Here is a 461,373-nt window from a genome sequence, read left to right as displayed (position 1 = left end):
CTGGCAAAAAAACGTAAGAAATCCCCTTCATCCAAAAGCATTTCATCTTTATACCATTTGAGCGCTTTATCACTTATGCTGATGTTCACAATGTCTCCTCCTAATGAGTTGATAGTTTCATTATTAATGAATTATAAATGATAAGAAGCGAGGGAGCGAACAAAGAGATTCATCATAGATTATTCATGATGCTTATTTTCTGTGGTGAAATACTCATCAATTGCTCTAATCCAGTTTGTTCTTGCTACACGAGAACAGGTTTCTTTATCTTTTTCTTCGAGCGCTTTTATGATCACGTTATGCTCATCGATAGAAGATTCTGTTAAAATGATTGCTTTGTAAAAATAGAGTCTAAGTACATGTGGTTGAAGCGATGAAACCGTTTGTGTAATATATGGATTGTCTGCCTTCTCGACAATCAGGTCATGAAATTGCACATCGAGTTTTAAGGCGGCAAAAGAATTCCCCGTTTTAATTGCATGAGAAAATTGTTCATTGATTTCTTTTAGTTGGTTAATGGATTGTTGGTCAATAATTTCAGCAGCAATTTCTGTTGCGAGTGCCTGCAGTACGCTAAGAGGAGGCAATATTTTCATAATATCATCATGATTAACAGTAGTTACCTGTGTTCCTACTCCTGGAAACATTTCAACAAATCCTTGTGCACCAAGCAATTGTAAAGCTTCTCTAATAGGTGTGCGACTCACTCCTAGGGCTTCAGCAAGGTCGGCATCATTCAGTTTCTCTTTTGGCTTTAAAGTACCATCGATAATCCATTCTTGAATTTGCAAGAATGCACGCTTTTTTGCAGATAAACGTTGTGGTGTAGAAAAATCTGTCGGAATAGGCATGTATGAACCACCTTTACTTGTCTTTTACTTTGTTGTTTCCTTGAGGTTTAAACTAGCAATTTATAGGAAAATTATATAATAGTCATGGACCAAATGCAATATATTACATATGACTATTTATTTTTTTAAAATAATTTATTGCGAAAATTTGAATGATATGATATCGTTTGTTATGCAATATATTACATGAATTAGTAACAAAGGAGAGTTGCTTGGTAATTATTTTAAAATTGTAATTATCAGAAGATTTCAACTTGCGAGATTGCTGACAATCAATCATTTGAAACCTATTAGTACAAAAGATAAATTTACCAGGAGGGAATAGGTTTGGATAATAAAATATCAAACTCATACATTATTGCTGTCGGTTTTATGCTTTTTGCTTTGTTTTTCGGAGCAGGCAACCTTATTTTTCCAGCGATGTTAGGACAAACGGCAGGCTCGAATATTTGGGAAGCAAATGCAGGCTTTATTGCTACAGGTGTTGGCTTGCCGTTATTAGGAGTGATTGCGTTAGGGATATCAGGGAAGAGTGATCTGCAATCACTTGCTAGTCGCGTTTCACCTAGCTTTGGTGTTATTTTTACAGTTGTTCTATATCTATCTATCGGACCTTTATTCGCAATACCTAGAACTGGTACGGTTTCATACGAAATCGGAATTAGACCGTTTCTTCCAGAAAGCATGGGTACGATTGGGCTAATTATTTTCACCATACTTTTCTTCGGTATCACTGCTTATTTCTCTTTAAAATCTTCAAAGATTGTTGACATTGTAGGTAAATACTTAACACCATTATTACTTATTTTCATTATGATTTTAATTGGTGCAGCTTTTATTAATCCAATTGGCGAAATTCAAGCTCCGACTGAAAAATATATAACGGATGCTTTCTTTAAAGGATTCCAAGAAGGTTATCTTACAATGGATGCACTTGCAGCGTTCGTATTTGGTATTATCGTGATCGATGCCGTCAGGGCAAAAGGTGCTAAAACGAAGAAAGCAATCATGATTGCAGTTACAAAAGCTGGACTTATTGCAGCTGCGTTACTTGCTATCATTTATACATCCCTTTCTTTTATTGGCGCATCAAGTGTACAGGGATTAGGATTATTAGATAATGGCGGTTCAGTTTTATCAGGCGCTTCTAATCATTATTTTGGTTCATTTGGAGGCATATTATTAAGCTTAATCGTTCTTGCAGCTTGTTTAACAACTAGTATTGGACTGATCACATCATGTGCAGCTTATTTTACAAAATTGATGCCAAATGTATCTTATAACAAGTTCGTACTAATTTTCTCAGTATTTAGTGCTGGTATTGCAAACTTTGGATTAAGTCAGTTAATTTCGATTTCGGTTCCTGTATTAACGGCTATTTATCCATTAGCAATCGTATTGATGTTCTTAACCTTTCTTCACCCATTCTTTAAAGGAAGAAAAGAAGTTTATCAATTTAGTATGTTATTAACGTTTATCGTAGGCTTCTTTGATGGGTTAAATGCAGCAGGGGTGAAAATTGAAGCAGTGAATTCATTCTTCTCTAGTGTATTACCATTGCATTCAGTAGGGCTTGGCTGGATTTTCCCAGCAATTATTGGAGCTATCTTAGGTATTATCATAGCACTCTTTAAAAGAGGGACACCTGAAGAAAACAGTCAGGAAAAACAAATTGTATAAGCACATAAAAAAGTCGTCCGAATGAGGATGACTTTTTTTGTGTGAAAATACTAATCTAAACTTTTCATCATATGCTTCATTATTTCTTCATATTGAATGTGGGCATTATTAAGACCATAGATCCCAGCCTCTTGTAAAGGCACCAGCTTATAATTTTTTTCATTCTTGCTAGCCATATAGGTAGGGTGGAAGTTTGGTGCGCTCAGCTTAATAGAAGTCTCGTTAGCATCGAAGGTTTTAGTGGCTTCAATGGTAGCGAGTCCGCCTATATCTCTATAATTGCCTGCTTGCCCAGATAAAAAATTTCCTAATGAATAAACAACAAACGTTTGGCTACCATCTTTAGATTCAAGCCAATCCATAGATTGCAAAACATGTGGATGATGTCCGAATATAATATCTACTCCTTCATCAGCAAGGAATTGTGCAAGTGCGACTTGGCTGTCAGCAGGATACCGTTCGTACTCGTTTCCCCAATGGATCGACATGACAATGAGGTCAGCATTCTTTTTTGCTATATTAATTTCTTTCCTAATTGCTTCTTTATTAATGATATTAACTAGATAATCCTTGCCGTCTGGAATCGAGATACCATTTGTTCCATATGTATAGGCTAAAAAAGCCATGTTGATTCCATTCACTTTCATCATTCGCAATTTATCTTGGTCCTCTTTACTCTTATATGTCCCTACAGAAGGCAGACCTACCGATTCTAGAAAATCAAGCGAACGCTGTAACCCATCTTCATTTCTATCTAGTGAATGGTTATTTGCGGTTGAAACGATATCTATCCCAGCGTCCATTAATGCAATAGCTACTTCCTGAGGACTATTGAAATTCGGATAACCTGAAAGCCCAATATCCGTACCAGCTAATATTGTTTCTTGATTCGCAAGTGTAATATCCGGCTCTTGAAGCAGAGGCTTAACCGCTTCTAACATCGGGGAAAAGTTATAACCCTGTTCTGTTTTGGCGTCATTATAGACTCTATCATGGATTAAGATATCACCAACTGCTCCAATTGTAGCTTTCATTGTTAATTGTTTATTCTCAGGGTGATTTAGTTTATATGAATGTTGTTGAACGAAAGAAGACCGGACGATTAACCTATCTCCTAATAATAAAAATGCTGAGGTAATGCCTCCTAATATTAAAAGAAACAAGAACACTATAGGGATTTTTTTCATTCTTTCTCCTTTATTTCTTCATTATTTTATCTAATATAAATATAATATAACTCCAGGATTGCTGTCTTTATATTAGGATGAAAAAAGTATTTAATTTTTGATTGAAGTATACTATTAGGAGTAGGGAGGTGATCGTTTTGATCAAACTAACAGATAGGGCTGCCGCGGTTTTAAAAGAAACGATTGAACAAGATATGCAAGCAGATCCAATAGATAAGCTGTATGTTCGTTTGGCGATGGGGATTGGTTGAGGCGGTCCTAGGTTGAAGCTGTCTCTGGAAGAGCAGCCGTTAGGTGCCGATCATGTTTTTGAGGTGGAGGAAATCAGCTTTCTGATTCATGAAGAGGAAATGGTTTATTTTAATCAAACAAAGATAGATTTCGATACAGACTTACTAGGGCGAAGTAATTTTAAGCTGATCAGAGTGTGATTTAAATAGCACAAAAAGCAGGAATCTCGCTTTTTGTGCTATTCTCTATGAGGAAATTCTATTTTCATTTTTGTACCCTGACCTAAAACTGAGTCAATGTGAAGCTTGCCTTCATGGTCTTCAATAATCTGCTTGCAAATCGAAAGTCCGATACCTGTTCCGCTTTTTTTTGTTGAATAGAAAGGTTTAAATAGATTTGCGATTGTTTTCTCAGTCATGCCTAGACCAGTGTCTTCAATAATAATATAGGAATGGGTGCTGTTTTTTTCAACAGTTACGCTTATCTTGCTTTCACGATGATGCTTATTTGGCTCCATAGCTTCTATAGAATTTTTAATTAAATTTACTAAAACTTGTTTTAACTGCTTCTCATCTCCATAAAGTATCGCGTCTGATTGTGAGAGCTTTAATGTAAACGAAGTATTTTGAACAATGGCTTCACTTTCAAACAATAGTAATGTATCTCTCACAATTTTATTTAAGTAGATAACTTTTTTCTTGTGATCAGGTGGCTTTGCAGCATTTAAAAATTCATAGATAATCTCATTTGCCCGGTTGATTTCATCTAATGCAATATCAGCGTACTGTTCTTTGCCAATGTCAGCAAGATGAGGCTTTAATAATTGTAGAAATCCTTTTACTGTTGTTAATGGATTCCTGATTTCATGTGCCATAGATGCAGCAATTGTGCTTAAATTATTCGCGTATTCTGATGTGAAATTTGCTTCGTTAATTTTTAGGGCCGTTTTATTAATTAATTTCTTTTTCTCGTTTAATTCCATGCTGAATTTCAGCAATTTCCTTTCTAATTTTTCCGTATTTTTCTCGATATCATGTGTGTATTCATCAAATAGCGGATAGCAGAATAAATGTGATTGATTGTCCTCGGGTACGACATAAACTCGATAATTAAAATAGGTATCTGCTGTCATTAATTGGAGGCTTAATACTGAACGATCGCTTTTTAAAGAGCTAAAATGGCCGATGTCTTCTCGTTTGATCAGGTCAGTAAAAGGTTGTCCCACCAGAGCGGTTTGATTAGGTAGAGAGGTTGAAATAATCCGATTGAAATCATCAATAAGAAAGTAGGGAAAAGGCAAATCCTTTAATAGGTTATCAGTTAAATACATAGTTAATCCATCCTTAAATTAGATTTAATTACAACTGAAAACATATATTTCAGTTTTCAATCCAATCTATGCCATATTCAATCATAATATGTTATTAAATGTAGAAATATTAGAAATGCTTCTACATTTAATAACATATATGTAGAATACATGTTTCCTGTATCTATCATCATACCAAAGAAATCCAATCCCTTTCAATTATAGTTTTATATAAAACAAAATAAAAAACAGCAGAAATCTTCTGCTGTTAATTGTTTATATACCTAGGGTTTAAAGGTTTAGTGCTTCCGCAGCCATTGCACCTTTGGTTCATTCTTCTTAATGATCCTGGAAATGTTCGCTCTATGGCGATAAATGATGAATAATGTCATAATAGAGACGATAATAATGAGCGGAGGATCTTCTAAAATAACTGAATAAATAACTCCTGCCAGTCCAGCAATCATTGATGAGAGTGAGACATATTGAGAAATATACAAACAAATGAAGAATACAATAAGAATAATGGCGAACATTAGCGGTTCATATGCCAATACGACACCCGCTGAGGTAGCAACTGCTTTGCCGCCTTTAAAGCCGGCGAAAACTGGATACATATGTCCAATTACGGCAAAAACACCGGCAACTAGCAGATGAATATCCAATCCTAAGAATAATGGAAGCAGCGTGGCAAGCGTTCCCTTTAAAATATCAGCAAATGTGACGATAAATCCGGCTTTTTTGCCAAGTATTCTAAATGTATTAGTGGCCCCGAGATTCCCGCTTCCATGCTCTCTAATATCAATGCCATAAAATACCTTACCAACAATGAGTCCTGATGGAATGGACCCTAGTAAATAAGCTGCAATAAATATAATAATAACTTCTAGTGTCATGAAAACTCTCCTTCACACTTTATGTACAGTTCTTATATTGTACCATGTAAACTAGTGTTCGTACCATGTAAAATTACACGATTTTACATTTGAAAGAATATTGAAGGTTGAATGACCGTCTTTCATCTATTTATATTTTACCGATATTATATTATGAAACTTTTTACTATTAAATTACGTTTTCATAAAGTGAACCTTAGGTACATTTAAAAAATAAGCTCTAAGCGGAACGATGGTTTTGAGGGGGAAAACAACTTGTATACTGAAACGAATATCAAATATCCAAAACAGAAATCAAAAAAATGGATTTTTGCTGGTCTTATACTTGCCTTTTTAATTATTACCAGTGCACTCATTCTTTTGCTCAATCCTTTTGCTTCTCATGAACAGCAGCCCTATTTTTCTGGTGAAGCACCAATCATATTTAATGGTGCTCAAGTTGGGAATGCACTGAAGGATAAAGGGATTTTCTATTTGCCGGAAAGGATTTTACAAGAAAACATTGATGAAACGATTCAATATGACGAACAGACTCATTCGTTCATTATCGTACAGAAAACAAAAGTGATTCAAGTGCCTCTTGATTCGAAAGTCTATTATGGAAACGGAAAAGCCAAAGAGGAAAAAGTAGAGGTTGTAAAGGTATTTCAAAATGAAAGATATATCAATCTTGATTTCATATCTGAGATGTATGGACTTGACACCTCTATTCTGCCAGAGACAGATGCCATCTGGCTAAGAGAAAATGGCGAAGAAATAACTAAAGGAACTGTGGTTGATAAGGATATCGATGAGACGGAAGCCCGACTTCGCACCGAGCCATCCTTACTTTCTCCATATACATCAAGCATATCAAGAAATGAACCCATTTATATTGAGGACGAAAAGGATGGGTATTATTATGTGCGGAAATCCAGTGGAGAAGCAGGATATATGCAAAAACCATATGTATTGAAGGGTCAGACGAAGGTAGTAGAAATAGAGGAAAAAGAAAAAGAACCAGAGCTCCCGATGATAGATGGACCGATTCATTTAACATGGGAGGCAGTATACTCTAAGAATCCTCAGACAAAATCAATGCCTGAAATGCCTGGTGTCAATATCCTTTCACCCACTTGGTTTGAATTAAAGGATGAGCAGGGTCAAATTAAAGATCTGGGATCGGTAGAATTTGCAGAATGGGCAAAAGAAGAAGGCTACCAGCTATGGGGTCTTTTCTCAAATGCGTTTGATCCGGAATTAACGCATGCGGCCTTCCAGTCATTTGAAACCCGACAAAAGATCATTAATCAACTCATATCTTTCAGCAGAAAATATCAAATGGAAGGGATTAATATTGATATCGAAAATGTGCGGGAGGAAGACGGCCCACTTGTTACACAATTCGTTAGAGAAGCAAGCGCATATTTTCATAACGAAGGATTAATTGTATCGATGGACATTACTTTTATTTCTTCCAGTGGAAACTGGTCCGCCTTTTATGAAAGAGAGCAGCTAGCTGATATTGTTGATTACCTAATTGTGATGGCATATGATGAACATTGGGGATCGTCACCTGTAGCAGGGAGTGTCGCTTCACTGCCATGGGTTGAAAATAACCTGCAGAGACTGTTGGAAGTCGCGCCTAATGAGAAGTTGATTTTAGGTGTTCCGTTATATACTCGAATATGGGAAGAGACAGATGCTGGCGAAATTTCTTCTAAAGCTGTTTCTATGAGTAAAGTAAAGGAATGGATTGAGGAAAGAGAACTAACGCCAAAATATGATGCTTCAACTGGACAAAATTATGCAGAATACTATTCTGAGGATGAAGAGAAGCTCTACAAAGTATGGCTTGAAGACGAGATGTCTTTAAATAAGCGAGCGGAAATGGCTGCAGAATATGATCTGGCTGGAGTTGCGAGCTGGTCAAGGTATTTCGCAGATGATACAGCATGGACTGCTCTCAAACTTGATGATGATGAAGAAGGAAAACAATAATCCATTCAGTGAAAAATACATGAAACATACCGAAGTTGGCAAGGATATGATAAAATTAAGGAGCGATAAAATTAGAATATCCTGCCAATATTGAGTACAATTGAGATGAAAAGAGTAAAGGGAGGGTCTAAAATGAACATTGAAAATCCAACGCGAGCGGAGATTGGCGCTATTTTAAAAAAGGCAAAGCGAGTAGCGGTGGTTGGATTAAGTGATAATCCGGACCGCACTTCTTATATGGTTTCTCAAGCGATGCAGAAAGCTGGTTATGACATCATTCCAGTGAACCCAAATATTAGTGAAGCATTAGGAGTAAAGGCTGTTGCTTCCATGAAGGAAATTGAGGGTCATATCGATATTGTCAATATCTTTAGACGATCAGAGTTTCTTCCCGAGCTAGCTAATGAATTCACAGAAATCGATGCAGATGTTTTTTGGACTCAGCTCGATGTTATGGATGCAGAAGTCTTTCAGTTTTTAAAAGAAAAAGGGTTCACGGTCGTAATGGACCGCTGTATAAAAGTGGAACATGCAATGACAAAATAAGGTCCAATGCATGAGATCTTCTTGATCTCATGCTTTTTATTTCACTATTTTTTTGGAGTATTCCTGTGAAATGGATGAATTATTCACCTTATTTATTTGCCAAAATCGAATAAAAAGATAAAATAAAGCTTATATGCCATATGAACATATGGTAAAATGACATTATTCGAACGTTTGTTCTGTTTTATATTATTCCGATGAAATAAAGGAATTAAAATTTATGAAACGAATATCTAACCGATAAGAATAGTGTAGTATGAAGCCAGATGGACGATGTTATAATTTAAGGCATTGTAATGATTCCTAACAGCATCTATAAAAGGTTTAAGCATGAAAAGACGAGAAAACCGCTGAAGAAGTATAAAGGTCATTGCATTGTTCTGCAGAATCTTCCTTATTGAAACGATATGGTTGTTGTAAGAGATGAAAGGGGTATGTTTGTGGCAAGAAATCAGGAAGTGTTTGACTATAATGATGATGCCATACAAGTACTAGAGGGATTAGAAGCTGTAAGAAAGCGCCCCGGTATGTACATTGGAAGTACAGATGCAAGAGGATTGCATCATCTTGTATATGAAATTGTCGATAACTCTGTTGATGAAGCACTTGCAGGTTACGGTGATCAAATCATTGTCAAAATACATAAAGATAATTCAATTAGCGTCCAGGATAAAGGCAGAGGAATGCCTACAGGGATGCATAAGATGGGTAAGCCTACGCCTGAAGTAATCTTAACTGTACTTCATGCTGGAGGTAAATTTGGTCAAGGCGGTTATAAGACTAGTGGAGGCCTGCATGGCGTAGGTGCTTCTGTAGTAAATGCCCTATCTGAATGGCTCGTAGTCAAAATAAAGCGCGATGGATTTGTATATGAACAGCGTTTTGAAAACGGCGGTATACCAGTAACAACTTTAGAAAAGATCGGTAAGACGAATCAATCTGGAACTACGATTCATTTTAAGCCTGACACTTCAATTTTTTCCTCGACGGCGTATAATTACGAAACACTTTGTGAACGTCTGCGCGAGTCTGCTTTTCTCCTCAAGGGAATGAAAATTGAAATCATTGATGAACGCAATAATGAGCAAGAAACCTTCCTTTTTGAAAATGGGATTGAGGCATTTGTTGAATACTTAAACGAAGAAAAGGATGTACTCCATCAGGTTGTCAGCTTTGAAGGACAGCATAATGAGATTGAAGCGGAATTTTCGTTCCAATTTAATGATGGATATTCGGAAAATGTTCTCTCCTTTGTAAATAATGTGCGCACCAAAGATGGCGGGACCCATGAAGCTGGTGCTAAAACGGCAATGACTAGAGTCTTTAATGAATATGCCCGTAAAGTTCAGCTTATAAAGGAAAAGGACAAAAACCTCGACGGTTCAGATATTCGAGAAGGGTTTACAGCGATTATCTCGGTTCGTGTACCAGAAGACCTGCTGCAATTTGAAGGGCAGACGAAAGGGAAGCTGGGGACAAGTGAAGCCCGTTCAGCGATAGATGCAGTTGTCTCAGAACATTTATCCTATTTCCTCGAGGAAAATCCAGAGACAAGCTCTCTGCTCATTAGAAAGGCAATCAAAGCCTATCAAGCTCGTGAAGCAGCAAGAAAAGCAAGGGAAGATGCAAGAGGCGGGAAGAAGAAAAAGCGTGCAGAAGCAGTATTATCAGGTAAATTAACACCTGCACAATCGCGAAATCCAGAGCGAAATGAATTATATCTTGTGGAAGGTGACTCTGCGGGTGGTTCAGCAAAACAAGGACGCGACCGCCGCTTCCAAGCAGTCCTGCCTTTGCGTGGTAAGGTTATCAATACCGAAAAAGCAAAGCTTGCAGATATTTTTAAAAATGAAGAGATCAATACAATCATTCATGCAGTTGGAGCAGGAGTCGGTGCTGACTTCAATTTTCCAGATGTGAATTACGAGAAAGTAATCATTATGACAGATGCAGATACGGACGGAGCTCATATTCAAGTCCTGTTGCTAACGTTTTTCTATAGGTACATGAAGCCCCTGCTAGAAGGCGGGAAAGTCTTTATTGCCTTACCTCCTTTATACAAGGTTAGTAAAGGATCAGGTAAAAAAGAAATAATTGAATATGCATGGAGTGATGATGATCTTCCAGATGCCATAAAAAAGATTGGCAAAGGTTATATCATCCAGCGTTACAAAGGACTCGGTGAAATGAATGCAGACCAGCTGTGGGAAACAACAATGGATCCAGCTACGCGCACGCTTATTAGAGTGAAAATCGATGATGCCTCAAGAGCAGAACGCCGTATTACTACTTTGATGGGCGATAAGGTTGAGCCGCGAAGAAAATGGATTGAATCGAATGTTGCATTTGGTCTTGAAGAAGACGGAAGCATTCTTGAAAATGAAAATATTTCGGTAGCAGAGGAGGACGCTGAATCATGAGTTCTACAGAACAATTTCGCGACCTGCCGCTTGAGGATGTCCTCGGCGACCGATTCGGAAGATACAGTAAATATATTATTCAGGACAGGGCGCTGCCAGATGCAAGAGACGGCCTAAAGCCAGTACAAAGACGGATTTTATATGCCATGCATGTCGAGGGGAATACGCATGAAAAAGGCTTTAGGAAATCTGCTAAAACCGTAGGAAATGTCATCGGCAATTATCATCCGCATGGAGATTCATCCGTTTATGAAGCGATGGTAAGGATGAGCCAGGATTGGAAGCTCCGCAATTTGCTAATAGAAATGCATGGAAATAACGGAAGTATTGATGGTGATCCGCCAGCTGCCATGCGTTATACAGAGGCTCGATTATCTCCTATTTCATCTGAGATAATAAGGGATATTGAGAAAAGGACCGTTGACTTTATTCCTAACTTTGATGATACATCAAATGAACCCACTGTACTGCCAGCCTCCTATCCAAACCTGCTTGTGAATGGATCGACAGGTATTTCTGCTGGTTACGCGACAGAGATCCCTCCGCACCATTTAAACGAAGTAATTGATGGCGCTATTTTACGAATAGAACAGCCTAATTGTTCAGTTGACGATTTGATGGCACATATTAAAGGGCCAGAATTTCCAACTGGTGGAATTATTCAAGGGTTAGATGGCATTAAAAAAGCCTATGAAACAGGAAAAGGCAAAATCATCGTCCGTGGAAAAGCAGAATTTGAAGAAATCCGCGGCGGAAAAAAACAAATTGTCATTACTGAAATTCCATATGAGGTCAATAAAGCCAATCTCGTTAAAAAAATGGATGAGTTTCGATTTGATCGTAAAATAGAGGGTATGGCTGAAGTACGCGATGAAACAGACCGCACCGGATTAAGAATTGTGGTAGAGCTGAAGAAAGATGCAGATCCTGAAGGTGTCTTACATTATTTATATAAATATACGGACCTGCAAATTACGTATAATTTTAATATGGTTGCTATACATAATAGGCATCCGAAGCTAATGGGATTAAGAGAGCTTTTAGACGCTTATATTGCCCATAGAAAAGAAGTAGTGACAAGGCGGACACAATTTGACCTTGATAAAGCGCAAACACGTCAGCATATTGTGGAAGGCCTTATAAAAGCGCTGTCAATTTTAGACGAAGTAATCATAGCTATCCGTGCATCAAAGGATAAACGCGATGCTAAAGATAATCTGATGGCAAAATTCTCATTTACTGAACCGCAAGCTGAAGCAATTGTTTCTTTGCAGCTTTATCGCTTAACGAATACTGATATTACTGCACTGAGAGCTGAAGCAGAAGAACTTGCAAAATTGGTTGACGAATTAACAGCTATTTTAGGAAGTGAAAAAAAGCTGCAATCCGTTATTAAGAAAGAGCTGAAGGATGTAAAGAAACGGTTTGCTGATAATCGCCGTACACAAATTCAAGCTGAAATAGAAGAAATCAAAATCAATCTGGAAGTGCTGATTGCCAGTGAGGATGTCATAGTAACAGTGACGAAGGAAGGCTATGTAAAAAGAACAAGTCAGCGTTCTTTTGCCGCATCAAACGGTCAGGATTTCGGTATGAAAGAGTCTGATCGTGTAATTGCAAAGCTACCGATGAATACGACGGATGTCCTGTTAATGTTCACGAATAAGGGGAATTATTTATATTGCCCTGTACATCAATTACCGGATATTCGCTGGAAAGAGATTGGTCAGCATATAGCAAATATTATTCCAATTGATCGGGATGAAACGATCATTAAAGCAATCCCAGTGAAGGACTTTGAAAACGCAGCTCATTTCTTAATATTTATTACTAAAAATGGTATGGTGAAGAAAACTGAGCTTAAATCGTATAAAGCACAGCGCTTCTCTAAAACCCTTGTTGCTCTCAATTTAAAAGGGGACGATAAACTGATTGATGTGCACTTGTCTGATGGTAGTAAAGATTTGTTCTTAGCAACAAACCAAGGTTATGGCTTATGGTTTGAAGAACAGGAAGTCAACCTGGTTGGAGCCAGAGCTGCTGGAGTGAAGGGTATCAATCTTAAAGATGAAGATTTTGTTGTCGGTGGACAGATGATTCATCAAACAAAGGGTGAATCCATTGTCATTGCAACGCAGCGTGGTGCCATTAAGAAAATGAAACTGGATGAATTTGAAAAAACATCGAGAGCCAAACGCGGTGTTGTGATGTTAAGAGAATTAAAATCAAACCCGCACCGTGTAATCGGCATGTTTATAGCTAAGGCTCAGGATGATGTTTTCATCCGGTCGGAAAAAGGGGCAGTTGAATCTGTTTCAACTGCTTCGATCAGGTTTAATGATCGTTATTCAAACGGATCTTTTATTATTGATGAATCGGTGAGTGGCAAAGCATGTGAGTTATGGATAGTAGAACAGTCAACAGATAATGAGTAGAATAAAGCATCCCTGTAACTACAGGGATGCTTTATTTAAATTAAACTAAACTAAATGATCCCTCGTCTTACCAACTCTGCAACCGCTTGTGTCCGATTATGGACACCCAATTTTTTTATAACTGATTTTATATATTGTTTAATGGTTGCCTCGCTGATTCCCATTGCTTCAACCAATTGCTTTAAAATCTCTCCATTTGCTACCCTGCTCATTACCTCAACTTCTCGATTACTTAACTCATGTTCTTTTTTTTGTTTATGCGTTGGATTAGTAAAGCTGCTTACTAACTTGCCAAATTGAGTATACAATGAAAGCATCTCATCATTAAAAGCAACGTCATCTTCTAATTGAAAACTTATGATATAGCCAATAACGACATTGCCTGTGCAAATCGGTACGATAATGAGGGAAGTTATTGTATCATTATATGGAATATATTTACTTCCTAATTGTTTTAAATACTCTTGTTTTGGTACAAATATTGCAGATAGTTCAACAATGGCCGAATAAACCCCAGGGATGGAGCGTACATCATCACGGATTGTTTGGATATAATCTAATCCATTTGAATCAATTGAAATAATACCTTCTGCAACATGACATAAAGGTGAGTATTTAAATAAATAGGCTTTTTTTACGGGGAAAATGTCCATATATATGTAAAGTATAAGCTCCATTGGTTCTTCAGTAGAGCTGACATTAGCTAGCTTCTGGAGAGCCCTTTGCATATCAGGAGGTTCAGTTATAAATGACAAATCTTTTCAGCTCCTTAGAAATTAATATAAAGATATTAATTGGTTATAATTAAATAATTTGTCAAAAAGGTCGTTAGCAAATCTTAATTCCACTACTTTTTGTATGGTAATGAGACTGTTTTGTGTTACTAAAAGGGGGAATAGCTTTATTTTTCTATTCATATTACACTTAAAATAAACTTTATATTCAAAATATAAAGAAAATTAAACAAGGAAGTTAGGATATTAATAATCATCATCTGCTTATTTGGCCCTATAGACAAAGATGTCTCAGCAGAGTTTACAAACGATTAATTGAAAGCGGTTCCAAAATAGTTAGATTAGATGTATCTGGCAGATTGGATGACAATGGATCAAACGAACTTGGGAGGTATGAACATGTCTATTAATAATCAAGATGATTCAACGACTGAATTATATGATGCAGTGGTCATTGGAGCAGGATTTTCAGGAATGTATATGTTGCATAGCCTGCGTCAAAAGGGTTTTACCGTTCGCGTCTATGAGAAAGGTGATGGTGTTGGCGGCGCATGGTATTGGAGCCGCTATCCAGGTGCACGCTGTGATTCTGAGAGCCATACTTATTGCTACACTTTTTCTGAAGAGATTTATAAGGAATGGTCTTGGAGTTCAAGATATCCTGAACAGCCTGAAATACTTAGATATCTTAATTTTGTTGCAGATAAACTGCAGTTGCGCGAAGATATTCAATTTAATACCGAAGTTAAAAGCGCAAGTTACAAAAAGGATAAAAATAGATGGCAAATTCACTTAAATGATGAGAGAAAAGTCTCAGCAAAATATTTTATTACAGGTGTTGGCTGTCTATCAGTTAATGCTACGAATATACCTCATTTCAAAGGGTTGGATCAATTCCAGGGAGAATGGTATCACACTGGCGCATGGCCGCATACAAAGGTTGATTTTACAGGTAAACGAGTGGGTGTGATTGGTAATGGCTCAAGCGGGATACAAAGCATTCCAGTCATTGCACAAGAAGCCAAGCAGCTAATTAGTTTTCAAAGAACCCCACAGTTCGCCATTCCAGCAAAAAATCATCCATACGATGCAGACATGGTTAGGCAATATAAAGAAAAATATAGTGAAACAAGGCAGAAAATGCATCATTCCCGTGCAGGTTATCCTTGGGATAATAGTGAACGCTCAGCACTAGAGGACTCAGCAGATGAAAGAAGAAAGGTTTATGAGGAGGCATGGGAGAACGGCGGTTTCAAAATGAGTTTTACATATAATGATTTGCTGATAAACGAAACTGCAAATCAAACCATCGGGGACTTTGTACGCTCTAAAATCCGTGACAAAATACAAGATCCAACTGTGGCCAAGAAATTGATGCCCTCGTATTTTTTTGCTACGAAACGATTAGTCCTTGATACCGATTATTATGAAACATTTAATCGCGAAAATGTGACGCTAGTTGATGTAAAAGAGGCACCTATTCAGGAGATTACTGCTAATAGTGTTCGGACTGCGAATGAAGAGTATGAAGTGGATATCCTTGTTTTTGCTACAGGCTATGATGGAATGACTGGACCGTTGTTGAAGATCGATATTCAAGGAAAGGGCGGGTTAAGCCTGAAAGAAAAATGGGCAGAAGGTGCGTCTGTAAGAGCATATCTTGGAGTTGCAACCGCTGGATTTCCTAATATGTTTATGATAACTGGCCCGCAAAGTCCTTCAGTAGCAAGCAATATGCCTACAAGTATTGAACATCATGTGGAATGGATTTCTAATTGTATCGAATATCTAGACAAAAACGATGTGGAAACCATTGAAGCAAATGAGCATGCAGAAGAAGAATGGAGCAAGCATTGCAACGACTTGTTCTATCGTTCTCTCTATTCAAAGACAGAATCCTGGTATACGGGAGCAAATGTTGAAGGGAAACCTCCGGCATTCTTGATTTATTTAGGCGGAGTAGGACCATATAATAAGAAAATCACTGAAATAGCATCCAAGGATTATGAAGGCTTCACATTGAAAATGACTTCAAATCAAATCAATATATAAATACTAGGAGGTATTATGATGGATTTTATGAGTAGAGTAGCAGAAGATTTGAAGGAAATGGTAAAGATATTCCCGGCTTTTAATTTGCCTGAAGGGCTTGAAGCGGCAAGGCAAGCACCATCTGTACCAATAGAACCTTCACCCCATGTATCAACCTCAGTCCAAATGATTACAGGTGGAGACTCTCAACCTATGAAAGTGAAAATCTATGAACCAGCAGGAAGGGGCCGAATCTCACTACCTGCTTTGCTTTTTATCCATGGAGGGGGGTATGTAGTAGGAGACCCTGATGGTAATGATGGAATATGCGAGATTTTTAGTGAAGAAGCTAAATGTGTGGTTGTTTCAGTAGATTACCGTTTGGCACCCGAAAATCCCTATCCGGCTCCGTTAGAGGATTGTTATGCTGCTCTAACATGGATGGCTCAATCAGCAGATGACCTAAATATTGATGTCTCCCGGCTTGCAGTTGCTGGCCAAAGTGCAGGGGGAGGGTTAACTGCTGCCTTATCTTTGCTAGCTAGGGATCGCAGTGGCCCTGAAATCATATTTCAAATGCCGCTTTACCCGATGATAGATGACCGAAATACCACACCATCCAGCTATGAAATTACGGATGAACGTGCGATATGGAATAGAGGGAATAATTTAGCTGCATGGAGAATGTATTTAGGCGAACATGCGAATGGCGATATTTCACCATATGCCGCACCAGCCCGCGCCAAAAACTACTCAGGGCTTCCACCTACCTATACATGTGTTGGCCAGCTGGATCCTTTTCGTGATGAAACATTAGACTATGTTACCCGATTGATGCAAGCCGGGGTTCCTGTTGAATTCCATCTATATCCCGGTGCTTATCACGCCTTTGAAATTTTGAACCCAACTTCAGAGATAGGAGTGCAAGCAGTGAATGGCTACGTTCAAGCACTTGCGAAAGCTCTAAATCCACAAAATGAGAAAGTATTAAGTAAGTAAAAGGAAAGATTAACATGATAATGGTCTTAGAGCCTGATTTCTATCTATTAGAGATTAGGCCTTTTTACATTTACGAACGCTTCAATCAGAAGTGCCTATTTTTCATGGAATATCTGCATCTATTTTCCAAAAATGGACATCCTATTAGTAATAAAAGTAGGAGGGTTTCTAATGAAGAAAGAATTACTTTTTGCATTTGCTGCTTTCTTTATGATGAGTTTATCTACAATTACAGGTGTATTCGCTGGTGAAGATAGAAAAGGTGACACCATAACAATAGTAAAAGATGAAGCGGATTTATCGGGGGATGGCAAGAAGGATTCAATTAGTATTGAAGGCACCCGATACGAAGAAGATTCAGATTTCTTGAGAGAGGTATTTTTACAAATAAAAGCTTCTAATGGAGAGCGTTTTAAAGTAGAACTAGAACCAGGATATGATCCGCAACTTCAATTTATTGATGTAAACGGCGATGGTGTGAAAGAGATATATATTAGTGTAGCAACAGGAGGAAGCGGAGGATTATCCAATTTCTATTTATATACATTAAAGGACTTTAACTTAAAAGATTTAACGGTTCCAGATCCGGTAATGATGACCACACAGTTTTTAGACAACTATAAAGCATCTATATCGATCCAGGAAACAGGTGAAACCTATACCTTTGACCTTAAAAGTCGTGCGGAAGACTATGAAAAATCAGGATTATATAATCATGGTAAATTAAATGAACCTACAGAATTGATGGTTGATTCCTATTCTTCATTAAAACCGATCACCTTAAAAGATGGCTCTACTGGATTAAAAGGAATACAAAGAGTGAGCGGCTCATATCATGCTGATTCCATCGCATTTGTAGAGTCCATCTGGAAATACAACGACGGAAAATGGACGCTGGATAAAGTAAAAGTTGTAGACATAGAATCATCGAAGAAAAAAAAGAAATAGGCATTCATCACATTTTCCAGTAACGGGCATAAACTAGGCTAAGTGATATTTCACTCTTTATTTGAAGGGGATATATGCCGATGAATACATTTGATCAATCAAATCTAAAGATTAATTTTCAAGCACCTGCAACCGATTTCACACCAGTTGAACACCGTAAATATACATTAACCCAATCTGATTCCAGTAATGATATCTTTTTAACCATTGGTCATAATTATGATTATGAGGCAATTAAACCAACACAAAGAGATGAGTTACTTGCTGAATGGATTCCTCAAATGGGGCAATATGTATTACTCGGAAAAGTTCATATCAGTAATGGAGAGTTTGATGAGCATTTTGCAAAAATAAGATACATGATTTATGAACGAGAAGCGGATCTTGGTCTCACAGCCATTTTATTTGGCGATAGGGAGTTTCTAAGCAACTATCCTTGGCTGCTCAATTCACCGATCTATGTGCAATTTCATTCAAATTACCCAGAGTTCAATAAGCTGCAATATTATGGAACAGCACGTCAATTTTTGAACAAATCAATGCATTCAGCTAATCCATAAACAGCAAGAAATAGGAGGCAGGATTGACTAATGTTGATCCTGTTTTTTTTGTTATTTACATAATATTATTATGTAAACTAAAATAAAATGAGAAAGAGGACTCAATAGGTGTGTATGCAAATAGAACAAAGCAAAAGAAATGATAATGAGCGTTTCGCGATGAGATTCACCATATAAAAAATTTGAGGGAATGAAAATTAGCAATTGCAAACGTTGTAAGAAAAACTATATTTGCTAGCAAATGGGTTAAATATACATTAATAAAATATTATAACAACACTAAAAGATTTTATCCGTAATTGACATGATTTCAGGCATTATGAGTTTGCCAGAAATTAATAACTCGACAGATCTATAATAACCATTAAGATTTATTTCAACTTAAATAAACAAACAATTAAATATAAAATGGATTTTTTAATAAATAGATTTAAATTGTGATCGATAGAAAATTAATTCATTTCGTCTCACTGTTTAGAGTATACTTTGGTTATGAGACAGAATAAAACTTTATATAATCAACTTCCTATAATATATATTATGTAAACTAAGAATTTAAAACTATTTTGAACATGCTTTGTCACTAATACTTCCCTGTCCGGTACAGTCGTAGGTAACCATTCGCTTACTTCCGTATAAATTTGCCTAATCTACTCTTTTGATCGAGTTTGCATCAAAAGCAATTTAGCCTTTAAAGCAGATATACTTTACATAAATTTGAAAGCAATAGCACACCATCCTAGTATCTCTCGTTTATAAAGGTTCGGCAACAAAACATAAGAAAAAACCCTATAATCTAGGGTTTCAAGTGATACCGATTATTCAATTGTTATATCATACTTTTTCCTTTAATACCTTTTATTATATTATTTAACTCTCAGCCTATCCTTAAGCCACTTGGACAATAACTTCGAGTTTTTTGCCAGACTGATTTCGCCTTATTAGCCTTACTTAACTTAACAAATTCCCTCTCAACCACGCGCGGGGACGATAGGGACCAATCGGGATGTGAATGAGACTTGTTTTTCCGTTTGTCCTCATCTTATAGATGTCATCACAAATGTTCGCATCAAACCCAAGAAGTGGATGCCCTCCCATCCCGATGGCTGACGCTGCTAATAATAATCTTTGTACGAGTATGCCCACTTCCATTTGTTGGATGCGGTATCCCCTGATACCTAGTTCTGTTTTGAAATAATCAAGATTCCCTGCTACATGCAGGCTGAGGGGAGTTTGAAACAAATTTATATTGCCTGCTGACAGCCCGTATTGCAGCTGAGGCCGATGATCAGCGAGATTTACTTGTTGTAAAGCATGATTGGCACTCTTATACTCATAAGCACCGTCTTTAATCCCATCTACATTAGTTAAACAGCCAAATAGGGAGACACGGGCCATGTGTTTCTTATTTGCTCCATCCAAATCACTGTGATACAACAATGCTGAAGTTGCCTCTTGGAACAGAGAGGCAACTTCAAGTTGACTCACCTTCCCCATTACGAAATCCAAAGATGGTGAATATCTATTTTGGCAAACGGATGCTAAATCATAGGATAATCGCTTCGCTTGAGGAAGAGCGATAAAATCTTCATCGCACTCCTCCATACTCTCCTTCGATGAAATCTGCCTAAACGACTGTGTCGATTCCAGCATAGAGGCTTTGTTTATTTTTGTAAGCATCGGATACTCTCTTACCCTTTGTGATCGGACATAGTAATCATACTGAATGGCTGGCAATTCTCGGCACAATTCATCAGCATAGACAATCCTGTCTACTCTACTCCTATTTTTGTCCAAGTTTGCAGGTTCTACCGATAGTGGAATAACAGCATACACGCTCTCTTCCTCTTCTGATAGCCCTAGCAGATGGTTGATTGCCCGATCTAAAAATTGGAAATATACCTCTGATTCAATACCAAATCGGTTCCCTACTTCTAATAACTGACCAATAAGAACACCAGCATCTAACCCTTGTAGGCGGTAGGAGAAGTTATTATATTTAAAAAAATTTTTCCAAAACATTGTAGACACAATAACGGTCCCAAAGCAAGCTGACATTGCGCAGCGATCACCAAGAGCCTTGGTTATATAAGAATCAAAATTTCCTTCGCGCAACAAAATAAGACGGTGGTGTGCTGCATCATAATGGTACACGCCAGCAGGCAAATCCTTGATCTTCAAATATACATATAGTTCGCTTGGATATAACGCACCGCCTGACGGAACAAAACGCCTATATGACTGCATCAGCTCCACTGACTGCTTAGCAGAATCCGAAGAAAAGGCTGACTCAGAATATTGAGTAATTCCATATATATACCAAAGAAAGTGACCTATTTTCTGCAGATTAGGCTCAATTTGTTCTTCTTGCCCTTCAAGCTTAAGCGGTACTTCCAAAGTAAGCGGAGTCTCAGGTCGGCCCTGGTAGAGCTTATACTTAAGTGGTGCATCTTCCCAATCCACCTTCCAGTCCGGTGGGCTTACCTTTTCAATGTCAAAATGCAGATTATGCAGAAATGTCTCTAGACTCATTCTCATCCCTCCTTGCAAGTCACCGCTTAAGGAAACGGATGTGGGTATGAATTAAGTTGATCAATTGTTAACGGCTTTTTCAGATATCCTAGTTCCATAGGTACACGGAGCACCCTCTCTAGTCCCGTTACACGACTAAGATGATGACCAAATGTCATCGGCAGCATCCCCGGTATCAGCACTTTCACGCAATAAAGACCATTGCGTTTCGTTTCGGGTGTAGACTGATCTACCACAATCACTTCAAGCTTCAATCGACCGAACACCTGAAGAACCTCTCTCAAATCATCCGTGAGGTCCTTATGTGCAGTCTTCCATTTGAATTCCTCATCGAATGTCCTTAATGGACGATTATCATCCAGCAGAAAATGAAAGCGTTCTTCCGCTTGAGGTAAACCGTATAGCATGCCGTGATCATCCATCTGTTTCACCAGCGAAGAATCATCAAGCATTTGTTCATACTTCCGCTTGTTTTCCTCAAATTTCCCATCGAGAGTAAGCATCATTCCTGCCAATTCATGTACAGCGCTTTTCACCGCTCGTAATGGGTCCAAGTGAGCACCCGCCGCACAGATGATATTCAATCCCTTTTTCTTTCTGTTTTTCGCCATTGCCCAGACGCTTGGAATGCCGTTCTCCATCGTCGAGTTGAACAAATACAGATCATATCCAGCCACAGCTCGAATACGGTCGATCATCAAGTGTAATTCCTGGTCGTTAGCTGAGTAAGGATCTAATCGCGGTAGGGTCAATTCAGCGTACCAAGTCATCAGGAAAGAATCCCGCTCTACGACTTCCATGATACCGTGGAAAATGGCCTCTTCCAAACTGCCGCCTAATGCGCATCCGTTAGAAGTTTCATAAACAAAGCCTTGCCCGCAGCCCAAGCTGTAATAGGCAAGCAGCTCTGGAACTAAAATTGGGCGCTCTTGCAAAAATGAATAGCCCCATGCCCAATCGATGGCTTGATCAGAATCGAACTGTTTAAATGGAAAATCAGTCTTTCTATACTGTTCCTTTGCATGCACACCAACCTTCAGCGGGTTAAGAGCTTGATTTTCCAGGTTACGATAACTGTCATGAACGACTGTCCTTTTCCCACGGGGAGCTAGACCGCAATAACGCTCCAAACCTTCCAAAATGGCAGTCTGCTCACTAACAGCATATGAATGAGTCCTTCCAGCTACTCCTTCATCGCCAGAGAACAATGGTAAATTTACGCCTACATCTGCAAAAGGAGGAACAAAATCATGCAATTTCCCATTTAAAAACCCAACTCGGTGATCAAGATAATCTTTAACTAGAACATTACTCAAATCGTCCATCGAACGGCAACGATAACTGCCTGAAATCTTTGGACTTGGTTTCAATGATATTGTGGCTGCCGTCTGTGAATCATCAGGCAACTGACTGCAAACGGGACATAATGGGTCGGGCAAAAATGTATGAGATGAACTCTTTAGTGTTTTTAGATTGATTATATAAATGCGTTCCTCTGCTTCTGCCTGTGCACCTTGCAATATCCTCTCTATCTCAGCCTCGAGCAGGTAGGCTATCTGCAAGAGACCTGACCGCGATGCCCATATGTCACTTGGTGGTGTACCGTTCACAGCTATTCCCTTTTGAATTTCCCACATCTCTTTACGGTCGCGCCCTGCCATGAGCTTTCGCAAATCAGCACATTGAGAGCACCCGGGGTCATTTGGGCGAACGAGCGGTCCAATAACCCCTTCCCCAAAAGAAACGAAGCCTCGCAGCCATGGAATTTCTATTGGTCTGAGTTCTTCTTCAGCTTGTTGATGAATGGAGGGATCCCAAGTATCATGCAATACGAGAGCCAAATCAGTTGCTTCTGGTATTTCAGACTCAAAATCGGTTTGACGAATAACCTCGTATTTAGTAGTCAATTCTCCACACACACGGTCCGCTAAAAATCCTTCTCCGACAACTAATATGACTGCACTCACCGTGATTCCACCTCCCGTATCAACACACCAACTACAGCTAATTTCTCTTCCAAAAACTGTTCCTGCGCTATTTCGAACAGCAATAACTTCTTATGATTTTGTTCCAAAACCTGCATAGCAGATTGTAACGCTTCTAATTGAGTGGATTCATCATCCTGATGGATAGTAAGGCTTAGTGGCATATCCTCATTCAACAATACATTAGTAAACTCCAATCCCTGTTTTGAGGTACCATCAGCTTGGTTTTGAACATTCATAATCGCTTGCTGTAAAGCCTTCCGCAGCGCTATTGTAGTATTTAAACCTACACTTCTATACCAGCCATCATTCGTTCTAACCCATACTACAGGTAATCCAAATATTCCCTCACCTGACCCAATTATTGGCGCTCCCTGCATCGTGCTAAGTGCCTCCAAATAAAAGCGGCAGCGTTCATCTTCTACTTTGTTTAACTGAACCACAGAAACAAAATGCTTCCGATCGACCTGTTTACTTAATTCTTCCTCCAAACACCTTTGCAACCCACGAATAACACCTTCAGCAAGCGTTTCTCCAGCTCCTGCACTCATACATTCCTGTCCCTCCACCAAATAAACACTTTCTTGCAATGGCGGCAAAGTCGGAACAAGCAGATCGACAGTCCGTGACAAATACGATTCAATCCCTTGTAGACCGGCTTCTCGTCTCGCCTCCTCGTGCGTCAAACCTGTACAATCAATAATCGGCAAGAGCTCAGATGGACCTTCTGTCAATAAGTCAGTTGCCTGTACACGACATTGTGCTAAAGGAAGCTGAATTAAATCTCCTTCCTCCCAAATATGAAAAATACCTGATTCAGCGGAAGTTAGTTGGCTGAAGAATAGCAGTAATTCGTTTGCCTGATCTTTGCTCGAAGTTCGTTCTTGGAAAGGATTGAAATCATTTATCCACTTGGCTGTCATTTTTCCAGTTACCATTGGATGGGAAACGAACGAATGCCAGCTACCTTCTAAAGTTTCTAAATCTAAAAGGTAGAATTGATTTTTCTGATTTAGTTCAGTGCATCCAGTCATCTCTTTAAACAACTCAAATACAATCACATTTGCTAGCATCGCTCCCGCTGAAGCGGAGTAGTGGTGGGATTGCTGATTTAAAAATACGGATTGATGTATTCTGCGCCAAGCAGAATCCCAACATCCATCATGATCTGGCCCCACTAGAGGACCGGCCATTCCTACCTGCTTGAAATAAATAGCTGGGATCAGCAGCTTCTTCTCTTGCTTACACACATCATGAAGAGCCGCAAGCTCCTCGATATTCCCCTCTTGGGATACATACATGATCGAATCAAATGGTTTTACAATTTCCCTCCAATTATTTTCTCCTTCCTTCAGGTAGGTAATCTCCTTTATTTCAGCATCGATATTCTCTGTACTGAAATGTTCGACAATCTCCATTAACCGGCGTCGATTAGTCGGCACAGTTTCTGTGATTAGCATGTCAATCTTAGGCAATCCGGAATGAATCAGCGCTGAAACTAATGATACAAAAAAAGGTCCAGAGCCTATTGCTAACACTTTTGCCTGTCGAAATGTTTGAAAACGATAGGCACCTGAATTACCATAACTGTCCAAAAATTCAATCTGAGAAGCATATTTTTTAAGTACATGCTCCTCCAGTTGGTGCGGACGATCTTGGCTAATATCCCTGATAAATCCATTTTGATACAGGACTTCTGCAATTTCATACACCCGATTCCGATATGGACCCTGTAATCCGTCAGTTATATCGCCTAATGTATACTTACCGTTGAACATAGGCATGAGTTTTTCAATCCACATGTCAATTGAATCGCCTTCCATTAAAAATGAACTTAAATTGTTCCGAAAATAAACTCCTTTATTTGAATCAGGGAGAAAAAACGTATCTCTTTTCACTTTTAGACGCATAGAAAGGGTCAAATTGGTCATTTCGATCCTCCTTAAGCTGTTCTCGAATTATCGACAATCATTTTCACAATTATCATATGTAAAGAAATTTGTCTTTTATGTCTAAACTTAATGAAAAGGCCCCTACAAAAGTTTGAAGGGGCTTTCTCAATTGTCACAAAAAAACTAGAATTTGACACAGCCTTAGCGGAAACAACGACCGCAACGTCCACAGCCACCGCAGCGTCCACAGCCGCCGCAACGTCCACAGCCACCGCAGCCAAAACAGCCAAAGCAAACAAAGAATCCAAAACAACCACCGAATAGTCGTGACTCAGTGTTATGCTGGTTTTGATCCCAAGAAACTGCCTGGTTTGCTCGAAAATCGCCGACATTCAGCCTTTGAAGTTCATTTTGGAAATCATTCATTTTAAAACACCTCCGAATAAATTTTGCAAATTATAATAACAAGACGAAAGTATTACTAAGTTAACTAAACTTTGTCTTAGGAGTATTTGCTGGAATTGACTCCTTCTCCAACAAAATATGAGCTTTGCTTGGGTATAGTTACTGATTCAGATACCCATTTTTAATGATTCTTAGAAAATAGCTTCAAAGAAAATTAATTGATCCCTAATAAATACACGACCTTGAATGAATTTTACTTAAATAGAAAAGCCCAATTTCTCAGTATTAAAATTGAGAAATTGGGCTTTTCTGTTGCTTCTGATAAGTGGCGGATTGATGAAGATCTTAATTTTTTTGTTATCAAATCAAATTAACGAAGTTCAAACCATGTAGTCATTGTTTCTGTTGCAAATACTTGATACTGCTGTTTATGATTTTAGTGATGATCATTCTTTTATTTCAATCATTTACCTAATTCCGGAATCTACTCCGGAGAACAATAATGTCAGCATAATTTAATCATTTTGCTCAAGACATTGATAAACCGCCATCATATCTCGTTTATTTAATTCACTAATACCATTAAAAATTGGAATGTCTGCAACAGCCTCGAGATTTGAGCTTCCAGCACATCATCACTTACTTTGCTAGTTAGCCATGTATACACGCCTATGCCATCGACGATGCATGTAAATGGATTTAAGTTTAAAAACTATATTTCCTTATATCTCAATAAAATTATTTGTGCAGGAACTGATTCTTGTATTTCGTTATACCCAATACGAACTTTATCACCAGATTTATAATCAGAATGGTCAAGGTTAGATGAACTTATTTTTGCTACAAATCCGTATTGAGTTATTAATTCATTGATTGAGTAGGTGTTCAAAACTTCATTGCTTATGACTTCTGTTTTAATAAATATGGTTTTTTGTTTTCCTTTACTCAGTTTAAAAATTATTTAGTTGATTACAATGATAGGATTAATGATTCCTATTTTTTTGCTGAAGAAATAACAAAATATCCAGTACTTTTTATAGCTTATTTGTTATATTACGCTCCCTACGGGATTCCAGGATTGGGCAATGGCTATGTAGTGACAGGACAGAGGTTAAGCTTTTACTGTTAATCGGAATGATGAATAACTATACATTATTGATTTTATAACACCCGAAAATAACGGCAATAATATACAACTAATCTGATTTTTATTCATAAGTATATCAAATCACTCTTCCCTTCATCTTTTTTGCGTTGCTAGCCTGTTAGTTTCTATCATGATCGATAAGAACCTTCAACCCATTTGTATTAAACTAAATCTCTTGTCTGAGCTGTTGGCAAACCTATCCTTCAGCTTAAAAAGATTTTCACATACTAAACCTTATATCAATCTACATCTAAGTTCATACCGGGCATCAAGCATGAACTTCTTCTACCATAACCAATTTGCTATATGTAATGACACCAATATATAAATCCATTTTCTGCTAACGACCAGTCCTTCTCTGTGATTTTTATTTTGAATAGCAATAAGGTTATTGCTTTTAATCTTGTGAGAATTCCCTTACAATATAAATAATCAGATTTTTCTTTCAATAATTCATGGTTCCCTAGTAAATGAAAATCCCTTTAAACATTCAATTTTCATTTATTATTAGTTTTTATCAATTCGTAGTAAACTGAATCTCGGTCTCACACTTGATTTTGATTCACTTTCTATTTATTAATCTCCACCCGGTTCTTGTTAGATTGTTGAATAATGCTAATATCAAGAGTTTTATCAAACTCTACCAATTCACATGAAAAAAAATAAAAATTATAAATAATCACTATTAGATTTACAATTGGACTCATATTTTATTATAATCATTATATAATAATAATTATTATATGAGATTCGTTAGCGGCTCGCATCATTTTTTTCACTAATTTCCATTTAAAGGAGAATCAATATGACTAAAAACAACATTATTTCTGAAGCAAATCATCCAGAAGGCAAATGCCCATTTTCGCATGGCAGCGCAACCAGCCAAAAGTCAAGTGGTACGACCAACAAAGACTGGTGGCCGAATCAATTAAACTTAAATATTCTACATCAGCATGATAAAAAATCTAACCCGCTTGGAGAAGAATTTGATTATGCAGAGGAATTTAATAAACTTGACTACTATGCACTTAAGCAGGATCTGCATAAATTGATGACAGATAGCCAAGATTGGTGGCCCGCTGACTTTGGCCATTACGGTCCAATGTTTATCCGCATGGCTTGGCACTCCGCAGGTACATATCGTACAGGTGATGGCCGCGGAGGCGGCGGAACAGGGTCACAAAGATTTGCTCCGCTTAATAGCTGGGCTGACAACGCCAATATTGATAAAGCGCGTCGCCTGCTATGGCCAATAAAGCAAAAGTATGGTAACAAGATTTCTTGGGCAGACTTACTGCTTTTAACAGGTAATGTGGCGATTGAATCAATGGGTGGGAAAACATTTGGTTTCGGCGGAGGCCGAGCGGATGTATGGCATCCTGAGGAAGACATTTATTGGGGCAATGAAAAGGAAATGCTAGGCGATAACCGTTATTCAGGTGACCGCGACCTTGAGAATCCGCTTGCTGCTGTGCAAATGGGACTTATTTATGTAAATCCTGAAGGACCAAACGGTAAACCAGATCCAGCCGCAAGTGGTCATGATATCCGCGAAACATTTGCCCGTATGGGAATGAATGATGAAGAAACAGTCGCACTTGTCGCAGGTGGACATACCTTTGGTAAAGCACATGGTGCAGGCGATGCCGCGCAGGTTGGTCCAGAGCCGGAAGCTGCGCCTCTTGAAGCACAAGGGTTGGGCTGGTTAAGCTCGCATGGCAGCGGCAAAGGCCGCGATGCCATCACAAGCGGAATTGAAGGTGCTTGGACGGCTAACCCTACCCAGTGGGACAACGGTTTCTTTGATTTATTGTTTGGCTATGAATGGGAGCTGACAAAGAGTCCTGCTGGAGCTTATCAGTGGACTGCGATCAATCCTGATGAAATAGATCTAGCTCCAGATGCTGAGGATTCATCCATCCGTGTTAAAACAATCATGACTACAGCTGACATGGCATTGCGCGTGGATCCAGCTTACGAAAAGATATCTCGTCGATTCCATGAGCATCCTAAAGAGTTTGCCGATGCCTTCGCACGTGCATGGTTTAAATTGCTTCACCGTGACATGGGACCTAGAGACAGGTATTTGGGACCAGAGGTGCCGCAAGAAGAGCTTATCTGGCAAGACCCTGTTTCTTCTGTTGATTATGATTTAACTGATGCAGAAATTGCAGACCTTAAAGGAAGAATCTTAGATTCAGGACTTACGATTAGCGAGCTGGTAACCACTGCTTGGGCTTCAGCAAGCACGTTCCGCGGCTCGGACATGCGCGGCGGGGCAAACGGTGCTCGCATTCGTCTTGAGCCGCAAAAGAATTGGGAAGCGAACCAACCTGAGCAGCTTAAAAAAGTGCTTAATGCACTGGAAGACCTTCAAGGGCAATTAGAGAAAAAAGTGAGCTTAGCTGATTTAATCGTCCTAGGCGGCAGTGCAGCAGTTGAAAAAGCAGCTAAAAATGCTGGCGTTGATGTAGCAGTTCCTTTTGCTGCAGGTCGCGGAGATGCAACACACGAGCAAACAGATGTAGAGGGCTTTGAAGTATTGGAGCCAGTTGCTGATGGCTTCCGCAATTACCAAAAGCAGCAATATAGCGTAACCGCAGAAGAGCTTCTAGTAGACAAGGCACAATTACTAAACCTTACTGCACCTGAAATGACAGCACTCGTTGGCGGTATGCGTGTTCTTGGAACAAATCATGGCGGGACTCAACATGGCGTATTCACTGATAATATTGGCACACTTTCAACCGACTTTTTCACAAACCTGCTTGACATTGGTGTTGAGTGGAAACCATTAGATGGAAATGTATATGAAGGTCGCGATCGCAAGACGGGTGAAGTCGTACGTACTGCCACAAGGGTTGACCTTGTATTCGGCTCGAACTCAGTCCTACGTGCCATTTCAGAAGTTTATGCGCAAGAAGATAACAAGAATAAATTCGTAAACGACTTTATCGCAGCGTGGGTCAAAGTCATGAATGCCGATCGTTTTGATCTTAAGACAAAGAAAACAGTATTAGCTGGGAAGCAATAAGCAATATAAAAAAAACGCCGTCAGATGATTGACGGCGTTGTTTCATTCTTAATGAAACATAATTGTAAATTAACTCCATTAAATTAGGCGCTTTTTAATCTAATTATCTCTGATACTTTCCAATATTGTATTGGACTATCATATCAAAATTTAAATATTATCTCGGTACATCTTTGTTAATTGCCTCGCATTACCTGTAATTGAATAAATTTTTGTATGATACAAAGCATCTCCTTCGGATAACGATTTCTAACCATTGAGATGCTTTGTAATGATAATTCGTCTTTATTGAGTTACCTCTTCTCCTTGATAAATCCGATATGCTGGCACTACCGTATCCGTAACAATTTCTTTTCCTTTGTCTCGAATAAAGTCTAATTTATAGTAGGCATCAAAACGCTGACTGATTTCGGTTTTAACCAGTTCAGGCGGTGTGACGACGATGAATTGGAACTTAAGCTTTTCTGCGACTGCGAAGATCGGATCCAGAACATGTGCAGAAGCAGCTTGTCCAAATGGATTGTCGCATATTAATGGAACCCAGCTTTGGTCAGTTTCACTTTTTACGGATAATAACATCATCATCATGACCATTCGTGCAGACAGCTTTTGTCCGCCGCTCCCATCAGACTTAGTCTTGGAGCCTTGATTAATCGTCTGCCATGTAGAGTAATGCTCCTTCTTCGGTTTTCCATACATAAAGGCATTGTCCGTTCTCATATTGTATACGAGTAATTCTGGATAACGATTTCGAAGTGAAATAAAGAGTATTTGCTCATCGCTGATTAATTGTTTGATTTCTTGCTCTAGTGCCCGATTATTGTCATCAATCATGTCAAATTGTTTCGTAATTTTATCGATGGCTACAACGAAATGTTGTTTCAGAAGCGGTTCAATATCATCCGCTTTTTTCGGCAAGATGTCTACTTTTAGCTGGACAAGAGGGAAAGCACCCCGCTCATTTCTAATTTTCATTTTTGCAATCATTGAACGTATAGCCTCAGCAATGCTCATCACCTTCATGCTGGCTCTGCTGGCCCAAAAGTCCTGCGCTTTTTCAGCACGCTCTTTGTCGCGGTCCAATTGCTCTAATCCGCTCTGAGAAAAACGTTTCATGTTCTTTACGATTGTTTGAATATGCTCGTAATGGCGTGTATCCATATGATCAAGAGTGGTTAGGACTTCATTTTTAAAGCGAATTTCCCAATCTTTCCCCTCGATTGTCAGTTTCAGATTACGCAAGGTTTGTTCGACTTTGGCTTGCTTCTCTTGACCTTCATCTTGTATGGCTTGATGCTCATTGCACCAGGATAAAATACATGCTTTTCCTTGATTTTTTATTTTTTCAAGGTCCTCTTCATTAAATGGTGCCGCTGAATCTTTTAGGATGACAGATAAGGTTAACATGTCACCTTCATGACCAGTAATATTTGTTTCAGTTTCTTTTTGCTGTTTTTCGGTTCGCTTTAGTTCTTCTTTTGTTTGTTTTGTTTGATCCTTGATTTCAACTTCTTTTACTTCAAGATCCGTTTCTTCCCATGCTTCAGGTTGTTTGTCATGCTTGCTGACTTTTTTCCCGGCCTTTTCCCGCTGATCGGCGGCATGCTTTAACGAGGTTTCTGCAACCGTTACTGCGGTACCTTGCTGACGCTCCTCTTTCTCAGCAGACTTTACTTCCTTCTGCGCGGTTTGCAGCATGTTCTCCAATATACTGATTGGTTCATCCGCTTTAGGAGATTCCTTCCACTTTTCATTAAAATTAAATAGCTTTTTCTCTAATTTTCGCTGCTGCTTTTGTTCCGTATCTTTTTTAGCTTGAAGAACGAGCAACTCCTGTGCTTGCTCTTCTTTCGATTTTTGCAATTGGTTTAATTCTGCAATGCTGCCATTGATTGAATCTAATACATGTGATGATAGATTGGGAATCTCTTCTGATTGCTCCGCTTTTTCGTCAGCAGGAAACGCAGCTTCTTTTATAAAGACTGAAATCCGCTTGATCGCTTGTTCTGTTGCATGCTTCCACTCTAAATACGTTTGACTCCACTCGCTTTGCAGCACCCTGTTCTCTTCATATTCTTTTTCCATTTTTTGCTGCTGGATAAGGAGAGATTCCTTTTGCTTTTCCTGCTCTGTTTTCACTCGCGTATTCTCTTGATAAAGCCCTTTTTCCTGCTCGAATTTTTCAAGTGTGTCCGCGTCTTTCGTATTTGATTCTATCTTTTGCAGAACTTTTTCTATTCGCTCTTTTATTTCAAGCTGTATTTGTTTCTCTTTTTCCTGTTGTGTTGTGATTTGCTGTAATTCTGTTTTCTTGGACAGGATCGCAGTTTGTTGAATAGTAATTGCTTTTTCGATATCGCTGCATAGGTCGTTTGAAGATAGCCGATCTATGTCCTTTAGAATGCCTCGTAAGGAATGCTCTGTTTTCTCAACTTCAATTAATGTTTCTTTCTTTTCTTCAATTTCCTTAGCCATCTTTATTTTCCAGTTAGTAAACTGATTTTTATTTGTTAATAGATCTTGTTCTGTGCCATTGATGATGACAAAGGATGCCTCACCGGCATTTTTCATTTCTTCCCTCATGTAAATCGGTACGGGACTTTTAAACATGCGGCCAGAAAGAACTTGCTGGTTGATTTTTTGCCATTGATTTCTACTTACGACTAGTCCATAGGGCAGCAGAGGATACTGAAGAAGGTAATTGGCACATTCCTGATCACTAAGCGATTGAAGGAATTGTGTACCGTAAAAAACATCAATCCCTGTTTTTTCATCGATCCATTCCTTTAATTCTTTAACATCCTTGTTCGCAATCCAAAAATGTTCATCATTTAAGAAATGATCCAGCTGTGTTTCCCATAATTCCTTTTTAATCTCTTCACTCTGCTGGCGGTTTTGATTTAGAATTTCCTCTACATCCCTGCTGTACTTTGATAAAAGTGCATGAGTAAATGTTTCACTTAGCTCAGGCAAAAGGCCATGGAGTTTATCTGCAAGCTTCGTTTCTTTTTGCAGCTGCTTTTTATGGGCTTCTACTAACTTTTCGCAGTTGTCTTCAGCAAACTGTAGAGCTTGAACAAGGGTGCCATGAGATGTCGCAAGCTGATTTTGTTTTTCTCTTGAATCTTTTTCTTTTCCCTGCAGCTCAGTAAACTCGGTCTTTTTATCTTCAACCTGTTTACGGAAGTGCACTATAAACCCTTTTAAATCATAGGTTAGGCGGTCGCCGAATTGTTTTGTCAGTTTTGCTTCATTCTTTTCAAACGCTTGAATTTGTCTATAGAGAGATTCCAAATCTGAGCTCAGCTGCACAATCTCTTTTGTTTTTTGTTTATCACGGCTTAAAAGATCTTTCGTTTTTTTAGTTAAATACTTTTGGTAGCCCAAGTATAGCTTTACAGCTCCTTGGATGGATTGAGAAGCATCGTTCCATTGTGTCGCTGCTTCAATCTTGATTTCATCCATTCGCTGATTCACTTGCTCTAAACCGCTATTCTGTTCCAATTTCTCCACCTGTTGTGATAGGGAAAGAACGGTTTGTTCGATTTCATTCCATTCTTTAAGCAGTAAAGAAAAGGCTAACTGTTCTTTTCTTTCATTCTTTTCATTAACAAATGACTGTAAAGAAACATGTTTTTTGTTTTCCTCTTCCAATTTCAGTTCCCATTGCTTTACTTCTCGATGCGACTTAGCATATTCTAAATTATCCTTTTGAAAGCGCAGTTCCAAATGACGGGCTATTAATTTCTCATTGTCTTTTTCCAAATTGAGTAATGACTCTTTTTCTGCGGTAATCACATGTTCTAATGCGCCCAGCAGTTGTCGCCCCACCTTGGTGCTCGCACCGACAATTTCTTTATGCCGGGTCCCGATAGCCAACTGTTCTTCAAAGGGGACAATATCTTCTAAAAACTCTTTATGCGCTTGTTCTCTTTTCAGGAGTACAGGGAGATCCTTCGCAATGCTGGCCTGACTTTTAAAAATTTCGACTAGATCATTCCGCTGTTGTTCTGTTCGATGCAATACTTGGCTAACAGTAGGGATAATCCGTTTTTGAAACAGAGAATGATCGTCCTCTGCTCCTTCGAAAAACTTCCCAACCCCGCCTTCATCTTTGTTAATTTCTTTCATAATATCCCAGTCTTTACGATTAATTCCGTATGTATCTAAAATACGGTAATGCTTCTTCGTATCCCGATATACGTCATAGCCATTCCACTTGAAATAATCCTTGAGGGACTCAGTGTCAGCTACTTTACCATTTTCGTATAATGGTATATGTTCGAGTGCTACATCTTGCTTACGGTCAAATTCCCGGGTGTAAAAGGTGATATTAGGAATGATCTTTGCATCCTTTTCCAATGATTGATTCTCAGATGCTCCATCATCATTCATGGAGATGTGCTGTTCAGCTGTGAACATGCCGCCAGTAACTAAATGGCGCTTATCTGCACCGTCCAATTCCCATTCTATGAGAACGTGAAACGTGTAGGGGATAAATTGCTCTTTATTATTAAAGAAGAACTGCTGGTAATAACGGTTATTTTGCTTTCCCCATGAGGTTCCAGGCTTAAGTACTTGGAAAATGGTTTGCAGGAACACGCCTTTCCCGCCGCCATTCATCATAGCAATGAGACCATTCGTTGAGGTCTCTTCATTATGAAAATTAAACGTAGTATCTTCGTATTGCTTTTGCATACCGTCGTATTTAAGACCAACAATTCTAATGCGATGGATTTTCGGCATGTTCATCCTCCCTAGCTGTCATTAATTCTTTTAATAATTCATAACGGTCATAATCATGATACAGATATTCAATTCGCTCGAATAACTCTGTTTTTGGAATGGCTTTTGGAATATCATCTCGATCGAGAATGACGATGAGACCTTCATTTTCCAATAAACGCATGGCACTGGCAATTAAGCCAATTCTTGTTCGTTTATGCCCTTTCTTGAGACCGTAATCATCCGTATCTACCTCCATGTATTTCCACGTTGTAACAACCTCCTTCATATCAATCCGGACTTCCTCGCCAAAGGAAGGCTTTGTTTTTAATATACTTTCCCAATTGGTGATGAGGTCATTTACCTGCCGCTCTAATGAAAAATAGCTTATTCCTTCACGCATCGTCCGAATCATCGCTGCTTGATTGCGGTCAATTGTTGCAAGAAAAGCCATAATGATGAGACTAATAATATGAAATTGTTTCTTAGTCTCTATCTGTCTATGCTTTTCCTTCATATGTGTGAAATTGGTTGCAAAGACAGATCCAGTAGGCTGTACAACCAAATGGATGCGCTTTGGTGATTCAATAATATATGTACCTGATTCATCCGCTAATAATAAAACTGTTTGTCGCACTTCCGGTTCGTAATAAGTCTGAAAGTGTTCGCTATTCTCGTCGATTATTTTCTCTTTTAATAATGAAAAATAAATAGCGGAAGCTTTTTTGATGGTTTCTGCATTCATCCCTTTTCCTCCTGTACACATATTTTAAAAGGTGTAATTTTTGTGTTATACCATATAAAAGGCTCTGCTAGATGATCGAACTTTGTAAATAGCTTTGAACCTTCAAAAACTTGAAACTGCGGGTACTCATTCATTAGCTTATATAGCAGAATCTCTCTCTCATCGCTAAGCGTTTCTTCATTCCGATGCAGCACTTGGACTTTTAACGGTTTTTTATCAAACATCATCCATAAATCAAGCGTCTCTGATTCTTCAAACCATAGGTCTTGAATTTCAAGCGGCAAAGTATTAAGGTCCGTTAATGAAAACTCGCCATATGTTTGCAAGTATTGAAAAACATAGCTCCATGCCGTAATCACAGATTCCCAATTCGTCACCCGCATGGGAATTAGATTTTCTTCCGCTTCCTCTTCTAACACTGTATCAATCATTTGATTTTCCACGAGTTCCTGTTCACCCCAAATCCAATCCATCGGCAGTATGAATTCATTCTTTGGTGAGAATAAAGGGGAAAGAATACTTTCAACGTCATCAAAGCTCTGGACGCCTTCCTTCATTAACCAGTTTTCATATATATGTTCGCGGAAAGATACAAGGCTGTTTTCCCAGAATAACGATGGGTTTTCTGCTTTTAATTTCATCTCATATGAAATATTTTGGATGACAAGCTTGGCAAAGCGATCATGCAATTGCCGCGTATGGCCAATTTTTTCCTGAAGAATAAACAATTCTTGCTGAATATGATCATCTTCTTCATTCCGACGCTTTGTTTTTTCAATCATTGATGAAATCGTTCGGAAGTGGGCCTTCTCTTCATCAAACTGTCTCTCAATCTCCTCGCGGTTATCAGCCCGTTGCCGCTCTTCTTCAATCAATAATACTTTGGGATTGTTGATCATTTCCTTTTGAAAGGTGTATTCACCGGACATTAAGCGATTCACACGTGAAATAAGGTGATCGAGGTTTCTCGTAGCTTTTCGGAAATTGCCGTTTTTAATTAATTGCATACTATAAAGCTGTTCAATTGTGATGGAGAATTCCTCTGCCATTTCTCGACTCATAAAAATCATTTCTTGAGCAACGTCTGTAAGTTTATAGACGATTGTGCCACCCATCTCCAGGTTCGTGTACAGCTCATCCATTGTGACATATCTGAAGGTTTGTGTTTCCCAAGATTGTCTGATTTCATCATAATATAATGCTTCAAATGGCTTGCTGTATTCTTCTTTCCCTTGGTAAAGAAGTCCACTTGTTATTCGATCAATTTGCTTATCATCTGCCAAAAGCTTCATTTGTTTAATGGCTTCTTCTACCATATACTTGATATCTGACTTCCGCCTGTTGTCATCATCATTCAATTCACTGTAAAATATATTAAGAAGCACTTGCATGAGAATGGTTTGGATGTGTGGCTTCAAATCGCCAACCTCCATGCCCCTGCCAAGCTCAAACAGCGGATTTAATCGTTGAATCCGTCCAGCGAATCCTTCCCATGACTCATTCACATCCATCTCCTCCATGTTTCTATTGTTAATACTTCTTGAGGTATTCGCTTATTTTGCTGCCATAATTGCAGTAACTGTCCCTTTTCCTGTTCGGTAAACCATGAGAAGAATAGATCACGATGCTCGCTATTTTTAAATTGGCCCATTTTTTGATCATTGCTCTGGTCTATACATTCAAGCATTTTGCGATAGATTTTCAGAGCAGGCTGAATGCAGCAATCCGGATATTTTGCTATCAGACGAATCAAGATGCTGTATCCGACAGCATCGATATCTCCCGCATAATAAAAGAGGTAAGGCTTAGGCGGAAAGATTCGAAAGAAAAAGGAAAAACTTGTTTCGATATTGTGACCTTCACCGTAAATGATCAATTCAGGTTCATAGTCCAGTTTATTTTCTTCCAGCAGTTTAATCGCCGTATGGAAGAAAGACTTATTTTCAATAATTAATACGCGTTGGATATCTGTCAGTTCTGTACCTTGTTTAATCCAGAATACAAATGGATCTCCATATTTCACGATCTTCAAACCATCCTCTGAAATGCCTATTCTATTTAAAAACCCAATGCCTTCAGGAAAGTCCTTTGCATCTGTTAGAAATTTTTCATGGCCAAACAACTCTAGGCTTCTTTCTTCAATGGAAACAGTTTCCCGCTCCTCGTTCGTTTGAAGAAAATCATAAAGTTTCTCTATCCGCAGCCATTCATCATGAGATTGCCATTCTGGATGGCGCTCATAATATGAAAAGTCAAGCTGATCACTGCGCTTCATCATTTCAAGACGATCCCAGGTGGTCGTTTGTGTCTTTAGCGCAACCCAAAAATATAGTGGCAGTGCTGGACTTCTCCCATTTGATTGTTTGTTTTCAATTGGGAGCAGGACCCCTTCATCTTGAAGCTTTACAATCGATTGATAAAACCATGAATATCCATCCATATCAAAATAATGATCGATCAACTGCCTTAGCTGAAGTTCCAACTCATTGATATTGATTTTCTTTTTTTGTTTCGGGTGTTGAATATCCTCAATAAAACCTCTTACTCTTGTCTCGATTACTTCGATGGTGCTCACCTACTTAAATCTTCTTAGTATCATATGGATGACAGAATCAATCCACAATGAGTATCCTATCATTATAAACTATCAATAGGTCTAGCGTCATTGACGCAGCCGTTTTTAGTTTTTTGAAATTGTTTGTGTGATGCTGTAAGTGTTTGTCATTTAAGCTGCATCCTTTTTTTATTGACCTTTACTAAACTTACGATTTAAATTGCAGTAACTTTTAAACATTAGATTGCGTTTCCCAGCTTTGAACTCGTAAATTTCATACGAGTTCTGCCTTTCTTTTTTTATATCTCTAAAAAGATCCTGCTTTTTCTTTAAAGCAGGTGTATTTCACTGCCTCAACTGGTTCATTATATAATCCGGTTAAGTATGTGAAGGGATTTCCGGAAAGCTCTCATTCCCGTTTACTCGCAATCACAAGCAGAGTCTTGTGATTTTTTTATTGCTGAAAATGGGAGGATAGAAAGATGGAAACGTGAACGATTGAATTATCAAATATAGAAGTATCATATTTAGATAAGGACATATTGGACATTCTTTAAAAAGCAAACTCTGAGAATCAGCATTTTTTGTTAAATGATAATATACCATTTCAATCAAATATCCTGTATGATGGGTATGATTATACCTAGAGGAGTACACCACTTTGAAGCTCTTTAAGTTTACAATGTATCAGACTATTTTAATTAGCATGGGTATTCATAACCAATGGTTTTTTAGATCGATACTTGGGACCACCCCTTACCTATATCGATATAATAGCTGGTATTGTGTTAATATCTATCTTTATTCTGGCAGCCATCATGATGGTGAAATTGTACAAAAGTCATCATGCGATTATAATGCGGATTAAGATATTATTATCTATTGTTGCAATAATATTGGCAGTTGTTTTTATTGTGTTCATGGAAAATACTTGGTTTGAAATAACCGGAAGAATGTTATTCTAGTTAAATGTTAATGACATATTAAGTTGGAGCTAATTTCTCGTTGAATAAGCTCCTTTTTATTATCCATTTTTCAATCTCATCTTATCCCCTTCTTCTAACTCCCTCCATTGACGAAAGATGATTTCTATTAAATAACCAGTTATAATGAATGAGACATTAAGGAGATACATATATTTAGTTGTATTACTATTTCGGGGAGGAACAACATGAAAACACTGGAGATTAAACGCTTTACCGTAGGAACCGTCATTAAAAGCACTCTTTATTTATTATTCATTCCCATCATCATAATGATTATAGTAGGACTCATTACTACGATGGTCCTTATGATCGAAGACGGAGCGGTAGCCTTGATGGGGATATTTATTATGCTGCTGGCCTCTTTATTTTATGCTGGAGTATACTTAGGGATGATTGCCTTAATGACTGTGATTTATAATTGGCTTGCAGGCAAATTTGGCGGTTTGACCATCATTGTACAGGAAAAAGATGAAATCGTTGCAAAAGAACAAATATAAAAAAAGCTAATCACTACAAAGAATAACAGGGGCAATGATACCTGTTATTTTTTATGGTTTTCATTTTAAACGGTTACTTAACAATTTTTAAACTTCAGTTTAGCTTTGTGCGTTTTGAATAATCTCATACCGGAACACTATCGATTTTGGTGAATGCTCAATTTCTCCATTTCTTATAAAAAAATACGTATCCACTTAATATGCTGCTCAAACTAAACTTTAATTACTCTTTTTTTATTGAGCACTAGGTTGGAATTAGTGACCAATGATACAAAAAACTAAAACTAATTTTGTCACAGGGCGAATCTCAGACATTGCTTTTTTTGGTAGTTTTTCTTATATTAGACTCATTTTCTATGTTAAACTATAAGTAAAGATAATTACGCATTATCTTTACTATCCATAATATGATTATCGTAAACTAGATTAGGAGAATCAACAATGAATGAGATCATCCATCTGCAACAGATTACAAGTGAACAATATTTACACAAGTTGCAAACTAAATTAGAATCACAAAACTTACTTGATGAGAATCGAAATTTGTCACTTGCAGATAGTTCTGATCAGGACTTTTTAGAAATGTTTTTTATTGAAAAAATATTGACGACGAATAAAAGGCTCTCCCCTCATACATTAAAAGCTTATCGTTCAGATGCGAAAACATTGCTTATTTATTTTACAGAGCATGAACTAACCTTTCGTGACATTGGCTTCCCTGAAGTGAAAGCTTATAATCGGTACATAAGAGAGAAATATGCAGCAAAATCAGCCATAAGAAAATTAGAGTTCTTCAGACGGTTATTAGAGTTTGGTTATGAAACTCAATTTTACAAGGCTCACCTCTCTACTTGGATTTCAAAGCCATCTTCCAAAAAGGGACATTATATAATGGAAGATTCTCAAATGCGACCTCAGGTGAGAGAGTTAAATCAAAAGGATGCAGAACATTTAATTGCTTGTTTCCCGAAGATAGTAAAAGCGAATACGAATCGGGAGCAATTAGAGAAACGCAACTTATTAATCGGTTATCTTCTCTACACAACTGGATTGCGTGCAAGTGAACTATTAAGCTTAAATTGGGGAAGTTTTCGACATAATCGACAAGGTATTTTATACGCTGATGTCATTGGTAAGGGAAACAAACCTCGTTCGATTCCAATGCGTGAAGAAACAATTAAAATCCTTCTGGACTATCGTCAAAGTATTGGTGAATCAGTAGAAATCAACCCAGAAGATATAAGTCCTCTTTTCTTTGCGCTTTATAATAAAAAGGATTTTCATGCTGAGAAAAAACGTTTAACCTATGCAAGCCTCTATAAAATAGTCAAAGAAGCTGTAGGTTTGGCGGGTAAGCAAACAAAAGTTTCCCCTCATTGGTTTAGACATACTTTTGTTACGATGCTGTTGGAAAATGATGTGCCACTTGCAGTTGTGAAGGATTGGGCTGGACATGCAGATATCTCAACGACAAATGTTTATCTGGAGAGAGTAAATCAAGATCAAACCCATCTGCACCTGCAGAAGGTTAGTTTGTTTCAATAAGATTATATAAATCCGGAATCAATGAAATGCATGATATGACAGCTTCAATTTTTGGTGAAAGATAAAATTTACACATTTTGTTTCACCGATGATGGTACCTAGAGGCAAAGAAGTAACGATTTTGCATTCCCCTCATCTTTGGTGCTAAACGGATTAAGCCGTTCATCTCGTGCTAGAATAATGCAGCTCCAATCTTCAAAATGAATAGGTTATAAAATGGGCTCACACTTCAGGGGAAATTGTAGTAATCGATTTTAATGAACTTCATGTGTGTGCAGCATGCTTGCATCAAAATTTCTATTAAACCCAAAATGTTCTATTGCTTTTAAAAGGTAAACCATCTAACTGTTGACTTTCTTCCATAGGTTCAGGTTTTGCTCAGTAGCTTAAGATAAAAAAGTATCGAGGTACTATCTATTTATCTTGTTGAAATCTGAATGAATCTACCCCCAGAATATAATAATAGGTTTCAAGTTCTTCTTCAGTCATGACAGATGATTATCAGAATCATCTGTTTTACGTTTTTTGTTGGTACCACTCCCATACTACCTCTTTAGGTGAATATAAGTAATTTAATCCAACTAGTTTAAACATTCTTCGTCCACTTAACTAAGTAAAAGTTTTTTCCTTTTTCATTAAATTGAATCTAATGATTTTTCTAAGAAGTTTACTCATCACCCCCCATCTATAAAAGACGGGGATTATTTAACACTTCCTTATAGCTAAATACCTTAGAAATAACCTGGAAAAGAAAGACTTTCTAATTTTGCTTTCGCAGTTAAATCATCATTTAAAGTGGTTTCTATACATGCAACTAGTGGTAAAACGATGGTAAGGATGCCGTTTTTAAAGTCAATCTCAATACCCGAACACTCTTCACCGCATTCTACGAATGTTTCTGCTCTTTCACTATTAGTGTTAATTACAACCTTAAAACAGATATCAAAACAATTTTGAGTTGTGCAAGACATTATTTTCACTCCTTTCGCAAACATATTATGTTTTATTTTTAGAAGTAGAAACGGCATTTATCTCATTTTATTGGCCTTTTTTATCTTACGAGATATAACTTATTAAGAGAGCCTCTTCTTTAAATAGACGGGGATTATCTGATACATGTTTTTTAGATCACAACTAGAAATAACCTGAAAAAGAAAGACTGTCTAATTTCGAATCCACACTTAAATCATCATTTAAAGTGGTTTCTACACAAGCAACTAGTGGTAAAACGATAGTAATGATTCCATTTTTAAAGTCAATCTCCATGCCCGAACACTCTTCACCACAATCTACGAATGTTTCTGCTCTTTCACATTTAGTATTGATTACAACCTTAAAACAGATATCAAAACAATTTTGAGTTGAGCAAGACATTATTTCACTCCTTTCAAAAACATACTATGTCGTTTTTAAAAAGTAGAAACGGCATTTATATCATTCAATTTGCCTTTTTTATGAAATTGATTTTAAGAGAGCACTTATTAAAACAGCCTCCGATTTGCTAGATAAGATAGGGCTTCGGTATGATCTCCGACGATTAAAGACGTTGTTGGAGCCAGTTTCCCTCTTTTATTGGTAAAGTGTTTGTCAGGACGGAAGCGATTCATTTTATCAACTTCGACACGATGTACATTTTTCACAGAGTGACCATTCATTATCGTTGCTACTTGGCTTAAAACAGGTGTTGCCAGCGCTTCAAAACCAAGTTGATCAATACATTCCTTGCTGAAAGCATGTGGTACAGCCACGGTTGAGCCGACTCCAAGGTCTCTGCGGCCACATGCTAAATTGATCGCATATTTGCAAGCAGTTACAATGTGGAGCGGTGTATGACAAGTAAGATAGTGATTTAGGTCATTGAGCGCTAAATCTACACCGGATTGAACAGAATGGACAAATGGAGTTAAGTCTTCCTCGGAAATAACGAAATCTCCGTCAATGAATAGCATAATATCTCCTTCGGCAAAATACGCACCAACAGCCCGCCCTGTATCAAGGCCAAGTTTTTCATTATAAATGATCACTTTTGCTTCGCACTTTTCTGCGATCTCTGCTGTTTTATCTATTGTCCCATTCACCACGACAATGATCTCGATCGGTTCTAGTTTTCGGCATTCTTCAATAATGGATCTGATCAATTTTGCTTCATTTTGTACGGGGATAATAACAGAAAGCTGCTTTCCTTCATAAAGAGTAGATCGTTTTCCTCTACCTAGAATCACTTTTGGCATGTGTTTTGTTGTTCCGGATTTTAATTCCTTTATAATATCGAACCTTCTTCCCCCATCAGAATATCCTGCTCTTGGATCTCTCATCTCCTTGGTGCAATAGGAAATGGCGTTGAGATGATACCCCAACATTCGTTTATCAGAACCAGATTGTGCATCGCTGTTTGTTTGAACCTTTTTATTTGAATAGAGTGAAACGTCCCCTATCGGTAAATGATTAGCAATTCTAAATTGATGATCAATAATATTCAAATGAGCGAGAACCGGATTGGCAAGACATTCAGAGTGAATCGCATCCACAGCTTGTTTTGTCATAGCATAGGGAACGAAAATAATTGAATCGATTTTTAAATCGGAACGATGAAAAAAATGGTTCGTAATTTGGGGCCAAATGACAGTTGGAGGAGGCTGTTGTTTTTTATAAAAAACATAGTCCATTTTATTGATCACTACATCTGCTGTTCCATCAATCAAAGGTTGAAGAAACATTTTCATAGTGGGGGAAGTGATACCTATTTTTGAATCAACGAATAATAAAATATCCCCTTTTGCTTCTTTTGCACCAATCGCATGCCCTTTATAAGTATCAAGTAATTCAGCACAAACGAAAACTCTACAATCATATGTTCTCGCTATATCGATGCAATGCTTGCACTTTTCATCGGCAGCTACTATGATTTCATAGGGCTGTAACTGCTTATACAACTGTATAACATGTTCCAACGGCACTCCGTCATTGCACACGGAAATAATGATTGATAATGCCTTATTATGCATCCCCTATTCCCCCTTACATTCGATAAATATTCTTCGGTCTTTTTCATAACGCCTCCATTTTCTGTGAAATAAAGGACGAACAGATCATTCAATCTTTAACCTATATGTTATAATTGTTTTTTTTCAACACTCGACGTGTATCGATAATATTCGGTGCCTTGGTAATGAGTTCATAATCGATAACGGAGTGATCAGTTAGTATAAGGACAAGATCGAATTCTTTTATGTTTGTTTCTGTTAAATGAATGGAGTGGTGGATTTTATTTCCTATTTCAATAGATGGGATATATGGATCATGGTAAGTGACATCGTATTCTTCATCCAAGAGATTCTTAAATATCATTAATGCTGGAGATTCACGCACATCATTTACATCTTTTTTATAAGTGAGTCCAATGACAAGTATATTTCTTTCGTCTTTATTCATTGCTTTTTTAACTCGCTCTATCACTTTTTTTGGCATATGTTGATTAATATCGCTGGCAGCTTGAACGAGTTCGCTCATAAGCCCATGTTGCTGTAGCTTCCATTGCAAATAGAGAGGATCCACTGGTATACAATGACCGCCTATACCAGGACCAGGCCAATACGGAGTAAATCCAAATGGTTTAGTGGATGCTGCCTGTAAAGATTCATAAAAATCAATGTCCAGTTCCCTGCATAATGTATCCATTTCATTCACTAACGAAATATTGACTAGTCTCTGGGTATTCTCAAAAATTTTCCCTAACTCAGCAATTTTTGGTGAGCTGACAGGCACTAATTCGTTAAAAATCGTTCCATAAAAGGACTTGATCATTTCAAGGCATTTATCTGTCTGCCCACTAACAATTTTCGGAATCGATTTCAACGTAAAGCTTTTGTTGGCAGGATCGATTCTTTCTGGAGAATAGCAAAGAAAAAAGTCATGTCCTACTTTTAGTCCCTTTTTGGATAAAATGGGCAAGACAACTTCTTCCATTGTTCCCGGATAAGTAGAGCTCTCATAAATTAAGGTTTGTCCATTCTGGAGGTGTTGTTCAATGAAATGTGTGGCAGAATAAAGGGCTCCTAAATCAGGTTCGTCATTTTTGGTGATAGGGGTAGGAACAGTTACTATAATATATGAGGCTTGCATTAATGACTCTATCCCATTTTCGGGAAGCTTAGCTTCGAACAATCCATTCTTTAATTCAGTTACAGAAGAATCAGACACGTCTGGTATATAACTTTTTCCGTTCTGAAGTGCTTCGATTTTGCGTGGATCTTTATCGATCCCGACTACTTCATAATTTTCATTGGCGATATGAAGAGCGAGCGGAAGACCTACATATCCTAACCCGATGACAACCACTTTTTTTCGTTCAGAAACCAGGCTATTTTCTTTTTGCAGTTTTTCAAGCATCTCCCACTTTCTATTTCCTGCTGTAAAGCCGCATCTGTTATTTATGGTATTAAAAAGATGCGCCAATGCTTCCACATGGTCTCCTAGAATTCGATCTGTAGAGGCCACCCGACCTTCAATTCGGCGGTGTTCCTTGCGTATTCGGTTCGGTTTGACCACATCGACATAATGTACCGGCTTTACGTTGAAGCCTTCCATAATGGACTTTGCCTGGAATAGTGGAGGGCTCATCAAATATTCAAATCCTATCTTCTCAATTACCTCCCTGCGTATTGCGTGGGGCACTGCCGTTAAAGAGTTAATGGTTAAATCAACCCGTTTCAGCGCCATATTTAAAAAGTACTTGGCAGCGCTAACTGCATGCAGAGGATGATGTTTATCCAACAAGCATTCCAAATCATTCAACGCCACATCGACACCCGCTTCCGTCGCTTTTAAGAACGGTAGCAAATCTTCGGCTTTGACAATAAAATCACTGTCGACAAACAAGCATATTTCGCCCGTGCTGTGCATAGCCCCAATTGCACGTGGTATATTATGGCCTAATGGATCATTGAATTCGAGAATCAAGGCTCCCGCTTCTACGGCTTTTCGTTTTGTACCCTCATCCGACCCATTCAGTACGACAATGATTTCATCAACACCTGCCTTCCTGACCTCTTCAATAACACCTGTGATCGTATCGGGCTCCTTGCCAACCGGTAAAACTGCACTAAATTTCGCTTGATTTTCAGCGGGTTTTTCAGGTTTAGGATAATTATGCAGAAAGGAACGGTCCCGTTCTCCATCTGTCAGTCCCCCTCGTATTCCTCTTTCCTCAATGACATGTGAAACAGCTTGTAAATGGTCTCCTAAAATAAGGCTTGTAGTAGATGAAAAGGGGGATCCTTCCATTTTACCTTGATGACATGGACGGATTTTATTTGTGCCTATGACATCAATAGAAACCGGTGCGCATATTTTAAGTTCATTCAACACCGCTATTGTATAGGCTAGTGGAGGACAAGCAAGATTACGCCATCCGATTTTTTCGATAGCTGTTTTCTTGATCACATGCGGGATGGCAACCAATGATCCAACTGAAAAATCTCCATGTCCCAAAATATGGTTAAGATCAAACTTAGCTAAAGCAGTTGGATGGGGACGAGTTTTTCGATGCATCGTCCAACTTAAATCATTCAATGCAATATCGTACCCTTGGCCAATGCTGTCGATTAGTGGCATTAATTTTTCATGTGAAATAACAATATCCCCATCTACAAATAGTAGAATGTCGCCTCTTGCCTCCTTTGCGCCAATTGCTCTGCCGATGTCAATTCCAAGTGGGTCCTTAAAATAAACAATATGGCAGCCATACTTTTCCGCGATATTCTTGGAGCCATCTGTTGAGCCATTAACAACCACGATGATTTCAAAAGGCTTTAATTGCTGCAATTCTTCTAAAATAGGTGCTAAAGTGGCTTCTTCATTTTGAACTGGGATAATGACAGATAAGTTCATACGCTTCTCTCCTTTAATAAGTTGCAATAAGCTCCTTGTTTTATTTTGAATACTAGTTTTCGAATTGAAAAAACACTAAGTAATACTAATATATACAGCTTGAACAAGTTCGTGCTCGGACAGATATACAATCTAGTAAAAATGGTTATTTGTTAGTTATGCATTAACTCTAAGGTGGATTAATAGCGATTAAAAAGGATAAATATCCTGTAATAATAATTCATTTGTTTATGTGAAATAATGGAATGAGTGTTTTTCATTCTGCAAGAAAAAGGTCGGGATTCAATTCATAAAATTGAAAAACAAAAAATAAGCGACTTATGTTGAGGTAATAGCGGCAGCTTTTTCTAAGCGGGGGTTATTAAAATATTGTTTAATGGGTAGGGCTAGCTATAGCAGGAGTGTTAACTAAAAGTGTACGTTTAAGCGAAGTTGGTTCACCGTCCTTCATTCTGATCATTGATGGCATTATAAAAAATGAATCATTCATTATTACAATCACAAAAAAGCAAAAGTAAAACGGAAAGGATTGACCGTTGTATTTGTTTTATAAGATATTCTCTCTATTAGGGGTAGCATCATGGCTTTACCCCTGAAAATCCTTCCTATCGTTTTATATATGAGGTTTTCCTGACGATGCTCCACTGCATAGATATAAAAATTATATTAAATATACCAATCTTTAAAAATACCCAAAATGCTAAATTAGCAGCTTGGGTTCGGCTCAATATCTGCAGGATACTTTTGGAGGGCCTCTACAGGCAATTGGCATTCAATCCATCGCCTCTATATTTATCTTTTATGGCTATGGATTGGGTATATAATGAAAAAAATCTATACTCCTGGGCACACTTTTGGTTATTGTACTATTCTTTATACAGATTCTTTTAAGCCGACTATGGGTGAAGTATTTTTATTACGGTCCTATTGAATGGTGTTGGAGAAGCTTTACATACATGTAAAAGCAGAAATTAAAAAGAAATCAGGTAGGATGAATTAAGTTCCATTTATGAATTTAATAGTAGTAGCCTTAAAACACATATAAACCAAACTTGATATTAGCAATAATTAAGAAAACCGTTATTTGAAAAAGATTGAACGAAATAACGGTTTTCTATTTTATTTAATAACAAGTTCATATAATAAAGATTGATTATTCGTTATTAAATTGGGACACTTCTACTGTTCCTCTATCCCCTCAAGATTCCTTCTATCAAAGTGATCGAGCAATGCACGCACTTCATTCGTTGACTTTGTGCTCATTAATTGATTTCTCAATTCACTTGCCCCTTGAAAACCACGGACATATATCTTAAAAAAGCGAGGAAGAGGCTTGAACGGACGTGGTTCTAATTTTGAATATTTATCATGGAGATCCAGATGCAACCTTAAGAGATCAAGCAATTCTTTACTACTATGATCTTTCGGCTCCTTTTCAAAGGCAAATGGATTTTTAAAAATACCACGCCCAATCATAATCCCATCCACACCATATTGATGAGCAAGTTTCAAGCCAGTTTGACGGTCAGGGATATCCCCATTGATCGTCAAAAGAGTATCTGGAGCCACCTGGTCACGAAGTTTCTTAATTTCCGGAATTAGTTCCCAATGAGCATCTACTTTGCTCATTTCCTCTCTTGTACGCAGATGAATGGAAAGATTAGCAATATCTTGTTTCAATATGTGTCTTAGCCAGTCGTGCCATTCGTCTACATCAGAGTAACCAAGCCTTGTTTTCACACTCACGGGCAATCCTCCTGCTTTTGCTGCTTGTATTAAATCTGCTGCAACTTCGGGACGACAGATAAGGCCACTTCCCTTCCCATTCCCTGCCACATTAGGTACAGGACAGCCCATATTGATATCCACACCCCTAAATCCTTGATTCGCCATACCAATACTCATTTGTCGAAAGTTTTCAGGATTATCCCCCCATATATGGGCAACAATTGGTTGTTCATCCTCTGTAAAAGTCAAACGCCCACGCACACTGTGGTTGCCCTCTGGGTGACAATAACTCTCCGTATTTGTAAACTCTGTAAAAAACACATCAGGTCTGCCCGCTTCACTCACTACATGGCGAAAAACAACATCCGTCACATCTTCCATTGGTGCCAGTACAAAAAAAGGTCGTGGTAAATCACGCCAAAAATTATCTTTCATATTTAAATTCAAATCCTCTCATTATGGGATACCAGGCCAATCCTTTATCCCAAAATTAAAAAGCAAAAATATCCCTGCTTCTTTTACACTTATAGCATGCTTTTGTACTGTTAATCAAACTATAGTTAATTTGGAACATTTTAATCTTTACTATTAACAATAAAAAGTGTAAAGAAAACCGAGTAAAGAAAAAACTGTATAAAGCTTCTTTTATATGTTGATTAAATTCATATAAGAAGAATCGGTGCCTAATCATATAAATTGAAAAAAACTGAGGATCAAAAAATACCAATGAGAATTAAACTAAAAAATGATAGTCCATTCGGTATGGCGGGTCTATGGGAATCCTGGCATTCACCAGAGGGAAAGACCATTTACTCTTGCTCAGTAATTACTACGGAGCTTAATGAATGAATGTCTACAATACATGAGAGGATGCCAGTAATATTAAACCCTAAAGATGAAGAAAAATGGTTAGATCCTACCAATCCAAATACCGATTTATTAGATAAATTACTCGTTTCTTTTGACCATGAAAAAATGGAAGCTTTTGAAGTCTCCACAGAAATAAATTCACCTAAAAATAATTCACCACAACTAATAAAAACCATTTGTTAATAGGCTATTCACATAACAATAAAAATGAGACCCTCCATACGGTGAGTCTCTTTCTTAAAATCTAATGATTTTCAAATAGCAGCTCTTTTATTTCATATTCTAATTCCATAATACAATCTTTAATGAATGTAGCATACCTTTCATTTAGCCAATCTCTTGAAAACTCATTAGGTGAATAGAAAGTGAAAGTACCGCCAACCATCTTTAACTTCATATCGAAGCCGGGGGTAAAGAGCATGAGTTCGGCGCCCGTTACCATGATCACCTCCGCCCCCGTAACTCGGAGGCATTCGGCCCGTGCGGAACAGTCCGCAAACAAGGCAAGCAGCTCCTCTTGGTCGAGCTCGTTTGTGAACGGTGAGAACCAGACCTCGAGGCCTTCTGCTGCAGCCGCTTGTGCAGCAATCTCCAGGCGATCAGGCTCGCCGCATGTCACGCGTACAGCAGTGCAATGGAGGTCTCGACGTATAATTTCCATCTCCCTGTACACTCTCGCCGTTCGAATTTGGTGTGTGAGCTGGTTCCTTCACTTAGAAATCCCGTGTCATAGGTCACTCCACGCATACGCATAATGAGTAAACTCCTTTCGTTCTCACAATATATAGTTTGCCTAATAGTTTTGTAACCTATAAATTAGGTTACCTAAGCATATTCAAGTAAAAGTAATTATTGCTTGATACACTACCTTAAACTGCCAATTAACTAATCCCCCCTCTGAGTCTGCTTGTCATATATGGACTATACCTCAAACTGACGTCAGGTGGCCACTAGAAAAGCGTCAGAATAGGATAGTAATAAATATTAATTGACCTATTCCACAAAGGGTTATAGATTTATTCCTGACACTATTGGGATGAGGAGCTAGATACTAAAATGTTACTTTGATTTTGGGAATGAGTGTTGGTTCCGTGAATAGCCGCAAATAGATGGTTATTTGATAAGGTAATTAAGAGAACCATAAATTTGATATATTTAGTAAGATAGATATGAGATTGTGAAGAAATGTACTTAAGCTAACATGGTTAGTTAAAGCATCTTTTGACCTTCTATTAATATATTGGAACCTTTAGTCATTATGTATTTCTAATAAATTAATTAAACAGTTATACTTGGTACAAATATTCCTACTAGAAAGGATAATTTTAAAAATGGAAATTAAGAGTTTAATTAGAGTTAAGACAAGGCGGGGATTAAGAGACTGGCTTGAGGAAAATTCAAATACAGAAGGATTTTGTTGGGTAATAGTAAGTATGAATGAACAATCAGAAGTCATCCAGTATTTAGATGCAGTTGAAGAAGCATTATGTTTTGGTTGGATTGATGGGATAAAGAAGAAAATATCAGATACTGAACTAGCTCAAAGGCTTTCCCCAAGAAAGACAAAAAGTAATTGGACAGAATTAAATAAAGAAAGAGTAAGGAGATTAGATAAATTAGGTTTGATGAAAGAAGACGGACTGAGAATTCTTCCTGATATGCGACCTGAAACTTTTACTATAGATATAGATATTGAAACTCGTCTGAAAGAAGATGACCAATTATATCAGAACTTCATTAATTTTCCTGAACTATACAGGAGGATTAGAATTGATACAATACAAAGTTATAGAAATGAAACTGATATTTTTAATAAAAGGTTGGATAAGTTTATTGAAAATACAAGAAAAAATAAAATGTACGGTCAGTGGAATGACAATGGACGCTTAATCAATTATTGAGGAAAGGAAAGGAAAGGAAATGAGAATTGAAATTAGAACGTTTGTTATCAATCATATTCAAGCTCTTAAATAATGAAATTTTGTCAGCTTCTAGTTTAGCTGATGAATTTCAAGTATCATCGCGGACAATTTATAGAGACATCGAAACTATTTGTGCGGCTGGAATACCAGTCGTTTCTTACCAAGGTACTAACGGAGGTTTCGGTATAATAAATGGATACAAATTTGATAAAAGCTTAATGAGTTCTCATGACATAATGAATCTAATCACAGTATTATCTAGTTTATCGAGTATTTTTGAAGATAAGGAAGTTGAACATACTATAGATAGATTAAAACTACTGGATACAAGTGTCAACAATGAGTCTTTATTGGTTGACTTGCAAAGCCATAGAACAGAACCAAATTCATTAATGAATCTAAGAAAAGCAATACATGAAAAAAGGGTAATCCGTTTTGATTATGTAAGTTACAAAAATGAATTTACATCACGTGAATTAGAACCTATTCACCTTCATTATAAGTTCCGTAACTGGTATGTATATGGTTATTGCAGAGAACGTCAGAATGATAGAGAATTTAGAGTATCACGTATGATGAGTATAACTCTGACACAAGAAAAGTTTCTACAGAATCACGAAATTAAGGGTGATTCATCTTATTCAAACTGTAATCCAGAAGGATTTGAAGATGTAGTAATACGGGTGAATCCTGATTCATTAGTAGAAGTATTAGACCAATTCCAGAATTCTTCAAAAGTCATTAACAATGATGGAAGTATGACATTTACAATTTCTGTTTATCAACCTCTACATGCTGGATGGCTTAAATCTATTCTTTTAAGCTTTGGTAGTGGAGCTAAAATTATAAAACCTATGGGGCTGCAATCAATATTAATAGATGAGGCAAAAAATATAATTAAAGTTTATGAAGATATATGACAATCTGCTGTCATATATCTTTCTTTATAATACAAATATCAACTATTAAAGGAGTAGATGTTAAATGAACCATGCAAAAAATATGTATGAGTACCATATTTGGGCTAATAAGATGTTACTAGAAAGATTAAAAGAATTACCAAGCAATGTCCTATATGAAGAGGTTAGTAGTTCATATCCAAATATTGCTCAAACGTTTAGTCACATCTATGTGGTAGATGTTATGTGGTTACAAGTACTTAAAGGAATGGATATGCAAGAAGCATTAGAAGCTTCTATGGCTTTCTTAGAACAGACTAATTTATATTCTGTAGATGAATTTGTTAAGTCTTATGAAGAACTAGCATTACAGTATGAAGAATGGATGAATAGCCAAAAAGATTTAGAACAAAAAATTAATTTGAATAATCCTTGGTCAGGTGCGAGAGCAACATCTTACTCAGAAATTTTATTTCATGTTGCTAATCATGGTACTTATCATCGAGGTAACATAACAACTATGTTAAGACAACAAGGGTACGCTTCGACAATGAATGATCTCTCTTTATTTTGGTATCAGGGTTAGGTCAAATAGTACTTGCAAATTAATGATAACTCATATCTGAGAATGCAATAAAATAGTGATCTTATTTTTACAATAAATGTGGTTTAATTAAACGAACGAGCTATAGTTTAACAGGTCAAACACAAAAAAGTCGATTCCTTATCGTTGAACTGACATTATAAAAACTCCACCGATACAAGAATAGCATAAAAACTCATTTGCAATTTATTATTGCAAATGAGTTTTCTATCACTAGCTGACATGTAGCTTTATTTTTAAAATATCGCTTGTTTTAATCATTCTCATTTAATTATTTTGCTCAAGGCATTGATAAACCGCCATCATATCACGTTTATTTAACTCACGAATACGATTGAAAATTGGAATATCTGCAACAGCCTCGATATTTAAGCTTTCAGCAACAACATCACTTACTGTTCCAGTTAACCATGTGTTTACTTGTATGCCTTCAACAAGTTCCTTAAGGCCATCATCATTGATGCCACTTGCATAACAACTTACACATGGAATTGTTAATTTAAACACGCCATCGTGTAGATTATCTTCTGATATCGCTTTCTTTCCTTTACAGAAAGGACATGGATGGCTTTTTTTAATTTTATTTATTTGGGTAACTAATTTTTTGTAACCAAATGCTTCATAAACATATGTTAGTTTTTTGTATTTTCCATTGGTAAAATACTTATCTATGATCGTTTCTCTTGTTTCATTGATTTTAGGAAAATCACAGATGGTCACTTGATTATTGTTGCTAATGGATTCGATATTGTCTTTGATGGTATCCCAGAATGGTAAGACATTTTGTAATACCATTTCATAACCCGTAAAGCTTGCTTGTTCTAATTCAAACATCTTCAATGCGACTTGTGTTTTTCTAGGCATTAAAGAGACATCTTTTGTCAAAATCATATCGCCACCTACAATAGATTTAAGTTTGACGAGTGCAGGTAAATCACCTACTATTTTCAATACTTGGTCAATCGGCTGATTGATCATTTCACGAATATCTGTGTCTCCAAATTTTAGCGGTTTATGGTGGTTTAAAACAGTACCCTCGCAAATTGGACATGTAATCATTTCTTTAGAAGCTTTTATTTGCTCTTTAATCATTGCTTTTGAAACGAAAATATACATACCAACGATGGTATTAAAACCTACCCATGTTCTACGTGCCTTGCCTTTCTTATCATAAAATGACTTTTCGAAATACCCATACCAAAATGTATGCTTTTCTGCATCTGACATCTCATTATAGCTTTTCGTCAGGTCATGACCAAGCTCATTCTTAATTTCTTCAAATAGAAATTCTAATTTGGGGTATTGATAAAATTTTAATACTTCCATTACTTCTGGATAAAATAGACCATCCCAGAATGGAAGATTTTTATCTTGAATCGCAAGATCTTTATCAAATATTTCAATCTCAAGTCGTCCCGAGCATGATGGACAATGATTGTCCCGAGAAAAGAAATCAAAGCTTCTCGTATCTTTATTGGTAGGATGCGACGCTATAATGTGGTTAATCATCCCTCCAATTTCATAAATAAAACTATATTGACTATACAAATGTCTTTCAAGATCAATGGCAATGACAGGTGCTATTTGTTTAGAATCGTATTCACCATAAATCAAACGGGCCATTGATGATAAGCTTTTTAAAATACCGCCTTTATAGACATTTTCTGCATTTTTAAAATAGCCGATATGATTATCTTTTAAATGCGTAATGCCATTTTGTGATTTGAGTGTAGATGAAATCAGCGATGGTAGCACGATATCTTCCCTATTTTTAGTCTCAATATATTCATGATGACTAACGACATCAAGATGCGTGACAGGTTCATTCTTTCTGTTACCAAAATCAACGATAAAATCAGAACTTTCCATCATATAGGCATTGTGTTCAATCATCATAATTGAAACTGATTCATCTTCTAGAATGCCCCTGATACTATCAATGAATTGATTTAAAATATTTTGTGATAAACCTTTTGAAGGTTCGTCAAAAATGAAAAGTGTATGAGGATTTCTAGAGTTTGCAAACAGTTCCGCGACTAAATGCACACATTGAAATTCACCCGTCGATAAGTCCTTAGTTTTTCTATTTAATGTCAAATAACCAAGGCCAAGTTTGATCAATAAGCTCAAACGTTTATGTGCGATATCTTCATTTGGAAGTTCATCAATGATATCTTCAATTGAGCGATCGAAAATGTCATCAATTGCTTCACTATATTTTGTGATTTTCTTTTTAATATCAAGAAAAGTCGCAACAGTTGACCGACTCGTAATGGATTGGTTTCGATCTTGTCCAACCATAATGAGCTTATCGTTTTTGTATTGCATCTGAAAATCTTTGGCAATACATTCGTTGACAAGTGTAGATTTGCCACACCCAGACTCTCCGGTAATGGTTACAAGTCTATTTTTTGGTATTTTAAACTCAGTCATTTGAATATTACGACAATATAAATCATGAAATTGATAGTAATCTGTTGGGGCTTCCTCATTTCGTTCTATGTGAACTGGTTTTGGACGCGGTGATTCATCCACGATTTTTCCGCCATATTTACCACTCCCAGGTCCAAAGAATACACAGGTCTCTGTTGTATCGAGCACGGTGTCAGAATGGTCAATAAGCCAAATTTGATTCTTATTGCCTAATTGTTTAATTTGTTCTAAAATTTTCAGTAATGTTACATGATCAATACCGACTGATATTTCATCAATGATAATGACAGTATTTTCACTTACAGCCATGAATTCTGCAAGGTAAAGGCGAGTTAATTCTCCACCAGATAATGTACCCATAATTCTGTTTAATGTTAAGTAACCCATATTCATATTGATTATGTTTTTAAGTATATGCTGTTTTTCTTCACTAATATTTAAATCTTCTGATAGCGAAAGAATAGTTTCAATACTTAAGTTGTTCATTTCTGATATATTATGCGGTTTACCAAATAAATCGATTGTATATTGCCGTGCTTCCTCGTTATAACGCCTTCCATTACACACAGGACATTCAACATTTTTGTTAGTACCACGGCCTTTACACTTAGGACACCAGCCTAATTCATTATTAAATGAAAAGACTTCTGGAGAAAGGTTATATTTTTCAGCAAGTCTTACACGAATCTCTGTAAATACGCCAGTATGCGTGCCAATTGTTGAACGTGGATTAGAAGAAATTGATGATCTTCCAAGAAAAAGCACTAAAGGCATTTCTTCCATATTAATAGCACTGAAATTCGTTTCCATAATATCAGGAAATAAATATTGATATTCAGCCTTTGGCAATAATGAAACGAGACGTTTCTTTGACTCTTCGCCAATTGTCTGAGAAAAAGTTGTTTTACCAGATCCAGACAAACCCGCAATGCCTAACGAGTGATCAGTTGGAAGCACTGCATCTAATTTGTTAATATTGTTCGCAATTAATTGATTGATTTTCATTGTGATATCCTTTCAATTCTCTAAATTTAGTCTTTCCATATTTGCACAACTTAAAATGCATTTGTTGTATTTTTTTCGAATCGACAAACTCATACTAATTGAAATTTCTTGTTATATATTCACTTATACCGTTTTGAAGAAACAATTCCATTCGATCGAATCCAGCAATTAATGGGGGTTTTTCAAGGCACCCCCATAAAGTATATAATTAACTCTCAGCTTAGTCCTTTCTTCCATTAAGAATGACACTTTCCGTGTTCTGGAAAAGCGTCCGATTTCGGAATAGTGAATGTGTGATAGAGCTGCGAAAACATTTCAACTGTAGACAAATAATTATTCATTCAATATCCATTAGTATTCATTCTTAACTAATACCCAATAAAGGCATCCTTTTTGATATTCCGTTTTGAGATATTATTATTTTTTAAATGAGCAGAAATAGAATCTACCATTGGCTTCGGTCCTGCAATAAAGTATTTGCCATTGTTCTTATTTAAGGTGGTAAACTTATCTATTTCCTGATGTAAGTCATTCCTTGAATAAAGGTAAGTTACACTTATTGAAGGATTGCTAGCAATTCCATCAAGTTCATCTTTATATATATATGACTTTTTGCTGTCAATATAGAGTAGATTTATTTGTTTCTGGACTCCATTTCCTTCTGCCACTATTTGTTTTACTATCGACCGAAATGGTGTAATTCCAATCCCACCTGCAATCAAGAGTGAAGGACTGTTATCTTTTAGATAAAAAGAGCCTACAGGTCCACTCATACTCACTTTCATTCCCTGTTTTAATTCTAACATCGCTTTCTTAAAATCACTTGGGTCATCACTAATACCCATTGTTATTTTAACAATATTCTCTGTGGGAGAAGAGGCCACACTGAATGGCCTTATAGATTTTTTTATGGTCTTATGAGTAATACTAAACAAACCATGCTGCCCTGCTTTCCAGGTTAAATCTTTCTCTTTTTCAAATAGAAAGGTATATACATCTTCTGCTTCCTTGTAGCTTTCTAAAAAAGATAGTTCTCTCTTTTTGAATATTGGTAAGGTATCTTGAAAAAAACCCATTTCGCCATCTCCCTTTTTATCATTTGCTACCCATACTTATCTGAAACTGCTTTCATTTGCTAATACGAATTCTTTGAAAGAACGTGGTTTTCTCTCTGTTAAATCAAACAGCTGTTATGTTCGATCACAGTGACTGTATTTATAGAATATACCAGACGATTCATGATAAACGGCTCAGTCCTATACTGAGCCGTTTGCTTTTCCTAAACGTTAGGTTAATACTAAAAAAATAGGGTTCAGAGGTTTGGTCTTACATTTCCACTAATATTTTTTTAAGTTCTTCACCCATACTCGCCCAACCATATTTCGCACCATTGAACGCTTGATTTTCTTTTTCGAATCCTGTTTGTTCAAGGTGTAAGTAGGTTGTTTCATCCTCTTGCTTCAATGTCCATGTGACAGTAGTGTTTATCGGACCACCTATCCATGTGTAAGATAGCTTATAAGGCTCGTTCACTACTAATACTTCACAATCCACAATTAAATTCCACTGCTCATTTCGGAATTGACATTTATGTCCTACGATTGGTTTAAAGTCATTTTCCATTATCCATTTTGCAAGAGTATCCGAATCTGTTAATGCACTCCACACCTTATTGATTGAACTTGTAAACTGAAAATCTAATGATAAATCTGCCATCATTTATTCCTCCTCTAACAAATTTTTTAAAATCAACACTTTTTCCTTCCAAAACTTCTCGTAAAAGGTTACCCAATCCTGAATTTCCCTTAAGGGAGCCGCATTTAGTCGATACCTTGTTTCTCTACCAACCTTTCGGTCAGCAAGTAGTCCAGCTTCTTTTAGGATAGCCAAATGTTTAGAAACAGCGGTACGCCCCATTTGAAATTGAGCGGTTAATTCGTGAAGAGGTAACTCTTCTGCATCTGCCAACAAACCTAGCAATTTTCGTCTTGTTGGGTCAGCGATGGCTACATAAACATCACGCTCTTGATTTTTCTCGCTCAAAATCACCCCTCCCTTATTAATTGGACACCAATTAGTGTCTTTAGTATAGGACACTAATTGGTGTCCTGTCAATTTTATTTTTGACATCATGGTATTGTTTTATTCTGCTATCATAATAGGGGTGCGTCAAGTTAGCGTCAGGGAAGTGCGGACTTACAAAAAGCTAGTCCATCAGGTTTCTTTGCTCCTTATAAAGGAAACAAAAAAAGAAGCATGTCGCTTGCATGCTTCTTTTTCCCTCTAATAGCAGGACGTGGTCCCTCTACTAATTTGACGCATTGATTATCAGCTTCGGTTCAAAATTGACGGTTTCTCCCCCAAAAAATTCAATGATATTCGAGGTTATACCTGCAGTTGACATCGCTCTTATTCTGAATTGCGTTACACCATTTGAATTAATATTGGCTAATGCACTGGCAGGTAAAGATATATCAATATATTCTCCAGTCAGTGAGCCTGTGCTGGCAATATTTGCAGCAGTGGCTGCTGCTGAATAGTCCAGTTGTTCAATAGATGAACTACTACCGAAAAAACCTTTCTTTATATCTAATTGTAGTGATGAAATGGTTCCTTGAATATTCTTTTGGTATAAACGAATCTTAGCAGAATGGATATTGCCTGCCACACCGTTTGTATTAAAGGATAAAATCCCTCTATATGTGTCGGTATTATACATGCCTTTATCGCCAACTTTAATCGCCGCATTACTTTTGCCGTCAGCTACCAGTTGTCCGACATAGCCATCTTCATTGCCAATTGAAGTTAGTATCGTTCCATCATTAGAAGAAGGTTGGATGACATACATTTCTTGTTTTACACTTTCTCGATTTCCATTGGCATCTATACTGAAGTATTTCAATGTTGCGCTTTCTGAGACAGATATTGGATTTGAATAGACAGCAGAATTTTCATTAGGCTGGGTGCCATCTAAAGTATAATAAATGTTCGCTGGCTTATTTGCCGTAAGGGTCACTTGCACTGATGCATTATACATCCCGCCTTTTGGAGCGGCCGCTGTCACTGGAGATTCGGGAACTGGATTTTCCTCTCCCCCTTCGATAGATTGGAAGAATTCCCAAATCATTCTACTCGCATCTGGGCCTTGGGGATCTGTATAACTGCCCTGAGAGCTTCCACCAGACCATGCATGACCCATATTTTGAACAAATACTTTTTTCATCCATGTCTTATTGTCGCTTCCTTTATAACTGCTAACTGTATAGCTTTTACCTCCTGGGATTTGCAGGTTTTCTGACTGATCAGGCTGATCATCTATCCAACCAGTCTCTTCCTCCGTTTTACTTAAATTGTTTGTGACTGCCCATTGAGAGATTACTTGGTTTCCATTGACATTATTCACCGTATAGTCAGATGTGCCATGAAAGACGATAATCGGTAGGATTTTCGCTCGACTTCCCATCGCTTGATAAGCAAGCCTCCCTTGCTGAGCAGGATTTGGCCCTCCGCTGGACATTGCTGTATAAGCATTAATCATACTTGTAGCAGCTTTATATTCTAACCCCGCAGCTACAGCAACCCCTGAGAATACATCCGGATAGGTGGCTCCCATAATCACACTCATAGCTGCTCCAGCTGATAATCCACCAACGTATACTCGATCATTATTTATGGAGTAATTGCCTTTTATACTTTGAACCATGCCTGCAAGAACGCCAGGCTCTCCGCTTCCTCGAGATTGATGGCTAGGTTCAAACCAATTCCAGCATTTATTTGAATTGGCCGCAATGTTTTGTTCAGGGTAAAGAACTAAAAACCCTTTTTCCTCTGCAAGCGCATTCATTTTAGTTCCTGTCGAAAATTGATTGGCATCTTGCGTACACCCATGCAACATCACATATAAAGGATACGATTGACCGACTTGATACTGACTTGGCACATACAATGTATAGGACTTTCCTCCATAAGAACCGTTGATTACCTGCCCTGCTGCCTTCGTTGCTGAGGGAAAAGCGCTGCCAACTCCAACAATCATAAAACATAGACAAACAAGCGCAATGATTTTTGCTTTCATTCGATTTTAAGCCTCCTCTAATTGTTTGAATATGGCTATCAAAATTTTTGATGGTTACATCGCAGTTACAGAGTGACAAATATAACTGAAGATAGAAAGACGCACATTCAAATAGTCAATCACCTTTTAAGGATATTGGTCATGAAAAATTACAATCTAACCCGCTATCAGTATGGCTCCCACTGTTTTTGTTAACAGAGTGTAACCTGCTGCTTAATTAAGATTATTTTGTATCCTTTCGATTCGGTTATCTTTTCTCACTATTTGCCTGAATTACTTATGTATTTACCCCGGTATTTTACTTCATATCCAAGGCGCTTTTCTTAATAAGCATTTTTTTGTCGATTTTATTGACAAATGTCTTTGGAAGTTCGTCAATAAAATGAATTTTTTTTGGTACTTTATAATTAGCTAATTGCCTTTGACAATACGCTTTTAATTGATGTTCATCTAATTGTGGATTAATTGTAGAAACATAGGCATGGGCTGCCTCTCCCCAGATTGGATCATCGGCGCCAATTACTGCAGCCTCTTTAATATCAGCATGAGCCAGCAGTACATTTTCTATCTCAATCGGATAAACATTTTCACCGCCTGTGATAATCATATCCTTCAATCTCCCCACAATGAAAAAATAGCCATCTTCATCCCGCCGGGCAAGGTCTCCGGTTTTTAGCCACCCATCCTGTATGGCATTATGGGTTTCATGTTCATTTTCCCAATATCCGCAAAATACATGATCTCCTTTTATAAACAGCTCCCCTACCTCTTCTCCCTTGATTTCTTTGTCATTCATCATAATTTTTACGGAGTTCAATAGCATCGGTTTACCAACAGAGCCTCTTTTTATTTCAGCCATTTCAGGTGAGATATAAAAGTTATTCGGGCCTGCTTCGGATAATCCGTATCCTTCTTTAAAGGGCTGTTTTTTTTCCTTAAACTGATCATAAACAGGGTGCGGACAAGGAGCACCTCCTGAGAGAAAGCATTTCATGGACGGAAAATCCTCCGTTTTAAACTCCTCCATTTGCATGATCATTTGATACATGGTCGGTACAAATAATACGATTGTACAATGGTATTGATTGAGGTGCTGTACAGCGGATTTTGGTTCAAACTTGGCGCTGTACACTACGGTCCCGCCATTTAGCAGCACTGGCAAGGTAAGGGAATTAAGGCCCCCTGTATGAAACATCGGAAGAGCCGTATATGTTACTTCATCCCGTGTCAATCCCCAGCTAATAATGGTGTTCATTGCGTTGGCAAGAATATTTTTTTTGGTTAACACTACACCTTTTGGTCTGCCTGTCGTTCCTCCTGTATAGATTATGACTACTGGGGCCAGATCATCTTCGGATTCATTGAATGTATTCTCAGACGACATTACCATCTGTTCGTATGTAGCATCGATTATCAAGGTTTGGCCAAACTCTAAAGAGATCACTCTATCTGATTTAACACCAACTATTTTAGGTCGGCAATGGTTGATAATATATTGAAGCTCATTATCAGCCAAACGCCAGTTAAGCGGCACAAATATAGCATCCAGCTTCCAGCAAGCAAATAAAAAATCAAAGAAAGATAGATGGTTTTCTGCGCAGAGAGCGACCCTGTCTCCCTTCGAAATGCCATTTTCGCGAAAGTATTGCGCTAACCCATTTGCTCTTTTGTTCATTTCAAAAAACGTCCATGATTCTTGGTTGTCTGCATCAATCGCCGCGATAAGATTCGGTGTTAATGAAGCTCTGCCTGCTAACCAATCTGTCACATACACTATGATTCTCCTCCTTAGCGCATTCGGTCATTATCACATGATAATGCCTCCATCCACATGAATGGTCGTTCCATTCACATAACTGGCTTCATCTGAGTCCAAGAACAATAGGCATTTGCTATCTCTCTTGGCTTTCCTAGCCGCTGCAAAGGAACTTGTGATTTTATCTATTCTATCACTTGCTCTGTAACAGATTGAATCATCGTGGTTTCAATAAACCCTGAAGCGACTGCTCGGCCGTAATCCCTTTTATTCCACATTCTTTCGTACAAGTTTTCATCATGCCGATGACCCCGGCCTTAGATGCTGAATAATTGGTTTGTCCTATATTTCCATAGATGCCAGAAACAGAAGAGGTATTAATTATACCGCCTGATTGACTTTGTTCCATCAATGGAATGACTGCTAGTGTACAGTTAAATACGCCCGTTAAGTTAACACTTATGAAGCGCTCAAAATCTTCAGTTTTCATTTTTTTCAACATTGCATCCTTTGTTATGTCGGCATTATTTATTAAATTATCAATATGGCCGAAAGAATCGATTGCTTTAGACACCATCCGATTCACGCTTAATCGGTTCGCAAAATCCACCTCAATACATAAATAACGGCCGTGGTAGTCTTGAATTTGTCTTAGCATCACTTGCTGCAGATAATAATCTGAGAAGACCACTCTAACCTGTTCGCGTAAAAAAAGTTTCACTGCCTCCCAGCTCATTCCGCTGGCACCACCTGTAATAATCGCTACTTTATTTTTCAGCCTCCACCGACATGCACCTTCCCAATGAATGATTCTATTTTTTCTATCAATAATGATAAGTTATCTATTAATGGGGAATGGCCGCAATTTTCTAATGGCAAGAAAAGAGCATTGCCTCCCAAATCCTCTATTATTTCATTTGTCATTTCCTCAGTTATGACCAAGTCTCTGTCTCCTCGCAAAATAAGCACCGGAATCGAGAGATCCTTCGCTTGATTCGAGCCTTGCGCTAATCCATTAGATTCGTCTGAAATATTGAAGATATTTAAAGCATGATACACATCTGCTAAGTTTCGCTGTGTCATCATATCTTCCAGGTAAGCATCGTAACGATTAACTGATGGCTGATTTTGTGTATAAATAACCGCGTTCCAAATCCCCCTCAACAGCTCTCCTTTTTGCTCATCATAAGCTTGCTGGATTGGTATTGTTTTTAAAGCATCCTGCTGTATTTCTTCTATAGAGTGATAACGGACAACTCCATCTGATCCTTCGGCCAAGTCATGACCGAAATACGGATATCCTCTTGTTGAAGCTGAGGCAAGCAAAATCAACTTTGCACGAGTGTCAGGAAAATCTGCGCAATATTGCATAGCTACTGCTCCGCCTGTCGACCAACCGATCATTGCAAAATCTATTAATTCCATCGCATCTGTAAATTGCTTTACATCATCGGCGAAATCCTTAATCGATGTGATCCTTTTATGATAGCTGGACATGCCAAATCCTCTTAAGTCAATCGCGTATACTTTATATTTAGGATCAAGCACTTCCATCAGTACATCCCAATGTTTAGATGAAGTCATATTTCCATGTACCAGTAATAACGGAATCATTCCGCCTTCTCTTTCTCGATAGCCCATCGTTTCTCCATTGTCTATTATGATAGATTTCAATGACACTATCATTGATTCTCTCCTCCTAAGTTCCCCATTTAATCACACTCGCTCCCCATGTATAGCCAATACCGGCACTGACAAAAACAACAAGATCGCCTGATTTCACCTTTCCGCTCTCCAATGCCAATTCTAATGAAAGGATCTGATCAAACTGGCCAATATGCCCATATTCTTCGAGATAAATAGATTGTGATTCCGCAAGCCCCAGCTCAGTTAATACATATTGGTGGGCCGATCTTTTCATATGCAGGATTGCTAGATAATCTATTTCTATTTCTGAATAGCCGCTATCGTCTAGTGCTTTCCTGATGACATAAAGAAAATTCTTCATGGAAACTTCTTCAAGTCTCGCCTTCATTCCTTCTGGATCTGGAACATCAAACATATGCATGTTTTCATCAATCATTTTTTGCGATATGGGATGCTTTGTTCCCCCTCCTTTTACAATGACATCTTCAGTAAATCGTCCATCTGTTTTTAAGCTTGTGCCAAGGACTAGATTCTCCCCAAGTTCCTTTTTTAATAAGATGGCTCCTCCGCCGGCAGCAAGATTAAATAAAAAGCGCGTGCGATCATTTTTATATGATACTAGATCTCCATTACGGTATCCTCCCGCAAGAAGGATGGTGTGAATCGTTGCATCACTTTGCATCAAGCTCTTTGCGAGTTTAAGCGCCATTATTGTCGTGCCGCATCGTAAAGCCGTATCAAAAGCCCAAGCATTTATAGCACCGATTTCCTGCTGCAGCTTAATCGCTACTGTCCAGACCGGATACTCCTTATATTCTTCTCCAATATAAATCACGACATCAATTTCTGCAGGATGGATGCCTGATTTTTCAATCGCTCGTTTTGCCCCCAAGATTCCCATATAACAAGTATGATCTTCTTTACTTGGAACCGGCTTTTTCTTGATGCCCAATTTTTGTTCTACAATCAGTTTAGGAATATTCGCAGCAGCAGCAATCTCCCCAGCAGAAATGGATGTTTGTGGAATATACACACCTGTTGATAAAATGCCAACATTCACCATCATCTACACTCTTTTCTACCCAGTCATTTTATCTGACTGGTCATGTTTTTTTTCATGCCTCGCTTTTCTTTTCAGTGCTGTCAATGCTCCGACAATACCTTTTGGAAAAAACATCACGGTTAAGATATATAGAATGCCAAAGAATATGATCCATCTTTCAAAGATCCAATGGAGCTTTACCAGGCTAGTTAACCAGTAATGAGAAAACTCAATCACGCCGGAGCCAATGACCGCACCGATAATCGTACCTACTCCCCCTATAATGGTCATTAGCAGTGCATCCAGCGTAATATCAATCGAAAAGACACTTGTGTTTACAAAACGTAGAGAAATCGCATAAAGCGCCCCGGCAATACTGGCTAAAATTCCTGCAATGATGCTAGCGATAATTTTATAATAAAGAATATTGAAGCCAAGTGATTCCGTTCGCTGTTCATTTTCTTTAATTGCCACTAATACCTTCCCAAATGGCGACTGTATAAAAAGCTTTAGCGCAAAATAAACGAGCACCATAAGAACGAGGGTAATCAAGTAGAAGTTAACTCGTTCGCGCAAAAAATCAGGAATGCGAAATGTAAAGCCGTCTGCCCCTTCTGTTAATGAACGCCATTTTTCGGCGCCTACATAAAATAAATTCGCCAAGGCTAAAGTTAACATCGCATAATAATGAGTTTTTAATCGAAGTGTGAGCAGGCCAACGACATAGCTGACAATGGCGGATAAGAAAACACCGACAATCAGCGCAAGAAAAACATATAGCATCTCAGGTTCGAATCGCTTCATAAAAATGCTCATAGAATAAGCCCCAATACCGAAAAACATCGCATGTCCAAAAGAGATAATCCCTGTAAAACCAAGCAAAATATCGTAGCTCATTGCGAAGATGGCAAAGATAAAAATTTGTGTGAAGATAATTAATAAATTGCGATCTTCATATACAAGCGGGAAAACAATTAATAGGCAACTAACCATCAAGAATATGATGCTTCCCAGTTTGTTTTCATAGGATACTCGCAAAACGCTTCACCCCCTTATTGTAAATAGCCCTTTCGGACGAAAAACTAGTACAATTACCATCAATAGCATGTTCGTTGCCAGTGATAACTCAGGAACATAATAAGCCATAAACGCTCCGGAAATACCCACTAGTGCAGCAGCAAGAAGCGAGCCGGTGACGTTGCCCATTCCACCAATCACGACAACAACAAAAGCTAAAATGGCATATTCCATGCCCATATCTGCATGAATGACTCCTGCATAGGGGGCGAGAAGCATCCCGCTTAAGGCAGCCAATGCAGCTCCCGTCATGAAAACATATAGAAAAACTTTATTAATATTCACCCCTAAAGCTTGAATCATTTCTTTGTCAATGACTCCTGCTCGAACAATCAGGCCAATTTTCGTATTCTTTAAGATGTAGTTCACAATCAGGAAAATAAAAATCCCTGTAATAATAATGAATGCTCTGTACTTGATAATGAGCAGCTCGCCAATTTCTATACTCCCTCGTAATAATTCTGGAGGAGAGACAGCGATTTGATTTGGACCAAATACAACTTTAATCAATTCGCCAAGAACAAGCATATATCCAAGGGTGATTAAGATTTGCTGAACATGATCACCATATACCGGCTTAATAATCAGCTTCTCAGTAATAAATCCAAGTATCACCCCTGTAATAATTGCACCAGCGACTCCAATCATATAGCTTTCTGTTAATGAATAAATCCATACTCCCCCGTAGGCTCCCCAGGCAAACAGTCCGCCATGGGCGAAGTTTAAGACGCTCATCAATCCAAAGATTAAAGTCAATCCTACAGCAAGAAGAAAAATGAGCATTCCTGTTGCGAGTCCATTTATTAGCAGACTAAAAAAAAGCTCCATCTCTCATACACACCCTTTACGCAATTCCCAAATGTTTTTCCCGCAGCTCCTTATTCCCGATTAACTCTTGCATCTTACCGTCATAAACGGTTCTTCCCTCGTCTACGATATAAAAATAATCGCCAATCCTGCTTGCCATCATAAAATTTTGTTCTACTAGGATGATGGTTGTTTTATCCTTCATTTCTTGTATACTTTCCATCACTTTTTCAACTACAATTGGAGCAAGCCCCTTACTCGGTTCGTCAATAAGAAGCAGCTCGCAATTTTTCACATACGCTCTGGCGATTGAGAGCATCTGTTTTTGACCTCCGCTAAGCAATCCACTTTGTTTCTGCCAAAATTTCTTCAAGTCCGGGAATATTTGTAGAATCCATTCAAGTCTCTCCAATGATTGGGAATCATCCTTTTTCATAGCCACTTTAATATTCTCTTCTACCGTCAGTTCGCCAAAGATTCCTTGATCTTCTGGTACATAACCCATCCCTTTATTGGCAATTTCATAAGGCTGCAACGTTTGAATTTCTTCATTTCCGAAAAAGATTTGACCTTTAGATGCTTTATTGAGACCCATAATTGTTCTTAATGTAGTGGTTTTTCCAGCTCCATTCCTTCCCAAAAGGACGGTCACTTCTCCTTTTCTTGCTTCAAATGAAATGCCTTGCAAAATATGAAACTCCTCAATATACGTTTCAACTTGCTGAAGTTTAAGCAGTGTACTCATCATAAAGCCCCCCTAAATATGCGGATTGCACAGTTTCATTAGCGATAATTTCTTTAGGGGCCCCATCGGCTAATAGTTTACCGTTGAATAAAACCATAATCCGGTCAGACAAATTCATAATCATATCCATTTTGTGTTCAATCAGCAAAATGGTTTTGGTTTTTTCTTCTTTGATTCTTTCAATTACTTCATATATGGCGGGTACGTCTTCAACAGACATACCCGCAGTCGGTTCGTCCAGCAGCAATAATTTTGTATCCAGAGCAAGCAGCATCGCCAGCTCCAGTTTACGCTTGTCGCCATGCGAAAGGTTTTTAGCCAAAACATCGTCTTTATTAACCAATAATGTAGTCTTCAAAATAGTCTTAGCGATTTCACTATGATCTTTATACGAAAACACTGACTTTAACATTTGAAAGTAGATTTTTTTTTGTGCTTGAACAGCTAAACGCACATTTTCCAAGGTGGTTAAATTGGGAAATACGTTGGTCAATTGAAATGACCTCCCCATCCCTAGTCTTGTTCTTTCCACTGTTGAGCACTTCGTTATATTCTTGCCGCAGAAAAAGATATCTCCGTTCGTTGCCTTGAGCTGTCCGCTTAATAAATTGAATAAAGTCGTTTTCCCCGCACCGTTTGGTCCAATAATGGAAGTAAACTGATGCTCATCAATGGCAAAATTCACTTGATCAACTGCTTTGTGATTTCCAAATGAAATGCCAAGATTCTTTGTTTCAATGATACTGGTCACATTTGCACCTCATTTCAACGATCTGAAGAAGTATGAAACTCCTCTTAGACTAATGATGATTACTTATTTCTAATTGGCGGCGCTGTTTCTTCGGGAGATAATTCTCGAATCAATGTAGGCACAGGATAGTCGACTCCCTCTTTTGACTCCAGCTTAATTGCATATAAGGTTTGCAAAGCTTGATGGTCCTCTTCTCTGAATGTCATAGTTCCTTTCGGTGTTTCGAATGACATACCTTCCATTGATTCGATTAATTGTTCACTATTTGTATCCCCATCTGTCTTTTTAAGCGCTTCCACAATTGCGATTGCAGCACTCATTCCTCCAGGAGTAAATAAATCCGGCACTTCGTTATTGAAGCGTTTTTTATGCTCAGTAACGAGCCAGTCATTGACTTCATTCTTCGGCAAATCGTGGTAATAGACAGAGAATCCTTCCATGCCGACAAGCGGCTTCATTGTTTGCAATGCAGGAATATCAGGGGCACCTGTTGATATCTTTATTCCTTTTTCTTCCACCTTCATATCAGCCAGCTGATTCCACGGCGAATTGGCTCCCGCCCAAACGATAAATAAATAATCTGGCTGTTGTTCAATAATCTTTTGAATATTAGATGTGAAATCCGTACCCGCTGGGTCTGCATATTCTTCATGCAGAATATTCGCTCCCAACTTCTCTGCGGCTTCTTTAAAAGCGGAGATGCCATCTCTTCCAAAAGAATTATCCGGTGCAAATGTAGCAATTTTCACACCTTTCTTTGCGATTGCTGCTGCTCCTGCTACAGCATCTTGGGAAGAGTTCCTTGCTGTTCTGAAAATATAAGGATTATATTCAGACCCAGTAATGCTGTCTGCTACTGCCGGTTCAACAACCATAATCTTTTCATATTCTTCCGCCAAAGGGACAACAGCCAGCGTATCACCTGAGCTTGAGGAACCAACAAGGAAATCGACTTCATCATCCTCAAGCAGTTTTGTCGCTTTTTTTACAGCTACTTCCGGTTTAGTTTCTGTATCTTCGACTATGAATTCAATTTTCTTGCCTGCTACTTCATTAGAACCATCTGTTGCATAATCCAGCCCTAACTCGAATCCGTTAACCGTTTGCTTTCCATACGACTCCAGCGGTCCTGTCATAGAAGCAAGAACGCCAATCTTTATCGTTCCTTCACTACTGCCTTTTTCCCCATTACTCGTATTGGTATTGCATGCTGTTAAAAGGACAAGCATCATGATCACCAAACATGATAATACACTTATTCTCTTTTTCATCGAAAACCCTCCCCTTTTACTTTCATTCCTTCATAATTCAGCATAACGAGGAGAGTTACAGACAAGTTACAAAAAAAACATCACCCTCTTAATTAAGAGGGTGATGTTTTTTTGTAGACAATATCTATATAATGGATAAAAGAATCCTCTTCCTAGTTTTTAAAAAGCTGGTTGCATCACTGAAGAATGCCTTAAAGTAGATAAATTGCCAAAGAGAGTTATTGAACTCATGCCAAAGTTTTGGAGCAATGGATGTGGGCGTACTGTCAGAATATTCATCATTCCGGCCCAATCCATTCAATTTCAATGGGATCAACAATCATTCGATACATCTTTTCTGTTGATGGCAACGGTTCGACCGCTAGCTCTTTCTTTAGCATATCCTTACATTTATGATAGATTTTTATGCTTTGGGAGCGATTATTTGTTCTGTAAAAACAATACATTAATAAACGATAGGCTTCTTCCCAAGTCTCTTCATAATCAAGGATTCTATCGCACCAATAAATCGCTTTATTCACATCTTTTAATGCTATATAAGCTTGCGCAATTTTCTCAGCGCCTCTTAAAAACAATAATTTCAGCCTATCTCTTTTGCTATTGGACCAGTCATCCAGTTTATGATCAGCTAAAAACTCCCCTTTATATAGTAATAAAGCTCGTTCCAAGCTTTCTTTTGCACGTTCCATTTGATTCGAATCTAATCCCGATGCAATCCAATACTCAAATTCCTCATAGTCTAATACAATAGGCGCCTGTTTATTTAAACCATAATAGTTTCCAGCCCGTTTTATAAAAAAGGGTTCCGTGCGAGCTTTTCGATTAGGCTCAAGCGTGTTATTTAAGGAATTAATGACGACTTTAAAATCCCTTGAAGCAGTTGCTTCATCTATATTTGGCCAAAGCATTTGAATAATTTCTTGTTTCAAAAACATGTGTTGTGGATTTGTAATAAAAAACTCAAAAAGCTCTTTCGCCTTGGCTCTATGCCATTCTTTTATTTCCTCTTCTCCTGCAAACACCCGAAAGGAACCGAAAGTTTGCACCTTTAAAGTATAGCCTGGATGCAATTTCACATCCTTATAACCTAATTCATACAGCGCTTGTTGGACAAACCCCGTATGGATGCCGGAGTTTTGCGCCTCTAACAAAATGGGTATCATTTGTTCCATATCTTGGGGACCAAATAATGTTTTTCTAGAATAAAAAAATTGAAAGGAGGACTGCTGTACAAATTCAAGCCATTCAGAACAATACATTACAAAATCATTCTTTTCTTTTTCTTTTGACGCAATGATTGTTTTCCAGAATGTGGTAATCATTTGTCCATAATAATCTTGGCAATCTTTGCTCATTTGACAAGCACCCGCCAATAAACCCTTTGCTAGTCGATACTGCCGATGGAAAATGGCCGATTTTGCCATAGAAAGTTTGATGAGAGAGGATAACCACACATCTTGAACTTGTTCCGTTTCTGTAAGAGCCAATTGGCCATAATGCATCGATTTCTCCAACCCTTGGACTTGTGTTCCCCAATATAAACATAGCCCCATATAGGGCTCGGCTTTTCCTCTCGCAACATTCATATTTTCCATCAGCTTCAGCGCTGTATCGTAACATTCAATCACTATCTCGGATGGACCATAGCCCGCTATCTGCACAGCATGGCCAAGACGAATCCAACCGCAAGCCTCTACATAAGACGACTGAATGCTGATGCCATGCTGAATGGCTTTCTGGGCAAAGTGTTTACTTTTATCTCCATCTCCTAAAAACCCTTGTACTAATGATAGCAAAAGGCTTGATTCTCGGTGGGATAGATGATTTGGCTTATGCTTTTCATACTTAGCTTCCTGAAGCATTAATAAATCAAGCGCTTCCTGCAAGCTTCCTGTGCGTAATAGAAGTCTGGCATTCAGATTCAATTGATCCATCATAATATTCTTTTTTTGCGCTTGCTCCAGCCACTTTTTAGCTTTCAGCGGCTTTCCTATATTAATTTGGTTTTCGGCTAATAAATAATATAGCTCTATAAATTCTTGATCATTTACATTTTTTATATGCTCCCTTGTTTCGATGGCTAATTGCAGGTATCGTTCCGCTTTTGCTGGCTGAGTGGTGTCCAAATATATCATGGCCTTTCCTTCATACGATAAACTTAAAAGATTTTTTTCGTGATTGAGGCTGCTTATCTCGATTGCTTTTTCATAAGCTTCTTCCGCACGTTCGATTTCAGATCGAATTCTGAATACTTCTCCACTAAAAAACCATATCCAAGCAAATTGATTCTTTAATTCGTTTGGAATATGCGAGAGTGTTTCAGACAGCATTGTTGACTTTCCTTCCCCCAACAGCTGCAATCCGTATTTTTCCAATCTTTCAATCATTGTTTGGTAGCGCTTACTTTTGAATAAATGAAAGAACATTAAATCAACTTGCTCCTGCTTTTCATAAAAATCTGCTGCTTTCTTATGTAATTCCATGTATTTTACTGGGCTTTCCCGATTCAGTTGCTTCTCTAACAGCTCTTTAATCAGTCCATGATAGCGAAATTCATTCAATCCAATCGAAACAAGAAACAAATGGCTCTCAAATAAAGATTGTAGAATGAGTTCCGAGTCGCTTATACTCAAAATTTCATTACAAACAGCTTCTGATAACTCTGTTAAAATGCATGTTTGTTCTAAGAAAATTTGAAAAGGCTTTGGCTGCTTTGAAATGACTTCTAGGGCAATATATTGAAATAAATCATCCAAAGTTAATTGAGTTCTTTCAAAAGATCTATGAAATGAATCTTTTTTCTGAAGATCCAGCCCAATAATCCCTAAAGCCAACATCCAGCCTTCAGTCAATTGATAGATTTCATCTATTTCCGCCAAGCTTATATCTAGACCATAATAATCGGTTAAAAGAAGCTCCACTTCGTCTTTAGATAAGATTAATTCATCTTGATTAATCTCCAATAAAGAGCCCTCAACACGCAAGCGTTTCATAAAGCCCCACTTCGGTTTTATCCTTGAAGAAATGACTAAATGAAAATGATGAGGGCAATATTCCATCACTTGCTGTAGAAACTCTTGGATACTTTCAACATTCATGACATGATGAAAATCATCTATAATAAGCGTAATTACAGAAGGGATCTTTATTAAGTCGTTGACAAACAATGCTGCAATTTGACCAATATCATAGGCATTTTTATAAACACTACCGCCAGTTAGCTTAGATAAAATCATTTTGCCAAATGAAGGGTGCTCGCGTTTGATAGCATAAATTAAATAAGTAATAAACGGATTCAAATCTTGGTCCCGTGAAGAAACTGTATACCAACAAACAGAAAAGTGACTATCATTCACATAAAGCGCTAAGGAAGTACTCTTTCCATACCCAGCCCCAGCAATCACAAAGGTAAGCGGGAAATTGTTCATTTTTGATAATTTCACGTACAATTTTGACCTTCTTATGCTATCAGCTTTTATACTGGGAGGCATAATTTTGGTAACGGTTATGTGAGTCTGCTCCATTGTCATCCCTCCTGAATGGATCATTTTTATTAAATTCTAACATTTCTGAAAAATGCACGCACCTACATTTTTTTCGTAAGTAATTTATCTTTTATAGATTTCATGATACCGTAAAGGTTTTCCATGGCATATATCAAAACAGCTGCTTCTACGTGACAGTGGCCACCCCTGTGTCTCGATCATGGATTCAACAGTTCAATTTCATAGAGTCAATACATTGGAAAAATACTATTCATCGTACATTTTGTGTGAATTTTGCCATAAAAAAAGCACGCCAATTGTTAGTTGGTCTCTAACAATTGGCATGCTTTTCACCTAATAGATGAGGCATTTTGGACGATTATATTACAATATTCTGCCATGCACTTTATCATTACTAACAGAAATGGGGTTTAATTGTTATTTAGGGGTCAGTAACTTTGTCAAATAAAATTAAAGCTTACAGATTTATCGAGAGCTCATTCTATAGTAATAAGACAAGACATAAAGCCAAAGTACCGAGAGCGATTAATACTAAACCTATTATCGAGCTAATTAAGGACATGTTTTGAATATGGATTGTATCTAAAATACTTTTCTCTATATATTTAAATATACTTTCATTAGGGTTAGTGTATTTTTCTAATTCAGCATTTACCATTAGTTTCAACTCGATTTGCTGTAATTTATTCACAACGAACTTAGGCATCACCATAATCAGAAGAGCAATTATCCAAATGCCGATTGGAATCATCAACCAAATCATATTTTCACCTTGTTTCGAATAATTTCAAATGATTTTTTGCATGAAAGTCACACTGTAACCCGGAATTTTGTTTCTGTTTTGGAAATACATCTTCACAATTTTTTTAAAACCTTATCTACTGTTGCTTATTATTCGAACATTCATAACAGAATATACCTATTAATGTAAATGGAAACTATGACTAAAAACCGCAGTATGGTTCAATTCAAAACTATAGACAGAGCCCATTAAGAACTCTGGCCATCGAAAGTATGGACAACTTCAATTTTTGCAAGACCCTTTTCAATTTTGTTTTCGCACGCTGCACATATCATACCTGTTACTCGAGAGAAACTTATTATTTTCCCAATTCTTATCCCTCCTTTGTGTCTACCTTTTCCTTTTTGAAACACCCTTGTTCATATGTGTATAAGCGATTTTCTAAAAAGCTTTTTTGTTGAATGGTAGTTAATAACAATTGCTTGGCAAGTAGTTGCTGCGGTTATAAATAAAATAGCCCTATATGGGTATTAGAATAAAAAACAAATTAGCTGCATCCAAATTGTTAGTTTATTAACTAACAATTTGGATGCAGCTTGATACTTTTACTCATTACCGCAATCTTCTGCTCACTGAGAAGCAACCAAATCATGTACATTTAGATTAATTTCCCGCATCTAGATAATATTCATACTTATTAAAGTCCATTTTATGACGAATCTTTTTTTGGAAAAAATCTTTATTACTTGATGTTATCGGGAATATCCCGAGTACTGGATTGATATCTGAAAGGTGTAATATTTGCCTATATTCTTCTAATGAAATGTCATTTAAAAATTCCTCGCCTGTTACAAGGTCATCATTTATTTCAGTCCAAATAATCATTCTTATAATATTCTCTTCTTTGATATAAAATGGAGAAACCATTTCTTCAACAAATAAATTTTGTTCCTCAGCAAATTTCAATGGTTCTTCTTGATAATTATTTGTTCCAATAAACATGTAATACTCGTCTCCAAAATGCACAAAAAAATCTGTAGATATGAAATTACAATATATGAAACCTCGTAATACCATTTTAGAAATTAAACGAATATGCTCTACAGATACTTCTTGATCATTCTTTAACTGGAGATTGTCTATCTCTTTGTCATACAAGACAGGGTCCTTATCTATGTCAATATAAGTCATATTAAGAATTCTTAATGACTTAATGTTATTGACTTCTAAGAACTTCATAGTAGTATCAATATATGCAGTTTCGATCTTTACATATTCTTCCAATGAAAAGGTTTCACCATATATATTTTTCCCTATATCTGAAGGGCTTGTCCATTCCAACACTCTCGTGTAATGACCTTGATTATTTCTAAAGATGGGATTATACTTCGTTATCCTCCATTGATATTTTATATGTTTACTCACTCATATCACCTCTTATATTAAGAATAAAAAACGAAATAATAAAAAACAAGGAGGGAATACTAATAGAAAAGAGCTGAACAATACTAAGGTATGTTTTTACTCGCGCAGTAACAAAACATGGGGTAGCACGAGTAACTCAAGCTCAAGCAAACAATGTAGCAAAGTTTAATATAATAAATTACTTCACCATTTTTGTGCTATCGCTCTTTTTTCAATAACCTTCCCAAGTGATTAATTTCTTTTTGAAGGTAACTAAAAGCTTTCCTTCTTTCATTAGAAATCAAAGGGTCTTCTTGAATTTGAACTATAAATTCCCATATATCTTCAAGGTTTCTTTTTATTTCATAAAAACGTAGTGCATCATTATTAAGTGTGTGGCTTGGGTATTGCTTCGAATAAACGTTAATAAATTCTTTTTTATAAGGTTGCTTCATTATAAACATTAAATCTGCTTCTGGAGGGGCTAACTTTAGCCCCTCCCAATCAATAATCATCATTTGGTTATTTTCCCTCATTATGTTCCAGTGATGAAGATCCGTATGTACCAATGAAAAAATAAATTGTTCCTTTTTTAATTGCCTCCCTAAATTAATCAAATAGTCTATTGAGTCCATTAGTTTATCTTCATATGTTTTCAATAAATCTCCTAATTCTTGATCTTGTTTCTGTGATAGTCGTTGCTTAAGGTTCTAAAGCGAATGATATTTCAAACGTTTCCTCAACTAATCTGTGACTATTCTTTACATCTTTTATTTGATGAAGTTTGGCAATTGTCTCAGCATATTGTGCAATTTCTGATTGTCTAAGTTTTTGATTGCCAATCGTCTCACCATCTATATATTGATACAATATGTAATAAGCAGATTCGTCTTCCCATTTATAAGTGTTTTCAATGGTTAAAAGAGGTCGAGGCATTCTTTCTGCAAGCGCATCATTTCCTATAATCTCTAATAAAACTGGAACATATTTATCAATCGCATCTGTTAAATCTTTGGTGGAGGATCTCTTTTTCTCATAAACTTTAAGAAAAAAGCTACCTTTTTTAGATGTTATCTTATAAGCAAGTGCTGCCCAGCCGTCCTGTTGAGATATAATCTTATCAGGAGTCAAGTTATAGTTTAGTTGTAAAATCCTTTTGATTTTAAAGTCCATTATTTCCCACCTTTCACGATACAGTTTAATAGTAATTCACTTTATATACATGTACAACTACAACTCCGTTTTAATACAATAAAAAAGGCTGCAGCAGCAACCGATTGTTAAAGTTTAAATGGAAATTGTTCTCAAGTTTCAGTGTGGGGACATAAGGAAAATGCTGATAAATCTCTAATTGCTAATATTTTCAAAATCCAATTTTTTATTCGCTTTTGTAATAGCCCAATCGCGCCTAATGATTAAAGAATAAAATAACTGAATCCACCCATGAATCCACCCCTAAAATCAATAAGTTTTTAACCTTTAACCTTTAATCCTAACAACATTGAAAATCCAATTGCTTGTTCAGGAGACACTATAAAACCATCTAAATTTCCTAAATCCACATTGATACGGTCAAATGTACAAGTGCTAATATCTATTCCTTTAAGTGTAGTTTGAGTAAAGTCAACACCGTCAATATCGCAATGATCAAACATAACCTTGCTAAATTTACATTTATAATAGTTAGCACTTTGCAAAGATGAATGATCAAATATCACTTGTTTTAATCGAGCATCTACAAAGTCAGCCATATTTATCATACAATTTTTAAAAGAAACGTTCCCTAGAGAAGCTTCTGAAAGATTTACTCCCATTAATTTACAGTCATTAAAAGTGACTCTATGTATCATACCCCCAATAAAGCTAGTATTAGATAGATCACAGTTTTCAAAAACCACATCCGTCATATCAATCTTGCTAAAGGAAGCATTTATGAGTCTTACATTTTTAAAAGTTACTTTGGACAGGACTAATTTATCAATCTCCTCATCATAAATAGCAGTACTAGTAATAGAGCTGTTTGTTAAAAATGGCTCTTCTTCGTCATAAATGTCTTGGAAAGTTGCTTTATTTAGATCTGATGAAATTTTTGGAAGTTCAATTTTAAAGCTTTTTGTCATATTGCAAAAACACCCTTCAATAGGTTTATCGGATAATAAGTATAGAAACTCATAAGAAATGTAGCATAAAGATGATAGAAATTATAGGCTATATATTTTGAAACTATGATTTCGAACTGATTTTTTTATTTACTTTCATTCAACAAAACTTCCATTATTGTTGCACAAAAAAGACTAAATGACACCTGAAACTTTGGCTAATGCCCCTTTGGTTTAACGTCAATAGATGTTAGCTTGTTAATCTCTACCCAAACTGGCAAGTATGTGTTAGCTGAGATTGGATTATAGCCGTGGCTTGTGATTAATTTTCAACAGGGTCTATGTTCCCGCTAGTATATTAGAATTTACTAAGTTTCTTTCCATCTTTTCACGATATTCTTAAGTCAGAACCAATTCCATACCACTCCGCTTTTCTTTTACATATAGATCACTTAAATTTAGGAATATAAATTCCATTCATCCTAAGAAATTCTAAACGAAATCCAGTTGTTCAGTGATAACAACCAACAATTCAATAGTTCATCTTATGATAAAGTATCTTTTGTTTCTAGCTTTTCCTTTTTCATATTTCTCCTGTGTTTTCGAATCTTAAATAGGACATAAAAAATGGCAATTACTCCGACCACCATGAATATTTCTTGTTCGTACGCTATGATTATTTCAATATGTTCCCCAAATATGTACCCTAGCGGAAAAGCAATCGCTAACCATAGTAATGCCCCACTGTACGCAAAGAGCGCGAACGTACGATATTTAAGTTTACTAAAACCGTAAAGAAACGGAAGGAAGTTTCGGATTCCAGGAATAAAATAACTGATTGAGAGCGATAATGCATGGTACTTATCCATTAATTTCATAGAATTGTCGATAACTTTAGTAAACTTATTCCTTTTCTGAAAGTATTGGAGAAGCGGTCTGCCAATCAGTCTTCCAAGGATGTAGGAGGTAGTCATTGCTGCTAAAATACCTAAATAAACTGATATAAAAGCAATTGAGGGGTGAAGAACTTTTAAGGAGGTAGCTAGCCCAATGGTCATAACAATCACCTCATTTGGCACTGGGAATACAAATACGCCAATCCATAACCATAGGAAGAGCCCTAAATAACCGTTTGATTCAATCATATCTAATATGAATTCCAGCTCCAAATTTGCCCCTCCTCTCCATCAACCGACATGAGGTTTGAATCTTATATCAACCTTATAGGGTTATTTCTCTTATGAATTCGCAGATCACTAATAGAAATTAGCGTTCATCAATTGCTTTCGTGAATACATTGATTTTGCTAAGCGGGGATATAAATCATATGAGATATTTTATTGAATTCATTTAAGTAAATGTTAAACTTCTCAAGAATATTTTACTTCCTCATTGTGAACTTTTTATGAATTTGAGGTTACACATATGTGAGTGAATACTTGCATACATTGAGTGGTTTAGTTTATTGATAATATCACAGAAAAGGGAAAACTTGTTAGCCGCTATCACCCCCACCTTTATTAAGTGAAGAGTAAGATTTATTAAGTGTCCAGGAGCTGGATTATTTGTAGAAAGGATATCGGCAGGAAGTTAGCAGGGTTATTTCGATTGTTACTTTGCTAATATAGATGGATTTTCAATATTCTTGCCTTTGGCTTTGAGGAGAAGATTGAACTTCCTTTAGATGTAGTTAGATTGGATTGGTGACTATTAATTGGTCCACTCTCTAGAAACCGGGATTTCTTACAACGTATGAACTTAATTGGACTAATGATGTAATTACTGACGGTGCAATTGGTCTAAGATGAGGAGGATTATTTTCCGGATGAGGCATCCTCCACCATCGATATCATTTGAATGAATATATGATTCCCACCATGGGGTTCGCCTTTTTTGTAACTTTCCGTCAAACTTGAAGTTACTTATCTGTTGTTCATTCCTCAGTGGCAATATATCCAATCCTTATCGCCAATGGAGATAACACCTGTTTTACTGAATTGCCCACAAAGCAGGTTGACGTAATGACCTTCAGTTAGATAATACCGATGCGACCAACCAATAATGAAGTCAATAAGATGATAGAGTGTGTTTAATCACTAAGCGTGAAGAATTACACTTAAAATATAAAACGGCACAGAAAAAAGTTATCTATAGAAAATATATCTATAAGTAACTTTTTATACATTATCAGTGCATTATAAAATTTTGATCTTCTTAACAAAACTTGCTAAACTAACAAGCTTTGAAAACTAAATTGATAAACCAGATTATCTTATCTACTGGATTCTCCAAAAGTAATTGATCCTTTAAGTAATAATTATCAGAACGTCCCACCAGGTAAGTTCTTGACGATCGTAATACATTGCTTGTCATATTGATTTTCGCTCAACTATCTCAGGTGCAAATCGATAAGTAATAAAAGGGTTTTGAACCTTTTTATTGATTCTTTCAAGCAGGAGCTCCGCAGCCTTCAAGCCCATTTGATGAATCGGTTGGGCGATAGTTGTAATGGACGGATCGTACAGTTCAGCATAGGGAACATTATCAATTCCTATTACAGCCATATTTTCTGGGATTGATATTTCATTCTTTTTTAAAAATGTCAATATTTGAAGAAGTACTAAATCATTCCCTGCGATAATTGCAGTTGGAGGGGTGTTAAGATTAAGACATGCTTGTAATGCGTCATGGATCTGGTCTTTTGCTAAGGAAAAAATCAATTCTTCTCTTAGAGCTAATTGGCAGGCAGCCATGGCCTTCTTGTAGCCATCAATCCTTTCTATCCTTGGTGTAATCGGGAACTCAATAGGCAATGTAAAAAATGCAATATTGACATGGCCTTTATCAGCCAGACTTGAAACAGCCAAAAAGCTAGCAGCATGATTATCCAATAATACAGAATCTGTCGTGACACCGTCCACTAATCGGTCCACAAAGACAATTGGAATCGAATAGTTAATTAAATAGTTATAGACGGTATAATCATTGCCGACTGGGAAGATAATGATGCCATCCACTTGCTTTGCAATCAGCAAGTCGATGTATTCCTTCTCTTTCTCTGGATCGTCTGCCGAATTACAAACAAACGCTTTCATACCATTTTGTTGTAATCTTTCGTCTACAGTTTGAATAATCTCCGTCGAGAGTGTATGCAGGATGTTCGCAACAAGTATGCCAACCACCTTTGTTTTTTTTACTTTTAGATTCCGTGCATTGTCATTAGGACGAAAATTCAGTTCTTGTATTATCTGCTCTATGCGTTCTTTAGTTTCTGAACTCATGTATCGATAACGCTGATTAATATATTGGGAAACCGTGCTCTTAGAAACTCCCGCTTTTTCCGCTACATCTGATATGGTAACTTTCTTCTTTACGTCCATAAGCATCTCCCACTTCTATAGTCCAACCCTTCCCTATCTAGTAATAGGAAATACCGTTATATAACCATAATAACAAAATTATAAGAGAATTTCCTCATTTATAGCATTCCCCTATCTGAAGAGCTCTCAGCGACTGAGATTCGCTAAGAGCTCTTCAGATTATATACTTTTTATCTAACTAACCAGCCTCCATCAACAGCAAGAATATGTCCATTCATATAATCAGAAGCTCTGCTTGCGAGGAATACGACCGTTCCCATCACATCATCGGGTGTTCCCCACTTTCCTGCAGGAATTCTTGAAAGAATTTCGGAATTCCTTGATTCATCCGAACGGATTTGTTCGGTATTTTTCGTTTCAATGTACCCTGGAGCAATTGCATTCGTCTGGATGTTAAGTTGTGCCAATTCATTGGCGAACGCTTTCGTTAATCCCGCAACACCATGCTTGCTGGCGGTATAGGCAGGGACGAACTTACCTCCTTGGTACGTCAGCATGGATGCTATATTGATGATTTTCCCACTGCCTTGCTTCACCATCTCCTTAACAACAAGCTGGCTAAGGTAATAGACAGCATTAAGGTTGATTTCCATTACCGCATTCCAGTCTTCATCCTTATATTCAAGGAGTGGTGCCCTGCGGATGGTTCCTGCATTATTCACCAGTATATCGATACGGCCAAATGCATCCATGCATCCCTTTACAATCCCTGCAAGGCTGTCCTTATCGGTTAGCTCAGCTTGATAAAACACTGCTTTTTGGCCTGTTTCTTTGATTAAATGCTCTGTATCACTCCAATTGTCACCATGTGTTATCACAAATACGTCGGCACCCGCTTTCGCTAAGGCAACCGAATACCCTTGGCCAAGCCCGGTATTCCCTCCTGTCACGATTGCAACCTTACCTTTTAAGCTAAAAAAATCCATTGAAAAGTCTGATAAACTCATCATTCTGTCCCCTTCCTCATGCTTTAATTTGCATTTTAACCTTTTCCATATATTCTGCCGCCAATCTCGTAATCTCTTGATAATTTCCATCTCTGGCAGGCCTAATCAAATTACCGCCAACTCCCACTGCGATACTGCCGTTATCGAACCATTCATGAATATTGTCCAAGCTGACGCCTCCAGTCGGCATCAGGTTGATATCAGGAAGCGGTCCTTTAATCGCTTTTACATAATTCGGACCGTATGCACTGCCAGGAAATAATTTGATAATTTCCACACCGTGCGATATCGCCTTCACCATTTCCGTTATCGTTTCACATCCAGCCATATAAGGAATTTGATAGAGATGACATATTTTAACAATTTCCTCATCAAAGGCAGGGCTCACGATAAATTGCGCCCCGGCGAGGATAGCAATCCTTGCTGTGACCGAATCGAGCACCGTGCCAGCCCCTACTGTTAAGTGAGGATGACTCTGAGTTAATATTGTAATTGCCTCATCCGCATGCGGGACAGTGAATGTCATTTCTATATTGGAAATGCCTCCATTCATGCAGGCTTCCGAGATGCGGATGGCCTGTTCGACTGTATCGGCTCTAACAACTGCAACTATCGGTGACTTTGTTATGTTTTGCAGTACACGAAGCTTCTTCATCGTGTAACCACCTCCCTTCTTATTTCATTTCTATAATCGGGAACTTATCCATATCTTCATATGTATAATTTTCGCCGGCCATTGCCCAAATAAATGTATAACTGCTTGTTGCCGCTCCGCAGTGAATTGACCATGGGGGAGATAGGACGGCCTGCTCATTCTGCATAATTAAATGTCGTGTTTCTTGTGGTTCCCCCATCATATGAAATAAAATCTCATCCTTAGGTAAATCAAAGTACAGATAGACCTCAACACGGCGGTCGTGCACATGAGGCGGCATTGAGTTCCAGACGCTTCCTGATTCAAGCTCAGTCATGCCCATGCAAAGCTGACAGCTTTGAATTCCATTTTGATGAATCATACGCCGGATTTTTCGTTTATTAGCTTTCTCCTGTTCCCCCATCTCGTCTCCCGGAACATCCTTGAACGCAACATGCTGGATTGGATACCCTCTATGAGCAGGAGCGGAAGCAAGATAGTATTTTGCATGTTCAGTAGCTGAATTACTCGCGAAACTGATTTGCTTTGAGCCAAGTCCGATATAGAGGCAATCGCGATTGTCCATTTCATATTCATCGCCGTCAACTGTTATTTTTCCTGGACCTCCAATGTTGAACACTCCGAGCTCTCGCCTTTCCAGGAAGTAATCTGCCTTAATCACATCGCTTCCCTTTAGTTTCACTTCAGTCTCCACCGGGGTGATGCCGCCAATGATAATCCGGTCATCCAAAGAGTAACAAAGCGATACTTTATCAGGGATGAAGAGATTTTCTAACAAGAAATTCTGTCGTAATTCCTCAGTGTCGAACTGTTTCACTTGGGTCGGATGAACCGAGTAGCGTTTATCAATTTTCATAAATCATTCCTCCTGATAAAACGGTTTATCAGTATAAATAGATGATTATTGCGTTACTACACTTAAAATATATAGAATATTATAAATTTAGTCAAACTTTTTCACTAACTACAGCTTATTCAATCTAGTAATCCCCCTATATATCAAGGCTTTTTAATGCTGTTCTCTTAAAAAAAACAAATTTTCAAAAAACTCGTTGTAAAAAACCGGTTTATATGATAATCTAATTTTCAATAACATAGAAAGCGCTTTCTATGTTATTTTTTTACTAAACCAATTTACATCATTTGGAGGAATCATTTATGAACACATTGGATGTTGTAACCTTTGGAGAACCGATGGTGATGTTCTACGCGAATCACCCGGGTCCCCTTCATACCGCTACTTCTTTTTCAAGAGCCTTGGCTGGTGCCGAATCCAATGTAGCTTGTGGAATCTCACGTCTTGACTTACGAGTAGGCTACGTCACTAAATTAGGAAATGACAGTTTCGGAAAGTTCATTATCCAAGCCTTGGAGCATGAACAAGTTCATACAAAAGGCATTTCCCTGTCGGACACCCATTCAACCGGGATGCTCGTAAAGTCAAAAGTTTTAGAGGGTGACCCTGAAGTGGAATATTTCAGAAAAAATTCAGCCGCCTCCACCTTAAGTATGAACGATTTCTCTGAAACCTACTTCAGCGAAGCAAGGCACCTTCATGCGACTGGCATCCCTTCTGCCCTATCGAGAGATTGCCATCATTTCACACTTACAGCCATGAACTATATGAAAAAACTTGGTAAATCTATTTCTTTTGATCCAAATTTACGTCCAGGTTTGTGGAAAGATGAGAAAACGATGATTGATACCGTGAATCAGCTTGCTTATTTGAGTGATCTGTTCTTGCCAGGGTTATCCGAGGCGCAAACATTGACAGGTCTCTCGAACCCCCATGAAATCGCGGAATTTTATTTATCAAAGGGTATACAGACGATCGTCATTAAACTTGGCCCGGAAGGAGCATTTTATAAAACTGGTCAAGAAGAAGGCTATGTTCTAGGATTCAAACCTGATCAGGTCATTGATACGGTCGGTGCCGGAGATGGCTTTGCGGTCGGGGTTATTTCCAGCTTTCTTGAAGGAAAACCAATTGGAGAAGCAGTAACATGTGGAAATGCAATTGGGGCACTCCAAGTGATGTCACCTGGTGACATGGATGGCATGCCCAACCGTGAAAGCCTCGAGCAGTTCATGCAAATGCAGCAAAAGAAAGACAGATCTGAACTCCCAACTAGATTGTCATAAGAAATCTAAAATAATTGAGCTGAATAGGAGAGATTCATGATGCGAATCAAAGCTGGCATTGAAAAAATCCCTGGCGGTATGATGGTAGTTCCATTATTCCTTGGAGCCTTACTTAACACGCTTGCACCAGATACTGCTACATACTTTGGAGGCTTCACCGGGGCCATGCTGACAGGTACATCCGCCATTCTTGCTGTCTTTTTCTTTTGCGTCGGTGCGACAATCGACGTGAAACAATCGGGGTACATTGCTAAAAAAGGAATGACCCTTCTGGTTGGTAAAGTTGTTTTCGCCGCGCTTCTCGGTTACGGGGCAGCACTATTTCTACCCGCAGATGGAATCCAGTCTGGGCTTTTCGCAGGTTTATCTGTCTTAGTCATCATTGCTGCCTTTAATGAAACGAACGGTGGATTATATACCGCATTAATGACAAAACTTGGACGAACTGAAGATGCAGCGGCATTCCCTTTTATCAGCATCGAAAGTGGTCCGTTCTTCACAATGATCATCCTTGGTGTAGGCGGACTGGCCACATTTCCTTGGCAGACAATCGTCTCTACTCTTATTCCATTTGCGGTCGGAATGATTATTGGTAACATCGATAAGGAGATGAGATCATTCCTAGGGCAGGCTGTTCCTGTTTTGATTCCGTTCTTCGCCTTAGCTCTTGGTTTTGGGCTTGATTTTGGAATGATTGTTCGATCAGGATTTATGGGAATTTTGATGGGGGTAGCTGTCGTGTTCTTATCAGGCGGAGTGTTGTACCTAATGGACCGTTATATCACCGGATCTGATGGAGTTGCCGGTGTTGCCGCATCTTCAACAGCCGGGGCAGCAGTCGCAGTACCATTTATCATCGCTGAACTAAACCCGCAATTTGCGCCTGTTGCTGAATCAGCCACAGCTATTATCGCAACAAGTGTTTTAGTAACTGCATTATTAACACCCGTACTAACTATGTGGATTGCCAAAGTTCAAATAAAACGTGGCATCCCTCAGAGAAAAATTCAGAAAGGCTCTTCGATTAACCATTCTGACCAAGCCAAAATAACATCATAAACCATTATCAGGTATAAATAAACATTTATCACAGGAAAAGGAACTGTCCCAAGGATTCCTATAGGACCTTCCTTTTCCTATCTTACCAAAAAGTTTTCTTGTGGATTTATTATTTTAATAAAGAATCAATTCAAATATTCACTTGCTGTAGCCTTTATCAATATTATGGATGAGAACAGTTAACCCTTTTCATCACTAGAAGAATTAAAAATTTCTTCTTTCAGTTCGATTAACCGTTCTATATGTTCAGTTAAATTCTTTTCCTCTTCAATTGATAATTCAAGCTCCTCCAGGTCTTCAGTTATTTGTTTAGCTTTCTCTAATTCTCCTAAAGTGTTAAATACATCTATTTGAAGTACTCTTGCTTTATAATAAAGTTCGTTAGGTATATTTTCACTATGTTTGCCAAAAGCTGCTTCCATTAGGTTTCTAGCAGCACGAAAATCTTCTTTTGAGTAAGCAAAACGATAAGATTGTTTATATAATTTCTCAAATTTCGTTTGGAGTTTTTTTAGCATTTCCTCTTCTTCTTGCATTAATGATGTTGAATCTCCTAAGACTTCCCCTATTATAAGAGTATTTCCGCTAGGATCATTTATATTGACCCTTCGATCTTCAGCAGTACGGTTCAATCTAGAAATACTAGGCAATCCTTTTACAGGAATTTTTCCATAGTGTTTTTTTAAGTTCTTTTTTAATGTCGTAAAAACTTCCTCAATATTAGGCACGTAAATATAACATCCACCTCGACCTTCTTCAGCATGTAAGTTTTTTACTCCGTAAAAACTTAATTCTGTAAAGTTACTTTTAACAGTCGCAAAGCGATATGGACTTTTTTGATAATACACAATTTCAAATCCAAGAGCGGTATAGAACTCCAAATGCGCATCGTAATTTTCGTAACTACAGTCAAAAATAGGTACAGTTCGATTTTGATTCATTTCCTTCAATTCTTGATTATTCATATGCTTTCATCCTTTCAAATTGGATAGAAAGTAATTATAACCAACTACAAAAATCATTTCCTATTATTTTTTATGGTAAAATAATACATTAAGCAAATAAATTGTTTTCAGAAAGAATCTTTTATAATAACTGCCCCTTTAGAACTGAAAAGTGCGACCTTTCATAATGTAGGTCGCACCTGAGATTGTAATCAACATATATATCTGAATGAAACTATGAAGAATTAGTATTCTTAATTAGCACTATCACAAAGATTAACTATGGAGGTATTGCATGATAACAGTTCTATCAAGGAAAAATAGATTATTCAGCCGGACGATTTGGGCCATATAATTTTTTGTCATATGTGTAGGGCTCTTTATTCAGCTGTTCCTTTTGTGTTGATTGTTGTTCTTTTTTCTGATGCTTCATTTTACGATTTGACATATTCATTCCTCCTCGATTATTACGAATTATTTTTGCTAGAAAAAAAATAAATATACATTTCGAAAGAGAATTATGCGTATAAACAAGTTATTGTTCATTTCATCACCACTTTTACCTCTCGTTTAAAATAAGAAAAAGCAATCCTCATCTAAAAGAATTGCTCCAATCCATTTCATATATTGGTGTTTTTCACCATTATAAATCTTGTGAAAGACGTACCATATCTATGACTTGTATACCATTTTCAAAGATCTGCTCATCATAATGCCTGAGAAAGAAATCTCGATCGATTGAAGTCATTCTAAACCCGCATTTTTGATATAACGCTAATTGAATGACACCTGAATTACCTGTGCCAATTTCTATTGTTTTATAGCCTTGCTGCTTTGCCATTTCAATTGCATGTAGTACGAGCTGCTTCCCGAAACCATTTCCATGATAGTCTTCATTAACAGCAACATTGACTATTTCCACTGTTTCTGGTCGAGTAACTATAAGCACGTATGTACCTATGACAACCCCATCATTCTCCAAGATATAGCATTGACCTCTTGAGACATATTCTCTTACCAGCTTTTCCGATGGATCTGCTAACAATAATAAATCTAAGGGTAATGTTTCATTTTTATTTAATACGCGAATATTCATTTGAACACCTCTGTTTCTAAAATAGTATTATCATATATTCTATCTATTAGATTTGCAAGGAGTTCTATATATAATCAGATAATGGATATTCCCAAGAGGAAGAACGAACGTTCGTATCCTTTCGTTTCCCTGGGGACTCTCCTTCCAAACTGCCCAGAGCGGTCTATTGCTTCAACTATGTCAATAACTACTTAACAGCCTTTTTAACTTGTCAACATAGTAAATCACTTTTAGCAGAATACTAATAAAACCCTAGCATGAAAACATGCCAGAGTTCTATTGAAGTTAAAATCTATTAATCAATTACGTCAAAGGCCTTGAGAAATGTAGTCTGCAAAAGACATTCGATGAAATAAAAATGATAGTTACACAGTTTTTTGCTGTTTATTAATCGTCTAAAAACAATACTAAATCCCTAACCCTACTGAGAATAAGATAACAGCCAGAACTACTGTTATTATGGGTACGACAACTGTAACTACTCCAAAAGCAGGGTAGGCATCTTTATGTGTTTCACCTGCAATAGATCTGATCGTTGTAACAGCATATCCTCCATGTGGTAAAGAATCCAGCGTACCGGATGATAGAGATACTGTTCTGTGAAGTGCTTCTGCGTTCACGCCCATATCTAAATAATGAGGGGCGAGAATAGGTAAAGCAATTGTTTGGCCACCAGAAGAAGAGCCGGTTAGTCCTGCGATAACCATAACTGCCAGCGCACCACCGATTAATGGTGATCCAGGAATACTAGTCATAAAATCGACTGCGGTAGCAAAGGCTGGGGTAATCTTAGCCACTCCACCAAATCCAACCACTGCAGCCGTATTCCCGATGGCAATCAATGCGCCTAATGTTCCATCACTGACTGCATCCCAAAAATTTCTGAAGTATTTCCTATTTAATAGCCATGTGGCAAGAATGCCACTAATTAAAGCAAGGATTAAAGCGGATTGAGCTAGCGAGTCATGAAAAATAAATGCTACTGCAAGAACGGCCAACAAAGGAACTAAACTTAGTATTGGATTTGGTAAATTTGTCCTTACCTCAGTGTTATCTGTATCTCTTTCTACGAAATGCTCACCCTTCTTAACGGATCTGTTAATCATTTGCATAAGCAGCCAATAGCCAACAATTAACATAAAGATAGAAGTAATGATACTGACTTCCCATCCTGCATATGGGCTTGTCCCAAGAAATGGAATTGGAATCCAATTTTGTATTTCAGGTGAGCCTGCTGAGGTCATCGTAAACGTCGTAGACCCAAATGCTAAGGCAGCTGGTATAAACCTTCTAGGAAGATTTGCTTCCTTAAATAAACTGACTGCCATTGGGAAAACTGCAAAAGCTACAACGAATAAGCTAACTCCGCCATAGGTTAAAACAGCACAGGCAAGGACAATAGCAAGGACCGCATGTTTCATGCCAATTTTTGAAACAATCCAATGTGATACGCTTTCTGCTGCTCCGCTATCCTCCATTACCTTTCCAAAAATCGCTCCTGCTAAGAACATCAAATACCATGATGTAATGAAACCAGCAAAGCCATCCATATAGCCAGTAATGAAGTCCACTTCACCCTTAGCAGCAAACTGTGGGAATATAGGTACCCCGTTCAGCACCGCTACAAACAGTGCCGAAAGTGGAGCAACAATGAGCAAATTCATACCTCTCATGACAAGAACGGTCAATAATATTAAGCCACCAATTAAGCCCAACATGCTTAACATAAAAGCCACCTACTTTTATAGTTTAGAAAGGGAATCTGTTCCCCTTATGCTTTGTTGCCGTACTTACGTACACGGAGCAGCGCTTGTTCAGCGTGACCTGCAAAATTCTCTAATTGACAAAGTCTAGCTGCATATTCACCAATAAAAGCACTTTGTTCTTCAGATGTAACTTTTTGATAGGTAACAGTTTTGAGGAATTTTCCGACCCAAAGACCGCCTGTGTATCTCGCAGCCCCTTTAGTAGGCAATGTATGGTTTGTACCAATCACTTTATCTCCGTAAGCAACATTGGTTTCAGGCCCTAAGAAAAGACAGCCATAATTGGTCATGTTTTCTAAGAAAAAATCAGGATTTTTAGTTAGGATCTCAACATGCTCAAAAGCAAGTCTATCTGCTTCTTTTAAAGCCTCTTGTTCGTCCTCCACTAAAATAATTTGTCCATAGTCGTTCCATGAAACGCTAGCTACATCAGCGGTTGGTAAAACCTTTAATTGTCTTTCAATCTCTTTTACTGTTTCTTCAGCAATTACTTTAGAAGTTGTAATTAAAGCCCCAGGTGATGTTGGACCATGTTCACCCTGCCCTAACAGATCTGTTGCGATCATTTCCGGATCACTCGTTTCGTCAGCAACTACCAATGTTTCTGTAGGACCAGCGAATAAATCAATACCTACGCGACCATAAAGTTGGCGTTTCGCTTCTGCAACAAAAGCATTACCAGGTCCGACAATCATATCTACTGACTCAATCGTTTCGGTACCGATAGCCATCCCCGCCATCGCTTGGATACCGCCAAGGATATAAATCTCATCAGCTCCAGCCGTGTGCATAGCATAAACTGTTGCAGCTGGTATTTCACCATTAATAGGCGGTGTACAAGCAATAACCCTTTTAACACCAGCGACTTTAGCGGTTAAAACACTCATATGAGCGGAAGCAACCATCGGATAACGTCCACCTGGGATATAACAACCAACACTGTTCACTGGAATATTTTTATGTCCCAGTATTACACCAGGCATGGTTTCGACCTCGATATCTTTCATAGACTGTCTTTGTTCTTCAGCAAATCTTCTAATATTGTTTTGTGCGAATTCAATATCTTCAACAGTTTGTTTTGGAATGGAAGCACAGATCCTTTCGATTTGTTCTTCAGTTAACTTAAAACGATCCGGACTCCATTTATCGAATTTCTCAGATAATTCTCTGAGTGCGCTATCTCCTTCATCCTCAACTTTTTTAATAGTAGAACGAACGATTTCCGAAACTTTTGCATCGTCTTTTTGGATGTCTTCAACTACTTTACCTTGCTTTAAAAATGTTGCCATTTAATAACTCTCCTTTTTTGCATACGTATGCAAAAGTATAGAAAAAAATCCATACGTATGTAAATGATTAATAGATTAAAATACTTGTATGAAACAGTTTTGCATACGTATGCAAAACTGTTTCTGATTTAGATATTAAATGAAGCGTTTACAATTGTCAATGTAATTTTCTCACTATTCCCACTCGCTCTGATATTCGATCTTTTCAAGGCCTATTGGGCAGATGATTTTTAACCTTATTTTATTTTCCTTTTACTATGATTGCAAAAAAGGCGTATTTTCCAGTTTATACGCCTTTTCAGTTAAAATATCTCGTTCTACTTTATTTAGTTGTTTTTCTATGAATAAAATGGCCCTTTACTTTTACAGCTTTAGGCTCGTCATCATTTGAATTTAAGGTCAAGAGATTAATGGTTTCATCGACCATCTCTTCTACTGGCTGTACCCATGTAGACAGTGAATAATTTGGCCATGCTGCCATTTTTATGTTATCAAATCCTATTACAATAGTTTCATCAGGTACTGAAATTTTTCGGTCCTTTAATGCATCTAGTGCACCTAAAGCTGTAATATCATTTGCACCAAAAATAGCATCAGGCTTATACCCAGATTGTATTAAATTTTTTGTTAATTCAAAGGATTTTTCATATGTATAATCACTTTCTAAAATTGTCACAACTATTCCCTTACTGATTAAAAAGTCAACAAATCCTTTTTGCCGATCTTGGCTTGTCGACGTATTTATTTTACCAGTAATAAAAACAATCTCTTTATATCCTTTTTCAAAAACATATTTTGCAATGCTGCCAGCTGCATCAATATTGTCACAGCTAACAGAATGGCACTGGAGACTTTTATCATTTCTATTAAATAAGATTACAGGTATTCTATTATGCTTAAGCTTCGATACGATCTTTGAGGAGAGAAGTGCATCAGTTACTATGATTCCTTCTACATTATATTCTAAAAAATGATTGATTTCTTCTTGTTGAATTTCTTCATTTTCTGTATATACAAAAAGGACAGAATATCCCATTGCTTTCAATTTTTTTGTAAATATGCCCAATACTTCATGATAAAAGGGATTTTGAATATCCTTCATAGCCAGACCAACCATATTGGTTTTCTTTGTAATTAGTCCTCTAGCCAATGCATTAGGTTGATAGTTAAGTTCTTCAGCAACTTGAAGTACTTTTTTTCTTGTTTTTTCTGACACACTTGCTCCAGGTGTAAAAACCCTTGAAACCGTTGATTGTGATACATTAGCTAACTTCGCAACTTCCATTGCAGATATAATATTTTTCTCCACATTTTTACTCCTAACCCGTAACTTTCAATATACACTTTAGTTTATATTACTATACTTTTCAAGTAATGGTAAGCAACTTCCATTCCAGATGTTTTATTTTCAACAAAATAATAATGATTAGCTACAAAGTTGCTCCTAAAGCATGCCAAAAAAGCCTAATCTCCCACTTGATAAGCAGAAATTAGACTTTATTTTACATCTTAGTCACGATAACCGAGTTGTATAAGGGACAAAGCTTCAGTTGTTTGATTGGTGTAGCTCCTGGGTTTGATTCTGTTGTTTCAGACTCAAATCCATCACAAATATATAATCCTATCGCTTTAAGACTCCAGGTTTGAGTTGAAATGTACATCACATAATCCTCCTCAATCTCCACCATTCGTCTAACACCTTCAGCAATGATTGCATGCTTACTATCACGATCGTTTATATTGATATGAAAAATACTTCTAAACCATTGAAGTTTCTTTTCTAATCGCTTGTGTAAGTATATCTGGTTTTCTACCTCTCGAAGGGTTTAGCCTATTGACTGTTATTCTATACTTGAGAATTTGGCGATATCCTCTCTGTTTCCTATAATAACTAAAAAATCTCCTTTATGAATAATCTGATCTGGAGAAGGAGATATGATGATATCACCTTCTCTAACAACGGCAATGGCACTTACATTATATTTGGCACGAATGTCAAGTTCCCGTAGGTTTTTTTCAGCCATTTTTGAAGGGATCATAATCTCCTCAATATTGTATTCTTTTGAAAGCTCAATGTAGTTCAGCATATTAGGTGATAATAGCTGATTGGCAACCCGTTCGCCCATATCTCTTTCAGGATAGATAATCAAATCAGTGCCTATTTTGTCTAAAACCTGCCCATGCCGTTTGTCTAGAGCCTTAGCAATGATTTTTTTTACACCTAAGTCTTTAAGAAGCATTACGGTTAATATGCTGGCTTGCATATCATTCCCAATGGCTACAATTACACAGTCAAAATTGCGAATCCCTATGGATGAAATTGCTTTTTCTTCTGTGGTATCTGCCACCACTGCATGTGTCACATATAATTCAGCAGCTTCCACTCGTTCTTCATTCACATCAATTCCCAGAACCTCTTGCCCAGCCTCATGTAATCTTCGCGCAATACTTGTTCCAAATCTTCCTAGACCAATTACTGCATATTGTCTAATGACCATTTCTAAATCTACTCCCTGCCTATTTATTTAACCAATCATTATATTTCCTTTTGGATGATGGAAAGCTTCCTTTTTACGTCTTTTCGTAATGGCAAAGCCAATGGTTAAAGGACCTAGTCTTCCTGCAAACATTGTGAAAATAATAAGTACACGTCCAATGGGAGAGAGCTCTGGTGTTAACCCCATGGATAGACCGACAGTACCAAACGCAGAAGTTGCTTCAAAGAGATACACAATAAAGTCATGTCCCTTTTCTGTAATGCTCAGCAAAAAGGTAATGATTATAACAATTAATAACCCACTCATAACAACAGTAAGTGCTTTTAATATCGTTTCAATGGGAACTCGGCGTCTAAATAAAACAACATCTTCATTTCCTTTAAATTGGGCCCAGACGGTTGCGATTAAAACAGCGAAGGTAGTAATTTTAATTCCTCCAGCTGTTGATCCTGAACCAGCTCCGATAAACATAAGGAAAATTGTCAGGAATAAAGTTGAATGTGTTAAATCTGCAATTGGCAAAGTATTTGAACCGGCAGTTCTTGGAGTGACCCCCTGAAATAATGCTCCTAAAAATTTGCCAGTATTAGATAAAGGACCTAACGTTTGATCATTCCCATATTCAAATAGCAAGATTAAGATAGTTCCCCCTACTGTTAAAATGAGGGTTGTAATCAAAACGATTTTGGTATGCACAGATAACCGTCTTGTTTTGCGGTATTCAAAAAGCTCATTCATAACAATAAAACCTATTCCACCCAATATGATAAGAGAACAAATGGTTAAAACAACAATTGGATCTTCGACATAAGGGGTTAGACTCCTGAATTCTCCCATTAGATCAAAGCCCGCATTATTGAAGTTGGATATAGCGTGGAAAAAACCAAAATAGATGGCTTTCCCAACTGGCATATCGAACGAAAAACGAATCGCTAAAATGGTGCCGCCAAGAATCTCAATCACTGCAGTGAATATTAATATTCTTTTCACTAATTTTACAATGCCTGCAAGAGAGAAATTATTGAATGCCTCCTTTAGCAGCAGCCTTTCTTTTAATGAGATTTTTTTACCTAACAGTAAAAATAAAAAAGTCGCAAATGTCATAAATCCCAGTCCACCGATTTGAATGAGTGATATAATAACCAACTCACCAAACATGGAAAATGTGTCACCAGTATCAACAACGACAAGCCCTGTAACACATGTAGCAGATGTGGCTGTAAATAAAGCATCTAAAAACGAGAGACCATTTCCATCCTCTGTAGAAATCGGAAGAGTCAATAATAAAGCTCCTATCAGAATGACAGCAGCAAAGCCCAATACAAGAATTTTTGGAGGATCAAGATAATCTTTTGTTTTTTTATGGTTATCTCCTAATTGACTAAAGTCGATTTTTAACAAATTGAGCTAAATATTTGACCTTCAGTTTAATATTTGAAAAAAACCTTGTAACTTTAACCCGTAATGAGCTATTCTCGATCAATTAAGGATTCCAAGCGTACCTATGACAATTTACAAGTAATTTTAAAAAGTTCTCCTCGATAAACGTAGCGCCTAGCAAGCTAATACGCTCTCTTTTTTATTCTGTCTTGCAAGCAACCTTGCCGTTTAGATAAAAGAAAAAGCCCCTTATAACTGGCTGCTAATTTGTTTCATCCACAACAAAAAAGCCCCCTGAAATAAGGCGGTCTTATGACCTCCTTCGCTTTAGCCGACGAAGTTAGCTGACGGGTAGGATGGCGAAAGAGTCTTTCATCCCTTCTGCAAATGCAGAATTAACCCCAAAATAATGGGTCCTCCGTTCTCAATTACTGAGATTTGGCCGTTATTTAGTTTGTGATTTATGTAGAATATTCTACGCCTGCATTGTAATCTTTGTAAATCCCTTACAAGTAAGAAATATGTTCGAAATCAATCATATTCATACAAATTCAGCGATTTTCATTACGAAATCACTGTTATCCACAATAATACTCTGTTTTTTTAAGTAATACTTAATTTTGTAAATAAATTTTAATTTCATTGACAAGAGCTTACATAGGACATTGGAATATCTCCATACATGTCTGATACGTGATGCTTGTTAGTTCCAGCATGAGGGAGTAGCCGGTTTCAATTCTATCACTTTTTGCCTGGCTTCCCGGTATCGTGTTAATGTTGGAGTAGCCACATCTTCAATTCGAAATACAACTTCTTCCTCTTGGTGGTCGCCCGTTTCAAACCAACTAGTGTCTTAGGATTCAATCTTCGTGGGGGGTGAGAGCGTGAATGAAGTCCTGAATCGTCTGCTCGCCCTGTTTCGAAATCCTGGTAATCTCTCTCATCAGCAAAGCCTCCGAATCTTGAATTACTTTAGCGGTCATATGTGCGGGATTACGAACGGCAGTTTAGATTAGCATCCATAAGAAACAACCCAAGTTGAATTATGCTAAAATGTAGTTAATGTATAATGTAGATATCCCTCATGAACAAAGGAGAACTGAAAATGAGAAAACTCGTTCTATTTCTGCACGCATCGCTTGACGGTTTTGTAGAAGGGCCGAACGGTGAAATGGACATTGGCTGGGTTTCCTACGATGCTGATTTGGAGAAACACGCGAAAGAAATTCTGAGTACTGCCGACACTGTCATTTGGGGACGTGGGACTTATCAGATGATGCACAGTTACTGGCCATCTGTGCCTTCGAACCCATCAGCTTCGCAGCATGAACGGAATCATGCCGAGTGGATCGAAAAGACAGCCAAAATCGTTTTTTCCACGACGCTGGAGAAAGTCGAATGGAACAATTCCAGACTGGTGAAAGAAGATGTCGAGGAAGAGTTCAAGAACCTCAAACAGCAGTCAGGCAAGGATATGGTCATCCTCGGCAGTCCTAGGTTCGCACACTACCTTATGCAGCTTGATTTAATAGATGAGTATAAAATTACGGTTTCTCCCGTCCTGATCGGCAGCGGGTTGCCGTTATTCCAAGGTCTCAGGGAGAAGATCAATCTTAAACTTATCGAAAACAAGACATTTGATTCTGGAGCCATAGGCCTCGTTTACCAGACGGTTAGATGACCTTGTCTCCTAAAGTAGATTACGCTAACGGATTACGTTAGCACAATAAAAGCAGCGGCAGTCTAGGTCTTTCGAGTTCCTAGTCCGTCACTGCTTTTTTTACGAGTCAGTCTAATTCAATTTGTCGGGTGATCGTGTCGTTTGAGCTTAGAGTAAGGAGAAACGCCAAGTCGGACGCAATTCAGGGCTTTGCGTATATTTTCGTTAAAATGTTGGGCGGTACCCCATAGCCATCAAGCTAAGAAAATAAATGCCCCCAAAATGAAAATTTTAGTTATTAGCTAAACAAAGCTCAGATTTTTTCACTTTGGGGGATATAAAAATATGAACTTGATGGGCATGTGGCGGTACCCCTAATAGAAAGGGTAAATAGATTATTAAGCAAACGATGCGCAATAGTGGAATTATTGCGCCTGTTCTTTTTTGAATTGGGCTTTTGAGCAATCGAGAATAGATTATTGCTAGTCGTATCTGATAAACTTAAGAAAACATAAGATAGGAGGAGAATACATGAAAAAAGCAATAAATAATAACCAATTACCAAAAATTGTGTCTCGTGACGAATGGCTTGTGGCTCGCAAAGAACTTCTTGCCAAAGAGAAAGAAGCCACCCGTGCGCGTGACGCACTGAATGCTGAACGCCGCCGACTGCCGATGGTCGAGATTAACAAGGATTACGTTTTCGAGGGCTCGAATGGTAAGGTAAGTTTAATTGACCTGTTCGATGGTCGCCGTCAGCTTATCGTCGGCCACTTTATGTTCCATCCTAGCTGGGAACAGGGCTGCCCGAGCTGCTCGGCCGGAGCCGATGAAATTTCGAACAACCACCTCAAGAACCTGTATGCCCGTGACACATCTTTTGTCTATATTTCCCGTGCGCCGCTGCCCAAGATCGATGCATACAAAGCTCTCAAGGGCTGGAGCTTCCCCTGGTACTCCTCGTACGGCAGTGACTTCAACTACGACTTTCACGTCACGCTGGACGAATCATTCACTCCTGTCGTGTACAATTACCGTACCAAGACTGAACACGAACAGGCGGGCACGTCCGTTTACGTGAAGGGTAAGCAACCAATAGAGGGGCCCGGCCGAAGCTGCTTTCTGCGTGACGGCGATAGGGTCTTTCACACCTACTCTGTTTATGCTCGTGGACTTGAGCAGGTTGGTGGCTCGTACTACTTCCTCGATGAGACGGCACTCGGCCGGCAAGAAGATTGGGAGGAACCGAAAGGTCGTACAGGCAACCCTCGCGGTGCAGTTCCTAATTTCGAGGATTGAATCGCAATACCAGCTAATATCAGAAATGACTGTTCCGGAATCGAGGCGCAATTGTGGAATATAACTTTATTTTACCCCCATCCAAAACAGGACGGGGGTATTTGTGTTGGAAGTATTTAACTTAAACTACTAATTTTCACCTTGACATTTCCTTATTGCGGATGGTGTCAGCTACGCTGGTTCTCCCCCTAAGTAAGGAAAGGGCTTTCCCACAGAGTCTATTTAAATATATAACTACCTATAATTATTGCTATGATAATAATTAGCATTATTCCAGGACTTCCAAAAAGAGCTCTATCAAAGAGATCATTCTTGTTATCATTTTTTTTCATAATTGGAACACCCTTCCTGAAAAGTAGTAAAAAGTATTTACTTTTCCTTTATTTTCATGATAAATTAAATTATGATAATATTTTACAAAAAATTCTCACAATTGTAAAAGGTGGAAAAGGGGGATATTTTATGAAAAAGAGTTTAGTAGGACTAGTTTTATTAGTTAGTGTAATTTTATCTGGCTTTACCACAATAAAAGTTTCTGATCAGAATTCAAATACTACGAAGAAAAATCATTTGAGGAATCATATCAAGATGCAGTAAATGGAGTTTCTGATATATCTTTAGATCATATCAATGTTTCGAATGAAATGAGTGCATTCACATTAGATTCAAATGATGCTGAGGATCTAAAAATTACGGAATATACGACTGCACAAATTTTAGAAGAAAGTGATACAGAACAATTAATCGCTGTGACTGTATTTAATTATGACCTTCCCATACGTTCTTTTCAGTTACTTCAAACCACATCTCTTTTCTGGCTTGTTCTTTTATTAATACAATATTTGTTGCATTAATAGATTCTTTTTCTTCATTCATTTTGTTAGTAGGTAATCGAAGTTCTAAGAATCGCTGTAAAGCCTCTTCACTGATTTTCCATCCTTCCTTACGAGAATTAGATGCCTCCCCTTCCAAAGCTCCCTCTCGTAGCCATCTGCGCACTGATTCTATGTTAGTCGTAATTTTATTATCTTTTAAAACTGCGAAAACCTCATTGACTCCATACATTTTCATCAAATATTACTCCTTTCCAACACAACAATTGTTTTATTAAATATATATCTTATACAACATTTGTTGCATTAAAACATTAGATTAATATCAAAAGTCAATTATTAGCATTTGAAAACAAACGTATGTTCTTATATACTTTTAATAAATGAGTGGAAGGTAGGTATGAAGATCGAGGCCTTATAAAATGGCAGCCTGCATTTTTTATGACGGAACAAAAAACTATACTCAATAACTTTTACAGTGAGGATAAAAAACAAGAAAAACCTATGATTGATGAACATGCACAAGAGCAAATGGGTATACTCATAATAGATTCACTTTACTATACACTGCCGGTAATTATCACCATTTGGAGAAGTGGCCAGTTCTATAAAATTACTGGCATCGTTAATAAAGTTGACTATCTAATGAAATACATAATTTTTGAAAGCGACTCAAATAATCGCATTAATATTGATGATATAACCAATGTAGAAAGAGATTAATAACATGACCAGGATACCTGAAATTGATCGAGATATTATAGAGCAAGCAATGTATTTACCTATGGTTGTTGTCATATTAGAACGTGATAGACAAATAATCGAAAAAGCACATTTAAAATTAAACACGCCTTATCTTAATTTAATGGAAGAGACCATTAAAGCTGTAAGACATGATTTAAAGATTGTGAAAGAAAAAATGAGAAGTGGTCATATGACAGTACATGAGATAAGTAGAGACAAAGATTTCACAAATTATTTATTCATCTATAAAGGGTACGAGGAACAGCATAATTATTTTAATCCAAGAATCCGTAACAAAGTAAATGAATTGCTTGAGTATTATCTGTATAAACGATTTCTTGCTTAATAAGAGTGCAACCCAATTAGGCTGCACTCTTATTTTTCTTTTGCTTATTTAAGGTCCTAACTAGTTGGTTGAATAAGAATTTTGGTTTATGGTCTAAAGTTTAATAAGGATAAAAATTCTTCTGTATCGCTTTTGAATGTAAAGAAATGCACTTTATTTTTATCGTCAAAAACCATTAAACAAGGAGCATCTTGTTCAGGAAAAATAATTATCACTTCAACAACAAGATCATTGAGCCATTGGTTCTCTACATTAACTACGGGTTCTAGGGGAATTTTTATCATAAACCCTTTGTTTGGAATAGGTCTAAATTTTGAATTAACGCCCGTTATTCCTACAAGAAACTTTTTTACCTCTTTCTGTAAATTTATATCCGACGGTACTTTCATAATAACTTCGTTTTTTTTTATATCGTATATTTCTATATATTGATTAGTCTCGGCTGGAACAATTTTCGGGAAAAGTCCAAGGATAATAATTGCTATTAACGATTTTTTAATCACTTAACCACCTCAAATTTATTATCCCCTGAAAAACAAGTTTGTTTACCTAATAAATTAAAGATCCAACTTGGTAATTTTTTAATTAATTGAGGCTCAATTAACTAGCCAAAAGAAAGAAAAGAAAGGGTTTCTATCAAAGATTTTCGGATGAACTAGGCCAAAATCAATCCCTTACCATTAGTGGGGAACCCAAAATCCTCACAACTGGTTACAGACGCTACCCCTACGAAAAATAAGTGTCCAAAGTCGAAAATTCGGAAATATTCTTTGTATGTAAAGTTTTTCATCACCAAGCTGAATGTATGATAAGTGTAAGAATCGCACATTCAAAAGGCCGCCAATTGACGGCCTTCTTATGGCGCTAACGTATCCGTTAGTAAGCGAACTCCATATATTTTTCTTTTTCGCGTATGTTTGAATTAAAGTGTGACAATAATTGGACCATTTTTAGTAAGGATAATCGTATGTTCCAATTGAGCTACATAGCTTTTTTCTGTGGCATAGGTCAAACCGTCTTCTTTTAGGAATGCTTCTTCTTCAAAGGTTGAGATAAATGGTTCGAATGCGATAACCATCCCTTCCTTTAATATTTCATTATCCCATGGATCATAATAATTACAAATATGGTCAGGTGCTTCGTGTATTCTACGTCCAACACCATGTCCTGTAAGGTTTTTGATAACAGTGAATCCATGCTGTCTCGCTGTTTCGAATACTGCTTTTCCGATTCTACTTTTTTTGGAACCGGGTTTTGCTTTCTTAAGACCTTCTTCAAATGCCTTTTTAGTAACGTCGCATATTTTGGTTAATACTGCTTCTCCTTCGCCTACTACAAACGAGATTCCTGTATCTGCGAAATAACCGTTTTTGGAACCAGAAACATCTATATTTACTAAATCTCCTTCATGAATAACCCGAGGACCCGGAATACCATGTGCCACTTCTTCATTAACACTAATGCAAGTATAGCCAGGAAAATCATATTCACCTTTTGGGGCTGAAACTGCACCTGCTTTCTCTAAAAACTCTCCGGCTATATCGTCCAGTTCTTTGGTCGTTATGCCAGGAATTGTTCTTTGTACCAATTCATCTCTAATGGAGGCAACAATTTTGCCAATTTCCTTCAAACCATTAAAATCTTCTTCTGTTTTTGCAACCATTTTTCTTCACCTCATTTTTTTTCATAGACTCTGCAATTAATTCCTTCTATGCCATAACATCTGCCACCAGATTTTCTTAATCATAACATTCAAAAGCCTTGATTGTATCATACTTTTCCACTTGAATTTGAATGTATGATAATGTGAAGATCGAACGTTCAAAGGATTTTTAATTTAAGGATTAATTGTTCACTACATTTAAATATATTCTAAACAAAAAAGGAGGTGATTTAATCACCTCCTTCACTAAATATTACCATCTAAAAATATTATAGTTTACTTTTTATATAAGGGATGCAGCCAACATTTTGACATAAAACCCACGTTAAGACAATTTTTGGAATGAAAAAGCCGATTTCTTATAGGGGTCTCACCACATACCCATCAAGCTAAGAGAAAGAATTACCCCTAATACGTTTCGGAGATATTTCAATAGTTGGTAGTAGGCAACACAAGGACATTTAAGATTTTTTTACAAAACAAGAGTGGCAAACTGATTGCTCCAAAGGTATTAAATTGGCTGCACCTATCAACTGACAGCCAATAAGTATAGATTCGTTTAATTCCAGCTATAATGTTAAAAAAGTGAGGTTACACTATGTTCACTGCAATTATTGCAAAATTACTGCGTCTCCTCCCCAATCAAGCAAAAAAAACACCTATGATTCCCCTGCAGCAAGTAAAAATGAAAAAAATGTGGTAGTTGAGACATCTGTTCAACGTACTAATCTATCTTTATATTATCCTTTGGAAGCAAAACAAGAAAAGCTCCCTGTCTACATCAACTTCCATGGTGGAGCGTTCATAATGAATGAAAAGGAGATGGATGATCCTTATTGCCGCTTCTTGGCCAATCAGGCAGAATGTGTGGTTCTTAAATTAGAGTAGTTGCTTTTATATGGTTTATTCAGAACTCTATCCTTCTTTCTTAAAGATAATACCCATTTCCTTTAATTTAATTTGTAAAGGATTTATAATATTCCCGAAATATGAATTATCTTCTAAGGTAATAGTATTATCATCTTTAAAAGTGAATACATATTCTGATTTTTCGCCTTCCTTAGCTTTAAAATAGGTAACTGCTGAAAGTTCATCCCATGTATACTTTTTTTTCTCGGTTGAAAAGATTGGAGAATATGAAATTGAATCATTCGCGAAAATGATATAGGATTGAGAGCCAATATAAAATGGAATGATACTCAATAAAATACACAATATGCTTAAAAGAATTGATTTTTTCTTAATATCTAAGATAAAGAGAATAAACAGCGATAAAAATATTAAAAAGAATCCTACCGCATATACCACAAAATTTCCCTTCGGAACAAATACTTGCCAAACACCCGAAGTATGATGAACAATATCAGCGATTATTTGTGGTATAAATAGTAATAAAATAAGTGAAAAAATGGCAGTAGCTATACAGAGTACTAAAAAAACTTGTCTCGGCTCATAATTTTTAGTCATTTTACTCCCCCTCCAGATCTCAAATAAACTTCAATACTCTATACAGATTTACCCTTGCTTTCCACTCGTTTTAGGCCCACTATTTTCTTTTGTTTCATTAAAACGATGCTTCCAATGATCTTGAGCACGATTGTTGATACTAAAAGCGTCACACTGCCTGTTAAAAAGGTGATATCTGGATTGTTTATCAATGTAGAAATTTCCCCGTTTATGACTTTAGAAACATTTAAATAGGTAAATGGTGATAGATGTGCATGTTTAGTTAATACCTCTGAGCTTACCATGTATCCTGCGACTGCTACAATCAGTAACAAAGAAAATACACTAAATTGATTGTTGATAAATAATGAACAAAAATGGGCTAATGTAATTAGAAATATTAAGACGATGAGATATAGGACAACACATTTTATTAAATACTCCCCTAACGGAATAAAATGAAAGCCCATTCCTTGTGAAATGTGACCGGTGTAATTTTCAGTGCTGGCTAAACTTGTGCTATCATAAACCAATATTGGATACTTCCAATCTCCGAAACGATTGAAAATTGTCCCAATTAAAAGAACGATAGTGAAAATTCCAATACTGCTTATCAAGGCCACAGTTGTGGCCATAAACCATTTTCCATGAAAGAGATGCCTAATAGTTAGAGGCTCTGTTAACAAGAATCGAATGGGCGGCTTTTTTCCCTTTTCGCTTGCCACCCCTCCACCTACTAAGAAAAGGCATAGAATCATTAGAATAAAATAGAAATGGTGCTGAAAATATAGGTAAAGTACGAACATTCCGCTGCTATCTACTCTTCGATTCGCTCCCTCCCAATTTTTTTGCCCACCTTTATCCTCACTCCAATGGTGGGAGATCGTTGTCACAAATTCCCCAGTGAACACAGGTCGAACATTATGTTCCATCAGCCATTGCTTCTCTGCTATACTAGCGTCAAGGGACATTTTCCCAATACTACGGACTCTGTCATAGGTTACTATTCCAGTATCAAATTCCTGATTGTTCAATCGATTTACAAATAGCTGGTATTCATAGAATGGTAGCCAATTTTCCTTCTGATATGCTGAAAAGGCAAGTTTAGCCCTATTCACCTCTTCATCAATTAAAGTAATTGCTTTTTTTGTTTCCGTGACCTGCCAATCAATATCCATATATGGATTACTTTCTCCACTTTCTTTCATTTCTTGGTAGGAAGTAAGCTGTTCTTTTAAAATTGGTAAGAAATCATTCTTTTCTTCTAGATTCTCTAACATATGTAAATAAGCGACTTCTTTTTCCTTTGCCTCTTGATAAATCAGAAAATATCCAAATGCTAATAAGAATAAGAGCAACACACATACTTGTCCTAATAACCCTTTTCGATATATCTTCCGCCATTCAAATGTCATTAAATTCCATAAGGTGGATTTTCGTCTTTGGATGTTGCCTTGTTTAAATGGTTTCTCTACTGCTTTCCCTTGAAAAAAATTAATTTCTTTCTCAGGTAAATACACAGCAAATGTGCTCAGGAGAATACTCCAAAGGATGCTTGAAAGGAAATAAAGGAAAACACCACTTTCTGATGTGTCTATCAAAAGATCCGAAAAACGGAAAAATTGAAATGGATTAAAAATGTTTTGCCATCCGACATACACATCTGTCAACATAAACCCAAGAAAGATAGTTGTCATAACAAGTATTAAAGCACTAAATGAATTTTTCAGCCACGCGCTGTACAATAAAATTAGACTATATGCAAAGATGCTTGCACAGATAAAAAGGATGGTTCCTTTCAATAAATAACGAAAAGTTGAGATTACAGTAAAATGATCGCCTATCTCAATGATTAGTGGATAAGATAGATTAAGAGCGTAATCACCTAAAAGGAGAGGAACTATCAGCCCTATAATAGCTACTAGGAGTATGAAAACAAAGAGCATAATAATCAAGCTCATATATTTTGATCCGTATCTTTTCCATTTAGAGATAGGTTGTGTCTTCAGCGTCAACCATGTGTTCTGTTCTCGTTCTCCTGTAATCGTTGTCCCGAAGAAAAGCAATAAGATGATAACCCCCAAGACGCTAAATAACCATTCAGTTGTATGTTTTAAAACAAGTGCTGGAGATAATGGATAGCTTTCATCGTCATAAGCAAGCCCATTTGTAACCATCCATTCATTTTTCTGTATAGCTTTCTCTCTTTCATCTCCTTGCAAGGCTTTGAAATGACCTCCATTTTTCTCATATTGTTCTATATATGTCCAAAACTCCTTTTCCTTTGAAGGAATGGAAGCCCACTGTTCATTATTAATCGCTACCTTCCAAACGGCTAATGTACTGCCGATATCACTTATAGCCATTAGCTGTTCTGTCTGGCTTTCATCTAGTTGATCCTCTCTCTCAATAGCTCTCAGCTCTCCTTGAGTGTGACTTATCTCAACTATGAAAGGTGTTATTTTTTCAGTAGCCCGTTCAGCCTTCGTCTTTTGTTCAGAAGCATTTTGCCCATATATCCCTGCTGTGCACATCATTACAATGATAAAAATCCAGATTAGCTTCTTTTGTCGCCATATTTTCTTTATTTCAAACTGTAATAATTTCTTCATGCATGACCTTTCTGACCGAATATTTTTTGATAACGGTCTTCAGACCCTAACGTCTTTTTCTCAATATCTTGAATGTTGACCTCCTCCTTACTTAACAATCTAATAATTTCGCTTAAATAAGTGCTAGTATTTTGTAACAAAAGCTTTTCGCCCTCAAGCTTTACTGATATTTTTTCAGCCAATATGATTTCTTGTGCTTTAATATAGTCATCTACTGTTAACTCATAATAAACTCTTTCATTTTGTGGAATGTTTTCTTTAATGATTTTACCATCTTTTAAAAATATAATATGTCGGGTAATCAAATCAATTTCAGATAGGTTATGGGAGGATATGATAATGGCTGTGCCTTCTTGTAATAATGCTAACAGCAAATTACGCACTTTAATCGCGCTGGTCGGATCAAGGCCGTTCAAAGGTTCATCCAGTAATAATAATTTCGGCTTATTTAATATCGCCATCGTCAGGAGAAGATGCTGCTTCATGCCTAATGAGTATTTGCCTACCTTTTTATGTAAGTAGCTTGTCATGCCAATCCGCTCCACTGCTTCATAAATTTCTTCCTTGGTAATATTTTGAATATCACCAATAAACTGCAGGTGATCATAGCCGGTTAAATAATCGTATAAAACTGAATTATCCTGCATAAAAGCAATTTCTCTGAAAATGTTAGGATCTTTGTTCGATTTATTTAAAATCATTACCTCCCCTTGATCAGTAGCTACTAGATTCGTAATGATGCTGAGTAAGGTGGATTTCCCCGAACCATTTGGACCAATTAAAGCAATAATGTTAGGTTCATTGATTTCAAATGAAATGCCTGTTAATATTTTCTCTTTTCCATATGACTTATGGACTTGATTTACTGATAAAATCATGACAGCCCCTCCAATGGATGATAAATAATAATAAATATTATGTAAGGTTAAATTTTAAAGCTCTTAATTTCCATAGTATGAAATTAAGAGCTTTTAGAGCTTTTAGATTTTTTAATATTCTAATGGTTCTATAGGCGCAACAAATGGAGTTGGATATGGTAAAGGTGATCTATAAATATAACCAGAGAATGCTGCAGGTCCAGTAGCGCCAGGATGGATTTTACTAAGCCATCCCCGATATAGGTTACCATATGCTGATGCTGAATAAAAAAGAAAGTCGCTTTGGGAAATGGCTGAAGCCCTGTCTATCCAAATTTTGTCCGGAGCAGCTTGTACTACTGATGAATCTGAATTTGTAGCCGCATTAGCAGGTGTACTAACAAACAAACTTGCACTGGCTAGTACTAAGATTAACATTAAGCCTAAAATCTTTTTCATAAAAAAAACCTCCTTTTGTATTATCTTACAATTAAAATTATATAATTTTCTGAATTTTATTACAACAAAAACTCACAACAAAATTTATTATTGAACTTTCACAGTAATCGCACCGTTATATATGGAAAAAAATCAAATATTAGGGTCATATGCAAGGCAAAACAAGTTGGCCACTGCTTTATTCTTTAAAATAGGGCGTAATCCCTCTTGAATATAGGTTCTCCACTAACTTGAAAAATTCTTCTGACGATAAATCCTTTTGACGCTGGAGCCAAAGACGAAATAAAGAAAGGGAAGTTGTCAGGTAAAACTCAATTAAGTATGGCGTTAAGGAATGGTTTTGCGGAACGTTTAATTCTAATTGATCCAAAGTGATTTCTTTTTTTAAGCGTTTTAAAAAACGGGTACTTCCATAATCACCCAAAAGGGCCTTAAGAACCAGGAGATGTTCTCTTTTGTCCAGGCAATAGAGCGTATCTTGAACCGTATGCATCGATAGCTCTTTATTCGCCAATTCTTTTTTTATGTCATTCAATAAGTCATTTTCAACAGAGTCTAACAATTCGTAAATGTCAGTAAAGTATTGATAAAAGGTGCTGCGGTTATATCCTGATTTATTCGCAATTTCCTGAACCGAAATTTTCTCAATCGGCTTTTGGCTATATAACTCACAAAAAACTTCTACAAACTTTTGTCTTGTTTTCTCCGTTATTAGGGGTTGCTTTTTCATGTTTCCCTCCTACTAGCGAATAAGAATATGATCCGACAAATAATAAAAAACTGATGGTTGATCAAGGAATAATAAAGATTTATAATCACATCATACAACATGTTGTATGATAATCAAAATGAAATGTTAATAAGTAGGGGTGGTTTTAATGTCAGCAAAACAAGATAGAATTTTAATTTTTGGTGCAGGTGTCATCGGGAGCATGTACGCAATTAAGCTTATTGAAGCAGGGTTTGACGTTACCCTGTTTGCACATTCTAATAGATTTAAATCATTAAGAGAAAATGGCCTGCAATATAAAGAAAAAGGTACAGTTAGATCGATACAAGTGAATGTCATTGATACGCTTGAAAATGACGATGTATACGATTTTATTTTCGTTACCGTTCGTTATGATCGGTCCGAATCAGCGTTGTTAGCGCTAAAAGATAATCAAAGCAAAAATATAGTTACGATGACTAGTAATTCAATTGGATTTTCTTCGTGGCTGGATATCGTAGGGGATAGACTTTTGCCAGCTTTTCCCGGCTTCGGCGGACAGATTAAAGATGGAGTATTGCATGCTCGATTTCTACCAAAGATTATAGCGGCAACTGCATTTGGAGAAATTAATGGTGTAGTGACAGAACGCATAGAAAACCTCGCAAAATTATTTAAAACAGCAAAGCTTCCCTACGTTATTAAAAAGGATATGCAAGCGTATCTAATCACACATTCCGTATCAGACATTGCCATGTTGAGCGTTTTGCATTCTGAGAGTAAGATAATTGACAAAAAAACAGCCAGAACCAGAAAGTCGGCACGCAAAATAACAGTCACTTTAAAAGCGTATCTAAGGGCAATACAAAAAGCTGGCGTTTCAATTGATCCACCAATGCTTAAAATGGTGCTTAAATTTCCAAACTTATTTTTGGATCTTATCTTTATGACATGGCTACGAACTAAAATGGTTAGGGATATGATGTTGCCGGATTATGCGAATAATGCTAACAATGAGATTGTGCAGCTGAGTAATGATTTAATGAAATTTTTAAGTCAAAATGATATCAACTCGGAAATACATGTTCAGTAGTTCTTTTGTAAAATATTATGGTAATTTTTAATTTATTTTCATTAAATCCTTCAATTGGGCATTAATCTGAATATAAAAATCGAAATATATAGTTTTTTTGTAGCATCCTTGACTAAACTAACGGGAAACGATAATTGAACAGCGGCAGTCTAAGACTTTATTTATCAAGTCTTGTTCTGTCGTTGCTTTATTTATTGGACCCAGTCTAAAACTTATTTTTAAGAAGCTGATGATTTTTTAATTCAAAAACGTTGTTAACTCAAAGACTCTAGTCTAAGACTTTATTTTCACAGAACAATATTACTCTCCAAATGACTAATTATTTCAAAATAAAAACGCTCCGACACCTCAACGCTACATGGATTATTTTGAATGTCCAAATAGGATGGAATAATGTCGACCGGTTCATTTTGTCTTAAGTAAATTTCAAATTCTATACTATGACCACTTTTATATTGGTCAAACTCTACAGAAATAGCTTCATATGACTTTTTTGAAACACAATGCTTATTTTGTAGCATCTACATAACTCTCATATTGGCTTATTCCATTTAAGCACCCTTATATGTAGTATGATTTTCCAACGTAAGTAAAGATACGAAAAGTGCTAAATTTGTATCTTTGTAAAAGCATTATATATAGTAAGTAATTATAGTTTTTAACGTTAACAAACATAGGACCTAACGTGGAGAGGTGGGTATGATAGGCTTGGATGCCTGATGAAACAACGGCTTCATCCTTTCAAGACTAATCATGACCACAGAGGCTCCACGTCAAGTCCTTAAACGCTTATCTATGGTTACATGTAAACATAGATAAAGGCTGCAGCATATCAAAGTTTTGGAACGGATACTATATATAAGCGCCCGATTATTGAATAAGAAAATAGATGCTCATTTAATGGCATAGCAATAACGTTTTAAAAAGGTGTTACTTTCCCATATTATTTAACCATTTGTAGCTCTAATATAAAATTTGATAATTATTATCTGTTTTTCAACTAATACAAAAGATTATAGATTCTAAATCGAGATATCTACTTTGTTTTGAGTTTAAATACCAAGGTTACATAACCAATGATAGAAGATCCAATAAAAATAGTATAATATCCTGATAGATCAGCTACTACCCCTGAAAAAACAGACCCTATTGCTTGACCAAGTGCAAGTATTAAGAACGGTACACCTAATCCGAATGATGGATTAGTCTTAAATACTGCAATTCCCCAAACTATTAAGACCCCAGTCATGAAAATATAAGAGCTTCCAAAAAGAACTGGTGACAGGAACCATGTTACATTGTTATCTGGGTAAATTCCTAGAAGTAGGGACGAAGTTGAAAGTACTAATACAGAAATCCTGTAGGCGCTCATTAAACCAAACTTATCTATAAATGCACCAGCAGTTCCTCCTAGTAAACCTGCTAGTCCAATAATTACCCAAAACCACTCTCCTAGGTACGTAGAAACATTATCAAAATTTAACATAAAGTCTCTTGAGAATGTCCAGTAGGCAGAGCAGGATATTCCTATAAGTAAAGAGGCAATAATTAGTTGAATAGAGTGCCTCCATTCCTTTTTAGAAAATCCAAACATCACCTTCTTTTCTGAAGCCTGCTGCTTTGGAAGTATTTTAAAATTAACAATGAGCACAAAAATAGCAATGACCATAAATATCAAATACGTTTCTCTCCAACTATTAGTCATAAGGATAGCAATTGCCCCAGTAAAAGCTGTTCCAATACTTGTACCAGAATTAATCCATGAATTAGCCTGATTTTGTAATCTTTTCTCTACGTTAGTGCTAACAATATTAGCATATGGTGGGGATGATAATCCTGTACTTAGCCCTGCAAGGAATATACCTAACCCTAGCACTACCGAATTAGGAGAAATGGAGATTATACCCAAACCAATAATGGATGATAGTCCAGCTACCACAAGAATAGATTTTGGAGTGAACTTATTAGAACACGCCATTGCAAATATGATTGCTATACAATAAGCAATGTATGATAAAGACGAGATTAAGCCGCTAGTGGATTGATCCATATTCATTGTCTCATTAATATATGGAAGCATTAGACCATAACTAAACCGAGACAAACCATACGTCACGGCAATCATTGGCAAGCCCACTACTATTAATTTTTTTTCATTCATATTAGTCACTCCTTTATGTATATATAACGTTCATTATAATAATTAAATAAAAAATATAGAGAACAATGTGTTCACGACACTATTCTCTACCTATATACTATTCATTATTCGGAAACCTGAATACTTTTCGCTAAGTAAATTGCAGTATCTTTTACCTTATCTAACTCAAGTATTTGAACCATTGATGTTAATCCCTCTATTATAATAGAGACTTGTACACTAAGGGATTCGGAACCATTAAAAAGATTCAGATCATTTTCAATTTTGTTTAGAAGTCTTTTTTTATGTTCTCTACTTAGTGAAGCTATTTCTTCGTTTACACCTTCGTATTCCTGCTTTGCCCTTAAGAATAAACAACCATTGTAACCATCAGTATCTATCCAATCAAGATGTGCTTTTATTAGCGACTCCACATATTGATTAATACCATTCTCCCTGTCAATATTAGCTTCTAATAATTGAAAATAATGTTTTTCTCTTTGAATTAATATTTCTTTGATTAAATCTTCCTTCGATTTGAAATGATAGTACATGGTCATTGTTGCTACTTCTGCTTGCTCCAATATTTTCTTTACACCAATTGCATGAAAGCCATGATGATAAAATAATTTTTCAGCTGTGTTAATTATATCTTCTTTCTTCTGTGATTTTTTCATACAACAACCCCCATATAGAACGTTCATTATAAATGTTAACATGTTAATTACCTTACAGCAAGAATAAACAAAACAAGTGCTATTTGTGATAGCGACCCCTGACACAGACAAAGCTACCTTCTATATATTTACATCTAACCCTTGTTTAGTTTTCAAATAAAGTTTAATCATTTTCAGCAATCCATATTGAACTAAAATGCCCCTCTAAAACAAAGTTATTCAATAACCCATGTATTATGAATAGGAAAGTATGGGTAAAACTCCACCTCTCAAAAACGAACGTTTTTGGTAATCGCTACACAAATGGAATATTTGGATTAGGGAATTGGATAACCTTTTCTAACGTAAGCTGTATAGGGTTGCAATAAAAGCCACAGACTTACTTATACAAAATGAAGAATAATTAACCTATGTATAATAACCCGCCCTCAAAATGGCTGGTAAACTGAATAAGATCATCAGATTTAATCAGTAGTTGAAATGAAACATCCTTCATTATACTCTGCAATGTCCATACATTTTTCTATCGCAGAAAGACTACTAATTATTTTAAGGCAGGAGAGTTATGAATCGCTGAAATAAAGGTAATTATTAAATCAGCATAACTATTTTTTAGTAAGTTCATTTTAATAACTCAATAGCACACATAAAAAAAAGAAACTAGGTTTCCCTAGCCTCTCTTTATGATAAATCTATTAAACCTGCAACGACTTCGCCTGCATTTGGTACATCTGCTCATAAATCCCGCCATGAGCAAGCAATTCATCATGGGTTCCTTGTTCCTTAATAACCCCATGTTCAAGAACTAGAATACGGTCTGCACTTTTGATTGTCGACAAACGATGAGCAATAATAAAGGTTGTACGTCCTCGCTTGAGAACGTCCATAGCATTCTGAATGATTTCTTCAGTCTCTGTGTCGATATTTGATGTGGCTTCATCCAATATTAAGATCGCAGGGTCATAAGCAAGGGCGCGTGCAAATGAAATGAGCTGACGTTGACCAGATGAGAGAGTGCTTCCTTTCTCAATGACTGGTTCATCGATTCCGTTTTCAAGATGACCTAGTACACGATCTGCACCAACTGCTTTTAATGCATCTTCCACTTGCTTACGCGTGATTTTAGGATCATCCAAACTTACATTTGTAGCAATTGTTCCGGTAAATAAATATGGATCTTGTAAAACAATGCCCATATGATCACGCATAGTCTGTCTTGAAACTGAAGTGATGTCAACTCCATCGATAAATATTTTTCCTTTTGATGGATCATAGAAACGGAAGAGTAAGTTCATAATCGAGCTCTTTCCTGAGCCTGTATGGCCAACGAGAGCGACGGTTTCCCCACGTTTCGCTTCAAAAGATAAGTTTTTCAAAACATAATTATTGTCTTTGTATGCAAAAGACACATTTTCGAATACCACATGTCCTTCATACCTTTGTATCTTTTCATCTGATACTTTCTCTCCATTCAGATCTAACACTTCAAATATTCGATTTCCAGCAACGAGAGAACGTTCAAGCTGGGAAAATTGATTTACAACATTCGTAATTGGATTAAAAAGTCTCGTTAAATAATCCACGAAAGCATAAAGTGTACCAGCAGACACCAACTCTGTTGTGCTAATCGATTGTGTTCCGAAGTAAATGATGAATATCGTAAATAATATCAGCCGAAGAGTATTTACCAAGTTATGTGAAGTGGCTGAATCTAAAACCAATAGCTTGCGCTCATAGGTATAATGCTCGTCATTCATCTCATTGAATTCCGTCGTCATTTGCTTTTCTCGACGAAAGGCTTGAATGATAGACATTCCTTGAATGGATTCATTGATCATTGCATTGATGTCAGCAATCTTTGTACGGATGACATCATTATACTTGGAAGCATATTTACGATATAAAATCATCCATGCGTAGATAATTGGAATCATGATCAAAGCAATCATTGCCATCTTCCAATTTAAAATAAACAACGCGATGTAGACACCGATGATAGAAATCAGGCTAGTCGCAAAATTAGAGAGCACCTGCACATATAAATTTCTGACTGCTTCTGTATCATTGGTAACACGTGCCACAATCTTTCCAGCTGGAAGATGATCAAAATACTGAATAGGCAATGTTTGAATATGACCAAATACATCCTTACGTAATTTTTGTACAATTCGGTTTGCGCTTATTTGCAAATAAATATACATGAAATAACGAAAGATAGCGGATGACATTTGTAAAATGAAATATAAACATAGGAGCCAGGCAATCGGCTTAATTTCAAGGCTACCAATTGTCATATGATTATCGATGATATTCTTGGCTATAAATGGGCCAGCAAGCTCTGTAAAGACAGCAATTGTTAAGAAAAATAATCCTAAAAAGATCGGTCCTTTAAAATAAAGTGCATATTGGGTTAATCTTTTACCCGTACTCATGCTTGACCTCCCTCCTCTAGCTGTTGACGGTCAAATTGTTCCTTATACCAGCCGTTTTCTTGAAGAAGCTTTTCATGAGTTCCTTGTTCAGTGATTTGTCCCTCATCCAGTACAATAATTTGATCAGCATGCTGTACACCAGATAAACGATGTGTGGTAATGATGGTTGTTTTCCCGCTTCGTTCATTCTGGATATTTTTAATAATATTTGCTTCAGTTTTTGCATCAACTGCTGATAATGAGTCATCAAGGATTAAAATTTCAGGATCTTTAATCAGCGCACGGGCAATTGATACTCGCTGTTTTTGCCCACCTGATAAAGAAACACCTTTTTCACCTACAAGTGTTTCAAGACCCATCGGTAAGTTATCTAAATCCTTTTTAAATGAAGCAAGAACCACCGCTTTTTCTACCTCAGCTTCCGATGCATCTTCTTTCCCAAATAAAATATTTTGTCGAATGGACCGTGAAAAAAGCACATGATCTTGTGGTACGTATCCGATCCAATCAAGAACCTGTTCCTTTGTTTGTGAAGCCAGGTCAATCCCATTAATATTAATCTGTCCTTCGGAAATAGGATATTCACGAAGTAACTGTCGGAGGAAGGTCGTTTTTCCCGCACCTGTTTTCCCGACGATACCGAGCGTCTCTCCTTTTTGGAGTGACAAGGAGATTTGCTGTAAGTTAATTACTTGGCTCGTTGGATATTGAAATAGTAAATCATTAAAGCCGATGACACTTGGTGTTGCAATTGCTATAGGTTTCTTCGTGTCTTGCACATCAGCCTCATATTCAAGGCTTTCCTGAACACGATCAAGTGATGCATTCCCTTGCTGCATCACATTGATTAACTCACCGATGGCAAAAATAGGCCAAACTGCTAGACCAAGGTAAACATTAAAGGTGACGAGCTGACCGACAGTCAATTCGCCATTAGATACAAGCACAGCACCGTATCCAAGCGCAACGACATAGCTGATCCCTGTTCCGACTCTCGTGATCGGTCCGAAGAAAGCATTTATTTTAGCTGTCTGCATATTCTTTTCATATACATCCTCACTCATGTCAGAGAACTTCACTTCATCTTTTTGTTCCTGAACATAAGCACGAATCACACGCACACCGGCAACTGATTCTAGTACATTATCATTCAATTCGCCGAATGCATCCTGTGCCTTCATATAACGTTCATGAACAAGCTTGCCGAGGTATTGGATTAAGATTGCCATTATCGGCACTGGAAGCATTGCAAAGAAAGTTAATTTCCATGAAATCATAAATCCCATTGCTAAGATAATTGCCCCCAAAAATAAGGTAGAATCAATTAATGTCATAATTCCGAATCCAGCAGTTAATGAAACCGCATTTAAATCATTTGTCGCCCGAGCCATTAAATCACCCGTACGATTCTTCTCATAAAATGTTGGTGTCATTCTTAAAAATTGACCCATTAGTTTACGACGCATGATTTTTTGAAGATTAATGGCTCCTTCAAATAATCCATATTGCCAAAAGAAGTTTAAAATATAGCCTAATACCATAATGGCTATAAAGATTAAGACATATTGCCGTAATATTTCCTTCGTCATTTCACCATCAGTTATTATATCGATGATAGAGCCAATTAAATAAGGCGGTATGACTTCCAATATCGTCGCAATGATCAGTAAGAAAATCGCAATTGTATATTGCTTCCAATATCGTTTAAAAAACCAGCCCAACTTCCCTAATACATCAAACATTTAACGCACCTTCTCTCCTACACAGATGTAATGTAATACAATGCTACCCACTATATAGTAATTCCTTTTTGAAAATCATCATTTTAAATTTTTTCTTCATCATCATCTTCCTCCTCATAATTGATCACTAGTAATTCAAACAAAAAAGATGCACACCCTATTAAGAGCATGCATCTCAGGAAAAGGTATTTTAGTCGTGTCAATACCTTCTTTATGTAAGAAATAGTTATTTTACGGGCAGTAGGTATGGAGAATGTATGAAATTAATAGTGATAAACTGAGTATTAAATCCTTGCATGGTCCATTCCTCCTTTATAAAATATCGTTTAGCGTCTATCGAATATTACCACTATTTTCTTATAATTGTCAATCTTAAATTTTTATCGATGGTCTGTCATCTCGCCATTCAATTTTTACTTGCTTATCGAAAAATTGACAGAATCTCCACTTGAAAAAATTTCTTCGCCTCTCATATGAAGTGTTTTATTGATTGAAGGAATAATTTCTTCAAAAGCTTTGGGGTTGCCATAAGCGCACGAGCAATCCGCAATTTTTACCTTTCACCTTGTGAGCATGATTGATATGGGATTAAATAGATGGTTGCAGGAAAACTGTTCCATTAGACTGTTTGCTCTCTCCAGATCTTCTGCAGTTATATACCCACAGAAAGCAAATTTTCCACTCACAACGATGTTTTGTGCCAATTCATTTGGCCACATTCTTTCTTGGAGGGAAGAACTAACCCAGCCGATTGTTTTACGCAGTTCATTTAAATCGGTTTTTCCAAATGAGTGGCCAAGTACGGTGACTTTTCCAGTTGTTGCCCAATGATAACCCATGATTAATTAAAGCAATATAGTTTTTCCCGAGCCGTTAAATCTCAGTATAGACCACCTTGGTTAGATGCCCATTTTGATTTGACACTTATCGAATCGGTCACTATTACATTGGTTAGATGCTCGTTTTGATTTGTCGCTCATCGAATCGGTCACTATTATACTGATTAGATGCCCGTTTTAATTAGATATTTATTGAATTGGTCACTATTACGTTGGTTAGATGTCCGTTTTGAATCAGTCACTTAATTGATAATTATTCTTGTACTCAAATCTCTAATTTCAAAAAATAATCTAGTACTATTATGCAAAGATTTTTTCCAGTTTTTTAATTGACTCGTTGTCGCATACCTTTTGAAAGTGAGCACTTAAATATTTCTTTGCATCTTCTCTATCCATATCAATTGTGCTAATATTGTTTCTGTTTGTCCATGTATCGTATGTCTCAAAAGCTGTGCTGCTCCATCCATTGACTTCTCCAACATCATTCTTTTTTTCTTGGATGCCAGAAATGACAATATCCATTGAACTTTGAAGTTCAATAAGTGCGTTATCAAAGATTTTCTTTTTCTCTTTATCTCTGAGATCTCCTTTCGTTCTTAATTCGCGAGTATCGATAACCTCTTCACGGCTGATAATCTTATATATATTGAACGCCTCTTTTGATACGTGGCCATTATAATACCTTTCTTCAACTGATTGCTGATAACCCAAAACTGTCTTCACATATGGTAGAAGGTCACGAGAGACTAGTACTGATTTTTTCTTGATGAATTTTCCGTATCCTGCTATTCCGTCAGTTGAAAATTTAGTCCTCCAAATCCAAGGATCATACTCGGTTTCAGAATGCCATTTGTCTTCCGAAGTAATCGTATTTAAAGAAGGATAATGAGGTATTAAAGGGGATAGAGGCAGTAAACCAACTTCCTCAATTACCTTTACAGCTTCCTCATATGTTTTTATTATTTTATATTCCATTACAGTTCTCTCCTTACTTTAGAAAAATTCTCTTATTTTAGTTTCTATAACCACATAAGAATTCCCTTCTTTGCACAAAAAAACTGATCCCGTCACCAGGATCAGCAATAAAAACGTATTATTCATAGAAACTTGCAGGAATGCCATCGAATTTTCTTTTATGATATAACAAGGGCTCTTTCTTGTTGCTTTCAATATCAATCACTTCACCAACAATGATCATATGATCGCCCGCTTCAATAGTTTTGAATGTTTTACATTGAAATACCCCTGCGCTTCCTGCGATAATTGGCAAGTCATTTTTAGATTTTTCCCATTCGCAGTTTTTAAAGCGATCTATTCCTTTTGATGCAAAAAGGGAACATACTTCCGCTTGATCACTTGCAAGGACATGAATAGCAAATTGATCAGTATTGGTAAATTTGTCATATGTTGAGACGCGCTTGTCAATGGACCATAAGAGCAACATTGGATCCAGTGATACAGATGCGAATGAATTTACTGTAAGCCCCAAAGGGACACCTTCATTATCTGTCATAGTTACTACGGTTACACCTGTTGGATAATTACCCATAACTTCTTTAAACAAATCTGCTTTACTCATCTTTAACTTACCCCTTCCGATCTACTATTTTTCCCCTAGAATCTTAACTTCCGTTTCTAGTGCAATATCAAATTTCTCTTTCACGGTTGTTCGTACTTGCTCAATTAAATGGATGTAATCATTTGCTGAAGCATGGTCGATATTTACAATAAATCCGGCATGTTTTTTTGAAACCTCTGCTCCGCCAACTCTTAGCCCTTGTAAACCGCAATCAGCAATCAGCTTTCCTGCAAAGTGATTAGGCGGACGTTTAAATACACTTCCGCATGATGGATACTCCAGAGGCTGCTTTTCTTCTCTCAGCAAAGTAAATTCATTCATATCACTTCGTATATGTTCATCTTTACCATGCTGCAATCTGAATTTTGCTTCTAAAATGATCAAGCCTTCTTTTGAAAAGATGCTTGATCGGTAGCCAAACTGAAAGTCATCTTGATAAAAGGTTCGCAATTCACCCTTCAATGTTAAAGCTTTAACTTCAATCAAAACATTTGAGATTTCTCCGCCATATGCACCAGCGTTCATAAAGACGGCTCCGCCCACACTTCCAGGAATCCCGCAAGCAAATTCAAGACCAGTCAATTCATTTGAAAGGGCTGCTTTAGAAACGTCAATGATTTTTGCACCGCTACCTGCAACAATGTCCCTACCCTGTATGTTTATGTGATTAAAATGATCGAGGTTAAGCACAATTCCTTTTAACCCATTATCACTAATAATGACGTTTGATCCTTTTCCAAGTATCGTTAAAGGCAACTCATTTGTTAGTGCAAACTTTACAATCGATTGCGTATCCTCTATATTTATGGGTGCGACATAAAAGTCAGCCTTGCCGCCAACTTTAATATATGTATATTTTGCCATCGATTCACCAGGAAGTATCAAGCTATTCGGGCAAAGTTGCTGTAACGCTTCAATGATGTTCATATTTACTTCACCTTTTTCAATTGTTTACGCTTTACATAAGTATAAAACATTTTTATACTGAAAGGTATAAAAATAAAATAACATGAATTCATTTTATTTTCTAGTACTTTGTTTTAGAAAGAGTGATAAAATTGGGTCTGATTTTATTGGAGATATGTGATCTCAATCTTTTAACAGAGACGATTCTCGAAGAATTGTTAGCACAATATCCCGAAGTAGCCGTTATGAGTTATGAATGCCAAAATCTATGTGGCTTATGCAAATTACGGCCTTATGCGCTTGTTAACGGACAGCGAGTGTCTGGAAAAAATATTGAAGAATGTGTCACAAATATTAAAGTGAAAATTGAGGAAGAGCTTTCACTTTTGGCATAATAAGACCAAGCGGATCCAGCCACATTGGATTCGCTTGTTTTTAGTCTATGCTGTTGGATACTGGGCAATTTTATTACAGAAAGGGTTTTTCGCTGATATAAGTATAAGTTTTAAACGATATATTCAGAAAATCGGCGATATATTGAAATTATCGCTGATATATCAGCGATTCTAATCTGGTTTGCTATTCCAAACATATTTGGAGTGAAAAACTCTTGGCAGAAGGGCTAATTTTCGCTGAAGAAGGGCTTTTCGCCGATATAAGTATTATTTTTAAACGATATATTCGGAAAACCGGCGATATATTGAAAATTATCGGTGATATATCGGGATTAACGCTGATAAAATTTTTTTTCGGATCTTTTCAGGAAAGCAATTCCAACCCCAAATTTCATATTAGAACTTAATTATTAATCGTTCAAACGCCAGCCAATCAAATCTTCTATGCAAGCTCTAAACCAAAATGAAGTTTTGCAAGCTTTTGTACTTCTTCTTTTGAAATTTGCTTTTTTTCTATCTTTCCTTGCACATTCTTTGTGAATGAGCCTTCAGTTAGCGTCAAACTTCCGCCTTCGCTAATTTGAGTAATTATTAATTTTTTATTGAATGGAGATATAGGGCTGCTAAAGATGGTTTGTTGAACATGATCTAAATCTGAATGCTCTTTCACAATGTCATCAACATCAAAGCGATATCCAGTTTTCCACTCTTGATCTCCCAATTTCTTCATCTCAAGAGTTAATGCGCCATCTCGCTGCCCGATGTGATATGCACCATTTTCCGTTGTCATGATTTCTCCGCTTAGTGGAACAGGTGCGAGCGGTAGATTATTGCCAAAACCTGTGTCGATGATATATTGCTTGTGTTCGTGTGTTAGTAAAATCAGTACATGAGTATTGCCTGTCTTAGACCAACCCTGGTTGGAATGATCATAAACCACGCCCCTAATTAATTTTACTTCCCAATCATTTTCTTTTAAAAAGTAATAAAGCAGCGGGTTTAACTCATAACAAAGGCCGCCTTCATGATTTACAAGCAGCTTTGTTATTAGGTTTTCTTTTGTAATGGGCTGCATTTGATTATTTATTATTGCTAAATTTTCAAAGGGAAAAGTACTCGCAGTTTTTATCAATAATTCTTTTAATGAAGAAAATGTAAGATTTGTTTGAAAATCGGTTCTTATTCGGAATTCTTTATCTATTGTTGTCATTTCTCATACCCCTTTTTATACCTTTAGGTTTAATATATCATTTGTATATAGGTTTTATCAAAAAAAATGCCATGCACCCCCATCTCTTCTTTGAAATGTTCGATAGTTTCATTCCTAAAATCTAAATTTCCAAACAAAAAACCAAGTCACCAAGTACCTGGCTTTTGTTCACTAAAATGGATTGTGTAAACTTTAGATTCTATTTTAAAAAGGACTCACTTGATTCGAATCAATACGCTCAAGAACTCGATAACCACTGCTAGCTTTTGTAGCTATTTCTTCTTCTATATTCGGCATACAATACCCATCTTCTGCGCATGTTCCATCAACTCTAAAAAGTAGTTTTCCTAAGAGTCCGACTGTCACCAATAACTTTTAGGCCAGCCCCTCTACGATTAATTCGGCTGCTTTTTCTTGAATAATTGAAACCTAAAAGGTGTAATGATGAGTATTACGATTAAGATCATTCCAAGATATCCAAAGAGGGGATAAAAGAACGATACTAATTCTGTAAAACCAAAGAAGCTGGTTATAAATCCTACAACTACAGAAATGGTAACAAACATTTTAAACTTTGGCGTTTTTGGTTCAAAGAAGCGTGTACCAAATGAGAAGAACATACTTACTGCTGAACTGTAAACCATAGCGAAAAGGATAATCGCATATAGTCCGCCGATCATATTAGAAATGTTTGCCGCAATACCAAGTGCAGGCATATCTAGACTACCTACGGCCTCAACATTAGCAAAAATCGTTAAATGATTAATGATTACAAGAATACCAACACCTAATCCTCCGAAAAACCCACCCCATGAAGCAATTTTTTCATTCTTTTCATCGCCACCCATAACGAGTGTCATCGATGCACCCATTACCGTTGCTAATGAAACATAGTTTATTGCAGAAATTAGCCAATGGCCTGCAGCTGAATCGTGACTGAGTGCTGTTCCTTCGAGTGAGCTGAAGGAAACATCCATCGTAAACATGCTGTAAAGGAATAAAAATATAACAGATAAAATAAGTAACGGTGTTAATCCGGCGATGACCTTCACTACGCGATCAACATTTGTCATAGCGGTAATGATGACCAGAATACTGATTAAGATGGTTCCTGTCATTGTTGGCAATCCAAATTGTTGATTAAGAATCGAACCAGAACCGGCTATCATTACGATACCAATGCCCAACAGAACAAAAATAAGAATATAGTCGATAATCTTGCCTAAAAAGCGACCGCTTATTTTATTGATTACTTCTTGATGGTTCTCTGACTGCAGCCTGCTTCCAAGCCTCATGAGAATCATACCTATGTATGCAAAAATGACGGCTGCAACAATCGCACCAACAATACCCATTTTCCCGAAACTCGTGAAATATTGTAAAATCTCCTGACCTGAAGCAAATCCTGCTCCAACAATAATACCAATAAATGCACTTGCAATGATAAAGATGTTTTTCATTTTTCCTCCACATAATAAATTATTAAAATAATTTCTCAATTTGGTTGCTTTTGGATATATGTTGAATGTATAGGGGGATTACAAGTAGGGGTCTCCTTCTAGTGTTATTTACCCGAATAACAAGGAAATAATCTCATTTTTCTAAAATAATTTCCTGAAAATAAAAAATACTTATTTTTTGATGCATAGTGCGGTGAAACTGCATAGTTGATTTATCATACATTCCTAATAACCTGATGTTGCTCAAATATGTGTAATGAGTAATTTGTTTTATTCGTTTATGAAAAGTTACATTTAAGAAGAAGCACTAGGAGGTAAATGATGCCTAAAATTGCAAGTAAATGCAATTCAAATAGAACATATATTGGGTGAAAGCTTATATAAGCAATGGTTAAAAGCCGACAATATCATTACACAATCCTTCAATATAAACAAGGAGTGGTATACAGGAGGAAAAACCGCAAGTATGAATTGAAATATAGAAAATCCAATAAAACCCTTATCTCCCTTTTCCCAAAGGAAGATAAAATTGGATTAATGATCATATTCGGAAGAAAAGAAAGAGATAAAATCGAGGAAATAAAAGCAGTTTTGCCTCCTGTCATCTATCAAACCTACTCTGATGCAAAAACCAATCATGATGGTAAATGGGTAATTTTGAACTCCCTAATGAGGAGTTATTTGAAGTTTTAGTCACTCTCCTGTCACTTAAAAGAAAGCCAAAAAAAGATTAGACACTTATAAAAAACACCCTTTCCAGTTACATAAATTTATCTATGTTAGCTGACAATAACGTCAAGAACATTATTGCTATAAACATCTTTGCTTGCTGGCGGCTAAGTGAGCAGATCAGCATGTCAGATAAGGAGTGAAATGATGTTATCAGAACAGCAAATATCACATTTTAAGTCTTTGCTTGAAAAAGAGCTTCAATCCACAGATAAACAAATTGAGCAAAATAATCACTTTGGATTGCACGAGGGTGAAAGCATTTATAACTATACAGGTGAATTATCGGCATATGATAATCATCCTGCCGACACAGGTACTGAATTATTTGAACGAGAAAAAGACTTGGCAATTGAAGGACATTTTAAGGCTGAAGAAGTGGAGATCACTGAAGCCTTGGCTGCTATTGAACAAGGCACATATGGAAAATGCAAGGAATGCGGAAAAGATATTCCGTTAGAAAGATTAGAAGCACTTCCAACAGCAGTCACATGTGTGGAACACAGCCCTCATCAAGTTGTATCCGATTATCGTCCAGTTGAAGAAGATGTTAGAAATGCAAGTGTTGAGGTTAATCACGATAATGAGAATGTCGGTTTTGATGAAGAGGACTCATGGCAATCTGTCGCAAAATGGGGAAACTCTGATGGGCCTTCTGACTTCTTTGATCCTCCTGCACATTATGATCAAATGTATCTCAATTCAGATGAAAATCATGGCTATGTGGAAGATATCGAAAATAGCATTGGGAATGATATCGATGGAAAAAACATTCAAATATATCCGACCACTCAGCTTAAAGAATATGAAGAGGATTTAGATGAAGAAGGGATCATGACAACTTTTGGAGATTTAAAAGAGTTCGAGCAAGACCCCTATGTTGAAGATTAATTCTGCAAAAAAAACGAGCCTCATTCGGCTCGTTTTTCTGTTGCATTACTGCTTTACTTTTCATTGGTCGCCAGCTCGATGATCATCACAATAAGAACAAGTAATTGGATAAGAACTTCGGCTTCGATCCGAATTCGCCTCCTTCACTTAAGTGAAGTTCATCCTCCGGCATCCTCTTTGAAAGTAAAGACTTACGTTTCCCTACTACATGTATATGAACAAGATTCTGAGATATGCACTTTTTTTAAATCTGCCTTTCAGTCGTCGATTCACTGCTGCGAGTTTAATTCTTCTTCCAAACTTTGCGATAATCGACTCTGCCGTTGCTATCTAATTCAATATTTTCAAAAGGAGAGTCAGATGGTTTAAAAATCTTATGAGAACGATGGTTAAGAAATTTAACTATCCCTTCTGCTTTTAAGAAATCTTCTATCTGATAATAAATCTTCCATCTCTCGCATTCATTTGTACTTCTTTTGATCCGTTCTAGATTAGTATTGAAGATTTGTTTCTGTTTTGCATTAAGAAATGTGTAGATGAATAAATCAGGAGATTGAATAGATGAAAAAGCAGCTAGTAATAAATCATCCGAAAAGGCAACTCCTCCGATAAATAGGTCACATTTTTGAAGAACATCATTCAATTGGAATTTCTGCATATTTATGATAACTATATTCGCTTTAACCCCAATTGCTTCTAGCTGGTTTTGCAATACTTTTGCCTCTCGTTCATGATTGACTCCAGGGCGAATTTGCTGAACGGCAATCGTTAAAGTGAAGTCAGTAATCATTGCTTTTATCTCTTCATTTAATCCAATTTCTCTCGCGTTTGCTGATTTTTCAGTTAAAAAACTATTAGCAACAACCTCATTATCCAAACAAAAGTCATTCGAAAGAATATGATGATAAATATATTTTCTTATCTTTTTCTCTTTTAAAGGTCCATTCTTATGACAATTAATAGAAATATAATCTGCTCCCTCTTCCTCTACTAAGGACTCTTCCCAGCTGGAATGGGCTGTTTGCACTGAAAAGGGGTGAACTTGCGAACTTTGATAATCTTCAGGGGTAAATATGATTTCTACTCTGTTTAACCACGGTCTATATCCATAATACTCTGGAAAAACATCTAATCGAATGAGCTCATCGGTGTGCTTAACAAGCTGATAAGGGCCACATCCGATCGGTGCATCATTTAATCGATAGAGCTGTTCATTATGTGTTTTCATCGGTATGATGGAAAGCTTTATACTGGCTAAATAGCGTGGGAATAAATGATTGATCCCGTGCAATGTCATCCGTATGATATGTTTATTAATAATGTTCATTCCTTTAATCATTTTTCGAACTTGATCATTAGGTGACATGCGTTCAAAAGTATACTTTATGTCTTTACTAGTCAGTTCTGTATGGTTGTGAAAATAAACGCTCTTCCTTAAATAAAATGTCCAAACAATGCCATCATGGGTATCCCAATGATGAGCAATTTTAGGAAAGAGTTTACCCGAATGAGAATCATATTCGACTAATTGATCATAAATTTGTTGCAAAAAATGGCGGTCATGCCTAGAGATGCTCTTTAACGGATCTAATTGCAACTCCGTTTTATAAAAGGAATATCTTAATACATCATCATTATTTCCCGCACTCTTTAAAACCCCTAAATGCTTATCGAACCAGGATTGGAACTCTATTTGTCTATGCTTCTCCAAAAAAGAAACTTTGTGAAAAGCGTTTTTATATTCGCCCTTCTCTACTAAAAGACATGCTTCCATAAAAAAGAGGTCATTTGTTGTTTGATGCATAATTAATGTTGGTTTATTCCCTCTTCCTTTTCTTGGCCTCCATTCCAGCAAACCTTGGTTATGCAGAGAATGAATGATGGTTTTCACATATCGATCAGAACAGCTGAAGATTTTAGCTAAATGAACGATTGAAGTTTCTGTTTCGATATCCTTTTGGAAATGGCCGGTTAACTTTTTGCAATATTCGATATATTTCATATATACTCCTCGATAAAAGGTGAATAAATTTTATTTACTTCTTCACTTTTTGTTCCTCTTTTATTACTTTACACTTATTTCTATCATAAGAAAATAGTATAGGGGGCATCCGATGAATACTGAAGCCATTGGGCATCAAAATAAAAAAGAAACTAAAAGTCTTTGGAGGAACAGGAATTTCCTTCTCATTTGGGGAGGATCTATTATTTCTAATTTTGGTTTTCAGCTCTATACGATTGCGATTCCATTGCTCATTTATCAGATTAGCCAATCTGCATTAGCAATGAGTACCATGAGAATGATTGAATTCTTTCCCAATATTTTTATCGGAATGATTGCAGGTGTCCTGGTTGATCGATATAATCGAAAAAAAATGATGCAATGGGCATCTTTCATCCAAGCAATGTCCATGACTTTTCTTGTCTACTTATTAATCGTCGATCAAGTTGAAATATGGCATTTATACATATTAGGCTTTGCTCTGTCTGCTTCTGGCTATACATTTGGAAATGCTCAGCACGCTGTCCTACCTGAAATAGTAGTGAAGGAGCAGTTAATAAATGCCAATGCAAAATTTTCTTTTGCACAAACAATCATTGGAATGATCGGACCCGGGGTCGCTGGATTTATTATCGCTGTTTTTTCATTTACCTATTCCTTTGCGATATACACTGTCTGCATTTTCTTAATGTTTTTATGTATGTATTTCTTGTCGTATCATCCTCATACTTCTAATACAAAAGAAGGATCAACAATTTGGATAGATATGAAGGAAGGGATTGATGAATTATTTCAAAACAAGATCCTCCTCATACCAACTATTACCGTTCTTTGGGTGAATTTTGCTTCCAGTTTAATAATTGGCATTCTTATATTTTATGTTGTAGATCAGCTCGGATCGTCTGAAACTGAAGTTGGATTAATGTATTCTATCTCAGCAATCGGCGGTTTGATTGGAGCAAGTATTGTAGGACGCTTAAGAAAAAAATTTGGTCGTGGAGAAATATATACTTTCACCCTCTTAATAGATGTCATTGGGATTATATGTATCATCGCTGCTACTAGCTGGTGGTTAATCGGGATATCTCTTGCCATAAGAACATTTGCGATTACCATTTCTAATATTGTCTACTTTACGATTCGGCAGGAGTTTACTCCCAATCATTTGTTAGGCAGGGTTTCAGGCACTTCATCAATGTTAATGAAAATCACACTCCCCTTGGGATTAATGATTTCTGGGCTGTGGGCTGAATGGCTGCCCATCCCCATCTTATTTATCGCTTCAGCAGCTATAATATTCGTATTATTTATTATCTTGCTGTTTCACTCTTTTAGACAGCTGGATTAATCCAATAGATTTATTGAATTATTTAAGCTAAACTATAGGATATATTGAATGAAGTGTGGTGACATGATATGACTCTTAAAGAGATTGAAGCACAAATGACAGAATTAAAGATGGACTATATTCGCCTGCAAGATGATATCGAAAAGCTGGAATCATTCGGACGTTCAGTTGAGAAGCAAGAGGCAAGAATGCAGGAGATTGAAGAAGAGCTAAGGAATTTGCATAAATTGAAATCTGAAATCTAATAAAACCGGAAAGCAAATGCTTTCCGGCTTTTTCATGCACCATGGTAAATATTATGCTGGCGTATCCACTTGGTTGCGACCCACTTTTCACCCGATTCAACTGGGATGCTTGAATGGAGTGAAAGACGATCCACTTCACCTAAGCTGTTTCCATAGTGGAAAAAAACAGCTGACCCTCTTCTTGGAACAATTAATTGTCCTGTTTTTGGAAAAATGGTTTCTCCTCCCGCTTCTACATCATTTAAGTACAGAAGCATGGTTGCGATCCGCTGCCCGCCTTTAGAAGGATCGACCTTTTTTTCTGGGAAGAAATCATAATGTCCTTTGTATTCTTCACCGATTTGATAATTTAGAACTTGTAAGCCCTCTCCATTCACTAATGGGTAGTTTGTAATTTCCGCAATTCTACGCTCTATTTTAGCAATGAGCTCATTTTCTTGCAGTCGAAAATACATCCCTTTACTCGTTCTCCCTGCTGCTGCTTTTTCTGCACCGGAGTTTGCATCAATTACTTTTGATGGCTGTAAGCGGTCTTTTGCAAGCTGGATTAGCAGATTACATTCATCATCACTTAACACATTTTCGAATTGAATAATCACGGGCTTTATACTCTTGGCTCGGATATAGACCTCTCGATCAGATGTATGTAGTATGTTCCCCTGATCTGAGATATGGATAGGTTCGTATTGGTAAGCGTGGTTTATATTTGTTACGGATCCATTTCCAACAATTTCGAATAAAGTTTCATATGCAAATTTAGGGTCAAACCCTTTTTTTATCAAGCCATTGCATATCGCTAAAGGGCTTACTCCGCTTTGTAAAGTATGGATTATCCACTCTTTCAATTCTTCTGAGATGTTCTTTATCTTATCCAAATCATCATCCCCTTTTGATCGTTTAAGATTGTTTTACGAAGGTCCAATAATCAGAAAATACTGCATTTACTTATTATAGATGATTATGCAAAAGGGAAAAAGCCAAATGATTTCCTTCGTTTAGCAAAAGTTTATGCCCGCGCTTATTTTTTTGTCTGCTTCACAATCTCTGCCATATCCTGTGAAGAGCAAACCATCAGACCCTCGGAATCCCGTTTAGCAAGTGCAGCCATTGCTACCGCAACATCTCTAGCCTCTATAGCTAATTTATTCTTTGACTGTTCGCTTAGAAAGTGTGAAAGAATTTTATATGTGTTCATCCCCACTTTTTCGCCGAATCTTTTTTCACTTCGATTGCCTAGTATAAGCGAGGGCCTTACGATAGATAGCGTATGGAGTGGAAGAGTCTTTAATTTATCTTCAAGCAATCCTTTAATTCTTGGATAGAATAGTTTCGAACGGGCATTTGCATTCATTGAACTAATAATTATAAAATGGTTTACCTCTTTTTCTACAGCAAGCTTTCCCATTTTGTAAGGGTAATCCACATCTATTTTGTACATCGCATCTTTCGTTTTTGCCTTTTTGATCGTTGTTCCTAAACAGCAATACACATCATTAACGGCAAAATAATCTTTCACGTTCTCAAGGTTGTTAAAATCACAATCAACTTCTATCAATTTAGGGTGCTGTATATTTAGCGGTCTCCTTACTAAGGCATACACTTTATCATAATCTGCTTTATTTAAAAGCAGTTTCAGCAATTCATTCCCTACAAGTCCAGTAGAACCAGCAATTAACGCGGTTTTCATTAAAACAATCCCTCCTGCCTATATGTATTTATTATAATGATATCGCGAAATGAAGTGTTAGAAAAATAAAATGACTGGAAACTTTGTTTGTTCAGGATTTTTCATTTTGAAAAAATTAGTTAATATGAAATAATAAGCAAAGAGCAATTATCTTTTTTAAAAGGAGAAATGTCAGATGAATGAAGTTACATTAAATAATGGATTAAAAATGCCGCAGCTAGGTTTTGGCGTTTGGCAGGTTGAAGATAATGAAGCAACAAAAGCGGTTGCAAAAGCACTTGAAACGGGCTATCGCTCAATCGATACTGCCATGATATATCAAAATGAAATTGGAGTGGGCAAAGCCATTAATGATTCATCCGTCTCTCGTGAAGAGCTATTCATCACAACAAAGGTGTGGAACACTGATCATGGCTATGAAAATACACTGCGTGCCTTCGATGAAAGCTTAGAAAGACTTGGCCTTGATTATGTAGATTTATATTTAGTTCATTGGCCAACTCCTCAATTTGATGAGTATGTTGATACATATAAAGCATTAGAAAAACTATATCATGATGGAAAAGTAAAAGCGATTGGCGTTTGCAACTTCCATATTGAGCATTTAGAGAAAATTCTTGAGCAATGTACAGTAAAACCTGTGTTAAACCAAATTGAATGCCATCCATTTTTAGCTCAGAATGACCTAAAGGATTTCTGTGCTAAACATGATATTTTTGTAGAAGCATGGAGCCCGCTACAACAAGGTGGAGAAGTTCTTCAACTTGAGTCCATTCAAACGATTGCTCATACACATAATAAAACAGCTGCACAGGTGGTACTGCGCTGGCATTTACAAAACAACACAATTGTCATTCCGAAATCAGTTACACCAGCAAGAATTGAAGAAAACTTTGAAGTATTTGATTTTGAACTGTCTGCTGAAGAAATGGAGCAGATCAATCAATTGAATCGCGATGAACGAAAAGGTCCGGACCCAAGCGATATGAATATGAGATAAATAGAAAGACAAATCATTATTTGTAAGTAAAAAACATGATTAAATATGGTAATAACAACAAAAGAGTACCTAAATGGGTACTCTTTTGCTGTTATTTATTCTACCTTAGAAAGTGTATTGTTCAGCTATTTTCGTTTTACAAGAGATTTAATATTTTTTTGTTTTTTATTATAAAATAAACATTACTGTTATTGGCAAAAAGTCATTGCTCTTTTCCGCGGTTCATTGTATTTTTGTTACGAAACAAGTCTTAATCGAACTGCTAAGTTCCTGTTATTTAAGAACAAAAAATTGACTTCCCCTCAGAATTGAGACCCCGTGACAATAAAGCCGCTCTCCTTGTGTTATGATCGAAAAAATGACGAAAGCACACTTCACAAATATGAATCAAGTTCACTTATCGGTTCACAACTTTCAGCTGCTTGACCTATATCATATAATGATAAATCAATATCCAACTCTTCTTCTTTCGCGAGCTTTGCCAGCTGCGCTCCTAGAAATGGACCCGTTGTTAGCCCCGAAGCACCAAGTCCGTTTGCAGCTAATAATCCTGCATATCCTGGAAGCTGGCCTATAACGGGTAAGAAGCCCGGTGTAAATGGACGAAAGCCAACCTTCGTATCTGTGACTGTGCTATGTTCTAAACCTGGAGCGGAAGTTAATGCTTTATGTAAAACTTCATGCAGCCCGCCAGCAGTCACCCGTGTATCAAAATTATGTTCATCCTCGTGTGTTGCCCCTACAACCACTTTTCCTTTATCAAAGGTAAGGATGTATTGGTTATTGGGAGGCTGGACTACTGGCCAGTCATCCGTTTCAGTATCAGGGAGATGAAGATGAATAATCTGCGCTTTTTGGGCAGTAACATGGAAGTCGATTCCGAGTGGCTTAAATAATTCTTTTGCCCATACACCCGCAGTGACAATAACCTTTTCGGCTTTATATAATTCTCCGTTTACTTTTGCACCAATGATGATTCGCTCATTCATGGCGATACTGGCTTCACCATGAATGACAGTAGCGCCATATTTCTCTGCACCTTGAATAAGTGCTTTACGGAGCAATTTGCCATTTACACGTGCAGCGCCACTTACCTGTACCGATGAATAATCGGCAGACAGAGGCGGAAACAATTCATTCGTTGCCTTTCCGGATAATTGCTGGATGTCACCAATCTCAGGTGCATCTTCTCTCCTCTTATGCACACGTTCCTCCATCTTAGCTAATTTAGCTTCATCTGTATGAATGCTAATTGCCCCCACCTTTTTATAGCCGGTATCCGCTTCAGCATCTCTCTCAAGCTGAGGAATCAATTCTGCATAGTATTTAGCTCCATTCTTAGCGAGTGAATACCATGCTTTATTCCTTCGCTGAGAAAGCCATGGACAGACAATGCCAGCCGCGGCTTCAGTTGCCTGTCCCGGGTCCTGACGATCCATCAGGATTACATTTTCACCTGACTTTGCCAAATGATAGGCTGTTGAGGCGCCTAGAATGCCTGCACCAATCACTATATAGGTTTTCATAGTACACACCTTTTTCTATTAGATTTCATAAAGAAAAGACGATAATGTAAGATCGTCTCTTCTCTTTTAATAATGTTATTGATAAAATCCTTCAGGAATCCCTGCGAATTTTCTTTTGTGATAAAGTAGCGGTTCTTTTTCTGCACTCTCAATATCGATTACTTCACCAATTAAAATTGTATGATCGCCTGCTTCAACCGTTTTATAGCTGGTGCATTGCAACACGCCTGCTGCACCCTTAATAATTGGCAGATTATGATCAGATAAGCTCCATTCACAGTTTTTAAAACGGTCAATGCCTTTGCTCGCAAACAAGGAACATATGTCAGCCTGATCGCTTGCTAAAACATGTACTGCAAATTTTCCCGATGTTTCAAATACTTTTTTAGAATTTACTTTATGATCAATTGACCAAAGAACTAATAATGGATCTAAGGATACTGATGCAAAAGAATTGACTGTCAGCCCCAATGGCATCCCTTTTTCATCAGTCGTTGTAACAACAGTTACTCCTGTTGGATAATTTCCCATTATCTCTTTAAAACGATCGGTATTGGACATATAACAAACCACACCTTCCAAAACAGCTTCATAGATTTTTATAGTTCTGAGAATTCTTCTACCAGTTCTTTAAACGTATTTAAAGAATTCTCAATTGGTTGCGGGGCCGTTAAATCCACCCCTGTTTTCTTTAATAATTCCAGCGGATAATCTGCGCTTCCGCTTTTTAAGAATTCCAAGTAAGAAGCAAGGACATCCTGATCACCTTCAAGGATTTTGGTAGCAAGCTGAATCGCTGATGCATAGCCTGTTGCATATTTATAGACGTAAAACGGGCGATAAAAATGAGGGATGCGCGACCAGCCATATTTTACTTCCTCATTAAATACCAGTTCATCTCCATGATACTCCTTAAACAGCTTTTCATATACGTCATTAAATACTTCCGCATTCAATGGCTTCCCTTCTTCTGCCATCTCATGAGTGATTTTTTCAAATTCAGCAAACATGACTTGAGTAAAGAAGGTTCCCTTAAATTGATCGATAAAATGATTGAGTAAATGTTTGCGAATCGTAGTATCTTCTTCTTTATTTAACAAGTACTTAATCAATAGCACCTCATTAACAGTAGATGCCACTTCTGCGACAAAAATACTGTAGCGGGCTGTAATTTGCGGCTGATGCTGAGAGCTGAGCTTGCTATGTACCCCGTGTCCGCATTCATGCGCCAAGGTAAATAAACTATCCAAATCATCGCGATGGTTTAATAAAATAAATGGATGAACACCATACACACCTAAATTATATGCACCTGAACGCTTCCCTTTTGTTTCCCGAACGTCAATATAGCGAGATTCTTTGAACTCCTTCAAGACGTTAATGTAATCACTACCTAATGGTACCAACGCTTCACACATTGTGTCAAAGGCTTCATCATAAGATATTTTTAAGTCCACACCTTTTACGAGCGGTGCACTTAAATCATATTGCCTGAGATCATCTAACCCCAGCTTCTCCTTTCTCAACTTCGTATATTGATGCAGCGGAGCAATATTTTTTTTAGTTGTCAGAATTAAATTCTCATAAACCTCTCTCGGCACTTGATCGCCAAATAATGATTTTTCTAAAGCAGAAGGATATTGGCGAAGCTTTGATGTTGTAACATTATTTTTTATAGCAGCAGACAATGTTGATGCGATTGTATTTTTCAATTGAAGATAAGGCTGGTAGTAAGCTTGATAAGCTTCCTTCCTTTTTTCGCGATCCTCATGTTCAATCAGTTTTGCATACATGCCTCGTGTTAACTCTACCTTATCCCCCATTTCATCAGTAACGTCCCCAAATTTGATATCTGCATTATTGATCATACTAAACGTGTTGGAAGGTGCAGATAATGATTCACCCAGCTGAGAAAGGATTTCTTCTTGTTCTTTTGATAAAACATGCGGCTTGTAACGAAAAGACTCTAATAAGTCCTCTTCAAAATATTTCAAACCTTCCTCTTCAGCTAAATATCCCTTTAATGTCTTCTCCTCCAAGCTCAATAGGAAAGGCATGAAAAAAGAAGTGGCTGAACTAACCTTAACGCTCAGCTGTTTGGCTTGATCCACTAATGACTGATGATGGGTATTTCTCGTATCTTCATCAGATTTTAACATGGCGTATGCATACAGCTTGCCAAATAAAAAAGACAATTCTTCTTGTTTCTTTAAAAATTGAAAAAGTGAAGAACCATTGTTAATTTGTCCATCAAACTTTTTTAGGGCATCTGCAATTTCAGCAATTTCCTTATAATCCTGCTGCCAAATAGATGCATTCGCATAAATATCGTCCACATTCCATTTTTCATTTAATGGCACATCTTCACGGCTTTTGTATGTAGTCATGGAAAATCTCCTTTTATTTCATTTTTTCTCTTTATAAGTTAATATTACTAAATATATTCTATATATCAATTCCTAAACCTTATTCATTCATATAAAATAAAAAAGTAGAACAAAGGAGTGAATCTATAATGGCAGCAATCACATTGCCTCATATTGAGGATGCCAATCAAACAAGCTATTATCCCCCTCTAGGTGAATATGAAGTTTTTGATAACGAAACCCATTATTATGAAAAGCTGAAGGAATGGGGTTTAACAGCAAAAGAAGAATTTTGGTATAAGCAAAAAACCCACCAGCGACTAGTCAAAATTATTGGGTATGAAGTATACGGCCAGACACAGGATTTGAATACCATCATTATCGAATTCCAAGATGGAAAATTGAGTTGTATTCATCCAGCTTACTTAAAGGAGATGCAGGCTGGAAGCTTTGGAAAAGAGGCTTTCCTTGCAGCAGGTGAACCAGCTGTTACAGAAGTAAAAGAAAAACCGAAAACTGCACCAGCACCCAAAAAACAGCCCAAGAAGAAGGGGCCAGCTCCGAAAAAGCTGGAGCTCCCGGAAGACAAAGTCCATTTCTCAGCAAAGGTGAAACAATTCGGCTTAAGCTGGAATCATTTTAAAGACGATAATGATGAAGTCATTGTGCTTGAAGATGTTGTGATTGAAGGAGAGGAACAGACAGAAGTTGGACTTGCCTGGTGCTCACATTCAAACACACTCAAAAAGCAGGAACTTAGTAAAGGTGACCAATTAGAGTTTGACGGTAAAATTGTTAAAAAGAGCCTCCCTAAAGGCAAGGATGCTGAGGAAGAGTTCATCGTAGAAGAAAAAATCACCTATAAAATAAATAATCCTTCAAAAATAAAGAAGGGTTAAAATGAAAAGGATCGTTGAATATTAATCAACGGTCCTCTTCTTAATATTTAAGTCTTTGATCTAATTTTTTTTAAAAATATGTATTATGAGTTTAACTAGCCTATCAAAATTGTGAGTTCCTGAACTGTCTACCTATTGTCTATAAAAAGTTATAGCTTGCGAACTTTAATCTCAGTAACCGCATGTCTCTTACCTTTTTTTAATATTAGGTCAGCACGATTTTTAGTAGGTAAAATATTTTCAATAAGGTTCACTCTGTTCGTTTCACTCCATATACGATCAGCCACTTGAGATGCAGCATGTTCGGAAATCTTTGCAAACTTATCAAAATATGATTCAGGGTTTTTAAATGCCGTTCTTCGAAGTAAATGAAAGCGCTCCTTATACCAACTTTCAATGTCAGTTTCATCAGCATCAATATACAAAGAAAAATCAAAAAAGTCAGAAACGAATGATTTCACTCCCTTTTTTTTATGCTTAGGCGGCTGCAAAACATTTATTCCTTCGACAATTACAACATCTGGCTGGCACAAATCCTGATTTTCTCCTATTAGAACATCGTACTTTAAATGAGAATACACTGGAGCATATACGTCAGCTCTTCCTGACTTCAATTCTGATAAAAACCGAAAAAGCTTCGCCACGTCGTAGCTTTCAGGGAATCCCTTTTTCTTCATCAACCCTTTGGACTCCAGCTTTTCATTCGGATAAAGAAAGCCGTCAGTCGTTACCAATTCAACTTTTGGTTGATCAGCCCATCGTGAAATCAAGTATTGAATGATTCTTGCAGTAGTACTTTTCCCGACGGCTACACTGCCGGCAATTCCAATGATATAAGGAACCTTTTTTGTTTTATCATTCAAAAAAGCATTGCGAGTTTTATGAAGCTCTCTTGTACTCGAGTAATATAAATTGACTAACTGAGATAATGGCAGATATATTTCTGTGATTTCCTTTAATGATAAACATTCATTTATTCCTTGCAGAGACTTAAGATCAATATCATTTAATGAGATTTGGGTAGCTTGAAGATTTGACCATTCTGCCCTATTAAAAGATATGTATGGAGAGTATTTTTCAATCGTCTCACTTTTCAAAGTTTATCCTCTCTTTTCAGTTACTAATATTTATTATATTGGTTTATTTAAAATTAATTTATCACTAAATCGGATAAAAATATAGAACTTTATCCAGTAACTGTTCATTAACAAATAAGGAAAATCCTTTTTAAATGTCGGATTGTTTGCAGTTTTCGCCGGATTATTTTTTATTTTTGTCGGATTGTTTACGATTTTCGCTGAATTATTCTCGTATTTGCCGGATTGTTTGTGGTTTTTGCCGAATTAAACTTTTGTTGCTGCTAATTTCTAAAAGGTATCAGCTTTATAATTCAGAATTCAACTATTTTACTGTGTTGTCCTCAAACCATTAATGCACAAACACTAAGATCCTTACAAAAATTCTCTTTTATTTTCTCGTTTCCCAATAAAACTTAACAGATCTTTTCCAACTAAAGGCTTATCATCAAAGCGCTGTATAATATGTAATGGCTATGAAAAAGATGCTGGCCGGCTGCAGAATAGGTATTCTAAGCAAGATTATAGCCATTAGGTTGGTGATTTTCATCCAAGTAAGCCTTTACCTTCTTTACCAAATCAAATGTATCAGCCCAATCATCTTCAGATAGCTCAAATACATTTTCTCTATGTTTTTTTGGAATAATCAGTCCTGAACCGATTAGAATATCTTGAGGCATTTGGGTAAATAAACAATTTTCATTGCTCACCACTACTTTTTGACTTGGTTCTAACTCAAGCTTACAAAGCACATGATTATTAAAACATTTCCGAATATTCCTCTTCAAACTGTTATTAAACATACGGGTATTAAAGACCAAAAAAAAAACAATCCTTCAAAATTATGAGTCGTCCCACATGCAGTTCAATTAAGGTAATGAATAGTGGTTGAAAATTGTCTATTAAACTAAACCAGTTGCCTTCACTATTCCAAAAAAACATAATTAAGAGTCCGAGATAAAGTAATCTAGAATCACTTGCAGCTGATATGATTATAATGAAAGAAAATCGCCACCCGGATTTTTATCATTTGTAGCTGCTTGACTTTCTTCATAATATTTCCTAATTGTAAGACAAACTATAAATTAATCTTAAAAGAGATATAAAAATACCAGAACAATTAATTCACATCCTGCACGAATAAGCCTTCGTTGGTAAACCCTTCGATCATCCATAAATTTAAATTTATGTAGTATGCGATTGTCAACGCATCAAAAAAAGCCGCCGAATATATTCGGCAGCTTTCTGGCATCTATTAAAACTTAGCAGCAGCTTCTGCTGTTTTCACTAAGCCAGCTTCAACGATTTCTTGTTTGCGCTCTGGATATTGGTTATGACCTTCGATAACCACTTCTTCAGGGTTATTAATGCCCCAAAGGCTGATGATTGCTTTAACAAGGTTTAGAGACATTTCTGCCGCCTTCATGTATTCTAAAGCGTAATCAGAACCTCTAGCATTTAAAAGAATGACTTTCTTATCACCAGCAAATCCTACTGGACCTTCAGCAGTATATTTGAACATTTTACCAGCTTGAGCTAGGTAAGAAACATAGCTGATTAATGGTGCTGGGACAGTTGAGTTCCAAAGTGGAAATGCAAAAACAATTTTATCAGCAGCGAAAAATTGAGTTAAATATTTTTCTATTAAACTTGCACCTTTTGCTTCTGCAGGTGTTAATTCTAAGCCTTGATTGCTTTTGAATGCGCCCATGATTGCATCATTACCGTAGTAAGGCATATCTTCTTTGAAAAGATTTAATTCGGTAATTTCATCTGCTGGGTTTGCCTCTTTATATGTTTGTAAAAATGCATTATACATTTGTACGCTCACTGCTTGTTCAGCAGGACGATCACTTGCGTTTATAAATAAAACCTTTGCCATTTGACAGGACCTCCGAAGTAAGTAAAATTATTAATTGAGATATATTAAAATAAAACATCTCGAACCAAAAGTAATTTTAGTATAGTTTTTCAATCCTGTCAATGTAATAAATTTCATGTTGTTTATCTTAATAACGCCTTAAAAATTATTCAATTCATCTTTAAAAGCAGAAGCGGCCTTAGCAGGGTTGTGCGCGCGAATAATAGCTGAAACGACTGCGACACCAGCTAGTCCCTTATTTTTGATGGAAGCTATATTGTCTATCTGTATTCCACCAATAGCGACAGCGGGAATCGTTATATTAGATGTAATTTCAGTCAATGACCCATCCAGAAGCAATTCGGCATCTTTTTTAGATTGAGTAGGAAATACTGAACCAACACCTACATAATCAGCACCATTTCTTTGTGCATCTTCTGCTTCAGCTAATGTTGCTACTGATACACCGACAATCATTTCTTGAGGAACAATTTTTCTTACTGCAGCTACAGGCAAATCATCTTGACCAACATGAACCCCAGCTGCTCCTATTGCTAGAGCTATATCAACACGATCATTGATAATAAGAGGTACATCATATTTCTTCAATAATTCATTTAAGTGCAAAGCTTTTTCATAAAAAACCTTTCCTGAGCTTGCTTTTTCTCTTAACTGTACGAGAGTTGCTCCTCCCTTTATTGCCTCTTCAACAATCGTTGCTAACTCATTTAATGGGATGGACTCTTCTGTTACTAAATATAGACTGTAATCCGGCTTCATTTTATGCGAACTCCTTTGATCCATGCTTGATCATTCATTTTGCTTATTTCATCCATTAATTTGATGCGGAACGTTCCTATTCCTTCATCCTCTTTCAGTGATGCCTTCGCTTTCTCACCTGCTAAGCTCATAGTTGCCATACCTGCAATAGCCGCATGAAACCAATCATTCGTAATTGCCGCGAATGATGCGATGAGCGAGGCAGTCATACAGCCTGTTCCTGTTACACGAGTAAGAAGGATGTCACCATTACCCACTTGAGCAATCGAAGATTCACTTGCTATAACATCAACTTTTCCGCTAATAACTATGATAGCTTTCAAGCTTTTGGTAGCATTTCTAGCTAAATCTTCCAATGGTATATCGATTTCTCCTGCATCAACGCCTCTCGTGTGTGCTTGGCCGCCGAGTAATGAGTAGACCTCAGTGGAGTTCCCGCGGATGATTGCCACGTTTACTGCTTTCAGGAATTCTAGTGCCTTTTCTGTTCGGTAAGCTGTTGCACCAACTCCGACAGGGTCAAATATTACAGGAATCTCTTTTTGGTTTGCAGCTTGGCCAGCAATAATCATAGCATCCAGCATTTGGTTATTGATCGTACCAAAATTGATGACTAACGCGTCTGCCAGTCGTGCCATATCACCTGCTTCGGCGATTCCAGACGCCATCACAGGCGAACCTCCAATCGCTAATGTCGCATTGGCACAATCATTAATCGTGACGTTATTCGTAATATGGTGGATAAGCGGTGTTTTTTCCTTTAATTGAGTAAATAATTGTTCAATGATTTGTTTATCCATCTTTTGCATCCTCCTTTTATTACTGATTATCGAGATCTATATAATCCAGCCTTTTCATATAAATCATAAAAATGATGTGTCGGTCCATGACCGTTGCCAAGTTCAAGACTATTTTCTATGGCGATTAGTATATATTTTTTTGCCTCTTTAACCGCTTCTAATAGGGGCATGTCCTTTGCTAAATTCGCGGCAATTGCTGAAGAAAGCGTACAGCCAGTGCCATGAGTATTTTTTGTATGGATTCTCTTACCTGCTATCCAATAAAAATCATTTCCATCATAAAGTAAATCCTCAGGTTCTCCTTCAAGATGGCCGCCCTTTAATAATACAGCAGCTGGTCCAAGAGCATGAATTTCTATACAAGCTGCTTTCATATCTTCCTTTGTCTTGATTGATCTATTAGTTATTACCTCTGCTTCGGGTATGTTTGGTGTAATGAGAGTGGCGAGTGGAAGCATTTTCAATATAAGCGCTTCCATTGCTTGTTCTCTTAAAAGGTGATGGCCGCCCTTGGAAATCATTACAGGGTCTAATACAATATTTCTAGGCTGGTAATGAATGAGCTCTTTTGCTACTACCTCTACAGTACCCTCTGATGATAGCATCCCAATTTTTACAGCATCTACTTGAATATCATCTAAAACAGCTGAAATTTGATCCTTGACGATAGGTAAATCAATATCCTGGACTGAACGTACTTCTACAGTGTTTTGTGCGGTAATGGCTGTGATGACGGACATGCCATAGACACCATTTGCTGCAAACGATTTTAAATCGGCTTGAATTCCCGCGCCGCCTCCTGAATCAGAGCCTGCGATTGTTAATGCTGTTTTCATGAATATATCCTCCTAATGCACGATTTTTTATTAACACTTTCAAAAAAACATAGCCTAATAAAGCGCCGGTAAATGAACTAATAATAAAGGCAGGCAGAAAGCCAAAAAGTGTCGCTTTCTGTCCGAGAATCAAGGTGGCGATTGGATAAGTGGCTAATGCACCTAAGATTCCTGTTCCAATCACTTCCCCTGCAGCTGCTAAACCGATTTTCTTTGTTTTTGAGTAGAGAATAGCTGCTAAGAAAGCGCCAATCATACTTCCTGGATAAGCAAATATACTTCCAGTACCTAACATATTTCTTAATGTCGAAGAAAGGAAAGCCTGTAATACTGCATACCAGGGACCGAGTATGACTGCTGCTAAAACATTTGCCAGATGCTGGATCGGAAAAATTTTCGCAAATCCAACGGGAATAAAGATGATACTGCTTGATATCGTTGTAATGGCTGCAATGACTGCAGTGATTGTCATCTTTTTTGTTTTATTCATCGGTTTACCCTTCTCTCACATTTTTTGGCTATGACGTTACCTTTCTTATGTATCAAATTCTCCTTTCACTCTCTATCATGTTGAATTTTAGCTCCTGTCTATTTTGGTGGGATCAAAGAAAAAAGCCGCTCCCCACATGGGAAAGCAGCTTGACAATACAAGTTGTATTGAAAAAACGCTTCCCCACGCTAGTATGAACTAGATCAGGTCCAAAGGGTATTTTCTCAGCCAAAATGGCACCCCTAGCAAAATATAAAAATCCTCACTTCTGACATCGAAGTGAGGATGAATTTGGCAATCATCAACATGCTCACTTCCCTACGCCAGCATTAACCGGATCAGGTTCAGAGGGTTTAGAACGAATGTTCAATCTCAGTCTATTACTAGACACCCCTAGTGTTTATAAATAATGTGAATTCATCATATCATGATTTTTTGCATATGCAAATCAATAAACAATAAAAACATAAAAAAGCTTTTTTACAAAAATAAAGAATGATAAAATATCTACTATATACTATCAATTTGGTAAAGAAAGAGGCTTTCAATAATGGGGAGACATTTAGAACAAAGCATTGTTTTAATAGGGTTTATGGGTGTAGGCAAAACATCAGTCGGAAAAAGCCTTGCTGAAAAGCTAAACTGGAAATTTATTGACACAGATGAAGAAATTGAAAAAGAATTAAACCTGCCTGCAACTGAAATATTCAGAACATTTGGGGAGAAGGTTTTCCGTGCAAAAGAAAAAGAAGTGATCGAAAGAATTTCTCATGAGAAAAATAAGGTTATTTCGGTTGGCGGTGGAGCTTTTCTACAAAAGGAAGTTAGAGCTATTTGTCTGGAAAATTGTACAGTTGTGCTGCTGGACCTTTCATGGGATCATTGGCTTGATCGTTTGCCATTAATCATTGAAACAAGACCTGTCCTGCATAATCGCAGCTTAGATGATATACAGCAATTATATGAAGAAAGAAAATCTACATATAACTACCACCATGTTAAGGTAGATATTGATGAACGATCCATTGAAGAAGCGGTGGATCAGATAATGAATGATTTAACAGCGGCAAATTAATTCAGCTATAATTAATCGTAACATACGGAAACGCTGTTGCTTTGAATCATTAACAGCGTTTTTTTTTAGTAGAAAAAGATTGAACACTATTTTTGCAGAATCTTAGTATCCATACTCTTCAAATTCCTTTTCACTGCTATAAAATATATTTATATCAATGAATTTTTCATCACCGCTATATCCATCTAATTGTTCCCGGTCTGTATACTGCCAAAAAGTCCATGTTCTTTTATCTGGCAAAGAAGGCTCCCTGAAAACGTCTCTAATCCATATATCACATTGATCAAAACGATCCTTAATGTACAAGTCATAAGCTTTTTGTGTAGTGTAAAGAATAACACGTTGTCCATAATGTTCTTCTAGCATACCTACCATTGCATATAGCTCTTTCTCAACCCCAATGCGCGCAGGAGGATTCTTTTCTTTGTCACCGTAGAATTCAACATCAATCACTGGAGGCAAAGCGTGTTGATCAACTGGAACAGTTTTAATGAAATTTTGCGCCTGTGTTTTACCTGCGCTATCATAGCTGAAAAAATGGTAGGCGCCAATCCGCAAGGCTGTATTCCCCGCATTTCTCCTATTCTGTTCGAAAAATCTGTCCACAAAGTTGCTACCTTCAGTTGCTTTGATAATGGCAAATTGCATACCTTGTTTTTGTAATTGCGGCCATTCAATTACACCCTGATATGCTGAAACATCCACGCCTTTCACTGGATAATTTTTTGCATTGGAAGCATTGGGGATAAAGATTCCTTGATACCATAATACGACCGCCAAAAGGATGACACTTATTAAAAAAATGAGCAGATAAATAACCAGTCTTAGTTATTTCATTGTTGATGTTTTACTTTCAATACTCATCTTTAACACCTCAATTAGCGCCCTATTTTACAACTATTTTCGCACTTATAGGCTATGTTCACAATAACGATTGTAAAAATAATGAAATATTTTTTAGTTTAGAAAGATATAATCACTCAAACATCAAAAAAGGCGTGAATTCTTAAGTGAATTCACGCCTTTTTTATTTCGTCAAGTATTGGAAATACATTTAATGTCACCTATATGGACTAAATAGCAGAAATGACCGGAGTTTCTTCATCTACTTTCACTATCCAGCCAAAGTGATCATCTATTTCTCCTCTTTGAATTCCTGTTAATGTATCGTAAAGCTTTTTGGAAACTTGACCTGTTTCTCCATTATTGATGCATAGCTTTTCACCATTCCAGAAGAATTCACCAATTGGCGAGATAACTGCTGCAGTCCCTGTTCCAAATGCTTCTTCTAATTCGCCTCTTTTGTGGGCTTCATAAATTTCATCAATTGAGACTCTTCTTTCAGATAAAGGAATGTTCCAATGTTTAATTAATTCGATTACTGAATTCCGAGTTACACCCTCAAGAATGCTACCATTTAATTCAGGTGTAACAATTTCACCATTAATTTTAAAGAAGATATTCATGCTTCCTACTTCTTCTACATACTTGTTCTCTTTCCCATCAAGCCATAAAACCTGAGAATATCCCGTCTCTTCTGCTACTTCCTGCGCTTTTAAGCTGGACGCATAATTTCCGCCAGTTTTGGCATTGCCAGTACCACCTTTAACTGCACGAACGTATTCATTTTGCACTGCAATTTTAACTGGGTTGATACCCTCTTTATAGTACGCGCCAACTGGCGACATGATAATAATAAATTGAAACTGCTTAGATGAAGCAACACCCAAATATGGTTCAGTCGAAATAATGAATGGTCGGATGTACAGTGATGTTCCAGGTACATTTGGTACCCATTCACGATCAACAGAAATCAATTTTTTAAGTGCTTGTACGGCTAATTCTTCATCAATTGCAGGAATGCATAAACGCGTATTGGATTTGTTCAATCGCTCCATATTCATATAAGGTCTGAACATTAGCACTTCCTGATCTTTAGTTAAGTAGGCTTTAAGTCCCTCAAAAACACTTTGGCCGTAATGGAACACCATTGCAGATGGGTCTAGCTTTAACGGTTGATACGGAATAATTCGCGGATCATGCCAACCCCTTCCTTGTGTATAATCCATAATGAACATATGATCTGTGAAGTTCTTACCAAACTCCAAGCTATCAAATGCGGGTTTTTGTTTTTTTGCCGAACTTAGGTTGATTTCGATTTGATAATCATTCATCTTTACTCATTCTCCCTGTCTAAGATCAATTTAAGTGCAATCCTTCATCTTCAGTCAATTGCGGCTGTTACATATTCCGAACCCAGTGGCTATCAGATGATTTGTGAGTGCTATAAAAATCTGCCCTTTAAAAGGATGATAATTATATTCACTCATCCAATATATACATTTAAAACCAGGGATTTTTAGCGCTTTACTGCTTAAAATTAGTGTAGCATCCCCTTAATAAAGTACATTGATTGTTTAAAATATTATGAACCTTATTCAGACTAATGTCAACACAGTTTGCAGAACTTTTGGAGTAAATCTTTTAATTCAGCCTGGGACTTTAAAGAAGTTAATAACGAGAATGCTCTGTCCTCATAATTTTTGGAATGGATGATAATAATAAATGAAACATTGAATGTTTATTGGAGGTACCGACATTGAGTAAAAGTAAAAACAATTTAACTTCAGCTGAAATAGGCTGTCTCTGGACATCGTATATGAATGATAGTATGTCTGTAACTATTTTAGAATTCATGCTAAAACACATAGAGGATAAAGACATCAAGCCCTCGGTGAAATTTGCTCATAATATGGCCATGAAACATTTAGAAGAAATACGTGCTCTTTTCAGACAGGAAAAGTATGCGATTCCAGAAGGTTTTTCGGAAAATGATGTGAATATGGATGCTCCTTGGCTATTTTCAGACGTCTTTTGTTTGACATATGTCAATCACATGGCAAAGGCTGGAATGGTGGCTTACAGTGGATTTGTCGCTATGAGCGCTAGAGAGGATGTCAGCAAATACTATACTAAAGGACTAATTGACACGGCAGCTCTTTTTAACGAAACAAATAAAATCGCATTGGAGAAAGGTTTACTGGCAAGACACCCTTACATTGAAGTGCCACAAGAAACTGATTATGTGGAAAGTAAAAAATATTATAGTGGATTAAATCCTTTAACGAGTAAGAGACCCTTAAATGCCATAGAAATATCACATTTATATATGAATATCTTAACTAATTCAATAGGTGTTAAGCTTTGTCTCGGTTTTGCGCAAACCTCTCCATCTAAGGAAATACAAGACTTCATGCTAAGGGGAAGTGATATTTCTAATAAGCATATTAAGGTTTTTACTAACTTTCTAATGGACAACGATATTTCCGTCCCTTGGCTGCCGGATGTGAGTGTCAGTAAGTCGACTACAAAAACCTTCTCAGATAAACTAATGATGTTTCATATGTCTTTATTAAGCGCCGCTGGAAAAGGAAATTACTCGACTGCAGCTGCTGCCAGTCAACGGATGGATTTGAGTGTTGATTATGAACGCCTTTCATTGGAGATTGTGCAATTTGCCAAGAGCGGTGCAGATATAATGATTAAACATCACTGGCTTGAACAGCCTCCAGGAACAAAAAATCGTAAAGAACTAGCCAAAAAAAAATCATGAACCCTTAATAATAAAAAAAAATGACTAAAGCATTTCGCTTTAGTCATTGAAACCATCCTTTTTGCTTGGAATGAGTAATCGCTTCTATTCTATTTGTAACCTCAAGCTTATCTAATATCGCTGAAATATAGTTTCTTACTGTACCTGTTTTAATATTTAGGCTTTGCGCAATTTCCTTGGTACTCTTTCCTTCAGCTATGAGTTCCAAGACTTCCTTTTCCCTGTCGGTAAGTGGGTTTTCTTCGTTATATACATCATCCATCAGTTCAGGAGCGTAAATTCTTTTACCATCCATAACACTGCGGATGGAACTTGCCAGCTCTTCACTAGGACTATCCTTTAGTAAATATCCTTGTACTCCAGCTTTTAAAGCTCTTTGAAAGTATCCTGATCTTGCAAAAGTGGTTAATATGATAACCTTGCTCTTTCCTGTTACCTCTTCAGCCGCTTCCAACCCGCTTTTCTCGGGCATTTCAATATCCATTATACAAATATCTGGCTTTTGTTCGAGGACGAGAGTGATTGCTTCTTCTCCATTCGATGCCTTACCTACCACTTCCATATCATCTTCTAGGTTAAGCAATGACCCCAATGCCCCTAACATCATCCTTTGATCTTCAGCTATGACGATTCTTATCATATTTCTCTCCTCCTTCTTCTATTTGCTTGATTACATTAGGGACCGAAACTTTAATGATGGTGCCGTTATTTGTCTGGATATCCAGGTTTCCATTTACAAAATCAAGCCTTTCCTTCATTCCGTGCAAGCCATTTCCCTTTATCATATCGATGTCTTCAGACATACCAATGCCGTTATCCTCAATGATTACACTGATTGCCTTTTTTTTCTGTTCAATTGTAATCTTGCAGTAAGAAGCTTGACTATGCTTTACTACATTCGTCACCGCTTCCTTCATACACATGCTAAGAATATTCTCAATAAAAACAGATGCATTAGTCCCTTTAACGTGCTCCTCACCGATATATTCTATTTGAGCTGCTTTAAGGATTTGTCTTACTCTGATAATTTCTTCCTTTAATCTAATGCCTCGCATTTGAGATACCATTTTACGCACTTCATTCAAGGCAGTCCTTGCTGTTTGCTGTACATCCTTTATTTCTTCCTTAGCTTGTTCAGGATCCTTATAAACGAGCTTACGTGCCAAATCACTTTTTAGTCCAATTAATGAAAGCTTTTGACCAAGTGTGTCATGTAAATCTCTAGCAATTCTCTGCCTTTCTTCCTGTTTGACTAAATCTGCAATTCTTTGATTAGCAGACTCAAGCTGTTCCTCTAATTGTTCTTGCTTTTTCTTATTATAAATATTAAAGGGAAGCAGAATCACACTTATCCAAATGATAATAACGAAAGGAATCTGTGTTAGAAACAGCTCATCTTTAATGACGAGATTATAATTAATGACAGCTGTTATTGCGACCAGATGTATGATGTAAACCGTGAAATAAGCAACACGGTTCTTTATGTTTCCGTTATAGTAAGCAATAAAAAATGAAAAATATACATATTTAAAGATAATCAGCATGGTAATAGATATTAATATTAAAATAGTTGACCACATATACACTGGCCATTTTTTCGATATGAACGCAAATCTAAAGGTGATAAAAAACAATATGGTCAGCACAATCCCTACGATGATTTCAATAGTGGAGGAGGATTGAAAAATAAAATAGAACGGAAGAATACTTAACAAAATCCATATATATGGTGTAATGCCTGCACTTTTTAATTTGTTTAAATATTTGTTATTCATTAGTATACCTCATTTATCAATCAGAATACGGAGGTGTCTTGTCGGCTAGTACCTCCAGACACATTTCTACCAAAGCTGGACAAAAAAGCTAACTCCTTTGTCATCATAACACAAAGGAGTTGGTAGATTATTCTTTATTTAGCAGAAGGTGTTAAGTGATTCTTTTCCTTGTTTTTCTCAGCCATTTTTTCTTTGAGGCCTTTATATCCTACAAACATTTTCTTCTCTTCATCCCATAGGCGGAATTTCAATGAGTGAAGACTTGTAGAAAGCGTAATTGTAGGAACATTTTTCAATGGCTCACTATTTTCATGTGCTGCTTCAAGCTGATAATTTGGGACCCTCGGACTTAAATGATGTACATGATGGTAACCAATATTCCCTGTCATCCACTGAAGTAATTTCGGAAGCTTATAAAAAGAGCTTCCTTCAACTGCCGCCTTCACATACTCCCAATTCTCATCTTCTTCAAAATAGGAGTCCTCAAAAGTATGCTGTACATAAAACAACCAAATACCTGCAGCGCCAGAAATGAGAAAAATTGGAGCTTGCACAAGTACAAACGCTTCCCAGCCAATCAAAAAGCACATGCCAGTATAAAGAGCAACAATGGATACATTCGTAAGATACGTATTCATTCTTTCCTTCATTTTCGCGCCTTTTCTATTAAAACGATTTTTAATTAAGAATGTATAAATGGGACCGATTCCAAACATAACTATAGGATTACGATAAATTCTATAGCCAATTCTCGTTAAGAAAGGAGATGCTAAGTATTCGTCTACAGTTAATACCCAAATATCACCCGTTCCACGCTTGTCCAAATTACTGCTTGTCGCATGATGGACGGAGTGATCATGTGCCCAGGCACTATAAGGGAAAATAGTAAGAACACCAGATATGGTTCCAACTACTTTATTTGCCTTACGGTTTTTAAAGAAGGAATGGTGACAACAGTCATGAAAGATAATAAAGATTCTAATGAGAAAACCGCCTGCAACAACGGATATCGCTAATGTTAAAAAATAGGAGATATCTAAACTTAAGTAGGCTAAATACCATAATCCAAAAAATGGAACGAATGTATTAATAAGTTGGAAAACACTCTGTTTTGTATTCGATTTTTCATATGGAGAAATTTGTTTTTTTAAGGTTTTAAGGCGCTCTTTAGTCATATATCTATTCCTTTCTTTACTTATTAAATATATGATAATGCCACCGCTGTTTTTTGTGAAGACATAGGTGTCATATGCCACCCATGATAAATGTCATACTTGCTATTAATACCTAGTCATAAAATTAGCTCTCAATTGTATGAACTAGTCCAAAAAGAAGCTGATAAATCAACTGATACGCTTCACCAATTGACATTTCCTCTTGAAAACCTTCAACATGATTAAATGTAAAATTAATTTCCCAGATGCCATCTTTTTGATTAAACATTGGACTTAATCTTGCATCCTCGCCATGAAGACGTTGTTCAAAATAGGATTTGATTGTCTTTTCATGTTTCTTTTGCTTTTTCAAACCGATTAAAACATCATATGTTTTAAATAGATCATCGACTTCAAAAGAAACGGATTCCACATCTATGAACTCAAACCATTCGGACTCCACATACATAAATTCATTCATATGCTGCTTAAAATAGGTAATTGGCTGATTTAGGAAACTAGCTGAAGATTCTTCGCCCAAAAATTCATCAGTAGCTTTATCTCCGCGTTCTATATAAGCATCACTAAAACGTAATTGTCCGTCTTTTTCTTGCAGATTTAAGTCACCTTCTATCAGCATATGTTCTTTTGCATAATCGAGCTCTTCCTTAAAGACAACAGATGAATCTCCATTGCTTGATATTTCAGCTTGTACATAGGATTGAATTTTATCTTTTAACATTTGTTACACCTCATCTTATTCTACTGTTTAATTGTATGTTTAGCGTGCTTCCCTAATTTATGTAATTTTAGGAATGGAAACCCTAAAATGAATAATGATTCTCGTTTTTATAATGAAGTGTTTTGCAATAAATAGCAAGGGAAATCAGCATCCAGTTAATTAGTTAGTTAATCTTTCTTTTAGGATGAATCGAAGGACATAATAATTAAACGACTGCTTTTCCATAAGAAAAGACGACCGAAAAAACCTGATCGTCTCTCCCATACTTATTTTTCAGGAATCGCACAATTACCGTCCGTACAAGTGGCATCTTGATGACTATCACTTGATAGGTTTTGTAATTTGGGTGCAGGGTTTTCTTCTTCCCATACTTGTTTTAAAGCGCTCGCGAAGGTTTCAGGTGGCTGTGCGCCTGAAATCGCATATTTCTGATTGATGATAAAAAATGGTACGCCTGTGATTTGGTATTGTTGAGCAAGCGCTTGGTCAATGCGGACATCATTCGCATATTGATTGTTATCTGCAAGAACATCCAATACTTCTTTCCTGTCAAGACCAATTTCCTCAGCGATATCTGCAAGAACATCATGATCACTGATTAACTTAGACTCTGTGAAATAACCATACAATAATTTTTCCGTGATTGCAGCTTCCTTGCCCTTTTCTTTAGCAAACTTTGCAAGGCGATGGGCATCAAAAGTGTTGGTTGGCTTCATTTCATCAAAATTAAAGGTTAAGCCTGCTTCGGAAGCCTGTTGTTTAATGTTCTCATTCATTTGCTTCGCCTGCTCTACAGTCGTCCCATATTTTTCAGCGAGGACTTCATTCATACCTTTACCGCTGTACACAGGTGAACCCGGTTGAAGCTCAAACGCTTTATATTCAACCTCTACTTGATCTTTAAAAGGAAAATTCGTTAAAGCGTTCTCTAATCGACTTTTACCTATATAACAAAAAGGACAAACAAAATCTGACCATACTTCAATTTTCATATTCGAAAACCTCCATTCTTCCTTCATATGATAACATAGCCCTCTGCAAAAAACTGTGAAATAATGCTCATATTCCATGTTCTAAACATCCATTTAATCATTTCACACAACTTGATTAATCGGTTTGAATATAATAGTTTATCGAACACTTCAATTAAGAAGAATGTGGTGATCATGAATGGATAAAATAAAGCTATTTCAAAATTTACAGGAAAGAAATTTAACTTTTGATGAAGTTTTTATCCGCATAATAAATTTTATGAGACGGCAGCCGCGCGGGAATTTTAAGTTAATCGTTGGCACTGATTCCCAAGTTCATGCCGGACATACCATTTTCATAACAGGAATTGTCATTCAAAATCAAGGAAAAGGAGCTTGGGCGTGTATTCAAAAGACGGTCATTCCACGAAAAATGCTTCATTTGCACGAAAGAATCTCATATGAAACATCCCTAACAGAAGGAATTGTTTCATTATTTACCCCTGAGAAGAAAAATCAAATGATTGATATCGTCCTTCCGTTCATTTACCAGGGAGCGACCTTTACTATGGAAGGTCACTTAGATATCGGTGCTGGTCAGAGGAACAAAACGAGAGAATTTGTATCAGAAATGATTGCAAGGATGGAATCAATCGGAGTTGAACCAAAAATTAAACCTGAAGCTTATGTTGCTTCCAGTTATGCTAACAAATATACAAAATGACTAGGCGGGAGCAATGAATAAGGGCTGAAGTGCTTGGTGGTATGAATAATGCGAAGTTATTTAACTTAGGACTAGTAAAAAAGTGCACATCCGCTTACTTACATTAGTTAAAGCAATATAGCAGGCATATGTTAGTATCAAAACTTATTTGTATATCGCTAAGTAGTTAATATGACTTTTTAGGGGTTTCTACATGAAAAATAATACAATAATCCATTTATTGCCACTCCATAAAAAAAGCCATCTGCACAGTATACATCCTTTTTAAAATTGCAGCATTTCACAACAAATTTTCTCATTTCCATTCCCCCCCTCTATGTCCAAGTACATTAAGAGAAAAAACTTAGATAATTTAATTTGAAGAATTTATCCTTTTTTGTCTTTGTCTAAGTTTATTTTGAACTAAAATGCCTTCTTTGAATAAAGATAGGAAAGTAATTGCGATTTATTTTCCTATCTTTATTCATTTCAATTTTAGCTCATTTATTATTTTTTCTTTCGACGAAATAAATCGATTGATTTGTATTGTTGAGAAAGAATATCAACCATTTGTTGATGACGCTTATCCCTTGTCTGTTTTTGCTTCGCTGAAAATATGTAACGTGCCCAGTCCTTTTGGTATCCAGGAGTTAAGTTCTTAAAAAAATTAAGTTCAGTTGGATGATCGGCTAATATCACTTCAATATCCTTTACATTGTCCTCATAATCTGCAACGCATTGGCTCGCAGCGGAAGACTGCTTGACTTTCTTTTTTTCACGTTTTAAACCAACAACAGTGAAGACATCATCCATACTTACCATACGTGCGAACTTGATATCACTACCACCTACATATCCATCCTCTCCAACTTGCATTGCAGGAAATAATTCATCTCTGTGAATAAACGTATCATAGCGGGTGTTACCTTTTTTCGGATAAGCAAAAAACAAATAACCTTTCTCAATTAATAACTGTTCATTATTCAAGATAAAATTTGTTTGGTCAACCATCTCATCAATTGTTTCTACAAAAAAGAAAATAGCATCATGATCTTCGGAAAAGGAAGTTATTTGTTCAGTAAAAACCTCATAGTCGCTTGGTTGATTGATGATTACCATGTTGGTATATTTATTAAGATTTAATTTATCAATTATTGTCATAACAATCTCCTTATGTTTTTTATTGAGGACTTCATATTTCTTAAAACAGTATAGCCTCTAATTGAGGGGGTCTTCATGTTAGTTTTTAATTAAATAGTACCTGATCTTCATGGCATATGTAATGTATTTTTAAATTCTAAAGATTTTTATAGATTTCATCTTTACCAAATGCATTTAGAAACTTCCCTCTCATAAGAACTGGTCCATTGATACGATCTCCATAATGATTCTTTAACTTAATCTTTTCCTTTGAAGTAATCGTACGATTTTTTATCTGAAGGCGCTTCAGTGTATTGGAATCGACCTGCCCGATTAACCCTGATTTATCGAACATAAATTGTTGGAGGGTGTTACCTTCCAAGCGATAACGGATAGATTCTTCTATTTCATTTAAAAGGACAAGAAAAGAATCATCATAGTAGTAAAAATATACTTCATTTGAGTTCACGACATTCAATGCGTAGCAATCAATTATTCCGAAGTTACTTCCATCCCATAACCTTTGACCATTCATTGAATAGGCAACTACACCTGCACTTCCCATAAGCTGTTCCCATCCAAAACTCCCAAAAATACCTTCATCAAAATAACTAACCCAAATTGTATCTGTCTCGTCAATTTGTACATGGCTAATACCATCACCAAATGTAAAAGCCTTGATTAATCGGCCATTAGGATTGTATCTCCTTGCATTTCGTTCAGTCTTTTTCCCTTCCTTTAAACAGCGGCCTTGTAAATAAGTATTGTTCCGTCTGTAAATAAGTCTACTGCAGTGGGGTTAAGTGGAACATTTTTTAATTCAATTGTTTCAATGCTCTTACCCTTAAACATTCGAATTGTCCAATTGTTTTTGCGAACCGGTCGATAAAGAAAGTCTATTTCTTCTAAATCACTTTCGATTAGCAATAAAGTTCCATTCCTTGTTATTTGACCAGTAACTACATTCGAATTCAAACAATATTCCATCCATTTATTCATGATTATGCTTACTATTTTATCAGTCCAATCTACTCACTAATATGGATTTTTTATGATTATATTTTGATATTACCATAGAAATTGGCATAGTTCCTTTAATATTCCGCACGTTCTATCAGTTCAAACTTTCATCATCAATACTAAACGGAAGCTTGATTGTCCAACGACAGATACAGTGATTTTTAATTAATCATTTTGGATAATCATATCTCTTATACTGCTCTTTCATGATAGCAAATCTGTAAAATATTTCATGCAACCCCGAAAAATTTGTATATGAAAAAGCACACCATTAGCAATGATAAATGGTGTGCTCAATATTTGTATAGACTTATTTCAGACCTGAGAAGATCACTACTTAAAATTTTAGATTTTATCGATGGTAAGCATTGAGTTCCTCTGCTTTTCTTGCAACGGCTTTCGTTAACTCTGTTGTAATCTCAGGAAGAGACGACTTTAAGATGTTATTCGCCATCTTCGCCATCATTCCATCTGCATTAATTTCGAGAAATCCAGTCATTAAAATAGAATCCGAGGACCTAATCACCGCTGAAAAAAATCCTTCTCCAGTGAATTTTTCGTTTAATCCAGTCAAGTTAAATGTGACTTTGCTAGGCTCATTCCAGTGGGTAATATCAACTTTTAGTTCAATTTTCTTTTTCATAATACCTACATCTGTCTTAAAAGCCCATGTAGATTCTTTTTCATTGATAATTTGGTGATCAATATACCCTGGCACTAGCGGTGCCCAATTGTTCATGTCACTGACAAAGGTCCATAGATTTTCAATCGATACATTTACTTTCTCTTGATGATGATAGCTCGGCATTTGTACAGTCTCCTTCATTTGAATGTCAAAGTTGTCTTCTAAAATATTTCTATTCATATGATTAAGAGAACATGCCTTTAAAATAGATATCTTCATCTAGAAAATTGATCGGAAATTAACTGATAGGATTGAAGACGATCCTGATAATCATGGGTAATGGTTACAATCATGATTTCATCTACATGATAATCTTCATTCAGTTTTTCCAGGGCAGTTTTCACTTCAAAAGGATTGCCAACAATAATATTCTGTTTCATTTCTGCTATTTTCTCTATATCTTGCTTAGTATATCGATAATTTTTGGCATCATCTATCGAAGGAATGCCTGTTTTGATTCCTCTATCTGATAGGATTTTCCACAAAAACTGGGAAGAGGCGATTCCCTCTGCTTGCGCTGTTGTTTCCGCACAGATCGCTGAAACTGTGATCAAGGAATTCCCTGTCTTTCCTGCATGTGTATCGGCAAACCCTTCTTTATATTTCTTTAAAATACCTGCGCCATCTTTTGCACTCATAAATTGACCGAAAGCATAAGCTGTCCCATTTTCTGCAGCAAGCAGTGCGCTTTTTTCACTTGTTCCTAATATCCAAACTTCTGGTGAAATCCTAGGTACAGGGGTCGGAGTAACTTTGGAAAACATATGTTCCTGAGGGAAGGAATTATGCAAAAACTGTAATAGTTCTTTTACAGCATGAGGCATATTACGTACACCTTCTAGATAGTTCCCTGATAAAGCTATGCTTGCTTCCGCAGATCCGCCCGGCGCCCTTCCAATTCCTAAATCTACTCGATCCGGCAAAAGCGTTCCTATAAGATTAAAGGTTTCGGCAATCTTAAATGGTTTATAATGAGGCAATAAAATGGCTCCTGCTCCTAAACGGATATGATTTGTTTGAGCACCGATATAGCTCAGCATAATTTCTGGTGCAGAGCTCGCTAAACCGGGTAAATCGTGATGCTCAGCAATCCAATACCTTGTATATCCAAGCTTATCCCCAAGCTTTGCCAATTGCAAAGAGGCATCAAGTGCATCGGATGCCGATGATCCACTTGAAATCGGAGATTGATCAAGTATACTTAATTTCATATTCTTGCCCCAATTCTCTTCGATATTATTTTTTACGGTAATATGAAAAACGTCTTCCCGGCCCTTTTTCGTGACATTGATCACAGATCTGAAACTCATGCTCCCAAGCCAATGTTTTCCCGCAACGTTTACACTTTTTAGTCAGGTTTTTAATATCCGTGTTCAATCTTTCATGCACATGATCAGAGATTTCCGCTCTTACTCTCTCCCAGTAAAGAGCTTCTGTCCGCTGATCCAGGCGGTATAAGAATAATAAGTGCAGACCAATTGCTTTATATGAATATTCAAGGTCCTCCAGATGGCGGTTTTTCAACTGAGGCTCAGGCAGTTCTGATCCATCAATGATGGCATACATCGTCATTTCCCATTGTTTAATTAACTCTGGTTCTTTCCTAGAAAAAGGTAAATGAAGAAATCCGTAAAGGTCTGCAATTGGGAGCTTTGCTTCGATTTCAGTGCCGCGAATTCTTTCATATAACTCTCTTTCTTCTGCAAGCGCCGCTTTTTTAGTTCCATTGGGACTGTTAAATTTATCCCATAATGCGAAGAACATTCCAAGATCTCGAAAATATTTTTGGAAACGTTCAAAAATTCCTTGAGTAGGTGCGACCGCAAAGCAATGAACCGGCTCATCCTCCTGCTCCAATAACCGCCTCATCATTTTAATATTTTTAGTAAAGGTTACCTTCCCTGTATCATAGATACCTTTCCGACCAGCTCTACCAGCTATTTGTTTTACTTCTTGAGAAGTTAGAACTCTTCTTCTCGTGCCATCAAATTTCTCATTTTCCAAAAAGACAATCCGCCGTATTGGCAGGTTTAATCCCATTCCAATCGCATCGGTGGAAACAATGATGGATGACTGGCCTTTAACAAACCTTTCCACTTGTTTTTTTCTCGTTTCAGGTGGCATGCTGCCATAAATCATACTGACAGTGTGTCCGTTTGACTGCAGTCTTGATGCAGTTTCCAATACTCTTTTTCTTGAAAAACAAATAACTGCATCTCCTTTTTTCACATGTTTAAAAGAAAACTCTTCTTCTTCTACTTGGAGAGGTGTTTCCCTTGTGTATTCACGTATTTCAAGCTCATCATCTCCAATAAGACCAAGAATCATTGCTTTCGCATTTTTACTAGCAATGATATGAACCTCATTGGCATTCGCCTTCGTAATCGCCTTATACCATGCAAAGCCTCGGTCCTTGTCGGTAATCATTTGAGCTTCGTCAATGACAATGACCTCATAGTATTCCTTCTCATAAAACATCTCAACTGTACTTGATAAGTGTCTTGCCTGATGGTTTATTTTTTCTTCTTCTCCCGTTTTCAGAGAACATGGTGTACCTTCAAGGTTTAATTTTTCATATACTTCTAACGCAAGCAGCCGTAAAGGGGCAAGATAGAGGCCGCTTTCTGCCTGCTTCATTCTTTCTAATGCTTGATATGTTTTCCCAGAATTGGTGTCTCCGATATGAAGAACATAGCGGATGTTCTTTTCAAATGAAGGTCGATATTCTTGTCCAAAAATATCTTCAAGCATTCTATTCTCTTCTTCTTGCTTTCTTCTTTGTTCTGCAAGCTCAGCTTCTCGTTTATGTTCTCTGTCAATAATGTTTTGTTTAAAGATTTTTTGCTGCTCATCATAATCAAATGGTAGATCAGAGATGGATAGTAAGTCCTCAATATATTCATCTTGAATCTCATCCAGGAAATGCTCAGTAAGTTCATCAAATAGAAAGTGTAAGCTTTGCTTGATGACATTTCCTGTTAACGGTTTAGAGAATACTTCCTCATAAGCAGGAAAAAGATCACCCGGCAGATTTTCAAGGACAACCTGCTGTAGCTGTTCATTTAAATAATCAACGGATTTTCTTTCATAAACATAGTAATAAACCTCATATTCAAAATACCAGCGATTATTATCAATCGTTTTGTGAATGTTCCCGGTTAGTTCATCAAAAAAGTCAGAGAGTCGTTTAAAATCCTTTGATTGAAAGGGTCCTTCTTCAATTAAAGGCTCTTCAATTGTAAACGTATCAACATCTCTATATTTTGTTTTTGTGTTTAAATCCTTCTTCAATGATTGAGCAATATGATGCCTTAAAGCCAGATAAAGCAGGCTTTCCTGTTCAGTTATTACATCCTCAGAAATTTCCTCTAATCTTTGTTGAATATCATGCTTTTTCCTTTTAAGGAGTCTTTCATTTTCCTCGTTTAAAAATCGTTCTCTGGCATGTACATATCTTTCCTGCCAGTTTTCCTTGTTGTGTTCGAACGTTTCTTTCACCCATGTAATCGTATCAAACAGATGGTAATCCCTTATTTCAGACCGAAAAACTTGATTAATCATCTTTCGATTGGATTGTTCAACATCGATTCCTTTTTCAGATAGAAACTGTATCTTATGATGCTGAGACAATTTATTTGTTACCTTATTGAGCCATACATTGATCCATAATTGCTCAAGATAGTCCCCACGGATCGTTAAATATTCCTTAAAGGTTATAGGTTGTTCCAGGCTGCCCACGCAGCGATCTATATCTTCATATATTTTTACTTTTGTGTATTCACATGCATTCCGATAAATCAATTCAAGCTGAGTCATTTTTTATCCCCTTCTGACAATCTTAACTATATCTTTTCTATTTTATACGAACAGAGGATTGTTCACTACTATTAGATTTTAAATGGGTTTTAAACAGAATAATCAAATAATCACTTTTTATAAGTAAAATATGATTGACATTACTTTGAATTCAAAATATAATTTATCTAGAATAAAGATATCTCGAATTAAAAATAAATGAAATTAAGACAATGGAGGAGATTTAAAATGACAAAAACCAAATGGGCTCTAGACTCTGCTCACAGCAGTGTGGATTTTGCAATTAAGCATATGATGATTGCAAATGTAAAAGGAACTTTCAATCAATTCGATGCAGTCATTGAAGCTGATCCTGAAGATTTAACTACAGCATCAATTGAATTAACAATTGATTTAGCAAGTATTGATACACGTAACGAAGATCGAGATAATCATTTGCGTTCAGCTGATTTCTTTAATGTAGAAAACAATCCGAAAATGACATTTAAGTCAGCGAAAATTGAAAGTAAAGGCGACGGAGAATATGATGTCACGGGAGATTTAACGATTTCCGGTGTGACTAAGTCTGAAACGATTGCTGTTACTTATGAAGGATCTGGTGTCGATCCATGGGGCAATGTAAAAGCAGGATTTACAGCACAAGGTTCTTTAAGCCGCAGTGATTATGGCTTAACATGGAATTCTGCACTAGAAACTGGTGGAGTCCTTGTAGGAGATAAAGTGAAAATCTCATTAGATATTCAAGCAGCTAAAGCTGAATAATTTGTGCCATACGATGTCTAATTCAGATTATTAAGGAATTTAAAGATTATTTGAGAAATCTTTAAATAATATTTTTTAGAAATTAAACCCCTGCATTGTCATCTATTAAGGCCATACAGGGGTTTTTATGTTTTAGATTGTGTGAAGTGAAACAAAACTAGGCTAGCTTATATTTTTTTCAGGTAGGTACTTAACGACGAAATATGCTCCATTCTTATGATCCTTTATAAATTAAAGTCAGCAAATACCGTTTTATCTAAATTATTTATTTAAGTATGAAGTTTTCACTTTTGATTTCTAAAGACGTTATCGTATACTTTATTGCTTTTACAATAGTGGTTGATTTCTTCTCCAGGTGCTCGCTTCCCTCGGGGCGGGCGGTGAGCCTTACTCCTGCGGGGTCTCACCTGTCCCGCTGCTCCCGCAGGAGTCTCGCACATCCGCTCCAATCAACTTTTTTATCAATGGCTTTTCATATCAAAACCTATGAAAAAACAACGATCTTTTTGAAAAAAGCCTTCTAAAAGTCTATTTGTTGATCAGAATAACAATTCGATTAGATAATTAATAAATGCTGAATTTAAAATTATTGGTTTAAGATTAATTCCATTACTATACCAAAAACAGGACCTGCATCATCCACTTCACCGTTTAAATAGAAGCCTAATGCTTCATATAAACTTTGAGCAAAGTTGTTCTTAGGATGAATGCTTAAAAATATATTTTCACAGGAATATCGATGATGCATTTCTTGTATTAACAGCTTTAAAAAGCGTTTAGCATAATCTTTACCTTGAAAACGGGCATCAATCATGAATCGATCCAGCCAAGCACTTTTAGTTAAATCAGCTGGCCAACCAAACATCGCATAGCCAATGAGGGTTCATTATCATTTAAGGCAACAGATTTGCCCAGTTTCTCATATTGCGACTCCGCTAATGAAAATGCATTGCGTTCTATAAATTGCTGCTGACTTTTGGCTACTTCCAAGGAAGCTACCTCGCGCCAATTGTCTTCTGATACTTCACCTATGTGAAGAGACATTCTTCCATCTCACTTTCTAATTTTCCAATCAATCCTTTTCTTATTATAACTGCAAATAGTGAGATTATAAATAATATTGGATTCTCCCATAAAACAGTACAACCACGTCAATTATTCATAACTAAAACACCCATTTGCTTGACAATGGGTGTTTAGGCTTGGCTTTTTATCTTGGATTCTACTAGTTACTTCCTTTCACTCTATCTTCTATACACTTCTCAATTTTGTCCGTATTTTAATGAATTTGGTTAAATCTTTCTATTTTCATTTCACTGCTCCGCCAAAAGCACTGCAATCTTATCTTCTATTACCTTCCCTTTAGATCCATCCAGCATGTTGTTGAGAATAATTGAAAAAGCATACTTCTCACCTGACGCTGTGTCAACATATCCAGAAAGAGAACTGACAGTGGAGATTGATCCGGTTTTCGCATGAACATTACCCTCTGCAGCCGAATTCTTCATTCTGTTTCGCAATGTGCCACCGACCATTCTGTCTGTAGCACCCGCTACTGGTAAAGACTGATAATAGGTTTCAAACCATGGCTCATTTTGCACTTTATAAAGTAATTGTGATACTTCATTTGCAGGGAGGAGGCTGACATGAGAAATACCTGATCCATCGCGTAGAACCAAAGTCTCTGTATTTACTTCTAAAGTTTTCATTTCATCTTCTAAAACTTCTAATCCTTTTTCCCAGCTTCCTTCACCTTTCACCACTTTCCCCATCTCTTTTACCAACGTCTCTGCATGCCCATTATTACTTAATTTCATAAATGGTATAAGCAATTCAGATAACGGCATGGATTCTAAGGTCAAAAGATTTTTTGATTTTTCAGGTGCTGCCCCACTCTTTACTCTTCCAATTAAGGCAATTCCATTTTCATCAAGTGATTGTCTGAATAAACTTAGTGCATAGCCTGAAGGCTCCCACACTGCAATCCATTCCTTTGACGAGGAGGCCTCAACCGGTATGGTTCCTTCAATCTTTATTGTGTTGCTGCCATGTTCTCTGACGATATCAATATCCTTTTTCCCATCTTTTGCGACTGTTTTGGTGTTATTAACAATTTTCACATAATCAGTTTTTGGCTCTAAAACCACCTGAGATAGATCGCCTGCTTTTTTTCCTGGCTTTACCTCTACTATTACACTCCCTGAGTCATAATCCTCATTAGGACTAGCAGTTAATGCAGAAATTTGTGCACCATAATAATAGCTTTCATCATTCCAATTTAGATCCATGGATAGCCTCTCATCGTCATACCAAGTATCATCAGAAATTAAGTCGCCCTTAATCATCCGGATTCCTGATTTTTTCAAATCCTTGGCCATTTGGTCAAAATCACTTTTTAGCAAGGTTGGGTCACCATACCCTTTTAAGTATAAGTTGCCGCTTAGAATGATCCCTTTTTTCGAACCATCTGTCAGCACCTCTGTTTTAAAGCGATAATCCTCTCCTAATGTTGACAGTGCTGCAGCTGCAGTGAGTAGTTTCATATTGGAGGCTGGTCTTAAACGAGTATCTCCAATATGGTGATACAGGAGTTCTCCTGAGGAAGCATCTCTTATGCTTACTCCTGCCAAAGCGCCTTGCAGGTCTGGATCATTATTAATGAGCTGATTCAACTCTTGAACAAGGGCTCCTCCTTCTTCAGTTGCTCCAACCTTGGATTGAGGCTGTTCAGTCAAAGGAATGAGCGCCAATGAGAAAATAAGCATACAGCTGAGAAGCCATTTCATTTGTTTTTTCAATGTCCATACCACCTTCTTTATTTGTATACTTATTGGTTCTCTAAAAGGTTGGGTTTTCCTTTATATCCATTATGAGTAAATAGATGTGATTTAATTGGGAAATTAATGTCTTAAGAATGAGATTTTCAACTTAGGAAGAAGCAAGTATTCAGCACCTATTTTTAGGTATTTATTACTTCATCCTATTAAATAAAGTTAAGAATTATACTGCAGCATGAATATCACCTATCGAATGATAAAATTGCTATAATAAGGTTATTAAATGTTCTATAAGTTGGGATGGGTATAGTGAATAACTTCGAAAAAGCATTTGTGATTAGTGATATCCATGGAGAAGTAACTAGATTAACGAACCTCATGCAAAATTGGAATGTAGATGAAATGCTGCTTATTATAGTTGGAGATTTAATCGACAGAGGGGAAAATTCTCTTAAAGTTGTACAAAAGATGATGGATTTGAAAGCAGAGTTTGGAGATCAAGTAATCATTTTAAAAGGAAACCATGAAGATATGCTATTAAAATATCTATCCGAGCCTTTAATTAATAATAATGCTCTCCGTTATTTCAGGAATGGCGGCGATACAACAGCAATAGAGTTTTCTGGCGATTCTAATATCATGGAAGCAAGTTATGAAGAGATTGCCAGAAAAATGGGCACTCGAAGAGCCGAGGTCGATTTTTTGCAAGGACTTTCGTTATATTATGAATTTGGAGACGTTCTATTCATCCATGCTGGCATTGATCCTGCATTAGAAGATTGGCGGAAGACAAATCCCTACCAAATGGTCTGGATAAGAAACATATGGAATCAAGAAAATAAAACAGATAAAATTATTGTTTTTGGCCATACTCCGACACAGGAACTGTACGAAGATAAACGCAATGAAATTTGGATTAGTCCATGTAGGTCATACATTAATATCGATGGCGGTTCTGTTTATGGCGGACAATTAAACGGTATGGTCATCAACAATTCCGGAGAGATATTGCATACATATAAAGCAATTTAATATTCTGCCATTGTATCTGTCTTATACTGAGTTAAATCTACAACAAGATTTTTGGTGAATTTTACTCCTTCCCTTTCTAGCAGAAACTGCTGGTAATCCGCATGCTCTCTATCCTTTATGGCGATTTCGCCTTTTATGTTTACCACCCTGTGCCAAGGAAGCTCATATTTTTTACTCATTGTATGAAGAATCCTTACAACTTGCCTTGCACCTCTTGGGCTTCCAGCACAGCCTGCTATCTGTCCATAAGTCATGACTTTCCCAGGAGGAATATCTTTTATCACACTAATAACCTTTGATGTAAATGGTTGCATTAGGTTGCCTTCCTCTCTCTATTAACTGAATTATACCTAATACATGCTATATCATTCAAGCAGTGTCAGTTATCGTATGAAATGCCCAGCAGCAATTTCTTTACCATGTTTAATGCAATTTCTTCGACAGGAAGCTGACCATTGATAAGAAAGTCTGCGTTTGGTTTAATTTTGTTTTCCATAACCATATAGGCCTTTCTGCCTGTAGCCAAATAATTTTCACAATCTAAAATAAGTTCATTAGCAGAATCGATTGGGTTCCTTAAAAATCTCCTTGCCATTGCTATATCTAATGGTGTGTCGATATAAAATGAGAAACTTATCAAGTCCTCCAACTGATTATTGAGTTTTGCAAATGGATAATCTAAAATAATAAATTCAATCGATTTGTTTGCTAAACATAAATGCAAATCGCTTACTATTGGCTGTACGTTCCAATCATTATAATCCCCACCTTCCAATGCCCATTTACCGAAATGAACAGGTCCTTCAATATCGTAATCATCATAATGGATAACTTTTGCCCCGCCCAATCTTGAAGCTAACTCATTTGATACCGTGGTTTTTCCACTACCTGATATACCAGAGATAGATATTATTAATGGTTTATTCTGCAAATCATCCCACCTTCCAAAAAGATACTCTTAGTTAAGAACATTCAATAAAAAAGAAGTATCTCCAGTTCTTAACTCAACAAAAATAACAAAACCAGTACCCTTTAAAGATACCGGTTTAGCTATGAGAGGTTGAGCTTAATATATTTTATGTGAAACCATTTAATTATACTTGGTTAATAAGTTTCTCTTTGACCTCAGCTTCAAAAATCGTTTCTAAATATTCCAAAACAGTGAGATAAAGAAATCCGTTGCCTTCAAGCTTCGGCGAATTTCCAAGTGGGACTGTTCTGCGGATAAGCTGTGCATATAGTTCTGGTTCTGATAACGGACGATCAAATTCTTTATTGCAAAGATCCTTTATGAGGGCAAGAGCACCTGTTACATGTGGAGTGGCCATCGATGTACCGCTTAAAGATGCATACTTACCATTTAAAAAGGTAGATACGATATCTTCTCCCGGTGCAACTAAATCGATCTCAGGATGTGAGTTACTAAATGGAGATGAAATTCGCTCAAGATTCACTGCCCCGACACTAATGACTTCGTTATAACATCCTGGATATGCTAGTTCATCAGTCTTTTCATCGCCATCGCCTTCATTTCCAGCTGCACAAACTACCAAAATTTGATGAGCAACTGCATTTTTTATAGCATCGTGTAACTCAGTTACGTCGTTAGGCCCGCCAAGAGACATTGAAATGATATCAGCCTTTTGTTCAACCGCATAGTTTATTCCGGCAATAATCCATTCATACTGTCCAGAACCATCCTTGTTTAATACCTTTACAATTAATAAATCAGCCTCTGGAGCGACTCCTGTTACACCCATTCCATTTTCATTTGCGGCAATGGTGCCAGCCACATGTGTCCCATGACCATTATAGTCTTCAAAAAGCTCTGGGTCGCTGTTATCATCATCTGTAAAGTTCCGACCGCCAATGATTCTGCCTTGCAAATCAGGATGATCAATATCACATCCAGTGTCGAGTATTGCAACCTTTATGCCATTTCCTTTAGTCTGTGACCAAACTTTAGATGCTTGAATCATTTCAACACCTTTTGGTACCTCGTTAACCGTTTCTTCTTGTTGATTAACTACATAAGGAATTACATGAACATTTTGCTCCATTTCTTTCCCTCCTTAAGAGAATTAATTGAAGCGATTGCATGATGTCCTTTAAAGGATAGCAATAAAAAGAAAATTCTGATAGTTATAAATGTCACGTTTTTTATCTATGTAAATGGTCCATGTTTTCGTGGATAGAAGTTGTAAATGGAGCCACATCTGTATAATAAACGATATTTTTCCCCTTCTTCTTTGCATATTCTATTTCAGATCGAGTGCTCTTTCCAATGTAGTCACCAACATTAATGATTAGCACTTCATCTGCAAGGTCAATTTTTCGTAAATGAATACGCGCAAACAGCTCTTCTTGTGCTTTGGAAACCTCTATTCCCTCAGCTTGTTCAAAAAAACCGAGGCTAATGACGATATGCCCCTGTAATGTTAGTGCAGCCTCCGCTTCACGGAATTGCTTTTTGAACTTTGTCGAACCACAAAGTGTGATGATGCGCATTTTTCATACCCTCTTCCCTATTCTATTTTTATCTAAAAAAACTGGGATGTCTGCATATATTTTGATAATTTCATTGATTTTCATCCTAACAAGCCCGCTTGAGGATGGAGCGACGAAATCACGCATATGAGGTAATACAGACATTTCTTGGAATCCCCATGGAATTGATTTTTTCTTGCTATATTGCTGATAAACCCCTTTTCCAACAAAACAGGCAATTTTAGGCTGAAAATGCTTCAGCTTCTTAATCAATTCTTCTCTTCCCACTAAATACTCGTCCTTCGAAATTTCATCTGCTGCCTTTGTTGGCCTGGAGACAATGTTTGTAAGTCCATAACCTAAATCTAATAACAGGGCATTTTCTTCTGCTGAATATTTTCGGGGAGTTAAACCTGATTCATGGAGAATTTTCCAGAACCGATTATTTTTATTCGCATAATGGTAGCCGGTTTCAGATGACTTGATGCTCGGATTAAAGCCTATAAAAACCACATCAAGATATTGTACTAAATGATCATTTATTGGTTCCATTCTATCTCCTCCCTAAAAAGAAACAAAAAGGGCCTATTCGGCCCTTTTAAATTTTCACTTTATTAGTCTTCTAGGACAACTTTTTCCATTACGTCGCCATTCTTCATTGCTTTTACTGTCGGTATATTTGACGTCACTTTACCGAAAACAGTATGAACGCCGTCTAAATGAGGTTGTGGTTCATGAACGATAAAGAATTGGCTTCCGCCAGTGTCTTTACCAGCATGTGCCATTGAAAGTGAACCTTCTTCATGTTTATGTGGATTGCCTTCTGTCTCACATTTGATTGAATAACCAGGGCCACCTGTGCCACTTCCTGAAGGGCACCCTCCTTGTGAAACGAATCCTGGGATTACACGGTGAAAGGTTAATCCATTATAGAATCCTTCGTTAATTAGTTTTTCAAAGTTTGCCACTGTACCTGGTGCTTCGTTTGGGTATAATTCAAAATCAAGTTTTTCCCCATTTTGTAATTGTATGTATCCTTTTTTAGCCATTTATGACACTCCTTTAATTTCAAAATCTCCTATATAATATCATTAAATCGGCTAGGAATAAAATCAAAAGGCATTATGGCTAAAATTTTTGTGCGAAATTTCCTCCCAATTATTCTTTTATCGGCCAAAAACATCGAGAAATAGTAATAAAATAAATAATACAATTCCATAAAATGATACATGCAGGAAAAACGTTGTAAGACCAAATTTAATTTCTTCTGTATTAACAGTTTGCTTCTTCATTCGTCTTTGCATATTATCACCAGCCTTAAGGAGATAATATATGAATTCCACATCAAGGATAATTTTTCCTTCTACAAATTTGGTTAGCCCATCATTTCCTGAGGAAGCGCAGGAAATGACAAGGATATTATGTTATTCGACACGTTTTTGTTTTCCTATTTCTGTTAGGTAATTGTCGATAAGCTTATCCAATCTGGCTAGGCTGGAAAGAGCGCGCTCTTTATTAATATCTCGATAATGATGCGCACCACCTGGTTCTTCATCTTTTTCATCCGCCTGTTTAACGATGGATTGTAGAGGCGTTCTAACAACCTCTCCTCCAGGTAAAAAGGAATCTGTATGAAACAAAATAGCTAAAGCAATTGTCTTTGCCTTGATTGGGTTTTCACCGAGACGAATCAATAATTTATGTGCTCGCTCGGCTCCTTTAATTGCATGGATATCATTTTTTCGATAAAGCTCGTAATCCCACTTACCATTTTTATACCATGTGTAGTGTCCGATATCATGAAGGAAACCAGCCTTTGTAGCGGCATCTACATCTTCGCCTTGTTCTTTGGCTAGTTGAAAAGCATGATAAGCTACAGCAATCGCATGTGCCAACCCTGATCTTGTAATATACTTTTGCGCAATTCGGTGATTGAATATTTCCGTTAATCTGACATCCCTCATGATACATTCCTCCCTATATTATTTTCATCATGAAACTAGCGTAGTTATGGCTTAATCTTTTGACTAAAATCTTTTATTCAAAGCTTTTTGTTTTTCCATAATTTCATACGATTTCTCAATAATATCCGTAAGGACATCACTCTTATATATTCTGCCTAATTTTGTGTGTGTTTGATAATAATCCACAATTTCATCTAGCTTATTTGCTGTTTCTTTGCTCACCCTTACATTCAACTGGATTCTTGAAGACTCCGGCATTTCTATCCCACCCTGCTATATTTTATATAGTATGCGCTATCTTTGTGCTATCAATTGCTAGCATTGTTCTATCACTTGGTATAAGGTATCATTCTACATGGTTAATTGAGTCATTTCCACCTTTTTGTTTGATTTTCTTACATACTTTATTTTATGAATAATTAGGTTCAAGCTTAGCAAGGACCACATCCAAATAGAAGTACTTCATGGTTGAATACCATAAATAAAATAAGCTTGTTTTACGGCTGATACTGCTGTAAAAAAAACGGAGGGACAGTGTACTGTCCTCCGTTAGTTCGTGAAATTATTCCACTTTTCCTTAAGAAACCTGCCAAAGTCTTTTGCTTCATTCATACCCTCTTTTATGGTTTCTTTCCATTTTGGCAATTCTTCCTTTATTTTACCCTCAATTTTGTCCGTCTGTTCTTTTATAGCTTCACCAACTTGCTCTCGCCTTTGATCATTATTGATTGTTTCATTAACAGATTTTGTTGATAAGCCTGAATCCTCAACGTATGGTAATGTGCTTTCCATTACAGCTTTAAAAACTGGTACGACATTATCTGATGTACTGCTGGATAAGTAATGTTCCCGATCTGTTTGATCATATCCAAGCCAGACTGCCCCAACAATATTTGACGTATAGCCTACTAGCCATTGATCCTTCGTTCCGCTTACATCATTGTATGGAAGTTGAGTCGAGCCGGTTTTCCCAGCTAGCTGGACACCATTTATTTTCGCACCCGAACCAGTACCTGTCTCCATAACATTTAACAGCATTGCAGACATATCTTTTGAAACGGATTTTGAGGTAACCTTGACTGTCGTTTTTTTACGTTCAGCAATTGTTTTTCCTGTTGGTCCAACAATCTTAGTTATTAAATGCCCATCGTTTCTCTTGCCTTCGTTTGGAAAAGTCGAGTAGGCCTCGGCAAGTGTTAACGGGGATATGCCAGTACGCATGCCTCCAAGTCCAATGCCTAAATATTCGTCCTCTTTTTCAAGAGGGATGCCAAATCTTTCTAACGAATCTAACCCTTTTTTTAAACCGATTTCATTAAGCAGCCATACTGCCGGAACATTTAAGGATTCTTCTACTGCTTTGTACATTTCCACATCACCAGAATATTGTTTAGTCGAATTTTCCGGATGATAATCCCCATAGGAAGTGGGCTCGTCCTTAAGGATGGAAGTTGGTTTATACCCTTCTTCAAGTGCTGGAGTATATACCGCTAATGGTTTTAAAGTGGAACCAGGTTGTGCTTTAATATGTGTAGCTCTGTTAAATCCACGGAACACATGGTCTCCACGTCCGCCAACAAGTCCTCTTACCCCTCCATTATTAGGATCTAATAGGACTGCACCGCTTTGTACAAGTGCACCACCTTTACCTGCTGGAAATAATGAATCTCTTGCATACACATTTTCAAGACTGGATTGAATGTTTTGATCCATTTCTGTATAGATCTTATACCCTCTTGTAAAAATCTCTTCTTGTGTTAGGCCATACTGATTAATAGCTTCATCCAGTACAGCATCAACATAATAGGGATATTTACGTTCAAAAGAGCTTGCTACTCCTTCTTTTAACTGGAGCTTTTCATTTTTCGCAGCTTGGTATTCTTCTTCTGTGATCATTTTATGCTCATTCATTTTGCCCAGTACAGTATCACGCCTTTTCATTGCTCCTTCATAATTCTTATAAGGATCGAGATATGACGGAGACTGGAGCAGACCTGCAAGCATAGCAGATTCACTGATCGTCAGCTGTGATACTGTTTTACTAAAGTATTTATTTGCAGCACTTTCAATCCCCCATGCACCGCTGCCAAAATAAACTTGATTTAAATACATTTGTAAGATATCATCTTTTTCGTATTTCTTTTCTATTTCTACTGCCAAGAATAATTCTTCTATTTTTCTGCGATAGGTTTGTTCAGTGGTTAATAGGGCATTTTTTGCAAGCTGCTGTGTGACTGTACTTCCCCCACCTGTAATTCTGCCTGCAAATATGTTATTAAAGAAAGCTCTTCCTATTCCTTTTATATCAAATCCATTATGCTGGTAAAAACGTTCATCCTCTATTGCTATCACAGCATTTTTTATATGACCAGGCAGTGCATTGACAGATACTCCCTCAGTCCGGTTCGTTGCTAAACTGGCAGCTGGATCTCCATCCTTATCATAAATGATCGTTGACTGTTCTAACCCTTCTTGTAACGATTCCACATTGGCATTCACGGCGATAAACGCGAAAAATAAGATAGTCAATAAAAACACAGTTAATAAAAGCAATAATAATATTTGTGTTATATGCTTCTTTTTCCAAAACCTTTTAATCGCTTCCCAAATTGGCTGTAATTTTTTCATTTATGGTCTCCTTCAATTGGCCCATCACTCATATCATTAGTTCATATTACTATTATTATATATTAAACGTAAAACCAATACGAAAAGTTTCGTTTTCACCAAAAAAGATTAACAGTTAATGTCTATGTCTTCTTGAATTGTTGTGTTTATTTTTTAGGTTTCAAGAAGTTTTACATTTGCTTCATTTTCAGCACGCCATTCTTCAAATAAGGCAATAATGCCAGTTTTTCACCTAAGCTCGTCAAATGCTTCATCCGTTACGGTTATTAGTCTTAAACTCCTGGATGGCTTATTCAACTGGGAACCCTTTCATCCCAGAGTTTCCTAGTTACAACTCCCTCGTTAATCATCCGAAACAAGAGAAAGACGCAGCCATTTATTTTCTTGACAATAGATTACTTTTTTGCCAAGTTCTTCTCTGATTTTTTCATGCTTAATATTAAGTTACTGCATGCGTTTTTTCCAATAACAGATAGGTTTGACATTTGGTACTCTTAAGGCAGTAAGTATTGGATATATGCAATTTTTCCCATATTAGTTCTTCCTGCCGGTGGAATTTCAAAGAAGGTAATTCTGTTACCGGATTTCCTTTTTTATTAGCATAGAACAAAGGATACTTCGATGGATCTTTTATATTTTGTTGAAAAAAAGAAACGATGCAAATAAATTGATTGAAATCCATGTGGTATCATGCTATATTAATAAAGCGATGAGCTAATTGAATAAGTCGACAGAACGCCTTAAGTGGCAATGTGTAATGTGGTGCGCATTCTCGTCGCCTCAATACGTAGAAAAAAGACGCCTTTTGGCGTCTTTTTTTGTTTCAATGTAAATCCCCTATTTTGTTTACGAAAAGCCACTGCGTGAAATCCATTCCACCTTAAGTTTACATCAAACATCTTATATACCTTAATTACACCCCTCTTTTTCTATTAAGATACTGGCTATTATTTATTAAGATAGTTATTGATTATTACCAGAAGGACTTTTGCACGGAAAGTCAACTGGCTGAAATATTAAAAAAAGAGATTTTGCTGATCTTTTTGGCATTATTATTAATTATGGTTGCTGCATTTGTTGAGAGTAATGCAATATTAAATATCGAAGGTTCATCGCAGTATATCTAAATAATACAAGAAAATGAACAGATGCATGCTGACGGAAGGAAAATGTAGTTTTTCACAAATTAAGGCACCTTTTCATAAAAACCCCGACCTGTAATCTCAGAAAGAGAAATAGGCCGGGGTTTTTTCAACAATTGTTTCTATGTGAAATGACCCTGTTATGTTTACGTGATTAAATTATTGATCTGACATATCCGTTTGTTGCAGAAGGAAGTCACCAATCAACCTTGATTGCAGCCTTGCTGCAATATATGGGGGTAACACACCAATGGATGCTTCCAATGGTGCACCAATCCATATCAGACTTTTATCTATGAGGACGAAAGGGAAGGATAATGGCTTTCCCCCCCATTTTACGCCATTAACTTGGGGGACTGACCGATCACTAAGAATGATTAGCTCTACTCCACCTTTTCTCTCATTAATCATTTGAATCCATTCTTTACTTATATGAGTACTGTCAGGTAAACAAATAATAATGGAGTTCTTTGCTGTTTCTAGATCTGCCTTTATATCATCCAGTTTTCTTGCATACATCCATTTTAAATTGGGATGCATGTGTTTGACCCAAGAGCCAATTTCGTTTGGAAAAACAACTTGTTGGTGGGACAACTGATGTTCAGCAAGTGCACGCAGTATCTTATTTTTTGACACTCTACTCTGAATAAATGAGAGATCACTAATGTGAATAAATTTCCCTTTCGTTCTAGTGATGGCTACATTTAATAAACGGTCACTATCTTTCCCGATTAAAAGCATTCCTGGCCTTTCTTGAGGTGTACTGTCTACCGAATCAAATATCATTACTTCCCGTTCACTGCCTTGAAAGCGATGAACAGTAGCTGAAGTAATATCAGCCGATTGCAGCTCCATTTCATAAACTTCCTGTAAAAATTGTTCCATCAATAGTGCCTGTGAACGATATGGCGTTACATAACCGATAGATCGATTACCTTCTAAATAAGCTTCATGTACTAGCTGAAAAGCTAATAATAGCTGCCATATATTAATCCTTGAATGAGAATTTTTTTCCTTCATACAATACTGCCCAGCGCCTGAAGAATCAACTAAAATAGAAGCCAATTTCGAGAAAGGCTTTCGATCTGCGATGTCATTTCTTTTCGTACCTACAGAAGGGTGGTCACCAACAAGAGAATAATAAATATGCTTATTCGTAAACGCTGATATATCTGGATGCATTCTTCTTTGTTCTTTTAAGAGGAACAAATGCGGATGGAGTGTACCGTTGCTAACCCAATTGGCCACTCCTGAGTGATGAAAAATGTCTTCTCTCAACCACTTATTTACTAATTGATGCCTTGAAGCAGCAATTGGCGGGAGCTGTTTAAAATCACCGCATATAATCACTCTTTTTCCAAGTGAAGCAGCAAAAGCCGCTTGTGGAACATAAGCCATGCTTGCTTCATCGACAATGACAATATCAAATTCTGCCTCAAAAATGATAGGGTCTCGTGCTGCTTTAGCCAAGGTTGTCCCTATTACCTTCGCATCTTTTACAAATTCTATTTCTTTTTGCCGGATTTTTTCCATTACGCTTCCAAGCTTTTTTTCAATGTCGATTAATTGGTTAGAATCTCTTTTGCTGAAAGAAGTGCTAAGATCCAGTTTGATTAATCGGCGCTCTTCTAAAAGAGCCTCCTTTTGATCAGCGAGTCCTTGATGATGGGTGGCCATTAACTGCTGTGAGGTTAGATGCCGATGTTTTTCTAAAGCATCGCCCGTTTGTGATCCATATCTAATTAAATCGCCTTCATTTAAGCGCTTTTTATTTTCGATAAATAGAGATGTTTCAGCCATCAATACATCAACTGCCTGGTTACTATGGGCAAGCACAAGCACCTTCTGATTTTTAAAATATTTATTTGCTGCAACTCTTGCCAATGTATAGGTTTTCCCAGTACCCGGGGGTCCCCATACATATGTAACAGGATTATATTTTGAACGTAAAATCAACTCATGAACATTTGATTTGAAGTGATCTGAAGGATGCTTCGCTTCCATCGATGGATCCATTAATCTTTTTATTCTATTGCGCTTCCGCTTACTGGATTTTATTTCTTCCAGTCGGTTAAACAATTCATCTAGTAATTCCCAAGGGTCATATATAAGTGTCAGCTCACTGAGCAAATCACCAAGGTTTTCTGTTAGTTCAATAATTACATTCTTACCTTCAGAGGATAGGATACGGCCATCTGTGGTTTTCTCGCCCCATTGAACCTTAATTCTCGAGCCGACAGGGATTTTTACAGGCATTGAAGTATCAAAAAAGTATGTGTATACTTCTCCTCTTTGAAGCCTTCTGCCATTAGAAACTCTATATTTATTGCTTCCTATTCTTTTCATATATATGATCTCTGCTTTTAAAGCAGCTTGCCATTCTTTTAAATAACCTGCTGTAGATGTCATGTTGTTCTTCCTTTAACTTTAGAGAATGATCATATAAATATAACATAGTTTTAATTTTGGGTGAAAACAAACTAACACGATGTAGATTGATCACTACTATTTTTTCTTTATAGTAAAGTAGTCCCTCATATATTGCCAGTTTTGTGGAAAAGGCAGCCTAATATGCCAAAAGGTTGTTCCTAATAATTGATAAGCATCTAATAATTCATATTTTCTTTGAAAGCTGCGAATATCATCGAACCACACCAGATGCTCCTCATCTCCATTCCAGTAAGGGTACCAAGGAGCTGCAGCTTCAAAATCATAGTTTATCGTACTTCCTTCAACAATTGCTAAATTCTGCGCAGCCAAATTGGAATATGCCTGTGTTTTTTGATCAGACACACGCCAATCATAACCGTATAAGGGTAAGGCCATTTGAAGCTTCTTCGGATTGATCAGACTTACCGCATATCGGATTACACCTTCCATCCACCAGATAGGTGAAACAGGGTCAGGCGGACCCGTAGGATAGCCATAATCGATTGTCATTACTGCCACAATATCAGCCACCCTGCCAATCGCTGCGTAATCATAGCCTCCAGTTATTCGATTGGTTATATTTTCTTCAGACTTTGCATGAACATTTACATGAAGGAGATGATCACCTAACTGGCGTTTTAAAGCCTCCAAAAAAATGATGAAATCAAGCCTTCTATTCGGTGGGATAAACTCAAAATCAATGCTCACACCACCGTAGCCTTTCTCGGTGACTTGTTCAACAAGACTCTGCACCAGCTGACTTCTCCTACTTTCATTCTCTAAAACTGACCCAGCTAATTCTGCATCGAACTCTCCACCTGAAAAATTTCTGATCATTAATAAGGGCTTTATATTAAAGCGCTTAATAATAGGAACCAATTCAGTGTCATCCGCTGATTCGATTACAACCGTACCTTCTTCAGTAAAAGTGTAGGCGACTATTGCTATATATGTTAAGCATTCAGCAATGCCATTTAGAAGAGCTTCAGCATTCTCTTTGCTCATGGGAAAAAGAAACCCTAAAGTTTCCATTGGTAATGGATTAGAGGAAGGGACATTAATAATTTGTGAAATGAGGAGGTTGGACTGACGGATGCCTGGATTCAATACAATGAGTTCATTGATATTTGTGTCAAATGTTTTGGCAACTTGCCATAGTGAATCCCCTTCCTTTATCTGGTAATGACGGGGGGGTATATAATCATCTTGAATATAAAGAGCAAGACCGGGGACAATCTGTTCTACATCCTCAAGTCCATTTATTTCAATGATCGCATTCATTGAGGTTTGATAAAGATTCGCTATGGACCACAGTGAATCACCTGGTTGTACGACATGTATACTCATAATATTTCACCCCTTAATAAACATATATTAGTCTATGTAGGGACAAGAATATTGTAGTACAGCAAGTTACAAGAAAAGCGAAGGTGGCTCGCTCAGGGGCGACAAGCATAAGACGAGAATTCCACAAAGGTTGGTTTTTACCTTTGTGGAATTCTTGACTTATGACCTCGAGCCCCTAGCCACCGAAGCTAGACAAGAAAAGCGGAGGTGGCTCGCCCAGGGGCGACAAGCATAAGACGAGAATTCCAGAAAGGTTGGTTTTTACCTTTGTGGAATTCTTGACTTATGACCTCGAGCCCCTAGCCACCGAAGCTAGACAAGAAAAGCGAAGGTGGCTCGCCCCTAGCCTCCGAAGCTAGGAATTCTTCTCAAAAGAAAAAAGCCTCTTCATAGGAAGAGGCTTCCTTACCTACTGAATTTTTATACTGAAAGACCATAATTTTGGCAAAGAGAAGCTAAACCACCTGAGAAGCCACTTCCTATTGCATTAAACTTCCACTCGTTATTATGGCGATACAGTTCACAAACAACAACAGCATTCTCAATAGAGAAATCTTCACCTAAATCAAAGCGAAGAAGCTCTTGATTGGTAGACTCATCAACCAATCTAACAAAGGCATTTGAAACTTGTCCAAAGTTTTGCTGTCTCAGTTCTGAATCATGAATCGTTACCGTAATACCAATACGATCAACATAAGAAGGAATCTTAGGGAAATCAACCATTAACTGTTCGTCGTCCCCATCACCTTCGCCTGTACGGTTGTCACCAGTGTGAATCACTGATTCACTAGGATGTTGAAGGTTATTGTAAAAAATAAAGTCGTGATCATTCGTACATTTATTTTGCGCATCAACTAAAAAAGCAGATGCATCAAGGTCAAAATCATGACCCCCATTATATTTGTTCGTGTCCCATCCAAGACCAATTATAACTTTAGTTAAGCCTGGATTAGTTTTTGTTAAGTCGATTCTTTGTCCCTTGGATAATTGAATCCCCATACTCATACCCCCTGATATATTTTTAAGTTAACCGAGTTGTAGTCCAAAATCAGTTGCAATACGTGCCAAGCCGCCTTGGTATCCTGAACCGATCGCAGAGAATTTCCAATCACCATTATGACGGTATAGTTCACCTACGATGATTGCTGTTTCAATTGAGAAGTCTTCACCCAAATCATAGCGGATGATTTCTTCATTCGTTTGCTCATTAACGATTCGAACGAATGAATTAGACACTTGTCCAAAATTTTGACCGCGATTTTCACCATCATGAATTGTAATAACAAATGAAATCTTTTCAATAGAAGATGGCACATTGTTTAAATCGATTTTTACTTTCTCGTCATCCCCATCCCCTTCTCCTGTTCTGTTATCGCCTGTATGAACAACTGAACCATTACCGCCTTCAAGCTGGTTATAGAAAATAAAATCTTTATCTGATGAAGTTTTTCCAGATGCATCCAAAAGGAAGATGCTTGCATCTAAGTCAAAGTCGTTTCCACCATCATATTTATTTGTATCCCACCCCAGTCCGACAATCACATTAGATAATCCTGGGTTCGTTTTTGTTAAATCTACCTTTTGTCCTTTTGATAATGAAATAGCTATTTTAATCGCACCCTTTCTGGTCAATTGCTTAATTTTATTTTAGATTCATAATACCTATGTATACATTAATAGTTTAAACGTTCTGAAGGAAATCGTAAACTAATATGGTCATCAAATGGGAAAATAAAAATGTCTTTATTAATTTGAAAACATACTTAAGTGTCTGCCTATACTTTTTTAATTATCGAAGCTTGAAAACAAAGGAATACATAGAAGTCTATTATAGGTGCCTGCCCATTCTTGCCACAATTCACCTAAACGATACATATGATAGCAATAAATGAGAAGAGGAGGATGTGAAATTGGATAAAAATGATGATATGAAGCCCACATTATACCTTAATGAACCCGATGAGGTGAATCAGCCTGTTTATCGTCTTAACTACTTATATGAATTACTACAAAAGCAAGATGCCTTTAACCATGAACTTACAGTTAACTACCACCGTATTAACCATCAAATAAGCGATTCCTTCAAGCATCTCAGGCAAATAGTCAATCAAGCTTCTTCTTTGCACCAGCGCCAATATGAAACAGTGAACAACCGTATGCATCTTCAGGATGAGTTAATGGACGATCTGCTACTTTCTGTAAAAGAACATGAATTAAATAACCAAGCGATTTTTAATCGTATAACTGCACTGGAAAATTCCAGTGAGGAAATGGTCAATATACTTGAGCAAGAGTCATTGATGAAAAAAGAGATACTCCAACAAATGAACTTTCAAGATGCAGCAGCTCAAGAAATCACAAGAAAATTAGGGCGCGTGGAAGATTCTTCAGAATCAATCACACTCCATTTACAAGAACAAGAGAACGCAAGCAGGACCATCTTATCGAAAATGGATGCACAAGAGGTCTACCATCAAACGGTAATGGAACGTTTAGATGAACAAGAAGCTCTATCACAAAAAATCAGCAGACAACTTGAACATTTGAAAAGCGTCGTCTTTGAGCGGGCAGCTTTCCTGGGTGAACATATAAAAACAATCGCTAAACCAGTCACAAGCTTTTTTGTTCATCAAGAGGAAAAGCAAAAGAAGAAAGAAAAATAGGAACAGAAAAGCCGCACCCTATTGAGTGCAGCTTTTCTTATTCTATCAATCTATAATAAATATTAATCTAATACAGTCACTTTTACAGTTTGTCTGCCATAATTAATCGCATCTTCTTTATTTGGAATAAAGATGTCGATCTTATTTCCTTTGATTGCTCCGCCAGTGTCACCGGCAATTGCTTCTCCATAACCTTCTACATAAACTTTAGAACCGAGTGGAATGACAGAAGGGTCAACTGATATGACCTTCATATCAGGATTTTCTAGTAAATTAATTCCAGTTGCAGTTATACCTGAGCAGCCTTCACAAGATGCTGTATAGGCAGTTGCTTCCATTGTTAGCTCCTGAGTGCCTTCTGCAGCTGGTTGCTCTGTTTTAGGTTCAGATGGTTGCTCTGCTTTTGGTTCAGATGGTTGCTCTGCTTTTGGTTCACTTGGTGCTTCAACTGTTTCTGCAGGCTGTTTTTCTTTAGATGATTCTTGTTTGTCTGTTTCTTGTTTTGGTTCTGCAGCAACTGGTGCAGCGGCTTTTTGTTCCTCTGCTGGTTTCTCAACTTTTATATTACCTGGAGCTTCTGGATAAACGATTAGCTCTTGGTCGGGGTGGATGACTTCTGTATTTAATTTGTTCCACTCTTTAAGTGCGGAAACCTCAACATCAAATTCCTTTGCGATGCCCCAGAGTGTATCTCCTTTATTAACTGTGTATGTTTCTTTCTTATATACGTCTAATACATCCTTTATGTAGATGGTATCAGAAGAGAGTCCGTTCCATTCTTTTATCTGGTCCACAGTCGCTTCATATTTTTGTGAGATACCCCAAAGCGTGTCACCCTTCTTCACTGTTACTTCTTCTGCTTGGACGTTAACAGCAGATGTTCCAGCGATTGCTGCCGCCGCTACGATAGATAGTACTGATTTTCTCATATGTTAAAAACCTCCTGTATAGCTTGTTTTTAGCTAACGTTGATAATCATAACATGGAATATTTACAGGAAAAGAACAAGCAGTTAATAATCCAGTTACTTATATAACAAGTTGTTAACAAAGAGATAACCATAATGGAGAAATTAATAATAATTGTATTAATAGTAATGAATAACGAAGATTTTAAGGCTATTATTTGAAAAAATAAAAATTTTTAGATAAATGACTACACTTTTTTATTCCTCCAGTGTATACTGTACCATAACAGTTATAAAAAACAATAATTGTATTATATAAGGAGGAATTAAATTGATGAAAAGTCCAGTTGAATTCTTTAAGACATTACAAAAAAAGGTATGTCCTGAATGTGGGCAACAAGTAAGTGAGCAAGCTGAGTCATATTTAATGGAATGTGATCGCTGCCTTTCTAAAAAAAGTGAATAGCAAAAAAACAGCGCTGAGAAACGGAAACTCAGGCGCTGTTTTTTTATGGAGCAAAATACATCAAATCAAGATCATCCCCTAACAACCTGCTATCCACTGCTCCACTATGTTACGTTTTTTCATTCTAAATTGAATTCATCCCATTCATACTAGGTATGATCTGATTATAGTACAATCGGTGTCAAAGTTTGTGAGTCAATGTTAAAAATGACTCTTTCCTCCATATAAGGAGGATTATGCGGCCCTTCGAACGTGACAATTTGTACAGTTACAAATAATTGAGCCACTTGATCATCTTGATTTATCGCTAGTAGCTTCTCACTTAATCTAAACCAATCAGCACCAACCACTGAAAGATTGGAAGGGCGCAGCTCAGTAAATAATTCTTTTTCTAATACACCTTCTGGTAAATCCATTGCCTCTACCCATTAAGGAAGAGCAAACAATAATTAACATAAGTAAATACTAATTTATTATCAGAGAATAAACCTCACGATGGCTTGAATAATCTAGCTGTTTTTTGCGCAACCTCATCATATCCCAATATGAAGGAGCCTATATATGAAGAAAAGGATTGAATCATCTAACTCAATTAAAGAGATTCCAACTGTAAGATTTGTAGCAGGCGAATCTGTAGATGAACTTCGAATAATAGAAGAAGCCAATGCCTATATTGCATCTAAAGAAGTGAAACAACAAAACGAAAATTTATAATGATAACAATAAAAGCTCACAGTCAATAAAATACTGTGAGCTTTATAACAGCAATTATAATATTTCTGGCAGCTCTCTCATCTCAGCTGTTGTTTCGTTTCCACATAAAGGACATTTTAAATCATCTGAAGCAAAATCCTTTCTCATCCAGCCGTTGCAAACATCATCACTGCAGGAATACACTTCAGTATCTAAAAACACTACTTCTGGTTTATCATCTTGACCTTTCTTATTGAAAAACATAGTAGATGCCCCCTTTTTTTCTTTAGTATGGACAAAATCACCATAAAAAATAGATAAAACCTGACATCTTTTCTATAAAATTTGAAATGCTATAAATAAAGGAGACGATGATGACAAAATGAAACAACAAAAGACCAAAAACATTACGATCGCTGGAACCGACATTGATGAAGTAAAAAGATTAAATCAAGAGTCCGGTCTTTCATACAATGAAGTGAAAAATAAACTCGCAGAGGAATACTTAAAAAAAGAAAAGTAGAAGGATTTTATAATATTTCCAAGAGGACCTTAAACTCCTTTCCCCTAATCAAAGAAGGCTGCTTGGCAGCAGCCTCCTTCTTATTATGATTCACTATAACCATTTCTCGGAATGGCTATATCAACACCTTCCATATAATCATAAGGGTCTTCACTTCGTCTGTCACATGTCTCGCTATTCTCAGCTTGAGAGTACGAAAGAGCGGTAATGAGGTCATCTGTTCGCTGGTGATTCTCAGTTAATTTTGAACCAACAAAAGCCTGCAATCTTTCATCGTCCTTCTTATACATGAGATCCCTCCTTCCCATCTGCCCATAGTTTTTACAGATTTACTCCTCACATACAGAGATAAGAAAAAAATAAAATATGTAACAAAATTGAAATAATGGAGGTATTTACTTTCATGGATAAATTTCTTAGAAATAATTTGCATATAGTCCAAGGATTCAAAAACCTCTGAAGCTGATGTGACAAAAACTTTATTGCACGACCCATCTAACGTAAGGATTGTTTTAATATTGGAAGCAATTAAATAGATAAGGGGTAAAAAATTCTAGAATAAATACCCCTCACTCAAAAAAAACCCTACTTTCTAGAAAAACCTTAATATAGGACAAATGAAATATTAATATTTGATCCAAAACCCATGCGATATTATAAGCATTTAATTCCTTTGCTTCATCTTTTTACTCGCACAGCGTTAACTTGCCTTTTCCTAAAAGAAAATACCAATCATATAATTGATTCCTGAATCAGAATCATTTTTACAACTGTTTCTAACGTATCTTCAAGTGTGATATTCGTTATAATTATTAAACCTTCGTTAGTTAGTTTCACTCTCACCTATATAATGAATCAGGTTGAACCGAAACTCTTACGTCATTCTTTAAAATAAACCCACCATAAAAAAAGTCATTGTACAAAAATACAAATAGTCTCTCATACATGATTTCGGGTTAACTCTTCAAAATCTTAGGTTTTATAAATGATTGATAAAACAAATATGAAACAATGAATACAAAAAATTGATTTGAATCATTTTAGAAATATGCACCTCACTATCTATTGTTGGTTAGAAATGAACAAAAAAAGGAATATAGGATAATACATTTAAATGAAAGGCTGTGAACTTTTGTTATATTTACTCAGTATTCTTGCGTATGCATTCATGATTACAATGAATTTACTTGCACATGCGCTTCCAATTAACGGTCAAACCACCAGTGAAGTGTCTAACAAACTAAATGTGTTATTCACGCCAGCCGGCTATGTCTTCATGATATGGGGACTGATTTATTTGATGCTCGCCATATGGCTGATGCGTCAAGGTTTCCCTTCAAAAAGAAACCTTCCCATATACAAAAAAATATATCCTATCTTTATTTTGAGCTCCCTCTTAAATGGGATATGGATTGTCACATGGCATTATGAATTATTTTTACTTTCTATTATTATAATTGTTTCATTACTTATTACATTAATTGTACTTTACAGGAATCTTAATATTTCCGGTATAAAGATTGATATGGCCACTTTTTCAATTTACCTTGGGTGGGTATCGGTCGCAACAATTGCCAATATTAGCTACTATTTAACCTATATAAACTGGAATGGCTGGGGTCTTTCCAATACAATATGGACAATTATCATGCTTTCCGTTGCAATGGTGATAGCCATTTATATTCTAGTCAAATACCATGATTGGCTTTATCCATTGGTATTTGTTTGGGCTATCATCGGTATTGCGATTCGTAATATGGATCAATACTATTTAGTAACATTCACAGCATTTGTTTATTCATTTGTACTTTTTTTACTAACGATTATTCTATCTATAAGGAGAAAGCCGCTTTGAGCAAAATGGGGCTGTTTAATAAGGCCAATTTCGACTTATTGACTCCGATTTTATAAAACAAGAATGCTTTAATAGCATTCTTGTTTTTTTATATGCTTCTTTTTGGATGATTTCCCCTTTTGGGACAGCTCCTATCTTATGCTCTATCCCCGCTTATCAACAAATTTAATGTTAATACCCTGGTTAATTTTCTTTACTGTCAATAACAAGAAGAAATAAGCGATACCAATAGAGAAAATCACCGACACAAACCCTCCAATGAATGTAAAGAGTAACGAATGGGCTGCCTTCCATTTTAATAACGTAAAAAGCAAGCCAAATAGTCCCGTGAATTCATCATCAGTAAATAAGTTCAATGAATCGATGGGCAACAACACGAGCATTGTAGGAATCATTGCAATTATGACGTACGAAAAACATAAAAAGATTAAAAGAAAGGAAACTCCCCCTATTAATCGATTTTGTGGATTATTTGCATCATACTTCGCTCCAATGGCTCCTAACCAAAGGCCAATTCCTGTTATTCCCAAGGAAGCAATGGCAATGATCACGATGCCGAAAATAGTCGCTAAAGGGTTCCAATTCAGAAGAATGCTTGCAATTACTTGCAGTGTGCTTAATAAGCATACTGGGATTAACCAATTAATCCATAGCTTTCCAAGCGTTATTTGCCAACCTGACAATGGTAAAATACGTAATAAGTGGATTGCGTGTGCCTCTCTTGCAAACGAGGAAGACGTAAATCCTGCAGTCATGAATATAAACATAAATAAAAAAGCAGCTTGAGCTAGCATCCACGAAATATTGGGGTGACTTAAGATAAAATCGATTGTCTTGCCTTCATTCAAGATTGAAGCAACTGGAAAGACCAACAAAAATATAAATGGCAGGAAAGTGACCCATTCCCTCATATCTCGCTGGATTGCCCTCCATTCCTTTACACCGATTGAAACAATAGGTGAATGGATTCTATTCTTATTCTTTTTGGATTTTAATTTCTTTCTATTACGGAGACCGTCATTCATTTTAATCCAGCCTGTGCGAAATCCTTTTTCAACCAAAGAGGAAGACAAAAATAATAGAAGGACAGTAAATAATATGAGCATACTCAAAGGTAAGATTTGAATCGTACCAAAGATTGCAGAAGATAAAACTCTTCCGCCCCATTCCATTGGAATCCAGCTAGGGAATTCTGGCAGAACAGTTAATTCATCTGTATAAATGTTATTTTGCATCAGATTAGGAATTTGAAAAAGCACATAGACGATGATCCCTGCCATCGCCGTCATAACCGTCATTAATTCCTTTGCTCTATTCACAGGTATAATTTGAATTAGCACTAAGTTCAACAAATAAGCAACGCCCATACCTATGAGGGTGATAAGCAAAATGGTTATGTATGAGATCGGATAAAAAAGAAAGCTGGCCTGAGCAGAAACGCCAAAAACTGTTATTAATACACAAGAGGCAATCCATAGTAGACCAGGAAGGCCGATAAGGCTTTGAATAAACTTTACCCAAAAAAGCTGATTTGTTCGGATGGGGAGAGTAAACAGAAAGGCTAAATCACTTGCGCCATATAGGTTTTTAAATATTTGCGGAACCCCAAATAAGATATTAAAGGCCAGTACACCGGTTAAGGCGTAAGCAAATAAGGAGTTAAAAAAATCAGTCGGCAAAGTAGAAGAAATCCCCAAAACGATAAAGCTAAAAATGCCAATAAAGAAAATCACAGCAAGACTTGCAAAAACCAAGGCGATTTTTTGCCCTTCTGGCAGAGAAATGAATTCATTCTTCGCGATTTTCAAATAAAGCTTTAAGAGCTTTTTCGTCATATATCCACCTTCTCATCTTCACCCGCTAATTCTTCAATTAAGTATTTCATATCCGAGTCTCCTGTCAGATTTAAAAATAATTCCTCAAGCGAAGACTCTGTCCTCTCATGCTTTAACTCTGCCATAGTTCCAACCGCAATAATTTTACCTTTATTAATAATCCCAACTCGATCACACATTTGTTCGGCAATTTCTAATATATGCGTTGACATAAAGACAGTCATTCCATTATCACAATGGGTCCTCAATAGACTCTTTAATGTTTTTGCACCTTTAGGATCTAGCCCGACTGTAGGTTCATCAAGAAATAATACTTCTGGCTGATGAATAAAAGCAGCGCATAAATTAATTTTTTGTCTCATTCCATGTGAGTATGATTCTATTAAATCGTCTGCCCGGTCAGTCAAACCAAATATATGAAGATACTTTTCGCTTCTCATTTCAAAAGTCTGTTGTTCAATTTCATACACACTGCCAATGAACCGAAGAAATTCTCTTCCTGTGAGTTTTGGATAAAGTATAGGTACATCAGGAATGGCAGCCATTTTTCTCTTCGCTTCTAAAGGTTTCTTCCAGATGTCTGTACCAGCAACCTCGATGGAACCTGTATTCGGCTCCAGTAAACCAGTCATCATTTTGATAGCGGTTGTTTTACCGGCTCCATTGGGTCCTAGAAAACCAAACAACTCCCCTTTTTTTATTTCTAAATCGATATACCTTACGGCCTGGAAAGACCCGAAGTTTTTCGATAAATCCACAACTTTAATTGCACTCAATATAAAACACTCCTTTTCCCATTCTTATATTAATTCTTCTAAATTGTTCCAATTCCTTTTTATACGGTTGATTTTGATAAAGGTTTCCTGAAATAAATATAAACATTGTCGAAAATAGTAGGAAAATTTATAATCTTCTTAGTTGTTTACATATTTTGAAGATGTTACTATTACACTGTAAGCGGTTTCTATGATTTTCAATTCCCAACCAAGAAATACATAGAATACTATTTTTAGGAGGAATTAGATGAGTCAGTTAACTGTAAGTGTAAAAGAAAAAGTAGAAAAATTTTTAACAGGTAAAAAGAAATTATTTATTAACGGTGAATTTGTCGAAAGTAAAACAGAAAAGACTTTTGAAACATATAATCCAGCAACAGGTGAAGTTCTTGCACACGTCTATGAAGCAGGGGCAGAAGACATTGACTTGGCAGTTAAAGCTGCCCGTAAAGCATTCGACGAAGGTAAATGGTCAAAGATGCCGGCTTCAGCAAGAAGCAGACTTATGTACAAACTAGCTGATTTAATGGAAACAAACAGCGAAGAGCTCGCTCAGCTAGAAACATTAGATAACGGAAAGCCTATTCGCGAAACAACGAATGCTGATATTCCGTTGGCAGTTGAACATATGCGTTACTATGCCGGCTGGTCGACCAAAATTGTCGGTCAGACGATTCCTGTAAGCGGACCATTCTTCAATTACACTCGTCATGAAGCTGTTGGGGTTGTTGGTCAAATCATTCCGTGGAACTTCCCGCTTCTCATGGCGATGTGGAAGTTAGGTGCTGCCCTTGCAAGCGGCTGTACGGTGGTACTAAAACCAGCAGAACAAACACCACTTACTGCTTTATATTTTGCTGAACTCGTTCAGGAAGCTGGGTTCCCTGAAGGAGTCATCAATATTGTTCCTGGATTCGGAGAAACGGCTGGACAGCCGCTTGTCGACCACCCGTTAGTTGATAAAATTGCCTTTACAGGTTCAACTGAAGTTGGAAAGCAAATTATGGCGAATGCATCAAAAACACTGAAGCGTGTCACGCTTGAACTTGGTGGAAAATCACCAAATATCATTCTGCCAGATGCTGATTTGACAAAGGCCATTCCTGGTGCATTGAATGGAGTAATGTTTAACCAAGGTCAGGTTTGTTGTGCAGGGTCTCGTGTATTTATTCAGAAAAAGCATTTTGATAATGTCGTAGCTGATATGGCAAGCCATGCTAAAAACATTAAGCAAGGCGCTGGGATTCATGCTGATACTGAAATCGGACCATTGGTATCTACTGAACAACAAAAACGAGTGCTTGGTTATATTGAAAAAGGGGTAAGTGAAGGAGCAGAATTAGTAGTTGGTGGAAATAAACCACAGGACGATGGCTATTTCGTCTCTCCAACCATCTTTGCCAATGTCAGTGACGAAATGACAATTGCTAAAGAAGAAATCTTTGGCCCAGTTATCTCTGCCCTGCCATATGATGATTTAGATGAACTAATCAATCGAGCGAATAGCTCAGAATATGGTTTAGCTGCAGGCGTTTGGACACGTGATGTCGCAAATGCGCATTATATCGCCAATAAATTACGTGCCGGAACAGTTTGGGTGAACTGCTACAATGCCTTTGATGCTGCTTCACCATTCGGAGGTTATAAACAATCAGGCATTGGCCGTGAGATGGGCTCCTATGCATTAGATAACTATACTGAAGTGAAAAGTGTTTGGATCTCAATGAAATAGAGTTATTTAAAAAATCTGATGCAGTCCTCACTGCATCAGATTTTTTATGGCTTTGAGGATTGAACTTTAAATTAGATGAGTCTTAAGTGATATTTAAGCGAGTCGGCGAGGGGTAGATTCTTAGTTTCATCATCTAGTTCCTCCATCCATTTTCTATTCACCTTAAAATCCAGCACAATTTATTCTAAGGTTCATCAAAAAACTAATAAAATACCTGAACCACTAATTCTATGATCACAAACAAAAAGAGACAACCTCAAATCATGAGATCATCTCTTCTTTGCGTAAAATGACCGTTCTGTATTAGACCATGCATGAAAAAGCTCAAAAGACTATTCTGTATGTAACGATACTTCATTAATTCGAAGCGGATGGAATTGGTTTGGGCGGTTGGATTGACATCAATGATCTTGGCTTCGTAAGGCTAACTTTTATTCCAGCTTTTTTTAAACGGTTAACTAAATCGACGAGCTGTTTTTTTGCCATTTATAAAAACTCCTTTTTCCTGCCTTGATAGCTTTATTTTATAGGATAATTATGAATAAACTATGAACATTCAAATGGATTTCACCTAAAATTATTGCAGATTTGTGAATTTTTGAGGAAGCTTTCTTAAAAACCATGTATTCCTCTGTCATTGAATAAAATACCCTTGCCTAGAGAGGCACAAACCTAAATTATATGAAAAAAAATAAAAAATGTATGAATATATATATTAATTCGCTGTAATTGATTAACTTCCTGTCTCTTTTTCCAGATTTTTAAATAAAAGTTAAGCGTTCATTAACACTCTTTGAGCGGTTAATGTTATACTTTTAGAGATTATGTTTTGTGGAGGAATTTAAATACATGTTAACAGTAACGAATGTCGGTCTTCGCTATGGTGACCGTAAACTATTTGATGACGTAAATATTAAATTTACACCGGGAAATTGCTATGGATTAATCGGCGCGAATGGCGCAGGAAAATCAACATTTTTAAAAATACTTTCAGGTGAAATTGAATCTCAATCAGGTAATGTAAGTCTTGGATCAGGTGAACGTCTCGCTGTATTAAAACAAGACCATTTTGAATATGAAGAACATGAAGTTTTAAAAGTGGTTATGATGGGACATACTCGCCTCTATGCAGTTATGCAAGAGAAGGATGCGATTTACATGAAAGCCGATTTCACTGATGAAGATGGCATGAAAGCTGCCGAACTTGAGGGTGAATTTGCTGAGCTTAATGGTTGGGAAGCAGAATCAGATGCAGCCATTCTTTTAAAAGGGCTTGGAATTGAAGAAGGAATGCATACAAAGAAAATGGCAGATCTCACTGGTGGAGATAAGGTCAAAGTACTTTTAGCACAAGCTTTATTCGGTAAACCAGATGTTCTTCTTTTGGATGAGCCTACCAACCACTTGGATATTAAGGCTATTGCATGGTTGGAAGAATTCTTAATTAATTTTGAGAACACTGTAATTGTTGTATCCCATGACCGTCACTTCTTAAATAAAGTGTGTACTCATATTGCTGACCTTGACTTTGGAAAAATTCAGGTCTATGTTGGTAACTATGATTTCTGGTATGAATCAAGCCAATTAGCTTCAAGAATGGCGTCGGATGCAAATAAGAAAAAAGAAGAAAAAATTAAAGAGCTGCAAAACTTTATTGCGCGATTTAGTGCGAATGCATCTAAATCTAAACAAGCTACTTCTCGTAAGAAACTCTTGGATAAGATTGATTTAGATGATATTAAGCCATCTTCTCGCCGCTATCCATATGTAGGATTTACACCAGAACGAGAAATTGGAAATGATCTACTACGGGTAGATGGCATTTCTAAAACAATCGATGGTGTAAAAGTGCTAGATGATGTCAGCTTCATTATGAATAAGGATGATAAGATTGCTTTAGTTGGAGCAAATGAACTAGCTAAAACAACATTGTTCAAAATTCTAATGGGTGAATTAGAACCGGATGCAGGCACTTGTAAGTGGGGTGTAACAACATCACAGGCCTACTTCCCTAATGATAACTCGAAGTTTTTTGAGAACAATGACCTTAACCTTGTTGAATGGCTGCGTCAATTCTCTCCTAATGATGAAAGCGAAAGCTTCTTGCGTGGATTCCTAGGAAGAATGCTCTTCTCTGGTGAAGAGGTATTGAAGAAAGCGAATGTTCTTTCCGGAGGAGAAAAAGTTCGCTGTATGCTTTCAAAAATGATGCTAAGCGGATCAAATGTTCTTTTACTTGATGAACCTACGAACCACCTTGACTTAGAATCGATTACTGCATTGAATAATGGCTTAATCAATTTCAAAGGGTCAATGCTTTTCGCTTCACATGACCATCAGTTTATTCAAACGATTGCCAATCGCATCATCGAGGTTACTCCTTCAGGAATCGTTGATAAGCAAATGTCATATGATGAGTATTTAGAAGACGATAAATTGCAAAAACAAGTGGCAGAAATGTATAAGTAAACATTAAAAAAACGCGGGAAGAATTAATCATTCCCGTGTTTTTTTTTGATTACCAATTTCTTCTTCTAACTATATAACCCATTTCCGATTGTTTTCTACGCTTTTTACGCCATAGCTGATACAAAAATAAAAAAATTAATAAGATAATAACACCTGTGCCAAGCATGATAGATTTAAGATAATGACTATGATCATCATCTGAGGCTGATCTATTAAGTGCTTGATTTGATGCAACATGCTCCTCTTCTCCCTCTTCGCCCTCTTCTTCTTTTAATTGTATCGTTTGTATCGCTCTTTCCTCATTATCACTAAGCAATATTTCACCCTGACTCGTAATTTTTTCTTTAAAACCAGCTTTAGGAACTGTAACAGAAATGCTGGTATCTTCAAGTGTATAAATTTTGTCATTAACCACGTATTCTTCAGAGGGAACAAACTCTTTATTTATATAGTGAGCAAAGCTATAATCAAGAATATTTGCAGTATCTTTGTAAATATCGCGTTTATAGTCTGCTTTCAATACAATCGCAGTTAAATCCAAAGATCCATCACTGGCTGAAGATGCTAAGGTTTGCTTTGCTTCATTCACAAAGCCTGTCTTCCCGCCAGTAATCCAGTTATAAGGTCTCTCACCATTTAGCATTTGATGATGGGAAACTAAGGATGTATCCCATGATTCACCCTTCCACTTAAGTTCTTTTGTACCAAAAATCTCAGTAAATGTTTCATTTTTTAATGCATAATTAGTTATCATCGCCAAATCTTTTGCTGTTGTGTAATGCTTATCATTATAAAGGCCGTGGGGATTAGTAAAATGGGTGTTTTTCACACCTATCTCTTCTGCTAAAAATCCATTTAGTTGATGGGAAAAGTCCTCTATGTTTCCGTGCAAGTGTTCTGCAATAGCTGATGCTGCATCATTACCTGAGTTGATTAGCATACCTTGAATTAGTTTTTTTAATTTTACTTTTTCTCCGACTTCCAAGTATACCTTGGTTCCATCAACATTGGTAGCCTCTTCACTTACGGTAACTACATCATTTAATCGACCTTTTTCAATCGCATAAATGGCAGTCGCTATTTTTGTCAAACTAGCTGGATACATCATGTCTTCTGCATTCTTATCGTACAGAATGGCTCCTGTCGTTGATTCCATTACAATAGCAGATTCACTTAGAATTTCAGGTTCAATCTCTTCAGCATGGACATAACTGTTAACTTGAAGAGTTAAGATCATTATAATAAATATATAAATAGCCTTTTTCATCATGACACATCCATTTCTAGTTCTTTTACCCTATTGAATTGTATCAAAAAAAAGCAAATTAGTTTGAATTGAAAATAAATTGTTATGAAAATGAAATGTTTATGTCGTAATTTGTAAAGGAAATAAGTAAATTAGCTTATATTGTAAAGTTGCATCTGGGAATGCTCCTGACTTTCTCTTAAAGATTAAGAAATAACATATTTTTCGTTTATTATTTCAAGAACCCAAAAAAATAAGCATCCAAATAATGGATACTTATTAACTACTGCTACAGCCAGAACCGCAGCTTGCATCACTTGATCCTCCTCCATCATTAGAATGATGATGATCCAAATCACTTGCACATGCAAACCCTGAGCAGGAAGCTCCGCCTGCACTTGTTTGTTTCAACCACTCCTCAGGGAGATAGGCTGCCATTTGATTGGTAAAGTCCTCATTATGATAAATAGAAAAGAAGATAACGGCACCTAATGCCGTATGTGATAAAACATCTTTATCTGAATTCGTGCGATCAGGCTGTTTATCCTCCCGTTTGAAAGCACGGGCTTCGAATATTTCTTTTTTCAGCTTTTGTATGAGCGCCATTTTGATTTCCATCCATTCATTATTTGAACGGAAGTACTTTACTAGGAGTTGTTCATCATTCATCAACTCAAAGTCATTTAATATTTCATTAGGTATCGGAGATTGTAAAAATCCCCCCCAAATTTTGCGGCTATTTTCGGTGGGTGCAAATAAGGATAAATACATCCAATCAAACAAAGCACGCTCACCCGGCATAGGCATACCTTCGGCGTTGGGTGAATGATGTAAATAATCACCGTAGAATGCTTTTGAAAACTGTTCATATTCTCTTGTAAACATCAGCATTTCATGCCAAACATCATCCACTTTATCACTGAACATCGGTACTGATTTTAGCAAACTATTCATCACAAAGTATCTATTTAATTCAAAATAAGCCCATTCAAACTCATGATCAGCCCATTTTGGATTTTCCTTTAATACTCTTTGTTTCAAGCGCTCTTTATAGTTTGTTGATAGCGATGCGTCAAGCTTATTTACAATAGGATTAACTTTGTCGGATTCAACTCCCAGTTTTGGCGGCAATGGTAAATTCTTTAATGGCTTAATTGTTGAAGAATTAAAGCCAACAACAGAAACTACAATTATGAGAAGTACTATTGCCCCAATAAATAAAAACATCCCCATTCCATCACTCCCTTAAATGTATTATAAGGGAAGTTAGGTTAAAATTAACAGCAAAAAAGTGTTTCAGTCTATGACTGAAACACTTTTATCAATTTTTACTTACTATATTCCTCGAAAATATCATCTTTAACAAGCCATGCATAATCACTGCGTTTGATGTGGTTTACAGCATCTTGATAGTCCGAAAATGTTTGACTGTTTTTCTTTCTATTGATATCAATCGACCAATCACCTGCATGAACAAAAATAAAGTATTTATCTCCTGACCGGCCTTCATATAAAACACCATTAGGGTTTTCTTTTACATTCAGTTTATTCTTCGGTGCATCCATTCTCAATTGTTCCGATTGGAAAAGATCAACTACGAATAATTGAAAAGCCTCCTTGCCCATGGAACATCCAGAAGCTTTAGCATGACCGCCTCCGCCAAATTGTCCTGCTATTTCTGATACATCAACATGGTCATGAATCGTACGAAAGCTCATTTTTCTTCCACCCATATTTAATATTACAATATAATCCAAATGTGGATATTCTTTGCCGAGCTCATTACCTAATTCAGAATGATAAGATTCTGCATGAACGACACCTGCACAGTAATCCCCAATATTAGCCTGGATCAATTCACGTTTTTTCCGTTTAATGTAACGCTCGATCTTGTTATCTTCCATTTGTAATAGTTTTTGTTCAAATTCATCAAAATCAAAATCTGTATCCTGCTGAACCCGTTGGATGATTTTTCCTTCAAACTCATCAATAGAAAACATAAAGAAAAGATCATTTAACTGCTTAGCCTTAATGTTGTTAAGCTTATCCCATTCCCAAGTGTCATATTGACGCACAAGTTCAATAAATTGTTCAAGTGTTGGGGAAGGGATCATTAATTGATTTTCTACTAAATGTTCATAAAGCAGTGAAGTAGCAGAAGTTTGTCTGCCGTCACTGTAGTTTACTTGCACTTTTCCCCATTCATATCCGTTAAAATGGAGGGCACTCTTGTGATGATCAATGAGCTGTGCACTTCCTCCATTTTTCATATAATTCTCTATTCGCTCAGTGTTTTCTTCATTAATTGATAAATCGGTAATTATGAGAAAATCATCATTTTTTTGCCCAGCATCTTCAAAAAACTTTTCTATTTGATAATCAAGTCCACCTACTGAATTATAAGTCACATTTACTTCATCACCGAAGGCAAGCTTTGCAACAACTCCGCATCCTACGCCATCAAGATCATTATGTGAGTATAGTTTGTACATATGTTCACCCGCTGTTCCTAAAGTTTCTTTATGTATCTCCTCATAACCCGAGGATATGTATATTATATATGAAAAAAACCCCGCATGAAACCGCGGGATCAATATTTACAGAATTATAAACGCTATGGGCGTTACAATTAGTATAGATAATATTATTCTTTCTATCCAAATAATCACCATTTGAGCGATAGATAAAGGTATGTCAGTCGAAAGAATACATGGGACAAGCGCTGAAAAAAAGATAATCCCAGAAATTGAAACTACACCTATTACAAATCTGGTTACTAGGGCAGCTTCAGTTACAAGCAAGGCCGGCAAGAACATTTCAGCAATTCCCACAGCGCTTGCCTTTGCCGCAAGCATTGGTTCCGGAAGCTGGACGAGCGCTGTAACGGGATAAAAAATATAACCAACCCAATCAAAAATAGGTGTGAATTCGACTAATACTAACCCCAGAAGACCAACTGACATAATTGAAGGCAAAATTGACATTGTCATTACAAAACCATCTCTTAAATTCACTCGAACATTTTGTAACAAAGATGGGGCTAGCTCAGCAGCCTTCATCCCTTCATGCCATGCATGCCTTAATCTATTACCTGCAACCTCTTCTTTCTCACCTGTCTGTCCCTCATAATAATCATCACTCATTGACCGTAACGGCCATATTCGTACAGTAATTGCTGTAACAAGGAAGGTCACGATGAGCGTTGTCCAGAAATAACTATTCCATAAGTCCATTAATCCCAATGTTTTCGCCACGACGATCATAAATGTGACTGACACGGTTGAGAAACCTGTTGCGATAATTGCAGCTTCTTTTATAGAATACTTACCCTCTTTGAAAATCCGATTTGTAATTAATAGTCCCACTGAATAACTGCCTACAAAAGATGCTACTGCATCTATTGCCGACCTCCCTGGTGTTTTAAAGACTGGACGCATAATCGGCTTCATTAAAACTCCAGCGAATTCAAGCAGCCCATAGCCGACAAGTAAAGCAAGAAATACAGAACCAATTGGGACGAGTAACCCAACTGGCGTGACTAATTTGTCGAATAAAAACGGTCCCATGTCTTGCTGGAATAACCAAGTGGGCCCGAATTGAAACACAATCATAAAAGCGATAATAAAGCCGAATACCTTTAGAATAGAGAATACAATATTCACTTTATCCTTATTCCATGATTTCGAATAGAAAGGGTAAATTGCTCCTAATAAAATAACCAACAATGCATAATAAGGAATGACGGTAGGGATGGTGGATTGAATGCCTGTTACAATATGGTCAAGCATAATTGATGACTGATTATTAAGGTTAATAGGAATAAAAAACATAAAGATACCAACTGCGCTGTAAAAAAAGAATTTTAACAAATGACTCGGTGAAGTACTGGGCTTGATTAATTTTTCCGTTGTTTGAACTTCTCTTTCCATTTTGCAACCACCTCTTTTTTATAGTTGCCTAGCCCCACAGATATAATTTTTTAAATAAAAATAACAGTTGAGAGCCATCAAGCCCTCACCTGTTAGCATTTAGACAATCGTTCCGCCTTTTACAACAACCTTGCCTGCTTTTATCACTGTATCAGTATGATTCATTCCGTAATGATATTGCATTTGCATATAATTAGGGACGTCCAATACTAGTAAATCTGCCTTCTTCCCTATTTCAATGCTTCCTATTTCATTTCCTCGATTAATGGCATGAGCAGCATTAATCGTTGTTGCTGTAATCACTTCTGCAGGAGTCATCCCCATATTCATACAAGCAAGATTCATCATAAAGGGAGTGGAGCATGTAGGCGAAGATCCCGGATTGCAGTCAGTTGACAACGCAACGGCTACTCCTTGATCAACCATTTTTCTTCCCTTCGCGGCCTCTGCCATCAAGAAAAATGCAGTGCCGGGCAGGAGCACACCAATCACACCTGCTTCTGCCATTCTCTTAATACCATTTTCAGAAGCACGCAGAAGATGATCGGCTGAAATCGCCCCAACCTCTGCAGCAAGCTCTGCTCCTTCATACGGTTCAATTTCATCTGCATGTATTTTAGGTATTAATCCATAACTCTTGCCTGCTTCCAAAAGCTTGCGGGATTGTTCCGGGGTAAATACCCCCCGTTCACAAAAAATATCGTTAAAATCTGCTAATCCTTCAGCTGCAACTTTTGGGAGCATTTCTTCGATGATTAAATCGATAAAGGCGTCAGGTTTTTCTTTAAAATCAGCAGGAACAGCGTGCGCTCCCATGAATGTACTGATAATATCAATAGAATGCATTTCATCTAATTTTTTCGCAGCTCGAAGTTGCTTATATTCAGTCTCCCAATCGAGCCCATAGCCGCTTTTTGCTTCAACGGTGGTAACGCCATGAAGAAGAAAACGATCTAATCTAACCAAACTTTCTTCTATAAGTCTGTCTTCAGAGGCAGCTCTTGTTTTTGACGTTGTGGCATGGATGCCACCGCCATTATTCATGATTTCCATATATGTTGCACCGTTTAACCGCATGTTGAATTCTTCTTCCCTGCTGCCGGCATAAACAAGATGTGTATGAGGATCAACAAGACCAGGCAGCATAATTTTTCCTGTTACATCTATAACCTCTGCCTCTTCCAATTTATTTTTATACTTTGCAAGTAGTTCTTCAGTGGTCCCGACAGCATCGATTCGGTCGCCTTCAATCCAAACAGCACCATTTTCTATCATGTTTAATTCACTCATTTTTTCTTTAGTTAGCGGTGTGCTAGAGCTACCTTTTAAGGTAATCATTTGATTGGCATTTTTTATAAAAATTGATTTGTTATTCATTGGAGTGTTCCCCCTTCTCCCTATTTAAGCAAAATATTAATCCATCATCGGAATTTGAACGCCTTTATCCTTTGCAGTTTGCTTTGCTAAATCATAGCCTGCATCCACATGCCGGACAATGCCCATCCCCGGATCAGTTGTTAATACCCTATCAAGCCTTGCTTCGGCTTCTTTGGTTCCATCAGCAACGATGACCATACCTGCATGGAGAGAATACCCCATACCGACACCGCCTCCATGATGTACGGAAACCCAGCTTGCCCCGCCTACTGCATTGATCATGGCATTTAAGATTGGCCAATCTGCTACTGCATCGCTGCCATCCTTCATACCTTCTGTCTCTCTGTTTGGAGAAGCAACTGAACCAGAATCTAAGTGATCTCGACCTATAACAATCGGAGCCTTCAATTCGCCGCTCGCTACCATATCGTTTATAATTTTGCCAAATCTGGCTCTTTCTCCATACCCCAGCCAGCAAATCCGTGACGGCAATCCTTGAAACTGGATTTTTTCGCGCGCCATTTTGATCCAATTGCATAGATGTTCGTTATACGCGAATTCTTTTAATATCACTTCATCTGTTTTATAAATATCCTCAGGATCACCTGATAAAGCAACCCAGCGAAAAGGGCCTTTCCCTTCACAAAATAAAGGACGAATATAAGCTGGAACAAATCCAGGAAAATCAAATGCATTTTCGACTCCTTCATCCTTCGCTACTTGACGAATATTATTGCCATAGTCAAAAGTGATGACTCCTTTTTGCTGCATTGCAAGCATCGCCTTCACATGGGTAGCCATGCTCGCCTTTGATTTTGTAACATATTCAGTTGGGTTCGCCTCTCGGAGCTTTGTTGCTTCTTCCAGTGAGTAGCCTTCAGGAACATAGCCATTTAACGGGTCATGTGCTGAAGTTTGATCTGTTAGTACATCTGGAAAAAAGCCCATTTCAAGCATTTTTGGCAAAACCTCTGCCGCATTTCCTAATAATCCTATCGACAATGGTTTTCCTTCCTGCTTTGCTTGCTTGGCAAGTGTAATGGCCTCTTCGATTGAATATACCTTAGTGTCTAAGTACTTTGTTTCAAGCCGGCGATCAATATGATGTTCGTCTACATCGATTGCAATGCAAACGCCCTCAGCCATAGTGACTGCAAGCGGCTGAGCCCCACCCATCCCGCCTAGACCTGCTGTAAGTGTAATCGTCTGCTTTAGTGATCCGCTAAAATGCTGTCTTGCAAGCTCAGCAAAGGTTTCATATGTTCCTTGAACAATTCCTTGACTGCCAATGTAAATCCAGCTCCCTGCTGTCATTTGTCCATACATCATCAATCCCTTTTTATCTAACTCATGAAAAGTGTCCCAATTCGCCCATGCTGGCACAATATTTGAGTTCGCAATTAAAACTTTAGGGGCGTCTGCATGAGATTTAAATACAGCAACAGGCTTTCCTGACTGGATGAGTAAAGTTTCATCGTTTTCCAGTTCATGAAGTGATTTAATAATCGCATCGTAGCTCTCCCAGTTTCTTGCGGCTTTGCCTATCCCGCCATACACCACTAAGTCTTCTGGTTTTTCCGCTACATCTTTATTTAGGTTGTTCATTAACATTCTTAACGCCGCTTCTTGAATCCACCCTTTTGCATGCAATTCAGGGCCGGTATAATTTATGATTTCTCTTTTAGTATTTGTCTTCATTTCTACCCCTCCATTCAAACGTATAAATTAAGTTTAAACAAGAAGATTCAGAATATAAAGTTAATTAATATTTGATTAGTTGTAATTTTATTATTTTTAAACAAAAGATGTGATGCTTCAAAAAGTTAATTTTGTGATTTTATTAGTTTTTTTGTTTTTAAAAATGAAAATTCAGATTTTTCTCCCAAGGAAGAGCATTTGAGAAATCTTGTGGTGACGTCTTTTCTTTTTAATAAGAGTTATTAATTATTGATTATAAAGGAGTATTAATTTCATGAAAGATATCCAATCTCTTGTAGCACACAATCTTTCAAGCCTCAGAAAAAACAGAAGCCTTACTCTAGATCAAGTGTCCAAATTAACAGGCGTTAGTAAAGCTATGCTTGCACAAATTGAAAATGGAAAATCCAACCCAACTGTCACTACTCTATGGAAGATAGCAAATGGACTCCGCGTTTCATTTTCACTTTTTATGAAGGAAGACAAGCCTGAAGTTACTAAAATCAACATAAGTGAAATTAATCCAGTAACAGATCAATGAAGGCAATTATCTGGTTTACCCTTTTTTCCCTTATCATCCTGAGAAAAAGATTGAATTATATATTGTTGAAGTAAAGCCAGGGTGTTCACATACTGCAAAAACACACTTAGGGGACGCGTATATCATGATAAAAGAAGGTAAGTTAACATTAGAACTCCAAGGCATGAAGCATGAACTCGGATCAGGTGATGCACTTCAGTTTTCAGGAGTTACACCCCATAGTTATCATAATTTGACGAAAGATACCGCAAGTTTCTTTATGCTAACATTCCATACCATGAAGCTTCTCATTATGACGAACATCATCAATTAAAATTGAAATACAGGTAAATCTTCTTTTCACTCATTCACCATATTAATAGACTCAGTGTTACTGTATTAACAGTTGAGAGTTTATAGCATATAAAAAAGTTGATTCCTTGTGAAAATCAACTTTTTTATTATGACACCTTGCTGGAGAAAACAATGATTTCTATTACTATTTCTTAGAGACCATGTATTCAAGCTCTTCATTATTAATGAATTTTGCAATATTGCTAATTGTAATTTTGCTGATGTTAGCGACTGCTTCATAGGTAGCTCCCCCGATATGAGGTGTGGCAACCACATTAGGGAGTTTTGATAAGTTATTGATAGAAGGCTCATCTTTAAAAACATCAAGAGCAGCTCCCTTAATCTCGCCTTCGTTTAAAGCAGCAATCAGGTCTTGTTCATTGATTAAACCACCGCGCGAAATATTGATCAAGAAAGCGGACGACTTCATTAATGAGAGGGTTTCACGATTAATCATATCCCGATTTTGTTCTGTTAATGACGTCGAAATAATAATAAAATCTGAAGTTGCAAGAAGATCGCACAATTCTACAAACTTTACATCATATCTTTTTGCTGCTTTATAATCTTTATAATTGCCATAGGCAGAAACTACCATATCAAAGCCCGCAGCACGCTTGGCGATTGCTTGTCCTATGGAGCCAAAGCCGATAATGCCCAAACGTTTGTTATACACTTCGTATCCCATCGATAACTCCCAGTGTGATGATTTAATTTCATGATCCTTCATAGGGATGCTCCTGGCTGCTGTCAGCATCAGTGCAAAACCAAGGTCTGCTGCAGACTGTGCATTTTGCCCAGGGGCATTCGAAACTACGATATTTTTTTCTTGAGCGTAGTCAACGTCGATATTATCATATCCAGCACCAAATTTAATGATGTATTTAAGATTGGGAGCAGCGTCGATGACCTCTTTGTCTATTTTCACAATCGCAACAACAATGATATCAACATCTTTAACTTCCTCAAACAAGGTTTGCTTGTTCATACCTCTATCGCTATTGATCACTTTCACATCTAACGCTAAGTTTCTAGCATTTTGGATTAACTCGGGATACTTTTCTACAAATGGGTCTCTGATTAAAAATAATGCTTTCACTAAGTTGTCCTCCTTATGATGGTCAATATTTATCCAAATATTTGTGCGGCAATTGCATAGAGAGTGCGGTTTCGTTCTGGCATTTTAAGTCCGTTAAACATCATGACAGGTGGTTCGTTGACTTTCTGAAATCCATATGGTGCAAGTCGTGCAGAAAGATTCTTTTGATCACTTGGAATATCTAATCTAAGCGTTTCCTTTCGGTTCTGTGCAAGCTTGCCAATTATTAATAATGCTGCATCTGAATGAGGGGCAACAATTGACCCTATTTTAAGGGTAGCAGGAGCTCTTACCGCCATCCCATATCCTATGATGCGATTGTTTTCCTTTAACAGGATACATTCTTCAGCTTGATCGATCCTTTTTTCGAGAAAAGTTTCTCTGCTTCCACCAAATGCAAGGCGATCTAATTGATGTAAGGCGGAAAAATCACTGTTTGTATATATTTCTAGACTTTGATTATGTTCTATTGCCAGTGGAATAGGTTCAAACCGATGACATAGATGTTTTTGAACAGATGCTACGGTAGTAAAACCGATTTTTTTATATAATGGTTCTCCTTCTTCAGTAGCAATAAGCATAATTGGCATCCGATCAGAAACCGTATGTATGCATTTTTCCATTAACTCATTTGCCAACCCCATTCGTCTAAAGCCATTGTGAACAATCACCATCCCTACAGATGCTAGAACAGAATCATATTGAATGACTGCAGCACTCGAGACGATTTCCCCTTGCTCACTTTTATGACCGTAGATAAATCCACTTGATAGAATCGTATGTATTTCTTCTTTATCATAATCCCAACCAACTGAATCTGAAAGTGTTATTAATCCTGGGATATCCTCTTCATTCAGTTGTACTATGCTAAGCTGATGCGGTTCTTTCATCTTCTTTTCTCCTAATACTTGATTTCTTTCAAACATGTTTCCTTGCTTATTCTTTCTTCCAATGCTTAATAGCCTTAATATTCATACAAAACAAACATGGCGATGCTTCTCACCGCCATGAACTATATTGAAAACAACCTTAAAGGTGTATTCTTATCTTTTATCAGGAATGCCCTAAAATTGATAAGAAAGTGCCGGATTCTTATCTAAAAATCACGGAAATGCTTCAAAACAGATAAGATTCATGGCCATGGCCTCGAGGATCATTCACTTTTCTTGCGATACTGAGTTGGAGATAGGTTCAAGTATTTATGGAACACTTTATTAAAATATTGCTGACTCGCGAATCCGCATGCTGTTGAAATTTCTTTAATGGAGAGATTCGTTTCTTTTAATAATTTTATAGACTGCTTCATTCTAATCTCATTTAAAAGCACTCTAAATGATTTATCATATTTTTTCGAGATAACCGTACTAGTATAACTGGCATTCCTTTGAAAATGCTGAGCAGTTGCCTCTAAGGTTAATTGAGCATTCATATAGTTGCTTTCTAGATAGCTTAAGATCCGTTCTGGCAGATTTACATGTTTCACAGCTTGATGCTGCTTCACATCCTCTATTATTCTCGATGTGAACGCAATGAATGCTTCGATAATCCGATATATGACAGGCGAGTATAGAATCCTCTGGAACAGCTGTAAATACTGTTCTTCAAACGGATTGCTCACTAGTCGATAACTGATCATATATCTTCTTATTTGTGCAAGAATACTAGTCAATCTAATTCTGATTATTCCAGGGTCTGGATATGGCAGAGTGAATTCAAGGAATTCCCTATAGAGCCATTGTTTGATCTCTTCTATTTCACCTTCATTCAATAGATTTATCCATAGCTGCTGTTCTTCTGGTGAAAGAAAGGGATCAAGAAATCTCCAATGGACCATGGTTGAATCATGAATGATTTGATTAAACCCTAAATAAAAAGTCAATTCCATTAACTGTCTTACCTCTGAGTATTTTTGCTTAATATCTCCTTGAATATTCTCAGTTAATATGACGATAGCCAACGGCTCTGATTGGGACTCCTGCAAGTCGCGGAGAAACCTGCTCCACTCATTCTTCCAATCTATCTCTTTATGATGTGTAAAACAAATGACCATGTCGCTTAATATAAATGAAAAAATTGGCTTTTTGAATTTGTATTGCTCTAGAGAAGCATAAATTTTTGGCAATGTGTTCGTATTTTCCGTTTTGAGACCAAAGCAAAAGGGGTTTCTCTGGCCGTCTTTTTCATTTAGAAAAAGCTCCTGATACTTTATCTCCTCTCCACTGTTTTTTGCAATTAAACCTTTCGATTCTTTTCTTTCATCACTTTGGCGATAGAATTTTTGCACTGACTTTAAAATTATTTCCGGCGATATGGGCTTTAGTAATAATTCCGCTGCTCCTATCTCAATCGCTTTTTTCGCCTGGGCAAATGTGGCTTCCAATGTTAGTGCACAAATAACCGGCTTCACAATATTTAGTACTTTCATTACTGAATTCAAATCTGCTATCATCTCTAATTCTAAAATGAGAAGATCGGGGCGAAAGGACTCAATCCTCTCTATCAGCATTCTTTCATCACTGATTGCATCTACTTGCCATGATGTCATCGTTGTATTTAACAACCACATCATCCCGTTCGTATCATATTCATCCCTATTGGCGACAAGTACCTTGTATATGCTGCCACACCCTTTTTCCCTTTATTATCCGAAAGCATAACAGAAATGTAAATAAATATTCAGAAAAAAATCAAAAAAAGAGACAAGTTATCTGCTACCCCTCGCATATCTATATAGGGACGAACATAATAGGAGGAGAATGGCCCATGCAATTTTTAGTAATAAAAAAAAGATCAATCATTACGGCTCTGCTTGTCTTTGCCATCATCGTATCTGCATCCGTCTGGTTCTTTTCTAAATCTGGCAGTGTATCAGTATTCAGTTCTTCAGATGATAAAAATGTTAGAGAGATTCATATGGTAACAGGGGAATATAAAACAAAAATGCCCAGTGGAGAAGAAGTAGAGGTTTATCGATGGGATCCAGGGACGATTTTCCTTGAAAAGGGAGAAAAGGTCAATTTAAAAATCCTTGGAGTTATGGGAAGTGAACACCCATTTTACATTGAAGGAACGGATATAAAAGGGACGGTTGCCAAGGGTGAGGAAACAGTCGTTCCATTGGAATTTGACAAAAAAGGAACCTATCAGCTCATTTGTGATACACATGCACATCATGGTGAGGCAGGGCAAATGATTGCTTATATCGTGGTCAAATAGAAGAGCCTTTTGAAAGGAAGACACTGATATTTGAATTAAACCTGGACACTAAGTCGATATGATTTTCTGAGCTTTTTTATTCTTTACTTAAGTGTGATAAAAACCGCAGGAGATCACCTGCGGTTTTCCTTTATGCTTGAAGATTTTCTTGCTCCTCCTTATAAAACTGCTTATTCTGTGGATTCAATACAAAAATTATAAATACAAATGAACTCAACATCATCAATATTGCGAGTGTAACGATTGTCAATCGTAATGAAAACCAATCTGCAATCACACCGATCATAAGGATAAACAAAATTTGAAAAACGCTCTCAATCAGTTGAAATATACTTGTTACTCTTCCCATCAATTGGACAGGAATATTATTTTGGTAGAATGTCATTATCCCTGCATTTAAAAATATATTAAAAAAGCCAAGAATAATAAAACCAATAGTAACAGATAGAAAAGACCATGAAAACGCATATATTACATAACCGCTTGTCATCATAATTAAGCCGATGACTATCATGTACCTTATAGATATCTTATTCGAAAATACCGACAAAATAAGTCCGCCAGCCAAGGAGCCGATACCTGTAATACTGATGAGAAGCGTATAATCCACTTCAGAAAGCCCAACAACATCTTGGGTAAAAACAACCTCCTGTGTATCCATCGCAAAGGAGAAAAGAGTGACCATTAAGAAACTTATATATATAAAAGCCACATATTTGTTGTTATGAATAAATTGTATTACAGCCGTAAAGTCGGTTTTTATTTGTAAGAAGGAAAGCTTGGGAATCATTTGATGGTCCATTCTCTCTTTAGGTAAAAACACCGTTAATACTCCGGCAAGAATGAAGAATATAGTATTAATCCATAGCGTCAAATGTATATTCGTTGTTAGAATGAACACACCCGCTAAAGCCGGACCAATAATAAAAGCTCCAGATGAAACAAAGGAACGTACAGAATTAAATCGCTTTCTTTTTTCTTTTGGCACGATCATTGTTATATAAGTCATGGAAGCTGGTACAAAAAAAGATTTTGCCACACTTAATAATACTAATATCAAATAAATAAAAAACATATTAGGTGCAAAAGGAATAAAGAAAATAAAAAACGCCCGGAGAAAATAGGAAGTAATGATAATATGCTTTTTGCTGCGATAATCTATAAAGCTCCCAGTCCAAAACTTAGTTGCAATATTGACGATGGGAGCAATCACCCATAAAGCTGCCACCGCCGCTGCTGATCCAGTCATTTGATATACAATAATGTTTATCGCGACTAAGTATATAAAATCACCCATACTTGAAAGACCAATTGATGTTAACAGCAGTGCAGGGTCTTTCCAATCTTTTAAAGTCTTTATCTTCATGTATTTAGCTCCTAAATGAATGTTTGGACTCACATTGCATCACATGTTTATATGAGATCTGTGTAATAGAAAAATCCAATAAGCGATTGATTAAAGAAGTTTTAAGTATCCTCCATATCTATTCTAGTCCTTACCCAATACAGTGCAAAAAGAACGACAGCAAGTATCACTGCGATGGAGATGACTCCTAGTGCTACAGAGAATTTATATAGGTAAAAAAGTACAAATATACCTCCGACCAAAAACTGACCTAAAAAGATATACCCCTTCTTATGACTCTCTCGATAAATAGAAGTGAAGATCGCCATTGAGCTAGTTACAGAGATAAAGTGAATAACGATTAGAATCAATCCCCACAGAAGACCATTTTCAAGTGAAAACATTGAATCTTGAACATTTTTCAACAAACCTCCTCCTATTACCGCTTTTTCTATAGTTTAACATAAACTGGGATTTGGTAATGACAAAAAAGAAAAAGCATATTCCTCAGGAATACACTTTTTCTATCTTTATCATTCTTATCTAGTGATAAACATCTGTGTCCAATAATGGCCGTATGATCCACCCTTTGCATACCCTACTCCAATTTCAGTATATTGATTGGATAGTATGTTTTTGCGATGCCCATCACTGTTCATCCAGGAATTCACAACTGCTTCTGCACTTGTTTGTCCTGCAGCAATATTTTCACCAGCGGATCGATATTGAATACCAAAGTCGGTAATCATTTTGAATGGCGTTCCATATGTAGGGGAGTTATGGTCGAAATATTTGCGATCAATCATATCTTGAGATTTAAACCTGGCAACTCTAGATAGTTCCCACTTAGGCGTTAACGCTTTTAATCCATGCTTTGCTCTCTCTTGGTTCACTAGCTTTACCACTTCAGCTTCCATATTCATAACCGCTGCGTTTAAGGTCGGAATATTCATGCTTTGACCCGGATAAATCACATCAGGATTCGAAACTTGCGGATTCGCTTGAATAATTTCAGTAACGCCCACCTGGTACTGAACTGCGATTTTCCACATTGTATCTCCTGATTTGATAGTATGTACCATCGATGCACTAGCATCATTCTTAAAACCAAAGACAAAAGTAACAGACAACATAATAATGAGTGTAAATCTAACTATTTTTTTCATACTTATCATTAAACCAGAAACTACGAATCTATTGAAGCGGTAATTGTTGGGGTAGTTTCCTAAATGTGTTCCTAGTGGATTTATTTATTTAAGATATATTCCTTTATTATCCAAATTATCATATAATTATAGTGAAAAGGGGCTAGTAATAAATGCATAATAAAACCCAGATACTTATGGTTTCTATTTTTCACCGCAATGACCATTGCCTCTAATTACTATATATATAGAATTTCATTTATTCAACAGCTACCTGACTCTGTAATTTTCGGTACGCTATTGAATCTACTCATTGTCTCTACCCTTATATCAGTTGTTGTTCGATAAAGTTCATGGCCACTTTTACTGAGAATGGTTAGCTCATTGTTATCGATAAAGATTGCAGATATCTCCTCTTTATGAAGAGACTCAACCTTGTCATCCATCTTTAATAGTATCTGTTTATCTTCAATGGTTATTTCAAGTGATTCACTTAAAACAATGAGAGCCAGGATCAATCCGGCGATGATTCCAAGGGTGGTCGCAATGGAAGATTACCCAAAAAGGATTAAATGAATCGAGTAAAAACAGCCAACCTTGAGATGAGAGAAATGGTATTTTTTTAAGTAATTCTATTAAATATGGCAGAAACCAGCCAATTAACGCTCCTCCAATAATCGGTACAATAAGTACAAAGCTTTTTTCTAAAGCTGTCAGCCCCAACCTCAATTGATTTCCATTATAAGTCATACGACATTCCCCTTTCCAATTTTTAATTGATTAAACATAATATTATTTGATTAGATAATCAATTTTTAACCGATAAAAAAAGCACTGGCTTGTGCTTTATATTCTTATTACTACTTAATCATATTCATGACCATCTTATTAAGTTCGGCCCTATAATCAAATGTAAATCGATTCATGCTTTTAAGCATGCTCTCGGATATTGCCCCTTGAATCATTATAGCGACTACGTCTGTATCAAAATCCCTTGTAAATTCTTTATTTCGTTTTCCTTCAATTAGAATATCTTTCAGCATTGTATATAGATGATCTTCTTCCTCATCAGGGATTCTATAATAAGCAACTTTGTCGGGAGTTTGCGCGTTAAATACGATCTCAATCAATGCAATATTGTTATTTGGGTTAGTCTCTTGATAAATCAAGCTGGAATCTATAAAAGCCAGTAATTGTTCAGTAGCTGTATTCTTATGAACTACTTTTTCGCTAATAAAGTCTAGTTGTTTAGAGATTAAATATATAAGCGTATGATTAATTAAATCAGCTTTATCTGAAAAATGGTAGGAAATTAATCCTGTGCTTATTTTTGCTTTCCGGGCGATTTTTGTTAAACTGATATTGGCATATCCAATCTCTTCAAGAGTATCAATACAGGCCTTAATAATTTGTTCCCTTCTTGCTTCAGCTATAAATGAGTCAGCCATTTTACATGCCTCCGATGCGAATTGATTAAACGAGTAAATTTTTGATTGTTTAATCAAAAATTATCAAATATAAACGATTTTGTCAATCAGAATGGATTTTTCAGCCTCTAGACTAATGACAGATTGCAAACTTATCTTTATAATAATATGAGTCCAATCTTCAAATTGGAGCAGCTAATGAGATATAATCAGAAAGGTTAAAAAAGGTTATCTAAATGAATGAAGTAAACATTTCGCTTTTTAGAGCTATTAATGATTTAGGCTTCGAGTATCCGTCTTTAAATTCTCTTTTTATTTTTATTGCAGAGTATACTGTATATGCGTTGGCATTATTGACACTGATTTACTGGTTTACCAGAAAAGAAAAAAATCGTTATATGATTTTAACGGCTGGATTCGCTTTTATTTTGGCAGAGATCCTGGGGAAGTTAGCAGGTAAGCTGCATTTTAATTATCAGCCATTTGTTGAATTATCCAATGTAAACTTGCTGATAGACAAGGCTGCAAATAATTCGTTTCCAAGTGATCATACGATTTTATTCTTTTCGTTTTGTGTGGCTTTTTGGTTGTTCAATAAAAAGAACTTTGCTTGGCTAATACTTGCCATCCTGGTAGGAATCTCAAGGGTATGGGTTGGTGTTCACTACCCATTTGATGTATTGGTCGGTGCACTGCTTGCTGCATTAAGTGCAGTATTCATGTATTATCTTCTTCCAAGGCTTCCTATTGTTCAAAACTTATTAGGAGTATACGAACGAATAGAAGAAAAAATCCTGCCTGCTAAAAAAGAAAGAAACAAAGAATTTGATCAATAAAAATATAGAGATGACCCAGAAGATGATTTTAGAATCATTTGTTGGGTTTTCTTTTTTTTTATTTTAAGAGGCAGATGCATTCATGGGTTTTAATTTGAAACTAGTGTGCTGGTTAGTTCCCTTTCTGATAGATATCTAATCGATTTGGGCATCTAATCTAACTCTCCGATTAGTTCCCTTTTTGATTCTTATCTAATCGATTTGGGCATCTAACCCTCCGATTGATTACCTTTTTTGATAGGTATCTTTTTCCTTCTCAATTCACAAAAACACTTTCGCAATATAAAACAAACCACAGCCTTAATTAAATTGGCTGTGGTTTGTTTTTATTTCCACCAGTCATCGTGCATGGAAGCCGGAAGTTGTCTCTTATGCTCCGTTATGAGATAGCGTTTTTCGACCTTCTCAGCCACTTCTGCTGTAACTTCTTTACCTTCTAAATAATCATCCAGCTCATCATACGTGATACCGAGCTCTGTTTCATCTGCCTGTCCAGGTGTTTGGTCTAAAAGGTCAGCAGTTGGCATTTTTAAATAGATTCTCTCCTCTGCGCCTAATTCCTTTAGTAGGAGCTTACCTTGGCGTTTTGATAATCCAGAGAGTGGGAGGACATCGGCTCCGCCGTCACCGAACTTGGTGAAGAAGCCTGTTACTGCTTCTGCTGCGTGATCTGTTCCAATAACAAGTAGCCCCATTTGACCGCCAAATGCATAGTGAGCAATCATTCTCATACGTGCTTTCACATTACCTTTATGAAAATCCTTGAGAGGTTTTTCTTTCATTACTTCATCATAAGCCGTTTGTATTTCATCTACTGGTTTCTTCACGTTATAAGTATATTCATGATCAGCTTGGATGAACTTGAGTGCAAGCTGTGCATCATCTTCATCATGCTGTTCACCATAAGGAAGTCTTACAGCAACAAAGGTAGAATCATGTCCTTCTTCTCGTAACTCCTCAGCAGCTAATTGGGCTAGTCTTCCGGCTAATGAAGAATCCTGACCACCGCTTATACCTAAAACATAACCTTTAGCGCCAGATTTTAATAAATAATCTTTTAAAAATTTGACCCTTGTTTTTATTTCTTCTTTTGGGTCAATCTCTGGCTTTACGTTCAGTGCTTGGATGATCTTTTCTTGCATTGACATCATAACATCTCCCTTTAGAAGTTTTGATTAATCTTTGCCTTTACTTTCTGTTTTACATTGTCAATCTGCTTGATTTTATTTTCCCAGCACATTGGACTTAGATCAACCGGGTATTCCTCAGGGTTTAATGACCTGCGGTACTCGTGCCATAATAAGTCTAAATTCTCTTTTGCGTAGGTTTGAACTTCCTTGAGCGATGGTGTTTCATAAACTAGCTCTCCATCGACGAAGATATTTTTGTGCAAATCTCTCGCCTCAAAGTTAGTAACAAACTTGCTAATATACGTGTGAATGGGATGGAACATTTTTAAGCGCTCTTGCTCTGATGGATTTTCTTCTTCTAGAGCAATATAGTCGCCCTCTGATTTATGGTTTTCCTTATTTATGATTCGATAAACCTTTTTTAATCCAGGAGTTGTAACTTTTTCAGGATTTCCGCTTATTTTGATTGTATCTTCCATCTCGCCTTTTTCATTTTCGATGGAAACCATTTTATACACTGCACCTAGAGCTGGCTGATCATAGCCTGTAATTAACTTTGTGCCAATCCCCCATGTGTCTATTTTTGCTCCTTGAGCTTTAAGATTCATAATAGTGTATTCATCCAGATCATTTGAAGCTACGATTTTTGTGTTAGTAAAACCAGCTTCATCCAGCATTTTTCTTGCTTCTTTAGAAAGGTACGCTAAATCTCCGCTATCAATTCTGATACCAGCAAAGTTAATTTTATCTCCTAATTCTTTAGCTACTTTAATCGCAGTTGGTACACCTGAACGAAGCGTATCATAAGTATCTACTAAAAATGTGCAGTCTTTATGTGTAGCGGCATATTTATGAAAGGCAGTGTATTCATCCTGATAAGCTTGTACAAGTGAATGTGCATGTGTACCTGCGACTGGAATATTAAACATTTTCCCAGCTCTTGTATTGGATGTTGCGTGGAATCCGCCAATAAAAGTCGCACGCGCTCCCCACACACCAGCATCCATTTCTTGTGCTCTTCTTGATCCGAATTCCATTGCGATTCCATTATCAAGTACTTCTTTAATTCTCGCCGCTTTTGTCGCAATTAATGTTTGATAGTTGATGATATTTAAGAGTGCTGTTTCAATTAATTGTGCCTGAGCAAGCGGTGCTTCTATTCTAACCATTGGTTCATTTGCAAAGACAATCTCGCCCTCTTCCATGGATCTGATAGATCCTGTAAAAGTAAGCGTAGCTAAGTAGTCTAAAAAGGCTTCTGGATAGTTCAACTCTTCACGTAAATAGACAATGTCCGTTTCAGAGAATTTAAAAGCCTTTATAAACTCAATGGCTCTTTCTAAACCAGCAAAGATTCCATAGCCATTCCCAAAGGGAAGCTTTCTAAAATATAAATCGAAAACAGCTTTTTTATTGTGGATACCGTCTTGCCAATACGTTTGGGCCATATTGATTTGATAAAGATCCGTATGTAATGTCATGCTGTCGTCTGGATATGGCTTATTCATTAAAAAATACCCCTTTTTCTTTATTTCACAACCGCGTTCATGGATGATTTAAAGTGTTGAAGTGCCCATTCATGCCCTATTTGATTAAAACTTGCAGTTGCATTCTCATATATAATTATTTTAAAACCCTTGTTGTAGGCATCCACTGCTGTGTGGAGCACACAAATATCAGTACAAACACCAACCAAGTGAACCTCGGTAATATTTCTTTCTCTGAGTTTCATTTCTAAATCAGTTCCGGCAAAGGCACTATACCTCGTTTTATCCATCCACACTACATGATCAGATGATTGATTCTTATCGTAAAGCGCGTCAAGCTTACCATATAAATTTCTTCCTTCTGTACCTTCTATATTATGCGGTGGATAAAGCGGCGTTTCAGGATGATACGGGTCGTCTTCATGATGCAGATCAATGGCGAAAACTGTATATTCCCCTTCATCAATGAATTGTTTTGTTATCCTATTAATCTCATTTTCAATCTCGATAGCTGGTTGTCCGCATGGCAATGCACCTGTGACAAAATCATTCGTATAATCAATATTGATTAATGCTTTTTTCACGTACCCTCACCACTCCCATATAACTAATTATATCTTGCGGTATAGATTGGTTTTAAAATTTCCATATTATTAAATCTGTAAAGCTTTGCCCCTTTTTTTGAAGTTCTTTGAGTTGTTTTCCCTTCAACTAACTCAATAAATGGCAAGGCTTTAATTTTTCTTGCGAATGCTTGCTCGTTTAAGATTGCTGAATCTTTAGTCACAGTTGATAAAACAGCCTGCAATTCTGAATAGGTAAATTCCTTAGGCAAGAAATTCTTTGCTGCTGTTGTCTGCAAAATCTCCCGTGTGATTACACTCACTGCAGCCTTAATAATTTGTTTGTGATCAAATGCCAAGTCAAATTGGAGGGCTTCATCTACTGAGAAAAGCTCCACTTGATCAGCATCGTCACTCGCTTTTCTTTTTAATAAATGATGTTCTGGCACAATTGCATAATGTGCATTGGATATAATCCACCCACGAGGGTCGCGGCCAGGTTTATCATATACCCCAAAATGTTTCATATGTATACCGGTTATACCAGTTTCTTCAGTGAGTTCTCTTTCTGCAGCTTGATAGGCGTCTTCATCTGGTTGAACGAAGCCTCCAGGTAAAGCCCACTTGCCTGCCTCTATATTTGCGTCCCCTTCGATCGTTAAATCTGCACGTTTAATGAGCATGATTTTCAATGACATAATAGGTGGCGTAAACGCTTTTAATTCTTCAGTGAGGATGGTGAATACGGAAATATCTGCTGTATATCCATCAGGTGTGCGATATTTTTTATCAGTCATAAATGAAATACTGTCACCGTCCCACTATATATAATTAACAAAATGATAATTGTTAATTATATTTTACACAATCAAAAAAAAAATTCAACTAATAATGATTGCCTTTATCATTTCCTTTAAAGGAGAATTGATTCCTTCGCAAAAGGTAGGAAATAAGAAGGCCCATCACGAATTTGTAATAAAAATAGAAGGAGGATGATGACATGGAAGAAAGTATTATTAATCATTTGAAGACGGTGCGTTCAATTACTGAGAATTCATTAAGCAGGATTAAAGAAGATTCAGCAGATATTATTCCACATGGATATAATAACAATATTCGCTGGAATTATGGTCATATTGTATATGTTCAAGAGTTACTTGTCTTTGGAGCGTATGGCGAAGATAAACAGATCCCTCAGCTGTATGAGAATTTGTTTGCCGCAGGAACAAAACCATCGGATTGGGTTGATAATCCCCCATCCTTAAATGAAATACTAAAAGAAATGGAAAAGCAAAGTACAAGAGTTGAACAAGCCATAAAAACCAATTTTACACATAAGCTTCCAACTCCTTTTAAGAATCGTGCTGGAATTACCTTTTATACTGTTGGTGAAACACTATTATTCAGCGCTTACCATGAAGCATTGCATATGGAAACGATAAAAAGAATCCACCGTGAATGCAAAAAATTAATGAAATAAGCTTGTATGTTACCCTACAATAAAAAAAGTTGACACAACTGGCATCCCTTTTTTATAATGTAAACTATAATGCATATTTGGTTTACACATGAAAGGGGAATCATTCATAATGACAAAAGATCAGCTTAAATTACGTTCTCTCATTCTTACAGCACTATTTGCAGCAATTATTGGGATTATGGCACAATTGTTTATTCCATTACCCTTAGTCCCAATAACTGGCCAAACATTAGCAATTGGGCTGGCTGCTACCATACTAGGCTCTAGGTATGGCACGATATCTGTACTTCTCTATCTCGCCATTGGTGCAGCTGGCGTACCTGTATTCGCCGAGTTTTCAGGCGGAGTGAGCAAGTTGGTCGGACCAACGGGCGGTTATTTGATTGGCTATATACCAACTGTTTTTATCATGGGATTATACTTAGAAAAAACCTCGTTTACTATCAAAAATGCGATGATTGCAAATACAATCGGAATGATTATCACTTTGATTTTCGGAACAGCTTGGTTAAAAATTGCAGCAAACCTTTCATGGACGGCTGCCTTTATGACTGGATTTATGCCTTTTATTATAGTCGGCTTAGTAAAAGCGTTCCTTGCTTCCTGGATCGGTATCCTTACACGCCAACGCTTGATATCTGCCAAACTGCTTTTCCCAGAACGATTAAAAGAGAAAGATAACAAAGTTGCATAAGGCTCTTTATTTAAATGTAAAAACGAGAAGGTTCATACACCTTCTCGTTTTTTATTAAAATCTATTTGGTTTAAGCTTCCCCCATAGTACATTAATTGCTATAGGTGTGCCTAATAATGCTGGTACAATATAATAGCTTCCCCGATAGAACATCAAGACAAGGAGCCCGAGCTCTCCAGGGATCCCCTGTGCTTCAAAACCTAGTAATAAAACGAGATCAAATGATCCGATTCCTCCCGGAAGCATGCTGGCAATTCCAGCGCAGGCAGCTAAAATAACAATGGGAAATGCTGCAAGTAATGATATTGACTCACCCATGATATTCGTGATTCCCCATATACATATCACAACAAATAGCCATTCAAAAACCGATATCATCATTAACTCGGAAATAAATTCCCTTTTTACATTTGAAAGATCCCATAGCTTTCGCTTTAAAAGAAAGACAATCAACAGAATGGGTGCATATAAAGCAATTCCCCATACAGCAACATGAACCAGTCTGAGTTCAGAAAACAGTTGATTATTTGAAAATAAAACAAACCAGGCCAGAACGGAAAGGCCGCTTAAGTAAAAAAGTGATAGCTTGGCTATTATTTTTATATAAGGAATTTCACTCGAAACATATGGTCTATAGTAAATGGTGCGCAAGGTCGCACCAGCGACTCCACCAAATCCGATAAGATTAGAGTAAGCATTTGCAGATAAAGAATAACCTATCAGTTTTTTTGCTGGAATTCTTATTTTCAAAAGCCGATTTAAGATGACATCATAGAAAAACATTGGTACAAGTGCCACTAGTCCAAGAATAAAAATAAATATGACACTCATAATCGATAACCTGTCCAAATAATGCTCCAATAGAGCCCAATTAAAATGAGTGAAAAAACTTTTTGCTTCAAAAAAGATTAATACCAAAATCATACAAGGCACCGCATATTTTACGGTTGTTATTATTTTCTTATTTTTTAGGATGGACAAGATGCTCCACCTTACTTACGTTGTTTATATCCATTGCATAACTCTCCTCTTTTTCACTCGATCTTATTTATAATAACTTATTCTTTACATTCATATTTAAGAAGCATGTCACACAAACTTATTTACTAAGGTATATCCAAGCGTTGAACAAATTACCCCACCAATAAAAGTAAGGATAACATATAAAATTGCCTCTTTCTTCTTGTGTAAAAGCCATAATTGTATGACTTCCACTTGAAGTGTCGAAAAAGTTGTAAATGCACCGATAAATCCTATCCCTAAAAGCCCATAAATATTTTCCTTTAAATGCAAACCTAATAAAATCCCCAGTAAAAAGGATCCAAATAAATTTACGAAAAGTGTTCCCATTGGAATAGTTGATTGGAAACGTTTTTTAATAAATACCATCAATACATATCTTAAAATCGCACCTAAAAAACCACCAGCAGCAACCGAAACAAAATTAACCATCAAGCGGAATCACTCACAATTTTTTTCCCAAGAGTATATCCACCAAATGCTGCTGTCAACCCTCCCAACACGCTAGCCAACATGTATAAAGCAGCACTAATATATAGTCCATTATTAAATAAGAGCATAGTTTCTCCACTTATTGCTGATAAAGTGGTAAATGATCCAATCGCTCCAGTTCCTATGGCAAGCTGATATTGCTCTTTTAGTTTATTTCCATAGGTTGTAAGAAACCCCAATAAAAACGCACCGATAATATTTACGATTAAGGTTGCAAACGGAAAATGACTACCCCACATATTCGCTGTCACTAAGGAAATTGTATACCTGAGGACACTTCCAAATACCCCGCCAAGTCCAATTAATAAATAGGTCATCATGTCCTCACCCTCCTTCATTGTCATTCTCATTTTAACATTAAACATGTTGGTTATTTGGATGAATAAGTAATGTTTTAATTGGCAACCTAAGTGTGTAAAACCAATGAAAGGGTTGATTCAATTGAAAAATAAAGTATTTGCTGTTGCTGTTGCAAGTGGAATTCTTTTATCAGCTTGCGGTATGAATAATGATAACAACTTGAACGATACAGCTGTTCGTGCACCAGATGTAAATGAACCTACACGAGTGAACTATAACAATAGGGATTATAATGGCGATCGGCATGAACCAAACATCGACCATAATATCCACACAAGAAATGTCGTGAATAAAAACAACAATGACAACAACAATGACAACAACAATAACAACAATAATAACAATAATAAAATGGTTGTCGCTGATAAAGCTGCCGACAAAGTGGCTGATATGGAAGAAGTAAAAAGAGCGAATGTAATTGTCACCGATAATAACGCATATGTTGCTGCTACACTTCAGGGCGGAAAAAACCAAGAATTAACAAAAGATATCGAACGGAAAATTTCCGATCAAATAAAATCTGTTGATCAAGATATTGAGCAAGTATATGTCTCTGTAAACCCAGATTTTTACAATCGTGTAGACACGTATGCAAACGATATCCGCAACGGCAAACCAGTAAAAGGCTTTTTTGAAGAATTCAATGAAACCGTAAGAAGAATGTTCCCAAATAGAGAGTAAAGCGTAAATGCCTATATTTCTTTAAACAACTATATACCTCAACATAATGCCTTTTATGCAACTCATGAAATACCACCATCTATTAGGATATCACCTTAGATGGTGGTATTTCATTACATATGCTAATTGATTCTAAGCTTCCGCTCTAAATTGGCTTTAACAACCGACCATTCTTCCTGCAAAACACTATAGTAGACCGAATCGCGTACATAACCATCAGTTATTACTTTATCTTTTCTTAAAGTTCCTTCTTTTACTGCGCCCAAACGAGCAATCGCTGTTTGTGACTGAATATTCCGACCGTCCGTTTTAAAAAACACCCTTGTCATCTTCCAGTTTTCGAAGGCATGACCTAATAATAAATATTTACATTCGGTATTCACTCTTGATTTCCATACAGATGGATGATACCAGGTAGAACCAATTTCAGCACTATTATTTTTTTCGGATATATCGAGAAACCTTGTGCTGCCTACTATCTTTTTCAGCTCTTTATGATATACAGCAAAAGGGATTGTAATTCCCTGCTCTCTTTCATCAATGGCTTGTAGAATATTCGTTTTCATTTCGGCGATCGTATGTATTTTAGTTGCCATATACGTCCAAATTTCTTCCGGTTCTCCGGCTTTCCATAATGGAATGAGATGCTCTTGTCTTAATGGCAGTAAGTCAATTACTTCTCCAGACAATGAAAAATCGCGGTTCATACTCTCCCCTTCTTTCAAGCTATTCATTTTTTGGAACCATTCAATTTAAAAAGTACACAACAAGAAAACTGTCAGTGTGATACTGACAGTTTTCTCTCATTAGAGACTTTTATTATGCATCTTGAAAATAATCCTTGTAGAAGCCGCTGACTTTACCTGAATTATCAATAATGAAATAAAATTCCTCTGTTTCATTTTTCACTTCATACTCTTTGCCTTCTGTTAAAGCTCTATTAACAATATATTTAGCTGCATTTGTATGTACGCATTTCACATGTTTTAATGTTTCGCGTTCATGCCAATTTTCATGAATCATTTATGCCACTCCTTCATGTTCTCTCTCTACTAGTATAAAGAAAACAATTCGCTGTCTGCAACATGATTCTTAATGATTTACATTAAATCCTGGGAAAATATTAATTATTTTTTTAAATTTACTTATCTTATCTTTTTCAAAGGTATACATTTCACTGGTAAAGGCATTCTTAAAAGTAATATAGACGATATCACAAATATGATCTATTCTTATGAATTGTAAGTAATCAAATCGCTGCCGGTCATAGACTATTTCGAAGAAGCTATTATCCGTAATTATGTTCATTTGGATGACCTTCTTTCATTGTTGGTGACAATGATATATACCACCTGGATAGCCTGTTTCAAACATTTATTTCATTCATTTTAACTTCTAAGTCTTCTAACTTTTTTAAAAGTTGTTGATAATAAGCTTGGCTTACCCGTCCTTTTGCCCCCCGTAAAATTTCTGTTGCATAATGAACAGGTGGAGCAAATTCTTCCTTTTTATTATAAACGTGGAAGGTGAGAACATCCTTTATCACCTTTCCTGCAACTTGTACATCGACGAACGCAGGGCGGTAAGAACCCTCGTGAAAGCCTTCTCGTTCGAATAAATATTCTACACCTTCATAGGGTATTTCATACAGGATTCCTTCCGTTTCCCCTTCTCCTTCAATGATATCCGCTCGACCACCATCTGGGCATTTGAATGTATAACCCATGGAATAATTTATTAACACTGCCGCTCCTTTTACATCCATAAAGTATTGGTCAGCCTGTGCCTTGCTGAATCTTTCCGTATCCATGCATGAACCATAGGCAAAATAATAGGTTGTCTCTGGGCAATTATTTATTAAATGATAGAGCTTCCAATCACCATATCTGATTTTTTTAGCTTGTGATGGCTCTTCGATTATCACATAAACAAAAGCTGATTTTTCACCAGCATCTGTAAAGACCGTCTGCTCAATCCGTTCATATAGGTTATTCTTTCTTCCGGGAACATAGTCCTCCAACTCATCCAATTCTTTAAAATGATGCGAAGGAACCTGGTATAATTCACCGTATACTTTATCACTTTTATCCTTTACCATCAGGGTTGGATATTCTTGTCCAGAGTCAAATAAGTTTCCAAACACCCATGCTTGCTCTGCAATACAAATGCTGTTATTTAGTAAATGATGGTTGTGTTCATGCTTACGCAATGTACCATATACAAATAAATAGGCACCATTCTCCATTTTTCACACCTCTGTTCGTTCAGGTAAAATAAATCCATGGACGAAGCATTCTGCACTTCGCCCCATGAATTTAAGTACATTGGCAATAATCCAGCCGATTGAACCATGGCAAGCAACATAGGATTTTCTTGTTGTTTTTCATTTTTAAATCGTCATAATGATATAATGCTTTCAGCTCTTCTTCCCTTTGCTTCCGCATCTTCTCTAGGGTATAGATATCAAGGTTCATATACTTTCCCTCCCTTTACACTTCTCTTCTATAGTGTATTCTCAATCAACCTGACAAACATTGGCAATCCGGCTGAAATACATTAAGACTTTAGAATGAGACTTAGGGAGAGCAGAGTCATTAAGTGGTAGTTTTACTCTCTTTCACTGCTTTCACTGCATTTTCCCGCAAACGATATTTTTGTATTTTCCCTGAAGCTGTCATCGGATAAGCATCCGTGAATTCTATATATTTCGGAATTTTATGACGTGATATTTTTCCTTTACAAAAGCTTCGGACATCCTCACTTGTTAGCTGCGTCCCTTCTTTTACAATAATCCAGGCAACAACTTCCTCGCCATACACTGCATCAGGTATTCCAACAACTTGTACATCCAGGATATCTGGGTGGCTGTAGAGGAACTCTTCAATCTCACGCGGATAAATATTTTCACCACCGCGAATAACCATATCTTTCAGTCTTCCCGTTACTTTACAATAGCCATTTTCATCCATCACTGCCAAGTCTCCAGTATGCAGCCAGCCCTCTACATCTATCGCCTGCTTTGTAGCTTCAGGGTTTTTATAATATCCCTTCATCACATGATAGCCTCTTGAGCATAGTTCTCCTTGGACACCGTATTCAACCTCATTATTCGTGCCCGGCTCAACAATTTTCACTTCTACATTAGGCAATGCTCGCCCGACTGATTCTACCCGAAGCTCGATTGGATCATCCGTTCTCGTTTGAGTTATGACTGGCGATGATTCAGTTTGCCCATAGCAAATAGTGATTTCGCCAGCTCCCATTTTCTCTATTACAGCCTTCATCACCTCTATTGGACAATTCGAGCCTGCCATCACACCTGTTCGCAATGTAGAAAGTTCATATTGTGCGAAATCTGGATCATTTAATTCGGCGATGAACATCGTTGGCACCCCATGAAGTGCGGTACATTTCTCATCTTGGACCGTCTGCATTACCCGTTTTGGGTTGAATTCCTGGACAGGAACCATTGTAGCACCGACAGATACAGAGGCAAGTGTACCAATTACACAGCCGAAGCAATGGAAAAATGGGACTGGAATGCATAAACGGTCTGTTTTCCCCAGCTTCATGCAGCTAGCAATGTTATAAGCATTGTTCACCACATTATTATGTGTCAGCATTACGCCTTTAGGAAAACCGGTTGTTCCTGATGTATATTGCATATTAATGACATCATCTGGATGTAGGCTGTCTAATCTTTGTTCCAGCTGATCTTCAGTAACACTTTCACTTAACCCTAGAATATCATCCCAGCTATATGTACCCGGAAACCTTTTATCTCCAAGAACAATTACATTTTTCAAGAATGGAAGTTTATCACTTTTCAACCGACCTGGTTCGCTCGTTTTAAGTTCAGGTATAATCTCATACAACATGTCTATATACGAATCATCTCTGAATTTTTCCATTAATAGTATGGTAGTAGCATCTGATTGCTGCAATAAATATTCCAGCTCTGCTGTACGATAATTCGTATTTACCGTAACAAGCACTGCCCCGATTTTTCCTGTTGCAAATTGGGTCGTTACCCATTCCGGCGTATTTGTCGACCATGCAGCAATATGCTCCCCCTTTTCAAGTCCAAGCTTCATCAATCCTTTAGCTACTTTGCGGCAATGTTGATTAAATTGCTGATAGGACATTCTTAAATCTCTATCGGCATATACGAGAGCTTCATGATTAGGATGGAGCGCTGCTTTTTCTTCTAAAAGCTTCCCAACTGTTATTGATAACAATTCAGACATTCTTTCATCCCCTTTTTGTAATCAGTCATTCATCCTTTAATAAAACGCTTACATTTATATTGGTTGGAAGAGAACTAGTAGGTATCGCAAATGAATAAGAATATTTAATATATTCTTATTCATTTGATTGAATTCCTGCTTTCTTGGTTAAAAATTAGATTAATACTCTCATATCGTATAAATATTCATGATAATGCTATTTTGTTCGATGAATAATCGAGTGTGCCATCTCCAGCCCTTCATTCTTTACTCCCTTTCCATCACCAAAAATGTACACTTATCATTACTAAATTCCACCTTTGATACAAAGCCAAATTTCCGATAGAGACGAATCGCCCGTACATTAAAATTAGCAACTGTCAGCCTATGTGACTTGTTAAGGTGAGCTTGTTCTGCATCGTTTAAAATATAGGATAGAAATTCGCTACCCATTCCCTTGCCGGTCTGAGTAGGTTTCATTCCAAGACCAATATCAATGCAGTCCAAGTCATATGCACTATATTCATTTCCTGCTGGAACCTGTGCTGATTGTCCATAACAAAAAAAACCTAATAATTCCTCGCCATTGAAGGCTGCATAATAATGATTTGATACCATTTCTTGAACAGATTCTTCATTTAATTTATTATTATAAAAATCATATGGTGGTTCATATTTCCAAGTCAAAATTTCGCTGGCTAATCTTTCATTCATATCTATGTGTGATAAATTCATAGTTTCACCCTTTAATTTATAAGTATTTTAAACTTGATTCGACACTCAAAAGAATAGTCCTTCTGTATTCTTACCTTTCTTCCATCTAATTGAATGCATCCATTTATGCCAGACTCTTCTTTTCCACGATTATTTTAAAAATTGGGTTATGCTTGTGATTAATTCAGGAACAATCGGTAAATCAGGATTGAGATACGTTGCAAGATTTCCATCTTCATCCGCTGGTGCTTTTTTGAGAATATGATTCATTTCTTCAATAATGAATAACTCGGCTGTTGATTCTGCCGCTTTTAACATTTCTGCTTCCCTATGGGGAACTTGAAGATCATAGGTCCCATTGATAATTAATATAGGCGCATCTATATCGTTAATCACTGTTTTTGGTTCATAAGCAAACCATGAAATTAAATATGGCTGAACTGATGGTCTAAATAATGCCTGGAGCTCTGGAGATAACTGATCAACGGTTTTACCTTTTCTTAATTGTTCAATGGCTTCCTTTGCTTCTTTCATTAATTCTGGCGGTAATTGTCCTTGTAATTGATCTAATAATATAGCATCTGCGGATCTAGCAGGACCAGCCATTGAAACAAAGGAATCTGTTTTGCTTTTAATAGAAGCTAGCATCCCTATTAGCGACCCCTCACTATGACCGATAATGCTGACTGTAGAAAATTGAGAATCAGCTCTTGCGTACTCTACAAGTGCTTCAGCGTCTGTAACAAAATCCTCCAGCCGCAAATCTTCTTCCTTCTCTTCTAACTTTGCATTATCGCCTATTCCTCTCTTATCATAGCGAATGGATGCTATTCCTTCTGCTGCTAGGCTCTCTGCCAGCATCTTTAAGCTATCATTTTTCCCTGGTGCACCAATCGTATTGCCATTTTTATCTGTCGGTCCAGAGCCAGCTATAATGACGGACAATGGATAGGGGCCATCTCCTTCAGGCAACTGAAGCGCAGCTTTTAACTTACCTCCTTCTGTGTCAATTTCAATTTCAGTATAAGTCTTTTCTTCCTCTTCATAAGGTGTAAGCTCCAAAGGAAATGTTCCGCCATTTTGTGAAAAAGTGCCTTTTAATTTCCCCTCACTCAAGCTGAGTTTGATGGCAATTTTTGATCCATTCAGATTCATTGTCAAATTGGCATCGTCACTATTGTATACAACATTAGAAAATGGATAATCTACTAGATTTTGCACTGGTACAGATAAAGTCCCTCCTTCTTCTTCCAGCTTCAATATGATTGATAATGGAGATTGAGGGATATCGATAGATCCTTCCCACGCCCCTAACATTTCCTCATTGATCGTCATATTCTCATCCTCTTTTTTTTCATTAGAACAACCTGAAATCAATATGATCAAACTTATAAATACAGCTTTATATATCGCTTTTTTCACAGAAAAAAACCCCCTCCACACATTCGTACGGAAGAGGCTTAAAAAAGATTCAAATTTCAAAATAAATCAATCGCTTGGACTAGTTTTACTGTCCTTTGATACTTCAGCCGTTTTACGATTAAATAAACCTGCTTCTTTCGCTGAGCGAATCGCAATATATACAAATGGACCTGCAATAAGACCCAATACCCCAAAGAAAACAAATCCGAAATACATAGATAACACAGTTGGGAGCGCATTTAATCCAATTGAATCGCCTAAGACTTTAGGTTCAATAATTCTTCTTACAATTAATAAAACAAATGCCAATATCATGAGCTGAATACCCATCACTGAATTTCCGAGTAAAATCATAATTAATCCCCATGGAACAAGCACAAGTGCTGGTCCAACATAGAGAGGAATTATATCGACAATCCAAATGATAAAGGACATAAAAAGGGCTATTTTTGGTGAAATGAATAGCAAACATACATAACAAATTAGAAATACTCCAACGCTCAAAATGAATTGTGCTTTCCAATATCCTAGAAAAACAACTCCCATCTTTTGCGTTACATAGCGAAGTTTATTTGAAGTTTCCGTTTTAAATAATTTGAAAAAATTGTTTTTGATTTTTGGAAGTTCCAAGCTGAATAAAAACAAAATAATCAAATAAAAGATACCTACAAATAGCATATTAGGAATCGCTTGTAACCAATCAGCTAATAAGCCAATAAAATTTGTTACAAATTGTAAAACCCGGTCCACTATACTGTGAGTGATATTGTTCATCTCAGTTATAAGGAGATCTCCTTCGGGAATACCCTCTAGCGATTGTTGGAGATTCTTCACTGTACTATTAATTGCCCTTTCAATTTCCGAGGCATATTGAGGAACCAGCATCGACCATTCATATATTTTACCAAATACATATTTAACACTTATGTATAAAATAAAACTGCATATCACAACGAACAATAAGAATACGATTGTCACCGAAAGAAGCCTTTTCTCGCTTTTTAAGTACTTTTGCAGCATTCGAATAAACGGTTCAAAAATCAAAGCCGTCAATAAAGCAAGCAAGACTGGCATGAATGCTGAAAAATTCAGATAGATAAAGATACCTGCCAAGATTAAAGCAAGAATCAAAAATCCTTTTTTTAACATAGATTTACTGAATTTCATGGATCCTCCTTAAGATAAACTGGTTTTTTCAATAGTTATTCAAAGCTTTGATTAAAAAATAGTGTAATAACTCAAATGTATTTATGGTTATAGTCTTTTGTGTATATTACGGTTAATCTATGGCTGAAATTACTATAGATATGAGAATGCTATAGAAACATAATTGTTCCCATCTATCTATACTATCACCTACTAGGCTCTATTTCATCACAGCTTGCCTCATTTTCGATAAAAAAATGAAAAGCGTCTATAAGCATATCCTTTACCCAAAATCTTTTATGCATTTTGTTGTATAATATAGTACTATGTTTTTAATATCCAAATAGACTTTAACTTGAAGCTTTTGCGAATTTGAAAGGAGTTTTTTAAATCGAAATCATCCGCGCAGATCAACTCGATGACCATATAAAACAGGAAATGAGCGCAATTTTTGTCGAAGGATTTGGAAAACACTTCACTTTCTTTTCAAAAGACTCGAATCGTTTGAAACTTACTTTTTCTCATATGTTTAATTCAAACTTTTTCTATGTTGCAATAGTGGATGGAGAGGTTATCGGCATGATAGCTTGCACAGATGGAAAAAATCCTTCCGTTAGCATTCAAGGGAAAGAATTTCGCAAACACCTAGGATTAGTGAAAGAAACGCTAGCAGCATTTATACTCAAGCGAGAATTGTATCTGGGGAAGGAATAGCATCCATTGAATTTGTTACGGCTTCTCTTAAGCATCGAGGGCAAGGTGTAGCTTCATCGATTATGAACCACATATTTTCACTTTCTCTATATAATGATTATGTATTGGAAGTTGCCGATACGAATACAAATGGTGAAACTTTAGAACAATTAGGCTATAAAGCGTTCATTCGTGTTAAACAAAGAAATAGTAAAATCAGCGGGATAAATTAATTATTATATTTAAAATATAATAAGACCGACTGATACAATATAAGGTCAAATTGTATCAGATTAAAGATAGTAACCAAGGATGTTCTCGATTCTGTTTTTGTATGGCGGAGTAAAGCCAGTCTGATTGTTCCATTGTTACATGTGACACGATGTTTTCAAAATCATGATGATCTTGCTTCCTCGTCTTTTTGGATATGTATAATAAAACAATAGCGGGGTTTAAATATGGCATATTATATTCAGACATAAATATAACTTTTTCGATTGGATTAGTAATGGACGGATCTCTTCTAAATATCCACTCATTCTCTTTTTCTTCATTAAGCAATATTTCCAATTGAAGTGATTTCGTCTAATGCACTGCATGAATTTCATGAATAGGTAAACATAAAAAATCATCCTCCCAAGGAGTAAGAATCCCATTCATTACTTTTGAAAAAGCCCACTCATGCATATACTACTTTAAATGATGTTGATGTTTACGAAAAATACTTATTTCAATATCATGGTGGCTTCTCGCTTCTGTGCCAATATGTAAGTCTATTGCTCACCATCCTGCAATGCACCATGGATATTTAAAGTCATTCAAATTTGCGGCCAAATGATGGCATTCATGAAAAGACATCGATTCCCGCTTAGCTTTATCATTCATTTAATAATGGTATGATATTGATAATAGGTTCTTCATAAGGATGGACTGACTGAATAATTTCTTTCGCTTCATCCATGCGATTATTAAGGCATCTAAACTCCAGTCTGCATTCAGTCCCCGATGATATGACTCCTTTTTCTCCATGAAAAGGTTCCGCTTCTGCCAGAGGGCGCCAAAAGCCTTGCACATGAGTATAAGATACAACTTGATCATAATTGCCCACCGTTAACATACCAACACGATTTAATTGATTTCTCATCTCTTCAATATATTTTTCCGGCAGCAGAATTTCAAACTTCACATATTTGATATTCATCTCACTCTCCTCTCTTTATTTTAAAAAACTGATGGCCAAAATCTTGCCTTCAGTTTATATCATACTATTCATCCATCGTTTATCCTATAGAATGTTCCACTTTTGTTGCAAGAAGTCTCGGAACATCAAGGATTACTATTCCTATGATAGAGATGAAGATGCTGATAATAATTAATGATACCCAGGGTATTAGTTTCTTCTACTAGTTACCCAACGGACTTGATTTCCTCTCTTCCGGGCACTAGGTGCGCTAACTAGTTACCCTTTTGACTTGTTTTCCTCTCTTCCGGGCACTAGTTGTGCTAACTAGTTACCCTTTAGACTTGTTTTCCTCTCTTCCGGGCACTAGGTGCGCTAACTAGTTACCCTTTCGACTTGTTTTCCTCTCTTCCGGGCACTAGGTGCGCTAACTAGTTACCCTTTCGACTTGTTTTCTTCTCTTCCGGGCACTAGTTGCGCTAACTAGTTACCCTTTTGACTTGATTTCCTCTCTTCCGGGCACTAGGTGCGCTAACTAGTTACCCTTTCGACTTGTTTTCCTCTCTTCCGGCACTAGTTGCGCTAACTAGTTACCCTTTCGACTTGTTTTCCTCTCTTCCGGGCACTAGTTGCGCTAACTAGTTACCCAACGGACTTGATTTCCTCTCTTCCGGGCACTAGTTGTGCTAACTAGTTACCCTTTCGACTTGTTTTCCTCTCTTCCGGGCACTAGTTGCGCTAACTAGTTACCCTTTCGACTTGATTTCCTCTCTTCCGGGCACTAGTTGCGCTAACTAGTTACCCTTTCGACTTGATTTCCTCTCTTCCGGGCACTAGTTGTGCTAACTAGTTACCCAACGGACTTGATTTCCTCTCTTCCGGGCACTAGTTGCAAACTTTATCACACAGAGGCTTTATTTTGCTCTCGACTAGAATTTGTTCTTTCACCAGTCAATCACCTCAACATTCCAGATAAAAAGAGTGCCCTATAAAAATTTCATAGGACACCTGTGGTTTTTTACTGAAATTTATATTCAAATACGAGTTCTTCCTGTTTTGTATCTTCAAACCATTCCTTGCCCTGATATTTAAAATCTAGTTTTTGCATTATTTTTGCGGATGCTAGGTTGTTCGTATCTGCGGAGGCATGTATGGTTTTTACTTTTCCATGATTTTTTGCCATGTTTATACATGATATAATTGCTTCTGTTGCATATCCTTTTCCCCAGCTGGTTTGTCTAAAGTGGGCAATGATTTCAATTTTTTTCACGGAATCGGTTATGTTAAATCCAGCAGTGCCTATTAATTCTCCCGAACTTTTCTCAATGACTGCATATACAGATAATCCATAGGTTTTGTGACATTCTTTATACCATTGAATGATTTTAGAAATCTTTTCTTTCGCTATGGCTCCACCGCTTAGTTTCATGACTTGGGCATTGGACCAGATCATTTCTACAGCAGCCTCATCTGAATGATCCAGCACTTTTAATGCTATCCTTTCCGTTTCATGTACAATCATTGAATCACCCTTAAATATTTGTATTTTATGATTAGCAATAGAAAGACCCAAAAAGATGGAGTTCACCGTTGTTTAATGGTGGATGGAGCTTTACAGCAAATGGGCACTCTCTTCTATTACTCAGAGTGTCTGCCACCAATGTATTGCCTTCAGACGGTTCTTTAAAAATGATATTTAACTCGCCAACCCTTATTCTTGCCTCATTACTATCTATTTCAACCGCGACATTAAATAACTTTGCCCACGCTTCCGTTGGCACTTGTTTATTCTCTACTGCAAAATAAAGTGAATCTACTTTTGTTTCAAGTAGTTTTTCATCCAGCAATCCTTGCTCTTTAAATTCAGCATAGCGGCATTCGTCGTCCTGCTCCCATTGAATAAAAAACGGGAAAGGAACGTCGCCAGTATTTTTTAAGAATAACATTTTCCAATGAATAGTTACTCCGTCTTTCCGTTTGCGGCTCCCGTTAAATATCGGCAATGGTTCAAAGCCTTTTGTTTGGAAGGACTTGCTTAACTCCTCGATCGCATCTGTTCGAAAGCAGAGCTGTCCGATGCCTTCCCCGTCACTTAAATCCGATACTAACTGCGAGATTAAAGGATTATTAGACCTTGCTGCGATCGACTCTTCTTCTACTGCTAAAAATTCTATATAAGATGAATGTAAATAAAGCAAACTATTATAGCTGCCCCACTGCTCATGACTTCCGCCAACTACTGCTTTAAATCCCTGTCTTTGCAGCTCATCTACCGCTTTGCTTGGGTTATCTTTAATAAAATGTACAATATGATCGAGTGTTAAATTCATATCAGTATCCTTCCTTTCTTTCAAACCAGGCAAGACTTAATAACCGAATTCCTTCTTCTATTTTCTCAGTGGATATTCCTCCAAAACCGAGCATAATTAATGATCTAGGGTGATCTTTTTTTATCAGCCAAAAACTTGATGTGGAATATACTCGAATATGGTTCTTTTCTGCTTTAAGCATTAAATCGTGTTCATCCCGGCCCTTAACATTTAATAAAAGATGAAGACCGGCTTTTTCTCCGATTACTTCTACCTTATCACCCATATACTTATTTATTACTGATAACAGCACTTGATGTTTGTCATGATAGATTTTTCTCATCTTGCGAATGTGGCGCATAAAATCACCAGTGATCATAAATTGCTGTAAAGCTCTCTGAAAGATCGGCGAAACAGACTGGCTATGAAACTGGTAGTTCTCTTGATATGTATCAACTAATGAAAGTGGCAGGACTATATAGCTTGTTCTTAATGCCGGCAGAAACGATTTAGAAAACGTTCCTAAATAGAGGACACGTCCATCTGTATCCAGAGATTTTAATGAAGAGATTGGATGCCCTTCGTATCTGTATTCTGAGTCATAATCGTCTTCAATAATATAGCTGGACGCTTCTTTTGCCCAATGAAGCAGCTTCATCCTTTTCTGAATAGACAATACCATACCATAGGGGAATTGATGAGATGGTGTAACATACACCGCTTTCGCATGACTGTCTGTTAATTCGTCTATACAAAGACCGTCCTTTTCAATAGATATGGGAATTGTTTTACATTTATGCTGGCTGAAAATTGCATGTACACCATCATAACCTGGATTTTCCATTGCTACTTCCTGCCCTTGCAGCTTAAGAAGTTGGCAAATTAAATCCACGGCTAATTGTGTACCGGCGCATAAGACGATTTGCTTTGGGTGGCAGGATATCCCCCTGGAACCGTATAAATACTTCGATATTTCTATTCTTAATAATTGATCTCCTTGTTTTTCTCCATAATGAAAAACATCAAAGTTCTCTTCACTCATAGCCTCACGCATATACTTTTTCCATCGTTTTATCGGAAAATGAGCTAAATCGATATCTCCATATTGAAAGTCGACATGTGGTGCTTCATCCAATCTTACCGCTGAAAAGCTAGGTGGGTGCAAATCACGAATTATCGCTTCACTTTCAAGCGGCAAGACTATTAAGCCACTTCTTGGCTTGCTTTCTACATATCCTTCTGCCAATAGCTGTTGATACGCACTTTCCACTGTTGTTTTACTAATATTTAGATGAATGGAAAGCTGTCTGATCGATGGCAATTTAGCAAATGATTTAAGTTCACCTTGTTCAATTTGTTCTTTCAAAAACGAATAAAGCTGTATATATAAAGGACTATCTGAGTGAAAAATTGGCGTAAGCATCGATAAACACCTCATCTGACCTCTATAAAACTATAAAAACTGTCTATTTTAAAAAGGTCATATTTTTCTTATAATCATTCTAACATAGAAAAAAGGGAGATGAATCGCTGATGAGACAAGAAAAACTAAAATGGGCTGAACAACCTGCTATAAATGAGTTTATTAAAATAGAAAGAACAGGTTATTTAGGTTTAACGGACGGAGAAAATCCTTATGTAATTCCTTTAAACTATGTTTGGTTGAATGATTCAATTTATATTCATGGTGCAGCGGAAGGAAGAAAAATCGATATCGTGCAGGAGAATTCATCCGCTTGCTTTACTATCAGTCGTGATCTCGGGACAATGACAAGCCCTATTCCAGCAAAAACAGATACTGCTTACAAAAGCGTCATTGTTTTCGGAGAGATTCATATCGTTAAAGAACTGAAAGAAGCACATGAAGTGATGGAGCATTTTCTTAATAAATATGTTCCGGGTTATTATGATCAGCCACTTTCTAAAACTCATGTTGAGAAATATCGGTCATCTCTAGGCAGTAAAACAGTTGTATTGAAACTCACTCCAAGGAGTATTAGTGCGAAAGCTAATCATTATGATGAAGCGGTTTCCTTCTATCCAGGAAGACAAGTAAAGATGGATTTAGGAAAATGAGGAGTATATTACCAATCATTTTTTTTGAATTATTATGCGAAAATGGGTTTCCAAATCTTCATTAAACGATTACAATGGATAAATAGATAGAAAATTCCATCCATTTACCTAGGAGGTATGTGCAGAATGAAGATTATGAGTAATGAACAATTGGTCGTCTCGTATCGTGATGCATTGAAAACAGGGTCAGAGAAAGAATGGATAAGGATACTGAAAATGGAAATTCAAAAAAGAGGCCTAAGGCCATTTAAAGATTAAAAATGGAAGAGCGAGAGTGCTATCACTCTCGCTCATTTTAATTCTTCAGTCAGACCTCTTCTTTATTATTATTTTATTCGCCTCTACAATTTCGTTAAAATCTTTATTGTTTAATACACCCATCTTTTTAAACAGAACGGAATACTTCAATATCCGATTCTTTCTGCCGCCCATTTGAATCACTCCTGCTTTTATTCTATATTATTCCTCTCTTCAAAAATGTTTCCTAAACGAAACATTTTTATGTATGTGTTGGAGCATTTAATAAGGTATTTGTTTTTAATTTTGACATTGGCGAAATTGCAAAAAAAAAGAGCGGAAAAAAATTCCGCTCTTTTTTCATATTATGCTTCAAAAAGTAATGACTCAGGGTCTTCAATCAGTTCTTTTACTCTCTTTAGGAAAGTAACCGCTTCTTTACCATCAACGATTCGGTGATCGTAAGAAAGGGCAATATACATCATTGGACGGTTTTCCATTCTCTCTGCATCAATAGCTACAGGCCGAGTTTGGATTGTGTGCATTCCTAGAATACCTACCTGTGGTCCATTTAAAATCGGTGTAGATAATAATGATCCGAATACACCGCCATTTGTAATTGTGAATGTTCCGCCTTGCAGATCAGAGATAGCAAGTTTATTATCTCTTGCTTTTTTCCCAAGACCCATGATATCTTTTTCAATTTCTGCAAAGTTCTTACGATCAGCATCTCTTACTACTGGAACAACTAGACCTTCATCAGTTGAAACGGCAATACCGATATCATAGAACTTTTTAAGAATTAATTGGTCGCCGTCAATTTCAGCGTTTAACAGTGGGCTGCGTTTCAATGCTGCAACAACTGCTTTAGTAAAGAATGACATAAATCCAAGCTTAACATCGTTGTCCTCTTGGAATTTGTCTTTACGTTTTTTTCGCAAGTTCATCACATTCGTCATATCGATTTCATTGAAAGTTGTCAGCATTGCAGCTGTTTGTTGAACTTCAACTAAACGTTTAGCAATCGTTTGACGACGACGAGACATACGCACGCGTTCTACAGGCTTCTCACTGTTTTCTTGAGCAGCAGCCGGTTTAGCAGCAGGTGCACTAGATGATGCTGATTTTGCTGGTGCTTGTTTTGCTTGCTCAGGGTTAAAAGCAGCAACATCTTGTGAACGAACTCTTCCTAATGGATCAGCTGTAGGAATTTGTGATAAATCAATACCTTTTTCTCTAGCAAGCTTTCTTGCAGCCGGTGAGGCAACTGTACGTTGTTTACTTTCATCCGTGTCAGCAGGTGCTGATTCAACTGGTTTTGCTTCCTCAGCCGGTTTTTCTTCAGACTTTGGTGCTTCTTCTTTTTTCTCAGCTGCAGGTGCTGGTGCCTCTCCACCTTCATTTACAATCGCGATTGTATCGCCAACATTAACTGTGTCGCCTTCTTCAGCCTTTAACTCAGCTAATACACCGCTATGCTCAGAAATGATTTCAACATTTACTTTGTCTGTTTCTAATTCAACGACATAGTCGCCTTTATTCACAGTATCACCAGGTTGTTTAAGCCATTGTGCTACTGTACCTTCTGTAATAGATTCTGCCAATTCTGGAACTTTGATCTCTGCCACAATTTTTTCCTCCTTATTACTTACGTGTTATCGCATCTTCAATGATTCGAGCCTGTTCTTTCTTATGAACTAGTGGGTCACCTTCAGCTGTGCTTGAACGACGGCGTCTTCCTATGTAGCTCACTTCAACGCCTTCTCGAGCGATATGCTTCAATCTTGGTTCAGTGAAGTTCCAAGCACCCATATTCTTAGGCTCTTCTTGTATCCAAACTAGTTCTTCCAAGTTTGGATAACGATCGATCACTTCTTTGATATTTGCGAATGGGAAAGGATAAATTTCCTCTACACGTACAATATGGAACCAATCTTTATCCTCAACATTTTTAAGTCTCTCTGCTAAATCAATCGTTATTTTACCTGATGCAAAGACAATTCTAGTTACCTTATCTGTTTCTTTACCTAAGTCAGCCTGCTCAATAATTGGGTGGAATTCACCCTCAGATAAATCAAACGCAGTTGCCGCTACTGATGGATTTCTTAACAGACTCTTAGGTGACATGATCACTAATGGACGAACTTCCTCTTTACCAAGAATCGCCGCTTGTCTGCGTAAAATATGGAAATATTGAGCTGCAGATGACAGGTTAGCTACTGTCCAGTTATTTTCAGCTGCAAGGGATAGGAATCTTTCCAGTCGTGCACTAGAGTGCTCTGGTCCTTGTCCTTCATAACCATGTGGCAATAGCATCACGATTCCGGATTTTTGTCCCCATTTTGCGCGCCCAGCTGAAATGAATTGGTCAAACATTACTTGTGCTGAGTTGGCAAAGTCACCAAATTGCGCTTCCCATAAGACTAGTGATTCAGGTGCAAATACATTGTAGCCATATTCAAAGCCAAGAACAGCCATTTCAGATAATGGGCTATTATGCACAGCAAATGATGCCTTTGCAGTAGACAGCTGATGTAATGGTGAGAAAGATTTACCAGACTCGCCGTCATGGAGCACAATATTACGATGAGCAAATGTACCGCGCTCGGAGTCTTGTCCAGTTAATCTGATTGGTGTACCTTCAGATAAAATTGAAGCAAACGCTAATGTTTCAGCATGTCCCCAATCAATCTTGCCGGCTTCCTCTAATCCGCCTTTACGTCTTTGAAGAATTTTACCAAGCTTATTAAACACTTTAAATTCTTCAGGCCATGTAAGGAGTTCATCATTAATTGATTTTAAGACTTCAACCGGAACAGATGTTGAAATATTTGATAATCCTTTTTCCACTGTTTCTGGCGGATTTAATTCTTCAACATGCTCTTCTTTCTCAGGAACTTTTGCATAAGCTGTTTTTAGCTTTTCAGTTGTTTCATCTTGAATAGAAGTCACTTCTGCATCAGATAAAGTGGACTCACTTGTCAGCCTAGTAGCATAAAGTTCTTTTACAGTTGGTCGTTTATGAATGATGTTATACATCAATGGATTGGTTGTCATCGGCTCATCCATTTCATTGTGACCGAAACGGCGGTAGCCAATTAAATCAATTAAAAAGTCTTTATGAAACTTTTCTCTATATTCACAAGCTAATCTTGCTGCTGCAAGAACCGCTTCGGGATCATCAGCATTCACATGTAAAATTGGCACTTCATAACCTTTAGCTAAATCACTGGCATATCTTGTAGAGCGTGAATCATAAGACTCTGTTGTGAATCCAATTGTATTATTCGCAATAATATGAATGGCCCCGCCAGTATTATAGCCATTTAATTGTCCAAGGTTGAGCGTTTCTGCAACAACACCTTGGCCTGGGAAAGCCGCATCTCCATGAATAATGATGGATAGCGCTTCATTATATTCCACTTCAGGGTAACCAGCTTTTGAACGATTATCCTGTGAAGCACGCGTATACCCTTCAACAACCGCTCCAACAAATTCCAAATGGCTCGGATTATTTGCTAACGTAATTCTTGCAACCGTTGTATTTTCATCTTTAATTTGTTTATCTAGTCCAAGGTGATACTTTACATCCCCGGTCCAACCATAGCTAATCCCTATTGAGCCCTCAGAAGGAACGAGGTCCTTGTTCGGGGCATGTTGAAACTCCGCGAAGATCATCTCATAAGGCTTGCCAAGTACATGAGCAAGCACATTTAGACGTCCGCGGTGAGCCATACCAATATTGATCGTTTTTGTTCCATTTGCAACAGAGCCAGCAACGATTTCATCAAGCATTGGAACCATTGTATCCAATCCTTCGATAGAGAATCGTTTTTGACCAACAAATGTACGGTGAAGGAATTTTTCGAATTCTTCAACCTCAACTAGTCTCTTATACACCTTTGCTTTTTCAGGTTTTTGCAAATTAAGCTTCATGCTGTTCGTTTCTACTTTACGGCGAAGCCAATCCTTTTCATCCATGTTATCAACATGAGTAAATTCAAAGGCAAGCGTCCCCATATAAACATTTTTTAAGTATTCGAATGCTTCTAAGCCATTTCGCAATGGAATGCGCGCATCTGTACAAATAAGATGTGCTGGAACAGCGCGTAAGTCTTCTTCGCTTAGACCATAATAGCTTAGTTCAAATTTCTCTTTTTCAAGTTCCCTATTATTCAATGGATATATGTCTGCAGCTTTATGTCCATTTGAACGGATGAGATCCGCTAGACGAATCGCCGCCAACGTTTTTTCAATACGACCTGGACTGATACCCAAATCTTGAGATCCATGATTTGTAGGAGCAACCCCTTCTTCTTTCAAAGGCGAACCGTTTGCCTCAAAATATTCTTTCATTTCAGGGTCAACTGATTCTGGATCTTCTAAGTATCTTTCATAAAGCTCAATCATATAGCCTAGGTTTGGGCCATAAAAACCTTGGTCTAAAGGTCCCCCACCTTTTGATGGCTTCTTCATGGAAAATTACCTCCACAACTCTTTTTTAAATGATATTTGTATAATAATTAAATGTGTCCATCCTCAGTTTCTTTAATTACAAAGCTTTTATAGGAAACCAATATTATGAATAATAATATTTTTCTGAGGATAAATTGTTTCCTTAGCCATTTTAACACGTTAAAGCTCTATATACAAAGGGGAAAACGATAAAATATTCAAAAAATGTATAATAATTTTCGAAAAAATACTTATATTAAAAAAATGAATTAATTGATAGGGCGAATAACTAGATAAAAAGAAACCAAAGTGGAAATATATGGAAAAATATAGTGAACATAACCATTTTGCTACCCTTTATTTCCTTTAAATAGATAGCTTCTCACTCCAAAAATATACACCATCAATCATTCATTTTTTAACTCTTCCCCTAAACGCCTACTATAGTATATATCAAACTTTCTGAATTGAATAGCAAAGTGCCTCTTAAGACCCTTTTGCATAAAATATGTATTGAACTGGCATATTAAATATGAAATGAGGTGATGTTGATGGATGTTTCTAGAGCAAAGGAAATAATAGAAAGAGAAGAAAATTGCAATATACTTTTTGATGGTACACAAGTGATTATTGATGATGTTTACGAAACGACCAATATGGCCCGTGTCCATTCAACACATGAGCCAGAAAAAGATCAAGTCGTTCCCCTCCATAATTTATTAGAAGGGTAACAGCATATGGCTGAACACAGCTGTTGAAGATTAACTAGGAAGGTCAGCGATCAGATTTTTCCAACTGGATATTTTTCACTTTATTCGACTTAGGATCAAACTCAATAAAAATATACAAACCAAATTCCTGCCCGTTCTCCCTAACCCATAATTTAAACTTTTCAACAGCGTGTGTTCCCTTTTCTTCACGGCCAATATGTAAATAGTCTATAATTTGTGCCTGAGGGTATTTCGATTTTGCCGTTTTCATTGCAAGGCTTCCCCATTTTGCATATTCAGGTGTATCCTTTTCAGCATGGGCACTTCGTATAAACATGGAATTCTCTATCGTATAAGCCGTTAATAATATCATAGCCAAAAATATTTTAGGAAGAATATTCTTCATTCTGCATCTCTCACCTTTCCAATCTCCTGTTGCATGCTTTCTTTTTCTTCTTCTACACATATATAAGCGATTTGTTCCTCTAATAAATGATAAAGTATGTCTCTTTCATTTTCTGCATTGGTATTTTTTCTTTTATCCATCGATTACTCATCCCCTTTCATATTAGATTGCAACAGAAGGATGTTTATTATTCAATAATCCGGATAGAAGAATATGTATAAATTTATATCTGCAATCTAACGATACTAATGAAGAGAGGTGTTAATATGAAGAATAACGATCATAAGAATACAGAACTGACTGATTTCAAGGAATTGGATGATCGAGTGTTTGCTCAGCATCCTTCCAGTCCGACCTTTGTTATCAAGACAAATCTTGATCCGGATGATGCAACAAGCAATAACCCTTATTATAAAAAAGGTGAAGGTAATAAAGAAAAGTTTGAAGATTACTTCGAAGAATAACAGAGTCCCCTTTTTTGGAGGGCTTTGTTAATATCCTCCTAGAAAGAAATCAATTACGTTTCCGGCCATAGATGACTGATGTTATAAAACTCTGAATAACCACATTCCTTACAATATACAACTAGAAATTTATTGTGTTGAACGTCGAATAATTTAGACAGTCTTAGAACCAGTCATTCGCTACCTCTTTTTTTCTGCATTTAAATTGCCGCATTTTAAGCACCCCTTTTCTCCCACTCGTATCAATCCCCTTTGAGAAAATGTAATTTCACTTCCATATTTATATGACACTTCAATGATATAAGACATAACTTAGATTATTCATAGTTTGATTTATTATCAATTTCGTTGACAATTTGTCAATTTAGACTTATAGTTCAACAGAAGAATCCAATTAAATTCATGTTATTTACCTAGAGAGAAGGTATTGTGAAAGATGACAAGCAACAGTCTAAACAATGAATTGGGAAGTAAATTAAAATCATATTTGCTAGAGCGATCATTATCTTTAAGAACACTAAGTGAAATGAGCAATATAGACTCAGCAACCTTGTCAAGAATCATCAACGGAAAAAGACGGGCTACACCCGCGCATATACAAAAAATTGCTCAGGTGTTACAAATATCAAATGCGGAGATGTATATCGCTGCAGGTTATGAAATTGAACATCAACCATCAACCTTAGAAGCGGCAATCGAAGAAATACAAGAAGAACTAAAATTCGTTAAAGCATATAATAAAGATTTCACAACCAATGATATCGAGACTCATTTGCAGCAATATGAACAATATGCTCAAACGGATGAAGGAAAAGAAACGGTTTCAAACCATTTTAAAGCTAAATTGAAGAAACTGGGAAGCATTGGTCCCTTCATCACAGATTTAGAGAATATGTATCAAAAATTTAACCATAAACAAGGTACCCCACATCAAATAGTAATGATGGGCGCTGCATTAATATATTTCATTACGGCGGTTGATTGTATACCAGATTACATCTTTCCGATTGGATATATTGACGATGCTATTGCCATAAAACTTGTAGTAAATGGTTTAAAATAAATTGTATTTTATGATTGAAAAGGAAGTTTGCAGTGAAACAAAATGAAAATAATATAGATTATCCATTATTATTGGTACTTTTTTGCTTAATTATTATTAGCTTATTAGCAGTTTATAGCGGTTCAGGACAATATTATAGTTCTGACCCATTTTATTACTTAAAAAGGCAAGCGATTTGGTATATGATCGGCATTGCAGTTATGGCTGCGGTTGCTTATTTTGATTATGAGTTGCTGGAAAGATGGGCTACACCATTATATATTGTAGGAGTTATACTTCTATTGCTTGTTCATTTCTTTGGGGTATATCGAAACGGTGCACAAAGATGGTTAAATATTGGCATATTCGAACCTCAACCTTCGGAGTTCTTTAAAATTTTTATACTCCTCTTCTTATCTGTCATCCTGTATAAAAAAGGGAAGAAAAGATTATCGTTCATTGAAAGTATTCCGATCACAGCAAAAGTTGGTGTTTTTTCAATTATCCCTTTCTATTTAATCCTAGTTCAGCCTGACTTAGGTTCAGCTTTGATTATTGCAGCCATCGCTTTTACATTGATTGCTGTTTCAGGTATATCTTATAAAATGATATTATTGATAGTAGCAGGCGGTACAGGATTAGTTGGGTTTCTGGTTTTTCTACATAACCAGTATTTTGATCTTTTTATAAAAATTATTAAACCTCATCAGCTGGAAAGGATATATGGATGGCTTGATCCTCATGGTTACGCCTCTTCATTTGGGTATCAACTAACTAGAGCCATGTTGGGAATAGGCTCTGGACAAATGAGTGGCTGGGGGTTTACACAAGGAGTACAAGTACAAAGCGGTCAAATTCCTGAAGCACATACCGACTTTATTTTCGCAGTTATCGGTGAAGAATTTGGCTTTATCGGCGCTTCTGTGTTGATTACACTCTACTTCCTAATGATTTATAGAATCGTGATTATCGCCTTGCATTCTCATAATCTATTTGGATTTTATATTTGCACTGGTGCCATTGGCTTAATATCTTTCCAGGCATTTCAAAACATTGCGATGACGATAGGTGTAATGCCTATTACTGGAATTACGTTGCCGTTTATAAGCTATGGTGGCAGCGGATTATTAACAAATATGATCACACTGGGATTAGTTTTGAGTGTAAATTTAAAATCTAAAAGGTATATGTTTAGCAATAATGAATGAAATAGAAGCGGAGTGAACCCTGCTTCTATTTTTTATGTTTTTAATTGCTGCAGGTCTAGTTGTGATAATCCAGAATCAGCGATTGTTCAAACTAATTTTAGCGTTTTTCAACAATCCAAACCCAAGTCCTGCTATGAATCCAATCCCTGTAACAATGAAGAATAATACTCCAATCGACTCCTCTAAAATCACCATCTGCAAAATTACGCCTAATAGAGCACCTGATGTAAGGCCGATAAACATAGATGCAGCATAGTACAAGCCTATCGCTTCTGCTACATTTGGGTCAAAGTGATGCAGCCATTCTGCATCGCTTTTCAATAAAGGATTATTAGGGTTTTCAACTGCAAAAGTCACTTTAGCTTTTTCAAATGCATCTTCCTCACTGAATCCATTCATTATACAATCTTCTATATAGTCACTCATATAACTCATGAGATCCTCTTGTGCTTCTTTATTCTTCTGAGATGTCCACTTAAATTTTGCTGCTGTTCTTTTAGCTTCCATCCATTTTTCATTCGTATGAAGAGCAAGCTTTTCAAAATATGTCAGTTCATCACTAGCAACCAAATTGGTATTTTGCTTAATATACTTCTGAATCTTTAATTCAGTTTCTTTTTTCAATGTCATATTAATCAATCCCCTCCAAGAAATTTTCCATTAATTGCTTCATGAATTTCCATTCCTCTTTTTTATGAAGGAGGTAAGCACTCCCGCTGACGGTTAAATGATAATATTTCCTGCGAGCTGCAGAACTGCCCTCTTGCCAATAGCTAATGACATACCCATTTTTTTCAAGTCGCTTAAATGATAAATATAGGGTGCTTTCCTTTAACTCAAAAGAGTCGCCACTCTTTTTCTTCACTTCTTTGCTCAAGTCATAGCCATATAAGTCACGATCATATAGTAAACTTAAAATGATTGTATCAATATATCCTCTTAAAATTTCCTTATCAACTTTCAATATAAGTCTCCTTCAGGTACATTGCTTTATAAGGTATAATTGTATTATAAGCAATGTGCCTCGCAGTTCTATTCCAAAAAATGCTTAATCACAGTTCTATCTAAAAAAATAGCTAAACTTGAGCAGCAAAAAAGACCAAATCAAAATGTGATTTGGTCTGCTAAGCTAATTAGTATCCTATAGACAATGTTTCCCCCATAAAAATAGAACTACTTACAATTAAAGTTGATTTTTTCTATTCTTTGGTTTTTGCAATGGCGTATTTCGCTAACAATTGAATCGTCATATCATCCATCGGAGGGTTATGCAGGCCAGCTCTTACATCACGATAATAACGCTGGAGAGGATTCGTTGCCGATAGGCTCCTCGCACCAGCAATACGCATGGCGATATCTACAATTTTATATGCATTATTTGTAACTTCATGTTTGACTGCTCCCAATTGCGGGCTCATTTCAGCCCTTGACTCTGCATCTGACTCATCCCATTTCCTGGCAACACTATAAAGGAAATAACGACTTTTCATTAGCAGCAATTCAATTTCTCCAATTTTCTGTTGAACATTTGGCAAGTCCACAATCGTTCCTTCTATGCTGGATGGTGAATATTGCTTCGCGAATTGGATGACATATGATTGAGCAGCTTGAGCAATCCCTAAGTAACAGGCAGGTATATGGAGAAGCCACCCGTTGGCTCCTTTTTTACCCGGAGTAAAGTATTCGACTAAAGAGTCCAGAGTCAGCTCCACATTTTCTAATACTAAATCATGGCTCCCCGATGCCCTCATTGCAATGCTGTCCCATGTTTCTTCTATAGTAACACCCTTTGTTGTTCGCGGAATTAAAAAGTTCCCTATTTGGTCACTCCCCTTAATAGAGGCACTAACAAGAATATAATCAAGCATAAGTGACATTGTAGTAAATGATTTTCGTCCATTAATTATCCAGCTATCTCTCTTTTTTTCAGCATTTGTATGCGGTTTTCCTCCTCTGGTAGGACTGCCGGTTTGCGGCTCTGTTGCAGCACTATTAATTAACGAACCCCTTGATACCTTTTCACCTAAAAATTCTAACTGCTTTGGTGCCCAGTTTTTCTTTTCGAATAAGTTCTTTACGATTCCCATATGCCAGCCAATTGATAATGCTGTAGCTCCGTCCCCTTCCGCAATGCACTCTTGCATTCGAACTAGTTCATATAAAGACAGATCTTTCCCGCCATATTCTGCTGGCAGGGTTAATGATGTATAGCCGGTTTCCTTTAACTCTGCTATATTTTTGAAAGGAAAGCTGCCTACCTTATCATTTTGGTCTGCTCTTTCTAAAAATTTTTGATTCATTTCCTTCATTATATGTAATCGATCTTCCTCATTGGCTGCTAGATGAAATCTCATCACTTTAATTCCCCTTTCTCCAATCTGCATAATATGTATAGGTACCATTATGAAAGAAATATAACAAAAACGAAACCTTTTAGTTTAGTCCTTTAATAAAAATGAGCAATATTCATCTTAATTAAATTAAAGGATGAAGGCTATTTGCCTTCATCCTATTTCAAGTTTAATTCTTTTGTTTGATTGAAATCGCCAATAGCATGCGCTGTGATTTTTGATGGTGATAAGGAATATAACTGATCATCGATATATAGAATACGATTGATATTACTTTCCCAATCTTCATATCCAATATTCTGCTTTTGATGAGTTATTTTTGCATGCAGCTGAAATCCCTTATTACTATCTATTCCATACACATAGGCTCCTTGAAAGGCAAAAGTCGAATCATTTTCACTATTTTTCTTGTTTTCATACACACTGATTGGGAATGCAAATAGATTCTTCTCACTATCAAATAATAATGCTTTGTGATCATAATTCAAATCCGAGTATGTTCCTCTGCCACCAATTATTTCTGTGAATTTTTCCTTTGGATTTGTTAAGTCTGTGACATCAAACAATGTAACCTTTACTCCATCAGTTGTTACAATTGGCTGACTTCCTGTGGCCTTTGCTGCATTAACTTTCGTATCATATCCAAAGCCAATTAAATGATTCTCGTCATAAGGGTGTAAATAGTTACTGAAACCAGGTATCTTTAATTCACCAAGAACTTTAGGCGCTTCAGGTAAGCTAGCATCAATAACAAACAAAGGATCTGTTTCCTTAAAAGTAACAATATAGACTTTGTCTCCCATAAAACGAGCGGAATAAATTCTCTCACCCCTGGCCAAATCGTTTAGCTCTCCAACTTTTACTAAATTCTCATTAAAAATATACAATTCATTTGAGGATGGATGTGTTTCATCCGTTGTTTGCCCTTTTGTCACCGCAACTCTAAAATAACCATTGTGTTCATCCATGGAAAACTGGTTAAGCAGCCTTCCTTCTATCTCCTGACTTCCTGACATCTCCATATTCATACCATCAATTTTAATTTTGTAAATACTTGTTATTTCATTTGATCTGCCTACTGCAATAGTTGGCATGAAGCTAACATTCGTTGTAGCTAAATAAATATTTTTCTTTGACATATAAAGCTGATTACCGCTTCCTAAAAAGGTTGATAATGACATTTCCTCTGAAGGATGATCCAAATCGATTGCAGCAATATTTGTAAAATTGGTTTCTTTCGAATCTGGTATCAACTGAATTTCATCGGTCTGCACGGATTGTTTTTCTTGACTAACACTAGAATCTTTATATCGAGGACGAAGATCAATATCAGGGTGGTCTTCAAGTATCCAAACATCCGGATAATGATTTGTTACAAGATACAATCTCCCTTCCATTAATCTAGCAGAAATGAAGTCTCCCTCCACCTCAAGCTCCCGAACCAGCTTAGGCTCGCGCTTATCCGCTATATTATAAATTTGAATTTTGCTTGACTGAAACCATCGAGGGTGAAACATATCTGTCTTTAACTCTTTACCCGCTCCCACCTTCGTCATTTCTTCATAATAATTACCTATCACAATCAGCTGATCCTGATAAAGAAAAAGCTGGTACGGTGAAAAGTCTCTTTCAAAGGTAACGGCCTTTTCCAACTTTAACTGCTCTGCAGGGACAGCTTTAATGATTTGTAATTTTTGATCTGCCAACTGATAAATATATTCACCATCTGTTTTAACCATGTCACTTTCATCTATGCCAGCAACTTGAACATTGGTTTCAGAAAATTGATTGTCTGAAGATGCTTCTTTACTTTCAGACATCGTGTCCATTTCAGACGATTCCTGAGTCATGGTATCTTCTCTGAAAAAAGATTTTAAGCCTTTGCTTTGTTCCTTCATGATTTTTATAAAATGGTCATTTATTTCTTGAATTGAATTTGCAGTTGCAAGTTCTTCATTAATGTTAAAAGTTTGCTTCAATGAACTGCCTAATTTTTTTGCTGAATGAGACATGATTTCTTTTGATACGAATAATTCATATGATGGGATTTCTTTTTTATATCCTTTATCGGGCGGCAAGATTATAATTGCTTTTTTATTTTCACTTAGTTTAAATGAAACTTCTTGTTTCTTACCTATATTGTCCAGTACATACACCGTACTCTCATTAACAGATGACGGGCTTAGCTCATCATTAAACTGAATCTGCCAGACTTTATTCGCCATAACTCTTGCTTGATCATTCGTAAAATCATTTATTATCTTTAGTTTACCGTTTTGATATATAACCACAATAATTGAGAAAAATATCATACCAAAAATAACCAGCCACTGCCCCCTGCGTTTTAACATCATTCCCCCTCCTTATCTAAAAGCATTGACGAATTCAGATTGCCATTAGTTACACATTCATCCTAAATTCTCCAAAGGAAACATGTGATTAATTGATTGATCACAGTTACATTGAAAAAGAAAACTTTTTGAGGGGGCACTTCAGCAACACACACCGAAAAATGCGTGCTTATTGCTGACTGTAAAACCGAGGTGAAAAAATCATTAAGGGAAGGATTCATGTATGTACAACTATAGCTATTTACTGGATAAGAAGGGAGTTATTAAATGTTTGACTACATTCTATTGGAGGTATGTAAAGAAAGATTGAAAAACTTTGGCGATATAAAAGCAATCGTCACCTATCTATTACTGGATTGGGGGTAACTTTTTCGAAAGTTTATATCGCACATAGCTTCTATCCATATAAAACAGTTTTTACCGATTTTCTGTGAATTTTTAAGAGAAAGGATTTCAGGGAGACTAACATCAGGTATTTGGGATGGATGATAAATCTTTAGAGGGCTCTTAGGAGTCTTCCATCTTTTTATTTTAAAGAAAGGGGATCAACTCTTGTTATAAGTTGAAAGAGAACGTAATTTCCTTTTGCAATTTCCTATTAAATCTCAAAAAACAACATGCTACCAGCCTTTGGTTTCATCTAATAGCTCATCAATCTCGAACTGTCGAATGGTCTGTTTTACATCTTCTTCAGCCATCCATGAAGTTATTTCTAATAGATTGTCAATATCTGCAATGATGACTTCCATCATTTGACCTCCTTCCTATCATTAAAAGCTATTTCTTCTTATAGTATACGATTATCTTATAAATTGTTTGGGGGTAGCACCCTATTTCAATTCAATATGTTGAGAGAGAATTATTATCATTATATTAATATATATTTCAAATGAAGGAAAATCCCCTCTTAGAAGATGTAATTTTCATGCATTTCTATATATACGTTCAAGCATGAATATTATGCGACATTTATATTTTCAGTTTCATGAACATTTTGTGACTAAATACATGGATTCTTCATGAACATTTTGTGACACCTATCACAAACAATTGTTTTTAACCATTTATGATACTAACATAGGGATTACAGACGTGATGATTGCGTTTTCAAATTAATCATCCTTTAACAATGTTAGAAAGGGGTACATCAATGAAATTAAAAAGGGCTCTCTTGTTGGCAATTATTACTATTGCCACTGTATTAACAGGCTGTGAACCATTGACTGTATTAGATCCTAAAGGTCCGCAAGCAGCAGTGCAGGCAAATGATATTAAACTATCAATTGGGATTATGTCATTTGTTGTCCTTGTAGTATTTGCGATGCTGGCATACATGCTCATTAAGTTTCGTGCATCTAAACAAAAAGAAGATTACGAGCCACCACATATCGAAGGAAACATTTGGGTTGAAGCATTATGTGTTGGAATTCCAGTATTAATCGTTGCCTTTATGTCTTTTGTCTCTGTTCAAAGTAACTACAAAGTTGAATCAACACCTCCAGGATACGAGGATAAGGAACCTTTAGTGGTTTACGCATCTTCATCAAACTGGAAATGGCACTTTAGCTATCCTGAAGAGGATATTGAAACATTAAACTACTTATACATTCCAACTGACAGAGCAATTGAATTTAAACTTTATTCATTTGGACCCATTACAAGCTTCTGGGTACCACAGCTTGGCGGCCAAAAATATGCCATGGCTGATATGGTTACAACTCTTCATTTAGCGGCAGATCACCCTGGTGATTTTATGGGTCGTAACGCTAACTTTAGTGGAGAAGGATTTGCAGAAAACACTTTCGATGTAACAGCTATGACACCTGTTGAATTCGATGAGTGGGTTGAAGAAGTTCACAATACTGCTAAGCCAATTACTGAAGAAGAATTTGTAGGATTATTAGAACCAGGTCACTTAGGAAAAATGACGTTTACTGGTACACATTTAGACTTCATGCCAGCCCCTGAAGGTGAACATGCTGGACATAATCACGGATCAAGTGATGATGAAGAGTCAAACGACGATCATGAAGATCATGAGAACCACGATGAGCATTCTGAACACAGTGGTCATTAATTAATTAAATCATAATCTGCTAGTTTAATATAGATTTGAAAGGAGTTACAAAGGATGGAATTCTTTGAACGATTTGCTGTTCCACATCCAAGTCCCGCGATTTATGCATCAATGGTTGCCATCGGTTTAACTGTTATTGCTATCTTTGCCGGCTTAACCTATTTCAAAAAGTGGGGCTTCCTATGGCGTGAATGGTTAACAACCGTTGACCATAAGCGTATTGGTATCATGTACTTAATTTCTGCGATTCTTATGCTTTTCCGCGGAGGTGCTGACGCAATCATGATGCGTGCGCAGCTAGCCGCTCCGGAAAATAAATTGCTTGATGCACAGCATTATAACGAAATCTTCTCAACCCATGGGGTTGTAATGATACTATTTATGGCTATGCCATTTATCATCGGTTTAATGAACTTTGTTATACCGTTGCAAATTGGTGCTCGTGATGTTGCATTCCCTCGTTTGAATGCATTGAGCTTCTGGTTATTCTTTGCAGGTGCTATGTTATTTAACATTTCATTTGTCGTTGGAGGATCACCTGATGCAGGCTGGACATCTTACTTCCCGCTTGCCGGAAATGATTTTAGCCAATCAGTCGGTACCAATTATTATATGATCGCTATCCAAATAGCTGGTCTTGGTACATTGATGACAGGTATCAACTTCCTCGCCACTATTTTAAAAATGAGAGCACCAGGCATGACTCTTATGAAAATGCCGATGTTCACATGGTCAGCGTTTATTGCTAACATTATCATTGTGTTCGCATTCCCTGTTCTAACTGTTGCTCTAGCAATGGGAACTTTAGATCGATTATTTGGTGCAAACTTCTTTACATCGAATAACGGTGGAATGGATATGCTTTGGGCCAACCTCTTCTGGGTATGGGGACATCCTGAAGTATACATCCTAATATTACCAGCGTTTGGTATTTACAGTGAGGTTATCTCTACATTTGCAAGACGTAACCTTTATGGATATAAATCAATGGTTGGATCCATGGTTATCATTTCAGTACTTTCATTCGTTGTATGGGTTCATCACTTCTTTACAATGGGTCAAGGCGCATTTGTTAACAGTATCTTCTCCATTACGACAATGGCAATCGCTGTTCCGACCGGAGTTAAGATATTTAACTGGCTATTTACACTTCACAAAGGGAAAATCGTCATTACAACACCTATGCTCTACTCCCTTCTATTTATACCGCTTTTCACTATCGGTGGTGTAACAGGAGTTATGCTAGGAATGTCAGCAGCTGACTACCAATATCACAATACAATGTTCTTAGTTGCTCATTTCCATATGGTTATCATCCCTGGTGTCGTGTTTGCAATGTTAGCTGGCCTCACATATTATTGGCCAAAAATGTTCGGCTTTATGCTTAATGAAAGAATCGGCAAATGGTCTGCATGGACAATTGGAATCAGCACATTAGTTGCTTTCATGCCAATGTTCTTCTCTGGCCTAGACGGTCAAGCTCGTCGTATGTACACATATTCTGAAGCTAGCGGATTTGCTATCTGGAATATGATTTCATTTATCGGTGCAGCTGGTTTAGCAGTCGGATTCGCGTTAATCGTTTATAATATTTACTATAGTTTCCGTTATGCTTCACGAGATATCGGGTCAGACCCTTGGGATGCTCGTACATTGGAATGGTCTACCCATACTCCAGTTCCTGAGTATAACTTTGCAAAAATCCCACAAATCGACTCTGTTGAGCCGTTCTGGGATCAAAAGAAACATGGCAAGAAATTATTTGAAGGTGAATTAGAAAAGATTCACATGCCAAATAACAGCGGTATTCCATTTATTATGGGGATTCTCTTCTTCCTATGGGGCTTCTCTTTCATATTTGCTATGTGGATTCCAGTCATTATCTTTACACTTGCAATCTTCGGATGCATGGCTTACCAATCGTTCGAAAAGGACCATGGTCGCTATATTCCACTTGAAGAAGTGGAAGAAACAGAAAATAAACTGGGAGGTAACCGATAATGAAGATAGATCACTCACTCCCTCTTGAATATAGTACAGAACAAAATCGGTTAAAAATATTAGGATTTTGGATTTTCCTTGGCGCAGAAATTATGCTTTTCGCCACGTTATTCGCTTCGTATTTCGTTCTAGTTAATGGAACAGGAAATGGGCCTAGCGGGGCAGAAATATTTGAAATTACACCTGTATTAGCAGAAACGATTCTATTATTAACAAGTAGTTTCACCATTGGTCTTGCTATCCACGCTATGCGTCTTGGCAATAAAAAGGCCATGCTGGTATTCTTCGGAATCACTCTTGTATTAGGTCTTGCCTTTTTAGGTGTTGAAATTTATGAATTTGTTCACTATGTACATGTAGGTGCTGGATTGCAAACAAGTGCTTTTACAGCAATCCTTTTAACAACTTTAGGGACACACGGGGCTCACGTAACATTTGGTTTGTTCTGGGGATTATTCATTCTACTTCAAGTGAAGAAAAATGGTTTAACGCCAGAAACAACAAATAAATCATTTATCTTCTCACTTTACTGGCATTTCTTAGACGTCGTTTGGATCTTCATCTTCAGCTTCGTCTATCTGAAAGGAATGATGTAATGATGAAAGAATTATTCCCAAGAAAACAAGTGATTGGATTCATCTTTTCACTTGTCCTAACAGCAGTTGCCCTATTGGTATATTTCATGGATATGTCATTCGCAGTTGGTATGACAATCCTTCTTGTTACAGCATTTATTCAAGCTGGACTACAGCTTATTCTCTTCATGCATGCTGGAGAATCTGAGGATAAAACTACAATATATACAAGTATCTATTATGGTATGGCGATTGCAATCATCACTGTATTAGGTACCCTACTCACATTGGTTTGGACCTATCAGTTCCAATAAACCAAGGTATGTAAAAGGGAGCGTCTATCTAGGCGCTCCTATTTTGTTTTTATTGAGGTTATGGCAATTGGCGTAATTTTAGCTAACTCCGCCCCACTCTCTCTCTTCGTCTTCTCGAGTACTTCCTCAGTTGCTACAAAAAAGATTCCCATTAGAAAAACAAAAATTGCGCCCATCACTGTGCCGATTCCTACTCCAGTAAGTGTGCTGGATACGTTTCCAAAGAAACCGATCGAAAAGATGATGATTCCAGCTATTAGTAATGTCCCACCAAAGTACTTCACCGCATTTAACATTGATTCTCTTGTGTTCATTTCCATCATCCTCCTTTGCATCCATTATCCTCCCCGTTCACAATGTTGTCAATATTTTTTCGGAAAATAGACATAAAATAGACGTATTATCCAGTTGACATTATGTTATTTATATATATTGTTTTGTGGGATTATTCTTATAAATTATTGGTGAAAATGGCTTTACCTCAAGGATCCCTTACGCAAATAGAACATTGTTATCGCTGTCATTCACTTTGGTTCAATAGCATCCATTTTATTTTATGAGATTACTTTGTGACAATTGGCGCTATTACATTCACTATCGTCCCTTCTATTTGCTTGTTTTTTTCCTACTTTTATGAATTGACTTTAGAGAAGTATTTCAAATGAGTTTTTGCACTTAAAGGGATTGGTGAGGCTATTTATATTTTTTCGCTCTTCGTTCCTTGCAAATTACTAATGAATGGTGGTTTTTCGGGGTTTAATTACCCTTCAATCCTTTTTATCCTTATTGTAGGGCTATTATTTTATAGCTTGATTCCTTTTCATCTCTTATGAGCAGATGATAAAAAGAAAGAAATGCAAAGCCAACTAAAAAACCGATTCACGATTAGTGAACCGGTTAAGAATGAAGCTTATGACACTTTCTGTTCTGGCTTGATAAAATCTGCATCTTTCCTAATTACCAAGCTTGGTGCTGTTGACACGATAGCGACTGTGATGATTGAGCATAACATCCATGTACCCAGCAGCGTTAATCCATTTGCAGTAAATGAAAACATAACCGGTGACACCCCTTTTGGAGCGAGACTTCCGAAAAAGATAACTCCTGCAAGAAAGTGCCAAAAATAACGTGCTGCAGACCCAACGAATATAGCTAACACCATCCAAAGCAATGCTTTTTTCTTTTCTCCGGTTCTCAGATTTTTCCGAATAGAAGAATAAAACAGTCCTGCTCCTCCTATAAATGCAAAGGCAACAAAATATTCGATGAATGCTTGGGTCGGTGTTGCTATCCATGCATCACCTGTCACGACCTGTAATACTCCCCATAAAAAACCTGCAATTACACTTACTTTAAAGCCCCAGCGAAAAGCCAATATAAAAATAGGCACCATTGCAAAGGAAATGGAAATCGATGGTGAGAGCTTAATTGATGGAAATAAATCCAAAATAAGTGCAAAGGCTGCAAAGAATGATATTTCGATCAAAGCTAATAAACTTAACTTTTTAGTCATTAAAAAACTCCCTTTCGGTAAAATACGCACACCTCAAGGAAGAACAAATAGTCTTAATGACATCGTCCCACATTCCTGCGCTAGCATTAACTAACAGGTTCAAAGGGTCAGAATAGAAAAAACTATTCACTCTCAGCAAGTGCTCCCCTTGTGGCTTACGTTTCTATGTAATTATGTACAGTATATATCACCTTAATATATTTGTGAAGATGAAAATAAAATTGAATTTTTTTCCTGGATTTACATGAACTTGTACTATAGATACCTATTCAACCTAATTTATAATGTATATATAGAAATATTTATAGTTTTATCTTAAGTAAGAAGTTTTTCGACTTCGTAGATAATCATACATTGTCTTATGCTTGTCGGGGCTGTTCGAGGCTCCTCCGCATTTCATTTTGTCCAGCTGCGGAGCCTAGCCCCTCGAGGTCATATGCCAGGTCCACCAAAAAGGCAAAGTCCGCCTTTCCGGTTGACCTGTCTTATGCTTGTCGGGGCTGTTCGAGGCTCCTCTGCATTTCATTTTGTCCAGCTGCGGAGCCTAGCCCCTCGAGGTCATATGCCAGGTCCACCAAAAAGGCAAAGTCCGCCTTTCCGGTTGACCTGTCTTATGCTTGTCGGGGCTGTTCGAGGCTCCTCCGCATTTCATTATTAGGGGGTTATTTTTTGAAATTGCACATGAAGAGATCTTCATTGTTTATCATTATGGCCATTGTCCTTATAGCGATTTTGACATCTATTTTCTTTATTTCTCAGCAAAAGCAGCCAGAAACCATCCCCTTTTCTGCAGTAGAAGAAGTCATTTCTTCTGAGAATGCAGGAGTGGTTTCTATTACTGAATATAAAAACGGAAAATTAAATATTACGACCAATGAAGGCGAATTTCAATCACATGTCCCCCCGCAAGGTGATATGGTTGAACAACTGGTGAATCAGTATCCCATTCAATATTCATATTCTACAACAAATCCTTTTACTATCTGGATTCTTGCAGCATTTTTCTTGATTACTTTTGCAGTGGGGTTCTTTATCGTTAAGTCTGGAAAAGCGGGTGCTACAAATTCGATGAAACAGAGTGTTTCGAAAGCTAAGCCCCTTCCTGAAATTTCACTTAAAGATGTAGGCGGTATTCATCAGGAAATGAAGGAAGAGATTATGCAAACACTGTCTACTTTAAAAGACCCTAAGCGGTCGAGTGACTTGGGAATTCAGGCTCCAAAAGGAATCCTACTTTACGGTCCGCCAGGTACAGGTAAAACTTTATTAGCTCAAGCGATCGCAAAAGAGTTAGGTTCTTCTTTCTTCTCAGCAAGCGGTTCTGCCTTTAATGAGCTGTTTGTTGGGGTCGGTGCATCACGCATCCGTTCTCTTTTCCAAAATGCAAGAAAGCAAACACCTGCAGTCATTTTTATTGATGAAGTAGATGCGTTAGCCGGTAAGCGAAAGCCTCATGGCGGTGAAGAAGGTGAAAAGACATTAACTGAACTTCTTGTTCAGCTTGATGGCGGTCATTCTAACGATGGGATTCTTTTTATCGCCGCAACAAACCGACGGGACATGCTTGATGAAGCCTTTTTACGACCAGGACGGATTGATTTTTCCTTTCATGTTCAGTTGCCTGACAGGCATGGTCGTAAAGAAATCATAGATATCCACACAAGAGAAAGATCATTGGCTCCGGATGTCCAGGCTTCACTCAGTCAATTAGCTGAAACTACGTCCGGTTTTTCAGGAGCAGATATCCATTCACTATTTGAAACTGCCAGTAGAAGAGCCATTAGAAATGGGCAAAAATTAATAACAAAAGAGGATCTTGATTTTGCACTTGACCGGACGATTTTAGGAAGCAGCAATCAGAGCTTACAGGATGATCAAATTAAGAAACGAGTAGCCGTTCACGAAGCAGGACATGCACTTTTAGCTGCTGTCACAAAACCCGGATCGGTTAGAAAAGCAACCATTATCCCTAGGGGTCAGGCACTCGGCTATGTTGCTCCTATACCAAAAGAAATGCATCTTTCTACTTCATCTGAACTCCTTGATCAAGTAGCGATGATCTTAGCTGGCGGCATAGCTGAAAGAATGGTTCTGGGTGAGCATAGCATAGGTGTGAGCGGAGATGTTCAGCAGGCAAAAAATATTCTAGAGCAGATGGTAGATATAGGACTACTAGAAGATGGATTTACGCTAACCTTTAACGACCGTGCAAAGGAAGAAAAACTGCAAGAACTCTTTAAAAAAGCAAGCCTAAAAGCTGAAACAATTATCAATTCTTATCAAAATCAATATAAACAACTTGTTGAGGCACTTCTTATGAAAGAAACTTTAGAAGGTGCAGAAGTTCAAAAGATTGTCGACCAAGAGAAAGAACATATTATTGTTAGTTAAAACCGGTCCTTTTGACCGGTTTTTATTTATTATATGACAAAATTCATAATATTTTCCGGTTTTCTGCTTTTATTTTTATTATACTGATTAAAATAAAGGACTTTTTCGACAAAATGTTTAATTAATTATGAATATATTATCATTGGGGGAATGGTTCTTTTGTATGAATTTATGAATAGTCTTATTCTTCATTTTTTTATAATGATGATTATCCCCTTAATTAGGATTATTTTGCCTAAAAAGCCAAATGATTTAAAAGCTGATTATACATTTTTATTGTTTATTGTATTTTCGTTAATCCTTACCATCACATACCCTGTCCACATCATGGACGGAACCACTTTCGATTTAAAGTTAATTCCAGTTTTTATCGCTTTTTTTTATGTAAGTATCAATGCAGGAATACTAATGATCGGTTTCATTGTTTTATTTAAAGGGATAACCGATCCAAGCGGGATATTCTTTCTGATTCTTAACTATACAATCTTTACCGCGATTTTTTTAAGCATTAGAAGGTACTTTTTGAATGGCACATTTATAAGAAGGTTAATGATTGGACTACTTTTTTATATCCCCATTTCTATTAGCCGTTTGATCCTTTTTATGAATAATGAACAGCTTGAAGATGTTGATAATTTATTGATTTTTTCACTTATGTCAATGATTACTTTGGTAGTTACTATCTATCTCATTGAACTTGATCAGCTAAAAAGTGATTTAAGAAATAAACTGCAAACCGCTGATAAAATGAATGCAATCAGTCAGCTTGCGGCATCTGTAGCACACGAAATTCGCAATCCAATGACGACGGTTAAAGGTTTTATGCAATTAATGCAAACTGATCAAAACCTTAATCAAAAACAACAGCAATACATAAGTGTATCTTTAAAAGAATTAGAAAGAACGAATCAAATCATTAGTGATTTCCTTACGCTTGCAAAGCCTTCCTATTCATTAACAGAAATGATTCACCTTGAAGAAGTGATTAATGATGTAGTCATTTTCATGCAGTCTTTTGCCCATATTTCCAATGTGAGCTTAATTGCTTCCGTTAATCCTAATCTGTATATCAAAGGCAACCCTAATGAGTTAAAGCAGTTATTGATCAATTTAATTAAGAATGGAATTGAATCAATGGAAAACGGTGGAAATATAGAAGTAATGGCTGTATCAGAGGGTGAATACGCAATCGTTTCTTTAAAAGATGAAGGAGCCGGCATTTCAAAAAAACAACTAAAACAAATTGGTCAGCCGTATTATTCAACCAAATCAAGAGGTACTGGTTTGGGTCTTATGATTGCTTTTGATATTATCAAGAGAATGAATGGCCAGTATAAGATCACTAGCGAGGAAGGCATTGGAACATCTTTTATCATTATGTTCCCTTCAGTTAGCGAGGAATGAAACCTATCATTATTTGTAGAAAAACATGAAGAAATATAGGATGAAATGTCTATTCCTGCGGTTTCCCAAGAAATATATTCTAAGTATTTTCTACTATTATGTATTCTTGCATTTATCAAAACGACCTTCCGAAATGCTCGGAAGGTCGTTCTTTTATTATTCAACAATCCATTCACGACCCTTGATTAAAGACGATAACGGAACAATATTCACCTTATTTTGATAAAGTGGCAAATACTCCTTTAACACTGAAACCATGAGTGGACCTGCAATACCTACATGGCCGATTGCTATCATTCCCTCTTTATGGTCTAGTTTTGTATGAAGTAATTGAGCTTGCTTTGCTATATGTGATCTTGTGTAAACATCATCAAAAAATAGCATATTTTCTAAATACGGAAGCTGCAATTCCTCTGCAAGCTTAGGAATCACGCTTTTCCCTGTCGTTTTACTATCAAGATAATAGAGGCCATGCTCTGCACAAACCTGAAGAACGATTCTCATTATCCGCTTATTTTCAGTTATTTTTGATCCCATATGATGATTCATTCCAACAGCATGAGGGACATTTTGAATCGCTTGCTCCACTCTTTTCCTTACCTCTTCATCCTCTAAGTCAGCAGTAATTGCTCCAGGTCCAAGCCAGCTTTTTTTGCCCTTCTTTGGTTCCATCGGCATATGAATGATTACTTCATGTCCCTTTTGCCAAGCCGTTTCAGCATCACTTGCAGTACTTGGCATAAACGGCATGATTGCGACTGTTAATTTTACAGGCAAATTTAACATTTCCTGTGTGCCCTTCATATTATTGCCGAAGTCATCAATCACAATGGACAGATTTTTTTTCCCGACAGCTGCAGCAGCGGATGTAAAAGTAAGAAGACTTGATATCAGAACTACCAAAGTAATTAAAAACAGCTTATATCTCATTTTGCTCACTCCTTGACATTAGGTTTTCCTAAAGAAAGGAGTTTTACAAATAAATGGAGCTAAGCACTCATTTTTTTTAATGGCTGGCTTGCTGTTTTTTTACTTCTAAACCAAGCAATAATGATTGCAGCTATTAAAACCAAACCCAGATAACCAGTAATTGGATATAATGTCCCTACTAGTGTGGTGAATCCAACGAAACTCGACCCATAACCAACTAACCCGACAGCTGATACAAAGCCTTTAAACTGCTTACCTTTAGGCTTCATGAATCGTGCAGAAAAACCGTAAATCATTCCAACAGCAGTATTATAAATCATCGCTAATAATACGATGGACATAATCATCCCAACAGCAGGCGAAATCTCGTTGGCGATGTAAAGCATCGGGATATCCAATCCACCAACATCCCCTATCCTTGTGTACATGCCGATATTAATTAGGATAAGCAAGATACCTAAGCCAACTCCTCCTAAAATACCGCCCCATCCAGCCTGTTTTTCATTTTTAGTTGTGCCGCCCATCACAGCGAGCATCGCCACTCCACATGTAATATTAAAGGAAACATACAAAACAGATCCAAGCATCCAGTTGGATGCAGCAGCATTACCGCTTTCTTGCGCCATAGTATTTAGAACTGTAAAACCAGCATCGGCTGTAAATAATGCGTAGCCAGAGATGATAATGACAAGCAAGATTAAAAATGGTGTAATACTGCCAATGATCGTGATGACACGGTCCACATTAAAAAAGCAAGTAAAGACGGTTAGAAGGACCATTATTAAGCTACCAATAGCTTGAGGGATTCCGAACTGCTGTTCGAAGGTCGACCCGGCACCGGCGAACATTATCACAGCTACTCCAAAAAGGAAAAAAGTAATAATAAAATCAACCGCAAGCCCAATATATTTCCCGCAAATGTGATGAACAACCTCTTTATGGGATTGCGTTTGCAAGCGACTGCCGATTTGTGTGATATTCATTCCTAAGAAAATAAATAAAGTAGACGCGATAATCGTCCCGATAAATCCAAGCCAGCCAAAAGCTGTAAAAAACTGCAGTACCTCTTGACCAGATGCAAACCCTGCCCCAATAATGATCCCGATATATGCACCTGCTATCTGAATAACCTTTTTCATAGCTTTCCTCCTGCTGTTGATGGAATTTTCTGATATTTTATACTTTAATTCAATCAGCCGCTCATATGGAGACTCATACTAACAGCTGATTGATTCATCACGTTTAAGAATAGCGTTGTTCTTTAATGGTAAACTGTTTAATTGCATCCATGTTTGCTTCATAACCGATACCTGGTCTATCAGGTACTGTAATATAACCATCATGCACCACTACCTCAGGATCTATAATATCCTTTTCCCAGTAGCGGGAAGACCCGGCTGTATCACCTGGCATAATGAAATTATCCAGTGTTGTTAAAGCGACATTATGCGCTCGTCCGATGCCTGATTCTAACATCCCGCCACACCATACTGGAATATTATGTTCCTTGCAATAGTCATGGATTTTCTTCGATTCAGTTATACCTCCTACCCTTCCAATCTTGATATTAATAATTTTACAACTGCCTAATTCATGTGCCTTTCTTGTATCTTCTAAAGAATGTATACTTTCATCTAAGCAAACTGGAGTTGTGATTTCTTTTTGCAGTTTTGCATGATCAACAATATCATCAGAAGCAAGCGGCTGTTCAATCATCATTAAATTAAACTCATCCAATTGTTTTAAATGATCAATATCAGAAAGGCGATAAGCTGAATTTGCATCTGCCATTAAAAGAATGTCGGGGAATTGTTCCCTTACTTGTCTCATCACATCTATATCCCAGCCTGGCTTTATTTTCACCTTCATTCGTTTATATCCTTCTGCAACATATCCTTCTATCAATTGTAGTAAATCCTCAACAGTATCTTGAATGCCTATGCTAATGCCCACTTCAATCTTTTCCTTGTTTCCGCCTAATGCTTCAGCAAGCGTGATGCCTTTTCTCTTCGCATATAAATCCCATACGGCTCCTTCGATTGTAGATTTTGCCATATTATTTTTTCTAAAAGGAGCAAAGATTTCTGATACCTGATCAGGATGCTCAATTTCCTTATTTAATAAAGCGGGAATAAGATAGTCTTCGAGCATATGCCAGTTCGTTTTAAAAGTCTCTTCATTGTACCAAGGAGTATCAAATGCGACAGACTCACCCCAGCCAATTCTTCCTTCTTCATCTTTTGCTTCTAAGAGAATAAATTCTTTATCTTGAAATGAACCAAAGCTGGTAGCGAATGGGTCCTTCAATCTCATTTTTAAATGTCTGAGTGTCACTTCTGTTAGTTTCATGATATTCTCCCCTATTATTTTTCTAGTTTTAATAAATCTCTTCTAAGTAAATGCATATAGCCGATGCCATTATCAAAATCCTTTTTCAAAGAAATTGCAGCATAACCCTTTTGAAATAAATGTTGAAAGATTTTTCTTGTTTCTATTCTCCACTTCAGGGCAAGCTCTGATGAAGCTTCTTTCATTTCTTGAAATTGAAGAGGAATTGGGACTAAGATCGCTTCATCCTTAAGATTTATAGATTGCAGCACTCTTTCAGTTTCCTTCAATCGAGGGAAGCCATCGCGGCCATTTTCCCATTCAAACGGCGAGATTGGGTTAATCTCATCTTTCGTTGTTTCATTTACATGTTCACTTGCAATCCACCATTCAATATTAAAACGATCGCTAGGCAAGCCTTGATTAATTCCATCCTCCATTTCACCATAACAATTCTCCACATAATCACTGCATATCCCATTTAGTTTTGATAAATTCAGGTATGCATTTCGACTTTGAAGCGGATCAAATGTCCAACGAATCAAATCGTATCCCATCTGAATAGCCACCTGTTTCTGTTCTTCTTTCAGTAATGCTCCGATCCCTTTATCACGGTGATCACGATGGATCCCAAGCATATGTGAACATAAAAAGCTTTTGCCGTGATCAAATCCTGGAAAACCATAGCTAAAGCCAACAAGCTCCCCCTCATAAAAAGCACCGAGCATGATACCACCATTTTTGACGGCTGTAATCGTTTGATGAATGGGGATTGGGTTCATTTCCCAAACCTCTGACTCTAATTCCTGAATGAGGTGTAATTCTTGCACCGTCTTTAATGTGCGTATCGTTATACCATCGTTCATTTCTTATGCACCTTCTTTTGCGAGTGTCTTCATGATTGTTTTTACAAGAATTTCTATACCGGAATAAATTGCTTTATGATTAAATGTCATATTAGGATGATGGAGACCTGGTGATAGTCCACAGCCAAGGCCCAGCATGGTTGCTTTTATATCCGGTTTCTTCAGTGTGTAAAAGTGAAAGTCTTCTCCGCCAGTAGTAATAATGGGTTCCTGCAATTTATCAATACCTAGTGTTTCAGAAATAGCTTCGGCCATATAATCGACAGCTTTTAAGTCCACTTCAGCAGCAGCCACATTTGCTGTTATCTCCCAATCTACTTTCACTTCATGTAAATGAGACATATAGTTGAAAATGCTCTCTACTTTTGATGTTAGCACTTCCATCGTTTGGTTAGTCTGAGCTCTTAAATCAAGGCTGAATGAAGCTTTTCCTGGAATAATGTTTCCTGATTCTCCACCGGAAATGAATTTTGTCATTTTTGCAGAGTACGGAACCATCGGATCGAGCTTCATTCGATTGATTTCTTGAACAATGGCTGCTCCAACTTCAATTGCGCTATGACCTAAATGAGGTCTGGCACCATGTGCGTCTTCACCTATGATTTCACCGTCAATGAATTTCCCTGCACCATGATAAATCGCTGGTGAAGAATAACCGTCTGCAAGCTCTTGAATCGGTCTAAGATGAACACCATATAGAAAACTAACATCATCGACTACTCCTTTTTCAACGAGCTTCAATGCGCCGGTTCCTTTCTCTTCAGCCGGTTGAAAGATAAATTTAATTTTGCCATGCTTCTCAGCACCTAAAGCTTTTAATACGAGCATCGCTCCCAGAGCCATCGTCATATGGGCGTCATGACCACAGGAATGATTCGCTGTAAACTGCCCATCTACCTCTTGCCATAAAGCATCGATATCTGTTCTTAAGGCGACGGCAGATTCACCTTGACCCATTTCTGCAACAAGACCTGTGCAATCATCAAACCTTTCATAGACAATGCCCTCTTTTTGAAGGATTTGGGCGATATATTTCGTCGTTTCGAACTCTTTCCAGCTTACCTCTGGATGTGTATGTAAATGTTCAAACATTGAACGGATTGTCGGTTTTAATACTTCTAACTCTTTCATTCTTTTCACCCCTTATATGATTTACAGTTAATATGGCTCAAAGTAATCACGATATAATAGATCGTATTCTTTATTCCGATTTTCAAATCCCTCACGATTCTTTAAGGTTGTACCTGCAACTGCTGCATTTAGAAATGAAAATAGAACAGGTGTTGAATCAATCGTCGATCGGCCAGTTGGGATGAGAGGAAACAATAAATCTGCATGCTTTTGCAATGGCGATAAAGGTGAATCAGTTATGCCAATTACATATCCTGCTTGTTTTTTTGCAACTTCAGTAAACTTTATTGTCTCCTTCACATAGCGATGAAATGAAATGGATATAAGTAAAGATGTTTCACTCATTGATTGAAGGAGATGCAGCAAATCATCTGTATCTGAACGAATAAGCTTCACATGATCTCTTGCCAGCCCTAAAGTAAACGCCAGCCAGCTGGCAGCGGCAAAAGATGTCCTCGACCCTATGATGAAGATTTTTTCCGCTTCTTTAATTTTCTCCAACATCAATTCGAAATCTTCTTCATTGATTAAATCGATCGCCTGTTGGATTCTTTCACTATCGTTTTTCATCACTCTTGCATGTAAATGAGGCGCGTCAGCCAATGATTCTTTGGCGGTTACATAGGTTTGCAGGCTGCTTTTTTCTAATAACAGCTGCTCCCTTACACTTTTTTGCAATTCTGTAAATCCGGATAAACCCACTGCATAACAGAAACGGATGACCGTTGTTTCACTTACTCCAGACTGTTCTCCAATCTCAGTTGCAGATAACACTGCGATTTCCCTTGGGTGTTCAAGCAAATATTTAGCTACTTTTTGTTGACTCTTTGATAGATTGTCATAGGCTGAAGTAATAACTTCTTTTAATTTCATCTATTTCACCTTCATTTTGAAGTTTAAACTGAATATGCAATATATTTGAAGCACAAACTTCTTCTTTGAACAAAATTATCACAATATTTAATAAAGTTCAACCCTTTAATGAAAAAAAGAATAGATTAGTTGCGCAATAGTTTTGATTGACGTTCTTCAGGAATATTTAAATCCTCTAAGAAAGGAGGATGGGCGAATTTCCGTTTCATCTATTCTATAAAAAAGACCAACCAGCATCAAGCTAGTCGGTCGTTCCTGTTACAACTTATTTCCTATGCATCTTAAACTGTAAAAACAAGTCATTGTAAAAAGCTAACATTCGTTTGCCAAGGTTTTCATATACTTCAAGGCTTTCAGTTGTTTCTTCATCGGGATAAAAGCGTTCATCGTTAACTGTGTCTTCATCCAGGTAATTTAATGCTCCTTTGTTTGGCGTTGAGTAGCCTACATACTCTGCATTTTGTGCAGCTATTTCTGGATCGAGCATGTAATTAATGAACATATGAGCTGCTTCAGGGTTTTTGGTTGTTTTCGGAATAACCATATTGTCGAACCAGAGATTAGAGCCCTCTTCAGGCACGACATATTCGAGGCTCTCATTTTCCCATAGAACATCCTGGGCAATGCCTGACCACAGTACGGCAACCGCTGCCTCTTCATTTTGCATTAATAGCCTTATTTCATCACCTACAATGGCTTTTATATTAGGTGTTAAATGATCAAGTTTTTCTTTCGCTTCAACAAGGCGATCCTTGTTTGTTTCATTTAATGAGTAATTGAGGCTATTTAAGCCAAAGCCAATCACTTCTCTGGCACCATCTACCAGTAAGATATCATTCTTTAATGATGGATCCCAGAGGTCATCCCATTTGTTAAAGTCTAAATTTCCGACTTCTGCTGGATTATATAACACTCCAACTGTCCCCCAAAAATAAGGAATGGAGTATTCATTCTTTTCATCAAATGACAAGTCAAGAAATCTCGAATCTATATACGGTAAATTAGGCAATTTTTCATGATCGATTGGCAGTAATAAATCGTCTTCCTTCATCTTCTCAATCGCATATTCAGAAGGGACAGCAATATCATATGATGTACCTCCCTGCTGAATTTTTGTCAGCATCGCTTCATTAGAATCAAAGGTTTCATAAATGACTTTTATACCTGTCTCTTCTTCAAATTGACTGATAATATCTGGATCGATATAATCCCCCCAGTTATATACGGTCAAGGTATTATCACCGGTATAGCCTTGGGCTGTATTTAATCGATTGACAATATATAGCAATCCGAATGATACAACAAGGACAATGACGAGTGCACGAACGAGCTGTTTCATTGTCTAACCCCCATTCTGTTTGGGCGATCATTCTTCTTAGTAATAAAGTAATAGCCAATCACTAGAAGCAATGTAAACAAGAATAATAAGGCTGACAAAGCATTGATGCCTAACGACACGCCCTGCCTAGCAAGTGAATAGATTTCTACTGACAAAGTTGAGAAACCATTGCCTGTAACAAAGAAAGTCACTGCGAAGTCATCTAAGGAATAAGTCAGTGCCATAAAGAATCCAGCAAAAATCCCTGGAGTAATAAAAGGTAGAATCACTTTGGTTAACACATCAAATCTACTGGCACCCAAATCTAATGCTGCATAGATCATGCTCGTACTCATCTCTTCCAATTTAGGAAGTACCATTAAAACGACAATCGGTACACTAAATGCGATATGAGCAAGCAACACTGATATAAACCCAAGCTTGATCCCTATCATTGTAAAAAAGATCAAGAATGATGCACCAATGATTACATCAGGGCTGACAATAAGTACATTATTTAAAGAAAGCAAAGCATTTTTTGTCTGCCTTTTCCTCGCATAATAAATAGCAAGTGCACCCGCCACACCAAGAAGTGTGGAGATAGCTGCGGATAATAAGGCAACAATAATAGTATTTAGTACGATAATCAGCAGCCTTGTATCTTGAAAAATTTCTTTATACCATTCAAGGGTAAAACCTTCAAAACCATACATATCTCCGCCGCTATTAAATGAATAGAACACTAAATAAAAGATCGGGGCATAGAGAATCAAGAAAATCGCAACTAAATAAATGGAAGATAGTTTAAACTTTTTATTCATCGCAGCATCCCACTCTTTCTTTTTCCAGTTAACAGCATAATAATGACCATCGCAATAATTAAGAATACAGCTATGGTCGCACCCATGCCCCAGTCTTGCGTAACGAGAAAATGCTGTTCGATTGCGGTACCTAACGTTATTACACGATTACCTGCAATGAGTCTCGTCAGCATAAAGAGAGATAATGCTGGAATAAATACAATTTGACAACCCGCTTTTACGCCATCAAGGGTTAACGGAAAAATAACTCTTTTAAATGTTGTCAAAGGTGATGCTCCTAAATCATTGGAAGCATCTATCAATGACGGATTCAAATCATTAAGCGCATTAAAAATCGGTAAAATCATGAATGGAAGAAAAATGTAAACTGACACAAACACGAAGCTGAAATCAGTAAATAGGATTTGCTTTCCTCCGACACCCATCGCTTCTAGAAACTTATTCGCTGCACCGTAAGTACCAAAGATACCAATGAATGCATAAGCTTTTAGCAATAAATTAATCCATGAAGGTACGATAATTAATAACAGCCACAGCTGTTTATGCTTTGTCTTTGTAAGTAAATATGCAGTAGGATACGCAATGATAAATGTAAAGAACGTTATCAGAAATGCGTACCAAAACGAACTAAACGTCATCTTTAAATAAACGGGTGTAAAAAACTTCTTATAATTTTCTAATGTAAAATGCCCTTCAATGTTAAAAAAAGAATAATATAAAACAAGCAGAATCGGCGCTACAACGAAAAGTGCAATCCATAGGACATAAGGGATTAAATAATAATTGCGTGATTTAGTTCCCATGGCTTCCCTCTTCATAAGCTTCCAAACGCTTATCAAAATCTTCTTCTGTTTCGTCGTATCTCATGACATGAATGGCCTCAGATTCAAAATGCAATCCGATATTTTCACCAACTGTTGCTTTTTTAGTAGAGTGTACCAACCATTCATTGCCATCATTATCATAGCAGCTTATTTCATAATGCACGCCTCTGAATAATTGTGAATCGACCTTCACTTGCAGTTTTCCATCTTGTGGTTTAGTAATTTCCAAATCCTCTGGGCGAATGACAATCTCAACATCCTCATTGGGATGGAAGCCTCCATCCACACATTCAAAGGTTTTGCCAGTAAATTTCACGACATAATCTTCCAGCATTGTTCCAGAAACAATGTTTGATTCCCCAATAAAATCAGCAACAAAGCGATTAATTGGTTCATCATAAATATCATTAGGATTTCCGCTCTGCTCGATTTTTCCGTTATTCAGCACAAATATTTCATCTGACATAGCCAGTGCTTCTTCTTGATCGTGAGTAACAAAAATGAAGGTAATCCCTAAATTTCTCTGCAGTTCGCGAAGTTCGTATTGCATCTCAGTACGAAGCTTTAAATCTAAAGCAGAAAGCGGTTCATCGAGGAGAATGACTTCTGGCTCATTAACGATGGCTCTTGCAATGGCGACGCGCTGTCTTTGCCCCCCTGACATTTCCCTGATTTCACGGTTTTCGTACCCTTCTAAATTCACAAACCTGAGAGCTTCCTTTACCTTTTGCTCTACAATATTACTTTTCATCTTTTTAATTCTTAACCCGAAGGCAACATTTTCAAATACATTTAAGTGTGGAAATAACGCATAATCTTGGAAAACTGTATTTACTTGCCTCTTATTAGCAGGCAATTGATTTACCTTTTTGCCATTAAAATATATATTTCCATCTGACGGTTCAATAAAACCGGCAATTAATCGTAAAATAGTTGTCTTTCCACAACCTGAAGGTCCGAGTAATGTATAAAATTTCCCGCGTTCAATTTCGAACGAAACATTATCGAGAACGGCTGGGTCATTATCATATTGCTTTGTTACTTGTTGAAAACGAATAATGGTTTTATCAGTCATGTAAATCTCCTTCTGTAAAAGTTATCAATAAGTAATTTTAGTTTAAATAAACAACATTATCAATACAAGCAGGATAAAATCCTCATTTTATTCTATTAATATACACCCTTTTCAACTAGTGAATAATTATTGGTTATCCAGAAATAATAAGGGAAAAAACAGGTGACTTGATTTGGCTTATCAAATTAAATTTATTAGCGTTTCATATATTATCCTTTTAGGAGTAGGATTATTTGCACATGTGGAAATAATCCCTGCTGTATTATCAACTGCAGGCAGGGATTCCTGGATTAGTATGTTAATGGCCTTTATTCCTTTGGTTATCATGGTTCCACTTATATATAAGGTAGGATCAATATTACACAATAAATCGTTTATCCAACTATTCCATAAGGATTTAGGGGGCATTAAATTTTATTTGTTATTTAGCCCCCTTATTCTTTATCTACTACTTTCTGCATTTATTTCAGCCAAAGAAATTATTTATTGGTCTCAACTTAGCTTCATGCAAAATTTCTCAAGTTTTATCATTGCTTTAGTCCTACTGCTGGCATGTTTTTTTTGTACGCGGGCAGGCATTGAAACAATGGTGATTATTAGCAGCGTCCTATTGCCGATTGTTGTCTTTCTTGGCTTCTTTGTATCTTTTGCAAACATGAAAAAGAAGAACTATGAGTTATTGTTCCCTATATTTAAAGAAGATTTTTCTAACATACTTCAAGGTGTTATTTACACCGCCCTTCCTATCTTAGAAATGGCACTTGTGCTCTTCTTTCTGCCTTTTTTAAAAAAGAAAATAACGAAGAAACAATTATTTTTCTTAGGTTTTATCCTTATTGGCTTAATGTGCGGACCGACAATTGGCGCAATCGTCGAGTTCGGGCCAGATCACGCGGCAGACTTTCGTTATCCTGCCTTTGAAGAATGGCGGATCATTTCAATTGGCCGATATATCTCTCATACTGATTTCTTCGCGATCTTCCAATGGCTTTCCGGAGGGATTATCAGAATCAGTTTATTTGTATATATTTCAGCTCAGCTAATTACCAAAGGAAAAGAAAAAAAACTGCCTATAGATATTGTTTTTTTTATTTTTTTAATTGCTTGCGTTTTTCCACTGGATCAAGATTACTTTTACAATTTTGTGTATTATTTTTTCTTACCCATTTCATTTTTTGCTATTAGTGGACAATTTTTCATTGTGGGTATTTATGTAATAAAGAACAGACATAAATGGACAGGCGGGTGACATCATGCATAGAAAACACAACATATTTAACCCAGAAAACATACATAAAATATTCTATCATTCGTCAGATATTATGATTAAAAGTTTACCGATTAAAAATGTACCAAAAGGAAAGCTTACGATCGTTTATTGTAAGTCACTCATCGACCCTAAACTAGTTCAGTCTCTCATACTTCCTTTTCTATCAGATCATGAGTTGAATGATGATGCGCTATATAATTTAATTCAAAGTGATATTTTTGAAAAGAAAGATGTTGATGAAGCCAAGATAATTACTGAAGTTCTTGAAGGAAAACTAATGGCTATAACCAATTATAGAGAGAAGATATACTTTTTTGATTTAAGAAACCCTCCCGCTAGACAGCCTGAGGAGTCTGTTGTAGAAGTATCAATAACGGGACCTAAAGATGGTTTTATTGAGGACATTGATACAAACATCGCACTCATAAGGAAAAGGTTAAAAACCCCTACGCTTGTTACTGAAGATTTTACAATCGGGAAAAGATCCAATACAAAGGTATCGCTTTTATACATTAACGATGTGATTAATGAAGATTTACTCACAGACGTCCGCAACCGATTAAGCTCTATTGATATAGATGTATTACAAAGCAGAGATGAACTGTCAGATTTAATTACAGCTGAGAAATATTCCCTCTTTCCTTTAACAAACTTCACTGGCAGACCCGATTTTGTAACAGAATCCCTTAATCAGGGCAGATTCTCGATTGTCATGGATGGTGCACCTACAGTAATCATCGCGCCAATTAATTTAACCTTTTTAATAAAAACAGCTGAGGACAGCAATGTCAGTTTTTATTATGCTTCTGTCGAAAGGCTGCTGCGTATTTTCGGTTTATTGATTACGATTTTTTTGCCTGGTTTTTATACAGCGCTAATTACACATAATGTTGGACAGCTCCCATTACCATTAATTGCCACTATCACTATTTCAAAAATGGGTCTGCCCTTTTCAACACTCCTTGAAATGATCACGATGTTTATTATGTTTGAACTTTTTAAAGAAGCAGGTGCGAGGTTGCCTAAGGGCGTCGGACAAACGGTTGCTGTCATCGGCGGACTCATTATCGGAGATGCTGCCATCCGAGCAGGAATCACATCCCCTACTCTTTTAATTGTTGTTGGGGTTACTGCTATAGCAAGTTTTACCCTAGTAAATGCTACATTGAGTGGAAATATCTTTTTCATCCGTTTTGCGATACTGTTAATTAGTTACTTTTTTGGAATTTTTGGCTTTTTGTTATCGGTCATCTGTTTACTCATTCATCTATCTAAACTAAAATCATTCGGCAGTCCGTACCTAACACTCGGAAAAGATATGAACTTTTTTGAGGTACTTAAATCATTTATTAGATTCCCTATTACAGCACATAAAAAAAGAAATAACATCTACTCAGTTAAAGACAACACAAGGACAGGTGGAAAAAAATGAAATATCTTGCGGCAATCATCTGTACGATATGGTTATTATCGGGCTGTGGCGAGATTACAGAGGTCCAATACCAAGCATATGCAGTCGGTATAGGGATAGATTATAAGGATGATTTATTTCACGTCTATCTACAGTTCATGGATTTTTCTAATATTGCTAAGGTAGAGGGAAGCACAATTAATGCTGAAAAACCCATCTGGCTTGCAGTAGGACACGGTAATACAATCGATGAAGCCTTCATTGATTTATATAACGGCTTACAAATTAAAGCCAATTTTGATCAAATGAACCTGTTCATTTTCACAAGAGATGCCATTGATCAAAAACTAGGAGAAATCATTCAGTCATTTAACACAAATTTCAATTTCAGGCTAAATGGGTGGGTTTATGGAACAGAAGGAAATCTTGAAGAAATCCTTACAGCAAAGATGCCTTTTTTTTACCCTTATATTGCCTCACATATTGTACAACCGTACGATACCCATAGAGTTTCATCAGATATTCCGCCTTTATCTACTGAACAACTTTTATATAAAACAAAAGAAGAAACCAATACATTGATCTTTCCTATTGTTACAATAAAGGACAATATCATTCATATGGATAGTGATGATTTTCCTGTAACAACTCTTAATGGAGCTTTTTTTAATAAAGGCTACAAACTTCTCGGCTCACTATCCAAAGAGCAAATATTTGGTTTCATTAGGATAAATAGCAGATCTGAAAGAACGCTTTTGCATGTTTATTTTGAAGATATTAAAAGCCCCGTAAGTATTGAGCTGCGAGACCCAAAAGTAAAAAGAAAAGTAAAGGAAAAGGATGGTGAAGATAGATATCAGTTAAATATTAAAGTATCTGTCAACTTAAGAGAAGGAGCAGAAAATAAAGATCCGCAGGAAGTAGAGGGGAGAATCATTAAAGAGATAAAAAGGAATGTGATGGAGTCCGTCAACAACGCAAAGGAAATCGGTGCAGATATCTATCGGTTTGAAGACTATTTATATCGATATAAACATAAACTTTGGAAGGAAAAAAAACACGAAATGATGTTTAATAATTTTAATGAAGAGGACATAAACGTAAAGGTTACTTACGTAAAAAGTATTAATAAAATATATGGGAAGTAAAAAAAAAACTAAAAGCTGCATTTTATCTACAAGCAAAAAGCTAACAGCTACTGTTAGCTTTTTCCATTTCTTCTTTTAAACTTAATTATTTGGTGATGATCGTATTCCATTACATTATTTATAACTGGGTCACTTGAACTGAGAGGCATCTTCTTTTTGTTTTTCATTCGCATGATCGGACTAACAGATGATGTACTTTTATTAACTTTCCATCCGTTCTTATTTTTCATGAGCTCCAGGTCAACAATGCCAAGATGATTACCCCAATAGCCTGCCTGTACAATCGCAGGCTCCCTGTTCTCGACAAAATCACCCGGTTTTAAAGGGTATAGAGAATGTGTATGACCAAACAAGATGACATCAATACCCTTTACCTTACTTAATGACTCAACAGAGTTTCCTTCCTTTACTTCTAGGCCACTATCTGCTTCCATGCCGACATGGGCAAGGGCAATAATAATATCTGCTCCTTCCTCCTTCATGATGGGAATATAATGCTCAGCGGTTTTCGTTATATTTTTCACGATTAGTTTATTGTGAAAATACTTCTTATCCCATTCAGCAACGATTGGGGTAATGAAGCCAATCACACCGACCTTCACTTTTTGTTTAACACCAGATGTATCTACCCACTCTTTTTCTTGAATGAGATAAGGAGTAAACATATTCGCATCTGCAGTTGGGTCTACTTTTTGATCATCAATATATATATTTGCATTTATGTAAGGGAATGCAGCCCCTTTCAAGCTTTCCATTAAAAAATTTAAACCATAATTAAATTCATGATTTCCGACTGTCGCTGCATCATAATTAAGTGTGTTCATTGCTTTAAACACAGGATGAATCTTGCCAGTGTATAATAATCTGCTTTTAAATGCATATTCTCCAAGTGCATTGCCTTCCAATATATCCCCAGTATCAAACAAAAGTGTATTTGGTGACGTCCTTCGTTCACTCTTTATTAATGAAGCTGTTCTAGCTAAACCAAATTCTACTGTCGGCTGTTTTAAATTGTAATTATAATCAAGCATATTCCCATGCAAGTCGGTTGTTTGTAATATCTTCAATTTTACGGATGGTAGGTGCTCTTCCACTGCTGCAATTTGCTGACAGGGAGTATGTAATCCAAGACTCATAAGTAAAATTAGTAAAAGCGTAACCTTCTTCATCCTTTCACCCCATGCTCGCTAATGAATCATTATTTTGCCTCATCCAATGATAATTAGTCAGGAAAAGGGGTGAAAGTGAAATATTCATTCAATCCATGTTCAACTCAATAAACTAGAAAAAAGATTGAATCAAATGTTTATTCTCACTTTAACCATCATTTTTATGAACGATATTAAATAAGAAGTAAAAAAACGAATCCTTATATATAGGTACGTATTTATGAGAACTCTGCAAATTACAAATCTTTTTTTTGAAAACATAGTTAGAGATATGAAAATCATTGAAAGTATTATAAAATGTATGTTAGGGTTCATTTTGAAAGGATGTAGAAATTGCTCAGAGTGTTTTTTTCCATAATAATATTGATCATATCACTTTATCCACCCTTTACGATATCTAGTGATATAAAAGCTTTCACTGACAATTCCCAATCCGATATGGAGGAACTTACTCCAGATATGTCGGTCATTCTGAAGTCATCGTTTTTGAAAGCCCATTTTAGTGGTGCTGTTTATATGGACATAAAGACACACACCGAAAGACTCAGTCTCAAAAGAATGAACTTGCCTGTCAATAAGGATCAATATGTTCATTTGCCTGGAGAGCAACCATTCAATATCGCTGTTAAATTTCAATCCAGTTATCTTTGTTAGCTCCAATTAGTTTTAACTTCATATTTTACACTGTAGAGGATCAAGTTTCTTCTCAGTCAACATTCTTATTTACATAGGAGGTCAACAAAGTTAATGGAAAATGTTAAATCATACTTTAACAATAGCGGAATCAAAAGAGTGATTATTTTTGCTATTTTAGTTTTTGTTTTATTTCTTATGAGAAGTATGATAAATGTCATTCTAATCACTTTTATCATTTCATTTTTAATGGACAGATTGGTCAATCTTGTCTTAAAGAAAGTCAACATTAACCGAAAATTCACTGTCGTTAGCTTATATTTGCTCATCATTGGACTTCTATCCATCGGCATTAGCAGATATTTGCCTATGATCATTTTTGAAATTTCTCAACTAATCAGTCAAATGCAGTCCTTCTTTAGTCAAAAACACGATAATATCATCTTGAATTACATTACTGCAATGTATGAACGAAATGAAATATCGTCATACTTAGAGCAAGGCGTTACAGTCCTGCTAAAATATTTCTCTGATATCAGCACATTTGGAATTCAGTTATTGATTTCATTAATCCTAAGTTTGTTCTTTGTTCTTGAGAAACCAAAGTTAATGAAATTCACCAGCAAATTTAAACAAAGTAAAGTTGCTCCTTTTTATAATGAGATTGCTTATTTTAGCTCAAAATTTGTGCAAACATTCGGTAAGGTTATTGAAGCACAGTTTATCATAGCACTTGTAAACTGTGGATTGACTACATTTGCATTATGGATTATGGATTTCCCTCATTTAATGGGGTTATCCATTTTAATATTCTTCTTAGGCTTGATTCCTGTAGCTGGTGTGATTATATCGATTATTCCGCTCAGTTTAATTGCCTATACAATTGGTGGGTTTATGCTCGTGCTCTACCTCCTAATTGTTATCATGATTATTCATGCAATTGAAGCATATATTTTAAATCCAAAGCTTATGTCTTCAAAAACAAACCTTCCAGTATTTTACACTTTTGTTGTTCTCATCTTCGGCGAACACTTCTTCGGAGTCTGGGGGTTAATCGTCGGTATACCTGTATTCGTCTTCCTTCTTGATGTTTTAGGAGTACAAGGAAATGAAGAGAGCAAGGATAAACTCATAAAAACTTAAAAACAGCTGCTTTGCAGCTGTTTTTTTCATTCTTATAAAGCTTACTTACAGTAAAGCAAACTTTACTTTATACTTAAAAGAAGTAGGAAAAGAAAGGGTATGCAATGAAAAATCGAATGAAAAATTAAGACAAAAAATGGCATTTCATAATAACAGATGGCAAACCATTATTCAATTGTGAAAGGGAGATACAACCTTCTCTACCACTAGATATTCACATTGCACACTGTTTCCGTTCAAACGTAGAGGCTGTATTATTATTAAATGAAGAGGAGAAGATTGAAGAATGAGGAATAAGGATGAGCAAGGATACGTCAGAAGTTTTATATTCTTTGGTAGTATATTTTTCATTATAGGTGTGATTATTTTGCTCATTGGCAATCAAGAGATACTAGGTGCATATACTAGTTTATTTGCACTTAGCTTCATGTGTTTTTGTCTGGCTTACTTATATCCCCAAATAAAGGAAAATGATGAACGGGCACAAAAGATTAGAGAAAAGGCCATGTATAATGGCTATATTTTTTTAATGGTTTATATAATAATATTTATGTTCCTTTTTCGCTTTAATCTTATTCAGCTTGATGGCAGTCAAACGATTAATTTACTATCCTGTCTTATAATTGTAACGCTTTTTAGTAACTTAGTTGTACTTGCAAAGCGGTAATGATAAATCTTTTAAACATTAATTGAAAAAAATCGTCTCGATAATCAAGAAGAAACAGCCAACGATTATGACTGTTCCCTGTCCCCCCAAATACGGTGTACATTGATCAGCTGATCTTGGTCAAATGTTAGTTGATAAATGTTAGGCATACTTAACGTTTGCCAAAATTTAAAATCATACTGTGCGTCAAAGTAATTCATAATAAGCGTCATGATATTTCCGTGAGTCCCAATCACAATATTTCCCCCGTGAAAATTTGATAATACTGTCTGGAATGCAGCAATTCCCCGCCTTTGCGCAACTTCATTTGACTCCCCGCCTTCCACATAAAAGCTTGGATTCTCCCACACTTTATGGATTAAGCGGTTAAAATCAGCTGTTTTTTCAGGACTAAGAAGCCTCTCCCGCAAATCTTCGTTAATAATGATTGCCTTCTTATTCTTCTTTGCTATTCCTTGAACTGTTTGAATTGCCCGGTTATATGGACTTGATATGATCGCATCTGCATCTAATCCGCTTAGTAAGTCTGAGACTTTTTCGGCATCTTTAAAGCCTTGCTTAGATAATCCGCGATCCAGCTCATCAGTCGTATATACAGAATGGGCATGCCGAACAAGGCATACATTAGTTAGGATCATGAAAGGCTTTTCTCATCTACTAAAAACTCTTTCAATCGATGGCAAACTTTTTCTATATCATGTTTACCACCTTTTCTTGCCCCAGGCCATTTCATAACGGCTCCTGGACCCCAATACTCTTCAGGAGTATCTGAATATCTAGGTATGATATGCATATGTAAATGGGGAACAGCATCTCCAGCGACAAAAGCATATATATGCTCTGCCCCTTCGATAACTTTCAACCCCTGTCTCAGTTTATTTAAGAGACTGCCAAATGCTTTTGACTCATCATCTGTCATATCCCCTAAACCGGGTGCATGCCGTTTTAAATCAATCATCATATATCCAAGATAATGATCATCGTCTTCTGAATAGATATGACCTGCATAAACATATTCATCTTCATAAACGGTACCACCACTTACTTTTATTTCACCAGAATGCTTTTTGCAGATGAAGCAAGTACTCATTTTAATACACCTCTCTTTTTATTGAAATGTGTTTTTGCCTACCTAACTCATAGCTTTTATCATAGGGCCTCTTCTACAATCGAGCTGCCTTTACCTTCCTGATTGTCTGTCCATTTCCACTTTTCATATAAACGAATCCGACCATCTTGCAGAACAACAGGCGCAGATTCACATTTCCCACCCCTAATCTCTCCGTTTTGATTGATATGATTATAGTGAAAGGTTAAGCTTCCATCTCCATGAACAATGCCAATAAGAGTGCCTTTCACAATGTTTCCCCCATAGTAATCGCCAAATAAGATACTTTCTTCTTGTACTACTCCAACAAAGGTCTTATCTTGCTAGTTAATCACTATTTATCACTCCAAATCCTCTTATAGCTCATATTTTCATTAAAAAACGTCAATTGATAAACATCTGGATTCGTCAGTGCTTGCCAGCTTTCAAATCCGAAACCCTCATCATATTTTTTTAATAATAATGAGAGTAAATTTCCATGAGAAACAATGAGAATATTTTCACTTTCGCTTTGTAACACCTCATTAATTACTGCTGCAATTCGATTCATCGCCTCTAAACTGGACTCCCCACCTGGAGGCTTCAGGTTCAAATCAGTAAAAGATAATTGCAAAAGCTCACGCCAATTCGGCAGATCTTCTGTGCTCAATACTCTTTCTTTCAGACGTTCATCCATTTCTATATCTAGCTTTTTATTAGTGCTTACCTTGTTAATTGAGCTCTTCGCACGGATAAATGGACTGGAGACAATTTTATCTACTTCTCTCTCTTTAAAAAATTCCGCTAAAGACTTCGCCTGCTCCTCGCCTTTTTTTGTTAACGGCGCTTCGGGAGGCTGTCCCAGAGCTTCACAATGCCTAATTAAATATACTTTTTTAGTCATGTTTTTCTCCTCTAGTCAAGATCGTTAGAAATATCTAATAAAATTTTCCCTGTACTCATCCTGCTTTCCATCAACTGATGAGCTTTCCTTGCCTCTTTTAACGAAAATTGTTCTCCTATCTGAATCTGCAGCTTCTCTTCCACCAGTAAGTTAAGGACCTTTTCCGCTGTAGGCAATAGTAAAGCTGGCCGCTGCTTTCTCGTTGTTCCTAAACTAAAGCCCAACACCGATCGGCAGCTAGCATGAAGATCACTTGTTTTAATCGTTCCTGCGAACCCGCTGCTATTGCCAAACTGAATTAATCGTCCATAATGTGCTAAACAAAGCAGGCTATCACTAGTAGTAGTTCCTGCAAGAGAATCGAGAATAATATTTACACCCTTGCCATCTGTAAGATCATTTACGATTTCATGGAACTCATCATTCTCTCGACTAATCACATAATCAGCGCCAGCCTTAAGAGCGATCTCCTTCTTGCTCTCATGACCAACGGTTCCGATAACTTTTCCCGCACCTAATATTTTTGCAAGCTGAACGGCAGTGCTACCCACACCGCCAGCAGCTGAATGAATCAAAACCGTTTCGCCTTTGTCCATCCTCGCAATTTGCGACAATAGATGATAAGACAAAAAGCTAACAGTCGGACATGCAGCTGCTTCTGTGAAGGATAGATGTTCAGGAAGGTGATAGGTTAGAATCTCTTCCGCTGCTGCATATTCTGCATACGAGCCCGATGCTGGGAAAGCTATGACTTTGTCACCCTCTTTCAGCCGTGTAACTTTTTTTCCAATCCTTACAACCACACCTGCCGTATCAAGCCCTGGAACAAAAGGGAAATTCCCTTTATCTTTGTTGCCCATACGCGTTTTAATATCTGCGTAATTAACACTGCTCTTCATTACTTTAATTAGAACTTGTGTTTCGGTTATTTGCGGTATGTCAGTATCTATGTATGATAATACATCTGCAGTCCCGTGTTCATAGACCATTATCGCTTTCATCTTTTTCCACCTCATCCCATATATGTATATATTACATAAAAAACTCGGAAATTTCAGTTATTTCATTTGGGTTTTCTCATTTTATAGTGGGGATTGAGGGGATATTTAGGGATATCGGTGATCATTTCGTTTTATCGGCGATTTTTTTCATATATCAGCGATCATTTCATTATATCGCCGACTTTTCTTATATATCGGCGCTTATCCATTCCAACATCAAAATTTCAAAAGTCTCATCCATCTAAATAGCTTTTTACTCCTTAAACAAGGTGCTTCCCCTAAATTAAATTGCAGATTGCCATAAAAAAATCACGCTTATGAAATTTAGCGTGATTTTAGACGATATTTTCCTTGGATTGAATCTCTTCTGTTTTTTTATCAACTTCTCTTAGCCCTTGATAGATGGTAAATGCAGCATAGACCAATAAGATGAGGCCTGGGCCAATTAAAAGAAGTGCGCTTCCTTCTTTGGATTGAGCAAAATCAACAAAATAACCTGCATATGGAATCGTAAACCCTGAATAGACAGCCGTCACATTTTCAGCGAGGACTAATTCAAGATCGATGGCATTATTGTTATCACCTTTCGTTTCATACATTACATGGCTTTCATTGGTTTGTACATCTGTTATTCTATGCGTAACTAAAATATCATCTTTGGTTTGAAAAGTGATGACATCTCCCGCTTTAAGCGCTTTCTTTTCCTCTCCATTTAGAGGATTAACCGCAATGATTGAACCAGTTTGAAAAGTCGGCTCCATTGACCCTGATAAGACTGCTTTTAATTGATGGCCAAAGATTAATGGCTCTCCTCCTGATGCTTTTGAGGAGATAACAATAAAGGCTAAGGCCGCAATATTCACAAACATGACAAAAGTAATAATCGAACTTACGACTTTGAAAGCTTTCTTCACTCCTCGTCACCTCCATCCGTTTTCTTGTCTAACTCACCTTCAGCTTCAACTTCATGTTGTTCTTCTTTAGTTTTTTCATCTTCTTTTGGTTGTTCTTCTTCGGTTACTTTTTCTATTTTTTCTTTTTCAGCTTCAATCTCTTGATCAGCTTCCTTATCTTTTGATGCATCTTTTTCTTTAATCGGCTCTTCCTCGGTCTCCTGTGGTTCTTCCGCTATTGGCTCACCTTCTTCAACTGGCGGTTCGTCTTCTGCTATCTCCCATTCCCCTGCCTGTGCTTGGATGATTACGGAACTGGAGGTGGTGTATAATGCATTTGTTTCACCTGTTAACGATATGGTCATTCCATAGAATAAAAACCATACAACACCAAGCTTTACAATCACTTGTAAATGCTTGCTCGTTTTCCATAATTGTTTTAATTTTTTTGATTGCATATCGGTGCCACCCTCTAACTTTAAAAATAAATAGGTAAAACTAGCTACCTATTTTTCATTATAGATAGCTAGTTTTAATTAGTTTTTAGTAAACCCCAACAGAATTATAGGCTTGTTTTACAGCATTGACTGCGTCTGAATTACTTCCATATAAATCTGTTGCCGCTTGAATTGCTGCTTGCCTCATCATTGCGAAGTTAGAGCTTGATGTTAGGTAAGTAGATAGGGCGCGATAATAGATTTGTTCTGTTGCTTCACGTCCGACACCAGTTACTTGTACACCATAATGCTCTCCTCCTTCAGAAACGAGGTAAGCTGCTTTATTATTAATACTGCTGTTGATATGAACGCCGCCACTATCAAGCGTTCCTGTATATCTGCGATCCCAGTGATCAGGATATGGTGCTTGCGTCCTGTTTTCAATTAATACAGCTGGATCCTCTAAAGAACGAAGACCGATTGCACCGTTTGCCATAATATCTTCACCGATTATCCAGTTTTCACGATCCACCATTGCACCAAATATATCTGCAAAAGATTCATTTAAAGCTCCTGATTCGTTTCGATAAATGAGGTTCGCTGTATGCTGAATAACACCGTGAGACATTTCATGAGCAGCAACATCCAGTCCACCTGCTAGACTATGGAAGCGCATGCCATCGCCATCACCATAGGACATATATACACCATTCCATGATGCGTTATTCCAATTCTCCCCAACATGTACTCGAGACAGGAGACGCTGTCCTCTATTATCTACAGAATTCCGACCAAATGTTCCTTTGAAATAATCATATGTTTTTTGAGAATTCGCATGTGCATCAATCGCTGCTCCATCACGGAACATTTTGCTTACACTTGTTACGTCCTCATTGATGTTATTATCGTAATCGTAAGTAATCACCCCTTGCCCACGCGTTTGATCATGCAAGCGGAATAAACCATCAATGAAAGATGCTTCAAACATTTGCTTGCCGCCAAACACACCGTGACCGAAAGCAGTCACTTCATGTGCCGCATTAAAGCTATCAATTACTTCACCTGTAGCAGTATCAATAAAGTAATGCCAGAATCCAACTTCTGGATTGCTTGTTGATGCGGTTACAAGATAAGTACTGTAGAAACTTCCATTATGTTCATAGATAAATGGCTCTAGCTTTAATTCTCCATCATAAGATGATACTTCGCCAATCTCTGTTTCAATTCCTGCTTTAGTGATTTCAATTGCCTCTTTTTTTGTGATAGAGACCTTCGTATTGATTTTTTCTCCATCTAAATTAGGAACCACTTTTCCGAAAAAGGATGTGACTTCATTGTTGCTGCTTAATGACAAGGTTTGATCCGCACCGTAGACAGGAATTCCTTTATAAAGCTGATCAACCTTAAAGTGGTGTGTTCCTGTCTCCTTATCGTTTATTTCTTCTTTTATTTTAAAGCTTTCTGCTGCTTCAGCCTTCATCATTTTAAATTTCCCGCTGTTTTTTGTAAGGTAAGCGATTGCAGCTTCCTTTTTACTTAAGCCAGCAGGCGCTTTCCAGTTCTCAATGATATATGAAGGTGTAGAATAGTCATCATGGAAATTAATCTTGTAAGACTCAGCACTGGCTTCACCACCAAGTGCACCTAAAGCGATTGATAATGCGAATGCGGTTGAAATCACCTTTGTTTTAATCTTCAATTTTCCTAACCTCCTAAGCTATCATTTTAGTCTTACAGATTTTCCCCTTCGCCTTGAGTCGCATTAAATATCCATTCCAGTGAAAGGCTGTCACCTTGGTATGCATTTTGCTCCTCACCATTATCGATAAATTCAAATTGAACCCATAGTTCATTTGATTGACCTGGTTCTATTCCACCCTTTTGAGCCCATAATGGATCCCATAAATCTCGTTTTACCACATCTGGATCCATGTTTTGTAGTTCATAAAGGGTTGTCTCAAAAATTGGTTCACTTTCTTTGTCCCAATTCCACAGGAAGTTCACTCTGATATGTTTGCCGAAATCTTCAACATTATCATTTGCAGCATCATTAACTGTATAGTTAGTAACTAGATTAATATTAGCAATTTTCAAGCTGCCGTTATTTTCAAGAATAAATTCTCTTGTCATTGTATCCCCTGGTTTAATATTATCAATATTGATAACAGCTTCAGGATTAACAGATAAATCCAATGTCCCAGCAGCAAATGTATTTTGTGTCGTAACCGTATCGCTAAAATAAGCAAAGGTTCCACCACCGATTAATGCAATACCTAATGCTGCAGACGCTACGCCCATTCCAAGCTTTTTCTTAATACCCAACTTAATTTCCTCCCCTTTTAACAGATCATTCTTCATTCCCCATAATGCTTAAAACGTTGTTTCATTTCCCCCTTTTTATCAATTTTTATCTATATGTAAATCATTGATGAAAAATGGATTTGTATACAAAATAAGTTTATAATGGTTTTATATGTAAAATATTACTTTGTTTTGAATTTTCTGATAAGGGTAGTATGTCCCATCTTAATCTAGTATTATTACTCTATTTATTTCGGTTTTCGCGAGATATAGGCAAAAATACCTGAATAGGTTAGCCTAGTAGGTTAATTTAGCAGGAGTTCTAGAAAAGTATAGTTTTGAAATGAAATTTTTTTATGAGGTAATAGTCCTTTGTATTAATGAAAAAGGTATGGATTGAATAAGAGATTTTTCACTGAGGGAGTATAGCTGATTTTCCTATTTTTAAAAATTTCAAGAATGGAATCTTTCAAATTAAAAAGCTGACATGAATATCATTCACGACAGCTTTTTATACTACTTCCCAATAAATTGTGGTTTTCGCTTCTCTAAAAAAGCTTGAACACCTTCCTTCACATCCTCCGTGAGAAATAGCTCCTGGAATAGTTCTGCTTCCCTTTTGATAGCTTGATCAAACGGAAGCTCTAGTCCTTCATCGACCGCTTTTTTTATGTTTTTTATAGCGACAGGAGAATTACAGGTAATTCTTTTCGCTAGCTTTAGACCAGCTTCTAATCCGTTGCCTTTTGGAACCACGCTATTTACCAGACCGACTCTTAACGCTTCTTCTGCGTTGATATGCTGTCCGGTGAACATAAGCTCCTTTGCCTTTGCTTCCCCTATTAATCTAGGTAATCTCTGTGTGCCTCCTCCACCTGGCAATAATCCGAGGGTGGATTCCGGTACACCCAAGAGGGCTTGTTCTTCAGTGATTCTTATATCACATGTGAGCGCCAGTTCACATCCTCCTCCAAGCGCATAACCGTTTATTACAGCAATCGTCGGTTTTGGTGAAAAATCAATTTTATTTAATGTTTCATGGGTTTTTAAAAATCCCGGTACTAAATTAGGGTTACCGATTCTTTGAGGAAATCCCTTAATATCTCCACCAGCCATGAACGCTTTTTCGCCTGCGCCCGTGATAATGATGCATAATACATCATCATCCATATTAAGACTGGTAAAGGCATCATTAAGCCCTTCAATCACACCTGGACTTAAAGTGTTCATTGGTGGGTTATCTATGGTTACAATCGCAATTTTATCCTGTTTTTCTACCTTTATCAGAGACATCATCATTCACCTCGAAGTTTTTTATTTTATTTAGGCTGCATTCTAATAGCGCCATCTAAACGAATGACTTCACCGTTTAACATCGTGTTAGCAAAAATTGATTCTACTAGATGAGCGTACTCATGGGGCTGGCCTAATCGCTGTGGGAATGGAACCATTTCGCCTAGTGCTTTTCTTACCTTCTCAGGTGCGTTCCCCAGAAGTGGGGTTTCAAATAATCCAGGTGCAATTGTTAAAACACGAATACCAAGTTCCGCTAAGTCCCTTGCTATCGGAAGGGTCATTCCGACGATTCCGCCTTTTGAAGCACTATAAGCCGCCTGTCCGATTTGGCCTTCGAATGCTGCGACAGAAGCAGTGTTTACAATGACTCCTCTTTCTCCATTCTCATCCGGTTCATTTTGCGCTATTTTTTCGGCTGCCAAACGAATGACATTAAACGTTCCAATCAAGTTGACATTGATTACTTTTTTAAAGCCATCCAATTCAAAAGGACCTTTGCGGCCATAGGTTTTTTGGGCATTGCCGATTCCTGCACAGTTTACAGCGGCTGTGATTTTGCCGAATTTATCTATCGCTTGAGCAAGAGCCGACTTTACATCTTCTTCCTCATATACATTTGTCTTGGCAAATAATGTGTTAGCCTCACCCAATTCATCTACTAAACTTAAACCGCGATCCGCATTTAGATCAAGAATGACAACTTTTCCGCCTTTGCTCACGATATTTCTTGTTGTCGCTTCTCCTAGTCCTGATGCTCCGCCCGTTACTATCACTACACTTTTACTAATATCCATTTAATCAGCTCCTTTGTATTAAGAAATTATTTCTATAATGGTTGCGTTTGACATGCCATGACCTTCACAAACAGTCATGAGCCCATAACGACTTTCCCTACGCTCCAGCTCGTGCCAGAGTGTCGTCATAATTCTCGCTCCACTGCAGCCAAGCGGGTGTCCAAGAGCAATTGCCCCCATTAGGATTCATTTTCGTTTGATCTGCACCGGTTTCGTCCACCAAAATGAGCGGTCCAGGTGCAAATGCTTCATTTACTTCATATACAGCCATATCTTCGAGTGTCAGCTTTGCCTTTTCTAATTCTTTTTTTGTCGCTGCAATCGGACCAGTTAGCATTAATGTTCGGTCTGATCTGACGACAGATCTTGCAAGTATACATGCATGAGGCTTTAATCCTAGCTCTTCCGCTTTTTCCCTTGACATGATTAAAACAACAGAAGCACCATCACTTATTTGACTTGAATTTCCCGCATGGGTTTTCCTATCCTCTTTAAAGACCGTTTTGAGTTTACCTAGTTTTTCAATGCTGGTATCTGCTCTCGGTCCCTCATCTTTTGAAACGTATGTTTTCGTTCCATCAGTCAATGTAACTTCAACAGGGACAATTTCCTTCTCAAAGCGCCTTTCTTTAATCGCTGCCACTTCACGTCTATTACTTTCTAAAGAAAACTCATCAAGCTGAGTTCGAGTATATCCCCTTTGATCAGCGATTCTTTCTGCAGAATCACCTTGATGAATCACCTCATATTTTTCATAATAATCATTGCTATGTTTAGCCCCTTGAGCGACAGAGCCTATTGGAATTCTCGACATGCTTTCTACCCCGCCTGCAACCAAAACATCCATATCACCGCTCAAGACTGCCTGAGCTGCAAAATGAATCGCCTGCTGACCCGATCCACATTGTCTTTCAACCGTAACGCCTGGCACTTCAATTGGATAATCTGCTATTAAGGCTGCTACCCGGGCTATATCATAGCCCTGCTCTCCTACCTGCTGAATACAGCCAAAGATTACGTCCTCTACTAAACTGGCAGAAATTCCGGCTCTCTTAACTACCTCTTTCAACGTTAATGCAGCAAGATCTTAGGGTGAACTCCGCTTTCGCTTGCCAACAGGTGTTCTTACCGCCTCTACTATGACCGCTTCTCTCAATTCTATCTTCCTTTCAAGCTTATTTATAATCCTATATTTTTCGCAATAATATTTTTCATAATTTCATTGGAACCAGCATAGATCGGCATAACAGCCACATCTCTATACCGGCGGGCAATATCATATTCCTCCATAAAGCCATAACCTCCATGGAGCTGCAAGCAACGTGAGGACATTCTTCTTGCCATGTCTGTAATCCACCATTTTGCCATCGATACTTCTGTGGCGATATCTTCCCCCTTCATATGACGAGTCGCTAAGCTATCTAAGAAGGTTCTGCCAATCGTTACTTCTGTTGCCATTTCTGAGATTTCAAATTGCGTATTTTGGAAACTGCTGATAGGCTGTCCAAAAGCTGTTCTGTCCTTCACGTAATCAATTGTTGATCTTAACATTTCTTGCGCAAGGGCCAGTGCTCCTTCCGCACAAATTAATCGTTCTTGCTGCAGCTTCTCCATTAAATAGTAGAATCCTTTTCCTTCTTCACCAAGTAAATTCACTGCTGGCACCCGAACGTCTTCAAATATTAATTCGGCTGTATCCTGAGAATGTCCGCCAAGCTTTTTTAACTTTCTGCCCTTCGTAAAGCCTGGCGTATCCGCCTCTACCATAATAATACTTATACCTCGATGGGCTGGTCTCACCTTTGTATCCGTTTTCACTGCTACGAAAACCAATTCGGCATTGATGCCATTGGTGATAAACGTCTTTTGTCCATTGATGACATAATGGTCACCATCTTTAACAGCTGTTGTGCTCATTCCAGATAAATCAGAGCCTGTACCTGGTTCAGTCATTGCAACGGCAGTTAACATTTCACCGCTAACGAACTTAGGCAGATATTTTTTCTTTTGCTCTTCTGAACCAAATATTTCAAGATAAGGAACAACGACTGTGCTATGTAAGCTTGCTGTGCCCAAGCCTGAACCAACACGTGCTGTCTCTTCTGCTAATATCATATTAAATCCAAAATCCAGTCCTAAGCCGCCATATGCTGGATCTACCTGTGGACTTAAAAATCCCTGCTCGCCCATTTTATGAAACAGTTCACGAGGAGTATAATGATCTTCTTCCCATTGGTCGAAATAAGGCGTGACTTCCTTTTCGATAAACTTGCGTAAAGAAGATCTAAACATTTCATGGTCTTCATTATAAATTTCTCTATTTTGTTTAAATAAGTTAAATGATGATTTTCCTTGGTTTTCACTCGTTTTCGTTGACATGGTTTACCCTCGCTTTTTAGAATATTTTTCTTTAGTTTGATGACGGTTCTTCATTCACTTGATGCATCTTTCTGTACTTTTTTATATGCAAAAACTATGCCAGTTATAAAAAAGGGAATACAGATCGCTATCTAACATTTTTATGTCTACAAAAAAACACAAGAAGATACACTTTTGTTCTGAAGTGTGTCTTCTTGTGTACATATTTAAAGCGCATTAAACTGCTGTATAGTGCCAAATACCATCTTTTTTTGTTTTTGCAATCAGGTTTGCATGCTCAAGATAGTCTAAATGCCCGATAATTTCTGACATGACTAAACTAAATTCAGTCATATATTTATCACTGTAAAACACTTTGGCAATTTCACTTGCAACCGATATGTCTTGTTTAATGACCTCCTTGATTTTTTCAGCCTTATGATCCATTCCAGTCACGCGCCTTTTAATCAATTCGTCGGGGTTGCCAAGCTCTCGCCCATGACCTGTATATACTGTTTCGATATCAAGCGTCATACATTTTTCCAGTGATGCTTTATACTCTATTAATGTTTGTCTTCGCTTCCCGTTTCTGTCAGGTTCCACAAGGGCGTTACTAGAAATATGGCCGATTAGATGGTCACCGCCGAACAGCATCTTTCTATTTTTATCGAGAAAAACGATATGGTCAGGCGAATGTCCAGGGGTTTCAAATAATTCCATGCCTATTAACGAATCTCCCTCCTTCACGGGGAGGATTTCACCAGCTATGGCCTCGTTTTTCTTCTGGACCATCACCTGTTTAATCTCCTCGACCCGCTTTTTGCCCACTTCGCCACAGCCCATCTCCTGATACAGTTGATTAAAAAAATCGATTCTCTTTAAGAGAAATTCTTCCTCCCGCTGGAGTCGACAAACCGCTTCTTCATGTGCATAGATAGGAACAGGATGAACGGATAAAATACGATTGATTAATCCGGTATGATCTTCATGAGAATGTGTGAGAATGATCCTCTGTATATCCTTAAGTGAAAAGCCATTATTATGCAAAGTCTTATTCAGTAAATCCCAGCAGGATTGATGATCAATCCCTGCATCTATTAATGAAAGCCCATTGACATCCTCCACTAAATAAAAATTAAAACTCCTCAAACTTCCTTTTGCTGGTAAAACTATAGGGTGAATTGTCATTTCTTCTTTTGTGCCAATCATTCGTACACCTACTTTCATTTATGTAAAGAAATTGCGATATATTTTTCTATAAAGCAAGAATGATGCCAACTTATTTGTTATTGCTTAAGTTTTTTTATACAATATAGTATAATAAGTTTAACTATAAACGGTTCATACTGAGTAGTGCAAAAAATATTTTCACTTTTATCTTAATACAAAGCTTGAGGTGATGTTATGGAAGTCCAAATTAATTCAACAAAAGATAAAGTGCTTCATTTACTTAAAAAAGAATCGTCCATGACTGTCAATGACCTTAGGGATCGCTTGAAAATTACTCATATGGCTGTAAGAAAACATCTAACAGCCCTTGAAAATATCGGTTTTGTATGTTCTAAAGAAAGTAAACAATCTATCGGAAGACCGATACAAATATATTTTTTAACTGAAAAGGGAGAAAAGTTTTTCCCAAAAAATTATGAAGGGATTTCTTTGGAATTCCTTCAAGACATAAAAGAAATGTACGGAAACAGCGCAGTTGACGCTTTATTCAAGAAAAGAGAAGAACGATTAACGGTGGAGTATTCCGAAAGATTGGCAGATAAGACAAGCGAAGAGAAAATTGCAGAGCTTGTCAAAATCCAAAATGAAAAAGGTTATATGGCTGATGTTGATCAAGTAGATGAGCAAACCTATGAGCTCACTGAATATAATTGTCCGATTCTTACCGTTGCCAGCTCTTATAAAACGGCTTGTCATTGTGAGACACAAATGTTAAAAAGTGTCCTTGATACCGACCAGGTGAATAGAGTAAATTGTAAAACGGAAGGTAATGATCATTGCAAGTTTCAAATTCAATTCAAATAAAAAACACTTTTGGGCTATCCCAAAAGTGTTTTTTTATAATCTAAAAAAAGTTCATATTTTTTTAGGTATAAAATGTCTAGCGCAAGCGCCTACCCCCTCTAAAGTCTATAGCCTAAAGGTGAACAAGGCGCTTGCGCTTTTCTTATTATTTTGTTGCAGCGTAAAGTTTGTTTACTTCATCCCAGTTTACAACATTGAAGAAAGCTTGAACGTAATCTGGACGTTTGTTTTGATATTTCAAATAGTAAGCGTGTTCCCAAACATCAAGGCCAAGAATTGGAGATTTACCTTCCATTACTGGGCTGTCTTGATTTGGTGTGCTAGTGATAGAAAGCTTTCCGCCCTCAGATACTAACCAAGCCCAACCAGAACCGAATCGACCAGCTGCTGCTTTAGCAAATTCGTCTTTGAATTGATCATAGCTACCGAATGCTTCATCGATCGCACCAGCAACATCACCAGTTGGTGCTCCGCCGCCATTTGGAGAAAGAAGAGTCCAGAATAAGCTATGGTTTGCATGACCGCCGCCGTTGTTGCGTACAGCAGTACGGATGCCTTCAGGTAAAGAATCAATATTAGAGATTAATTCTTCGATAGATTTGCTTGCAAGATCAGCGTGGCTTTCAAGCGCAGCATTCAAGTTATTTACATATGTCGCATGGTGACGATCATGGTGAATCACCATTGTTTGTTCATCAATATGAGGTTCTAATGCATTAGTTGCGTATGGTAACGCAGGAAGTTCATGTTTAGCCATTTTCGGGTTCCTCCTAATATGTAAGATTTGGTTACAAGTTTATTTTAATAAACTTTAAATACTTTTTCAACTAAAAAGTATAAAAATAAAATAAAATATTCAATTCCATACTTTTATTGGATCCGGAGCATGGTCAATTAGATTTATAAATTGAGCACAAATTCTCTGCGAAAAAACGGTACAAAAAATCCTGAAGGACTTATACACCTTCAGGAATTCGAAATTAGTTCATGTTTGCTGTTTGTTCTTTTTCGATCATCTTTATGCGTTCATTCATTCCTTCTTCACTTAATTCATGTTCTATTACATAAAGATTGTCTGGATGAACTCGGCATTCATGAGAACAGGATCGTAAATATTTATCTTCGTTCTCTTTTGTTGCCATAAAGCGTTTATCGCATTCAGGATTCGCACAGTTTATATAGCGCTCACAAGGCTCCCCTGTAAAATAGTCCTTGCCGACCACAACATGTTCTTTATTATTGATTGGAACTGTAATACGATCATCGAACACATAACATTGGCCATCCCATAGCTCGCCTTGAACTTCTGGGTCTTTTCCATAAGTGATAATTCCGCCATGAAGCTGACTGACATCCTGATAGCCCTCTTGTACAAGCCATCCAGAGAATTTTTCACAGCGAATGCCTCCGGTACAATATGTGAGAATTTTTTTACCTTCTAAGATCTCATTATTTTCTCTTATCCAGTCAGGTAAATCTCGGAAGGCTTCAATATCTGGTCTTATAGCGCCTCTAAAATGTCCAATATCGTACTCATAATCATTTCTTGCATCGATCACAACCGTATCTTGCTGCTGCATCGCTTCATAAAATTCCTTTGGCTCTAAGTAGGCACCTGTCACTTCATTAGGATTAACATCGTCTTCTAGGTTTAATGTAACAATTTCGGTTCTTGGGCGTACATGCATTTTTTTAAAGGCATGCTGTTCCACTTCATCCACTTTAAATACCATGTCAGCGAAGCGTTCATCCGCTTTCATTATTTTCATATATTGCTCTGTGTTTTCAACTGTTCCAGAGACAGTTCCATTAATACCTTCTTTTGCAACCAGTATTCTTCCTTTTAATTCCAGGCTCTTGCAAAGCTTCAAATGCTGCTTAGCAAATCCTTCTGGGGATTCAATCGGTACATACATATAATACAATAATAATCGGTAAGGCTTTTGCACTGTCATTCTTTCTTCCACCTTGCTTATTTAAATTCTTTCATTTTTTTTAGAAGCTCAGACGGACTTTCCGCTTGAACAAATTCTCCATTAATAATCGCATATGGAGATTGCTTGCAGTATTTACATTTGCTTTGACATTCGTATTGCTTATATTCCACGCCTTTTCCTTGCAAAAAAGGCCCGATCACTGAAAAGTCTTCATCAGAATAAAAACGATCCAAGTTCTTTTCACAAAACTCAATCGTTATTTGTTTTTCTTTAGAGAATAATTTTTTTAATAGGCTCATTAAATAACATCCTTTGTTAGATGTTTTTCTACTATAAGGTATCTATAATCCTTATATAAATATATCATGTCTTTGCAAAAATAATCAAACCCTTCTAGTTGTGATTCTTATATAATAACCATCAGGATCAATCACGTGAAAATCAATCATTTCCCATAACTGCATCTTCAACTCTGACTCTATTTCATCTGAATAGTACTCTTTCATTTGTGCATAAGATTCATAAATATCATCGGCAAATATGACAGGTTCAACACCCGTTCCTTTTCTTAAATTCGCTCTTGAATTAAAATAATGATCAGAAGATAATACTTGATCTGATGTCAACAGCAAGGAAAATCCTTCATGCTTAAAAATGCAGCTTTGATCTGATTTAGCACTGAATCGCTAAGAGCGTTTCATAAAACTGTGTCGAAGCTGCTAAATCTTGTTCCAGCATGAAGTTCATCTATACCACCCCTTTATATCCAATTTTCATTCAGGTACATACTACAAAACTGTGGACGGTCTGTCGGGTGAACATGAATAATGACTGTTATTTTTTATTTGAAGGGAGGTCATGAAGGTGGATATGCTAAGAAACATGAATAATGCGATGCAGTATATTGAAGATCATCTGACAAAAAATATCGACTATAAAGGTTTTTCTGAATTTGCGTTATGCTCAGAGTACCATTTTAAAAGGATGTTTTCATTTTTAGCGGGGATGATATTATCTGAGTGTGTGAGAAAAAGAAGATTAACTCTTGCTGCCTTTAAATTGACACATACTTATAGTGTAATGTAACCACTGGATGATTATGATTTAAAATCGTTTGTAATTCTGCTATGTTTTTAAATTGCTTATAATGCCAATATCCGAAAGTCTTTCTCATCGTATGAGTACCAATACCTTCTGATATATCGATCATATCTGCTGCTTTATTAAGCTGTCTATAAGCCTGGATTCTGCTGATTGGTAGATTTCCTTTTCGAGAAGGAAAGAGCCATTCTGTATCTGTTAATGTGGCTATATAATGTTCTAATTCTGTCTTTAAGTTATTTAAATATAGTGGTTCTCTTTATTAATTTTTATAGAATTAAAAAACGCTTGACTTTTCAGGCGTTCATTAATTTCAATATAACCAAAAAATTTTAATATTGTCCAAAAATCAATTCGGTAGTATTTTATCTATATACTAAAACGATACATTCACGTTATAAATCTTGACCAACTATAATTATCCACTCATTTGATTTTTGTTTTTCAATCGGTAATTTAAGTTCAGACATGTCCCCGTCATCAACAAGTTCTATTGTAGCTTCAAATTTAATTTCATTCACCCTGTTTAATTCTACTATTTTAGTGTCAGAGATTTGCTGCTCAATACTTAAGTACTGCTCTTTTTGTTCATCTTTATTTGGGAATCTTATATCATTTGAGTATTCTACCAATAATGAGACATCATTAGTCTCTAAAGCATGTAAATAACTATTCAAAAGGTTTGTAACTTCATTAATGTCATGATCAGTAGCGTTATTACTATGATCTACTTGCTCATTCTGAATAGATGTAAGGTTAAAGTCGTATATGTTCAAGAAAATAATAAGTACTGAAATAGTTACTGCAACACTAAAGGTAGATGCCAAAACATATCTAAGAGAGGGAAATTTATATGTACTTTTCTTCTTTTTGATGCCTTCAAAGACCTTTTCTTTGTGATTAGCTTCAAATTTAATATCTTTGAATACAGTTCGGTTCATTTTTTCATCAAGGTCATTAAGTTTATTCAAGAAAATCCCCTCCTTTTAGCTCTTTCTCAAGTAATTTTTTCCCCCTATAAAATCTTGATTTTATAGTATTTATATTTAAATTAAGTAAATTAGAAATTTCTTTTAAGCTTAGACCTTCATAATAATAAAATATAATAACCTCTCTATATTTACGTGGCAACGAAAGAATTTTCTCTGAAATGAACTGTCCTTCTTCCTTTCTAATACATTCAATATCTGACGCTGGGTGCATTACCTTTTGGATGGAAGTTTTTATCTCAGTTAATACAACATTTCGATGTGACCAACTCTTTAAATGGTCTTTACATTTGTTTATCGCAATTTTGTAAAGCCAAGTCTTATGGGAAGAATCTCCTCTAAATTCATCTAAATGTTCGTAACACTTTATAAAAACTTCTTGTGCAATATCTTCAGCGGAATGTTTGGTACGCACATATGAATATGCAAGTCGAATAATCTTATCTCCATATTCATTCATTAAAAAATCAAGCTTCTCCTCCTTACTCCAATTATTATTTATTGAGGGTTTGGATTGTGTAAATTGTAATTGATTCATTTTTCTATCCTCCTCTACTTATTAGACGATTTTTCTCTTCGTTTAGGTGCAAAATATTCATTTATATTCATAATTCGAATAGTGGTTTTGAAATCCAGTATATATAATCCGTAAATATTCTTCTATAACACACTCTCTTAAAATGCTCTATAGCCAAATTAGATTCATATTTAGTGGACTATCTATTATTCGATTCAAAATTAAGCTGTTCTATCTCACGCTTTATAGGGGCACTACCAGGGTTAATCCAGAACTTGAGGCAATGTGGAAAGGATTGCAGATAAAAACAATTAATCAGCTTAAAGCACTTTCCAACATTCAACCTCAAGGATTAATCAGCGCTTCAACTAGTTTCTCTGAAGGAAGAAATGACGAAAAAGGTGATCTCTATCATATGATTGGAGCTGCTGATGGAAGTTTCAGCTTCCACTTGGGCAGTTTTTGAAGCGATTGGTCCTTTTCCTGAAACCCTGCAAAATGTTTGGGGACGCATCTACTAGAGAATAGTTCCCTACTGCACAGTACGAAATTGTCGAGGGTCCAGAAATATTATTATGGAATCAGGATAAGGATACTTCCTCTCCTGCTTTCAAGAGTGAAATATGGATTCCGATAATAAAATAGCTGGTTATACTTTTCAAGGCATCAAAATGGTTGATGCCTTGTTTCTTTTTTGCTAATTCATTTCAAGTTGGCCGATAAAGGCTAAGTGTTCCGGTAACATAGCGTCAGCCTTACCGTCAATGATTTTCCTAACATCTGATAATGTTTCAGATAAGTGGACAGATAAACCCTTAATGCCGGTAAACTCTTCAGCAACATAAAAAGGTTGAGTTAAATAGGCTTCCAATCGTTCTCCTCTTTTATAGGTTTGCACTTCTGAATCAGGGAGTTTCTCTATCCCTCTCGTTTGAACAATCGATCGCAATTCACGATATCTGCGGAGAAGTTTTTGTGCATTTTGTTGGATTGTTAAGTGGTTTTGGTCTAGGTGTGCACCTTCAAGTACTGATGAGGTTGAATACAAAGGGCTGACGGCAGGATATTTATGTCTTGCTGCAAGATCGACATCAAAATGCCATAGCGTTTCCAATGGTCCATAAGGCATATCTTCATCGACTACCTCTCCTTTTAAATCCACCAGGAAAGTTGTCACATTATTCATCCCTATATTATTTAATTGTGTTTGTAGCTCGATAATATCCCCAGTCAGAACATGTGATCGATCAGCAGCAAATGCAATATTCACATCTTTTCCTTTAGCAGATATCTCTTCATATGCTTCCTTAATCGAAGAAACCTTCATATCAATAAATTGAAAAACATCCTCAATCTCTGGATAATCCCCATCTGGCAGTAATAAAACGGTCGTATAATCCTCTTTTTGCAGCCGGAAAAATAACTCTGACAACAAGACTAACTGACCCATTCCAGGTCGTGCAACTAAGCCAATCGTTCCTCCTTTTGCCAACGGTGCAAATAAGTCCAACGCTTTAATTTTCGTCTCAATCATTTCAACCTTTTCCCCTTTCAATATTAATTCGTCTATCGTGCATTCCGCTAAAGATGCAAGTGCGGCAATTGTGCGAAGCTCAGCTCTTCCAACTGGAATCTTCCCTGTACACAAATTGGATACTGTTGCCGGACGCAACCCAACCGATTTAGCAGCTGTAGTAAGGTTCGGCACCTTTCTCCTTAATAAAGCAACATTCAAGCATAAATTTTCCACTGCACCCACCTCCTTACTTCTAAAGGTAATTTATATTACGTTACAAAGCAACAATAATTACCTTGAAACGCAAAATATTTTCAAAATTTAATTAATTATTTCGATTTTTGTTCACAAATAGGAGGATTTTACCTGCTTTTGTCGAAAAATCAATTATTATCTTCACTAGGAGGCCACAATGATATTACACACAGATATACAAGGTACAGGTGAACCGCTTGTTCTGATTCATTCTGGAGGAATGACAGGCGGAACAGAATACACAGAGCAAAGTGATTATTTTTCAAAAAAAGGTTATATGGTTATACGACCTGATTTAAGAGGGCATGGAAAATCAACTGGCCAAATTGAAAATTATACAAGCCATTTCGCTAATGATTTACTGGAAACGCTGGAATCATTGAAGGTAGAGCAATGCCATATTGCTGGTGTTTCATTAGGCGGACAAGCAGCACTCATGTATGCAAAAAAACACCCTGAAAAGGTGAAGTCCCTCACATTTTCAGGATCCTTCCGATCGAACCTTACAACTGGAAGGAAATATTACAGGAGGAAGCAGGTCGCTTCGAAACCCATATTTTTGGTAATGAGGAGGTTGTTCATTTTATGAACAATATTCATGGTGAAAACGATTGGAAAGCGCTATTTTCCTCATTTAATAATAATGATTTTTATCCATTTCATGAAACCGGAGATGTTGGGGGATTAAAAATACCAAGCATGTGCTTAATAGGCGGCGACTCAGTATTTGAATTTACAGCAGCAGTTCAATATCGCGATTTAAATAGGAAGATAAACACAGCTATTATCCCTTTTGCCGGTCATCTCGTTCACCGGGATCAGCCTGAATTATATACGAAAACACTTGAGGCTTTTTTGGAAAAACTAAATAAATAGCTGTTTTAGATTTTTACGGATAGAGGACTTATCATTTGCCCTTTGAATGAGATTTTCTCATGTGAAGGGTATTTTGGGGTTCTATCTCCTTAGGCTTGGTTTCACTTTAGAGGAGGCATTTATTTGGGTTTATTTGACCTTCCTCTTGGTTTCTCAAGTATGAAGGGCTTTTATTTTTGGTATATTAACCCTTCATCTCTGTGTCTCTTATATGAAGGGCCTTTAATCTTGATTTATTGACTTTACATTTAGTTTTCCATCAATGAAAAGCATAAAGTCTATTGCGCCTTGCTTTCGATTTCTCGGATCTCCTTCAGAAGATAATCCAATCCATTCGTCAATGGAGATTGCTTCATTGTTTGTATGATTTGTGCGCTTTTTAGCTCCAGCTCTTTCAATGCTATTTCTAATGTCTCAACACTTAAATTCTCTTCATCCAAGACAATGGCAAATCCATTGCGTTCAAATGCTTGTGCATTTAGTATTTGGTCTCCTCTGCTTTGTTTCTTTGATAATGGGATAATGAGCATTGGAATTTGTAATGATAAAAACTCGAAGATTGAGTTTGAACCACCCCTTGTGATAATAAAACTGGAAGCAGCAAGGATATCCGGCAACTCATTGTGAATATACTCAAATTGTTTATAGCCATCTACTTTATTTAACTCAGAATCTAACTGTCCCTTTCCACAAAGATGGACAATCTGGAACCGTTTAGTTAATGACTCCAATGACGAGCGCACGGTTTCATTGATCGCTTTAGCACCTAAGCTCCCACCCATAATCGTAATGATCGGCTTTTGGTCGTGAATCCCGAGAAAGGACAATCCTCTACTCGCTGTTCCAGTGAAAATTTCTTTTCTAATTGGTGAACCGATTGCTTTTACCTTTTCTGATGGAAAAAACGCTGCGGCTTCCTCAAATGAAGTAAAAATTTTCATTGCAAACCGCTTGGAAATTTTATTTGCCAATCCGGTGTCAAATCGCTTTCATGTATATAGATTGGGACTCTCAATATACTGGCAGCTAAAATAACTGGAACAGAGACAAATCCTCCTTTTGAAAATAATAAATCTGGTTTTATTTTCTTCAATATTTTATGTGCTTCAGAAGTTCCTTTGAGCACTCGAAAAACATCTTTCACATTTTCCATATCGATGTATCTTCTCAGTTTCCCGCTGCTAATCCCAAAGTATGGCACATTCAATTTCCCTATTAACTCTTTCTCTATTCCACTATGTGATCCAATATAGTAGAGGTCATTTTTGTCATGCTGAAGCTCATTGATTAACGCAATATTAGGTGTTACATGTCCAGCAGAGCCCCCGCCAGTAAACATAATTTTTCTCTTATTCATTTAATGACCACCTATGCTTATTTTTACTTTATTATATAAGAAAACAATAAAAATAAGAGAGAAACCCTCAATAAAGTAAAAAAAAGCTAGCAACAAGGAAAATTCCCCTGCTTGCTAGCTTTAACACCTCACTTGCCTAATCCATCCCAAGTGAATCTTATCTCCTGCAGCTCGGCTTTTGCACCAGCTGCATCCTGTTCATCGACATATCCAATCGCACGGTATATGGCAGCACCCATTCTGTTTAATTCACTTTTTTCAACAGAGAATTGAATGCGTTTTTGGACAATCAAAAAAGCGTCTTTTGTATCTTTAATATTCTTATCAGCTGTTGCCCAATCACCATCGTCAATGCTTTGATTAACGAGCTCAACGTATTGCATAACATCATCTTCATCGGTAAAAGATTTTTTCAAGAAATCACCGGATTTCATCGTCATAATAAAGATTGCCAGGATGAGCAGGGGAACAACCTTATAAAGTAAAAACTCCTTCATATGAAGCTACTTTAAACCTTTAAAGTCGGTGATATCAACTGGATTTTCCATCTTATCTTTATAACCATCGAGAAACAGTTCTCCAGTTGCATCGATGACAGCCAAAAAAACCTCTGTAATATCCTTATACCCCTTTGCTTCTAATTGACCCTGCAGCCATAATTGATCCTTATTCACTTGTTTTAGATTATTCTCCACGAGAACGCCATCATATATGAGCTCGGTACCCATTCCTCGATAGGTTGCTTTTATTTTCATGTCACTTGGTGTGACTGGCAAATTATCAGCTTTTTTAAGTATCGAGAGTTGACCATCTTTTTCAACGACTGCATATTGAACCTCTTTTATATCAAACACACCCTTTTCTCGGAGCTGTTCTTGCAAATCTGATATCCTAAAGCGAAGTTTTTTCATGACTTCGTCCATAATCTCGCCATTCATAATGACTATCACTGGTTCTCCGTCAATATAGACAGAGGCCTGCCTCCACCTGACAGCAACCTTTTGCATAATCAAAACCATAATCGTCCATCCAAATAGTGCAACCCAATAGGGCCAAGCATCAGTCGTAATATCCGAGGATAAATTTGCCGCAATTGAGCCGATTGTAATCCCCAAAATATAATCAAAAAAAGTAATTTGGCTCACTTGCTGCTTTCCTAAAAATCGAGTGAAAATGAGTAAAGTTCCAAATGCAATAATCGATCTTACAAGGACAACGATAGTCTCATTCACACGATCCACACTCCTATTATAAGTAAATTTAGTATTTACCTTTTCAGGGAAATTATCCAAAATAAAGAGAAGGAAACTGCGACCGATTATTACTTCAGACGTCTATATGATAAGAAATTCGAAAGGAGGTCAGCAGTTGGATGCAAATATTGAAAAACATCATAAGATCATGGCCCTTTATGATTTACATAGTGACTCCATATTGAAATATGTAGGGATGTTAATTCAGGATTTTCATAAAGCTGAGGATATAACACAAGATACTTTTTTTAAAGCCTATCAGTCGTTCGATCAATTCCAAGGACAGGCCTCTTTAAAAACATGGTTATTTTCTATTGCAAGAAATTCATCCTTAGATTACTTGCGTAAACAACAGCGATCTAAACTTTTGTTTACAATCCTATCTCACTCATATAAGGAGCGTACCCGATCAACAGAACAAGTAGTGCAAATCAACGAAGACATAGAACAACTTTATTCAGCCTTAGACAAATTAAAATTCACTTATCGCGAGGTGATCATTCTGAGAAAAATAAAAGAGTTCTCTACGAAAGAAACCGCAGAAATCCTTGGTTGGTCTGAAAGCAAGGTTAAATCCACTCTATCAAGAGGTATAAATCATCTTGAAAAGCTGCTGTTAAAGGAGGAGCATTATGAAGAACTCTCATGAAGACAAAGGCTATTTAAGCCATTCTCTAAAGCAAATGGACAGCCAGATGGAATGGACTCGGATAAGGAAGGGTCAACTTGGGGCTAAGTTAGTACAGCAAATAACTCGAGAAAACAAAAAACAAAGAAAACGCCTATGGGTCGCTCCCACACTCTCATTTAGTTTCGCCGCTTTTGCTCTTATATTTATAGCGACTATACTATCCAGCTCAATCACAACTAACCAAGACTCCAACAGTCCAATATTGCAAGAAGGAATCCATTTTAATTATGAGAAGAATCACAACAATCAAAGAGAGCCCGTTCTAACTGAACAAGGCAGAGAGCAATCAGTTTATCCGCTTGATGCTGATCAGACTATTGATACGATCATCGGGGAGCCTAATATAACACTTGCTATCACTAATATCGATGGAAAACAGCAAATTGAATCACAAGCCTTTTATTTAACAACTACTGCAGGAAGAATGATATCTGTACATACACAAAGTCATAGCCAGCCTATAAATCAGTGGGTAGAAGCCTTTTTACCCCATAAGCATTTCCCTTCTAAATCATATACTGCATATGAAGTTGATATCGCTGGCCAGCACGGAGTGATTCAACTTAATAACGATGTTAACCATGGCTCGAGTGAGCGATTAACTGTTATTACAGATAAGAATATCTACTATTTCTATTCAAGCGGAACTTTTTATCCTGAAGAAATGATTAGATTAGCGGAAATGTTTGACTATGAAAACGAATGGTAAAGAAACCACTCATGATGAGTGGTTTCTTTACTACTTCAATAGATGATTAACGAAAAACAGCGTAAAGATTAGAAATAAAATTTCAATTACATACCAAACCAGCTCTTTTTTAAATATGAGATCTTGCCGCTCTCTTATGTAAATTTCTCTTAGGTTTTCTTTCATTTCATGATATCGATGAATTTTCCACCATTTTTTAAATATTAATGTATATGTATGTTGGCTCTTCTCGGTTCTGTTCCAGCTGATAATCAGTTTAGTGTGATCTTCTAGTAAATTGAAAGTATGTTTCTTGTTATACATGCTTTCTTCTTCTATATAAGGAATGTCAAATGTATTTAGCTCCCTCTTAATATGATTTACGAGGTCGCTTCTTGTCGTTCTATGTACAGTGTAAACACGTCCATATATAAAAATTCTATAGATGATATAAACAATGAGAATAAAAATAAAGATGTATATCGTATTGACTGCAGTCACATCCATGGCTTCTGAAAGTCCGAATACGAATTGAGCAATAGCAATAACAAAAACAAACCCTGTCGATATTAATGATTCAGCTATAAATCCTTTATTTTGTTGGAGACTAAATGCATTTATACACTCAATTAAAATTAAAATAATTCCAGTTAATAATAAATATGGGAAAATAGCACTTTCTATCATTCTCTTATAAATCAACTCCTTCTACACTATTTTATTGTAAGAAACTACCATTCTATCATATCAGTCTAGCCTTACGAATAAAAGAAATTTCAGACAAAAATAAAGGCACCACTTTCATGATGCCTCACTAATTACTATAGCTCTATATTTAACATGACCGGACAATGATCGCTCCCCATTACATCGCAATGAATATCCGTGTCTTTAATTTTATCTTTAATTTTATCCGATACGATAAAATAATCGATTCGCCAGCCGATATTTCTTTCCCTAACATTGGCCATATAAGACCACCAAGAATAGACATCCGTTCTTTCAGGATAAAGAAAACGGAATGAATCAACAAAGCCAGTGGAAAGCAAATCCGACATCTTCCCTCTCTCTTCAACTGTGAAACCAGAATTTCCGATATTAGAGCGGGCATTCTTTAAATCGATTTCTTGGTGCGCGACATTTAAGTCTCCACAATAAACAACAGGCTTCCTCTGATCAAGCTCAATTAAATATGACTTTAAGGAATCCTCCCATTCCAATCTGTAGGATAACCTTGTCAAATCCCTTTTTGAGTTGGGAGTATACACATTTACAAGGTAGAAATCAGCAAATTCCAAGGTTAAAATTCTTCCCTCATCTTCTGTTTCATTATCGCCCAAACCATATTTTACTGACATTGGTTTATGTTTTGTAAAGACAGCTGTTCCAGAGTAACCTTTTCTAAGCGCATAGTTCCAGTATTGATGATAGTTTTCAAGCTCCAGTTGAATTTGCCCTTCCTGCAGCTTTGACTCTTGTATACAAAATATATCTGCATCTACTTCATTAAAATAGTCTAGAAAGCCCTTTTTTACACAGGCTCTTATACCGTTTACATTCCAGGAAATAAGTTTCATGTTGAGTATGCTCCTTGCTTATACATTTTAATATCATAGATTAACATGCTATCACTATTTTTGCATAGATTAATTGCGAAAAAGGATGTATGAAAGAATTGCAAGGAAAGGAAAAAACAAAACCATCGCAAAATAATTATTCCTTGATAACTTCTTATCTTTTTCTCCTAGCACTTTCGCTAACACCCATTCCAATCCGCGCATACCGATAAAAATGATAAGAATGGCAATCACAATCCCGATGCCTTCTAACCCTAATATATTTGGAATAAAAATTGCAGTCAAAAACCCAAAAAGAAAAGCTAAAAATTCAGATAAAGTATTTTTGGTTTTTAAGAACCAATCAAGTATGTTCACAGTTTCCCCCTATGACTCTATTTTATTTTATTTTACATGATTATGTTTTGCGATAAAAGCCAATCCTTTCCTTTTTCACCTGATTATCTGTATAATTCTTGTATTACAAAACTAATGGAGGGTTAAACGTGGCAGAACACCAATTTCTTTTAAAAGCACATTGGCCTGGGTTACGAAATGATGTAGGAGAGATTGAAAGCGGTCAATTAAAAACAAAAGTATCCATTCCCCCTGAAATGAACGGGCCAGGAGTGGGGACAAATCCAGACGAATTGCTGCTGGGTGCAGCCGCAACCTGCTATATTATTACATTAGCTGCGATAATGGAAAGAAGCGGCTTAGCTAAAAGAGATTTACATATGGAGTCAGTTGCCATTGTGGATGAAACAAAAGGGATACTAACGTATAAAAAAATCATCCATAAGCCAACCATTGTCTTAAAAGAAGATGCAAGTGAAAAAGACCGTTCACGAGCCCTTAAACTCGCTCAAAAAGCGGAATCATCATGCATGATATCGCGAGCTATTAATGGAAATGTAGAAATTGAATTAATAGCTGAAATTGTTTGAGATCTGGATTAGAAAAAAAGAGAGTTGTCTTTTGGACAGCTCTCTTCTTTTCTTGAAATAAAGGATATTGTGGAGCCTAGTAGAGTAGGTATTTTAATTGGTTTGAGGACTAGAATGATAATCCAGTCCTTTTTCAGGGATCAAGCGCGCTCGACCGAATCGAAAACTAATTTTACCGTCAAGTTCCTCTATCGCTACTCTTCGCATTCACCAAGAAACTAGTTTCAATATCAACTTATCCTATCACTCTCTTACCATTCACTCGGGCACTATTTTCATATCTAACCTATTTAATGCTCACCTAACTTAGTACCCCGCTTCCATAACTTGACCTTGCTCCGACAGTCAACCAATAATGTTTTCATCATTGCTCTTTGATCCACCGTTTTGTGACCTCTACAAACTGCTTTGTTGCAGGAGATAAGTTGAAGCGTGTAGCCAGTCCGAGTACACGATAACTATCTTGTGCAAGTGGAATCGCCTTGCATCCGGATGGCAGTGTTTCCAGTAACATTTCCGGCAGGATGCTTACACCTAAATCATGAGCTACCATTGACTTGATTGAATCCTCCGCCATTAATCCAAAGCGGATATTAGGCTGTAGCTGGCTATTCTCAAACAGAAACTTCACTTCATGGTATCCACCATAGGTCGGCATGATGAAAGGAACATCGACTAACTGGGTCAGCTGAATCGTTTTTTGTTGAGATAATGCATTTTGTTTGGAAACAATGCAAAGGAGCCTGTCTTTTTTCAATGTAATGATATCAAAATGATTTGAATGATCAACATTGATAAATCCACAGTCGATTTTCCCGTTTAATATGCCCTTCTCAATTTCGAAATAATCGCCTTCGATGAGCTCAATCCGAATGTTGGGAAACTCTATTTCCATAATATTAATAATTTCTGGCAGCCATTTTGATGAAACACTTGTAAATGTCCCTACTCTCACTGTCCCTTTTGTTAATCCGGTGATCTTCGCTGCTTCCTGGTGCAGCTGTTCATCATAGTGCAGTACTTTTCGTATATTCAAAAGCAATGCATGACCTTCATTGGTTAACGTAATTCCTGATCGGCTTCGCTGAACGAGTGAAAAACCGAACTCCTTCTCCAAATTAGCAATCGCATGACTGACAGCTGATTGTGTCAGTCCTAGAAAATCGGCTGTTTTAGTGAAACTGCCAAGCTCTGCTACCTTACTAAAAACCTCATATTTAACTAAGCTCATAGAATGTCTCCTTACATGAATTTTTTTAATGTAATCAATGAAAAATATTCGTTTTATTAATATCAAAACCTCGATTATAATACAGATTGAAAACATGATGGATGGAGAATGATGAAATGAGTAATCGAGCAAAAGCAACTATTTTACTAGTGGTTGTTAATTTCTTTTGGGGACTCTCTTATATATTCATGAAGATGGGATTAGATTCCCTGCAAACCTTTAATCTAGTGGCACTTCGCTGCATAATTGCTTTCTTAATTGCCGGACTCATTTTTTATAAATATTTATTGAGAATTTCGATTCAGGCAGTGTTAGCATCAACCGTTTTAGGTTTTTTACTTTTTACAGTTTTTTCTTTTGTTACTTTCGGTTTAAGCATGACTAAGGCTTCAAATGCAGGTTTCTTATTAAGTTTGACTGTTGTTTTTGTACCGGTGATTCAAAGCATATTACTTAAGTCATTGCCTTCTTTGCCAATACGCATCGGGCTGTTATTGACAATTACTGGAATTGGCTTTATGACACTTAATAGTACGTTAAGTTTGAATCCTGGTGATGTTTTATGCGTGATCTCTGCCCTTGCTTACGCGATTCATATTCTTGTAATAGAAAAAGTTACAAAGAAACATGAAGCCATTGCGATTGGTGTGCTTCAATTAGGTATAGCTGGGTTCATTGCTTTCATTTTCAGTTTAATCTTTGAAACGCCATCACTGCCCAGCAACTATGATGCATGGATTGCGATATTAGGTCTGGCCATCCTGTGCAGTGCATTCGGTTTCGTCTGTCAGGCGGTTGCACAAAAACATACAACTCCTACACAAACAGGGCTGATGTTTTCATTAGAACCGATTTTTGCAGCGATGCTGGCTGTCATCATCTTAGGTGAAAGCTTATCTATAAAAGACTTTACGGGCGCCTCGATTATTATTATCGGTGTTTTAGTCGCTACGCTTGCAAACAATCGTACAGAAATCAGTTTACCTAATGAAACAAGCATAAACGAAAAATATCAAGTCAGCAAAAATGAGAACGGCAGTGTGTGAAACACTGCTCAGCTTGTAGACAAAAGTTAAAGTAAGCTAACTGCCTTGGATGTGGAGATTTGTCCGCTCGACTCCTTCTGAATTAAAAGCAGCTTTCGATGAACCGCCAATCATTCCGAGCGCATCCAAGGTTGAAAATGTTGCCTTTATGGCTAACTATATATCCATTTACCATTCCATGAATGGGAAAGAAGAGTGGATTGTCTCTGCAAAAGACGTGGAAATGCCACAGAAGAAGCGTTAAATGAAAAGCCATTCAAACTTTCGATAGATAATAAGGAAATAACCTAGCCTACAGACTATTTACGAACAATATGCCCTATCAAATAAAACAAAGTTATTTGATGGCCTTTCACCCGCAGAAGTTTTCCAGCTCTATTTCTATGCCGATCAAATTCAGGACCCAGCAACACAATATAAGTTATACATTCTGGATGAAGAATCTCAACAACCATTCGAGAATAAACAAGCGTTTATCGATACCTACTTTAAGGAAAGAAATAGTATCCTGCCTGAACAAAGTATTCTCCATAAAATATTAATAAGCGATTTATCTGAAGTCATAGTAGATGAACAGACTGCGTATATAAATATTAGAAACGAAGGAACTGCATTTAGGTTAATAAAAGATAAACTAGGCATTTGGAAAGTGAAGTGGCTACCGCTTCAATAGGTTATATAATGTGGATTAGAGCAGTAACCGCTAAATGGGTTATTGCTTTTTTAATTTTGTTGCACTGGAAAATCTTATTATAAACTAGTTACCCTTTTCTTGCTTTTCTTCTCCATCCGGGCATTAGTTTGCTCAACTAGTTACCCCTTTCTTACTTTTCTTCTCCATCCGGGCATTAGTTTGGTCAACTAGTTACCCCTTTCTTACTTTTCTTCTCCATCCGGGCATTAGTTTGCTCAACTAGTTACCCTTTTCTTGCTTTTCTTCTCCATCCTGGCACTAGTTTGGTCAACTAGTTACCCCTTTCTTGCTTTTCTTCTCCATCCGAGCATTAGTTTGGTCAACTAGTTACCCCTTTCTTGCTTTTCTTCTCCATCCAGGCACTAGTTTGGTCAACTAGTTACCCCTTTCTTGCTTTTCTTCTCTCCGGGCATTAGTTTGGTCATCTAGTTACCCTTTTCTTACTTTTCTTCTCCATCCGGGCACTAGTTTGGTCAACTAGTTACCCCTTTTTGAGATTTCCCACCTTGTTCGGGCACTAGTTTGACCATCTAGTTACCCTTTTCACCCTTCCCTACCTTGTCCATGCACTAGTTTTGATCATAAAACATTATTCCATATGTTTTGGACCGTAAAATGCTTTTTGTGTACGCCCCAAAAGTTCAAATGAGGTTTTTAGTCTATTTCTGATAAATTTTTTTGAACAGGTTCCTCCACACCAATCATAAATCATATTTGTCATGATCTTAGTCTGTGGGAATAGCAAATAGAAATCTTGAATGCTTCGAAATAGCCCTTGTTCTTTTTTTTCAAAATAACTGCATGTGCTCCAATGTATTTTTGAATTTTCGGGGTGCATGAAACTTCTACAACTAGGGCAAGTTATTCCTTTTTGTAAATCAGAATATTTATAGGAAGGGATTCGGGAGAAACGATTTTCACTTATCCTTAGGCTTGTAAGTTGTGCTGAAAGATTACTATGAATGAAGGTTTTAGGTGATTGCTGATTTAATTTATTCAAAAAACGCGGTAGCTGTGTTGGAAGAATTATTTTTTCATTTAGAGGTGCTTGCAGGAGCGTAAATTCAGGGTTAACGAAGACAAGAAAGGATTCAATCGGAATATTGAATTTATTATGAGCCAATAATTGCCTAAGAGCTGTTTCGCTTCTCTTCAATTGATTAAGTGGATTCTTTATTTCCTATCCCGATATGCTGAACCAGCAATCCTTATCTACATAAAAATCTCCTTCGTAATTTTTCACTTCAAGGTGATAGAGTTTATCATATAGGATGAGAAAGTCTATTTGAAAAATGGTTTGGTTTATTTCGAGTAAAAGATCATGGAGAATGACTGCTTTGTTGGATTGCAGGCTTAGTTTTTCGCAGAATGCCGCCTCCCCTTCAAATCCTTTTTCAAGGTTATTAACATAATGCTGTTCATTGGACTCTAAGTGCATTCTTCTAACTAACTGACGCATAATTAACAGTTCTTTATTAGGTATAATCATCACATCTATCCTTTCTTTTGATTAATATCCATACTATCATTATTTCAAGGCAGGACAAACAAATGTAAAGAGAACAATTAAAATGAAATGGTGTCTTTTAAATTCTAAAAATGGATTACCCTTTGGCAACAATGAATTTGACTGCCCTTATAACCGTAAGGGACCCACTTCTGCCTGTCCCTATCTTAAAAGGATTATCAAACAAGGTGGAGAAGCCCTGGGGCTTCACCCAGATGACGATTTAGGGAAAGAGCTATCTCACTTTTCCCCCGAATTCTTCCCGCACACAATTGGCACTCCTATCATAGATAAGCTTGAAAAAGAGCCTAAAAATGCTGACTTCTCCTACTATTCTATTGATGCATTTAATAGCACGGAATACTTGCAATCCCCAATCGATATTATTAAATACCGATGCTTTGGACAAAAGCCCAATATTTATGAAAGAGTAATTAAAGAAAATCTTTCACAAATCAGCGGAACTTTCAGGCTTAGCTGTAACCTATTCACGCTATATTGTTTTAAAATATAATAAAATCACTTCACTAAAGGCTCTCCGTGAACAATATGCCAATGAAGATGCTTTGAATCTTGATAGTTTCCCAGATTGGTCAATACCCGGGCAGCCCCGTTCTCTTCGGTTACCTGTGCAGCAACTTTCTTTATGACTTCCAACATTTCAATTAATAATGGATGGTCTTCTATCGTTAGCAAAGAATCAATATGCTGCTTTGGAATGGTCACGATATGTACGGGATAAAACGGTTTGGTATGATAATAGGCAAGAACATTTTCCGTTTCATACAACTTTTGTACTTCTGTTTTCCCGTTTAATACTTGATCACAATAAAAGTCTTCAGTCATCTGGTGAATCCTCCTTAAATAATTCCTCTAAATACCTTTGCCGATTTTCCAGAAAATAACGAGTAATTTGATAGTGGTCGGTCTCTTCATACTTTGTTTCTGCTATACAGCCATCATCGAAATTTAAAATCGTTGCATCCGGATAGCCGAGCAAGATAGGTGAGTGAGTGGCAATGATAAACTGACAATCTTCATTTTTGGTTAAATCATGGAGAATTCTTAAGAACGCAAGCTGCCGAGCGGGAGATAGTGCTGCTTCCGGCTCATCTAATAGATAGATAGCTTTTCCTTTGAAACGATTTAGGAATAAGGAGATAAACGATTCTCCATGTGATTGATGATGCAGTGACTTTCCGCCATAATCGCGATAGCCTGTAGTATCTATGTCATCTATATGACTAGCAAACTGATAGAAGGATTCAGCACGCAGAAAGAAACCGTTCGTCACTTTCGGCATCCAAGATAATCTAATATATCCCCCTAGCGCTGATTGGGCTTCATGCACCTCATAAAGATTGTTTCTCCCCCCTCCGGCAGTATGGAAGTCACATTTATCTGCTATAGCCTCCAGTAAAGTTGATTTGCCTGAGCCGTTCTCACCAACTAAGAAAGTGATTCTCTTAGTCAGCTCAATTTCATTCATATTTTTAATAGCAGGAATGGAAAAAGGGTAGGTTTCCTGTGAAGGAATTTGATTTTGTAATTTTGTAATACGAGTTAAGAACATATGACTCACCTTTCATGGTTTTTTAAATAGAGGTAGAAAACTTCAGTTGTTTCATTTAGCAAACAACCATTTCGCAAAAACACTCTAACCATCGTAGTATTTTCTTCAGCTGTGCTTCCAATATAATAGCTTGCGCCGATGCTAATGAGTGATTGAAGCGAATCAGCATGCATTTTTGCCGCAAAGCCCTTTCCCCTTTGTTCTGGTAAAATACCGAAATAAAATAGCCTGCCCTCATCCTCTGTTCCTGGTTCAATATGGGGAATGCTAATCCCAATTGGCACCTCTTTATCAAATGCTGCCATGCAGTATTTTTCCCATCCATGGCCTAATTCACTTTTCACAGATTGCATTTGTGCGTCGATCTTCATTCCAGGGTTTTTACACCTTTCCCATAAAGACTGGAATTCCATTACGGTTATTTCATCTTTAGCAATAGTCTTCCAAACCAGATTACTTGGCTCGAAATCTGCATTTCCCAAGTTTCTTTTTACTGTCACATTGGTGGAAAACAAATGAAAGCCGAGTTTAATTAATTCACGCCTTTTTTCTATGTAATCAAGATCATTATTTTTAATTAATAGTACGCCGATTCGAACCAGCTCTTGCTCTTTCGCTAATGAGAGGACTGATCCCATTCTTGAAGAGAATAGAAGATGATTTAGGCCATCATCCTTTTCTTCTATAAATATATATGTCGGAAGCCCATTCAACAAATTTAGCTCTTTGCCAGCTAAGTCCTTATACCTTTTCATCTTTATCACCGCCTTCCCATTTATTCTGTTATTCAGAGTGAATTCCTGCTAGTGATTAAACATTAACTATAAAAATATGGTAATATGAACGTATATTTCATAAATCGAAATGATTCAATTAAAAAAGAAGGTCATCATATGAATTCTCAAAAGTTTCCGAGCATGGTTTTTGCCTTTTTATTGGCATCACTTTGCGGACTTATCTTTCATTTATTACATATCCCAGTCGGCTGGCTATTAGGATCAATAGCCTCGATTATGATTTTTACGATTGTCACAAAAAAAGAGCTTCACTGGCCCCCTTACCTTAGAAACATCGGAATACTTATCATCGGTTATTCGATGGGACTATCATTAACAAAAGAGGCACTTATTTTTATTGGCCACCAATTGCCTTCCATGTTACTAATGACAGTATTCATTGTGTTATTAAGCGCATTGACTGCTTTTCTCATTTCAAAGCTAACTGGAATTAATTATCCGTCGGTTTTGATTGGCAGTATACCTGGCGGCTTGTCTCAAATGATGATACTTGCAGAGGAAACAAAGGGAGTCAATGTAACTGTCGTCACTTTCCTTCAAGTCATCCGTTTAATTATGATTATTTTCCTTGTACCCTTTCTCATTTTTGGTCCACTCTTTGGTGAAGAGCAATCATTTGTACCTGAAGTTGTCACTCCTCACTGGAGCGGACTCTTTCCAAATCTGATTGTTTTTGCTGTCGTTGCTATTGTTTTCGCGCTTCTGTTTAAAAAGATGGGTACACCGACGCCGTTTCTGCTTGGTCCTATACTTGGCACAGCTTTGCTTGGTCTTATCGGCTTTAATGGACCAGAACTTCCAATTGGCTTGCTCGACTTATCACAAATACTTATTGGTGTGAATATCGGATTAATGATGCATCCTGAAAAGCTAGAGCATAAAACAAAGCTGATTACGCTTGCATTGGTTAGCAGTACTTTTTTAATCCTCGGCTCTCTTTTCCTGAGCTTTGTACTAAGCCAATATTTTCATTTTTCAGAAGCAACTAGCTTCCTCAGTCTCTCTCCAGGCGGCATGGATCAAATGGCCATCATCGCTCATGAAGTTGGGGCAGATCTATCAGTTGTCACGGGATACCAGCTATTTAGATTATTTTTTATCTTTTTCGCTGTTCCTCCCTTGTTAAAATGGATTTTTAAGAAATCGCTTAAATACAGTTCTTCAGATAGATGACCAAAATTGGTCATCTTTTTTACTTTATTTGACTTAAAAATGCTATAGTGACAATTTTACTATCCTCATCTATGTATCTTTTTTCCTAATCCTCTTTTCCGACTTTCTTTTTCATCAATTCGTTATAAAGTGCCTGTTTTTGCGGAATATCGTCTTCTTTTGATAGCTTTTGTCAACTTGCAGGAAAATGAAGGTAGCTGTGCTGAATAGCTATTTATAGGAGATTGGTTAGTAGTTCGGAATCCCCTTCCGAAACATGAAAAATTACACTATGATGAAAGGGAGATTATACATGAAACAGATTATGCAAGCATATACCATTAATGAGGTATCCAAAAATTTAAATGTCCCACCTGGCACACTACGACAATGGGAAAAAGATTTAAAAGGTATCCTCATCGTTCCGAGATCAAAAAATGGAGCACGCTTCTATACTGAAGAAGAAATACAGCTTCTAAGCACAGTAAAGGACATGCGAAGCCAAAACTTAAGTCAAAAAATGATTCGCAAGCTTTTAAAACAACATCTTGAAACCTCTCAGAACGATTCAGAAGGAGCTTCTGAAACAATCGAAACCTCTTTGAAACCTATACAACAGGAGCAACCCCTTCATCCTAAAGAAGACACCGGTAATATGGAGCAATTTATGGCTGCCATGGAAACATTTAAAGACCATTTACTAATAGAGATTAAAAATGAAATTAGAACGGGTATTAAAAAAGAAGTGATTGATGAGATGAAGAAGGAAATATCTAAGAGCTCTCTTCATACGGTTAAAAGCTTATCAGATTCCATCTATAAATCAAACGAAAAAACGAAGGCAGAATTAGAGGGAATGACTGATCAACTTCAGCTAACTACACAACAAAGCACTGATGCCTTCGAAACTTTAGCAAAAAGAGTGGCAAAGCAATCTAAACGAACGACTGACCAAATTCATTATATATCTAATAAGATCGAAGAATCCTCGGAAGCCTCTTCCGAAGAATTCAAAACGATGATTCACTATATCTCGAGCTCCGCAGAAGTGACAGGCACTGAATTCAGTGCAGAAATCAGCACGCTAAAGGATAGCATGAATGCCGATCGGGATATTTACTTTGAAACAATGAAAAAAGAGCATGAAGAGTACCTGCATCGTCTGAGAGAAAGAGAAGATGCATTCAATGATATGATTGTCTCTTTCCGAAATGCGGCTGCCACAACAGAGAGCCAAAAAACATGGTGGCAATTTTGGAGATGATTATCAGCCATGCAAAAGGGGCACTCTGTAATAGAGTGCTTCCTGCAAGGCAGGTCAAATACATTTATAAAGGAGCAAATCATGAAATCACATAAGGATGTACATTCACTAAAAGAATTAATAATCTTAATGGACCTTGATCATGACAGAGTTGATTTTCGTCTGGATGAGCTTGAGCTTAAGCTGGAACACTTAAAAAAGAAACTTGAAAGATTTGAGAATAAGATTCAAACATTAGGCACTGATTTTTCCAAATGATTATTCATCTGGTGATTGATAAATAATATAATCAACGCTCTCACCGCCGCCTGATCCATTTCCGAATACTGAGTTTTCCGGAAGAATGATATTTCCTTTCGCATCCTTTGCTATCCATGTATAGACTATGAATTGATTCGCGAAAACATGATTAAATAATGAATCAAAATTAATTGCAGTTTCAGCTTGGTAATAATGGGTCAGAAACTGAACCCATTCTTCTGAAATGGTTTGATATCCATATGTTTTATTTTCAACGTTTATTTCTGTTGATAAATCAATCTCAGGATTGTATCTCATTTCCTGATCTGACACGTAAAAGACGCGCTCTTTACCTAGAGAAACCTTGATTTGACCAATATTATCTTTTGGTGACATATTCCAAACTAAATAGTATGAAGAGGGCTTGCTCAATTTCCCTTTCCAAATCCGCACTTCCCCTTTCTGACCCCAGCTTCTAAGTTCCCATTTACCACGGTCCCACTCCCATAAACTTATGCTGTAATCCCCTTTTGTAGAAATATAAGGAACAAACAGCCGATTGTCATCAATTTTGACCTTATCCTGGATATGCTTGACTCCGTCCCTTGTCTCGTCTATAGAAAGTTCTTTTATCAATTCTTCATCAGTTGGCATTTTAGTCTTTTGCGATTGATCATAATAGACATAAGCGAGCGTCACGAGGAGAAATGCGCCAAGGATCAGCAGCAAAACTTTAAGCTTTTTCATTCTCTCCCCTCCACTTCGCTTTCAAAAATTGATCGCTGCCCTTCAAAATATTGCTGCTTACCATCTGTCAATACGAGGATGCCTTTCCCTGACTTCTCAACATATATCATTGGCTTAAGGCTCGAACCGAATTTAGAGTATGTTCCTGTTAAAATGTATGGAAATTGTTCATCCTTCATTTTCTCGTCATTAACGTGGACGTAATACCATTCTTCTACATCATGACTCCCTTGTTTAAAGGTCGAGATAATCGTCACAAAGTCATCCTTTAATGACACTTCCTTTGCGGTTGAATGGGACTCTAATAGATAGGGTTTTTCAGTGCTTGCAACAAAAGTGGTTGGGGAGGATTTTGGATAAACAAGGCTGTGCAGCCCCGCATTCGCCAACAATAAAAGCATAAATAAATAATTCGCAAAGAAACCAAGCCAGGCATAGTATCGATAAGACTTCCATTGACCTTTTCTAGTGAAGAAATATACCATCCATACCCCTAACGGCAAAATAGAAATAGAGACAAAATGATTTAATAAATTAAAATTAAATGTAAACGAAAATAACCCTACAAGTAAAACGATCATTACCTTGTATAACCGCGGTTTTTCATCTCTCCCCTTATACTTTTTCAATACAAAGGTCCCAATAATAACCCATCCAATACAAAAAATTAAGATATATATCATATCAATTGAGTGCACCTATTACCCCTCCTTTTCTGCTTTATTTTAGCATGGAATCTTTAGGGATTTTAGGATAAAATATGTATATATAGTATTGAAAGGATGACTTATTTATGATAAACATGGGGGACATTATATTCCAAATCCTTATGTTTCTTATCCTATTTGGATTTATTTATTTCATTGTCCAGATTATCCGTATATTGAGATCTAAACGAAATGACAATAAAGTGGTGGAAGAAAAGTTAGATAAGGTGATCGAGTTATTAGAAGAGCAGAAGAGAAAATAAACGCCAATCCTCCTTCCTTCGTTTTGTACTATAATAGTTTGGTAGGGGGAGAAGAATGAAGAAGCTTATTATACTTTTATTATTGATTTTATCCGGATGTGGCGTGTCGACAGCGGTTGACAGCAGCGACCGTCCTAAACCTGAGAATGAGCTCTTCGCTCATTTTATCAATGTCGGCCAAGCAGATGCGACTCTCATTCAGTTTTCAGAAGCGGATGAAGATTACGCCATCCTGATTGATGCTGGTGACTTTACTGGAACAGAAGTAATCGATTATTTACATCAACAGAGCATTAATCATATTGATCTTGCCATTGGCACACATCCCGATGCAGACCATATTGGGCAGCTTGATCGAGTGATCGAAGAATTGAATGTAGACGAGGTGTGGCTCTCAGGCAATCTAAGTACCTCAAAAGTATTCCAGCGAGTTTTGGCAGCGATAGATTCCCAGCAGACGGAATACTACGAACCTCGGGCTGGTGAAGAATTTGATATTGGCCCCTTAAATATTGAAGTCCTCTATCCGAATGAAATTACTGGGGATACCAATGAAGAGTCAGTCTCACTTAAATTAACTTATGGAGACATTCGTTTTATTTTCACAGGGGATGCGGCCAAGAAAAATGAAAGAGCGATGATTGAAGCAGGTTTTAATTTAGAAGCTGACATTCTTCATCTTGGGCATCACGGCTCTTCCACCTCAACAAGCGAAGAATTTCTGAACGCCGTCAATCCAGACATAGCCATCTATAGTGCAGGGATGGGCAATTCCTATGGTCATCCACATAAGGAAGTAGTTGAGCTCATCCAGCGAAATAAGATACACCTTTATGGAACTGACATCGATGGGACAATCAAAATCATTACTGACGGTGAAGATTTTGAAGTTGTGACTAACAATCCCAGTAATCAAGATTCACCAGTGGAAAAAATTGAACCTGAGATAGTAAAGTTTGTGGACAGTAGCTGTATAAACGTGAATACTGCTTCTGCTATGGAACTTCAAGAAATCATTCATATAGGTGATGAAAGAGCGCAGCAAATCATTGAACTTCGTCCGTTGAAATCATTGGATGAATTAAGTAAGATCAGCGGTATTGGTCCTGCAAGAATGGCTGATATCATTGATGAAAATCTCGCCTGTGTAGGAGGGTGATATTTTGCACTCTGGCTATTATGATCGAAATGAAGAAAAATACGCGGTTATCATTATTGAAACAATCAAAAAGGAAATACATATACCCGTCGAAGAATTACCTGTAGGCAGCGCCCCCGGCTTGTGGTTTGATGTTGAATTGGATAACGATGAGATTAAACACATCCAATTAAATACAACCAAATCAAAAGCAGAATTTGATCAAACAGCTAAACTATTGGCTAAACTTCAAGCGAAAGGCAACAAAGGGAACAGACTAAAAAAACGCAAGTAAGAATGACGCCCAAGGCATCAGCCTTGGGCGCTTTGCCATGATATCGAGTCTTACAGTCTGAGCTTTTCAAACCGACTCACCATGCGCCTTGCTCTTTATGAAAAAACGATTGAGATTGCTTTCTCAATCCTAATTCAGCACGGCTAATTATTATTTTATGTTCTTCCCATAGTAAATCTCATCAATTTCTTGTCTAATTTTCTCTGTTATCTCATTTGTTTCTTCCATGGACAATTTGTCCTTCGTGTATCCGAATAAATATTGATCCAAGTCGAATTCTTTGATTTTACACTTCGTATGAAAGGTATGTGCTTGATAAATATTTACATCAATCATGTCATATTCATCTCTTACCTCCTCAGGGATATAGTTCTGGATTGAGCTTATATCATGGTCGATGTACAGCTTCCTCCCTTTTTTATCCCTTGTAAAGCCACGGACACGGTAATCAATGGTCATGATATCAGTATCAAATGAATGAATGAGATAGTTTAGAGCCTTTAACGGTGATATTTCTCCGCAAGTAGATACATCAATATCCGCACGGAATGTACTAATCCCTTCCGAAGGGTGATATTCGGGGTACGTATGTACAGTAATATGGCTCTTATCAAGCTGCATAACAACCGATTCTGGCAGCGGTCCAGGACTTTCCTCAAATGATTCTGTAGGCACTTCAACAATCGGTCCTTCCGACACTAATATTGTTACACTTGCTCCTTGCGGAATATAATCCTGTTGCGCAACGTTCAACACATGGGCGCCAATAATATCTGTTACTGCTTTTAAAATTTTTGTTAATCTTTCGGCACTGTATTCCTCATCTATGTATTCAATATAAGCTTCTCTTTCCTCTTTTGTCTTTGTATAACAAATATCATACATATTGAAACTTAAGGATTTAGTTAAATTATTAAAGCCATGCAATTCAATTCTTTCATCTGGTGTTAAACTCATCATGAACTCTCCCTTCAGCAGTCTTCTCTTATCATACCCTCCCTTTTTTATAAAAAAACAAGTTCCATTTCTTAATGGATAAAATAGGATAAGTCTTTTGGTTTGTTTCTATAGGTTTACGAACCCTATAATATAGGAAATAAAGAGTATATAATGAGACGAAAGGAATCAACCATTGAGAAAGATACTTCTATTAGGATTATTGATGTTTGTCGTTTATATTTCTTGGCCTAGCATTAGCGAACGAATAGATGAAAAAGCGGAAGGAACCTCCTTCGAACAGTTAAAAAGCGATTTGCTTGCGTTCAAGGATGATACTGATTTCAACTCGGTTATTCAATCCATATCTTCAGGTGTCAATCAGCTAGTGATGGATGCCGAAAATTGGATCAAAGGTATCCCTTCTGAGCAAAATGAAGTAGAAACTGTTGAAAAGCCTGAATTAACTACACCAGATGAGCAATCGTTCTCCATATTAAATGTTGAAATTGGCGATGATCGAAGTAAGGTTGAACAATCTCTTGGACAGCCACAAAGAACCACACAAAATGAATATGGAACTGAGTGGTATACCTATCATGAAAACTATCATAACTTCATAATGGTCGCTTATGATGACAATGAAAGAGTAAATGGTTTATACACGAATCAGGATCTAATCTCTTCAAGCAACGGGATTGAATATGGACTGAGTAAAGGCAGTGTAGACGAAGTCCTCGGCAAGCCGCTTTCCAGTATCCGCAAAGGTCTAACCCATTACCAATTCGCAGAGAATAGCGATTATGATGTATTTGAATTGGATGGCAGCTATGTTACTTTATTTTATGATGTCCACACTGAAAATACTGTGACATCCATGCAAATCATTTCAGAAGGAATGGAACAAAATAAATCAGGTTTTTATGGTAATCCCAACAAGCAACTAAAGGAAGGCTTTGAGTATCAATTATTCGACCTAACTAATGCAGACCGTGTGAATCACCAGATTCCAACTTTAACCTGGGATGATACTGTAAGAGAAACGGCGCGTGACCATAGTGCAGACATGGCTGAAAATAATTACTTTAATCATAACAACCTTAAAGGCGAAACACCTTTTGATCGAATGAAGGCTGATGATATTTTCTTCAGAGTAGCTGGTGAAAATCTAGCATATGGACAATTCAGCAGTATTTTTGCTCATGAAGGTCTAATGAATTCGGAAGGCCACAGGAAAAACATCCTTAAACAAGACTATCAATTATTAGGAGTTGGCGTGGCATTTAATGCTGATGGACAGCCCTACTTTACTGAAAACTTCTATACGAAGTAAGCGGAGAGATGCTCTCCGCTTTTTCTAATTAGATTTAACTGCTTAAAATAGTCCCCCGTTTTAAGATTAAATTAGTTAACAAGCTAATCATTTTAAAACAGACCAGATAATTGCTAAAATAGATAAAGTAATGAGAACTTGAGAAATCTTGAAGAAAGAAGATGATGAAAATGTCAACATCCGATGTGAAATATTCCGTTTTGGATTTATCACCAATCATAGAGGGCGGTTCACCTGCTCAATCTTTACAAAATACACTCGACCTCGGCCGTCACGCGGAAAAATGGGGTTATACCCGCTTCTGGCTGGCTGAGCATCATAATATGCCTGGCATCGCGAGTTCAGCGACTTCAGTAGCCATCGGGCATGTTGCAGCTGGAACTTCGACGATTCGTGTAGGTTCAGGCGGTGTCATGCTTCCTAACCACTCCTCCTTAGTTATTGCTGAACAATTCGGGACATTGGAATCCTTGTTCCCTGGAAGAATCGATCTAGGACTCGGACGCGCGCCAGGAACCGATCAATTGACTGCTATGGCTTTGAGAAGAACTAGAAGGACAGACGCACAGGACTTTCCGGAACAATTAGAAGAGCTGCGGACATACTTTGACCCTTCAAGATCTGAACATGCACTGCCTGTCCGCGCCATACCGGGAGAAGGCTTAGATGTACCAATTTGGTTATTAGGTTCCAGCGGTTATAGTGCTCAATTAGCTGGAGAGCTTGGCCTCCCATTTTCATTCGCAAGCCATTTTTCTCCAGATAATACATTGCCAGCCATTGACCTATATCGTCGCAGCTTCAAACCTTCTGAGGTATTAAGTGAACCATATATAATGGTCGGCATGAATGTAATCGCAGCTGATACAGATGAACAAGCCGCCTATTTAGCTACCTCCATGCAACAATCATTCTTAGGCATGATTCGCAATAAGAGAGATGGTTTAAAACCGCCTGTAAAAAATATGGATGAGCTATGGAGCCCACATGAAAAAGCCATGCTCCAGCAGCAGCTTGGATCATCCATTATCGGCGGCCGCGACAAAGTAAAAGAAAAACTTGCAGATTTCATTGCAGAAACAGGAGCAAATGAAGTGATTGTCAATGGTCAAATTTATGATCATCAGGAGCGTTTGCGCTCATATGAAATCGTTGCTGATATCATGAAGGATTTACAAAACTAATCACATATGGCTTGAACAAAAAAGAGATTGGTTTCATGCCCAATCTCTTTTTTTAATAGGCTGTTTTCAATATACCTTGTTGCTTTTCGCAGGTAGGGTTTGATTTCTTCTCCAGGTGCTCGCTTTCCGCGGGGCGGGCTTTGATCGTCCTCGTCCGCTTCACTGCGGGGTCTCACCTGTCCCGCTGCTCCCGCAGGAGTCTCGCACACCCGTTCCAATCAACTTTTTTATCAATGTCTTATCAAAACCTATGAAAAAACAACAATCTTTTAGAAAAGTGCCTTTTAATAATAGAGCTCCATAAATGATTATTGCCAAAGAATAAATCCAGCGTAAAACCATATCATGGCCAGACTCAATTCAACAAGATAAATGCCTTTTCTCTCCCTTAAATATAGACTTTCTAACCCACTTACAAGGGAGCTGAATCCTGATAAGATAAAAATATATTTAATGTAGAAAAAGTCCATATGATTCATTATTGCCAATCCCAATAAAAGCACCGTAGCTATAATTATTAAAGTTCTTAAAAAATTTATGGAAGTCATACTCTTCTTTTCGCTTTTTTGAAAAGATAAGCCCACTTAAAAACACCGCCTCGAGTTTTCCACTATTAGAACTTTGGATTTTGAAATTTGGATAAATAAACCTTCTACTTCAAATGTTTTTGCCTATCTTCAATTTCCTTAATATTAGCTTCCATTAAATCAGCTATTTTCCCTGCATCATATTGCTGACTATTCCTTAAGCCCTTAATGGCTTTTTGCTGTTTTTGTGTGGAATGGTTTTGATTTAGCTTCTTCTTTCCTTCTATTTTTTGGATCGCTATTTCAATGCCAACGATGCCATTCATTAATCCGTTGATAAACTTTTCATCAAAGTCAGCCTGCCAAGGAGCATCGAACTGCGCTTCATTAAATTCAATCGATTTCTTCAGCAGGTCTACTAGTTCATTCTTATCTTCTATTAATCTCACTTTTCCATAAACATGAACAGCTGTGTAATTCCATGTTGGCACACTTTTTTCATCTTTATACCACGTCGGAGAAATATAAGCATGCGGGCCGTTAAATACAACAAGCACTTCTTCATTGTTTAGATGTTGCCAATGTGGATTCTGTTTGCCAAAATGGCCTAATAATACATCCGCTTGGCCAGATCTTTCCTCCAGATAAAAGGGTAAATGAGTTGCCATTGGACCATTCTCTTCCTGAGAAAATAAAATTGCAAAGCTGTTCATTTTAATTAAATCAAACTGCTCTTTTTTATCATCCATCATAAATGGTTTAGGAGTATACATCGTCATCACCTTTTTCAACATTCAGTTTTTTTTACCTCGAGAGCAGGGACAATCATTTGCCTGCCCCTCATTTTTCTTTTGATCCCAACGCATCAATCATCTTCTCGGCTGTCCGTCGATAAAGATTGCTCATATTGACTAAAGATGCAATAAGTAGGATTTGTTCAAGTTCTTTATCTTCTTCTGCATGCAAGCTTTCCAGTTCCTTATTTACATCGTTGCTCTTCTTTTCAACCTCTTCTTTAAAACCAGTTACATTTTTATCAACTATATCTAAATATCCATTATAAAACTCATCTAATTCCATGAGACCACCTGTGATTCGATTATTCACGCCATCCAGTGTTTGTTTAATGTCATTAATGGATAACGCTCCTTTTAACTGGTAGATCAAGCTAATGAGGATGATATGTTCTTTTGAATATTTCTTATTTTTAATGGGAAAGAACAGCTTTCCTTTTGCATAGTTGTTTATCATTGTTTTCGTTAGCAGCTTTTCCTCATCATTACGCTTCGAATCGTTGAACTTTTTCTCGAATAGTTGAATGACTTGGTCCATATACAAATCTATCTCTGGAATATCTTCTATCGTAATTTGATTTCTTAGCCCTAATTCTTCTAATAATTCATTCATAACAAAACCTCTACCTTTTTATAGATTAGTTTAATTTTACTTGAAAATCGATGATGTGTAAATGTTGACTACATTATAAAACAAGTATATCATTACAAGTAGTTATTAAAACTATATATTGGAGTATCAAGGGGGAAATAACAAATGACAACCTATATTCGAGAACCGATTAATGGTCTGACACATTTTGCAGGTGCGATTCTCTCATTCATCGCCTTGCTCGCCATGGTCATCAAAGCATCACTTACCACTGCATCTGCTGTTGCTATTACATCTGTTATAATGTTTGGAATGAGTATGATTCTTTTATACACTGCTTCGGCAACCTATCATATGGTCATTGCTAAAGATAAGGTTATTGCGTTTTTAAGAAAAATTGATCATTCTATGATCTTTGTTTTAATTGCAGGGTCGTATGCTCCCTTTTGCTTAATAAGCATGGATGGCGCGGTTGGCTGGGCAATCTTCGCATTCGTTAGCATTACGGCGATCTTAGGCGTCGTTTTTAAGATGGTTTGGTTTAATTGCCCAAGATGGCTGTCAACTGCCCTCTACATAGCGCTTGGCTGGGTGATTGTTTTTGCTTTCTCACCATTAAGCAATACATTAAGTATTGGGGGACTGCTGTTATTGCTGCTTGGTGGGGTTTTTTACACGATTGGCGGCGTTATTTATGCAATTAAACCGAAATTCTTAGAGTTTCAAGAAGTAGGTTTCCATGAAATCTTTCATATTTTTATTATGCTTGGTACAACCAGTCATTTCCTTAGTGTGTTTATATATGTACTCTAATCAAACCAAATAGAGCTTGATCCTCATCGAAAGGGATCAAGCTTTATTTATTGGCACTGTTTTATTTGAGCACTTCGAACATTCGTTCCAAAAAGTTTTATGAATATGCGGTTCCTCCCAAGTCTCACATAGTCTATGCTCCTACATTCCTTCGTTCAACCTTTCCATAAACTGGATGTCGATCATGCTGCCTCTACTTCCATTTACATCTAATTCTAAGTTCCTTTCTTAAAGAACCTTCTTCCATACCATCCCTCCTGGCACAACAACCCAAATAGACCAGCAAGGTTATACTCTTACTTTTTTATTCTAAGGTGATCTTTAAGTTCTTTAAAAGGAGTAGCATATGAATCATTAAATTTCTTAATATGATTTGTTAATAGAGACCAATTGCTTTCAAGAATTGGGTGTATCTGAGTAGTGTCAGCAATGCTATACAATTCAATTAAAAAATATATGCTTTCCCATACCAAATAATCATCGTCTAACTTAAATAAAACCCCAATGACATTTGGAATATAATTAAAAGCTTCTTCAGAAGTCATTCCCTTAGCAATTGCTGCAAAAGAATTACTGAAATACCACTCGTCCTTATCTAATTTTACTTCCCATTCTTCATATATTACCAATAATCTTTTATCCGTTTTAATCACGTCCTAAATTTAATTTAAGCTATAAGTATTTATCATTTCTTCTTTATTTAACTCCCCCATTTTGTTAAAAAAGAAAAACTATGTTAATGGTTTGTGAATGTTTTAAAAAAGTGCATTCAAAATAATCGAGGGCTTTATGTAAAAAATCCCCTCACGTAAAACAAAGCGTGTCCATAAATCCCGGATACGCTTTAAATTTGAAGTAGAATCAACAATAAAGTTAAACAGAGCCTATTTAATAAACCGCTTGATTGTTTTCAATGCATTTTGTGAAGGATATCTGAACGGCAAATCAAATTTGGTTGATTGCTTAAGCATACTTTTCTCATGAGAGAATACATCAAAACTGCCTTTCCCATGGTAAGCACCCATTCCACTTTCCCCGACCCCTCCGAATGGAAGATGCGGTGAGCTTAAATGCAATACAGTGTCATTAATACAGCCGCCACCGAATGAGATATGTGTCAATACTTCCTTCTGTACCTTCTCACTTTCTGTAAATAAATATAATGCGAGCGGCTTGGGTCGCTCGTTTATTTTAAAAATGATTTCATCCAGATCTTTATATTCCATAATTGGCAAGATCGGTCCGAAGATTTCATCCTCCATGATTGGATCATTCCAAGTAACCTCATGTAGTATCGTTGGTTCAATCATCAGCTTTTCTACATCGATTGTGCCTCCAAAAGCAAGATCGCCATTATCAAGAAAGCTGATTAACCGGTTAAAGTGCTTTTCACTGACAATTTTAGTGAAATTGCCTGAAGCAATGGGATCGCTCGTGAATAAGTCTTCTATCGCTTTTTTAGCTTCTTTAATAAATTTTTCTTTAACACTGCTATGAATATAAGCATAGTCTGGCGCTACACAAGTCTGCCCAGCATTTAGGAATTTCCCCCATACAAGCCTTTTTGCTGCATGTGTTAAATGAGCGTCCTCATGAATAATAGCAGGGCTTTTTCCACCGAGCTCCAATGTGACTGGGGTAAGCTTGTCAGCTGCTGCCTGCATGATTTTTCTGCCAACTGGTACGCTCCCTGTGAAAAAAATATGATCCCATTTCTCTGCTAATAATGCTTCACTGGTTTCCACGCCACCCTCGACGACTGAAATATACTCTTCAGAAAAATAACTCTTGATTAATTTCGCGATTAACTCCGAAGTATTAGGCGTTAACTCAGAAGGCTTCATAATGGCCGTATTTCCTGCAGCCATGCTTCCGATTAAAGGGGCTATCGCCAATTGAAATGGATAATTCCACGGGGCAATGATTAGCGAGACGCCATATGGTTCTGGATAAATAAAGCTTTTCGAACCCAATGTAGGAACAGATGACTTGACGCGCCGAGGCTTCGCCCACTTATTGATATTTTTTAAAGTAAACTTTATTTCCTCTAATAGCACAGCAATTTCTGTTAAATACGAATCGAATTCTGATTTATTTAGATCTTCCTTTAATGCATTCATAATATCTTGTTCATTCGTTTTGACCATTTTCTGTAGCTTTTCCAATGCATTTACCCGGAAAGAAACGTCCTTTGTCTCTCCTTTTGCAAAGTAATCACGCTGCTTTTGAATTAATTCATGATAATTTTCCATTTGGAGGGCCTCCATAAAATGAGTGTGTTGCCTAATAATAGCATTTTGCAGCAAGAGATGGCATGTTTTTGCCTGTATATATTTTATTCTAGTGCAAGCAGGAATCTGCAGCGACAGACTGGAATAATTTAGTACTGAAGGAGATGATTAAAATGAAGGAAAAGTGGCTGCCTTATCTGATACTAATGATGGGAATCATCTATATATTTGTCGTCCCTGCTCAACCCCAGGGAGTAAAAATTTTATTCAAGTTAATCCCGATGCTCTTAATCATTTTTTATGCTTATTTAATCAAACCGAAAGATAAGCAAAAGCTGTCAGCAATTCTGCTATTAGGTTTATTTTTCTGTATGCTTGGAGATGGGCTATTGATATGGTTTGTTGTAGGGCTCACTGCTTTTCTCATTGGACATATTTTTTATACTGTCGGCTTTTTTACACAATGGAAGTTCTCTTGGCCGCGTGCACTAACCATTATCCCTATTGCGATCTATGGTTTTGTGATGGGCAGTCAATTAGTGGAAGCGCTGCAAACCAATCAACAAACAGCTTTAATGATCCCGGTGATTGTATATATCATAGCGATTTCATTAATGTTCTGGTCAGCTGTCATGAGTGGCAATGTAGCAGCAATGATTGGAAGCGGTTTGTTTGTGATATCAGATTCTATTCTTGCATGGAATAAATTTGTTGAACAGATTATTTATTCAGGAGAGTTAATTATGATTACTTACTATTCTGCCCAGTTCTTAATCGCCTATAGTTTGAAGAATTTTTTCATTTCCGAGCCTTATAATATGGGATTAATTGAAGAAAAAGCCTCAATTAAATGAGGCTTTTCTTATAGTTTAAACTTTTCAACTAAGCTTCTTAACTTGTCTGCCATGGATATTAATTGCTCGGCAGATTGTGTTACTTCCTCAATTGAAGCATGCTGTTCTTCAGTAGAAGCATGTACATTCTGTGACGACCTAACTGAATCGTTCGTAATTGTCGACATATCTAGAATGGAGACGAGCACTTCATCAGAGCCAGCAGAAATATGATTGATAGCTATTGAAACCTCTTTCATTTGAAGAGTTACTTCTTCTACAGCTTCACGAATCTGAGAAAATGACTCTCCTGCTTTATAGGTAGAATCTTTACCCTCTTGAACCTCAGTGAATAATAGCTCCATAGATTCAACCACTTCTGTTGTTTCTTCTTGTATATGTGTAATCAATTGGCTAATTTGTAAAGTCGATTGGGCTGATTGTTCTGCTAATTTCCTTACTTCATTTGCCACTACTGCAAAGCCTTTTCCTTGGTCACCTGCTCTAGCAGCTTCAATTGCTGCATTTATTGCCAGCAAATTTGTTTGTGCGGCTATCGCATTGATCACTTCAACAATTTTACCAATCTCATTCGATCGATGGCCAAGCTCTTTGACATTAGTTGAGAGGTGATGGAAATTGTTGTTTATCTCATCCATTTGTCTGCCAGCATTTAATATTAACTCTGATCCATTATTCGCTTTTCCAAGTGATTGATCTAATTTATCGCCTACAACATTTGCATGGTTTACCACATTTAATAAATTCGCCGACATTCTTTTCATTATGTCAGAATTACCTAGTGCTCCTTTTGCTTGCATTTCCGCTCCCGTCGCCATATCCTCTATTGCTTCAGTAATTTGCCCAATCGCTATATCTGTCTGCATGGCACCAGTCGATAACTGATTAGCATATGTATTCACATCAATTGTTGCTTTGACAACATTCTGTAATACCTCATTCCATGTATCTACTGTATGATTGATAGTTGAAGCAATTGACTTTAACTCCCCAACCTTGTTTTCATCTATTCTTTGAGTCATATCTCCATCTGCCAAGTGATTCAGCGTACTGTTTATTTTTGCGATTGGCAAAATGAACCTTCGATAGTTTATTACTGAGGAAAGAAAGCCAATTAAACAACCAATAATTACGATGATTATATTACTAATCCAAAAGGCCTTTCCGCTAATTCCATTCCCTAAGCAAATCCCAATACCTGCAAGTACCACGCAAGGAATGACCACGAGTAATGTCCGCAACGTATAATTCTTTAGACTCATAAAACAATCTCCTCTCCCTTTGATATTCGTGACATATTAACTATCAGCTATTTCATTATATTCTATTCATCGGAATATTCCAATTATTTTTTGGATATATTTAGAAAATTGTGTTAAAATAAACTAATACCCATTTTGATTTGTTTGAATATATATAAGCAAATACCCATCTTTTACTGTAAAGCATAATAAGCTGATTATAGGGCATCATGTAAAATAATCCAGCTAATAGAAAACTAAAAATGATGTTTAAAATGAAGAAGGAGATGAAGCAAATGAAAGAACCAACATTGTTTAATGAAAACGAAGAAGATAAAATAGCTTCTGAAGAGGCAGCACAGCTCAAATCAGTTCACACTAACGAAGAGGTTTCCGCTCCTGTATCTAATCAAAAAAACCCTGAATTTGATATATTTGGAACGGGATTAAATGGGTATAGAGGATAATGAATAACTCTCTTTTATGCTGATGATGGCTATGACGCATATAGAATCAAAGTCATCATCAATTATTTCTTTAAAGTACCGATGTTTTTTTCGTCTATCTCCAAATATCCTCTTGCCTGCATTCATCTCATTCCTTTTCAACTAACAAGCTTTAACCTCTTGTTTCAAAATTTCTTTTCCGATTTGATTTTCAATTTAACATTTACTGTACACTATCCGTATTTAAGTATAAGAAAACCCCATCCTAAAACAGGATGGGGAATTTTCTTATACCGCTGGATTTTCAATTTCTGCTGTTGTCCCTTTCTTATTTTTCACAGGCAAGAGCTTCCTTTCAATCCAACCCATGACAATATCAGCGATGACAGCCATTAATGCCGTTGGTATTGCACCTGCAAGAATGATGGCTGTTCCGTCCTGAGCGTTTGTTCCGCGTAAGATGATGTCACCAAGTCCGCCGGCACCAATAAAGGTCCCGATTGTTGCCACACCAATGGTAATAACAAGAGCAGTTCGAAGACCAGCCATAATGACCGATAATGATAGTGGTAACTCCACCATTCGAAGAACTTGGAACTTTGTCATACCCATGGCTTTTCCTGACTCTAATAATGTTGCATCGACATTCCGTATGCCTGTATAAGTATTTTTTATGATGGGCAATAACGAATAAAGGAATAAAGCAAATACCACTGTGTTCGTCCCTAGACCCATGACGAGCATCAAGACCGCTAGCATAGCGAGTGCTGGAATCGTCTGTATAATGTTCGCTAAAGAGATTACCCAACCGCTTAGTTTATGATAGCGAGCAATGAGAATACCGACTGGAATTCCAACGATTGCTGCAAACAATACACCATAAGCAGACATCAGAAAATGCCGAAAGAACTGCTCCCATACATAGGCTCCATTTTCCGAAAAATAAACAAATAAATCCTTCATGACTTCCACTATTGCCACCCCCTATTCTTCATCTCTGAAGTAATTGTTTTCTTCTAAAAATTCTTTGGCAACGATGGTTGGTTCACGCATCTCTCCATCGGCCTCATAATTTAATTCCTGCATTTTTTCCGTATCAATTTTCCCTGTTAAACGTTCTAGCAGCTCATCCAGTTCAGGATACTTTTGTAAAATGTCATTGCTTGCAACTGGCGATGTATCATAAGGCGGGAAAAATTGTTTATCATCCTTGAGCACTTTTAAGTCAAAAGCCTTAATTCTCCCGTCTGTTGTGTATGCAAGGACAACATCCATCTCACCAGAGGCAGCCGCTTGATAAACTAAGCCGATCTGCATAGGAAATGTATTAGCAAAGGAAAATCCGTACTCCTCTACGAACCCTTCATATCCATCGCCTTTTCTTGTTAACCATGCATTATCGACGCCTAAAGACAGGTCCTCGGCTACTCCTTCCAAGTCAGATACAGTCTCAATATTTTCACGTTCAGCTAGTTCTGCTGTAATGGTAAAAGCATATGAATTATCAAACCCATACGAATCATACCACTTCTGGTTAAATTGCTTTTGGAATTCAGTTTGAACAATTTCCATTGCCTTATCAGGATCCATAACTGGGTCGATTTGTAATGCACCAGCTAAATCGGTACCGGTATATCGAGTTGCGGATATGTCAACGTCATCATTGATCATCGCTTGGTGAGCAACAATAGAAGAGCCTAGATTATTTACCATATCCACTTTTAAATCGGTTTCTTGTTCGATGAGCAATCGGATGATTTGCCCCATAATTTGTGATTCAGACGTTGAAATGGTTCCGATTGAAATAGAATCTTTATCTGAACCGCTTAAACCGGGTAGCGAACATCCGCTCAATATGATTGCAAAAATCATTATCACACTAATAATAGAAGTTCTTCTCTTCCTCATTATCTGCCACCTCCTATGCTGTTTTTTTCATTTCTTTCATGACTTTAGGTGTTACCCTGTTTTCTACCTTACCTAAAATCAAATCGACGATTAAAGCAAGGATTGTAACAGGAATCGCCCCTGCTATAATAAATTCTGGTTGATATAAATTCAATCCGCTAAAAATATAATCTCCCAATCCGCCCGCTCCAATATAGGAAGCGAGTGTCGCCCAGCCAATTAAATAAACAGTTGAAACCCTCACGCCTGCCATAATTACTGGTACACTAAGCGGCAATTCCACATAGCGTATTCGCTCCCATCCAGTCATCCCCATCCCACGACCAGCTTCGATCAAACTGTCATTTACACCTTTTACACCCGTATAAGTATTTCTCAAGATAGGCAGGACTGAATAGAAGAATAATGCGATGATTGCTGGAATCTTCCCGATCCCAAACAATGGGATAAAAAATGCCAGAATCGCAAAACTTGGGATTGTTTGAATCATTCCTAAAATGGACATTACTAGTCCGGCAGCTTTTTCATAGCGGGTTAAAGCAATACCAAGTGGCACTGCAACAATGACGCCTAACCCTGCTGCAATTAATGAAATATATAAATGCTCCCATGTTTTATGCAGCATTTCCACACCATTTTGACTTAAAAAATCGATGATGGCACTCATATCATCTCCCCCCTTCTCTATTGTGCAATCTCTTCTTCACCCCAGATAGAATCATAGACAATATCTACGAGGCTTGTTCTAGTGACTATCCCGACAAGGCGGCGATTTTCATCTGTTACAGGTACGTACTTCATCCCTTTTTTGAGTATTTGCCTGATTGTATCTCTCACAAGAGCATCTTTTTCTACAAAGAATATTTCAGCCTGCAGGATATCACTGACCAGATGCGCTTTTTTACGTTTTTGGTCAATCATTTCAACATCGATAAAGCCTTCCAATACCTGATTGCTATCCACTACCAACAATGAATCGACTCTATTTTGTTTCATTAAAGTGATCGCTTCAGTTAATGATTGTTCCGGAGTAATAGTAACAGGCTTTGAATTCATGATTTGCTCAACCGTAGTAATGTTTGGCTTCGCTTGGACGAGTCGCTCTTTTCCGATAAACTCTTCAACAAATTCATCTGCTGGATTTCTTAAAATTTCATCAGGGGAGCCGCATTGTACCAGCTGGCCATCACGCATGATCACGATTTGATCCGCCAGCTTTAACGCTTCATCCATATCATGTGTAACAAATACAATCGTTTTCCCAAGTTTCTTTTGCAATTTTTTAAATTCATCTTGTAAAGAATCCCTTGTAATTGGATCGAGCGCTCCGAAAGGTTCATCCATTAAAATAAGCGGCTGATCAGCCGCAAGTGCACGAAGCACACCTATTCGCTGCTGTTGTCCTCCACTTAGCTCATGTGGATATCGCTCTAGGTAGTCTGGCGTCATATCAACAAGTGTTAATAATTCTTTCGCTCGTTGTTTTCTTTTTTCTTCAGGCCATTTTAAAAGTTTAAGAACCAACGATATGTTCTCCTGAATCGTCATATGCGGGAATAACCCAATTTGCTGAATCACATAGCCAATTTCCCTTCTAAGATTAACGGGATCTTTTTTCATTATGTCTTCCCCATTAATATAGATTGTGCCATCTGTCGGTTCAATCAGGCGGTTAATCATCTTCATTGTTGTTGTTTTTCCACAACCACTCGGTCCGATAAAAACAATGAATTCCCCTTTTTTAAATTCTAAATTTAAGTCATTTACTGCTTTCTTTCCTCCTTTATAAACTTTTGATACATGATCAAATTTAAGCATTTCTTGACACCCCCATTTAATATCTAGCAGTCTTCTACCCTTTTTCTTAATACTTTTGTCATTTTTCGAAGACTTTTTTAAAAAATCATTATATTGTCATAATAATAGTATAATATAAACTTTGTGAAATAAAAAGTTTACAAACTGTATGAATTTTATTGTATTTACGTAAAATTATAGTTGTATAAATAGAAATATGGGTATATCTTATAAATACTTGCTTTTTTATTAGTTTCCTCACAAATGCTCATTTTATAATTATTTTCAAATATGGTACATTGACTTTAAATGTAAAGATGATCCTTATTGGAAGGGTGATATTTTCGATGACTGAAGAACAAAAAGGTAAAATTAATCAAATGGAGGATTTTTTTATCGATAAGATTGCCGATAACATGACTACATACGGAGTCTCTCCAACAGTAGGCAGAGTGCTAGGCATTATTTATATGAACCGTAAACCAATGACTTTAAATGAATTATCTGAAGCGACAGGAATGAGCAAAACTCGTATGAGCCAGGTTGTCAGAGAAATGCTCGATCTTAATATTGCAGAGAAGATATTCGAAAAAGGTGTACGCAGAGATTTGTATACTGTTGAGCGAGATTATTACCAAACATTTGTATCACTTTTCACTTCCAATTGGCAAAAAGTGATAAACAAGAATAAAATGTTCGATAAAAAGGTCAAGACAGAACTCGTTTCTATACTCGAACAAGCTGAAATAAGCGAGGAAGACGAAATCAAAATTAATCATTTATTAAAGGAAACCAAAGAATGGGTTGACTATTACCAATGGTTAGCTCGTTTAGTTGATTTTTTTGAAAGCGGAGAAATCTTTAAGCATGTACCAAAGACATAAAAGAAGTGGCGCGAAGAAATGCGCCACCTCTTTTTAGTTGGATTGCCGAAATATTAATATTATCGTTTAGAATGCCTGCATCAATATAACTTCTAACTAATTTCCAGTCATATCTATTTTAAGTGTTCTTTTTAAACGTTTGAAATAGAATATTTGACGTTGGTAAACTCTTAACCTTGTCATAATAGCAGGTAAAATGACTATCATTTCATCGTCTTTAAGAGGGAGCATCGAAATTTCATTTATATCCCTTTGTTAACTGATTTCTTTCACATAAACAACCCTTTATTTTGGAAATCCTCATTTGAACATCATTCTATGACAGATGACAAACATAGTGATCTAATAAGGTTAGTTACTTCTCTACCCTTCCCACACTAACTAGCAAATAACCGGGAAAGGCAGACTTCTCTGATTCTGTTAATTCTGTGTACCATTCATGAATCTTATCTTTTAATGGTTGCACGTTCGGTATAAAATCAAGAAAATCTAAACTATTTACGAATCCAATGTCCCTTTCACTCAGCAAAGTAATTCCGCTTTGCGCAAATTCTTCTTTTAATGAGGTTACTGGCTCTTCAATGCCATACATCCAAGTGCCATGCTTTTCAGCATATGCCTTTCCTACACGATAAGGCAGACATTTGGAATAAGGCGTCATGATGATAATAGTCCCTCCCTCTTTTGTTGCCCTTGCCATTTCTTTAAGTATTATTACTTTTTCATCAAAATTAAAGTGTTCAAGAACACCTGCGTTCCAGGTAAGATCATAGTGTTTTTCTACTGTTTGAAGCCTTCGAATATCAGATAGTACAAATTCTCCCTCACAGCTCGCTTTGCGGAAGGCTAGCTGACTATTCTCTAACGCTTTTTCCGAATAATCAACGAGCGTAACGTTCGCGTTTTCCATAGCGAGCTTTAATGATATTTTCCCAGTTCCTGATCCTGCTTCCAAGATTCCCTTCCCTTGAACACCGTCTATTGAACTGCAAATAGTCTCAAAAATGGCCTGACTCAATGTGTCCCACTGATACGATACTTCCTGAGACCAGAGTCGATCCCATACCGCCTTCTGTTTATCCAAAATATCCTCACCTCTAACAATTACTGTCGTAAAAAGTCTTGCAGAAGCATATCAAATACGGAAGAGTTTTGATGAATATTTGATAATCTCTTTAAACCATAGGCTCCATATTGCCGAATGAGGCCTTGTTCATTTATAGAAAAGTCTAAATGCCTGTCGGTAAAGGTCCCTCTCTGTGCCATTGTTGCGTGATACACCCAGGACTTCAGGTAGCATTTAGGTCTCCAATTAGTACGTGTTCCCATATAGTAGGCATATCCCAACAGTAAACTATCGTCCTCATAACCTTGTTTCCCTTGCAAAAATCGTGTATCGTAGCCCCCAATTACACGTAAAATGCTCGCTTTATGAATAACTGGATGGACAAATCGTTCGTGGACTTCATCCCGATTCATCTTCCCTAATAAAGCAATTAAATCATCTGTGTTATCTGGAATTGCGGTATAAAGATTAAGAGGCTGCAGTTCCCCATTCATTGTGAGAATACCTGGAGAAATCATTGGTTCATCTGAGTTCGTTAAAAATTCTACTAGCGGCCCATACCAATTGGGCGGAAATAACATATCAACATGTATTTCTGAAATATATTCAACATCCTCATAATGCTCCCAAATGTAATCAAAACAATTTTGTCTCGCTTGGGCGATCCCCACATTTTCACCGTTCCCAAGAATAACCACCGATGATTCAGAAGGAGGAAATAACTCCCTTATTTCGTCATTATTTAAACCGCCTTGATTATATAAAACAACGGGATTTCCCTTCGTTGGCTGCAGGGTTTCGAAACATCTTTTTGCCATTTCTAAATCATCAATCAAAAATTCTGGACGAATCAGTAAAGGTATAGTGTGGATAATCTTCATACAAAGCCTCCCTCCAACTTCGTTTCAGAAATTGCACTTTTTCTCTCACTCGATTACAGATATAGTATGGTAAAAATATACATATGAGCTTGCATACCCTATTTATTTTCATGCTTAAGCAATAAAATTAAGGCAATTCCTCAATCGTTTAGCCTGGATTTACATTCCTGCCATGCGATGTTGACTTTCATTTTGATCTAACAATTTGAAATAACCAGACCAGATTTATTTTGAAACCGCCTCATTTGGATTTGGTGGAAAGTTTGTCCACTTTGTTTCATATACATCTATTAATCCTGCTGGATGGGATAATAATCATATAATGGAGTTTTTGAACATGATATTAGGATTAGCCATCGTTTTTTTACTTGTGTTACTTTTGCCCTTTACAATGAGCCATGTCGAGAAAAATTTAGAGATCTTTCTATTTTTTATGGGATTAATTTCGGTATTCATAAGTGGGGTTTATTCAGAGGCTTTATTCTTAAAGGCAGCTTTTGATCCAATAAAAATATCCATTGCTGTATTGGTTGCAGGCCTTTTTTTCAAGTGGTTTCAAAGGCAGCTTGAAAGCATTATTGTTCGAGTTAGCAGAATGGTTCCTTTTAGATTATTCTGCGCCTTCATTGTCATTTTCTTAGGGCTTATTTCAAGTATGATAACAGCCATTATCGCAGCACTTGTACTCGTGTTAATTACTTCTTCACTCAATTTAGAGCGCAAAGCTCAAATTCGTCTCGTTGTACTAGCCTGTTTTTCCATTGGCCTCGGGGCTGCATTAACTCCAATTGGTGAACCGCTATCGACTATAGCTATTAGTAAACTAAATGAAGATTTTTTCTTTCTCGTACGACTTGTAGGAGTCGAGATTGTCGCAGCCATTTTGTTTTTTGGATTGATTGCCGCAATTTATGTTTCGCCGCCAAAGTACAAAAAGAATTCGATACCATCGTTACATAATCAAAGTGAAAATTACGCTGACATTTTCATACGCTCTCTTAAGATCTACTTTTTTGTAATGGGATTAACCTTTCTTGGTGCAGGGTTTGAACCAATTATCAACCGCTATGTTGTCGGCTTGGATCCATCCACACTCTATTGGATCAATATCCTATCTGCTGTTCTAGATAATGCCACACTTGCAGCCGCAGAAATCAGTCCAAGCATGAGTCACGATACTGTTCGAGCCATTCTTCTTGGTTTGCTCATAAGCGGCGGGATGCTGGTACCTGGTAACATCCCTAATATTATCTCAGCAGGAAAGCTGGAAATTTCCAGTAAAGAATGGGCAAAGTTTGGATTACCTGTTGGATTCCTTTTTATGGTTGCTTACTTTATCGTTTTGATGGTTATAAAATAATGCTCACCATTAAAAAATACAATTTTTATTGACTATATAGGGAGAGTTAATCTACTCTCCTTATTCACTTTGACCCGAATCTCGATACAACCGTTTTTTACACGTAAGTCCTCTTCGGTTTGGCAGATCTTTCATATTGTTTCCCTACTTCATTTTTAGTCATTTGATCCTTTTTTGTTACTTGAGACCGTTTTTGTCGATCGATTCTCTTTTTTTAGTCCATTTCTGGCCTTTTTTAGTCAATCGACACCTTCTTTTAGTCACTTGAAATTTTTTTAGTCACTCGAACTAGACAGTCTGGTGTAATTACATTACTCGTCGGGAACTCTTCTACGTCCCGCACACCTTCAGTAGTTATTATATTATTTAGATCACTCTTCACTTATATAAAAACAGCATCGTTGCAAAAGTACAAAAAAAGACTCAAAAAGATGTATTTCATCTTTTGAGTCTATTCTACACATATTAAAGCCCTTCATATGCTTCTTTTATATCAGCTAATGTTTCAGGTAATTCTTCTCCCCAATGATCATTCACTTTCTTAAGAACGACTTCGCCATTAGGATCTAAGATCACATATCCTCGATAAGTAGTGTCGCCATTTTTCATCCCTACTTCATCAATCAGCGTTGAATCTGGATCTGAGATGAACGGTAAGCTTCCGCCAAATTGCTTTGTCAATTCATCGTATAATAGCTTTTGATACTGTGGCTCATCATTGCTTACAATGTACATATTCATATCGAATTCATCTAGTTCCTGTAATTGGTCATGCAGCTGGACCAGCTGCTGTTGGCAGAGTCCTCAGGTGTAAGTTGTGATAAAGAAAAATAATACAGGCTTCTCTTGAGGGAAAGACACATCATTATTCTCATGATTTTGGAGAGTAATTGAATTGTCCATGCCTTTTGAGCTGCATCCTGCTACTACAAATAATGTAGCGATAAGCAATAACAATAGTTTTTTTCGCATATTCTCCCCCAGCACTTTAATATAATCTCTGTTACTATACAAAACAATTAAGCATTTATCAAGAAATCTCTTCTTTATGGAAAAGTGAATAAACGATCCGGCCATCACGTCCATTAGTCGTTTCTGCTTGTGATAAAGAATTAAGAATGGCTTCTTCTGCGACTTCTGCTGCTGCAGTAAACAGTTCATTCATTATAGGATGATCTTCTCTTATATATTTATGATGCTCAAAATCTTCATCATGTTGGTGCGGGACTTTCAATGCATTGGAAAAAGCAATGACTATATCCCCACTTCCATGGCTAAAATTGCTCCCTGTTCTTCCTAAACCAATCCCGCACCTCTTGGCGATTCTCTTTAATTGTCTGTCATTGAGAGGAACATCTGTACCTAATACAATAATAATCGATCCATCAGGTGTATTTTTCACCTCTTTATTATTTATTGGTGTCGTATATTTATCTGCTGGGAATTCAATCTTTCCGCCAAAATTACTTAGGACAAGGCAGCCAAGATGATAAGAATGGTTTTGATTATCTGAAATGATACGTGAAGAGGTTCCAATTCCTCCTTTATAACCAAAGCAGACCATGCCTTTCCCTGCTCCAACTGCACCTTCTTGACAAGCATGATTACTTGCGTTCTCAATCGCTTGTCTGGCATGCTCCGGCTTTATTGGGAGCTTTCTAATTGTATTTAAATAGCCATCATTACATTCACCTGTAACAATATTTATCGTGCCTGTTGTATCACCGATATCAGGATTATTCTCTAACATATATTGAATGGTCCCATGCGTGACAGCAGGTACAGCAAAAGTATTAGTTAGCATAATTGGGGATTCGATTAATCCTAATTCATCTAGCTGGACAAGGCCAGTTGTTTTGCCAAATCCATTAATAACATAAGAAGCTCCGATGACTTTTTCTTGAAAGAGATTGCCCCCATGCGGCAGGATAGCCGTAACACCCGTACAAGCATATTCACCTGCTGTACCCTCAAACTGTTCATCCAATGTAACATGGCCTATTTTCACACCGGGAATATCCGTAATACAGTTTTTTTCTCCAGTAGGATATTGGCCAATTCCCATTCCTCTTTCTCTAAACTTCATTCCCTACCCCTCCTGTTGCTTTTTTTACCAAGTTTACCATCTATTTATAAACGCAAAAGGACAGCCTCCCTATTCAAGGAAGACTGTCCTTTTCATATAGTTTATGACAAGCTATTTAATTCTTTAGTTAATTGCATAAATCTTTCTTTATTACGTTCTTGAAGGGTCTTATCAATTTCTTGTCGGAGCTTTTCTTTTCTGAATGCAAGCAAGGCTTCATTTAACACTTGTTCCGCTACGAGTGACATTTGATTCTCATCGGATTGGATTGTTGAGTTAAGCGTATACTTTTCCATTTTGAAATCAACCCCTTGACCTTTTTTCTATTATAACAAAAGCTATCTGATAATTCAAACCGTAAATTAAAATTATGATTTGAGACCTATTTTAATACTTACTTATTTCTTTCCACATTTTCCAGCCTATTAAACATAAAATGTTTATATCCATTTTCTTCTCTTTCCAAATGTAGGATTGTCATCTATAATTAATATTTAGGGAATCAAAATAAATGAATAGATTACACCATGCTTAGGAGGTGATACTATGGATCACCCATCAGAGAAGATAAAAGGAACGGTGCAACCAGACAGAATCTGGACTCGGGATTTTATTTTAATATGCTCGGCCAATTTCTTTATATTCTTAGGGTTCCAAATGACACTGCCAACCCTTCCGCTGTTTGTTGAAGAACTCGGTGGAAATGATCAATTAATCGGTTTGGTTGTAGGTATTTTCACGTTCTCTTCCTTATTAATGCGTCCATATGCTGGTCACGCATTAGAATCAAAAGGAAGACGTTTTATTTTTTTAACTGGATTAGGAATTTTTGTGTTTTCTATCGGTTTTATCGGACTCATACATAGTATTGCGTTTTTATTCTTGCTTAGAATTATCCAAGGCGTTGGATGGGGATTATCGACAACTGCTTCAGGTACGATTGCAACAGATTTAATCCCTCCAAAAAGACGTGGAGAAGGAATGGGCTATTATGGACTATCAGGTAACCTCGCCCTTGCATTGGGTCCAACACTGGGTCTTGCCCTCGTTGGAAAGATTTCATTTACGCATATATTTTTAATTTGTGCGATATTAGGAGTAGCTGCCTTCACTCTTTCATCCTTTATCAGATTTAAAAAAGTTGAACCGGTTACAACGCCACACAAAAAATGGGATATTTATGAAAAATCAGCAGTACCACCTTCTATACTCATTTTTTTCATCACAGTGACATTTGGAGGAATAGCTACTTTCTTACCTATTTACGCTCTTCAAAAGGGATTAGATGGAATTGAATGGTATTTCTTGTTGTATGCCCTCGCTCTTTTGATTAGCCGGACATTTGCGGGAAGAATATATGATAGAAGAGGACATCAAGCGGTCTTTATTCCAGGCACTATCATGATTATGATCGCCATGTCCTTCTTAGCTTGGTTACCAAATAATCTGATTCTCTATACTGCAGCCATATTCTATGGCTTAGGATTTGGGACGATCCAGCCAGCTTTACAGGCCTGGTCGGTTAAGGAAGCGCCTATCCATCGGCGAGGAATGGCTAATGCCACTTACTTTTCATTCTTCGATCTTGGGATTGGGATTGGCTCGATCCTTTTTGGTCAAATCGCTTTTATGTTTGGCTATAGCTCGATATACGTTGTATCAGCCATTTCAGTGCTCTTTTCGGTATTTATATATATCGGGATGTTAATTAGAAAAAGCTAAAACAAAAGCCAATCAGCTAGACTGATTGGCTTTTTGTTTTAATTTTCTTCTTTCACCACAGGCGGTAAACCAGCGTCTATCCTTTTCATCTCTAGTTCCACCTTTTTAATTTCCAGCTCAATTTCCTTTTCCTTCAGTTTATGCTCATTTCTATTGATATAACCATAATAAGTCAAACTAAATCCAACAATAAAAACGATAGCCATAAATAAATCAAAACCCATTACCTACACCCCTTACAATCGGTATTTACACTGCCCGTTCGTTTACTACTACATGCTTTTTATTAAAGTAACGTTCAATGATGACGCCAAAAATTGCGGCGAGAATTTGTTGGAAGAGCACCCCAATCACAACAGGCAAAGCTACAAGCGGTGGGAAATAAGAAATTGCCAAAACTGATCCTGCACTAATATTACGCATACCACCATTAAATGTGATAGCTATAATGGCTTCCCTGTCATCTCCCATCAAGTATCTGCCAATCATGAAAGCAAATAAATAGCCGGTAAAAGCTACAAAAAACACAGTAACAATGATAGCAATCAGCTTTAAGTCAATTACTTTTAGGTAAGGTGCAACCACTGCACTATTAATCATCACGACAATCGCCATTCCAATTTTTGAAAATGGGGCAAGTCTTGCACTTAATCCCGCAGAGACCTTCTCTTTCGTAAATTGATTTAATAGCATAGCAAGTAATGACGGGATCACAATCATGAAAACTAATCCTTGAATCATGCTCCATACATCCATTTCAACTTGCGCTCCAACCAAGAGCGTTAAGGTAAGAGGAACAATGATTGGTGAGAGTAATGTATCAATTAATATAATCGTTAATGTCAAAGGTATGCTACCTTTATATATGGAAACCCATATTAAACTGGATATCCCTGTAGGAATAGCCATCATTAAGATTAACCCTGTGATTGTATAGGTATCTCCACTGAATGTGATATGCCCTACTCCCCATGCCCACAATGGCATGATGATGTGTAATACAAATAAAACAATGAAGAGAGGAAGAGGATGTGTCATTGCTTTCTTCATCGAGGAAAAGTTAGCTTTCAAGCTTCCAGAGAATGTCATAAAAGCAAAAATCCATGGAATGAGAAAAGCCAAATTCTCTAAATATCCTGCTAAAAGTACACCCATTACAACACTTGTTGGAGTGATAAATGGCATTTTTCTTTCTAACTGACTGTTTAATTTAGCCAGCACAGCGCATCACTCCTTTATTCTATTATTCTCCTGGATATTCCTTTTCTGCATTACCTATTATACCGCTTTTTTTGTGCATTGTTAGGGGGATCCGGGGATTAAATGATGATATTTTGATAGGGACAGGGGTTTTTGAGCTGCTTTTTTCGTTTTAAGTGTTTTTAGTATTTATTTTGGGTTTAATTGACCTTCATCTTGATTTAGCGCTTTGAAGGTAATTGATTCTCAGCTTATTACCCTGTGCTTCTTGATTTTATACTTTGAAAGGATTGGATTCTCTGCTTATTACTCTTACTTCTTCATTTTGCGCTTTGAAAGGATTGGATTCTCAGCTTATTATCCTTACTTCTTCATTTTGAGCTTCGAAAAGATTGGATTCTCTGCTTATTTCTCTCTTTTCTTCATTTTGCGCTTTGAAAGGATTGGATTCTCTGCTTATTATCCTTACTTCTTCATTTTGAGCTTTGAAAAGCTTGGATTCTCTGCTTATTACTCTTATTTCTTGATTTTGCGCTTCGAAAGGATTGGATTCTCTGCTTATTTCTCTCTTTTCTTGATTTTGCGCTTTGAAAAACTTGGATTCTCAGCTTTTTATCCTTACTTCTTCATTTTGAGCTTCGAAAGGATTGGATTCTCTGCTTATTTCTCTCTTTTCTTGATTTTGCGCTTTGAAAAACTTGGATTCTCAGCTTTTTATCCTTACTTCTTCATTTTGAGCTTCGAAAGGATTGGATTCTCTGCTTATTTCTCTCTTTCCTTGATTTTGCGCTTTGAAAGGTTTGGATTCTCAGCTTATTACTCTTATTTCTTGATTTTGCGCTTTGAAAGGTTTGGATTCTCAGCTTATTTCTCTTATTTCTTGATTTTGAGCTTTGAAAAGCTTGGATTCTCAGCTTTTTATCCTTACTTCTTCATTTTGAGCTTCGAAAAGCTTGGATTCTCAGCTTTTTATCCTTACTTCTTCATTTTGAGGTTCGAAAGGATTGGATTCTCAGCTTATTTCTCTCTTTTCTTGATTTTGCGCTTTGAAAGTTTGGATTCTCAGCTTATTTCTCTCTTTTCTTGATTTTGCGCTTTGAAAGGATTAGATTCTCAGCTTATTTCTCTCTCTTCTTGATTTTGAGCTTTGAAAAGGATTGGATTCTCAGCTTTTTATCCTTACTTCTTCATTTTGCGCTTTGAAAGGATTCGATTCTCAGCTTATTTCTCTCTTTTCTTGATTTTGCGCTTCGAAAGGATTGGATTCTCAGCTTATCACTCTCTCTTCTTCATTTTGCGCTTTAAAGGGCTTAAATTTCCGTTTTAGTCCCCTTGATAGCCAAATGACCTTTCTATAAATTTTTTTCTCATATTGGCCGATCCATTAAACTCATCAACTAAAAGAGAGAACCCAGTGGATTCTCTCTTTTTCTCATATTCTTACTCTGCTATTTCTAACAGCCTTACATGATAATCTCCTATTTCTCCTTCTTTATACAAATTGGTGACAGATGTATAGTATTGTGTGATCGTACCTCTAAAGTGCTTTTCTTTTTCAGGAACGATCACATCAAACGTACCTTCATATAGTAAAACCGCTATATCATGATAATTTTCACTGTTTACTTTAAAATCAACCGACACTTGGGTGAGGCCATTTATTGTCTCCTCTTCATAATTTTCAACGTCGATTATATGGTCGTTTAATTTAATTGATTGTATCAAAGGTATCGTCTCCTTTATCTTTCTATAAATATATTATCAGATGATAGCATAAATGATGAAGGACAATGCATTTGTTCAAAAAAATTTAGATTTTTCACACTCTAATGAGGCTTTGATATATTTCATTCTAAATAGATATAAAACACTCGCAATCTTCAAATTAAAGATTACGAGTGTTTTTTTCTATATTGCCTTTATCTCTTCAGTTAATGTTTCAATAATGAATTGGATGTCTTCTTCTTTAATACTCAGTGGCGGAGCTAGAGTAATGACATTATTGTAGCCTGCAACTGTGGCACCATTTTTACCGATGATGATCCCTTTTTGTTTGCATCCTGCAATAATTTTGTTCAGATAGTCAACCTCAAGAGGCTCTTTCGTTTCTTTATCTTTTACAAGCTCTATCCCGATCAGGAGACCTTTACCTCTCACATCACCCACATTTGGATGGTCTTTTAGGTTGGCAAATAAGCTCTGCTTAAACTGCTCTCCTAAAGTTTTTGAGCGTAGATAAAGCTCCTCATTTTCCAGGATTTCAAGATTTTTCAGAGCTAAGGCACATGCAGCGGGGTTTCCGCCAAATGTATTAACATGCCTGAAATAGTCGTACTCTTCAGTGCCTTTAAAAGCTTCATAGATTTCCTTCTTTACAGCCGTAGCAGATAATGGCAGGTATGCACTTGTTATCCCCTTAGCCATCGTGATAATATCTGGCTTCACTCCATAGTTCATAAAGCCGAATGGTTCACCTGTCCGACCAAACCCGTTAATTACTTCATCCGAAATAAGCAAGGCTCCATGCTTTTCACATACTTCCTTTACACCAGCCATGTAACCATCAGGAGGCATCAAAATTCCGCCGCCAGTAATGATTGGTTCCATAATGACCCCTGCAATCGTTTCGCTTAATTCCCAAGTCATGACGCGGTCAATTTCCTTTACGGAAGAAAGCTCAGTTGGTTTTGTATCATCTGCTTCAGGATTACGGTATACATCCGGTGGAGCTACGTGAATGAAGCCCGGTGCCAGCGGTTCATATTTATATTTACGCTGAGCTTGCCCTGTAGCTGCCAAGGTGCCTATCGTATTTCCATGATAACCTCTATATCGTGAAATAAATTTAAATCTGCCATGATCCCCTTTTTGCTGATGATATTGTCTCGCGATCTTAAAGGCTGTTTCATTTGCCTCGGAACCACTATTCGAGAAGAAAATCACATATTCATTTCCAAGCATTTCATTCAATTTTTCAGCAAGCTGAATGGCCGGTGTGTGACTTTGTGAAAGTGGAAAATATGCCATTTCCTTTAATTGTTTATACGCGGCTTCGGCAAGCTCAGTCCTGCCATAGCCCACATTCACACACCACAAACCTGCCATTGCATCAAGATATCTTTTGCCAGTATGGTCTGTAATCCATGCTCCTTCTGCCTTTTCAGCAATTAAAGTGGCGTCTGGGCTATAGGGTTTCATAGAGTGCCATAAAAAATCCTTATCCTTCGTCAGCCAATCTGCACCTTGTTTTACATTTGCCATTTGCTTCCCTCCTATTTTTTAATGAGAAGGCCACTTGAAGTCATTCGGTTATGACTTATGGCCTCGAGGACGGCTCCTCCATAGCTGGACAACTTAATAATCAAATCTGGATGTGATCATTTTCTTACGAGTATAGAAGTTGACGCCATCTTTTCCGTTTACATGAAGATCGCCATAGAATGAATCTTTCCAGCCTGAGAATGGGAAGAATGCCATTGTGGCGGGGACGCCAATGTTAATACCAAGCATACCTGCATCGGCCTCTTCTCTAAACTGCCTTACAGCTCTTGCATCCTTCGTATATATGGTTGCTCCATTTCCATACCGCGATTGACGAATATATTCTAGCCCTTCATCTAAATTCTCAGCACGGAGCAGGCTTAATACAGGAGCAAAGATTTCATCCTTCGCAATAGTCATATCTGGTTTGACATGGTCGAAGATTGTTGGACCTAAGAATGTTCCCCGATCCATTTCGCCCATTTCCTTACGGCCATCACGCAATAATGTCGCTCCTTCGTCAATCCCCTTGTCGATGTATCCCAACACTTTTTGACGGTGAGAATCTCTTATGACAGGTGTAAGCAATACTTCATCGTTCATGCCATTGCCAATAATCAGCTCATCTGCTTTCTGCTTAAGCCGCTGAACAAACTTTTCACCATCTCCGACGACAACGACCGCGCTGCAAGCCATACAGCGTTGCCCTGCACTGCCAAAAGTTGAACTAATAATGTTTGCAATGGCTTTATCAAGATCAGCATCAGGCATAACAATATGATGGTTTTTAGCGCCAGAAAGTGCTTGAACGCGTTTTCCTTTTCCTGCTGCTCTTTCATATACATATTTAGCCACAGGCTGTGAGCCTACAAAGGAGATAGCCTTTACATCTTCATGATCCAACAGTCCATTCACTACATCATGTGCGCCATGAACGACATTTAGAACGCCTTTTGGTGCACCTGCTTGGGCAAAAAGCTCCACTAATTCATTAGACAGGATAGGTGTACGTTCCGATGGTTTCAGTACAAACGTATTACCACAGGCAATAGCGAGCGGGAACATCCATAAAGCAACCATCATCGGAAAATTAAATGGGGTAATCCCTGCAACAACTCCATGAGGATAACGGAACATTTGCGAATCGATCTCCTCAGCGATATTAGATAAAGTTTCACCCATCATTAATGTAGGAGCACCAGCAGCAAATTCAACACATTCGATACCGCGCTGCACCTCACCATAAGCTTCTTTATACGCTTTGCCATTCTCTTCAACGATCAGTTTAGCAAGCTTTTCATGATTTTCCGTTAATAAGTAATGATATTTATAAAGGATTCTTGCTCTCTTTGGGACGGGTGTATTTTTCCATGTTTTAAATGCTTCTTTGGCTGCTTTTACAGCTAAATCTACATCTTCTTTAGAGGATATTGGCACCTTCACTAAAGTTTCACCAGTTGCTGGGTTTGGCACTTCAAGCGTTTCAGTGCTTTTAGCATCTACCCATGCACCATTAATGTAATTTTGTAATACTGCCGTATCTTCTTTTATTATTGTCATGCGTCAAATCCTCCCTAATGATAGATTATTCAGAAATATCTTATATATTATTATCTCTTAAATGAATACAGCTATCATTAGACATAATGTAAAATGAAAAACAGATATTTCTTCACAATTAGTTGATTTAGAGGATTAGGTATTCTTAAAGTCTCAGCTTGTGAATCTCATGACCTGTTCCGCCATCACAATAACCCGAGTCCGAGAATAAAAAAATCCGCTCCGCTGGGAACGAATTTCATGCTTTCTTTATACCGCTAAATTCTTGATTTGATGCCAGAATGAATTCGTGGGACATGACCATGAATTCTATGGCCAATCTTTTTTCATGGGTCATAAAATCAGTTCCAAGCAGTTGCTCTAACTTTTCGAGACGGTGATATAATGTCTGCCTGACGATAAAAAGTTTCTGAGCCGTTTCTTTCTTTGAACCATTGCAAGCCAGGTAGGCCTTTAAGGTATCCATCAATTTACCATTATGATTGAAATCATATGAAATGACGGGTTCTAAATACTCCATGACTATTTCCTGTAAATCTAACTGTCGGTTTAATATGGAAATGACACGAAAAATATGTAGATCATCATAAAAATAACTATTTGCAGGATCAGCCATACTTTTTTTAATTTTCACTGTCTCTATCGCCGTTTGATAGCTGTCCGATACCTTTTCTAGATTTTCGACATACTTTCCAACGCCAATCATCGGTTTGGATTCGACTCTGCCTCTTTCTAACTCAGATTCCAGGAGTTTAGAAATGGCTTCGTTCACCCTTTTTTTCCAATCAGTTGATTGCCGCTCATTGATAATAATTAAGATCACTGAATGATGCTTTTCAATTGCCAGAAATGAAAAGCCCCTTTGTTCTAAAATAGATCGAAAGTAAAGTTTGAAATAGGTGAGGTTGATAATCTTCTTTTGTTCTTCCTGCTGATAAATACAAACAAATGCCCCTTTAGGGCTGACCGTGGGCATATAATAAGCAAGATTTTCCATAATCGAGGCTTTAGTTTCTTCACCATCAAGCCAGCAATTGACCCACTCTGTTTCTTCCACTCTTCGCTTTTCTTCTACAAATAATTCTCTAATAAAAAATTGAGCCAGAGCATTAGCCGTTCGGTCTAAAATGAGCTGGTCGAATTCTATTAGGTCTCGATCTTGCGAAATGATAAGGAGCTCGGCATATTTTTCGCCCAGCAGTTCTATAGGTGCCGATACAATGGAATACTTTGATAAAATTGCTGAACGCTCTGTTTCAATTGCCTTTAATAAGATGCTTTTCTTTACATCACCAATCTCAGGAAAAAAATGATTCTCTTGATTATTGAATGTAAGGATAATCTGTGCTTGCACGTCTTCATAAATCACTTTCAAAATTTCATCATAATGATTCATCGACAACAGCATTTTATTTAATACTTGTGAATGCTTTTCAAGGCTGGCTAACATATCGTACTGTCGGTTGATCAACAGTGTGTGGATGTCCTGAGTAATCTCTACAAAGGGGACCTCTTTTAAGATGAGAATAATAGGAAATTGTGCTTTATTGGCCATCGTAATAATTTCATGAGGAATAACGCTTGTATATGTCCCAATTTCAATGCATAGACCTGCGGCATTTGATTTGATTAATTGCTGTAGAATAGAAATAAAAAGCTCTTTTTTTTCCTTCCATGCAACAGCCGTCGATAGAATTAACTCATTGCCTTTCAATAGTTTCCCGATATTTGTTACTTCAACAATATGAACCCACTTTACATGGTGGTGCAGTCCTTCTTTTCCAGCAGCTATCTCTACTTTTTCAAAATGCTTTCTTTGCAGAATGTCCTCTACTGTTAAATAGGACTTCATCTATTCAACCTCCAGTTTTTAGAAAAAAATGAATATTAAAATAATAAAAGAAAATAGACATTTTGTCAAAAAAAAGAAGGTTCACCTTTACTTATAGTAAAAATGAATCTTCATCGGTACACTCCCCAAGTTTATAATTAGATTAATTCCGAAAGCTCTACCTGAACCATATCCTTATCAAATACAGGATTATCGCCTAATGAACATACCGACAATTTGTACTGCTCCTCTATATCGTACATCTTACATTTTCCACTTGGATATATTCTTCCTCTATGTTCGGTTATAATCATTCCGTCACCCCCCTGATGTATCTCAACTGAATCTAGTGGAGTGTTTAACCCAGTTCCAATGGACTTAACATAGCTTTCGGTCAAAGTCCACCTTTTAAAAAATATATCATTCAACTGATTGATTGGCATATACTGTCTCTCTTCCCCTGTTAGAAGCAGTTTCTCTAAGCCGCGAGGTATTGACTTTACCTTTTTAATATCAATCCCGATCCCTTCCCAATCAACCGCACAAACACACCAATCTCCTGCGTGCGACAGATTAAAATGGACTTGTTTGTCCATCTGTAAGCACGGCTTTCCGAATGCATTATAGCTGAAGTTCTGCGAAGTAATGGGAACACCATATTGCTCGTTTAATACTGAGCGCAGTAGCAATGAGCCAGTTAAAGTTCTATAAGCATCATCGATATGACGAAATTTCATCATTCTTTCAAACTTTTCCTTGGTGACGAGCTTATGATATCTAGCGAGATTGTCCCAACTTCTATCTTCTGGTACCGTTTTGACCTTCGTTTGGGATGATTATGGTGTTTTTTCTACCTTCTCTTGCTGTTTTGACCTTACTTTGGGGTGATAATGGTGTTTTTTCTACCATCTCTTGCCGTTTTGACCTTCGTTTGGGATGATTATGGTGTTTTTTCTACCATCTCTTGCCGTTTTGATCTTACTTTGAGGTGATTATGGTGTTTTTTCTACCATCTCTTACTTTTGCATATAAACACTTTAATCATTTTACTTCCCTTTCCTTCATTAACTAGCCTTATGTTGACTCTTGTCTTCCACTTCTACACCACTTCGCATAAAGAGAGTAAACAGTAAAGCGGTTAATAAGAAGAGAACAGCTCCGATAATGGATAATTGATATGGTATAGGGTCGGTTATTGTGCTGGTTGATGAAACATTTTGCAGGCCAGCGAGCAGGCTTGCCATGACCGCTATGCCAATGGCAGCACCTAATCGATTCTGCACGTTGAAAAGTGTGGTCGCTTTCCCCATATCAGGAGATTGGACATGTGTGAAGGAAGTATATCACGGAATGCCCAAGCGTCAGACCAACTTCGAATAACAGTGACCGCAGCAACCATGGGTTGGCAAAAGGTCCGTCAACAACGATATTATTCATTGTGATATGACTGGCTCGATCAGAAATCAAGAAAAGAATGGCTTCAGCAACTTCACTAGTAGAAGCTATTTTTTTCAACGGAATGCCCACCCGATAATCTTCCAGCACTACGATTATCCCTGTTTCTATCGCGCCACTTCCCCCCCAAAAAGCAGCCTGCATTTCAGTATCTGTGGCTCCTGGAGATACGATATTGCACCGAATATTATGCTGAGCCATTTCAAGGCCTAAACATTTAGTAAACATTAGTGATGCGGCTTTAGATGAACAGTAAGCTGCCATAGAAGTTCTTGGCACAGACGCAGCATTGGAGCTAATTGTCACAACTGCACCCTCACTTCTGGCTTTCATTCTTTTGCAAACAGATCTGGATAAATGAAAGACGCCTGTTGTATTTACGGCAAATGTTCTTGCCCACTCTTCATCACTGACTGAAGTGACCTCTCCAACCGATAACACCCCCGCATTATTTACGAGCACATCTATTCTCCCGTATTTTCTATCAATGTAGTCGATAATGGTCTCAATTCTAGAGCTGTCACAAACATCCGCATGAAAGGCTACTACTCTTAAACCAATCCTATTTAACTCGGATGATACCTTTTGAAGTTTTTCATCCTGTACATCTATGGCTATCACCGTATATCCTTCATTTGCAAGTGCTCGCACTACTTCTTCGCCCATCCCTTGTGCTGCACCGGATACTATTGCGACTTTACAATCTGGCAAATGAGGACACCCCTTTATAATTGATATCGATTCTCAATAATGGATATAATTGATTTAGATTTATCCATATCTTAAGCAAATGGATCTAAAACATATATAATAATGATTATCATTATCAACTCATACGTTAACAATAGTATAAATGCTTTTTACTAGTCAAGAAGGTCAAAATGACTATTTCTGTAAAAAGAAATAGGAATGGTTCAATGAGCCATTCCTTTTCAAAAACCAATATTCAGTAGATAACCCTTGTTATAATAAGGAATCTATTCCAATTCATTTTCATGAATTTTTAAATGCTTTCATTCATTTTAGTCCAACAGATCTATATTTATACAAAAGGGTTTTCTATCTAAAATTCATAAAAATCAGAAATAACTTTAGGCCATTCGAAGTGTTTTTTGAAACACCCTTATTTTCCCTTTAATTGTCCTGCTTACAATTTGGCAAACTAAAAAAACCGAAGCTTCCACGGCTTCAGTTCAGAGAAATAAATTATAAACTTTGTAAATCTAATACCGTATCTAAAATGACGTTCACACCTTTTTCACAGTCTTCATATGGAGTAAATTCATCCTCGCTATGGCTCTTGCCATTCATACTTGGCACAAATAGCATGGCCGTCGGAATATAGCTGGCAATGAATTGGGCATCATGACCAGCGCCACTCGCCATTTTTTTATAAGGATATGCCAGTGATTGAGCGGATTGCTCAAACCGTTTGACTATATCCTCGTTAAACATCACTGTGGATCGATCCCATAGCTTTTCAGCTATTATTTGACAGCCCTCATTTTCGCAAGTGCCTGTCAAATCTTCAACAATATCTTCAACCTGTTTGATTACATCCGGATTTTTATGCCTAGCTTCAAGTGTGAACACAACCCTATTTGGAATCACTGTATGAATATTTGGCGAAACATTCATTCTCCCCATTGTAAACACGAGATCCTCATCAATCACACTGAGTTTTTTTCTCGCTTCTTGAATAAAGTTATTGGCAGCAAATAACGAATCCTTCCTCATTGCCATTGGTGTTGTTCCTGCATGATCAGATTCACCATCAATCTGAACTTCGTAACAAACCATACCAACAACACAATCTACCACACCAATTTTTAATGATTCATGTTCTAGCACTGGACCTTGTTCAATATGCATTTCTAAAAAAGCTGTCGCTTCATTTAATCGGTTGGCCTCTTCTCCTTTGAAACCAATCTCACGCAAAGCATCCGCAAATACCATTCCATTTGCATCTTTTTTCTGAAGCATGGTTTCTTTCTCAAATTTACCACTGAGTACGCCTGATGCCATCATGGATGGTTCAAATCTGGCACCCTCTTCATTCGTAAAGTTGACAATCGTAATTGGAATACGCGGCTTAATATCGTTATCCTTCAGCGTTCTTACTACTTCCAATCCAGTGATGACACCTAACACGCCGTCAAATCGGCCACCCTTTTTTACCGAATCAAGATGAGAACCGATAACAATTGGAGGTTTATCTTCAGTTCCATCTAATGTGGCAAACATGTTCCCCATATCATCTACTTTTACAGTCATATTCAATGCTTCACAGCAAGTTTGAAAATACTCTCTTGCTAGACGGTCTTCTTCAGTTAATGCTAACCGCGTTACACCATTATTTTTTGTCCTTCCGAAATTCGCAAACGTTTCGATTGTTGTTTTTAATCTTTCTCCATTGATTAATAGCTTTTGTTTTTCCAACTGTTTGTTTCTCCTCTCAAAAAGACTGATAGATTTTTTATCGATGAATCAATTTGACTGAGAAATACTTTCTTGCATCTGCGGTTAAAATATGAAGTGTTTCAGAGGTGATAGTAGAGCCGATGATTTTTTCAAATTCTACAAAAGCACCGCTTAAATTCTCCGTAATGCTTTTAATGCTATATCCTTGATTAAGAAGTCCATCAATTTGATCTCTCTCTTGCAAGTATTGTGCATAATCTGACATACCACTATCTCCCTTCTCTACTATACTCTTTCATTCGCTGCTTCTGGCAATACGATTAACTCTTCCTCTTCAGTAATCTCCCAGTCTCTGCCTACTGTAAGTCCCAAGTATTTTTCGTCACTTGGATCTTCGATTTCTGCTTGTTTATATTTCTCAAACCACCAATATTTAGCTAATACATAATAGACAGCTGCACCAACAGCAAACCCTACAAGTGATGAATAGGCTGGAAGCAGGTTTGCTGCAACTCCACCTGTTATCCATGCAACTAATCCGGCTAAATTAAAGCCTGACAAATACTTATATTGTCCATCCCCTTCATAGAGTGCTTTGACATTTACCCGTCTTTTACGAAGAAGATAATAATCCGCAAATAAGATTCCAACGATTGAAGTCAAAATTCCGCCAATCACAAGAAGCGCTTGATTGAGTACATCGAATAAACTCCATGGTTGAGCGAGCATACCTATGACCCCAGCAATGATTACACCTACCCAAAACGGAACCTTAGGACCGCCAATATTGGAAAAGATCGTCGCTGCTGGAATGACATTAGCTGAAGTATTCGTCGACCATTGTGCTAATACAATCATCAACAGCAATACGCCAAGGACAATGCCGCTTGCAGCCTCTTGAAGTGCAATAATCGGATCAGCTGTTGAGACGGCCATATATGAAACTGCACCAATTGCAATCATAAATGTATTAACTACTGGCATAACAATCATATTTCCAACGAGCTGTGATTTGTTTCGCTTAAACCAATTTCTTTCATTTTTGGGTGCTTTAAAAAACCTTGATAATGATGGCATATCCGCCGCAAGTGTTGCCCAAAAGCCCATATTCGCCATTACCACTACCATAAATGCTGTAAAAGCAGTCATTCCTGTGACCGGGCTTTCAACCCAAGCCCATATTTCTTTACCTTGAGCTGTCGCACTGCCAGAAAGCGTAATATACATCCAACAGGAGATAAGAATGATGATTGGGGCAGCTAAATCTGCAAATCTTTCAATTGATTTAATACCTAGTGCTGTATTGATTAACTGCGCAGCTGCGAATAAGAGGAAACATACAAACCACTGATCAAACCCAAATAATAAAAACAGGATTCCATTGATTGCTGAAGCTCCAAAATACGTATTAATACCGAACCAACAGGCAGCAGTTACCCCTCTGACAATTGAGGGAATATGTGTGCCAAATGTTCCAAAGGGTGCCCTCATGTATACAGGAAAAGAAAGACCATGCTCAATCCCGATATCTCCGATAATAGACATAAATATACCAATTGCTAAAGATCCAATAATCGTTGCTAGCAACACCATCCCTAATGGAAGATGTTGTATCCCACCGCCGCCGATGGCAAATGCGGCTAAAACAATAGCCATCCCAACCCAAATGACAGCAAAACCAAATGTCCCTATATTTCTATCACCATACCCAATTGGGAGCAAATCGGGAGACTTTAAATAATTACTTTTCTTTTCCATAGGTACACCTCCTTATATTCACAGCAAACATTTGTGATTTCTTGATGAGTGATACCCTGCCCACTATCATCGTGCGGCAGGGCCAAGGTTAGACAATATTCAAGCTGTTAAATCATTGTTTTATCCTTTTTCAATGTTGTTCCATACTTTGCACGTTTAATAAATTGACCATCACCAGCCTTACCTGTAAATTCTTTATCTTTAATGACAAAGTTTCCGCGTGATAGAACAGAAACTGGTTCACCTGTTACCTTCATTCCTTCGAATGCATTGTAGTCTACAGCTAGATGATGTGTAGCTGCTGAAATGACTCTTTCGACATTCGGATCAAATATAACAATGTCTGCGTCAGCACCGACTGCAATCGTTCCTTTTTTCGGATAAAGACCAAATAATTTGGCCGCTTTCGTTGACGTTAAATCCACAAATTGATTCAGACTAATTCTTCCTTTTTTAACACCCTCTGAAAACAATACACTCACTCGGTCTTCAATAATTGGACCGCCATTCGGGATTTTTGAAAAGTCGTCTTTCCCTAAATCCTTTTGACCTACAAAGTCAAATGAGCACTGATCAGAGCCTAATGTTTGCAGCTGTCCGGATTTTAAAGCATTCCATAAATATTCTTGGTTCCACTTCTCTCTTAACGGCGGAGACCAAACATATTTTGCCCCTTCAAAATCAGGTTTTTCTAAATAGCTTTGATCAAGGACTAAATATTGAGGACATGTTTCACCCCAGATATCGATTCCATTGTTTCTTGCTTCAGCTATTTTCTTGGCTGCTTCAGCACAGGATACATGAACGACATATAGCTGTGATTCTGATAACCCTGTTAATGTAGCCGCTCTTCCTGTAGCCTCCGCTTCCGCTTCTGGCGGTCTAGTTAATGCATGATAGATGGGATCTGTATTGCCTTCCTTGATTGCTTTTTTGACCAGATAGTCAATGACATCCCCATTTTCTGCATGAACCATAACGAGTGCGCCAAGCTCTTTGCCTGCAATTAAGGTTTTATATAGTGTTTCATCATCCGCCTGGAATTGATTTTTATAAGCCATGAACACTTTTAATGAAGTAATTCCTTCTTCTTCAACCATTTTCGGCAGTTCATCGAGAACCTGTTCACTGCCTTCAACAATTTGAAGATGGAAACCGTAATCTATGACTGCTTTTCCTGCTGATTTTTCATGCCATGTTTCTACTGCACTCTTCAATGACTTCCCCTTGGAGGTTAAACAAAAATCGATAATCGTCGTTGTACCGCCAAATGCGGCAGCCCTCGTTCCTGTTTCAAAATCGTCTTTTGTAACCGTTCCGCCAAATGGCATATCTAAATGGGTATGAGGATCAATTCCACCGGGGAATAGATAACAGCCTTTTGCATCAATAATCTCTGCACCTTGGTAGTTTAAGTTTTCTCCAATTTGCACAACTGTTTCATTTTCGATATAAACATCTGCCTCGAACGTGTCTGTTGCTGTGACGATGATTCCATTTTTTATGACTTTTTTCATTAATAACCCTCCCTTGGAAATCAATTATTTGCTGGCTATATCAATCTCACATGCCACCGCACCCACCGCATGCTGCCTTTCATTCCATGTCATTGGCACAAGCTCGTTCGGCAGTTCAATCATGTCAATTGCACCATCAACAGGACACACAATTGAACATAGATTACAGCCCACACAATCTTCTTCTCTAACCTTCAACATCTTATTACCATTTGAATCTGTTAACATATCAATACATTGATGTGATGTATCTTCACAGGCAATATGGCATTTATTGCAATTAATGCATACTTCATTATTGATATTTGCAACGACCTTATAATTTAGGTCAAGGTCTCCCCAATCAGAATATTTAGGAACGGATTTTCCGATTATTTCTTTTACAGATGAAATGCCTTTTTCATCTAAATAATTATTTAGCCCATCAATCATGTCCTCAACAATTCTGAAACCATGGTGCATAGCTGCAGTACAAACTTGAACACTCGTTGACCCCATTAGCATAAATTCTGCAGCATCCTGCCAATTTGAAATGCCGCCAATCCCTGAAATCGGTACATTGATGCGGGAGTTCCTTGCACATTCACCAACCATATTTAGTGCAATCGGCTTAACCGCTGGTCCACAGTAACCGCCATGTGCCCCTTTACCGCCGACATGCGGAATCGTATTCCAGCTATTTAAATCGACTCCAGCCAAACTATTAATGGTATTAATCATGCTGATGGCATCTGCACCGCCATTAACAGCGGCTTCTGCCGTTGCCGTGATATCGGTAATATTCGGGGTCAGTTTCACAATTACCGGGGTTTTCGCTACTTCCTTCACCCAATAGGTTTGCTGCTCTACCAATGCAGGAACTTGACCAGATGCAGCACCCATTCCTCTTTCTGCCATACCGTGTGGACAGCCGAAGTTAAGCTCCAGTCCATCCACACCAACTTCTTCTACACGCTTCACAATTTCATGCCATGCTTCCTGCCTAGGTTCAACCATTAGGGATGCAATGATCGCATGATTAGGAAACCTCTTTTTCGTTTCATATATTTCTTTTAAATTCACTTCTAATGGCCGGTCTGTGATCAATTCAATATTATTAAAACCTGCCACTTTTTGACCATTAAAGCTGACTGCTGCAAACCTTGAGGATACATTTAAAATTGGATCTCCAAGCGTTTTCCATACAGCGCCGCCCCAACCTGCCTCAAATGCCCGCTGCACCTGGTAGCCAGAATTTGTCGGTGGCGCTGAAGCAAGCCAAAACGGGTTTGGTGATTCAATTCCTGCAATGTTTGTTCGTAAATCTGCCATTATTCCACCTCCCAAAATTTGAAATGCAAGTTAAGCTGTTTCTATCGCTTTTGGAGATAATTTCCGATGAATCGCATACGCACTTTCTTTTCCTTGCTGTGCAGCTGAAACAACCATTGCCTCTCCTTGGCCTTTACCAAAAATGACATCACCGCAAGCAAATACCTTTTCATTTGAAGTCTGATGGGTTAACGGATCAATGGTTACAACCCCATCCTCATGACTGATGTTAAATTGTTCAATCAAATCTATATATCTGCTCTGACCAATCGCTTTTATGACAGCATCCACCTCAAGAACAAACTCAGATCCTTCTAAAGCCAATGGCCGCTTCCTTCCATCTTCTCCCGCCTCTGATAGAATCATTTTGATACATTCGATTCCAATTACGTTGCCCTCTTGGTCACCTATGATTTTTTTTGGAGCAGTAAGCCACCTGAACTCCACACCATCTTGTTTGGCAAATTCGTATTCAAAATCATATGCCGTCATTTCATCCTTCGTACGGCGGTAAAGAATTTTAACATTTTCCGCTCCAAGTCTAACAGAACAAGTAGCCGCATCTATCGCTGTGTTACCAGCACCAATCACTACTGCTTTTTTGCCTATAAACTGGTCCGATATAGATTCAGTTTTTGTGTTTTTTACAAATTGAATTGCGTCATGAACTCCGTTTAACTCTTCTCCCTCAATGCCAAGATTAGGAACAGAGGACATGCCAATTGCCAATAGTACTGAATCATAGTTTTCTAATATTTCACTCGGCAGAATATCTGTGCCTACCTTTGTATTTGTCTTAATTTCAACGTTTAAACTCTTCACTTGATTAACTTCCCAATAAGAAATTTTTTGAGGAAGTCTAAACGAAACAATTCCATATGTGTTTAATCCGCCAGCTTCTTTTTCCGCTTCAAAAATAGTCACTTTATAACCCATTCTTGCAAGTTCGCGTGCAGCAGATAATCCTCCGGGACCTCCACCGATGATTGCTACCCTCTTACCATTCGTCTTGCCTGCCTCGAACAAAGTGGCTTCATTATTAATTGCCCAATCCGTTGCATAACGCTGTAGATTACCAATCATAATCGGCTTTGTTGAATGATTGAGCACACATGCCCCTTCACAAAGCTCTTCAGTCGGACATACTCTAGCGCAGCTTGCCCCTACTGGATTAGCTGTCATAATCGTCTTGCTAGACCCCAATAGATTGCCAGAGGCAATCTTCTTAATAAAATTCGGAATGTCGATACCCGTTGGGCATGCTTGAATACAAGGTGCATCATAGCAAAATAAACATCGATTCGCTTCATCAAGAGCTTCCTGCTTTGATAAAGGCGGTTCTGCTTCTTCAAAGTTCCGGCTTAACACTTCCACTAATACGCTTGAACTATTACTCAAAACTAAAACCTCCTTTGTAGCTTCAACTTCTTACATGCATAATTCTCTTAAACTAGCATTTTTTAAATAAACACTCATCAAATGGGTACCAATTGGTTCATGCATGTAAACTAATCTAACACTTATTAAACAGAATTATTTGAATCTTAAGTATATTTTACTGTGTTCCCACCTATTTATCACTATACATTTCGTAAAATAAATTACCTTGGTAGTTGGTCATAGTGTTAACTATATTTTAGTGTAAGCGGTTAACTTCTAGCTGTTTTTTTATATTGGAGTAATACTCAAAAATAGCCGTGTTAGTTTTATTTACATGATTAGTTAGAAGCAGGGAGAAAGATGTAGAAATATCTTTGCAAGTTGATAGATTAAATGAATTAGGATGAGCGTTTGTTATTGTAGAAATATACTGGTATTTTTGCGATGGTTTTTTTTGGGTATTCCACCTATCTTATTTATATGTTGGCTGGTTTTTAGCAGCCACACTCTTTTCTATTTGTCACTTTTTCTTTCTCGCCGTCTCATTCTCTTTTTTTGCCATCGTTACCAACCATTTCATCACCAAAAAAATGCTTTAACCAACAATCTACCATCTATTAAAATTGCATAAAATAGGAATAATAGGAGGTTCTTGTGAATAAAGTTGCCAACATGTTATTATTTTTGTTTTTTATCACAGGCACTTCAACTGTATATGCTCTCTCATAGGCTTATCCCTTTGTTGTGTGGAAAGGGGATGTTTATGAAGTAAAACTAAAAGAGTTTGTTCCAGAGGACATGATTGACGGGATAATTGGTGAGGTAGAAACAAAACCGAATGAGATGACTGGAAATTATTACGGCAATGCTTCAAACCATTTTCCTAAGGGCACAGAGTATTTTTTTATAATTGATACGCCCCCCCACATCCGCTATCGCTATAAAGAAAGATGAGCACTGGGTAAAAGCATACTATGGGCATGAAGCTCCATTACATATAATGAACATAATAACTAATATTAAATTTATCCTTGTCGTTTTCATCATCATTTTCTTTATTGCCTTAATTTATCTGCGAAAAATGCTAAGCAAATAAAATGCGTCTGGGACAAGTCCCAGACGCGTTTTTTCTTACACCATTACCTTACAAATATCATTTGTAAACTCTAGCGGATCTTCAATTGTTAAGCCTTCGATTAGAAGTGCTTGATTATATAAAAGGTTTGTATATAAGTTTAATTTATCTTTATCGCTTTCATAAGCTGATTTTAACGATTGATATACTTCATGGTTGATGTTGATTTCTAATACTTTATCAGCTTTGACGTTTTGGTTTTCTGGCATCATACTTAAGACTTTTTCCATTTCGATGGTTACTTCGCCATCGGAGGTTAGGCAGACAGGATGCGACTTGAGTCTTTTTGATGCTCTTACGTCCTTCACTTTTCCTGAAAGCACTTCCTTCATTGCTGTGAAGACTACTTTTTCTTCCTCTGATGTTTCCTCTTCAGCTTTTTTCTTTTCCTCTTCTGATTCTAGTCCCAAATCACCGCTAGATAAAGATTTGAATTCTTTTTCCTCATAAGTCATGAGCATTTTTATCGCGAATTCATCGATATCCTCTGTGAAATATAGAATCTCATAGCCTTTATCTGCTACTAATTCTGTTTGAGGCAGCTTATCAATGCGATCGATTGAATCACCTGTTGCATAGTAAATAAACTTTTGATCTTCTGGCATTTTAGAAATATATTCATCCAGTGTAACTAGTTTTTTCTCTTTAGATGAGTGGAACATTAATAAGTCTTTTAGTGTATCCTTTTCAGCACCGAATTCATTATACACACCGAATTTTAACTGGCGGCCAAATGATTGATAGAAAGCATCATATTTTTCTCGGTCATTTTTAAGCAAGCTTTTTAACTCACTTTTGATTTTTTTGCAGATATTTTTCGCAATCAGCTTAAGCTGGCGATCTTGCTGCAGGATTTCCCTCGAGATATTTAGAGATAAATCCTCAGAATCAACCATCCCTTTGACAAAACTAAAATGATCCGGTAATAGATCAGCACATTTATCCATAATTAATACGCCGTTTGAATAAAGTTCAAGGCCTTTTTCGAATTCCTTCGAATAATAATCAAATGGCATTTTTTCAGGAATAAAAAGAATCGCATTATACCGAATTGTCCCATCCACACTAACATGAATGTGTTTTAGCGGTTTATCGAATCCATAATGCTTTTCTCCATAAAAGTTTGCATAATCTTCATCTGTTAGCTCACTTTTATTTTTACGCCAGATTGGTACCATGCTATTAATAATTTGCTCCTCTGTGTATTCAGCAAATTCAGTTTCACTATCTTCTTTTGGACGGCTGGATGTAATGTCCATTTTAATTGGGTATCTGATAAAATCAGAATACTTTTTAATGATAGTCTTTACTTGATACTCATCTAAATAGTCATCATAGCTTTCTTCCTCTTGATTGTCTTTTAGCTGTAAAGTAATCTCAGTACCAACCGTTTCCTTTTGACAAGTATCAATTGTATACCCATCGGCACCCTCAGATTGCCATCTATAGGCTTCCTCGCTGCCTAACGCCTTGGTTTCAACAGTTACCACATCTGCCACCATAAAGGCTGCATAAAAGCCAACACCAAATTGACCAATGATATCATGGCCATCCTTTGATTGATTCTCTTTTTTAAATGCTAATGAGCCGCTCTTAGCGATAATACCCAGGTTATTTTCAAGCTCCTCTTTCGTCATACCGATTCCCGTATCAATAAGCTTCAATGTACGATTTTCTTTATTTGGCACTACTTTTATGTAGTATTGATCTTTTTCAAATACTAAATTTTCATCTGTTAATGCTTTGTAATAAATTTTATCAATTGCATCACTTGCGTTTGATATTAACTCTCTAAGAAAAACTTCCTTTTGAGAGTAAATAGAGTTGACCATCATTTCTAATAATCTTTTAGATTCTGCTTGAAATTCCATTTTTTCCATCATACTTCCTCTCCCCTCATAAATTATCGATGGAAACAGTTGAAAAGCAAAGGCTTGTCCTGAGCTTAACCTCATGTTTCTTGCTGCCAAAGCATGTAATTAGCACTCTCTTCACAAGAGTGCTAATTACATTTTAATATCTGTTCATTTTTGCAGTCAATAGATTTACATAAATTTCTTTATTATAAAGACCTCACCATGCCTCCGTCGACAAGGATCGAGCTGCCCGTCACATAGCTGTTTACATCTGAACAGAGAAATGTGACAATATTAGCAAATTCCTCTGGTGTGCCATAGCGGCCTAACGGGATTTTTTTCATAGATTCTTCTTTTACTTGTTCTTTTGTAATGCTGCGCTTATCCGCACTTAACTGATCTAAATAATCCACTCTATCAGTAGCAATTCGTCCTGGTGCCACAGTATTAATTAAAATATTATACTGGGCAAGTTCATCTGCTAGCGTCTTTGTCAAACCAACAATACCTAAGCGAAAAGTATTGGATAATAATAATCCTGGAATTGGTTGTTTAATAGACGTGGAAGCAACATTAATAATTTTACCGCCATTCTTTTTTAGTTCAGGCAAAACGGCGCGAATATTTCGAACATAGCTTAGTAAATTCAGTTGAAAGGCATGTTCCCACTCATCATCTGTCAAATCTTCAAATGTTCCTCCAGGAGGACCACCTGCATTATTCACTAAGATATCAACCGTTCCATAAACTTCAACAGTTTTCGCAGCTAATGCTTGAAGATCTTCCGATTTCGTCACATCTGCCACATGAAAGGCAATGTCAAACCCATATTCTTCTTTAAATTCTTGTTGTACCGCCTGCAGCTTTTCTTCACTGCGGCTTGAAATCATCACCTTTGCTCCTTCTTTTGCAAGCTGAAGAGCGATCGCCTTACCGAGACCTTGACTTGATGCTTGCACTAAAGCTACTTTTCCTTTTAAGTTCAAATCCATTCTATTTACCTCCACCTTGTTTTTTATAAAATATATCAAACCTCTCCCATAATTCCTCCAGTTTTCCAAGCCGATCTTCAACCACATTCATTCTTTCCTTTCCTAAATAAGCAATTAAAGCATTTATTAGGCTGAATGGTGCTGTGAATGAATCAATAAATGTAGGCAGTTGACTAGATGCGGTCAAAACAACATCAGAATGCGGGATAAGTGGTGACATTAGATTATCTGTAATCGCAATCGTTGTTGCGCCTTGTTCCTTCGCATATTTCACAAGCTCAATCGTATTCATTGAATATCTGGCAAAGCTTATGCCAATAACAACGTCGTCCTCTTGTAATTTATATAATTGTTCAGATACGATATCTGCAGAGCCAATCATTTCAGAATGTCCTAAAATAATATTTAAATAATATTGAAGAAAAACACCTATTGCTTTGGCGCTTCGGTTGGCACAAATGTATATTCTTCTTCCTTTTAATAAAAGATTGGCAGCCTTCAAAAATTGCTGTTCGTCCAACTTTTCCATTGTTGCTTTAATATTGGAAATATCATCTTGAAATACTTCATAAATACCTTGAACCTGATCATTATATACATCAGATGACATCTTCAAGCGTTCAGGAGTCGTTAATTGTTTTTGGACAGAGCTTTGCATCAACTGCTGAAGTTCGGAATAGCCTGAATAGCCTAGAAATACGGCAAATCGTACAATCGTCGCCTCACTCACCTCTGCTTTTTTCGCCAATTTCGCAACGGTTAAAAATGGCACAGTATTCATATTCTTTAATATGTATGAGGCAACCTTTTCTTGTGATTTACTCATTTGAGGCATTTTTTCGGCCATTCGCTGATAAATATTTTGCATATTTCTCAAATCCTAACTATAGCTTTCATATATCCCATTATACGCTACAGCTTAGAAAAAACCTATTCAAAAACTCAAGAAAAGAAATGAATATTTCATTTTTATTAAAAAATAAAATATACATTTCACGAATAGAATAAACCGGCGTATTATGTACTATATATTTCATATGAAATATTATATGAAGTAAACATTTCTCTATTATGAGGTGAAACTGGTGGAAGTCAGCTATTTAGATGAAATAAAAGAACAATTCAAAGCAAAAACCAAAAAATCTTATGCATTTGCTCAAGAAGCACAGGAAGTAATGCCAGGCGGTGTTACGGCAAACATTAAGTACTTTGATCCATATCCAATTATCATGGAGCGTGGTGAAGGTGACTGGTGCACTTAATGCAATGATTCTTTGCTGCTGGCGGAACATTGGTGGGCATGGCAAAAGAAACGATTATTTACATAGCGATTGTAACCCCGCTTGCCATTGCTTTGGGCTTTGATGCCTTCGTCGGTTTTGCCATTGTATCGATAGGTACTAATATCGGTTTTAGGGCTGCGGTTATGAACCCTTTAATGTTGGGGTTGCACAAAGTATTGCAGAGCTTCCAACTTTTTCAGGAATGGGACTAGTTGCAACCGTGTTATTTGTATATAGATATGCTAAAAAAACAAAAGCGAACCCGGACATTCGATTCTTCGGTCATTTCCATCCAAATGAAAGTAAAAACATTACCCTAGATGCGAAATTAGAAACACGCCATAAATGGGAGCTGCAGTATTTCTTTTAAATTTTGTTGTACTCATTTTCGGTGTGATCAAATTCGGCTGGTATATTACTGAAATTGCTGGATTATTCCTACTATTCAGTGTCATAATTGGATGATAGGAAAGTTTCATTCTGGCAACAGAGCAGATAGTTTTGTCAGCAGAGCAAAAGATGTACTTAGCGGCGCCTTAATTAGGGTTTGCTCAAGCCATCCTGGTTATCTTCAAGGACGGAAAAATGATGGATCCCATTCTGTACTATGCTTCTTCCGTACTCTGTCATATCACCCCTGCTTTAACGGCTATCGGAATGTTCTTTGTTCAGTTATTTCTGAATTTTCTTGTACCCTTCGGAAGTGGCCAAGCTGCCCTGACAATGCCCATTATGGCTCCTTTAGCTGATCTTGTTGGCGTCACCAGGCAGACCGCTGTTCTAACCTTCCAATTAGGAGATGAGGCATTACCAACTCAATCTTCCTACTTAAGGGGTATTGATTGCCGGTCTTGCGATTGCCGGTCTTGCGATTGCCGGTATTCCTTATACTAAATGGTTTAAGTGGGTATGGCCGCTCGTTCTTATTCAAATAGCGATTGGAATTATATTTTTAATTATTGCTCACTTTATTCAAAACGGACCTTTTTAAAAAACGGAGGAGAAACAACGTGATAAATATAAAGCTAATAGATTCCGAGTTAAAAGACTGGGCAGTTAAACAGCGCCGGTACTTTCATATGTACCCTGAGCTTTCCGGACAAGAATACCAAACAGCGGCATATGTGAGAGACAGGCTGAAAGAATTCGGGTTAACACCTGACCTAAAATTTTCAACTCCAAACATCGTCGCCCGCTTTTATGGAACAGAAGGTAAAAGGACAATTGCCTTACGAGCAGATATGGACGCTCTTCCACTCCAAGAAGAAGGTAACAAAGCATATACTTCAACCGTATCTGGTGTCATGCATGCATGCGGTCATGATGGTCATACAGCCATTCTGCTTAGTGTTGCAAAATGGATCACATCGCATGCTGAAGCAATAAAGAATAATATTGTCTTTATTTTTCAAAGCTCTGAGGAAGAGTCACCAAGCGGTGCAAAAAAACTGGTCGAGGAAGGTGTTCTTGACGGCGTAGATGCCATATATGGTGTTCATCTAATCTCTGATGTCCCACTCGGAAAGATAGGTTTTGCTGAAGGCTTCTCGATGGCATCCAGTGATGATTTTGATATTATCATTGAGGGTGTCGGCGGACATGGCGGAAATCCGCAAGATGCCATTGATCCAATTTATATCGCTACTCACCTGATCCAGGCGTTCCAGTCTGTCGTGAGCAGAAATCTTCATCCATTACAAGCAGGAGTCATCTCGATTGGCGGAATGCAGGCAGGTAATTCCTATAATGTCATCCCTCATCAAGTAAAGATACAAGGAACCATTCGAGCGATGACATTCGAAACTGCGCAAATGATGTATGTAAAAACAGAACAGTTAACAAAATCAATATCCGCAAGTTTCGGAGCTAAAGGACATTATGATTATATTCCTGGCACCCCGCCATTATATAACCACCCTGAAGCTTGTGAAACTGCTAAAAAGGTGATTATCGATACATTTGGAGAAGATGCTTTTCTATCACTTGATCCTTCCATGGGAGCTGAGGATTATTCTTTTTATGTAAAAGAAAAGACAGGGGCTTTTATCAACGTCGGCATGAAGAGTGAGAAAAGCAGCTACCCTCATCACCACCCGAAATTTGACATTGACGAAGAAGCAATTCCAACCGCGATTGAGCTGATGATTCAGTTTGCTATTCAAGGTTAACCATTAGAAGCTATCCACACTAGGATTGGATAGCTTCTTTTAGCAGGTTTTGAATGACCATAAAAGATTGGAGAATAAAAAAATGCCGTATTGTAAGGTTAGTCATGCAAATATTTACTATGAGGACATTGGTGAAGGTAAGCCAATCGTAATGATTCATGGATATTCACTTGATCATCGATTAATGAGTGCTTGTATGGAGCCTATCATTAAAGACCGCGCTGGATGGCGACGAATCTATATTGACCTCCCCGGGATGGGGCAAACGAAGGATTATGAAAAAATCAATAATAGTGATGACATGCTGAATGCAGTGATTACTCTAATAGAAACATTAATCCCCAATCAAACCTTCCTTATCGCAGGAGAATCTTATGGTGGCTACTTGGCGCGGGGCATTATTAAGGAACTAAAAGATCGCATATTAGGGGCAGCCTTTATTTGCCCAATGATTATACCTAGTCATGAAGACAGAGATCTTCCGAATCATGCTATTATCACTTCTGATAAAGAGTTTCTAACGCGCTTAACGGAAGAGGAGTTGCTGAATTTCCGTGCAAATCACGTGGTCCTTGACGAATATAACTGGGATCGGTACTCCAAAGAGATACTGGCAGGCAGCAAACTCTCAGATCCCATGTTTTTAGCAAAAGTACAGCAAGGATATGGATTTTCTTTCAGTTTAGAAGGAGTCGGCTGCGACAAGCCAAGTATTTTTTTACTAGGAAAACAAGATTCAGTAGTCGGATACAAAGATGCCTTTGAACTTCTGGATCATTTCCCTAGAGCAACCTTCGCTGTGCTGAATAGAGCTGGCCATAACTTGCAAATTGAACAAGCTGGCCTGTTTCATTCACATATCAGTGAATGGATAGATCGAGTGGAAGAATTCAAATAATTGTTAAAGAGCCTTTTTACGTTAAATTAGTAGAAAGGCTCTTTGCCATTTATTTTTTTTGAAAATAATTGTTTTAAAAGAGATATCAGTTGAATACTACGGTTAATTTACCCCGCTATCCAAAATAGAAAAGCTGCCTGTTCTACAGTTTATCTCGGCCATAGCTCCATAAGGTAAAATAAATTTGGGTTCAGTATGACCGAAGTTTAGGTTATAAAGAATTGGCAGATCTTCCAGGTTATATTCCTTCATTACATCTAAGATGCTTGTTTTATACTCATCAAAATATTTCTCGTCAAGCGGTTTAGCGACAATGATTCCATTGGCTTTTTGCAGGATTCCTTGTGCTGCATAATTTCTCAGCCAGTATTTAAGTTGCTGGGGCTCTGGTTTTTCTTCAGACGTTTCAAAAAATAATATTGCCTCATTCCAATAATGATTATCAGGCCAAATTTCTGTCCCTTTCGCAAACTCTAATACCTCTATACATCCGCCAATTAATCGACCTTGGACTGTGCCTTCCCCTTGAAGCACCTCGTTCCCAGTATTAACTTTCATTTTTCGGCTGATATTTATATTTGCTTCATCCCATTGCAGAAATTCACTCGTCCATGCCTTTGCCGCATCTATGTGCCCAATAGGCTCATTTGAAAAGAGTGTTCGTTTAACCATTTCGATGGTATAATCATGCATTTTAACATTTTCTGCAAAATCAACCATTATTGCTGGTCCATAAAAGGAGGTGATACCAGATTTAAGGCAAAACAGATGCAGGATGGTTATATCTGAATATCCAATAAAAATTTTCGGATTCTGTCTTATCACCTCAAAATCTATATATGGCAGCAAACGAATACTGTCATCCCCTCCAATATTCGCAAAAATGGCTTTAATCTGCGGATCTTTAAAGGCTGTCATTAAATCCTCTGCACGCGCTTGAGGATTGTTGTAGGCAAATTTCGCTCCTTTTAAACTGTTCGGCATGGCTAGAACTTCTAATCCAAATACTTCCACAAGCCGTTTTATCCCCAGGTCATAGCGCCATCTCAGTTCAGAATTCCCCGCTCCTCCCCATGAAGGACTAACCGTAGCAACTAGATCACCAGCCTGTAACTTTTTCGGTTTAATTAACATCATTTCCCCTCCCTCCAAAACACTTATATTCTCCTTCTCTCTCTTCTCCCATGTAAATCGTGTGGAATATTTTAAATTTTATTATATAATTTCCATAAATAGGAGGTTTATATGAAAATTAAAATGAGCAAAAACGCACTTAACAGTCGAGGTGACATTTGGAATGCTGTCATTCATGTATTAGTGTCCACTGACTATCAAAATGATAGCCCATTATTTCGTGAAGCGTCGCTCGTGTTTCACTATTATTCTGAAGTCGAAAGCGGCGGCCACGAATGTCTATTAAACTGGCAATCTCAAAATATGGGGGAAATAGGGATAAATACATATGTAAACCACTTATCCTCTATCCTTTTAAAAATTGGTGCACAAGACTATGCAGCTATTGTAACCAAGTATGGTGTGGAAATGTTTGAAATGTACATCCAACTGGAAAATGAAGAAATAACAGATGTTGAATTTTATAAGTTAATCGAAATAGCAAATAGTGAATACGAAAAGCTTGAAAGCAAACTCGATTCATTATTAGAGACGTACTTCATCCAAATTCACACCGAAATGATTGAGGTTATTGAATAATAATACAAAGGGAACTTCTTACACTGAAGCTCCCTCTTCACTCATTCTAGAATGAGCCCAATTTCGTTACAGTCCTTGCACCTGCCTCGTTAGCAAAAGTTAAATAGCTTTTTAAATGATCATCGGTTGCAGGTGTACCATATTCATGAAAGCAGCCTATTAGTGCAGCCATAAAAGCATCTCCTGCTCCCGTCGTATCTACTGGACGCACCTGTACTTTAGCAACATCTATCACTTTTCCCTCATTGACCACACAGGCTCCATTTTCTCCTCTGGTTATGAAAAGATAAGGTATTTCCCATTTAAAAGTAGCCTCAATACTCTCTTTGAGCGAACTTGCTCCTGTTAAAAAAAGCAGTTCATCCTCCGCCATTTTAACTAAATCGGCCTGTTGTAAAAATCCAGTAATCGTTTGCTTGCATTCCACTTCACTTTGCCAACGCTTCATACGAATATTCGTATCAAAGGCAATAAACAATTCATTGTTCTTGGCATATTCCATCGCTGCTTCAGTTGTCCTTCGTGATATCGGATGAAACAATGTCCCCGAACCGAAATAAAAGACTTTAGATTGATTAAATATTTGAGCATCTATTTGCGATTCCAACAGCCATTCTTCCGGAGTAGGATTTTTATATGAATGAAAGTACCTATCCCCTGCCTCATCTTGGTGAACATAGACCTCACATAATTGTTTCGTCTCTGACCGAACACAACCGTTCAATTTCACCTTTTCTTTATAAAATTCTGCTTCAACAAACAGACTCTCCTCATCCATTCCAAGTTTGGTTAAATAATAGGATGGAAAATTATATCTTGCTATATGAACAGCTACATTGACAGTCGCTCCGCCAAGAAAACGATGATAATCCGTATTACTTTTGTCTGTTGCAATGTAATCAATTATTACTTCTCCAAGTGAGATGACCCCGTTTTTAATCACAATCAGCACTCCCTGCATGTATCGGTCTAAATGTATTTTGCAGTTGTATTCAAACTACTAAACATTTAAAAAGCACCAAACCCTTAAGGCTTGATGCTTTTTCTTATTATACTATAAAAGGAGCAGATTACTCAGTTCCATCCCCTGATATTTCTTCGTTTTCTTTAGCTGCATCGCCCTTTGCCCGCTTTTCCTTCAAATCAAAATAGGCCTTAAACACTTCATCCGCTATATCCAAGTTGATATGAGTTTTATCTGTAGATGCCCATGGTACGACCACAGATAATGCAATTTCAGGATCATCATATGGTGCATAACCGGCGAAGGTCAAATTCCAAAGCATTGGATGGCCGCCAAGCGGACCATCATAAAGTGCTTGCGCTGTTCCAGTTTTACCGGCGATTTTGTATTGTTTGTTTTTAATGGAGCTGTAGGCTGTACCCTGATTGTGATTAACTACTTGTCTAAAACCTTCCTTGACATTGTTAATCCATTGATCCTTCATGTCCACCTTATTTAAGACAGTAGGTTTAATCTCTTGGTACACAGGACCCAGCTCATCATTTTCATAGTTTGGTTCTCGAATTTCCTTGACGATATGAGGCTGTATCCGATATCCGCCATTAGCAATGGTTGAAATGTATTGAACAAGCTGTAAAGGTGTGTAGGTGTCATATTGGCCAATTGCAAAGTCCAATACCTTTCCTGGTTCTGGAGGGATTTGATCACCGCCATATCCTGCGTGTTCGCCTGGAAGATCAATTCCTGTTTTCACACCTAAGCCAAATTGATTAAAGTTTCTTCTTAGTTCATTAATCCCTTCAATTTTATTAATGGACAAAGGAGCCTTCGCCACATATTGCGGTTGCCCCCCAATTTTCATTGCAATCAAAAACATATAAACATTGGAAGACCTTCGTAACGCATAAAGTTCATTAATACTTCCAAAACCCGAAGTATTCCACGATCTTTTTACTTGCGTACCTTTAAAATGTAAAGGACTGTCATATAAATACGTATTTTGTTGGATTACTCCCGTCTGATACCCAGCCAACACCGTCGCACCCTTCACGGTAGACCCCATCGAATACGAGGTATTCATATTCCCTAAAGCATAATCATTAATTTCAGTTTTATTCGTTTCTTTATCTTTCACATATTGCTTGCCGGCCATTGCTAATATTTCTCCTGTTTTAGGATTCATGACAGAAACGAATGCCCGATCCATATAATATTGGCTCGCTCTCATATTACCGAGCCTTTTTTGAATGATTTTTTCCACTTCTTGCTGGAATTCAATATCTGTTGTTAGTACAAGATCCTTGCCGGCTTTTCCATCGCGAACGATTTCAGTTTTGATTAAATTCCCAGTTTTGTCTGTATGATTTTTGATGATTTGCTTTTGCCCTTGAAGTACATCCTCATATTGCATCTCAAGATAGCTTTTTCCGACGCGGTCATTTCTGCTATAGCCACGCGCCTCGTAATACTCAAGCATATCACTTGGCAGACCCTCTTTTGAGGTAGTAATTTTGCCTAATACAGAGCCAAGTGTGACATTGCCATCTTCATCCTTAAAGGCATTAAACCGATCCCAATCTACCGTCGTATCAACACCCGGCAAAACATGAAGGTTTTCGCTCACAATAGCAAATTCTTTTTCCTCAACATTTTTATTTTTGATAGGGTGAGGCGTTAAAGCAATGCTGCTTGACATTTCTCTAAATATCGCAAGAACCTCAAGCTCTTCTTTAGAGAAAGAATTCAGCTCTTCCTCAGTAATTCTTTCTCTCGTCATATCATATATTTGCTTATCGTATTCCGCCTTGCTCAATTCTTGAGCTGTTAGGCGATCTTTATCTTCTTCTTTAATTTTTTTCAGTGCCAGTTCTGGGTTTTCAATGATCCAAAAATCTTGACGATCACGTTGGGTAATGGCTTTAAGGTCTTCCTCTGAGTCCTTTTTAATCAGCTTCGCTAACAGTTTAGCTGTTTCAATCATCTCTTTTTGAGTAACAGCATGTGAGCGTGTATAGGTAATCGCCTTTTGCGGGTTGTTGCCAACAATTAATTTCCCATTTGCATCATATATTTTCCCGCGTGGAACTGGAGTTGTTACAGGAACTTCCACCGTTCTCTCGATTTCTCGTTTATAGTCCTCGCCAAAGACGATCTGCACCATGCCCAGTCGAAAAATCAAAACGGAAAACAACAAAAAAATAACAAAAAACATAATATTAATGCGCAATGAAAGGTAATTCCCTTTCTTCTTCTTACGTTCCTTCATCCAAGTTCCCCCCTCAAAACAATATCCAATTCATATTCAATTCATCCAGTATCTATAAAAATAAAGAAAATATTAGTAATTTAATATAATTATTTTACTAGAAATAAATGATCTATACAATTAATTCTTGATATTATAGTAATAAAGATTTAATGAAAATGTAATAATTAGATAAAAAGACCCATTTTCTTTGTAAAAAAAGTAAAGAGAAACAAAAGAGCCTAGCCCAATCAGGACTAAACTCTTATCATATACGATATATTACGTCTCTTTTGCTTTGAAATCTTCAAAAAATCATATATGTTGTTCGTTTAACGCCTCTATAAATCCTTGTTTTTCTTTTACCACTATTACTAAACTAATAATCACATCCAAATGATTAAAAAAGGTGTAAAGGAAGAAACTACTTCATAGTGGCTTCTTCTTCTATCAAACGGCTTGTTCCTTTGCCTCCTTAACCTCTAAAGGGCTTTCCCTTAACAGACATACGCCAAATAGGCCAACTAAGGAAAACAGCACCGGTATGATGAAGCCGTAATGATATCCAACTAAAGAATCTGCAACATTGAAATGATCCAGGATTTTCCCAAAAATACTTGGCAGCAGCACAGCACTTAAAAACCCACCTGTGTTGGCGAACCCTGATACTAGTCCAACCTCTCTTAGATCGAAGGATTGGCGAACAGCAGCGAAAGTCAGGGTACTCGCTCCATTTCCATATCCTATTATGAAAAATAACACAACAAGCAGCGGATAGGGAGGTTTACCATTTAAAAGTAAAAAGACACTCCAGCTAAAAAGGACCAGCACGTGCACAAGTACATACGGCCGTTTGATGGATTGGATGCGGCCAGTAATCCAACTCGTTAATGGCGCACCGATGATCGCGCCAAATAAACCATACATAATTAACTGGCTTGCATCAGAACGTGATAATCCATACATATCCATGCCATATGGTACGGCCCATGAGCCTATGAAACCTATGTAGCTGCCAACTACACCAAAGTGACAAAGAAAAGTCGCCCATGCCTGTCTGCTCCTTATTAATCTATTTAAAACTACTATTGTTTTCTCGCGCGGCAACTTCCGCTTTTCTTTCACTGCTTCTTCGTTAAATATTCTTGCAGGCTGTTTGATCAATACAAAATATAAAAGGAATGCCAATATTACCAGCACGATGCCCACAACAAAGAACGGCGCTCTCCATCCAAATGAAGCAATCCAAGTGGAAAAAGGAACCGTAGCAAGCAAAAAGCCAAAGCTCCCAGTCATTCCAGCAATTCCCACCAGCATGGAAAATTCCTTCAATTTAAACCATTGACTTAAAATCAATACAAGATTCACCCAAATCGTTGCATCACCAATGCCGCATAATAACCGTGCCAATACGAGCAGCCATTCATTGCCCGCAACACTATACATCAATGTTCCAAATCCATTGAGCAATGTTCCAATGATTAAAAAGACATTTGGACCATATCGATCTGACAGCAGCCCGATTGGAATTTGCAGTCCCGCATAGGCAAAAAATTGAATGCTCGTCATCAAACCGATAACCACTGCGGTCAGTTGAAAATCAACCATTAATTGATCCGTAATTAATCCTGGTGCTGTTCTTTGGCTAACAATAAATAAGTATGATATAAAGACCGTTCCTAATACGACCCATCTGTATTTGCTTGTTTGCTTGTTCATTGGTTTGTAACTCCTAAGTATATAATATATGCAATTATACTCCTTCTTCCTGTATATTTATAGATTAGAATTACCAATTGGAAATTCTAATCTATTTTAATTTCCTTTTGTTAAATAGGCGTCATATTCTCCGCTGATTTGCACCTCTTTGCTGGTTTCTGATTGGAAAGGTTCTGTTTCTAAGCTTATCTTCATCTCTTTACCGGTTTCCGCTTCGAAAGACCTTTTTTCTCCGCTGATTTATGCCTCTTTACCGATTTCTGCGTAGAAAGGTTCTGTTTCTAAGCTTATCTTCATCTCTTTACCGGTTTCCGCTTGGAAAGACGTTTTTTCTCCGCTAATTTATGCCTCTTTACCGGTTTCTGCGTAGAAAGGTTCTGTCTCTAAGCTTATCTTCATCTCTTTACCGGTTTCTGATTGGAAAGGGACTGTTTCTAAGCTTATTTTCATCTCTTTACTGGTTTCCGCTTGGAAAGACGTTTTTTCTCCGCTGATTTACACCTCTTTACCGGTTTCTGATTGGAAAGGTTCTGTTTCTAAGCTTATCTTCATCTCTTTACCGGTTTCCGCTTCGAAAGACCTTTTTTCTCCGCTGATTTACACCTCTTTACCGGTTTCTGCGTAGAAAGGTTCTGTTTCTAAGCTTATCTTCATCTCTTTACCAGTTTCCGCTTCGAAAGACCTTTTTTCTCCGCTGATTTATCCTCTTTACCGGTTTCTGCGTAGAAAGGTTCTGTTTCTAAGCTTATCTTCATCTCTTTACCGGTTTCCGCTTCGAAAGACCTTTTTTCTCCGCTGATTTATGCCTCTTTACCGGTTTCTGCGTAGAAAGGTTCTGTTTCTAAGCTTATTTTCATCTCTTACCGGTTTCCGCTTCGAAAGACCTTTTTTCTCCGCTGATTTATGCCTCTTTACCGGTTTCCGCTTGGAAAGACCTTTTTTCTCCGCTGATTTACACCTCTTTACCGGTTTCTGATTGGAAGGACGTTTTTTCTTCTTATAGTTTATATGGGTTTTTCTATTAAATCCGTAATGAACATTTTCTATTTTTATTACAAATCCTTTTAAATCATTCCTAGCTGGTCGAGTTTATTTCACCTGGTTTCCCTCAAAAAAATCGTTTATATATGGTTTTTCATCATTAATATAAAAAACCGATAATCTATAAAATAGATACCGGATTTTTTGAGGATATACTGCCTTATACTTTTTTCACAAACTCAGATTTTAATTTCATTGCTCCAAAACCATCAATTTTACAGTCAATATTATGGTCGCCATCTACCAGTCTGATGTTCTTGACTTTTGTTCCAATCTTTAAAATTGAGGAACTGCCTTTTACTTTTAAATCCTTAATGATGCTAACACTGTCACCATCCATTAATACATTTCCATTTGCGTCTTTTATTGAATTATCTTCTTCATTCTCATTATTTTTCAAAGTCCATTCATATGAACACTCCGGACAAATGATAAGAATTCCATCCTCATATGTATATTCTGAATTACACTTAGGACAACTCGGTATTTTCGCCATTTCAGTTCTCTCCTGACTGTTATCTATAAAATGCGGCCTCATTTATGATACGGTTATATAGTGGCATAATTATCGCTTATTGACAAGTAAGAATGAAAACACGGGTTTCCGGCCGAGCCCTGAGCCTCCAGGGTAATCATCATAAAATTTGCCGCCGAGATTAGGGGTGCATTTCCCGTCTGTCACCCTCATTAAATCATCATAATATTCAGCTTCATTGTATGCACATCGAATTTTTTACATTTCATAAGCTAACCTCCTAAGAATTTCTTGCCTCCATTGAAATACTAAGTTGACTTCCTCATACGGTGAAATACAAATTTTTATCAGCTTAATAGAAATGAAATAATTCAAAGTTTATACTTCAAAGAAAAAAGCACCCAAACCAGGGTGCTTTCATCTCATTATTCATCTTCTTGCAAATCATCAGGATACACAATTTCGTCAAATATTTCTTGTGTAGCTTCATCCTTCACGAAAATTTTAACCTTAAAGTTGTCAGGCTGTGCTCCATCAAATATTTGATAGTACATTCCTGCAAAACCTAATCCAAATGTCGCAAGACTGTCGAAACCATTTTCATATGTTTCTTTTTCTACTTCCATTGTGAATTCTGAAAAATCTTTATTATGTGCAACATCTTTAATGGATGTATAATCATCACTTGTCTTCAATTCATGAATAGCCTCAGTTAGATTTGTTTCCATTTCCTTCATTGTTTCTTTATGTTGGGCTTTAGTCATTTTATATGTAATTGATCCATCTTCGTTTTTAATTACATCACTAATGCCGTCTTCTTTCGCCTCAGATATTGCTGAATCGATTTCTTCGTCTTCAATCATGGAAGCAGGAAGTGTCACTTCAACATCCAGGAGGCCCTTATCAACCTCAACACCCTTTTCCTCTTCTTCAGCTTTCGCCTCCGCTACTTTTGGCTCTTCCTTCTTTTCACCATTTGTTGCTTCATCAGATGAACACGCAGTGAGAAAGACTGCTAAAAGTAGTAAAAACCATATTTTCCTCATAGAATATCCCCCAAGTTCGTATTTTGCTTATGACTGTTTAAGTCTACCATAAATTGAAATTATGGGAATAAGTAAATATAATTAAGAATACTCTGGTGAGATCTAGAAAACGCGCATGCCAAGTTGATGACGAAATAACTGTGTTTTTGATGTGATGTGATCATATTTATAAAAGTTTTGTCTAATCTTCAACCTCAATCAGATAGATTTTATCATTAAAACCGCCCCGTTTTTTTGCTTTCTGCAAACGTATATCCTCCAGTTGGTCGTTGGATGCACCATGATACCTCGCGAGGGCGTGAATAATTTCAAGCACATCCGCTAACTCCTCAATTGCATATGCATGATTTTCTGTATTAAAGTATTCTTGCAGCTCTTCTAAACTTTTGTTCTTCAATGCATTTATATATTCTCCATCATCAAGTGTTTTTGCAGTATATTTTTTTCCTGTTTTTTCTATGATATGTGGGATATGATCGCGAACCAATTTATTATATATTGGCATAGTGTCCTCCTTGTTAAAACAGTTTGTCAGCTCACTCTTCACCAATCCAAAGGTTGCTAAAGTCAACATACCCAAATGAATAATATTTTGGAAAGCTGTCTCTTCTTTGAAAAAGATTGGTTATCGTACCTCGCCAATTTTTGATAGGATTCTTACCACATTTTTATGTGTAGAGACATATGAAGATTCCATTCCTGTTAGTTAGAATTCACATTGTAATGTCTATGAACATCTTAGTTTGTTGCTATAGCAAATATCTGTTTAATAGGCTCTTAATCAGATAGTGATTTGTATTAGAATTTTACTTTTTTTCTCCTCTTTAGAAAAGACATTTATCAATTTAATACAAAAAAACAGAGGTCAATGCATCCAAGTTATCCTAGGTAACGGTGATAGAGCGATTTAGCTTTAACAACATCTGTCACTCCATGAACAAGCGCTCTGCCATCCTTAAAAATAACTAACCGTACATCTTCAACTGCAAATGAAAGTAAAAATGGATTTTGCTCAACTTTTATTCCTTGATCACCTATCAAATCAGCTAAATGATTTAGGTTGATTGGTAGAGAATGGGATGGCCGTATTTGCACTGTATCTCTGCCGCAAAGCACAGCTGTTTTCAATTGATTCTTATAAGAAAGGTTTGGATATGACCTGTTCTTCCCACAGGATAAGCATTCTTGTTTTTTCAGTGAAGACACATCGATAGATCTGTGATGGTTTTTCCAAAGATCAAAAGAGACAAGCGTGCGCCTTAAGGACTGATCATCCTCCACAAGAATCTTAAAGGCTTCCGAGGTTTGATATGAGACAACCATTTGAATGGCAGGCTGTATTACACCGGCTGTATCACAAGTCACTCTCTCTATTGGGATTGTCTCCATCAAACACATCAAACATGGAGACAATCCTGGGAGGATGGAGAAACTCAAACCATAACTGCCGACACAGCCTCCGTAAATCCAAGGTATTTCACGTTTCTGCGCGAGATCATTGATCATTAGGCGTATATCAAAATTGTCTGCAGCGTCTATGATTAAATCAACATGGGTTATTAATGCTTCTAATTCCTGAACACCCACATCGAGAATATGAGGGCTAATTTCCACATCGGAATTAATCTTTCTTAACCGTTTGGCAGCTGCCGTCGCTTTGGGCATTCTTTGCTTGGCGTCCTCTTCGGTATATAGCTGTTGCCGCTGAAGGTTGCTCCATTCTACATAATCTCTGTCAGCTATCGTAATCCTTCCGACACCTGCACGGGCAAGCACTTCAGCATTGGCAGCTCCCAAAGCTCCGGCACCGACTATAAGTACATGTTTGTTTTTTAACTTTGCTTGACCTTCTTTTCCAATAGGAGAAAAAAGGATCTGCCGGGAGTAGCGATCACTCACTTTGAGACATTCCTTCCCCAGGACTGCTTGCCATTGCATATTGTTTCTTGGATATTCTCCCAGCTTCATATCCTAGTCGTCCTGCTTCAACTGCTTGTTTCATTGCTTTCGCCATTTTTACAGGGTTTTTTGCTGAAGATACAGCAGTATTTAATAATACGCCATCAGCTCCCAGTTCCATCGCCAAAGCCGCATCCGCTGGTCCCCCTACTCCTGCATCAACGATGATCGGTACAGAAGCATGTTCGATTATAAACTGGAGGTTTAGCGGATTAATAATGCCTTGCCCAGAACCGATTGGAGAGGCACACGGCATCACAGCATGACAGCCCAATTCCTCCAGTTTTCTTGCTAATACTACATCATCTGAAGTGTATGGAAGAACGATAAAACCTTCTTCTAATAGTATTTCCGATGCTTTGAGTGTTTCGATTGGGTCTGGGAGAAGCGTTTTATCACAGCCAATGACTTCAACCTTGATCATATCGCAAAGTCCAGATGCCCTAGCAAGCCTGGCGATTCTGACAGCTTCTGCAGCAGTTTTTGCTCCAGCAGTATTCGGTAACAGTTTATATTTTTTTAAATCCAGCTTTTCGAGAAAATTGGGCTGGTTTGCATGAAAAATGTTCATGCGGCGGACTGCAAATGTTAGCACTTCTGTTGCTGAAGTCTCTACCGCTTTTTTTTGAATTTCCATGTTTGGATATTTTCCGGTTCCGAGCAACAACCTTGACTGAAATTTATGTGGACCGATATTCAACATCTTATCCTCCTCCTACAAAGTGAACGATTTCAATATGGTCACCATCAGAAATATTAGTTTCTTCATATAAAGATTTATTAATAATAGAATGATTGATTTCAACGATGACAATCTTATTCTCTAATTGGAAATGGTTCAATAACGCTAATACGGTTTGGACTGAATCTGGGATATTTACATCATTTCCGTTAACGACTAAATTCATCTGCTCCCTCCTTAATACTCGTGAATTTGGAGTTTATGCGAGACAGGTCGAAAGATTTTATATCCAGCCTATTCCCATCTATATAGTCCGCGATTAACTTTCCAGTAACAGGAGCAAGGAGAATCCCGTTTCTGAAATGTCCTGTGGCAATATACAATTGCTTATAATTAGGATGTTCACCTAAGAAAGGCAGTCCGTCTCCTGAAATTGGCCGAATTCCTGCCCATGCATTCACCCATTCTGCATTAGCGATATCCGGCAAAAGCCTTATAGCTTTTTCCATTAATGCAGAGATTCCACCGAAGGATACTTTTTCATCGAAAGTATTTGGTTTAACTGTGGCTCCAACTATCAATCTCCCAGACTTCTTCGGAACAATATAACAATCATCTGAAAAGATTGTAGCCTTTACTAGCTGCTTTTGAGAGATAACTGAAAAACATTCACCCTTTACTGGAAAAACCGGCAAAGTTAAACCGGTTTTTTCGAGCAGCAAACTGCTCCACGCTCCTGCAGCCACAATAACTGAATCTGATAATAAATCACCTTGACTTGTTTGAACTCCCTGCACTTTCTCATCCTTAATAAGGAAATCATGCACGCTTGTATATTCATAAAACTCAGCACCGAGAGTCATGGCTGCTCTCGCAAACGCAAGAGAGAATTCATATGCTTGAACCTGGCCATCCTCTGGAATGTACATTGCCCCTAATAAAGTGTTTGATATAGCAGACTCCCGCCTCTTTAATTCTTCTATATTCAGCCATTCAGCCTTTTCACCAGCATTTGTTTGTAAATGGACTAATGTTTTAAGCTTTTGAGCATGGTTTTCTGTAGAAGCGACTTTATAAACTCCTCTTGATTGATAGCCAATTTGAACACCTGATAGCTCTTCTAATTCATTGATAATATCAGGAAACATCGCTCTGCTTTGGCGAGCTAATTGAAATAACGGTCCGTCCTCCGTTAATTCAGTTTGTGCACCCAGGATACCTGCAGCAGCACCGGAAGCCTTACCGGCTATTTTCCCCTGCTCAATAACAGTGACTTTATATCCTCTTTTGGCTAAATGGAAGGCAATGGAGCTTCCATTAATTCCTCCCCCAACAACAATGACATCATAGACTTTACTCATACGCCTTCCCACCTTGAATTAGTTTTTTCGCATAACACTCTGCAGCCTGAAAAGGATTTTCTGCATGGAGAATTCCTGACATTACTGCTATTCCATCGGCACCCATATTTAATACTTCCGAAACATTATCAGGAGTAATTCCTCCGATCGCAATTAATGGAATGTCTGTTTTTTTCTTGATGATTGCTATATTTGTTATTCCTTTGGGTGGGAGGTCCTTCTTCGAGCTTGTCATATATACATGACCATAAATCACAAGATCCGCTCCTTGTTTTTCCGCTTCAATTGCCTCTTCAACTGAATGAATGGAGCGGCCAACAAGAATGTCAGGATAATACTTCTTTACGATAAATGTAGGCAAGCTATGAAAGGCAAGCTGTATACCTGTTCCAAAAACTGAGGCAACATCGACTCGATCATTGATGATTATTTTCTGTGAGGGAACTCCTTTATTTAGCAGTAACTGTACGCCATGGTATAATTCCAAAGAAGACACCTCTTTTTCCCGCAAATGAATAAAATCCACAAATGATACGACCCTACCAGCTATGTCCGCAAAGGCTGCTAGTGACAGCTTTCCGTCAGAAATAAGATGCAATTGCTTTGCCATTTTTATAGCAAAATTGTTTTATTCAATTTCACTGACCAATCCTCTAATTTGTAAGCCATTTCCCAAAACTGAAGCTCATACTGGCAACTAATAATAAAATGCTTTTTCATCCTTGCCCTCTCATCCTCAGACATCTTCTCTGCTAATGCATCTAGTCGTTCAATTTGTTCCTTAACCAAATCACCAAACCATTCTCCACCATACGCATCAATCCACTCTTGGTAAATTGGTTCATCGGGTTCCGCTCCTTGAAAGTTTTGACCAATATCATAATAAATCCAATAGCACGGCAATAAGGCAGCAATAATTTCACCTATACTTCCAGAGTCAGCTACTCTGTATAAGTGTGAAGTATAAGCATAGGCAGTTGGTGCTGGATCAAACTTCGCTATTTCTTCATTAGAAATATTTAATAAGCTCATAAACTTTTCATGTAAGCCTAATTCCGCTTCATATGTCCCTTGCGCATGTGCAGCCATTCTTGATGTCGTGTATATATCATTTGCTCTTGCGGCGCCAATTGCTTGTACACGGGCAAAATGTGAAAGATAATATGAATCTTGCAAAACATAATAACGGAAGTTCTCCAATGGTAAATCTCCGTTAGCAATCCCTTTAACAAACGGGTGATTAAAATTGGCAATCCATATTTCATTCGCTTCTTTTCTGATTTGCTGGGTAAAAGATGTAGTCATTTTTCGATCTCCCTTTTATAAATTTTTTAATCAATAGACAGATGTTAAACAATAAAAAAACCACTTTCTATAATCAGAAAGTGGTTGTATTGGCAACATCATTAAACGTGAATGATCCAGATACACCACTTCCCTACGCTGGTATAAACCAGATCAGGTTCTAAGAGTCTTAAAGTTTCACTTTAATCTCAGCCTTAGTAAAAGGCACCCCTAGTGGATAAATTTCCCTATTAAATTCATAAACATTATAACAATACTTGGTTTAGGAAGCAAATATTTTCCTATATTGGGCTGCCTAAAGCTTTTACAGGAAATTTTTAAAGTCTTCCCTTTTGTATTATTCTTCACTCGCAGGCAGTATTTGACAAGCAGTTAATCGGGATACAAAGAAACGATAAATCAGATAGGTTTATAAAAAAGATCAATTGACTGCTTTATTTGTCTCCCTATTTTTATAAACTTCATGTCTATTATATAACACATCGCCATTAATCATTGTAAATTCTACATTCATCTCCTTTATTGCCGATTTATCTGCTTGTAAGATGCTATCATTTAGTATTACAAGATCAGCTAATTTACCGACTTCAATACTCCCCTTTTGACTTTCCTCAAAGCTTGCAAATGCCCCATTCCATGTATAAGCTTTTATCGCTTCCATCACATCAATCCTTTGGTTTACCCCAATTGAATCTCCTTTTACAGATATTCTATTTACTGCAGCATGTATACCCAATAAAGGATTTAAGAAAGTAACTGGTGCATCAGATCCGAATGCTGCTACAATTCCCCTATCGATATAATCCCTTGCAGGGTACATATTATTTACACGTTCACCATAATACTTCTTATAACTATCACCATTGACATAAATAAATGCGGATTAGGAATCGGTACAACGCCAAGTTTCTTAATTCGATCCTGTAAATCGGGTGAAGCAATCCCGGCATGTTCAATCCGATGACGGTGATTTTTACGTGGCTGCTCCTCCAAAGCATGTTCAATACAATCTAAGATCATTTCTACCGCCTTATCTCCTTGCGCATGAGCAGTAATCTGAAAGCCTTTTTTATGCGCTTCACCAAGGATTGCATTTAATTCTCCCTGACTATAATAAAGGATACCGCAATCATTTTTATTATGAGAATAAGGTTCTCGTGTAGCAATGGTAGGTCCAGTACTGCTTCCATCTGTGAATAATTTTGCAGGACCAATTTTAAAACGATTATCACCAAGTCCTGTAATAGGACCTGCCTTCACTACTCGATTAACAAATTCATGTGAGTTTGTTAGAGAGCCGATGATTGCATAAACCCTTACTTTTATTTCGCTCGCATGGACTGCTTGCTGCATGATACGAAGTGATTCAGCACCGTCTCCATATGCGCCAGCATCATGAATACTCGTTACACCTGCCTGAATAAATTCATCGGAAGCTAGCTTCATCCCTTTTCTTATTTCATTATTATTGTATCCTGCATACTCAAACAACTGCATATGAGCATTTTCAATCTTATTTATTTTGGTAGAATTAGTAATGTTTTTCTCTTTTATAATAATTGGATGAAAGATGGATATAAGTCATTTATCAACAAAAAACCACTTCCTTAGAATAAAAGTGGTAGCATTGGGAGATGCACTTTTCTGGTACCCTCTGTAGATTAATTTCAAAAAACAACGAAGTTTCAATCTTACTATGATTATTAAATGCGTTTTCGTTTTCGAAAAATAATCAAACTTATCACCAATTATTCTTCATTTATAAATATTATCACCTTTTAATGAAGCTACCTTTTTTATCGCAGCATTGATATCTTGTTCGTCTACTGCATGGTGGGCAAGTGCATCGTGTAGGTGTTTAGCAATCGTATCAAATTGTTCTGGCTGAATGTTCATCTCCTCATGTACCTTTGCCATTGAACGGCCATTATATTGATTTGGACCTCCATGAGCAAAGCTAATAAACTTTGTTTGATGCCGTCTTTGTTTTTCCATATCAGTTTGTGCCAAAAAATGATTAACTGTCTCATCTTTTATTACGAGCTCATTGTAAAGTAATCAACAACCTTATTAATTGCCGCTTCTCTGCCTATTTTTTCATATAGAGATTGATCAGACATACTACACCCTCCATTAAAAATCAGAAGAAATTCTATTATTTGGAAAATAACAGAATAATTATCCCTCAAAATTTTTTCTTCTTTGCCCGAGAGTGTTTTTTGTATATTTACATAAACTAATTTCATTCAACAATAGAGGTGAACGAAGATGAAAAAATGCTTTTTCTTATTTCTGTTACTTTTTTGTGTCTTTCCACTAATTACAAATGCAGCCCCCCTAGTAAGAGATCGAGAATTTTATGAACAAACTGGCAATGTGATCTGGGATTTTAAAAATATGAATAAAAAGGTCATTTCTATTACCTTTGATGATGGACCTGATCCGATTTACACACCTGAAATTTTGGATCTATTAGCCCAATATAATGCAAAAGCGACCTTTTTTGTTTCTGGTAACAAAGCTGAAGAACATCCCGATATTTTAAAACGGATCGCAAAGGAAGGCCACGAAATAGGAAATCATACTTATAATCACATTTATAATGCCTCTATTTCAGAAAAAACGCTTTCAGCTGAACTGGACTCAACCAACAATTTAATAGAAAAAGTAACAGGTTATCGCCCTGTTCTTTATCGTCCAGTAGGAGGATTGTACAATGATTCCATTATCAATACCGCTGTAAAAAAGGATTATCTTGTTATTATGTGGTCATGGCATCAAGATCCAATGGATTGGAGTAATCCAGGCAGTAAAAAAATTGTGAACCATGTGATTTCAAACGTGAGACCTGGTGATATCGTCTTGTTACATGATTCTGGCGGCGATCGCACCCAAACAATCTCGGCATTAAAATCGATTCTAGAACACTTAAAAAAACATCAATATACAGTTGTAACCGTCTCTGATTTAATCGTCCATTCAGAAGATATTCCATCTATTCTATTCGATTTTTGATTTTTGATTTTTGATTTTTTAAAATCTCAAGGCAAATTAGTTCGGTCTCTTATCTCTTACATTGGGAAGGGGCTAGATTTTCTTTTTTCCCCTTCCTTTTTGCTGAAAAAATGAAGCACTCTTTGATTTTTTCGGGTTTTCTACCTTCTCTCATCGTTTTGACCTTAGCTTGGGATTATTATGATGGGTTTTCTACCTTCTCTCATCGTTTTGACTTTAGCTTGGGATTATTATGGTGGGTTTTCTACCTTCTCTCATCGTTTTGGCCTTAGCTTGGGATTATTATGGCGGTTTTTCTACCTTCTCTCATCGTTTTGACCTTAGCTTGGGATTATTATGGTGGTTTTTCTACCTTCTCTCATCGTTTTGACCTTACTTTGGGATTATTATGGCGGTTTTTCTACCTTCTCTCATCGTTTTGACCTTAGCTTGGGATTATTATGGTGGGTTTTCTACCTTCTCTCATCGTTTTGACCTTAGCTTGGGATTATTATGGTGATTTTTCTACCTTCTCTCATCGTTTTGACCTTACTTTGGGATTATTATGGCGGGTTTTCTACCTTCTCTTGCCGTTTTGACCTTAGTTTGGGATGATTATAGCGGTTTTTCCCGACGTTATAGAATTTAGCCAACGTCATTTAGCTCTTATTTAAATGGTACAAACATTTTTTTGTTTTTAGCTAAAAACAGACATAATTGGCAATTATATTTAAATACGAATAAGAACACCCTCGATTCAGTCAAACCCAAAAAAAGACCTAAACATTTGTTTAGGTCTTTTTCATCATTATCATTGCCGTGTTAATTCGATTTTTAAATCATAGGTTGGGTCATTGAAAGACTTTTCGACTATCGTCCAGTTATTAGATATCGTGTGTTGAAGCTCTTCGTATTGCGGAATTGATAATTGGAGTTCATCCAAATAATGGCCACAATCTTGGAAGTTAACACTCTCATGTAAGCCATATTTAATTCTTAATAAAGATTTAAGCGCCCCTTTTGTTAAAAAGGTGATTTTGAATCCTTTCATAATGGCATTCTCAACTTTATTAGTATGGTTATGATAGTATTCAATAAAGGTTTGCCAATCGGGGATACCGTCTCCAAAAACTCGGAATCCCTCTGTGTCGCCTTTTTTCAATAATGCCATCATTTCAGTATTTGAAACACCCTTTGACCTAATCATTTCAATCATTAATGCGTGATTCAATGCTAATTGCTCTCTATTCAATGATTTTGCCCTCCTCATCATATAAATGGCAAGCAACCTGACGGCCATTCCCTATTGCTAGCATTGGCGGTACGACTTCTCTGCAAATATCCATTGCATGCGGACAGCGCGTTCTAAATTTACAGCCTGATGGGGCATTTAACGGACTTGGCACTTCTCCTGATAAGACGATCCGTTCTCGCTTAGCAATGGTGGTATCCGGTTCTGGAATAGCAGATAATAATGCTTGTGTATAAGGATGAAGCGGCTCGGTATATAGCTCATCACTTTCAGCAATTTCAACAATGTCGCCAAGGTACATGACACCGATGCGGTTGGAAATATGGCGAACCATGGACAGATCATGGGCAATGAATAGATAAGTAACACCTGTTTTCTCTTGAATATCTTCAAGCATGTTTACAACTTGAGCTTGTACAGATACATCTAAGGCAGATATTGGCTCATCACATAGGATGAAATCAGGATTCACAGAAAGTGCTCTTGCGATGCTCACTCTTTGCCGCTGTCCTCCGCTAAATTCATGAGGATATCGGTATAAGTGATCTTTCTTTAACCCAACCTGGTCAAGCAATGACAGTATTGTGTCTTTTTGTTCAGCAGGAGTGGGATTGCCATGGATTTTCATCGGTTCACTGATCAATTCAAATACGTTCATTGTCGGATTAAGGGATGCATAAGGGTCTTGGAATACAGCCTGCATTCTGCGTCTGTACTTTTTTAATCCTTTTTCATTTAAAGAGGCAATATCATCTCCATCAAAGAAGATATTTCCAGATGTGATGTCATGCAGACGAATAATACTTCTGCCTATTGTTGATTTTCCGCAACCGGATTCGCCAACAAGACCAAAAGTCTCTCCTTTTTTAATAGAAAAATTAACCCCATCAACCGCTTTTAATACTCTTTCTTTTCCGAAAAGTGAACTGCTTTTAACCGGATAGTACTTTTTTAAATCCTTTACTTCCAACAAGTTTTCACTCATGATTGTCACCTTCCTCACTTTCATGAAGCCAGCACATTGTTTTTCGTTCGCTGTCAACTTTAAAATAGGGTGGCAGTTCAGCACATTTATCCATCACGTATGGACATCGGTCTGCAAAAGGACAGCCCTGTGGCGGGTTTAGTAAATCTGGGGGTGATCCTTGGATTGGAACGAGTCTTTCTTTTACTCCATTCGACCTTTTGGGCAGAGATCTTAATAATCCTTCTGTATAAGGATGTTTCGGGTTTTGGAAAAGCTCCTTTACCGGACCCTCCTCCATAATCAGTCCCCCATACATGACGAGTACTCGTTCACAGTTTTCTGCCACGACTCCCAAATCGTGTGTAATAAGAATTAATGCCATCTGTTCCTTATCTTTTAAGGCTGACATAAGGTTTAATATCTGGGATTGAATTGTTACATCCAGAGCTGTCGTCGGTTCGTCTGCAATGAGCAACTCAGGCTGACAACTGATTGACATTCCAATCATGATGCGCTGCTTCATTCCTCCGCTAAGTTCATGAGGATATTGTTTTAGTCTCTCTTCAGGAGAAGATATCCCCACTTTTCCAAGCAGATCGACGGCGCGTTTTTCCGCTTCCTTTTTCCCTACACGTTGATGGCGGATAATGACCTCTGTCATTTGCTTGCCAATTTTAACAACCGGATTTAATGCTGACATCGGGTCTTGTGATATCAAAGATATTTCATTTCCACGAATGGCTCGGAGCTGTTTCTCACTTTTTCCAAGAAGATTTTCTCCACGCCAAGTGATATCTCCTTGTTTGATTTTCCCGGGAGACTGGATAAGTGACATGATGGATTTAGCCATTACACTTTTACCGCTGCCGGATTCGCCGACAATCCCTAATACTTCGCCTTTTTCTAATTGAAAGCTCACGCCGCGAACTGCCTGAACTTCTCCTGCACCTGTGTAGAAGCTAGTTTTCAAATCAACTACTTCTAATAATTTTTCCGCCATACGATTCAACTCCTTTCATAAGCGAGATCTAGCATTTATTTCTTCTCACCATTAGCTCCTTTAGGCTCGAATGCGACGCGCAATACATCACCGAGTACATTGAAGCAAAGAACTGTAAATAATATTAAAAATCCAGGGAATAGGGTCAAATGCCACGCTTCCCCGATATATCCTTGAGCACTATTTAGCATGCTTCCCCATGAAGAGTTCGGCTGCTGTACACCTAGTCCAAGAAAGCTTAGGGATGACTCCATTAAGATAGCTGTTGCGATATTTAATGTACCAGCAATAATAATGGTCGGTGCGATATTAGGAATAATATGTTTTGTTATCGTCAAGAACGACGACTGTCCAGACGCCTTAGCATACATGACATATTCCCGTTCTTTAATTGATAAAGTTTCCGACCTTACAATTCTGGCGATTTCCATCCACGTAAAGAAGCCGATAATTAATACGAGTGTTGTAATTCCTGGCTTCATATATGCATTCAAAAGCAGCATTAAGAAGAATGATGGAATCGACATTAATACTTCAACAAAGCGCATTAGGATATTATCAATCCAACCTCCAAAATAACCTGAAACCGTACCAACCGTTGTGCCAATGACAACAGCTACAATCATTGATAAAAAGCCTACTGCAAGTGAAACCCTTGCTCCATATAAAACACGAGTAAAATAATCTCGTCCATATTCATCTGTGCCAAATAAATGCTTGCCATTTGGCGATTGCAGCTTATCGATGATCGACATCTTGTTTGGATCAAAAGGTGATAAGAATGCAAACAAAGCAGCTATTAAAAAGACAATTAGGAGAACGAAAGCCATCAGTGCATATTTATTTTTAAATAGCTCTCTTTTAACTCCATTCCATTTCCGTTTGTTCATTCCCTTACCCCCTTAACCTTATCCGCGGATCAACGACGCTATATAAAATGTCTGCAATCAGATTGCCCAATATAAGCATGACTGACGAGAATAATGTAATGGCCATAATAACGGGATAATCAAAACTGAAGATAGAAGTTACTCCAAGTAATCCGAGACCTGGCCAAGAAAAGACCGTTTCAGTTATGAATGCACCGCCGACTAGGTTTGGGATGGATAGGCCGATAATCGTAATAACAGGCAGCAAGACATTTCGTAATACATGATTAAATAAAACATGTCTTTTACTTGCTCCATACGCATATTGAATTTGCACATAGTCTTCATCCAACTGCCTAATTGTACTTGAACGAATATAACGCATATAAACGGATATATTTTGGAAAGCAAGAACGGTTGCCGGCAAGATGCCATGCTTCATTACATCCCAAATGGAGTCGGTCCCAACTGTTCTCATACCCATACTTGGGAGCAGTCCAAGCTGAAGAGAAAATACGTAAATTAACATAAGACCAAACCAAAAACCAGGAATGGAAATGCCTATGTACGCAAAGAAATTAGCAATCCGGTCAAAAATTGTATTTTTCTTCACAGCAGTAATCATTCCAAGAGGTATTGCAATAATTAATGATAATAGAAGAGAAGCGCCCATTAACCCTAAAGTAGCTGGAATTCGCTCAATAATCATATCTAAAACTGGTCGCTTAGTAATGATGGAATACCCAAAGTTCCCAGTGAGTATATTTTGAAGCCACAGAATATATTGCATATAAATTGGCTGATCCAACCCAAGGCTTTTTCGCATGCGCTCCACATCATCTGGATTCATATCTGGTGTGACAAAGCTTTGAATTGGATCCCCTGGTGCGAGCTTAATGAGTAAAAAGGCAATAATAGAAATAATGAAAAGAAGAGGGATTGCATTTAAAAACCTTTTCAAAATAACCTTCTTCACAAGTGAACCCCCTTTTTAAGAATCCATGAAATACTGTTTCATGATTCGTCCTATTGTTTAAAAAGTGTAGTAATTATCATCAAAACGTGCAAAAAAGCTGATTGGTATATCAGCTTTTTTGCCGTTTACTTATTCTACTTCGTAAATTTTTGAAAGATCCTCAACCATCGTTACTGGAATTGGTTTTGCTTCATCAATTCCACCGAATCTTTTATCTACTGCTAAAATAGCTTGTGGATAGGCAAGCGGCAAGTATGGAACATCCTCAGCTACTGTTTCTTGAATGTCTTTATAAAGTGCTTCACGCGCATCCTTATCTACTTCAACAGCTGCATCTTCCCATAATTGGTCGAACTCAGCGTTTTTGTAACGCCCATAGTTATACGCAGCATCAGATTGGAATAATGTTTTATAAACATCGGGTTCAGAGCCCATGATATAGCCACCATAGCTAATATCATAATCGGTTGCAGCCATATCCAATGTTTTTTGTCCATATGCACTTGGGTCCATTGGCGTTAAATCAACTTTCAAGCCAATTTCTTGGAGTTTTTGCTGTGTATACAGCGCAAGGCTTTCCATTATTTTATTGTTATTAGCATAAATCACTTTTAAAGTATGACCTTCTTCAATGCCGCCCTCTTCAAGTAATTTCTTTGCTGTGTCTTGATTATAATTATAAGTAGTGATGTCTTCTGTGTGATACATTGTATCCGGTGTAAAGATAGAAGCTGCAGGATCAGCAAATTCATCTGATACGAAAGCAGCTTGTATCATTTCTTCTTTATCAATTGCATGTGCAACTGCTTGTCTAAGCTCTTTATTCTGAACTGCTTTACTCTCTAAATTGAAAGCAAGATAGAATAATCTTCCTTCAGGGAAAGTATGCAAATTCAGTTTACCAGTACCTTCAAGCTTTTGTGCATCTTGAGGTTCAACTAATCGCATGTTAACTTCGCCGTTTTGCAAAGAAATATTAGCTGTATTTGGATCTTTTACGATACGGTAAACAATCTGGTCTAATTTGGGTTTACCGGCAAAATATTCATCAAAGCGTTCTAAAACGATATACTCATCTGATTTATATTCCTTAAATTTAAAAGGGCCGGATCCAATTGGATTTTGATTCAACTCACTTTGCATAAGATCTGTTTCATTTTCAAACACATGCTTTGGAATCGGGAAGAAGTCTACTAAAACACCTTCAAATGCAGCACTTACTTGCGGTAAGATTAAATCTACAGTTAAATCATCGACTTTCTCCACTTTTAAAGGCTCACCATTGAAAATTAAGCTTCCACGGATCGAGCTGTTTTGATTTTCGTCTAATATAGATTCAAAAGTATATACAAGGTCATCAGCAGTAATGGGTTCTCCATCATGCCATTTTAAGTTTTCCTTTAATTTTAAAGTCCATGTCTTTTGGTCTTCAGAGGGTTCGAAACTCTCAGCAAGAATAAAGTTTTTCTCCCCGCCTTCTTCCATAAAGTATAAAGGAGCGTAGAGTGCTTGTTGTACGGTTAATGTAATGCGGTCGTTTGCATATAAAGGATTCATAACCTGCGGATTGTCACTTACTGCAACCGTTAAAGTTCCCCCATCCTTTTCTTGCCCTGCACTTTCATTTTTACCTTCATCTGTCGTATCCTTGTCATTTGAGCAGGCAGCTAAAACAAGGAACAATGTTAATAATAACATTGTAAAACCTGTTAGTTTTTTCTTCATCTTTTTACAATTCCCTCCTAATAAAGCTGAGAAATCCCCTAATCCCGAGTTCTCACATGAGAATAATCTATCACTTAAAAAATCTTTCGTCAATGCAAAAACCTTAGATATCTATATGGGTATTTTTTACAAACTTATGGATTTTAATCATATCATCCCCAAAAGAAATAGACTGAAAAATCAGCCTTCTATTACATTTAATCCTTCGCTCTAATGATTCAATTGTAAAGCTTCTGCCAATAACTCAAATGAACGATGGCGCGTTGTTTTTTCAGTTAACATATTTAAAACCATGATTTCATCCACCATCGCTTCCTCAGCGATAGCTCTCAGTTTGTTCTCTACATTAGCGATACTGCCAATGATAAACTTTCCGCTATTTTCTTGTCTCGCCCTTTCCTCTTGAGGTGTAAATTTATGATTGATCGCCTCTTCCAAAGTTGGCGGAGCATATTGAAATTGACCAGTTGCCCATCTGACCCATTGTAGCTCAGCTGGTCCTGCAAGATGCTTTGCTTCTTCTTCTGTTTCAGCAGTTATCACAATGATGCCCATTATACTTTTAGGCTCTGATAAGTGGGCGGAAGGCTTGAAATTCTTACGGTAAGCCCTAAGCATCGGAATTGCTAATTGTGGATTGATATGAGCTGCAAAAACAAACCCTAAACCACGCTCGGAAGCAAATTGCATTCCCCCATCACTTGATCCTAGCATAAAAATATCAGGAATTAACTGTTCTGGTGCAGGTGAAATGGCTTGAAAGGGATGGTCGCTTGAAAAGTTCCCTGAGAAAAAAGAAAGCAGTTCATCAAGCTGTTCAGGAAAGTCATATCTCGTAACCGCTTCTCTGGAACGTCTTAAAGCAAGAGCGGTTAATCCATCCGTTCCCGGCGCGCGGCCAATTCCCAAATCCACTCTCCCAGGGTACAATGCTTCCAAAAGTGAAAAATTCTCAGCAACTTTCAAAGGACTATGATTAGGCAGCATAATTCCGCCTGAACCAATACGAATCCTCTTCGTTACTGCTCCTGCATGGGCACTTAATAAATCTGGAGAAGTACTCATCTGGTGCTTCGTATTATGATGTTCAGCAAACCAATAACGAGTATAGCCTAAACGGTCAGCCAATTGCACAAGCTCACTAGAATCATTCAAACCCTCACTCGCACTGGCTCCATTGTATATAGTTCCTAAATCTAGGATTGATAATTTTAGATTCCCATTTTCCACATGATTCATTCCTTTCATTAACTTAAAATTAGTTAGTATACTAACTATATACTCAAAAAAAGAGCTATTTTGTTCTTAAATCGCAAAAATAAGAACATAAGCTTACATAAGGATGAATCCGATTATATTATGTATCTAATTACCTTTCATCCTGCTCGGTCGTTAGTTTACACTTTTAAGCATATTCGTTTTATCAATAATGGTCAAACAATTGGCTTGACAATCTTTTTGGGCATTTAAATTATCTTTTACTGCTAAATTGTTTTAATATATAAGTACATATTATGTAAATATAATCTTTATACACTTGGAAGGATTGATAACAATGGAAACACATATATTTTCCAAGGGAGAAGAAGTCGCAAATGCCATTATTCATGGGATAGGATTTCTATTGAGTATCGCCGCTTTAGTTATTTTATCCGTTTTTTCATCATTATATGGAACGGCTTGGCATGTTGTTAGTTTTGTCTTATTCGGTACTTCGATGGTGCTCTTATATACTTCCTCAACTATGCTGCATAGTTTACCTGCAGGGAAAGCTAAGGATGTTTTTGAGATTTTGGATCATTCATCGATCTACTTTTTCATTGCCGGTACGTATACGCCTTTTTTATTTATTGCAGTAAAAGGACCTCTGGGTTGGACTCTGTTTGGAATTGTATGGGGATTAGCTATTGCAGGAACTGTTTTTAAATCCTTTTTCGCAAAAAAATACCTTATTTATTCTACCTTGCTGTATGTGCTTATGGGCTGGCTTATCGTGTTCGCTTGGAAAGATCTAGTAGCCAATATCTCAACACAGGGCATGATCTTTTTAGTAATTGGCGGCTTATTATATACGGTTGGAGCCGTTTTTTATGTATGGAGAGGTTTTTATTATCATCATGCAGTATGGCATGTGTTTGTACTTGCAGGTTCAATCATGCATTTCTTCGCCGTACTTACTTTATTACATATTTAGTTTTCAATAGTAAAAAGACATAACGGAGCCCTTCCATTATGTCTTTTTACTACTTCTTTTTTAATATCGGAAGCTGATTGTTTGTATTTCACTAAAATGGTCAAGAGTAGTATTGTAGGATTCTCGGCGGAGACCAGATTTTTTATAACCTCCAAAAGCACTTCCGACCATATGACTTGCCCATCCCATTAACAGTAACTGCTCCAGTACACGGAATGAACTACACGCAAGCTGAGCAAGATCACCTGACCAGACACCACCAGCAACATCTCCGTCAACTTTAAATTTAATCACGCAAACAACCGGTCCAAAAATCTTTTCCTTTACAGTTAACTTTGGGGAAGATCTCAAGTATTCTATTCCCCTTCCTAACTTGCAGAAGATCGACTTTCCTCTAGCAAGGTTTAATACAATACCTAATTTTTATCATATAATTCCTATTTCCATACATTTACTGAGATCAACGCCTCCTCTTACCTATTTAACTAACTTCATTGCCTCATAACGAAAGCCCCCATATTGATATCCTTGTTTTATATACATTTCTCTCGGCGTGTCCTCACCATCTGCAACAAGGATGAACGTTTTATCATGGTAATGTTTCATCACTGCTTGCTGGAGCCTGCTGCCGATTTTTTTATTTCGATACGTTTCCAGAACAGTTAAACTATCGATTTCTGCTGTTGTTTGTGAAAGAAAAACATTCACTGACCCAGCTGGCTCCCCCTTATAGAAGGCAAGTGCTTGAACAACTTCAGTGTTATGATAATTCTTCAAATGAACTGTTTGATTACGAGTGGCAAACTCCTCTCCATGCTCGAGATCCCACTTTTTTTGCAGTTGTAAAAACAGCGCTAGATTTTCTTTCTCAACGAACTGAACCTGAATATCAGGATCATTAATAATAGTAGGAAATCTTTCAGGTTCAATTGTATATAACTCAAGAAACCCCACTACATAGAAATTCTGCTTTAGATAAAATAGCAGTTCTGCCGGCAAGTGTTCCTGTGCTGGAAAATAGAATTTTACATGTTCCTGATGATTGCTAAGGTGGAAATCCATCAAATGTTTTTCTGAAATCCTAAATTCATCTAAAGATGGTATTCTCTTAAATTGTAGAAAATTCGCGTCATACATGACGAGCATTTCCGGATAATGGATATGTTTATATAAATGATTCTCAAAGATCGTTTCACCGAAATGATGTATCTGCTCAAATTTAGTGTTTTGCATCATAAATTGCTCCCTTTAGCACTTCGTCTAATACTGCTCCTACCCCACTGTCGTTATTGGTTAGCGTCACCCTTTTAGCAATTGTTTTTAATTCTTCAATCGCATTTCCCATCGCAACAGGATAACCGCAGTACTGAAATAAGCATAAATCATTGTAGTCATCTCCAAACACCATCGTTTCCTTTGGTGCAACTCTTAATATAGAAAGGATTTCCGTCAACGCGCTTAGTTTTGATACTCCCTTGACCATTAGGATTAAATCCCCATGATCCGTATGAACAGTATTCGCCATACCTTCAAATTCAGCTATAAGGTTTGTATAAATATTATCAATATTAGGCACCAGCATTTTTAAAAATCTATCATTGATAAAGTCACTTTCAAGTAAAACTGGAGGTATTAATTCCCCTTTAGACGCTCCGAAAACTTGGAACTGTAAAGGGGTTAATAGACGATCCGTATAAACTGAATCTTCTATTTCAAATGAGGTATAGATCTTATTATTAAAGGATTGAATATATGGATAGATAGTAGAGATAATCTCATTATCCATTCCTTTATGTATCACTTCTTTAGTTATTTCATTAATAGTGAGAGCCCCGTTATAGAAAATGGTATAACCAAATTGCAGTAATTCAATAGGCAGCATTCTTTTGATAGACCTAGGTGACCGTGCAGTTGCAATTACTATTTTCATTCCATTATTACATTGCAGCAGTGCATTCATAGCCCTCTGCGATACCTGCTTCGCATCATTCAATAGTGTCCCGTCAAGATCTACAACTATCGCTTTAGTTTCGGATATCTTAACCATTAAATCTTCACCTCCCATATTAATAATTGACTGGAAATAGTTCAAGATGAAGAACTCATTTTCTCGATGATTGACCTTATTGGTTTCTTCAGCTGAAAAAATAAAAATATGTTGCGAACCAAAAAAGTTGTCAATGTGAGTTAAGCGGAAGCGTTCTTTAGCAATAAAAAGGTTCCGTCTCCACACATTCCCCAAGATCAGAATTGAAACCATAATTGTATGGATAAACAAATATATAAGGAAATATTCCAATAATCGTCAAATACATTCTTCATACATACCTCTAACTTATCAATCTATTTTACCGCGTTTTCTGAAAATTTAAACTTCCGATATTACGATTATATGTCTATTAATTTATCTAAGATACACCCAATTGAGGAAAACACCACTTTCCTAGTTTTTCTATTACTCTATATTACTATAGGTATTTTTATTCTGTATTCAAACTCTTATTCTAATCGACCTTGAGATATAATATAATCAATCTATCATATTAAGTTGTTCAATTGAGGGAGACATATTGAAGGTTAGAAAAAAGAAAAAATCAAATTTCATTAAAGAAACAATGATCGAAATCAGGGATTTTGTACTCATTGAAATGATTTGGAACTTAGTAGTTAGGAGTATTGGATTGATTTGGAGAATGATTATCTTTATCCTAAGAATGATAGGTCGTTTATTTCTAAATTCTCCTTGATAAACAAACCCAGGAATTAACTCAAAACAAGCAGATGTTTTTCCTCTGTCTTAGATTCATTGTCTCCGCCAATAAGAGTTATCTTGAGGCAAATGAATATATTAGTAAAAAAATGCTTGGGAGATTCCCCAAGCATTTTCTTTACGCTATTTACCAGCTATGTCAGAACTCATTTTTGCAAATACATTTCAATTCCTGGTCCAATTGGGATTCCCAATAGCCCAAATACAAATAGAAGAATAACCCAGAATACAAGGAAAATAATTGAATATGGAATCATCATAGAGATGAGTGTGCCCAGCCCCGCTTTTTTGTCATATTCTCTCATGAAGGCCAATATCACTAGGATATAGGGATTAAGCGGTGTAATGATATTCGTTGTTGAGTCAGCTATTCTGTATGCCGCTTGGATAAATGCTGGATTGTAATCCAATAGCATGAATAGGGGGATAAATATTGGCGCCAATAATGCCCATTGTGCTGAACCGCTAAATATCAGCAGGTTTAATACGGATACAAAGAGGATAAAACCAATGACAACAGGAAGTCCTGTCATATTAATAGACGCGAGAAATTCTGCTCCATTAACGGCAATCCAAGTGCCTAGGTTAGACCAGTTAAAATAAGCAATAAACTGTGAAGCTGCAAAAATCAGGACGATATAGCCTGCCATATCCTTCATTGACTCTCCCATATATTTAGGAACATCTGCTGATTTCACTATTTTTTTAACGGTTACACCATAAGCTGTCGCCATGGTAATGAAGAATATTAGCACTATTGGGATAATTCCGCCTAAAAATGGTGAAGGAATCATGCCGCCATCTTCATTGCGGAGTGGTGAATTTGGCCAAAAGATAATTAATAATAAGAGTGCGATATAAATGGATCCCGCTATGACACTGTTGCGTAGACCCTTTTTCTCAAGGCTTGTGACTGGTTGAAAATCCTTTTTTAAATCGCCATCATAAGTCCCTAAGCGAGGTTCTATTAGCTTTTCGGTAATGAAGCCCCCAATCAATGTTAGGAACACGGTTGAAACAGACATGAAATACCAATTGTCGACAGGCGTAACAATGTAACTGGCATCGATTGCTTTTGCAGCTTCCGTCGTAATACCCGCAAGCAGTGCATCGGTACCTGCGATCAGAATATTAGCTGAAAAACCTGCCCCTACCCCTGCGAATCCAGCTGCTAGACCCGCTAAAGGATGCCTTCCAACTGTGTAAAAAACCATTGCAGCTAATGGAGGTACTAAAACAAAGGCTGCATCTGAAGCAATATTTCCTAAAATCCCAACAAAGAACACTGCATATGTAACGAGTGATTTAGGTGTACTCAAAATCGTCGTTTTAATGGCGGTTTCAAATAAGCCCACTTTATCAGCCAGACCAACACCAAGCATCATCGCTAAGACTAAGCCTAAAGGTGCAAACCCTGTAAAGTTCGAGAGCATGTCCCCTAAAATAAATTGCAGCCCTTCACCTGAGATTAGACTCTTAATCGGAAGTTCTTCCCCAGTTCCAGGATGTACAACCGTTACATCAAACATGCTGACAATCCACGTTAACAGCATGACGAATACTGCTAAGTAGACAAAGATAAAGAATGGATCAGGTAACTTGTTCCCAACCCTTTCAATACCATTTAAAAAATTGGACATTAACTTTGATTCATTTTTCTCCACTTTTTGTGGTTGCAAGACGCTCACTCTCCTTTTTTAGTATTATCGGAATATATCCATAACATTTCCGTTATTATATCATTGGTTTTTAATTCAGAATAGACTTTTATTTAATTATTTTTTAATTTTTTATCAAATTTCCAATAATTCTCAATATAAAGTATATATTATTCTATCTTTTAACATTTTAGTAAGTTAAAGTATTTCTCTTCTCTCTATTTGATGAACGAACAAAAAAGAACCCGAGCACGTTTACTCGGATTCTTTAAGCCTTCAAGCCTATTTGATTGATTTGCAATTCATAAATTTTACGCGGGCGGCCTCGATGCCCAGATTCTTCGCCGGACACTTTCGCCAAGCCTAGCCTTTCCATTTCCACTAGAATCCTCCGCGCGTTTCTATCTGTGCTTTTTAGCCAATGGGCTAAATCTTGTGATGTAATGGCTGTTTTTTGATAATGAACTGATAATGATTCAATTTTCGAAACGATTTTAGGACTTATGCCTGCATCTTTAAAGATTTTTTCCCATTCTCTTCCGTATTTTCTCGTATAAAAAGATATCTCTTCACCATCATCCAGATATATCGTTACCTCTTTTTCTTCATTAACAGTGACGACAACTGGCACTTTCTTTTCTCTAGCATGATCGAAGGCAATTCCTACGTTTTCCTCTGCGTCCAACACCGTCAAACCGTATCCAACACCCACTCTTGCAAACAGCTTACTATGGATGTATATTTCATCACAGATGGATATCATCGATTGATTCCGCATATATAATTCAAGCTCGCCTCTCGTTGTATAAATATAGTGAATCCCATCACCAATTTGTACAATCGACCCATTTACCTCTTCTGTTACTTGCAATAATACTCTTTTTAACTCAAGTACTTGATGCTTTACTTTAAATGAGAAAAGCTGTTCATCATGGGAAAGCGAAGATGATTGTATCATTTCTACTCCAATGATTACGAGCTGAGATTTTTTATACCAGCTAACATGACCTTTTTCTCTAATATGCTCAAGTGACCGATGAAGAGAAAGCTCAGATTGGATAATCCGGTACACAGGAATATTAGCGGCCGATAATTCCTGGTAAACTGTGTTAAGACAGGTAATTGCGGCGTCCACTTTCCCTGATTCATATAGCTTTTTATGGAATTTTATCATTTCCTCTGCTGGCATATAGCCTTCATAGGCATTGAGATGAAATAGGATATTATGGTCTACTAAAGGATTAAGACCTTTTTCGATTTCTTCGGCTTGAATTGTATCTAAACTGAATCTTTTCAACACTTTTTCTTCTTTTATATAAGCCTGTAAAAGGACAGCTAATAAGCTTGCACCATTTAAAGGGGTGAAAGTTGCTTCATGCTCGGTTATTACCCCTTTGGATAAAGCAAAATAATAGGGAGCCTGGCCAGAAAAAAGCCATTGATCGACCCATGCTTTATTCTTTATAATGATTTGTTCTGTTTCCTCAGTATTATCATATACGAAAGGAATGAGACTCAGATCTTTATACTGCTCTCCAACCTCCATCATCTGCTTGACAGAGTCTGACGGTCCTACTACCCCAACCCTTATTTTCAATTTTGAACACCTGCTTCCAATGTTAAAATCATTCTTCAAGTTATGTAAAATGAATGAATCTTCAACAACTATGCTATCTGTTTATTTTAACATGGAAACACTTATTCTCTATACACTTTAACGAATGTTTTTCTGTATGAAGCACATGGGATGAAAAGAAAACAAAAAAAGATTATTTATTTCTGCAGCTGCAGAATAACACGGCCAATCGCTTCAACAGCTACAGAGAGCACTTCCTCATCAAAATCAAATTGCGGATGGTGATGGCCTGCCGCTAGCGGGGTCCCAAAAATCATATAGGTGGCAGATCCGCCAACTTTCTTTACTCTCTGAAGCATAAATGTCGCATCCTCAGAGGCACCCATAGGTAAAACCGGGATAACCTTTTTGATCGAGAAGCTTTCTCTTGCTGCTTTTTCAACAATATTCGTCCACTCCGGACTGCATTCTTCACTCGGGGCGAAGCCCATCACTTCAATTTCCGGGTCAACATCATAGAGTGCTGCACTTGCTTTTAATATCCTTATGGCCTCCGGTACCATATAGTCTTCATTTAACTCCGTTGTTTCTCCGCGTGTTTCAATTTCCATTTTTGCATAATCAGCGACGATATTTCTGCCGCTGCCAGCTTCGAGCTTGCCAATATTAATTCTTGTTTGCCCATCTGCGTGACGGGTGATGCCATTCAAATGCAGTGTTGCAGCCGCCGCAGCTAAAAGAGCATTCTTCCCTTCATTCGGCTCAAGGCCGGCATGAGCTGATTTACCATGGTAGACTGCATTAATCTTTGTGCTTGCAAGGAATTTATTCGTTGTCGCAGCAATGTCGCCGATTTTTAAAGAATGGATGCCAATATGACCGCTAATAAAATAATCTGCTTTATCTAACAAACCTTTATCGACCATTGGTTTGGCGCCTCTCCCTCCTTCTTCTCCCGGTTGGAAAAGAAGGGTATACCTTCCTGTTAGCTCTGCTTGGAATGCATGAATAAAGTGAGCAACACCTATGCCGATTGCAGCATGGCCATCATGGCCGCATGCATGCATATAGCCCGGTCTTGCTGAGGAAAAACCATGGTCCGCTGGAATATGACCACTTTCCACTGACTCATCAATTGGCAAGGCATCTATATCAAACCTCAATACAATATGCTTCCCTGGCTTTCGTGTATTAAATTTTGCAACTAGACCAGTGTGAGCATCCTTCATCTTATCAAGATAATGCGAGGAGATGCCTCTTTCCTTCGCTCGACGTTCATTATTCGCGATTTCCTCATAAGTTGGTAGCCCCATTCTTTTGCTGCTCTCCAGCACCTCTTTCCCCATAGATAAAGAAAATGATAGGCTTTTGAGCTCTTCAGCAATTGTTGCCGTGGTAATATATTCAGTCCAAGCCACTTCCGGATATTGATGTATTCGTCTGCGAGTTTTGATTAAATACGGGGTAATGGTCTTGATGAAGTCTTCCATCTGCATCTTGTCGATTGCCTCCAGTCATTCATTACTTCATTCTTATTTTCTAATCTGAGCTAATGTATCAATTGCTAGCTGGGACATTAACTCTATGCCTTTGGGAAAGATCTCTTCATCCACCATAAAGGATGGGTTATGTAGCGGTTTTTGACCCTCGCCTAATGAAGACCCTAGCCAATAATAAACACCTGGATACTTCTGAAGGAATCGCCCGAAATCCTCACCTGCCATGGAAGGTGCCACTGCTGGAACATTCTCCTCGCCAAACATATTTACCGCAGTCTGTTTCACTCTATCTGCCCATTCCGGAGTGTTAATTGTCGCAGGATATCCATCCAAGTATTCGATTTCCGCTCTCGCACCCATGGCACTTATAGAGCCATTTACTACCTCCAAAAAACGTTTCTTCACTTGTTGTTTCACCTTATTAGAAAGCGTTCTTATCGTTCCTTCCAAAACAACTTCATCAGCGATTACATTGTGTGCAACCCCACCGGATATTTTTCCAATTGTAATAACTGCAGACTGAATAGGATCAACATTACGACTAACAATTGTTTGAATCATTGTGATTACCTGATTGGCAACAGCAATCGCGTCAATAGCTGTATGAGGCATGCTTGCATGACCTCCAGAACCATGGACAGTGATACTAAAACGGTCAGAATTACCCATGATTGGTCCTGAACGCACACCTATTTGACCGGAAGGCAAATCTGGCCATACGTGCTGGCCGATGATTACATCAGGAGGATACTCTGCAAATACACCGTCTTTCATCATTTCGCGAGCTCCTCCCAACGGAGATTTTTCCTCTGAAGGTTGAAAAACTAGCAGAATCGTTCCTCTAATCTCGTCTTTTAATTCATTTAATAGAATTCCAGCTCCAAGAAGCATAGCAGTATGGCTATCATGACCGCATGCATGCATCTTTCCTTCCACTTTAGAAGCAAACGCTAATCCAGTTCTTTCTGTGATTGGCAATGCATCAATATCTGCACGCAAAGCCACTATTCCGCCTTGTTTTCCACCTTTAATCATTCCTAATACACCTGTTTTCGCAAAACCGGTGTGGAATGGTATATCGTGCTTCCGTAAATTTTCTTGTATCTTTAAGGAGGTTTCTACCTCTTCCCCACTTAACTCTGGATACTCATGAAGCTCCCTGCGAAATGCCACGATTTCATCTAGAACTTTATTTGCTTTACCTTTAAATGTGAATGTCATAGACTGTCTCTCCTTTTTAAATGATTAATTAAGGAAATATTCCTTATTAATTCCGATAATATACTATATACGATTATTAGTGAGAAAATTCCTTCATTTTTTTAATATAATTCTCTAAAAAATCAAATTAGTGAGTAATGATCTTTAAAAAGGTGTAAAGAGAGCAATCTTGATTTCATTACAGACTTAGACTCTGACTCAGTAAAGAGCTCAGAAGTCCGTTAATCTGCCTTTAAATGTGAGACTTGGTTGAAATTATGGACTAGCCACTTTTCATCCTTGAAGTGAATGTTGCTGAAGCATGCATTCATAAGTCTGGTCTTTCCCGAACCAATTTCCCCTGCAGACAAATGAGATAAAATCGCATTGATCACAGCCCCATGGGCCACAAGTAAAAGCTTTTCACCTGGATAGTTGTTGTTTATTTTCTTTATCCCATCCATCACACGTGAGGTTAACGTTTCTATTGATTCTAGGTCAGGGATGTTTCCATCAGGAAAATGACTCCGGCGATCATCGAATGTCATCCCTTCTGCTTCCCCAAAGCATCTTTCAATAAAATCATCCATAAACACAAGAGGAAGATTCACTTCCTTCTGTATAATTTCTGCTGTTTGTTTCGCTCTTGTTAATGGACTGGCAATAATCATGTCTGCTGCATTAGCAGATAGATGCTTTCCACATTGCTTAGCTTGTTCCACCCCTTTAAGGTTTAAAGGAATATCAGTTCTACCTTGTATTCTCCCTGCAGCATTCCAATCGGTTTCCCCATGTCTAATTAAACAAATGATACTCATACGCTTCACTCAACCCTTCATTATCATTTCATATCGTTAATCGAAAATCCCCATGCGATTGTTTCACGTCAATTGGCTAGACAATAATGATGGGCAAATCGAATAGCGAAGACGACGTGCTCAGATCTGACCTGCTTTAGGCGCGGAATCTGTTACAAAATCTCAATTTTATTTAACCATTTGGTCATCTTGTGTTCATATCTTCTTAATATATTTTGTCTATACTATAATTACAGCTAGGACAAACAATATCCCCCCCTTTTTTAATAGGGACTGTGCTAAGACGATTAATAACCGTCGAAGGTACAGTCCCTTTGTAATTATATCAACTTTTCTTACAATTCACTTAGTGTTCCTTTTCGAATTCGACTTTATGGCATCTCATCTGAGTTTTATTCAATTAACCAATCACCGACTTGTCCATATGGCATATGATAATCATGTAATTAATAAAATCACTTTTTGCTAACTTACCAGTTTGCTTCTTGAGCCTTAAAGGCTCTTTTTTTTGCTTTGTTTTTTACATTTCTCTGAATAGACTGTAACACAGCTCATTGTCAAAGGGGAAAAATATAAATTGACAATGCACCAAACATAATGATAAATTCAATATACAAAAAAAAACCGTCCAGACGGTTTTAAAAAAAGGCGTGATGACATGGATTCAAAAGCAAATATGAAACGACTGCTCATTTTAAAATCTGCAACAGAATTTATACTCTCGAATGACATTTACTCACTGACATTAGATGCAGTTGCAAAATCTGCAGGAATTAGTAAAGGAGGATTATTATATCATTTTCCAAATAAAGAGGCTTTGTTGAAAGCCTTGGCTTTATATATCTTTGAAGATTTTAATGAACGATTCCTTTTACAGGCAGAGAAAGACCCTGTTGAAAAAGGAAGATATTCACGGGCATTAATCGAGCTTTCAAAATGGGATCTTGATCATCATGCCAAGTTGAATGTCGGGATCGTTGCCAATTCTTTTCTTGATCAAGATTTGCAAGGAAGCATCGATGAACTTTATCAATCGATTCAAACACAGATCATGAATGACGGACTCGATCCAGTCGACTCAACCATTATTAGATTAGCGATCGACGGTTTGTATTTTTCCGAAATGTATCAAATCGCCCCAATAAAAGGCGATTTACGGGAACAAGTTATACAGAGATTACTGGATATGACCAAATAGGAGGATATACATGAATCCATTTTTATTATTAGGCATCGCAATTATTTTCGAAGTATTTGGGAGCTCTATGTTAAAAGCAACACAAGGATTTAAGAAATTACTGCCTTCGATAGGTGTCATCGTTGGATACGGAATTGCTTTTTACGCATTATCATTAACGCTGCAAACTCTCCCTTTAGGGACGGCCTACGCCATTTGGGCTGGATTAGGGACAGCCCTTACTGCTCTCGTTGGCATTTTTATTTATAAAGAAGGAATCAATTCTAAAAAAGTATGTGGATTAATTTTAATTATCGGCGGAGTCATTATGCTTAATCTTGCAAATGGCGGAGTGCACTAAATAATGGGAGGCATTCTTGTGAAAGGCTATCTATTCTTATCATTTTCAATTGTTTTTGAAGTATTCGCGACAACTATGCTTAAACTATCGGAAGGCTTTACTGTCCTTCTCCCTTCCGTTGGGGTACTGCTTGGATATGGATTATCCTTCTACTCATTATCTCTTTGTTTAAAAACGTTACCGTTGAGCTTAGCATACGCTATTTGGTCAGGAGTTGGTACAGCCCTGACTGCCTTGATCGGTGTGATGATTTGGAATGATCCATTTAATATTCTCACTTTTGCTGGGCTATCTCTTATAATTGGCGGTGTCGTTTTATTAAACGCATCTAATAAGGATGCTTCTATGGAATCGCCAGTTGAGTCTGAAAGGAGCCAGCAAGTTTAGGATGAAGTTAACACATACAGAAGATTGCCAATCTCCTATCCCTGGATAAGTGAAGGCAATTTTCTGTATATATTTCCTCTTATTCAGAGACTTGACCATCACAGTGATTTTAATGAATATTCCATATAGTGATTTTTCTTACCCCGATAAAAATCGATTGTTTCCTCATTGGTTAATTGCATCATTTTACTAAGCTCTATGCCGAATTCAATAAATGCATGTCCTTGAGCGGTTAAAATATGCTGGCTTCTAACGATCGGCTTATCAGGGTCGATGGAGCCTACGTTCATGACTGGATCAGTTATTGCTATTGAGACTAAGAAGGACCCGAAAACTTATCAGGCTGGAGATAAGATAATCAGCTTGTCACTCACCGAATTGAGGAAGTATCTATTAAAAATGGAGGGACTACCTATAAAACAAAAGGCGATAACAATAATGGAGCTGACTTATGGACTGTTCCCGCCTTCGATGTTGTCGGTCAATATTCCGGCATCACGATTCCATATATCGGGTATTTACTTAGCGTTGCCCAATCTAAAGAAGGCACAGCAGCCCTGCTGATTATTCCGGGTATCATACTATTGCTCTCAAGCTTTCCCAGAGAGGAAGAAACAATGGTTCAAGAAGCCGTTTAATAAAGCTATTTCTCTCTATTATTCTGTTGTATAGCCATAAAGTCACCTACATTTGAGTTCCATGATTACCGTGCTTGAAACCAGGCTCTGCCTCATTTCAAATAGAGAGTGAATACATATTAACTTTTTAAAAAACAGGAGGAAGACAAATGAAATTTAAATTCACGAGAAAAACTTAATGACTGCTGCACTTGGACTTTCACTTAATAGCGGTGGGACATACGCCTATTTCAGTGATACCTTCGCAACGCAAAACACATTTGCTGCTGGAACACTCGATTTAGCAGTCAATCCAGATTTTGTTGTAAATATTGATAATATTAAGCCAGGCGATGAAGTTTATCGCGAATTTACTTTAGAGAATAATGGATCACTCGATATTCACAAGGTGCTGCTCGACACGCAATATATTGTAGAGGATGCAAAGACTGATAATGTTGATGACTTCGGCAATCATATTGAAGTAACAATTATGTATAATACCAGCAGTGCGACAGTACCTATCGTAGAAACTACACTATATGATTTACAAACCCAGCAGCCTGATATCGCTGCAATTGATACCTTTGTGGGCAACGAACAAATTCCTGATGGCATATCTGCTGGTGAAAAAGAAAAGATGTTTGTTCTTTTCGAATTTGTTGATAATGGCGAAAATCAAAACCAATTCCAAGGGGCAAGCTCCGGGTCAACTGGACATTTAATGCAGAGCAAACAACTGGAGAATATTACGAAAACGAATAATATTATTTATGGACCTGCTCGTTTACTGTTGGAGCAGGTTTTTCTCTATAATAGAGTAAACAGCTGAAAGTGAGTGATTATTTTTGTTAAAAGAATGGCTCTTAAACTCAAATTACACGGTCGTCTTCACAGGCGCCGGCATGTCAACTGAGAGCGGCCTCCCTGATTTCCGCTCATCAACTGGACTCTGGAAGCAAAAAGACCCTAGCCAGCTAGCGAGTAACCGAGGCTTTAAATCATAATATCGAGGAATTTATTGATTTTTATAAAGAAAGAGTGGTGGGGATTAAGAGGTATAGACCCCATCAAGGTCATACTATATTAGCTAAATGGGAACAGGAGGAGCTGATTCATTCCATCATTACGCAAAACGTTGATGGATTTCATGGTGAAGCTGGATCTGTTCGGGTCGCGGAGCTTCATGGTACCTTACAAAAACTGCATTGTCAGTCCTGCAGCAAAGAATATAGCAGTGAAAAGTATATGCACCAAGACTATCAATGCGAATGTGGTGGAATATTACGGCCTTCCGTCGTCCTCTTTGGTGAATCATTACCCACCGATGCTTTTCAAATGGCTTATGATGAAGCTGAGAAAGCCGAGTTAATCATCGTCCTCGGATCCTCATTAACTGTCACTCCAGCTAATCAATTTCCATTAATAGCAAAGGAAAATGGGGCAAGGCTTGTCATTGTGAATCAAGAACCAACTGATTTTGATTTGTACGCAGACCTCGTGATTCATAAACGGAAAATCGGTGAAGTTCTAATGGAGATTGAAGCAGCTATCGAAGAATAAGGTGAACCCTTTTGGTTGCTCCTGGATTGATACACGCCTCCTCCCATCCGTCTCAAAAAAAAAAGCCCGGGAAGAATATTTATTCTTCTCCGGATCTTCCTCCCAAGTGGGGCTTAGGATCTTATATTAAATATACAGGTGATTTTTTCAACTTGCATGAAATTTGTAAGAACTTCTCACATGGTTTTTAATGATTGTTGATTTTGTTTGTTAATATATTGCTTATCCTAACCAGGAACTCCACTTTGATTGCTGAAGATGTAGTTTCTTGGTTTAGTCGGTGATAATGGCTTCAGCTTCTATTTCAACAAGAAGTAGCGGATCAATGAGTGCTTTTACTTCAACCATCGTAGCTGCTGGTTGAATGTCTTTAAAGAATTCGCCATGCGCATCTCCTATTTCGTCCCATTGGGATATATCTGTTACAAACATTCGAGTTCTCACTACATCTGTTAGGTCAGCACCTAATTCCTCTATTGCTGCTTTAATTGTATTTAATATATATTTGGTTTGCTCATATGGATCGCCTACCTACTATATTTCCGTCAATCATTGCTGTCGTTCCAGCAACTTCTATCCTGTCGCCAATTTTTATGGCTCGGCAATACCCAACCGCCGATTCCCATGTTAATCCCGTAAAAATGCGTTTTCTCTCCAAACCTTATATACCCCCAATCAAATCGCTAAGCTAGTTTCTGGCCAATAGGTTGAATGGTCTGCCAAACTTCATTTTTCACATTTTCATTAGTTAATTTCTCTATAATCCAAAATGATAGGTCTTGTGCAGCTAAACAACCCGCCGCAGTGGCTATATTGTTCTCGACGACAAGTGATTCTTCGACAATATTGACATTAAACTGTGCCAGCTCTTCCTTAACTGTTGGATAAGTGGTAGCTCTTTTACCATCTAAAAGACCAAGTGCGCCCAAGAGAAGAGCACCTGAACACATGGAGGTAACGAGCTGTTCAGACGGATTTACATTGATTCTTTTCAAATATTGCTCATCCTGATACAGCTTTCTCGTCCCAGGACCACTAGCAAACAAAACTGCATCTGCATGGCTTAGCTCATCAATAGGCATATGAACAGGGACAGTCAGACCAGTTACAGAAATATGACTTTCACTTGTCCCGTATATTTGGACAATCCAGCCAGGAAGCTTTACACGGTTTAAAATATCCCATGGCAAAAAAACATCTATATCTGTAAACTCATCAAAAGCAACAATTGCAACCTCCATCGTCTTCTCTCCTTTTATCATATGAATTTTTCTAAGTATATGTAGTCATATTGAAATGATTATGATCAAATTCTGTGTCAGATGGCGTCTCATTTTTTCACCCAAAATCTCCATATCACGGAAGGCTTGTTCAGGACGTCATTTCACCTTATAAATTTGTTCTTATTTTTTCCATATTTCACGCAAAACCCACCATATTATAATGAAAATTCCGACATAAACAGCTTAACATATGAAAGAAGAAAAGGATACTTCTCCTAGATTAAGCCATATATAACGTCTATATGCCTTTCGTCACCCTATAAATCTCCATTAGCAAAAAAAAAATTTCTTGAGCAAAAGAATTACCAAACCCATTCGAAAGTAAGATTGTAAATTCTTGTTCATCCTCCGTTCAAATTTCATTTTTATTATTAGTACAAGAGGAGATGAGCCCTATGCAAAACCAAATTCAAAAGTTAGTAAAATTCTCAAGCAGCTCAAAAGGTGCGAAAATAGTTATTTTTACTTGGATAGCAGCTGCTATATTTTTAAGTATTTTAGCACCAGGGTCTAAAGAATTTTCCGGAACGAGTCAAGAACAAAGCGTGAGCCAGGATCTACCTTCAGAGGTTGCTGCTCAATTACAAAAGGAGGAGTTCCCAAGCGATGAGGGGCTGACTGCATTATTAGTTTTTCACAATGAAGAGGAGATTACTTCTTCCGATCGTGAACAAATAACAGCATTTAGCAATTGGCTTGCATCAGACGAGAGACCAGATCATATTGCAAGTGCTTTGCCATACCACAAATTCCCATCCTCAGTCCAGGATGAAATGTATTCTGAGGACGGGAGTACACTTATATTTAATTTAGCATTAACAGCGGAACTCGAATCAGATGAAGCAAATGAAACATTGGAACAATTACGTGAACAGGTTGAAATACTGGGACTTGATCATTTGCAATTTGAAATCACCGGTCCGGCTGGTATATCAGCTGATACAATCTCCATTTTCAGAAATGCGGATTTTGTGCTTATGATAGGCACCATTGCCTTAATTTTTATTATCTTAATCATTATCTATCGTTCACCATTGCTTGCCATCACCCCATTAATTATTGCAGGTGTAGTGTATGCAATCGTTGATAGATTGCTGGGACTGGCAGGGAAAACTGAATGGTTCGCCGTTGATGGATCTGCGGTTTCAATCATGCTTGTCTTATTGTTTGCCGTATTAACAGACTACAGCTTGTTTGTCTTTTCAAGATATCGAGAGGCATTACGGAGGAATGTCTCTAAATATGGGTCAATGCAGGAGGCCATGCATCATGTATCAGAACCGATATTCTTTAGCGGTGGAACAGTCCTGCTTGCAATGCTGACATTATTTTTTACTGTGTTTGAGCCATATAATCATTTTGCGCCAGTTTTCTCAATCGCTGTCGTCATCATTCTATTAGCAGGTTTGACACTCATACCAAGTATCTTTGCTTTAATGGGCAGAAAGGCATTCTGGCCATTTGTTCCAAAAATGGAGGAAACGAAAGTAGAGAAAAATCATTTCTGGAATAGGGTAAGTAAACAAGTCGTAAAACGTCCAAGTTGGTTTGCGGGAATACTTCTTATTGTATTTCTTATTGGAGCTTTCAATTTTTCAACGATTAATTATTCATTTAATCTGTTAAAGTCTTTCCCTGAGGATATTTCTTCACGACAAGGGTTTGAGCTTTTAGAAGAAAATTACCCAGCTGGTCAACTTGCACCAGTCACGATTCTCTTAGCTAGCACGGATAGTGTAACGCCAGGTGAAGAAGTCTTACAAAAGGTTAAACGAATGGTTGATCAGCTGCAAAGTCAATCTGGTGTCTCCTCTGTTTCACCAGAGCTGACCGACGAGATGGTTAGCGGAGAAGAGAATCTGCCGCGGAATTTCGCAGCAAAATCGAACAAGGCATACCGTCTTCAACTGATATTAGACAATAATCCTTATGATGAAGAAGCATTGGACACTGTTGAAAACTTGCGGGAGCTAGAAGGTGATATCTTAAAAGATGCAGGATTCACAAGCGGCGATTATGAATTGCATATTGCTGGCCAAACCGCACAGCAGCTTGATGTCAGGACGATGAATAGTAGAGATATGATTGTTCTGTTATCAGTGGTCACTGTCCTGTTAACATTGGTACTTGGGATTCAAACAAAATCATTCCTTCTGCCAGTGTTGATGATGTCAACCATTCTTCTATCCTATTTCGCTTCCTTAGGATTTAGCTGGTGGATATTCGAGAATATCCTGGGCTATGATGCGATTAGTTACCGATTACCTGTCTATACCTTCGTTTTCATGGTGGCACTGGGAATCGATTACAATATCATGCTCGTGTCAAGAATTCGCGAACAAGCGAAGCATCTTCCATGGACAGAAGCGGTTGGCCGAGGCGTATCATTAACCGGCGGCGTCATCTCATCTGCTGGATTAATCCTAGCAGCCACATTCGCCGTACTAATGACACAGCCCTTACAAGAACTATTCCTATTCGGCTTCACCATGGCACTCGGAATCCTCCTCGACACCTTCATTATCCGAGGATTGTTCCTGCCAGCCATCTTGATAATAACTAAAAGGAAATAGGTGCCTGTCACCTCCATGTTTCTACATTATTCGACATTCACATTAGTAAAAAGCCGGTTTTCCTCTGCTGAGGATTACCGACTTTTTTTTATAAATCACAACCGATCTATTAAGTTCAACTCAACGATAGGATCTTAAACTATAAAGGGATTTACACTTGTCGAATTTTGGAGGTGACAGGCACCTCATTCTCCTTCCATTATTATGAAAGATTTTCGACTAATTAAAATATTTACAATTTTATAAAAATGACTTTTTTGCTTTTAAAAACTCAGTTATAATAAATTTACTCCGCAGGATTTACTAGATTACTAAGAAAAAAGTAGGTGGTGCTGATTATATACGTGTGTCAAAGTAGGAAATTGGTTTCTTGATTTACTTTTTTTGTTTTGTATGAAAAACAAAGATTTATTTTACTCTCATCAAAACGACCTAACTCATCTCTTAGAAAGAAACCAATTGTGGTGTATCCCCATTCGAACCGGGAAGGAAGAACCTTTTCCCAGTAATCATCAGGCTAATCCTTTCTACAATTATCGCAGTAATCATTTGGTAAATGCTCTTCAAGTAATCTTTTCAAGGGTTTTTGAAATAAGCGTATGAGGTGCTATCTAAAAAATAACACCTTCTCATCAACTTTAAAATCTCCAAGATACTACTTTTTAATAATTTTAGCTTGTACTACTTTGACTCACCTCACTCACTTTGATGTATAAAATACTTGCCACTAAACCAAACTATATATAAAAGAAGAGGAGGAAATATGATGGGTTTATTTCAAGCATTTAACGAGTGGAAAGCATCAATGAACGAAAAACATGTGTCAAAAATGAAGGAACTAGATAAATGTCCGGATTGCCGAGGAAGAGGATTCCCTTACTATCCAGGAAATGAGTATATGTTTCTAGATGACGAAGCCATTTATTGTGCTAGCTGTGAGGGTAGCGGACTTTACAGCGCATGGGAAAATCAACAAATAGAGTAAAATAGCAAGCTTTCACAAAAAAACCCAACAAGTCTGTTGAGTTTAATTGAATGTTACATTAATAACCATTACTTCAGATTGACTGCCGATACGCAAAGCAGGACCCCAGAGGCCAAACCCAGATGAAGTGAAGGAATGCAGTTGTTCTTTCTTCAAATAACCCCAATCATTCTCGTACATTCTTTGAGTAATTAAATGGGCTGGAGCTAATTGACCTCTATGTGTGTGTCCTGAAAAAATCATGTCTACTCCCAATTTTTGCGTTTTGGTTATTTCTCGAGGCTGATGATCTAGCACTATAACTGGCTGTGTCATGTCAACATCTTTCAATAATAATTCGAGTGATTTTCTATCTCTGTTAGAATAATCTTCTCTTCCTATAATCGTCAATTGCCCTTCTATATCTGTAACTTCATCCATTAAAAAAGGGATGCCAATATCCTCTAGTTCCGCTTTAATATCCTCGTTATCCCCACCATAATAGTCATGGTTACCAGGAGTTGCATATACGCCAAGAGGTGCAGCTAATTTTTCCATAGTCGTTCTCATTTCTTCTTCAACATATGAAGTAATATCATCATTTATTATGTCCCCTGGTAAAAAAATGATATCAGGCCTTTCATCATTAACGATTTTCACAAGCTTTTCAAGATGATTATTACCTACAATTGTTCCGAGATGCAGATCTGAAGCCATAAGAATCTTTAACTCTTTGTTTTTCCCTTTGACTTCTTTGTCAACTGCTATATCGTATTCCCTTACAACAGGGGTCCACGCGTTAAATGAACCATAAATAAATACAAACATAAAGAATATAACAATTGTCCACCCTAAACCCATTTTCCATTTTCTTTTCTTCTTCGTTACAAAATAAATCAGATTTGCTATTGGCAGTAAAAGTAAACTATATCCAACGACTACTAACCAATAGCCGCCAACCATCTCCAAAAGCGGAGAAGAAAGGGCAAAGGAGGCGAAAAACGAAATGGATAGGAAGGATATAACCGCGATATAGGACTTTTTATATTTAAATGAAAATGTAGCTTTTAGCCAACCCCAACCATTCACTCCTATGTAAAAGCAAATGCTGCCGTAAAGACAAATGAAGGCTAAAAAAACAAGAATAGTGGTCATGAAACAACTCCTTATCATTACTATTTCCCTAAAATAATATACTATACTAATGACACTCATAGTCAAATATCTTGCTTCACAAAAAAGAAACGTGTGGAATTCACACGTTTCTTCGCTTTGCCAAGATTGGTCAAGTTGACTAATCTCTGTACCTTTATACACCCTCTGTGTTTCCCCACTATAATGTATGCAAGTATCTAAACATTGTTAACAAAAAGAGAGAAGTCCAAGAGGACATCCTCTCATAACCAATTCTAGATTAGATCGTTATTCCGAAAACAATTGGCATCCAGTAGTACACAGCAAGTGTGATGACAATAACACTCACTATATTTAGCCAAACTCCGGCTTTAGCCATATCAGAAATCTCCAATTCACCCGCGCTAAATACGGCCGTATTTGGCGGTGTCGCAACAGGTAGCATATAACAAGAACCTGCAGCAAGCGCAACTGCTGCCATCATAATAAGTGGATCAATTCCGATGGCAATTCCTAGTCCTGCTGATATTGGCAAAACAAGATTAGCCACAGCAGTATTCGATAAGATTTCGGTCATGCCCAAAACAATAACGACAAGCAATAATATGATGATAAACGGTGTGTAAGCTTGAAGTCCCTGTAAAGCAACAGCGATAAATTCATTCACACCTGAATGTTCTAGACTAGCTGCTAAAGCAAGTCCTCCACCAAATAGAACGAGCACACCCCAAGGAAGCTTTTCTAAATCTTTCCATTCGAGAATTCTTTCCCCTTTATGCGTACTTGGTAGGAAGAATAATAAAACAGCACCCAACATGGAAATACTCGCATCCGGTAATGACCCTAGATTTCCTAAGAATGATAGGAAGCTCACATTATCTGCAACCCATGTAATCGCCGGTTTCCCTACCCATAATGACACAGTCATTAAGAATACCGCAATAACAATCCACTCTTCAGTCTTCACTTTGCCAAGATTTTTCTTCTCTTCTTTAATAAAAGATACTGATTTTTGATTGGTTACTTTCACTTTGAATTTCATTTTGGTTAAGTAGAAATAAAGGAATACAAACATAATGACAGCAACTGGTCCAGCAAAAATTAACCACTGTACAAATGTAACCTCAACATCAAACTGGATTTTAGCAATCCCGGCAAGCGCAGCATTTGGAACAGCTGCCACAAGTGTAGCTAAACCGCCAATTGTTGCACTATATGCAACCGCTAACAAAATCGATTTAGCAAAGAATTGCAGGTTCTTATCTTCAAGAATCTTTTTCTCTCTTACCTCAGAAATTAAAGCAAGAGCAACTGGAAGCATCATTAATGCTGTGGCCGCGTTGGAAATAAACATCGTCAATAACCCTGTTGCCAACATGATACCAAGAATAATCTTATGACTTTCCGTACCAATCATGTCAATAATGGTTAAAGCAATTCTCCTATGTAAGTTCCATTTCTCAATTGCAATGGCAAGAATGAAACCGCCCATATACATGAAAATAACTGATTCACCATATGAACGGGATACAACATCTACTGGGGCTCCACCAAATAATGGAATAATTATTAATGGAAGCAATGATGCTACTGCCATAGGCACCGCTTCAGTAACCCAATATGTACCAATCATAGCAATACTCGCTACTACAACTCTTCCCTCATATGCAATCATGTCATTTGGTATTAAAAAGAATACCAATAACGCTAGCACTGGTCCTAATATAAGACCAATTAAGTTTGTCCGCGTATAAGCTTTCTGCTCTTTCGACATTTTCCTCACCTTCTTTTCATTTTTCTAAGATAACTCTTATTACTTTACTGGAATTTGTCGAATTTGAAAATAGATTAGGTATAATTATTTCATATTTTCTTATTTTTAGATATGTAACCGCCTTCAAAACCCATGATTCACAAGCTTTTTTTCAATAAACTTACAATTCAAACATAATTAATCAATTGAACTTAGTTTGTTCATTTCATTATGGAGATATAACAGGAAAACTAGAAATTTATTATCTAATTTTCATTACTAACATACTTTCGATATTTTTTGATGAGTATATCAGTTCTTTACTTGCCCCTGCAAATATCTTGCATATACCTAAAAAGCTCAAAAAAAAAACCCAATTATCCCACTCTAAAAAGGGATAATTGGATATGAAAAAACACTCATTTGATCTTATTTTCTATTAAGCCATTCTTCTTTCAATATACTATACGTTACAATATCCTCAAAATGATCATACAGCCATTGCCCCTGTCTGACCATTCCTTCCTTCATAAAACCTAGCCGTTCTGGAACAGCCATACTTTTATGGTTACTGGCTGCACATTGAATTTCAACTCGATTTAAATCCATTTGATCAAACAAATAATCGTTCAAACTTGATAAAGCTCTAGTAATTACACCTTTACCTTGCGCTTCCTCTCCGAGTAAATAGCCTACACTAGTTGTCCTGTTTTTCCAATCAATTTGATGGAGGCCGATCATGCCAACCAACTGTCCATTAACCCTGACACCTGCATCAAAACCGTTATTGTCTGCATATTTCTGAAGCCAAACCCGAATCACCGGATCAAGATCATCTGCCTTTTCCCGTTTATCTACCCATGATAACCATTTTCGCAAATGAATTCGATTTTCATCTATAAAAGAAAACAATTCTTCTTTATGATGCTGCTGAAATAATTCGATTGATAATTCCTCATCTACTTTAAATGAAAACATTTTCTCTCCCCCTTAATAAATAGAACAACGACTCTTTTAGACTTCCCGCCATTCTTTAAGTACCCTATTTTGAGGAGGATTACCTTTTATATAAGTTTACGAATAATAATCAGTCATTAAACCTTCCCATTATAATCGTGTTATAATATTTTCCATCTGAAAGAATTTTGTCATTTTTTAATATACCTTCGATTTCGAAACCGAGTTTTTTATACAGTTGAATGGCACGAATGTTTGTTTCCAAAACATTTAAAGTGATTTTTTTAATGGCATTCAAATCAGCCCAGGTGATAGATTCTTTTAAGAGGTTCGTCCCAACACCATAACCCCAAAATTCTTTTAATACACATACTCCGAATTCTGTTTTATGAGAGAATCTATTTAAATAAATGCCTTCACATCTTGAAAATCCAACAATCCGATTATCAACCTCCGCAACTAAAAATAGGTTTCTTTCCATCTCGGTGTCCGTTTGTATAATCTGTTCAAACCCTGGTATATCAATAAGCCCCTCCCCCTTTTCTCTATCAAGATTTTCGGTTTCTCCATCAATCTGCAATCTTACTTCCGTTAAATCCTTAGCATCCTTTTCGATTGCAGATCTAACGGTATAGTTCTGCCCATTAACTTCAAATTCTTGTTTGGCAATAACCATGATCTACTCCATTCGTATCAATTTTTTGGATTTGGTATCAGCCTTTCTAATTCATCTTGGTAAATTTGCTCAAGAACCAGCTTTTCTGCTTTATATCTCTTTTCCCATACTTCTGTCCAGGGATGAATACAAGTTTTGCGCAAGTGATCCAGCCCCCCTTTTATTCTTTAGAATAAATTCTGCCTTGCACATCGTTTTCCTTCTTTTATACAAAAAAAGTATTCTTACATAAGAATACTCAGGTTGTAGAATTTAAGATTGGAAGTAGGAATATCATGATTTTTTCCCAAACCCATGGGATTGAGAGTTGCCTTTTTTATTTCAACAAAACCCTATAAAACTCAAGGCTTTTCTGGCCTTTTTCTGAACTATTTATTTCGTTCCTTAATTGTTTCCCGGATACTTTCTAACTCTTTTAAAGATAATCCCCCTAGTGATTGCTTTATTTCTTCTTCTATCTGCTTCTTATTGGTTTCTCGATATTGGTCCCACCACTCGCGCAAACCCTCAGTATGAGTGAGAAGATATTCGATATCAATTTCTTCTACTTCTTCATCAGAAAGATAAGTGAGAACTGCTGCTAACATATGATTAAGTTCTGCGATTTCTTTGTCCTTTTCAGCTGCCTGATTGTTAGCGGCATCTTTTGGCTCTATTGATTCTGCTGCCTTTTTCGGCATTTTTTTACGCCCCCATTCATTTCATCTAGTTAAAGGTTAGTATGACCAAAATACCTTTTTCTTTAACCTGAAGGGAGACTGTTTAGCTCTTAATTAGCAAATAGATAAAATATGGAGCACCTAAAGCGGAAACGACCAGCCCGACTGGAATTTCAGCCGGAGCTATGAGCGCTCTCGACACCATATCCGAAAGCAGAAGGAGTAATGCGCCTACTAATGCAGATGTTGGAATGAGTATCTCGTTTCGCGGTCCGACCAGTTTTTTTGCTAATTGCGGAGCAACAAGCCCTAAGAAGGCTATTCCTCCACCTGCTGCTACACATGAACCAGCCAATGCCACAGAAATAAACAGCAGGAACTTCCTTTCTCTATTTACATTCACTCCCAACCCAATGGATGCTGCATCTCCAAGTCCTAAAATATTTAAATACCGTGATTTAAATATTGCAAGTGGAATAAACACACTTACCCAAGGGAGTAAGGATAAAACATAGATCCAGTCTACGCCTGAGATATTCCCAGACAACCATACAGTAGCCTGTGTAAAGGTTCGAGGATCCATTTTCAATTGAAAAATAATGATTAATGCAGAAAAGGCAGCATTAATCCCTATCCCAACCAGAATGAGCCGGATTGGAGTTACGCCTGATTTCTTCCATGCAAAAAGATAGATCAAACTAGCTGCGGTTAAGGCCCCCGCTAAAGCGAATAAGGGCATGATAAATACGGAAAGAATCGGTGAGCTAACGCTAATGCCTTGCGTGAAGAAGATATATAATATAACGGCAAAGCCTGCACCAGAATTAATCCCTAATATTCCTGGATCAGCAAGGCCATTTTGCGTTGCACTTTGCAAAATTGCACCTGAGACAGCCATTCCAGCACCAATTAATAAAGCGATGACAATTCTCGGCAATCGAAAATCGAAGATAATTAAATCAAATTCTCCCGTCCCCGTTAAAGTCTTGAAGACATCTACTGGTGAAATAAAGCTGGAACCGATGCTTAAACTGGCGAAAAACGTTATAAGTATAGCGATGATTAAAAAAGATCCTACCCATTTTACACGGATTATTTTCTTCTGCATTACAGTCCTCTCCCTTCACGGCGAGCTAAGTAAAGGAAAAAAGGAACACCGATGAGAGCAGTGATAGCGCCTACTGGTGTTTCAAATGGCGGATTAACCATTCTTCCCGCAATATCAGCTAAAACAAGCAGCAACCCACCTAATACTGCGGAACATGGCAAGATCCAGCGATAATCTGTCCCTACCAGAAATCTAGTGATGTGAGGAATCACCAATCCAACGAAGCCGATTGTTCCAGATATAGAAACCGCTGCTCCTGTTAGTAGTAAAACAGCAAGAATGCCAAGAATTTTAACTAATCCTGTCCTTTGACCAAGCCCTGTTGCCACATCGTCACCGAGACTCATGACAGTAATGGAACTGCTGATCATGAACGCAATGATTAACCCAATAAGGACAACCGGAATAATAGGTGTAACATTTGCCCACTGAATGCCCGCTACACCCCCTGCATACCAAAAACTTAAATCCTTAGCCACATCAAACTGAATGGCAATTGCAGAAGAAATGGAACTAAGCAAAGCAGTTATTGCTGACCCTGCAAGTGCCAGCTTAACAGGTGTAAGGCCATTTCTTGACAAACTGCCAATTCCAAACACCAAGCCAGCCCCTACTCCTGCCCCAATAAAAGCAGCCAGCATTAAACCAAGAGATGAAAGAGACGTTACGAAGGCTAACGCCAACGCTATCATGAATGTTGCGCCAGCCGTCACACCCATAATAGATGGAGAAGCGAGCGGATTCCTCGTCATCCCTTGCATTATTGCTCCTGAAACAGCCAATCCAGCACCAACGAGGGCGGCTGCAACTGCTCTGGGCATCCTTAATCTATGTATGATTTGATGCTCAGTCCGGCCAGCATCAAATGAAGTCACACTTTGCCACACAGTAGCCAAATCAATATTCGCTGCACCAAATGCAATTGAGAATGCCATTGATAAGATTAAAAAAGATGAACCTAATATTAAAATAATCAGTGCAATTATAGTTTTTTTAGAAAAACTTTTTTCTTTCAATACCATTATGTAGCCTGCTTTCTCTAAAATAAAAAATAATCATTGTAATTGATAATGAGAATTGTTATCATTTATTTAGAAATTATATCATATTTGCACTAGGAGGGTAACCATTGTTTGCATTAAATAAAAAAAATCTGCTGTTAACTGCAGCATTAAGTAGTTCACTCGCTTTATTTGCTTGTAGCGGTGATACAGACCAGTCTAACAATCAAGACAAAGGTCCACAGCAGGAAACGCAAGATCGGGTTTTAACAGATGCACTGGGTAATGAAGTAACAATTCCAGCGAATCCCGAAAGAGTCATTGCTACATATTTAGAAGACCATTTAGTTGCACTAGATATTAAACCAGTCGCCCAATGGTCGGTGGCAAATGGTAAACAAGAATATTTAAGTGAATATTTAGAGGATGTACCTGAGATTGCCCATGACCTTCCCCTCGAAGCTGTAACTAGCTTTAAACCAGATGTATTAATTATGGACTCAGCAGGAATGGTCGAAGGTAGTAAATATAATCAATATTCAAAAATTGCCCCAACTTATGTAATTGGAACAGAAGAGAATAATGACTGGCGTGAAGAATTAAGTCAGGTAGGTAAAATTTTTGGTAAAGAAGCTGAGGCAGACAAAGTCTTAAGTGATTATGATGCAAAAGCCGGGAAAGCGAAGAAACAGCTTCAAGAATCCCATAAAGGCGAATCGGTTGCAGCGATTTGGCTAGTGAATAATAGCTTGTTTATGGTTAGTGAAAATCTTTCAGCTGGTGCTGTATTATATGGCGATCTTGGTATGCCAGTACCAAAGGTAGTTAAAGAGGTTTCTGCATCTGCGACAGGCAACTGGTCTGCAGTATCTTTGGAAAAATTAGCAGAATTGGATGCCGATCACCTTTTCCTTATCAATAGCGATAAAGAAACTGGGTCAGAAATGTTAAAAGATCCTTTATGGGCAAACATCCCTGCCGTAAAAAACGGAAATCTGCACGAATATACTCGTGATACAGGCTGGCTTTATACTGGAACGATTGCAAACAGCCAAATTATTGATGATGTTTTAGAAAGTATTGTGAAATAAACAGAAATTCGAAAACGCCTTGATAATCGATTACCCCCTATTATTGATTCATTGGCGATGTTATATTAATATAAAAAACAGCAGCTCATTTTTAGTGACTGCTGTTTTTATTTTGATGATATCTGTTAGGATACTCTTATGATTTATAGTTATGCTACGTGATCATGTCCACCCTGTTTATTGTTAAAATAATGGACTATAAATGTAATAACAAAAGCAAGAATAATGATGCTAAAGAATAATACATGCCCAATTTCTATTCCAAAAACACTTAAAAACATTTTAATAGCGATGATACCAATTAAGATAAATGCGGTATTTTCTAATTCTGGAACCTTTTCAATTAATGCTAAAAATAATTTAGCAACTGTTCTCATCATTAGGATACCCAGCATACCACCGAGAAGTAAAATCCAAACTTTATCCGATACGGCGAACGCCGCTAGAATGCTATCTACAGAAAATGCAAGATCCATTAACTCCACAGAAATGACGGTTCCCCAAAAGATACCAAATGTACGAATCAGCCAACCCTCTTTTTTTACACCACTTAAATCTTCCTCATCTGATTTAAGCCAAAACTGTTTAATCACCAGCCAAGCTAAGTAGGCCGCTCCGAGTACCTTAATCCACCAAAAGTTTATTAACCACATGCCAAGTCCGATGAATAAGAAACGAAAGAAGTATGCTCCAAACAATCCGTAGGTTAACGCTTTTTTCTGTTGTTCTTTAGGCAAATGTTTGACCATAACAGCCAATACAAGTGCATTATCAGCAGATAACAAACCTTCCAGAACAACGAGCGTGCCAATAAAACCCCATGAAACCGGATCAGTTAGCACCTCATTCCACATAGCCCAGTCGAAAAAAGAAGCATATGTAGAAATCAGCTGGTTAACGATGTCCATTTAGAAGACCCCTTTAATTAATAATATGAAACTGAATGATTTAAGCTTTTTTCATTATTATACCAAGAAATTAATTCGTTTACCTAAATTTTAGATTCACAAAATAAAACCACCTCATATCTTTATATAAAAAGTATAAGCAAAAAAATAGCTTTCTAATATAATAAACTAAGTATAAAAATTCATTTTAGTAAACATATTGGAAAAGAAAGAGGTGGAAATGATATGGGATTATTGAATAAGTTTACAGAATGGCGTGAAAAACGTTATAAGGAACATTTTTCAAAAATGAAGGAGGAAAATAAATGTCCTGATTGTTTTGGAAAAGGATTTATCATTTATCCTGCTAACGTCTACGCATTTCATGCCGATCACTTTCATTGTCCTGGTTGCAAAGGTTCTGGACTTTTCAATGACTGGTCCCCACTCGAATAAAAGCAACTTCGCCAATTTAGGGCAAATATAATCGTACCCGTTGCTCTAATTACCTCTACCCTTAAATCTTCTTTTTCTGCCATACCGCTTTCAATTATTTTAAAAAAGGTATAAACGATTTTTGTTTATACCTTTTTTATCAATTTCAGTAAAGTAAACAATTCATGGTGAGGATATCGCTCAGTTTGAATAGTCTTTTCTCCATTTGTAATTTTATCGGCGTTTTTCTTGATATATCGGTGATCATTTTAATATATCAGCGTTTTTTACGATTTATCGACTAAAATACTATTTTTATCGGCGTTTTTTCATTTCAAGCTTAAAAAAGCGATCCCCATCATGAGAGGTTCGCTCATTTTGAAGGTTACAACCAATTTTCGTTTCACATTTTTAATTTTATCAGCGTTTTTCTTGATATATCGGCGATCATTTCAATATATCAGCGTTTTTTACAATTTATCGACTAAAATACTATTTTTATCGGCGTTTATTCATTTCAAACTAAAAAAAAGCGATCCCCATCATGAGAGGTTCGCTCATTTTGAAGGTTACAACCAATTTCCGTTTCACATTTTTAATTTTATCAGCGTTTTTCTTGATATATCGGCGATCATTTCAATATATCAGCGTTTTTTACGATTTATCGACTAAAATACTATTTTTATCGGCGATTTTTCATTTCAAGCTAAAAAAAGCGATACCCATCATGAGAGGTTCGCTCATTTTGAAGGTTATAACCAATTTTCGTTTCACATTTTTAATTTTATCAGCGTTTTTCTTGATATATCGGCGATCATTTTAATATATCAGCGTTTTTTACGATTTATCGACTAAAATACTATTTTTATCGGCGATTTTTCATTTCAAGCTAAAAAAAGCGATCCCCATCATGAGAGGTTCGCTCATTTTGAAGGTTACAACCAATTTTCGTTTCACATTTTTAATTTTATCAGCGTTTTTCTTGATATATCGGTGATCATTTTAATATATCAGCGTTTTTTACGATTTATCGACTAAAATACTATTTTTATCGGCGATTTTTCATTTCAAGCTAAAATCGCAGTTACTGACCAAAACGAGATTCGCAATAACTCAAATCAAAAAAAAGAAAGGTATAAACGATTTCGTTTATACCTTTCCGATTTATACTGTTTTCCAATCAGCTGCGAATTTTTCAATACCTTGATCTGTAAGCGGATGTTTTGTTAATTGTTCGATTACTTTATACGGAATCGTTGCGATATGAGCTCCTGCCATTGCTACTCGAGTCACATGATCCGGATGTCTGACTGATGCAGCGATGATTTGGGCATCAAGATTGTGAATGCGGAAAAGCTCGGCAATTTTTGAAACAAGGAGTACACCGTCTTCAGAAATATCGTCCAGTCTGCCAAGGAAAGGAGATACATAGGTTGCTCCAGCTCTTGCTGCTAATAATGCCTGATTCACAGAGAAAATAAGCGTTACATTTGTTTTTACACCTTTTTTTGCTAAGTAACGAGTCGCCTCTAATCCATCAATAGTCATTGGTAATTTGATCGTGATATTTTTATCTCCGCCATTGATTTTGATTAATTCATCTGCTTGTGCAATCATTTCTTCTGCAGTAAGCGCATCAGGTGTCACTTCAGCAGAAACAGATTCTACATCTGGAACCGCTTGTAAAATTTCTTCGATTCGATCCTCGAATTTAATACCTTCTTTAGCCACTAGCGATGGGTTGGTTGTCACACCGGAAAGGACCCCGATTTTATGCGCTTTTTTAATATCATCCAGATTTGCTGTATCAATAAAGAATTTCATAATGATTTATCCTCTCTTTAAATAGAATTTCATATTTATTTGAAAACTATTATAACATAGTATTGCTTATATTTTGTTAGATTTTCTCATCATGAATTTTACCGGCATCTTTATATAATACTATTCGTGTATAGAAAGGAGCCTATACTTGTATAAAAAACTTGCTGGCATAATCACCTTAATTCTTACCTTATTGTTGAATAGTACAGTTATTTCTGCAGAAAAACAAACATTAAGTGCTGCGTTTATTCGCAATCAACAGTTATGGCTGAAGATTGATGATATAGAACAAGTATTAACAAAGGATGAACAAATTAGATCACCGAAATGGTCCTTTGACGGGGAGTGGATTGCCTATTTAAAAAGCATTCCCCATTCAAACGATTATCCTATGTATGAGGGTCAACTATGGGCATACCATATAAAATCTCATAAACATATTAAAATCACTGAAAAATCCAATAGCAACTTCCAATGGTCACCAGCTGAAAATACTATAGCGTATCAAAATAACAATGTTTTAAGTATTATATCCGTGACAAGGCTTATACCACAGCTGATTCATAAAAATGCAATTAATTACTCATGGCTTTTGGATGGTTCTGGACTTCTCACATCGTCCAAAAAGAATGAGAATAAAGTTTTTTCCGATATCGTACTAAATAAGATACTTTTTGATTATTACGGGAACATGCAAAAAAAACTATTCTACACGATTCATGTGGGTAAGGATGAATATTTATATGGGACAAGCCAATTCAAATGGTCTTTTGATGAACAATGGATTGCTTTCCAATTGACACCTACAGCTTCATTATCTGCAGACAGCAATATACTCTGTGTGATTGATAACGAGGGAAAGTCCTTAAGAAAGATTGGAGAAATGCTTAATTATCAAGAATGGTTTCAATGGGCACCACATTCTTTATATCTGGCCTTCATTCAAGGTTCAAATCGTATAGCAACGATAAATAAACGCTTGGCGATTCATCATGTATACGCGAATGAAACACATCACTATACACAGGAAGATATGGCGATAAGAGATTTATTTTGGCTAAATAATACTCAATTATTTATCTCCCAATCCTTTTCCAGCAAATGGGTTTCTGTTCCAAAAAGACCCCTACCCAGTATTTTTCTTACCAACATTTATCGTGATGAGCTGCTGACGGTCACTTCTCCCCCTTTACATAAAGGTGATTTTTTTCCTTATTTCGAAGATCGTTCCGGCTTAATATGGATACGAACGAATCGTCTTAAAGGTGACGTGTATAGAATGGAAAAGGATCCTATCGAACAAAAGTGGATTGAAGGGTTGGATGTGGATGGGATTGACTATTATGAGCATTGGAATTGGAATGAGGTATTTAGTTTATACGTAAGTTAGGTAAACAGTTTATATTAAGGATTCCTATTATTAATCATTTAACCTGACAGCATTTATTTTCAACTCCCTTCTCCGGCGTTGTCCCGATTCAAGGGAGTCTTTTTAATCAAGGATGCTCCTCTATCTATTTTCTGCTTTTTCACCTCTCAAAACCATACATGATGAACTTGATTTAGCTACTAATGATCCTTTTACATCGTAGATTGAACAATCGATTAAACCAATTGTGTTCCCCTTTTTCACCACTTTTGCATGGGCTTTTAATGTGGTTTCCCATACAGGTTTTAAGTAGTTTATTTTTAGCTCCAGTGTTGTGAAGGATTCTTTTTCTTTTAATAATGTAGCAAAGGCTACACCCATCGCAGCATCAGCTAAATCGCAAAGAATGCCGCCATGTACTGTGCCCATTGGGTTATAATGACCCTTTCTCGTATCTAGCTTAAAGATGGTTTCTCCTTCTTTGATCTCGATTGGTACAAAGCCTATTAGCTTTGCTACGTTTGGAACTGGAACTTTTTTCCCATCTGGCAGTTCTAATATCTCCATAATTCTTCCCCCTAATTTAATAAAACGTTCTTAATGATCATTCCTATCATAATTAAATAACTTATTTATAATTCAGTCAATTAATAGTACTACTACTTTTCCTCATAATAAAAAAGCTGAGGAATACTTTTGGATAGTAAAACCCAGCTTTTCGATGCTCAAACAGATGTTTTCACTGAATGCCTGTTCTCCGGCTTTTTTAAGCCTAGATGATCCCTTAAAGTTTCCCCTTCATAATCCAGACGGAATAGCCCTTTCTCTTGCAAGATAGGGATGACGAGGTTGACAAATTCCTCTAAGTCTCTTGGTAAGAGGGGAAATTGGATCATAAAGCCGTCTGCAGCTTTTTCCGTAAACCACTTTTCCATTTCATTTGCTACTTTATGGGGCGTACCTATAAAGCCATCACGTCTTGCTGCGCCAAAAAATCTGGCATATAGATCACCAACTGTTAGATCCTCCTTATCAATGATTGTCTTCATTTCATTGAATTGACTTTGAATGCTGTTCACTGCTGGAAAGACGACATCTTTAGCTGGTGTGTCCAAGCTATATTTGGAAAAGTCAACATTCCCCATATAGCCAGAAACAAACTTCAAGCTTTCAAATGGATCAATCAGAGCTTGTAATTCCTGATACTTTTCCAATGCTTCTTCCTCAGTAGCTCCTATAATCGGAGAAATACCATGAAGAATATGAAGTTCATCTTCTTCTCTATTAAAGTCCTTTAGCTGTGATTTTAATGTATGATAAAACTTCTTTGATTCCTCCAGCGAATCCCAATGTGTAAATACGACCTCTGCTGTTCGGGCTGCCAAGCGCTGCCCTGGGACAGAAGCCCCAGCTTGAATAATGACCGGCTGCCCCTGTGTGGATCTGGCAATATTCAAAGGACCTTTTACATTAAAATAATCTCCTTTAAAATTGATTTCATGTAATTTTGATCGATCGAAAAATTGACCGGATCCCTTGTTGTAGACAAACGCATCATCCTCCCATGAATCCCATAATCCTTGGACTACATCGACGAACTCCTCTGCCTTTTCATAGCGTTGATCGTGATCCCAATGCTTTTCTCTGCTGAAGTTTAAGGCCGTCTGACCAGTGGCGTCCGCAGTCGTTACCACATTCCATCCAGCACGACCATTACTAATATGATCTACAGATGCAAATTGCCGTGCAAGAACATAAGGTTCACTGTAAGTTGTTGATGCCGTTGCTCCAATACCAATCTTTTCAGTTGCCGCAGCTAGAGCTGTCATCAAAACAATAGGATCAAACCGATTGAGAATCTGAGGATGTGACTCATGATTAATCGCCAAACTATCTGCTATAAAAGCTAAATCAAATTTACCCTTTTCTGCAAGCTGGGCATGTAATAGTAACGATTTAACATCAATACTTGCATTGGGGTTAACGGACGGGTGCCGCCAGGAAGATACGTGCATACCTGTTCCAATTAAATAGGCTGCCAATTTAATCTGTCTCTTATTGCTCATGTTCTTCTCTCCCTATTGATTCGAGTATGTCTCTTTATACGTACTTAATTCTTCCAAAGTAATAAACGTTGGCAGGTAATTACCTTTATAGGTTTCTTCGATAAATTCTGCCGTTGCTTCTGATTGATAAATTCCAACAATTTGCTGGAATATCTTATTATCCTTATCTGACCCCCGAGCCGCAATGACATTTATATAAGGTTTTGCAGTCTTACTTTCATGAACAAGCGCGTCTTTTAGTGTCAATCCTGCTTCAAGTGCTACACCATTATTAATAACTGAACCTGCAGTATCCTCCATAACACGAGGTGCGTTCGCACTATCTACAGGAACAATTTCGATATCCTTTATGTTTTCTTTGATTTTATCTTCGCCGCCATTACCGTCAAAATCATCCACAACCGTTATAAATCCAGCATCTTGTAACAGTAACAGTGATCTCCCCCAATTGGATGCATCATTTGGTACAGCAATTTGGGCGCCAGTCGGTATATCCTCAACTGATTTGTATTTACTGGAATATAAACCTAATGGGGCGATAATCGTGCTGCCAATAGGCACAATATCTGAATCCGCATTTGCATTAAAGGAATCTAAATAAGCGACATGTTGGAAAGCGTTGATATCAATATCACCTTCTATGAGGGCCTGATTAGGATCATAGGCTGAGGAGAAATTGACAATCTCGATTTCTATTCCCTCTTTATCCGCGACACCCTTCAAGTATTCCCATGTTCTTAGTTCAGAATTTCTTATTCCTACCTTTACATTAGCATCTTCACCTATAGCATTTGTAGAATCATTGGAACAGCCGGAAATAAGGAATACAAATGTAAGGATAGACGATAAAACCATTGTAATTTTCTTCATTTTTTTATACCTCTCTCTAGTTAGTTAACTGCGCTTATACTCTTCTAATTCGCCGCTCGAATATATTTCCAAGACTCTGGATAACTTGAACGAGCGCGACAAGTATAACAACCGTAATAAAGATGGTTATCGTACTGAAGCGTTGATAGCCATAGGTAATTGCTACATCCCCAAGTCCCCCGCCTCCAATTGCTCCTGCCATTGCTGTGGCTCCAATTAATCCAATCGTCGCTGTGGTTACACTCAATATTAACGAAGCAAGCGCTTCTGGAAATAAGAAGCGAAAAATGATTTGGAATGGGCCTGCACCCATTGCTTGTGCTGCTTCAATAATGCCATCATCCACCTCTAATAATGAATTCTCTACTAGTCTCGAAAAATAGGGACCGACATGCAATACTAATGGTACGATTGCTGCCGTCGTTCCAATCGATGTTCCGACTATGAGTCTTGTTAAAGGAATGATGGCCACTAATAAAATAATAAAAGGAATCGATCGGAAAATATTGACGATCGGATTAACAATTGAGAATATAACCTTATTTTCCAGAATATGCCCCTTTCTTGTGACCACAAGAAGAATCCCAAGGAAAATACCTAATACCCCTCCGAAAAACAAAGATATACTAACCATGTACAATGTTTCCCACAAAGCTCTGATCATTAACTCGATGCTGACTTCCATCTGCTTCTACCTCCTTTACCTCTACATTTTGTTCAATAATATATTGAATCGCATCTTCTACTTCCCTGTGAGCTCCAATCACCTGGATAATTAAATTCCCAAATGGAATCCCTTGTAACTCTGTTATATTGCCAAATAAAACGTTGATTTCTACATTAAATCGTTTGGCGGTCTTGGATACGACAGGCTGGCCAGAATCCGTACCAAAGAACTCAACTTTATAAATACGACTGGATTCCCGATCCAAGTTAATCAAATTTATTACACTCTCAGGCACTTCATCCCGTACAACCGATCTAACGAAATTACGGGTCGTCACGGTCCGAGGATGAGCAAATATATCAAAAACGCTCCCCGATTCAATCAACTGCCCATCCTCCATTACCGCAACCCTATTACATACCTGTTTAATCACTTCCATCTCATGAGTGATAATAAGAATGGTAATCTTGTATTCTTGGTTAACTCGTTTCAAGAGTTCTAGAATTGATTTTGTTGTTTGTGGATCCAATGCTGAAGTCGCTTCATCACACAATAGAATAGATGGATTAGGGGCAAGTGCACGAGCGATACCCACTCTCTGTTTCTGACCGCCTGAAAGTTCATTAGGATAGTTGTCTGCTTTATCTGATAATCCTACAAATTGCAGAATTTCTTTCACCCTTGTGTGAATGTCGGATTTTTTCATTTTTGCTAAAATCAAGGGCATTGCGACATTATCATAAACTGTTTTAGAATTTAACAGATTGAAATGCTGGAATATCATACCTATATTTCTTTTGGCTTCTCTTAACTTCTTTTCTGGTATGGTTGTATAATTCTTTCCCTCAATTAGAACCTCACCAGATGATGGCTTTTCTAATAAATTCACCGTTCGAATCAAGGTGCTTTTACCGGCTCCGCTGAAACCTATAACGCCAAAAATATCTCCCTTTTCCACTGTTATATCAATATCCTTCAGAGCATCTATCTGTTTGTCTCCTGTTTTAAACACCTTTGACACATTGCGAAATTCAATCAATTCTGCTCCTCCTCAACTTGGAACTAAAGATGGCTAGAAAGCTGGTACAACAGCACCTTTGTAAGTATCTTCAATAAAATTCCTGACTTTATCTGAAGTCAAAATTTCGGCCAATTTCTGAATGGCTTCACTGTCTTGATTATCCTTACGTGATACTAAAACATTGACATATGGAGAATCTGTATCCTCAATAATTAAGGAATCCTCCAATGGGCTAAGATCTGCTTCTAATGCATAGTTCGTATTGATTGCTGAAGCTTCCACATCTTTAAGAGAATGCACTAATAATGGTGGATCGACAGGGACAAACTTTAAGTTTTTCTCATTTTTTGTAATGTCCTCTAGCGTATAGTCCCCATCCTTTGATGGATTCAGTTCAATGATTCCGTTTTCTTCAAATAAGGTAAGCGCCCTGGAAAAGTTAGACGGATTATTTGGTACAGCTATTTGTGCACCATCTGATAATTCCCCTATCGCATTTATCTCCTTGGAATAAACACCAAACGGTTCGATATGTATTCCTTTGACCACAACTAAATCCAAGCCGCTATCTTTATTCACCTGTTCTAAATAAGGCGTATGCTGAAAAAAGTTTGCATCCAGATCCTTGTCTGCCGTTTGTTGATTAGTTTGAATACCATCAGTGGAATGTACGATATCTAATTGAATTCCTTCCTTTTCCAGATCTGGAGCAATAAACTCCAATATTTCTGCATGTGGTACAGAAGATGCCCCAACTTTTAAAGTGACTTCTCCTTCCCCATTTGCTTCGTTTGCACAGCCTGCACCGATGATTAATAACAATAAGGAAACGATGAATAATCCCAGTTTTTTCGCATTCATTTCTCCAGCTCCTTACATTCATTTTTCAAATCATATCTAAAACATTTAATCAGATCATTTTCTTTATAGTATTCTTTCGTTCTATCACGAACGAAACCAAATCGGTGATATAGCTGGATGGCATCAGTCATTACATCTGATGTGTGCAAAAACATATGAGATCCTTTTTGATTTTCTACGATTGATTGAACAGCTTTTAAAAGTTTAAAGGCAATCCCCTGGCTCCTTGCACTTGGTACAACAGCTAAGAATCTAATAATTGCCTCGTTTATTTCCAATTCCGGCATACCGTACGCAGAGTCAGATGATGAATACAATTGCACTGTTCCTAATAAGACATCTCCGCGTTTGGCTACTAAAATCGTGTCGACAGTTGGATGATCGATAGAATGATAAATATCCTCAATATATTTTTGCCAGCGCTTTTGATGAAATTTACATTTGTACTGCGAGTAGCTTTCATCCAGAATCTGCCGCACAACTTCTTTTTCTGACTCTTGCAGTTTGCTGATTTTTATAGATTCACTAATTAATTGAGGCATAACAATCCTCCTAATTATAAGTAAACACATCTATTTAGTAAGAATTAGAAATGAATAAATCCAACTTAGCTGCCTTCTCTTTATGCCAATTGGTTTAATGCTTTCTCTATATGATTGGTGCCCAGTTCAGTTATTCCCTGATAATGATTTCCACTCCCTACTTCTATTACAGGCACATGTCTCACCCCATATTTCAACTCGAGAATATCGCGCCTATCTTCATGATGCGTTACATCTATGGTTTGATAATCTATTTCCTTTTCATCCAAATACTGTTTTACTTCTTCACAAAAATGACAACCATCTTTTGACCACACAATAATAGATAATGAATTAGACATTGTTTAACTTCCTCCATTTTTTATAGTTTGTTGTTTGTATCGGTTTTCTTTGTAAGGTAAACCTAAATTTCCTCTTAACGTTCCCTTCTCATAAGACTGTTGGTAATAGCCTCTTTCCTCCAAAATTGGGATGACATGTTGTAAGAAATCAGTATAAAGACTGCCAAGTACAGGGGTGCTTAGAATAAACCCATCAGCTGCCCCTGTTTCCACCCATTCAATGATTTGATCCGCCACTTGTGCGTATGTCCCAAAGAAACTGCCCTTGGGTGTAGTTACTTGCCGAGCGACTTGGCGCAATGTTGAATTTTCGATAGCTGCTCTTTTTCTAATCTGATCAGTAGTGGACTGGAAGCTGTTTTGTCCGATAGTTCCAATATCCGGAAATGGTTCATCTAACGGATGGATACTGAAATCGTAATGGTCAAAGAATCTGCCTAGATAATTCAATGCTTCGTCAATGGTCACTAAACTTTGCAGCTGCTCATACCGCTTTGCAGCTTCCTCCAGGGTCGCCCCGACAATTGGAGACAGACTAGGAAAAATCAATACGTCTGTCTTTTTCCTGCCATTTTGTTCAACACGATTTCTAATTTCATTTGCAAAGGATTTAGCCTTTGCTAGTGTATCTGCATTGGTAAAAATAGCATCTGCTTCTCTAGCAGCAAATTCTTTTCCCGCTTCCGAAGCTCCCGCCTGAAAGATGACAGGCTGCCCCTGCTTGGAACGGCCTATATTTAGTGGCCCCTCAACAGAGAAATATCTCCCTTTATGATATAAACGGTGCAGTCCATCCTTTTTGAAAAATTCTCCTGTTTCCCGATTTCTTATAAAAGCAGCATCCTCCCATGAGTTCCATAGCCCTGTCACTACTTGAAGATGCTCTTCCGCGATTTCATACCGCTGAAAATGATTAGGGTGGCTCCCTTTATTAAAATTTCTGGCACTACCCTCTAAGGGTGAAGTAACTACATTCCAACCAGCTCTTCCTCCACTGATCATGTCCAATGAAGCAAATTGCCTGGCTACTGTGTAGGGCTCGCTATACGATGTCGATAAGGTTCCAACTAAACCAATCTGTGAAGTAGTCGTCGCCAGCGCAGATAAAATCGTCATCGGTTCAAATCTGTTTAAAAAATGGGGAATTGATTTTTCGTTAATATACAGCCCATCAGCTATAAATAGGAATGAAAAACCAGCCTGTTCTGCCTGTAATGCCTTTTCCTGATAGAACTTAATGTTTACACTAGCATCCTGCGGGACCGTTTCATCTCTCCATGCATTCATATGTGTACCTGGACCGTTGAGCATGAGTCCAAATCGTATTTTTTTCTTCGACATATTCACCACTGCTTTCTCTAGTATTTACTTGAAGCGGGCTCAGTAGCTGATAAGATTGATAACGCACCTCTTCATTTAATATTGGCGTATGAATGATAAATTCATTAATTTGATAAGACTGATGGAGTCTCGATAATTCTTCTCTAACCTTTTCAGGTGTTCCAGTAAGCATATTTGCTTCCTTTTCTGTTACTTGAAAGGTTTCGCTTGTTTGTTTTTCAAAGGCTGACACTTGTTCCCTTGAAGTGACTCTTAAAGTACGTCCATCTTGAAAATGAATTGTAAAAATTCGATGGTTTTTGGCAATATGGTCTGCCTCCCCTTGATGTAGAGCTGCCAGTGCAGAAATGGCGACGATAAAATAGCCAGTTGGGAAGGTATTCCGATACTGATGCGCGGCTTCTTCCAATGCTTTCTCATCGTTGTTTAAGAAATGGGCAAATACAAACCCAATTCTAAGCTCTGCTGCTAATTTTGCGCTTTCACTGCTACCTCCAAGCAAATAAATTTTTGGCCTTTCTGGCGGATCAGGTACTACGCGTAAACCGAATAAAGGATGAGTTGTTTCTAAGGATTCATCACTTAATTTTTTTAATAATGATAAGCGTTGGTCAAAATCTGCCCCATTATCCGACTTACCATCTTGTAATGCTTTTGTTGACAATGGAAAGCCGCCTGGAGCTTTGCCAATACCTAAATCGACCCGTCCAGGAGCAAGTGTGGAAAGCACATGAAAATTCTCCAACACTTTATATGGACTATAATGTCTGAGCATGACTCCTCCAGAACCAACCTGTATTGATTGGGTTTTTGCCAGTAAATAACCGATTAGTGCTTCAGGTGATGAGCCAGCGACTCCCTCCATGTGATGGTGCTCAGATACCCAGAAGCGGCTATACCCCCACTTCTCAGCATCTTTTGCCAATTTGACAGTATGCTGTAATGCATCTGCTGCTGTTTTTTCGGTAAAAATCGGACTTTGATCTAAAATTCCAAGCTTATATCCCATTCACTCATCCCTCTACTTTCACGTTTTTACTCACAATTTAATCTATAAATAATGAATGTTTTATCATATAAAAAAGACATCTTTCTACCTTTAGTAGAAAGATGCCTTTAGTCGTCTAATCGGCATACTTTTTTAATTGATTATCTCATGATCACTGATTTAATACGGAATACATTCATACAAACAAAAAACCTCTTCTTATAAATAAGAAGAGGTCAGGAGTAAAACCCTGGTTTCTTCTCATCTTTCAAACTCGAAAGTTTGCTGGAATTGGCACAGTACCATTTGGTCTGTTGCCGAGGTTTCAATGGGCCAGCCCCTCCACCTCTCTGGATAAGAAATATTTATATTTAATTGTTTGATTAAAAGAGATTTATATTGTAAAAATCTTTCTTAAATATATTTTGAATTGATTAAATCCTATACTATGCCTATTGTAACTGTCAAGGATTATTTTAATTATTTATAATTTTGGATATACTCAACTTAAATTACAATTCACTGACTCATTTTTTTGCTTTACACATAAAAAAAACAATAAGGAACGATTGGACTGACCAACCGTCTCTTATTGTTTTTAACTATATATTAGCGAGTGCTATTCCATCCAGTTTGTATGGAATACACCTTCTTTATCCACACGCTGATACGTGTGAGCACCAAAGTAATCACGTTGTGCTTGAAGAAGATTGGCTGGTAAAGTTTCTGTTCTATAACTATCATAATAGGCAATAGCACTTGCGAATGATGGCACTGGAATACCGCGCTCGATCGCGATCGAAAGGACTTTACGTAATGCTAGTTGGTAATTTTCAACGATATCCTTGAAATAAGGATCTAGTAATAGATTCTTTAACTCTGGTTCATGATCGTATGCATCCTTAATTTTTTGCAGGAACTGCGCACGGATAATGCAGCCTCCACGGAATATCATCGCGATATCGCCGTAACGAAGATCCCAATTTTTCTCTTCGGACATTGCACGCATTTGTGCAAAGCCTTGCGCGTAGGAAACTATTTTGCTCATATATAGCGCTTTACGAACAGCTTCGATTAATTCAGCTTTGTCGCCTTCAAATGCAGACACTTCAGGTCCATTTAACACTTTGCTTGCTTTAACACGTTCTTCTTTCATAGCAGAAATAAAACGAGCGAAAACGGATTCTGTAATGATAGGAAGAGGAACACCAAGATCAAGAGCATTCTGGCTTGTCCATTTTCCTGTACCCTTTTGGCCTGCCGTATCGAGAATGACATCGACTAACGGTTTGCCTGTATCTTCGTCTTTTTTAGTGAAAATATCAGCTGTGATTTCGATTAGATAGCTATCTAATTCACCTTTGTTCCACTCGGCAAAAATTTCATGAAGCTCCTCTGCCTCAAGACCAAGAACATGCTTTAGGATAAAGTAAGCTTCGGAAATCAATTGCATGTCGCCGTACTCGATGCCATTATGGACCATTTTTACATAGTGTCCAGCTCCATCTGGTCCGATATATGTAGAGCATGGCTCGCCATCTACTTTTGCAGAAATGGCTTCAAAAATCGGTTTTACAAGCTCATATGCTTCTTCTTTTCCACCTGGCATGATTGAAGGGCCTTTTAAGGCACCCTCTTCTCCACCAGAAACGCCCGTACCAATAAAATGAAAACCTGCAGATGCCAGTTCTTTATTACGTCTAATCGTATCTTCGAAGTAAGTATTTCCCCCATCAATTAAGATGTCACCTTCTTCAAGATATGGCTTTAATGACTCAATCGTTGCATCTGTGGCAGCGCCCGCTTTAACCATTAAAAGAATCTTTCTTGGTGTTTCAAGTGAATGCACAAATTCCTCCACTGTTTTTGCACCAACAAAGTTTTTACCTTCTGCTTCATTTTTCAAGAATTCTTCTGTTTTATCGTAAGAACGGTTAAATACAGCAACAGAATAACCTCTGCTTTCAATATTCATTGCAAGGTTTTTTCCCATTACCGCTAATCCGATTACACCGATTTGCTGTTTTGACATGATTCGCTTTCCTTTCTCTTATGTATTAAGTACATTCTCTTGTACTTCATAAATCCTGCATGAGTCCATCATTGTAGAATGTCCTTCGAATAATCTTACCTATTCAATTCATTGCATTCTTAAAAAACACTCACTGTGAATTATACAAAACAGTTGCTGTGATTACAATAAAAGCGAGTATTAAGGGAACTATAAGAATTTTCTTGCAATATCATTTATATTTCCCCAACCATACACACCCTCTACAATCACTTTATTCTCTATCTTAATTTTCACTTCTTCAATTTTTTTTGCACCAAGCGCCTCATAAAAATGACGTGAAGGGTTTGCTTCTAGGACTAAAACTAGTAATGAATCGAAGGACAAATTTAGAAGTTCACTAACCACTGGCTTCAGAAGTAATTTTCCTAATCCCTTTTGCTGGTATTCCTTTAAAATATATATCGCATAGATTTCTCCTTTATAGGCTGGATAATTCCCCGTCCTTTCCTTACCTCCTCCAGAAAATCCTACAATTTCTCCTTGATCATTTTCAGCAACATATACAGATTGTGTTGATAGATTTCCCTTCCAAAGCTCTTCTCTACTTTTATAACTCAAGCGATTTAAATACGCTGCTGGTATCATTTGATTATATGTTGTACGCCAGCTATCTACATGTACTTTTGCTATTCCTGCTGCATCTGTGAGTTTTGCTTGTCTTATTTTCACTGAGCTCAACCTCCTTTGTGTATCTCACACCATTAGTTACGATTCTAGGAAAATTGAAGTATTCACGGTAATGATCGTTCATTTTATTGCTTGCAGTTCTTGAGGAAATGTTCCATTTCCCAGCCAAGTTTCCACTATAGTGTTAAATAGTATAGGGTTTGCTAAAGATAATCCGTGACCCATTTTTGAGATAATGAACCCTTTACAATTAGGATTACTTTGAATGATTTCACGTGCTGATTCTTTCATTATTTTTCTCTCTTTTTCACCGACAGTAACTAAAATCTGCCCACTCGCATGCTCGAATCTTCTCGGTATTCTAAAAGCCATATTTTCTTTCATTACTCTCAAAAAAGCATCCTTGCCGAATTGACAGTTTCCTAGATAATAGGTTTCGTAGTAGTGCTGATCTATGTACATTGATTTGGCTTGGATATTAGAGAATGTCTTGTTTTTTGTTAGAGGATAGAACCAGGCCATCGATTTAGTCAGCGTGTCGGCAAAAGGCATATGTTTCACTAATGCACTATTGATCATGGCATAGTGGATGAGATCCGGTTTTATACTTAGCATAGCTATTAAGACTTGCGCACCTAACGAAAAACCTATTACTATGACGGTTTTCCCCTTTCCTTTTTCTTCAACCAGTTCAATTATTTCTTCTGCAGTTGATTTTATTTTAAAAGGTTTAGACGAGATACTTTCTCCATGCTCAGGCAAATCAGGAACTAAGCAATGAAAGCGCGAAAAGTACTCTACTTGTTCATCCCACATCCAACCACCCACTCCGCCTCCATGAATAAAAACTATTAGCCTCGAATTGCTATCCCCTGACTCTTTATATTGTAAACTCATAGATTACACATCCGTTCTTTCTCCCCTTTTATGTACATCATACTACAAAAAAAGGAAATATTTCCTTTTAACTGCTAGTATTCGTAATAAAGTGAAAAATCAGGGTGGCTCCCTTCTGCAATATAATCCTTTAATATCTTAGATAAAATCATACTGTATACTGTGCCATTCCCTCCATAAGTTAACAAAAAACAACCATTCTGATAGACTGGGTGCTGTTTAATCATTGGCAAACCATTATGAGTTTCTCCGAAAAAGCCGGACCAGTAAAAATCTGCCTTTACTTTGTTTGCTAATTCAGGGAAAAACTCTATTAAGCTTTCTAACAGCAAATCTCGTTTATGTAAAAGTTTTGAATCTCGTTTATTTTCTTCTGTAGTTAATTCATCTAATCCCCCAATAATAATGCGCTGATCAACCGTAGAGCGAATATATAAGTATGGTCGGGCTGTTTCCCAAATCATCATTTTTTCCGGCCATTTTAATTGTACGTTAATCGGATTTGTTGTGATGGCGTAAGAGCTAATGATCCGTGCATTAGGATCAGTTACACTCTCCTGCGCCTCGTAACCCGTTGAGTAGATAACATATTTTGCTCTTATTCGATTCTTTTGGTTTGTATATAAGTTAACGTGACTTTCAAACCATTCATTTCCAACAATCTCTGTATCTTCATAAATAGCTACTCCCTGTTTACTTGCAAAATGAAACAATTGCTGGATATTTTTCAACGGATTGATTTCCGCATCTCCTTTAGAAACGAGTGCTGCTGATTTTTCAAAAGAAAATTGGTTTTTCATATCGTCATCTGTCCAAAATTCAACAGGAAAATCGTATTTTAATAGGTTAGCGTATTCTTCTTCAAGCATGGACTTATCTTCTAGATTAGAAGCATAGTACAAGCTTTTTCTTTCAATAAAATCTGGGTCTTCTTCTAGGACAGGCAAGATTTGCTTCTTGTAATCTTCCAGTACATCAAAGCAATGCTTTAAATGCTTATATCCTTTCTCCTCCCCAAAAGAGTTCAAATAAGAAGTAAATAATTTATCATTACTATATTGCAGTAACCCTGTATTAGCTGATGTACTTCCAAAACCGATGTTTCTCTTGTCCACCACAACAGTTTTCAAATCCGTTTGGGCAAAGTGATAGGCGAGAAAAGCACCAGATGAACCCGTCCCGACAATGCATACATCACATTCGATATCTTCTTCAAGCATTGAATATTTCTTTTTATTTTGAATGGTTTGCGGCCAATAAATTCGCCATGCCTTTAAATCCATCATCATCCTCCATCACAGTTAATAAATACTATTTACCCATTAATATCAAGTTTCACTCCTTATTAATGCACTTAAAAAATTTTTAAAAAGGAAAGTCACCTATTGCTTAATCAAACGCAAACTGACATAATAATACTATTATTTTTAAAAGCAATGATGGGAAGAGTAAATTGATTTTGTTCTTACACAGAGAGCTTCGGTTGGTGAAAAGAAGCAAAGAATGGTCGATTGAAGATGGTCCTTGAGCTGCATTGCTGAACGGATTTCGTTAGGCAATGACGAGAATTGGCACTCGTTATCAATGTCAGGGTATAAGAACGTTCTAATCGTTCCGTACTTATGGAGGCTAATCATGTGAGTGATTAGTAAATAAAGGTGGTAACACGAGGATAACCTCGTCCTTTGACAAATTTTATTTGTCATTGGGCGAGGTTTTTTTATTTTTCATATTGCCTATGTCTTCCAAACAACGGTGCGGTTAAGAAACAAGGAGGAAGAAGAAAATGAATATTTTTATTGGCGGTGCTTGGCCGTACGCAAATGGCTCTTTACATTTAGGACATATTTCCAGCCTGTTATCAGGTGATATTTTGGCTCGTTATTATCGCGCTAAAGGCGATGAGGTTCTTTATGTCTCGGGGAGTGACTGTAATGGAACACCAATCTCTATCAGGGCAAGACAAGAAGGTGTCACACCAAGGGAAATTGCTAATAAATTTCATCGTGAGTTCTGTCATTGCTTTGAAAAACTAGGATTTACTTATGATCTATATACTCGGACAGATGATCTTCATCATCATGAAATCGTCCAAAAAATCTTCCAAAAATTATTAGCAAACAACAAAATCTATAAAAAGACTGTAGAGCAGGCCTACTGTTCCACCTGCACGCAATTTTTACCTGACCGTTATGTTGAAGGGACTTGCCCTCATTGCGGCAAAGATGCGAGAGGCGATCAATGTGATGAATGCGCAACCATACTGGATCCTTTAGACTTGCTAACTAAACGGTGTAAAATATGTGGAGATGAGCCTGCAGGAAAAGACACAGAGCACTTTTATTGGAGTGAACATACCTGTTAAAGGTTTCGAAGACAAAAAGATTTATGTATGGATTGAAGCAGTTACTGGCTATTTTTCAGCAAGTAAAAAATGGGCACTAGAAACGGGTAAAGACGATTCTTCATTCTGGAATGCGCAGACTAAGTCTTATTATTTACATGGAAAGGATAATATTCCCTTTCACACCGTCATCTGGCCTGCCATTCTGTTAGGAGCAGGGATTGAAGGGGCGCCAACCCATATAGTATCTAATGAATATATAACCGTCGAAAAAAAGAAGCTGTCAACAAGTAAAAACTGGGCTGTGTGGGTTCCTGATATCATCGAAAGATATCACCCAGATTCTATCCGCTATTTTCTAACCATTAATGCACCCGAAGAGCGTGATTGTGATTTCTCCTGGCGAGAGTTTATTTATAGTCATAATAGCGAGCTGCTCGGGGCATATGGGAACTTCGTGAATAGATCGCTTAAATTCATCGAGAAATACTATGATGGCTCCATTCCAAATGGAGTGATTGATGATTCATGGAAGAACGAAATCGAACAGCTGTATAGGAAGGTCGGAACGCTGATTGAAGAGGCCCATTTTAAGCGGGCGATTGAAACGATATTTTCTTTTGTTCGTACAGCAAATAAATATTTTGATCAGCGCAAGCCATGGATACAGATAAAGGAATCTCAAGTAGATTGCAATAATACACTTACCACATGCATTTACTTCATTGCGAATTTAGCTCAGGTTCTTCAGCCCTTTTTACCTTTTTCGAGTGAGAAAGTTGCACAAGTGCTTTGTTTGCCTCAACTTGTTTGGGCACCCATTCACGCCCCTGAAGGTACATTGAATCAGATAGTCCGCTATTTGAGAGAATTGATACTGACAGAATACAAGAGGAACTTGAGCTTCTCACTTCTCAGTCCAAATAGATATTCCATTCAAGTGGAGAATCTCTTTCATCAGACGTTCTTCACTTGAATAAAATAATAAAGCTTGAAATATCTTGCTTTTTTGGAATAATAGTAACTAATCAGTATGATTAATAATATCAAATCCTTTTTGTAAATGGTGGTGTAAGCAGTGATCTCAAAAGAAGCGTATATGGAGGAAGTAAACAATAAATATATAACCAGAAAACCGCATCCATCCAATCCTGCTTTAGTCATTTTAAACTACACGGAGAACGCTACGTTTGATCAGCGCTGGAATGAACTGACTTTGGCATGCAGAGGATTAATTGTGGATGAATTAAGTGGAGAAATCTTAGCGCGGCCATTTCCTAAATTCTTTAACTACGGAGAAATACCAGATTTGGAGATTGATATTCCTTTTGAAGAATCGCCCGAGATTACGGTTAAATATGATGGCTCTTTAGGTATCAGCTATAAATATAATGGGAAAACCTGTTGGGCAACGAGAGGTTCATTTGAATCTGTGCAAGCTAAAGCCGCTTCAACTATTTGGGAATTAAAATACAAGCATGTAAGGATCCCTGATGAAATCACCTTGCTCGTCGAAATCATCCACCCGATTACTAAGGTTGTAGTCGATTATAACGATACATCTGATTTAATCATCATCGGGGCTATCAATCGATTTACCGGATATGATTATCCTTACCACGAATTGCTGGAACTGGGAACTCTGTTAGGTATGAACGTAACTCAAAAAGTACAATTAACCTTAAACGAAGTAATAAGAAATAAAGAAACCATAGATCATAATAATGAGGGCTGGGTTCTCAGATGGTCCAATGGAAAACGGTTAAAAATCAAAGGAGTAAAATATTTGGAAATTCATAAAATTGCCTATGGTTTATCTACTAAACTGAAAACGGAATATTGGAAGGATGGAAAAATTTCTGAGCTGATTTTTAAAATCCCAGAGGAGTTTAGAAAAGAAATTGAGTCTTTAGTTGCCCATCTGGATGAAAAGGCTGATGAACTTTTAGCCATAGTTAATGAGAATAAGATGAACGCATTAAACCGGACTACTGACCGCAAATCTTTTGCAATTTTTGTTAGTCAAAACATTTCTCCAAGCATTCGTTATTTGGTGTTTAAAAGCTATGACAACCGATTAACACACACCGAGCTAAAAGAACATATATTTAAAAATTATCTTGAATATACATAGGAGGAAGATATGACTACTTTTATACAATTAGTTGGTCTCCCTGGCAGCGGCAAATCTACTCTTGCTATGGATCTATGCATTGAATACAATGCAATCCACCTTTCATCAGACGATATCCGCTCCGAGCAATTCGGTGACGAACAATCACAGGCACATAACCAAGCTGTATTTTCCGAAATGGAAAAAAGGACAAAAGCAGCCCTTAGTTCAGGCATCAATGTAGTTTTTGATGCAACAAATTTAAACAGAAAACGCAGGAGACACTTTATCAACCATATTGTTAAATCAAATCATAAAATAGTTTACTATATGAACACATCTATTGAAGAAATTCGGAAAAGAAATCAAACGAGATCAAGAAAAGTCGATGATCAAGTAATCGATAAAATGTATACAGCCCTCCATATTCCTATATTGGGCGAAGGGTGGGATAGGATCATTTATGTCGGACCCGATTCAAGAATACAAAAGAAAGACAGAGATATTATTGAAGATAAGCTTCGGATAGACCTTGGGCATGATCAGCTATTCGATTCCTTATCGACCGAAATGATTGAGTTTAAAAACATTTTAAACCTCCCGCATGATTCAACCTACCACTCTTTTTCGGTCAGCAGGCATACCTATTATGTCTATCAATATATCTTAAATCATTATCATAAAGATGATAAACCTGAAATGATTTGGGCTGCCTTGTTCCATGATACAGGAAAATCTTTTTGTAAATCATTTACTAGTTTTAAAGGGGAAGAAACCAAATATGCGCATTATTATGGGCATGAGTTTGTTTCGTCTCAAATTGCCTCAAGCCGCTTGAATTCATTGGGTTATAATGAAGAATTAATTAGAAACGTATCTACACTCGTACAATTTCATATGATTCCAATGAACGCAACAGAAAAAAAATTAGCGGAAACGAAAGAACTGCTTGGCGATCATTTATTTAGGAAACTTTTATTTCTTCATGAAGCCGATATGCAGGCAAAATAAAGGAATCCATTGTTAGCAATGGATCCTTTTTTACAAGGATTGATGTCAGGGCGTTTAAAGGGGCAAATCCGATGTTTCTTATACTCAATTTCAATTATTATCTAGCAATTAATTTGATTTAAAATCCTCTCTATTGCTTTGATTATTAAATCTGGTCTATCCATATGTATAGAATGACCTGACTCGTTCGCAAATAGCAATTCACTGTTTTGAGTAAGATTTGCTTGCTTCATTATTAATTCTTGCCACTTTCCTTCAAATATTCTCAATTCCCATTCAGGCAAACCCTCTAAGATCCCCATCTGTATGCTATGCTCCCTGTCTCGACCGATAACAATTAACGGGACCTCAGGAAAATCCCCTTTGTTTTTTATTATTTCCGCATCAACCTTCCAGTTATCAATTTCAGAAAGCATCGCTTTATAGAGATTGGGTTTTATCTGAAAATCTAGTAGTTGTTGTTGTATATCTATTGGTAGTTGTTCTTGATTATTGGTAAGTACAGGGTTGATTATATCGCTTAACTCCTCTTCTTTCTTTTGGGAATAAGATTGGCATTTCTCTAGCCAAATTTCATCAGTATCATTTTTGTCTAGCACTGGCAAGTCTAATAAGTCCAATTCTTTTAGATCGACAGAGGTTGAATCTACTAATATTAATCCTGCAACCTTTTCAGGATGTCTTTTAGTAAAATATTGCGCACATAATCCTCCATAAGAATGTCCAATTAACACGACAGGTTCAGTGACACGGAGCAATCGGATCATTTCACTTAATTCACTCACAACTGAATCAGCGTTGCGGACAGCAGTGCCTCTCTCACTTTTTCCAAGTCCAGGTCTATGAAATGTGATTACTTGATTTAATTTGCTTAATGAATCTATTACATCGTACCATTCGTAGAATGAGCACCCCATTCCTGTAAGAATGAAAATTGGTTTACCTGAATTCCCTCTTTTTAGCATCTCTACTTTAGTTTGGTTTATTTCTATCAATTGGCTCATTGCAGTCACCTAATTACCCTATTTATTTAACTTTTTTGTTTTTCTTAGTTAACCAACCATACAGTAAAACAAGATAGCTAATATTCAATTGTTTCTCCATTTAAAAAAGAAAATATATAGTATGCCTATGAGAAAATATGTATTATTAAAAGAATTAACCAGTTGCTTTACAAGCTGTATCTCAATTCCCCCTTTTCGGAAATCAACTATTTAATAATTTTACCACAAAAAAACCAATTATCTAATTATTCGATTATCTTTGCTATTCCCATATGGAAATAGCAAAGACCTTATAGCATGAATTCTGACGACAGGAGGACAATTATTGAACAAGCAATCGTATCACCCTCTCTGTGCCGATCGCGCTAAATAATAATGGTAAACGAGGTCCACTTTCCTCATTAATAAGCAATTGATAAACATTTTTAAATAAATTCCTTTGATTTTGTTTCATTTTCTTCTTGTCTTCCTCATGACAGATGGCGTAAATGCGCTTCATCAATTGTTCGCCCATCAAGCCACTCTCATTTTTAAGAATGATGACGACTTGTTCAATTCTGTTTTTATCCTCGGAAGAAAGCGTTCTATAATAGGAAATATTTTGATCTTCATTTACTTTTATCAATGTGTCTGTTTTCCAATACCTTAGCCAATACTCCGCTCTATTACAGATTGTGGCAAGCTCCTCTGTCGTATACCATTCACCCGATTTGCTTAAAGCGGTTTGCAGCGCTTGTTCATTGAAGTTAACTAGTGGATAAATGCCAGCCACCTGTTGGAAACTTGGTTGCTTCTGACATTGATTCACTCCAGCCAGTTCTAAAGACTGAATAAGCAGTTCATGATTTAACTTACCAGCGCAATATGACTGATAATATCGTTCAAACTCCGAGTAAGCCCGCTGCACATCCTCATCCAACCCGATATGAAAGGAAGCATTCGGCTTGTATTTGGCAAACATGAATAGAATGACCTCAGGTGTATATATCTTAAGCAAATCCTTCGGTGTCATCACGTTACCAGATGAACTCGACATTTTTTCGTTTGTGCCCTTCAAGGTAATAAAGTCATAGGCCACATAGTCAGGTGCTTCATAATCAAAGATTTCTCTTGCGATTACCTTAGATACATTATAGCTTCCAGTTGCAGCAGAATGATCACGGCCACCTGGCTCGAATACTACATCCTCAAACGACCAGCGCATTGCCCAGTCCACTTTCCAATTGAGTTTTATTCTATTATCACTAAACAATGATTGCTTCCCTTCATACCCACAAGAACAATTGTATTCAAGTAATTCCTCCTCATTGTAAGAATGAATGCGCGTGGAATCTCTATTACATGCTTCGCAATAAAGTGTAATGGGATAAAATGCTTCCCTGTCACGTTCGGATGGCTCGCTCGTTTTAAAACGCTGGAGAATGTCGTAAATGTCTTTTCTCCTGATTAATGCCCTTTTAATCTTACTGGCATAGCGCCCTGACCGATATTCATCTGCTTGGTAACTAAACTCTGGGCAGATCTGAAAAGATCGTAACGACTCTTCAAACTCTTTTTCAAAATAACGGGCATATGACCCTTCTCCATTCGGACTAGGGATGTCCGCATAAGGCATGCCCACAAAATCTTCATAAGAAGCATCGACATTCGCTGGTACCTTCCTTAATCGATCGTAATCATCCCATGAAAAGATGAACCTTGTTTCCTTCCCTAATGCTTGGAGTGCTTTTGTGACAAAATAGGTTGTAATCACTTCGCGAAAATTCCCGATATGAACAGAACCTGACGGACTTATTCCAGATGCACATGTAAAAACCTTATTATTCGGATATTTCTTAATTAACTCTTCGGCTATTTCGAAAGCCCAATGCATATAATCACCTCGTAAAATTTAATCCGGATTGTTTATAAAAACAAAAAAACTCTCACCTCCAAGACTATTGTCTTGAGGGCGAGAGTTTGAATTCGCGGTACCACCTCAGTTTACTTACGGATTGCTCTCGTAAGCCTTATCAGGTACGGCTAACTATATAGCTGATCGCGATACCCTATCCCAATAACGAGGGAAACCGTCGCAAAATCCCTAAACAAAGTTGCTTAGTTCCGTGCGAAGCTCAGAGGTTTTTTTCAATAAGAATTCTTATCCCTCTTTCCACCATCCGAGGGTCTCTGTCATATTCATTCTTATTTACTCGTCTCTTCATTGCTTTTTTAATAATTGTTTATGATATTAACAAAAATCTTTTTATTTAGCAATAATTTTCTGAAAAAGAGTAATCTTATGAAGGAGTTCGATCCATTTAATCATTCTATATCTTCCATCTGCTACGATAATGAATATAAATTTTCAATGTCTCCCTCATAAACATGTTAACGATGGGATTCCTCAAGAGCATTTGGATTGACTTTTAATCTGCCTAAAAGCATGTCGAAATTTGATGAATAATTTCTATTGTTTTATGAAAGCGTTTACATTTATAATTAAAGCAGGCGGATAGCACGTGTGGCTATCATGGTATTTGGCGAAGGTGGGGCTGATACTAATCTTCATAACTCAACTTAAACGAAGCAGGAAGTGAGAAAATGAGTTCTAATATTAGACTAATTGATTTTATAAACGAAAAAGGCTTTGAGTTAGACGCATATCTTTCTGTTTTGTTTAGAAGCAGCGGAGACAAAAAAGAAATCATCTTAATGTAAAAAATATTTTTCAATACTGACTCATTGGGTCAGTATTTTTTTATTTTCATCTAAGTATTAAGTTAACAGATTCATTTCAGCACAGGATATATATGAATATGACAACCTATCTTTCTCATACCTATAAAAAAAAGATAAAGGTGCGTGGAAATAATAATTAAGCAAAATCAAATCGTATTTTATACAATTAAAGCATCGGCAATTAAAAAATTTTTAATCATCGATCTTATTACCGGAACAGGTATTTATTATGCGGTTAAAATTATTTCTGCAAGTGTACTAATTGGAATTGGAGGAAGTATTATTGGAACGGAAGGAGTTAAAAGAATGTCAGGTATTTTCTCAAAATAGCTGAGGACTAAACTTTGATTGAAAACGAGTTTTGGATTGGTCAATTTCACGATAAATTAACTCGAAAGAAATCACAAGGCAGGTAAAAGCAAACTGATTCTCCTATGCGAATCGGAGATATTACTAAGATAAATTTTTAACAGACCCCATGTATATTAATTACCTAACGTATCTGAAGGAGGATAAAAAGGTGGACGTTAATCCCCCCTCCTACGCATATTTGTTTTAAGTTTCATTCCAAAATTGTTTTTCAGTATGAAAGCTTAACGCATTACTCCAATATCATTCCGGATGGATTGAGAAAGATTACTTGAACACATTACGCCATTAACCCCTTGTACTTTGAATAAACAAAAAAGAACGGCATAAAGCCGTTCACTCTAATTAAAAATCAAACTCGTCTGGATGTGGTCCGCTTCTTTCATTTTTATTTAAGGCATCCATTCGTTCCATCTCTTCAGTTGTTAGATGAAAATCAAACAAGTTTATGTTTTCTTCCATTCTTGATTGGGTCATCGATTTAGGAATTGTAATAATACCGTGCTGAATATCCCAACGCAAAATGACCTGTGCAACAGATTTATTATGTCGCTTCGCTATCTCTAGAATCTGTTCGTTATTTAGTATTTCTCCAGCCATAAGTGGTGACCATGCTTCTATTTGAATGTTCTTTTCATAGCAGTAGCTCCTGATCTCTTCTTGAATAAGACGTGGATGGACTTCTATTTGGTTAATTACTGGCTTTATTTCAAAATCTTCAAGAATGCTTTCTAAATGTGGGATTTGGAAGTTGCTTACACCTATCGCTCTAACCTTCCTTTCCTTATAGATCGTTTCAAGCGCTTTCCAGCTATCTCTATATTTATTGTTTCCTGGCCAGTGAATTAGATATAAATCTAAATAATCCAAACCCATTTTTGTGAGACTTGTTTCATAGGCATGCAGTGTTTCAGCATAAGTAAGACCATCATTCCATACTTTTGAAGTGATAAATAGCTCTTCTCTCGTAACTATCCCTTCTTTAATTGCCTCCCTTATACCACGGCCAACACTTTCTTCATTCCCATAGATTTGAGCGGTATCGATACTGCGATAACCTAATTTGATTGCTGTTTTCACTGCATTTGATAGTTCCGGACCATCCTCCACTCGAAAAACTCCATACCCAACTACAGGCATTTTTACACCATTATTTAAAGTTATATTGTTTTGATTCAACTTATAATCGCTCCTTTTTGTTTTTGTATTCTTGTTTTATAGAAACAACAGTGAGTCCAGCTGCTATTAGAACCATAATTCCACCTACCCAGGATGTATGGATAAGTCCTATTGAGTTGGTGACAATTCCCCCTAAGTAGGAGCCAATTGCAATTCCTAAATTAAAGGCAGCAATATTTAATGCTGAAGCTACATCTACAGCACTTGGTACATAGCGTTCTGCTAGTATAACAACTGATGTTTGCAAACCAGGTACATTCATGAATGCAAACAATCCCATTAACAACACTGTAAAGAGACCTGCTATCTTAAATGGGATGGTAAAGTAAAGTATGATTAACACGATCGCCTGCACGAAGAACATAAAAAATAGGGAACGAATAGGATTTTGATTAGATAATTTCCCGCCAATGATGTTCCCTATCGCTACCATTATTCCATATAGAACCAAGAGCACTGTAACTAAATTGGACGAATATCCCGTTACGTCTTGGAGTAGTGGCGATAAATACGTAAATACAACAAAAGTGCCGCCATACCCTAGTGCAGTAATCACTAAAATAAGGAGGATGCGTTTGTTTTTAACCAGCTTGATTTGCTCTGAAAGAAGAGGTTTTGGTCCTCTTTCAATCTTATTAGGCAGTAAAAACCAGTTTGCTATAACAGCAATGACTCCGATAAAGACAATAAATCCAAAAGCAAAACGCCATCCAACTTGTTGCCCAATAAAAGTGCCAAAAGGAACGCCCGTTATCGTTGCAACAGTTAAACCTGTAAACATAATAGAAATGGCACTCGCCCGTTTTTCTTTCGGAACAAGGCTAGCTGCTATCGTTGATCCTATGGACATAAACACGCCATGTGCTAATGCTGATACAAGACGAGAGACTAGTAATAAAACCATTGATGTAGACACCATCGCAATACTATTACCGACAATGAAAACCATCATCACCATAAGTAATAATCGCTTACGTGGTATGGAAGAAAATAAAAGCGTTAATACGGGTGCACCGATGACAACCCCTATTGCATATATAGAAACAGTCAATCCTGCAGTTTGCACAGTCGTTTGTAAATCACTGGCAATCATCGGTAATAACCCAACACTAATGAACTCGGTTGTACCGATTGCAAAGGCTGTTACAGCTAAAGCAATTAGTGCGAGCTGCTGCTGTTTTTTTGATAAAGAATCCAAATTGATTGAGTACCTCCTTAGATTGATAAAAATCATTATGATTTGTTCCGGAACAAATGTTATTATGTAATAAATAAATTCATATGGGAAGTACGTACTTTTTTGTTCTATAGGTACCTTTTAGTTACCACAAACGTTTGTTCCTATTTTGAGAGGTGTGAAATTTTGGAGAAGAAAAAATATAATATATCGGTAGAAGCTACACTGGAAGTAATCGGGGGGAAATGGAAATGCGTAATTCTGTGTCACTTGATCAATGGAAAAAAACGAACAAGTGAATTAAAACGTCTGATGCCAAATATTTCACAAAAAATGCTCACACAACAATTGCGTGAGCTTGAAGAAAGTGGAGTTGTCGATCGGACATTTTATCATGAACTACCACCTAAGGTTGAATATGAACTAAGCGAATATGGGCACAGTCTGGAAGCTATTCTCCACGCCTTGTGCAACTGGGGTGAGACCCATATTATTAAAACATATGGAAATAAAGAAGAATACTTGGAGAAAAGCATTTTGAATGAATAAATAGGGGGAGTACCTTCATTAACTATTCAAGTCATAATGAAAACAAACGTCAATGATGATTGATGACCTATACAGCCCTGGATCCGAGCAAGCTTCCAGGGCTAATTCAGCAGAAATAAATAATGTAAACCTTTTCATTTATTAGAGTCAACGTCATAGTTTTCCTTCGTTTCAAGCCAATCAAGAATAGAAAGAATCACTTCTTTTAAACCTTCTCCACTAGGTGTCAATTCATATTCCACCTTCTTAAGAGAGGACTCCAGATAACGCTTCGTTACTAGCCCCTCGCTTACTAACTCATTTAGCCTCTCCGTCAGTAATCTATCAGAAATTCCATCAATATTTTCAACAATTTCATGATATCTCTTTGGGCCCTCAAGCAAAGAATAAATAACCATACCCATCCATCTTCGTCCGATAAATTCAATTGTCCTATGAAAGTTCTTGCATACATGTTTGGTTCCGATATGAGATTGAGGTGTGTGCATATGCAATTCTCCTTTCATTTTTTTCTATTTAAAATAATAATAACATGGAATTTATTTATTGACACCAACAACTTACTAATGGTAAGTTAATTGATGAAAACTTACTTTTAATAAGTTATGGAGGAAAGCCTAATGTCACAACTACAAAATTTAATGAATGACCGTAAATCGGTTCGTGTTTACGATCCTGCATATAAAATTGAACAACGTGAACTGCAAGATATCTTATCTTTAGCAACCAGTGCGCCATCATCAAGTAACTTGCAATCTTGGAGATTTATAATCATTCAAGATCAAGAAATGAAAAAAGAGTTAAGAAAAATTGCCAACAATCAAGCACAGATTGAGGATTCATCTGCTGTTATAGCTGTTCTGGGAGATAAGACTGCTTATAAAAATGTAGAAGAGATTTACACAAAAAATGTAGAAGCTGGTTATATGGATCAATCAATCGCTGACCGCACCATTGAAAACACGTTTAAAATGTATCCGAACGCTCCAAAAGAAGCGCTAATGAACATTGCTAGTTATGATGCAGGACTAATCTCTATGCAGATTCTATTATTAGCAAAAGAACGTGGCTACGATACAGTGGTAATGGGTGGATTTGAAAAATCAGCATTTGCACAACGTTTTGAACTGCCAGATAATGAATTTCCAATTACTTTAATTGCTATTGGAAAAGCAGCGGCGCCGGCATTCAATACTATTCGTTTGCCAATTGAAAAAATCGCAAAATTTTATTGAGTGTAAATTTAACATAATTGGATAGATAATTAGTAATTATTCTTTACAATTCATTGAGTCGCGATTGCTGCTTTGTGAACTATACAACGATAATATTGACGCATGCATTAAAGATAAAAACAAAATAAGAATGAGATCACCGAATTACTTTCAGTGATCTCATTTTCTTATATGATGTTCTGTTAACACTCTATGTTGCCCGGCTTTTAGAAAGAACGACTTCTATTAATAGTACAAATATAGCCCGCATGCATACAGCCAATTCACGCTTCCACCTAGTTGAACAAACAAGACTACTTGTGACAAGCAGCCATTAAGAGCGACCTATGATAGAACCTCAACTGTAAATCCTCCTGGAGACTGAACATAAAATGTATAACCATGTGCTTCAATAGGCAGATCTACGTTAAAACCATCATTTCTAAGACGTTCGTTGATTTGATCAACTTTTTCCTTATTCTCCTGCGGGAAGCCAATATGAAACGTCTTTGGATATTTAACATTCTTTCCTTTCATCAAAGTCAATACAAATCCATCATCATCAAACAGTGCAGCAAACGCGTCTCCACGACTTCCAATACACTTCATTCCAAAATATGTTTCTAAGAAATCCCTTGACTCCTGAACATCATTAACAGTTAAATTCAAATGATTAAGCTTCATATTCTCACCTCTTTCTTAATGATTATTTCCATTATATTACTTTCATGCAAGTGCTAAAGTTTTCTTTAAAAGAAATTGATTAATCTATATTATTTATATTGAACCTTAGCCATTATCTTTAAGGTTTCTCATTAATTTTTGAAATTGCTTAAATAACATTAGATTTAAATCTGCGCTACAACCAAAAGAGACAAAAAGAAATAATATTAGCTACTGTTATACAATCTATTACTTTCTATATATGATGGAATTAGAATTACAGGAATTGTAAAGAATGTTTGAGGTTGAGGAACACTTAAAATAAATTATTAATTCAATAGAGATATTATTAAAGAAGGCATTAATACGAAGCTCTATCCGGAAAAATCTAAACAAAGAATTTTGGGCTAATATTTTTTTCGGTATAGATAGGCAACTTTACTTTATAGTGCGTTTTTTACTTAAATACTCCAAAGCCAATTAATGATATCCCTGATATGATTGAGATGACTATTAGGCTGCTTATATTTAAAAAATTGCGAAATCCAGTTGTGAGAGCAACAAGAATATCCCATAATGTTAAACCCAAAAATATCATACTGCTATAAACTAGTAATGAACCAGTCCCATTAATTTGAGCGGTTTTAGCCAATACAGAACCGTAAATCCCCAGCCAAAAAAGGACCGGTAATGGACTAGTTATTGACATAATGAATCCAGTAAGAAAACACTTTGCTAGGGAATCTTTACCTCTGCTGTTAGCAAAAATTATTGAATTAACATTGTAAATACTTTCTACTCGAGAGTATTTGAGAATAAATCCGCCAAATAACCTTTTGAAAATTTATACGATGGAAACCTCCAAAAAATGAACCATCCCTTAATTAATCATTAACATAAAGATACCATCCGCGATCATTGATCCTACTTCAATTATCCAAGCATGCCAAAAACCATTCTTGATTCCTTTATCTAACCTCGCACAATTTACTGGTCCAATAGAAGCTGCTAAAGTTAACCCCAAAAAAATGCAACTAATCAATATGCTCACGCTAATATTTATCACTCCCCTCGACGACTAAATAACTTGTACATTCTAAGAAAAAACCAATGGTATTGCTTAGTCCTACAACTTTTAACTTAAAGGAAAAAATGCCATCAAGACAATTTTGATTTTTAAATAGGTAATTCTCTTTATGGCTGCTGTCTTAAACAACCTTTAGAAATTCCTTTAAAAATATTCATAGTGACCATCCAAGCTTAAGTTCATTTTTAATTTAAGGAATAGGTCTAAAAATAAAAAGACTTGTACATAAAAAACTCTCTTTATCGAATAATATCTACATTGAGGTGTTTTTGCATGGATTTTTTTATACCTAGTGGTCAAAATAAGGATAGTGAAACTGGGAATTTAAGCTGGTGGCAATTGTCGTTAATCGGTGTTGGTTGTACGATAGGAACTGGTTTTTTTCTCGGATCGGCTATCGGAATAAAAATAACTGGCCCTTCAATTGTCATTTCCTTTCTTTTAGCGGCAATTGGGACGTATATTGTATACAATCTATTAGCTAGAATGACAGTGGAGGATCCTCAAGAAGGATCTTTCTGCTACTATGCAAATAAAGCCTATGGACGATGGGCCGGTTTCAGCTGCGGCTGGAATTATTGGAGTTCTAATATCCTGATTATGGGCAGCCAATTAACTGCTCTTTCTATTTTATCTAGATTTTGGTTTCCAACTGTACCACTTTGGATGTTTGCGACTGGATATGCCATTCTTTCTATCATTGTTGTTATTTCTGGCAATAAGGGTTTTGATAAGGTTGAAAATATACTTGCTGTTATCAAAACAGCAGCTATTTTTATGTTTATTATTATTGCAGCTGCTGCCCTGCTTGGATGGATTCATGGTAACGGGGACGTAAACCATGCCGGTATACCTGCCTCAAGCAATGAATTATTTCCCACAGGTATAAAGGGGTTTTGGACATCACTGATCTATGCCTATTATGCATATGGAGGTATAGAAGTAATTGGGCTCATGGCAATGAGACTTAAAAAGAAAGAAGATGCTCCAAAAGCAGGAATCATCATGCTGATCGTATTGGTGGTGATTTATGTCATATCACTTGGTCTTGCCGTATATATGACAGCACATGGAGCGTTCAATGAAAAGGAAAGTCCTTTTGTAACCGCATTAAATAAATACAACCTTGCCTTTTTCCCGCATGTATTCAATGGGGCTATTATCATAGCAGGATTTTCTACAATGACAGCGTCTTTATTTGGGGTAACGGCACTTCTCGTGACACTGGCAAAAGACGGCGATGCTCCGTCATTGTTCTCTAAAAAACTAAAAAGTTGGAAAGGCCTTCCTCTCCCTTCTTTAGGACTTGCAACCGTAGGCTTAATCACTTCCATTATCACAGCCTTACTCCTGCCAGGTAAAATTTATGAGTACATTACTACTGCAGCTGGAATATTAATTTTGTTTAACTGGGCTTTTATTATCATTTCTGCACTTCGAAATTTAAAAATGAAGATATGGGAAAAGCTTTTAGCCTTCTTAGGCCTAATGCTAATTCTTGCTGCTATAAGCGGAACATTGATGGAAAAAAGCATTCGACCAGGTTTCTTTGTAAGTTTATTGGTCGTTTTAATCATTGGAACTGTAGCCTTTATTATGCAAAAAAAGGTCTGGAAGAAAGTGAATCATGCAGGGTGAAATTTTTCATTATACAATTTCTAAATTAATTTAATACATAATTAAAAAAGTCGCACTTATTTTCAAATGCGACTTTTTAAGCAATTTTTTATGTAGGCTTAACGCCGGACTTGGTAGCATCCTTATCTTGCTTTTAATAACTCTTTAAACTACTCTCAACCTTCTTTATCTTAATAATTTATTTTATGTAAAAACTTAAAATGAATTTGGTTCTCTGTATTGAATCATTTAAAGGGATCATCGTTACTTCTAGTATCTTGACAAAATTTGCGAAACATTAGGATAATTCCTAAATTATTTTGCTTCTACATTTCATTGTTTACTGTTAGTAAGGCAAGATTATGTGCCAATTCTTGTGAATTGCCTTCATAAAGATGGAAAGTTAAGGAACCTATTAAGTGATTAACTCTTTGATCGAATTCATCAAGCTCATTTACTTGTCCTGACCAATGGATATCTGGAATTGACACAATATACCTATGATCAGCTGTTTTAATAACAAATACATCGGAATTTTTTGTACCTAGCAAATATATCTTCTCCTGTAAGTACTTCAAATTAACCACCACCTTTGCCGAATACTTTAAGAATAACATTAACGGAGGATAACCACTAAAAAATGGCCTTCTATTTTCAATTTTAAGTGATTAGTGTTCAAATTGTAAAGACCTGGAGCATGCTCATTAATCATATCAGTGATCTCAGGGATGAGATAGATTCCGTGACTGTTAATTCTCCTTCATTTCACCTATACTAGTATCCTTTAATCAGCCACTATTTTTCGCCTTCCCCTTAAGATGCAAACTGTAATATAAAAAATCTAATAGAATGTTTATCCTCTAGTAAAGCGGGAAAAGAATCAAAGTAACAAAATTTTATCTAGGAGGGATGTAACATGGCAACAAATAAAACAGACAAAATGACACGTGAAGAAGCTGGAAAAAAAGGTGGCGAAGCTACATCCAAAAACCATGATAAGGACTATTATCAAGAGATTGGCGAAAAAGGCGGAAAATCTAGCAATAACTAAAATAGCTAGTAATTTCTTGTAGACATATAAATTCAAAATTAAAAACATAGAACCTTCATACCATTAATGTGTATGAAGGCTCTTTTATGATGAATTATACTATTTAATAGGGAATCACATTTAAAGTAAATATCTATATATTAATAATGACCTCTGTATGAATAGAAGTTATTTGAAAGGAAATAAAAGTCAACATGAGAGTTAAACAGGTAAACAAAACACTTATTATCAAAAATTGTTTTAAGCACATAAAAACTAATTAACGATTCTGAGTCACTACTTTCAATCCTAGAATGATATAAATTGATCCTACGATTTTACCAGTCCAACGACCAATCCAAGATATTCGTTTGACCATTTTCATAAGTATTCGTACACTGATTGCAAATGAGGTGGTATAGATTGCACTTAATATAACAAAGATTAATCCAAGTGTTATAAACTGAAGAAAAGAAGATCCATGAACAGGATTCACAAACTGTGGCAAAAACGACAAAAAGAAAAAGGCTGTTTTCGGATTGAGAACTTCAATAAAGATCGCCTGACGATATGAGCTTAAAGCAGAAACAGGAGCAACTTTTGGCATTTGAGGGTCAGATGGCTTTTCCAATATTGCGCGAAATCCCAAGTAAATCAAGTAAGCTGCACCAGCAAACTTTACAACATTGAAAGCAAAAGCTGAAGTAATTAGAATAGCAGAAAGACCTACTGCTGCAAATAATGTATGTATTATATCACCAGTCGCAATGCCTAATCCGGACACAATACCAGCCTTTCGTCCGCTTTGCGCTGTCCTGGTTGCAACGAGTAAAACTGCTGGACCCGGTATCAGAAAGAGACCAAGAACAATCGCCACGAAAGCAGTTAATGTGGATATGGTAAACATTTTACCTCCTCCTAATCTTTACAATTAATTCTAACGATAATTATGGCAATAAGTAAACTAAAATTCTCCAATTGAGTCACATCTTTTGCATTATATGCTTTCTTTTGAAAAAGAAATTAGAAAAACTCTATAAATATATTTCACATTATTTATAGAGCTCGTGTTAAATACCTATTTAATTTTGAAGATTATTGCTGCTCTAATGTCCAGAGAAAAGGATCAGCCAATTTGCTCCATTCTTGGTTAAACTCAATGGGTGTCAGCAAGCACTCATCTAATTCTTTTGTTACTAAGTCTTTATTTATATCTATGCCGATAAAAATGAGTTTTGTGTGCCGATCACCATATTCCACATCCCAGTCATCCAACATATCAGGATATTCATTCAAGATCAGTTTTTGCTGTTCTTCTGGCAATGAAGCAACCCAGTAAGAAAGAGGCTCGAGCACAACAGACGGTCCTGCTTGAGAAAGCAGGATCGCTAAATCGTTTCTGCTGGCAAACCAGGCTATCCCTTTTGCTCTTACAATCTGAACTGGCATGGTTTGACACCAGGCATCAAATCGTTCGGCATGAAAAGGGAGCCTTCTTGAATAAACAAAGGATGCAATGCCATATTCCTCGGTTTCGGGAGTATGATCAGCTGGTCCAATCGTTAACTCTTTTAACCATCCAGCAGATTCACTTGCTTCATCAAAATTAAATAATCCTGTATTTATTACTTCATTAAGATTTACCTTACTATTTACTGTACGGATTATTTTAGCTTCTGGTTGCAGAAGTCTGATTACATTTTCAAGTTTATCAAGATCATGAGACTTTACTAAGTCACATTTATTAAGTAAAAGAACATCACAGAATTCAATTTGGTCGATGAGAAGATCGGCAATATTGCGAATATCGTTTTCTCCTACAGCTTCTTTGCGATCCAACAAAGAATCACCCGACTCAAAATCATGCCAAAAACGATTCGTATCGACTACTGTCACCATCGTGTCTAGCTGGCAAAACTTAGTTAAGTCAATCCCCATTTCTTCGTCTACGTAGGTAAATGTCTGTGCAACTGGTACAGGCTCACTGATTCCCGATGATTCAATTAATATATAGTCGACGTCGCCTTTCTTTGCCAACCGTTCAACTTCAATCAATAAATCCTCCCTTAATGTACAGCAAATGCAGCCATTGGACATCTCTACGAGTTTTTCTTCAATGCGAGAGAATCCTCCCTGCTTCTGCACTAGCTCACTATCAATATTTACTTCACTCAAATCATTAACAATAACAGCCACTTTAAGTCCTTCTCTGTTATTTAAAACATGATTTAATAAGGTTGTTTTACCTGAACCTAGATAACCGCTTAAAACAGTCACAGGAATTTTTTTCATTTGTATCAATCCTTTGGTTTTTAGTTTTTTGCTCATAAATAATAACCATTACGATTTAAAACCTATTTTTGTTCTTAAGAAAATTGTTGTTTTCTATAATTAAATAAAAAATGCAGTAAGCTACCTTACCAGCTTGACTTCTTTACTCCAGGAATTCGCCCTTTATAAGCATATTCTCTAAAAGCAATACGGGACATTTTGAATTTTCTAAGGTATCCTCTCGGTCTGCCCGACACTTCACATCTACTCTTTAACCTTATTGCTGAAGAATCTCTAGGCAATTTCCTTAGCTCCTTAAGATCTCCTTTTTCTTTTAATTCCTTGCGAATTTCCGCATACTTGGAAACCAGTTGTTGTCGTTTGTATTCTTTAGCCATTTTAGATTTTTTAGCCATTTTTATACTCCTTACTTATATTATTTGGTCTCTTTGTGTAAAGTTTTCCTTCTCAAACGCGGGCTATATTTCATCCGCTCCAATCTCTCAGGGTTATTCCTTTTATTCTTAGATGTTATGTAATTCTTATCACCTGTCTCTGTGCAGGCTAGTGTGATCTTGACTCTCATAGATTATCTCTCCTTTTATTTTGCGGGTATGATTATCAAACATAGTCAAATAATTTTAGAATTACCCTATTGCTGATTCCTTTTTATTATAAATCGTAACGATTACGATTATCAAGTGATATTTTTGATTAATAATACACTTGCTACCTCGATAATGAATCTATTGGCTATAAAACAAAATAAAAGAGCATTGCAATCCGATAGTTAGGATAATAATTCAGCGAAAACTGTAAACCATTCGGCGAAATAGAATAAATAAATTTCTTTTATTCTGTAAAACGACTGAGATAACCAGCGACATCCTCAAGTAAGCTCATATTTAATAATGAATGAAATACTCTGAGCAATTATTAATAAACTGTATGTGATTTCCATCATGTCTTTTTCAAATCATACCTTTGAAAAAAATCACCTGAACAAATCTTTGTCTTCATTCCTTAGAATATCAAACTACTACGAGAAATCTATCACTCAGTGAAGCTTTATTCTGCATTCTTATCTAGTTAATATTTTTCGACTCATCCCTTATGGCATTTATCATTGATTGTGAATCAATCCTCATCCACTTCACTAAAAAGAACCATGTAAACTACATGGTTCTTAGCACTGACCTGATGCTCACTTTTCCATACTCTTAAGGGCGTCAGCAAACCTTTTAATTCCCTCATGTATAGCACTCTCTGTTTCCTTCGCATAAGTGAAACGGACATACTCTTTTTTTGACCCCATTGTTGTACCTGGGAGATAAATGACATCTCTTTTGATTGATTCTTCAAGTAAACGCATATCATTGATGCCCGTATTTAGTTTACACCAAATATGAATTCCTCCCTGAGGGATAGTGAAGTCTATTTGATCCTTTAAATAATAGCTTAAATCATCCACAATCTGATCTCTTCTCTTTTCTAGCTTTGCTCTTAAATTCACAATGTGGTATTGAAAATCTTTTGAATCCAAGAAATCATTCGCTATCCACTGCGTATAGCTTGCATGCCCAAAGTCTATTTGCTGTTTTGCATCTGAGAGTCGTTCTATTACTGAAGTTGGTCCTATTATCCACCCTATACGAAGGCCGGATGCTACAATTTTCGATAAAGAACTAATATATAACACGTTCCCATTACTATCCATTGATTTAAGTGTTTCTACTTCATCATCATTAAACGAAGTTAGGCTATAAGGATCATCTTCTATTACAGGTATGCCAAGTTCAGAAGATATCTCCAAGAGTTTTTTCTTGCGGCTTTTGAGTAGTGTGACCCCTGTTGGATTCTGAAAATCAGGGTTAATAAATAACATTTTTATTCGATGCTTTTTATGTAAATCTATTAATTCACCTGGGTCCATTCCGTCTTTATCGAAAGGTAAATAGAAGGTTTTCACACCAGCAGATTTGAAAATTGGCAATTGATAATGGTATGACGGATCCTCTATAGCCACTGCATCGCCAGGCTTCAAGAGACACTGGACGACAAGGTGCAAGGCTTGTTGTGCGCCCGATGTTATAAGTATGGAAGAAGGGCTTGTGTTAATTCGGCGATATTTTTTGACATGATTTGTTATAGTCTCCCTCAAGATCTCATTTCCTTGTGGATGATCATGCCCTAAACTCCCAATAAAACTTCGATTCGATGTGATTTTTCTTAATATGTCTGTAGGGAAAAGATCCTGCGAGAGTTCTCCACTGGCTAAGTTTATCAGGTTGCGTTCTGTCATTTCTCTGCGAATTTTTTGTGTAATAGGTAAATTAGGCAGAAAAGTTCCTGCATTAATATACCGGTTCCAGCTGGGAATCCGTTTTTTTGTTATACCCCAAATATCTTTACTGATCGTTGTTCCGCTTCCTCTTTTTCTCTGAATGAGACCGTTAGATTCCAATTCGTCGTAGGCAGCAACTACAGTACTCCTATTAAGGTTAAGCCCTTTTGCCAAATATCTCTCTGATGGCAGTGGTTTATCAGGAGGAAAACTACCGTCTGCTATTCCGGTTTCTATAAACTCAGCCAATTGCTTATAAATGGCTTTTTTATCACTTCGATTTGGAGTCCAATTCATCTTAGAAACACTTACTTTCATTTTCAAATTTCGTTAAAAAACAATAAGCCATATGTATACACCTAGCGCAACAAAGGATAGCGGGATAATGACTGCATATATAAGGGTTAAATTCACAGTATTCCTTTTGGCTGATCCACTGTAATTGTCATCGCTTTTCCCCGCCACTAAAAGGGTAGCAACAATTGAGAGCACAATAATAATAATTACAAAAGCAAACAACATCTCCATTATTCACCACCTAACTGAATAATTATTTTGGACTTATCCAAAGATAGAAAACAAAATCGCATTATGACAACTAAATACTTAAAATTATAATCTAAAAACCATTGCTTTATACCATCCATTTCAAGAGAAAAATAACCATCCACTTGAAATAACATACTTAAAACTCAATTCCCTAAAATTTATTAGGTTTATTTCAGGTTCGAAATAACTCTAATATCAGGGTATCAATTGTAAAAAAAGAAAGCTGAACATTGTTATGAATAACTTAAATATTTATCAATATAACGTAAACTTGTCTTAGCAGCAAACATGTTACTCTTTTATTGGTAATGATTAAAGCAAGTAGTATATGAAACCTTTTGTTTTTTTCAAACCAAAAAGCAGCCTACACAAAGCTGCTTCACAAGTTAACTTTTTGATATGTCGTGGAAACCTTCGCCAAATACATCTCTCACATCATGTATCGCTACAAAGGCATTTTTATCCGTTGCTTCTACAATTCTTTTCAACTTTACCACTTCTTGTTTGCTGATCACAATATAAAGGACTTCCTTGGCCTCTTTAGAATAATAGCCTTGCCCATTCATCACTGTGACCCCTCTATCCAAGTATTGATTGATTTGTTTGGCAATACTGTCTGATTCCTTGGAAATAATGGTTACAGCCTTTTTAGGATTGACTCCTTCAATGATTAACTCCATCACCTTTGTCCCAACGTAAAGCATGATGATGGTAATCATTACTTTTTCTGCCCCAATAATTAAAAAAGAGCCAAAAACAACAAGCAAGTCAAAGAATAAAAGACCGTAGCTGATGCTCCATCCGAAAAGCTTATTTGTTATTTTTGCCAGGATGGTTGTCCCAGCAGTGGTTCCGCCAACACGTATAATCAAACCGATACCTACACCTGAAAAAATCCCGCCAAATATAGCATTAACAAGTATTTCGTCTGATGCAACATTCCAGCTCTCTGTCAAATAAAGAGAGAGTGAAATTGCAGTTATAGCGATGATTGTATAAATGATTGTGAGTTTATTTAAAAACTTGTAACCCGCAATAAGTAATATAGCATTTAAAATGAAACTGACTAAACCCGGCGACCATTCAAATAAATAAAAGAAAATAATGGTTATTCCTGTGACGCCGCCCTCTCCTAATTCACTCGGGATAACAAATAAATTTATAGCAAGTGCGAAAACAAAAGCGCCAATGATAATAATACTGATATCCGCAATATATTTCTTGATGTTCATGTTCATATTCCTGATCCTTCCAAATTAATATATTATTGCAAAATGAAGCACCATAGCATTCTATCACGTCTCTACAGCAATAAACAATATGAATTTAAAACAAAAGAGGCGTATTCCAATCCTGCTCATTCCTTCATTAGAATAAACATGCACAGTTTATGCAAACCTCCAACCAAAAATAGTACATACGTTCCGTTATAATGGTATAATTAAGTAGAAAATATCAATTAGCAAGGATGGGGATTGCATGGAGAATACAACAGCAGTTAAGTTGGAGCATTTCAAAAATAAATTCTTAGATGAACTCAATCATTTTGAACTATCCGAAGAACAGCTCCAATTTTCTTCACTACCAAAGGATAGTTTAAACAACGCTTCAGGTCGTCATCCTATTGTCATTACTAACTATGGAAGAGCAGTTGGATTCTTTCTCCTTCATTTGTCAGACAGAGTTAAAAACTACTCAAGCAATCCAAAGGCATTGCTTTTGACCGCTCTTGCCATCAATCAAAAATACCAAGGCAAAGGATTTGCCAAGCAGGGAATGCTCGCATTGCCATATCTCGTAAAAGAAAATTTTAGTACTTATAATGAAGTTATTTTAGTGGTTGACGAGAAAAACCTTTCTGCTAAGTGGCTATATGAAAAGGCTGGATTTAAAGACACAGGAGAAAGAAGAAACGGAAGAATTGGGCAGGAATGGTTAATGAGTCTATCAATCGAATAATCTAGTTATTATTACGGGAGCTATTGAATGAAAGAGCATATTTTGAAAGGAACCTTTGATCAAAACACGCTCTTTCTTTATTCTAAATGAAACAAATATTGATACAAGATGTGAGCATTTGCTTGCTTGAAATAAACTGCTGATGCAACCTGTTAAATCCGCTATTCAATAGATTTTGCCATCGTTATATTCGTAATCTCATAGCCCATCTTCTCATATAACCCTCGAGCAATCTTATTATGGCCAAAAACATGCAGGCCGATTTTCTTAATGCCCATTTCTTTAACAATCACTTCAATTTCTCTCATAGCACTCTTGCCGTGTCCCTGGCCTTGATATTGGTCAAAGATAATAAAATCATAAATAAACGCTTCATCATTATGATCAGGTGATTTTTGCGCAACCCAAATCATGCCAATCAATTGCTGTTCATGAAAGATTGAGAATAAATAATTAAATTCTGATGTTTCATCTTTTGGCAATAGTTGATTAAAAGTGTTTGTGGACAAGGTTATTGCCTCTTCTTCACTCCAATTACCAGAAATCACTTTCTCTTTAGCATAGTCTTCAATTGCAGTAATCATATATTGCTGGAATTCTTCATGATTCATAGGTTTTAATCTAACCATTTCTTTTTCCTCCTGCTATATCGAAAATTCAATTAATCATAACATAACTTTTGGATATTATAGCATTTACCTATCGAAAGAAAACAATTTTCATTTTATCTGTCTTAAAGGTGCATTTTTTTAATTTCATATCATAATAAACTATGGTTGTTTCATCCTTTACTAATTTGACTATGTAGCTGAATTGAAAAAAGCGATCCCTCATAAAGAAGAATCGCCTGATTATTAAAGGGTTTGAGCAAAGATATATTATCTACCTAAAAGAGTTTTTTCAAGGTCAGTAATTATGTCATAAGCCCCATCAGATTCGTTGGAACAAACAACTATAGTAAGATCTTCACTAGGGTAATAAACTGAACGGAAGTTAACACCTGGGTCATAACCCATTAAAATATGTTTAATTATCTGATTCTTGTTGGCTTTCATATATCCTGAATATCCATAAAAGATATCATCCTCTACTAGAACTCGTGGTTGTAAGAGGAATTTAGTTGCCGCTTCAGACATAAGTGAATGATTATTTAATGCTTCCCATAAGGAAACCATATCCTTTGCAGTGACAAAAACTCCGCCATCTGCACCACCTTTTGCCGGGATTGAATAAATATTTGTTTTATAGCTTCCATCTGGATTTTCAATGTACCCAAGAGCCGTTCTTTCGGGTAATGCATCTAATTCATAGTACCCAGAACCGTACATAGCTGCTTTTTTGAAAATGAATTGCTCAATATAATCGCTGAACATGAGTCCACTTACTTTTTCAATAACAAGTCCTAAGATGACATAACCGGCATTATTATACTGGAAACGATCCCCTACTGCTGACACCATTTTCCCATTCTGAAAAAGGGGAAGAAAATCATTTAATTCTCTTATTTTATACATAGGTGTTTCCAGCCACAAATCTTCATAATTATCCATTACAGATTCATCGAAGTAATCCGGAATACCAGAAGTATGTGTGAGCAAATGATGAATAGTGATGGTCTCATCGAAATAGGGTAGTTCTGAATCAAGACACTCGGATAACTTCGTATCGAATGAAATCATTCTTTGGTCCACAAGTTGGCCAATTGCTATGGAAGTTAAAAATTTACTCCCAGAAGCAATACCATAACGCGTATTATTTTGATTGAGAACCTTCTCATTACGATTTGAAAATCCATAACTTCTCGCTAGCGTTTCACCCGCCAGCTTTACGCATACAGTTCCCGAAAATTGAATCTCTTTTTGTTTTCTATCAATGTTCTCCAATGCTTGGCTCATATTCATATAAATCCTCCTAAATTATCTTTTCTTATCGGGTGAATTATAAATATCTATATATTCCGAAAAATAAATTTAGGTTATTTCCTTCAAAGTGCTAAAAAGATAACCACTAGTTTCACCACCTTTGTATCAAGAGTATCACACACTATATCTCCTTTTAAATTATTCTCCCATTTTTTTCATATTTATTTCTTAGCTATGGCTAGCAATCTTCTTCCTATCAGCAATATCGCCAGCCCCGTTCCCCACAAGATCAAAGCAGAACCTAGGCCAACGACTGACATAAACGCATTGATCTGATACTCCCCAATCGTGACCTCTTCAGGCATAAACATCAATGTAATAATAGCGAGTATACAAAGGAGCGCGCCTGTAAAGTAATAGAGTTTGACTTGGAAAAGGGGGGCCAATGGAAAAAAATGAACGCCGACTATAATAGCGATTATTGGCGGTATAAGTTCTGTGTGACTAGTTGTGTTACAGACAGCAATTGTGATTGCAATAGCCAAGCCTTCAGCGGCGAAAATAATGTTAAACCAAAATTTAGTACGCCTTCCACCTGTTAATTCTGTTTTAGAAGCCTGGTTGGTTAATTCCCGCGATGCTCGTATTAACAAAATACCTCCGATGAAAAGAACTATACCTATGGTAACAGCAGCGACTAACAAAAATGGAACTCCCCATCCACTCAATCCCATAATCCCAGTGTAGGCCCACAGAGTCCCGAACAGCGCCATGAAAAAGACTCCAGATGCAGTTCCACGCACTGCGGATCGGGGAATCGTTCTTGATGTAAGTGTCACACCTAAACAACTCCTTTCATGTATTTGTTCACTTTATCCACAAACCAATCGCGAAAAAAGCAATTCCCTATATATATATTCAGGTAGGCAAATTACTGAACTATGCAAATAATTTGCCTACCTCTAACCCTCAAATGAATTTATATTTTAATAGTTTTATAGCTACTAAACAGAAAGATTACATACATCCTTCTACACTTCTCTCTGATATGGTTATTACTTAATTAAGAAATCTTAAAAGGGGTCCAAATTGAAATCAATCTGAACCCCTATCATTACGGTTTTATTCTCCTAATTTTTCTATTTGTTCATATATACCTTCTATACCTTGGATAGATTTCAATATTTCGCTATCCTCTATGAACTCTATATTCAACGTTCCTTTCTCAAGCTCAATTTCTAATGATTCTAATCCTTGCTGCATATTCTCGTTTTGCTTTAATAATTCATCATGTAGTTCTTCCATAATTACAGGAGAATCTAACTGATTAAAGGTTTCGATATCCTCTTGAACTTGCTGAACACGCGTTTCTAATTCTTGAGCAGCCTGTGATTCACTTAATGCTTCTTCCGCCATAGATGGAAACTCCTCTGTAAAACGAGACAATTCATTCATATAATCTTCGACTCCATTAATATAGATCAAAGTATCTTTTGTATCTTCAATAGGTGAACATGCTGCTGTTGTTAATAATATGAAAAATGGAATAAGCAATAATAATCTATTCAATTTTTTGAACCCCCTTATTTCTTTCCTTTCCTTTTTTCTAGTTCCTTTTTGATCATTGGCAACCCTTTTTCTTTAAATATCTTTACCCCTTCCTTTTGAACAAATCTTTTAATATATTTTTTGATTGACATAATTACCACCCTCATTTCCTTTTTTATTTTTCTATTTAAAGACGACAAAAAGACCTCACCAAATAAATTGGTAAAGGTCTCGCAAACAGCATAGGCTGCCAATAAAGCCGAGGGCATATTGCACCTGTATTGACGACTTTATTGTATCTGCTACTCCCCTTTATACAAAGGTAGTAATATTTAGAATGTTTGTGTCATTATATCATTCGCATTACTAGAGGTCAATCTAGGGTTTGAATATTGCATAAAACCGCTTTTTAAACGATACCATTTTTTGTTCAACAGTCAAAGACTCGTTCGTTTGCATATGATCTTGGCTTGCAATACACGAACAATGATTTTATTATTCTTCTTTTGCAATTTCTTTTCTATTAGGCGCAAGAGGTGGTTGTTCTAACCATTTATTTTGCATCATAAGATTAAACCATTCTTTTGTTACCATTAGATTTTTTAGAATTACACTTTCATATATCGCAACGAGGTCTGTTCTCATGGCTGATGCTAAACCTGTCCCGTTATATGCTTGGGCAGCTTGATACAAGAAACCAATATGATATAACATTAACTTATCGGAAAAAGGAGAGTCCGTTGAAGTAGTCACCTCTGTCTCCCAAGACATAGGAACTGGTAAATTATCCTTGTGCATGATTTTTGATAAGGATTGTATTTGTCCATCCGCCGTTTTTTCGGAATTCTCTAAGAACTTTCTAACTTCTTTTGTTTGAGTAACTTGACTGAATGCGATAGAAAGAGTTTTAGCCATAATACTTTTTTTAAGGTTAAAAGAAATACTTATGATTTCTGTAGCAGATAATCGCCTGCCTTTACCGAAAATTCCATCTGTGAAATCTTGGCTTGAAATAAATTCAGGGTTCTTGGCGGGATAAAATAAAGGATCTCTCTGGAAATTCCCTTTCTCAAGCAGTAAATCAATGGTTTGATGGAACATTCTTTTTCCATCATTATCACATGAATCGTAAAAAAACCGTAGGTCCTCTCTGACAGAGACACCTAATGCAGTGGTATGCCCGAGCATCCCATGCAAAGTCATGATATGTAAATAATTCAGGCAAAATATATCAGAAAACAATCTCTCCGTACCTTTATTAAGGTCAGATTCAGTAAATCCAATAGGTACTGGAAATCCCTCATTCTCCATAAAAGCTGCAATTTTTTTCTTTTGTTTTCCGAAAGTCTTGATAGCATCCTCAAAAATGGTTTTTATTGATTCATCTTCTATTATAGAGAACATATACCTATTTACTACATCTGTCATTGTTCCGTTTACATATTCTCCCCACAGTGTTCCTATTTCAGAAGATGTGAGTTTTAAGTTATTTTTATCCAAATTATCACCTCTCCGGTTATTATTCGCTATTAAAGGAATAGGTATGTAATTAATTATTATTACAGTAAAGCGGGCTTCCTTAAAAAACTGCTGAGACAATTTTGCAGCTATTTCGCATTTTTCAGTATTCGACAATCCGGTGCTTTTTTATTTTGGTTTCCATAACGTTATAAATTCGTTTATCCTGGTTCAGTTCAATATGCTGTTTGGTTTCTATATTTTTTTCCAAGGTAAGTAATTCATTATGGATAAGAGGTAAATCATCCCTCATACCCTATGTAGCTGGCTCATTACTACTAATTCCCTAAAGAATCCTTTATATGAAAAAATGATTTTTGAAGCAGCTTTACTGATACGAATGCTCTAGACTCGCTTTCATATGAACAGCAATTGCCCATGTTTGAATATAAGCAAAACATGGAATAGTAGAGATATACAACTTAATATATAAAGGAGACAATTCATGAAAAAATGGACGATATTCATGAGCATTCCATTTCTTATGCTCGTTCTGGTGAGCTGTAATACTGGAGATAATCAAACTGCAGAGAATGAAAATGGAAATAAAACCGAGCAGAATTCGAAAAAGCCAGATTTAAATAATGAGAATCTGTCTATTGATTTTAATGAAGCAATTGATGAATTCTCAAATGCATATCCTGATGCTTCTATCACTAAAGTCGAATTAGATAGTGATTTAAATGTATGGAAATATGAGATATCAGGTGTAGATGATACAACCGAGTACGAAATAGAAATCAATACCGATTCCAAAGTAGTAAAAAAACAAAAGGAAGAAGCACTAGATAAGGATGAAACAAATGGAATTGAACGTGAAAATAAGCAATTAGATTTAGATGCAGTGATTTTACCTGAAAAAGCAATAGAAGCTGTATCGAAGGAAACTGAGGATGAAATTGATGGATGGACATTGGAACGGGAGAATAGCGGTACATATTATGAAGTAACCGTAAGAAATGGCAATTCTGATACAGATTATATTGTTGATGCCATGACTGGAGAGATAGTTAAGAAAGATAATTGATTGAAGTCACTCATATCCATAAAATCCCCCTCTGAAAATTTTAATCAAAGGGGGATTTTTCATTTATGATTGAATAGATAGATGCAGTTCATAACCCTCTACATCAAATACTCTCATGTTATCAATTTCTTTAAAGAAAGTTTGCTTTACAATGAGATTATTCTGCAGTAAGTCGTTATATTTTTTTAATACTTCCTCGAACCATGCGTCCGCTTTAATATATAAATTTACCCTTAACTCTACAGGGAGGTTCATTTCTTTTCGATAAGTTTGAACAACACGTACGAATTCCCTCACTAAGCCTTCTTCTTTCAGCTCATCTGTTATTCTTGTATCTAGAGCTATAACGAATTGAGTTCCTTCAACTACCTCAAAGCCTGCCTTCCCCTTTTTCTCAAGAAGCACGTCGTCTAAAGTTAAGTGGACTGTCTCACCTGAAGAAAGAAGCAACTCGAATCCTTGCTCATTTAAAAACGTTTGCTTCTCTTCATCAGTTAGTTTCTCCAACCCATTCTTTATTTCATTAACCTGCTTACCAAATTTCCGGCCTGCTATTGCAAAATTTAGTTTCATATCTACTTGTAATAATTGATGTGGCCCGTTAACCACTTGCAATTCCTTCACATTCGTTTCTTCCTCAACAATGCTGGCGTATTGATGCAATCTCGATGCATCAACTCCACTATTTGGCATTGCAGCCAAGCTTGCTAACGGCTGCTTTGTTTTGATAGCTGTAGTGGTTCTGACTGATCTTGTTAACTCAACGATTTGCAATACTGCTTCCATGTCTTCTTCCAGTTGTTTGTCGATTAAAGTTCCATCTGCGATTGGAAAATCGGTGAGATGAACACTGTCACTCATTAATTTAGAATAAATATCGTCAGTGACAAATGGGGCATACGGTGCCATTAGCTGAGTCAGCTTCGTGATCACTTCAAATAAAGTCGTAAATGCGGCCCGCTTATCCTCATCCATACCGCTCTTCCAGAAGCGCTGTCTCGAACGTCTAACATACCAATTGCTCACTCCATCAAGGAATGTCGCGATTAGTCTGGCCCCTCTTGTCATATCATATTGATCTAAGCTAACGGTTACTTCGCTGATAATAGTGTTTAACCGTGATAAAACCCACCGATCAAGTGTTGAGCGAGTTCCTCCTAGATCTTTCTGTGGATCAAACTGATCAATGTCAGCATACATCTCATAAAAGGCATATACATTTTGAAGCGTATCAACTACCTTAGACTTGGCGTGTCCTACTGTCTTTTTGGAGAAACGTTTATTATTCCATGGGGCACTATCGGCAAGCAAAGCCCATCTCAGCGAATCTGCACCAAACTCATTGATTAGTTCGACTGGATTTAATGCATTTCCTTTGCTTTTAGACATCTTTTGACCATTCTCATCTAAAATATGACCTAATGACAAAACTCTTTTATATGGTGCTTGGCCAGTAAATAGAGTGGAGACCGCAAGTAAGCTATAAAACCATCCTCTTGTTTGATCTACACCTTCAATGACTACATCAGCAGGATACTGATTTTTGAATGATGCTTCGTTTTCAAATGGATAATGATATTGCGCGAATGGCATGGAGCCGCTGTCAAACCAGACATCAATGACCTCACTTGTCCGGCGCATCTCTCCTCCACAATCACATTTGAGATGGATCTCATCTACATATGGCTTATGAAGTTCGATGTCTTCAGAGACACCCTCAACTGCCATTTCCTGTAATTCATTGATAGAGCCAGGCGCCTTTTCAGTGCCACAGTCATTACACACCCACACATTTAATGGCGTTCCCCAATACCTGTTTCTGCCGATATTCCAATCAACCATATTATCGAGGAAGTTCCCAAATCTGCCGTCTTTCATATGTGATGGATACCATTCTACTTGTTGATTATTGGCTTGCATCTTCTCTTTCACTGCTGTCGTTTTGATAAACCAGCCTTCCATCGCATAATAAAGAAGGGGACTATCACAACGCCAGCAATGAGGATAACTGTGCTCGTATTTTTGTTTGTCAAACAGTAAGTCTTTTCCTGCAAGCATTTTGATGATCTTAACATCACAGTCTTTTACAAATTGACCAGCTAGTGGTGTGATTTCCTCTTTATAACGGCCTTTTTCATCAACCGCATTGATAAAATCCAAGCCTTGATCTTTAATCAGCTTGTAATCATCTTCACCATGTGCCGGTGCGATATGGACAAGACCTGTTCCACTTGTTTCAGTGACAAAATCAGCCGCAAGTACCTTATGGCCATTACTTAAAGAGATGAAGTCGAAAGGAGGATCGTAACTTAAACCTACAAGGGCTTCCCCTTTGAAAACTTCCATTACTTCATATTCTGATTTTAATACAGACCCAGCCAGGGCTTCGGCTACCACGTATACTTCTTCTCCCTGTTTAACACGCACATAGTTCATTTCGGGATTAACGGCAATAGCTACATTACTCGGAAGGGTCCATGGTGTTGTTGTCCACCCTAACAGGAATTCATTGTTTTTCAATCGAAATTTGGCAGTGGCTGATAAATCAGTTACATCTTTATAGCCTTGCGCTACTTCATGAGAACTGAGGGACGTTTCACAATGCGGACAATATGGTACGACTCGATGCCCTTTATACAGCAGGTCTTTCTTATGAATCTCAGACAGAATATGCCAAACAGACTCAATATACTCATTTTCTAATGTGATATAGGGGTCATCCATATCGACCCAATAACCAAGTGCATGAGTAAATTGTCTCCATTCCTTTTCATAAGTAAAAACACTTTCCTTACATTTTTCAATAAAATTCTCTACACCATACTCTTCGATTTCATCTTTTCCGCGAATCTTTAATCGTTTCTCAACTTCCAGCTCTACCGGGAGACCATGTGTATCCCAACCTGCTTTCCTAAACACTTGATAACCAGACATCGTTTTATATCTGGCAACAAAATCCTTGATTGTTCGGCCCAAAGCGTGCCCAGCATGGGGAAGACCATTGGCAGTCGGCGGTCCCTCATAAAATACATAGGATTCCTTTCCGTCACGGTTTGTGATTGAGCGTTTAAATACATCGTTCTCTTCCCATTGTTTTTGTACCCTCAATTCTCTTTCTGCTGCCGTTTCCTTCATTACTTCCACCTCTTTTATGAAATAAAAAAACTCGACCCTTAACGCAGAGTCGAGTTTATATTTGAAATATAAGCTTCATTTAAGCAAAATAAAAAACCATGAGTAGTGGTTTTTTGCTTGCTTTCACTACGTACTATCATACGCGTTCCGGATATCGGTAGAATGCCGTCAAAGCTTAAACATCTCTTCAGCTTCGCTTCTCGGAGAGGATTTTCATCATGGTCTTAACGTCGGCCTTTCAGCAAATAGCCGACTCTCTATAGATAAGATAGTCACGATTACTCTTTCTCGTCAATGAATTAAATATTCATCATTTAATTATTGTTCATAATATGCCATAAAAACGGAAATGTCAAATCCTTTTTCTATAATCATTAAAATATATCCAATGGCAAAACCAATACCGGATAAACATTATCATGTACCTTTTACTAAAAAATGGTTCTAATAGCCGGATTAGAACATGAAAATCATCTTTTTCACTGAAAAATGGTTCTAATATCAAGATTAGAATATGAAAATCATCTTTTTCACTGAAAAATGGTTCTAATAGCCGGATTAGAACATGAAAATCATCTTTTTCACTGAAAAATGGTTCTAATAGCCGGATTAGAACATCAAAATCATTTTTTTCACTGAAAAATGGTTCTAATAGTCGGATTAGAACATCAAAATCATCTTTTTCACTGAAAAATGGTTCTAATAGCCGGATTAGAACATGAAAATCATCTTTTTCACTGAAAAATGGTTCTAATAGCCGGATTA

Annotated in this window: 441 protein-coding genes, 23 pseudogenes, 6 riboswitches and 2 other annotated features (1 of these 472 only partly in view); of the genes and pseudogenes, 129 read left to right on the top strand and 335 right to left on the bottom strand. The window is 37.1% G+C overall.

Features of this window, described 5'->3' with window-relative positions:
- Both J2S17_RS02305 and J2S17_RS02300 read right to left on the bottom strand, forming a co-directional pair.
- Positions 1–89 carry the 5' portion of a HesB/YadR/YfhF family protein gene (locus J2S17_RS02305; protein ID WP_307471492.1) on the bottom strand. The gene continues 202 nt to the left of window position 1, outside the view, so the window shows 89 of its 291 coding nt (coding positions 1–89); the start codon lies at positions 87–89; its stop codon lies off the left edge, out of view.
- Positions 90–179: 90 nt separating this feature from the next.
- Positions 180–851, bottom strand: coding sequence for a GntR family transcriptional regulator (locus tag J2S17_RS02300; protein WP_307471491.1), 672 nt, complete (start codon positions 849–851; stop codon positions 180–182).
- A gap of 327 nt (positions 852–1,178) precedes the next feature.
- Between J2S17_RS02300 and brnQ the strand changes: the two genes are divergently transcribed.
- Complete coding sequence (gene brnQ, locus J2S17_RS02295; protein ID WP_307471489.1) at positions 1,179–2,531, top strand: branched-chain amino acid transport system II carrier protein; 1,353 nt, start codon at positions 1,179–1,181, stop codon at positions 2,529–2,531.
- 50 nt (positions 2,532–2,581) lie between these two features.
- Here brnQ and J2S17_RS02290 read toward each other — a convergent pair whose 3' ends face one another.
- Positions 2,582–3,718 (bottom strand): CapA family protein, encoded by a 1,137-nt coding sequence (locus J2S17_RS02290; protein ID WP_307471487.1) that lies wholly within the window; start codon positions 3,716–3,718, stop codon positions 2,582–2,584.
- Positions 3,719–3,981: 263 nt separating this feature from the next.
- On the opposite strand from J2S17_RS02290, the gene J2S17_RS02285 reads away from it, so the two are divergent.
- Complete coding sequence (locus J2S17_RS02285; protein ID WP_307471485.1) at positions 3,982–4,149, top strand: hypothetical protein; 168 nt, start codon at positions 3,982–3,984, stop codon at positions 4,147–4,149.
- Positions 4,150–4,187: 38 nt separating this feature from the next.
- Here the strand turns inward: J2S17_RS02285 and J2S17_RS02280 are convergent, their stop codons facing one another.
- A complete protein-coding gene (locus J2S17_RS02280) occupies positions 4,188–5,279 on the bottom strand; it encodes an ATP-binding protein (RefSeq protein ID WP_307471484.1) in 1,092 nt (363 codons plus the stop codon).
- Between the two features lie 278 nt (positions 5,280–5,557).
- Positions 5,558–6,154, bottom strand: coding sequence for a glycerol-3-phosphate 1-O-acyltransferase PlsY (plsY, locus tag J2S17_RS02275; protein WP_307471482.1), 597 nt, complete (start codon positions 6,152–6,154; stop codon positions 5,558–5,560).
- A 255-nt stretch (positions 6,155–6,409) separates the two neighbouring features.
- Between plsY and J2S17_RS02270 the strand changes: the two genes are divergently transcribed.
- From J2S17_RS02270 to parC, 4 genes are all read left to right on the top strand, one after another.
- Positions 6,410–8,134 (top strand): glycosyl hydrolase family 18 protein, encoded by a 1,725-nt coding sequence (locus J2S17_RS02270; protein WP_307471480.1) that lies wholly within the window; start codon positions 6,410–6,412, stop codon positions 8,132–8,134.
- A gap of 132 nt (positions 8,135–8,266) precedes the next feature.
- Positions 8,267–8,680, top strand: coding sequence for a CoA-binding protein (locus J2S17_RS02265; RefSeq protein ID WP_307471479.1), 414 nt, complete (start codon positions 8,267–8,269; stop codon positions 8,678–8,680).
- A gap of 440 nt (positions 8,681–9,120) precedes the next feature.
- The gene (parE, locus tag J2S17_RS02260; RefSeq protein ID WP_307471477.1) at positions 9,121–11,100 is read left to right on the top strand and encodes a DNA topoisomerase IV subunit B; all 1,980 of its coding nucleotides are present in this window, start codon (positions 9,121–9,123) and stop codon (positions 11,098–11,100) included.
- Complete coding sequence (parC, locus tag J2S17_RS02255) at positions 11,097–13,535, top strand: DNA topoisomerase IV subunit A (RefSeq protein ID WP_307471475.1); 2,439 nt, start codon at positions 11,097–11,099, stop codon at positions 13,533–13,535. Before parE ends, parC begins: the two co-directional genes overlap by 4 nt.
- A gap of 50 nt (positions 13,536–13,585) precedes the next feature.
- Here the strand turns inward: parC and J2S17_RS02250 are convergent, their stop codons facing one another.
- A complete protein-coding gene (locus tag J2S17_RS02250) occupies positions 13,586–14,290 on the bottom strand; it encodes a response regulator transcription factor (RefSeq protein WP_307471474.1) in 705 nt (234 codons plus the stop codon).
- 378 nt (positions 14,291–14,668) lie between these two features.
- Here J2S17_RS02250 and J2S17_RS02245 point away from each other — a divergent pair, with 378 nt between their 5' ends.
- The 4 genes from J2S17_RS02245 (at position 14,669) to J2S17_RS02230 (ending at position 18,807) form a co-directional block, all read left to right on the top strand.
- Positions 14,669–16,321, top strand: coding sequence for a flavin-containing monooxygenase (locus tag J2S17_RS02245; RefSeq protein WP_307471472.1), 1,653 nt, complete (start codon positions 14,669–14,671; stop codon positions 16,319–16,321).
- Between the two features lie 18 nt (positions 16,322–16,339).
- Complete coding sequence (locus tag J2S17_RS02240; protein WP_307471470.1) at positions 16,340–17,299, top strand: alpha/beta hydrolase; 960 nt, start codon at positions 16,340–16,342, stop codon at positions 17,297–17,299.
- A gap of 171 nt (positions 17,300–17,470) precedes the next feature.
- Complete coding sequence (locus tag J2S17_RS02235; RefSeq protein ID WP_307471468.1) at positions 17,471–18,247, top strand: YybI family spore inner coat protein; 777 nt, start codon at positions 17,471–17,473, stop codon at positions 18,245–18,247.
- 80 nt (positions 18,248–18,327) lie between these two features.
- Positions 18,328–18,807, top strand: a complete 480-nt coding sequence (locus J2S17_RS02230; RefSeq protein ID WP_307471467.1) for a staygreen family protein — start codon at positions 18,328–18,330, stop codon at positions 18,805–18,807.
- Positions 18,808–19,758: 951 nt separating this feature from the next.
- On the opposite strand, the gene J2S17_RS02225 is transcribed toward J2S17_RS02230, so the two are convergent.
- The 6 genes and pseudogenes from J2S17_RS02225 to J2S17_RS28785 form a co-directional block, all read right to left on the bottom strand.
- The gene (locus tag J2S17_RS02225; protein WP_307471465.1) at positions 19,759–21,339 is read right to left on the bottom strand and encodes a SagB family peptide dehydrogenase; all 1,581 of its coding nucleotides are present in this window, start codon (positions 21,337–21,339) and stop codon (positions 19,759–19,761) included.
- 26 nt (positions 21,340–21,365) lie between these two features.
- On the bottom strand, positions 21,366–23,306 hold the full coding sequence (locus J2S17_RS02220) for a TOMM precursor leader peptide-binding protein (RefSeq protein WP_307471463.1): 1,941 nt from the start codon (positions 23,304–23,306) through the stop codon (positions 21,366–21,368).
- On the bottom strand, positions 23,303–25,255 hold the full coding sequence (locus J2S17_RS02215) for a putative thiazole-containing bacteriocin maturation protein (RefSeq protein WP_307471461.1): 1,953 nt from the start codon (positions 25,253–25,255) through the stop codon (positions 23,303–23,305). Before J2S17_RS02215 ends, J2S17_RS02220 begins: the two co-directional genes overlap by 4 nt.
- A gap of 162 nt (positions 25,256–25,417) precedes the next feature.
- Positions 25,418–25,642 carry a heterocycloanthracin/sonorensin family bacteriocin gene (locus tag J2S17_RS02210; RefSeq protein ID WP_307471460.1) on the bottom strand — a complete coding sequence of 75 codons (225 nt, stop codon included), beginning with the start codon at positions 25,640–25,642 and terminating at the stop codon, positions 25,418–25,420.
- A gap of 494 nt (positions 25,643–26,136) precedes the next feature.
- Positions 26,137–26,306, bottom strand: a pseudogene (locus tag J2S17_RS28790) (ABC transporter); the annotation flags it as partial.
- 27 nt (positions 26,307–26,333) lie between these two features.
- Positions 26,334–26,525: a DUF3221 domain-containing protein gene (locus tag J2S17_RS28785; RefSeq protein WP_370874930.1), complete on the bottom strand. Its 192-nt coding sequence runs from the start codon at positions 26,523–26,525 to the stop codon at positions 26,334–26,336.
- A gap of 1,048 nt (positions 26,526–27,573) precedes the next feature.
- Here J2S17_RS28785 and katG point away from each other — a divergent pair.
- The gene (gene katG / locus J2S17_RS02205; RefSeq protein WP_307471458.1) at positions 27,574–29,802 is read left to right on the top strand and encodes a catalase/peroxidase HPI; all 2,229 of its coding nucleotides are present in this window, start codon (positions 27,574–27,576) and stop codon (positions 29,800–29,802) included.
- A gap of 285 nt (positions 29,803–30,087) precedes the next feature.
- Here katG and J2S17_RS02200 read toward each other — a convergent pair whose 3' ends face one another.
- Genes J2S17_RS02200 through J2S17_RS02185 form a run of 4 tightly spaced genes read right to left on the bottom strand, consistent with a single transcriptional unit; the run spans position 30,088 to position 37,847 of the window.
- Positions 30,088–34,548, bottom strand: a complete 4,461-nt coding sequence (locus tag J2S17_RS02200) for a coiled-coil domain-containing protein (RefSeq protein WP_307471456.1) — start codon at positions 34,546–34,548, stop codon at positions 30,088–30,090.
- A complete protein-coding gene (locus J2S17_RS02195) occupies positions 34,526–35,272 on the bottom strand; it encodes a DUF6063 family protein (RefSeq protein WP_307471454.1) in 747 nt (248 codons plus the stop codon). The genes J2S17_RS02200 and J2S17_RS02195 overlap by 23 nt, the downstream gene beginning before the upstream one ends.
- Positions 35,269–36,783, bottom strand: coding sequence for a hypothetical protein (locus J2S17_RS02190; protein ID WP_307471452.1), 1,515 nt, complete (start codon positions 36,781–36,783; stop codon positions 35,269–35,271). Before J2S17_RS02190 ends, J2S17_RS02195 begins: the two co-directional genes overlap by 4 nt.
- Positions 36,774–37,847, bottom strand: coding sequence for a Wadjet anti-phage system protein JetD domain-containing protein (locus J2S17_RS02185; protein WP_307471450.1), 1,074 nt, complete (start codon positions 37,845–37,847; stop codon positions 36,774–36,776). The genes J2S17_RS02190 and J2S17_RS02185 overlap by 10 nt, the downstream gene beginning before the upstream one ends.
- 722 nt (positions 37,848–38,569) lie before the next feature.
- Between J2S17_RS02185 and J2S17_RS02180 the strand changes: the two genes are divergently transcribed.
- From J2S17_RS02180 to J2S17_RS02170, 3 genes are all read left to right on the top strand, one after another.
- Positions 38,570–38,791, top strand: a complete 222-nt coding sequence (locus J2S17_RS02180) for a hypothetical protein (protein ID WP_307471448.1) — start codon at positions 38,570–38,572, stop codon at positions 38,789–38,791.
- Positions 38,792–38,997: 206 nt separating this feature from the next.
- Positions 38,998–39,309: a hypothetical protein gene (locus J2S17_RS02175; protein WP_307471446.1), complete on the top strand. Its 312-nt coding sequence runs from the start codon at positions 38,998–39,000 to the stop codon at positions 39,307–39,309.
- 441 nt (positions 39,310–39,750) lie between these two features.
- The gene (locus J2S17_RS02170; protein WP_307471444.1) at positions 39,751–40,854 is read left to right on the top strand and encodes a tyrosine-type recombinase/integrase; all 1,104 of its coding nucleotides are present in this window, start codon (positions 39,751–39,753) and stop codon (positions 40,852–40,854) included.
- Positions 40,855–41,585: 731 nt separating this feature from the next.
- Here J2S17_RS02170 and J2S17_RS02165 read toward each other — a convergent pair.
- The 5 genes and pseudogenes from J2S17_RS02165 to J2S17_RS02145 all read right to left on the bottom strand — a co-directional run.
- The gene (locus tag J2S17_RS02165; protein ID WP_307471442.1) at positions 41,586–41,825 is read right to left on the bottom strand and encodes a hypothetical protein; all 240 of its coding nucleotides are present in this window, start codon (positions 41,823–41,825) and stop codon (positions 41,586–41,588) included.
- 163 nt (positions 41,826–41,988) lie between these two features.
- Positions 41,989–42,228 carry a hypothetical protein gene (locus J2S17_RS02160; protein ID WP_307471440.1) on the bottom strand — a complete coding sequence of 80 codons (240 nt, stop codon included), beginning with the start codon at positions 42,226–42,228 and terminating at the stop codon, positions 41,989–41,991.
- A gap of 107 nt (positions 42,229–42,335) precedes the next feature.
- A complete protein-coding gene (locus J2S17_RS02155) occupies positions 42,336–43,859 on the bottom strand; it encodes a glycosyltransferase family 2 protein (RefSeq protein WP_307471439.1) in 1,524 nt (507 codons plus the stop codon).
- 100 nt (positions 43,860–43,959) lie between these two features.
- Positions 43,960–45,243 carry a nucleotide sugar dehydrogenase gene (locus J2S17_RS02150; RefSeq protein WP_307471585.1) on the bottom strand — a complete coding sequence of 428 codons (1,284 nt, stop codon included), beginning with the start codon at positions 45,241–45,243 and terminating at the stop codon, positions 43,960–43,962.
- 411 nt (positions 45,244–45,654) lie between these two features.
- A pseudogene (locus J2S17_RS02145) lies at positions 45,655–46,743 on the bottom strand (glycosyltransferase family 2 protein); the annotation flags it as partial.
- A gap of 836 nt (positions 46,744–47,579) precedes the next feature.
- On the opposite strand from J2S17_RS02145, the gene J2S17_RS28780 reads away from it, so the two are divergent.
- Complete coding sequence (locus tag J2S17_RS28780; protein ID WP_370874927.1) at positions 47,580–47,705, top strand: DUF418 domain-containing protein; 126 nt, start codon at positions 47,580–47,582, stop codon at positions 47,703–47,705.
- Positions 47,706–47,922: 217 nt separating this feature from the next.
- On the opposite strand, the gene J2S17_RS02140 is transcribed toward J2S17_RS28780, so the two are convergent.
- Complete coding sequence (locus J2S17_RS02140; RefSeq protein ID WP_307471436.1) at positions 47,923–48,906, bottom strand: tRNA dihydrouridine synthase; 984 nt, start codon at positions 48,904–48,906, stop codon at positions 47,923–47,925.
- A 291-nt stretch (positions 48,907–49,197) separates the two neighbouring features.
- Here J2S17_RS02140 and J2S17_RS02135 point away from each other — a divergent pair.
- A pseudogene (locus J2S17_RS02135) lies at positions 49,198–49,524 on the top strand (SOS response-associated peptidase).
- Between the two features lie 61 nt (positions 49,525–49,585).
- On the opposite strand, the gene J2S17_RS02130 reads toward J2S17_RS02135, so the two are convergent.
- On the bottom strand, positions 49,586–49,960 hold the full coding sequence (locus J2S17_RS02130; RefSeq protein ID WP_307471433.1) for a DnaA N-terminal domain-containing protein: 375 nt from the start codon (positions 49,958–49,960) through the stop codon (positions 49,586–49,588).
- A gap of 712 nt (positions 49,961–50,672) precedes the next feature.
- Here J2S17_RS02130 and J2S17_RS02125 point away from each other — a divergent pair.
- The 3 genes from J2S17_RS02125 to J2S17_RS02115 all read left to right on the top strand — a co-directional run bounded on the left by J2S17_RS02125 (position 50,673) and on the right by J2S17_RS02115 (position 52,748).
- The gene (locus J2S17_RS02125) at positions 50,673–51,242 is read left to right on the top strand and encodes a YdeI/OmpD-associated family protein (protein WP_307471432.1); all 570 of its coding nucleotides are present in this window, start codon (positions 50,673–50,675) and stop codon (positions 51,240–51,242) included.
- A gap of 26 nt (positions 51,243–51,268) precedes the next feature.
- A complete protein-coding gene (locus tag J2S17_RS02120) occupies positions 51,269–52,183 on the top strand; it encodes a helix-turn-helix transcriptional regulator (protein WP_307471430.1) in 915 nt (304 codons plus the stop codon).
- 64 nt (positions 52,184–52,247) lie between these two features.
- Entirely contained in the window at positions 52,248–52,748 is a 501-nt protein-coding gene (locus tag J2S17_RS02115; RefSeq protein ID WP_307471428.1) for a DinB family protein, read from the top strand.
- 285 nt (positions 52,749–53,033) lie between these two features.
- Here J2S17_RS02115 and J2S17_RS02110 read toward each other — a convergent pair whose 3' ends face one another.
- From J2S17_RS02110 to kduI, 25 genes and pseudogenes are all read right to left on the bottom strand, one after another.
- Complete coding sequence (locus J2S17_RS02110) at positions 53,034–56,204, bottom strand: ATP-binding cassette domain-containing protein (RefSeq protein WP_307471426.1); 3,171 nt, start codon at positions 56,202–56,204, stop codon at positions 53,034–53,036.
- Positions 56,205–56,572: 368 nt separating this feature from the next.
- Complete coding sequence (locus J2S17_RS02105; RefSeq protein WP_307471423.1) at positions 56,573–57,280, bottom strand: FAD-dependent oxidoreductase; 708 nt, start codon at positions 57,278–57,280, stop codon at positions 56,573–56,575.
- A 250-nt stretch (positions 57,281–57,530) separates the two neighbouring features.
- Positions 57,531–57,920 carry an SRPBCC family protein gene (locus tag J2S17_RS02100; RefSeq protein WP_307471421.1) on the bottom strand — a complete coding sequence of 130 codons (390 nt, stop codon included), beginning with the start codon at positions 57,918–57,920 and terminating at the stop codon, positions 57,531–57,533.
- Positions 57,921–57,923: 3 nt separating this feature from the next.
- Positions 57,924–58,247, bottom strand: coding sequence for an ArsR/SmtB family transcription factor (locus J2S17_RS02095; protein WP_307471420.1), 324 nt, complete (start codon positions 58,245–58,247; stop codon positions 57,924–57,926).
- 265 nt (positions 58,248–58,512) lie between these two features.
- Positions 58,513–60,279, bottom strand: a complete 1,767-nt coding sequence (locus tag J2S17_RS02090; RefSeq protein ID WP_307471418.1) for an extracellular catalytic domain type 1 short-chain-length polyhydroxyalkanoate depolymerase — start codon at positions 60,277–60,279, stop codon at positions 58,513–58,515.
- A 298-nt stretch (positions 60,280–60,577) separates the two neighbouring features.
- Positions 60,578–62,053, bottom strand: coding sequence for a class I adenylate-forming enzyme family protein (locus J2S17_RS02085; protein WP_307471416.1), 1,476 nt, complete (start codon positions 62,051–62,053; stop codon positions 60,578–60,580).
- Between the two features lie 199 nt (positions 62,054–62,252).
- Positions 62,253–62,771, bottom strand: coding sequence for an SDR family NAD(P)-dependent oxidoreductase (locus J2S17_RS02080; protein ID WP_307471412.1), 519 nt, complete (start codon positions 62,769–62,771; stop codon positions 62,253–62,255).
- A gap of 38 nt (positions 62,772–62,809) precedes the next feature.
- Positions 62,810–63,721 carry an intracellular short-chain-length polyhydroxyalkanoate depolymerase gene (phaZ, locus tag J2S17_RS02075; protein WP_307471410.1) on the bottom strand — a complete coding sequence of 304 codons (912 nt, stop codon included), beginning with the start codon at positions 63,719–63,721 and terminating at the stop codon, positions 62,810–62,812.
- 13 nt (positions 63,722–63,734) lie between these two features.
- The gene (locus tag J2S17_RS02070) at positions 63,735–64,745 is read right to left on the bottom strand and encodes a 3-oxoacyl-ACP synthase (RefSeq protein WP_307471408.1); all 1,011 of its coding nucleotides are present in this window, start codon (positions 64,743–64,745) and stop codon (positions 63,735–63,737) included.
- Between the two features lie 15 nt (positions 64,746–64,760).
- Positions 64,761–65,717, bottom strand: a complete 957-nt coding sequence (locus J2S17_RS02065; RefSeq protein ID WP_307471583.1) for a branched-chain amino acid ABC transporter permease — start codon at positions 65,715–65,717, stop codon at positions 64,761–64,763.
- Between the two features lie 51 nt (positions 65,718–65,768).
- Positions 65,769–66,629, bottom strand: a complete 861-nt coding sequence (locus J2S17_RS02060; RefSeq protein WP_307471406.1) for a branched-chain amino acid ABC transporter permease — start codon at positions 66,627–66,629, stop codon at positions 65,769–65,771.
- A gap of 16 nt (positions 66,630–66,645) precedes the next feature.
- On the bottom strand, positions 66,646–67,353 hold the full coding sequence (locus J2S17_RS02055; RefSeq protein ID WP_307471404.1) for an ABC transporter ATP-binding protein: 708 nt from the start codon (positions 67,351–67,353) through the stop codon (positions 66,646–66,648).
- On the bottom strand, positions 67,337–68,104 hold the full coding sequence (locus tag J2S17_RS02050) for an ABC transporter ATP-binding protein (protein ID WP_307471402.1): 768 nt from the start codon (positions 68,102–68,104) through the stop codon (positions 67,337–67,339). The genes J2S17_RS02055 and J2S17_RS02050 overlap by 17 nt, the downstream gene beginning before the upstream one ends.
- Before the next feature lie 59 nt (positions 68,105–68,163).
- The gene (locus J2S17_RS02045) at positions 68,164–69,375 is read right to left on the bottom strand and encodes a substrate-binding domain-containing protein (RefSeq protein ID WP_307471400.1); all 1,212 of its coding nucleotides are present in this window, start codon (positions 69,373–69,375) and stop codon (positions 68,164–68,166) included.
- A gap of 278 nt (positions 69,376–69,653) precedes the next feature.
- The gene (locus tag J2S17_RS02040) at positions 69,654–72,899 is read right to left on the bottom strand and encodes a BTAD domain-containing putative transcriptional regulator (protein WP_307471398.1); all 3,246 of its coding nucleotides are present in this window, start codon (positions 72,897–72,899) and stop codon (positions 69,654–69,656) included.
- Positions 72,900–73,362: 463 nt separating this feature from the next.
- Positions 73,363–73,644 carry a hypothetical protein gene (locus J2S17_RS02035; RefSeq protein WP_307471395.1) on the bottom strand — a complete coding sequence of 94 codons (282 nt, stop codon included), beginning with the start codon at positions 73,642–73,644 and terminating at the stop codon, positions 73,363–73,365.
- 642 nt (positions 73,645–74,286) lie between these two features.
- The gene (locus J2S17_RS02030) at positions 74,287–75,048 is read right to left on the bottom strand and encodes a DUF7683 domain-containing protein (RefSeq protein WP_307471393.1); all 762 of its coding nucleotides are present in this window, start codon (positions 75,046–75,048) and stop codon (positions 74,287–74,289) included.
- Between the two features lie 197 nt (positions 75,049–75,245).
- A pseudogene (locus J2S17_RS02025) lies at positions 75,246–75,704 on the bottom strand (phosphotransferase family protein); the annotation flags it as partial.
- Between the two features lie 25 nt (positions 75,705–75,729).
- Entirely contained in the window at positions 75,730–76,200 is a 471-nt protein-coding gene (locus tag J2S17_RS02020; RefSeq protein ID WP_307471392.1) for a phosphotransferase, read from the bottom strand.
- A gap of 299 nt (positions 76,201–76,499) precedes the next feature.
- A complete protein-coding gene (locus J2S17_RS02015) occupies positions 76,500–77,147 on the bottom strand; it encodes a pentapeptide repeat-containing protein (RefSeq protein ID WP_307471390.1) in 648 nt (215 codons plus the stop codon).
- A 524-nt stretch (positions 77,148–77,671) separates the two neighbouring features.
- Complete coding sequence (locus J2S17_RS02010) at positions 77,672–78,295, bottom strand: DedA family protein (protein WP_307471389.1); 624 nt, start codon at positions 78,293–78,295, stop codon at positions 77,672–77,674.
- Positions 78,296–79,495: 1,200 nt separating this feature from the next.
- The gene (locus J2S17_RS02005) at positions 79,496–80,506 is read right to left on the bottom strand and encodes a LacI family DNA-binding transcriptional regulator (RefSeq protein WP_307471387.1); all 1,011 of its coding nucleotides are present in this window, start codon (positions 80,504–80,506) and stop codon (positions 79,496–79,498) included.
- A 170-nt stretch (positions 80,507–80,676) separates the two neighbouring features.
- Positions 80,677–81,453, bottom strand: a complete 777-nt coding sequence (gene kduD, locus J2S17_RS02000; RefSeq protein ID WP_307471385.1) for a 2-dehydro-3-deoxy-D-gluconate 5-dehydrogenase KduD — start codon at positions 81,451–81,453, stop codon at positions 80,677–80,679.
- A 16-nt stretch (positions 81,454–81,469) separates the two neighbouring features.
- Positions 81,470–82,108, bottom strand: a complete 639-nt coding sequence (locus tag J2S17_RS01995; protein WP_307471381.1) for a bifunctional 2-keto-4-hydroxyglutarate aldolase/2-keto-3-deoxy-6-phosphogluconate aldolase — start codon at positions 82,106–82,108, stop codon at positions 81,470–81,472.
- Between the two features lie 19 nt (positions 82,109–82,127).
- Positions 82,128–82,958, bottom strand: a complete 831-nt coding sequence (gene kduI / locus J2S17_RS01990; RefSeq protein WP_307471582.1) for a 5-dehydro-4-deoxy-D-glucuronate isomerase — start codon at positions 82,956–82,958, stop codon at positions 82,128–82,130.
- 308 nt (positions 82,959–83,266) lie between these two features.
- Here kduI and J2S17_RS01985 point away from each other — a divergent pair, with 308 nt between their 5' ends.
- Complete coding sequence (locus J2S17_RS01985; RefSeq protein ID WP_307471380.1) at positions 83,267–84,250, top strand: sugar kinase; 984 nt, start codon at positions 83,267–83,269, stop codon at positions 84,248–84,250.
- A 39-nt stretch (positions 84,251–84,289) separates the two neighbouring features.
- Positions 84,290–85,309 (top strand): 2-keto-3-deoxygluconate permease, encoded by a 1,020-nt coding sequence (locus tag J2S17_RS01980; protein ID WP_307471580.1) that lies wholly within the window; start codon positions 84,290–84,292, stop codon positions 85,307–85,309.
- Between the two features lie 179 nt (positions 85,310–85,488).
- On the opposite strand, the gene J2S17_RS01975 is transcribed toward J2S17_RS01980, so the two are convergent.
- From J2S17_RS01975 to J2S17_RS01935, 9 genes are all read right to left on the bottom strand, one after another.
- The gene (locus J2S17_RS01975) at positions 85,489–86,274 is read right to left on the bottom strand and encodes a DUF8817 family protein (RefSeq protein WP_307471378.1); all 786 of its coding nucleotides are present in this window, start codon (positions 86,272–86,274) and stop codon (positions 85,489–85,491) included.
- A gap of 304 nt (positions 86,275–86,578) precedes the next feature.
- Positions 86,579–86,701: a hypothetical protein gene (locus J2S17_RS01970; RefSeq protein WP_307471377.1), complete on the bottom strand. Its 123-nt coding sequence runs from the start codon at positions 86,699–86,701 to the stop codon at positions 86,579–86,581.
- Between the two features lie 195 nt (positions 86,702–86,896).
- Complete coding sequence (locus J2S17_RS01965) at positions 86,897–87,349, bottom strand: GNAT family N-acetyltransferase (RefSeq protein WP_307471375.1); 453 nt, start codon at positions 87,347–87,349, stop codon at positions 86,897–86,899.
- A 407-nt stretch (positions 87,350–87,756) separates the two neighbouring features.
- Positions 87,757–89,076, bottom strand: a complete 1,320-nt coding sequence (locus J2S17_RS01960) for a GntP family permease (RefSeq protein ID WP_307471373.1) — start codon at positions 89,074–89,076, stop codon at positions 87,757–87,759.
- A gap of 44 nt (positions 89,077–89,120) precedes the next feature.
- Positions 89,121–90,404 carry a histidinol dehydrogenase gene (hisD, locus tag J2S17_RS01955; protein WP_307471372.1) on the bottom strand — a complete coding sequence of 428 codons (1,284 nt, stop codon included), beginning with the start codon at positions 90,402–90,404 and terminating at the stop codon, positions 89,121–89,123.
- Positions 90,405–90,726: 322 nt separating this feature from the next.
- Entirely contained in the window at positions 90,727–91,713 is a 987-nt protein-coding gene (locus tag J2S17_RS01950) for a LacI family DNA-binding transcriptional regulator (protein WP_307471370.1), read from the bottom strand.
- Positions 91,714–91,906: 193 nt separating this feature from the next.
- On the bottom strand, positions 91,907–92,065 hold the full coding sequence (locus J2S17_RS01945) for a hypothetical protein (RefSeq protein ID WP_307471367.1): 159 nt from the start codon (positions 92,063–92,065) through the stop codon (positions 91,907–91,909).
- Positions 92,066–92,245: 180 nt separating this feature from the next.
- Positions 92,246–92,902, bottom strand: coding sequence for a potassium channel family protein (locus J2S17_RS01940; RefSeq protein ID WP_307471365.1), 657 nt, complete (start codon positions 92,900–92,902; stop codon positions 92,246–92,248).
- 27 nt (positions 92,903–92,929) lie between these two features.
- Positions 92,930–94,303, bottom strand: a complete 1,374-nt coding sequence (locus J2S17_RS01935; RefSeq protein ID WP_307471363.1) for a TrkH family potassium uptake protein — start codon at positions 94,301–94,303, stop codon at positions 92,930–92,932.
- A 293-nt stretch (positions 94,304–94,596) separates the two neighbouring features.
- Positions 94,597–94,736: riboswitch (cyclic di-AMP (ydaO/yuaA leader) on the bottom strand.
- A 430-nt stretch (positions 94,737–95,166) separates the two neighbouring features.
- Here J2S17_RS01935 and J2S17_RS01930 point away from each other — a divergent pair.
- From J2S17_RS01930 to J2S17_RS01920, 3 genes are all read left to right on the top strand, one after another.
- The gene (locus tag J2S17_RS01930) at positions 95,167–95,298 is read left to right on the top strand and encodes a hypothetical protein (protein ID WP_307471361.1); all 132 of its coding nucleotides are present in this window, start codon (positions 95,167–95,169) and stop codon (positions 95,296–95,298) included.
- A gap of 89 nt (positions 95,299–95,387) precedes the next feature.
- Positions 95,388–95,963 (top strand): dihydrofolate reductase family protein, encoded by a 576-nt coding sequence (locus tag J2S17_RS01925; RefSeq protein ID WP_307471360.1) that lies wholly within the window; start codon positions 95,388–95,390, stop codon positions 95,961–95,963.
- A gap of 510 nt (positions 95,964–96,473) precedes the next feature.
- Positions 96,474–97,241 carry a DUF899 domain-containing protein gene (locus J2S17_RS01920; RefSeq protein WP_307471358.1) on the top strand — a complete coding sequence of 256 codons (768 nt, stop codon included), beginning with the start codon at positions 96,474–96,476 and terminating at the stop codon, positions 97,239–97,241.
- Positions 97,242–98,000: 759 nt separating this feature from the next.
- Here the strand turns inward: J2S17_RS01920 and J2S17_RS01915 are convergent.
- Complete coding sequence (locus J2S17_RS01915) at positions 98,001–98,312, bottom strand: hypothetical protein (RefSeq protein ID WP_307471356.1); 312 nt, start codon at positions 98,310–98,312, stop codon at positions 98,001–98,003.
- A gap of 203 nt (positions 98,313–98,515) precedes the next feature.
- Here J2S17_RS01915 and J2S17_RS01910 point away from each other — a divergent pair, with 203 nt between their 5' ends.
- Positions 98,516–98,797, top strand: coding sequence for a YolD-like family protein (locus J2S17_RS01910; RefSeq protein ID WP_307471354.1), 282 nt, complete (start codon positions 98,516–98,518; stop codon positions 98,795–98,797).
- A gap of 4 nt (positions 98,798–98,801) precedes the next feature.
- Positions 98,802–99,164: a YhjD family protein gene (locus J2S17_RS01905; RefSeq protein ID WP_307471352.1), complete on the top strand. Its 363-nt coding sequence runs from the start codon at positions 98,802–98,804 to the stop codon at positions 99,162–99,164.
- An 86-nt stretch (positions 99,165–99,250) separates the two neighbouring features.
- Here J2S17_RS01905 and J2S17_RS01900 read toward each other — a convergent pair whose 3' ends face one another.
- Positions 99,251–99,667: a hypothetical protein gene (locus J2S17_RS01900; RefSeq protein WP_307471350.1), complete on the bottom strand. Its 417-nt coding sequence runs from the start codon at positions 99,665–99,667 to the stop codon at positions 99,251–99,253.
- 419 nt (positions 99,668–100,086) lie between these two features.
- Positions 100,087–100,827, bottom strand: coding sequence for a type I methionyl aminopeptidase (map, locus tag J2S17_RS01895; protein ID WP_307471349.1), 741 nt, complete (start codon positions 100,825–100,827; stop codon positions 100,087–100,089).
- Between the two features lie 747 nt (positions 100,828–101,574).
- Between map and J2S17_RS01890 the strand changes: the two genes are divergently transcribed.
- A complete protein-coding gene (locus J2S17_RS01890) occupies positions 101,575–101,715 on the top strand; it encodes an alpha/beta hydrolase (protein WP_307471347.1) in 141 nt (46 codons plus the stop codon).
- 27 nt (positions 101,716–101,742) lie between these two features.
- Here J2S17_RS01890 and J2S17_RS01885 read toward each other — a convergent pair whose 3' ends face one another.
- The 5 genes from J2S17_RS01885 to J2S17_RS01865 all read right to left on the bottom strand — a co-directional run bounded on the left by J2S17_RS01885 (position 101,743) and on the right by J2S17_RS01865 (position 106,931).
- The gene (locus J2S17_RS01885; protein WP_307471345.1) at positions 101,743–102,294 is read right to left on the bottom strand and encodes a hypothetical protein; all 552 of its coding nucleotides are present in this window, start codon (positions 102,292–102,294) and stop codon (positions 101,743–101,745) included.
- Between the two features lie 38 nt (positions 102,295–102,332).
- The gene (locus tag J2S17_RS01880; protein ID WP_307471343.1) at positions 102,333–104,885 is read right to left on the bottom strand and encodes an ABC transporter permease; all 2,553 of its coding nucleotides are present in this window, start codon (positions 104,883–104,885) and stop codon (positions 102,333–102,335) included.
- Positions 104,882–105,763 (bottom strand): ABC transporter ATP-binding protein, encoded by an 882-nt coding sequence (locus J2S17_RS01875; RefSeq protein WP_307471342.1) that lies wholly within the window; start codon positions 105,761–105,763, stop codon positions 104,882–104,884. Before J2S17_RS01875 ends, J2S17_RS01880 begins: the two co-directional genes overlap by 4 nt.
- Before the next feature lie 111 nt (positions 105,764–105,874).
- Positions 105,875–106,201, bottom strand: coding sequence for a hypothetical protein (locus J2S17_RS01870; protein WP_307471341.1), 327 nt, complete (start codon positions 106,199–106,201; stop codon positions 105,875–105,877).
- A 178-nt stretch (positions 106,202–106,379) separates the two neighbouring features.
- Complete coding sequence (locus J2S17_RS01865; RefSeq protein ID WP_307471339.1) at positions 106,380–106,931, bottom strand: TetR/AcrR family transcriptional regulator; 552 nt, start codon at positions 106,929–106,931, stop codon at positions 106,380–106,382.
- Positions 106,932–107,079: 148 nt separating this feature from the next.
- Between J2S17_RS01865 and J2S17_RS01860 the strand changes: the two genes are divergently transcribed.
- A complete protein-coding gene (locus J2S17_RS01860; protein WP_307471337.1) occupies positions 107,080–108,003 on the top strand; it encodes a ketopantoate reductase family protein in 924 nt (307 codons plus the stop codon).
- Positions 108,004–109,039: 1,036 nt separating this feature from the next.
- On the opposite strand, the gene J2S17_RS01855 is transcribed toward J2S17_RS01860, so the two are convergent.
- The 8 genes from J2S17_RS01855 to murB form a co-directional block, all read right to left on the bottom strand.
- Positions 109,040–110,164 (bottom strand): MFS transporter, encoded by a 1,125-nt coding sequence (locus J2S17_RS01855; protein ID WP_307471335.1) that lies wholly within the window; start codon positions 110,162–110,164, stop codon positions 109,040–109,042.
- A gap of 104 nt (positions 110,165–110,268) precedes the next feature.
- Complete coding sequence (locus tag J2S17_RS01850; protein ID WP_307471333.1) at positions 110,269–110,820, bottom strand: TetR/AcrR family transcriptional regulator; 552 nt, start codon at positions 110,818–110,820, stop codon at positions 110,269–110,271.
- 695 nt (positions 110,821–111,515) lie between these two features.
- Positions 111,516–113,252: an ABC transporter ATP-binding protein gene (locus J2S17_RS01845; RefSeq protein ID WP_307471331.1), complete on the bottom strand. Its 1,737-nt coding sequence runs from the start codon at positions 113,250–113,252 to the stop codon at positions 111,516–111,518.
- On the bottom strand, positions 113,249–114,994 hold the full coding sequence (locus J2S17_RS01840) for an ABC transporter ATP-binding protein (RefSeq protein ID WP_307471329.1): 1,746 nt from the start codon (positions 114,992–114,994) through the stop codon (positions 113,249–113,251). Before J2S17_RS01840 ends, J2S17_RS01845 begins: the two co-directional genes overlap by 4 nt.
- 560 nt (positions 114,995–115,554) lie before the next feature.
- On the bottom strand, positions 115,555–115,833 hold the full coding sequence (locus tag J2S17_RS01835) for an ATP-binding cassette domain-containing protein (protein ID WP_307471327.1): 279 nt from the start codon (positions 115,831–115,833) through the stop codon (positions 115,555–115,557).
- A 300-nt stretch (positions 115,834–116,133) separates the two neighbouring features.
- A complete protein-coding gene (locus tag J2S17_RS01830) occupies positions 116,134–116,808 on the bottom strand; it encodes an AlkZ-related protein (RefSeq protein WP_307471325.1) in 675 nt (224 codons plus the stop codon).
- A 118-nt stretch (positions 116,809–116,926) separates the two neighbouring features.
- Positions 116,927–117,412 carry a flavin reductase family protein gene (locus J2S17_RS01825; protein WP_307471323.1) on the bottom strand — a complete coding sequence of 162 codons (486 nt, stop codon included), beginning with the start codon at positions 117,410–117,412 and terminating at the stop codon, positions 116,927–116,929.
- Positions 117,413–117,436: 24 nt separating this feature from the next.
- A complete protein-coding gene (murB, locus tag J2S17_RS01820; RefSeq protein ID WP_307471321.1) occupies positions 117,437–118,339 on the bottom strand; it encodes a UDP-N-acetylmuramate dehydrogenase in 903 nt (300 codons plus the stop codon).
- Positions 118,340–118,461: 122 nt separating this feature from the next.
- Between murB and J2S17_RS01815 the strand changes: the two genes are divergently transcribed.
- On the top strand, positions 118,462–118,713 hold the full coding sequence (locus tag J2S17_RS01815; protein ID WP_307471319.1) for a YuzB family protein: 252 nt from the start codon (positions 118,462–118,464) through the stop codon (positions 118,711–118,713).
- Positions 118,714–119,155: 442 nt separating this feature from the next.
- Here the strand turns inward: J2S17_RS01815 and J2S17_RS01810 are convergent, their stop codons facing one another.
- The 3 genes from J2S17_RS01810 to J2S17_RS01800 all read right to left on the bottom strand — a co-directional run bounded on the left by J2S17_RS01810 (position 119,156) and on the right by J2S17_RS01800 (position 121,383).
- The gene (locus J2S17_RS01810; RefSeq protein WP_307471317.1) at positions 119,156–119,923 is read right to left on the bottom strand and encodes an arylamine N-acetyltransferase family protein; all 768 of its coding nucleotides are present in this window, start codon (positions 119,921–119,923) and stop codon (positions 119,156–119,158) included.
- 204 nt (positions 119,924–120,127) lie between these two features.
- Positions 120,128–120,292 carry a hypothetical protein gene (locus J2S17_RS01805; RefSeq protein ID WP_307471316.1) on the bottom strand — a complete coding sequence of 55 codons (165 nt, stop codon included), beginning with the start codon at positions 120,290–120,292 and terminating at the stop codon, positions 120,128–120,130.
- 26 nt (positions 120,293–120,318) lie between these two features.
- A complete protein-coding gene (locus tag J2S17_RS01800) occupies positions 120,319–121,383 on the bottom strand; it encodes a YkvI family membrane protein (RefSeq protein ID WP_307471314.1) in 1,065 nt (354 codons plus the stop codon).
- A gap of 387 nt (positions 121,384–121,770) precedes the next feature.
- On the opposite strand from J2S17_RS01800, the gene J2S17_RS01795 reads away from it, so the two are divergent.
- Positions 121,771–122,076 carry a DUF3788 family protein gene (locus J2S17_RS01795; protein WP_307471313.1) on the top strand — a complete coding sequence of 102 codons (306 nt, stop codon included), beginning with the start codon at positions 121,771–121,773 and terminating at the stop codon, positions 122,074–122,076.
- Between the two features lie 183 nt (positions 122,077–122,259).
- Complete coding sequence (locus J2S17_RS01790; protein ID WP_307471311.1) at positions 122,260–123,003, top strand: TraR/DksA C4-type zinc finger protein; 744 nt, start codon at positions 122,260–122,262, stop codon at positions 123,001–123,003.
- 283 nt (positions 123,004–123,286) lie between these two features.
- On the opposite strand, the gene J2S17_RS01785 is transcribed toward J2S17_RS01790, so the two are convergent.
- Positions 123,287–125,005 carry an ABC transporter substrate-binding protein gene (locus tag J2S17_RS01785; protein WP_307471309.1) on the bottom strand — a complete coding sequence of 573 codons (1,719 nt, stop codon included), beginning with the start codon at positions 125,003–125,005 and terminating at the stop codon, positions 123,287–123,289.
- A 112-nt stretch (positions 125,006–125,117) separates the two neighbouring features.
- On the opposite strand from J2S17_RS01785, the gene J2S17_RS01780 reads away from it, so the two are divergent.
- Both J2S17_RS01780 and J2S17_RS01775 read left to right on the top strand, forming a co-directional pair.
- Entirely contained in the window at positions 125,118–126,353 is a 1,236-nt protein-coding gene (locus J2S17_RS01780) for an MFS transporter (protein ID WP_307471307.1), read from the top strand.
- Positions 126,354–126,421: 68 nt separating this feature from the next.
- Positions 126,422–126,598, top strand: a complete 177-nt coding sequence (locus J2S17_RS01775) for an SE1832 family protein (protein ID WP_307471305.1) — start codon at positions 126,422–126,424, stop codon at positions 126,596–126,598.
- A 32-nt stretch (positions 126,599–126,630) separates the two neighbouring features.
- On the opposite strand, the gene J2S17_RS01770 is transcribed toward J2S17_RS01775, so the two are convergent.
- Positions 126,631–127,473, bottom strand: coding sequence for a 2OG-Fe(II) oxygenase (locus tag J2S17_RS01770; protein WP_307471304.1), 843 nt, complete (start codon positions 127,471–127,473; stop codon positions 126,631–126,633).
- A gap of 143 nt (positions 127,474–127,616) precedes the next feature.
- Positions 127,617–128,285 (bottom strand): NAD(P)H-binding protein, encoded by a 669-nt coding sequence (locus J2S17_RS01765; RefSeq protein WP_307471302.1) that lies wholly within the window; start codon positions 128,283–128,285, stop codon positions 127,617–127,619.
- Between the two features lie 175 nt (positions 128,286–128,460).
- On the opposite strand from J2S17_RS01765, the gene J2S17_RS01760 reads away from it, so the two are divergent.
- Complete coding sequence (locus J2S17_RS01760) at positions 128,461–129,285, top strand: aldo/keto reductase (RefSeq protein ID WP_307471300.1); 825 nt, start codon at positions 128,461–128,463, stop codon at positions 129,283–129,285.
- 374 nt (positions 129,286–129,659) lie between these two features.
- Here the strand turns inward: J2S17_RS01760 and J2S17_RS01755 are convergent, their stop codons facing one another.
- The 3 genes from J2S17_RS01755 to pepF all read right to left on the bottom strand — a co-directional run bounded on the left by J2S17_RS01755 (position 129,660) and on the right by pepF (position 133,198).
- On the bottom strand, positions 129,660–130,811 hold the full coding sequence (locus J2S17_RS01755; RefSeq protein WP_307471298.1) for an NAD(P)/FAD-dependent oxidoreductase: 1,152 nt from the start codon (positions 130,809–130,811) through the stop codon (positions 129,660–129,662).
- A gap of 75 nt (positions 130,812–130,886) precedes the next feature.
- On the bottom strand, positions 130,887–131,372 hold the full coding sequence (locus J2S17_RS01750) for a flavin reductase family protein (RefSeq protein WP_307471296.1): 486 nt from the start codon (positions 131,370–131,372) through the stop codon (positions 130,887–130,889).
- A 38-nt stretch (positions 131,373–131,410) separates the two neighbouring features.
- Entirely contained in the window at positions 131,411–133,198 is a 1,788-nt protein-coding gene (gene pepF, locus J2S17_RS01745) for an oligoendopeptidase F (protein WP_307471294.1), read from the bottom strand.
- Between the two features lie 128 nt (positions 133,199–133,326).
- Between pepF and J2S17_RS01740 the strand changes: the two genes are divergently transcribed.
- On the top strand, positions 133,327–134,076 hold the full coding sequence (locus J2S17_RS01740; protein ID WP_307471292.1) for a hypothetical protein: 750 nt from the start codon (positions 133,327–133,329) through the stop codon (positions 134,074–134,076).
- A 149-nt stretch (positions 134,077–134,225) separates the two neighbouring features.
- Here the strand turns inward: J2S17_RS01740 and coaA are convergent, their stop codons facing one another.
- The 7 genes from coaA to thiW all read right to left on the bottom strand — a co-directional run bounded on the left by coaA (position 134,226) and on the right by thiW (position 139,919).
- Positions 134,226–135,173: a type I pantothenate kinase gene (coaA, locus tag J2S17_RS01735; protein ID WP_307471290.1), complete on the bottom strand. Its 948-nt coding sequence runs from the start codon at positions 135,171–135,173 to the stop codon at positions 134,226–134,228.
- A 491-nt stretch (positions 135,174–135,664) separates the two neighbouring features.
- Positions 135,665–135,955: an HIT family protein gene (locus tag J2S17_RS01730; protein ID WP_307471289.1), complete on the bottom strand. Its 291-nt coding sequence runs from the start codon at positions 135,953–135,955 to the stop codon at positions 135,665–135,667.
- Positions 135,956–136,407: 452 nt separating this feature from the next.
- Entirely contained in the window at positions 136,408–137,034 is a 627-nt protein-coding gene (locus tag J2S17_RS01725) for an FMN-dependent NADH-azoreductase (RefSeq protein ID WP_307471288.1), read from the bottom strand.
- 138 nt (positions 137,035–137,172) lie between these two features.
- Positions 137,173–137,793: a thiamine phosphate synthase gene (gene thiE / locus J2S17_RS01720; RefSeq protein ID WP_307471286.1), complete on the bottom strand. Its 621-nt coding sequence runs from the start codon at positions 137,791–137,793 to the stop codon at positions 137,173–137,175.
- On the bottom strand, positions 137,790–138,593 hold the full coding sequence (thiM, locus tag J2S17_RS01715; protein WP_307471284.1) for a hydroxyethylthiazole kinase: 804 nt from the start codon (positions 138,591–138,593) through the stop codon (positions 137,790–137,792). The genes thiE and thiM overlap by 4 nt, the downstream gene beginning before the upstream one ends.
- A gap of 26 nt (positions 138,594–138,619) precedes the next feature.
- Positions 138,620–139,429 carry a bifunctional hydroxymethylpyrimidine kinase/phosphomethylpyrimidine kinase gene (thiD, locus tag J2S17_RS01710; protein WP_307471282.1) on the bottom strand — a complete coding sequence of 270 codons (810 nt, stop codon included), beginning with the start codon at positions 139,427–139,429 and terminating at the stop codon, positions 138,620–138,622.
- Entirely contained in the window at positions 139,398–139,919 is a 522-nt protein-coding gene (gene thiW, locus J2S17_RS01705) for an energy coupling factor transporter S component ThiW (protein WP_307471280.1), read from the bottom strand. The genes thiD and thiW overlap by 32 nt, the downstream gene beginning before the upstream one ends.
- A gap of 163 nt (positions 139,920–140,082) precedes the next feature.
- Positions 140,083–140,173: riboswitch (TPP riboswitch) on the bottom strand.
- 44 nt (positions 140,174–140,217) lie between these two features.
- A riboswitch (TPP riboswitch) is annotated at positions 140,218–140,324 on the bottom strand.
- Between the two features lie 145 nt (positions 140,325–140,469).
- Between thiW and J2S17_RS01700 the strand changes: the two genes are divergently transcribed.
- Complete coding sequence (locus tag J2S17_RS01700; RefSeq protein ID WP_307471278.1) at positions 140,470–140,994, top strand: shikimate kinase; 525 nt, start codon at positions 140,470–140,472, stop codon at positions 140,992–140,994.
- Positions 140,995–141,096: 102 nt separating this feature from the next.
- On the opposite strand, the gene J2S17_RS01695 is transcribed toward J2S17_RS01700, so the two are convergent.
- Positions 141,097–141,816, bottom strand: coding sequence for a glycoside hydrolase family 25 protein (locus J2S17_RS01695; protein ID WP_307471578.1), 720 nt, complete (start codon positions 141,814–141,816; stop codon positions 141,097–141,099).
- Between the two features lie 251 nt (positions 141,817–142,067).
- A complete protein-coding gene (locus J2S17_RS01690) occupies positions 142,068–143,168 on the bottom strand; it encodes a branched-chain amino acid aminotransferase (protein WP_307471276.1) in 1,101 nt (366 codons plus the stop codon).
- Between the two features lie 425 nt (positions 143,169–143,593).
- On the opposite strand from J2S17_RS01690, the gene J2S17_RS01685 reads away from it, so the two are divergent.
- Positions 143,594–144,607: a DUF3231 family protein gene (locus J2S17_RS01685; protein WP_307471274.1), complete on the top strand. Its 1,014-nt coding sequence runs from the start codon at positions 143,594–143,596 to the stop codon at positions 144,605–144,607.
- A 43-nt stretch (positions 144,608–144,650) separates the two neighbouring features.
- Here J2S17_RS01685 and J2S17_RS01680 read toward each other — a convergent pair whose 3' ends face one another.
- The 5 genes from J2S17_RS01680 to J2S17_RS01660 all read right to left on the bottom strand — a co-directional run bounded on the left by J2S17_RS01680 (position 144,651) and on the right by J2S17_RS01660 (position 149,270).
- The gene (locus tag J2S17_RS01680) at positions 144,651–145,247 is read right to left on the bottom strand and encodes a response regulator transcription factor (RefSeq protein WP_307471273.1); all 597 of its coding nucleotides are present in this window, start codon (positions 145,245–145,247) and stop codon (positions 144,651–144,653) included.
- Positions 145,225–146,382 carry a sensor histidine kinase gene (locus J2S17_RS01675; RefSeq protein WP_307471271.1) on the bottom strand — a complete coding sequence of 386 codons (1,158 nt, stop codon included), beginning with the start codon at positions 146,380–146,382 and terminating at the stop codon, positions 145,225–145,227. Before J2S17_RS01675 ends, J2S17_RS01680 begins: the two co-directional genes overlap by 23 nt.
- Before the next feature lie 134 nt (positions 146,383–146,516).
- Complete coding sequence (desA, locus tag J2S17_RS01670) at positions 146,517–147,557, bottom strand: Delta(5) desaturase DesA (RefSeq protein WP_307471269.1); 1,041 nt, start codon at positions 147,555–147,557, stop codon at positions 146,517–146,519.
- A gap of 124 nt (positions 147,558–147,681) precedes the next feature.
- The gene (locus J2S17_RS01665) at positions 147,682–148,278 is read right to left on the bottom strand and encodes a branched-chain amino acid aminotransferase (RefSeq protein WP_307471267.1); all 597 of its coding nucleotides are present in this window, start codon (positions 148,276–148,278) and stop codon (positions 147,682–147,684) included.
- Positions 148,279–148,544: 266 nt separating this feature from the next.
- Positions 148,545–149,270 (bottom strand): DsbA family oxidoreductase, encoded by a 726-nt coding sequence (locus J2S17_RS01660; RefSeq protein ID WP_307471265.1) that lies wholly within the window; start codon positions 149,268–149,270, stop codon positions 148,545–148,547.
- Positions 149,271–149,448: 178 nt separating this feature from the next.
- Between J2S17_RS01660 and J2S17_RS01655 the strand changes: the two genes are divergently transcribed.
- On the top strand, positions 149,449–149,973 hold the full coding sequence (locus tag J2S17_RS01655; RefSeq protein ID WP_307471263.1) for a ribonuclease H-like YkuK family protein: 525 nt from the start codon (positions 149,449–149,451) through the stop codon (positions 149,971–149,973).
- Positions 149,974–150,459: 486 nt separating this feature from the next.
- Here J2S17_RS01655 and J2S17_RS01650 read toward each other — a convergent pair whose 3' ends face one another.
- From J2S17_RS01650 to J2S17_RS01625, 6 genes are all read right to left on the bottom strand, one after another.
- Positions 150,460–151,113, bottom strand: coding sequence for a YdeI/OmpD-associated family protein (locus J2S17_RS01650; protein ID WP_307471262.1), 654 nt, complete (start codon positions 151,111–151,113; stop codon positions 150,460–150,462).
- A gap of 136 nt (positions 151,114–151,249) precedes the next feature.
- Positions 151,250–151,657 carry a YxiH-YxzG fusion protein gene (locus J2S17_RS01645; RefSeq protein ID WP_307471260.1) on the bottom strand — a complete coding sequence of 136 codons (408 nt, stop codon included), beginning with the start codon at positions 151,655–151,657 and terminating at the stop codon, positions 151,250–151,252.
- Positions 151,658–151,830: 173 nt separating this feature from the next.
- Positions 151,831–152,091 (bottom strand): hypothetical protein, encoded by a 261-nt coding sequence (locus tag J2S17_RS01640; protein ID WP_307471258.1) that lies wholly within the window; start codon positions 152,089–152,091, stop codon positions 151,831–151,833.
- A 373-nt stretch (positions 152,092–152,464) separates the two neighbouring features.
- Complete coding sequence (locus J2S17_RS01635) at positions 152,465–152,977, bottom strand: SRPBCC family protein (protein WP_307471256.1); 513 nt, start codon at positions 152,975–152,977, stop codon at positions 152,465–152,467.
- Between the two features lie 35 nt (positions 152,978–153,012).
- On the bottom strand, positions 153,013–154,008 hold the full coding sequence (locus J2S17_RS01630) for an LLM class flavin-dependent oxidoreductase (RefSeq protein WP_307471254.1): 996 nt from the start codon (positions 154,006–154,008) through the stop codon (positions 153,013–153,015).
- A 25-nt stretch (positions 154,009–154,033) separates the two neighbouring features.
- Positions 154,034–156,613 carry a DEAD/DEAH box helicase gene (locus J2S17_RS01625; protein WP_307471252.1) on the bottom strand — a complete coding sequence of 860 codons (2,580 nt, stop codon included), beginning with the start codon at positions 156,611–156,613 and terminating at the stop codon, positions 154,034–154,036.
- A 228-nt stretch (positions 156,614–156,841) separates the two neighbouring features.
- On the opposite strand from J2S17_RS01625, the gene J2S17_RS01620 reads away from it, so the two are divergent.
- Positions 156,842–157,375, top strand: coding sequence for a YceI family protein (locus J2S17_RS01620; RefSeq protein WP_307471249.1), 534 nt, complete (start codon positions 156,842–156,844; stop codon positions 157,373–157,375).
- A 586-nt stretch (positions 157,376–157,961) separates the two neighbouring features.
- On the opposite strand, the pseudogene J2S17_RS01615 reads toward J2S17_RS01620, so the two are convergent.
- Positions 157,962–158,419: pseudogene (locus J2S17_RS01615) on the bottom strand (GNAT family N-acetyltransferase).
- Between the two features lie 269 nt (positions 158,420–158,688).
- Positions 158,689–160,173: a D-alanyl-D-alanine carboxypeptidase/D-alanyl-D-alanine endopeptidase gene (gene dacB / locus J2S17_RS01610; protein ID WP_307471247.1), complete on the bottom strand. Its 1,485-nt coding sequence runs from the start codon at positions 160,171–160,173 to the stop codon at positions 158,689–158,691.
- A gap of 288 nt (positions 160,174–160,461) precedes the next feature.
- Here dacB and J2S17_RS01605 point away from each other — a divergent pair, with 288 nt between their 5' ends.
- Positions 160,462–161,184, top strand: coding sequence for a metallophosphoesterase family protein (locus J2S17_RS01605; protein ID WP_307471246.1), 723 nt, complete (start codon positions 160,462–160,464; stop codon positions 161,182–161,184).
- Here J2S17_RS01605 and J2S17_RS01600 read toward each other — a convergent pair.
- From J2S17_RS01600 to J2S17_RS01535, 14 genes are all read right to left on the bottom strand, one after another.
- Entirely contained in the window at positions 161,181–161,498 is a 318-nt protein-coding gene (locus tag J2S17_RS01600; RefSeq protein WP_307471244.1) for an MGMT family protein, read from the bottom strand. The genes J2S17_RS01605 and J2S17_RS01600 overlap by 4 nt on opposite strands.
- A gap of 65 nt (positions 161,499–161,563) precedes the next feature.
- The gene (locus tag J2S17_RS01595; RefSeq protein ID WP_307471242.1) at positions 161,564–162,115 is read right to left on the bottom strand and encodes a nucleoside/nucleotide kinase family protein; all 552 of its coding nucleotides are present in this window, start codon (positions 162,113–162,115) and stop codon (positions 161,564–161,566) included.
- A gap of 163 nt (positions 162,116–162,278) precedes the next feature.
- Entirely contained in the window at positions 162,279–163,244 is a 966-nt protein-coding gene (locus J2S17_RS01590; RefSeq protein ID WP_307471240.1) for a S8 family peptidase, read from the bottom strand.
- Between the two features lie 100 nt (positions 163,245–163,344).
- On the bottom strand, positions 163,345–163,692 hold the full coding sequence (locus J2S17_RS01585; RefSeq protein ID WP_307471238.1) for a DUF4406 domain-containing protein: 348 nt from the start codon (positions 163,690–163,692) through the stop codon (positions 163,345–163,347).
- A 3-nt stretch (positions 163,693–163,695) separates the two neighbouring features.
- Entirely contained in the window at positions 163,696–164,223 is a 528-nt protein-coding gene (locus J2S17_RS01580; protein ID WP_307471236.1) for a mismatch-specific DNA-glycosylase, read from the bottom strand.
- Positions 164,224–164,285: 62 nt separating this feature from the next.
- Positions 164,286–164,720, bottom strand: coding sequence for a peptidylprolyl isomerase (locus tag J2S17_RS01575; protein ID WP_307471234.1), 435 nt, complete (start codon positions 164,718–164,720; stop codon positions 164,286–164,288).
- A 117-nt stretch (positions 164,721–164,837) separates the two neighbouring features.
- Positions 164,838–164,963 carry a hypothetical protein gene (locus J2S17_RS01570; RefSeq protein WP_307471232.1) on the bottom strand — a complete coding sequence of 42 codons (126 nt, stop codon included), beginning with the start codon at positions 164,961–164,963 and terminating at the stop codon, positions 164,838–164,840.
- Between the two features lie 132 nt (positions 164,964–165,095).
- The gene (locus tag J2S17_RS01565; RefSeq protein WP_307471230.1) at positions 165,096–165,635 is read right to left on the bottom strand and encodes an HD domain-containing protein; all 540 of its coding nucleotides are present in this window, start codon (positions 165,633–165,635) and stop codon (positions 165,096–165,098) included.
- Positions 165,636–165,698: 63 nt separating this feature from the next.
- Positions 165,699–165,893, bottom strand: coding sequence for a hypothetical protein (locus tag J2S17_RS01560; protein WP_307471228.1), 195 nt, complete (start codon positions 165,891–165,893; stop codon positions 165,699–165,701).
- A 291-nt stretch (positions 165,894–166,184) separates the two neighbouring features.
- Positions 166,185–168,263 (bottom strand): transglycosylase domain-containing protein, encoded by a 2,079-nt coding sequence (locus tag J2S17_RS01555; protein ID WP_307471226.1) that lies wholly within the window; start codon positions 168,261–168,263, stop codon positions 166,185–166,187.
- A 1,301-nt stretch (positions 168,264–169,564) separates the two neighbouring features.
- Positions 169,565–171,814, bottom strand: coding sequence for an AAA domain-containing protein (locus tag J2S17_RS01550; protein WP_307471224.1), 2,250 nt, complete (start codon positions 171,812–171,814; stop codon positions 169,565–169,567).
- Between the two features lie 96 nt (positions 171,815–171,910).
- On the bottom strand, positions 171,911–173,182 hold the full coding sequence (locus J2S17_RS01545; RefSeq protein ID WP_307471222.1) for a glycosyl hydrolase family 18 protein: 1,272 nt from the start codon (positions 173,180–173,182) through the stop codon (positions 171,911–171,913).
- A 420-nt stretch (positions 173,183–173,602) separates the two neighbouring features.
- Complete coding sequence (locus J2S17_RS01540) at positions 173,603–174,181, bottom strand: TerD family protein (RefSeq protein ID WP_307471220.1); 579 nt, start codon at positions 174,179–174,181, stop codon at positions 173,603–173,605.
- A 27-nt stretch (positions 174,182–174,208) separates the two neighbouring features.
- Positions 174,209–174,790 carry a TerD family protein gene (locus tag J2S17_RS01535; protein ID WP_307471577.1) on the bottom strand — a complete coding sequence of 194 codons (582 nt, stop codon included), beginning with the start codon at positions 174,788–174,790 and terminating at the stop codon, positions 174,209–174,211.
- Positions 174,791–175,092: 302 nt separating this feature from the next.
- Between J2S17_RS01535 and J2S17_RS01530 the strand changes: the two genes are divergently transcribed.
- On the top strand, positions 175,093–175,845 hold the full coding sequence (locus J2S17_RS01530; RefSeq protein ID WP_307471218.1) for a methyl-accepting chemotaxis protein: 753 nt from the start codon (positions 175,093–175,095) through the stop codon (positions 175,843–175,845).
- Between the two features lie 62 nt (positions 175,846–175,907).
- Here J2S17_RS01530 and J2S17_RS01525 read toward each other — a convergent pair whose 3' ends face one another.
- Positions 175,908–176,774, bottom strand: a complete 867-nt coding sequence (locus J2S17_RS01525; protein WP_307471216.1) for a LysM peptidoglycan-binding domain-containing protein — start codon at positions 176,772–176,774, stop codon at positions 175,908–175,910.
- A 309-nt stretch (positions 176,775–177,083) separates the two neighbouring features.
- Here J2S17_RS01525 and yhfH point away from each other — a divergent pair, with 309 nt between their 5' ends.
- Positions 177,084–177,218 carry a protein YhfH gene (gene yhfH, locus J2S17_RS01520; RefSeq protein ID WP_307471214.1) on the top strand — a complete coding sequence of 45 codons (135 nt, stop codon included), beginning with the start codon at positions 177,084–177,086 and terminating at the stop codon, positions 177,216–177,218.
- A gap of 164 nt (positions 177,219–177,382) precedes the next feature.
- Here the strand turns inward: yhfH and J2S17_RS01515 are convergent, their stop codons facing one another.
- Positions 177,383–177,634, bottom strand: a complete 252-nt coding sequence (locus tag J2S17_RS01515; RefSeq protein ID WP_307471212.1) for a DUF3888 domain-containing protein — start codon at positions 177,632–177,634, stop codon at positions 177,383–177,385.
- Between the two features lie 145 nt (positions 177,635–177,779).
- On the opposite strand from J2S17_RS01515, the gene J2S17_RS01510 reads away from it, so the two are divergent.
- Positions 177,780–177,932, top strand: a complete 153-nt coding sequence (locus tag J2S17_RS01510) for a hypothetical protein (RefSeq protein WP_307471210.1) — start codon at positions 177,780–177,782, stop codon at positions 177,930–177,932.
- A gap of 54 nt (positions 177,933–177,986) precedes the next feature.
- Here J2S17_RS01510 and J2S17_RS01505 read toward each other — a convergent pair whose 3' ends face one another.
- On the bottom strand, positions 177,987–178,175 hold the full coding sequence (locus tag J2S17_RS01505; protein WP_307471208.1) for a cold-inducible protein YdjO-related protein: 189 nt from the start codon (positions 178,173–178,175) through the stop codon (positions 177,987–177,989).
- A gap of 118 nt (positions 178,176–178,293) precedes the next feature.
- Here J2S17_RS01505 and J2S17_RS01500 point away from each other — a divergent pair, with 118 nt between their 5' ends.
- On the top strand, positions 178,294–178,434 hold the full coding sequence (locus J2S17_RS01500; RefSeq protein WP_307471206.1) for a hypothetical protein: 141 nt from the start codon (positions 178,294–178,296) through the stop codon (positions 178,432–178,434).
- Between the two features lie 83 nt (positions 178,435–178,517).
- On the opposite strand, the gene J2S17_RS01495 is transcribed toward J2S17_RS01500, so the two are convergent.
- Positions 178,518–178,724: a hypothetical protein gene (locus J2S17_RS01495; RefSeq protein ID WP_307471204.1), complete on the bottom strand. Its 207-nt coding sequence runs from the start codon at positions 178,722–178,724 to the stop codon at positions 178,518–178,520.
- A gap of 824 nt (positions 178,725–179,548) precedes the next feature.
- Between J2S17_RS01495 and J2S17_RS01490 the strand changes: the two genes are divergently transcribed.
- Positions 179,549–180,289 (top strand): TspO-related membrane protein, encoded by a 741-nt coding sequence (locus tag J2S17_RS01490; RefSeq protein WP_307471202.1) that lies wholly within the window; start codon positions 179,549–179,551, stop codon positions 180,287–180,289.
- A gap of 143 nt (positions 180,290–180,432) precedes the next feature.
- Here J2S17_RS01490 and J2S17_RS01485 read toward each other — a convergent pair whose 3' ends face one another.
- The gene (locus J2S17_RS01485; protein WP_307471199.1) at positions 180,433–182,124 is read right to left on the bottom strand and encodes a putative ABC transporter permease subunit; all 1,692 of its coding nucleotides are present in this window, start codon (positions 182,122–182,124) and stop codon (positions 180,433–180,435) included.
- A complete protein-coding gene (locus tag J2S17_RS01480; RefSeq protein ID WP_307471197.1) occupies positions 182,121–182,900 on the bottom strand; it encodes an ABC transporter ATP-binding protein in 780 nt (259 codons plus the stop codon). The genes J2S17_RS01485 and J2S17_RS01480 overlap by 4 nt, the downstream gene beginning before the upstream one ends.
- A 247-nt stretch (positions 182,901–183,147) precedes the next feature.
- Here J2S17_RS01480 and J2S17_RS01475 point away from each other — a divergent pair, with 247 nt between their 5' ends.
- On the top strand, positions 183,148–184,632 hold the full coding sequence (locus J2S17_RS01475; RefSeq protein WP_307471195.1) for an aldehyde dehydrogenase family protein: 1,485 nt from the start codon (positions 183,148–183,150) through the stop codon (positions 184,630–184,632).
- 357 nt (positions 184,633–184,989) lie between these two features.
- On the opposite strand, the gene J2S17_RS01470 is transcribed toward J2S17_RS01475, so the two are convergent.
- Positions 184,990–185,118, bottom strand: coding sequence for a hypothetical protein (locus tag J2S17_RS01470; protein WP_307471193.1), 129 nt, complete (start codon positions 185,116–185,118; stop codon positions 184,990–184,992).
- Positions 185,119–185,481: 363 nt separating this feature from the next.
- Here J2S17_RS01470 and J2S17_RS01465 point away from each other — a divergent pair, with 363 nt between their 5' ends.
- Positions 185,482–187,101, top strand: coding sequence for an ABC-F family ATP-binding cassette domain-containing protein (locus tag J2S17_RS01465; RefSeq protein ID WP_307471191.1), 1,620 nt, complete (start codon positions 185,482–185,484; stop codon positions 187,099–187,101).
- A gap of 49 nt (positions 187,102–187,150) precedes the next feature.
- Here J2S17_RS01465 and J2S17_RS01460 read toward each other — a convergent pair whose 3' ends face one another.
- The 6 genes from J2S17_RS01460 to hutU form a co-directional block, all read right to left on the bottom strand.
- Positions 187,151–188,368: a D-alanyl-D-alanine carboxypeptidase family protein gene (locus J2S17_RS01460; protein ID WP_307471190.1), complete on the bottom strand. Its 1,218-nt coding sequence runs from the start codon at positions 188,366–188,368 to the stop codon at positions 187,151–187,153.
- A 258-nt stretch (positions 188,369–188,626) separates the two neighbouring features.
- Positions 188,627–189,580 (bottom strand): UCP032817 domain-containing protein, encoded by a 954-nt coding sequence (locus J2S17_RS01455; RefSeq protein ID WP_307471188.1) that lies wholly within the window; start codon positions 189,578–189,580, stop codon positions 188,627–188,629.
- Positions 189,581–189,675: 95 nt separating this feature from the next.
- A complete protein-coding gene (locus tag J2S17_RS01450; protein WP_307471187.1) occupies positions 189,676–190,839 on the bottom strand; it encodes a DHH family phosphoesterase in 1,164 nt (387 codons plus the stop codon).
- Positions 190,840–190,944: 105 nt separating this feature from the next.
- Complete coding sequence (locus J2S17_RS01445; protein ID WP_307471185.1) at positions 190,945–192,276, bottom strand: YjiH family protein; 1,332 nt, start codon at positions 192,274–192,276, stop codon at positions 190,945–190,947.
- A 99-nt stretch (positions 192,277–192,375) separates the two neighbouring features.
- A complete protein-coding gene (hutI, locus tag J2S17_RS01440) occupies positions 192,376–193,653 on the bottom strand; it encodes an imidazolonepropionase (protein ID WP_307471183.1) in 1,278 nt (425 codons plus the stop codon).
- Between the two features lie 36 nt (positions 193,654–193,689).
- A complete protein-coding gene (gene hutU, locus J2S17_RS01435) occupies positions 193,690–195,351 on the bottom strand; it encodes a urocanate hydratase (protein WP_307471181.1) in 1,662 nt (553 codons plus the stop codon).
- A gap of 274 nt (positions 195,352–195,625) precedes the next feature.
- Here hutU and J2S17_RS01430 point away from each other — a divergent pair.
- Positions 195,626–196,205, top strand: a pseudogene (locus J2S17_RS01430) (helix-turn-helix domain-containing protein).
- Between the two features lie 165 nt (positions 196,206–196,370).
- On the opposite strand, the gene J2S17_RS01425 reads toward J2S17_RS01430, so the two are convergent.
- The 3 genes from J2S17_RS01425 to J2S17_RS01415 all read right to left on the bottom strand — a co-directional run bounded on the left by J2S17_RS01425 (position 196,371) and on the right by J2S17_RS01415 (position 199,884).
- The gene (locus J2S17_RS01425) at positions 196,371–197,324 is read right to left on the bottom strand and encodes a phosphoglycerate dehydrogenase (RefSeq protein ID WP_307471179.1); all 954 of its coding nucleotides are present in this window, start codon (positions 197,322–197,324) and stop codon (positions 196,371–196,373) included.
- A 29-nt stretch (positions 197,325–197,353) separates the two neighbouring features.
- The gene (locus J2S17_RS01420; RefSeq protein ID WP_307471178.1) at positions 197,354–198,214 is read right to left on the bottom strand and encodes a GNAT family N-acetyltransferase; all 861 of its coding nucleotides are present in this window, start codon (positions 198,212–198,214) and stop codon (positions 197,354–197,356) included.
- A 263-nt stretch (positions 198,215–198,477) separates the two neighbouring features.
- A complete protein-coding gene (locus J2S17_RS01415; RefSeq protein ID WP_307471176.1) occupies positions 198,478–199,884 on the bottom strand; it encodes a helix-turn-helix domain-containing protein in 1,407 nt (468 codons plus the stop codon).
- Between the two features lie 203 nt (positions 199,885–200,087).
- Between J2S17_RS01415 and J2S17_RS01410 the strand changes: the two genes are divergently transcribed.
- Entirely contained in the window at positions 200,088–200,540 is a 453-nt protein-coding gene (locus J2S17_RS01410) for a cupredoxin domain-containing protein (RefSeq protein ID WP_307471174.1), read from the top strand.
- A gap of 130 nt (positions 200,541–200,670) precedes the next feature.
- Here the strand turns inward: J2S17_RS01410 and J2S17_RS01405 are convergent, their stop codons facing one another.
- The 6 genes from J2S17_RS01405 to J2S17_RS01380 all read right to left on the bottom strand — a co-directional run bounded on the left by J2S17_RS01405 (position 200,671) and on the right by J2S17_RS01380 (position 204,478).
- Entirely contained in the window at positions 200,671–201,906 is a 1,236-nt protein-coding gene (locus J2S17_RS01405) for an MFS transporter (protein ID WP_307471172.1), read from the bottom strand.
- Between the two features lie 101 nt (positions 201,907–202,007).
- On the bottom strand, positions 202,008–202,310 hold the full coding sequence (locus J2S17_RS01400) for a hypothetical protein (protein ID WP_307471170.1): 303 nt from the start codon (positions 202,308–202,310) through the stop codon (positions 202,008–202,010).
- A gap of 114 nt (positions 202,311–202,424) precedes the next feature.
- Positions 202,425–203,051, bottom strand: coding sequence for a SafA/ExsA family spore coat assembly protein (gene safA, locus J2S17_RS01395; RefSeq protein WP_307471169.1), 627 nt, complete (start codon positions 203,049–203,051; stop codon positions 202,425–202,427).
- A 242-nt stretch (positions 203,052–203,293) separates the two neighbouring features.
- Positions 203,294–203,548: a YqeB family protein gene (locus tag J2S17_RS01390; RefSeq protein ID WP_307471166.1), complete on the bottom strand. Its 255-nt coding sequence runs from the start codon at positions 203,546–203,548 to the stop codon at positions 203,294–203,296.
- On the bottom strand, positions 203,520–203,780 hold the full coding sequence (locus J2S17_RS01385; protein ID WP_307471164.1) for a YqeB family protein: 261 nt from the start codon (positions 203,778–203,780) through the stop codon (positions 203,520–203,522). Before J2S17_RS01385 ends, J2S17_RS01390 begins: the two co-directional genes overlap by 29 nt.
- Before the next feature lie 110 nt (positions 203,781–203,890).
- Positions 203,891–204,478 (bottom strand): TetR/AcrR family transcriptional regulator, encoded by a 588-nt coding sequence (locus tag J2S17_RS01380; RefSeq protein WP_307471162.1) that lies wholly within the window; start codon positions 204,476–204,478, stop codon positions 203,891–203,893.
- Positions 204,479–204,693: 215 nt separating this feature from the next.
- Between J2S17_RS01380 and J2S17_RS01375 the strand changes: the two genes are divergently transcribed.
- The gene (locus J2S17_RS01375) at positions 204,694–205,293 is read left to right on the top strand and encodes an undecaprenyl-diphosphatase (protein WP_307471160.1); all 600 of its coding nucleotides are present in this window, start codon (positions 204,694–204,696) and stop codon (positions 205,291–205,293) included.
- A gap of 326 nt (positions 205,294–205,619) precedes the next feature.
- Here J2S17_RS01375 and nadE read toward each other — a convergent pair whose 3' ends face one another.
- The 4 genes from nadE to J2S17_RS01355 are packed head-to-tail and all read right to left on the bottom strand — an operon-like array spanning position 205,620 to position 209,270.
- Positions 205,620–206,441: an NAD(+) synthase gene (gene nadE / locus J2S17_RS01370; RefSeq protein ID WP_307471157.1), complete on the bottom strand. Its 822-nt coding sequence runs from the start codon at positions 206,439–206,441 to the stop codon at positions 205,620–205,622.
- A gap of 14 nt (positions 206,442–206,455) precedes the next feature.
- Complete coding sequence (locus tag J2S17_RS01365; RefSeq protein WP_307471155.1) at positions 206,456–207,931, bottom strand: nicotinate phosphoribosyltransferase; 1,476 nt, start codon at positions 207,929–207,931, stop codon at positions 206,456–206,458.
- A gap of 20 nt (positions 207,932–207,951) precedes the next feature.
- Positions 207,952–208,494, bottom strand: a complete 543-nt coding sequence (locus tag J2S17_RS01360) for a cysteine hydrolase family protein (RefSeq protein WP_307471153.1) — start codon at positions 208,492–208,494, stop codon at positions 207,952–207,954.
- 23 nt (positions 208,495–208,517) lie between these two features.
- Complete coding sequence (locus J2S17_RS01355; protein ID WP_307471151.1) at positions 208,518–209,270, bottom strand: NUDIX hydrolase; 753 nt, start codon at positions 209,268–209,270, stop codon at positions 208,518–208,520.
- A 203-nt stretch (positions 209,271–209,473) separates the two neighbouring features.
- Between J2S17_RS01355 and J2S17_RS01350 the strand changes: the two genes are divergently transcribed.
- A complete protein-coding gene (locus J2S17_RS01350) occupies positions 209,474–209,953 on the top strand; it encodes a DinB family protein (protein ID WP_307471149.1) in 480 nt (159 codons plus the stop codon).
- A 109-nt stretch (positions 209,954–210,062) separates the two neighbouring features.
- Entirely contained in the window at positions 210,063–210,647 is a 585-nt protein-coding gene (locus J2S17_RS01345) for a biotin transporter BioY (protein WP_307471147.1), read from the top strand.
- Positions 210,648–210,701: 54 nt separating this feature from the next.
- Here the strand turns inward: J2S17_RS01345 and J2S17_RS01340 are convergent, their stop codons facing one another.
- From J2S17_RS01340 to crcB (J2S17_RS01330), 3 genes are all read right to left on the bottom strand, one after another.
- Positions 210,702–211,628, bottom strand: a complete 927-nt coding sequence (locus J2S17_RS01340) for a lysylphosphatidylglycerol synthase domain-containing protein (RefSeq protein ID WP_307471144.1) — start codon at positions 211,626–211,628, stop codon at positions 210,702–210,704.
- Between the two features lie 108 nt (positions 211,629–211,736).
- Positions 211,737–212,099, bottom strand: coding sequence for a fluoride efflux transporter CrcB (gene crcB, locus J2S17_RS01335; RefSeq protein ID WP_307471142.1), 363 nt, complete (start codon positions 212,097–212,099; stop codon positions 211,737–211,739).
- Positions 212,099–212,479: a fluoride efflux transporter CrcB gene (crcB, locus tag J2S17_RS01330; RefSeq protein ID WP_307471140.1), complete on the bottom strand. Its 381-nt coding sequence runs from the start codon at positions 212,477–212,479 to the stop codon at positions 212,099–212,101. Before crcB (J2S17_RS01330) ends, crcB (J2S17_RS01335) begins: the two co-directional genes overlap by 1 nt.
- A 103-nt stretch (positions 212,480–212,582) precedes the next feature.
- On the opposite strand from crcB (J2S17_RS01330), the gene J2S17_RS01325 reads away from it, so the two are divergent.
- Complete coding sequence (locus J2S17_RS01325; protein WP_307471138.1) at positions 212,583–213,200, top strand: YhcN/YlaJ family sporulation lipoprotein; 618 nt, start codon at positions 212,583–212,585, stop codon at positions 213,198–213,200.
- A gap of 122 nt (positions 213,201–213,322) precedes the next feature.
- On the opposite strand, the gene J2S17_RS01320 is transcribed toward J2S17_RS01325, so the two are convergent.
- The 9 genes from J2S17_RS01320 to ytvI form a co-directional block, all read right to left on the bottom strand.
- Complete coding sequence (locus J2S17_RS01320; protein ID WP_307471136.1) at positions 213,323–213,907, bottom strand: GNAT family N-acetyltransferase; 585 nt, start codon at positions 213,905–213,907, stop codon at positions 213,323–213,325.
- Between the two features lie 112 nt (positions 213,908–214,019).
- Positions 214,020–214,223 (bottom strand): DUF6501 family protein, encoded by a 204-nt coding sequence (locus J2S17_RS01315; RefSeq protein WP_307471134.1) that lies wholly within the window; start codon positions 214,221–214,223, stop codon positions 214,020–214,022.
- Positions 214,224–214,292: 69 nt separating this feature from the next.
- The gene (locus tag J2S17_RS01310) at positions 214,293–214,508 is read right to left on the bottom strand and encodes a hypothetical protein (RefSeq protein WP_307471132.1); all 216 of its coding nucleotides are present in this window, start codon (positions 214,506–214,508) and stop codon (positions 214,293–214,295) included.
- Positions 214,509–214,566: 58 nt separating this feature from the next.
- A complete protein-coding gene (locus J2S17_RS01305) occupies positions 214,567–215,445 on the bottom strand; it encodes a gamma-glutamylcyclotransferase family protein (protein WP_307471130.1) in 879 nt (292 codons plus the stop codon).
- A gap of 70 nt (positions 215,446–215,515) precedes the next feature.
- Positions 215,516–215,674 carry a hypothetical protein gene (locus J2S17_RS01300; RefSeq protein WP_307471129.1) on the bottom strand — a complete coding sequence of 53 codons (159 nt, stop codon included), beginning with the start codon at positions 215,672–215,674 and terminating at the stop codon, positions 215,516–215,518.
- Positions 215,675–215,794: 120 nt separating this feature from the next.
- A complete protein-coding gene (locus J2S17_RS01295; RefSeq protein WP_307471575.1) occupies positions 215,795–217,438 on the bottom strand; it encodes an AMP-binding protein in 1,644 nt (547 codons plus the stop codon).
- Positions 217,439–217,693: 255 nt separating this feature from the next.
- Positions 217,694–218,140, bottom strand: a complete 447-nt coding sequence (locus tag J2S17_RS01290) for a GNAT family N-acetyltransferase (protein WP_307471127.1) — start codon at positions 218,138–218,140, stop codon at positions 217,694–217,696.
- A gap of 150 nt (positions 218,141–218,290) precedes the next feature.
- Entirely contained in the window at positions 218,291–219,562 is a 1,272-nt protein-coding gene (locus J2S17_RS01285) for an alpha/beta hydrolase family protein (protein ID WP_307471125.1), read from the bottom strand.
- 66 nt (positions 219,563–219,628) lie between these two features.
- Positions 219,629–220,729: a sporulation integral membrane protein YtvI gene (gene ytvI / locus J2S17_RS01280; protein WP_307471124.1), complete on the bottom strand. Its 1,101-nt coding sequence runs from the start codon at positions 220,727–220,729 to the stop codon at positions 219,629–219,631.
- A 417-nt stretch (positions 220,730–221,146) separates the two neighbouring features.
- Between ytvI and J2S17_RS01275 the strand changes: the two genes are divergently transcribed.
- A complete protein-coding gene (locus J2S17_RS01275; RefSeq protein WP_307471122.1) occupies positions 221,147–221,422 on the top strand; it encodes a hypothetical protein in 276 nt (91 codons plus the stop codon).
- 62 nt (positions 221,423–221,484) lie between these two features.
- Entirely contained in the window at positions 221,485–221,634 is a 150-nt protein-coding gene (locus tag J2S17_RS01270) for a hypothetical protein (RefSeq protein WP_307471120.1), read from the top strand.
- A 55-nt stretch (positions 221,635–221,689) separates the two neighbouring features.
- On the opposite strand, the gene J2S17_RS01265 is transcribed toward J2S17_RS01270, so the two are convergent.
- From J2S17_RS01265 to pdxR (J2S17_RS01245), 5 genes are all read right to left on the bottom strand, one after another.
- Complete coding sequence (locus J2S17_RS01265) at positions 221,690–221,971, bottom strand: hypothetical protein (RefSeq protein WP_307471118.1); 282 nt, start codon at positions 221,969–221,971, stop codon at positions 221,690–221,692.
- 307 nt (positions 221,972–222,278) lie between these two features.
- Positions 222,279–222,602: a YqfO family protein gene (locus J2S17_RS01260; RefSeq protein WP_307471116.1), complete on the bottom strand. Its 324-nt coding sequence runs from the start codon at positions 222,600–222,602 to the stop codon at positions 222,279–222,281.
- A gap of 997 nt (positions 222,603–223,599) precedes the next feature.
- A complete protein-coding gene (locus tag J2S17_RS01255; RefSeq protein WP_307471114.1) occupies positions 223,600–224,103 on the bottom strand; it encodes a GNAT family N-acetyltransferase in 504 nt (167 codons plus the stop codon).
- 31 nt (positions 224,104–224,134) lie between these two features.
- Positions 224,135–224,911: a VOC family protein gene (locus J2S17_RS01250; RefSeq protein ID WP_307471112.1), complete on the bottom strand. Its 777-nt coding sequence runs from the start codon at positions 224,909–224,911 to the stop codon at positions 224,135–224,137.
- A gap of 1 nt (position 224,912) precedes the next feature.
- Positions 224,913–226,313, bottom strand: coding sequence for a MocR-like pyridoxine biosynthesis transcription factor PdxR (gene pdxR, locus J2S17_RS01245; RefSeq protein ID WP_307471110.1), 1,401 nt, complete (start codon positions 226,311–226,313; stop codon positions 224,913–224,915).
- A 110-nt stretch (positions 226,314–226,423) separates the two neighbouring features.
- Between pdxR (J2S17_RS01245) and J2S17_RS01240 the strand changes: the two genes are divergently transcribed.
- Together J2S17_RS01240 and sda are read left to right on the top strand one after the other, a co-directional pair.
- On the top strand, positions 226,424–226,966 hold the full coding sequence (locus J2S17_RS01240) for a pyridoxamine 5'-phosphate oxidase family protein (protein ID WP_307471108.1): 543 nt from the start codon (positions 226,424–226,426) through the stop codon (positions 226,964–226,966).
- Positions 226,967–227,092: 126 nt separating this feature from the next.
- Entirely contained in the window at positions 227,093–227,224 is a 132-nt protein-coding gene (sda, locus tag J2S17_RS01235; protein WP_307471107.1) for a sporulation histidine kinase inhibitor Sda, read from the top strand.
- 45 nt (positions 227,225–227,269) lie between these two features.
- Here sda and J2S17_RS01230 read toward each other — a convergent pair whose 3' ends face one another.
- The 3 genes from J2S17_RS01230 to J2S17_RS01220 all read right to left on the bottom strand — a co-directional run bounded on the left by J2S17_RS01230 (position 227,270) and on the right by J2S17_RS01220 (position 231,679).
- A complete protein-coding gene (locus J2S17_RS01230; protein WP_307471105.1) occupies positions 227,270–227,398 on the bottom strand; it encodes a hypothetical protein in 129 nt (42 codons plus the stop codon).
- A gap of 170 nt (positions 227,399–227,568) precedes the next feature.
- A complete protein-coding gene (gene odhB / locus J2S17_RS01225) occupies positions 227,569–228,831 on the bottom strand; it encodes a 2-oxoglutarate dehydrogenase complex dihydrolipoyllysine-residue succinyltransferase (protein ID WP_307471103.1) in 1,263 nt (420 codons plus the stop codon).
- Positions 228,832–228,847: 16 nt separating this feature from the next.
- Positions 228,848–231,679, bottom strand: coding sequence for a 2-oxoglutarate dehydrogenase E1 component (locus J2S17_RS01220; RefSeq protein WP_307471102.1), 2,832 nt, complete (start codon positions 231,677–231,679; stop codon positions 228,848–228,850).
- Positions 231,680–232,209: 530 nt separating this feature from the next.
- Between J2S17_RS01220 and J2S17_RS01215 the strand changes: the two genes are divergently transcribed.
- A complete protein-coding gene (locus J2S17_RS01215) occupies positions 232,210–232,389 on the top strand; it encodes an H-type small acid-soluble spore protein (RefSeq protein WP_307471100.1) in 180 nt (59 codons plus the stop codon).
- A gap of 43 nt (positions 232,390–232,432) precedes the next feature.
- On the opposite strand, the gene J2S17_RS01210 is transcribed toward J2S17_RS01215, so the two are convergent.
- Entirely contained in the window at positions 232,433–232,774 is a 342-nt protein-coding gene (locus J2S17_RS01210; RefSeq protein WP_307471098.1) for a DUF3889 domain-containing protein, read from the bottom strand.
- Positions 232,771–232,914 (bottom strand): hypothetical protein, encoded by a 144-nt coding sequence (locus J2S17_RS01205; RefSeq protein WP_307471096.1) that lies wholly within the window; start codon positions 232,912–232,914, stop codon positions 232,771–232,773. Before J2S17_RS01205 ends, J2S17_RS01210 begins: the two co-directional genes overlap by 4 nt.
- A 126-nt stretch (positions 232,915–233,040) precedes the next feature.
- On the opposite strand from J2S17_RS01205, the gene J2S17_RS01200 reads away from it, so the two are divergent.
- Complete coding sequence (locus J2S17_RS01200) at positions 233,041–233,238, top strand: hypothetical protein (RefSeq protein WP_307471093.1); 198 nt, start codon at positions 233,041–233,043, stop codon at positions 233,236–233,238.
- A gap of 27 nt (positions 233,239–233,265) precedes the next feature.
- Here J2S17_RS01200 and J2S17_RS01195 read toward each other — a convergent pair.
- Positions 233,266–233,475 (bottom strand): annotated as a pseudogene (locus J2S17_RS01195) (zinc ribbon domain-containing protein).
- Positions 233,476–233,674: 199 nt separating this feature from the next.
- Here J2S17_RS01195 and J2S17_RS01190 point away from each other — a divergent pair.
- Positions 233,675–234,301, top strand: coding sequence for a DUF1232 domain-containing protein (locus tag J2S17_RS01190; protein ID WP_307471091.1), 627 nt, complete (start codon positions 233,675–233,677; stop codon positions 234,299–234,301).
- Between the two features lie 32 nt (positions 234,302–234,333).
- Complete coding sequence (gene rodA / locus J2S17_RS01185; protein ID WP_307471089.1) at positions 234,334–235,488, top strand: rod shape-determining protein RodA; 1,155 nt, start codon at positions 234,334–234,336, stop codon at positions 235,486–235,488.
- 75 nt (positions 235,489–235,563) lie between these two features.
- On the opposite strand, the gene J2S17_RS01180 is transcribed toward rodA, so the two are convergent.
- From J2S17_RS01180 to J2S17_RS01160, 5 genes are all read right to left on the bottom strand, one after another.
- Complete coding sequence (locus tag J2S17_RS01180; protein WP_307471087.1) at positions 235,564–236,118, bottom strand: hypothetical protein; 555 nt, start codon at positions 236,116–236,118, stop codon at positions 235,564–235,566.
- Position 236,119: 1 nt separating this feature from the next.
- Positions 236,120–236,452 carry a PadR family transcriptional regulator gene (locus J2S17_RS01175; RefSeq protein ID WP_307471085.1) on the bottom strand — a complete coding sequence of 111 codons (333 nt, stop codon included), beginning with the start codon at positions 236,450–236,452 and terminating at the stop codon, positions 236,120–236,122.
- A 235-nt stretch (positions 236,453–236,687) separates the two neighbouring features.
- Complete coding sequence (locus J2S17_RS01170) at positions 236,688–237,842, bottom strand: acyl-CoA dehydrogenase family protein (RefSeq protein WP_307471084.1); 1,155 nt, start codon at positions 237,840–237,842, stop codon at positions 236,688–236,690.
- A gap of 155 nt (positions 237,843–237,997) precedes the next feature.
- Complete coding sequence (locus tag J2S17_RS01165) at positions 237,998–240,190, bottom strand: beta-propeller domain-containing protein (RefSeq protein WP_307471082.1); 2,193 nt, start codon at positions 240,188–240,190, stop codon at positions 237,998–238,000.
- A gap of 620 nt (positions 240,191–240,810) precedes the next feature.
- Positions 240,811–240,939, bottom strand: a complete 129-nt coding sequence (locus J2S17_RS01160; protein ID WP_307471080.1) for a hypothetical protein — start codon at positions 240,937–240,939, stop codon at positions 240,811–240,813.
- Positions 240,940–241,340: 401 nt separating this feature from the next.
- Here J2S17_RS01160 and qoxA point away from each other — a divergent pair, with 401 nt between their 5' ends.
- From qoxA to qoxD, 4 genes are read left to right on the top strand one after another with little or no spacing between them, the layout of a single operon-like run.
- Positions 241,341–242,267 carry a cytochrome aa3 quinol oxidase subunit II gene (gene qoxA, locus J2S17_RS01155; RefSeq protein WP_307471078.1) on the top strand — a complete coding sequence of 309 codons (927 nt, stop codon included), beginning with the start codon at positions 241,341–241,343 and terminating at the stop codon, positions 242,265–242,267.
- Positions 242,268–242,321: 54 nt separating this feature from the next.
- Entirely contained in the window at positions 242,322–244,268 is a 1,947-nt protein-coding gene (qoxB, locus tag J2S17_RS01150) for a cytochrome aa3 quinol oxidase subunit I (protein ID WP_307471076.1), read from the top strand.
- Positions 244,268–244,864 (top strand): cytochrome aa3 quinol oxidase subunit III, encoded by a 597-nt coding sequence (gene qoxC / locus J2S17_RS01145; protein ID WP_307471074.1) that lies wholly within the window; start codon positions 244,268–244,270, stop codon positions 244,862–244,864. The genes qoxB and qoxC overlap by 1 nt, the downstream gene beginning before the upstream one ends.
- A 2-nt stretch (positions 244,865–244,866) precedes the next feature.
- Positions 244,867–245,157 carry a cytochrome aa3 quinol oxidase subunit IV gene (qoxD, locus tag J2S17_RS01140; RefSeq protein WP_307471072.1) on the top strand — a complete coding sequence of 97 codons (291 nt, stop codon included), beginning with the start codon at positions 244,867–244,869 and terminating at the stop codon, positions 245,155–245,157.
- Between the two features lie 38 nt (positions 245,158–245,195).
- Here the strand turns inward: qoxD and J2S17_RS01135 are convergent, their stop codons facing one another.
- Entirely contained in the window at positions 245,196–245,471 is a 276-nt protein-coding gene (locus J2S17_RS01135) for a hypothetical protein (RefSeq protein ID WP_307471070.1), read from the bottom strand.
- 596 nt (positions 245,472–246,067) lie between these two features.
- Positions 246,068–246,670 carry an energy-coupled thiamine transporter ThiT gene (gene thiT, locus J2S17_RS01130; protein WP_307471068.1) on the bottom strand — a complete coding sequence of 201 codons (603 nt, stop codon included), beginning with the start codon at positions 246,668–246,670 and terminating at the stop codon, positions 246,068–246,070.
- Positions 246,671–246,725: 55 nt separating this feature from the next.
- A riboswitch (TPP riboswitch) is annotated at positions 246,726–246,829 on the bottom strand.
- A 510-nt stretch (positions 246,830–247,339) separates the two neighbouring features.
- Here thiT and J2S17_RS01125 point away from each other — a divergent pair.
- Together J2S17_RS01125 and J2S17_RS01120 are read left to right on the top strand one after the other, a co-directional pair.
- The gene (locus J2S17_RS01125) at positions 247,340–249,061 is read left to right on the top strand and encodes an AAA family ATPase (RefSeq protein WP_307471065.1); all 1,722 of its coding nucleotides are present in this window, start codon (positions 247,340–247,342) and stop codon (positions 249,059–249,061) included.
- 201 nt (positions 249,062–249,262) lie between these two features.
- A complete protein-coding gene (locus J2S17_RS01120) occupies positions 249,263–250,465 on the top strand; it encodes an ATP-binding protein (protein WP_307471063.1) in 1,203 nt (400 codons plus the stop codon).
- Between the two features lie 156 nt (positions 250,466–250,621).
- Here the strand turns inward: J2S17_RS01120 and J2S17_RS01115 are convergent, their stop codons facing one another.
- The 10 genes from J2S17_RS01115 to J2S17_RS01070 all read right to left on the bottom strand — a co-directional run bounded on the left by J2S17_RS01115 (position 250,622) and on the right by J2S17_RS01070 (position 260,631).
- Positions 250,622–251,395, bottom strand: coding sequence for a divergent polysaccharide deacetylase family protein (locus tag J2S17_RS01115; RefSeq protein ID WP_307471061.1), 774 nt, complete (start codon positions 251,393–251,395; stop codon positions 250,622–250,624).
- A gap of 59 nt (positions 251,396–251,454) precedes the next feature.
- Positions 251,455–252,534 carry a YkvI family membrane protein gene (locus J2S17_RS01110; protein WP_307471059.1) on the bottom strand — a complete coding sequence of 360 codons (1,080 nt, stop codon included), beginning with the start codon at positions 252,532–252,534 and terminating at the stop codon, positions 251,455–251,457.
- A 103-nt stretch (positions 252,535–252,637) separates the two neighbouring features.
- Positions 252,638–253,744 (bottom strand): o-succinylbenzoate synthase, encoded by a 1,107-nt coding sequence (gene menC / locus J2S17_RS01105; protein WP_307471057.1) that lies wholly within the window; start codon positions 253,742–253,744, stop codon positions 252,638–252,640.
- 14 nt (positions 253,745–253,758) lie between these two features.
- Positions 253,759–254,589: a GNAT family N-acetyltransferase gene (locus J2S17_RS01100; protein WP_307471055.1), complete on the bottom strand. Its 831-nt coding sequence runs from the start codon at positions 254,587–254,589 to the stop codon at positions 253,759–253,761.
- A 3-nt stretch (positions 254,590–254,592) separates the two neighbouring features.
- On the bottom strand, positions 254,593–255,720 hold the full coding sequence (locus tag J2S17_RS01095) for a M20 peptidase aminoacylase family protein (RefSeq protein ID WP_307471053.1): 1,128 nt from the start codon (positions 255,718–255,720) through the stop codon (positions 254,593–254,595).
- A gap of 27 nt (positions 255,721–255,747) precedes the next feature.
- Entirely contained in the window at positions 255,748–256,593 is an 846-nt protein-coding gene (locus J2S17_RS01090; protein WP_307471051.1) for a MurR/RpiR family transcriptional regulator, read from the bottom strand.
- 265 nt (positions 256,594–256,858) lie between these two features.
- On the bottom strand, positions 256,859–257,932 hold the full coding sequence (locus J2S17_RS01085; protein WP_307471049.1) for an ABC transporter substrate-binding protein: 1,074 nt from the start codon (positions 257,930–257,932) through the stop codon (positions 256,859–256,861).
- The gene (locus J2S17_RS01080) at positions 257,929–258,732 is read right to left on the bottom strand and encodes an ABC transporter permease (protein WP_307471047.1); all 804 of its coding nucleotides are present in this window, start codon (positions 258,730–258,732) and stop codon (positions 257,929–257,931) included. Before J2S17_RS01080 ends, J2S17_RS01085 begins: the two co-directional genes overlap by 4 nt.
- The gene (locus tag J2S17_RS01075) at positions 258,729–259,535 is read right to left on the bottom strand and encodes an ABC transporter permease (RefSeq protein ID WP_307471045.1); all 807 of its coding nucleotides are present in this window, start codon (positions 259,533–259,535) and stop codon (positions 258,729–258,731) included. The genes J2S17_RS01080 and J2S17_RS01075 overlap by 4 nt, the downstream gene beginning before the upstream one ends.
- A complete protein-coding gene (locus J2S17_RS01070; RefSeq protein ID WP_307471044.1) occupies positions 259,525–260,631 on the bottom strand; it encodes an ABC transporter ATP-binding protein in 1,107 nt (368 codons plus the stop codon). The genes J2S17_RS01075 and J2S17_RS01070 overlap by 11 nt, the downstream gene beginning before the upstream one ends.
- Before the next feature lie 172 nt (positions 260,632–260,803).
- Here J2S17_RS01070 and J2S17_RS01065 point away from each other — a divergent pair, with 172 nt between their 5' ends.
- The 3 genes from J2S17_RS01065 to J2S17_RS01055 are packed head-to-tail and all read left to right on the top strand — an operon-like array spanning position 260,804 to position 264,460.
- A complete protein-coding gene (locus J2S17_RS01065; RefSeq protein WP_307471042.1) occupies positions 260,804–261,880 on the top strand; it encodes an endospore germination permease in 1,077 nt (358 codons plus the stop codon).
- Between the two features lie 4 nt (positions 261,881–261,884).
- The gene (locus tag J2S17_RS01060) at positions 261,885–263,333 is read left to right on the top strand and encodes a spore germination protein (RefSeq protein ID WP_307471039.1); all 1,449 of its coding nucleotides are present in this window, start codon (positions 261,885–261,887) and stop codon (positions 263,331–263,333) included.
- Positions 263,330–264,460 (top strand): Ger(x)C family spore germination protein, encoded by a 1,131-nt coding sequence (locus J2S17_RS01055; protein WP_307471038.1) that lies wholly within the window; start codon positions 263,330–263,332, stop codon positions 264,458–264,460. Before J2S17_RS01060 ends, J2S17_RS01055 begins: the two co-directional genes overlap by 4 nt.
- Before the next feature lie 53 nt (positions 264,461–264,513).
- Here the strand turns inward: J2S17_RS01055 and J2S17_RS01050 are convergent, their stop codons facing one another.
- Positions 264,514–265,629 carry a metallophosphoesterase gene (locus J2S17_RS01050; RefSeq protein ID WP_307471036.1) on the bottom strand — a complete coding sequence of 372 codons (1,116 nt, stop codon included), beginning with the start codon at positions 265,627–265,629 and terminating at the stop codon, positions 264,514–264,516.
- A 747-nt stretch (positions 265,630–266,376) separates the two neighbouring features.
- Here J2S17_RS01050 and J2S17_RS01045 point away from each other — a divergent pair.
- Together J2S17_RS01045 and J2S17_RS01040 are read left to right on the top strand one after the other, a co-directional pair.
- Positions 266,377–267,405, top strand: coding sequence for an AI-2E family transporter (locus J2S17_RS01045; protein ID WP_307471034.1), 1,029 nt, complete (start codon positions 266,377–266,379; stop codon positions 267,403–267,405).
- Between the two features lie 286 nt (positions 267,406–267,691).
- Positions 267,692–268,072, top strand: coding sequence for a hypothetical protein (locus J2S17_RS01040; protein ID WP_307471032.1), 381 nt, complete (start codon positions 267,692–267,694; stop codon positions 268,070–268,072).
- Between the two features lie 65 nt (positions 268,073–268,137).
- Here J2S17_RS01040 and J2S17_RS01035 read toward each other — a convergent pair whose 3' ends face one another.
- The 14 genes and pseudogenes from J2S17_RS01035 to J2S17_RS00970 form a co-directional block, all read right to left on the bottom strand.
- Positions 268,138–268,710: a histidine phosphatase family protein gene (locus J2S17_RS01035; protein ID WP_307471030.1), complete on the bottom strand. Its 573-nt coding sequence runs from the start codon at positions 268,708–268,710 to the stop codon at positions 268,138–268,140.
- Positions 268,707–269,162 carry an HIT family protein gene (locus tag J2S17_RS01030; protein WP_307471028.1) on the bottom strand — a complete coding sequence of 152 codons (456 nt, stop codon included), beginning with the start codon at positions 269,160–269,162 and terminating at the stop codon, positions 268,707–268,709. Before J2S17_RS01030 ends, J2S17_RS01035 begins: the two co-directional genes overlap by 4 nt.
- Positions 269,163–269,221: 59 nt before the next feature.
- A pseudogene (locus J2S17_RS01025) lies at positions 269,222–269,485 on the bottom strand (avidin-fold protein); the annotation flags it as partial.
- Positions 269,486–269,514: 29 nt separating this feature from the next.
- Entirely contained in the window at positions 269,515–270,063 is a 549-nt protein-coding gene (locus J2S17_RS01020; RefSeq protein WP_307471025.1) for a histidine phosphatase family protein, read from the bottom strand.
- Between the two features lie 11 nt (positions 270,064–270,074).
- On the bottom strand, positions 270,075–271,064 hold the full coding sequence (locus tag J2S17_RS01015) for a quinone oxidoreductase family protein (RefSeq protein WP_307471023.1): 990 nt from the start codon (positions 271,062–271,064) through the stop codon (positions 270,075–270,077).
- 335 nt (positions 271,065–271,399) lie between these two features.
- A complete protein-coding gene (sipW, locus tag J2S17_RS01010) occupies positions 271,400–271,978 on the bottom strand; it encodes a signal peptidase I SipW (RefSeq protein WP_307471021.1) in 579 nt (192 codons plus the stop codon).
- Positions 271,975–272,415: a hypothetical protein gene (locus J2S17_RS01005; RefSeq protein WP_307471020.1), complete on the bottom strand. Its 441-nt coding sequence runs from the start codon at positions 272,413–272,415 to the stop codon at positions 271,975–271,977. The genes sipW and J2S17_RS01005 overlap by 4 nt, the downstream gene beginning before the upstream one ends.
- 85 nt (positions 272,416–272,500) lie before the next feature.
- Positions 272,501–274,087 (bottom strand): M4 family metallopeptidase, encoded by a 1,587-nt coding sequence (locus tag J2S17_RS01000; protein ID WP_307471574.1) that lies wholly within the window; start codon positions 274,085–274,087, stop codon positions 272,501–272,503.
- Positions 274,088–274,125: 38 nt separating this feature from the next.
- Positions 274,126–274,716 carry a CalY family protein gene (locus tag J2S17_RS00995; RefSeq protein WP_307471018.1) on the bottom strand — a complete coding sequence of 197 codons (591 nt, stop codon included), beginning with the start codon at positions 274,714–274,716 and terminating at the stop codon, positions 274,126–274,128.
- A 495-nt stretch (positions 274,717–275,211) separates the two neighbouring features.
- The gene (locus tag J2S17_RS00990) at positions 275,212–275,994 is read right to left on the bottom strand and encodes an enoyl-CoA hydratase/isomerase family protein (protein WP_370874921.1); all 783 of its coding nucleotides are present in this window, start codon (positions 275,992–275,994) and stop codon (positions 275,212–275,214) included.
- Positions 275,995–276,014: 20 nt separating this feature from the next.
- A complete protein-coding gene (locus J2S17_RS00985) occupies positions 276,015–276,785 on the bottom strand; it encodes a 3-hydroxyacyl-CoA dehydrogenase (RefSeq protein WP_307471016.1) in 771 nt (256 codons plus the stop codon).
- A gap of 18 nt (positions 276,786–276,803) precedes the next feature.
- Positions 276,804–277,854 (bottom strand): annotated as a pseudogene (locus J2S17_RS00980) (thiolase family protein).
- A 110-nt stretch (positions 277,855–277,964) separates the two neighbouring features.
- Positions 277,965–279,164, bottom strand: a complete 1,200-nt coding sequence (locus J2S17_RS00975; protein WP_307471014.1) for an acyl-CoA dehydrogenase family protein — start codon at positions 279,162–279,164, stop codon at positions 277,965–277,967.
- 216 nt (positions 279,165–279,380) lie between these two features.
- On the bottom strand, positions 279,381–280,370 hold the full coding sequence (locus J2S17_RS00970; protein ID WP_307471012.1) for an MBL fold metallo-hydrolase: 990 nt from the start codon (positions 280,368–280,370) through the stop codon (positions 279,381–279,383).
- A gap of 177 nt (positions 280,371–280,547) precedes the next feature.
- Between J2S17_RS00970 and J2S17_RS00965 the strand changes: the two genes are divergently transcribed.
- On the top strand, positions 280,548–281,177 hold the full coding sequence (locus J2S17_RS00965) for a helix-turn-helix transcriptional regulator (protein WP_307471010.1): 630 nt from the start codon (positions 280,548–280,550) through the stop codon (positions 281,175–281,177).
- 145 nt (positions 281,178–281,322) lie between these two features.
- On the opposite strand, the gene J2S17_RS00960 is transcribed toward J2S17_RS00965, so the two are convergent.
- The 4 genes from J2S17_RS00960 to J2S17_RS00945 all read right to left on the bottom strand — a co-directional run bounded on the left by J2S17_RS00960 (position 281,323) and on the right by J2S17_RS00945 (position 283,740).
- The gene (locus J2S17_RS00960; RefSeq protein ID WP_307471008.1) at positions 281,323–281,934 is read right to left on the bottom strand and encodes a superoxide dismutase; all 612 of its coding nucleotides are present in this window, start codon (positions 281,932–281,934) and stop codon (positions 281,323–281,325) included.
- 223 nt (positions 281,935–282,157) lie between these two features.
- On the bottom strand, positions 282,158–283,132 hold the full coding sequence (gene trhO, locus J2S17_RS00955; protein ID WP_307471005.1) for an oxygen-dependent tRNA uridine(34) hydroxylase TrhO: 975 nt from the start codon (positions 283,130–283,132) through the stop codon (positions 282,158–282,160).
- A 17-nt stretch (positions 283,133–283,149) separates the two neighbouring features.
- Complete coding sequence (locus tag J2S17_RS00950) at positions 283,150–283,413, bottom strand: DUF1450 domain-containing protein (protein ID WP_307471003.1); 264 nt, start codon at positions 283,411–283,413, stop codon at positions 283,150–283,152.
- Positions 283,414–283,497: 84 nt separating this feature from the next.
- The gene (locus J2S17_RS00945; protein ID WP_307471001.1) at positions 283,498–283,740 is read right to left on the bottom strand and encodes a VOC family protein; all 243 of its coding nucleotides are present in this window, start codon (positions 283,738–283,740) and stop codon (positions 283,498–283,500) included.
- A gap of 238 nt (positions 283,741–283,978) precedes the next feature.
- On the opposite strand from J2S17_RS00945, the pseudogene J2S17_RS00940 reads away from it, so the two are divergent.
- Positions 283,979–284,185: pseudogene (locus tag J2S17_RS00940) on the top strand (AraC family transcriptional regulator); the annotation flags it as partial.
- Here J2S17_RS00940 and J2S17_RS00935 read toward each other — a convergent pair.
- From J2S17_RS00935 to J2S17_RS00925, 3 genes and pseudogenes are all read right to left on the bottom strand, one after another.
- Positions 284,169–284,414: pseudogene (locus tag J2S17_RS00935) on the bottom strand (tyrosine-type recombinase/integrase); the annotation flags it as partial. The pseudogenes J2S17_RS00940 and J2S17_RS00935 overlap by 17 nt on opposite strands.
- Positions 284,415–284,610: 196 nt before the next feature.
- Positions 284,611–285,186, bottom strand: coding sequence for a CHASE3 domain-containing protein (locus J2S17_RS00930; protein ID WP_307470999.1), 576 nt, complete (start codon positions 285,184–285,186; stop codon positions 284,611–284,613).
- Complete coding sequence (locus tag J2S17_RS00925; RefSeq protein WP_307470997.1) at positions 285,179–285,742, bottom strand: sigma-70 family RNA polymerase sigma factor; 564 nt, start codon at positions 285,740–285,742, stop codon at positions 285,179–285,181. Before J2S17_RS00925 ends, J2S17_RS00930 begins: the two co-directional genes overlap by 8 nt.
- A gap of 241 nt (positions 285,743–285,983) precedes the next feature.
- Here J2S17_RS00925 and J2S17_RS00920 point away from each other — a divergent pair.
- Positions 285,984–286,366: pseudogene (locus J2S17_RS00920) on the top strand (GyrI-like domain-containing protein); the annotation flags it as partial.
- A 52-nt stretch (positions 286,367–286,418) separates the two neighbouring features.
- Here J2S17_RS00920 and J2S17_RS00915 read toward each other — a convergent pair.
- Complete coding sequence (locus tag J2S17_RS00915; RefSeq protein WP_307470995.1) at positions 286,419–287,471, bottom strand: ATP synthase beta subunit C-terminal domain-containing protein; 1,053 nt, start codon at positions 287,469–287,471, stop codon at positions 286,419–286,421.
- Positions 287,472–287,649: 178 nt separating this feature from the next.
- On the opposite strand from J2S17_RS00915, the pseudogene J2S17_RS00910 reads away from it, so the two are divergent.
- A pseudogene (locus J2S17_RS00910) lies at positions 287,650–288,368 on the top strand (alpha/beta fold hydrolase).
- 278 nt (positions 288,369–288,646) lie between these two features.
- Here J2S17_RS00910 and murG read toward each other — a convergent pair.
- From murG to J2S17_RS00890, 3 genes and pseudogenes are all read right to left on the bottom strand, one after another.
- Positions 288,647–289,725 (bottom strand): annotated as a pseudogene (gene murG / locus J2S17_RS28775) (undecaprenyldiphospho-muramoylpentapeptide beta-N-acetylglucosaminyltransferase).
- Positions 289,726–289,853: 128 nt separating this feature from the next.
- The gene (locus tag J2S17_RS00895) at positions 289,854–290,222 is read right to left on the bottom strand and encodes a DUF4363 family protein (protein WP_307470989.1); all 369 of its coding nucleotides are present in this window, start codon (positions 290,220–290,222) and stop codon (positions 289,854–289,856) included.
- A 6-nt stretch (positions 290,223–290,228) separates the two neighbouring features.
- Positions 290,229–290,957, bottom strand: coding sequence for a DUF421 domain-containing protein (locus J2S17_RS00890; protein WP_307470987.1), 729 nt, complete (start codon positions 290,955–290,957; stop codon positions 290,229–290,231).
- Between the two features lie 136 nt (positions 290,958–291,093).
- Between J2S17_RS00890 and J2S17_RS00885 the strand changes: the two genes are divergently transcribed.
- Both J2S17_RS00885 and J2S17_RS00880 read left to right on the top strand, forming a co-directional pair.
- Positions 291,094–291,627: an RNA polymerase sigma factor gene (locus tag J2S17_RS00885; protein ID WP_307470985.1), complete on the top strand. Its 534-nt coding sequence runs from the start codon at positions 291,094–291,096 to the stop codon at positions 291,625–291,627.
- Positions 291,611–292,378 carry a hypothetical protein gene (locus J2S17_RS00880; RefSeq protein WP_307470983.1) on the top strand — a complete coding sequence of 256 codons (768 nt, stop codon included), beginning with the start codon at positions 291,611–291,613 and terminating at the stop codon, positions 292,376–292,378. Before J2S17_RS00885 ends, J2S17_RS00880 begins: the two co-directional genes overlap by 17 nt.
- A 30-nt stretch (positions 292,379–292,408) precedes the next feature.
- Here the strand turns inward: J2S17_RS00880 and J2S17_RS00875 are convergent, their stop codons facing one another.
- The 3 genes from J2S17_RS00875 to J2S17_RS00865 all read right to left on the bottom strand — a co-directional run bounded on the left by J2S17_RS00875 (position 292,409) and on the right by J2S17_RS00865 (position 294,291).
- Positions 292,409–293,044 carry a hypothetical protein gene (locus J2S17_RS00875; RefSeq protein ID WP_307470981.1) on the bottom strand — a complete coding sequence of 212 codons (636 nt, stop codon included), beginning with the start codon at positions 293,042–293,044 and terminating at the stop codon, positions 292,409–292,411.
- A 134-nt stretch (positions 293,045–293,178) separates the two neighbouring features.
- Positions 293,179–293,934: an exodeoxyribonuclease III gene (locus J2S17_RS00870; RefSeq protein WP_307470980.1), complete on the bottom strand. Its 756-nt coding sequence runs from the start codon at positions 293,932–293,934 to the stop codon at positions 293,179–293,181.
- Positions 293,935–294,003: 69 nt separating this feature from the next.
- On the bottom strand, positions 294,004–294,291 hold the full coding sequence (locus J2S17_RS00865) for a hypothetical protein (RefSeq protein ID WP_307470978.1): 288 nt from the start codon (positions 294,289–294,291) through the stop codon (positions 294,004–294,006).
- Between the two features lie 128 nt (positions 294,292–294,419).
- Here J2S17_RS00865 and J2S17_RS00860 point away from each other — a divergent pair, with 128 nt between their 5' ends.
- Entirely contained in the window at positions 294,420–294,860 is a 441-nt protein-coding gene (locus J2S17_RS00860; protein ID WP_307470976.1) for an OsmC family protein, read from the top strand.
- A 364-nt stretch (positions 294,861–295,224) separates the two neighbouring features.
- Here J2S17_RS00860 and J2S17_RS00855 read toward each other — a convergent pair whose 3' ends face one another.
- Positions 295,225–296,091: a LysR family transcriptional regulator gene (locus tag J2S17_RS00855; RefSeq protein WP_307470974.1), complete on the bottom strand. Its 867-nt coding sequence runs from the start codon at positions 296,089–296,091 to the stop codon at positions 295,225–295,227.
- Between the two features lie 116 nt (positions 296,092–296,207).
- On the opposite strand from J2S17_RS00855, the gene J2S17_RS00850 reads away from it, so the two are divergent.
- On the top strand, positions 296,208–297,137 hold the full coding sequence (locus J2S17_RS00850; protein ID WP_307470972.1) for a DMT family transporter: 930 nt from the start codon (positions 296,208–296,210) through the stop codon (positions 297,135–297,137).
- A gap of 49 nt (positions 297,138–297,186) precedes the next feature.
- On the top strand, positions 297,187–297,381 hold the full coding sequence (locus tag J2S17_RS00845) for a hypothetical protein (RefSeq protein WP_307470970.1): 195 nt from the start codon (positions 297,187–297,189) through the stop codon (positions 297,379–297,381).
- A 1,039-nt stretch (positions 297,382–298,420) separates the two neighbouring features.
- Here the strand turns inward: J2S17_RS00845 and J2S17_RS00840 are convergent.
- Together J2S17_RS00840 and J2S17_RS00835 are read right to left on the bottom strand one after the other, a co-directional pair.
- Complete coding sequence (locus J2S17_RS00840; RefSeq protein WP_307470969.1) at positions 298,421–298,987, bottom strand: hypothetical protein; 567 nt, start codon at positions 298,985–298,987, stop codon at positions 298,421–298,423.
- Positions 298,988–299,011: 24 nt separating this feature from the next.
- Positions 299,012–299,320, bottom strand: coding sequence for a nuclease-related domain-containing protein (locus tag J2S17_RS00835; RefSeq protein WP_307470967.1), 309 nt, complete (start codon positions 299,318–299,320; stop codon positions 299,012–299,014).
- Between the two features lie 82 nt (positions 299,321–299,402).
- On the opposite strand from J2S17_RS00835, the gene J2S17_RS00830 reads away from it, so the two are divergent.
- Positions 299,403–299,852, top strand: coding sequence for a hypothetical protein (locus tag J2S17_RS00830; protein ID WP_307470966.1), 450 nt, complete (start codon positions 299,403–299,405; stop codon positions 299,850–299,852).
- A gap of 5 nt (positions 299,853–299,857) precedes the next feature.
- Here the strand turns inward: J2S17_RS00830 and J2S17_RS00825 are convergent, their stop codons facing one another.
- The 3 genes from J2S17_RS00825 to J2S17_RS00815 are packed head-to-tail and all read right to left on the bottom strand — an operon-like array spanning position 299,858 to position 301,666.
- Complete coding sequence (locus J2S17_RS00825; RefSeq protein WP_307470964.1) at positions 299,858–300,184, bottom strand: HIT domain-containing protein; 327 nt, start codon at positions 300,182–300,184, stop codon at positions 299,858–299,860.
- A complete protein-coding gene (locus tag J2S17_RS00820; RefSeq protein ID WP_307470962.1) occupies positions 300,177–300,911 on the bottom strand; it encodes an AAA family ATPase in 735 nt (244 codons plus the stop codon). The genes J2S17_RS00825 and J2S17_RS00820 overlap by 8 nt, the downstream gene beginning before the upstream one ends.
- A gap of 5 nt (positions 300,912–300,916) precedes the next feature.
- Positions 300,917–301,666, bottom strand: coding sequence for a GNAT family N-acetyltransferase (locus J2S17_RS00815; RefSeq protein ID WP_307470960.1), 750 nt, complete (start codon positions 301,664–301,666; stop codon positions 300,917–300,919).
- A gap of 138 nt (positions 301,667–301,804) precedes the next feature.
- Between J2S17_RS00815 and J2S17_RS00810 the strand changes: the two genes are divergently transcribed.
- The 3 genes from J2S17_RS00810 (at position 301,805) to J2S17_RS00800 (ending at position 304,382) form a co-directional block, all read left to right on the top strand.
- A complete protein-coding gene (locus J2S17_RS00810) occupies positions 301,805–302,881 on the top strand; it encodes an AbrB family transcriptional regulator (protein ID WP_307470959.1) in 1,077 nt (358 codons plus the stop codon).
- Positions 302,882–303,173: 292 nt separating this feature from the next.
- Entirely contained in the window at positions 303,174–304,124 is a 951-nt protein-coding gene (locus tag J2S17_RS00805; protein WP_307470957.1) for a MerR family transcriptional regulator, read from the top strand.
- Positions 304,125–304,205: 81 nt separating this feature from the next.
- Positions 304,206–304,382 carry a hypothetical protein gene (locus J2S17_RS00800; RefSeq protein ID WP_307470955.1) on the top strand — a complete coding sequence of 59 codons (177 nt, stop codon included), beginning with the start codon at positions 304,206–304,208 and terminating at the stop codon, positions 304,380–304,382.
- On the opposite strand, the gene J2S17_RS00795 is transcribed toward J2S17_RS00800, so the two are convergent.
- Together J2S17_RS00795 and J2S17_RS00790 are read right to left on the bottom strand one after the other, a co-directional pair.
- Positions 304,383–305,111: a hypothetical protein gene (locus tag J2S17_RS00795; protein WP_307470953.1), complete on the bottom strand. Its 729-nt coding sequence runs from the start codon at positions 305,109–305,111 to the stop codon at positions 304,383–304,385.
- The gene (locus J2S17_RS00790) at positions 305,108–305,809 is read right to left on the bottom strand and encodes a hypothetical protein (protein ID WP_307470951.1); all 702 of its coding nucleotides are present in this window, start codon (positions 305,807–305,809) and stop codon (positions 305,108–305,110) included. The genes J2S17_RS00795 and J2S17_RS00790 overlap by 4 nt, the downstream gene beginning before the upstream one ends.
- 95 nt (positions 305,810–305,904) lie before the next feature.
- Here J2S17_RS00790 and J2S17_RS00785 point away from each other — a divergent pair, with 95 nt between their 5' ends.
- Genes J2S17_RS00785 through J2S17_RS00775 form a run of 3 tightly spaced genes read left to right on the top strand, consistent with a single transcriptional unit; the run spans position 305,905 to position 307,514 of the window.
- Positions 305,905–306,081, top strand: coding sequence for a DUF4083 family protein (locus J2S17_RS00785; RefSeq protein WP_307470949.1), 177 nt, complete (start codon positions 305,905–305,907; stop codon positions 306,079–306,081).
- Positions 306,082–306,136: 55 nt separating this feature from the next.
- A complete protein-coding gene (locus tag J2S17_RS00780; protein ID WP_307470947.1) occupies positions 306,137–307,240 on the top strand; it encodes an MBL fold metallo-hydrolase in 1,104 nt (367 codons plus the stop codon).
- A gap of 4 nt (positions 307,241–307,244) precedes the next feature.
- Positions 307,245–307,514, top strand: coding sequence for a DUF3006 family protein (locus J2S17_RS00775; RefSeq protein WP_307470945.1), 270 nt, complete (start codon positions 307,245–307,247; stop codon positions 307,512–307,514).
- Between the two features lie 150 nt (positions 307,515–307,664).
- Here J2S17_RS00775 and speD read toward each other — a convergent pair whose 3' ends face one another.
- Positions 307,665–308,471 carry an adenosylmethionine decarboxylase gene (speD, locus tag J2S17_RS00770; protein ID WP_307470943.1) on the bottom strand — a complete coding sequence of 269 codons (807 nt, stop codon included), beginning with the start codon at positions 308,469–308,471 and terminating at the stop codon, positions 307,665–307,667.
- A 175-nt stretch (positions 308,472–308,646) separates the two neighbouring features.
- Between speD and J2S17_RS00765 the strand changes: the two genes are divergently transcribed.
- Together J2S17_RS00765 and J2S17_RS00760 are read left to right on the top strand one after the other, a co-directional pair.
- Positions 308,647–309,783, top strand: coding sequence for a CAP domain-containing protein (locus J2S17_RS00765; RefSeq protein ID WP_307470942.1), 1,137 nt, complete (start codon positions 308,647–308,649; stop codon positions 309,781–309,783).
- Between the two features lie 164 nt (positions 309,784–309,947).
- Positions 309,948–310,967 (top strand): LLM class flavin-dependent oxidoreductase, encoded by a 1,020-nt coding sequence (locus J2S17_RS00760; protein ID WP_307470940.1) that lies wholly within the window; start codon positions 309,948–309,950, stop codon positions 310,965–310,967.
- Here the strand turns inward: J2S17_RS00760 and J2S17_RS00755 are convergent.
- The 3 genes from J2S17_RS00755 to J2S17_RS00745 form a co-directional block, all read right to left on the bottom strand.
- Positions 310,964–311,143 carry a hypothetical protein gene (locus tag J2S17_RS00755; RefSeq protein ID WP_307470938.1) on the bottom strand — a complete coding sequence of 60 codons (180 nt, stop codon included), beginning with the start codon at positions 311,141–311,143 and terminating at the stop codon, positions 310,964–310,966. The two genes, J2S17_RS00760 and J2S17_RS00755, sit on opposite strands and share 4 nt — an antisense overlap.
- Positions 311,144–311,619: 476 nt before the next feature.
- Positions 311,620–312,267 (bottom strand): FMN-binding negative transcriptional regulator, encoded by a 648-nt coding sequence (locus J2S17_RS00750; RefSeq protein ID WP_307470937.1) that lies wholly within the window; start codon positions 312,265–312,267, stop codon positions 311,620–311,622.
- A 67-nt stretch (positions 312,268–312,334) separates the two neighbouring features.
- Positions 312,335–312,901, bottom strand: a complete 567-nt coding sequence (locus J2S17_RS00745) for a DUF1836 domain-containing protein (RefSeq protein WP_307470935.1) — start codon at positions 312,899–312,901, stop codon at positions 312,335–312,337.
- A 144-nt stretch (positions 312,902–313,045) separates the two neighbouring features.
- Between J2S17_RS00745 and trhA (J2S17_RS00740) the strand changes: the two genes are divergently transcribed.
- Positions 313,046–313,693, top strand: coding sequence for a PAQR family membrane homeostasis protein TrhA (gene trhA / locus J2S17_RS00740; RefSeq protein WP_307470933.1), 648 nt, complete (start codon positions 313,046–313,048; stop codon positions 313,691–313,693).
- 296 nt (positions 313,694–313,989) lie between these two features.
- On the opposite strand, the gene J2S17_RS00735 is transcribed toward trhA (J2S17_RS00740), so the two are convergent.
- Positions 313,990–314,346, bottom strand: coding sequence for an ABC transporter (locus J2S17_RS00735; RefSeq protein ID WP_307470931.1), 357 nt, complete (start codon positions 314,344–314,346; stop codon positions 313,990–313,992).
- Between the two features lie 231 nt (positions 314,347–314,577).
- Positions 314,578–315,945, bottom strand: coding sequence for an aldehyde dehydrogenase (locus J2S17_RS00730; RefSeq protein ID WP_307470929.1), 1,368 nt, complete (start codon positions 315,943–315,945; stop codon positions 314,578–314,580).
- Positions 315,946–316,097: 152 nt separating this feature from the next.
- Between J2S17_RS00730 and J2S17_RS00725 the strand changes: the two genes are divergently transcribed.
- The gene (locus tag J2S17_RS00725) at positions 316,098–316,778 is read left to right on the top strand and encodes a lysoplasmalogenase (RefSeq protein WP_307470928.1); all 681 of its coding nucleotides are present in this window, start codon (positions 316,098–316,100) and stop codon (positions 316,776–316,778) included.
- 8 nt (positions 316,779–316,786) lie between these two features.
- Here J2S17_RS00725 and J2S17_RS00720 read toward each other — a convergent pair whose 3' ends face one another.
- Positions 316,787–318,040, bottom strand: coding sequence for a methyl-accepting chemotaxis protein (locus tag J2S17_RS00720; RefSeq protein ID WP_307470926.1), 1,254 nt, complete (start codon positions 318,038–318,040; stop codon positions 316,787–316,789).
- Positions 318,041–318,315: 275 nt separating this feature from the next.
- Here J2S17_RS00720 and J2S17_RS00715 point away from each other — a divergent pair, with 275 nt between their 5' ends.
- Positions 318,316–318,486, top strand: a complete 171-nt coding sequence (locus tag J2S17_RS00715) for a hypothetical protein (protein WP_307470924.1) — start codon at positions 318,316–318,318, stop codon at positions 318,484–318,486.
- A gap of 267 nt (positions 318,487–318,753) precedes the next feature.
- Here the strand turns inward: J2S17_RS00715 and J2S17_RS00710 are convergent, their stop codons facing one another.
- From J2S17_RS00710 to J2S17_RS00695, 4 genes are read right to left on the bottom strand one after another with little or no spacing between them, the layout of a single operon-like run.
- Entirely contained in the window at positions 318,754–319,437 is a 684-nt protein-coding gene (locus tag J2S17_RS00710; RefSeq protein WP_307470922.1) for an ABC transporter permease, read from the bottom strand.
- 12 nt (positions 319,438–319,449) lie between these two features.
- A complete protein-coding gene (locus tag J2S17_RS00705) occupies positions 319,450–320,373 on the bottom strand; it encodes an osmoprotectant ABC transporter substrate-binding protein (RefSeq protein WP_307470920.1) in 924 nt (307 codons plus the stop codon).
- 13 nt (positions 320,374–320,386) lie between these two features.
- Positions 320,387–321,040 carry an ABC transporter permease gene (locus tag J2S17_RS00700; protein ID WP_307470918.1) on the bottom strand — a complete coding sequence of 218 codons (654 nt, stop codon included), beginning with the start codon at positions 321,038–321,040 and terminating at the stop codon, positions 320,387–320,389.
- 17 nt (positions 321,041–321,057) lie between these two features.
- The gene (locus J2S17_RS00695; RefSeq protein WP_307470917.1) at positions 321,058–322,191 is read right to left on the bottom strand and encodes a betaine/proline/choline family ABC transporter ATP-binding protein; all 1,134 of its coding nucleotides are present in this window, start codon (positions 322,189–322,191) and stop codon (positions 321,058–321,060) included.
- A 326-nt stretch (positions 322,192–322,517) separates the two neighbouring features.
- Here J2S17_RS00695 and J2S17_RS00690 point away from each other — a divergent pair, with 326 nt between their 5' ends.
- On the top strand, positions 322,518–323,054 hold the full coding sequence (locus J2S17_RS00690) for a GbsR/MarR family transcriptional regulator (RefSeq protein WP_307470915.1): 537 nt from the start codon (positions 322,518–322,520) through the stop codon (positions 323,052–323,054).
- Between the two features lie 355 nt (positions 323,055–323,409).
- On the opposite strand, the gene J2S17_RS00685 is transcribed toward J2S17_RS00690, so the two are convergent.
- Both J2S17_RS00685 and J2S17_RS00680 read right to left on the bottom strand, forming a co-directional pair.
- On the bottom strand, positions 323,410–324,138 hold the full coding sequence (locus tag J2S17_RS00685) for a class I SAM-dependent methyltransferase (protein WP_307470912.1): 729 nt from the start codon (positions 324,136–324,138) through the stop codon (positions 323,410–323,412).
- 20 nt (positions 324,139–324,158) lie between these two features.
- On the bottom strand, positions 324,159–325,001 hold the full coding sequence (locus J2S17_RS00680) for a hypothetical protein (RefSeq protein WP_307470910.1): 843 nt from the start codon (positions 324,999–325,001) through the stop codon (positions 324,159–324,161).
- A 337-nt stretch (positions 325,002–325,338) separates the two neighbouring features.
- Between J2S17_RS00680 and J2S17_RS00675 the strand changes: the two genes are divergently transcribed.
- The gene (locus tag J2S17_RS00675; RefSeq protein WP_307470908.1) at positions 325,339–326,361 is read left to right on the top strand and encodes a DUF1646 family protein; all 1,023 of its coding nucleotides are present in this window, start codon (positions 325,339–325,341) and stop codon (positions 326,359–326,361) included.
- Between the two features lie 465 nt (positions 326,362–326,826).
- On the opposite strand, the gene J2S17_RS00670 is transcribed toward J2S17_RS00675, so the two are convergent.
- The 4 genes from J2S17_RS00670 to J2S17_RS00655 all read right to left on the bottom strand — a co-directional run bounded on the left by J2S17_RS00670 (position 326,827) and on the right by J2S17_RS00655 (position 328,743).
- Positions 326,827–327,147, bottom strand: coding sequence for a redoxin domain-containing protein (locus J2S17_RS00670; protein WP_307471569.1), 321 nt, complete (start codon positions 327,145–327,147; stop codon positions 326,827–326,829).
- 18 nt (positions 327,148–327,165) lie between these two features.
- Complete coding sequence (locus J2S17_RS00665; protein ID WP_307470906.1) at positions 327,166–327,333, bottom strand: hypothetical protein; 168 nt, start codon at positions 327,331–327,333, stop codon at positions 327,166–327,168.
- Between the two features lie 58 nt (positions 327,334–327,391).
- Positions 327,392–328,447 (bottom strand): DmpA family aminopeptidase, encoded by a 1,056-nt coding sequence (locus J2S17_RS00660; RefSeq protein WP_307470904.1) that lies wholly within the window; start codon positions 328,445–328,447, stop codon positions 327,392–327,394.
- A gap of 101 nt (positions 328,448–328,548) precedes the next feature.
- A complete protein-coding gene (locus J2S17_RS00655; RefSeq protein WP_307470902.1) occupies positions 328,549–328,743 on the bottom strand; it encodes an IDEAL domain-containing protein in 195 nt (64 codons plus the stop codon).
- Positions 328,744–328,993: 250 nt separating this feature from the next.
- Here J2S17_RS00655 and J2S17_RS00650 point away from each other — a divergent pair, with 250 nt between their 5' ends.
- Positions 328,994–330,169, top strand: coding sequence for an MFS transporter (locus J2S17_RS00650; protein WP_307470900.1), 1,176 nt, complete (start codon positions 328,994–328,996; stop codon positions 330,167–330,169).
- 38 nt (positions 330,170–330,207) lie between these two features.
- On the opposite strand, the gene J2S17_RS00645 is transcribed toward J2S17_RS00650, so the two are convergent.
- Both J2S17_RS00645 and J2S17_RS00640 read right to left on the bottom strand, forming a co-directional pair.
- On the bottom strand, positions 330,208–330,393 hold the full coding sequence (locus J2S17_RS00645; RefSeq protein WP_307470898.1) for a hypothetical protein: 186 nt from the start codon (positions 330,391–330,393) through the stop codon (positions 330,208–330,210).
- 25 nt (positions 330,394–330,418) lie between these two features.
- Positions 330,419–331,390 carry a bile acid:sodium symporter family protein gene (locus J2S17_RS00640; RefSeq protein WP_307470896.1) on the bottom strand — a complete coding sequence of 324 codons (972 nt, stop codon included), beginning with the start codon at positions 331,388–331,390 and terminating at the stop codon, positions 330,419–330,421.
- Positions 331,391–331,745: 355 nt separating this feature from the next.
- Here J2S17_RS00640 and J2S17_RS00635 point away from each other — a divergent pair, with 355 nt between their 5' ends.
- Entirely contained in the window at positions 331,746–332,456 is a 711-nt protein-coding gene (locus J2S17_RS00635; RefSeq protein WP_307470895.1) for a hypothetical protein, read from the top strand.
- A gap of 353 nt (positions 332,457–332,809) precedes the next feature.
- On the opposite strand, the gene J2S17_RS00630 is transcribed toward J2S17_RS00635, so the two are convergent.
- The 13 genes and pseudogenes from J2S17_RS00630 to J2S17_RS00570 all read right to left on the bottom strand — a co-directional run bounded on the left by J2S17_RS00630 (position 332,810) and on the right by J2S17_RS00570 (position 347,881).
- Positions 332,810–333,094: a DUF3219 family protein gene (locus J2S17_RS00630; protein ID WP_307470893.1), complete on the bottom strand. Its 285-nt coding sequence runs from the start codon at positions 333,092–333,094 to the stop codon at positions 332,810–332,812.
- A 183-nt stretch (positions 333,095–333,277) separates the two neighbouring features.
- Positions 333,278–334,630: an aspartate aminotransferase family protein gene (locus tag J2S17_RS00625; RefSeq protein WP_307470891.1), complete on the bottom strand. Its 1,353-nt coding sequence runs from the start codon at positions 334,628–334,630 to the stop codon at positions 333,278–333,280.
- 93 nt (positions 334,631–334,723) lie between these two features.
- Positions 334,724–336,190, bottom strand: coding sequence for a CoA-acylating methylmalonate-semialdehyde dehydrogenase (locus J2S17_RS00620; protein ID WP_307470889.1), 1,467 nt, complete (start codon positions 336,188–336,190; stop codon positions 334,724–334,726).
- A 238-nt stretch (positions 336,191–336,428) separates the two neighbouring features.
- Positions 336,429–338,042: a PucR family transcriptional regulator gene (locus tag J2S17_RS00615; RefSeq protein ID WP_307470887.1), complete on the bottom strand. Its 1,614-nt coding sequence runs from the start codon at positions 338,040–338,042 to the stop codon at positions 336,429–336,431.
- A 137-nt stretch (positions 338,043–338,179) separates the two neighbouring features.
- Positions 338,180–338,794: pseudogene (locus J2S17_RS00610) on the bottom strand (4'-phosphopantetheinyl transferase family protein); the annotation flags it as partial.
- A gap of 291 nt (positions 338,795–339,085) precedes the next feature.
- Positions 339,086–339,304, bottom strand: a complete 219-nt coding sequence (locus J2S17_RS00605) for a hypothetical protein (protein ID WP_307470882.1) — start codon at positions 339,302–339,304, stop codon at positions 339,086–339,088.
- 28 nt (positions 339,305–339,332) lie between these two features.
- Positions 339,333–340,187 carry a 2,3-dihydro-2,3-dihydroxybenzoate dehydrogenase gene (locus J2S17_RS00600; RefSeq protein WP_307470880.1) on the bottom strand — a complete coding sequence of 285 codons (855 nt, stop codon included), beginning with the start codon at positions 340,185–340,187 and terminating at the stop codon, positions 339,333–339,335.
- A 495-nt stretch (positions 340,188–340,682) separates the two neighbouring features.
- Positions 340,683–341,915 carry a Zn-dependent hydrolase gene (locus tag J2S17_RS00595; RefSeq protein ID WP_307470877.1) on the bottom strand — a complete coding sequence of 411 codons (1,233 nt, stop codon included), beginning with the start codon at positions 341,913–341,915 and terminating at the stop codon, positions 340,683–340,685.
- Between the two features lie 37 nt (positions 341,916–341,952).
- The gene (locus tag J2S17_RS00590) at positions 341,953–342,162 is read right to left on the bottom strand and encodes a hypothetical protein (RefSeq protein WP_307470876.1); all 210 of its coding nucleotides are present in this window, start codon (positions 342,160–342,162) and stop codon (positions 341,953–341,955) included.
- Between the two features lie 20 nt (positions 342,163–342,182).
- Positions 342,183–343,655 carry an NCS1 family transporter gene (locus tag J2S17_RS00585; protein WP_307470874.1) on the bottom strand — a complete coding sequence of 491 codons (1,473 nt, stop codon included), beginning with the start codon at positions 343,653–343,655 and terminating at the stop codon, positions 342,183–342,185.
- A 107-nt stretch (positions 343,656–343,762) separates the two neighbouring features.
- Positions 343,763–345,172 carry a dihydropyrimidinase gene (gene hydA, locus J2S17_RS00580; protein WP_307470873.1) on the bottom strand — a complete coding sequence of 470 codons (1,410 nt, stop codon included), beginning with the start codon at positions 345,170–345,172 and terminating at the stop codon, positions 343,763–343,765.
- A 24-nt stretch (positions 345,173–345,196) separates the two neighbouring features.
- Positions 345,197–346,483 (bottom strand): NAD-dependent dihydropyrimidine dehydrogenase subunit PreA, encoded by a 1,287-nt coding sequence (preA, locus tag J2S17_RS00575; protein WP_307470871.1) that lies wholly within the window; start codon positions 346,481–346,483, stop codon positions 345,197–345,199.
- Positions 346,484–346,513: 30 nt separating this feature from the next.
- On the bottom strand, positions 346,514–347,881 hold the full coding sequence (locus J2S17_RS00570; RefSeq protein WP_307470869.1) for an NAD(P)-dependent oxidoreductase: 1,368 nt from the start codon (positions 347,879–347,881) through the stop codon (positions 346,514–346,516).
- Positions 347,882–348,607: 726 nt separating this feature from the next.
- Here J2S17_RS00570 and J2S17_RS00565 point away from each other — a divergent pair.
- Positions 348,608–348,817 (top strand): hypothetical protein, encoded by a 210-nt coding sequence (locus J2S17_RS00565; protein WP_307470866.1) that lies wholly within the window; start codon positions 348,608–348,610, stop codon positions 348,815–348,817.
- A 177-nt stretch (positions 348,818–348,994) separates the two neighbouring features.
- Here J2S17_RS00565 and htpG read toward each other — a convergent pair whose 3' ends face one another.
- The 3 genes from htpG to J2S17_RS00550 all read right to left on the bottom strand — a co-directional run bounded on the left by htpG (position 348,995) and on the right by J2S17_RS00550 (position 352,714).
- Positions 348,995–350,878, bottom strand: coding sequence for a molecular chaperone HtpG (gene htpG / locus J2S17_RS00560; RefSeq protein WP_307471567.1), 1,884 nt, complete (start codon positions 350,876–350,878; stop codon positions 348,995–348,997).
- 182 nt (positions 350,879–351,060) lie between these two features.
- The gene (locus tag J2S17_RS00555; RefSeq protein ID WP_307470864.1) at positions 351,061–351,846 is read right to left on the bottom strand and encodes an SDR family oxidoreductase; all 786 of its coding nucleotides are present in this window, start codon (positions 351,844–351,846) and stop codon (positions 351,061–351,063) included.
- A 1-nt stretch (position 351,847) separates the two neighbouring features.
- On the bottom strand, positions 351,848–352,714 hold the full coding sequence (locus J2S17_RS00550; protein ID WP_307470862.1) for a MurR/RpiR family transcriptional regulator: 867 nt from the start codon (positions 352,712–352,714) through the stop codon (positions 351,848–351,850).
- Between the two features lie 217 nt (positions 352,715–352,931).
- Between J2S17_RS00550 and J2S17_RS00545 the strand changes: the two genes are divergently transcribed.
- From J2S17_RS00545 to J2S17_RS00520, 7 genes are all read left to right on the top strand, one after another.
- Positions 352,932–353,108 carry a hypothetical protein gene (locus J2S17_RS00545; RefSeq protein ID WP_307470860.1) on the top strand — a complete coding sequence of 59 codons (177 nt, stop codon included), beginning with the start codon at positions 352,932–352,934 and terminating at the stop codon, positions 353,106–353,108.
- Positions 353,109–353,146: 38 nt separating this feature from the next.
- Positions 353,147–353,341, top strand: coding sequence for a hypothetical protein (locus J2S17_RS00540; RefSeq protein ID WP_307470858.1), 195 nt, complete (start codon positions 353,147–353,149; stop codon positions 353,339–353,341).
- Positions 353,332–353,499, top strand: a complete 168-nt coding sequence (locus J2S17_RS00535) for a hypothetical protein (protein ID WP_307470856.1) — start codon at positions 353,332–353,334, stop codon at positions 353,497–353,499. The genes J2S17_RS00540 and J2S17_RS00535 overlap by 10 nt, the downstream gene beginning before the upstream one ends.
- Positions 353,500–353,714: 215 nt before the next feature.
- On the top strand, positions 353,715–354,023 hold the full coding sequence (locus J2S17_RS28770; RefSeq protein ID WP_370874917.1) for a hypothetical protein: 309 nt from the start codon (positions 353,715–353,717) through the stop codon (positions 354,021–354,023).
- Entirely contained in the window at positions 353,968–354,120 is a 153-nt protein-coding gene (locus J2S17_RS00530) for a hypothetical protein (protein ID WP_307470854.1), read from the top strand. Before J2S17_RS28770 ends, J2S17_RS00530 begins: the two co-directional genes overlap by 56 nt.
- A 19-nt stretch (positions 354,121–354,139) precedes the next feature.
- Entirely contained in the window at positions 354,140–355,297 is a 1,158-nt protein-coding gene (locus J2S17_RS00525) for a M20 metallopeptidase family protein (protein WP_307470853.1), read from the top strand.
- Positions 355,298–355,379: 82 nt separating this feature from the next.
- Positions 355,380–356,195, top strand: a complete 816-nt coding sequence (locus J2S17_RS00520; RefSeq protein WP_307471565.1) for an alpha/beta fold hydrolase — start codon at positions 355,380–355,382, stop codon at positions 356,193–356,195.
- A gap of 102 nt (positions 356,196–356,297) precedes the next feature.
- Here the strand turns inward: J2S17_RS00520 and J2S17_RS00515 are convergent, their stop codons facing one another.
- On the bottom strand, positions 356,298–357,329 hold the full coding sequence (locus tag J2S17_RS00515; RefSeq protein ID WP_307470852.1) for a S66 family peptidase: 1,032 nt from the start codon (positions 357,327–357,329) through the stop codon (positions 356,298–356,300).
- Positions 357,330–357,440: 111 nt separating this feature from the next.
- On the opposite strand from J2S17_RS00515, the gene J2S17_RS00510 reads away from it, so the two are divergent.
- Entirely contained in the window at positions 357,441–357,908 is a 468-nt protein-coding gene (locus J2S17_RS00510) for a DMP19 family protein (protein ID WP_307470851.1), read from the top strand.
- A 46-nt stretch (positions 357,909–357,954) separates the two neighbouring features.
- Here the strand turns inward: J2S17_RS00510 and J2S17_RS00505 are convergent, their stop codons facing one another.
- The 14 genes and pseudogenes from J2S17_RS00505 to J2S17_RS00440 form a co-directional block, all read right to left on the bottom strand.
- The gene (locus tag J2S17_RS00505; protein ID WP_307470849.1) at positions 357,955–358,851 is read right to left on the bottom strand and encodes a carbohydrate kinase family protein; all 897 of its coding nucleotides are present in this window, start codon (positions 358,849–358,851) and stop codon (positions 357,955–357,957) included.
- A 127-nt stretch (positions 358,852–358,978) separates the two neighbouring features.
- Positions 358,979–361,138 carry a peptidoglycan D,D-transpeptidase FtsI family protein gene (locus J2S17_RS00500; RefSeq protein WP_307470847.1) on the bottom strand — a complete coding sequence of 720 codons (2,160 nt, stop codon included), beginning with the start codon at positions 361,136–361,138 and terminating at the stop codon, positions 358,979–358,981.
- 429 nt (positions 361,139–361,567) lie between these two features.
- On the bottom strand, positions 361,568–362,836 hold the full coding sequence (locus J2S17_RS00495; RefSeq protein WP_307470845.1) for an MFS transporter: 1,269 nt from the start codon (positions 362,834–362,836) through the stop codon (positions 361,568–361,570).
- A 1,201-nt stretch (positions 362,837–364,037) separates the two neighbouring features.
- On the bottom strand, positions 364,038–364,373 hold the full coding sequence (locus J2S17_RS00490; RefSeq protein WP_307470843.1) for a zinc ribbon domain-containing protein YjdM: 336 nt from the start codon (positions 364,371–364,373) through the stop codon (positions 364,038–364,040).
- A gap of 404 nt (positions 364,374–364,777) precedes the next feature.
- Entirely contained in the window at positions 364,778–365,398 is a 621-nt protein-coding gene (locus J2S17_RS00485) for a lipoprotein (protein WP_307470841.1), read from the bottom strand.
- Between the two features lie 181 nt (positions 365,399–365,579).
- A complete protein-coding gene (locus tag J2S17_RS00480) occupies positions 365,580–365,903 on the bottom strand; it encodes a nucleoside triphosphate pyrophosphohydrolase (protein WP_307470839.1) in 324 nt (107 codons plus the stop codon).
- A 374-nt stretch (positions 365,904–366,277) separates the two neighbouring features.
- Complete coding sequence (locus J2S17_RS00475) at positions 366,278–367,297, bottom strand: MoeB/ThiF family adenylyltransferase (RefSeq protein WP_307471562.1); 1,020 nt, start codon at positions 367,295–367,297, stop codon at positions 366,278–366,280.
- On the bottom strand, positions 367,290–368,060 hold the full coding sequence (locus tag J2S17_RS00470; RefSeq protein ID WP_307470834.1) for a thiazole synthase: 771 nt from the start codon (positions 368,058–368,060) through the stop codon (positions 367,290–367,292). The genes J2S17_RS00475 and J2S17_RS00470 overlap by 8 nt, the downstream gene beginning before the upstream one ends.
- Before the next feature lies 1 nt (position 368,061).
- Positions 368,062–368,265, bottom strand: coding sequence for a sulfur carrier protein ThiS (gene thiS / locus J2S17_RS00465; protein ID WP_307470832.1), 204 nt, complete (start codon positions 368,263–368,265; stop codon positions 368,062–368,064).
- The gene (thiO, locus tag J2S17_RS00460) at positions 368,249–369,400 is read right to left on the bottom strand and encodes a glycine oxidase ThiO (RefSeq protein ID WP_307470830.1); all 1,152 of its coding nucleotides are present in this window, start codon (positions 369,398–369,400) and stop codon (positions 368,249–368,251) included. Before thiO ends, thiS begins: the two co-directional genes overlap by 17 nt.
- On the bottom strand, positions 369,393–370,010 hold the full coding sequence (locus J2S17_RS00455; protein WP_307470828.1) for a thiamine phosphate synthase: 618 nt from the start codon (positions 370,008–370,010) through the stop codon (positions 369,393–369,395). Before J2S17_RS00455 ends, thiO begins: the two co-directional genes overlap by 8 nt.
- 2 nt (positions 370,011–370,012) lie before the next feature.
- On the bottom strand, positions 370,013–370,705 hold the full coding sequence (gene tenA, locus J2S17_RS00450) for a thiaminase II (RefSeq protein ID WP_307470826.1): 693 nt from the start codon (positions 370,703–370,705) through the stop codon (positions 370,013–370,015).
- Between the two features lie 113 nt (positions 370,706–370,818).
- Positions 370,819–370,927: riboswitch (TPP riboswitch) on the bottom strand.
- A 199-nt stretch (positions 370,928–371,126) separates the two neighbouring features.
- Positions 371,127–372,253: pseudogene (locus J2S17_RS00445) on the bottom strand (amidohydrolase); the annotation flags it as partial.
- Between the two features lie 207 nt (positions 372,254–372,460).
- Positions 372,461–372,825, bottom strand: a pseudogene (locus J2S17_RS00440) (group I truncated hemoglobin).
- A 148-nt stretch (positions 372,826–372,973) separates the two neighbouring features.
- Between J2S17_RS00440 and J2S17_RS00435 the strand changes: the two are divergent.
- Positions 372,974–373,720, top strand: coding sequence for a polysaccharide deacetylase family protein (locus J2S17_RS00435; RefSeq protein WP_370874916.1), 747 nt, complete (start codon positions 372,974–372,976; stop codon positions 373,718–373,720).
- A gap of 790 nt (positions 373,721–374,510) precedes the next feature.
- On the opposite strand, the gene J2S17_RS00430 is transcribed toward J2S17_RS00435, so the two are convergent.
- The 7 genes from J2S17_RS00430 to J2S17_RS00400 form a co-directional block, all read right to left on the bottom strand.
- Positions 374,511–374,951, bottom strand: a complete 441-nt coding sequence (locus J2S17_RS00430; RefSeq protein ID WP_307470823.1) for a hypothetical protein — start codon at positions 374,949–374,951, stop codon at positions 374,511–374,513.
- A complete protein-coding gene (locus J2S17_RS00425; RefSeq protein WP_370874915.1) occupies positions 374,944–375,936 on the bottom strand; it encodes an ABC transporter ATP-binding protein in 993 nt (330 codons plus the stop codon). Before J2S17_RS00425 ends, J2S17_RS00430 begins: the two co-directional genes overlap by 8 nt.
- Positions 375,929–376,918: an ABC transporter ATP-binding protein gene (locus J2S17_RS00420; RefSeq protein ID WP_307470821.1), complete on the bottom strand. Its 990-nt coding sequence runs from the start codon at positions 376,916–376,918 to the stop codon at positions 375,929–375,931. The genes J2S17_RS00425 and J2S17_RS00420 overlap by 8 nt, the downstream gene beginning before the upstream one ends.
- Before the next feature lie 35 nt (positions 376,919–376,953).
- Positions 376,954–377,808: an ABC transporter permease gene (locus tag J2S17_RS00415; RefSeq protein ID WP_307470819.1), complete on the bottom strand. Its 855-nt coding sequence runs from the start codon at positions 377,806–377,808 to the stop codon at positions 376,954–376,956.
- Positions 377,809–377,812: 4 nt separating this feature from the next.
- Complete coding sequence (locus J2S17_RS00410) at positions 377,813–378,763, bottom strand: ABC transporter permease (protein WP_307470817.1); 951 nt, start codon at positions 378,761–378,763, stop codon at positions 377,813–377,815.
- Positions 378,764–378,892: 129 nt separating this feature from the next.
- Positions 378,893–380,488, bottom strand: a complete 1,596-nt coding sequence (locus tag J2S17_RS00405; protein WP_307470815.1) for an ABC transporter substrate-binding protein — start codon at positions 380,486–380,488, stop codon at positions 378,893–378,895.
- A gap of 210 nt (positions 380,489–380,698) precedes the next feature.
- On the bottom strand, positions 380,699–381,727 hold the full coding sequence (locus tag J2S17_RS00400) for an LLM class flavin-dependent oxidoreductase (protein WP_307471558.1): 1,029 nt from the start codon (positions 381,725–381,727) through the stop codon (positions 380,699–380,701).
- A 316-nt stretch (positions 381,728–382,043) separates the two neighbouring features.
- Here J2S17_RS00400 and trhA (J2S17_RS00395) point away from each other — a divergent pair, with 316 nt between their 5' ends.
- Positions 382,044–382,682, top strand: coding sequence for a PAQR family membrane homeostasis protein TrhA (gene trhA, locus J2S17_RS00395; protein ID WP_307470813.1), 639 nt, complete (start codon positions 382,044–382,046; stop codon positions 382,680–382,682).
- Between the two features lie 60 nt (positions 382,683–382,742).
- Here the strand turns inward: trhA (J2S17_RS00395) and J2S17_RS00390 are convergent, their stop codons facing one another.
- From J2S17_RS00390 to J2S17_RS00355, 8 genes are all read right to left on the bottom strand, one after another.
- A complete protein-coding gene (locus tag J2S17_RS00390; RefSeq protein ID WP_307470811.1) occupies positions 382,743–383,033 on the bottom strand; it encodes an aldehyde dehydrogenase family protein in 291 nt (96 codons plus the stop codon).
- Between the two features lie 126 nt (positions 383,034–383,159).
- On the bottom strand, positions 383,160–383,915 hold the full coding sequence (locus J2S17_RS00385) for a GNAT family N-acetyltransferase (RefSeq protein WP_307470809.1): 756 nt from the start codon (positions 383,913–383,915) through the stop codon (positions 383,160–383,162).
- Entirely contained in the window at positions 383,902–384,729 is an 828-nt protein-coding gene (locus J2S17_RS00380) for a Cof-type HAD-IIB family hydrolase (protein ID WP_307470807.1), read from the bottom strand. Before J2S17_RS00380 ends, J2S17_RS00385 begins: the two co-directional genes overlap by 14 nt.
- Positions 384,730–385,598: 869 nt before the next feature.
- The gene (locus J2S17_RS00375; protein ID WP_307471556.1) at positions 385,599–387,092 is read right to left on the bottom strand and encodes an AbgT family transporter; all 1,494 of its coding nucleotides are present in this window, start codon (positions 387,090–387,092) and stop codon (positions 385,599–385,601) included.
- 286 nt (positions 387,093–387,378) lie between these two features.
- Positions 387,379–388,707, bottom strand: a complete 1,329-nt coding sequence (locus J2S17_RS00370; RefSeq protein ID WP_307470805.1) for a hypothetical protein — start codon at positions 388,705–388,707, stop codon at positions 387,379–387,381.
- Positions 388,708–388,883: 176 nt separating this feature from the next.
- Complete coding sequence (locus J2S17_RS00365) at positions 388,884–390,182, bottom strand: amidohydrolase (protein WP_307470804.1); 1,299 nt, start codon at positions 390,180–390,182, stop codon at positions 388,884–388,886.
- A 36-nt stretch (positions 390,183–390,218) separates the two neighbouring features.
- Positions 390,219–391,406, bottom strand: a complete 1,188-nt coding sequence (locus tag J2S17_RS00360; RefSeq protein WP_307470802.1) for a M20 metallopeptidase family protein — start codon at positions 391,404–391,406, stop codon at positions 390,219–390,221.
- Positions 391,407–391,627: 221 nt separating this feature from the next.
- On the bottom strand, positions 391,628–392,203 hold the full coding sequence (locus J2S17_RS00355; RefSeq protein WP_307470801.1) for a histidine phosphatase family protein: 576 nt from the start codon (positions 392,201–392,203) through the stop codon (positions 391,628–391,630).
- Between the two features lie 658 nt (positions 392,204–392,861).
- Between J2S17_RS00355 and J2S17_RS00350 the strand changes: the two genes are divergently transcribed.
- From J2S17_RS00350 to J2S17_RS00340, 3 genes are read left to right on the top strand one after another with little or no spacing between them, the layout of a single operon-like run.
- Positions 392,862–393,401: a TetR/AcrR family transcriptional regulator gene (locus J2S17_RS00350; RefSeq protein WP_307470800.1), complete on the top strand. Its 540-nt coding sequence runs from the start codon at positions 392,862–392,864 to the stop codon at positions 393,399–393,401.
- Positions 393,402–393,411: 10 nt separating this feature from the next.
- Entirely contained in the window at positions 393,412–393,741 is a 330-nt protein-coding gene (locus J2S17_RS00345; RefSeq protein WP_307470798.1) for a DMT family transporter, read from the top strand.
- Between the two features lie 18 nt (positions 393,742–393,759).
- Positions 393,760–394,128 carry a DMT family transporter gene (locus J2S17_RS00340; RefSeq protein WP_307470796.1) on the top strand — a complete coding sequence of 123 codons (369 nt, stop codon included), beginning with the start codon at positions 393,760–393,762 and terminating at the stop codon, positions 394,126–394,128.
- A 98-nt stretch (positions 394,129–394,226) separates the two neighbouring features.
- Here J2S17_RS00340 and J2S17_RS00335 read toward each other — a convergent pair whose 3' ends face one another.
- Positions 394,227–394,418 carry a hypothetical protein gene (locus tag J2S17_RS00335; RefSeq protein WP_307470794.1) on the bottom strand — a complete coding sequence of 64 codons (192 nt, stop codon included), beginning with the start codon at positions 394,416–394,418 and terminating at the stop codon, positions 394,227–394,229.
- Between J2S17_RS00335 and J2S17_RS00330 the strand changes: the two are divergent.
- The 3 pseudogenes from J2S17_RS00330 to J2S17_RS00320 form a co-directional block, all read left to right on the top strand.
- A pseudogene (locus tag J2S17_RS00330) lies at positions 394,390–394,766 on the top strand (signal peptidase I); the annotation flags it as partial. The gene J2S17_RS00335 and the pseudogene J2S17_RS00330 overlap by 29 nt on opposite strands.
- A 178-nt stretch (positions 394,767–394,944) precedes the next feature.
- A pseudogene (locus J2S17_RS00325) lies at positions 394,945–395,510 on the top strand (TasA family protein).
- An 83-nt stretch (positions 395,511–395,593) separates the two neighbouring features.
- Positions 395,594–396,308: pseudogene (locus tag J2S17_RS00320) on the top strand (NAD-dependent protein deacylase).
- Positions 396,309–396,581: 273 nt separating this feature from the next.
- Here J2S17_RS00320 and J2S17_RS00315 read toward each other — a convergent pair.
- Both J2S17_RS00315 and J2S17_RS00310 read right to left on the bottom strand, forming a co-directional pair.
- A pseudogene (locus J2S17_RS00315) lies at positions 396,582–396,966 on the bottom strand (RidA family protein).
- Positions 396,967–396,991: 25 nt separating this feature from the next.
- Positions 396,992–397,549, bottom strand: coding sequence for a DJ-1/PfpI family protein (locus J2S17_RS00310; RefSeq protein WP_307470792.1), 558 nt, complete (start codon positions 397,547–397,549; stop codon positions 396,992–396,994).
- A gap of 437 nt (positions 397,550–397,986) precedes the next feature.
- Between J2S17_RS00310 and J2S17_RS00305 the strand changes: the two genes are divergently transcribed.
- Together J2S17_RS00305 and J2S17_RS00300 are read left to right on the top strand one after the other, a co-directional pair.
- Positions 397,987–400,164 (top strand): MMPL family transporter, encoded by a 2,178-nt coding sequence (locus J2S17_RS00305; protein WP_307470789.1) that lies wholly within the window; start codon positions 397,987–397,989, stop codon positions 400,162–400,164.
- A gap of 766 nt (positions 400,165–400,930) precedes the next feature.
- Positions 400,931–401,149: a methionine aminopeptidase gene (locus J2S17_RS00300; RefSeq protein ID WP_307470786.1), complete on the top strand. Its 219-nt coding sequence runs from the start codon at positions 400,931–400,933 to the stop codon at positions 401,147–401,149.
- Positions 401,150–401,191: 42 nt separating this feature from the next.
- On the opposite strand, the gene J2S17_RS00295 is transcribed toward J2S17_RS00300, so the two are convergent.
- From J2S17_RS00295 to J2S17_RS00260, 8 genes are all read right to left on the bottom strand, one after another.
- Positions 401,192–402,283, bottom strand: a complete 1,092-nt coding sequence (locus J2S17_RS00295) for a metallophosphoesterase (protein ID WP_307470783.1) — start codon at positions 402,281–402,283, stop codon at positions 401,192–401,194.
- 259 nt (positions 402,284–402,542) lie between these two features.
- Positions 402,543–404,036, bottom strand: coding sequence for an SLC13 family permease (locus J2S17_RS00290; RefSeq protein ID WP_307470780.1), 1,494 nt, complete (start codon positions 404,034–404,036; stop codon positions 402,543–402,545).
- A 408-nt stretch (positions 404,037–404,444) separates the two neighbouring features.
- Entirely contained in the window at positions 404,445–404,993 is a 549-nt protein-coding gene (locus J2S17_RS00285; RefSeq protein WP_307470777.1) for a GNAT family N-acetyltransferase, read from the bottom strand.
- A 109-nt stretch (positions 404,994–405,102) separates the two neighbouring features.
- Positions 405,103–405,648 (bottom strand): GNAT family N-acetyltransferase, encoded by a 546-nt coding sequence (locus J2S17_RS00280; RefSeq protein ID WP_307470774.1) that lies wholly within the window; start codon positions 405,646–405,648, stop codon positions 405,103–405,105.
- A gap of 17 nt (positions 405,649–405,665) precedes the next feature.
- On the bottom strand, positions 405,666–405,791 hold the full coding sequence (locus tag J2S17_RS00275; RefSeq protein WP_307470771.1) for a hypothetical protein: 126 nt from the start codon (positions 405,789–405,791) through the stop codon (positions 405,666–405,668).
- Positions 405,792–406,016: 225 nt separating this feature from the next.
- Positions 406,017–406,328 (bottom strand): hypothetical protein, encoded by a 312-nt coding sequence (locus tag J2S17_RS00270; protein WP_307470769.1) that lies wholly within the window; start codon positions 406,326–406,328, stop codon positions 406,017–406,019.
- An 82-nt stretch (positions 406,329–406,410) separates the two neighbouring features.
- Entirely contained in the window at positions 406,411–407,415 is a 1,005-nt protein-coding gene (locus tag J2S17_RS00265) for a FecCD family ABC transporter permease (protein ID WP_307470766.1), read from the bottom strand.
- Positions 407,415–408,437, bottom strand: coding sequence for a FecCD family ABC transporter permease (locus tag J2S17_RS00260; protein WP_307470764.1), 1,023 nt, complete (start codon positions 408,435–408,437; stop codon positions 407,415–407,417). The genes J2S17_RS00265 and J2S17_RS00260 overlap by 1 nt, the downstream gene beginning before the upstream one ends.
- Before the next feature lie 107 nt (positions 408,438–408,544).
- Between J2S17_RS00260 and J2S17_RS00255 the strand changes: the two genes are divergently transcribed.
- The gene (locus J2S17_RS00255; RefSeq protein WP_307470761.1) at positions 408,545–409,507 is read left to right on the top strand and encodes an ABC transporter substrate-binding protein; all 963 of its coding nucleotides are present in this window, start codon (positions 408,545–408,547) and stop codon (positions 409,505–409,507) included.
- Positions 409,508–409,656: 149 nt separating this feature from the next.
- On the opposite strand, the gene J2S17_RS00250 is transcribed toward J2S17_RS00255, so the two are convergent.
- The gene (locus tag J2S17_RS00250) at positions 409,657–410,415 is read right to left on the bottom strand and encodes a TerC family protein (protein ID WP_307470756.1); all 759 of its coding nucleotides are present in this window, start codon (positions 410,413–410,415) and stop codon (positions 409,657–409,659) included.
- A 225-nt stretch (positions 410,416–410,640) separates the two neighbouring features.
- Between J2S17_RS00250 and J2S17_RS00245 the strand changes: the two genes are divergently transcribed.
- Entirely contained in the window at positions 410,641–410,850 is a 210-nt protein-coding gene (locus J2S17_RS00245) for a methionine aminopeptidase (RefSeq protein ID WP_307470753.1), read from the top strand.
- 1,143 nt (positions 410,851–411,993) lie between these two features.
- Here the strand turns inward: J2S17_RS00245 and fsa are convergent.
- Entirely contained in the window at positions 411,994–412,653 is a 660-nt protein-coding gene (fsa, locus tag J2S17_RS00240; RefSeq protein WP_307470751.1) for a fructose-6-phosphate aldolase, read from the bottom strand.
- Between the two features lie 148 nt (positions 412,654–412,801).
- Here fsa and J2S17_RS00235 point away from each other — a divergent pair, with 148 nt between their 5' ends.
- Positions 412,802–414,043, top strand: a complete 1,242-nt coding sequence (locus J2S17_RS00235; protein ID WP_307470748.1) for a hypothetical protein — start codon at positions 412,802–412,804, stop codon at positions 414,041–414,043.
- 120 nt (positions 414,044–414,163) lie between these two features.
- On the opposite strand, the gene J2S17_RS00230 is transcribed toward J2S17_RS00235, so the two are convergent.
- The 14 genes from J2S17_RS00230 to J2S17_RS00165 form a co-directional block, all read right to left on the bottom strand.
- The gene (locus tag J2S17_RS00230; protein ID WP_307470745.1) at positions 414,164–414,589 is read right to left on the bottom strand and encodes a PaaI family thioesterase; all 426 of its coding nucleotides are present in this window, start codon (positions 414,587–414,589) and stop codon (positions 414,164–414,166) included.
- Positions 414,590–414,747: 158 nt separating this feature from the next.
- Positions 414,748–416,088, bottom strand: a complete 1,341-nt coding sequence (locus J2S17_RS00225) for an LLM class flavin-dependent oxidoreductase (protein WP_307470742.1) — start codon at positions 416,086–416,088, stop codon at positions 414,748–414,750.
- 12 nt (positions 416,089–416,100) lie between these two features.
- Positions 416,101–416,958: a MetQ/NlpA family ABC transporter substrate-binding protein gene (locus J2S17_RS00220; RefSeq protein ID WP_307470740.1), complete on the bottom strand. Its 858-nt coding sequence runs from the start codon at positions 416,956–416,958 to the stop codon at positions 416,101–416,103.
- Between the two features lie 34 nt (positions 416,959–416,992).
- Entirely contained in the window at positions 416,993–417,643 is a 651-nt protein-coding gene (locus J2S17_RS00215; RefSeq protein ID WP_307470737.1) for a methionine ABC transporter permease, read from the bottom strand.
- Positions 417,585–418,664: a methionine ABC transporter ATP-binding protein gene (locus tag J2S17_RS00210; RefSeq protein ID WP_307470734.1), complete on the bottom strand. Its 1,080-nt coding sequence runs from the start codon at positions 418,662–418,664 to the stop codon at positions 417,585–417,587. Before J2S17_RS00210 ends, J2S17_RS00215 begins: the two co-directional genes overlap by 59 nt.
- 33 nt (positions 418,665–418,697) lie before the next feature.
- Positions 418,698–419,507 (bottom strand): MetQ/NlpA family ABC transporter substrate-binding protein, encoded by an 810-nt coding sequence (locus tag J2S17_RS00205; RefSeq protein WP_307470732.1) that lies wholly within the window; start codon positions 419,505–419,507, stop codon positions 418,698–418,700.
- The gene (locus J2S17_RS00200; protein WP_307470730.1) at positions 419,504–420,049 is read right to left on the bottom strand and encodes a GNAT family N-acetyltransferase; all 546 of its coding nucleotides are present in this window, start codon (positions 420,047–420,049) and stop codon (positions 419,504–419,506) included. The genes J2S17_RS00205 and J2S17_RS00200 overlap by 4 nt, the downstream gene beginning before the upstream one ends.
- An 80-nt stretch (positions 420,050–420,129) precedes the next feature.
- Entirely contained in the window at positions 420,130–420,390 is a 261-nt protein-coding gene (locus J2S17_RS00195; RefSeq protein WP_307470727.1) for a glutaredoxin family protein, read from the bottom strand.
- Positions 420,391–420,393: 3 nt separating this feature from the next.
- Complete coding sequence (locus J2S17_RS00190; protein WP_307470724.1) at positions 420,394–421,731, bottom strand: LLM class flavin-dependent oxidoreductase; 1,338 nt, start codon at positions 421,729–421,731, stop codon at positions 420,394–420,396.
- Positions 421,658–422,740: an LLM class flavin-dependent oxidoreductase gene (locus J2S17_RS00185; protein WP_307470720.1), complete on the bottom strand. Its 1,083-nt coding sequence runs from the start codon at positions 422,738–422,740 to the stop codon at positions 421,658–421,660. Before J2S17_RS00185 ends, J2S17_RS00190 begins: the two co-directional genes overlap by 74 nt.
- A gap of 237 nt (positions 422,741–422,977) precedes the next feature.
- Positions 422,978–423,080, bottom strand: a riboswitch (SAM riboswitch).
- Positions 423,081–423,338: 258 nt separating this feature from the next.
- Positions 423,339–424,751, bottom strand: coding sequence for an NADP-dependent phosphogluconate dehydrogenase (gnd, locus tag J2S17_RS00180; protein ID WP_307470717.1), 1,413 nt, complete (start codon positions 424,749–424,751; stop codon positions 423,339–423,341).
- A gap of 189 nt (positions 424,752–424,940) precedes the next feature.
- Entirely contained in the window at positions 424,941–425,462 is a 522-nt protein-coding gene (locus J2S17_RS00175; protein ID WP_307470714.1) for a GNAT family N-acetyltransferase, read from the bottom strand.
- Positions 425,463–425,540: 78 nt separating this feature from the next.
- Positions 425,541–426,317, bottom strand: coding sequence for an alpha/beta fold hydrolase (locus J2S17_RS00170; protein ID WP_307470712.1), 777 nt, complete (start codon positions 426,315–426,317; stop codon positions 425,541–425,543).
- Positions 426,318–426,391: 74 nt separating this feature from the next.
- A complete protein-coding gene (locus tag J2S17_RS00165; protein ID WP_307470709.1) occupies positions 426,392–427,600 on the bottom strand; it encodes an NAD(P)/FAD-dependent oxidoreductase in 1,209 nt (402 codons plus the stop codon).
- A gap of 144 nt (positions 427,601–427,744) precedes the next feature.
- Positions 427,745–428,006, top strand: a binding site (T-box leader).
- 97 nt (positions 428,007–428,103) lie between these two features.
- Here J2S17_RS00165 and J2S17_RS00160 point away from each other — a divergent pair.
- The 3 genes and pseudogenes from J2S17_RS00160 (at position 428,104) to J2S17_RS00150 (ending at position 431,785) form a co-directional block, all read left to right on the top strand.
- Positions 428,104–429,588: pseudogene (locus J2S17_RS00160) on the top strand (methionine--tRNA ligase).
- 151 nt (positions 429,589–429,739) lie between these two features.
- Entirely contained in the window at positions 429,740–430,795 is a 1,056-nt protein-coding gene (locus J2S17_RS00155) for an RNA ligase (protein WP_307470706.1), read from the top strand.
- A gap of 9 nt (positions 430,796–430,804) precedes the next feature.
- Positions 430,805–431,785 carry an AAA family ATPase gene (locus tag J2S17_RS00150; RefSeq protein WP_307470703.1) on the top strand — a complete coding sequence of 327 codons (981 nt, stop codon included), beginning with the start codon at positions 430,805–430,807 and terminating at the stop codon, positions 431,783–431,785.
- 101 nt (positions 431,786–431,886) lie between these two features.
- Here the strand turns inward: J2S17_RS00150 and J2S17_RS00145 are convergent, their stop codons facing one another.
- Together J2S17_RS00145 and lysS are read right to left on the bottom strand one after the other, a co-directional pair.
- Positions 431,887–432,789: an alpha/beta fold hydrolase gene (locus J2S17_RS00145; RefSeq protein WP_307470700.1), complete on the bottom strand. Its 903-nt coding sequence runs from the start codon at positions 432,787–432,789 to the stop codon at positions 431,887–431,889.
- A gap of 322 nt (positions 432,790–433,111) precedes the next feature.
- Positions 433,112–434,662, bottom strand: a complete 1,551-nt coding sequence (gene lysS, locus J2S17_RS00140; protein WP_307470698.1) for a lysine--tRNA ligase — start codon at positions 434,660–434,662, stop codon at positions 433,112–433,114.
- A gap of 71 nt (positions 434,663–434,733) precedes the next feature.
- Positions 434,734–435,002: a binding site (T-box leader), on the bottom strand.
- Between the two features lie 631 nt (positions 435,003–435,633).
- Here lysS and J2S17_RS00135 point away from each other — a divergent pair.
- Positions 435,634–435,840 carry a hypothetical protein gene (locus J2S17_RS00135; RefSeq protein WP_370874914.1) on the top strand — a complete coding sequence of 69 codons (207 nt, stop codon included), beginning with the start codon at positions 435,634–435,636 and terminating at the stop codon, positions 435,838–435,840.
- A gap of 384 nt (positions 435,841–436,224) precedes the next feature.
- On the opposite strand, the gene J2S17_RS00130 is transcribed toward J2S17_RS00135, so the two are convergent.
- Positions 436,225–437,019, bottom strand: coding sequence for an aldo/keto reductase (locus tag J2S17_RS00130; protein ID WP_307471552.1), 795 nt, complete (start codon positions 437,017–437,019; stop codon positions 436,225–436,227).
- A gap of 40 nt (positions 437,020–437,059) precedes the next feature.
- The gene (locus tag J2S17_RS00125) at positions 437,060–438,256 is read right to left on the bottom strand and encodes an MFS transporter (RefSeq protein ID WP_370874913.1); all 1,197 of its coding nucleotides are present in this window, start codon (positions 438,254–438,256) and stop codon (positions 437,060–437,062) included.
- Positions 438,257–438,421: 165 nt separating this feature from the next.
- On the opposite strand from J2S17_RS00125, the gene J2S17_RS00120 reads away from it, so the two are divergent.
- Entirely contained in the window at positions 438,422–438,784 is a 363-nt protein-coding gene (locus tag J2S17_RS00120) for a winged helix-turn-helix transcriptional regulator (protein WP_307470694.1), read from the top strand.
- A gap of 134 nt (positions 438,785–438,918) precedes the next feature.
- Here J2S17_RS00120 and J2S17_RS00115 read toward each other — a convergent pair whose 3' ends face one another.
- Positions 438,919–439,272, bottom strand: a complete 354-nt coding sequence (locus J2S17_RS00115) for a winged helix-turn-helix transcriptional regulator (RefSeq protein ID WP_307470692.1) — start codon at positions 439,270–439,272, stop codon at positions 438,919–438,921.
- A gap of 132 nt (positions 439,273–439,404) precedes the next feature.
- Between J2S17_RS00115 and J2S17_RS00110 the strand changes: the two genes are divergently transcribed.
- The gene (locus J2S17_RS00110; RefSeq protein ID WP_307470689.1) at positions 439,405–440,019 is read left to right on the top strand and encodes a nitroreductase family protein; all 615 of its coding nucleotides are present in this window, start codon (positions 439,405–439,407) and stop codon (positions 440,017–440,019) included.
- Between the two features lie 324 nt (positions 440,020–440,343).
- Here the strand turns inward: J2S17_RS00110 and J2S17_RS00105 are convergent, their stop codons facing one another.
- A complete protein-coding gene (locus J2S17_RS00105) occupies positions 440,344–440,682 on the bottom strand; it encodes a VOC family protein (protein ID WP_307470686.1) in 339 nt (112 codons plus the stop codon).
- Positions 440,683–441,118: 436 nt separating this feature from the next.
- A pseudogene (locus tag J2S17_RS00100) lies at positions 441,119–441,718 on the bottom strand (LysE family transporter).
- A gap of 303 nt (positions 441,719–442,021) precedes the next feature.
- Between J2S17_RS00100 and J2S17_RS00095 the strand changes: the two are divergent.
- Positions 442,022–443,386, top strand: coding sequence for an amino acid permease (locus J2S17_RS00095; RefSeq protein ID WP_307470684.1), 1,365 nt, complete (start codon positions 442,022–442,024; stop codon positions 443,384–443,386).
- A gap of 305 nt (positions 443,387–443,691) precedes the next feature.
- Here J2S17_RS00095 and J2S17_RS00090 read toward each other — a convergent pair whose 3' ends face one another.
- Positions 443,692–443,982: a YueH family protein gene (locus J2S17_RS00090; RefSeq protein ID WP_503128660.1), complete on the bottom strand. Its 291-nt coding sequence runs from the start codon at positions 443,980–443,982 to the stop codon at positions 443,692–443,694.
- A gap of 299 nt (positions 443,983–444,281) precedes the next feature.
- Between J2S17_RS00090 and J2S17_RS00085 the strand changes: the two genes are divergently transcribed.
- Complete coding sequence (locus tag J2S17_RS00085; RefSeq protein ID WP_307470679.1) at positions 444,282–444,416, top strand: KGG domain-containing protein; 135 nt, start codon at positions 444,282–444,284, stop codon at positions 444,414–444,416.
- Positions 444,417–444,675: 259 nt separating this feature from the next.
- On the opposite strand, the gene J2S17_RS00080 is transcribed toward J2S17_RS00085, so the two are convergent.
- The 7 genes from J2S17_RS00080 to J2S17_RS00050 form a co-directional block, all read right to left on the bottom strand.
- A complete protein-coding gene (locus J2S17_RS00080) occupies positions 444,676–445,302 on the bottom strand; it encodes a LysE family translocator (protein ID WP_307470677.1) in 627 nt (208 codons plus the stop codon).
- A 188-nt stretch (positions 445,303–445,490) separates the two neighbouring features.
- Complete coding sequence (locus tag J2S17_RS00075; RefSeq protein WP_307470674.1) at positions 445,491–446,687, bottom strand: GTP-binding protein; 1,197 nt, start codon at positions 446,685–446,687, stop codon at positions 445,491–445,493.
- Positions 446,688–446,812: 125 nt separating this feature from the next.
- On the bottom strand, positions 446,813–447,082 hold the full coding sequence (gene rpsN / locus J2S17_RS00070) for a 30S ribosomal protein S14 (RefSeq protein WP_307470670.1): 270 nt from the start codon (positions 447,080–447,082) through the stop codon (positions 446,813–446,815).
- A gap of 20 nt (positions 447,083–447,102) precedes the next feature.
- Positions 447,103–447,252, bottom strand: coding sequence for a 50S ribosomal protein L33 (gene rpmG, locus J2S17_RS00065; protein WP_307470667.1), 150 nt, complete (start codon positions 447,250–447,252; stop codon positions 447,103–447,105).
- Positions 447,253–447,870: 618 nt separating this feature from the next.
- Entirely contained in the window at positions 447,871–449,307 is a 1,437-nt protein-coding gene (gene pdxR, locus J2S17_RS00060) for a MocR-like pyridoxine biosynthesis transcription factor PdxR (RefSeq protein WP_307471551.1), read from the bottom strand.
- Between the two features lie 33 nt (positions 449,308–449,340).
- Positions 449,341–449,538 (bottom strand): hypothetical protein, encoded by a 198-nt coding sequence (locus J2S17_RS00055; RefSeq protein ID WP_307470664.1) that lies wholly within the window; start codon positions 449,536–449,538, stop codon positions 449,341–449,343.
- 407 nt (positions 449,539–449,945) lie between these two features.
- On the bottom strand, positions 449,946–450,785 hold the full coding sequence (locus J2S17_RS00050) for a YitT family protein (protein ID WP_307471548.1): 840 nt from the start codon (positions 450,783–450,785) through the stop codon (positions 449,946–449,948).
- Between the two features lie 253 nt (positions 450,786–451,038).
- Between J2S17_RS00050 and J2S17_RS00045 the strand changes: the two genes are divergently transcribed.
- Positions 451,039–451,518, top strand: coding sequence for a GNAT family N-acetyltransferase (locus J2S17_RS00045; RefSeq protein ID WP_307470661.1), 480 nt, complete (start codon positions 451,039–451,041; stop codon positions 451,516–451,518).
- A gap of 161 nt (positions 451,519–451,679) precedes the next feature.
- On the opposite strand, the gene J2S17_RS00040 is transcribed toward J2S17_RS00045, so the two are convergent.
- The 5 genes from J2S17_RS00040 to J2S17_RS00020 all read right to left on the bottom strand — a co-directional run bounded on the left by J2S17_RS00040 (position 451,680) and on the right by J2S17_RS00020 (position 456,428).
- On the bottom strand, positions 451,680–452,147 hold the full coding sequence (locus tag J2S17_RS00040) for a GNAT family N-acetyltransferase (protein WP_307470658.1): 468 nt from the start codon (positions 452,145–452,147) through the stop codon (positions 451,680–451,682).
- 249 nt (positions 452,148–452,396) lie between these two features.
- Positions 452,397–453,419 carry a serine hydrolase domain-containing protein gene (locus J2S17_RS00035; RefSeq protein ID WP_307470656.1) on the bottom strand — a complete coding sequence of 341 codons (1,023 nt, stop codon included), beginning with the start codon at positions 453,417–453,419 and terminating at the stop codon, positions 452,397–452,399.
- Positions 453,420–453,601: 182 nt separating this feature from the next.
- Positions 453,602–454,033, bottom strand: a complete 432-nt coding sequence (locus J2S17_RS00030; RefSeq protein ID WP_307470653.1) for a DUF7010 family protein — start codon at positions 454,031–454,033, stop codon at positions 453,602–453,604.
- Positions 454,034–454,502: 469 nt separating this feature from the next.
- Positions 454,503–454,949: a DUF6376 family protein gene (locus J2S17_RS00025; protein ID WP_307470650.1), complete on the bottom strand. Its 447-nt coding sequence runs from the start codon at positions 454,947–454,949 to the stop codon at positions 454,503–454,505.
- A gap of 474 nt (positions 454,950–455,423) precedes the next feature.
- Positions 455,424–456,428 carry a DUF3231 family protein gene (locus J2S17_RS00020; RefSeq protein WP_307471546.1) on the bottom strand — a complete coding sequence of 335 codons (1,005 nt, stop codon included), beginning with the start codon at positions 456,426–456,428 and terminating at the stop codon, positions 455,424–455,426.
- A 463-nt stretch (positions 456,429–456,891) separates the two neighbouring features.
- Here J2S17_RS00020 and J2S17_RS00015 point away from each other — a divergent pair, with 463 nt between their 5' ends.
- Positions 456,892–457,473, top strand: a complete 582-nt coding sequence (locus J2S17_RS00015; RefSeq protein ID WP_307470648.1) for a PepSY domain-containing protein — start codon at positions 456,892–456,894, stop codon at positions 457,471–457,473.
- 63 nt (positions 457,474–457,536) lie between these two features.
- On the opposite strand, the gene ileS is transcribed toward J2S17_RS00015, so the two are convergent.
- Both ileS and J2S17_RS00005 read right to left on the bottom strand, forming a co-directional pair.
- Entirely contained in the window at positions 457,537–460,608 is a 3,072-nt protein-coding gene (ileS, locus tag J2S17_RS00010) for an isoleucine--tRNA ligase (RefSeq protein WP_307470644.1), read from the bottom strand.
- Between the two features lie 352 nt (positions 460,609–460,960).
- On the bottom strand, positions 460,961–461,373 hold a 413-nt coding region (locus J2S17_RS00005), incomplete at its 5' end, for a hypothetical protein (protein ID WP_307470639.1).

It is taken from the genome of Cytobacillus purgationiresistens (assembly GCF_030813235.1).
Taxonomy (GTDB): Bacteria; Bacillota; Bacilli; order Bacillales; family Cytobacillaceae; genus Cytobacillus; species Cytobacillus purgationiresistens.
The sequence above is the reverse complement of the archived record's forward strand: the minus strand, read 5'-3'. Positions and strand labels throughout refer to the sequence as shown.

Coding starts and splice junctions, on each gene's coding strand:
- J2S17_RS00715 (WP_307470924.1), top strand. CDS start 318,316: ATGAAAGAACCAACATTGTTTAATGAAAACGAAGAAGATAAAATAGCT.
- J2S17_RS02265 (WP_307471479.1), top strand. CDS start 8,267: ATGAACATTGAAAATCCAACGCGAGCGGAGATTGGCGCTATTTTAAAA.
- J2S17_RS00245 (WP_307470753.1), top strand. CDS start 410,641: ATGGGATTATTGAATAAGTTTACAGAATGGCGTGAAAAACGTTATAAG.
- J2S17_RS00045 (WP_307470661.1), top strand. CDS start 451,039: ATGGAGAATACAACAGCAGTTAAGTTGGAGCATTTCAAAAATAAATTC.
- J2S17_RS02215 (WP_307471461.1), bottom strand. CDS start 25,255: ATGACCAATTTGACCCTTTCTATGCGTCTAAAAGTGAAAAGAGATACG.
- J2S17_RS01380 (WP_307471162.1), bottom strand. CDS start 204,478: ATGGCTGACTCATTTATAGCTGAAGCAAGAAGGGAACAAATTATTAAG.
- J2S17_RS00875 (WP_307470981.1), bottom strand. CDS start 293,044: ATGATAGAAAGTGCTATTTTCCCATATTTATTATTAACTGGAATTATT.
- J2S17_RS00130 (WP_307471552.1), bottom strand. CDS start 437,019: ATGCCTGTAGTTGGGTATGGAGTTTTTCGAGTGGAGGATGGTCCGGAA.
- J2S17_RS01750 (WP_307471296.1), bottom strand. CDS start 131,372: ATGTCCAATACCGATCGTTTTAAAGAGATAATGGGAAATTATCCAACA.
- J2S17_RS00805 (WP_307470957.1), top strand. CDS start 303,174: ATGAAACAGATTATGCAAGCATATACCATTAATGAGGTATCCAAAAAT.
- J2S17_RS01835 (WP_307471327.1), bottom strand. CDS start 115,833: ATGGGTTATCATTGGGCAACAACTGGAAAAGTCACCGTACTTGGCCAC.
- J2S17_RS00720 (WP_307470926.1), bottom strand. CDS start 318,040: ATGAGTCTAAAGAATTATACGTTGCGGACATTACTCGTGGTCATTCCT.
- J2S17_RS02045 (WP_307471400.1), bottom strand. CDS start 69,375: ATGAAAAAGAGAATAAGTGTATTATCATGTTTGGTGATCATGATGCTT.
- J2S17_RS01050 (WP_307471036.1), bottom strand. CDS start 265,629: ATGAAGAAGGTTACGCTTTTACTAATTTTACTTATGAGTCTTGGATTA.
- J2S17_RS01570 (WP_307471232.1), bottom strand. CDS start 164,963: ATGAAGAAGCAAACTGTTAATACAGAAGAAATTAAATTTGGTCTTACA.
- J2S17_RS00680 (WP_307470910.1), bottom strand. CDS start 325,001: ATGAAGATTATCCACACTATACCTTTACTGATTCGTCCAGAATTTTTG.
- J2S17_RS01850 (WP_307471333.1), bottom strand. CDS start 110,820: ATGAAAAAATCACAGAAGAAAGAAGATATAATTAACACAGCTGAAAAA.
- J2S17_RS01190 (WP_307471091.1), top strand. CDS start 233,675: ATGACAAGCAACAGTCTAAACAATGAATTGGGAAGTAAATTAAAATCA.
- kduD (WP_307471385.1), bottom strand. CDS start 81,453: ATGAGTTTATCAGACTTTTCAATGGATTTTTTTAGCTTAAAAGGTAAG.
- J2S17_RS00520 (WP_307471565.1), top strand. CDS start 355,380: ATGCCGTATTGTAAGGTTAGTCATGCAAATATTTACTATGAGGACATT.
- J2S17_RS01180 (WP_307471087.1), bottom strand. CDS start 236,118: ATGACATTGAAAAAAGAAACTGAATTAAAGATTCAGAAGTATATTAAG.
- thiS (WP_307470832.1), bottom strand. CDS start 368,265: ATGAATTTAGTCGTTAACGGAAATGATGTAAATATCCCAGATTCAGTC.
- J2S17_RS02060 (WP_307471406.1), bottom strand. CDS start 66,629: ATGGAGCTTTTTTTTAGTCTGCTAATAAATGGACTCGCAACAGGAATG.
- J2S17_RS01075 (WP_307471045.1), bottom strand. CDS start 259,535: ATGGGAACTAAATCACGCAATTATTATTTAATCCCTTATGTCCTATGG.
- J2S17_RS02140 (WP_307471436.1), bottom strand. CDS start 48,906: ATGAAAGATAATTTTTGGCGTGATTTACCACGACCTTTTTTTGTACTG.
- J2S17_RS01055 (WP_307471038.1), top strand. CDS start 263,330: ATGAAATATCTTGCGGCAATCATCTGTACGATATGGTTATTATCGGGC.
- J2S17_RS00305 (WP_307470789.1), top strand. CDS start 397,987: ATGCAAAACCAAATTCAAAAGTTAGTAAAATTCTCAAGCAGCTCAAAA.
- J2S17_RS01160 (WP_307471080.1), bottom strand. CDS start 240,939: ATGGAAGTCATCATTGCAGATATTGACAATCTATTAGAAATAACTTCA.
- J2S17_RS00620 (WP_307470889.1), bottom strand. CDS start 336,190: ATGACAATAATAAAAGAAGATACGGCAGTATTACAAAATTACATTAAT.
- J2S17_RS01300 (WP_307471129.1), bottom strand. CDS start 215,674: ATGAACCTTGATATCTATACCCTAGAGAAGATGCGGAAGCAAAGGGAA.
- J2S17_RS01230 (WP_307471105.1), bottom strand. CDS start 227,398: ATGGGCGGCAGAAAGAATCGGATATTGAAGTATTCCGTTCTGTTTAAA.
- J2S17_RS01995 (WP_307471381.1), bottom strand. CDS start 82,108: ATGAAGAAGCTTCGTGTACTGCAAAACATAACAAAGTCACCGATAGTT.
- J2S17_RS01170 (WP_307471084.1), bottom strand. CDS start 237,842: ATGAGATTTCATCTAGCAGCCAATGAGGAAGATCGATTACATATAATG.
- plsY (WP_307471482.1), bottom strand. CDS start 6,154: ATGACACTAGAAGTTATTATTATATTTATTGCAGCTTATTTACTAGGG.
- J2S17_RS00165 (WP_307470709.1), bottom strand. CDS start 427,600: ATGGATTTAAAGGCATGGCGAATTTATTGGCCGCAAACCATTCAAAAT.
- J2S17_RS00040 (WP_307470658.1), bottom strand. CDS start 452,147: ATGGTTAGATTAAAACCTATGAATCATGAAGAATTCCAGCAATATATG.
- J2S17_RS02150 (WP_307471585.1), bottom strand. CDS start 45,243: ATGCTTGAAAAACTGCAAAAAGAAAATAGCCTGGTTTCTGAACGAAAA.
- J2S17_RS00500 (WP_307470847.1), bottom strand. CDS start 361,138: ATGAAGGAACGTAAGAAGAAGAAAGGGAATTACCTTTCATTGCGCATT.
- J2S17_RS00555 (WP_307470864.1), bottom strand. CDS start 351,846: ATGGATTTGAACTTAAAAGGAAAAGTAGCTTTAGTGCAAGCATCAAGT.
- J2S17_RS00950 (WP_307471003.1), bottom strand. CDS start 283,413: ATGAGCCTATTAAAAAAATTATTCTCTAAAGAAAAACAAATAACGATT.
- J2S17_RS01035 (WP_307471030.1), bottom strand. CDS start 268,710: ATGATCCTAACTAATGTATGCCTTGTTCGGCATGCCCATTCTGTATAT.
- J2S17_RS01410 (WP_307471174.1), top strand. CDS start 200,088: ATGCAATTTTTAGTAATAAAAAAAAGATCAATCATTACGGCTCTGCTT.
- J2S17_RS00170 (WP_307470712.1), bottom strand. CDS start 426,317: ATGAGTTTACAATATAAAGAGTCAGGGGATAGCAATTCGAGGCTAATA.
- tenA (WP_307470826.1), bottom strand. CDS start 370,705: ATGACTACATCTTTTACCCAGCAAATCAGAAAAGAAGCGAATGAAATA.
- J2S17_RS00850 (WP_307470972.1), top strand. CDS start 296,208: ATGAGTAATCGAGCAAAAGCAACTATTTTACTAGTGGTTGTTAATTTC.
- J2S17_RS00970 (WP_307471012.1), bottom strand. CDS start 280,370: ATGAAAGTAGGTGTACGAATGATTGGCACAAAAGAAGAAATGACAATT.
- lysS (WP_307470698.1), bottom strand. CDS start 434,662: ATGCATTGGGCTTTCGAAATAGCCGAAGAGTTAATTAAGAAATATCCG.
- J2S17_RS00260 (WP_307470764.1), bottom strand. CDS start 408,437: ATGGTATTGAAAGAAAAAAGTTTTTCTAAAAAAACTATAATTGCACTG.
- J2S17_RS01565 (WP_307471230.1), bottom strand. CDS start 165,635: ATGAGGGATGTCAGATTAACGGAAATATTCAATCACCGAATTGCGCAA.
- J2S17_RS00880 (WP_307470983.1), top strand. CDS start 291,611: ATGAAGAACTCTCATGAAGACAAAGGCTATTTAAGCCATTCTCTAAAG.
- J2S17_RS00780 (WP_307470947.1), top strand. CDS start 306,137: ATGAAGAAGCTTATTATACTTTTATTATTGATTTTATCCGGATGTGGC.
- J2S17_RS01270 (WP_307471120.1), top strand. CDS start 221,485: ATGAACCACATATTTTCACTTTCTCTATATAATGATTATGTATTGGAA.
- sda (WP_307471107.1), top strand. CDS start 227,093: ATGAAGATTATGAGTAATGAACAATTGGTCGTCTCGTATCGTGATGCA.
- fsa (WP_307470751.1), bottom strand. CDS start 412,653: ATGAAATTCTTTATTGATACAGCAAATCTGGATGATATTAAAAAAGCG.
- J2S17_RS01540 (WP_307471220.1), bottom strand. CDS start 174,181: ATGGGGATTCAATTATCCAAGGGACAAAGAATCGACTTAACAAAAACT.
- J2S17_RS02225 (WP_307471465.1), bottom strand. CDS start 21,339: ATGAGTCTAGAGACATTTCTGCATAATCTGCATTTTGACATTGAAAAG.
- J2S17_RS00515 (WP_307470852.1), bottom strand. CDS start 357,329: ATGTTAATTAAACCGAAAAAGTTACAGGCTGGTGATCTAGTTGCTACG.
- J2S17_RS02165 (WP_307471442.1), bottom strand. CDS start 41,825: ATGTCTTGCACAACTCAAAATTGTTTTGATATCTGTTTTAAGGTTGTA.
- desA (WP_307471269.1), bottom strand. CDS start 147,557: ATGACTAAAGAGCGCCTTAAAACCTTAAAAAAACAAATTTCTCCATAT.
- J2S17_RS01970 (WP_307471377.1), bottom strand. CDS start 86,701: ATGTCAAATCGTAAAATGAAGCATCAGAAAAAAGAACAACAATCAACA.
- J2S17_RS00290 (WP_307470780.1), bottom strand. CDS start 404,036: ATGTCGAAAGAGCAGAAAGCTTATACGCGGACAAACTTAATTGGTCTT.
- hutU (WP_307471181.1), bottom strand. CDS start 195,351: ATGAAGACAAATACTAAAAGAGAAATCATAAATTATACCGGCCCTGAA.
- J2S17_RS01405 (WP_307471172.1), bottom strand. CDS start 201,906: ATGAAGATAAAGACTTTAAAAGATTGGAAAGACCCTGCACTGCTGTTA.
- J2S17_RS00265 (WP_307470766.1), bottom strand. CDS start 407,415: ATGCAGAAGAAAATAATCCGTGTAAAATGGGTAGGATCTTTTTTAATC.
- J2S17_RS01545 (WP_307471222.1), bottom strand. CDS start 173,182: ATGAGTATACATGTCGTACAACCAGGTGATTCACTGTGGTCCATAGCG.
- J2S17_RS01975 (WP_307471378.1), bottom strand. CDS start 86,274: ATGAATAATCAAGAATTGAAGGAAATGAATCAAAATCGAACTGTACCT.
- J2S17_RS01590 (WP_307471240.1), bottom strand. CDS start 163,244: ATGGAGCAAAATGTTCATGTAATTCCTTATGTAGTTAATCAACAAGAA.
- J2S17_RS02100 (WP_307471421.1), bottom strand. CDS start 57,920: ATGGCAGATTTATCATTAGATTTTCAGTTTACAAGTTCAATCAATAAG.
- J2S17_RS01310 (WP_307471132.1), bottom strand. CDS start 214,508: ATGAACATAATTACGGATAATAGCTTCTTCGAAATAGTCTATGACCGG.
- J2S17_RS01655 (WP_307471263.1), top strand. CDS start 149,449: ATGGATAAAATAAAGCTATTTCAAAATTTACAGGAAAGAAATTTAACT.
- J2S17_RS01455 (WP_307471188.1), bottom strand. CDS start 189,580: ATGGGGATGTTTTTATTTATTGGGGCAATAGTACTTCTCATAATTGTA.
- J2S17_RS01765 (WP_307471302.1), bottom strand. CDS start 128,285: ATGAAAACCGCGTTAATTGCTGGTTCTACTGGACTTGTAGGGAATGAA.
- ytvI (WP_307471124.1), bottom strand. CDS start 220,729: ATGAAATTCAGTAAATCTATGTTAAAAAAAGGATTTTTGATTCTTGCT.
- J2S17_RS01090 (WP_307471051.1), bottom strand. CDS start 256,593: ATGAAATTAAAAGAAGTTATTACTTCAGCCTATGACAATCTATCAAAG.
- J2S17_RS28770 (WP_370874917.1), top strand. CDS start 353,715: ATGATGGATCCCATTCTGTACTATGCTTCTTCCGTACTCTGTCATATC.
- J2S17_RS01830 (WP_307471325.1), bottom strand. CDS start 116,808: ATGGAATATAAAATAATAAAAACATATGAGGAAGCTGTAAAGGTAATT.
- J2S17_RS00035 (WP_307470656.1), bottom strand. CDS start 453,419: ATGAATATGAGCCAAGCATTGGAGAACATTGATAGAAAACAAAAAGAG.
- J2S17_RS00730 (WP_307470929.1), bottom strand. CDS start 315,945: ATGGAAAATTATCATGAATTAATTCAAAAGCAGCGTGATTACTTTGCA.
- J2S17_RS00300 (WP_307470786.1), top strand. CDS start 400,931: ATGGGTTTATTTCAAGCATTTAACGAGTGGAAAGCATCAATGAACGAA.
- J2S17_RS00990 (WP_370874921.1), bottom strand. CDS start 275,994: ATGATGATGTCTCTGATAAAGGTAGAAAAACAGGATAAAATTGCGATT.
- J2S17_RS01215 (WP_307471100.1), top strand. CDS start 232,210: ATGGATGTTTCTAGAGCAAAGGAAATAATAGAAAGAGAAGAAAATTGC.
- pdxR (WP_307471551.1), bottom strand. CDS start 449,307: ATGAATTGGACTCCAAATCGAAGTGATAAAAAAGCCATTTATAAGCAA.
- J2S17_RS01870 (WP_307471341.1), bottom strand. CDS start 106,201: ATGAAAAAGATTTTAGGCTTAATGTTAATCTTAGTACTAGCCAGTGCA.
- J2S17_RS00590 (WP_307470876.1), bottom strand. CDS start 342,162: ATGTCAGATTATGCACAATACTTGCAAGAGAGAGATCAAATTGATGGA.
- J2S17_RS00870 (WP_307470980.1), bottom strand. CDS start 293,934: ATGAAACTTATTTCCTGGAATGTAAACGGTATAAGAGCCTGTGTAAAA.
- J2S17_RS01575 (WP_307471234.1), bottom strand. CDS start 164,720: ATGGCTAAAAAAGGATACATACAATTACAAAATGGGGAAAAACTTGAT.
- J2S17_RS00510 (WP_307470851.1), top strand. CDS start 357,441: ATGAAAATTAAAATGAGCAAAAACGCACTTAACAGTCGAGGTGACATT.
- J2S17_RS02055 (WP_307471404.1), bottom strand. CDS start 67,353: ATGAGTACACTGCTTAAACTTCAGCAAGTTGAAACGTATATTGAGGAG.
- J2S17_RS02125 (WP_307471432.1), top strand. CDS start 50,673: ATGGAAATTAAGAGTTTAATTAGAGTTAAGACAAGGCGGGGATTAAGA.
- J2S17_RS00675 (WP_307470908.1), top strand. CDS start 325,339: ATGATATTAGGATTAGCCATCGTTTTTTTACTTGTGTTACTTTTGCCC.
- J2S17_RS02290 (WP_307471487.1), bottom strand. CDS start 3,718: ATGAAAAAAATCCCTATAGTGTTCTTGTTTCTTTTAATATTAGGAGGC.
- J2S17_RS01865 (WP_307471339.1), bottom strand. CDS start 106,931: ATGAAAAAGCAACCCCTAATAACGGAGAAAACAAGACAAAAGTTTGTA.
- J2S17_RS00495 (WP_307470845.1), bottom strand. CDS start 362,836: ATGAACAAGCAAACAAGCAAATACAGATGGGTCGTATTAGGAACGGTC.
- J2S17_RS01680 (WP_307471273.1), bottom strand. CDS start 145,247: ATGATAAGAATCGTCATAGCTGAAGATCAAAGGATGATGTTAGGGGCA.
- J2S17_RS01375 (WP_307471160.1), top strand. CDS start 204,694: ATGAATGAAGTAAACATTTCGCTTTTTAGAGCTATTAATGATTTAGGC.
- J2S17_RS00825 (WP_307470964.1), bottom strand. CDS start 300,184: ATGACTGAAGACTTTTATTGTGATCAAGTATTAAACGGGAAAACAGAA.
- J2S17_RS01880 (WP_307471343.1), bottom strand. CDS start 104,885: ATGAAGAAATTATTACAGTTTGAAATAAAGAAAATATGGCGACAAAAG.
- J2S17_RS00975 (WP_307471014.1), bottom strand. CDS start 279,164: ATGTCAACGAAAACGAGTGAAAACCAAGGAAAATCATCATTTAACTTA.
- J2S17_RS01200 (WP_307471093.1), top strand. CDS start 233,041: ATGAAGAATAACGATCATAAGAATACAGAACTGACTGATTTCAAGGAA.
- J2S17_RS00820 (WP_307470962.1), bottom strand. CDS start 300,911: ATGTTCTTAACTCGTATTACAAAATTACAAAATCAAATTCCTTCACAG.
- J2S17_RS01005 (WP_307471020.1), bottom strand. CDS start 272,415: ATGCAATCAAAAAAATTAAAACAATTATGGAAAACGAGCAAGCATTTA.
- J2S17_RS00345 (WP_307470798.1), top strand. CDS start 393,412: ATGAATCCATTTTTATTATTAGGCATCGCAATTATTTTCGAAGTATTT.
- J2S17_RS01220 (WP_307471102.1), bottom strand. CDS start 231,679: ATGAAGAAGCCATCAAAAGGTGGGGGACCTTTAGACCAAGGTTTTTAT.
- J2S17_RS01905 (WP_307471352.1), top strand. CDS start 98,802: ATGACCAGGATACCTGAAATTGATCGAGATATTATAGAGCAAGCAATG.
- J2S17_RS01675 (WP_307471271.1), bottom strand. CDS start 146,382: ATGAATAACAAATATTTAAACAAATTAAAAAGTGCAGGCATTACACCA.
- J2S17_RS02170 (WP_307471444.1), top strand. CDS start 39,751: ATGAATGAGATCATCCATCTGCAACAGATTACAAGTGAACAATATTTA.
- J2S17_RS01165 (WP_307471082.1), bottom strand. CDS start 240,190: ATGTTAAAACGCAGGGGGCAGTGGCTGGTTATTTTTGGTATGATATTT.
- J2S17_RS02235 (WP_307471468.1), top strand. CDS start 17,471: ATGAAGAAAGAATTACTTTTTGCATTTGCTGCTTTCTTTATGATGAGT.
- J2S17_RS01115 (WP_307471061.1), bottom strand. CDS start 251,395: ATGAGATATAAGCTGTTTTTAATTACTTTGGTAGTTCTGATATCAAGT.
- J2S17_RS02210 (WP_307471460.1), bottom strand. CDS start 25,642: ATGAATGATTTCCAAAATGAACTTCAAAGGCTGAATGTCGGCGATTTT.
- J2S17_RS00190 (WP_307470724.1), bottom strand. CDS start 421,731: ATGTCGAAGAAAAAAATACGATTTGGACTCATGCTCAACGGTCCAGGT.
- J2S17_RS00455 (WP_307470828.1), bottom strand. CDS start 370,010: ATGGCAAAGCAATTGCATCTTATTTCTGACGGAAAGCTGTCACTAGCA.
- speD (WP_307470943.1), bottom strand. CDS start 308,471: ATGAGTTTAACACCAGATGAAAGAATTGAATTGCATGGCTTTAATAAT.
- J2S17_RS01740 (WP_307471292.1), top strand. CDS start 133,327: ATGGCAGCAATCACATTGCCTCATATTGAGGATGCCAATCAAACAAGC.
- J2S17_RS00645 (WP_307470898.1), bottom strand. CDS start 330,393: ATGGGTTTTGATTTATTTATGGCTATCGTTTTTATTGTTGGATTTAGT.
- J2S17_RS01555 (WP_307471226.1), bottom strand. CDS start 168,263: ATGAAAAAATTACAGCCAATTTGGGAAGCGATTAAAAGGTTTTGGAAA.
- J2S17_RS00015 (WP_307470648.1), top strand. CDS start 456,892: ATGAAAAAATGGACGATATTCATGAGCATTCCATTTCTTATGCTCGTT.
- J2S17_RS02015 (WP_307471390.1), bottom strand. CDS start 77,147: ATGACAAAAAGCTTTAAAATTGAACTTCCAAAAATTTCATCAGATCTA.
- J2S17_RS01205 (WP_307471096.1), bottom strand. CDS start 232,914: ATGGATAAAAGAAAAAATACCAATGCAGAAAATGAAAGAGACATACTT.
- trhA (WP_307470933.1), top strand. CDS start 313,046: ATGACAACCTATATTCGAGAACCGATTAATGGTCTGACACATTTTGCA.
- J2S17_RS00960 (WP_307471008.1), bottom strand. CDS start 281,934: ATGGCTAAACATGAACTTCCTGCGTTACCATACGCAACTAATGCATTA.
- J2S17_RS00690 (WP_307470915.1), top strand. CDS start 322,518: ATGACTGAAGAACAAAAAGGTAAAATTAATCAAATGGAGGATTTTTTT.
- J2S17_RS00815 (WP_307470960.1), bottom strand. CDS start 301,666: ATGAAAAGGTATAAGGACTTAGCTGGCAAAGAGCTAAATTTGTTGAAT.
- J2S17_RS01635 (WP_307471256.1), bottom strand. CDS start 152,977: ATGAATAGAAATATTTTAGAAGACAACTTTGACATTCAAATGAAGGAG.
- J2S17_RS01020 (WP_307471025.1), bottom strand. CDS start 270,063: ATGACTAAAAAAGTATATTTAATTAGGCATTGTGAAGCTCTGGGACAG.
- J2S17_RS01420 (WP_307471178.1), bottom strand. CDS start 198,214: ATGAAAGAACCGCATCAGCTTAGCATAGTACAACTGAATGAAGAGGAT.
- J2S17_RS00115 (WP_307470692.1), bottom strand. CDS start 439,272: ATGCACACACCTCAATCTCATATCGGAACCAAACATGTATGCAAGAAC.
- J2S17_RS01630 (WP_307471254.1), bottom strand. CDS start 154,008: ATGAAATTAAGTATACTTGATCAATCTCCGATTTCAAGTGGATCATCG.
- J2S17_RS00695 (WP_307470917.1), bottom strand. CDS start 322,191: ATGCTTAAATTTGATCATGTATCAAAAGTTTATAAAGGAGGAAAGAAA.
- J2S17_RS01755 (WP_307471298.1), bottom strand. CDS start 130,811: ATGAAAACCTATATAGTGATTGGTGCAGGCATTCTAGGCGCCTCAACA.
- J2S17_RS00225 (WP_307470742.1), bottom strand. CDS start 416,088: ATGAGCAATAAGAGACAGATTAAATTGGCAGCCTATTTAATTGGAACA.
- J2S17_RS01350 (WP_307471149.1), top strand. CDS start 209,474: ATGGAAGAAAGTATTATTAATCATTTGAAGACGGTGCGTTCAATTACT.
- J2S17_RS02195 (WP_307471454.1), bottom strand. CDS start 35,272: ATGAATGCAGAAACCATCAAAAAAGCTTCCGCTATTTATTTTTCATTA.
- J2S17_RS01475 (WP_307471195.1), top strand. CDS start 183,148: ATGAGTCAGTTAACTGTAAGTGTAAAAGAAAAAGTAGAAAAATTTTTA.
- J2S17_RS01785 (WP_307471309.1), bottom strand. CDS start 125,005: ATGAAATATATCGAATATTGCAAAAAGTTAACCGGCCATTTCCAAAAG.
- J2S17_RS00895 (WP_307470989.1), bottom strand. CDS start 290,222: ATGAAGGAGTTTTTACTTTATAAGGTTGTTCCCCTGCTCATCCTGGCA.
- J2S17_RS01965 (WP_307471375.1), bottom strand. CDS start 87,349: ATGAATATTCGCGTATTAAATAAAAATGAAACATTACCCTTAGATTTA.
- J2S17_RS00375 (WP_307471556.1), bottom strand. CDS start 387,092: ATGTCCAATTTTTTAAATGGTATTGAAAGGGTTGGGAACAAGTTACCT.
- J2S17_RS01700 (WP_307471278.1), top strand. CDS start 140,470: ATGGGGAGACATTTAGAACAAAGCATTGTTTTAATAGGGTTTATGGGT.
- J2S17_RS00810 (WP_307470959.1), top strand. CDS start 301,805: ATGAATTCTCAAAAGTTTCCGAGCATGGTTTTTGCCTTTTTATTGGCA.
- J2S17_RS01095 (WP_307471053.1), bottom strand. CDS start 255,720: ATGAAAGAGTTAGAAGTATTAAAACCGACAATCCGTTCAATGTTTGAA.
- J2S17_RS00250 (WP_307470756.1), bottom strand. CDS start 410,415: ATGGACATCGTTAACCAGCTGATTTCTACATATGCTTCTTTTTTCGAC.
- J2S17_RS01640 (WP_307471258.1), bottom strand. CDS start 152,091: ATGAATAAATGGATGGAATATTGTTTGAATTCGAATGTAGTTACTGGT.
- rpsN (WP_307470670.1), bottom strand. CDS start 447,082: ATGGCTAAAAAATCTAAAATGGCTAAAGAATACAAACGACAACAACTG.
- J2S17_RS02110 (WP_307471426.1), bottom strand. CDS start 56,204: ATGAAAATCAATCAATTAATTGCGAACAATATTAACAAATTAGATGCA.
- J2S17_RS01910 (WP_307471354.1), top strand. CDS start 98,516: ATGACGGAACAAAAAACTATACTCAATAACTTTTACAGTGAGGATAAA.
- J2S17_RS01275 (WP_307471122.1), top strand. CDS start 221,147: ATGAGCGCAATTTTTGTCGAAGGATTTGGAAAACACTTCACTTTCTTT.
- J2S17_RS01510 (WP_307471210.1), top strand. CDS start 177,780: ATGAAGAAAAGGATTGAATCATCTAACTCAATTAAAGAGATTCCAACT.
- J2S17_RS02065 (WP_307471583.1), bottom strand. CDS start 65,717: ATGGTTAGTTGCCTATTAATTGTTTTCCCGCTTGTATATGAAGATCGC.
- J2S17_RS00835 (WP_307470967.1), bottom strand. CDS start 299,320: ATGATTATACCTAATAAAGAACTGTTAATTATGCGTCAGTTAGTTAGA.
- thiM (WP_307471284.1), bottom strand. CDS start 138,593: ATGGATAAACAAATCATTGAACAATTATTTACTCAATTAAAGGAAAAA.
- J2S17_RS01110 (WP_307471059.1), bottom strand. CDS start 252,534: ATGAAAAAGGTTATTCAGATAGCAGGTGCATATATCGGGATCATTATT.
- J2S17_RS01980 (WP_307471580.1), top strand. CDS start 84,290: ATGCGAATCAAAGCTGGCATTGAAAAAATCCCTGGCGGTATGATGGTA.
- J2S17_RS02115 (WP_307471428.1), top strand. CDS start 52,248: ATGAACCATGCAAAAAATATGTATGAGTACCATATTTGGGCTAATAAG.
- J2S17_RS00705 (WP_307470920.1), bottom strand. CDS start 320,373: ATGAGGAAGAGAAGAACTTCTATTATTAGTGTGATAATGATTTTTGCA.
- J2S17_RS00090 (WP_503128660.1), bottom strand. CDS start 443,982: ATGTTATTCTTAAAGTATTCGGCAAAGGTGGTGGTTAATTTGAAGTAC.
- J2S17_RS00985 (WP_307471016.1), bottom strand. CDS start 276,785: ATGGATATTAGTAAAAGTGTAGTGATAGTAACGGGCGGAGCATCAGGA.
- J2S17_RS01450 (WP_307471187.1), bottom strand. CDS start 190,839: ATGTACAAACTATACTCACATAATGATCTTGATGGCGTAGGATGCGGA.
- gnd (WP_307470717.1), bottom strand. CDS start 424,751: ATGTCAAAACAGCAAATCGGTGTAATCGGATTAGCGGTAATGGGAAAA.
- J2S17_RS00800 (WP_307470955.1), top strand. CDS start 304,206: ATGAAATCACATAAGGATGTACATTCACTAAAAGAATTAATAATCTTA.
- J2S17_RS01490 (WP_307471202.1), top strand. CDS start 179,549: ATGAAAGGCTGTGAACTTTTGTTATATTTACTCAGTATTCTTGCGTAT.
- J2S17_RS00420 (WP_307470821.1), bottom strand. CDS start 376,918: ATGGCGGAAAAATTATTAGAAGTAGTTGATTTGAAAACTAGCTTCTAC.
- J2S17_RS02300 (WP_307471491.1), bottom strand. CDS start 851: ATGCCTATTCCGACAGATTTTTCTACACCACAACGTTTATCTGCAAAA.
- J2S17_RS01925 (WP_307471360.1), top strand. CDS start 95,388: ATGAGAAAACTCGTTCTATTTCTGCACGCATCGCTTGACGGTTTTGTA.
- J2S17_RS02040 (WP_307471398.1), bottom strand. CDS start 72,899: ATGGAGCAGACTCACATAACCGTTACCAAAATTATGCCTCCCAGTATA.
- J2S17_RS00365 (WP_307470804.1), bottom strand. CDS start 390,182: ATGCAGATGGAAGACTTCATCAAGACCATTACCCCGTATTTAATCAAA.
- J2S17_RS01725 (WP_307471288.1), bottom strand. CDS start 137,034: ATGGCAAAGGTTTTATTTATAAACGCAAGTGATCGTCCTGCTGAACAA.
- J2S17_RS00355 (WP_307470801.1), bottom strand. CDS start 392,203: ATGAGTATCATTTGTTTAATTAGACATGGGGAAACCGATTGGAATGCT.
- qoxD (WP_307471072.1), top strand. CDS start 244,867: ATGAAAGAATTATTCCCAAGAAAACAAGTGATTGGATTCATCTTTTCA.
- thiO (WP_307470830.1), bottom strand. CDS start 369,400: ATGAGTAAAGTCTATGATGTCATTGTTGTTGGGGGAGGAATTAATGGA.
- J2S17_RS00295 (WP_307470783.1), bottom strand. CDS start 402,283: ATGACCACTATTCTTGTTTTTTTAGCCTTCATTTGTCTTTACGGCAGC.
- J2S17_RS02155 (WP_307471439.1), bottom strand. CDS start 43,859: ATGCATAATAAGGCATTATCAATCATTATTTCCGTGTGCAATGACGGA.
- J2S17_RS00415 (WP_307470819.1), bottom strand. CDS start 377,808: ATGAACAAACGGAAATGGAATGGAGTTAAAAGAGAGCTATTTAAAAAT.
- J2S17_RS01860 (WP_307471337.1), top strand. CDS start 107,080: ATGTCAGCAAAACAAGATAGAATTTTAATTTTTGGTGCAGGTGTCATC.
- J2S17_RS01250 (WP_307471112.1), bottom strand. CDS start 224,911: ATGAATTTAACACTCGATCATATTGTACATTTTATTAAAGATAACCCA.
- J2S17_RS02240 (WP_307471470.1), top strand. CDS start 16,340: ATGGATTTTATGAGTAGAGTAGCAGAAGATTTGAAGGAAATGGTAAAG.
- J2S17_RS01985 (WP_307471380.1), top strand. CDS start 83,267: ATGAACACATTGGATGTTGTAACCTTTGGAGAACCGATGGTGATGTTC.
- J2S17_RS01060 (WP_307471039.1), top strand. CDS start 261,885: ATGCATAGAAAACACAACATATTTAACCCAGAAAACATACATAAAATA.
- J2S17_RS01315 (WP_307471134.1), bottom strand. CDS start 214,223: ATGATTCATGAAAATTGGCATGAACGCGAAACATTAAAACATGTGAAA.
- J2S17_RS00145 (WP_307470700.1), bottom strand. CDS start 432,789: ATGAGCCAATTGATAGAAATAAACCAAACTAAAGTAGAGATGCTAAAA.
- J2S17_RS01690 (WP_307471276.1), bottom strand. CDS start 143,168: ATGAATGATTATCAAATCGAAATCAACCTAAGTTCGGCAAAAAAACAA.
- J2S17_RS00615 (WP_307470887.1), bottom strand. CDS start 338,042: ATGAAGTCCTATTTAACAGTAGAGGACATTCTGCAAAGAAAGCATTTT.
- J2S17_RS02090 (WP_307471418.1), bottom strand. CDS start 60,279: ATGAAAGCAAAAATCATTGCGCTTGTTTGTCTATGTTTTATGATTGTT.
- J2S17_RS00055 (WP_307470664.1), bottom strand. CDS start 449,538: ATGGAGATGTTGTTTGCTTTTGTAATTATTATTATTGTGCTCTCAATT.
- map (WP_307471349.1), bottom strand. CDS start 100,827: ATGGTTGCAAAAACAGAAGAAGATTTTAATGGTTTGAAGGAAATTGGC.
- J2S17_RS01855 (WP_307471335.1), bottom strand. CDS start 110,164: ATGAATGAAAAAAAATTAATAGTAGTGGGCTTGCCAATGATTGCCGTG.
- J2S17_RS01515 (WP_307471212.1), bottom strand. CDS start 177,634: ATGGATTTACCAGAAGGTGTATTAGAAAAAGAATTATTTACTGAGCTG.
- J2S17_RS01665 (WP_307471267.1), bottom strand. CDS start 148,278: ATGTTAAAAGATAAAATTCAATCCTATGTACAAGCTGAAATATCAAGC.
- J2S17_RS01940 (WP_307471365.1), bottom strand. CDS start 92,902: ATGGTCATTAGACAATATGCAGTAATTGGTCTAGGAAGATTTGGAACA.
- J2S17_RS02200 (WP_307471456.1), bottom strand. CDS start 34,548: ATGCCGAAAATCCATCGCATTAGAATTGTTGGTCTTAAATACGACGGT.
- J2S17_RS00550 (WP_307470862.1), bottom strand. CDS start 352,714: ATGCAAAATATTTATCAGCGAATGGCCGAAAAAATGCCTCAAATGAGT.
- safA (WP_307471169.1), bottom strand. CDS start 203,051: ATGAAAAAAATAGTTAGATTTACACTCATTATTATGTTGTCTGTTACT.
- J2S17_RS01305 (WP_307471130.1), bottom strand. CDS start 215,445: ATGGAGAATGGTGCCTATTTATTTGTATATGGTACATTGCGTAAGCAT.
- J2S17_RS01500 (WP_307471206.1), top strand. CDS start 178,294: ATGAAACAACAAAAGACCAAAAACATTACGATCGCTGGAACCGACATT.
- J2S17_RS01625 (WP_307471252.1), bottom strand. CDS start 156,613: ATGACTCAGCTTGAATTGATTTATCGGAATGCATGTGAATACACAAAA.
- J2S17_RS00150 (WP_307470703.1), top strand. CDS start 430,805: ATGACTACTTTTATACAATTAGTTGGTCTCCCTGGCAGCGGCAAATCT.
- J2S17_RS01560 (WP_307471228.1), bottom strand. CDS start 165,893: ATGCCGGAGTCTTCAAGAATCCAGTTGAATGTAAGGGTGAGCAAAGAA.
- J2S17_RS01775 (WP_307471305.1), top strand. CDS start 126,422: ATGACTCTTAAAGAGATTGAAGCACAAATGACAGAATTAAAGATGGAC.
- J2S17_RS01365 (WP_307471155.1), bottom strand. CDS start 207,931: ATGAATAAGCCATATCCAGACGACAGCATGACATTACATACGGATCTT.
- J2S17_RS00110 (WP_307470689.1), top strand. CDS start 439,405: ATGTCACAACTACAAAATTTAATGAATGACCGTAAATCGGTTCGTGTT.
- J2S17_RS01790 (WP_307471311.1), top strand. CDS start 122,260: ATGTTATCAGAACAGCAAATATCACATTTTAAGTCTTTGCTTGAAAAA.
- J2S17_RS00080 (WP_307470677.1), bottom strand. CDS start 445,302: ATGTTTACCATATCCACATTAACTGCTTTCGTGGCGATTGTTCTTGGT.
- J2S17_RS01290 (WP_307471127.1), bottom strand. CDS start 218,140: ATGAATGAAAGATTAGCCAGCGAAATTTTGACTTGGAAATATGAACCA.
- J2S17_RS01645 (WP_307471260.1), bottom strand. CDS start 151,657: ATGGGAAGTGCAGGTGTAGTTGCCTATTCAATGAATGGTCAAAGGTTA.
- J2S17_RS02070 (WP_307471408.1), bottom strand. CDS start 64,745: ATGGTGAATGTTGGCATTTTATCAACAGGTGTGTATATTCCACAAACA.
- J2S17_RS00725 (WP_307470928.1), top strand. CDS start 316,098: ATGAAGGAAAAGTGGCTGCCTTATCTGATACTAATGATGGGAATCATC.
- J2S17_RS00435 (WP_370874916.1), top strand. CDS start 372,974: ATGAAAAAATGCTTTTTCTTATTTCTGTTACTTTTTTGTGTCTTTCCA.
- J2S17_RS00220 (WP_307470740.1), bottom strand. CDS start 416,958: ATGAAGAAAATTACAATGGTTTTATCGTCTATCCTTACATTTGTATTC.
- J2S17_RS00310 (WP_307470792.1), bottom strand. CDS start 397,549: ATGGAGGTTGCAATTGTTGCTTTTGATGAGTTTACAGATATAGATGTT.
- J2S17_RS01945 (WP_307471367.1), bottom strand. CDS start 92,065: ATGTACATTTCAACTCAAACCTGGAGTCTTAAAGCGATAGGATTATAT.
- J2S17_RS01040 (WP_307471032.1), top strand. CDS start 267,692: ATGAGGAATAAGGATGAGCAAGGATACGTCAGAAGTTTTATATTCTTT.
- J2S17_RS01355 (WP_307471151.1), bottom strand. CDS start 209,270: ATGACTGATAAAAAATATCGCACACCTGATGGATATACAGCAGATATT.
- J2S17_RS00360 (WP_307470802.1), bottom strand. CDS start 391,406: ATGACATTCACATTTAAAGGTAAAGCAAATAAAGTTCTAGATGAAATC.
- J2S17_RS02160 (WP_307471440.1), bottom strand. CDS start 42,228: ATGTCTTGCTCAACTCAAAATTGTTTTGATATCTGTTTTAAGGTTGTA.
- J2S17_RS00485 (WP_307470841.1), bottom strand. CDS start 365,398: ATGAGGAAAATATGGTTTTTACTACTTTTAGCAGTCTTTCTCACTGCG.
- menC (WP_307471057.1), bottom strand. CDS start 253,744: ATGAAACTAACAGAAGTGACACTCAGACATTTAAAAATGAGATTGAAG.
- parC (WP_307471475.1), top strand. CDS start 11,097: ATGAGTTCTACAGAACAATTTCGCGACCTGCCGCTTGAGGATGTCCTC.
- J2S17_RS01885 (WP_307471345.1), bottom strand. CDS start 102,294: ATGACTAAAAATTATGAGCCGAGACAAGTTTTTTTAGTACTCTGTATA.
- J2S17_RS02035 (WP_307471395.1), bottom strand. CDS start 73,644: ATGATTTGGTTGATGATTCCAATCGGCATTTGGATAATTGCTCTTCTG.
- J2S17_RS00830 (WP_307470966.1), top strand. CDS start 299,403: ATGAAATGGTGTCTTTTAAATTCTAAAAATGGATTACCCTTTGGCAAC.
- J2S17_RS00785 (WP_307470949.1), top strand. CDS start 305,905: ATGATAAACATGGGGGACATTATATTCCAAATCCTTATGTTTCTTATC.
- J2S17_RS01810 (WP_307471317.1), bottom strand. CDS start 119,923: ATGACAACAATAGATAAAGAATTCCGAATAAGAACCGATTTTCAAACA.
- J2S17_RS00655 (WP_307470902.1), bottom strand. CDS start 328,743: ATGGAAAAGTATACGCTTAACTCAACAATCCAATCCGATGAGAATCAA.
- J2S17_RS00540 (WP_307470858.1), top strand. CDS start 353,147: ATGGCAAAAGAAACGATTATTTACATAGCGATTGTAACCCCGCTTGCC.
- J2S17_RS01505 (WP_307471208.1), bottom strand. CDS start 178,175: ATGTTTTTCAATAAGAAAGGTCAAGATGATAAACCAGAAGTAGTGTTT.
- J2S17_RS00760 (WP_307470940.1), top strand. CDS start 309,948: ATGAAAATGTCAACATCCGATGTGAAATATTCCGTTTTGGATTTATCA.
- J2S17_RS01730 (WP_307471289.1), bottom strand. CDS start 135,955: ATGTTTAATAACAGTTTGAAGAGGAATATTCGGAAATGTTTTAATAAT.
- J2S17_RS02230 (WP_307471467.1), top strand. CDS start 18,328: ATGAATACATTTGATCAATCAAATCTAAAGATTAATTTTCAAGCACCT.
- J2S17_RS01445 (WP_307471185.1), bottom strand. CDS start 192,276: ATGGAAAGAGAAGTTCAAACAACGGAAAAATTAATCAAGCCCAGTACT.
- thiE (WP_307471286.1), bottom strand. CDS start 137,793: ATGAAGCCGGATTACAGTCTATATTTAGTAACAGAAGAGTCCATCCCA.
- J2S17_RS01660 (WP_307471265.1), bottom strand. CDS start 149,270: ATGAAAATTGAAGTATGGTCAGATTTTGTTTGTCCTTTTTGTTATATA.
- thiW (WP_307471280.1), bottom strand. CDS start 139,919: ATGAATAAAACAAAAAAGATGACAATCACTGCAGTCATTGCAGCCATT.
- phaZ (WP_307471410.1), bottom strand. CDS start 63,721: ATGATAGTGTCATTGAAATCTATCATAATAGACAATGGAGAAACGATG.
- J2S17_RS00095 (WP_307470684.1), top strand. CDS start 442,022: ATGGATTTTTTTATACCTAGTGGTCAAAATAAGGATAGTGAAACTGGG.
- J2S17_RS02190 (WP_307471452.1), bottom strand. CDS start 36,783: ATGGATGTGAATGAGTCATGGGAAGGATTCGCTGGACGGATTCAACGA.
- J2S17_RS01325 (WP_307471138.1), top strand. CDS start 212,583: ATGAAAGGGTTGATTCAATTGAAAAATAAAGTATTTGCTGTTGCTGTT.
- J2S17_RS01495 (WP_307471204.1), bottom strand. CDS start 178,724: ATGTATAAGAAGGACGATGAAAGATTGCAGGCTTTTGTTGGTTCAAAA.
- J2S17_RS01120 (WP_307471063.1), top strand. CDS start 249,263: ATGATGATTATCCCCTTAATTAGGATTATTTTGCCTAAAAAGCCAAAT.
- J2S17_RS00535 (WP_307470856.1), top strand. CDS start 353,332: ATGGGACTAGTTGCAACCGTGTTATTTGTATATAGATATGCTAAAAAA.
- J2S17_RS00660 (WP_307470904.1), bottom strand. CDS start 328,447: ATGAAGTTTAGAGAAAGAGGAATGGGAATTGGCCAATATCCTACTGGA.
- thiT (WP_307471068.1), bottom strand. CDS start 246,670: ATGACTAAAAAGTTAAGTTTATTAGCTTTGATCGAAATATCATTCTTT.
- J2S17_RS00925 (WP_307470997.1), bottom strand. CDS start 285,742: ATGAATCAATTACAATTTACACAATCCAAACCCTCAATAAATAATAAT.
- J2S17_RS01085 (WP_307471049.1), bottom strand. CDS start 257,932: ATGAAACAGCTCGTTCGTGCACTCGTCATTGTCCTTGTTGTATCATTC.
- J2S17_RS01845 (WP_307471331.1), bottom strand. CDS start 113,252: ATGAGTACGGGTAAAAGATTAACCCAATATGCACTTTATTTTAAAGGA.
- J2S17_RS01460 (WP_307471190.1), bottom strand. CDS start 188,368: ATGAAAAAGGCTATTTATATATTTATTATAATGATCTTAACTCTTCAA.
- J2S17_RS01100 (WP_307471055.1), bottom strand. CDS start 254,589: ATGAACGATGGTATAACGATACGCACATTAAAGACGGTGCAAGAATTA.
- J2S17_RS00665 (WP_307470906.1), bottom strand. CDS start 327,333: ATGCGAAAAAAACTATTGTTATTGCTTATCGCTACATTATTTGTAGTA.
- J2S17_RS01550 (WP_307471224.1), bottom strand. CDS start 171,814: ATGACATCTACAGCAGGTTATTTAAAAGAATGGCAAGCTGCTTTAAAA.
- J2S17_RS01255 (WP_307471114.1), bottom strand. CDS start 224,103: ATGATTGTACATGAAACGGAAAGGATAGCATTAAAAGTGCTGGATCAT.
- J2S17_RS01795 (WP_307471313.1), top strand. CDS start 121,771: ATGGTTAAAAGCCGACAATATCATTACACAATCCTTCAATATAAACAA.
- J2S17_RS00700 (WP_307470918.1), bottom strand. CDS start 321,040: ATGAGTGCCATCATCGATTTTTTAAGTCAAAATGGTGTGGAAATGCTG.
- J2S17_RS00285 (WP_307470777.1), bottom strand. CDS start 404,993: ATGTTTTCATTTAAAGTAGATGAGGAATTATCAATCGAATTATTTCAG.
- J2S17_RS00085 (WP_307470679.1), top strand. CDS start 444,282: ATGGCAACAAATAAAACAGACAAAATGACACGTGAAGAAGCTGGAAAA.
- J2S17_RS00650 (WP_307470900.1), top strand. CDS start 328,994: ATGGATCACCCATCAGAGAAGATAAAAGGAACGGTGCAACCAGACAGA.
- J2S17_RS00405 (WP_307470815.1), bottom strand. CDS start 380,488: ATGAAGAAAAAACTAACAGGTTTTACAATGTTATTATTAACATTGTTC.
- J2S17_RS00350 (WP_307470800.1), top strand. CDS start 392,862: ATGGATTCAAAAGCAAATATGAAACGACTGCTCATTTTAAAATCTGCA.
- pepF (WP_307471294.1), bottom strand. CDS start 133,198: ATGACTACATACAAAAGCCGTGAAGATGTGCCATTAAATGAAAAATGG.
- J2S17_RS00200 (WP_307470730.1), bottom strand. CDS start 420,049: ATGCCTCAATTAATTAGTGAATCTATAAAAATCAGCAAACTGCAAGAG.
- trhA (WP_307470813.1), top strand. CDS start 382,044: ATGGAAACACATATATTTTCCAAGGGAGAAGAAGTCGCAAATGCCATT.
- J2S17_RS01485 (WP_307471199.1), bottom strand. CDS start 182,124: ATGACGAAAAAGCTCTTAAAGCTTTATTTGAAAATCGCGAAGAATGAA.
- J2S17_RS01960 (WP_307471373.1), bottom strand. CDS start 89,076: ATGTTAAGCATGTTGGGCTTAATTGGTGGCTTAATATTATTGACCGTT.
- crcB (WP_307471142.1), bottom strand. CDS start 212,099: ATGGTTAATTTTGTTTCGGTTGCTGCTGGTGGTTTTTTAGGTGCGATT.
- J2S17_RS01080 (WP_307471047.1), bottom strand. CDS start 258,732: ATGAATAAAAAGTTTAAACTATCTTCCATTTATTTAGTTGCGATTTTC.
- murB (WP_307471321.1), bottom strand. CDS start 118,339: ATGAACATCATTGAAGCGTTACAGCAACTTTGCCCGAATAGCTTGATA.
- J2S17_RS02005 (WP_307471387.1), bottom strand. CDS start 80,506: ATGGACGTAAAGAAGAAAGTTACCATATCAGATGTAGCGGAAAAAGCG.
- htpG (WP_307471567.1), bottom strand. CDS start 350,878: ATGGAAAAAATGGAATTTCAAGCAGAATCTAAAAGATTATTAGAAATG.
- J2S17_RS00745 (WP_307470935.1), bottom strand. CDS start 312,901: ATGAATGAATTATTAGAAGAATTAGGGCTAAGAAATCAAATTACGATA.
- qoxB (WP_307471076.1), top strand. CDS start 242,322: ATGGAATTCTTTGAACGATTTGCTGTTCCACATCCAAGTCCCGCGATT.
- J2S17_RS01465 (WP_307471191.1), top strand. CDS start 185,482: ATGTTAACAGTAACGAATGTCGGTCTTCGCTATGGTGACCGTAAACTA.
- J2S17_RS01070 (WP_307471044.1), bottom strand. CDS start 260,631: ATGACTGATAAAACCATTATTCGTTTTCAACAAGTAACAAAGCAATAT.
- J2S17_RS00400 (WP_307471558.1), bottom strand. CDS start 381,727: ATGAATCATGTGGAAAATGGGAATCTAAAATTATCAATCCTAGATTTA.
- J2S17_RS01015 (WP_307471023.1), bottom strand. CDS start 271,064: ATGAAAGCGATAATGGTCTATGAACACGGGACTGCAGATGTATTATCA.
- J2S17_RS00425 (WP_370874915.1), bottom strand. CDS start 375,936: ATGAGTGAAAACTTGTTGGAAGTAAAGGATTTAAAAAAGTACTATCCG.
- J2S17_RS01470 (WP_307471193.1), bottom strand. CDS start 185,118: ATGGCAAAAAAACAGCTCGTCGATTTAGTTAACCGTTTAAAAAAAGCT.
- J2S17_RS01825 (WP_307471323.1), bottom strand. CDS start 117,412: ATGAGTAAAGCAGATTTGTTTAAAGAAGTTATGGGTAATTATCCAACA.
- ileS (WP_307470644.1), bottom strand. CDS start 460,608: ATGAAGGAAACGGCAGCAGAAAGAGAATTGAGGGTACAAAAACAATGG.
- J2S17_RS01585 (WP_307471238.1), bottom strand. CDS start 163,692: ATGCGCATCATCACACTTTGTGGTTCGACAAAGTTCAAAAAGCAATTC.
- hisD (WP_307471372.1), bottom strand. CDS start 90,404: ATGGCAACATTTTTAAAGCAAGGTAAAGTAGTTGAAGACATCCAAAAA.
- J2S17_RS00490 (WP_307470843.1), bottom strand. CDS start 364,373: ATGGCGAAAATACCGAGTTGTCCTAAGTGTAATTCAGAATATACATAT.
- qoxC (WP_307471074.1), top strand. CDS start 244,268: ATGAAGATAGATCACTCACTCCCTCTTGAATATAGTACAGAACAAAAT.
- J2S17_RS00470 (WP_307470834.1), bottom strand. CDS start 368,060: ATGTTGAATATCGGTCCACATAAATTTCAGTCAAGGTTGTTGCTCGGA.
- J2S17_RS00480 (WP_307470839.1), bottom strand. CDS start 365,903: ATGCCAATATATAATAAATTGGTTCGCGATCATATCCCACATATCATA.
- J2S17_RS01580 (WP_307471236.1), bottom strand. CDS start 164,223: ATGGAACCAATAAATGATCATTTAGTACAATATCTTGATGTGGTTTTT.
- J2S17_RS01135 (WP_307471070.1), bottom strand. CDS start 245,471: ATGAACACAAGAGAATCAATGTTAAATGCGGTGAAGTACTTTGGTGGG.
- J2S17_RS00625 (WP_307470891.1), bottom strand. CDS start 334,630: ATGGCAAATGTAAAACAAGGTGCAGATTGGCTGACGAAGGATAAGGAT.
- rpmG (WP_307470667.1), bottom strand. CDS start 447,252: ATGAGAGTCAAGATCACACTAGCCTGCACAGAGACAGGTGATAAGAAT.
- J2S17_RS01045 (WP_307471034.1), top strand. CDS start 266,377: ATGGAAAATGTTAAATCATACTTTAACAATAGCGGAATCAAAAGAGTG.
- J2S17_RS00215 (WP_307470737.1), bottom strand. CDS start 417,643: ATGGAAGTCAGCATCGAGTTAATGATCAGAGCTTTGTGGGAAACATTG.
- qoxA (WP_307471078.1), top strand. CDS start 241,341: ATGAAATTAAAAAGGGCTCTCTTGTTGGCAATTATTACTATTGCCACT.
- J2S17_RS01525 (WP_307471216.1), bottom strand. CDS start 176,774: ATGAGAAAATCAGTACTATCTATCGTAGCGGCGGCAGCAATCGCTGGA.
- J2S17_RS00205 (WP_307470732.1), bottom strand. CDS start 419,507: ATGAATGCGAAAAAACTGGGATTATTCATCGTTTCCTTATTGTTATTA.
- J2S17_RS00105 (WP_307470686.1), bottom strand. CDS start 440,682: ATGAAGCTTAATCATTTGAATTTAACTGTTAATGATGTTCAGGAGTCA.
- J2S17_RS00855 (WP_307470974.1), bottom strand. CDS start 296,091: ATGAGCTTAGTTAAATATGAGGTTTTTAGTAAGGTAGCAGAGCTTGGC.
- J2S17_RS01260 (WP_307471116.1), bottom strand. CDS start 222,602: ATGAATATCAAATATGTGAAGTTTGAAATTCTGCTGCCGGAAAAATAT.
- trhO (WP_307471005.1), bottom strand. CDS start 283,132: ATGACAGTGCAAAAGCCTTACCGATTATTATTGTATTATATGTATGTA.
- J2S17_RS01600 (WP_307471244.1), bottom strand. CDS start 161,498: ATGCAACCATTTACATCAAAGGTTATTAGTGTGATAAAAGATATTCCT.
- J2S17_RS02245 (WP_307471472.1), top strand. CDS start 14,669: ATGTCTATTAATAATCAAGATGATTCAACGACTGAATTATATGATGCA.
- hutI (WP_307471183.1), bottom strand. CDS start 193,653: ATGAATAACAAATCAATTTTTATAAAAAATGCCAATCAAATGATTACC.
- J2S17_RS01915 (WP_307471356.1), bottom strand. CDS start 98,312: ATGAAAATGTATGGAGTCAATGAGGTTTTCGCAGTTTTAAAAGATAAT.
- crcB (WP_307471140.1), bottom strand. CDS start 212,479: ATGATGACCTATTTATTAATTGGACTTGGCGGGGTATTTGGAAGTGTC.
- J2S17_RS02175 (WP_307471446.1), top strand. CDS start 38,998: ATGAAAACACTGGAGATTAAACGCTTTACCGTAGGAACCGTCATTAAA.
- J2S17_RS02280 (WP_307471484.1), bottom strand. CDS start 5,279: ATGTATTTAACTGATAACCTATTAAAGGATTTGCCTTTTCCCTACTTT.
- J2S17_RS02080 (WP_307471412.1), bottom strand. CDS start 62,771: ATGAGCTGGGAGGCAGTGAAACTTTTTTTACGCGAACAGGTTAGAGTG.
- hydA (WP_307470873.1), bottom strand. CDS start 345,172: ATGAAAAAAGTCATAAAAAATGGAATCATCGTCACAGCAACAGACACG.
- J2S17_RS01320 (WP_307471136.1), bottom strand. CDS start 213,907: ATGAACCGCGATTTTTCATTGTCTGGAGAAGTAATTGACTTACTGCCA.
- J2S17_RS01345 (WP_307471147.1), top strand. CDS start 210,063: ATGACAAAAGATCAGCTTAAATTACGTTCTCTCATTCTTACAGCACTA.
- J2S17_RS01780 (WP_307471307.1), top strand. CDS start 125,118: ATGAATACTGAAGCCATTGGGCATCAAAATAAAAAAGAAACTAAAAGT.
- J2S17_RS00230 (WP_307470745.1), bottom strand. CDS start 414,589: ATGGAGATATTAGAACTGCCAGATGGGAAAAAAGTTCCAGTTCCAAAC.
- J2S17_RS01840 (WP_307471329.1), bottom strand. CDS start 114,994: ATGTTTGATGTATTAGGGAAGTTGGGCTGGTTTTTTAAACGATATTGG.
- J2S17_RS00385 (WP_307470809.1), bottom strand. CDS start 383,915: ATGCAAAACACTAAATTTGAGCAGATACATCATTTCGGTGAAACGATC.
- J2S17_RS00270 (WP_307470769.1), bottom strand. CDS start 406,328: ATGCCGAAAAAGGCAGCAGAATCAATAGAGCCAAAAGATGCCGCTAAC.
- J2S17_RS00335 (WP_307470794.1), bottom strand. CDS start 394,418: ATGAACGTAGGCTCCATCGACCCTGATAAGCCGATCGTTAGAAGCCAG.
- preA (WP_307470871.1), bottom strand. CDS start 346,483: ATGGCAGATTTACGAACAAACATTGCAGGAATTGAATCACCAAACCCG.
- pdxR (WP_307471110.1), bottom strand. CDS start 226,313: ATGCTTACGCCAATTTTTCACTCAGATAGTCCTTTATATATACAGCTT.
- J2S17_RS01650 (WP_307471262.1), bottom strand. CDS start 151,113: ATGACAATAATTGATAAATTAAATCTTAATAAATATACCAACATGGTA.
- J2S17_RS00965 (WP_307471010.1), top strand. CDS start 280,548: ATGGAAGTCCAAATTAATTCAACAAAAGATAAAGTGCTTCATTTACTT.
- J2S17_RS01875 (WP_307471342.1), bottom strand. CDS start 105,763: ATGATTTTATCAGTAAATCAAGTCCATAAGTCATATGGAAAAGAGAAA.
- J2S17_RS00845 (WP_307470970.1), top strand. CDS start 297,187: ATGTGGAGATTTGTCCGCTCGACTCCTTCTGAATTAAAAGCAGCTTTC.
- J2S17_RS01760 (WP_307471300.1), top strand. CDS start 128,461: ATGAATGAAGTTACATTAAATAATGGATTAAAAATGCCGCAGCTAGGT.
- katG (WP_307471458.1), top strand. CDS start 27,574: ATGACTAAAAACAACATTATTTCTGAAGCAAATCATCCAGAAGGCAAA.
- J2S17_RS01210 (WP_307471098.1), bottom strand. CDS start 232,774: ATGAAGAATATTCTTCCTAAAATATTTTTGGCTATGATATTATTAACG.
- J2S17_RS01240 (WP_307471108.1), top strand. CDS start 226,424: ATGAGACAAGAAAAACTAAAATGGGCTGAACAACCTGCTATAAATGAG.
- J2S17_RS01920 (WP_307471358.1), top strand. CDS start 96,474: ATGAAAAAAGCAATAAATAATAACCAATTACCAAAAATTGTGTCTCGT.
- J2S17_RS01800 (WP_307471314.1), bottom strand. CDS start 121,383: ATGAAAAACATCTTTATCATTGCAAGTGCATTTATTGGTATTATTGTT.
- J2S17_RS00075 (WP_307470674.1), bottom strand. CDS start 446,687: ATGAAAAAAATTCCTGTGACTGTTTTAAGCGGTTATCTAGGTTCAGGT.
- J2S17_RS00195 (WP_307470727.1), bottom strand. CDS start 420,390: ATGTCTAATTCATTATCTATTATTGTGTGGTCAAAAGATGGTTGTCAT.
- J2S17_RS00380 (WP_307470807.1), bottom strand. CDS start 384,729: ATGGTTAAGATATCCGAAACTAAAGCGATAGTTGTAGATCTTGACGGG.
- J2S17_RS01385 (WP_307471164.1), bottom strand. CDS start 203,780: ATGACTTATAATGGAAATCAATTGAGGTTGGGGCTGACAGCTTTAGAA.
- nadE (WP_307471157.1), bottom strand. CDS start 206,441: ATGTCAATGCAAGAAAAGATCATCCAAGCACTGAACGTAAAGCCAGAG.
- J2S17_RS01030 (WP_307471028.1), bottom strand. CDS start 269,162: ATGAGTACTTGCTTCATCTGCAAAAAGCATTCTGGTGAAATAAAAGTA.
- J2S17_RS01620 (WP_307471249.1), top strand. CDS start 156,842: ATGACAAAAACCAAATGGGCTCTAGACTCTGCTCACAGCAGTGTGGAT.
- J2S17_RS00185 (WP_307470720.1), bottom strand. CDS start 422,740: ATGGGATATAAGCTTGGAATTTTAGATCAAAGTCCGATTTTTACCGAA.
- J2S17_RS00750 (WP_307470937.1), bottom strand. CDS start 312,267: ATGTATACTCCTAAACCATTTATGATGGATGATAAAAAAGAGCAGTTT.
- J2S17_RS00280 (WP_307470774.1), bottom strand. CDS start 405,648: ATGGTTATTGCCAAACAAGAATTTGAAGTTAATGGGCAGAACTATACC.
- thiD (WP_307471282.1), bottom strand. CDS start 139,429: ATGAAAACAGCATTAACAATCGCAGGCTCTGATTCAGGAGGCGGCGCG.
- J2S17_RS00795 (WP_307470953.1), bottom strand. CDS start 305,111: ATGAAAAAGCTTAAAGTTTTGCTGCTGATCCTTGGCGCATTTCTCCTC.
- J2S17_RS00585 (WP_307470874.1), bottom strand. CDS start 343,655: ATGGAAAAGAAAAGTAATTATTTAAAGTCTCCCGATTTGCTCCCAATT.
- J2S17_RS02105 (WP_307471423.1), bottom strand. CDS start 57,280: ATGGGTTTTTTTCAAGATACCTTACCAATATTCAAAAAGAGAGAACTA.
- J2S17_RS02020 (WP_307471392.1), bottom strand. CDS start 76,200: ATGGACTTTAAAATCAAAAGGATTTTACAACTAAACTATAACTTGACT.